The following is a 460,437-nucleotide window of genomic DNA, read 5'->3' on the forward strand; positions in this document are numbered from 1 at the left end:
GGAACTCGTGGGCGCGGGTGGGGCCCTGGCCCATGGCCTCGACGACCTCCCGGGACGTCATGCCGGGGTAGAGCTTCTGGAAGCCACCGGGGCCGGCACAGCCGGAGGCGGCGAGGGCGGCGACGAGCAGGACAGTGCGCATGGCGGCAAGCCTAGCCCGCGCGTGTCGGTCGCCTCCAGGTGCCGCGTGGGCGGTGCTCCTACAGCTCCTGGTCCAGCCAGCGGATGATGGCATCCCGGATGGAGGAGGGGCGCTCGGAGGAGGGGCGCGGGCGGGGCAGGCGGAAGGCGCCGTCCCACTCGCGGCGTCGCAGGACGGGCTGGGGCTCGCCCAGACGCGGGGAGGCGCCTCGCTGGGCGAGCATGCTCACGACTGGCCCTCGGGCTTGGCGGCGCCGCGGCCGTACTTGCCGAGCAGGTCCTCCACCGCCTCGCGCAGGTACTCGCTCTGGTGGATGCGGGTGCGCCGCGCCAGCTCGCGCAGCTTCTGCACCTGCTCCTCGGGGACCAGGACGTGGGTGGAGACGATGTCGGCCTCGGGGCCCCGCGCGTCGACGGGCGTCTCCGTGGCGCCCGGTGACGGGGCGAGCTCGGGGCTCAGGGGGCTGGCGCTTCCATCCTGCATGGGGGTTCCTCCCGGGGGGACTGCTACAGGCCGCTACTGACGTGTCCGGGCATTAGGAGGGTGGTCCGGGGACTCGTCAACAAAACGGCCCGGCCCCCGAGGGGTGGAAGTGACACCTTTGTTAGCCGGTTTCTCAAATTGGTGTGCTAATCCGCGCCTTCCTCACCTGGAGCACACTGATGAACTTCCGTCGTCTGATGGTTGCGGTGGTCGCTGTGTTTTCTTTCTCCGCCTTCGCGGAGGGGGGTCGGGAAGTCGCGACGGTGGCCAAGGCGTGTACGCCGGTGCCGTTCTCGCTGACGTCCATCAATGCCTCATCACTGGAGCCCGCTCGCGCGACGTGGAACCTGGGCTCCAACGGTGGTGCGTGGCACTACCTGCATCCGATTGCCGCGTACATCACGCCCCAGTGTCCCACCACGCCCACCACCATCCAGGCGGTGATGCAGGAACTGGCGTGGGAGAACCAGGGCTTCCCCTCCGCCGAGGATGGGACGTTCACCAACCGGGCCGGTCTGTCGCAGAGCATCCTGTTGACGTCGAACTACTACGGCAACGGGCTGGCGCTGCTGGCCGCCATCGACGCCTTCGCGGGCGGTGGCGAGGTGCAGGCGTGGCTGTCGACGCAGGAGGTGCCGTGCCACAACTGCCATGAGTTCAACCAGTTCGCGGTGCTGTACTACCCGGCCAGCCGCAAGGTCGTCGTGCTGCAGGGCTACACCGGCTACGACTCCTGACGTCTCGTCGTCCCCGGGCGCCGGTCCCCTGTGCTGGGGCCGGCGCCTTTTTCGTTTCATGTATCAACCCAGGTCTCCTCGGGGCCCGCGGCGCTGTGACGGGATTGACACGTCGTGCGGCCGGGTGCTCACGTTATTGTGATTTTCCCCGAGTAGCTCACCTGGAGCGGAATGATGCGTCTTCGCAAGGTATTGATTGCATGTCTGGCGTTGTCTGGACTGTCGGGCTGTATGGATTCCCATGGGGAGCCGGCGCCCGAGCAGGAACTGGCGGTCTCCGAGGCGGAGGCGACGGCGACGCGCATCTACGCGTCCGAGGCGTCCTTGGAGCTGAGCTTCGAGACGATGGGCACGTTCGAGACGCGCAACGGGGTGCGCTCGCTGGTGTTGAAGGCGACGGCGAACCGGTATCTGCAGTACGTGTTCAGCTTCGTGCCTGATGACGCCTTCGGCACGGCGAACATCATCAGCGAGCGCCGCTTCGAGGTGGTGCTGCCGGTGGGGCACGAGCTGAACTCCATCCTCTCCGGGCTGCCGCTGTTCATCGCGGTGAACACCTTCACGGGCACGCCCACGCAGTACACGGCGCGCATCGAGGTGTACCCGCGCTTCTTCGACTTCCGGGGCACGTCGCCGGTGTGGATCGACGAGAAGGTGGACCCCGTCTACGTGAAGCACCCCATCAGCAGCCTGGTGTACCGGGGCCGCGCGGACGTGCTGGCGGACGGGCTGCTGGTGACGGGGCCGGATGGGATTCCGCAGGTGTCACGCGTGGACGCGGACACCTTCAAGCTGGACTGGTCCTACGCTGCGGTGGAGCAGGCGATGGACCCGACGACGATTCCGCTCGCCTTCAACGTGATTCAGGGCGGGCAGGCGGTGTCGCAGAAGACGGCGCGGCTGGTGCCGAGGGTGACGAGCCTGGCGGTGACGACGGGCGACCCGTACGAGGTCTGGCCGACGCCCGCCTGTGAGCTGTCGGTGTACGACTGCATCCACGCGCAGCCGGCGGGGACGCTGGACTTCGGGCTGTGTGGTTCGTACCGCCAGGTGTCGCGGTGCCAGTACGTGACGAACATCTGCGACCAGACGCCGAGCACGCCGTTCGCGCTGACGGAGATCGACGCCTCGGCGCTGGAGGCGGCGCGGGATGCGTGGAACGACGGCTCGAACAACGGCGCGTGGCACGGGCTGGACTCCATCTCCGCGTACACCACGCCTCGCTGCTCGCAGCCGGCCGCCAGCCTGCGCGCCGCGTACGACGCGCTCCAGTGGCCGGGGTACCGGGACATCCCGACGTTCGAGGCCGGCACGGTGACGAACCGCGCGGGCCTGGCGAACAGCATCCTCTTGAGCACGAATTACTACGGTGACGGCGCGGCGCTGCTGGCCGCCATCGACGCGTTCACCGGTGGCGGTGAGGTGCAGGCGTGGCTGGGCACCCAGGAGGTGCCGTGCCAGAACTGCCACGAGTTCAACCAGTTCGCGGTGCTGTATTACCCGGCCAGCCGCAAGGTCGTGGTGCTGCGCGGGTACACCGGTTACGACTCGTGAGTTGATGCCGTGACTCAGGCCGGGGGCTCCTGGCCGCGCATGCTGGCGCGGTGGGGCCCCTGGTTCAGTTCCTCCACGAGTGCTCGGTCCGCCGTGGAGGGGAGCCCTGCGGCTCGCTCGCCCTCCTGCGCGGCGACGTGTCCTGGGAGATGGAGGGCCCCGAGGTGTCGGAGGCTCGTGGTGGCCTTCCCGGGGGAGCAGGGGGGGCCAGTCTCCACCCGGCTCCTGTCCTTGCAGGCTGGCCAGCGCGGCGATGCCAGGTCCGCTGAAGCCCCGGGCCACGAAAAGAAAAGCCCCGGAATCACTTGGGAAAGTGAGTCCGGGGCAGTGGCCAGGGTCGGACTTGAACCGACTACCTGCGGATTATGAGACCGCCGCTCTAACCAGGTGAGCTACCTGGCCACAAAGTGACGCCCGTATAGCGGGACAAGGACGCCGCCGCAAGGACTTCGACGCAGGGAGGCTCGGGAGGAGCGCCCGAGGCGGACTGTCGGTCCTGGCTCATGGCTGATGGCGCTGGCAGCAGGGCCTCCCGCGCTCCGGGCTTCAGGTCGTGACTCCTGGGCTCTGCGAGAGCGTGAGACCGGTTCTCTGGACCGCCAGCCAATCGAGTCTCCGAGGTGGAGCGCCGCATCCTGGGGAGAGGCAACTCTCAGTGGTCACCCAGAACCGGCCAATGAAGTTCCCCTGAAAAGCGGCCAAAGGGGAGGGCCGAGACGTTGACGCCCGGGAGGAGTGGGGCCTCATCTGCGCCACCCACAACCTTCTCAAGCTCTTCCGCGCGACGGCAGCGTTGGGGGTAGCCCAGTTCCGTAGACACCCGAGATGTGATGGACGGAGCCCGGGATGTCCGCGAACGAGGAGAAGCAGAAGAAGCCCAGCAGGCCGCGCCCTGAGTGCTCGGCGGAGTTCAAGGCTGGGGCGATGAAGCTGGTGCTGATGGAGGGTAAGTCCCTGCGGCAGGTGGCCCGTGACCTGGACCTGACGGAGTCGGCACTGCGGTTGTGGGGGGAGCAGACGAAGACCGACCAGGGTGAGGGCAAGCCGGGTTCGCTGACGAGTAAGACCTCGCCGTGCCCCGTCGTGACGGACCGAGCCGCTCATGAGACCTCCGTTGGCCACACGCCAGGAGGTGGTCCGTGGAGTTGGAGAAGGAGTTGGAGCAGTTCCGCCAGGAAGCGCAGCGGTTGAAGGCCGGGAGGCGCAGCGGCTCATTGCCGTTCCCCGAGGCGCTGCGCGCCTTCGCGGTGCGCTACGCCGAGCACACCGTGGCGGCGGGTGGGACAGTGACGGACGCGGGAAAGGAGTTGGGCGTGTCCGGACCGACGCTCTACGAATGGCGCAAGGGCCGCTCCCGTCCGAAGCCCGTTGAGACAAGCGCGGCCCTGGTGCCGGTGCGCGTCAGCGCACGTCCCGCCGCAGCCGCGGGGCCGGGAGTGCAGCAGGTAGTGCTGGTGTCGCCGGGCGGCTGGCGAGTCGAAGGACTGAGCGTGGAGAGCGCCGCGCAGCTACTGGGGACGCTGGGGTGCTGACGCTCACGCGCGCGGTGCGCGTCTTCACGTACGCGGCTCCGGTGGACATGCGCCGGGGCTTCGATGGATTGAGCGCGCTCGTCGAGCAGCAGTTGGGACAACAGTTGCTCAAGGGTGACGTCTTCCTCTTCGTCGGCCGGTGTCGGCGTCGAGCCAAGGTGCTGCACTTCGACGGCACGGGCCTGGTGCTGCTCACCAAGAGGCTCTTCCGGGGACGCTTCGCCAGGCCCTGGAGCCAGGAGGGCGCGCAGGCGGTGGAGCTGACGGTGAGTGAGCTGTCCCTCTTCCTGGAAGGCTGCGAGCTGGCGGGGCGGTGGAAGCTGTCGCCTCCGGCCGTGGACGACAAAGTCCTTGCGATAGGCGGTGCGATGTAGCACCCAGCGGGGGAGTCATGACGCGCGTGGAGCAACTTCGAGACTTGGAGACGGCCAAGCAGGTGGCCAGCCTGCTGGAGGCGGAGAATGCCCGGCTGCACCAGCGCCTCGAAGCCCTCGCCCTCGAGAATGCCCGGCTCAAGGGCGAGGACGCGCAGGCGCGGCTGCAACTGGAGCTCGCGGGACTCAAGGAGCAGTTGGCCCTCTTGCAGAAGCGTCTATTCGGCGCCTCCAGCGAGAGGCACGGGGAGAAGCCCGCGAAGCCTCCGCGCACGAAGCCGCAGCGCGGCCACGGCCCCACGGCCCAGCCTGAGTTGAAGGTGCAAGAAGTCCTGCTGCCGCTGGACGAGGCGGACCGTCTCTGCGGCCTGTGCGGCGGAGGCCTGCACACGTGGGAGGGGCAGACGGAGGACTGCGAGGAAGTCACCGTCGTCGAGAGAAGCTTCGTGCTGCGTCGTGTGCGTCGGCAGAAGTACCGCTGCCACCAGGGCTGTGCGCCGGTGACGGCCCCGGCGCCTCCGCGGTCCATTCCCGGGGGGCGCTACTCGCTGGACTTCGCCGTCTATGTCGCCCTCATGAAGTACGGCTTCCACCTGCCGCTGACCCGTCAGCAGCGGCTGTACCTGCGCGAGGGCCTGGTGGTGGAGGCGCAGACGCTCTGGGACCAATTGGACGCGCTGGCCGGCCACCTGCAGAAGTCCTACGAGGCGCTGCTGGCCGAAGTCTTCACCTCGCCCGTCATTCACGCGGACGAGACGTACTGGCTGCTCTTGGAAAAGGGGCCGGGCACCAAATGGTATGCCTGGACGGTGGCCTCACCGGACACCGTCTTCCACCGCATCCTCCCCAGCCGCTCCGGCGCGACGGCCAGGGCGGTGCTGGGTGACTACGCCGGAGTCGTCCTGGTGGACGGTTACGCGGCATACCAGACGGCGACGAAGTCCGGCCCGGACGGGCCCGCCCCCGCGACGCTGGCCTTCTGCTGGGCGCACGTGCGCCGCAAATTCTTCGAGGCGAAGCAATTCGCGCCCGCTTGCGAAGAGGTGCTGAAACGCATCGGCGAGGTGTATGCCATTGAGGCGGACCTGCCCGGCTGGTACGCCCTCTCGGAAGAGATGCGCTCGGTCGCGCTCGCGCAGAGGCTCGCCGTGCGCCAGCAGCACTCCGCGCCAGTCGTCGAGCGCATCCGGCAGTGGGCCCTGGGGCAGCGAGCCGCCCCGGGCAGCGCGTTCCGCAAGGCCCTGGAGTACATGCTGAAGCTGTGGGACGGGTTGACCGTCTTCTTGCGCAACCCCGTGGTGCCCATCGACAACAACCACGTGGAGCGACAGATGCGCGACATGGTGATGGGCAGGAAGAATCACTACGGCAGCAAGTCCCAGCGAGGCACCGAGGTCGCAGCGCTCTTCTACTCCCTCATCGAGACGGCACGCCTGCGGGGTGAGGACCCCGGGCACTATCTGCGGCGCGCTGCTCTCGCCTCCATCGAGAACCCAGGCACAGTCACACTTCCGAAGAGTCAGGACTGACACCCGCTCCCCCGCCGTCCCGAGCCGGTCAGCACGGCGTCGGGACGGGGCACGGCGAACAGTTACCGGTATGGCAGCGAGGCCCCATTGAAGCGGACGGGAAGCGGCAACATATCGTGGTGGAGGCATCGGCCACGGCAGAGGAGGCCCAGGGCCCCTTCACGCTCAAGTTGTGGGAGGCGGGCGCCGGCCGCACCGTCACCCTGTCCGGGATCTCCTTCCCGTGACACGGCCCGGTGTGCATGGAGCCGAGGGCTAAAGAGGTCTGACGACCTCCGGGTGTCCACGCCCTTTCCGGCGCATGACCCCCTCGTGGAACCCCAGTTCATCCGTCACGCGCTGGGCGTCACGGAGAAGCGGGAGCAGAGGGAGCCGACGCTCCCTCATCCCTCTTCGCGGGCTCCTCCGGTCCTCCAGCCGCCGTCTTCGCGGTCCGCTTCGCCTGGGGCTTGCGCCTGGCCGTCCTGCCCGCGCGTTTCCTGGTGCCGGGAGTGGCCGATGGCCTGGGCGAAGTCCGGGGTTCCAGCCTCACGTCCTCCGCATCCCCTGGGATCGGCTCCGGGGTGATGGCGTTGTGCGGCGCCCACAGGTGCCGTGCATCGGCTTCACCCCGGATGACCCGGCGGAGCTGCTGGAGCCGTGCATCCGCGAGGGCCAGGATCGCGACGACGGAGTGGGGCGCTTGCCGGTCGGCATCCGCGGTCGGCATGTCGTTGTTGGCGAAAAGCTCGGCCAGGAGTTGGGCCCCGCGCAGAGCATGCTCCAGATTGGCCAGTTCCAGATTGAGGCTCACCACCTTCTCCTCGTAGTGGTGGGCCGGGGTGTCCTCGTCCTTCATGGTGACATCAGGGACGTGCGTGCACGTCAAGCCCTAGAGGGGCCCTCGTGGCGCGCATCGTGAGCGCGCCTCTCAGAGCGCAGATTGATGGGTGAGGTACTGCAACGGCGTGGTGCGTCACTACTCTTATACCGCTCATCGGGACGGACTTTCCGTCTATGCGCTGCCACGTCACGCCTGGGAAAGAGGCTTCGGTGTAGGTCCACCGCGTGCTCGATCCCACCAGGGGGCTACCGGCACTTGGGTGGTCATGGATCCGCCCTTCCCGCAGGGGGCCATCTGCGAGCAGGAGCCAGGATGAACTGGGTTGCTGGGGTGGGAGGCAAGGAAGCCCGTTTCCCTCTCGCACCTGTTTACATCGGCTTGAGCGAGAACTCCGGTTTCGCCAAGTTCATGGGGCGTGTAGAGAGAAAAGGGAAGAACCCTTACCCGACGGAGACGCTGTCCTGGCTCTCAGGACCGCAGCCATTCCGCTCCCATTTGAAACCATGCCCTCCAAGTCCCACCCCAAGGTCCCTGAGCCCCAAGCTGCGCCGGCTTCCACGGAGAACCCTACCTCCGAACTCGCCCTCACCCTCGAAGTTGAGCCCCGCAAGCCACGTCTCGCTTGGCAAGGCATGGAGCGAAAGGAACTGGCGGCATCTGTGCCGACGCAGGTGGTGGAGATCGTCCGGCCAGGTCGCGCCCTTGAACGCAAGGGCGAACTGGAACTCGCCGCCCGCGCTTCTGGCCGCGATGAGGTGGTGAAGCCGGAGAACCGCCTCATCTGGACCAACGACAACTTCGTCGCCCTCCAGACTCTCCTTGACGAGCGCGACCCGAAGACCCGCGACTATCGGTATCGGGGCAAGATCGATCTCGTCTACATCGATCCCCCCTTCATGGTGAACAACGACTTCCGCGCCGATAACAGCATCGATATTGAGCTGGACGACGAGGAAGGCGTGCAGGCGAAGAAGGAGCCTTCACTCGTCGAGATCCTCGCCTACAAGGATACTTGGAGGCAGGGTCTGGACAGCTTCTTGTCGATGCTGCGGGCCCGCCTCGCTCTTTTGAAGCAGTTACTCGCACCAACGGGGAGTATCTACGTCCACCTAGACTGGCACGCCGTACACTACGTCAAGGTCCTGATGGACGAGATCTTCGGTTACGAGAACATGCTGCATGAGGTTATTTGGAAGAGAACCTCTGCTAGGTCTGACGCGCAAGGCTTCAACCACATTCACGATGTAATCCTCGGATACTCGCAGTCCGGCGGTGCATACTGGAACCCGGTGTACGCGCCGCTCGACGCTGACTACGTGCGGAGCAAATACAACAATATCGACTCGAAGAGCGGGAAGCGATACCGCCTCGACAATCTGACAAGTCCGAATCCTCGGCCGAACATGATGTACGAGTACGACGGATTCCCTGCTCCCGAGAACGGCTGGCGCTTCGACCTCGAAAAGATGAAGGAGATGGACGATGCCGGTTTGATTGTGCGGCCGACCGGACGCGGGAAGCGCCTCCAGTTCAAACGGTTCCTCGATGACGAGGGTATGCCTCTGTCATCTGTCTGGTCGGACATCCCGCCGGTCAACTCCCAGGCACGAGAGCGCCTTGGCTACCCGACGCAGAAGCCCGTTGGTTTGATTGAGCGCATCATTACGGCATCTTGCCCCCCCGGGGGGCTTATCCTTGATTGCTTCATGGGCAGCGGCACTACCGCTGAGGCTGCCGAGCGGCTTGGGCGGCGCTGGATCGGTATCGATAATGGCAAGTACGCCATTCATCTCGCCAGGAAACGCCTCATCCAACTTCAAGGCCAGCCCCGCTCGCCGGAGAAGCCGAGCTACGATTACGTCGAGTGTAAAACCTGCAAGAACATCGAGCGTAAGAGCAAGCCGCAGAGAAGCCCTGGCCCCTATACGGTTCGCCCTTTCACCGTCGAGAACATGGGCGTCTACCAAAGGGCCGCAGAGTGGCAGGGGTTCCAGCAACACCGAAGCGCCTACCGTGACGAGATGATCAAGGTCTTTGGTGGGGAGCCTGTGGACCACTCTCCTCTGCTTCACGGTCGCAAGGGAAACACCTGGGTTCATGTTGGCCCGCTAGATGGCCCTGTATCGTCTGCCCAGGTTTGGTCCATAGCTCGCGAAGCTCAGCGCACAAGCACCAAGGCAGTGACCGTGCTCTCCGCAGACTTCGACACCCTGTCTGCCAGTGACAAGGACGAGATCAAGAAGAAGACGGGTGTGGTTATCAGTATCCGTGTCATTCCCGCCAACGCTATCGACGAGGTGAAACGGCGCCTCGATCTCCAACGAGTAAACCCTAACATCGTGGTGGAGTCGACTGCCATCCCGGCCTTTTACGCACCTCTTTCCATCGTGCTGGAAGAGCACGCCGCTGGAAGGAACGTAGAATTGCGTCTTAAGCGGTGCGAGGTTGACATCGAGTCCTTTATCGCTAGCCAGCGCCCGCTTCTCAAGCCCATTACCGACAAGATGACACCGGCCGCGAAGAAGAAGGCGCAAGGAGAGATTGACCGCTGGGAGAAAAGGGAACAGGAGTTGAACGCTTGGCTCAAGAAGGCGACGAGCTGGCGTGCCTTCGTGGATTTCTGGTCCATCGATTGGAACTACGGGCGCCAAGTTGGCGAAGATGGCAAGCCCATCTTCATCACCGAATGGCAGAGTTTCCGAAACCGCGATGGGAACGGTGATGGTGAGCTAGTGTTCGCTGCGAAGTTCAGCTACCCGCAGGCAGGCCATTATCGCATTGCGGCCCGAGTCACCGACGTCTTCGGCAATGATGGTATCGCCACCGTGGACGTGGAGGTGAAGCGGTGATTCTCCAAGAGCAAATCGTAGAGAAGCTCCGGAAACGAGTGGATGCTTGGCGTGGATTTTCCCTTGGCCGAGCCGATGCCGCTTATCCTGAAGAGGCACCGCAGTACGTCCCGGTAGCTGACGGCGAGCGACAGGTGAGCGATACCACCATGGCGCTGCTTCAGCACTGGTTCCGGCGAGAGCCGCACATCATCGGCGTGGAACCTCATACCCGCGCCTTCAAGTACTGGCCGCACCAGCGCCGCCTGGTTGAGACCTTCATCTACCTGCACGAGGTTATCGGCGTTCGCCGAACCGAGGAGCTTTATCGCTTCTCAGGCGTGGAACCGATGGGCGAGCAGCGTGATCCATGGGCCAAGCTTGGCGGTCAGCTTGCCACGGGCTCAGGGAAGACCAAGATGATGAGTCTCATCATCGCCTGGGCCTACCTCAATGCCGTCTGCGAGCCGGAGTCCCCGCTTGGTCTCGGGCGCCACGCCATCCTCATCGCACCTGGTCTTTTCGTAAAGGATCGACTGCTTCAAGACTTCGCACCGCCCGACCATGGAGTTTCGGTCTTTTGGTCCGACCCGGTCATTCCACCAGAATTCGAGCGGCTCTGGGACCTCAAAGTCTACGACCCTGACACCTGCCCACGCCACCTTGATCCAGAGGAAGGCGCGCTGGTTATCACGAACTACCACCAGCTCCTCCGAAGCCGGGATGATGGCGAGAGACATCTTGAGTCTGTTTCCAACCGTCAAATTCAGCTTCTCTTCGACGAGCCGGACCCCGAGAAGCTGGAAGCGGTGAAGTCACCGCTCATCGAGCGGTTCGTTCGTTCTCGCGGCATCCTGGTCTTGAATGATGAGGCCCATCACGTCTGGGACGAGCCCGGCCACGCAGCCTTCGAGGAAAAGGCCCGCCAGAAAGCTGCCACCAGCGAGGAGGCCGCAGCGGCGATGGCCTGGATCAGGTCCATCCGCAAGCTCAATGGACACGAGAGTGTGCCTGGCCGCGTCGGACTCCAGGTGGACCTTTCTGCGACGCTCTTTCAGGAAACCGGAACCACCACGAAGACAAAGAAGGCCAAGGGGGGAGCAGCAGTCGCGCAATTCAAGCTCACAGAGCTGTTCCGCCATACCGTTGTGACCTACGACCTTGCCGAAGCCATCCGGGATGGCATCGTGAAGAAGCCGATTCTGGAGCGGGTTGAGGTCCGCAGCGGACGTACCGGGACGGTGGAGCAGCTCGTTCGAGCGGGTCCCAATGCCTGGGAGCGATATCGCAATCTTCTCGTTACCGGTATCGAGCGGTGGAAGAAGGTGAGCGATCAGCTTCGGGAAGAGGGCGACGGCCGCAAGCCCATTCTCTTCATCCTCTGCAACGATAAGGGCGAGGCGCAGGAGGTCGCCAACTATCTGACCTACGGGGAGGCGTCGCGAGAGGACCTCTCTGGCAAGTTGGTGAAAGGGTACTTGGAGCCAAAGGGCGGCGAGACACTCTTTGTTGAGAAAGATGGGCATGGGGGCAAGCGCTCCACCGTGGTGCAAATTCACATCGGACAGAAGGAAGAGTCGAATGAGGCGGAGTGGGAGAAGATCCGGGCGGCGGTGAACGCCATCGACCGTGACGAGATTGCCGATCCGGAGCAGCGCGACGCGGACGGGCGGCCGGTGATGGTGCCGAATCCATACAATGTCGTGGTCAGCGTGATGATGCTGAAGGAGGGGTGGGACGTCCGGAACGTGAAGGTGATCGTCCCGCTCCGCCCCTGTGATTCACGCACGCTCACAGAGCAAACGCTGGGGCGCGGCCTGCGGAAGATGCATCCGCCGGTCATTGAGGACGATGGCTCGGCGTCTATGACGAACGAGGAGTTGTTTGTCATCGAGCACCCTTCGTTCGCAGCCATCCTCGACCAGATCAAGGACCTCATCGAGCAGAAGAAGAGCGAGGAGATCGATCACCGGCCCGAGTACGTTGCGGTAACGCCGTATCCCGAGGATGAGAAGCGCGAGGCAGCCGACGTCCGGTTGGTGCGGCTGGATGGGATGCGTCATGGGGCGCGGGAGTGGCGCCAAGACTTGGACGTCAATCGGCTCCCAGCCCTCGCGCCTCGACTTCCGTGGGAGGAGGAGATCGACAGCACCATCATCCAGACCTGGCTCAAGAAGGCTCTTGAGCATGTCGAGGAAGAGGGGCAGCGATTCACCCTCTCCGCTGAGCCCTCGTACCGTGACTTCGACCACATCGTCGAATTGGCCTACTCCATCCCTCTCCTGCGTGAGTTGCGCGTAGGCTTCCAACACAAGAACGCCGTCAAGGACGTAGTGCGGGAGTTCTTGGAGCGGAAGACCTTCGCTATTCCAGCCGGACTCCCGGTTCGATTCGACGAGGTCATCTCCGGCGGGCACGGCGCCATCGCCGTAGGCAACCTTGCTCGGGGCAACGTAGTGGACGGAGTGAAGAAGGCGTTGCTCAGCCCGCTCCATGATGCCATCCAGGCGTCGAATCGGGCGGAAACGGCCGATCTCTCGGTCCGTCATGCCTCGCAAATTGGCAGCTATCAGGCGGTCAAGCAGCACCTCCTGGAGAATCTCAGCAAGTCGCCCTTCCAGCTCGCGGCCACCGCCAATCCGGATGAGTTGCGGGTGGCAATCCTCCTGGAGGCGGCACGGGATGTTGTCGGCTGGGTCTACAACCATCGTCATGGTGTGGGCTACTCCATCCCCTACGATTGGCAGGGGCACACCGCCCGCTACTTCCCCGACTTCGTAGTGAGGGCGAAGTGGGGTGAGGTCTTACACAACTTCATCATCGAGGTGAAGGGCCGCCTCGACGATAAGGACAAAGAGAAGGCGAAGCGTGGGCGTCGCTGGTGCGAGATCCTCACCGAGCACGACGTGGAGCCCTGGCACTTCATCATGTTGGTGGAGAACGATGCACTCGGGCGCAAGGACATCACTTGGTGGCAGAACCAGTCGGTGCAGACCATGGAGGATCTGCTCCGCCACCACGAGGATTTGGACCTCATCCCCGGCCCAGGCGCTCCGGCTGGCGGTGTCCTCGTTGTTCCCTCTGTGTCTACGGACGAGCAATTCCAGGTAGCGCTCCCCGTCTACGACCTCGCAGTGCAAGCTGGAAACTGGGGTAGCGAAGTGGCGCCTGACGCTGTCGGCTGGGCACGTGTCGCCCGCCGCCCGCTCGACTCCGACATGTTCGTGGCCCAAGTGAGTGGTCGCTCAATGGAGCCCAGCATCCCGGATGGTGCGTGGGGGCTCTTCCGCGCATTCCCAGTAGGCAATGAGCCTTCGGAAACCGCACTTGACGGTCGCCGCGTTGTGGTCCGGCTCTCCTCCAAGGCAGACCCAGAGACCGGGGCCTACACGCTCAAGCGGTGGAAGGTAACGAAGGTTGGCGATGATGGAAAAATACTGGAGGTCACCTTGCGGCCCGACAATAAGGCGCTGAAGCCTATCATCGTTGAGCCGGAGAAGGATGAAGTGCGGGTTGTTGCCGAGTACCTGGAGACGGTGGGGTAAAACGTTACTGTCTGTAGGGGCCCTCGACGAATTGCACACATGATGAGCTTCAGATTGTTGGATGACTTCTGAGGCCGCATGGCCGAAAGAGGCTGACAAGAGGGCGAGGCGGTTCTGGAACCGCCAACGCTTCCCGATGAGCCTCGCCGAGTAGTTCGTCTACGCTGCTCGGAGGCGCAGTGCGTAGAAGCCTTTCTCACGACCGCATTGCACTGTTGTTTAGGGCTCGAGGGTGGGGCGATGGTGGTGGATGAAAACTGACAACGGATTCGACGATCCAACTCCACGCCGCTTGACTCCTACACCGCGCCGCTTTCCAAGAGGCGGATGAGAGTTTCAATTTTTTTGAATAGTTCGTCGAAGGTGATGATTTCTGTGCCTCGCTGCCCGCGTCGAAAGTATTCAAAGGAGTCTTTCATGTCGGCAGTTTCAAGTTGCTCTGTGTTGCCGACAACGACGAGGCACTTTGGATCTGCCAAGAGGAACCTCTCCTTCGACTTCAAATGCAGTTGGGCATAGTTCTCAAGGAACGTATCTTTGTACCGCCCGATTTGACCAACAGCACCGCATACGTCTCTGCTAACGGCAAAGACATCGGGTGGCCGGTAGGGTGACTTGCTCAGCAAAGGTGTCTCGGGTGTCTTGATTTCGACTACCATCACGTGACTGGTAAGTTCGCTTTGCAGGAGAAAGTCTGGCTGCTTTCCTCCAGTGTCCTCTAAACTCTTGCCGCCGACATAGGTCTTTGTGCCGAAAATCACGACTGGCATGGAGAACACCTGCGAGAAGACGAACGAATATTGCGTGAGGGTGGACTGCCAGAAGTTCTCGTCAGCGTTGCTCCTATTTGTGTTCCAGATAGAGAGTGCCTGCTTCAACATGCCAAGCCCGGCTAGAGCATTGAGCCCAGCCAAGTCTGCTGGAGCAAGCTTCGGCAGTGCCTCAACAACCTTCATCGCGTTGTCGTGGCCGGCGATCCATTTAAACAGTGACACAAGTCCTTCGGGGTTCATTGTCTCAATGACTCTTGCGGTGGCATCTAAGGTATCTAGGACCTTCGCGGCTTGAACGTAGTCGGAAAGCTCAAATTCATCCCCTGTGCTCGGAAGCCGTTTTCCGTTTCGCCAATAAACACCGTACAGGCCTCTCACGACATGAGTGAGTTGGTAAATTTCGTCGGTGCTTAACTCCAGCTTAATGCCAGAGCCTGCCGTCATGGAGGTCAGCTTCACCTGGGTTTCATCGACCCATTCCTCAGTTTGTTCGGATGGCTTGCGTTTTTGCCATACAAGCTCACCCCTGACTGGTTTCTTCTCGTCCTGCTTGTTGTTGACGAGTTGCGACTTAAAGACCAAGCGGGTTGTTTTGCCTGGTCGCAGGGTGATTGGTTCGATAGTGGCGGAATCAGGGCCGGTCTGCTTAATTTTTGCTCTCATGTTCACCTTGCCTGTGTTGGCCTGCCCCCACGACTCGGAATCGTCGCGTGCCATCGTTTAGAACGGTACCGCAGCGTCTGTTGAAATGGATCGAGCAGGCTCTCAATGAGAGCTCTGGACCGCAACCAGTACGTAACGGAACTCCCCATATCCTGTACCTTGTACGGTACTGTACGGCCTCCAGTTCATCGTATACCGTCCAGTCAGCGTCACAGACTCTGCGCGATTCCCCAAGGTGTTTTTCTTGGTATTAGGCTTCCAGGCAAGCAGTCCGGAGAGGGTTTCTCCCTCTCTAAAGGTATGCGGAAATGCATCCCCCTTGGCGGACCGAGCATTGCTGTTCCAGTACCCGGGGTTGTTCGTCAGAAACAGAGCGTATCCAACCAGCGGTGGGTTCCCTGTCAGCAGCGACTCGATGCGATTAATATCTTTCAGGTAGTCAAATCGCTTTTGCGAGGTGGCTGCTTGGTCAACTAGGCGAAAGGATTCGCCATTTCTTAAGGCAGCCAGGTCGTGCGTAATGTACTTCACCTCAATGGCACTGACGGAACCCGAGGCGTCTTCTACCCAAATGTCAAGGGCATCATTCTGTCTGCCAATCCCGAAGGCCGGATATTCCAGCCGGATTTTTAGGTCTTGATGCTGCATGCGTGTTCCAGCCGAATCGATCACCCATTCCGGACCAGCCCGATAACCCTCCATTACTTCTCGGCCCGCACATTCCCTTGCCCCGCCGAGGTCCCCGGAAGGCCGCTCCCACCAAGCGCGGAGTGGACTTACGGGGACCGAGCCCGCAGGCTTCACTTTCCGCCCAGATGAGCGACCCCTTCGGAATCGGTGAATGATTGATTTTGAAATCGGTGATCGGAATCGACCGGAGCACGCATGCTGCATCCGGATTTGCCAAGCCAGCTCGTGCTGGAAATCCGCTTCAGAGTGAAAGACGAGTCGTCTGGCAGACAAGTTTTGCATCAACTGGTGCAGATCCAAGTGCATCATGCCCATCTCCTTCTTCCCGTCACACAGTTCGATCCTAAGAGTCTGTTGAATGGAGCCCACGGAAACCCAGCCGGGCACAAAAGCGAGCGCATCGTGCGGGGAGGTCTCGGGAAAGAACTCTTTCTGAAACGTTGCAGCAAAGGCACAGCGCTGCTCCGTCCCGGCCCCCGTAGCCCAGCACGTTAGGCAACTGGACATCGACAAGGCGGCGCTCAACAGGAAGCTAAAGAACCTCTCCCAACACCTTCTGTCGCCCACATTGGATGGCTTCGAGAACCAATCCAAACCCACCGTAGAATCAGAAGAGCGTCAGCAGCGCAATGCGCAAAGGCGGTAGTGGGTTGAAGAAGCCGGTGACGAGCAACCCGAGGGTAATCACCGCGACAAGGCAAGCCATGGGGCTATCCTAAACCCTTGGACATGAACACTGTTCGTCCGACAGCGGCTGCGGATTCAGGAGCCCCTCTGTGGCCTTGATATATGACTGTGACAGCTCCGTGGAGAGGTCATCCGCCTTACCTCTGACCATGGCCTTCCGGATCACCTGAAGTGGGCTAAACCCATCGGCGAGGCATTTTGACTGTCCTGACAGCGCTCCCCTTGATTGTCGTCACAGGTTGGCGGGTGTCTGGAAGATCGGGTAGAGCGCCTCCCAGCGCGACGGCTAGTTGCGCATAGGCCCCGGCGATCGGGTGATTCTGTAGGAAATCCGGGATAGGCGGCGCCATACGCCTTCGGAGCGTCTTACCGAAGTGCTCGGAGGATCCTTTCGCCAATGTTTCTAACATCGGGAGCGCAGAGCCTCCCCCGGTCAGAACAACCCGCAGTTCCGCATCGTAGAATCCGGTCTTGTCCTTCCCAGCTGCATCAAGGACCTCGCGGCACTTGGCTTCGAGCTTCTCTCGAAAGGCTCCGAGCGCCGGGTTCTGAAGGAAGCTGTCAAGCCTCACAATTCCGGTGCGATCATCGCTAAGGCGGAAAGTAAGCGCCCCTTCCTGGAAGAGCCGCTCTTTATACTCGCGAATGCGCAGTTGTAGTTGTGAGTTGATCAAACCGAATGAAGGGTCGTTTGCATCAACCTCCGCCTGCTTGATGATAGTCGTTCGGAGGATTTGGTCGACGGTGTCGCCTGCTTGGCGGACGCCGAGCGTCGTGCCCTCAATAGGCGTAATGCGGAAGAGTTCTTGGTCTGGGTTTTCTACGACAATGAAGAGACCGAAGTCCGTGGTGCCTGCGCCAATGTCGATGACGAGGACTAGTTGGCGGGTAGGTTCGTCGGTCTGGAGCCGGCTGTTCCCTGCGGCAATTGGCTCAAGAACCGACTCGCCGATTAGCTCCATCGGCCAAGCGGTACGTGCTTCCACCACTTGGTCCATTACCGCGCGGACGTGCTCAGCTCGAAGCCCTTCGTTCCACCGGCCGCGGAATGTGTCAGCTACCATTTGTGCTCGCGCAAGGTACTCCCGTAACAACGGCTCCATGACGCGAGACTGATCCGTGTCCCAACACGGTAGTGCGAAGCGGCGCCGCACGTAGCGGGAGTGCCCCTGCCGGACAAGCTCGGCCTCCGCCATGTCAGTAAGGTACGCGAGGTAGAACGTAAGCGCATCGCCGTAGGTAAGGGGGATTGAGGTTGGGTTCTCGGTCCCCTCCTTCAACCTCGTAGTGAGACGGTGCTCGCTGCCCTGGCTAAGTTGTTGCTTGAGACTATCGAGGCGTTTCCGCTCTGTATCGTGTTGGGCAAAGCTTCGTTCGAGCGCGGCGTGCCCCACGAAGAGAAGCCCTGATTCATCGACCCATACTGCGGACGTAAGTGGGTAGGGCAGCACTTCACCGGCCTGCTGGCCAAGTCCCAGTTCAATGAGCTGGAAGCCGTTCGTCTCTCGCCGAGTCGCGAAGGCCTTCGACTTCGCCGTGCCAAAGTCGAGGCAGAGCGTGATCTCAGCGTCCTCGACCTTGCTCCTCTGCGCATCAATGATGAGTTTGGGGGGCGGAGCAACTGCGGCTTTGCTTCGCGTAGGAATCGGCTGCTGTTGGTTGCCAATCGCGCCAGTCGATGCGGCAGAGATGGAAGAGCGAGGCTGGCTGTCCAGCGCCTCGGAAGTGGCGATGGATGGCCCCATTGCTGGCTGAGTGGCATCGTCAATCGCTCTGGGCTTGTCTAACCGGGCCAGCGCGTACTCAAGCGCCGCATACTCCAGATCCGAAAGCGCTCCTTGTAGCCGGTAGCGCTTCGTAGATGGGTCACGCTCGATGCGCCCGAGCAGACTCTCCAGCAACGTCTTGGCGGTAATGCCGTCCATTCCCCCTCCGAAGTCTTGGCGAACCTCGATTATTACCGAGGTTCGCCAGACGGCTCAACTAACGCCCGGAGCACCAAGCGCGTTGCCCCTCCCTCAAGGCGCTGCTCGACCGCAGGCTGAACCAAGCGGACCCAACGCACCCCAGGTACTGGCCGACCCACCATCTCATGCTCGACCGGAGAGAACTCGACGACCTCTCCTGGGTGCCCTCGCAGTTTCAGCCTCCGTTGGCCGGCAAAGGACAGCACCGTCCCGGAGAGATCAGCAGCCCGAGCTGATAGGGAACGGATCGGCGGCGCAGCATCGGGGGCTAAGATCTCAAGCTCCGGGAGAACCGACCGCTCAACATGGGTCGTCGCGGAAGAGACCTGCGCACACAGTCGTAGCAGCTCCGCTAGGGTCAAGTTCTCGCTCGCCTCTCGGTCTGCCGTCAGTAGCGCTGACCCCTCACCTCGGGGAGAGTGCATCGGCGCGGTCCCGGTCAGCCACGCCTGCACTTCGGGCGGGACCCCAGGCTCCCCTGCGAGCTGTGCCAGCATCCGCTGCGCCGCAGCCCCTGGGCCCGACACGAGTTCCAAGCGTTTCAGGAGCTGTTGGTCCGTCCGCCCCTGGCGAGCCAGCAGCAGAATTGCCTCGCGGAGGTCGCGTACGACGGGGCGAGCATCTGCGCATTGTTCGAGGAATCGTACCCATTGGTGCGGCTGGAACCACTCCCGTACATGGACGACCGGCTCGTACGTTCGATCGTCGGCTGCAAGCGAGAATCGGATACGCACGAGCGTGTGCGTAAGGCGAAGGGTTCGGGCCGCGACCTGCTCAATAACCTCGCGCTCAACCTCGTTCGGGGATGTTTTCGAGCGAGGTCGCACCATCCTCGCCAGGGCACGGCTAGCCTCCCAGGTCGCTTCGGTTCCACCCGCTAGGTGGTCCTCCAGCGCTTGGAGGATCCGTATCACCCGCCGCGTCAAGCTCTCTATGGGGTTTTGCGTTTCGGGCTTCCATACTTCAAGGTGCCCGGCGAGCGATTGGAGGAGGGGATCCACTGAGGGCAGCGCTTTGACCAAGACTCGCACGGCCTCCGCACGTGCCGTCTCCGCAGCCTCTTCCTCGATAATGAACTCCGCGAGGAATCCGGTGACCCAGTCTCCATGTGCGAACTCCATCGCACGGACGACGTACATCCGGTCATCGGGGTCGGTGAGGACGTTGATGCGGGGTAGCGGCTCCGCAACTGCCTTGGTGAGGTGCCCAGCAAAGCGTGCCTGGTCCCGCGCCGAACGCACCTGCGCGTGCAGCCGCATCAACGTCGAGATTGCAAGGAGGCGCTCCTCATCGGCTCCAACGCTCGCCGCCTTTGTCAACGCCTCCAATACTTGGTCAATCCGACTATCACGCAACGCAGCCGAAACTGCGCGCTCAGCAGCGAGCCGCTTCAGTGCGGCGTACCGTTCACGCACTAAGTCCACAGCAAAGAAGGCGTGGAGGGCTTCGTTGGTGCTCATGGGTAAGGGTCCCCCGGCCTACACAATCCGCCGGTTGTACCCTCTTGCGCGCCTCTGTGCACGGTCCGTCAGCATGTGCCCCTCCGGCGGCGCGGAAAAGCCGTGCTCAGGGGGAGGCCGGATGACCCTCCCAGAGAACTACCTTCGCGGACTTTGAAGAAGCGGTTCAGATTCCCTGGGTCAGCGGGCGGAGCAGGGGCACCTTGTCCACGATGGCAGCTCGGACTTTGGTCTTCAGGAATTCCTTAAGATCCTTCTTAGCGTCCAAGAGCTGGACGAACTCTTCCAGCTCGCAAAGTACGAAGACTGCTTGTTGGAGCGACTCCTTGCAGGAAGCGAGCGCCGCAGGGGTGTAGCCCGGGTGGGCGATGTAAATGCCGCGGGATTGCCCGCGGGTGAAGACGCGGACGAGGTGCTGGGCCACATCTCCCGGGCCGACCCGCTGGTCCCACCACTTCGCCTCCACGAGGTAGACCTCACCGTCGAGTTCCACCACGCCGTCGATCTGCTCGATGATTCCCTGGCCCTTCTCGCCCCGGATCCTGAACGCCTCGCGCACGAGGATGCCGTGCGCCTTGAAGAGGCGGTTGAGCACGCCCTCCAGCGCCGTACCGCGCGCCCAGGGGTCGGCCATGCTGAAGAGGGAGAAGAGAGCGCTCTTTATCTCCTCCAGTTCCTGCTCGCGCTGGCGCTTGAGATTGGCTTCCTGCTCGTACTTGTCGGAGTGCTGCTTCTTGCGTAGCGCGTCCTGCTCCTGCTGGATGCGGGTGAAGGTGTCCTTCACGTTCACCAGCCGCCGGATGTCCGCGACCAGCGCCTTGGCCTTGTTCCGGTCGTTCTCCCAGCAGACGGAGAAGTCCTCGAACTCAATCACGCGCCGGAGCACCTCCCGCCGCTCTCGCAGGGTGGACTCTCCTCGCGCGTTGAGCCGGGCGAGCACGGTCCGGACCATGTCGTGCTTCCTGACCTCGTCCTTGGACGTCGCGAGCTTCTGGGCGAGGTCACCTGTGACCTGCGCTCCTACCCCCGCCCCCTGGAAGAAGAGCAGGACGTCCCTCTTGGATTTGCAGAGGGCGGGGATGGCCTCGACGAGGAGGCCCATCAAATCGGGCGGGAAGTGGAAGGTGATGTCCATGGCTGCCGACGCCCACGATAGGATCGGCCCCCGACACCTGAACAGATCTGTACGGATTTTGTACGGACCGGGCCGGTGACGTGCGAACGCCAGCGACGGCCTGTGGTCAGTAAGAATAGGGGGTTACGGCCAAGGGTTCAGATGGTGAGGGGCAGGGCCGGGATTATGAGACCGCCGCTCTAACCAAGTGAGCTACCTGGACACAAAGTGACGCCCGTATAGCGGGACAGGGACGCCGTCGCAAGGACTTCGACGCAGGGCGGCTCGGAAGGGACAGCCCTGGGCGGACTGGGGGACCGGACTCATGGCGGAGGGGCCTCCCGCGCTCCGGGCAGCAGGTCAGGACCGCTGGGCTCCAGGAGGACGTGAGGCCGATACGTCGGGCCCGGTCCAAGACCCGTCCGTGGATGCGCGGGCCCTTGGCGCGACCCTGCGACTCCAGGCTCGCGGCGACGGCTCCGACGGCCGCGTGGATCCGGTGACGGCGAAGAAGTTCCACGAGGGCGTCAAGGTGCCCCGAGAACGCCCCGCAGCATTGCTTGAGAGGGTTGGCCGTACTTCTCGGGTAGGCCTCTGCACCCGCGCCCGCCTTCACACGCCAGAACTGGGCGCGAAACCAGCTCAATCAGGCCGATTTGCTCATCAATGCTGGTGCGACACACGGTGAAGCAGAGATACATGGCGGGGAGCCTGTCCGACTTGCAAGGTTGGGATTGAGGTGGCGCCCGACTTGAAGACGTCGCCAGAAATAAAAAAGAGGAGCTGATGGAATAATCCCCATCAACTCCTCTCGGACGATCTTGAAATGAGGTACGACCCGCCGAGACATCCGGCGTCAAGACAACTCACTACTTAGCGAGCCTTGGGGCCGCCGCGGACGTGGATCTTGATCTTCATGTGTGCCTCCTTTCAAGACGAACGCTAAGTGTAATCGAGTCTGGATGTCAAATCGAACAAGCGATCAATGTGCGACGCATTGCGGCGATGTGAACGAGCGTCCGTGTCGCATCGAGGTGCCTGTATTGAGTCAGAGGGAGAGTGCATCATTCAGCAGCGGCCGAGGTGTTGACACGGTGCGACCATTAAGGCGACTTTCGTTCACGGACCATGGCATATCCCTTCGAGCGGACCCTTCGTTCCCTGAACTACGAGTCGGACACGCGCCTCGTGTTCGTCGCTCTGATGGTCTTGTGTGCTGGCGGGCTCGTCGCCTGGTCGTTGTTCGCCAAGGTCCCGCTCGTCAAGGCCAGCTCACAGGCGCGGATCGAGCCCCATAACGCCGTCCATCGCATCGAGCCGCCCAGTGCGGGCAGGGTCGTGCGCTCGTTGCTCAAGCTCGACCAGACGGTCAAGGAAGGCGACCTGCTCATCGAGTTCGACGCACGGGCCGAACGCCTCGAACTCGAGCGGAGCCAGGCGACGCTCGCCGCGACCGAGAAGGAACTCGCCATCATCCGCCAGCAGATCACCAACAAGCGCGACGAGGCGGCCCTGACGGCGGCGGTGGACGAGGTGGCCATCAAGGAGGCGCTGGAGCGGGAGCAGGAGCTCGCGCCCAGGCACCGGCTCGCGGTGGAGCGCGCGGAGCTGGCCCTCAAGAGCCCGACGGGCGCGGTCTCCGAGATGGAGAAGCTCGAGCGCACGACCGATGTCGACGCGCTCCGCTCCGCGAAGGCGGCGCAGAGCCTGGCGCTCACCCGACTGCGACGCGAGCAGAACGTGCGCCGTCAAGCCCTCGCCGCGCAGCTGCTGGAGCTCGAGCGGGAGGCGCTGGGCGCCGAGGGGCGCATCCGGGAGCTTCAGGGCGCCATCGACCGCCTCGAGTACCAGATTGACCGGAAGCTGTACCGGGCGCCGGCCACGGGCCACCTGGTCGACGTGGCGGAGCTCGGCTCGGGAGCATTCATCGCCGACGGGCAGCGGGTCGGCACCATCGTCGCGAGCGACGCCGAGGTGCGCGTGCGCGCCCGCTTCCCGAAGGAGGTCGTCGGGTTGATCGAACCCGGTCAGACCGCGCGCCTCAAGCTCGACGGCTACCCGATGACCATCTACGGGACGGTCCCCGCCAGGGTGACGGCCGTCGGGACCGAGCCCGGCCAGACCGCCACGCCCGAGGCCATCCCGGGCACGGTGCGCGTCGAGCTCAAGTTCGCGCCGCCGGAGGACCCCCGCATCCAGCTTCGCCACGGCATGACCCTGTCGGTGGAGGTCGAGGTCGCGCGGGCGTCGCCCGTCGCGCTGCTGATGCGGGCGGTCGGCGAATGGAATCCGCAGCCCGATGAGCCGCCCGTGACCGTGTTTCGGCCCGAAGCCGAGGCCCGCTGACCATGACTCCACCCAGGCGTCGGTCCTCAATCATTCCCGAGGTGATCCAGATCTCGGCGACGGATTGCGGCCCTGCTTCACTCAAGAGCCTGTTCGCGGGGATGGGCGCCGAGCTCAACTATCGCGTCCTCCGCGAGGTGTGTCAGACGGACGTCGACGGCACCTCGATCGTCACCTTGGACGAGGTCGCCAACCAGCTCGGGCTCGACTCCGAGCAGGTGATGCTCCCGCTGGACCACGTGGTGGTCCCCGAAGCCAAGGCGCTTCCCGCCATCATCGTCACGCTCAGCGCGGGAGGGCGGCCGCACTTCGTGGTGCTGTGGAATCGCATCGGCCCGTTCATCCAGGTCATGGACCCGGCGGCGGGCCGCCACTGGACCCGGATCTCGACGCTGCTGAGCCACCTGTACCAGCACACCACCTCCGTTCCGGCGGACGGCTGGCGCGAGTGGGCCGGGTCCGAGGAGGCGGTCGCCACGTTCGAGCGCCGCCTGCTGGACCTGGGGGCGACGCAGGCGCGGGCGCTGGTGGCCCAGGCGCTCGAGGACCCCGGGTACCTGTCGATCGCCAGGCTCGACGCCGCGTGCCGGGCGTCCGAGGCGATGATTCGCGCGGGCGCCGTCCGGAGAGGCCGGACGGCGGCCAGTCTGCTGCAATCCATGGTCGCGAAGGACGCCTCCGGCGAGGTGCCCATTCCCGCGACCTATTGGTCCGTTCGCCCCAACCCCGAGGTGGACGGCGAGCTGTCGATGACCGGCGCGGTGCTGATGCGCATTCGCGGCTGGCGCGAGGCTCCGCGCGAGGGCGAGGACGCCCCCCGGGCGGTGCTCGCGAGCGACCTGGCGACGGAGCTCGTCGCCAAGCAGGTGAGCCCGGCGCGGACGCTGCTGCGCCTTCGAGGCCAGGATTCGTGGCTCGTTCCGGGCCTGATTGTGATGGGCCTGGTGTTCGCCACCTTCGGGCGTCTCCTGCAAGCGCTGATGCTGCGTGGCGTGCTCGACCTGGGGCGCGACCTGGGCACGTTCGCGCAGCGTGCGACGGGCATGGCCGTGCTCGCGGGCGTCGCGCTCTGCTTCATGCTCATCCAGATCCCCATCTCCTTGGGGCTGCTCGGCATCGGCCGCCGGCTGGAGGTGCGGCTGCGCAAGGCGTACTTCGAGAAGCTCCCGGAGATGGAGGACCGCTATTTCCAGAGCCGGCTCGCCTCCGACATGGCGTCGCGCACGCACAACATCCAGGCGATGCGCTCGCTGCCGCTCCTGCTCTCGCAGGCCTTGATCCTGTCGCTCGAGGTCGTGAGCATCACCGTCGCGCTCATCTGGGCCGCGCCGTACGCATGGCACATCGTGCTCGCGCTCGCGGCGGTCACGCTGCTGGTGCCCCTGATGGCCCAGAAGCTGCTCTTCGAGCCCGACCTGCGCGTGCAGATGCACTCGGGCGCGCTCAGCGGCTTCACCCTGAACGCGCTCGTCGGGCTCACGCCGATCCGCATCCACGGCGCCGAGCGGTCGCTGCGCCGCGCGCAGGAGACCTTGCTCGTCAGCTGGACCAAGGCGCGCTACTGGCTGCAGACGCTGTCGGTCGGGTTCGAGGGCGTGCTGATGCTGGTGAGCTACGGCCTGGTCATGCTGCTCGTCTATTCGTACCTCGCGGGCACGAGCCGGGCTTCGCTGGTGCTGCTGGTCGTCTACTGGGCGCTGCGCTTCCCCATCCTCGGCCAGCGGCTGATGGTGCTGAGCCGCGCGTTCCCGAACGCGATGAACCGGGTCCGCCGGCTCCTCGACGTCATCGGCGACATCAAGGAGCCGCAGGCCCGGCCCGAGGCGCCGGTGCAGGCGCCCGTCGCGCCCGCGGCCTCGGCCGACGCGAGCGGCGTTTCGATCGTGATGGAGAAGGTCCGCGTGAAGGGCGGCGGTCACACCATCCTCGACAAGGTCTCCTTGAACATCGCCCCCGGCGAGCACGTGGCCGTGGTCGGTGTCTCCGGTGCGGGCAAGTCGACGCTGGTCGGCCTCCTGCTCGGCTGGCTCCGGCCGGCGCGTGGTGAGATCCGGGTCGACGGGCAGGTGCTCGACCAGGCCGCCATCGAGCGGCTGCGGCGGACCACGGCCTGGGTGGACCCGGCGATCAGCCTCTGGAACCAGAGCCTCCTCGACAACCTCCGGTACGGCAACGACGGCGCGCACGGCTGGGCCCTGTCGGGAGCGCTCAAGGGCGCGGAGATGCTCGACATCCTCGAGGCGCTTCCAGACGGGCTGCAGACGTCGTTGGGCGAGGGCGGAGGGCTGGTCTCCGGTGGCCAGGGTCAGCGCGTGCGCCTGGCGCGCGCGATGCTTCGCTCCGGCGTGCGTCTGGCCATCCTCGACGAGCCCTTTCGCGGTCTCGATCGCGACCGGCGCGCGCGGCTGCTCGCCGAGTCCCGGCGGCTCTGGAAGGACATCACGCTCCTCTGCGTCACCCACGACGTCGAGCACACCCAGGAGTTCGATCGCGTGCTCGTGGTCGAGAACGGCCGGATCCTCGAGAACGGGTCGCCGAAGGAGCTGCTCGCGAACCAGGAGTCGCGGTACGCGGTGCTCCTTCGCGCCGACCAGGAGAATCGCACCCTGCTGTGGGGCGGCGGGCGCTGGCGCCACTGGTGGCTGTCGGGCGGCCAGCTGGTGGAGAGGCCGGCGCCGAACCCGGCGGAGACGCCAGCGCCAGAGCCGGTGGAGACGCCTGCCGCGAAGCCCGGCTCGGGCGGGTTGGGGCTGGTGGGATGACGCGCGCGAACTCCGACCTGTTGTGGCCGGTCGAGCGACTGCCGGACGCGCTGGAGCAGCTGGCGCAGCGGCAAGGCTATGGCAGGGCCGGGGGCGAGATAGCTCCGCCCGCGGCGGCCGTCGAGCCGAGCCGGGTCTGGATGTTCGCGCTCGGAGACCGGCTCGGCGTGGAGCTCGAGCCGATCACACCGCTCTACCATGAGCTGCCCGACGTCCTCGCGCGCGCCGCGCCCTGCATCCTCCAGGTCCGGCGAGACGGCGTCCCGTCCTATCTGGTGCTGCTGGGGACACGGCGCGGGAAGCTGCGCCTGCTCGCGTGCGACGGCACCGCCGTCCTGGTCCCGAAGAAGAGCGCGCTCGCGCTCCTGCGCGAGGAGCAGGAGGCCACCGCCGCGGAGGTCGACCAGCTGCTCGGCGGCGTGGAGATGTCGCCCCGCGCGCGCGAGCACGCCCGCTCACAGATGCTGCTGCAGCGGCTCGGCCAGGCGCAGCTGCGCACCGGCTGGATCATGCGCCCCCGGCGCACCGCGAGCCGGCGGACGCTGCTCGGCGACATCCCGTCGCTCATCGCCGGCATCCTCGTGAGCCACACGCTGCTCTCGCTGGTGCTGGCCTTCTCGTTCTGGCTGCTCGGCCGGGCCGCGCTCCAGGCCCACCTGGAGACCGGCTGGTTCCTGGGGTGGATCGCCGTCATCGCGTGCGCGATTCCGCTGCGCATGCTCGAGGTGTGGTGGCAGGGCGTGTTCTCCATCCGGCTCGGGACGCTGCTCAAGCAGCAGCTCCTCACGGGAACCCTCAAGCTGACCCCCGACGAGGTGCGGCTGGACGGCATCGGCCGTCATTTCGGCCGCGTCGCCGAGTCCGAGGTCGTCGAGCAGCTCGCGGTCGGCGGCGCCCTGCTCGCGGTGTTGTCGCTCGTCGACCTGGTCCTGGCGGGGGGCATCCTCGTGCTCGGGGCGGGAGGGTGGCCCCAGACGCTGGTGCTCGTGCTGTGGGTCGTGGTCGCGTTCGTCCTCGCGCGCCGTCACTACGGCGTCCAGCGGGCGTGGTCGAGCGCGCGCGTCGAGATCACCCACGACCTGCTCGAGCGCATGCTCGGCCATCGCACGCGGCTGGCGCAGCTCCCCCTCGAGCGCTGGCACGATGGCGAAGACATCCGCTTGAGCGCCTACTCCGAGGTCTCGAAGGTCATGGACCGCCGGACCATGCAGCTGACGGCGCTGCTGCGCGACGGCTGGTTGGTGCTCGCCCTGCTGACCTTGCTGCCGGCGTTCAGCACCGGGACGGCCAATGCCAGCGCGCTGGCGGTGTCCGTGGGCGGCATCCTGCTCGCGCTGCGGGCCTTCGACGAGGTCGCCGTCTACTTCCAGCAGGTCTCCCAGGCGGCGGTGTCGTTCGAGCAGATCCGCGACCTGCTGGCCGCGGTGGGCCGCCCCGAGCTCGAATCGAAGGTCCCCCTCGAGATGGAGGGAGGCAAGCCCACGGACGCCGACAGTGGGACGCTCATCGAGGCGCGGGGCCTGACCTTCCGGCACGACGCGCGCACCCGGCCGGTCATCGAGAACTGCTCGTTCCAGATCGCGAAGGACGACCGCATCCTGCTGGAGGGCCCCTCCGGCGGTGGCAAGTCGACGCTGGTGTCGCTGCTCACGGGCCTGCGCTCGCCGCAGGGCGGTGTGATGCTGCTGCACGCGCTGGACCGCGCGACGTTCGGCGCCTCGGGCTGGCGCAAGCGTGTCACCGCCGCGCCGCAGTTCCACGAGAACCACGTCCTGTCCGGCAGCTTCGCGTACAACCTCCTGCTCGGGCGCGAGTGGCCGACGTCGCCCGAGCTGCGGGCCAAGGCCGCCGCGCTGTGCAAGGAGCTCGGGCTGGACGAGCTGATCGCCAAGATGCCCGCCGGCCTGGAGGAGATGATCGGCGAGACCGGCTGGCAGCTCTCGCATGGCGAGAAGAGCCGGCTCTACATCGCGCGCACGCTCTTGCAGGGGGTCGAGCTGGTCATCCTCGACGAGAGCTTCGCCTCACTTGATCCGGAGACCATGAGGGTCGCGCAGCGCTGCGTCCTCAACCACGCGAAAGCCCTCGTGGTCGTCAGCCACCCATGAGACTTCGACTCCCGCTCGCCCTCCTCGCGACGACCTTCTCCGGTTGTGGGCTGGTCCGTCCCGTCGTCGTCACTCCGCCACCGGCGCCGAGCACCTACTCGACCGCCATCGAGCCGCGCGCCGAGCCGCCCGCGCCGTCCACCGCACCCGAGGGCGGGGCTCCAGACCCGCGGCCGTCGAAGGAGGGTGGGCCCGCGCGGCCCGCCGAGCACGTCACCCAGGACGAGGTCTGGTGGTCGGCGTTCGCCGACCCGGCGCTCGACGCGGCCATCCAGGAGTGCTTCAGCAACAGCCTGGTCCTGCACGACGTGCGGGACCTCATCTACGAGAACCAGCTCGACCCCAACGTGCCGCAAGGTTGGTGGTACCCGCTCCAGGTCGGCGTCCTCAACCCGGCGGGGCTGAGTCAGGTCGTCGCCATCGTCCCGCCCGCGCCGGCGACCCAGGCCCGGTACAGCATCGCCACCGCGGATGTCGGTCTGACCTACCAGGTCGACCTGTTCGGCAACCTCGCCGCGCAGCGGAGCGCGGGCTTGAACTTCGCCGAGCAGCAGCGTCAGCTCACCGAGGCCCGCGTCCAGGACCTCGCGCAGCGCATCGCCCAGGTCTGGTTCGACATCCTCGAGGCCCGCGCGCTCAGGGACCTCACTCAGCGGCAGATCGACTACAACAAAGAGCTGCTCCGCCTGATTCAAGCGCGGTTCGAGCAGCACCTCACGCCCCGGCTCGCGGTGCTGCAGCAGGAGCAGCTGCTCTTGAACCTCGAGGCGCAGGTGCCGCTCATCTCCGCCCGGAACGCGCTCTTGAACTCGGAGCTGAAGGCGCTGCTGGGCCGGGTCCCCAGCCCCGCGGACGACATCGTTCCCCTCGAGCGACAGCTTCCAGATCTCCCGCCTTCGCCCAACCTCGGAACGCCAGGAGACCTGAACGCGAACACGCCGGAGATGCGGCTCCAGGAGCTGCGCGTCGCCGAGGTCGAGCACCGCATCAACGCGAACCGGGCGAGCTGGCTTCCGGTGATCCAGCTGGTGGGCAGCGTGGGCGCCGCGAAGGTCGGCCTCTCGGAGCCGGTCCTCCACCAGTCCGTCGTCGGCGTGAACCTGACCTGGGCGATGTTCGATGGAAGGCGCTTCACCGAGCACAAGCGACTGCCCATCCAGCTCCACCGTCGCCATGTCCAATACGAGCTCGCGCTGAACACGGCGATCGGCCGGGTGCAGGATGCCGTGGTCCAGGAGGAGACCGGGGCGACGAGCCTGCGCGCCCTGCGTGCGCAGGTCCTGCTGGGGCAGCAGCTCCTGGACGAGGCGAGGCGGCTCTTCGAGCAGGGGCGCTCGGACTACCTGACGGTGCTCTCCGCCCTGACGAACCTGGTCGGGCTCGAGCGCGCGAGTCTGCAAGCACAACGGCTGCTGCTCAACCATCGCGTCGCGGTCTATCGTTCGCTCGGCGGCACCTGGTCGCGCGACGTCACACTGAAGCGGGAGTGAGAAGCCATGGCACAGCTGCAAGCGGATGAGATGCTCTACATTCCCAATCGAAGGCGGCTCACGCACGACCGGCTCGACGCAGGCGATGGCCAGAAGGTCCTGCACCTCTTCTATGGCGAGGTGGAGCTCATCTTCGACGAGCCGGACATCGCGCCTTTGGGCGAGAAGCTGCTCCAGGTCGAGCAGTTCCAGGCCTCCGACGCCATGGCGTGGTCGGACGGCGCGCCCCATTCCTGGGAGAAGATCCGGGACCTGCTCGAGATGTTGATGGAGCAGCGGGTGTTGCGGCGGGTCTCGGATGGGCCCGCGAGCCGCGCCGCGGTGTCCTATCCCGAGCGGTTGGGGGAGGTGCCCGCCGGGCGTGAGCCGCTCACGTTCAGCGCCCACGACAATCGTTGCCCCGTGCTGACGGAACAGGCGTTCGGACGGGCCTTCGAGCTGTCGAACCTCGAGGTCGTCGTGCCGGTCTACCGCGTGGCGCATCCGGCGGTCGACGGTGATGGCCGGCAGGTGGGCGAGAACAACGTCACACCGCGCACGTTGTTCCTCGACCTCCCGACCGTGCGCAAGCAGTGCCACTACGCGGGGAGCCGCTATCAGAGCGAGCTCCCGATGAACGTAACGGCGATGAAGGCCATGGCGCGTCAGTGGCCGGAGCTGCTCTCGCTGACCGAGCAGTTCCGCCGGGCCTTCCTCGCGCGCATGCCGCCTCGGACCCCAGGCGTGCTCACCGCGGGCGAGCTCCACATGCAGGTCGTCTGCACGCTCGCGTCGGTGGGGTACGTGATGGTGCGGGGAGTCGATCCGGCGCGGAACGGCGAGCTCGACAGCGGACTGGCGGCCATGTTCCGGTTGATCGACGGCGTCCGCCTGGTCACCAATGATTTGGTGCGCGACGCCCCCGAGCAGCCCGTCACCGCGCAGACCATCGTGGACTACGCCGAGCGACACGCGGTCTTCCATGGTCCGCACGGCGTGTGCGCCGGACCGCCGGCGCTGATCAACGAGTACATGCAGGTGTTGACCGGCCTGGCCCCGGCGCCCATCGATGTCCAGCCCGACATCGCGGCGCGCCTGGGCGATCTCGACGCCGCGCTCGATTACGGTCTGCTTGGGCAGCGCGTCGAGGCGGTGGTCCGCTTCCTCGGGGCGAGCCAGGGGCTGCTCCACGAGCGGCTCCGGGCGGCGTTCGCCGGGCACCTCCCGCGCACCGCGCTGCAGGAGTTCGTGGAGGCGCCCATCGACGTCGCGCGCTACCCGCTGCTCCGGGACGATTTCCCGCTCGCCGAGACCTACCAGCGGGAGATCAACCTCAGCCGCTGGTTGTTCGCGCGCATCGGCGAGGCCCTGCCGGGCACGCCCCAGGGGGCCTCGCTGGACGCGCTGGCGAAGCTGGACCCAGCGGAGCAGGCCACGAGCCAGCGGCGACTGGCCGAGTTCTTCGCGCATGGGCTGCCGGCGGACAAGGTCGTGGCGGAGCCGCTCCGCGGTGAGCTCGCGGGAGTCGTCGCCAGCGCGTTCGCCCTGGAGCGTCGGTGCCTGGGCGTCGTCGAGCGCGAGCAGGGGATGCTGAACCAGCGGCTCCGGCGCTCGGACCACCCGCTGACGGGCGCGGACCTGGCCGCGTTCACGCGGCCGCGCAATGGCCCCCCGTTGGCGGAGACCCTCGCGCGCGGCCTGGGCATCTCGGTCACCAGCCACGCTGCCTCGACCGTGCTGAGCCACGGTGAGAGCAGCCTCACGTTGAAGGACTAGAGGGTTCGATGCATCCAGAGCTCGTCCGCCGCTTCCATGAACCGATTCGCGATGAGGCCGCGCGCCGGTACGGCCTTTCGCCCGAGCAGCTCACCGAGCTCACGGCCTTCGAGAACTTCGTCTACGAGGCGGAGAACGAAGACGGCGAGGGCTTGATCCTGCGCATCTCGCACAGCACGCGGCGAACCCTCGACTACACGCTGGGGGAGGTCGAGTTCGTTCGCTACCTGGCCGCCGCGCGCATCCCCATCGCCTCGCCGGTCCTCTCCGAGTCGGGGCAGTTCGTGGAGCGCATCGAGGACCGCGAGCCCGGCAGCTACTTCGTCGCCACCGCGTTCGAGCGCGCGCCGGGCATCGTCTTCGACGACGCGCCTCCGCTCAAGGAGCGCTACTGGAAGCCCCCCCTGTTCCGCGACCTGGGCCGGCTGTTCGCGCGGCTCCACAACCGCGCCCAGACCTACGCGCCCTCGAACCCCCGGCTCAAGCGCCAGGAGTGGCATGAGTACGACGTGGTCGACATCGACCGGTTCGCGCCCCCCGAGGAGAAGCTCGTCCGCGAGCGTACCGCGGCGATCATCGCGCGACTGAACCAGCTGCCGCGAACTCCGGAGAGCTACGGGCTGATCCACGCCGATCTCCACATGCACAACTTCTGCTTCGCCGAAGGGAAGATCACCGCGTTCGATTTCGACAACTGCGAGTACGCGTGGTTCGTCAAGGACATCGCGGTCCTGCTCTTCTACATCGCGCGAGGTGAGGAGCGGGATGCGCGCGACGCGGCGGTCACCGCGTTCCTGGGGCCTTTCCTCGAAGGGTATCGGGAGCACCGCCGGATGGACGCCGAGTGGCTCGCGGCCGTGCCGGACCTGCTCGCGCTCCAGCGCTCGATGAACTACGCGCTGTTCCACCAGTATCGCGACCCGGCCGTGCTCGACGAGAGCACGCTCGACCGGTGGGGGCGGTTCAAGCGCGACATCGAAGCGGACACCCCCGTCCTGCAGATTGACTTCACGCGCTTCTAGCGTGAGGGGTGGGGGGCCTGTCGAGAGCGTGCCCCGCGAGTGCTTGGGCTTGCGCGTCTGGCGTTGAGGGGTTGGCGCCATTCATTCGCGCCGGGCTGTCTTCCTGCCCGGGCGCCTGATGCGATATGAAAGGCGCCTGGGAAGAGGCTCGACTTCCAGGGGGGCCCCATGTCGGACTCAGACGACGTACCGCACTGCGCCCAGCAATCCGCGCGGGTGATGGAAGGTGCGGGCGGGGCGCGGCGCGTCGAACAGGTTCCCCCTCCGTCAGAGGACGTGGCGAGGCGCGCGAATCCCAGGCGTACCCCGCACCCATGGATGGCTCCAGCACGGGGTCGCGTGATGGCGCGATTCCATAGGGGCCGCCAGGGCAGACGGGACGCGATGTGCTCCTGGCGAAAGGGCCCCGTGAAAGGGGTCGCGTCATGACCCAGCGAGTCTCGGTCGGGCACCCGATTGATGTCGTGACGGGGGTGTTGTTCCACGAGATGACGGACCGGGTGCTGCGCGGTCGCGTGAATGTCTCCTTCAGCCGGCGCTACAGCACGGCCATGCTCCCCGAAGCGGGAGGCATGCTGGGGCCCGGGTGGTTCTCTCCCTATGAGATGAAGATTCGCCGCGACCTCGAGGGCTACCGCATGCTCTCCCGCGAGGGAGAGAGCGAGTACACCTTCGATGACCGCCAGGGCGTCCTCGCCCAGGGCCAGGCCGTCCGCAACCCCGGCGCCTTCATGGAGCTGCGGCGAGAGCAGGCGCGGCTCGTCGTCACCACCTGGACGCCGGACGGCCAGAGCGTGGTGCGCTACCTCTTCCACGACAGGCCGGATGGCAGGTGGTCCCCCCTGGTGAGCGTGCAGGACGTCACGGGCCAGGGCGTGGACGTGGAGCACGATGCCCGAGGGCGCATCGTCGCGCTGCGGGAGCGGCGCAGCCGGCGGGCCTTCCATCTCACGTACAACGGCACGGGGCGGCTGGCGGCGCTCCATCAAGACGCCGCGCGCTCCACGGCGCCCCTCGTGCGCTATCGCTATGTCGATGGTCGGCTGACGGAGGTCATCGACGGCGCCGGCTTCACGAGCGCATATGCGTATGACTCCGCGGGACGGATGGTCCGCGAGGTGACTCGCACCGGCGCGGTGTGGACGTTCACGTTCGACCCCCAGGGGCGCTGCACCCAGGCGCGTGGACAGGACGGCTTCGACGAGAAGACGCTCGAGTACCTGCCCGCGAAGCGGCTGACGCGGGTCACGGACAGCCGCGGCGCGACGTGGAGCTATGAGTACTCGGCGGCCGGGCAGGTGGAGCGGACCACCACCCCGCTGGGCCGGGTGTGGGCTTCCCGATTCGACGACCTGGGCAGACAGGTGAGCATCGCCGAGCCCGGCGGCGCCGTCCGCGCCTTCGAGTACGACGAGGCCAGTCACTTCCGCTCCGTCACGGGACCCGAGGGCACGTCGCTGTATGCCTTCAACGCCCGCCACCAGCTCGTGCGCTTCACCGATGCGATGGGCGGCGTGTGGCAGCGCCGGTACAGCCGCGAGGCGAGGCTCGAGGCCATCATCAACCCGTTGGGCCACCGCTGGACGTTCTCGTGGGACGAGCGGGGGGATCTCGTCCAGCTCGATTATCCGGACGGGGGACTGCGCCGCTTCACACACGACGTGAACGGCGACGTGCTGCGGGAGTCCGGCGTCATGTCCGGGCCGTGGACCTATACGTACGGCTCCATGGGCGAGCTGCTCGACTCCCACACTCCGCTGGGGGACGTCACGCGGCGCGAGTATGACGCGCGCGGGCTGCTCGTCTCCGTGCTGCACTCCGACGAGCGCAGCACCCGTTTCGAGTACGACGCGGGAGGGTTGTTGCTGCGCGCCGTCCGTCCGGATGGCTCCATCTTCGTCTACCGCCGCTCCGGGTGCAGCAGGCGGCTCACCCAGTTCAGTCATGGCGCCCAGGTGCTCCGCTACCAGTGGAGCCAGGAGCCCTCGCTCCTGACCGAGGTCATCAACGCCGCGGGCGAGCGCCACTCCTTCGAGTATGACGAGGATGGACGCTTGTCCCGGGAGGTCACCGCCGACGGTCGGGAGGTGCTCTATGCCTACGACGCGGGCGGCAACCTCTCCGCGCGCACGGAGGCGGGACGGACGACGCGCTTCGCCCATGACCTGCTCGGGCTGCCGACACAGGTCACCTACGCCGACGGCGCCACGGTCGACATCGCCCATGATGCGCTGGGCCGGCTGACCCGTGTCGCGGACGCGCACGTCGAACTCACGTACGAGCGGGACGCGCTGGGCCGCAAGCTCGTCGAGAAGTCGAATGACTTCGTGGTGGAGCGCACGTTCGACCCGATGGGCCGGGTGCTCGACCGGAAGACGAGCCTGGGCCATGGCACCCGCTACGAATACGACCGCGACGGGCGCCTCTGCGCGATGGCAGTGGGGGGGCGGCAGCTCCACTTCGAGCGGGATGGGATGGGGCGGGAGATCTCCCGGGCGCTCCCCGGTGGCGCAAGGGTGCGGACCGCCTATGACACCCAGCACCGCCCCGTCCGCAAGGAGGTGTTGATCGCCGGGGGCTCCATTCCCAGCGTGGACCGCCGCAGCGAGTACGACCTGATGGGGCGGCCCACCCGCGTCATCGACGAGCGCTGGGGCACCTCGGAGTATTCGTACGACGCGGCGGGCTGGCTCACGTCCTTCTCCGATGCGCAGGGGCGGGAGCAGTACGTGCGCGATGGCGCGGGGCACCTGCTGCGCGTCGAGACCTCCGAGGCTCCGCCGGGCAGCCCCACGAACACGGCTCCGCCGCACACGGACGCGCGGGAGTTCGCCGCGGGAGGGCGCCTGCTCTCGCAGGAGGACCTCACCTATGCGTATGACGCCTGGGGGCGGGTCACCCGGCTGACGGACCGGAGCGCTCCCGCCGTGCAGGCCGCCTGGCGTTACAGCTGGGATGCCCGTGGCCGCCTGGAGTCGGTGACCCGCCCGGACGGCGCCGTCTGGCGCTACACCTACGACCCGTTCAATCGACGGCTCTCCAAGGAAGGACCTCAAGGCCAGACGCGCTTCCACTGGGATGGCGACGTGCTGGTCCACGCCCAGCGGGACTCGGAGCTCACCACCTGGGACTTCCTCCCCGGCGCGCATGAGCTGGTCTCCCAGCGGGACGCAGGGGCCACGCTCTTCGCGGTGACGGACCACCTGGGCGTCCCCCAGGAGCTCGTCACCGAAGAGGGCCGGGTCGGCTGGGCCCGCAAGCTGGGGCCCTTCGGCGCGCCTCGCAACGAGGACGCGCCGCTCGCCGAGTGCCCGCTCCGCTATCCGGGGCAGTGGGCGGATGCGGAGAGCGGCCTGTCGTACAACCGCCACCGGTACTACGCGCCCTGGGCGGCACAGTACCTCTCTCCGGATCCGCTCCAGCTCTTCGACGACCCCAACGGGGCCTACGGCTACTCCACCAATCCGCTCCAGTGGACGGACCCGCTGGGCCTCATCAACGTCACGTACGACGCCTACGACACGGTGAGGGATCGTCCGGGCGGCGTCTACGCGGAGATCTCCTCCTCGGACATCGGCACGGGGTCACATGCGACGTATACGCCGACCGGCTTCAACAACGCGCACCCGGACCACCACGAGCGCGGCCACCTGATTGGTCGTCAGCTGGGCGGCGACGGCACGGACTGCCGCAACATCGCCATCCTCACCTCGGGCACCAACAGCCCGTTGATGCGGGACATCGAGACGCGGATCCGCAATCACATCGAGACGACGGGCAACCCCGTCAACGTGCTGGTCGTGCCCCATTACGACGGGGACTCCAACATCCCCACGCACCTCACCTACGTCGCCGAGGACGCGGTGACCCGGGTCATCATCCACGAAGACCCCATCCCCAATGGCCAGCACAAGAAGAGCTACAATGGCGGGGCATGCACCCACTGAGGTCCAGTGGCACGCAGGGAGATGACGGATGCTCGGCGCCACGCAGTTGCCTGTCCTGGAGGTGAAGGGACCTCGGCGGTTCACCGCTCCAGAGGACCTCCTCGACGCGGCCGAGAAGGCGCTCGGGGTGACGCTGCCCGGCTCGTATCGTGAGTTCGCGAAGCGCTACGGGTTCGGCGAGGTGGGCGGCATGTTCACCGTCCATGTGCCGGTGCCCGCGGGCGCCCAGCCCGGCTGCGCGGGACTGGTGGGCCTGTCCCGGGAGCTCGCGGCGGAGCTGACCGAGGACGTGGACCGGCAGGCCCTGGACCTCCGCCCGGACGGCACGCCCGAGCTGGTGCGACGGCTCGTTCCCTTCGGGACGAGCAGCAACGGGGATGTGATGGCGTGGGACCCGGCCGCGGCGAGCGGCCCGGGCGAGCTGTGGATCTACCTGCTGTCCCCGCGCTCGGGCGGCGTGTGGCGGGCCGCTCCCAACCTGGCCGTGTTCCTCGCCAAGGCGCGCGAGCCCGGGCTGGGGGGAATGATGGACCGGATGAGGACCCGGCTCCCCGCGACCTTCGTGCCCCGGCCCTTCACGGCCGGGTGAGCGTCACTCGCTCCACGAGACGAAGAGCACCTCGCCCGAGTCCAATCCCACGGCGATGACACCCTGGGCGGACGCCACGAGGGTGCGAGGGACGGCGCCCGGCTTCCAGCTGCCTGTCGCGTCCCCGCGCTCGAGGTCCCACTTGCGCAGCGTGCCATCCTCCGAAGCGGAGAAGAGGGTGCGTCCGTCCGGCAGCAGGGCGAGCGCGTGCACCGCGCCGGTGTGCCCTTCGAGGGATTGGAGGCAGTCACCGCTGTCCACGTCCCAGACCGCCACGACCTTGTCCATGCTGCCGGAGACGACGCGGCGGCCATCCGGGTGCGCCACCACCGTCAGGACGATGTCCGTGTGTCCCTCGAGGACACGCAGACACTCGCCCGTGTCCAGGCTCCACACCCGGAGCGTCATGTCCGCGCTCGCGGAGACGGCGCGCCGACTGTCGGGCAATGGGGCCAGGGCCATCACCGCCTGTCCATGGCCCTCCAGGATCCGCAGGCAGGTGCCCTGTTCGAGGCTCCAGTGCTTCACGAGCCTGTCTCGCCCACCGGAGAGGGCCTCGTGTCCCCCCGCCAGCGCCGCGACGGCGAGCGTCCCGCGGGTGTGGCCCGCGAGCTGTCCGAGCAGGCCGGGGGGCTCCAGCGCCCAAAGGTCGACGGGCCCGTCATTCCTTCCGGCGAGGACGCGGCCTGCCTGGGGAAGGGCGCTGAGGGCCTGGACGCTCCCGGGAGGCGAAGGGAGCTTCTGGACGCATGCGCCCGAGGCCAGGGTCCATACGCGCCAGTGCTCGGCGTCTCCACTCACCAGGCGCTGTCCCTCCGCGGCGAGGGTGAGCAGTCGGACCGGCAGCCTGTGCCGGGGAGGGGGCTCGTGGAAGACGTTGGCCGTGTTCCAGAGCCGGAGCGTCCGGTCGAAGCTGCCGGAGAGCACCTGACGCCCGTCCGGGAGGAAGGCCACGGCGGAGACGGCCAGCCGGTGGGCCTCCGCCAGACCTCCTTCCCCGGAGGATGGCGGGGCGTAGGTCGCCTTGTTGGTGCCCGTCTCCACGTCCCACAGCCGGACCGCGTCATCCTCGCCGCCCGAGACGAGCTCGCGGCCATCCGGTGAGAGGGCGAGGGTCAGGGCTGGATACCCATGGTGCCCCAGCACCCTCCAGGCACCTGTCTCCAGGTCGAGGACGCGCAGGGCGCCGTCGGTGCACGCGACCAGGGCCCGTCGCCCGTCGGGGTGGAGTTCCGCCGAGACCACCTCGGAGTCGGGGCCGTCGAAGGTGATGGTCAGCTCCGCGCGCTCCAAGGCGTGGATGCGCACCGTGTTGTCATAGCCCCACGTCACGAGCCGACTCCCATCCCGGGAGATGGCGACGCAGGTGACGGGGGCCTCGTGGCTCCGGAGCATCCGCGGGGAGCCCTCGGCGTCGAGCGTGCTCAGCTCCACGCGCTCGTCATAGCCCCAGCTGACGAGCCGCCGGCCGTCGGGATGCAGCCGCACGCCGCGCGGCGTGGGCCAGGGCGAGCGGCGCTCCAGGATGCACTCCCCTGTCCTCGCGCTCCACAGCCGGAGCATTCCGTCCCGTCCGGCCGACACCAGGTGCTCTCCGTCCTCATGCAGCGCGACGTCCTGCACGCCTCCCGGATGTCCGGAGAACACGCGCACGCAGCGCCCCGTCCCGAGCTCCCACAGCCGGAGTGTTCCATCCAGGCTCGCGGAGATGGCGTGCCGACCGTCACGCGTCACCGCCACGGCCTCCACGCGGTCGGTATGGCCCGCCAGGGCCCTCACCAGCGGACTTCCGGCGTGTCTCGACGGATCCTGGAACAGACGGATGGGCGGAGAGGAGGGCGAGGACATGGTGTGCGCAGCTATATCGCACCGCTCCTGTCCCGGGACCTGCCCCGAGCCGGTCGCGTTCGGGCCAGGACTCGTGCCGCGCGAGGCGCGCGCGCTTCAGCCGGCGGCCCGCGCGAGCGCCGCGAGGAGCTCTTCGCGGTACGCGCCATAGAGGTCCTCCGTGCGAAAGCCCTCGGGCAGCCTGCCTCCTCGTCCGACGAAGAGGAGGATGAACAGGTCGAGCCGCAGCAGGTCGATGGGACGGGCGCAGTAATGGCCGAAGGGATGTCCCTCGTGGTGCTCCGCCGGAACGAGCGTCTCCGCGAGCCGCCTGAGCTGCTCGGAGGCACCCGCCACCGCGGAGGGCGCCGCGAGCTTCGGACGCTGGATGATGTGCTCGGCGATGGACGCGGGCAGCACGCGTCGGGCGACCTCGCGCAGCAGCACCTTCCGGGTCTCTCCTCGCAGGCGCCAGGACCACGGCAGCGCGAGGGCCAGGTCGCGAACCCGGGTGTCCAGGAACGGCACCCGCACCTCCAGGCCATGCGCCATGGAGCCGTGGTCCCAGACCCGCAGGTGGGAGTAGCGCAGCGGGCTGTCGAGGAAGAAGCGGTGGACGGCCTCGCGCAACACCTGCGGCTCCCGCGTCGAAAGGGTGGAGAGCACCGCCTTGGTCTCGCGGCACTCCTCCGGCGCCACCCGGCGGGTGCGGATGAGCCGGTTGTAGGTCTCCATCGAGGAGCGGACCCACGGCTCGGGGGAGGCATGGACGGCGTAGCCGGCGAACAGCTCGTCCGCGCCGTCGCCACAGAGCACCGTCTTGACGTGGCCTCGGATGTGCGGCGCCGCGCTCTCCACGAGGGAGGCCTCCATGGGCGCCTCCAAGGTGACGATGGTCTCGGACAGCGCCCGCACCAGCCGCTCGGAAGAGAAGAGGTACTCGTGGTGCTCGGTGCCGAGCAGCGCCGCGAGCTCCCGGCTCGCCCGCACGTCGGGGTGGTCCACGGACTCCGCGGCGGTGAAGGTGTGGACCGGGGAATCCCCCTGCGCGGTGAGCAGCGCGGTGAGCAGTGAGCTGTCGAGCCCGCCGGAGAGGAAGACCCCCACCGCGTGGTCCGCGACCCGCTGCCCCTCCACGGAGGCACGCAGTCGGGAGAGCAGCGCCTCCACGAGCGCCTCGGGCTCCGTGGGCAGCTCCACGGGCCGCGTCCCTCCGTGCCGGCCCTGCTCGAGCTGCAACACCCCCTCCGGACCGCGGCGCACCGTGAGGGTGCCCCCGGCGGGCAGCTCGCGGACCGCGTGGAAGAAGGTCTTGTCCCCGAGCACGTTGTGGAGCGTGGACCACTCGAAGAGCGAGGCGCGGTCCAGCTGGCGAGGCACCGCGGGCTCCTCCAGCAGGGCCTTCAACTCCGAGGCGAAGACGAGCCGCCGTCCTCCATCCACCAGGGCGTAGAGGAGCGGCTTGATACCGAACGCGTCCCGGGCCAGCCAGAGCTGCTCGCCATCCGTCGCCGCGAAGGCATACATGCCCTCCAGCTCCTCGACGCAGCGCAGCCCCTCGTGCTCGAAGGCGCGCAGCACCACCTCCGTGTCGCTGCGTCCCTCGAACCGGACGCCTCGCGCCTCCAGCCGGGAGCGCAGCGCCTGATGGTTGTAGAGCTCGCCGTTGTAGACGAGCACGGGCTGGCCGGTCCGCCCTCGCATGGGCTGGGAGCCCGTCTCGAAGTCGAGCAGGCTCAGCCGCGTGCTGGTCAGGCCCGCGTGGCCCAGCACGGCCGTGCCCGAGCCATCCGGCCCCCGGTGGACGAGGCGTTGCCTCATCCGCGAGAGCACGCGCTCGTCCACCCCTCCGAACATCCCCGCGATGCCGCACATGCCAGGGCGCTCGGGCTCAGGCGTGACTGAACGCCACGTTGATGGCGCTGTCCGGCGCCGAGAGGACGATGAGGCCCTTCTGATGGAAGAGCTGCAAGGCCTCGAGCAGGGGGCGCTCCAGCTCCTCGGCGGGGCGCCCTGTCCGCGCGGCTTCCGCGTCGAGGAGCGCCTGCGCCGTCTTCGTCCCGTCGCACCGCTCGAGCAGGCCCGCGGTCCAGGTGTTCACCCGGAAGTGGTGGCCGTTCATGTTGGGCTGCTTGTGGAAGACGACGATGCACGCGCCGGGGCCGGAGCCCTCCCTGCCGGGAGGGAGCCCGGGCGGCAGCACCTCGAACCGCTCGATGCGCAGCAGGTTGGAGCGCGTGGGCACCAGGCGGAGCATCGCCTGGATGGGCGCGTTCCGATTGTCGGCGCCCCACCGGTCCACGCGGTCGTAGAGGGGCAGGCGCTCCTCCTCGGCGCGGGTCGTCCCCAGCCAGACGAGGCGCTCGCAGTAGCGGGCGACGTCCCGCAGCTGCGCGTCCCCTTGTGTCTGGTGGTTCAGGACCCACTCGCAGAAGGCCGCGGCGTCCGCGAAGCAGCCGGCCCCGGGGCTCGGGTGCGCCGACACGAAGGACTCCACCGCGGCGCTGGCGCGCGCCCCGAGCGCCTCGAAGAGGGCGGGGACGAGGGTGCGCAGCGCCTCCTCCCGCGTCTCGGGCAGTCCCCGGTCCGCGAGGGGCAGGGTGGAGGGACGACCGCCACGCCGCTCGAGGACGTCCTGGAAGATGGGCTCGTAGCCCCGGCCCGCCGGCTGCTCCTCACGACCGTCGACGAGCAGCTCCGCGCCCTTCTGGCCGATGCTTGCCGCCAGCGCCGCGTCGTCGATGACCAGGCGCAGGGCATTGGCCAGGTCCGCGTGCACCTTGGGGTCGGGGACGACCAGCGCGTTCTCCCCCGCGATGATGCGCTCGCGGAAGCGCTGCTTGCTGGCGATCTCCCCCGACAGGATGAGGCAGGTCCCGGAGGCGAGCACCTCGCGCGGGACGGTGGGCGCGTGGAAGGTGATGGGGAAGTCGCGCTCCAGGAAGCAGACCGCGCGGCAGGCGCGGATGAAGCGGCCGACCTTCCAGTGCGGCACGAAGGGCAGCACCCAGGTGCTGGCGGCCAGCCCCAGCTCCTCGAGCACCCGGAAGTAGGTGTCCATGTTGCGGCTGCGCGCCAGCGCGACGAGCTGGAAGCGGCGCCCCTCGGCCTTGAGCCGCGCGAGCGCGCGCAGCAGATCATACGAGCCCTTGGCGATGCCGAGCTTGCCGTACACGCCGATGATGGGGACGGCGGGGTCGATGGGGCGCGCGTTGGAGACCAGGTGCGGATGCTCGCGCTGCATGCGCGCCGCATGCAGGGGGATGTCCAGCGGGACCACCTGGGGACTGAAGCACGAGCGTGGCAGATGGGAGGGAGGGCCGCGGTAGAGCGCCTCGGGGCGAACACCCATGCCCAGATAGGGATAGGGGCTGCCCGAGCAGATGCCGTCGGCGCGGCGAAGGACCTCGCGGTAGGTGGTGGCCAGGCCCAGGTGGTTCATGAGCCGGCCGACGTCGCTGCCCGCGTTGCGCACCAGATAGGGCACGCCCGTCCAGGACGCCGCCAGGTGCGCCGCCACGCCGTAGGGCTCCAGGTAGTAGCTGTAGATGAGGTCGCAGCCATATCGACGGACCACCTCCGCCGCGCTGCCGGCCAGCTTGCCCGTGAAGGGATTCGACTGGGGGATGTGCGTGAGCGTCGGGGAGAGCGGCTCGGTGCCGTGGAGATGCACGCGGCCCTTCCCGAAGGCGGGCGCCAGCCACTCCCGGTCATCCTCGTCGAAGATGATGCGGTGCTCCGGCTCCACCTCGTCCGCGTTGGTGACGACGTGGACCTCGTGGCCCGCCTCGGCCAGTCCTCGTGCCATCCAATAGGACTGGGCGCTCACCCCGCCTTGGATCGGCGGGTACTTCATGACGGCACAGATGCGCAAGTGATGCTCCTGGTGGCGGGCGCCCGCCCTTCACTGCTTCAAGCCCAAGTCCAGCATGACGGCGCCCAGGCGATGGAGGTCCCGGATGAGCTTGAGCCCCCCCGCCTCGGTCCGGTCCTTGTCCCCTGGCGAGCCCCGCGACGCGAGCCGCGCGAGCAGCTCCTCGGTGGTGCACTGGCCATCGCACAGCGACAGCACGGTGGCCGTGCGCTCGTTGATGCCCAGGGGCTGCACGTTGCGCCAGCCTGGCGCCTTGAGGAAGAGGATGAGGGTGGGCGTGGTGGCGACGTCCTCCAGCGAGGCCCCGCTCGTCACCCGGCGGATGGCTTCGATGACGTCACACCCGAAGCGCTCCACCCGCGTGTGGGCACCCAGGTGGGGGCACGCCGTGAGCAGCTCGGCGTCGGTGGGCTCCGGGCGCGCGTCGCGAGCGGCGCGGGCGGCCAGCGCGCTCTCCACCGGGGGCCGCGTGGAGTAGAGGCTCAGCTGGGCGCGCTCGAAGCGGGCGATGTCTCGCAGGTGCGGAAGCTGGAGCTCGCCGTCGGTGAACAGCTGCTCCACCAGGTCCAACAGCCAGAAGCCGTCGCGCACGGAGCGATTGGGATACTCCCGTGACTCGCGCGGCAGGTACGTGGCGACGAAGCGGGTGGTGAGGCCGTGCAGCAGCCGCTCCTTCTGGAGCAGCTTGAGCGTCGCTGGCGCGATCTTGGCCAGCAGGGCGAAGCGCTTGGCGGCGACCTCGCGCCCGAACAGGTCGATGTGCGCCGGGCCCGCCTGGAGCAGGGCCTCGGTGGCGGGCGCGCTCAGCTCCAGCGCGGCGCACGTCGCGGCCGGCGCCTCCAGGAAGCGCTGGCGCAGGCCCGGGTCCACGATGATGCGGGCCAGCGCGGCCTGGAAGCGCGGCTCATCCACGGGCAGGGGCGTGGGGGAGACGTCCAGGTCCAGCGGGCGGGCGGCGGGGAGCGGGGGCTCCACGGTGCCCCGGCGTCCGAGGATGTCCCGGGCGTGCTCGATGTCCTGGAGCATCTCCTGGAACTCCTCGGGGAAGTTCTGGTCCCGTTCAATCAGCACGGCGCGCACCGGGCTGCGAGCCACGACGTACTCCAGCAGGCGCCACACCTCCGGATGCGCGTCGACGGACTGGCTGTGGCTGTCCACCCAGCGTCCGCCGTGCTTCTCGCCCCCCGCCAGGTGGATCTGGATGACGCGCTCCAGGGGGAGCGCCTCCAGGAAGGCGTACGGGTCGTACCGGTGGTTCTGGGAGTTGATGAAGACGTTGGTGAGGTCCAGCAGCAGGCCGCAGTCCGCCTCGGTGACGACCCGCGACACGAAGGCCTGCTCGGTCATCGGGCTGGGGAAGGCGAAGCTGTAGGAGACGTTCTCGAGCAGGAACGGCACGCCCAGCATCCGCTGGATGTCGCGGGCCTTCCGGGCTGCTCGACGCGCGGCGGCCTCCGTGAACGGCAGCGGGGTGAGCTGGCCGATCTCGAACCCCCCGGCCTTCGTCATGCACAGATGGTCGCTGTAGAAGGGCGCGCGCAGCGTGCGCACCAGCTCCGCGACCTCGTCACAGTAGGCGGGGTCCAGCGGCCCCTCGGTCCCGACGGACAGCTCGAGACCATGGGGCACGAGCGCCTGACGGCCCTTCATGGCCCGGGCGCGCTCGATGCTCTCGGGCACGGAGCGCAGGTAGCGGTCGGCGATCAGCTCGAACCAGTCGATCCGATCCAGATGCCTCGACTGCTCCTTCTGCAGCTCCGGCCGGAAGCCGATGCCGACGCCGAGGAATGGCAGTTCACGCAAAGAGACCACGGGGCGTCGGCGTCCGGGCGTTGAATCAGGCGGAGGGGTCGGACGTGCCCGTGCAGCCACACAGACAGCCGCTGCCACAGAAGCAGCTGAAACAGACCGCCTCGCTGTTGGAGTAGGTATAGCCAGGGCCGCAGTCGAGCATTTCCAGCTTGAACTCTTCGGTCTCGACGTTCTGCGGAGACCGAGCCGACTGAGACTTGGGGAGTGAGCTGAGATTGTTCATGGTGAAGAGGAATCTCGCCCGCAGTGCGACTCTCTGTCAAGAAGGATTCACTGGGGGAGGGGTCGGTCCTGAACCAGGCTCGCTCGTGGGCGGCAATCCCTGCCGTCCCCCGGCCGGCCTTGCCGCCCCCATCGCACGCATTCACGGCAACGCTTGCTGGAGAATGCAGGTGCTCCGAGGGCGCGCCCGCTGGCACCCCCGTTGCTCAGGGGCCAACCCGCTCTGTCCCGCTGCGCCGCATCCCGTGGCGTCACGCGAGGAGCGTTCCGATGTCTCTCTGGAAAGGGTTGGGACGATGAACCGGATGACTGTGATGAAGCGCTGGTGTCTGGCCATGCCTCTGGCGGCCTTCGCGGTGGGTTGTGGCGTGGAGCAGGAGGCTCCAGGCACCGAGGGCGCTCCCGCGCCCGTGGCGGAGGAGACGGGCGAGACCACGCAGGCCGTCGGCGTCGAGAACGCCTACTGGTGGGGGACCACGGCCAACGGCTACACGTCCACCAACATCGGGACGACGACGGGCCGCACGTGCTTCCTCTCGGGGGTGCAAGGCAACCTGAAGCCCGCGGTGGCGGGCCGCTGGGCCACCGGTGGCGTGCTCCAGTCCGCGGGCGACTACATCCTCTTCGTGAGCCACAACAACAGCAAGGCGTTGGGAGTGGGCGTGCAGTGCATCTACACGTCGGCCGGACGGACGACGGAGATGTCCTGGGCCCAGGGCCAGGCGGCCCGGCTGCTCGGCGCCGTGACGGCGCAGCGGCGCTGCTTCCTCACGCAGGTGACGGCGTCCGGCGGCTTCGCGTCGAACTCCGACTACGTGCGCGTGTGGAACGACGGCCTCAACTGGTACCTGGGTGGCAACCTGTCGGGCGCCGGCGGCGGCCGGGCCGTCTGCGTGAACGTGCCCGAGGACCATGGCGGCTGGCTGTGGATCGCCGGGGACCCGGGCGGCTTCACGGAGACGCTGGCGTACAACCCGGGCGGCGTCGCGTGCGCGCTCTCCGGCGTGGGCGGGAAGTTCGATGACAACAGCTTCACCGATGGCGTGAGCGTCGACTACAACGCGGGCACGCGCTACTGGGAGATGTCCGTCATGAACGGCAAGCGCGGCTGGGGCAACTGCGTGAAGTAACGCGCGGCCAGGGATGCCGGGCCTCCGCCCTGGGAAGCCCGGCGTCCTGTGTGCGTGCTCGCCTCAGAGGCTCTGGAAGCCGTGGATCGTGGCGCCCAGGGAGCTGCCCTCGGCGTTGGTACACTCGACGTGCCAGCGAATCAGGTCGAAGGGCCCGGGCGCCGGCAGCGTGGCCGGGTTGCCCAGCAGGAGCGTCCCGAAGTCGAGCGACGGGGGATAGGTGCCGCTGTTCCACAACTCATGAGTGTCCCAACCGAAGTTCCTGAGCCCCGTGGTCGTCACCACGCACGCGTCGGCGCCCACGCTCTCGTAGCGTTGGGACACCATCGTGTCAGGGGCCCAGGAGAACCGGTTCGTGTCGATGCGGACGCTCGCCCCGGAGAACTCCTGCGGGACATTGCCCGTGCTCGTGCTCTTGATGACCCAGACCACCTTGGTGATGCCCCGAACGATGGTCGCCGTGATCTGGCTGGTGGCCAGGCGCGTGTTGGCGGCGTTCGCGCACTCCAGCACCCACCGGTACTGGCCCGGTGTCTGCGGCGCCGTGGGCACCGTGCCGTTGGGCGTGAGGTTCACGGCCTGGGATTGGAGGGCGTTGTTCCGATAGGTCTTGATGGAGCAGCGCGCCGCGCCGCTCGAGCCGTAGCGTAGGATGAACGGGTCGCTGTTGTACTGCTGGAAGTGGCCGGCGAGGCCGTTGTTGCCGAGCGCCACCGTGGGCTGGGCGATGACGGACTGAAGCTGCAGGTTGGGCACCGTCGCGGTGGAGCCGGAGTTCGTCACGTGGCGCGCCCGGACCGCCTGTTCGATCTGCGCGGGGGTCGTCAGTCCTTGCGATTCCGCGAGGAACGCGGCGAGGCCCGCGACGTGCGGCGCCGCCATCGACGTGCCGGACAGGTCGGCGTAGCCCCCGGGCCACGTCGAGCGGATGACCTGGCCGGGGGCCCACGTCTCCACGCACCGGCCGTAGTTCGAGCCCGCGCCATCGCCCGCGAGCGGCTGGTTGCGGATGGCGTTCACGCCCGCCAACAGCTGGACAGGCTGTGCGTTGCTGTCGATGGCGCCGACGACCATGATTCCGTCGCTGGGGCTGGGCGTGTTGAACGAGGAGTTGCACGCATCCCGGTGGTCGTTCCCGGCGGACTGGGCGATGAACGCGCCGGGATATCCCACGGACGGGTTCGGGGTCGCGAGGACCCGCATCTTGTCGCCGAGCGTCCTGCCCTCCTTGAAGTCGGGGCCGTTCATCGAGATGTTGATGATGCCGACGGTGCCGGAGGCGAGGATGCGCGAATAGATGAGGTCCAGCCCCAGCCCGATTCCCACATAGGTCCCCCCGGACGAGCAGGTCGTGACGCCCGGCTCATTCTGTCCGACGGCCACCGAGACGATGCGCGCTCCCTTGTTGACGCCCACCACTCCGCCCTGGGGTGTGGGTCTGGCGCCGATGATTCCCGCCACATGCGTCGCGTGCGGATAGCAGCCCGTGGGGGAGTTCCCGGGAATGGCCACGAGCCGCTCGAGGAACGGGAGGTTCGTGTGAGGCGCCACGCCGGTGTCGAGCACATAGACGGTGCGCGAGCCATTGCTCGTCTGTGAACCGCCGACGGCCTGGATGCCCCAGGGCGTGACGGTCGTCGTCCCGGAGTTGCTCCACACGGCGCTGAAGTCCACGGGCGCGTCCTCGGTGAGCCGCTTGACGCGAGGGTCCTTGCTCAGCCGCTCCACCTGCTCCTCGGTGAGATAGGCCGAGAAGCCCTTCCCGACGTGACTGATGAGGTGCGTGGGCGTGACGGCGTGCGCCAGACGCAAGTCATTGACCAGGTGCCGGGTCGGCAGGTCGTGGTGGCTGTCGAAGCCGTCGGCCGGGGGCGCTGCCTTCGCCAGGAACGCGTGCGTCGCGGACTCCTCCAGGTCGACGAGGTAGAGGGTTCGGCCACGCTCGTCGCGAAGCTGCCCCGCGCGGTCCTGCTCCGCGCGGAAGACGGGCGCCTGCGCGAGCGTGGTGGTGCTCCACAACCCCGCGACCAATGCGACGACACTTCTCCAGTGAGACATCGGGAACCCCTTTTCAAGGTGGACCCGGATTCCTAACAAGAGGAATGCACGGACAACCATCCGCCAGATGAACGCACGGTCCGTCTGTTGAATCGTTGCCCTGTTTTCTCAATGGCCGAGTGTCACGACGTACTGGATGGGAATCAGCCTGGCTCCGTCTGTTCCGCGGGAAAGGCGCGCGTGAGCCTTGCAATCGCGGCGGGCAGGCCGCGCACGCGCAGCTTCCGGCCGTGCTCGTCGTACTCCTCGGCCAGCACGGTGGTGTGCTCATACACCTCGCCGAGGCGTCCCTGGCTCGAGTACGGGATGTTCAACTGGGCCTCCACCATGGACGCCTCGAAGAAGCGGAGGATGTCCAGGCGCAGGCTGGCGACGTCCTCGGGGCGGTGGGCGGACAGCAGCACCGCGTCCGGGTGCTCGGCGCGCAGGGCGTCGCGAGCGGCCTCCTCCAGCCGGTCGCACTTGTTGAGCAACAGCTTGCTCGGCACCACGTCGGCGCCAATCTCACGCAGCACGGTCCGGGTGACCTCCAGCTGTGAGGGCCACGTCGGGTCGGAGGCGTCCACCACGTACAGGAGCAGCGACGCCTCCAGCGCCTCGTCCAGGGTGGAGCGGAACGAGGCGACCAGGTCATGCGGCAGCTTCTGGATGAAGCCCACGGTGTCGGAGACGAGCACGCGGGGGCGTGTCTCCGGATGCAGCGCGCGCACGGTGGTGTCCAGCGTGGCGAAGAGCTGGTCGGCGACCAGGACCTCGCTCCCGGTGAGCGCGCGCATCAGGGAGGACTTGCCCGCGTTGGTATAGCCGACCAGGGCCACGCGGAGCTGCTCGCGGCGGGCGTACCGACGCTGGTCCTGCTCCTTCTCGATGGAGGCGAGCCCCGCGCGCAGCTCCGCCAGCCGGTCGCGGATCTTCCGCCGGTCCAGCTCCAGCGCGGAGTCTCCGGAGCCGCGCCCCTGCTGGCGCTCGCTCCCGCCCGAGGACTCCCTGAGCCGCGGCGCCAGGTAGCTGAGCCGGGCGATCTCCACCTGCATCCGGGCCTCGTGGCTGCGCGCGTGTCGGTGGAAGATGTCGACGATGACGCCGGTGCGGTCCATCACCGGGACGCCCGTGGCCTTCTCCAGGTTGCGAAGCTGGCTGGGCGACAGCTCGTGGTCCACCACCACCATCGTGGGCCGGGGGCCGCTCGCGTCCAGCTCGGTCTCGGACGTCTCCTCGTCCTCGGGGTCGAAATCCTCCTCGGGAGCGTCGACCGCCTCCGGCCCGTCGCCAGAGGGCTCGGGGGCGTCGTCCTCGGCGCCTTCCTCCTGGGCGGCCTCCCACTTCGCGCGGGCCTTGCTGGTCCTGTCACGCGCGCCCGACGACACGACGCCCGGGCCCCCGGTGAGCGCGGCCAGGTCCTTGAGCTTCCCCTTGCCGAGCACCGTCCCGGTGGCGAGCGCGCCCCGGCGTTGGCTCACCGTCGCCACGGCGTCGTAGCCCAGCGTGTGCACCAGCCGCGTCAGCTCCGCGAGGTCCGCGGCGTGCTCCGTGTCCGACACGGTGGGGAACTGGACGCCCACGAGGACGACAGGCGGGCGGGAGGTGGGCGGCGTCTTCGACATGGGGCCCTCGTAGCACGGTGCGGGCCCGGGGTGGGGTAGAGCTGAACCCCCTCCGGGCACCCTGGAGACACTCGCAAAGCCTTGTCTGGACTTGGAATCACGCGGAACGGGCCCGATTGATTGAAATGCGAAATTGCGTGCTCATACTTTCCGTGTGTGTGTAGAAGGCGCTTGCCCTTTCCCGGGGCCCTTCCACCAAAGGCATGTCCGTGAATAGACGATTGGCATTGCTCCTGTCGGGGCTCGCCCTGGCTTCGTGTTCCGAGCCGGAGACGAGCGAGACCGAGGACTCCGCGACCCAGGCGCAGGAGTTGCCGGGCGACCCCCTCTGCAAGTGGACTCCCGCCGCCGCGACCGCGCTCCCCGCATCCGCCGCGAGACGCTTCACGGGTGCCGCGAGCTCCCGCTCGGGCGCATCGCTCGCCGCGGGTGACCTGAATGGCGACGGTGTCCCCGAGCTCGTCATCGGCGCGCCAGGGGCCACGACGGCGCTCAAGGGCTACACCCACGTCGTTCCCCTGGGGCCGCCCCAGCCGCACCTGCTGGACATCCGCTTCTATTCGACGCGCTACGAAGGTGAGGTGGCCGCGAACAGGCTGGGGGCGGCGGTCGCGGTGGGGGACTTCGTCACGGGTCCCGCGAACGACCTGCTCATGGGCGCCCCGGGGTTCAGCACCTCGCAAGGCATTGCGTATCCCGTCGAGGGCAGCGCCATCTTCGGTGGAGACCGGCCGCTCACGTCGACGAGCCAGCGGTGGAGGGGCGTGACGACGTCCGCGGAGCAGGCGGGCACCTCGCTTGCGATTGGAGACATCACCGGGGACGGGCAGCCCGACGTCATCGTGGGGGCGCCTTTCTACGACTCGTCCGCGACGTATCAGGACACGGGTGCCATCTATGCCTTCAGCGGGGCGGTGACGACGTCCTCGAGCGGGCAGCTCGCCTCCGCGCCCATCAAGGTCCTGGGTGGACTGACGCAGACGAACTACCAGGCGGGAACGTCCGTGGCCGTGGTGGATGTGAACGGTGACGGCATCAAGGACCTGGTGGTGGGCGCGCCCCGTTATGACGTGGGCGCGGTGGCGGACGCCGGTGCGGTCTTCGTCTTCTTCGGTCCGGTGGCGGGGTTGCAGAACTTCGCGACGGCGAACGTCGTGTTGACGGGAACCGTGGCGAACGAGCTCGTGGGCTCGGCGGTGGCCAGCGCGGGAGACCTGGATGGAGACGGGTTGGAGGACCTGCTCATCGGCGCTCCGTCCACGGGCGGCATCGCGGGCAAGGCCTACCTCGTCTACGGCGGCAGTGGCGTGACGTCGTCCTCCCTGGCGGCGCAGCCGCGCTTCTCGGGCATCGCGGGAGACCTCGCGGGCTCCGCGGTCCTCGCGCCGGGGGACATGAACGGCGACGGCTTCAAGGACCTCCTCATCGGCGCTCCCGGCCATACCGCCAGCACGGGCGCCGTGTATGGAGTCTACGGCTCGGCGACGCGGTTCACGGGGAACGTCTCTCTGTCGGCGGGCGGCCGACTCATGGGGCCCGCGGCGGCCAGCGAGCTGGGCAGGTCCCTGGTGGCGCTCGGCGACGTGGACGCGGACGGCTCGGCCGACTTCGCCGTCGGCGCGCCTGGGTTCAGCAGCAACGCGGGCGCCGTCTACCTGGTGCTCGGCCATGGGCCTCGCACGTGGTTCGTCGACAACGACAGTGATGGGTTCGGAACGAGCGCGGGCTCCTCGCGCGTGTGTGGCGAGCCCGCGGCGGGGAGCCGGCGGGCGCTCACCGACGGCGACTGCGACGACACGCTCAACACCGTCTATCCAGGCGCCGATGAGCTCTGCGAGGCCACGCCGGAGTCGGAGATCGACAACAACTGTGACGGGCTGAAGGGGGATGACCCGGGCGCCAATCCGCTCAACCCCAAGGACTGGGTCCTGGACCTGGATGGCGACAGGGCCGTCTATCTCAGCACCGTGCAACTGCGCTGTGCGCCTCCGGAGAGCTCGGGCTGGATTGTCTATGGGCCCGACGTTCGACAGGAGTGCGACGCGCCGCCCGAGAACCCCGACTACACGACGGACAATGACGCCTCCATCTACCAGGGCGCGCCCGAGGTCTGCGACCTCAAGGACAACAACTGTGACGGCGCCATCGACGACGACCAGGGCCACTGGCCGTCCTGGTACCCGGACAGCGACGGTGACGGCCACGGTCGCAGCGATGCGACGGCCGTGAAGGCCTGCGCGGCTCCGCCCCAGCACGTGGCGAGCAGGACGGACTGCGACGACACCCGCGACACCACGTATCCGGGCGCCAGCGAGGTCTGCGACCTCCGGGACAACAACTGCGACGGCGCCGTGGACGAGGGCGTCCAGACCACCTTCTACCGCGACGTGGATGGCGACGGTCACGGCGTGCCGACGGCGACCACCCTGGCGTGCACCCGTCCCAATGGCTACTCCGCCGTCAGCGACGACTGCAACGACACCGGACCGAACGGACCGAGGATGTATCCGGGGGCCGCGGAGGTCTGCGATGGTCTCGACAACAACTGCAACTTCGACACCGACGAAGGCGTGAAGTCCAACTTCTTCCGTGACGCGGATGGAGACGGCTTCGGCAATCCGCTGGTCGTCGTCGTCGCCTGCTCGGCGGCGGGCCACGTCTCCAACAACCAGGACTGTGATGACTCCCGCTCCGCGGTCCGCCCGGGGGCGACGGAGGTCTGCGACGGTCGGGACAACAACTGCGACGGCGCCGTGGACGAGGGCGTGCTGAACGCCTGGTACCCGGACGCGGATGGAGACGGCGTGGGCACCAGCAACGAGACGTTCCGCGTGCTCGCCTGCACCGCGCCCCCTGGCTACGTGAACAGCAAGGTGGACTGCCATGACGGCAACGCCACGGTGAAGCCCGGCGCGCCCGAGCTGTGCGACTCCCTGGACAACGACTGCGATGGCGCCGTGGACGAGGGCATCGCCACCCGGTCCTGGTACCCGGACGCGGATGGAGATGGCTATGGCAACGGCGCCGTGAGCCCCGTGGCGTCGTGCGCGTCTCCTGGCCCCGGCTACGTCAACAACCGCACGGACTGTGACGACACCAGCGCCAGCATCAGCCCCGCGCAGTCGGAGGTCTGTGAGCTGACGGGGCCGCAGGTGGACAACAACTGCGATGGGAACACGGAGGGCGCCGTCAACGGCACCGCCTGGTACCGCGACGCGGACGGGGATGGGTACGGTGTGAAGACGGACACGCAGAAGCGGTGCGTCCGCCCCGCGGGCTACGTGGAGGATTCCAGCGACTGCAACGACGCGAACGCGAGCGTGAACCCGGGCCGGACGGAGCTGTGCGAGGCGGGGGCCTTCTCCGACCAGGTGGACAACGACTGCGACGGGGACAAGAACGACGTGGACCCGGACCTGCCGGCCTCGGCGGGCGGGACGCGGCTCTGGTACGGCGACGCGGACCGGGACGGCCACGCGGGCCCGGGCTTCAAGCTGCGCTGGTGCACCAACCCGACGAACCTGGTGGACCCCGCGACGGGCAACGTCCTGGTGCAGGGGACCTATCTGGCGACCGAGCCGGATGACTGCGACGACACCCGCTCGGGCGTCTTCCAGCGGTTGATCTGGTACGAGGACCGCGACGGTGACGGCTGCGGCAACCCGCTCGCGGGCCGCGAGTCGTGCGGCTCTCCGGCCGGGTGCGGGTTCCCGTTCGTCCTCAACAACAAGGACACCAGCGACAACAACGCCTCCGACTGCCGTCCCTGAAGTCGGCCCCCACCGTGTCCTCCACGGTGGGCCAACGTCCTCCGCGGGCTCCCCCTGCTCGCGGAGGACGTGCCAACGAGGCGGCGCTCATTTCCGCCTCGGGTCGAGCTTTCTCCAGACATGGGAGCCCTGGGTCTGGGTTTCTGTTGGATGGGGGACAGTCTCGCGAGGCCCTGTCGCCAGCGTGCCGGTGTCTGTCTTCAGCTGGGGCTTCACGACGGAGTGCCTGCTCGTGGAGCCCATGAAGACTTCTGTTCGGACGCGTCCCATTCTCGTGGTGGTGATGAGCCTGGTGCTGGGGAGCGCGCCGCTCCCGGCGAGGGCGCAGGAGCAGGGCACGGTGCGGCCCTATGTGCTGGCCGCGACCCGCCTCTACAACGACCTCGAGTACGAGCAGGCGCTGGAGCAGATCTCCCGGGCCAAGCGGCTGTCGAAGAGCCAGGCGGATGACGCGCTGTTGTCGCTCTACGAGGGCGTCATCCTGGCGGACCTGGGGCAGTCGACCTCGTCCGACGCGGCCTTCAAGGCGGCCCTGTTCCTCCAGCCGGACGCGAAGCTCCCGCTCTCCGTCTCGCCCAAGGTCTCCGAGCGCTTCGAGTCGCTGCGAGGACAGGTGAAGCGTGAGCTGGACGCGGCGGCGCCGCCGCGCGGGCAAGCAGTGGCAGCGGAGGTCTCGGATTCCAGCGCGAAGGCCTCGATGCCGCGGCGGGTGTGGTTGACGGGCGCGGTGGGGGGAGGGCTCCTGGTCGGCTCGGGCGTGACGTGGCTGATGGCGAGGGGGCAGCACTCCAAGCTGACCCAGGCGTCCGGCGCCCCCGAGACGATGTCCGGAATGAAGGACACGTCCTCGCGGGGAAGGACCTTGCAGACGGTGAGCGCGGTGCTCGCCGGCGCGGGCGTGGTGGGACTGGGCGTGGCCACGGGGCTTCACCTCTGGGGCGGAGCGTCTCGGCCCCGGGAACCCGGGGTGGTGTTGGGCACGGATGGCACCTCGGCCTTCGTCTCCGGGAGGTGGCCGTGAAGCCGTGCTCGTGGCTCGTCGTCCTGCTCTCCGGCGCCCTGGTGTTCCTCGCGGGCTGTGTCGACTTCGATGAGGGCGAGAAGACCTGGTGCCAGCGCCATCCAGACGTGTGCGTGCCCGCCTTCGAGCAGGTGCCGGCCTCGGTGCTCTACGTGGAGAGGAAGGGGACGCTGCGGCTCCAGGCGGGCGCGAAGGACCCGGCGGGAGACCCGCTCCAGTTCACCTGGTCCTCGAACGTGGGGAGCCTGGGCCAGGCTCGCGACACGGCGACGACGACGGAGGTCGAGTGGACCGCGCCGGAGTGCGTCGAGACTTCCTCGGCGACCGTCACGCTCACCGCGAGCAGCCGGTTGGGAGCGTCCACGCAGGTGACGGTCTCCGCCATCGGCATTCCGGAGTGCCCGAGGATGGGCGACACGCAGGGGCTCACGGCTGCGCGCTCGGGCCACACGGCGACGCTCCTGTACTCCGGCGTGGTGCTGGTGACCGGCGGTGAGTCCTCGGGCGCCGAACTCGATGTCTCGGAGGGCTATTCCCCCAGGGACCAGGCCTGGTCTCCGGCGGGGAGGATGGCCACGGCGCGCGTCGGACACACGGCGGTGCGGCTGTCGTCGGGCACGGTGCTGGTGACGGGGGGCCGCAACGCGAGCGGCGCGCTGAAGAGCGCGGAGCTGGTGAGCCAGGACTTCACGTGGACCGCGGCACTGAGTCCCGCGACGGCGCGCCATGGCCACGCCGCGGCCCTCCTATACAGCGGCAAGGTGCTGGTGACGGGAGGCTCCGATGACAGCGCGGTGGTCACCACCTCGGAGCTCTACTTCCCGGGGGATGGGGTCGACCCGGTGCCCAGGTGGAGCATGACCGCAAGCGCGCCCGTGGCCCGCGACCGCCCCGTGGCCACCGTCGTGGGCGCGGGGCGGAAGGTGCTGGTGACGGGAGGCACGACGGAGGGGGGCCGATATCCGACCAGCGCGGATGTCTTTGATTCGGCGACGGAGACCTGGACGCAGCTGGACGCAGTGGGGGAGGGCCGCATCCGCCACACGGCGACGTTGCTCGCATCCGGGCGGGTGCTGGTGACGGGTGGGTGGAATGCCGGAGGGGCCCTGGGCTCGACGGTGCTGGTCGATGTGGAGAATCGGGTGGCGACCCCGGGTCCGCCCCTGGCGGCACCTCGGCACGGCCACACGGCGACGTTGCTGCGCTCCGGCCAGGTGTTGATCACCGGTGGAGTCGGTGCGGGAGGCGAGGCGCTTGCCTCGGCGGAGCTCTTCGACCCGGAGACCGGGACCTGGTCATCCACGAAGCCGCTCGCGGCGGCCCGGCGTGACCACACGGCCGTCCTGCTGGACGAGGGGCGGGTGCTGCTGGTGGGGGGCGTGGGGACCGGAGGCGCGCTGGCGTCGGCCGAGGTCTATGACCCGGGAACGAAGACGTGGACGAACACGGGGCGGCTGTTCGTGCAGCGGGGCAACCATACGGCCACGCTGCTCGCGAGCGGACACGTCCTGGTGGCGGGCGGCAGCAACAAGGTGGCCGAGACCCTCGTCTATCTCTCGTCGGTCGAGCGGTACGAGCCCGCGTCGGGGACCTGGCGCGCGTTGCCGCCCCTGCGGGTGGCGCGTGATGGCCACACCGCGACCTTGCTGACGTCGGGTGGCGTCCTGGTCGTCGGCGGCTACAACAGCAGCCACGTGGCGGAAGCGGAGCTCTTCGACCCCGCCACGGAGCAGTGGCTCCCGGCAGGCCGGCTCGAGAAGGGACGCGACCTCCACACGGCCACCCGGCTGTCCTCGGGCAAGGTCCTGGTCGCGGGAGGCCATGGGGACGACGGCTCGCTCGCCACGGCGGTGCTGTATGACCCCGCCACGGGGAGCTGGGCTCCCACGGGCACGATGACGACGGCGCGCAGCGCCCACACCGCGACCCTGCTTCCCTCGGGCAAGGTGCTGGTGACGGGCGGCTATTCGGACACGTCGGGCACGGCGGCACCGCTCCAGGGCGCGGAGGTCTACGACCCGACGACGGAGCGGTGGTCCCCCGTGAAGGACCTCACGTTCAAGCGCGGCAGCCACACGGCGACGCTCCTGCCGTCGGGGAAGGTGCTGGTGGCCGGGGGCTATTCGGAGAAGCTGGACCAGGGCGCGCTGGCGACCGCGGAGCTCTACGACGAGGTCACCGGGACGTGGACCGAGACCCCGTCCTTCGTGGAGGGGCGGGGTGCGCATACCGCCACGCTCCTTCCCTCCGGGAAGGTGCTCATCGCGACGGGCCATGGTGGTTTCGAGGACCGGTTCTACCTCTCGCCTTGCGAGCTGTATGACCCGGCCACCGGGCAGTGGTCGCCCACCAGCGGCGTGTTGACGCCTCGCGAGAACGCCACGGCCACCTTGCTGCCCCTGGGGAAGGTGCTGGTGGTGGGAGGGTATGGCTACAACGGCGGGGTCCACTGGGAAGCGGAGCTGTTCATGCCGTGAGCGCGCCCGCTACATGCAGCTCGCGCAGAAGAGCCGGCCCTGCTTGCGACCGCCGCGGACGCCGCGTCGCAGGCCCTTCACCAGCTTCATCAGCCCGCCGGCCACTTCGCTCCACGAGGGCATGGGGAAGCCGCCGATCAACACGTTGGGCTGCCCCAGGACGATGGCGCCGAAGTCCGGGATGAGGCCCGGGTCCTTGCCCACCATCATCGACAGGGCCATGGCGGCCGCGTCCGCGGCGAGCTGGGCGGCGGCCACGGCGGCGCCTATCGCCTGCCCCGCGGCGGTGGCGGCGCTGGCGGCGGCGGCGTTCGCGGAGTCGGCGGCGGCCGCCTCGGCGCTCGAGTGCGCCGAATCCATGGCGCTCGTCACCACCCCGAGCGCGCCGGCCGCCATCCCCGCCGCCGCCATCACCTTCGCCAGCTTGCTCATCCCTCCCGCGGACGGCGTGCAGTGCTTGGTGATGTCGCCCATGCGCGCGGCCCGCGAGCCGCCGATGAAGACCTTGCTCGAGCCCGTGAAGACCTCCAGCGGCGGCATGAAGCTGCCGCACGTCACAGCCAGGCCCACGTCCCCCGCGCGCGCGGCGGGCAGGCCGTTGATGAGCACGGACACACAGCCGCTGAGCAGCACCGTGCCGATGCTGGGCAGCGGGATGGGCGGCGCCGGAGGGATGAGGCTCGGAGGATGGGCGTGCGGGTGGGGCAGGCCCACGTGCAGCGCGGTGAGCGTCGCCGCCGGCAGCGCGGGGAACAGGGCGGCGAGGGGCGCGGTCGCCAGCGCGAAGCCCGTGTTGAGCAGCTCCACCGGCGCGTTGATGAGGCCCAGCACGCCCCCCAGCGCCTGGTTGACGGCGCCCACCGCCCCCTGGTGCGCGGGCGGCGCCTGCCGGAAGGGGTCCGTGGTCCGGTTGACCACCGAGGCGAACGAGTCGACCGCGACGTTCTCCCCCGTGGGCTGCATGAGCGGCGGTGCGGGCTGGGGGGGCTGCTGCGCGTCGCGGACCGCGCTGTTCGCGGAGGTGCTGGCCCTGGGGTTGCTCATGTCTGGCCTTCCCTCGGCAGGCTTTGGAGTTCCTTCTTGCAGGCGCGCTGCTCCGTCACCATCCCCGCTTCGCCATACACCTTCTCCAGCCGCTGGAGCACGGACCTCAGCCTCGCAGTGTACTCCACGGAGCGACAGAACGCCGCCGCGCCCGTCCACGTCACCACGGCCTTGCCCAAATCCTTGCGCAGGTAGCGCGCGAGCCCCAGCTTCTCCAGGGCGTCCGCCTTGGGATAGGGGTTGAGCGCCTTGGCGGCCACCCTGTCGGTGATGTCGAAGTACCCCTCCGCCTCCGTGTACTGCTTGAGCTCCAGGCTCACGTCCCCCGCGGCCATGGACAGGTTGATGAGGATGGGGAGCGCCAGGGTGTTCACCGCCACCGCCAGCCCCTGCTGGTAGCGCTCCTTGGCCAGCGCGAGCTTGCCCACCGCCCGCAGCACGTCGCCAGCGCCTTGCAGACACAGCGCCTGCAATTCCTTCAGCCCCTGCTCGGCGTAGTACGTGTGGAGCAGCCCATACTTCTCCAGCGCGGCCGGGTAGCGCTTGTGCGCGTAGTCCAGCGCGGCCAGCTGGAGCAGGGCCTGCATCCGCTCGGGGACGGGGAGGGCGGGGTCCACCGACTCCTGCGCCAGGCTGTCCGTCAGCGCCGCGGTGCTCAGGTCCGGCTCGTACACGAGCACGCCCGGCACCTGGAGCTTCCTGAGCGCGGGCACGAGGAAGGGCGGCTCCTTCTCATCGCGCACGATGATGCGCAGCGAGCGCATCCAGGGCTGGAAGCCGTCGTGTGGCAACAGCTGCCCCACCAGGTGGGAGTAGCCCGTCCGGTCCTCGATCTTCATGGGCACGAGCGCCCAGACGAGCCGGTGGTCCCCATCCGGAGGCAGCAGGCCCCGCACGTGCTCGATGGCGGAGCGCAGCCGTGCGCCCGGACTCTCGCGAGGGTCCTGACAGCGGCCGGGCAGTGCGGGCCAGGGGGCCTCGCCGTTCTGCTTGCGGGTGAGGTTGGCGCCCTCCAGCTGCGCCTCCAGGTTGGCCAGCACGTGGGTGACGTATTGCGTGGCGGAGCGGGCCTCGTGCGCGAAGAGGAGGAAGAGGTCCGAGGGCGTCTCCTCGTCCAATCCCTTGAGTGTCTTGTGGACCCAGGCCGCCTCGGCCTCGTGACAGCCGATGACGAGCAGCAGGTGGTCTCGCTGGTCCACGAAGCCACCGAGTGTGTCTTGGAGTTCCTGGAGCTTGCGCCGCATGGTTTTGATGAGTGTAACCCCACCGTGCCTGTCCAGACGAGACGCTCCGTCAAATGCTCGCGGCACTATCTGTCCGGGCTTGCTCCGCGATATGAAAGGCCTCTCAGGAAGGCTCCGATTGACAGGGGGGAGGCCTCGTGTCCGATTCACCCGACGACGTGCTGCGCAAGGTCGAGCAGACGGCGCAAGTGGTCAGCGAGTCGCAGGAGGCCGCGCGGCAGGCTCGGGCCGGCGAGCTGCCCGCCCAGGCGACGAAGCCGCTGGAGAGCGCCCTGCGCCAGGTTCCCGCAGTTCAGCAGGCGACACAGCAGGCGCAGCGCGCCCGACAGGCCGTGCAGCAGGCGAGCGCCGTGGCCCAGGGCGTCCTGGGCGCCACGGGGGGGCTGGAGGCCCTTTCCGAGCTGGCGCGCGCCATCGGCGGAGGGACGCCCCTGGACAAGGTGCGCTTCTCCTTCCAGTCCAGCGCGGACCCCTCGGCGGACTGGCGCGTGGTGGAGCTGCACTCGCGCGAGGGGCTCTCCGAGCTCTACACGTGCACGGTGGACCTGGCCAACGAGCACCTGGACGCGGACGTGGACGGGCTGCTCGGCTCGTCCGCCGAGGTGCTCATCGCGCACGACGCGGGGGCGCGGCGGCTGTGCGGCATCGTCCACCGGGTGGAGCACCTGGGCACGCAGGCCGGGCATCTGCTGGCGCGCGCGCACGTGGTGCCCGCGCTCTGGGCGCTCTCGCAGCGCAAGGACCAGCGCATCTTCCAGGAGAAGAAGGTCCCGGAGATCCTCGAGGAGGTGCTCACCCAGGCGCTGCGGCCCTTCGAGCGGCCGTTCCGCCTCGAGCTCAACCGCGAGTACCTGCCGCGCGAGTACTGCGTGCAGTACCACGAGTCGGACCTGGACTTCGTGCTGCGGCTGATGGAGGAGGAGGGCATCTTCTTCTACTTCGACCACTCGGGGGACAAGGAGGAGCTGGTGCTCGTCGAGGAGAACGAGCAGAGCCCCACCTGCGAGGCGGTGCTGGGGACGCCCATCACCGTGAAGGGCCCGGAGGCGACCACGGCCTCGGACGAGTGCCTGCGGCACTTCGACTTCTCCCAACAGCTGCACACCACCAGCGTGGTGGTGCGCGACTTCAACTGGACGCATCCGGACTACGACCTGACGCGCGAGTCGCGCGCCAAGGACGCGATGGGCAAGGAGCGCGAGTCCTACGAGTACCCCGCGCCGCTGTTGGGGCCCTATGACAGCGGGGAGAAGAAGTACCAGTACGAGCCGGCCCAGAAGCAGGAGCTGCTGCGCCGGCAGGCCTTCCACGCGGAGGGCAAGCGCGGGCGGGGCGTGGGGTACGTCACCGGCTTCACGCCCGGCTACATGTTCGAGCTGACGGGCCACGGTCACGCCGCGCTGGACCAGTGGTACCTGCTCACGCGCGTGGAGCACCACGGCGACGCCTCCGAGGAGCTGACGAGCGACTCGCTGTCGCTGCGCCGCGAGGGGCCGCCGCGGGAGCGCTACCACAACACCTTCGAGTGCGTTCCGCTGGACGTGCCCTTCCGGGCGGAGCGTCGGCGGCCGCGCGCGCGGATGGCGGGCCTGCAGACGGCGACGGTGGTGGGCCCGGCGAGCGAGGAGATCCACACCGACGAGCACGGCCGCATCAAGGTGCAGTTCCACTGGGACAGGCAGGGCAAGCGGGACGAGAAGAGCTCCTGCTTCCTGCGGGTGGTGCAGGCCTGGGCGGGCCTGGGCTGGGGGTTCATCTTCCTGCCGCGCATCGGCATGGAGGTGCTGGTGGACTTCCTGGAGGGAGACCCGGACCGGCCCGTGGTGGTGGGCAGCGTCTACAACGGGAAGAACAAGCCGCCGTACGCGCTGCCGGAGCACAAGACGCGCAGCACCATCCGCACCTCCAGCTCCAAGGACAGCGACGGCTTCAACGAGCTGCGCTTCGAGGACGCCAAGGAGGCGGAGGAGATCTTCCTGCACGCCCAGAAGGACTTCAACGAGGTGGTGCTCAACAACCACTCCACCTCGGTGAAGGCGAACCAGACGAACTCGGTGGACGGCTCGCAGACGGAGACGGTGGGCGGGGACCAGGCCATGACGGTGCATGGCCAGCGCACCAAGACGGTGGACAAGGACGAGACGACCACGGTGCACGGCAAGCGCACCGAGACGGTGGACAAGGACGAGACCATCACCATCACCGGCGCGCGCACCGAGGACGTGACGGGCAAGGAGAAGCTCTCCCTGCACGCGGGGCGGGATGCCACCGTCAACACGCTGGAGAAGCTCACCGTCACCGGCAACCGACAGGAGAGCATCCAGGGCAAGGACTCGCTGGACGTCACGGGGGACAAGTCCGAGCACGTCGCCAAGAACTACGTGATGACGGGAGACGTCCAGCTCCAGGCGGTGCAGGGCGAGTGCAGCGTCACGCTGAAGGACAGCATCACGGTGGAGGGGACCAGCAAGAAGATCGCCCTGCACAACAGCTCGGGCCAGGTGGTGTTCGACGGGAACAAGATTGAAGTCACGGCGACGAAGGAGCTGTCGCTCGTCTGTGGCGCGGCGAGCATCAAGCTCAAGAGCGACGGCACGGTGGAGATCAACGGCGCCAAGGAAGTGAACGTGGGGGCGCAGCAGAGCACGCTGAAGCTCGAGGCCGCGGGAGGCTCGCTGTCGGCGCCCAAGCTGACGTCCTCGGCGGTGGGCATCCACGAAATCACCGGCGCGCTCATCAAGATCAACTGACGAGGTCTCCATGCAAGGCCGCGTGGCAGTGGGGCACCCCATCGACGTGGCATCGGGGGTGTTGTTCAACACCTGGATGGACCTGAGTCTGCCCGGGCGGGTCCCCCTGATGGTGGAGCGCTACTACAGCACCGCGCTGCTGGGGAGCACCGTGGGCCCCGCGCTGCTCGGCCCAGGGTGGCGGCTGGGCTTCCAGATGGCGCTGCGCCAGACGCTCGAGGGATTCGTCTACGTCAACAACGAGGGCGCGGAGCTGGCGCTCGAGGACGCGACGAACGCCTTCGAGAAGACGGGACGGCTGCTCTCGCCCTCCTCGGGCCTGGAGCTGCGACGGCAGGCGGACGACAGCCTGCTGCTCATCCGCTACGCCAACGAGCCCCATCCGCTGCGGCTCGTCTTCGAGAAGCAGTCCAGGGGCGTGCACTACGTCCTGCGAGAGCTGCGGGGGACCGAGCAGAGCCGGGTGGACCTCTCGTACAACTCCCTCGCCCAGCCCATCCGGCTGGTGCAGACGCGCACGAACAAGGCGCTGCGGCTGCGCTATGGCACCAGGGGCCTGCTCGAGTCCATCTCCCTGGAAGGCGAGTCGGGGCCGCCTCGCGTGGCCTACGAATACGACGGACAGGGCCGGCTGTGGCGTGTGCGGGACAGGCAGGGCGTGCTGGCGGTGTACGAGTACGACGCCCGGGCGCGAATGGTGTCCGAGAGCAAGTTCACGGGGGCCATCTTCCGCTTCGCCTACGACGATGCGGGCCGCTGCATTCACGCCACCGGCACGGACCATTACGAGGAGCGCTGGCTCGAATACCAGCCGGGCCGGCGCATTACCCGCGTCCGCGACAGCCACGGCGAGGTGACGGTCTACGAGTACAACATCGCGGGGCAGGTCACCTCGGTCCGCTCGCCCTTGGGCGCGCTGACGGCCTACGAGTTCGACGACGCCGGGCGGCTGGTGGCTGAGACGGACGCCAACAAGGTCCGCGCGGAGCGGGAGTACGACGCGCTCGGGCGGTACTGTGCCGCGCACTTCCCCGGAGGCAAGCAGGTCCGGCTCCAGCATGACGACGAGCATCGGCCCGTGGCGCTCATCGACCCGCTGGGCCAGCTCTGGCGCTACACCTACGACGCGCAGAACAACCTCACGGGGATCCTGGAGCCCACCGGGCTGACGTGGCGCCTGGAGTTCAATCCCCAGGGCGAGTGCCTGGAGGTGACGAACCCGCTGGGACACGTCTTCCGTCTGGAGCGGGACCGGCTGGGCCGCCCCGTGCGGCGCATCGACTGGGAGGGCAACGTCTGGAGTACGGAGTTCGACGCGGATGGCTGGGTACTCGCGGAGGTGGACCCGCTGGGCCAGCGCACCGAGTTCCAGCGCGATGCCGCCAGCCGCGTCACGAGCATCCTCCCTCCGGACGGGCGTGCCTGGCACTTTGAGTACGACGCCGGGGGGCGCGTCGTGCGCTACCAGGCGCCGGACGGAGGGGTCACCCGGCTTCGCACCAGCAGCTGTGGTCACCTGCTGGAGAGCGTGGACGCGCGCGGCGGGGTGACGACCTACCGCTGGGACAGCGAGCCCAACCGGCTGTTGGAGATACGAAACCCGCTGGGAGAGACGTACCGGCGTGAGTTTGACGCGGACGGGCGGCCGGTGTCGGAGACATTCTGGGATGGCAGGTCCGTTCGCTACGAGCGCGACGGGGTGGGCAACTGCACCGCCATCATCTCCTCCTCGGGTGCGAGGACCGAGTACGCCTACGACGAATGGTGCAACGTCCTGCGCCGCGTGGCACCGGATGGTGTCGAGACGAAGTACGCGTATGACGCCAACCGGCTCCTGACGGGCGTGGAGTCCGGCGTGAAGGTCGCGTTCGAGCGCGACGTCTACGGCAACATCCTCGGGGAGAGCCTGGACGGGCAGCGCATCACGAATACCTATGACGCGATGAGCCGGCGCACGCAGATGACGCCTCCTTCGGGGGAGCCCGTCCGCTACGCCTGGAGTCGCAACGGGGACTGCCTCGCCATCCAGCGAGGGAGCGCGGTGGTGGAGTTCGTGCGCGATGCTCTCGGCCGGGAGGTCCGGCGGGTGCTGCCCGGTGGCGGTGTGCTGGAGACCCGCTACGACGCGATGTCGCGACTGCTCGAGCAGGCCTACCATCCGCCGGGCTGGGTGGACCGTGGGCTCGATTGGCCCCCCACGCCTGGGGATCCGGACGCGGTGGCGCCGTTCAAGCGGTGCTATCACCATGACGACTTCGGCCACCTGTCGCGCACGGAGGATTCGCTGCGTGGACTGAGCCTGTTCAAGCACGATGCCACCGGTCGGCTGACGCAGGTTCTGCGGCCTGGAGGGACCTCGGAGGCATACGAGTACGACGCCTCGGGCAACCGGATGGCGCACGCGCTGCTGTCCTGGGAGCAGCCCGATGTCCCCGAGCGGGCCGTCACCCGACTCGCGTACGAGAAGGGCAGCCGCCTCGCGTCGGTCCAGAGTGCGCGGCGCGCCGAGTCGCACGCCTACGACGACGAGGGGCGGCTGGTGGCCCGGTATGTCCGCGAGGACGAGGGGCCCGAGCAGGTCTGGCGCTATGGCTGGACGGGCTCCAGTGAGCTGGCGTCGGTGGTGCGGCCGGACGGCGAGTCGTGGACGTATGTCTATGACGGCCTGGGGCGGCGTATCGCTCGGCGCGGACCTCGGGGAGAGCACCGATATTTGTGGGATGGAGAGGTCATCCTCCAGGAGGATGACCCGCGAGGCGCCGTGAGGCAGTGGTTGTTCGAACCGAACAACCACCGGGCCGTGCTGCTGGCTGACGCGGGGCTGCACTTCGTCCTTCCGGATGGGGTGGGTGGTGCCTCGGAGGTCGTCACTCCGGAGGGACGGCTGGAGTGGGTGAGCCGCCAGGGCACCTGGTCCGAGCCGGGGCCCGACGCGGGTGCCTTCCCGCTGCGCTTCCCTGGCCAGTGGTACGACGCGGAGACCGGCTGGCACTACAACCGCTACCGCTACTACGCGCCGGAGACGGGCCGGTACATCAGCCCGGACCCCATCGGCCTGGTGGGTGGACACAACCTCTATGCTTATGTGCCCAGTCCGCTGGAGGCCATCGACCCCTCGGGGCTCTCCGCCCGCTACCCCAGCGGCGGCCCGTTCCAGTACGACGGTGGCCGCAACTACTCCGGCGTGGGACGCAACAACCACCCCACGACCGGCAACCAGGATGCCTTCAGGACGCCGGGGGGAAAGTGCATGGCGGTGGTCTCCCACAACGGGCAGAGCCAGGCGTTCATCAGCGGCGTTCCGGACGGCGCGGTCAATGGCTCACACCCCCGGACCGCGGGCAATGACTTCAGTGGCCCTGTCACAGTTCATCCGGCGGTCCGCGAAGCCACCTCCGGCGGGATGAATGGCAACTGGACGCATGCGGAAATGCACGCGATGAGCCACATCCTCCACAACCCGGGGGCCTACCAGGGAGGGCCGGTGGTGCTGCATATCGACCGGCCGCCGTGTCGGCACGGACAGTCCGGCAGAGGCAGTTGCGACCACGCGCTCCACGGGCTGGTGCATCAAGCCCGCGCGAATGGCGTGGACCTGCACGTCACATATCGCGACTCCAAGGGGCGAATCAGGACGTATTGTTGACGAGTCGTTCCGGGATGCCGCGCATGTGCGCCGTGGGAGGGTCGATGCAGCCAGTGAAGAACAACCAAGTGGACGCCGTGCGTCGGGACGCCGGTCAACTGCGGAGGCTCTGTGAGCAATTGCTTCCCAGGTTCGCCTCCACTCGCCATCCCGTGCGGTTGTCCGAGCGAGCGCCCACGCTCGTCCGGGCCTTCTGGGAGGAGCTCGGTTACAGCCCGGCCTTGAAGTTCCTCGTCAGCTCTCCCGAGGACGAGGAGGTGCTCGCCGCCACCCGGTTGTTGGAGAAGTGGCGCGGCAAGGCTTCGCGGCGGAAGGGACCTGGGGCCGAAGCGGAGGCCGGGCTCGTGCCCGCGTCCTTCCGGGTGGTGTCCGTGAATGCGGAGGAGCACGAGCTGTTCATCGCGGACGAGTCGGGAGGTGACGTCGACCCTCCGGTCCTGGTGCTCTCGTCCGGAGGGCTGGAGCGGATGAAGTTCAGCGACAGCTACCTCCGCTTCGTCACGCTGGAGATCCTCCGCCTGGCGTTCTCGGTGGGCCCCACCCGGTGCACGATGGCGTTCAGTCCACCGCTGGTGGGGACGCCGGCCTTCCCAGTGCTCGCGCCCTCGGCGCTGAGCTTGGGGGAGGGCCTCTGGAAGATTGTCCCCGAGCCGGCCGTGGGCCCGGTGGGCGAGCCCGCGGAGTTCATCGGCTATACCTCGCTGGACCGCTTCGTCTCCTACCTCCATGGGCTCTGCGAGCACGCCATCTCCTACACGGGACGTCCTCGTGGGGACCTCGTCACCGTCGAAGGCGTTTCCGACGAGTCGATGCAGGCGCTGGCGTTGAAGTGGTTCTCGTGGACCTTCCAGAAGCGGCCCCAGCGTCTGGGGGTCGGGAAGGTGGGCGGAGTGGAGGTCAGCGTCGATCCCATCGGACCTCAGATGTACTGCTTCCGTGTGACGCCCGAGGCACGCAAGGCCCTGCTGAAGTGGGTCGAGAAGCAGGGGTTCCGGGTGAGGGATGTCACTCCGTGGAAAGAGCAGTTCGCCATTCCTGGCGGCGTTTCGTTCGATTGACCCACGCAGATGCGGCCCGAAGAGCGTGAGCGCTTGCGAGAAGAATCACGGCGATGGTCGGATTGGCTGGCCCGGTGGTTACCGCACTACCGTCAGACACGGCGCAAGGTGACGCTCTCGCCCGAGACCCCCGAGGGCATCCGGCTCTTCTGGGACGCGGTCGGATATGGTACTGCGATGAAGCCGTTCGTCGCCTCACCCGTGGAGGCGGCGGGGCAGCGCCGCGTGCGCTCGGTGTTGGCCCGCTGGCGTCGGCAGCATGAGCCCGGTGCTGGCGTGGCGGAAGTTCTTCCCGCGCGCTTCCGGCTGGTGGAGGAACTGGAGGGCGGGTTTCGCATCACGGATGAGTCCGGGGACGGCGATGATGCGCCCGTGATGGATGTGTCGGAGTCCGCCTCGGAGCCGATGCTGTACTCCCCGAGCTATCTCTACTTCGTCTCGAACGCCTTGCTCCGCGTGGCGTTGTCCACCTGGGAGCACGCGCGAATCACGCTCAGGCCCGACGAGGGGCCAGGGCCCTTTCCCTTGTTGCAGCCGAACCTGGCGCAGCTCGAGGAAGAACTCCTCGCCTGGTCGGATGACGCGTCTCCGTCGGCGGTGGCGAATCAGGTCGCCTACCGCTCGTTCCGAGGCCTCATCCACTTCGTGCGAAGCCTCGACGGGCGGATGCTGCGCAACTGCGAGCGTCCTCCGGGGCAGGTGATTTCATGCACGGGGCTGTCGTCACTCTCCACCTTGTTGTCCTCGCTCCGCCACTTCGAGCTCCCGGACTCGCGTCTCGGGGACCACTGGGTCGGTGACGTGGGAGGCCTCTCGATGTGGCTGGGGCGCGACCGCTCCCGCTCCTCCGAGGACTTCGAGGTGGGCGTGGGGCCCGAGGAGCGGGAGCGAGCCATCGCCTGGCTCGCCGCGCAGGGCGCCCGCATCCTTCAGGCCCCGCCTCCGTGCTGAGGCCTCACGGGCCCGCGTGGCTCTCGATGTTCCTGCGGCGCTCCTCCAGGGGCGCACGCTCCGCGTCGGACAGCTCGGGCCACTGGAGCCAGGCGCAGAGCAGGGCGTACTCGTAGCTCGCGTAGTCCTGGGTGTGCTGGTCCAGGGACTGGTAGATCGCGCGAACCTCGGCGCGGGCTTCGGGCGTCGTCCGTGCCACGTGCGCGAGCGTCACGAGCGCGGCCTCCACTGTCCAGTCCATGGGGCCCTTCGCCAGGGCGAGCAGGAGCGTCCGTCGCCGCGAGTCGAGCCAGCCCTCCTCGCGGGTCGCGATGACGAAGGCCGCGGCCAACTGGATGCGCTGCAGCCACGCCCAGGTGGAGTGGGGGCCCCGCGGAGGCGGCGGATGCACCATGGCCCGGGCGATCTCCTCGGGCGCGTGGGCGCTCAACGCGCGGGACGTCTGTGCCGCCTCCCGCCACCAGTCCTCGAGCCGGAAGGGCACGCTGGCCAACTCCGCGAGCGCCGTGACCACTTCCTCGGGAGGCGGAGGGACAGCGCGGGTCGGACGGGTGTCGGTGTAGCTCCACAGCGTGAAGTCCACGGGTTCGACGGGCTGGCGCGGGTCGGGCCTCTGCACCTGCTGGACGACGACGTCGACGATGCAGGGGAAGCCGCGCCACTCACGGTGCAGCTCCCACGCCAGTTGGACGCTGGGCGCCTCGAGCCACTGCGTGGTGAGCTTCACCTTCGGCGGCAGGTTCCCCGTCGCGGCGGGAGGTTGGAGGCTCATCTGCCGCAGGGCATGGATGCCCGCGTCGATTCTCTGGGGCAGGTAGTCCACCCAGGGCACCATCTCGCGGGTGACGGAGGCCGCGAGCTGCCCCTCGCGCGAGGGCCCCGGCATCGTGTCCGACACCGAGAGCAGGCGCTCCAGGGCGTCGCGCCCGCCGCTCTGGAGGAACTGGATGGAGGCCACGGCGGCCTGGGCCCAGGTGCTGCCCGGCTCATGGCCCAGTGCCGACTGATACCAGTTGAGCGCTTCGTCGAGCCGCTCCTGTTCGCGCATCATGTCCGCGATATCCAGGCGCGTGGCGTTCTGGGTGGCGTCGTGGCGCAGCGCCGTTTGATAGGCCGCGAGCGCGTTCGTCACGTCGCCACGTGCGCGGTGGACGGTGGCCAGGAGCACGGCGGTGAGCCAGTTCGGGATGGTGGCGTGGGCCTTGGTGGCCAAGGCGAGCGCCTCGTCCAGCCGGCCGACGCGGTGGAGCAGGGTGCCGTGCAGCCACACCACCCCTGCGTGGGTGGGATGTCGCGTCGACAGTCGCTCCATCACGCTCAGCACCCGGGTCAGCACGGTCTGGTCGGAAGGTCCGGTCCTCGCGAGGGTGACGCTGAGCAGGCTCAGCGTGGGCTCGATGGGGGCCTGCTCGGCGACGCCCTGGGCCTCCAGCCAGGGGAGGCCCCAGCGCACGAAGTCCGTGTCGCGCTTCGCGTGGACCACCTGTGAGAGCAGCTCGATGGCCTGTGCGGGCTGGCCTTCCTCGTGGAGCATCCACGCGCGCACCGCGACGGTGGCGAAGGACACCCGCCCCTGCAAGGGGACGATTCGCAGCGGGTCGGGGCCCGCGTCCTGCTTGATGCGCCGCAGCAGTTCCAACCACTCGGGACGGGTGACATCCGAGCTCAGGGCGCAGCCCACATGGTAGGCCGCGTGGGGAAGCTCGCGCGCGAAGAGCGCCTCCGCGGCGAAAGAGGCGTCCTGCTCCGGCGTGGGTCGAAGTGAGGCGTGTGTGCAGTCCATATCGGGGACCCACGGTACTTCGCCGACCCTGGTTCCGCCACGGCTGGAACGCCTGGGCGCCACGATACAAGGTCGCTCCCGACTCGGAGGCAATGGCTTGCCACTGCGGGTCCGGCTCGCTCGGAGGTCATCCCTCGCTGTTAGGATTCAGGCTGCGATGGACCTCCGGGGGACGGTCACATGGAGAAATGGGCCGAGCGGCGCATTCTCATCTTGGGGATGACCTATCCGAGCTACTCACGCAGACGCGTGGAGAATGTCTGCACGGGCGGCTTGGACAGTGAGGGTTTGAGGATGGTCCGGCTCCATCCCATCCCATCGTCGAGCCGAAGGTCATCGTGGACGCCTATCTCAGGCCTCGCACGGAGGAGGACCGCAAGGCCTGGCTGAAGACCGAGCAACGCGTGTTGCGTCAGGGCTGGTTGTTCGCGCCGCCGAAGCCCCTCCCATTCCCCGACGTGGAGTTCGTCATCGAGTGGAAGTGTGATGACGGGAGCTGTCGGGGGCACTGCCATTCCTTGAAGAAATGGGACCTGCACGAGCGCTATCAGGCGCTGGCGGGAGACTCCCGACGCAAGTCCAAGCTGGAGAGCTTCCTCCGGGAGCAGTTGGACCTGACCCGACGGAAGGTCTTCTTCTTCATGGGCAGCTTCCGCAGACGGATGTTCCAGTTCGGATTGATGGACATGTTCAGCACGCCCAAGGCCAGCCAGCTCCCGCTCTTCGAGAGGGATTGGGACACCCGTGCCCGCGAGACGGAGCGCTCGCGGGCCCGGTTCCTCTCAGGGCGTCTGGGGCAGCGTCTCCAGCCCCGAGGCGAAGAGCACGGCCGCCTCCGCCTGCTGCACGGCCTCTCGTTGCTCCAGGTGCTGCAGCCGCAGGTCCTTCAGCGAGCGGAACGCGTCGAGCAGCTCCAGGATGCTCCCGCGTCCCTCCCGGTAGGCGTCCTCCGCCATGCGCCGCAGCGTGGGCAGGCGCTCCACCACGTCCCGTTCCAGCGTGGCCAGGGCGCGATGCCGGCCTGCCAGCACCGCGTGTGCGCGGGTGAGCTCCGCTCGGGCCTCGGCGACCTCCGCGTCCAGCGCCCGCGTCTCCGCGTCCACCTCCGCCGAGGCGCGGGCGATGGCGCCCTGGTTCCGGTCGAACAGCGGCATCGGCAGCGACAGCCCCAGATACCCGATCGTGCTGTCCTCCCGCCGCGTCACCACCGCGCCCGCCTCGAGCGAGGGCACCGGCATCCGCTCCCTCTTCGCCACCGCGAGCCCGCCCTGCGCCACGGATTGCCGCTGCCTCGCCGCCACCAGCGACGGGCGGTGCCGCGCGCTCGCCTCCCACAGTCGGCTCAGCTCCGGAAGGGCGCCCGTGGCCCCCAGCGTTCCCGAGGCCCGCGGGCTCCAGCCCGGTCGACCGAGGAGCGCCGCCAGCCGGCCCGCGGCGTCGTCGACGCTGGCCCTCGCGTTGAGGACCTCGACCTCCAGCGTGCGCCCCTCCACCTCGATGCGCTCCACGTCGTACCGGCTGGAGTCACCCGCGGCGGCGCGACCCTTCACCACCTTCTCCACGCGCCCCAGGTCCACGGAGGTCTCCTCCAGCAGCCGCAGCGCCTCCTGACTGGAGAGCAGGGCCGCGAAGGCCTCGCGAACCGCCAGCTCCCGCTCCGCGAGCGACGCCGTCACCCGGGCCTTCTCCGCCGCCACGCTCCGCTCGGCGAGCTCCCGCCGGACGCCACGCTGCCCGAAGAGCAACAGCGGCTGCTCCACCGTGAACTGGTGCGACATCGACGAGCCCGTGTTGGCCCCGTGCAGCAGCCGCTGCCCGCCGTAGTTGAACGACGGGTTGGGCAGGATGCCCGCGGCGATGCGCTCGGTCTGCGCCACGTCCACGCGGGCCTTCTCCGCCGCCATCCACGGACTGTCCTTGGACAACAGCTCCAGGGCCTGGGGCAGGGTGATGACCTCGGGTGGCACGGCGGCGGCCTCCTCCGCGAGGGCCCCCACCGACGTCAGCGCCCAGCACAATCCCCACATCGACACCAGGCGCTTCATGCCGCCACCCCCTCCGGCTTGCCTGCTTCATGGCCGGAGCCCGGCACCACGTGCGTCAAGCCCGGGTCCTCCGCCTCTTCTTCCTCCTCGGAGGCGGCGTGGGGGCCGCGGTTCCCCACGATGACCGAGTAGAACGCGGGCAGCGCGAACAGCGACACCAGCACCGCCGTCACCAGTCCACCGATGATGACGATGGCGAACGGGCGCTGCGTCTCGCTCCCCGCGCCGCTGGAGAGCGCCGCCGGCATCAACCCCAGCATCGCGAGCAGCGCCGTCATCAACACCGCGCGGAACCGGCTCGCCGCGCCGCGCGGGAGGGCTGTCTCCAGCGCCTCGCCCAGCTTCCGCCGGTCATCCACCGCGCTCACCACCAGCAGCGACGCGAGGCACACCTGGCCCAGCAGGGTGATGAACCCCACCGCCGCGCTGACGGACAGCGGAATCCCCGTGAGCGCCAGCGCCAGCACGCCGCCGCACATGGCAAACGGCGCGCCCGCGAGCACCGCGCCCGCGCTGCGCATGGAGCCCAGCGCCGCGTACAAGAGCGCGAACACCACCAGGAACGACAGCGGCACGATGACCGCCAGCCGCCCGAGCGCGCGCTCCTGGTTCTCGAACTCGCCGCCCCACTTGAGGAACATGCCCTCGGGAATCGTCACCTCGCGCTCCACCGTGGCCATGGCCTCCTGAATCGTGGAGCCCATGTCACGTCCCTCCACGTTGAACTTCAGCGCCAGCGTGCGGCTGTTCGCCTCGCGGTTGATGCTCGCGCGGCCCAGCGCCTTCTCCAGCCGCGCCACCTCGCGCAGCGGGACGTGTCCTCCGCCCGCGGTGGGCACGAGGATGTCGCCGATGCGCGACTCGTCTTCCTTCTCGGTGCCGGGCAACAGCACGCGCACGGGCACGGGCCGCTCCTGCTCCCACAGCTCCGTCACCACCTTGCCGCCCAGCGCCGTCTCGACCAGGTCCTGCGCCGTGGACACGTCCACGCCCGCGCGGGCGAGCGCCTGCCGGTCCAGCACCACCTGGAGCTGCGGCACGCTCGAGTCGCGATAGAGCCCCAGGTCGACCACGCCCTCCACGCCCTGCAGCGCGGTGACGGCGCGCTCCAGCGTGCCGCGCATGGCCTCCAGGTCCGTGCCGAAGACCTTGAGCACCACCTTCCCGCGCACGCCGCTGATGGCCTCCTCCACGCTGTCCTTGATGGGCTGCGAGAAGTTGAAGCTCACGCCCGGAATCTCCAGCAGCGACGCGCGCATCTCGCGCACCAGCCGCTCCTTGTCCCAGCCGTCCCGCCATGTCTCCGACGGCGTGAAGCGCACGAACGTCTTCCCCATGTTGACGGCCTCGTTGTCGGTGCCGTCCTCCGGGCGGCCCTGCTCGACGAGCACCTCCTTCACCTCGGGGAAGTCCAACAGGCGCTTGCGCACCTCCAGGAGGATGTCCGCGCCCTTGGCCAGGGAGATGCTCGCGGGCATCTCCACGAAGACGTTGATGTCGCCCTCGTCCAGCTCGGGCAGGAACTCGCTGCCCACGCGCGAGCCCACGACTCCCGTGAGCACCACCAGCGCCGCCATGGAACCGAACACCAGTGTGCGACGCGGCATCAGCCAGGTCACCGCGCGCGCATAGGACTCGCGCAGGGTGACGAGCAGCCGGGGCTCCTTCACCTCGGCGTCCTTGGGCCTCAAGAGCAGGGCGCACAGCGCGGGCACCACCGTGAGCGCGAAGACGAGCGCCCCCACGAGCGCGAAGCTGTACGTCAGGGAGAGAGGACGGAAGATGCGGCCCTCCACGCGCTCCAGGGTGAAGACGGGGATGAGGGCCGCGATGATGATGGCCATGGCGAAGAAGGTGGGCCGGGCCACGTCGAGCGCCGAGTGGATGATGAGGCCCAGCATCTCGCGCCGCTTCCGGGGCCGCTTCACGCCCGCTTCGTGCAGCACGTTCTCCACCAGCACCACCGCGCCGTCCACGAGGATGCCGAAGTCGATGGCGCCCATGGAGATGAGGTTCGCGGGCAGCCCCACCATGCGCAGGCCGATGAAGGCCGTGAGCAGCGCCAGCGGGATGACGGACGCGACGATGAGCGAGCAGCGCATGCTGCGCAGGAACAGCCACGCCACCGCGACCACCAGGAGCGCGCCGTGCAGCAGGTTGTGGTGCACCGTGGACAGCGTCTGGCCCACGAGCACGTTGCGGTCATAGAACGGCTCGATGCGCATGCCCTTGGGCAGCACCTGCCCGTTGAGCTCCTTCACCTTGGCGTGCACGCCCTCCAGCACCGTGCTCGGGTTCTCGCCCCGGCGCAGCAGGACGACGCCCTCGGTGACGTCCATGTCCAGGTCGTGGCTCACCGTGCCCCGGCGCGGCGTGTGGGAGGCCACCACGCGCGCGACGTCGCCCACCGTCACCGGCGTGCCGTCCTCGCTCTTGAGGACGATGTCCTGCACGTCCTTGGCGCCCTTGAGGTAGCCCACGCCGCGGATGAGCAGCTCCTGGTCGCCCTGACGCAGGAAGCCTCCGCCCACGTTGCGGTTGGAGCGCTCCAGGGCCTCGGTGACGTCCGCCAGCGTCAGCTCGTGCGCGAGCAGCCGCGACGGGTCCACCTGGACGTGGAACTCCTTGAGGAAGCCGCCCAGGCTGAGCACGTCCGCGACGCCGGGCACCTGGCGCAGGTGCCGCGCGATGCTCCACTCCATCTCCGAGCGTGTCTCGGTGAGGGTGTGCCGGTCGCTCAGGACGCGGAACTGGTACACCTTGCCCAGGGGCGTGGCCTCCGGCGCGAGCCGCACGTCGGCTGCGTCGGCGAGGTCCGCGTTGGACAGGCGCTCACCGACGATGGTGCGCGCCTTGAACGGGTCCACGCCGTCGTCGAAGGTGAGGAAGATGAGCGACAGCCCGAAGAGGCTCTCGCTGCGCATCTGGAGCATGCCCGGGGTGCCGTTGAGCACGCGCTCCAGCGGCACCGTCACCTGGCGCTCGATCTCCTCGGGGGCGAGCCCCGGCATCTGCGCGATGACGTTGACCTGGAGGTTGGTGACGTCGGGGAACGCCTCGACGGGCGTGTCCAGATAGGCCTTCACGCCGAACAGGCCGATGCCCAGGGTCAGCAGCAACACCGGCAGGCGGCTGCGGACGCAGAATTCGATGAGTCGTCGCAACATAGGGAGCGGTCTCCGCTAGAGCAGCTGGTCCGCGGCGCCGTCGAGCAGCAGCGCGCCCCGGGTGACGACAGGCTCACCCGCGGACAGCCCCGCGATGACCTGGACGCGCCCATCCACGGGCGTGGCGACGACGACGGGCCGGCGCACGAAGGTGCGAGCGTCCTGCCGCACGTACACCACGGAGTCCTTCCCGTTGCGCAGCAGCACCGCCTCCACCGGGAGCGTCAGGCTGGCCTCGGCCGCGTCGATGCGCGCGCGGCCGAACATTCCTGGACGCAGCCCCTTGGACGGGCTGTCCAGCGCGATGCGCACCGGCGCCGTGCGCGAGCCGCTGGTGACCACCGCGCCCACCGAGACGACCTGGCCCGTGAGCGGCTCGTGCAGCGAGGGCAGGGTGACCCTCGCCCGCGTGCCCTCGCGCACCTGCGGCAAATCCCGCTCGAACACCTCCGCCACCACCCAGAGCGCGGAGGCGTCGCCCACCTCCACCAGCGGCTCGCCTCCGGGCTGCACGGAGACACCTTCCGTCGCGGTGCGCGCGAGCACCGTGCCGGCCAGCGGCGCGCGCAGGACGACAGTGGTGCCGCTCCCCGCGCCCACGAAGCCCACGGAGGCCTGGGCGCGGGCCAGCTCCGCGCGGGCCTCGGCCAGGCGCGTCTCCGCCGACAGCCGCTCGCGCTCCGTGCTCACGCCCTGGTCGAACATGCGCCGCTCACGCTCGAAGCCGGACTCCGCCTCGCGCAGCGCCGCCGCCGCGGTGGCCACCGCCGTGCGCGCCGCCGCGGCCTCCGGGCAGTCGAGCGTCACCAACGGGTCCCCGGGCTTCACCACCTCGCCGGTGCGCACGTGCACGCCCACCACGCGGCCGGCCAGCGGCGCGCCGAGCCGGGACACGGCCCCGTCCCGGAATGCCACGCGCGCGGGCGCCTGGAGCCTCGCCCCGCCGGCATCGGGCTGGACGGGGGTGACGGTGACGAAGGCCTGGGAGGCCTCGGCCAACTGCACCACCCCCTCCTTCAGCGTCTTGGGAGGAGGCCGCTCCGGGGTGGCGGTGGTCGCGGCGGCGCTGGAGCAGGCGGAGGAGAGGGCCAGCAGGCCCAGGAGCACGGTCCTTTTCATGGCCGGACACCAGGGCAAGTCCTGGTCCAGCGTGTCGCGTACTCAACTCATTGAAATCACAGGGAGTGAACTCGCCCAGCGGGCAGGTAGGAGCGAGGCGAATTGAATCACCTGTGCACTTTCGCCACAGTGGGCGGCGTGCGCATCGCCACCAAACTGGGGCTCTGGCTGACGCTGACCAGCGCCCTCATCCTGGGGTCCTACGGCTACCGACAGCTCCAGCGGGAGGAGCACGAGCTGCGCACGGCGACGGAGGAGTCCTCCCGGCTGTTGGCCACGGCGCTCCAGGTGGCCATGGAGAACGCGCTGCGGGACGGGCAGGGCGCGGACGTGCGGGAGATGCTGGAGTCGTTGGAGGTGAAGGACCCCACGGTCGACGTCTTCGTGTTCGATGCGAAGAAGGGGCTGGTCGCCCGCTCGTTGGGGAGCTCGCGCACGTTGCCGCTCGTCGAGGCGGAGGCGCTCCGGGTGATGGAGGCGCACGGCGTGACGTCGCGCTTCGAGGGGCCGGAGGGCCTGTCCCACCTGTCCGTGGTGGTGCCGCTGCGCAGCGACGAGGGCGGGACGGTGGGCGCGCTCGCGGTGGTCAATCCGCTGGATGGGCTGCGCATGGATTTGGAGCGCACGCGTCGGTCGACGCTGCTGTCCGTGCTCACGCTCATCGCGGGCATCTCGGTGGTGGGGTGGCTGCTCTTGTGGCTCCACCTCCAGCGTCCGCTGGAGCGCGTGGTGCGGGCGATGCGCGCGGTGCGCGGCGGTGACTTCTCCGCCACGGTGGTGGTGGAGCGCGAGGACGAGGTGGGGGAGATGGCGCATGCCTTCAACGCGATGGTGAAGGAGCTGGGCGAGGCGCGGGGCCGGCTCAACGTCGAGACGGAGGCGCGCATCTCGATGGAGGCGGGGCTTCGCCGCGTGGACAAGCTCGTCACGCTCGGACAGCTGTCGGCGGGACTGGCCCATGAGATTGGCTCGCCGCTGCTCATCCTCGGTGGGCGGGCGCAGGCGCTCGCGTCGAGGACGGAGCTGCCCGACGACGTGCGCCGCAACGCGGGCATCCTGGTGGAGCAGTGCGAGCGCATCACCCGGACGGTGCGACAGCTCCTGGACCTCACGCGCCGCAAGCCTCCGCGTCGGGAGGTGCTCGATGTCCACCAGCCCGTGCGCGCCGTGGTGGAGCTGCTCGAGCACGACGCTCGCAAGCGGGACGTGACGCTGGAGTTCCAGGTGGAGGCCCCGCTGCCCCGCGTCCTCGCGGATGGGGACGGCGTGCAGCAGGTGGCGCTCAACCTGCTCACCAACGCGCTGCGCGCCACGCCTCGCGGAGGTCGCGTGCGGGTGACGCTGGCGCCGTCCGTCTTCCGGAGCGCTCCCGGGCTGTCCGAGCGCCGAGGCGTCTGCCTGTGCGTCGAGGACACGGGCGTGGGCATCGAGGAGGAGCAACAGGCGCGAATCTTCGAGCCCTTCTTCAGCACCTGGACGGAGCTGGGCGGCACGGGGTTGGGGCTCGTGGTGGTGAAGTCCATCGTCGCGGACCACGCAGGCGCCGTCTCGGTGACGTCCCGAGCGGGCGAGGGCAGCCGGTTCCTCGTCCAGCTCCCAGCGGCCGAGGACGAGGACATGAAGGAGGAGGCAGAATGAGCGCGCGTGGACAGCGGATCCTCGTCCTGGATGACGACGCGGCGGTGGTGGACTTCCTCTGCGAGAGCCTCACGGAGCGCGGTTACGTGACGGTGGGGATGACGTCCCCCGAGGAGGCCCTGTCTCGCTGCGCGGAGGAGGCGTTCGACCTGGTCATCTCCGACGTGGAGATGCCTCGGATGCGGGGGACGGAGTTCCTGGAGGCGGTGCTCGCGCGGAGGCCGGGGCAGCTCGTGCTGCTCATCACGGCGTTCGGGAGCATCGAGCTCGCGGTGGCGGCGGTGAAGGCGGGGGCCTGCGACTTCGTGACGAAGCCCTTCAACATCGACGCGCTGGTGCTCTCCATCGACCGCGCGTTCCGCGAGCGTCAGCTGCGCAGGGAGATTGTGCGGCTGCGCGCGGCGGTGCCCACGGACGCGCCGGGGGGGCTGGTGGCGCGCAGCCCCGCGATGCGCAAGGTGCTGGAGATGGCGCGACGGGCCGCGCGCACGGACTCGACGGTGTTGCTCACGGGGGAGACGGGGACGGGCAAGAGCGCGCTCGCGCGGCTGGTGCACGAGTCGAGTGCCCGGCGCGCGGAGCCCTTCCTCCAGCTCAACTGCGCGGCGCTGCCACCAGGGCTCGCGGAGAGCGAGCTGTTCGGCGCCAGGCGTGGTGCGTTCACGGACGCGCGTGAGGACCGCGCGGGTGTCTTCGTGGCCGTGGGTGCGGGGACGCTGTTCCTGGACGAGGTGGGGGAGCTGTCGCTGGAGGTGCAGGCCAAGCTCCTCCAGGCGCTGGAGACGGGGAAGGTGAGGCCGCTGGGCGCCAGCGCGGAGGTGACGGTGCGCGCGCGGGTGGTGGCCGCGACGAACCGGCCGCTCGAGGAGCTGCTGCGCGACGGGCGGTTCCGGCCCGACCTGTACTACCGGCTCAACGTCATCCGCCTGGAGGTGCCCCCGCTGCGCGAGCGGCGCGAGGACATCGTCCCGCTGGTGGACTTCTTCCTGGGGCGGCTGGGAGGCGCGCAGGCGCGTGAGGTGCTCGGGGTGTCCGCGGCGGCGATGCGCAGGCTGGTGGCGCACGCGTGGCCGGGCAACGTCCGTGAGCTGGCGAACCTGCTCGAGCGCGCGGTGGCGCTGGCGGACCACGACACGCTCGTGCCCGAGGACTTCGACCTGCCGGGTGACAACGGCGGGATGCAGGCGCTGTTCACCCGGGCCAGCGGCGAGGAGCTGCCCCTGGAGGACGTCGAGCGGGCCTACGTGCGGCGAATCGTGGACGCGCAGAACGGCAACAAGGCCGCCGCCGCGCGCATCCTCGGCATCAACCGCCGCACGCTCTACCGGAAGCTGGGCGAGGAGTGACGCCTCGTCAGTCCCAGACGAACAGCCACTTCACGGCCTTCCCCAGGCCGTAGAACACCCAGCCCACGGGGCCGGGGCGCACGGGGCGCTCGAAGTCGAGGTTCACGGTGGACAGGGCGACCTCGCCCTCGAGCCCCTCCAGGCGCGCCTTGAGCGTCTCGTACTCCACCGTGATTCGCTCCAGCTCCTTCTCCACCTTGAGCGTGTCCTCGACGCTGACGGCGCGCTGGAGCAGCTCCAGGTAGCGCTCCCGGATGCGCGTCACGTTGGCCAGGCGCACCTTCAAGTCCCGGTGCACGTCGGTCACGTCGCTGGCGGAGACGCTCTTGCGCTCCACCTCGCCCAGCGCGGGCACCGCGGCCAGGAAGCCGTCCAACCGCTCGGCGGGGATGCGCACCACCGCGGAACGGGTCGTCACGTGCTCGGCGTAACCCCCATGCGTCTTCGCGAGCTGGACGGCCTGCGCCGGCCCCGACTCGGGCTCGTCCCGCTCCAGCGTCAGGGACGCCCGGTGGATGATGGAGCGACTCTCCAGCGGCACGGCGGTCCCCGGCGCACCTCCGGCCGCCAGGCCCTCGGCGAACGCGACGCGCTCGTGGGCTCGGTGGGTGGAGCAGGCGGTGAGGGTCAGGGCGAGGACGACCAGGAGCGAGCGCACGCGGGTTCCTTGTGAAGGGGAGAGGTCCGTTGAACCGGTCCTCTCAGGACACACCCGCCGGGCTCGACGTTCCAGCTCGACGGCCCGGAGTCGGGCCGGAGCCTGGACGCCTCTTCAGGACGCGCGGGGCGCCGCGGGGAGGGGACGCACGCCGTCGCCCTCGTAATAGATGCTGGCGCAACCCTTCTCGTAGACGACGAGGACGCGATCACTCTGCTCGAGCAGGTCGGAGGCTTTCTCCGTGGCCTTGCGGACGAGGGTGTCGAACCTACCCGAGCTCTGCTTGCTGCTGGCCCGGACTGTCACGACTGGCATGCGGTGTCCCGCTCCTTGTGCCCCACGGCAGGTGGCTCCAGGTACGACCTGGCTCCGGGCCCATCCGCAGGTAACGAACGCGTCATAGCCAAACGAACACTTCGTTGACAAGCGCTCCGCTCCGTGGCGCAAAGATGGATTCTATGCACCGCAAGCTCCTCTTTTTGCTGGTTTTCACGCTGGGTCTGGTCTCCACGGCGCAGGCGCAGACGATGACGAGCGCTCCTCGTCGCGTGCACACCTCGCCCACGCCCTTCTGGCTCCCGCGTGGCGCCTTCCTGGGGACCTCGTACAACGATGCGCTGCTGACGCCCCGGCTGAAGGTGCAGTGGGAGCTGACCTTCTTCCAGGACCGCAAGGACGCCTTCGTCTTCCTGGTGGAGGGCGGACTGGGGTGGGGGGCGCGCATGCCCACGCCCAAGGCGGGCAAGCCCGAGACCAACCTGGGCGCCTACTACGAGCACACCGCGCAGGTGGGCTTCGGCTACCGCAACCAGCTGCCCAACGCCGCGCACTGGGGGTTCCAGGTGACGGGCGGCCCGGTCTTCTATGGCGCCAAGTTCGACGGCGGCCCGCTGCCGGACAAGAACGTGGCCGGCATCGTCGAGGGCCGCATCCAGATTGGCTACCAGTTCGACAAGGTCGCCGCCGGCGTCGCGGTGGGCTACGGCGAGCCCTTCGGCCTCAAGCGCCGCTACCTGGGCCGGGGTTTCGTGGGTGGCCCGATGATCGGGTTGTTCATGGATTGGCGGTGAAGTCCGCGTAGACTGGGGTGCGCGGGAACCTCCCCCTTCCCGCGCCGCCCTTATGCCCGAGCTTCTGAGCGCCCATGTCTCGCGGTACCTGCGCAACCGGGGCGACCTGGAGCGGCAGCTGCCGCCCGGGCTGCTCCTCTTCTCCCCCTCGCCCGCCGACGACAGCCCGGTGGAGCAGGAGGAGTACCGTCTCAAGACGGTGACGAACGCGGGGCCCCCGACGCTGGGGGCGAGCGAGTCGGTGGTCTTCCCGGTGGTGAAGGCCCGCAGCAACGCCTTCGGCCGGGGCATCACGGTGGGGCGCACGGGCAACAACGACGTGGTGCTGGATGACGGCAGCGTGTCGCGCTTCCACGCCTGGTTCGCCCGGGACGAGGCCCAGGCGGGCTTCCTGCTGACGGACGCCGGCTCCAAGAACGGCTCGTGGATGGGGGGCGTCCGGCTCACCCCGCGCAAGCCCGTTCTGCTGGAGGATGGCGCGCGGTTGCGCTTTGGACAGGTGGAACTCGCGTTCTACACGGCAAGCGGTTTTGTCCGGATGCTCTCCGTACGGATGGCTCCCTGAGCCTTGCCACGTCTCAAGTGGCCTGCGTAACGTACGAAGTCGCCTACAGTCACACACGGGAGTGTTCGCGGTGGCCTTGACCACAGAAGCCTTCGGACTGACCGACGTCGGCCGCAAGCGGCAGCACAACGAAGACGCGATGCTGGTGGACGTGTCGCTCGGGTTGTACGTCGTCGCCGATGGCATGGGCGGGCACGCGGCCGGCGAGGTCGCCAGCAATCGCGCCACCGAGGTCGTCAAGCAGCACATCACCGCGAACCGGCACCTGCTCAAGGACCTGGGCAACAACCCCACGGCGGACAGCCGCTCGGCGGCGGCGGCGCTGGTGGAGGTGGCCGTGCAGCGCGCGTGCGCGGACATCTACCGCACGGCGATGTCGGACTCGACGAAGCGGGGCATGGGGACGACGTTCGTGTGCCTCGCGGTGGGGGGCAACAAGGCCGTCATCGGTCATGTGGGTGACAGTCGCGTCTATCTGGTGAGGCACGGCCAGTGTCACCGGCTGACGGAGGACCACACGCTGGTCGCCGCGCAGCTGAAGGCTGGCACCATCACCAAGGAGCAGGCGGCCACCTCGCAGTACCGCAACGTGATCACGCGCGCGGTGGGCATCCAGGAGTCCGTCCAGGTCGACACGCTCATCGTGGACCTGGTGCCCGGGGACATGTTCGTCCTGTGTTCGGACGGCCTGCATGGGTACGTCGAGGACGAGGAGCTGTTGCCGCTGGTGTCGGGGCTGGCGCCGGGGGATTTGCCCAAGCGGCTCATCGACATCGCGAACGAGCGGGGCGGCAAGGACAACATCACCGCGGTGGTGGTGAAGATCGCCGGGGACAGCGCCGCGCTGGCGAGCGAGGAGTCGAGCGAGGCGCAGTCGCGGATGGAGGCGCTGCGCAAGATTCCGCTGTTCCGTCACCTCACGTACAAGGAGCAGACGGCGGTGCTGTCCATCGCGACCACGCGCACGTATCCGGCGGGGCGTGAAATCGTGGTGGAGGGGCAGCCGGGCGAGGAGCTGTTCGTGGTCATCCGGGGCCGGGTGGCCATCGAGAAGAACGGGGTGGAGATCGCCGAGCTGCGCTCGGGCGGCCACTTCGGGGAGATGGGGCTCATCGACAACGCGCCGCGCTCGGCGACGGTGAGGGCGACGGAGCCCACGCGCACCATGGTCATCTCCCGGCCTGATTTGATGGGGCTGATGAAGCGCGAGTCCATCCTCGCGGTGAAGATGCTCTGGAGCTTCGTGCAGGTGCTGAGCGATCGGCTGCGCGCGACGAACTCCGAGCTGAGCGAGGCCCGCCAGGAGCTCGCGGTGGCTCAGGCCATCCAGCCCTTCGCCGAGGAGTGAGGGAGGCCACGCCATGAGCACGCGCACCCGTCGTCCGAGCACCGCCAGCTCACGTCAGACCCGCCGCGTAAGGTCCCGTCAGGATGTCACGGGAGGTCGTGTGGCGAGGGCGGCGGGCAGGGACGTGATGGTGAAGTTGATGGGTGAGGTGGTGGAGCTGCGCGAGGAGATGAAGTCCTCGCGGATGCACACGCGCATCCTGGCCTCGGGCATGGGCTCCATGCTGAAGAACATGGGCGAGATGCGCGAGAGCATGTCCGTGACGCAGGCGAACATGGGCGCGATGCAGGCGAACATGGGCGCGATGCAGGCGAACATGGGCGCGATGCAGGAGGCCATCACCGCGACGCAGGCGGCCTTGAGCGAGACGCAGGCGGCCCTGCGCGCGACGCAGGTGTCCCTGGGCGCGACGCAGCTGTCCCTGGGCGCGACGCAAGAGAGCATGGGCTTGATGATGACGACCATGGAGTCCGTGGTCGGCGTCGTCCGGACGGTGTCGGACGGTTTCCATCGGATGGAGACGAATGTCGGGCGCATGGCCCGGCTGTTGGGCTCGTTGAGCGAGACGACGAACGAGCGCTTCGAGCGGGTGGAGAAGCGCCTGGACGCACTCGAGGACGACACGAAGCAGTGATGGCTGCGTGACGTTGTCGCCCCACTGCGCTGGGGACGACGTGGAGTGGGGGAGAGCGTCGGGGAGAGGACTGGGTCCGGAATTTCCGGTGGGAATCGGCCGTTGCCGGGCCCGCCGCGGGCTAAGGTCCTCGTGACGAGCGCATGCGCAACTGGATTCTCATAGGGGTTCTGTCCGCCCTCGTGGTGGCTGGGGCCGCCTGGCTCTGGTCTCGCTCGGAGCGAGCGCCTGGAGACTTCCGCGCGTCCGCGTCCCTGGGCGCGACGTCCAGGTCACTTCCCGAGTTCTCCGCCGTGGAGGTCACCTCCGGGAGCCAGGAGGGCCTGGCGCTCACCGGCCGTGTCCTGGATGCCTCGGGGCGGCCCGTGCCGGACGCGGAGGTGTTCCTCTCGGCCAGCGCGGAGCGCACCCTGGTGGACGTGCGCTGTGACGAGTGCGACCAGGCGCTCCTGTCCTGTCCGGCGCGTGAGTCGACGCTGCACACGCTGGCCTTCTTCGAGCAGCAGCGCGGCTTCCTCAGTCCCCGGGCAACGGCGCGGACGGACGCCGAGGGACGCTTCCGCTTCGAGCACCTGGTCGGCGTGTCCTTCTCCGTGTGGGCCCGCGCTCCCGGCCTGGGTGTCGCGCTGAGGGACCGGGCCGCGCCGGGTGACCCGGTGGAGCTGTTCCTGCCGCCGCTGCGCTCCATCCTCGGCCAGGTCGTGGACGAGTCCGGACAGCCCTTGCGCGAGGCGCGCGTGTACGCGGTGTCTCGACGGGTACCGCTGCCCTTCGAGGCGCGGTCCGGAGCGGATGGTGCCTTCTCGCTGGAGGGGCTGGGCGAGGGCCCGTTCTACGTGCTGGCCATGGCGGAGGGCTACCTGCCCGCCGTCGAGTCCCTGGTGGAGGCGGGCTCCCAGCCCGTGCGCCTGCAGCTGACACCGTCGAGGACGCTGGAGGTCCGAGTGACCCGCGAGGGCCAGCCCGCGGCCGCGACGGTGCGAGTGCGCGGCGACCACCTGTCGCGCGACCTGCGCACGGAGGGTGAGGTCGTCCGCTTCACCGGCCTGTATCCGGATGAGCTGGTGGTGACGGCCGAGGCACCGGGACTGGGCTCGATTCCGCGCACGCTGACGCTGGAGGCGCGCGTCACGCAGGTGACGCTGGAGCTGGAGGAGGCCGGCAAGCTGCTCGTCACGGTGGTGGACGAGGCGGGCGAGCCCGTGCCGTCGCCGGAGCTGCTCTTGCGCACCGCGCGCGGAGAAGTCGTCCGCCGGGAGCGCGCGAGCACGGGCGCGCTGGTGGAACTGGGGCCGCTCGCCGTCGGCGAATACGTGCTGGAGGGCAAGGCGGAGGGCTTCCGCGAGGCGCAGCTCCCCGCGCGGGTGGGCAAGGGCGAGACCTCGCTGGAGCTGGAGCTGGAGCGCGCGACGCTCATCACCGGACGGGTGATGGACGTGTACGGCCGTCCCGCGCCGCGCGTGTCGGTGCTGGTCCAGCCGACGGGGGAGACGGTGCTCGCCGATGGGGACGGGCACTTCTCCGCGTCGGTGCCCACGCCGGGCCTGTACGAGCTGCACGCGCACCACTCCGAGTGGGGCGGTGGACAGGTGAAGGTGACGGCACCCGCGAAGGACGTCGAGCTGCCGCTGGAGCCGCATGCCTCCGTGGAGGTGACGGTGTCCTCCGGGGGCCGACGTGTGGAGGGCGCGGACGTGGTGCTCTGGGTGGACCAGGAGGGCATCTTCCGCAGCGACCGCTCCTCGGGGCCCGACGGCGTCGTGCCGATGCGCGGGATGCCGGAGGGGACGTACTCGATGGTGGCCTCGCATCCGGACTTCCAGCCCTCCGAGCGCAAGCAGGTGACGGTGACGGAGGGGCAGACGCTGAAGCTGGAGGCCGAGCTGAAGCCCGGCGCGCCGCTCACGGGCGACGTGGTGGACACGCAAGGGGCGCCGGTGGCGGGGGCCGCGTTGTCGGTGGTGCCTCGCGGCGCGGATCCCGTGGTGAGCGACGCGCGCGGCCACTTCGAGTTCCGCTCGCTGCGGCCCGACCGGGGCTACCGGCTGGAGGTGAAGCACTCCGGTTACGACCAGACGGAGCGCGCCGAGGGCAAGGCGGGCGGGCCTCCGGTGAAGGTGGTGCTCAAGAAGCGCGACATGTTCCGCGGCCGCGTGGTGGGCAATGACGGCGCGCCCGTGCGCCGCTTCCGCATGGACGAGCATCAGGTGGACAGCCCCGACGGTCGCTTCGAGCTGCCCCTGCCCACGGCGGGAGACCGCGTCATCGTCGCGGTCGATGCCTCCGGCTACGAGCCGCTGATGGTGGACCGTCCGGTGTCTGCCGAACTGGGAGACCTGGTGCTGGAGAAGCTGCCGAGCATCAGCGGGAGGGTGCGGGACGCGAGCGGCGGGCCCGTGGCGGACGCCGTGGTGTCCTGTGAGGTGTGCGACGAGTCCGTGATGTCGGGCCCGGACGGCACCTTCACGCTGGCGAGTCCGCCGTATGTGGCCCGCTACACCGTGTCCGCGCGCAAGGGGCGGCTGAGTGGGACGCAGGCGGTGGAGCGTGGGAGTGGCGCAGCGCTGGAGCTGACACTGAAGCAGGCGACGCGGTTGAGCGGTCGCGTGTTCCTGCCGGGAGGCCAGCCCGCCGCGGGCATCGGCATCGAGGCGGTGAACGGAGACCGGGGCGAGCCACTCAACATCGTCACCGGGCCGGATGGGGCCTACTCGGTCGACGTGGCGCCCGGCAGCTATCGCTTCATGCTGGGCACGGGACGCGACTTCGCGGGCGAGCCCGCCCTGGTGGTCCAGGTGGGTGGCGCGCAGATGCACCTGGACCTGGGGCCCGCGCCGGGCAGCGCGTCGCTCACCGTGCAGCTCAAGCCCGAGCGCGGCAAGGCGCTGTGGGTGGTGGCCGGGGACGTCCCGGTGACGAGCAATCCGCCGGCGCAGGAGCTGATGCGCTCACGCTGGGCGCACCTCATCTACCAGCCACGCTCCGAGCAGGTCGTCGTCACTGGCCTGCCACCCGGGCGCTACACGCTGGTGTGGGGGGCGTTCCATGTGGAGATGCCGGGAGGCCCCGAGGTGCGGGTGGTGGACGTGCCCTCCAGCGGTGAGGTGACGCTGGGACGTTGAGGCGCCGGGCCTGCTGCTCGTGCGGCTCGGGTTGCGAGCCGGCATGCGGGCGCATTAGGAAGCCGCATGGACGTGACCGCGTTGAAGGGCCGTCGCATCGTGGTGGGTGTGGCCGGTGGTATCGCCGCGTACAAGGCCTGTGAGCTGGTGCGCGAGTTGGGGCGCGCGGGCGCCGAGGTGCGGGTGGCCATGACGGAGGCCGCTCGGCAGTTCGTCACCCCGCTGACCTTCCAGGCGCTCAGCGGGCATCCGGTGCTTTCCGACTACTTCGACCCCTCGCAGGAGGGGAACTTCGGCCATTTGGACCTGGCGCGCTGGGCGGAGGCGTTCGTCGTGGCGCCGGCCACGGCGGACCTGCTGGCGCGGGTGCGCGCGGGCATGGCGAACGACGCCGTGACGACCTCGCTCCTGGCCTTCCGCGGGCCGGTGGTGCTCGCCCCGGCGATGAACGTGGCCATGTGGGACAACGCGCAGACGCAGGAGAACGTGGCGGCGCTGGCGGCGCACGCGCGCTTCAGCTTCGTGGGGCCGGGGGCGGGGCTGCTGGCCTGTGGCGACGTGGGCGAGGGGCGACTGGCGGACGTGCTCGCAATCGTGGCGGGAGTCGCCACGCGCTTCGCGCCGGGGCCGCTCGCGGGCAAGCGGGTGCTGCTGACGGCGGGGCCCACGCGTGAGTTCCTGGACCCGGTGCGATTCATCTCCAATCCCTCCACGGGGAAGATGGGGCTCGCGCTGGCGCATGCGGCGCGTGCGCTGGGGGCCTCGGTGACGGTGGTGTTGGGGCCGGTGGGCGCGGTGGACCGCACGGGGCTGGAGGTGGTGGACGTCGTCTCCGCGGAGGAGATGGCGCGCGAGGTGCTGAGCCGGGTGGCCGACTCCGACGCGTTCATCGCCACGGCGGCCGTGAGTGACTGGCGGCCGGAGACGCGCGCGCCGCAGAAGGTGAAGAAGGGCTCGAGTGCAGGGCCGGAGACGCTGAAGCTGGTGCGCACGCCGGACGTGCTGGCCGAGGCCTCGCGGAAGGTGGCGGGGCAGGCGCGGCGGCCGGTGCTGGTGGGGTTCGCGGCGGAGACGGAGCGGGTGGTGGAGCACGCGCGCGAGAAGCTCGAGCGCAAGGGGCTGGACGCCATCGTCGCCAACGACGTGACGGCGCCCGGCGCGGGCTTCGGCACGGACACGAACCGGGTGACGGTGTTGACCCGGACCGGCTCGCCACGGGAGCTCCAGGGCACCAAGGACGCCGTGGCCCGGAGCCTCCTCGAGCTCCTGCTGGTGCAGCGCGCGGCGTCCGGCGTGTGAGCCTCAGGGCGTCCGGGGCTCGACAACGGCGAGCGTGACGGTGGCCTTGGAGACGCGCTGCTCCTGGCCTCCGGCGACGGTGTGGACCTCGGACTCGACGACGATGAGCCGGCGGCCCGCGCAGCACCCTGGCCTTGCAGCGCAGCGCCTCGCCTCGTGCCGCCTGGAGCAGGTGGGTCGTGAAGTCCACGGTGAGGACTCGCTGAGGGCGGGGCACGAGGGTGGCGGAAGAGGGCCTCCGTGTCCTGACGGTAGTCCGGGTTCTGTGGATTCATGGGGAGCAGGGTAGCCCGCCATCAGGGGGACCCACCCGGGGGGCCGGCGCGCGGGTCGACCCGGTGTGCGGTGAATCGAACCCGCGGCCCGTGGCTCCGGAGGCCCACGACGGAGGTGTGAAAGGCCGGCCGTGACGCGGTGTGGTGGGGAACTTGACGCTGTGAGGGAGGTCCGGGCCGCCCCGTGGAGGAGCGTCCGCCCAGGATGGATGTCCGCTTCCTTGCGCCCGGGCCTGCCCTCCGATACCGATCGGTCATCGTGAACGACGATTCGCCCGAAGCCACGCAGGAACTGAGCGCCGTGCTGGAGGATGTGCGCCGTCACCTGCTCTGGCAGGAGGACGGTGGCGGGCGTCAGCTGATGATCGACGCCAAGGCGGCGGCCGAGCTCCAGCGCCTGACGCCCTCCTTGCGCTCCCGGTTCGCCCGTCCCGGACCAGCGACCGAGCCCGCACCGGCCGAGCGCAAGCCCGCTCCGTCCACGGCGACCACGCCGATGTCGCGTCCGGGCGACGCGCCGCCGGGCCCGGGCACCTCGCGCTTCGAGCGGCCCGTGGGCGCCGCCAGTGCTCCGAGCCAGGCGACTCCCTTGCCATCGAGCCGTCCACTGGCCCCCTCGGAGCCCGCTCCCCGCGCGCCGGGCCCCGCGCCCCTCGCGGCGCGGGGGACCACCGCGCCTTCCGCCTCGAACGGGATGCTCCTCGACGTGCCGAGGTCGTCCTCCACGGGCAGCGGACCGCTGCCGGGCGTGGTGGACGGCGAGCGGCCGACGCTGGACCAGGTGCGCCGGGAGCTGGGCGACTGCCAGCGCTGCAAGCTTTGCACGGGGCGCAAGAACATCGTCTTCGGTTCGGGCAACCCCCGCGCGGAGCTGGTCTTCGTGGGCGAGGGGCCGGGCGAGAACGAGGACCTGCAGGGCTTCCCGTTCGTGGGCGCGGCGGGAGATCTGCTCACGAAGATGATCGAGGCGATGGGCTTCCGTCGCGATGACGTCTACATCTGCAACGTGGTGAAGTGCCGGCCCCCGGGCAACCGGAACCCGGAGCCGGACGAGATCGCCGCGTGCGAGCCCTTCCTGCGCGCGCAGCTCGCGGCCCTCCAGCCGAAGGTGGTGGTGGCGCTGGGCAAGTTCGCGGCGCAGACGCTGCTTCGAGATTCGACGCCCATCACCCGCATGCGCGGGGCCTGGCGTGTCTACGAGGGCATTCAGCTCATGCCCACCTTCCACCCCGCGTACCTGCTCCGCAATCCCGCGGAGAAGCGCAAGGCGTGGGAGGACCTGCAAGCCGTGATGAAGATATTCGGCAAGAACCCGGGCTCGCGCGCGTAGCGCGGCCGCGAAGGGGGAGACTCGGATGAAGGGATTGCTGGAGACGCGCGAGGTGCAGTCGCCCGCGCTGGAGTCCAACCCGCTGGGCGACCCGGCCCGGCGCAAGCTCACCGTGTACCTGCCGCCGGGGTACGCCGAGTCGGACCGTCGCTACCCGGCCGTGTACTTCCTGCACGCGTTCGGCAACAGCGGCGGCACGTGGACCAACGCCTCGGGCTTCGCGCCGTCCGTGCCCGAGCGGCTGGACGCGCTCATCGCGTCCGGCGCGGTGCCCCCCGTGGTGGGCGTGTTCCCCGACGCGTGGACGTCGCTGGGCGGCAGCCAGTGGATCAACAGCGACGCCATCGGCCGGTACCGTGACTACCTGGCCAAGGACATCGTGGGCTTCGTGGACCGCACCTTCCGCACGCTGCCCAAGGCGGCGTCGCGCGCGGTGCTGGGGCACAGCTCGGGTGGCTATGGCGCGCTGGTGATGGGGCGCTACCATCCGGAGCTCTTTTCGCTCCTGGGCGCGCACTCGGCGGACGCCTACTTCGAGTACTGCTACCTGCCGGACCTCCCGAAGGCGGCCAGCTCGCTGCTGAAGTCGGGCGGCATCGAGTCCTGGCAGGGAGAGTTCCGTCAGCGCGTGCGCGAGACGAAGATGCGCGGGGACGACTTCCCGGTGGTGAACACGCTGGCGATGGCGGCGGCGTACTCGCCGAAGAAGGGCGAGCCGCTCAACCTGGAGCTGCCCTTCGACGCGCAGACGGGCCGGCTGAAGCTGGACGTGTGGAACCGGTGGCTGGTGCATGATCCGGTGCGCTTCGTCCCCAAGTTCCTGGATGCCTTCCGCAAGCTGAAGGGCGTCTTCCTGGACTGCGGCACGCGCGACGAGTTCAACCTGCGCTGGGGCACGCGCATGCTGGCGGACGACCTCAAGAACGCGGGCGTGGACCTGGTGCACGAGGAGTTCGAGGACGGTCACTCCGGCGTGTCCTATCGCTTCGAGCGCTCGCTCTCGGTGCTGCTGCCCAAGCTCTCCCAGGAGTAGCCCTTCACCCAGGCTCGCGCGGTGCTGTGTCCGGAAGGGCCCTCTTGCTGACAGGAGGGCCCTCGGGAGTGGGGGCCGCGCGACGTGACGCTGGCCATCCCCCCGGCGGAGCGGATAGACGCAGGACTCCCGCGCGACAGGCCGCTCGGCTGTGGGCGCGGATGGACCTTCAGGGAGATGGAACATGAGCAACGACCTCTACGGGCTGTCCCGCGTCGTCGGCGAGAAGGGCGTGTTGCCGCAGCGCGCGCGCAAGCTGGACCCCTCGCTGCCGTGCCGTGATTCGGAGGTGCTCATCGACGTGGAGAGCCTCAACATCGACGCGGCGTCCTTCAAGCAGATCAAGGGCGAGGTGGGCGGAGACCCGGCGCGCATCGGCGCGCGCATCCAGGAGATCGTCCTGGAGCGCGGCAAGATGCAGAACCCCGTGACGGGCTCGGGCGGCATGTTGATTGGCCGCGTGAAGGAGATCGGCGCGAAGCACCCTGCGCGGGGGCAGCTCCAGGTGGGCGACCGCATCGCCACGCTGGTGAGCCTGACGCTGACGCCGCTGGTCATCGAGGAGGTGAAGGCGGTCCACGTGGACATCGACCGCCTGGACATCCGCGGCCACGCGCTGCTCTTCGCCACGGGCATCTACGCGAAGCTGCCGGCGGACCTCCCGGACACGCTGGCGCTGGCGGCGCTCGACGTGTGTGGCGCGCCCGCGTTGGTGGCGCGCTACGTGCGGCCGGGCATGACGGTGGCCGTGCTGGGCGCGGGCAAGAGCGGCGCGCTGTGTCTGGCCCAGGCCCGGCGCAACCTGGAGAGCCGGGGACAGCTCATCGCGATGGACGTGTCGCAGCCGGCGCTGGACGCGCTGACGGCCATCGGCCTGTGTGACGTCGCGCTGAAGGTGGACGCGACGCAGGGCGTGGACGTGATGGAGGCGGTGAGCCAGGCCACGGGCGGTCAGCTCTGTGACCTGGTGGTGAACTGCGCCAGCGTGGGCAACACGGAGATGGCCACCATCCTCTCGGTGAAGGACGGCGGCACGGCCATCTTCTTCTCCATGGCCACCAGCTTCACCACGGCCGCGCTCGGCGCGGAGGGCGTGGGCAAGGACGTCACCATGCTGGTGGGCAACGGCTACGTGCCCGGCCACGCCTCGCTCACCCTGGCCCTGCTGCGCACCGAGCCCGCGCTGCTCCAGCTCTTCGCCACGCGCTACGTCTGAGCGTCGGCCTGACGCTATCTCGCGGCGGCGGTGTCCTCCGGTGACACGGGGGCGGGCGCCACGGGGGCCTGAGGCGCGCTCTGCGTCCGGGCCCAGTCGGCCGCGCTGCGACCGCTGGCGTCCTTGAGCTCCTCGGACGCGCCTTTCTGTCGGAGCGCGTCCACCACCTCCTGCCGACCGAACAGCGAGGCGAACATCAGCGCCGTCTGGCCCAGGCTGTTGGCCTGGTCCACGGCGCACGGCTGCGCGTTGAGCAGCGCGACGATGTCCGCATGGCCCTTGAAGGCCGCGCCCATCAACGCGGTGTTGCCGCGCTTGTCCCCGGCGCACGCGTCCACCCCGGCCGCGAGCAGCACGCGCACGGTGTCCAGGTGCCCGTGGTAGGCGGCGAGGATGAGCGGTGTGAAGCCGCGCTCGTCCCGGGCCTCCGCGGAAGCGCCCGCCTTCACCAGACCGGAGACGAGCTCCGTGTCACCGACCCGCGCGGCGGCGAGCAGGTATCGCTCCGCCTCGTTCGCGGCGAGCAGCCGTCCCTGGGGCGAGGGTTCGGCCTTCAGTGAGTACCACGCGGCCGTCACCACCCCGCACACCAACACCAGCAGACCGAGGGCTCCGAGGAGCAGCTTGCGGAACATGTCCATCCTCCAGGCGGACGAGAGGGGAGGGGCCCGCGCCGGTGCTCAGGCACGGGCCCCGGTGCTTCACTCAGGAGCGCTTCAGCGGGTGGCGAGCGGCGCCACGGCGGCGCGGGCGTCATCCACCTTCACGTTCACCGCCTTGGCCAGCCTGGTGCCGAACTCCTCGTTGGCGACGAAGAAGTGGCCCACCATGCGCGCCTTCACGCGGGCGTCACGCACCTGGCCCAGGTCCCCGGCCAGGTTCTTCACCAGGCGCTCACGGGCCGCCGGGTCCAACGCCACGTAGAACGCGCCCGCCTGCGAGAAGTTGTCCGTCTTCTCGATGGGCTGCTGCTGGGAGGTGCCGGACAGGGGCAGTCGCGAGAACAGGTGCTGGGGGGCCTCCTGCGACTCGCGGGCGATGCTCGGCTCGTAGTTCACGTCCGACTTCGTGTTCGCCACGTTCATGGCGCCGGCCTGGTTGTTGTTGTTCACCGAGGCGCGCGCGCGGTTGACGGGCAGCGACTGGTAGTTGGCGCCCACGCGGTAGCGCTGCGTGTCCGCGTAGGAGAAGAGCCGGCCCTGCAGCAGGCGGTCCTCGGACGGCTCGATGCCGGAGGGCTGTACACCGGGGGAGAACGCCGACTGCTCGGTCTCCTCGAAGAAGTTGTCCGGCAGCTTGTTGAGCGTGAACCCGCCCAGCTTGACGGAGGGCGCCTTGTCCTCGGGCCAGACCTTCGTCGGGTCCAGCGGGTTGAACGCGAAGCTGTCCAGGTCCTTCGGGTCCAGCACCTGCGCCGACAGCTCCCACGAGGGGAACTTCCCCGCGCCGATGGACGCGTACAGGTCCGTGGTGGCGTTCTGGTGGTCCTCGCCGGCGATGCGCGCGGCCTCCTCGCTGGTGAGGCTCTTGACGCCCTGCTGCGAGGCCCAGTTGAACTTCACGTACTTGTACTCGCCCTTGGCGTTGACGAACTTGAACGCGTGCACGCCGTGCCCGTTCATCTGCCGGTAGTTCGCCGGGATGCCGATGTCCGAGTAGAGCTGCGTCAGCATGTGCGTCGACTCGGGGATGTGGGAGAAGAAGTCGAAGAAGCGGTTCGGGTCCTGCTTGTTGGTGACGGGCGACGGCTTGAGCGAGTGCACCATGTCCGGGAACTTGATGGCGTCGCGGATGAAGAAGACCGGCAGGTTGTTGCCCACCAGGTCCCAGTTGCCGTCGTCCGTGTAGAACTTGAGCGCGAAGCCGCGAGGGTCTCTCAGCGTCTCCGGCGAGCCGGACGGATGGATGACTGTGGAGAAGCGCACGAACATCGGCGTCTTCTTCCCCTTGTTGGCGAACAGGGACGCGCGCGTCAGATTGGAGAAGTTGCCGTAGCTCTCGAAGACGCCGTACGCACCCGCTCCGCGCGCATGCACCACGCGCTCGGGGATCCGCTCGCGGTCGAACCGCGCCAGCTTCTCGATGAGGTGGAAGTCCTCCAGCAGGATTCCGCCGCGCGGACCCGCCGTCTTGGAGCTCTGGTTGGTGCCCACGGCTGCACCCGTATCCGTGGTGAGCGGCGGCGGATTGGCCGCGAGCGCGGGACCACTCAGCAGTACGGCGGACAGCAGCAGCGAACGCGTCTTCATGCGGAAACTCCTCTCGGGGGATGAGGCGGAGCCGCTCCAAAGCACGCACCGTGCCGTCTCTTGGAATCCAATAATTCCGAGCGCTTGAAGGCCGTTTGAAGACCAAGCTCACCGGCAATTCGGTGGCGACACCGCTCCCTCGGTGGGGTGGACGCTGTTATTTCGGTGTCGGGGTTGGCCAACCGATAATGCGGTGCGGCAGCGCCATTCCGGTATGCTTCAGCGCTTCCTGTAGGCGTTCGGGCGGGTAAGGTGCGCCCATGCCAGGCCCGTTCATCGACGACGCGCAGATTGCGCATGCGCGCACTCTGGCGGAGGAGATCGTCAATCCGATCTTCGACCTCATCCGCCGTAACACCACTGTATCGATTGAGCGCACCGTGTTGCGCTTCTTCGGAATCTCCGGAGCAGGCGCGCGAGGGGTGCCGCTCGCCAACCTGATGGTCGACAAGCTCAAGGCCGCGGGCGTCCTCAACCGGGGCGCCGCCTATTGGTATGGCCGCGCGCTGCACCTGGGCGCCAAGAGCCCGCTGGAGGCCGTGGAGCGGCTGACGGCGCTGCCCACCGACAAGCTGGGCCCCCTGTCCCCCGACGTCGAGCAGAACCTGCGCGACGAGGTCCGCTCGGAGGCGCGCTCCGCCTTCGAGGACATGAAGGCGCGCATCACCGCGCGCGAGGAGCTGCGCAAGCAGTTCCCCATGTCGCCGGCGCCGCACAAGTACGTCATCGTCGCCACGGGCAACATCTACGACGACGTGGACCAGGCCCGGGCCGCGGCCCAGGCGGGCGCGGACGTCATCGCCGTCATCCGCTCCACCGCGCAGTCGCTGCTCGACTACGTGCCCCACGGCGCGACGACGGAGGGCTACGGCGGCACCTACGCCACCCAGGAGAACTTCCGCATCATGCGCGAGGCCCTGGACGACGAGAGCCGCAAGCTCAAGCGCTACATCCAGCTCACCAACTACTCGTCCGGCCTGTGCATGTCGGAGATCGCCTTCTGCGCGGCCTACGAGAAGCTGGACATGCTGCTCAACGACGCGATGTACGGAATCCTCTTCCGTGACATCAACATGCGGCGCACGTTCATCGACCAGTACTTCAGCCGCCGCATCTGCGCCCTGGCCGGCATCATCATCAACACCGGCGAGGACAACTACATCACCACCGCGGACGCGTACGACGCGGCCCACACCGTCATCGCCAGCCAGTTCATCAACGAGTGCTTCGCCAAGCGCGCGGGCCTCAAGGACTGGCAGCTGGGCATCGGCCACTCGTACGAGATCGACCCGTACCGCGACGACACGCTCCTCTTGGAGCTGTCCCAGGCGATGCTGGTGCGCCGCTGCTTCCCGGACGCGCCGCTCAAGTACATGCCGCCCACCAAGCACAAGGAGACGGACATCTTCTTCAGCCACGCGTACGACGTGATGGCGGACCTGGTGGCCATCTGGACGCGGCAGGGCATCCAGCTGCTCGGCATGATGACCGAGGCCATGCACACGCCGCTGCTCGCGGACCGCTACGTGGCGCTCAAGTCCGCCAACTACATCCACCGCGCGGCGCGCGGCATCGACGAGGAGTTCACCGTCCGCGAGGACGGGAAGATCGCCAACCGGGCGCGTGAGGTGTTCGCCCAGGCGATGAAGCTGCTCCAGGAGTGCCGGGATGAGGGCATGGTGGCCGCCATCGGCAAGGGGCACTTCGGCGACGTCAAGCGCGAGGAGACCGGCGGCAAGGGTCTGGACGGCGTGCTGGAGAAGGCCCCCGATTACTTCAACCCGTTCCTGGAAATCCTGGAGGCACAATGATTGTCGGTACCATCCTGACGGTGGTGATGGCGGCGGGTGGCTCGGCGGACGCGCTGACGCAGTTCCAGGTCAAGAACGTGGCCGTGCAGGTGCCGGCCGCGTGGACGCGCTCCAACGAGGACGGGACGGCGAAGTTCACGGCGCCCAGCGGGGACGCGTACTTCCTGGTCGACGTGGGCGCGGTGCAGACGGCGGGCATGAAGGCGCAGGTCTGCGTGGACAAGATCGTCACCGGCAGCGGCGGCACGGGCTGGGAGAAGCTCAAGGTCGGCGGGCAGCCGGCGGCGCGGCGGCTGGACACGGACGCGTCGACGAACGGGGCGCTGGTGGACACCTGGACGTACGTGGGCTGTGACGGCCGCACGACGTGGTCGGTGGTCTTCCACCTGGAGCAGGGCAAGAAGGAGCGCTTCGCGCCCCTGGCGGAGAAGGTGGCCGGGAGCGTGAAGTTCCAGCGGGCGCGGGGGAAATGACGCGATGGTGAAGCCGAGCAAGCAGATCATCCGTCCCTACGGAGACCGGCGGGACGACGGCGTGGTGCAGCTGTCGTTCACGCTGCCGGTGCCCCTGTCGGAGAAGGCCAAGGAGGCCGCCGCCGTCTTCACGCGCAAGATGGGGTTCACCGACGTGAAGGTGGCCGCCGCCGAGCGCGCCGCGGACAGCTACACGTTCTTCATCGTGTACGCCCGCTCGGGCGTCACGCTGGACTACGCCGAAATCGACGTGCCCGAAGTCGTCGTGAAGAAGATGTCCTTCGACGACCTCAACGCCTTCATCAAGGAGAAGGTCGCCCGGCGCATCGTCGTGTTCGGCGCGTGCACCGGCACCGACACGCACACGGTGGGCATTGACGCCATCCTGAACATGAAGGGCTACGCGGGCGACTACGGCCTGGAGCGCTACCCCGGGTTCGAGGCGTTCAACCTGGGCAGCCAGGTGCCCAACGAGGACCTCATCAAGCGGGCCATGGCGAAGAACGCCGACGCCATCCTGGTGAGCCAGGTCGTCACCCAGCGCGACGTGCACAAGGACAACTCGCGCCAGTTCATCGAGGCGGCCAAGGCGGCGGGCATCCACGGCAAGGTGCAGCTGCTCTTGGGCGGCCCGCGCGTGGACCACAAGCTGGCGCTGGAGCTGGGCTTCGACGCGGGCTTCGGTCCGGGCACCAAGCCCTCCGACGTGGCGAACTACATCGTCCACGCGCTCCTGAAGAAGCTGGGCAAGGAGCCCCAGGACATGCACTACCAGGGAGAGCCCTCATGAGCACGGGAACCAAGGCCATCATCCGCCTGCGCATGAGCAGCCACGACGCGCACTACGGCGGCAACCTGGTGGACGGCGCGCGGATGCTCGGGCTGTTCGGCGACGTGGCCACGGAGCTGTGCATCCGGGCCGACGGCGACGAGGGCCTGTTCCGGGCGTACGACTCGGTGGAGTTCCTGGCGCCGGTGTACGCGGGGGACTTCATCGAGGCGGAGGGAGAGATCGTCAGCGCGGGCAACACGTCGCGCAAGATGCGCTTCGAGGCGCGCAAGGTCATCCGCCCGCGTCCGGATGTGAATGACTCGGCGGCGGACCTGTTGCCGGAGCCCATCGTCGTGTGCCGTGCTTCGGGCACCTGCGTGGTTCCCAAGGACAAGCAGCGAGGTCAGCGATGAGCACTCCCATGGTCATCACCGCGGCGATGGTGGGCGCGGAGACGACGCGCGAGCAGACGCCGCACCTGCCCATCACCGCGGAGGAGATCGCCGAGGACGCGGCGCGCTGCCGCGAGGCCGGCGCGGCCATGGTGCACCTGCACGTGCGCACGCCCGACGGCAAGCCGTCCCAGGACGCGGAGCTGTTCCGGGCGGCCATCCGCGCCATCCGCAAGCGCACCGACGTGCTCATCCAGACGTCCACCGGTGGTGCGGTGGGCATGACGGTGGACCAGCGCTGCGGGCCGCTCACGCTGACGGGGGAGGACCGGCCGGACATGGCCACGCTCACCACGGGCACCGTCAACTTCGGCGAGGAGGTCTTCTGGAATCCCCGCCCGCTGGTGCGCGACATTGCCAAGCGCATCCGCGCGCTCGGGCTGCGGCCGGAGCTGGAGTGCTTCGACGTGGGGATGATCGACGAGGCGCGCTACCTGGCCAAGGAGGGCCTGGTGGACCTGCCCGCGCACTTCGACTTCGTGCTCGGGGTGCCGGGCACGCTGCAGGCGCGGCCGGAGGTGCTGGACTTCATGATCGCCTCGCTGCCGGAGGGCAGCACCTGGACGGTGGCGGGCGTGGGGCGCTTCCAGCTCGCGTTCGTGGACGAGGCCGCGAAGCGGGGCGGCAACGCGCGCGTGGGCCTGGAGGACAACATCTACGTGTCCAAGGGTGTGCTCGCGAAGGGCAACTGGGAGCTGGTGGCCGAGGCCGCCAGAAGGGCCCGGGCCCACGGCCGGGAGCCCGCGACTCCCGAGCAGGCTCGCAAGCTGCTGAGACTGAGCTGAACCCCGCCGCCGACACACTCAAGTGTGTCGGCGGTTTTCTTTCCAGAACATGTCAGCAACCTGGGCCCCTTCGCGTCGGCGTTCGCCGGACGCCGCTCGTTCGCCCGGACTCCGGCGCGTGAGGGTCCCACTCACTTCCGAGGAGTCGTACGCATGGACACGGAGCTGAAGGGGCAGGGCGTCCTGGTGACGGGCGGCGCGGGCGGCATCGGCACGGCCATCGTCCAGGCCTTCGCCGCCGAGGGCGCGAAGGTGGCGGTGCACTACCACTCCCGCGAGGCCAAGGCGCGCGAGCTTGCGGGGAAGGTGGGCGGCGCGGCGGTGGGCGCGGACCTGACGTTGGAGGCCCAGGTGGACGCGCTGGTGCCCGCGTCGGTGGCGGCGCTGGGCCGACTGGACGTGCTGGTGTGCAACGCGGGCGTGTACCCGGCCCCGGACGTGCCGGTGTGGGAGATGTCGCTGGAGCGCTGGCGCCGCACGCTGGCGGAGAACCTGGACAGTGTCTTCCTGTGCTGCCGCGCCTTCCTGCGCCACGTGAAGACGACGGGCGTGGGCAACATCGTCATCGTCAGCTCGACGGCGGGCCTGTTCGGCGAGGCGGGACACGCCGACTACGGGGCGGCCAAGGGCGCGCTGGCGAGCGGATTCCTGCGCAGCCTCAAGAACGAGCTGGGCCGCATCGCGCCGGGGGCCCGCGTCAACGTGGTGTGCCCCGGTTGGACGGAAGTGGACCGCAACCGCGACAAGCTGAAGGCGGAGGGGTTCGTGAAGCGGGTGACGCGCACCATGCCGTTGCGCAAGGTGGGCCAGCCCGAGGACGTGGCGCGCGCGGTGGTGATGCTCGCGTCGGATTTCGTCTCCGGCCACGTGACGGGTGAGGTCGTCACCGTCGCCGGAGGCATGGAAGGACGGGTGCTACATGACGACTGATGCCATCGATGTACGGAAGCACAACCGCGACGCCTGGAACCGCCAGGTGTCCCTGGGCAACCGGTGGACGGTGCCGGTGGGGCCGGAGGTCATCGCGGCGGCGCGCAAGGGCGAGTGGGGCATCCTGCTCACGCCGACGAAGATTGTTCCTCGCGAGTGGTTTGGTGAGGTCGCTGGCAAGCGCGTGCTGTGTCTGGCGGGCTCCGGTGGACAGCAGGCGCCCATCCTCGCGGCGGCGGGCGCGAAGGTGTCGGTGCTCGACAACTCGCCGGCGCAGCTGGGGCAGGACCGGCTGGTGGCCGAGCGCGAGGGACTGACGCTGCGACTGGAGGAGGGGGACATGCGCGACCTGTCCGTCTTCGAGGACGGCAGCTTCGACCTCATCTTCCACCCGTGTTCCAACGGCTTCGTGGACGACATCCAGCCGGTCTGGCGCGAGGCGTTCCGCGTGCTGCGGCCCGGTGGCGCGCTCCTGACGGGCTTCTGCAACCCGCTCATCTTCTTGCTCGATCCGGACCTGCAAGAGCAGGGCGTGATGCAGCTCAAGTACAAGATGCCGTACTCGGACTTCACCAGCCTCACGGAGGTCGAGCGGCGCCGGTACACGGACAAGCACGAGCCGCTCAGCGTGGGCCACTCCCTGGAGGATCAGATTGGCGGACAGCTCCGCGCGGGCTTCGTCCTCACCGGCTTCTTCGAGGACGGCTACGGTCCGGGCGACAAGCTCTCCGAGTACATCGATGGCTTCATCGCCACCCGCGCCGTGAAGCCTCCGCTCCCGTAACCGTTCGTCCCAGGAACGTGGAAGTTCATTGCGCCGTGGAGTCCGAGGGGACTCCCATGCGGGCTGTCCTGGATGCCCCAGGACGTCCCGCAAGGAGCGCATATGCGTACCCTCAGGAATCTCTCCTCGTTCTGTGTCGTGAGCCTCGCGCTGCTGGGCGTGGGGTGTGAGCCGTCGGCCTCGCCGGTGACGTCGCGGGAGGGCGCGGTGCTGGAAGAGAAGAAGGACCGCGCGGTGGGTGACGTGCGGCTGTACTGCGAGACGACGCAGGACGGGAGCTACTTCGAGTTGAAGGAGACGGCGACGGGGTTCGAGGGCGTGGTGGCGACGCTCGAGTACGACCCCTGGGACTGCCGCTGCATCCGGTTGAAGCGCGAGGTGGTGGGGCAGTACACGTCCTGCAACTTCGCGGCGTCGGACCCGCGCATCGCCAACTGCTGGCGTCGTGACGCCAACGGCTCGACGACGAAGGCGTTCATGTCGTCGGCGAAGATCACCCGGCAGTCGCTGGTGTTCGCCAATCCCATCGAGACGTCGGACCAGCTGCTGGAGGTCACCGTCGTGAACCAGGACCCGGGGCAGACGCCTCGGCACGACCTGTCGTTCCCGCTCAACGACTGCGTGGCGGAGCAGTAGCAGAGCAGGCGGGCAGGCCCGCTCCGGTGTGGCGCCGGGGCGGGATTTAACCTTCGTTTTCGCGTGGGGTTCTCCAAGGCAACAGGGCGCGAGCAGGGCTGGACTCGTGCTCCTCGAACCAATGGAGCGTCTCACCATGCGTCAGAATTTCCTCATGCGGTCCTTCGTCACGGCGTCGCTGTTGCTGGCCACCCCGGTGTTCGCGCAGAGCGCGGCGCCCTCGACGGAGGACAAGGCGGCGGAGTGCGGTGAGCGGCACGGCCGTCATGGCAAGCGGGGCATGAAGGGCGAGCGGAAGCTGGCCCGGATGGAGCACCGGTTGGACCGCGCGGTGGTGGATGGGCGACTCACCCAGGCGCAGGCGGACCAGTTCAAGGCCGAGGCGAAGCAGCTCCAGGAGGAGCGCAAGGCGCTGCGCGAGGCCTCCGGAGGCCAGCTCACCGAGGAGCAGCGGCAGCAGGGCCGCGAGCGCTTCCGCGCCTTCCACGAGAAGGTGAAGGCCGCGCTGAAGGCCACCGCGCCCGCGAAGACTTGAGCGGTGCGTCTGGAGTGGCGCGGCGCCGTGCGCCTCAGTCGCGCAGGCGCTCCGCCCAGGTGAAGTACGCGGCGCGCGCGTCCACGAACGGGTCGCGGAAGAGGGCGCGGACCTCGGCCTTGTCCACCTGTCCCGCGTCGAAGGCGCGGTAGAGCTTGTCGCCGAGCAGGTACCCCAGTCCGTGGCTGACGCCATGGAACAGCCGGTCCTTGCGCAGGGGCAGCAGCTTCACCGCCTCCTCGGGCGCCTCCAGCTCGGCGGCCGCGTGGGCGAGCACGAACGCGGAGACCTGTCGGTCCACGCCTCGCGTCTCGCCGAAGCGCCGCACCCAGTCCGCCAGGTTCAGGCACGTGCGCCGGGGATTGACGAGCCGCGAGCCGAAGAAGCCCAGCGCCTCCTCCATGCACCGCGCGTAGAACGCCTCCGACGCCGTGCGGGGCTCCTCCATCGCGCTGCCCACCGCGCAGTGCCGTACGAAGTGCGCGGCCTCCTCCGCCGCGTGGTTCAGCGACAATGACGCCAGGTACGCCGTGCGCGCACGCGGGATGTAGCTGCTCTCCCGCGACAGGATGTGCCGTCGAAGCTGCGACAGCTCCGTCTGCGTGAAGCGCCCCCGACGCTGGATGCGCGCCAGCACGTCGCCGTCCGCCACCGTGGTGACTTCCACCGACTCCAGCGCGCGACCCACCGGCACACCGGCCAGTCGCCCGATGAGCGCCGCCATCTCCCGGAACCGCTCCGACGCGCCCCGGTCCATCAACGGCGCATCTCCCGCCTCGGCTTCCAGGTAATCCAGGAAGCTCTGCTGGCAGACGACAGGGGAGGCGTTGAGCAGGCACAGGGTGTCGTCGGCCAGCTCCACCGCCTCGGCCGAGCCCATCTGCCCGTCGCGGGCCAGCTTCCACCAGACGCCTTCCGCGTTCTGGTAGACGACCAGGCCCCGACGCTGGGTCTCACCCAGGGCCCGCTCCACCTGCGCGGGCAGGTGGCACGGCGCGATGTGGTACTGGCCCACCAGGACCAGGATCAACGGACGGTCCTCGGCGCGGGCGGCGCGGGCGATGCGCTCGGCGGCGTAGGCATCGCGCAGCGCGAGCGAGCGCTCACCCTGGGCCCGCCGGTCGATTCCGAGGACCTCCAGGCGGTGCTTGCGGGCGAAGGCGAGCAGGCCACGCGGCGCGCTTCCTGGGCCGAAGCCCGCACCCTCCGTGCCAGCACCCAGGCGTGCGAAGAGGGAGCGCTCCGACAGGCGCCCCGAACCCCACGCATCGATGGAGGCCTGGTGACGCCCCTCGATGCACTCGAGGGCGAGCACGACGCGGCGGCCCGAGGACAGGGCGCGCTCCGCGAGCTCCAGGTACGTCTGCTGGGCCAGGGGCAGCGTGTGGTAGTCGCCCACGTACACCACGTCCGAGGCGCGCACGCGCTGGTGGACGTCGCTCAGCGGCAGGACGCGCCGATAGCTGGCGGTGCGCCGCCGGTAGCGGGCCTCGTAGGAGCGGAAGGCATCTGTCTGCCCGTCCACCACGCGGGCGATTTGTGCCCGCTGTCGACGGAAGAGGGCAAGGTGCAGGGCGAGCGAGTCGCGCATGGAGTGCGGCGATCCCTCGCACGGCCTCGGAGACCCGGCAAAAAATCGGCGGCGCTCTGGCCCTCGGGCCCCCCTTCCTTGACTCGGGGAGGGCCTCAATGGACCATCTGCGTCAGCTTGAAGAACACACTCGCTCGCGCGACCCTCCTCAGCCTCGTGCTCTTCCTGGCGGTGCCTGTCCGTGCCGAGGAGCCTTCTCTTCTCCACTCCGCTCCGGCACGCGCGGAGGCCAACGTGCCGCTGCGGCTCGACGGCACCCTCGTGGAGGGCGCACGCATCCTGGAGATGCAGGTGCGCTACCGGGGCCCGGGAGAGCCGTTCGCCCGCGTGCCGATGGAGCGCCAGTACGGCGACCTGTATCGCGCCGTCATCCCTCCCGAGCACATGGTGCCTCCTGGCATCGAGTACTACGTCGAGGGCCTCACCGCCGACGGGGAGCGCATCGCCATCTTCCAGTCCGCCTCGCGGCCCGCCCGCGTGCTCGTGGCCGGAGAGGCGCCCGCGTCCGCGCGCAAGCCCGGCGCGTCCGAGCCTCCTCCGCTGGCCACCGTCGACGAGCGTCCCAGCACCAGGCCGTCGACCACCCACGAGCGTCCGCGTCCGTCCTCCGCTTCTTCTGAAGAGGACGACTCGATGGCAGCGCTCACCGCGGACCTGAACGAGGGGGTTCCACCGCCGACGCCCAAGAACTCCCGGGACTCGCGCGGGTCGTCCACGCCTCCGCCGAAGGGGACGTCCGCGACGTCGCGCGATTCCTCGCGTGCGTCTCGCGATACCTCGTCGACCTCGAAAGACGCCCCCACGCGTGAATCGCAGTCGTCGCGCGAGTCACCCTCTCGCGATGTGGTGACCTCGCGCGAGTCGCCCTCACGCGATGCCGTGACCGCGCGCGAGCCGGGCGTCACGCGGGATGCGACCTCGCGCGACACGTCCCGTGACACGGGCTCCTCGCGTGGCGAGCCCGCGGCCCCACAGCGCACGGAGCTGGAGGACGACCTGGCGCTCTACAGCGCCGAGGACACGCTGGCGCTGGCCACGCGTCACGAGGAGAAGGTCCGCAAGGTGCCGGCCATCGGCGCGTCCTTCAACCGCGAGCAGATCAGCGTGCTCGGCGCGCGCACGGTGGCGGACGTGCTGGACGTGGTGCCCGGCCTCACCGTGAGCCGCGACGTGCAGGGCTTCCACCGCACGGCGGTGCGCGGCCTGCGCAACGACGCGGAGGTGCTGTTCCTGCTCAACGGCCACCGGCTCAACAACTTCTTCGACGGCAAGGCGCTGATGAACCTGCCGGTGGAGAACCTGGAGCGCATCGAGGTCATCCGTGGCCCGGGATCCGCGCTGTACGGCGCGGGTGCGTTCCTGGGCGTGGTCAACATCGTCACGGACACCTCGGACGGAGTCCGCACGGCCGTGTCCGCCGGCGGCTTCCCGGAGAAGGACGACCGGCTCGCCGTCACCGTCAACGGGCACGCCTCCGCGGGGCACACCTTTGGAGACCTTCGCCTGTTCGCGGACGTGGACGTGTGGAACCAGTCCGGCGACGCGAACATCATTGAGCACGACGGCCTGGACGACGAGTCCACCTCCCAGGGCCTGCGCTCGGTGGAGGACCCGGCCGGCAGGACGCGCGATGACCGCTTCCTGCTCAACGTGGGCGGCGGCGCGACGTACTCCATGGGCGACGCCGGGCGGCTGGCCGCCTCCGTGCGCTACCTCTCCGAGAACCGCACCGCGCTGCTGGGCCTGTTCGACGTCGTGGCCGAGGACTCCGAGCTGAAGTGGAACGTGCTCATGGCGGACGTCCACTGGGAGAAGAACATCGGCTCGTCGATCCTCCTGCGCGCGCGCGCCGGCTTCGACCAGCAGACGACCGACCGCCTCTTTCAAATCACGCCTCGCAACTTCCGCACCGGTCCGGACTCGAACCAGCTGTTCGACAACGGCCTGCGGGAGCAGACGCAGATTTCCGTGCGCTCGCTCACCGGCGGCGTGGACGCGGACATCGTCCTGTCGTCCAACAACCGCCTGTCCGTGGGCGCGGTGGTGGAGCAGCAGTCGCTGGGCGACTACACCTACGAGACGAACTACACGCTGGACGCGCGCGTGCGCCCGGGCGGCTTCACCACGCCCGAGGGCTTGGCGGACCTGCTGGAGCTGGCCGGCGGCGCGGCGTCCCGTCGGCTGACGGTGGGCGCCTTCGCGCAGGACCAGTGGACCGTCATCGCCCCGCTGACGCTGACCTTCGGCGTGCGCGTGGACGCCACGCAGCTGCCCACCGTGGGGACGAGCGGCGACATCACCGGCACCCGCTTCGTGGCGCGCGTCAACCCACGCGTGGGCCTGGTGTTCTCCGCCACGGACGCGCTGGTGCTCAAGGCCCTGTACGGCCGCGCCTTCCGCGCGCCCACGCTGCAGGAGCTGGTCGAGCGCATCCCCGACACCGACTACAACCAGGGCCGCTTCGAGGGCAACCCGAGCCTGCAGCCCGCCATCGTGGACACCTTCGAGCTGGGCGCGGACCTCATCCAGTCCGCGGGCGAGGCGCGCGTGCGGCTGCGCGCCAACGCGTACCTGGAGCTGTTCTCGTCACCCATCGTCCCGGTGGACACGTCCGGCAACATCGTCCCGCTGCGCAACCGCGAGCTGGGCGTGCGCGTGTACGGCATCGAGGGCGAGGCCCGCCTGGAAGCCTCCAAGCGCGCCAACGCCTGGTTCAACGCGAGCATCTCCCGCGCGCAGGACATGGAGCTGCCCTCGCAGTCGCGGCTGCTCACCGACACGCCGCAGGCGCGCTTCAACGCGGGCGTGTCCATGCCCATCGGCGCGTGGGTGAACTTCGACGTGGTGGTGCGCACGGGCGCCGAGCGTCGCAACAACAGCCGCTCCGTGCTGGAGCTGGTGCGCCGCTACAAGATCCCCGCCTACAGCCTGGTCACCGCGCAGATTCGCACCGAGCCCATCCTGGACATCTGGGAGGTCTCGCTGGTGGCGCACAACGTCTTCGACCACGACCTTCGCGACGACGTGCCGCGGCCCGACCGCGTCACCGGGAACCTCCCGCGCGAGGGCATGTCCGGCTACCTCACCGTGAGGGCTCACTTCTGATGCCACTGCCCAAGTCCCTCGTCGCCGCGCTCGCGTGCGCCCTGGCCTCGCCCCTGGCCGGGTGCATCTCCTACAACGACTCCTGCCAGCCGCTCGTCGCGGACCCCGACGCCGTCGTCGGCTACCTGGGCCAGGACGTCCTGCTCGACAAGCCCTTCGTCTGGCACGACAACAACGCGCTGGCGCAGGCCGCCGCGGATGCGTTCCGCCACGCGGAGGACGGCTCGGCCCGGCCCGCGGTGCTGGGCGTCATCAACGGCGGCTCGCTGCGCGCGGAGGGCCTGTGCTTCACGCGCCAGGCGCTGCGCAAGGGCCCGCTCACCGACGGCGTTCTCCACGAGGTCATCCTCTTCGAGAACCTGGTGGTGTCCGTGGACCTCACCGAGACGGAGCTGGTGAAGATGATGGAGAACAGCGTGGGCAGCCTCTACCGGGAAGGGGAGCTCATCGCGTCACCGTCCGGCGCGTTCCTGCACCTGTCCGAGGGCACCACCATGCACGTCAACTGCGCGAACCCCCGGGGCCAGCGCGTGGAGGCGCTGACGGTGAACGGGCAGAGCGTGCCCCTGCCGCCGCGTGACGACGCGAGCATCCGCTACCGCGTGGCCATGCCCAGCTTCCTGCTCGGAGGCGGCGACGGCTACGGGGAGGCGTTCGGCAACGCGGGACAGAATCCGGACCGCTTCCCGGTGCAGGCGCGGAAGCTGGGAGGAACGGACGCGAACATCACCTCGGCGTACCTGCGGGAGATGCACCCCTCACCCGAGCAGTCGCTCACCGAGAAGCCGCGAATCACGTTCTCGAACTGCGCAAGACCCGCGCGGCCCGCCGGAGGTTGAGTGCCGGGGGCCGTTCGCGGGGACCTTCAGGACTTCGGCTCGTCCGGGTTCGGAGCGGCCGCCACCAACGTGGCGGTGGCCGCGGGCGTCGCCGCCGGGCTCGCCGCGACGGCGGCGGGACGGGCAGGCGCGCTCAGCACGTCGTTGACCGACGGCATCCTCCGAATCTCGGCACGCGCCACCTTCCACGCCTGCTGGACGATCCACGACAGCGAGCGGTCCTGCCGCGTGGCCTCACGCTGGATCTCCTCCAGCATGTCCTCCGGAAAGTAGAGGCTTTGCTTGCGATGGTCGGTGGTGGCCATGCCTGCGCTACTCCTCGCGCGGGTCCTGGCGCTCGTCGCCAGTCACGTCGTTGACGGCGGGGAACGACTTGATGCGCTCGCGGGCGATCTTCCACGCCTGCTGGACAACCCAGGAAAGAGAGCGGTCCTGTCGGTTCGCTTCTTCCTGAATCTCCTTCAGCATCTCCTCGGGGAAGTACAGCGACTGCTTGCGCTTGTCGGTGCCTGCCATACTTGAGTCTCCGGGGCGGATTCGAGGTGACGACCTGAACACACCGGTGCCGTTATCCGACAGACGCCCAAGAGGGTCAACGGTTTAGGACGACTCATTCCGCGCCCGTCGGCTCCCTGCTCGGACATGTTCAGTGCCGCCTGACGTATCCAGCCGGGCGCGAAAAAGGAAACGCCCCGGGCCTCGCGATGGGAGGACCGGGGCGTTTCGGAAAGAGGGACCGCCGGGAGTGGATCTCCCAGCGGACCCGTGGACCCAGAGGGGGAGGGGGGGGACCCCTAGGTCCAACACCTTGAAAAGTCGACCGTCCCCTCAACAACGCCCGGTGTCGCGCATATTTCCGCTTCCGCGACCGCGCCCATCCGGTGTGACGATCATAAGAACCGACCCCCCTGCCTTCAACCGCGCGCGCCTCTGTAACCCTGTTACCCGACATTCCATTCCGCCCCCGCAGATGTCACCCACTGGACCCGCGACGCAGTTGCTGAAGAGGACGCTGATGGACACGTATGCGCGCCTCGGACTGGAGGGCCGGTCCGTGTTGTGCGCCGTGTCCGGAGGCGCGGATTCGGTGGCCCTGCTCGTCGGCACGGCGAGCGTGCGCGAGCGGCTGCGGCTGCGAGTGGAGGTCTGCACGGTGGACCATGGCGTGCGTCCCGAATCCCGAGCGGAGGCCCGGGCCGTGGGCTCGCTCTGCGAGCAGCTGGGCGTGCCCTGTCACGTGCGGACGCTGGCCCTGGCGCGGGGCCCCGGACTCGAGGCCCGCGCGCGGCAGGCGCGCTACGAGGCCCTGGAGGCGGTGCGGCGCGAGCGGGGCCTGTCCCTGGTGGCGACGGCCCACTCGGCGAGCGACCAGGCGGAGACGCTGCTGATGCGGCTGGCGCGGGGCGCGTCGACGCGGGGCGCGGTGGGCATCCGCGAGGCGCGGGGCACGCTGGTGCGGCCGGTGCTGTCGCTGACGCGGGCCCAGCTGGTGGCCTCCTTGAAGGAGCAGGGCGTCGGCTATGCGACAGATGAGATGAACGACGACCCCGCCTTCCTGCGCGTCCGGGTGCGACACGACGCGCTGCCGGCCCTGTCGCGCGCGGCGGGCTTCCCGGTGGACGCGCGGCTCGCGTCGTACGCGCGGCTGGCGGCCGAGGACGACGCGCTGCTGAGCGACCTGGCGGACGCGGCCTGGGAGCGCGTGCGGCTCGCCGACGGCGCGCTGGACGCCGTGGCGGTGCGCGCGCTGGAGGTGCCCTTGCGGCGCAGGGTGCTCGCCAGGCTGCTGGCCGCGCACGACGTGGTGGCGGACGCGGCGATGGTGGAGCGCGCGCTGCGGGCGGTGGAGCAGGGAGGCTCGGCGACGGTGGGGCGCGCGCTGCGGCTCCGGGCCACGGGCGGGCGGGTGCGCTGCGTGGCGTCGTCGGAGGTGAGGACGCCTTCGGTGCGGGCCATGGTGCTGACGGGGCAGGGGGCCTCCGGCGTCCTGGAGGGCACGGGGTGGTGCTTCAGCGTGGAGTCGCGCGAGCCACCTCCGGGCACGCACGGGCTGGCGCTGGCGCGCGATGTCCGCTGGCCGCTGACCGTGCGGACGCGCAGGCCGGGAGACCGGGTGCGCGCGGGCGAGAAACAACGCCGGCTGCAGGATGTGTTGGTGGATCTTCGGGTGCCCGCGGAGTCGAGGGATTCGCGGCCGGTGGTGCTGGACGCCGAGGGCACCGTGGTGTGGCTCCCAGGGCTGTGGACACCTCCGTCACGGGCGGAGGTTTCCGGACACTACCTGTGGGCCGCACCCGTGGGTCCGAGCAATCACCAGGACCCTTCGTTATAGAGTGGAATGAGTGTTGTCGGGGGTTGGCCGTGCCCCCTAAATAGTTGAGGGCTTTTTGCTGTTGCTGATACGGTCCGACGACTGGGAGCTCGCCTGGTGTCGGGCAAATGATTGAAAAGGCTGGGTTTCTCCCGGCACGGCCCTCACCCGCCGAGTACCGAAAGGGCAGCTGACACGTGCGTTCGACCTACAAGACCATCGGGCTCTGGGTCATCCTGATCGTCCTCTTCGTCGCCTTCTACAACTTCTTCTCCCAGGGCAACGACCAGGTCCAGGAGCCCTCCTTCACCCAGCTTCTGTCGAAGGTGGAGGAGAAGAAGGTCAAGGAAGTGGCGGTCAAGGGCAACACCTACTCCGGCAAGTTCGTGGACACGAGCGAGCGGTTCCGCACGACGGGGCCCGCGCCGGATGCGGCGATGCTCAACCAGCTCCGCAACAACGGAGTGGACGTCAAGTATGAGCGGGAGGAGCAGAACAGCCTCTGGCTGACCATCCTCGGGCAGTGGATGCCCGTCGTCTTCCTGTTCCTCTTCTTCATCTTCTTCATGCGTCAGCTGCAGGGCGGCAGTGGCAAGGCGATGACCTTCGGGAAGTCGAAGGCCAAGCTGCTCAGCGAGAGCCACAACAAGGTCACGTTCGCGGACGTGGCCGGCGTGGACGAGTGCAAGGAAGAGCTCGAGGAGATCGTCGCCTTCCTGAAGGACCCCAAGAAGTTCACCAAGCTCGGCGGCCGCATCCCCAAGGGCGTGCTGATGATGGGGCCTCCGGGCACGGGCAAGACGCTGCTGGCCCGCGCGGTCGCCGGCGAGGCGGGCGTGCCGTTCTTCTCCATCTCCGGCTCGGACTTCGTGGAGATGTTCGTGGGCGTCGGCGCCAGCCGCGTCCGTGACCTGTTCGAGCAGGGCAAGAAGAACGCCCCCTGCATCATCTTCATCGACGAAATCGACGCCGTGGGTCGTCACCGTGGCGCCGGTCTGGGCGGCGGTCACGACGAGCGTGAGCAGACGCTCAACCAGCTGCTCGTGGAGATGGACGGCTTCGAGTCCAACGACGGCGTCATCCTCATCGCCGCGACGAACCGTCCGGACGTGCTGGACCCCGCGCTGCAGCGCCCGGGTCGCTTCGACCGCCGCATCGTGGTTCCGCGGCCGGACCTGAAGGGCCGCCTGGGCGTGCTGAAGGTGCACACCCGCCGCGTGCCGCTGGCGCCGGAGGTCGACCTGGAGGTCATCGCTCGCGGTACGCCGGGCATGACGGGCGCGGACCTGGAGAACCTGGTGAACGAGTCGGCGCTGATGGCCGCGCGGCAGAACAAGGAGCGCGTGGACCTGAGCGACTTCGAGGCCGCCAAGGACAAGGTCTTCATGGGCCCCGAGCGGCGCTCGATGATCATGACCGAGAAGGAGAAGAAGAACACCGCGGTGCACGAGGCGGGGCACGCGCTGCTCGCCAAGCTGCTGCCGGGGTGCGACCCGCTCCACAAGGTCACCATCATCCCGCGTGGACAGGCGCTCGGCGTCACGTGGAGCCTGCCGACCGAGGACAAGGTCAACGGCTACAAGAAGCAGATGCTGGACCAGATCTCCATGGCCATGGGTGGCCGTATCGCCGAGGAGCTGCTCTTCAACGAGATGAGCAGCGGCGCGGCGAACGACATCGAGCGGGCGACGGAGACGGCGCGCGCCATGGTGTGCCGCTGGGGCATGAGCGAGAAGCTGGGGCCCCTGGCGTTCGGCAAGAGCGACGGTGAGGTGTTCCTGGGCCGCGACTTCAACTCGTCCAAGGACTACTCCGAGGACACGGCGCGGCAGATCGACGCCGAGGTGCGCGGCATCGTCGTCGGCTGCTACGAGAAGGGTCGCAGCCTCCTGACGGAGAACCTGGAGGCGCTCAAGCGCGTCTCCGACGCCCTGGTGGAGTACGAGACGCTCGACGCCGAGGACGTGAACATCCTCCTGCAGGGTGGCCAGCTCACCCGTGAGCGTCCGCCCCCGCGCGTGAACGCTCCGCCGAAGGCGACGGAGAAGAAGGACAAGCGGAAGATCCTCGACGCGCTCGAGGGCCTGCCGAAGATGGAGCCGAACAAGGCGTAGCTCCAGCGGCCGCCCTGCGGCGCTGAACGAAGGCCCTTCCCACCCCGGGGAGGGCCTTTTCGTTTGTGGGGAGGCGGGCGGCGCCAAGGGGGTAGGGTGGACGCCACGTCCCTCGCAGGAGTCCTCGCCCATGCTTCGCGCCCGCCCCATCAGCGTCGACCGTCCGGAGGACCTGACGCTGGCCTTGCGTCGCATGGGGCTGCCCACGCCCGCGCGCGAGTACCTGTTGGAGAAGGTGCCGCATGGCCAGTGGCTGCTCACCGGCGTCTCGAAGGACGTCGGCCAGTTCCTGCAGGGCCTGGCGGAGCGCTCGAACGCGCCGGGGCGCGAGGAGTTCCCTTCGTGGGTCTCGGGTGATCTTCGCACCCGCGCTGGCTCGGGCCTGTTGTCCGGACGCCGTGAGCAGGTCGAGCGGCTCATCGCGCTCGCCCGCGCCGAAGGGGGCGAGTTCATCGCGCTGGCGGGCGCGCTGGAGCGGGTGCTGGGGGCACACGTGGCGCCGACACCGCTGGTGCTCGGCGAGCGCACCTTCGAGTGGGGCTCGCGCACCTACGTCATGGGCGTGGTCAACGTGACGCCGGACAGCTTCTCCGATGGGGGGCGCTACCGGGACGTCGACGCGGCCATCGCCCACGGGCTCGCGCTGGCGGAGGCGGGCGCGGACCTCCTGGACATCGGCGGTGAGTCCACGCGCCCCGGCTCACGGGCCGTCCTGGCCGAGGAGGAGGTGGCCCGGGTGCTGCCGGTCATCGAGGGCCTGCGGGCCCGCACCGCCGTGCCCCTGTCGGTGGACACCACCAAGTCGGCCGTGGCGCGCGAGGTGCTCCAGGCGGGCGCGCACCTCATCAACGACATCACCGGCTTCCGCACGGACCTGGAGCTGCCCCGCGTGGTGGCGGAGTTCGGCGCCGCCTGTTGTCTGATGCACATCCAGGGGACCCCCAGCACGATGCAGCAGGCGCCGTCGTACGAGGACCTGGTGGACGAGGTGCTGACGTACCTGGAGGACTCCTCCGCCGTGGCGGCGGCCGCGGGGGTGCCGCGCGAGCGCATCCTGCTGGACCCGGGCATCGGCTTCGGCAAGACGTTCGACCACAACCTCTACCTGCTGCGACGGCTGGGGGAGCTGCGCGTGCTCGGGCTGCCCCTGCTGGTGGGCACCAGCCGCAAGGGTTTCCTCGGCGCCCTGACGGGTGGCAAGCCGGCGGGCGAGCGTCTGGCGGCGACGCTGGGCTCCGTGGCGGCGATGGCGGTGATGGGCGGCGCGGACATCGTCCGGGTGCACGACGTGGAGGAGGCTCGCGACGCGCTCCTGGTGGCGGATGCGATTCGCGTGGCGCGCGACGGAGGGACCCTGCTCGGACGCTGAGCCGGCGTGGGCCGCGCGCCACACGGCGGCGGTGGAGCCGCGTGTAGGCGTGGGGCAGGGGCTGGTATCGTTTTCGCACTGACCTTCAACGGTGATACAGCCTGCAAGCCCGGGCCGTTGCCGGGGGAGCATCGGGGCCCTACCTTCGAGCCCCGGCGGTGGGCGGGGTATAAGCCCCGACGTCGAGCGACCGGCGAAGGCCCGGCGTGGGAAAGGTGGAGCGGAAAGCCATGGCGTACAGGATGAACATGCCTCCCAAGGAGGAGCGCGCGTCGCAGAAGCTGTTCGGCACGGACGGGGTTCGCGGAAAGGCGAACGTCTACCCGATGACAGCGGAAGTCGCGATGCAGCTCGGGCGGGCGCTCGCGTACCTCATCCGCAATGGACCGCACCGCCACCGCGTCATCGTGGGCAAGGACACGCGACTGTCGGGCTACATGCTCGAGCAGGCGCTGGCCGCGGGCCTGACGTCCATGGGCGTCGACGTGGAGCTGGTCGGTCCGCTGCCGACGCCGGGCATCTCCAACATCACCACGTCCATGCGCGCGGACGCGGGCGCGGTCATCTCCGCGTCCCACAACCCGTACGAGGACAACGGCATCAAGTTCTTCTGGCGCGACGGCTTCAAGCTGCCGGACGAGACGGAAGGCAAGATTGAAGAGCTGCTGTCCACGGGCGCCATCGACTCCATCCGTCCCACGGCGACGAAGATTGGCCGCGCGTTCCGCATGGAGGACGCGCGGGGCCGCTACATCGTGTTCCTCAAGGCGACCTTCCCGCGCGAGCTGACGCTCGAGGGGATGACCATCGTCGTCGACTGCGCCAACGGCGCGGCCTACAAGACGGCGCCCGCGGTGCTGGAGGAGCTGGGCGCGAAGGTCATCACGCTGGGCGTCTCGCCGGACGGCAAGAACATCAACCACAAGTGCGGCGCGCTGTATCCGGAGAACCTGGCGCGCACGGTGCTCAAGCACGGCGCCCACCTGGGCATCGCGCTGGACGGTGACGCCGACCGGCTCATCGTCGTGGACGAGAAGGGCAAGGTCGTGGATGGCGACGCCATCATGGCCATCTGCACCGGCGAGCTGGTGGCCCGAAAGCAGCTCAAGAAGAAGGTGCTGGTCTCCACGGTGATGAGCAACGTCGGCCTGGAGCGCGCGGTGGCGCGCTGGGGCGTGAAGGTGGCTCGCACGCGCGTGGGTGACCGGTACGTCGTCGAGGAGATGCGCAAGAACGGCTACAACCTGGGCGGCGAGCAGAGCGGCCACCTCATCTTCCTGGACCACACCACGACGGGTGACGGCACGCTGGCGGCGCTCCAGCTGCTCGCGGTGATGTGCCGCGCGGGCAAGCCCCTGAGCGAGCTGGCCTCCATCTTCGAGCCGGTGCCCCAGACGCTGGTCAACGTGGTGGTGAAGCAGAAGAAGGAGCTGGGCGAGCTGCCGGACGTGATGAAGATCATCAAGTCCGTGGAGCAGAAGCTCGGCAACTCCGGCCGCGTGCTGGTGCGCTTCTCCGGCACCGAGCCCAAGGCGCGCGTGCTGGTGGAGGGCGAGGACGCCGCTCGCAACGAGGCCTACGCGAAGGACATCGCCGACGCCCTGGCGAAGGCGCTCAACCGCTAGTCGTCGTTCACGACGGTTGACTTCCGGACGCAGGCCGCGATTAGAGGGGCCAGCGCGTGCCGGGGCCCCCGACAATCCCGGCACCGCGCGTCAAGCGAGGTGCGGTCGATGGGACAGCGACTGGGTGTCAACGTGGACCATGTGGCGACGCTGCGGCAGGCGCGGCGCACCACGTATCCGGATCCGGTGACGGCGGCCGCGCTGGCGGAGCTGGCCGGCGCGCAGCAGATCACCATCCACCTGCGCGAGGACCGCCGCCACATCCAGGACCGCGACCTGCGCATCCTGCGTGAGACGACGCAGACGCTGCTCAATCTGGAGATGGCGGCCACCCCGGAGATGGTGAAGATCGCCTACGAGCACAAGCCGGACGTGGTGACGCTGGTGCCCGAGCGCCGCGAGGAGCTCACCACCGAGGGTGGGCTCGAGGTCGCCGGCCAGCGCGAGCACGTCGCGAAGATCATCAAGAACCTCAAGGACGGCGAAATCACCGTCTCGCTGTTCATCGACCCGGACCTGGACCAGGTGCGCGCGTCGCACAAGGTGAACGCGGACCGGATTGAATTGCACACGGGCCGCTACTGCGAGGCGCGCAACGAGAAGGAGCGCGCGCGGGAGCTGGCGCGCATCGTCGACGCGGCGAAGGCGGGCACCAAGCTGGGCCTGGGCGTGGCCGCGGGCCACGGGCTCAACTACGACAACGTGCAGCCCATCGCCCGCATCGCGGAGATCGACGAGCTGAACATCGGCCACGCCATCGTCGCGCGCGCGGTGCTGGTGGGCTTCGACCGGGCGGTCCGGGAGATGCTCGACCTGATGCGCAACCCGGGATAGCGCGCCATGGGAATCCGGGGCCTGGGTCTGGACATCTGCTCCATCTCCCGCATCCAGCGCATCCTGGACGGGCCTCGCGCGGAGCCGTTCCTGAACCGCGTCTACACCGAACACGAGCGCGCCCTGTGTGGCCAGCGTCACGACGCGGCCAGCGCCTATGCCGCGCGCTTCGCGGCCAAGGAGGCGCTGGTGAAGGCCCTGGGCGCGCCGCCGGGCATCCGCTGGAAGGACATGGAGGTGCGTCGCGACGGCGGCGCGCCGTACTTCGGCCTGTCCGGCGTGGCGCTCAAGGTGATGGAGTCCCGGGGGCTGGAGGCCTTCCTCGCGTTGACCCACGACGCCGACGTGGCCGCCGCCACGGTGGTGCTGCAGTCGAAAGGGGAGTGAAGCCATGCTGCGCGTCCTCACCGCCGCCCAGATGCGTCAGGCCGAAGAGGCCGCCGAGCAGCGCCACGGCATGCCCTCCGCGCTGCTGATGGAGAACGCGGGGCGGGGGCTGGCGGAGGTGGCGCGCAAGCTCGCGGGGCCTGATGGCCGCTTCGTGGTGGTGTGTGGACCGGGCAACAACGGCGGCGACGGGCTGGTCGCGGCGCGCTTCCTCCTCGAGGGCGGCGCGCGCGTCTCGGTGACGCTCGTGGGCGACACCGCGAAGCTGACGCCCGAGGCGAAGCGCAACCTGGAGGCGCTGCGGGGCTTCGGTGGTTCGGCGCTCGCGCTGGAGTCGGTGGAGCCTCCCTCCACGGGCGACGTGGTGGTGGACGCGCTGTTCGGCACGGGGCTGAGCCGGGCGCCGGCGGGCGCGTTCGCGGAGGCCATCTCCGCCATCCACCGGTGGCGACGCGCGGGCGCGAAGGTGGTGGCCGCGGACGTGCCGTCCGGTCTGCGGAGCGACACGGGCGAGCCCTTCTCTCCCTGCGTGGAGGCGGACGCGACGGTGGCCTTCGGCTTCCTCAAGCCGGGCCAGGTGCTGGAGCCCGGGGCCTCGCTGTGTGGCCGCGTGCACCGCGTGGACATCGGCATGGGGGGCGCGGCGTCGCGCGACATCACCGGCGCCGAGCTGTTCGTGGTGGAGGAGTCCGACGCGCGCCGCACGCTGCCCGCGCGCAAGGCGGACACGCACAAGGGCACCTACGGGCACGTGCTGGTGGTCGCCGGCAGCCGGGGGAAGACGGGCGCCGCGGCGCTGGTCGCGAAGGCGGCGCTGCGCTCCGGCGCGGGGCTCGTCACGGTGGCCACGCGAAGCGACGCGCTGGAGTCCGTGCAGTCGCACTCCGCCGAAATCATGGGCATCCCCCTGGACGGCTCGGGCCCGCTGGGGCTGGGAGAGCTGGACGCGCTGCTCGCGGCGGCCGAGGGCAAGGACGCGCTCGTGATGGGTCCGGGCATCCCCCGGGGCCCCGAGACGGGCCGGCTCATCGGCGAGCTGCTCTCGCGCGTGGAGCTGCCCGCGGTGCTGGACGCGGACGCGCTCAACGCGGTGGCGGAGGACCTCTCCGTGCTCCGCCGCGCCAAGGGGCCCGTCGTGCTCACGCCCCACCCGGGCGAGATGGCGCGCCTGACGGGCAGGTCCACCAAGGAGGTCCAGTCACACCGGTTGGACCTCGTGGGTCGACTGGCGGCCGGGCTCAACGCGACGGTGGTGCTCAAGGGGGACCGCACGCTCACCGCGCACGCGGATGGCCGGGTGTTCATCAACACCACGGGCAACCCGGGCATGGCCACGGGTGGCTCCGGGGATGTGTTGTCCGGCGTGTGCGGCGCGCTCCTGGCGCAGGCCTTCCCGCTGCCCGACGCCATCTGGACGGCGGTCTACACGCATGGCCTCGCCGGAGACCTGGCGGCGGCGCGACGCGGGCAGCTGGGCCTGGTGGCGGGGGACCTCATCGAGCAGGGGCTCTGCGAGGTGTGGCTGCGGTGGGAGCGATGAGCGACACGGTGCTGTCGAGCGAGGTGCGGCGATGAGCGAGTCCAACACGGTGGAGCGGCGCGTGACGCTGGCCTCGCCCGAGGAGACCCATCGGCTCGGAGTCCGGCTGGGCGAGCTGCTCGAGCCGGGGGACTTCGTGGGCCTGATTGGCGATTTGGGCGCGGGCAAGACGCACCTGGTGCGCGGCGTGGCCGAGGGCGCGCGCGTGCCTCGCTCCGAGGTGGCCAGCCCCACCTTCGCGATTGTGTACCCGTACTCCGGCCGCATCCCGCTGTACCACGCGGACCTGTACCGCCTGACGGGCTACGACGACCTCTACGCCACCGGCTTCATGGACCTGGTGGGCGGCGAGGGCGCGGTGCTGGTGGAGTGGTTGGACCGGGTGCCGGAGGCCGCGCCTCGCGAGCACCTGCGCGTCACGCTGGCCCACGCGGGCGAGGACTCGCGCACCCTGGAGGCCCAGGCCTTCGGGGCCCGGGCCTCGGCGCTGCTGACGTCCTGGCTGCCCTGACGTCAGGCGGCGTGCTGGCTGGGGCCCGGCGTGGGCGGCGGGACGACGTTGCCCGCGAGCTCCGGCACCCGCCAGCGGTGGAAGACGAGCCCGGCGTCCACGCCGATGACGTCCTCCTCCTGGACCGGCGCCCAGTGCGGCCCGCCGCACAGCGCCTCGCTGGAGACGATGAGCTGCTCCAGCCGCGTGCCCGCGACGGGCAGGCCGCCCAGCTCGCACCGCGCGCCGCCCACGGAGACGAAGAGCGTCCGGTTGCGCCGCGAGGCCACCATCACCTCGCCGTTGGTGACGAGGAAGTTCATCGCGGAGCGCTGCTGCGCCTGCGAGTCATCCGTGATGGCCGCCACCAGCCCCATCGTCTCCGCGAGCGCCCGCGCGACGTCCTCGACGGGGACCGAGCCGACGATGGGATGCCTGGCCGCCAGGCGGGTGAGGAAGAGGTAGAAGCACCGCTCGCTGTCCGTGGTGCCCCGGATGCCTACGCGCAGTGTCGGACAGATGAGCTCCTCCACCGCGGCGCGGTGCCGGGCGAAGTCCCTCAACGTCCCATTGTGGACGAACGTCCAGCGGCCGTGGTGGAAGGGGTGGGAGTTGCGCAGCTCCACCGCGCCCACCGACGCCAGACGGATGTGCGCCACCACCGTGTGTGAGGACACACGGCTGCTGACACGCTCGAAGTCGGGGTCACTGTGCGCCGGCCCCACACCGTGGGCCACGACAGGCGCCGCTTCGGCGCCGTAGGCGGCGATTCCCCATCCATCCTTGTGCTCGCGTGACTGGATGAGGAGCGAGTTCTTCTGCGTCACCAGCGAGGGGTGGACCGCGGAAGGGACTGACGATCTGAATCCAAAAAGTCGGCACATGGCTGCAGTTGGTACTTATAACGGCCGGCCCCGACGGGAAGTTCTCCTGCACTCCCGTGCGACGCACGTGTCACCAGTCGACGTCGCTTCACCCGCAGGAATTCAGCTCCTGCTGGACGACGACACGCCCGGCCTTCACCACCGTGCGCGCGTGCCCTATTCCTAAATGGTAGGGCAGATGGCGGAAAGACGCACAACTGAACAACACCAGGTCGCCTGCATCACCCACGGCCAACCGCCCTTGTCGTTGCAGTCCCAATGACAGCGCGGCGCCACGGGTCGCGGCCCAGTACGCCTCCGCGGCACTGAGGCCGTTCTCCAGACACGCGAGCCCCAGCGCCAACGCCGTGTTTTCGCTCATGGCGGAGCCCGGGTTGACGTTGGTGCCCAAAGCGACATTGAGGCCCGCGTCGCGGATGCGACGTCCCGGCGCGTAGGGGCGCATGCGCAGGAAGAGGGTGGAGGTGGGCACGAGCACCGCGGTGACGTTGGCGGCGGCGAGCGCGCGCAGGCCGGCGTCGGTGACCTGCTCCAGGTGGTCGGCGGTGGCGGCGCCCAACTCGGCGGCGAGCTCGGAGGCGCCGAAGGCGGTGAGCTGGTCGGCGTGGAGGCGCGGCTGCATCCCCAGCTCGCGGCCGGCGGTGAGGATGCGGCGGGCCTCGTCGACGGTGAAGGCGCTGTCCTCGACGAAGACGTCGCAGAAGCGCGCCAGGCTCTCTTGGGCGACGGCGGGCAGGATTTCGTCGATGCAGAGGCGGACGTAGTCCTCGCGGCGCTCGCGGTACTCCGCGGGGAGGGCGTGCGCGCACAGCAGCGTGGGCACCAGCTCCACGGGCGTCATCGTGTTGAGCCTGCGCACCACGCGCAGCATCTTCAGCTCGGTCTCCACGTCGAGCCCGTAGCCGCTCTTCACCTCCGCCACCGTCACGCCCTGCGCGAGCAGCCGCTGCACGCGGGGCAGCGCCAGCCGCACCAGCTCCTCCTCGCTGGCCGCGCGCGTGGCGCGCACGGTGCTGACGATGCCGCCGCCGGCCTTGGCGATTTCGAGGTACGTGGCGCCCTGGTTGCGCAGGTCGAACTCCGCGGAGCGCTCGCCGGCGAAGACCAGGTGTGTGTGCGGGTCCACGAAGGCGGGGCCCACGAAGCCGCCCTTCGCGTCGAGCACCTCCGTGCCCGTTCCCACGCTGCCCGGCGGCAGCGTGGCCTCCGCGCCCACGTACGCGATGCGACCGGCGCGGATGCCCACGCAGGCGTGGGGACGCGAGGTGAGGGCGGCGTCGGCGGGCTCGCGGTGCGTGCCCTCCAGGGTGAGGACCTCGGACGTGTTTCGGACCAGCAAGTCCAGCGCATCCATGACGTCAACGACCTCCACGCACACCCACGATGGGAACGTTCCAACTGGTGCTGTCTCCGACCCGCGCGCGACCGAAGCCCCCCGACAGCTCCAGGGTGTCCAGCCATCCCCACGTGAAGCGCGCGGCGACGACACCGCCGTAGTACAGCGAGCCGTTGCTCACGCCATGCGACGACAGCGTGTGCACGGCGACGAAGGGGACCAGGCCCACCGACACCCCGGGCTCCGGCGAGAAGCTCAGGGCACACGTCGCCTCCGCGCCCGCCATGCTGCCCGGTCCGCCCTTGCTCGAGGAGATGCCGAAGTCGGACGCCCCGCGCACCGCGAGCGAGGGCGCGAGTCCCAGCTGCTCGGAGCCGATGTAATAGGACATGCCCGCGTAGACGCCGTAGCCGGGTACGGGCAGCGGCAGGAACATCTCGCCCTGCAGGCCCGTGTGCAGGTGCAGCCGCTCGGTGAGCGGCCACGTCATCGCGGCGTCGAAGGCGAGCCCCCACTGCTGGGTGGAGAAGCTCGCGTCGTCGCCGCGGAAGCGGTCATCGGTGCCGACGGAGGGCACCGTCCCCGCGATGGGCGCGCTGAGCCGGGGGCCGGTGCGGATGCCCGCCTGGAGCATCCGCTGCTGGGCCGAGCCGGGCCCCAGGCGCATCACCATGGGGCCGACGGCGGAGGGCGCACACCCCGCGAGCGCTCCGAGAGCAAGGGCGAGCAACAGCGTCAGGCTCGGGCGCGCGGGGTGGGCCATGGCGAGGCACAAGGCTACACGGTGATGCCCGGAATCTTCACGCCCCGCTCCTTGGCCACCTCGATGGCCTCGGGGTAGCCCGCGTCCGCGTGGCGCAGCACGCCCATGCCGGGGTCGCTGGTGAGCACGCGCTCGATGCGGCGCGCGGCCTCGGCGGTCCCGTCCGCGACGATGACCTGACCGGCGTGCAGCGAGTAGCCCATGCCCACGCCGCCGCCGTGGTGGAAGGACACCCACGACGCGCCATTCACCGCGTTCACCAGCGCGTTGAGGATGGGCCAGTCCGCCACCGCGTCCGTGCCGTCCTTCATCGCCTCCGTCTCGCGGTTGGGCGACGCCACCGAGCCGCAGTCCAGATGGTCGCGTCCGATGACGATGGGCGCCTTCACCTTGCCCGTGCGCACCAGCTCGTTGAACGCGAGGCCCGCCTTGGCGCGCTCGCCGTAGCCCAGCCAGCAGATGCGCGCGGGCAGGCCCTGGAACGCCACGCGCTCCTCCGCCATGTTCAGCCAGCGCTGCAGCGAGGCCTTCTGCGGGAACAGCTCGCGCACCACGCGGTCCGTGACGCGGATGTCCTCGGGGTCTCCGGACAGCGCCACCCAGCGGAACGGGCCCATGCCCTCGCAGAACAGCGGGCGGATGTACGCGGGCACGAAGCCGGGGAACTCGAACGCGTTCTCCATGCCGCCCAGCTGCGCCTGGCCGCGCAGGTTGTTGCCGTAGTCGAACACGTGGCAGCCGGCGGCCTGGAAGTCGTTCATCGCCTCCACGTGTTCAATCATGGACTCGCGCGCGCGGCGCACGTAGCCCTCCGGGTCTCTCTTGCGCAGCTCGGCCGCGGCCTCCAGCGACAGGTCCGTGGGGATGTAGCCGTTGAGCGGGTCATGCGCGCTGGTCTGGTCCGTGACGAGGTCCGGTTTGATTCCGCGGCGGTACAGCTCGCGGAACACCGAGGCCGCGTTGCCGATGACGCCGATGGAGCGGCCCACGCGCTTTGCTTGAGCCTCCTTCACCAGCGCGAGCGCCTCGTCGAGGTCCTTGGCGACGACGTCCAGGTAGCGCGTCTCCACGCGGCGCTGGGCGCGCCACGGGTCGATCTCCACGCCCAGGAACACGGCGTTGTTCATGGTGGCCGCGAGCGGCTGCGCGCCGCCCATGCCGCCCAGGCCGCCGGAGAGGATGAGGCGGCCGGAGAGGTCGTCGGTGCCGAAGTGGAAGCGGCCGGCGGCGGCGAACGTCTCGTAGGTGCCCTGGAGGATGCCCTGGGTGCCGATGTAGATCCACGAGCCGGCCGTCATCTGGCCGTACATCATCAGGCCCTTCTTCTCCAACTCGTGGAAGTGCTCCCAGTTGGCCCAGCGGCCCACGAGGTTGGAGTTGGCGATGAGCACGCGCGGCGCGTCGGGGTGCGTGCGGAAGACGCCCACGGGCTTGCCGGACTGGACGAGCAGCGTCTCGTCGTCGGCGAGGCCCTGGAGGCTGGAGACGATGCGGTCGAAGGAGGGCCAGTCGCGAGCGGCCTTGCCGGTGCCGCCGTAGACGACGAGGTCCGCGGGATTCTCGGCGACCTCCGGGTCGAGGTTGTTCATCAACATCCGGAGCGCGGCCTCCTGGACCCAACCCTTGCACGAGAGGGTGGAACCACGGGGGGCGCGGATGACGCGGGACATGAACGGACTCCTGAGGAATGGCTGACGGAAAGGCCCGGCACACTACCCGAACCCGTGGAGCGCGGGGGTAGCACCGTGAGGGCCTTCGCGCGCAGTGTCCGCTGGAGGCTTGGGGCGCGCCCCGTCCCCGAGGTGGGGACGGGCACGCTCCGTCCATGACGCGCGGGGCCGAAGCCCGCTTCAGGAGTGCAGCGAGCCGTCGTCGTCCGGCACCTGGAGCGGCGCCTGGGAGGTGGGAGGCCGCGCCACGCCCTCGCTCCGGTGGAGGCGCAGGTGGTTGAGGACCTCCTTCACACCGAGCACCGACTCGGTGACGTCCTCGATGGCGCGCTTCTCGTCGCGGCTGCGCACGCTCCCGGCGAGCGTCACCACGCCGTCCTGCACCTGCACCCCCACGTCCGAGGCGTCCATCCACTCCTGCATCAGCCGGTCGCAGATGTCGGCGCGGATGCGGTCATCGCCTCGCTGGTAGCCGCGGGGCCCGCGTCCCTGGGGCGCGCGGGGGCGGATGGGGCCTCCGGCGTAGCCACCATGGCCCAGGTCGTGGTCATCCGCGCGCGTCGCGCTGGTGGAGAACCCCACCCGGGGCGGCGCCATGTTCTCCACGCCCGGTCCGTGTCCCGAGGGCTGGGTGCCGCCCAGCCGCACATCCGCCTCGGCGGGCCGCTCGCGAGGGCGCAGCTCCCGGAGTTCGTCCATCCACGCCTCGGGTTCATCCCAGGTATCCGCGCCGCGTCGCCCCTGGCGCGAGTGGCCCGGCCCCACGTCCCCGCGACGGAGCGAGTCCGAAGGCGCATCCCTCCAGCGGCCCCGGTGCGCGCCGCCCCTGTCGTCGGGCGGGCCGTGGCGCGAGTGGCTCGGGCTCACGTCCCCGCGACGGAGCGAGTCCGAGGGCGCGTCTCTCCAGGAGGCCCGGTGCGCGCCGCCCCGGTCGTCGGGCGGGCCGTGGCGTCGTGGCGCATCCTCGTCGAGCGCGCGGAAGGTGCCGCTCGGGCTGTAGCCCGGTCGTCGGGCAATCCGCTCCGGGTCGAAGTGCCGGGCGCGGCGGTCCATCTCTCGGTCGCGGTCGAAGTCCCGGCCATACTCGTGGGCCCGGTCCAGCGCCCTGGCCGCGTCGCCGAAGTCCCGGTCGATTTCATAGTCGAGCGAGTCCCGGTCGCCTCGGAGCGTGCGGTAGTCCCGGTCGCGGTCGAGGTCCCGGGAGGGGTGCTCGAAGTCGCGCCGGGCGTCCCAGTCAGAGCGGTGGGAGTCGCGGCCCGGACGAGCATGGTGCTCAGGGTGCTCGTGACGGGGCGGGCCCCGGTGGTGGCCCGGGTCCCCGGCGCGCCAGGCAGGCGGGCCCTCGTGTTCGCTGCGCGGGTGGCGTCTGCCTTCGTGCTCTCCGCGGCCGTGTCGCTCTTTGCCCCGTCGGTCGGGGTCATCATGGCGCCTTCCACTCATGTCATCCGCCTCCTTGGATTCCGGCTCGCGCGTGGGGTCCTGTCCTCCAGAGGGTTTTGACCGCGAGCGTTCCCGGCAACGCCGCCTCGCCTCGTCGGTCGTCCGGGCGTGGGCCGGGCGGGGAGCGGGGGCCCGACGGGCTTCGAGCAGGCGTTACCGCGAGGCCCGGGAGCGGTAGAGTCGCGCGCGCCACGAGCGGACGGTCGTCCGGAGGGCACCAGGAGAGGGCGGGCATGGCCGAGACACAGCGGGACGACGAGGACACCCGGAGTGGGCAGGGCGCGGCGCTGGCCCGGCCCCTGCCACCGGTCCAACCGCCCGACGAGCCGAGGCCTCCCCTGGTCAGTCTCCCTCCCACCGTGGCGGGTGGCGTGCCCGCCATCGTCTCCTCGATGAAGCACGCGTGGGGCGAGATGGGCCCGGTGCGCGGCACGTTCCTCCTGCACAAGGTGAATCAGAAGGACGGCTTCGACTGTCCGGGCTGCGCGTGGCCGGACCCGGGGCATCGCTCGGTGGCGGAGTTCTGCGAGAACGGCGCGAAGGCGGTGGCGGAGGAGGGCACGAAGGAGCGCGTGACGCCCGACTTCTTCCGGCAGTGGAGCGTCGCGGAGCTGTGCGCGCAGTCGGACCACTGGCTGGGCAAGCAGGGGCGACTGACGCACCCGATGGTGCTGCGCGAGGACGCCACGCACTACACGCCCATCTCCTGGGACGAGGCCTTCGCGCTCGTGGCCGAGGAGCTCAACGCGCTGGAGTCGCCCGACGCAGCGTGCTTCTACACCTCCGGGCGCACGAGCAACGAAGCGGCGTTCCTGTACCAACTGTTCGTGCGGCAGTTCGGAACGAACAACCTGCCGGACTGCTCGAACATGTGTCACGAGTCCAGCGGCACGGGGCTCGGCGAGACGATTGGCATCGGCAAGGGCACCGTCACGCTGGAGGACTTCGAGCAGGCGCAGGCCGTCTTCGTCATCGGCCAGAACCCAGGCACCAACCATCCGCGCATGCTCTCCACGCTCCAGGCCGCGGCGCGCCGGGGCTGCGAAATCGTCAGCATCAACCCGCTGCCCGAGGCGGGGCTCAATCGCTTCCGGCATCCGCAGGAGGTGTTCCAGTTGTTGGGCCCGGGAACGGCGCTCAACAGCCAGTTCCTCCAGGTGCGCATCAACGGGGACGTGGCGCTGCTGCAGGGGGTGGGCAAGGCGCTGCTGGAGATGGAGGCCGAGCGGCCCGGCACGGTGGTGGCGCGCGGGTTCATCGAGGACAAGACGCTCGGGTTCGACGCGTACGCGCGCAACGTGAGCGCGGTGAGCTGGGACGACGTGGTGGCGCGCAGCGGGGTGCCGCGACCGCAGCTTCAAGCGGCCGCGGAGCTGCTGGCCCGCTCCGAGCGCATCATCTTCTGCTGGGCCATGGGCCTGACGCAGCACCGCAACGCGGTGGCCAACATCCAGGAGATCGTCAACCTGGCGCTCCTGCGCGGCAGCATCGGCAAGCCGGGCGCGGGCCTGTGTCCGGTGCGCGGGCACAGCAACGTGCAGGGCGACCGCACCATGGGCATCTGGGAGCGGCCGAAGCCCGAGTTCCTGGACGCGCTCGCGCGGGAGCTCGACTTCGAGCCTCCCCGGCACCATGGCAAGGACGTGGTGGACACGCTCCACGGCATGCACGAGGGACAGGTGCGGGTGTTCTTCGCGCTCGGGGGCAACTTCCTGTCGGCCACGCCGGACACGGAGTTCACCGCGCGGGCCCTGCGGCGCACGCGGCTCACGGTGCATGTGTCCACCAAGCTCAACCGCGCGCACCTGGTCCACGGGCGGCGCGCCCTCATCCTCCCGTGCCTGGGAAGGACGGAGCGCGATGTGCAGGCGGGTGGGCCTCAGTTCGTGACGGTGGAGAACTCGATGGGCGTGGTGCACGCCACGCGCGGCGCGGTGGCCCCGGCGTCCGAGCACCTGCTCAGCGAGCCGGTGATCGTCGCGCGGCTGGCCACGGCGGTGTTGGGCTCGCGCTCGAAGGTGCCGTGGATGTCATGGGTGGAGGACTACTCCCGGGTGCGGGACTTGATTGCCCGGGTCATCCCGGGGTTCGCCGACTTCAATCGGCGCGTCCAGGAGCCGGGCGGGTTCTACCTGCCGAACGGGCCTCGGGAAGGGCGCTTCACCACGGCGAGTGGGAAGGCGCACTTCACGGTGCACACCATGCCGGGCGAGGAGCTGGAGCCCGGGCAGTTGATGATGATGACGCTGCGCACGCATGACCAGTTCAACACCACGGTGTATGGATTGGATGACCGCTACCGTGGCATCAAGGGTGGGCGGCGCGTGGTGTTGATGCATCCCAAGGACATCCAGGAGCGCGGGCTCACCGAGGGCCAGGTGGTGGACCTGACGAGCCACTTCCGGGGCGAGACGCGGGTGGCGAGGCGATTCGTGGTGGTGCCGTACAACATCCCCCGGCGGTGCGCGGCGACTTACTTCCCGGAGACGAACGTGCTGGTGCCGGTGGACAGCTTCGCGGAGAAGAGCCGCACGCCGGCCTCGAAGTCCGTGGTCATCACCGTGGCGCCGTCGGTCGAGGCGCCTTCCCTCGTCGAGGGTTCGACTTCATGAGGTCCGTGAGCGCGCATGCACCCGCCCGGTGAAGCCGCGTGGCCGGAGTCGCTCCGGCCGCTCTACGAGGAAGTCGCGAGCACTCCCGCCACGGAGGCGGTGGAGGCGTCCGCGCGCTGGAGCACGTCCTTCGCCGATTGGGTGCGCGGGGCGTCGCTGGAGGAGCGGACGCTGGCGCAGCTCGCCGCCTGGGAGCGGCTGGCCCGGGGAGAGCGCGGGCTCGGCGAGCTGTTGTTCCTGGTGGGCTCGTGCAGTGAGCTTCTGTGGCCCTATGCGGCGCCGCCGGCGGGCTTGCTGGAGCGGTTGTTGTCGCGGCAGGGCGCGATGCTGGAGATCCTGCGGGGCACGGGTGAGCCGGAGGTCGCGGCGCGGGTGCTTCGTGAGAGCGAGGCCGCGCTGTCGACGGTGCTGACGCGGTACCTGAAGCGTCACCCGGACTCGCTGCTGTCGCTGGTGGGGAACGTGCCGTGTACGTATGACGGGCATGCGCTTCGCTTCCTCGACTCGGTGGAGGTGGACCTCAAGCGGGTGATGGCTTCGGGGAACAAGGCCATCGGGATGCTGGAGCAGCTGCGCATGCTGCTGCCGGCGACGGCGGAGGCAGGGCGCGACAAGCTGGCGGACTACATCCGAACGCGGGCCTCGCGGATTCCGTGGCAGGAGGCCTCGGAGGTGCTGGCCGAGCGGCTGTTCGCGCTGGCGACGTCTCCGGATGGACGCGGGGCGATGCGCGGGTTCCTGGCGTGCTACCCGAACGGGCGCAAGGAGCCGGAGTGGTGTGCTCGCGCGGGGGTGTTGCTGGCGCGCACGTTGGAGGTGGGTGGGTCGCCCGCGGTGGTGGAGAACCTGTGCGAGCTGCTGGGGCGCTTCGATGCGCCGCCGGTGGATGGGCTGCGCGGGGCGTTGGGCGCGTTGGTGGGCAGTGACTTCGACACGCTGACGGACCTGGGACCGGTGCGCTTCGTGCTGGACCACTGTCAGGCGAACCTGCGCAAGGGTGAGCCGGGGCTGGTGCTGACGCAGGTGTGGCTCGAGGAGCGGCTGTTCCGCGCGTCGGTGCGCAAGGGCTTGTCGGACGCGTTCGAGCGGCGCAAGCGGATGCGGGCGAAGCTGGAGCCGATGGCGACGGGCTTCGCGCACCTGTGCTGGCTGGCGGAGGAGTGCGCGGACTTGTGGCCCAAGCTGGGGTCGGAGAATCGGCCCGGGTTGGATGAGCTGGCGGCGTGGCGGGACGAGGTGGCGGAGCGGATTGCTCGCAAGCCCATGCCTCGGAAGGCGGCCATCGAGTTCTTCCTGTGGTGTGCGCCGGACGCGGCGTCGTCCGAGGCGGAGCTCGTGGTGCTGTCGCTGACGCGGACGGAGACGGACCGGCGACAGGTGCGGCGGCTCAAGGACCATCCGTCGTCTCGGGTGCGGCTGCGCGTCCGGACGCTGCAGCGCTGGTTCCAGGGGGCCACGGGGAAGGATGGCGCGAAGGCTCTGCCGCCCACGGGCGCGGTGGCTCCGGCGTCACTCACGGATGCGTTGAGGCATCTGCACGTGACGCGTGCGGTGCCGCTGAGTGGCCGGACGTGGCTCAGGGACCGTGACCTGGAGGAGCTGCTGTTCGGCGCGGTGTCTCGCGTGGAAGCGGACTTCTCGGCGCGCTATCCGGAGCGGTTCCGTGAGGACACGGTGGAGCTGGTGGACTCGCTGCTCGAGGCGCTGAGTGGCGAGCTGGGCCGCGTGAAGGCGGACCTGTTCTCGTTGCTGGCCCAGGGCCAGCCACCGCCGCTCGATTTCGAGCTGACGGTGCGACGTGTCGCGGAGCGGGTGGTCGAGGCGCCGAAGCCCTCGAGGCGAGGACGGGGGAGGGCGCCAGCCGTGCCCGTGGCCACCGAGGTGGGCCCGGTGGGCGTGTTGGACCTGTCGACCTCCTGGGCTCCCGTGGTCGAGTCCGTGATGGCCGAGGATGAGAGCGCGCGGAGTGGGGACGAAGCGCTGTCGATGGAGGACGAGGTCTCGCGCCTGTTGGAGGCGGAGGCGCTGTCGCGGGTCGAGGCTTCCGACGAAACGTCGCTCGCGGAGGTGAACGAGGGGCCTTCTGACGGACTGGCGGCCGTCGGGGAGTCTGTGCCTGCCGCCGATGCACGGGGCCCGCGGGAGGTGGAGGCCGTCGTCGAGAGCGCCTCCTCCATGGTCATCGCCACGCCGGCCGCTGACGGCGTGGTTGACGGCGGCTCACAGGTCGACGCCCCTGCAGCTGAGCCCTCGGCCGCCGCCGAAACGGCCCATGCGGAGGTTGACGGCGGCTCACAGGTCGACGCCTCCGCAGCTGAGCCCTCGGCCGCCGCCGAGCCGGCCCCTGCGGAGCCGCTGCCTCCGCTGGTCGCGCCCACGGGGACCTCCGCTTCCGAAGCACGTCTCCCCGACGAAGACCCCTCCGCACGCTCGCGGCGCGGCCGAGGCAGACGAGGCTCGTCGGACCGGGTCCCGGACTCACGCACCTCGGGCACCGAGGTGGCGTTCATGATGAACGCCGAGGTCGACGGCTTCGTCGACACGGAGCGCGCGGTGCTCGTCCAGGTCGTGAAGCTGGAGCAACGTGGAGAGGGCCAGTGGCTGCCCCACTTCCGGCTCGGCCGTGAAATGGTCGATGGCCTGCTGTCACGCACCGACTCGGCCTACTGCCTCTTCCTCGTCCCGCCCATCCCTCGCGCCGAGTGCTGGATGCTCCCAGCCCGACTGGTGCGTGACCTGATGGACGCCCAGCGCTCCCTCACCACCGTGTCCCGGGACTCCGTGGCCCGCGCCGCGCGCTCCCTCTCCCAGTGGTGGATGGGCGACTTCGTGAACCTCTGGACCGGAGACGAGCGGACCGCGTTCCTCGAACACGTCTCCCCCGAGTCCCCGAACGCACCGGACTTCGTCGTCCGGTGCTCCTTCCACTCGGGGGCCCGCACGCCGAGGCCTTGAGCGTCAGACCGCCAGCTCCAGCTCCACCTTCTCCAGGTAGCCCGGCACATACGCCTTCCAGCCCTTCGACTGCACCCGCCGCCGGAGGGCCTCCAGCGCGTCCGGCTCGCCGTGCACCAGCAGCGTCTGGCGCGGCGGCGAGTCGAACCCCTCCATCCAGCGCATCGTCTCCGTCCAGTCCGCGTGCGCGGAGAACCCGCTCACCGTCCGGATCTCCGCGCCCACCGGCACCACCTGCCCGTGGATGCGGCACTCCTTCTCCCCATCCAGCAGCTTGCGCCCACGCGAGCCCACGGACTGGTAGCCCACGAACAACACCGTGTTGCGCGGGTCCGGCAAGCGGTGCTTCAGGTGGTGCAGCACGCGGCCTCCCGTCGCCATGCCGGACGCGGAGATGATGATGGCCGGCCCCTCGTGCAGGTTCAGCCGCTTGCTCTCCTGCGCCGACGTGACGAACCGCGTCTTCTGTGTCGCCAACGGTGACGCCCCACGCTCCACCAGCGACTTCATCACCAGGTCGTGCTCCTCGGGGTGCGCCAGGTACACGGGCGTCGCGTCACAGGCCATCGGCGAGTCCACGAACACATCCACCACGGGGATCTGCTTCGCCTCCTCCAGGTTGCGCAGGTGGAAGAGCAGCTCCTGCGTGCGCCCCACCGCGAACGCGGGAATCACCACCACGCCCCCACGGTCGAACGCGCCCTTCACCGCGTCCCGCAGCGCTTCCATCGGCTTCTGCTCGCGGTGCTGCCGGTCCCCATACGTGCTCTCGACCACCAGCGTCGTCGCCGAGTCCACGCTCTGCGGGTCCCTCAAGATGGGCGCCTGATAGCGACCCAGATCTCCACTGAAGACCACGCGCTGGCGCGTGCTCTTCAAGTCGAAGACACAGACGGCCGAGCCGAGGATGTGTCCCGCCCGATAGAAGGTCAGGGTGATGCCCGGGAGGATCTCCTTCGGCCGCTCGTAGCCGAAGGTCTCGATCATCCCCACCGCGCGCTCGGCGTCCGGGACCGTGTAGAGGGGCAGGGCGGGGTGGTGCTTGGAGTAGCCCTCCTTGTTCGCGTAGCGCGCCTCCTCCTCGTGCAGGTGCGCCGAGTCCGGCAGCAGCAGGGCCGTCAAGTCCCGGGTGCCGGGCGTGGTGTAGATGGGGCCGTCATAGCCCTCGCGAATCACGCGCGGCAGCCCACCCGTGTGGTCGATATGCGCGTGCGTGAGCACGATGGCGTCCAGCTCGCGCGCGGGGAGCGGGAGCGGTTGCCAGTTGCGCTGTCTCAGCTCCTTCTGTCCCTGGAAGAGCCCACAGTCCACGAGCACCTGCTGCCCGTCATGCTCGAGGAGGAACTTGGAACCCGTCACGGTTCCGGCGGCGCCGAGGAAATGGAGGGAGGCCATGGCCCCCAGTCTACCGTGCTAGCGTGGGATGCTCATGAGTACCTCCGAGCGTCCCCCCGGGGCAGACCGCTTACCCTCCAAGGGCGAGGACGCCCAGCAGACCCGACCCACGGGTACCGGACGCCCCGGCTTCACGGGCGCGGTCCGCCGCTTCCGGGTCACGCTCCTGGAAGGCCCCCAGCCCGGCGTCTACAAGGACTCCAACGCGGACACCTTCTCCATCGGCTCGCACGGGCTCAACGACTTCGTCATCGACGAGCCCACCGTCTCGCGCTTCCACTGCGAGGTGCGCATCGAGCGCGATGGCGCCCGGGTGCGGGACCTCGACAGCCTGAACGGGACGGTGCTCGACGGCGTCCACGTGCGCGAGGCCTACCTGCGCGGAGGCAGCGTGCTGCGCCTGGGCCGCGTCAGCCTTCGCTTCGACTTCAGCGCGGAGAGCAACCGGCTGCTGATCTCCGAGCGCACCGCCTTCGGCGAGCTGGTGGGCACGTCCGTCGTCGCGCGTGCCAGCTTCGCGCTCATGGAGCGCGCCGCGGCCAGTGACGCCACCGTGCTCCTGGAGGGTGAGACGGGCACCGGCAAGAGCCGCGCCGCGCTGGCCATCCACCGCGCGGGCTCGCGTGCCGCCGGTCCCTTCCTCACGGTCGACTGTGGCGCCATCCCCGGCAACCTGCTGGAGAGCGAGCTGTTCGGGCACGAGAAGGGCGCCTTCACCGGCGCGCTCCAGCGGCGCATCGGCGCCTTCGAGGAGGCCGACGGCGGCACCATCTTCCTCGACGAGGTGGGCGAGCTGCCCGCGGAGCTGCAACCCAAGCTCCTGCGCGTGCTGGAGCAGCGCGAGATTCGCCGGTTGGGCGCGAACACGTATCAGCCCGTCAACGTGCGGGTCATCGCGGCGACCCACCGGGACCTGCGCGCGGAGGTGAACGCGAGCCGCTTCCGGCCGGACCTCTTCTTCCGCCTCGCGGTGGTGCGCATCCTCATCCCCTCGCTGCGCGAGCGCCCCGAGGACATCCCCGCCATCGCCGAGCGCATCCTCGCGGGCTTCGGCGCCGCGCCCGAGCAGGTCTCCGCGCTCAACACGCCCGAGTTCATCAACCAGCTCCAGCACGCCGCGTGGCCCGGCAACGTACGCGAGCTGCGCAACCACCTGGAGCGCTGCCTCGTGTTCCAGGACGCGCTGCCGCCCGAGACCGAGACCGTGGGCGCCCAGGGTGTCATGGGGAGCCTGGTGGACCCGAAGCAGCCCTACGCGGATGCACGTCGCAGGGCGCTCGAGATCTTCGAGCGCGAGTACCTGGACGCGCTGATGCAGCTTCACCACGGCAAGGTGTCCCAGGCCGCCACCGCGGCGGAGATGGACCGCGTGTACCTCTACCGGCTGCTGCGCAAGCGCGGACTGCGGACGTAGCTAGCGCGCCGCGTGCTCGGTCACCTGGCCGGGCACGCCACCCGTGGTCCAACCCTCGAGCCGGGCCAGGGGACTCCCCGCGAGCTGCCGCGCGCCTCGCGCATCCGTCGAGAGCGCTCCGGGCTCGGCGTGCAGATAGACGCGCGTCTCGAGCTCCGTCCCCGCGAGCTCCAGGACACGCGCGAGGAGCCGCTCGGCGAGCTGCCGACAACCCCGTTGCTCCAGCGCCCGCGCCGGCGCCTCGTCGGACAGCGCGCGCCACGCGAGCAGGGCATTGCCTCCCTCCAGCGCCAGGGTCCACCCCGCGGACTCCAGCAGCTCACGGCCCGCGTCGAGCGCGGCGTCCCTCGCGTCGAGCGCTTCGTCCGTCGGGTCCACGTCCGAGGTCGCGAAGCGCAGGTCCAGGTACAGCGCCGAGGCCCAGGTGTTGGAGTCGGAGGATGCGATGAGCGCCGCGCGCAGCGCCGCGAGGAAGCTCGTCACGTCCGGCCAACGCTCCTCGGGCCTCTTGGCCAGACAGCGTGAGACCACCGCCTCCAACGCCGCGGGCACCCGGACGTGTTCGCTCAAGCGGGGCGGAGGCGCGTGCAGGTGTTGCTCCTCGACCTCCACCGCGCTCTCGCCGTCGAACGGGGGGCGTCCCACGAGCAGCTGGTAGAGCAGCACGCCCAGCGCGTACAGGTCCGTGCGCGCGTCCACGGGGTGGCCGAGGATCTGCTCCGGCGCCATCGCCACCGGAGTTCCGAGCACCGCGCCCGCGGTGGTCAGCGCCGTGCCTCCGGACAGGGGCGCCACCTTGGCGATGCCGAAGTCCACCAGCTTCACCGTGAAGCCCTCGGGGCGCGGCAGGAACATCACGTTCTGGGCCTTCAGGTCGCGGTGCAGGATTCCCTGCCCGTGTGCCGCCGCGAGCGCGCTCCCCAGCTCCTCCATCACCGTGTGGGCCTCGGCGAGCGAGAAGGGGCCTTGCTGGGAGAGCCACCGGTCCAGGCTCTCTCCCTCCAGCCACTCCATGGCGAGCCAGGGCCTTCCGTCTCGCAGCTCCCCGTACTCCAGCACGCGGACGATGTGGCGATGGTCGAGCGCCAGGAGGGTGTCCGCCTCCTGCCTGAAGCGCAGGAGGACCTCGCTGACGTGGTTGAGGTGGGCCCGCACGACCTTCACGGCGGCGGGCGTCCGGGTGTCCAGGTGGATGGCGCGATAGAGCGACGCGGTGATGCCGGAGTGGACCCGCCGCTCCACCATCCACGCGCCGACGAGGGCTCCGGGCTCCAGCTCGTCGCCGTACAGGGCGACCTGGGCGTTGCCCTCGCGCTTGTCCCACTCACTCATTCCGGCCCTCCATCCCCTGCGCTCGCGTCCTTCCAGGACGTCCCATCGGGTGCCTATGGACCTGTCTTGGCACGCGTGCTCGCGGGAGCGCCATCCGGCCACTGGCCCTTCACGGCAGACTCGAGCCCTCGCACACGCGAGGTCCAGAGTGGAGCCTCGTGTGCGGTCTGCTCCACCTCGGCCACCCGGGCACCCAGCGCTTCGTCGTCGCCCGCCGCACGGGCCGCTCGCGCCGCCCAGACGAGGACCTCCATCCGTTCATCGGGCGGCATCCGTGTTCGCGAGGCCTCCACCTGGGCCTCCCAATGCTCGCGGGAGTAGGGCACCGAGGCCGAGGACTCGGCGACCACGCGGCGCACCACCTCGCCCATGAGCTGGTCCGCCGACGTGAGGCGCACGCGTGAGGCCTGTTCATCGAGCCACGCGAGCTGCTTCGTGGCCTCGGACAGGTCGCCCAGCTCGCAGCACAGGCGCGCCACGAGCAACGCGTCCTGCGCCATGGAGTGGGGGAAGCAGCGCTGGCTGAGCACTCCCGCGCGTCTGGCCAGCGGCAGGGCTTCTTCCGCGAGGCCCTGGTAGCCCAGGAGCACGGCGAGGTTGAACGCCGAGGTGCGCTCTATCTGCACGTTGCCGAGCTCGCGTCCCAGGCTCACCGCGCGCTCCAGGTCCGTGCGCGCCCCCGCCACGTCGCGACGCTGGACGTGGAGCACCAGGCGATTGTTGAGCGCGACCCCCAGGTGCAGCGTGTCTCCGGTGGACTCGCACAGTGCGATGGCCTCGGCGAAGCGGCGCTCGGCGTCGTCGAGCTGCCCCGTCCAGCCCAGCATCGCGCCGAGCATGGCCAGGGCGATGGCCTCCGTCTCCTCGTCGCCCGTCGCGCGTGCCAGCGTCACGGCTTCTTCGAGGGGCGCGATGGCCCCCGTGATGTCTTCCCGACGCACGAAGGCGCGCGCCTTGGCCAAGGCGTGGCGCGCGGCCAGCTCGGAGGGGACGGGTTCTCCGAGCAACTGGAGCGCCTGCTCCTGCAGGGCGGTGGACTCGTCCGTGTCGTCCCGCCAGTCGAGCGCGGTGGCTTCCTCCAGGAGCAGGTCCGCTTCGCGCAGCACGGCGCCTCGCGAGACGGCGATTCGCCGCGCCTCACGAAGGTCCTCGAGGGCGTCGTCGATGCGCTGGAGCCGGTAGCGGACGCGGCCCCGGCCCGACAGCAGCTCCAGTCGACGCACGTCATGCTCGCGAGGCGCGCACTCCAACGCGGCGGAGAAGTGGCGCTCGGCCTCGAGCAACCGGTGTCCACGGCGGCTCGACTCCGCCAGGGCGTGGTGGAGCTCGAGCGCCAGGATTGTCTCGCCCGCGCCCTCGGCCCATCGGGCGCGCCGGGGCAAGGGGGCGTCGGGCAGGGACTCCAGGGCGGCGGAGCAGATGCGGCGACGGAGCGCTCCAGGCAGCCTCGCGGCGAAGGCCTCGCGCAACAGGGCGTGCTCGAAGCGCCAGCGGCGGGGGCCTCGGGGCTCGAGCATCCCGAGCCGCGCCAGTCGCTCCAGTCCGACGCCCGGGTCCAGGGAGAGGTCCAGCGCTTCGCTCCCGTCGAGCCGGGTGAGCGTGGCGGACAGCTCCTCCCAGCGCACGTCTTCGCCGAGCACGGCCGCCACCTGGAGCAGCGCGCGCAGCCCGGAGGGCAGGGCGAGGAGGCCGCGCTCCGCCACGCGCTCGTCCGGGCTCTCCACGGCCAGCGCATCCAGGGCCTCCGCCGCGAGATAGCCTCCTCCTCCGGCGCGAGTCCGGATGGCGCCGGCGGCCCTCAGCGCGCGGACCGTCTCCACCAGGCGCAGCGGCGAACCGCCACAGCGCTCCACCAGCTCACGGAGCATGCTCTCCGCGGGGACATCGACGGGACGCAGGAGCTGCCGCAGCACATGGCTCGCGGCTTCGTCATCGAGGGGCGCGAGCGTGCGCCGGGCGCTGTCCGCCGCGCGCTCCCCGAAGTATGGGCGCAGCTCCAGCAGTCGAGGGCGTCCAGTGAGGACGATGCAAAGCGGCGAGGTGAGGCCGGAGAGCGTGGCCAGCTCCAGCGCGTCGAGCGCGGTGGGGTCCAGCGTCTCCGCATCGTCCACGAGCAGCACCAGGGGGCGCTCCTCGGCACGGCGGCGCAGGTGCGACGCGAGCGCTCGTGCGAGGTGCTGCCTGCGCGCCGCGGGATGCGCGGTCGCCAGGTCCAGCGTCGTGTTCGTGCTCTCGATGAGCCTGCGCACCCCTTCGTCAGAAGAGGTGGTTGGCGGCAGGCCGAGGAGGGTGGCGATGAGGTGGCCCAAGCCACTCTCGGTGGCGCTGCCTTCGTCCCGCTGCGCTCCCACCAGCAGGGTGGACAGAGCGCCTGCTGTCAGCAGCTCACCGTGGAGCTCGGTCAACAGCCGCGTCTTGCCGAGCCCTTCGTCGCCCAGCAGGGTCAGCAGCATGGGCGAGCGCTGCTCGCGCACCTTCGTGATGCCCGCGCGCAGCCAGTCCAGCTCCGCGTCGCGGCCCTGCACGGTGGCGATGGGGAGAGGGGCGAGGTCCGATGGCGTGGGTGTGCTGACAGGGTCGAGCGCGCCGAGTCCTTCACGCGCTTCGGCGGTCAGCAGGAGTGTGTCGGATGGGGTCGCGGGCTCGGGCCACCACCTGCCCACCTGTTCGAGCGCGACGCCACCGAGAACCCATCGGCCACCTCGCTCGCGCACGCGGAGCCGTGCCTGGTGCACGACGCGCATCGAGCCGGGAGGGAGCTGGCTCGTCAGGGCTTCCGCGGCCTTGAGCGCGGCGCGCAGCCCCGACTCGACCTGGGGCGCATGGGGAAACGCGAAGATGGCGAGCCCCGGCTCCATGCGCGCCAGCTCCGCGCCGGTGCTGGTGAGGAGTCCCCGCAGCGTGGGGACATCGAGCGGCGTCTTGACGCCCAGCAGGGCGACGTCCCTGGCTCGTTGTGCGGAGGTCTCCGAAAGGCCCGGGGGGCTCTCACCCGTCGTGGCGACCGTGCGCGGTTCGGGAGACTCCAGCACTGGCGCGGAGGTCCCCATCAGGACCCCGTCCGCGTCTTGCGTCGCGCTGAGCAGTGGCGGGGTTGAGGCCCTCGAAATGGTCTCCGTTTCGAGCGCATCCGCCACGTTCGCCCTTTGCGTCGGGCTGAGTTGCGGCGGTGCGGAGGTCCTCGCCCCGGTCTCGGCATCGAGCGCATCCGCCACGTTCGCCCTTTGCGTCGGGCTGAGTTGCGGCGGTGCGGAGGTCCTCGCCCCGGTCTCGGCATCGAGCGCATCCGCCACGACCACCCTTTGCGTCGGGCTGGGTTGCGGCGGTGCGGAGGTCCTCGCCCCGGTCTCGGCATCGAGCGCATCCGCCACGCCCGCTCCCTGCGTCGCGCTGCCCCGTGGCCTCCCAGAGGTCCCCTTCCGCGGCACGGCTTCGAGCGCATCCGCCACGCCCGCCGCGCCGGGCCCGCGCTCCTCCGGGGCCTTCGCCAGCAAGCGGGACACCAGGGCTTCCAACTCGAGCGGCACCGCCCACGGGGCCAGCTTCGAGAGCACCGGTGGCCTCCGTGCGACATGCGCTTGGAGCACCGACGCGGTGTCTCCCACGAACGGCGGACGCCCACACAGCAGCTCGAAGAAGACGACGCCCAACCCGTAGAGGTCCGCGCGCGCATCAATGGCTCGCGCATCGAGGCACTGCTCGGGCGCCATGTACTCGGGCGTGCCCAGGCGCTGCCCGGTCCTTGTCACCGTCGGCGCGGGCGCCGCGTCCCGCTCCACGCCCAGGCGCGCCAGCCCGAAGTCCACCAGGACCAGCCGCTCTCCGGAGAGCATGATGTTCTCCGGCTTGAGGTCGCGGTGCACCACCGCCGCGGCGTGCACCCGCGCCAGCGCGCGCGCCAGGGCAAGCATCACCGGCCTCGCCTCCTCCCACGGCATCGCGCCCGACCGGGGCAGCTCCGCCAACCGCTGCGCGAGCGTCTGCCCGGCGATCAGCTCCATCACCACCACGGGCTCACCCGTCAGCGTGCGGGCCTCGCCCAGCAGCTCCGGCGTCACGGGCGGGCCGATGCGTCGCAGTGCCTCCAGCTCCCGCGCCAATCGTTCCGCGGCAAGCGGCTCCAGCACCTTGAGGGCCACGGGCCGGCCGTCGGACTCCCGCCGCGCGGCGAGCACACGCCCGAAGCCGCCTCGTCCCACGGAGACGCCCCGCTGGTACCCCGGGACGTCCGGAAGGGGGGCCGGGGGGACTCTCGGCGGGAGCTCGGCCGAGGGGTGGAGGGGACAGTGCTCCACCACACGGCGATGACAGGCGGGACAGCGCATCGATGGCGGCGGCGAGGGGGGAGAGAGAGTCCGACGTGCGAGCGGGCCCGTCGAAGCATCGCCTCTCGGCGGCATGGACGGAAGACCTCCCCCGATACGCCCCCGTCCATCCGTCAGGCGCCGGTCGGGGCCATCAGCCCTCGTCCCGGCGCGCTTCCGGACGCATCCTCAGTCACTCATCTCCGGCAGCTCCTCCGGCAGATTGTCCGGATCCAACCGGAGGATGATGCACAGCCGTACCAGGGTGGAGATGGTGGGCACCATCACCCCGCGTTCCACTCGGGAAAGAACCTCCACGGGCATCTCCAGGCGCTCGGCGACTTCCTCCATGCCGAACCCCTTTGCCTGGCGGGCGGCCTTCAGTGCCGCCCCGAGCACCTCGGCCCTTTCCGCGCGACTCGTCTTCATGGATGCGAGCATGACGCCATCCGGCCCGCTCGTCATCCAATTCACCACATGCTTTGTCGCCGACGCCCGGCCTCCAACACTGACGTGGGGCTGGAGTCGGAGCCGGGGAGGCCTCGGCCGGCGGGGTGCCCGGCGCAGGGTGGAGTGCCACCCTGGAGGAGGGCTGGGCGCCTGCCTGGGGCGTGCCTAGGCTGCCTGAATGGGGGCTGTGGCATTGGCGCCGGGCGAGGGCTGTGTTAGGCCGCCCCTCCCTCGTTGGCCTGCCCAGGAGTCAGGAGAAGCGAATGGCCCGTCGCCACGTCCGCGTCGTCGGTGCGATGCTCGAGAACGAGCAGGGACGCTACCTCATCACCCAGCGCCCCCCCACCGCGTCGCTCCCCCTGCTGTGGGAGTTCCCCGGCGGACGGGTGGAAGAGGGGGAGAGCGACCCCGAGGCGCTCATCCGGGAGATCCACGAGGAGATGGGAGTGGCCGTGGAGGTGCTCGACCAGGCCATGCACACCCGCCACGAGTATCCCACCTACGACATCGACTTCCGGGTGTTCCGCTGCCGTCTGGCCGAGGCCGAGCACCACATCCGCCACCTGCGCGTGCATGACCACCGCTGGGTGACGCTGGAGGAGATGTCGCAGTACCGCTTCCCCGACGCGGACGCCAAGACGCTGGCGAAGCTGTTGGACCTGGACTCCTGACGTGTGGCCCCGCTGGACCTGGGCCCTCCTCGTGGGGATGGGGCTCGCCGGTTGCTCCAGCCCCAAGCCCCTGCCGCCCGACTCGGGCGTCGAGGACGCCGGCGCCCAGCCCCCGGCGACGGGCCTGCCCGGGTGTACCTGGTACGGCGTGCCGCTGCGCACCGGTGAGGTGCCCTCCGAGCTGCCGGAGCTGTCCGGCCTGGCCGCCAGCCGCCGCTTCCCCGGCGTCTTCTGGGCCCACAACGACTCCGGCAACGACTTCGAGCTGTTCGCCATCGACGAGACCGGCCGCGTGCGGGCCCGGCTGAAGCTCACCGGCGCCCAGCCCCGGGATCTGGAGGACGTGGCTGTGGGGCCGTGCTCACCCGGGGAGACGCGCACGTGTGTCTTCCTGGCGGACACGGGCGACAACTTCGAGATTCGCGACCAGGTGCGCCTGTACCGGCTGCCGGAGCCGGACGCGCTCGGCGACGCGACGGTGGCCGTGGAGGTGCTGGCCTTCACCTATCCGGACGGCGCCCATGACGTGGAGGCGCTGGTGGCGGACGCGCGCTCGGGGCGGCTCATGGTCCTCACCAAGACGCGGCGCTCGCTGGGGGAGGTCTTCGCGCTGGACGGCCTGAAGCCCGGCGCCGCCATCCAGGCGACGAAGCTGGGAGCGCTGGAGGCGCCCGGGGGCGTGGACCGCGCGACGACGGGCGCGTCGCTGCAGGCCTCCGGACAGCGGATGCTGATTCGCACCTACTCGCGCGTGTGGGAGCTGCGCCAGCCGGGGGCGGAGGATTTCGAGTCGCTCTTGAAGGGCTCGCTCGTCGAGGTGCCGGGCGGACCCCAGGCGCAGGCCGAGGCGGTGTCGTACCTGTCGGATGGCGAGGGGTATCTGCTGGGGACGGAGTTCACCGGTCAACCGTTGTGGCGCGTCGGGTGTCGCTGATCTCGCGACTCGGGTGCGTCCGGGGTGCAGGGAAACCGTCCAGCGGGTTGACGCTCTGGCGCCGGTGAACATCTTTGCCCGGCTGAGTGTGACGCCATCCGGGCACGGGGCCCGAATGAGCGGGGAGGGGGAGGGCGAGCGTGCCGACGATGAAGCCACAGGAGCTCCCGCCGGGTGTGGGCCCGCGGGGAAAGAAGTCCGACAAGCCAGGGACGCCGGGCAAGGGGTTCAAGTTCGGCTCACCGCTGGGCTACATCCTGCTGCTCGTCCTGGGCTTCCTTCTCTTCCGGAACGTGTTCCAGGACGCGGGCGTCCGCCGGGTGAGCTACAGCCAGTTCCGGGACGCGGTGGAGTCCGGCAACTTCAGCCGGGTCCAGATCTCCAATGAGTGGGTGAAGGGCTTCCTCAAGGACACCGCCCAGCCGCCTCCGCCGGCGCAGGGGGAGCGTCCGCTGCGAGGCGAGCCCAGCGCGCTGCCGTGGATGGCCTACCGCGTCCAGGGGGACGAGTCGCTGGTGCCGCTGCTCGAGCAGAAGGGCGTCCAGTTCGAGGCGGTGCCGCAGTCCGGGTTGGGCGAGGCCCTGTGGATCTGGCTGTTGCCGCTGGGGCTGTTCTTCCTCTTCTGGAGCTTCATGATGCGCCGGGTGGCCGGCGGCATCGGCCAGGGTCCGCAGAGCGTCATGAGCTTCGGGAAGACGCGCGCCAAGGTGCAGGCGGAGGCCGACACCGGCGTGGGCTTCAAGGACGTGGCGGGCGTGGACGAGGCGGTGGACGAGCTGCGCGAAATCGTCGAGTTCCTCAAGACGCCGGAGAAGTTCCGCCGCCTGGGTGGCCGCATCCCCAAGGGGGTGCTGCTGGTGGGTCCGCCGGGCACGGGCAAGACGCTCTTGGCGCGCGCGGTGGCGGGCGAGGCGGGCGTGCCGTTCTTCAGCCTGTCCGGCTCGGAGTTCGTGGAGATGTTCGTCGGCGTGGGCGCGGCCCGCGTGCGCGACCTGTTCGCCCAGGCCACGGCCAAGGCGCCCTGCATCATCTTCATCGACGAGCTGGACGCCATCGGCAAGAGCCGCAACTCGGGCGTGGCCGGCGGCCATGACGAGCGCGAGCAGACGCTCAACCAGCTGCTCGCGGAGATGGACGGCTTCGACAGCCGCGCGGGCCTCATCATCCTGGCGGCGACCAACCGTCCGGAGATCCTGGACAGCGCGCTGATGCGGCCGGGCCGCTTCGACCGGCAGGTGCTGGTGGACCGTCCGGACAAGCGCGGGCGCGAGCGGGTGCTGGAGATCCACGCCCGCGGCGTGAAGCTGGGCCCGGACGTGGACCTGAAGACCATCGCCTCGCGCACGCCGGGCTTCGCGGGCGCGGACCTGGCCAACGTGGTGAACGAGGCGGCGCTGCTGGCGGCCCGACGCAACCGCGACGCGGTGATGCGGGCGGACTTCGAGGAGGCCATCGAGCGCGTCGTCGCGGGCCTGGAGAAGAAGAACCGCCGGATGAACGAGCGCGAGAAGGAGATCGTCGCGCACCACGAGGCGGGCCACGCGGTGGTGGGGTGGATGCTGCCGCACGCCGAGCGGGTGACGAAGGTCTCCATCATCCCGCGCGGGCTCGCGGCGCTGGGCTACACCATGTCGCTGCCCCTGGAGGACCGCTACCTCATGTCGCTGGACGAGCTGCGCGACAAGATGGCGGGGATGATGGGGGGCCGCGCCGCGGAGGAGATCTTCATCGGCGAGGTGTCCACCGGCGCGTCCAACGACATCCGGCAGGCCACCGAGGTCGCGAAGATGATGGTGCGCGACTACGGCATGAGCACGCTGGGGCCCGTCGCGCTCAGCGCGGACCACGGCCCCAACTTCCTGCGCTCCGCGGGCCTGCCCGAGTCGCGGACGTACTCGGAGCAGACGGCGCGGATGATCGACGAGGAGGTGCGCAAGCTCGTCAGCGAGGCGCTGGACCGGGCCCGGGAGGTGCTCAGCAAGCACCGGGACAAGGTGCAGGCGCTGGCGGCGCGGCTGCTCGCGGTGGAGGTGGTGGAGGAGGACACGATGGTGACCATCCTCGGCCCCAAGGTGCTGGCGCAGCGGGGGCTGTTGCACCCCGAGGCCCGCCAGGTCATCTCCGCCCACCCGGTGGGCAGCAACGAGGAGCCGCCTCCGCCGACGCAGCACGCCGACAAGCCCCTGGACTCGTAGCCGACGTCCGGGCGCCTGCTCTCCGGCCTGGCCCACGCCCCCCGCCACCGCGCATTCCTGCGGTGTCCGGGGGGCGAAATTATCTTGAGACCTAAAGGAGGCGTCGCCGTGGAGAACAGGATCGGCAAGAGCTACATGGCCCGGAAGGCCCTCTTCGCGAAGGGGCTCAAGGAGGGGCGGCTCACGGTTCAGGAGATAGAGGAGGCGCTGCCGGCGGGGACGTTGACGGCGGCGGAGCGCTGGCTCCTCTACTACTCGCTGCGGGCCGCCCAGGTGGAGATCATCGACGAGGTGACGGGACAGGTCGACCATGGGTTCATGGCCGAGTCCCCCGCCGCCCAGGAGCACTAGCTCCGCTCGTTGACACGCACTCGCGCGCGGTTAGGTTGCGCCCGTTGACGCCTACCCGCGCGTGAAGCGCGCTCTTCCACCTCGACTTCAGGTTCGACATGTCCGGTCCCTCGCACTCCGACCCCTCCCAGGAATCCCAGCACGCCCAGTCCGCCAACGGCGGAGGTCCGCCGGGCCCGGAGGCCGGTGCGGCGGGCGAGGCCGAGGCCAGGACGCCCGCCGATGACGTGGTCTCCGAGGCGGCCGACGCGGAGAAGGAGCGGCTGCGCGCCGACCTGGAGTCCTCCCGGCGCCGGGTGGACGAGCTGGCGCGCGCCTACCAGGCGGTGAACAAGGACCGCGAGGAGTTCAAGCAGCGGCTCACCCGCGAGCGCGAGCGGATGATGGACGTGGAGCGCGGCAACGTGGCCGTGGCGCTCCTGGAGGCCATCGACGAGCTGGACCGGGCGCTCTCCATGAGCGGCCAGGACAACTCGCCCCTGGCGCAGGGCGTGCGGATGATCCGCGACTCGCTCTTGAGCAAGGCCCAGGGCATGGGCATCGAGCGCATCAGCGTGACGGGGCAGCCGTTCGACCCCAACGTGGCCGAGGCCACGGACATGGAGATCACCACCTCGCCCGACGAGGACCAGAAGGTGGTGGCGGAGATTCGCGCGGGCTACCGGCTCAAGGAGCGCGTCATCCGCCCGGCCCGGGTGAAGGTGGCCAAGTACGTGGCGCCCGCCCAGGCCTGAGGACGTCCCCACCGGAAAACGAGGAAGACGGCGGCGGGGTGGGTTGTTCCCGTCGCTCGTCATGCGCCGCCGTATAAGCTGCCACCTCGTGGCTTCCCGACTGCTCTTCGTCCTGTTGTCCGTGGCCGTGCTCCCCCTGACGGCGTCCGCCGAGGAGGGGCCGGTGGGGCCCTGGCTGCAGGCGCGCATGCGAGAGCACGCCGCCTGGTTCTCGTACCAGGGCTCGGGTGAGGCCCGCCCCGGCGGCGCGCTGGGCCTGTGGCGCGAGCGCCCCGCCGGGGAGACGGGCCTGCCCGCCTTCGTGCCGCCCACGTCGCTGGCGCCGTTGATCCGCGCGGTGGAGGCGGGCGTCGTCAACATCACCACGGTGAGCCCCCGGGACAGTGGCCTTGCCGGGATGAAGCGCTCGACGGGCTCGGGCTTCGTGCTGACGCCCGACGGGCTGGTCGTCACCAACAGCCACGTGGTGTCGGGGGCGAGCAAGATCGCCGTGCGCCTGTCGGACGGCCGAGAGTTCTCCGCCGAGGTGGTGGGCCGCGACGCGTCCACGGACGTGGCGCTGCTGAGGCTCAGCGGCTCGGAGATGGGGGACCTGCCCGCGCTCTACCTGGGGGACTCGGACCGGCTGGAGGTGGGGGACTGGGTGGTGGCCATCGGCAACCCCTTCGGCCTGGACCACTCGGTGTCGCACGGGATGATTTCGGCCAAGGAGCGCGTGCTGGGCGTGGGCCAGTTCGACGACTTCATCCAGACCGACGCGCTCATCAACCCGGGCAACTCCGGCGGGCCGCTCTTCAACATGAAGGGCGAGGTGGTGGGGGTGAACACGGCCATCATCAGCCAGGGGCAGGGCATCGGCTTCGCGGTGCCCATCAACCTGGTGAAGGACCTGCTGCCGAACCTGCGGGAGAACGGGAAGCTGACGCGCGGCTGGCTGGGCGTCATCGTCAACGACGACCGGGAGAGCGCTGAGCGCCGGGCCCCGCTGGTGAAGGACGTCTACCAGGGCAGCCCCGCGGCCGCGGCCGGCATCCGCTCCGGGGACCGGCTGGTGGCGGTGAACGGGCGCACCATCGGCTCCTACCTGCAGCTGCTCCGGAAGGTGGCGCTGCTGGCGCCCGGGACGGAGGCGAAGCTGACGCTGCTGCGCCAGGGGACGACGCAGGAGGTGGCGGTGCGGCTGGTGGAGCGCCCCGCGCAGGAGGCCGCCGAGGGGCTGGTCCAGCGGGTGACGAGCGACGAGGACCTGGGGCTGACGCTGCGGGATTTGACGCCCGAGGTGGCCGCGCCGCTCAACCAGGTGGCCTGGGACGGGGCGCTGGTGTCCGCGGTGTCGCCCCGAAGCCCCGCGGAGGCGGCGGGGCTGCGCATGGGCGACGTGGTGACGGAGGTCAACCGCAAGCGGGTGAAGGACGCGGCCGGGGTGCGCGCGGCCCTCTCCAAGGGGAGCTCCGGGGCCAGCATCCTCCTGCGCGTCAAGCGCGGGGACTCCCAGCAGTACCTGGCCATCGCCCGGTGAGGGAGCCCCCGAGGACGTCCGCCTAGCGGCTGGCGTTGGCGTCCTTGCCGTTGAGCCACAGGCCCAGCGGGTGGCCCGTGCGGCCCTCGGTGAGGATGAGCCCGTCGATGCGGGCCGTCACGCCGTGGTTCTTCCCGCCGCCCTTCTTCGGCAGGGACCACACGGCCTGCGGCGTGAAGACGACCTGGGCGCGCACCTGCCGCATGGAGAACATGCGCGAGAAGAGCGAGCCGTTCCACCCCTCCGGCAGCGTGCCCGTGACGGTGAGGAAGGGCAGCACCGGGTTGCCGTTGCCGTCCTGCTTCTTCGGAGCGCCGTGGGTGAGCGCGTAGCGGCCGCCCGGGAAGAACGGGGTGATGTTGATGGTGTACTCCCCGGCGCCCGGGTTGTACGGCCCCGGCGACAGCATGGTCGCGTCGTCCTCGCCGATGATCATGTACAGCCGCTTGCCCTGGTACTTCTTGCGGAAGGCCTCCGCGTCCGACTTGCACTTCGGGTCCACCAGCGCCCCTTCACACGCGCCGATGTACTTCTCGAGGAAGGCCCCCAGGCCTCCCAGCGGCTCGGCTTCGTCGCGCAGCTTGGCGAAGCGCGGGTCCACGTCGGCCAGGGCCAGGGTGGGCAGGAGGAGGGCGACGGCGGCGACCAGAAAGCGGCTCAAGACGAGGGGCTCCGGGGTACGGGGGGAATCCGGATGGTGCCATGTCCCGCGCAACAGGGAGCAGCCTTCTCGTAGGTGCGTGGGAGTAGATGTAGGTAGATAAGTTGCCTACATGTAGCCACCATGTAGGGTGTGCCTGTCACCACCTGTTGCCGGGAGGCACCCCCAGTGTTCGAGCGTCCGCAAGAGCGCCGCAGTCACCTGCGCTTCGACAAGGTCTTCACCGTCTACCTCACCACCCAGGACGGGATGATGAGGGGGGTGGGTCGCAACATCAGCGCGCGAGGCATGTTCGTGGAGGTCCGCGACGCGGTGGGGCTGGGGGAGAAGCTGAAGGTGACGTTCGCGGGCGAGGACGGCACGGAGATGACGTGCCTGTGCGAGGTGCGCTACCAGGTGGCGCTGGCGTTCGGCCGCAAGGACGGGCGCGAGGGCTCCAGCCGCGGGGTGGGGCTGCGAATCGTGGCGTACGAGACGCACGACGACGCGCCGCTGCTCCTGGTGGACCGCGAGCGGGTGATGCACTGAAGTGCTCGTGGCCGCCTGGCTGAGCGGCCCGGTGGCCCGACGACGCTCCCGGGACAGGGGGCCGCCTGGGGCCGCCACAGCGGGCGCCACGACATGACAAGGGCACGGTCCTCACGAGGAGAACCGTGCCCTTGGCGCTTTCAGGAGGCGAGAGGGCCTACTGCGAGAAGCCCTCGAGCAAGTAGTGGGCCTCGATGCGCTTGAGCGCGAGGATCATCGCGGCGCAGCGGCTGTCCACGGCCTCGCCGACGCAGTACTGGCGGCTGTCGTGCATGTCCGTCTTGCGCGGCTGGTTGCGGGAGATGTCGCGGATGATGCGGTAGTTGCGCTTCATCGCGCGCTCCAGGCGCTGGTCGACCTCGGCCTCGCTCCAGCGCTCCATGCGCTTGTTCTGGATCCACTCGTAGTAGCTCACCGTCACGCCGCCGGCGTTGGCGATGATGTCCGGGATGAGCTCGATGCCGCGCTTCTGCAGGACGCGGTCGGCCTCCGGGGTGGTGGGGCCGTTGGCGCCCTCGGCGATGAGCTTGACCTTGAGGCGCTCGGCGATGTCCGCCGTGATCTCTCCACCCAGGGCGGCGGGGACGAGGATGTCCGCCTGGACATCCCACAGGTCCTTCTTCTCGATGCGCTGGGCGCCCGGGAAGCCGAGCACGCTGCGCTTGAGGTTCTTGGGGTCCTGCACGTAGGCGGTGAGCGCCTGCACGTCGATGCCGTCACCGTTGTAGATGGTGCCGTCCGCGTCGTTGACCGCCAGCAGGCGCGCGCCCATGCCGCCCAGGATGTTGGCGGCGTGGCTGCCCACGTTGCCGAAGCCCTGGATGACGAAGGTCTTGCCCTTCACGCTCTCGCCGCGGTCCGCGTAGTAGTCCTCGATGCAGAACGCGACGCCCTGGCCGGTGGCCTTGCCGCGGCCCTCGGAGCCGCCGATGCGCACGTCCTTGCCCGTGACGATGCCGCGCAGGTTGTGGCGCTCGCGCTCACCGTCGGAGAACTGGCGGTACAGGAGCGCCATGATCTCCGGGTTGGTGCCCACGTCCGGGGCCGGGATGTCGATGTTCGGCCCGATGAGGCTCTTGAGCCGGTACATGAAGCGCAGGGTGATGGCCTCCAGCTCCTCGCGGCCGTACTCGCGCGGGTCGATCTGGATGCCGCCCTTGCCGCCGCCGAAGGGGACCTCGGCGATGGCCGTCTTCCAGGTCATCTCCGCGGCCAGGGCCTTGAAGAGGTCCAGGGACACCTCACGGTGGTAGCGCAGGCCGCCCTTGTAGGGGCCGCGGGCCTGGTTGTGCTGGACGCGGTAGGCCTTGAAGCGCTGCGACTCGCCGGGGACCAGCTGGTAGACCTTGCCGTCCGGCAGGCGCAGGTGGCCCTGGCGGATGGCCACGTCGGAGCCCAGCAGGGCGCGGCCGTTGAGGATGATGCTGCCGTTGGCCAGGGCCTCCAGGCCCTCCTTGTTGCGCACCTGCGTCTCCGGCAGGTCCGCGAACTGCTTGGCGCGCTCGGGGATGAGCGGGACGAGGCGATCCTTCAGCTTCGCCGTCACATAGAAGATGTGCTCGTAGTCGGGCTCTTCCAGCTCCAGCCGGACGCGCTTGTCCAGCTTGATGAGGTCGGCGGCCCGATGGAAGATCTCCATCGCCTCGGTGTAGACGGTGCGCTTCGGCGTCGGCGCCGGAGCGCGCATGAAGTTCTCTTCGCTGGCCATGTCGAAAACGGCTCCTTGTGGTCCCAGCCACGCTCGGGCCGGGGACGCGGGGATAGCGGCGCCCTTATGTGCATATGCGCCAACCGAGTTCAACCGCCGTGGCGCCACGCTTCCTCCCGAAAAACCGGAGCGATGACGGGGACTTATGGCAACGCGCTGTGTCACCGACGGCGGATGCACCGTGTCATGGATGTCACGGTGGGGTGGGGTTGTTCGTTGGGGAACGAAGCACCTGGGCCGGATTGAAAACGGGAGGGCCTTCATTTCGGCTTGCCCTACCCGGAACGCCATGGTACTTCCCGCGCCGCCTTGCGCCGACATAGCTCAGCGGTAGAGCAACTGATTCGTAATCAGTAGGTCCCCAGTTCAAGCCTGGGTGTCGGCTAGAGAGTAGAGAAGGGCCGGTTGCGAAAGCAGCCGGCCCTTTTTCTTTTCGGCGTGCTGCTCGCCGGGCGGCCGGGTTCCCGTGCTTGCCTCATCGCCCTGGAGGCGGGCGGGCTTGCGCTCGAGGCTCCGGGATGGGGGGCTCCGCGCCTCCGTGCGTTCCCGCGGTCGTTGTGTCCGGAAGCCGCCGCGCGGGGCTCCACTCCTCCAGGTCTCTTCGAAGCGGGGGCGAGCACGAAGCGCTCGCGGACGTGGCGGCCGGAGCAGGTGAGGGCCGCGCCAGGGCGCTGCATCCGACGTGGGGTTCCAGGCTCGAAGCATGGTTCCGCGTAACCCCACTGGGAGGCTCGGGTGTGTGTCTTTGAGGAGTCGTCTGGATTTTTCCACGGCTCTCGATGTCTGACTTGATGAGTGTCCGCGAGCGGACGAATCCACGGTTCTCGAATGACACCTGGGTGCGCCGCTGACCCATCCGTGGCGTTCTTCCAGGTCCGGGCAATGGCAGACAAGTGCTGATTGAAATCCTCCATTTTAACTGGAAATGCGTGTTTTCCTTGTTGTGATTTGCAATGAAAGGGAGCCCGATGTTAGGAAGGTTGCGGCTCAGGCCAACACCAGACAACACAGGAGAAATACCCATGACGAGGAACGTGAAGCGTTTCCTGGCCGTCTCCCTGCTGTCCCTCGCGCCGTCCGTCGCCGCCGCCGAGCAGTTCGACTTTGGTGGGCTGGAGTTCTTCCGGGGTGAGTACGTCACCGCGGTGAAGACGGAGACCTTCGAGCTGAAGGCGCGTCACGCCGAGGGTGGCGCGTCGCTCCTGGCGAACCCTCTGCAGACCTTCGCCGTGGGCAACTGGACGGGCGTCAATGTCAGCTTCGGTGGCACGCTTTCCGGCGTCCGCCTGCCCATTCCCCCTCCGAACCCGCTCGGCCCCGTCGCGAAGCCGTCGGTCAACGGCGTCTTCCAGATTGAGGTTGCTCCGGCCACCTCGGTGACGCAGACGTACTACTACACGACCAATCCGGCGGACCCGACGGGCGCGGCGAAGACGTGCCTCTGGCAGCTGGCGGTGACGTACAACGCCGGCACCGCGACCTGTTCGGCCACCATCGGTCAGGCGGCCTACGGTACGCAGGGCGTCCTCTGCTACCTGGACAATGCGCAGTCGTGGATCAACCCGACCACGTGTGACGCGCAGGTCGTCTCCGCCATGGAGTGAGCCGGGCTTCCTTCCGCGGGTGGCGCGCTCGTCGCCACCCGCGGTGGGGTTCGTTGCTCAGGGTGGAGTAGGGGCTCAGTAGTCCCAGGCGTCCAACTCGACGGTGCTCTTGTACTGAGAGACCTCGGGATGGGCCTGCTTCAGCGCGACCATGATCTGCTCCAGCCAACGCTGGAGTTCGGGACCGTCCTTCTCGACCTTCGCCCCATAGATGAAGGTGTACACGATGGTTCCGGGAGCGGTCTGGTCCGGCATGGCTCTGTAGAGCGAGAGCCGCAGGGCCCCGTCGTTGTTCTCGTCTATCTCGTCTGAGGGCGTGAAGTAATGATGCTTGGCGAGATAGTCGCTGATGAAGGACGTGGCGGTATCGGCAACGGTGTCGATGGTCGTGGGATTCATTCGAGGAGAGTTCCGAACGTGGCCTCTTGTGGTCCCCTGTCGGCGGCTCGCGGCAACCTGTGAGAGTGCAGACGAGGCAGGCCGAGAGGTGATCCCGCCGGCCCAGTTTGGTTGATGGGTACTCAGTCGGCTGCCGGGTCGAGCTCGATGGTGCTCTTGAACTGAGAGACCTCGGGATGGGCGTCCTTCAGCGCGGTCATGAGTTGCTGGGCCCACTGTTGAAGCTCGGGACTCTTCTCGCTGTACTTCGACCCATACACGAAGGTGTAGACAAGGGTTCCGGACGAGGTCTGGTCCGGCATGGTTCTGTAGAAGGAGAAGCGCAGCGAACCGGGTTCCTCTTCGTTCACCTCGTCGTCGGGCGTGAAGTACCCGTGCTCGGTGAGATAGTTCTTGATGAATGACGTTGCCGTGCTGGCGACCGTATGAATGTCAGGGGGACTCATTCGCAGGAGGGCTTCAAACGTGTGTTTCGCGTGATGGGTCTCGCGGCCCGCGCATTGAATGGGCCCTCAGTAGTCCGATGAATTCAGCTCGATGACGCTCTTGTACTGGGAAATCTCTGGATGGGCCTCCTTGAGCGCGACCATGATCTGCTGCAGCCAATTCTGGAGTTCGGGACTGTCCTTCTCGACCTTCGACCCATAGATGAAGGTGTACACGATGGTTCCTGGTGTAGTCTGGTCTGGCATGGCTCTGTAGAGCGAGAGCCGCAGGGCACCGGGATCCGATGAGTCAACCTCCTCATCAGGCGTGAAGTTCCCGTGTTGGGTGAGGTAGTCGTCGATGAAGGACGTGGCGGTATCTGCGACGGTGTCGATATGGGTAGGGCTCATTCGAGAGATCTCCAGAAGTGTTTTTGAGTCGGTGGATGGGGGCTCAGCGAGCATTGCCCTTGGTGCGAGGCGGGCCCGCGCCTGGGTCTCCTCGCAGGCGCGCACCTTGTTCGGCTCTGCAGCGTGCCCTCCGGAAGGAGGTGGCCCTGCGCTTGGCGGTGCTGGTTGTGCGTGCCGCCGCGGCTGCCCCTGGGGTGCCTTGTGCGGCTGCTTCGGCCGCCTCGGCATTGTGGACGTTCTGGTCCAGATGAGCCTGGTACTGGTCCTGGCGAGAAGGGGGCGGAGGTGAGCCGGTGAATGAGGCGGGCACAGTACTGTCTCGCTCATGCCTGGCCATGTCATCCGCCATCTTCTGCTTCATCTGTGCTTCGGCCTTCTTACGCCAGTTGTTGATGCACTTGGCGGCGGACTTCCCATCGATGACGTCGGCTGGAGGACAGGTGGGGGATTTTACCGACCCCAGGCCTGAGCCCGCTGCACCTCCTGGTCCACCCGAAGCGCTTGCCGAGCCGCTGGCGCCACTCCCACTGGTTCCAGCCAGCCCCGGAGGTTGTTGGTTGGCGGCGCGCTCGGAGGTACGCCAGCGTTGTTGGTGCTCTCTCACGTACTGGTTGACGCGCGCGTCCTCATCCGCGTGGCGTTGACGTTGTCCGTACTCGGTCTCTGGCCGACCTGACTCTGAGTTGTCATACCGTCGCCGCTGAGCATCCGCGTTCTCCCGACGGGTATGACGTCCGTGCTCCATGTTCTCGGATGCCATGCCCTGCTGCGGAACGGCGGGCGCGCGATCCGACTCATAGCCGTCGATGACGTTCCGGCAGGGGTCCCCACGCGCATCGTTGCCCATGTCATCCGCACCGCTCTCCCGGAAGTTGGAGTCGCGGACGAGATGGCCTGACTGGCAACTTCGGAGGTAGCGGTCACCCGCGGTGGGGCGTTCCAACGGAGTTCCGTCCTTCATCCCAGCCGCATGCTCCGCGGCGGTCGCCGTGTCCCACCGCGCGCATTTGGCCTTCGCCTCTCTGTTGAGTTTTGCGACGTGGTCATACGAGCCGAACCACTCCGGGTTCAGCTTGGCCTTGATGAGCAGTTGCTGGCATTGCCGGGAGAAGAAGCTGCTGCCACCGCCCTCAAGGTAGTTGACGGGTGTGTGCGGTGGTGGCGTGGGCGCGCTGGCTGTCATGTCGGGTCCCCCTCGAACGGACGGCTTCGCTGACCTTCGTGAATCGAGTCTCTCACCACTTGCGTGGAATGTCCTGGACGCAGGCGACGAAGTCCGCGAGCGGGATGGTCCGGAACTCCTTCGCGTCCTCGGTGTCGACCAACCCCTCCGACGTGGCCATCACCAGCCGCTTCCGGGTGTCCAGGCTCAGGGGCTTCACAGGCGCCTCCACCTCCTCGAGCTGATTGCCGCGCAGCGTGAAGAGCCCATACGTCCCACCCGCCACCCAGACCTGCTCCCGGTACTTCGCCACGCTCATCAACATCCCGGGGGACTCCGCCACCTCCGACCAACCATAGACGCTGCCTTCGTGCACCCCCGCGTCGCTGCACGCATACATCTCATCCTTGCTGACGACATGCACAGCCGTCATCACCGCCTCCGTGAAGGACGGTGCCGGATGCCACCGCGCTCCATCCCAGCGTGCGATGAGCCCCTCCCCACCCACCGCGTAGACCAGGTCCGGCGCCAGCCCATGCACCGCGAAGACCTCGCCAGGGCAGGGAAGCTCATGCCATTGCCTGCCATCCCAGCGGTAGAACGACTCCTTGCGCTGCTGTGAATGCGGTCCCCAGGCCAACACGAACCGGTCATCCAATCCCCAGATGCCCGACACGACGCACGGCAGCTCGTGGAACTCCCACGCCGGACGCGAGGGATTCTCCGAGCGGTTGATGTGCACCCCTCCGCGACGGAAGCTGCCCTCGGCCACGTAGACCGTGCCCGACGGCGAGCGCCAGAGCGACGTGAGCCACCCCACCTGGCCCAGCAGCGTGTAGACGCGCCCGTCCACCACCTGGCCCACCCACGACTCCGCGTGGTCCTCCATCCAGTCCTTGCCATCCCACCGGTCCGCCAGGAAATGGCAATCCCAGGCCGACTCGCCGCTGGCCCGGCGGAATGCGTGTGCGAGCTTCATGATGTGGGGTCCTCGGGTACGGGGCGCCTCGCGGCGGCGGGAAGCTCGCCTGGGTCTCTGGAAGCCACGGTCTCGTGATAGTCGTACATCGCTCGGGGTGTTGCCAGGAGGCGGTGACGATGTCGAAGCTGCGTGGACCGGGGGGCGACGTGCTCGCGGAGAACCCGGAGGTGACGCTGACCCGATATGCCCTCGGGCTGACGCTGTACCTGGATGAGCCCTACGTCTGGGCCACCGAGGGCGCCGCGGCCCTGCTCCGGCGCTTCCTCCAGCTGGCTCCCGCCGAGCGACTCACCTGGTACACCACCTCCACGCTTCCGGAGTGGCACCGCTTCACGCCTCGGGTCGCCGACGACGTGCTCGCCTCCCTCTCCGTCTCCTGGGCCGATGTCCGCGTCAGGCACCTGTTCACGTTCCGCCTGGTGGATGACCTCGGAGCGCCAGGGCTCGGCTTCATCTACCGGGAGCTGGACGCGGCACGGGGCCGTCGAGGCTTCCTCCAGGTGCTGCTGCCGGAGACCCTCGACCCGAAGCAGCTGCTTCAACTGGCCAAGGAGGTTGGCGAGCGCTGGCCCCTGCTCTGCGGCGTGGGCGGCTACGTGGGCACCTGGAACGAGTGGGTCAAGTCCACCGCGTTCTGGAGTCTGTACCGCTCCAGCCAGCGCTACCTCGGGCTCGACATCCAGGACCCGGATGCCATGTCCTGGTGCGTGGGCGAAGGGCTGCCCGGGAGCAACTGGCTCACGCTCGTGGGTGACGGCCTCGCCGGGAAGCTCGCGCTGGACGTCGCCGCGCTCAAGGCCCGTGCCTGGACGTCCGAGGTCCACGTGCACACGCTGAAGGGGACCACGCTCATCCAGGCGGGTGAAGCCCCGACGCTCGGTGACGTCAACGCGCTCGAGTACCCCTCCGCCTACGCCGAGGTGGCGCGTGTCCTGGAACCCCACTTCGTCAAGAAGCCCACCGAGTTCTGGGGTGGCTTCCAGGAGGAGCAGAAGACAGGGGCCTGGCTGCGCCGCTTCGTCTTCCCGGAGGACCTGCGCTGAGCCCATCTCACGGCCCCCGTGAGAGCAGCACCACGCCGCGCGCGCCGCCCGCGCTCGAGCCCGTCAGCAGGCAGGTGGCCGCGCCCGGGTCACCTCGCAGCATGCCCTCCACCGCGACGGCCAGCCCCGTGGGCATCGCCGCGGCGCCGAGGTCTCCCAGGCACTCGGACAGGTACTCGAGCGTGGCCTCCGGCGGCATCACGTCATGGGCCACCCGGGGCCAGGCCAGCTTGAACTCGTGCACGCGCAGCTCCTCCGCCGTCATGTCGGAGAGCCACCAGTCCAGCGTGCGTCGCTCTTCACGGAGCCGCTCGGACACCACGCGGCCCGCGCGTGTCAGCGCCGCCGCCATGCAGGGCACGTCGTTGTCCTGGGTGGCCAGCTCGACGTCGGTGGCCACGGTGTCGAGCCGCGCGAGCACCGGCCACTTCGTCCGCTTCGCCACGTCCGTCCGGGTCAGCGCGCAGAAGGCCGCGCCCTCTCCTCCGACGAAGGTGTCCAGGTTCTCCCCATCGAAGATGCGCTGCTGGTCGATGAGCGTCTGGACCACCTCCGGGTCGTAGTACGTGTCCACGCCTCCGACGAGCGCGACGTCCACCTTGCGGCCTCGCAGCGCCTCGCCCGCCTCGATGAGCGCGAAGGCCAGCGAGGCATGACCCCGCGGCACCACGTGGACCACGGGCCGGACGTCTCGCTCCTCCAGGCGCCGCACCAGCGCCTTCTCCACCTGGCGTCGCTGCGTGGCGAAGCCCTCCTGCGTCCGCTCCCCCATCCGCTCGGGAAGACAGAGCACCAGGGCCACGGTCGCGTTCGGCGGCAGCTCCTCCAGGTTCGTCAGCAGCTGCGTCAACGTCCGGGTGGCGATGGGCACCAGCCGCTCGGCGCCCGAGTCCCGGGTGGGCAGCGTCCGGATGGGCGCCATCGTCACGCGCTTCCCGTTGGGCGCGCGGAAGGGTGTCTCCGCGTAGGCGGACAGCTCCGCGCGGCGGAAGGCCCACGTCTGGTACGGAGCGAAGGCCAGCCCGTTCCACGCGGCCGTCCCCACGATGACGGGCGCCGAACCCCACCGTCCGCCGTAGTGCGCCGAGTCCAGGTGTCGAGCGGTGCTCATCGGACGACCTCCTTCTCGTGCACCTGGATGTAGTGCAGGCGGCGCGCGGGGCGCGGCATGGGCACCACGGTGCGCCAGGTCAGCTCCAGCGTCTCCTCGTCCGAGGGCCGCAGCAGCACCGTGTCCAGGACCGGGCGGTGGTCCGTGTCCCCCTGCGCCGTCCGCGCCGTCACCGCGAAGTGCAGGCGGGGGAGCGCGAAGTGATACGAGCCGCCCGCGGAGAGGTTGAGCAGCTTCACCATCTCGCCCCCCTTCAAGTACTCGGGGCAGATGAGCTCGGGCGTCGCGCACTGGTTGTGGCGCTCGTCGAAGTCCAGCGGCTGCAGCGGCATGCGCTCCTTCATCCACTTCTCGTCCGCGGTCCCCGCGTAGCGACGACGGGGCTCCCAGTGTCTGCCGATGGCGCCCACGCCGGCGGGCGCGGGCCGCGTCCTGGCGGAGGAGATGAGGTCGCGTGGATCCTCGATCTGCGGAGCAAGCTGGTTCACCAGCGCGTCCGAGTCCCGCGCGACGCCGCGCCCCAGGGGGTTGCGTGCCTCCTCCACGGGCGGCTTGTTGGCGTCACTCGCGTCGAAGCCCCCATACGCGAGCTCCCACTTCAGGGGCACGCTGGTGAAGGGCTGCGGCGGTCCCAGCGCCATCCCGAGCGCGCCCCGGTACCAGACCCGCGTGCCGAACACGCGCAGGCTCTTGGCGACGGGGCCCACCTCGATGTGGACGTCCAGCTGCTTGACGGCCTGGCCGCCCTTGCTCATGGCGTTGCCCACCACCACCACATCCGTGGAGGGCTTGCGGATGCACACGTCCGCGGGGAGCTGGATGCTGCTGGCCTCGGGCGCCTTCTTGTCCCAGGGCTCGTCGGCGTGGCGGACCTGGGCGCCACCGACGCGTGTCACCCGCGCGCTGCCCGGGGCGATGGAGAAGAGCTCCTTGATGAGGACCACCATCAGGATGCCTCCGTCCATCCCCAACTGGGGAACGAGGGCCACCGTGGATGAGGTGCCGTTGAGCAGCTCGGGCGTGTTCACGTCACGTCACCTCGCATACCGCGTCGTCCATCCATCCGACGGGCTCCGCCGGCTGCCCGACTCCACATGAACCCTCCAGGCCTCGAGCTGCGCGAGCTGCCGGACGACGAAGTCCGCGCGGTCCAACGGAACGGCTCCGCCCGTGCGCACCGCCAGCTCCACGTGCACCCAGCGGCGCATCGCGGGCAGTGACTCCGGAGCCTCCAGCTCCCACAGGGAGACCTTCGGACTCCACGCATGTCCGAAGCGGTAGCGCGTGCCCTTCCTGGCATGGCGACCATGCTTCGCCCACCAGTCCGCCCACACGACGGCCCGGTCCGTGAGGTCGAGCACGGGCGTGGGCGGCGTGAAGGGTCGCTGGAAGGGCAGGGCGTCCCGCGTGTACTCGGGGCTCGGGACGTCCTCCGTCAGGGACGCGCCTGTCATCCGTTGCAGCGCGTCCAGCGCCGCGACCTTCGTGTCGGGAGCGTCCATCGCCAGGTGCTTGAGCAGCACCTCCATGAACGACAGGTCCCCGAACCACCCCAGGGCCCGCAGCACCGCGGGCACGTCACCCGAGTCCAGCGCGGCTCGCAGGTCGTCGGCTCCGGACGCGTCCGCGGACACCGCCAGGAAGAGGGCCGCGTCCGCGAAGGCGCCCTGACCCTTCAGCACCAACGCGCGCGCTCGCTCCAGGCCTTGCTCGCTTCTTCGCAGCAGGGTGCTCTCCAGCGCGGCGCGGACGACCTCCTCGTCCTCGTGGCGCAGCGCCTGCTCGAGCGCGCGGTGAGGCACGGGACCCTGGGTGGCTCCGAGCGCCTGGCTCGCGGCTCGAATCACCTCCAGCTCCGGGTCCTCCAGTCCTCGCTCCACGTCGGACACGGAGAGCGCGCCGCGCCGCGCGAGGACGCGCAGGCCCGCGGCCCTCCGCGCCGGCAGCTCCGCGTCCAGCCACGGGCGCACCGCCCGCTCGATGCCGGGATGCGGCGCGAGCGAGAGCGCGTCCGTCACCGCCTCGGCCATCCTCGGCTCGCTCAGCTCCACGGTCCGGATGATGCGCAGGGCCTGGTCGAGCGCGTCGTCCCCGGCCAGCGAGCCGAAGAGGAACACGTTGGCCCAGGTGAGCTCGGGGTCCGGCTCGGGACGCTCCTCCAGCAGCTTCACCAGGCGCGGCAGGATGGGAGGGCCACAGGCGACGATGGCGTCCACGCGGCGCACCAGCCGTTGCTCGGTGCGCTCGCTGTTCGACCAGGGCGTGAGGGGCCGGGCCCGACGCATCAGCCCGAACATCCCCAGCTCCTCCAGGCAGGTGCGCGCATGGCCGAAGAGCACGTCCTCCTCGGCCTTCGGGTGGCCGAAGTGGAGGGGCAGGGCCTGCGCGTCCGTCGCCGCGACCCTCGCTTCGTCCTCCTCCGGCGCGGCGTCCTCGTCGTCGTCTTCTTCGGCCTCGAACGCCGCCAGCCGTGCGTGCGCCTTGGCGAGCAGCGCGTCGAGCTGCGCGAGCGTCGTCACGGGCGGAGGCGCCGCGGGTGGGACAGGGGGTGGCGCTTCCGGCTCGGGCAGCTCCGGCAGGGGGATGGCCGGCAGGAGGACCTCGCGCACCGGCTCGAGCAGCCGGGGCTCGCGGAGGCTCGCGCGCAGGGGCTCGGCGCGGACCTTGGGCGGCAGTGGGCGCGCGTCGGCGCCCGTGGAGAAGGGCTCGCCCAGGGCGCCGATGGCCGCCTTCATGGCCTGCTGGAGCAGCGCCAGCTCCGCGAGTCCGCCCGGGTCCTCCGTGGGGACCTGCGCGAGCAGCCGCGCCGCCGCGTGGAGGTTCGTCGCCATGGCGCGGATGCGCTCGCGCCGGACGTTGAACTGCGCGCGCGCCGCGTGGGCCTCGTACGCCTCACGCAGGGCCAGCGCGAGCTGCTCCTCGGCCTGCCGGACGGGCAGCGCCGGGTCTGTCACCGCCCTCAAGCCGAGCAACGCCTCATCGAGCAACGCCTGGACTGTCTGGATGCCCATCCGCTCCGTCACGCCCACGCCCCTACCGGGAGTCCCCGAAGCCCACGTTCCCCGTCACGCAGACGGGCTTGCCCTCGAAGTGCACGGTGACGGCGGGGACGGGCAGCCCCCACGCCACGCCGCGGTTGACGCCCGCGACGGTGATGTCCTTGGTGAGCGCGACGCCGGGCTCGTTGCCCTTCATGTTCCCCGTCTTGCAGAACGAGCTGTGGACGTGCTTGCTCTCGATCTCGATGTTGCTGCACTTGACGCTCAGCGAGCCCGAGTCCCCGGTGATGGGGTAGGGCATGGGCAGCGGGCTGGGCGCCGCGGGCGTGTGGCACATGTTGGGCGCCATGGGCACCACGGTGTGCTTGCTCTTCTCTCCGACGACCGTCATTCCAAGCGCGGTGACGCTCATGGCGCGGGCTCCTAGTTCAGCTTGATGAGGGTGGCCAGGACCTTGGCCACCTCGCGTGCACGGGTGATGACCCGGTCGGCGTACAGCTCGACCTCGGTCGCGGTGACTTGGAGGAACGCGCCGGGGACGCGCAGCAGCGCCTTCTCGTCCGCCGTCACGGAGAAGCTGCGCACGCGCGCGTTGACCGCTCCCTGCCGGTCCAGGTGCAGCGCGCGCTGCGTGGTGAGCAGGCCCGCGATGAGCGGCGTCTCGTCGGAGGCATCCACGATGACCCTCGCGCCCGAAGCGAGCGCCTCGTCGAGGAGCGCGGGGTCCACCGCGGGGTCCACCTGGAGCAGGTGCTCCGTGGCGCCGATGCGCACGCGCCACCCCTCGCCCTCCCGCGCCACCAGTCGCCCCAGGCTCATCGGAGGCAGGGCGGCCGCGGGCGCCGGTGCCAGCCTCACCTGACGCGGAGACTCCTCGGAGGTCTCGGCCTCTTCACGTGCCACGCTCTTGAGTGCCTGCATGCTCATGTCCTTCTCCTCATCCCGGCATGATGGCGGGAGGGTGCATCTTGATTTCGGAGGTGCCTTCGATGGTGACGCCCAGCGCGCCCTTGATGGCCACGCCGCTGGAATCGATGACGACCTCGGAGGCTCCACACGTCAGGGTGATCTTCCCGGACGCCTCGAGCTTGAGATTGGCGGCGGTCACCACGCCCGCGGCGCCCGCGGTGATGGAGTGGCCTCCGGTGATGTCCTGGGTCTGGCTGGCCACGTTGATGGCCACGGCCCCCTTCGCATCGATGGCGAGCGCCTTGGCCACCTTCACCATGTACGCGCCCACGGTCTCGAGCTTCGCGATACCCACCTGCTCGTTCTTGCCGCCGTTGATCAACTCGATACGGGCCGCGCCGATCGTCTCCGTCGAGTCTCCGCCGACCGCGAACGAGACTCCCGTCACCGCGTTGATGACCGCCAGCGCGCCGATCTTCTCGGTGACGGAGCCCTCGACCGTCGTGCCCCACGTACCGGGGCCGCCGCCTCCACCGCCGCCGCCTCCTCCTCCTCCACCTCCGCCACCGCCTCCTCCTCCTCCTCCTCCACCTCCGCCACCGCCGTCTCCGCCACCTCCGCCGCCTCCGCTACCCGAGTTCGCGGTGGCCGGCGCATCCCACGATCCCCCCGCGCCGCCTCCGCCACCACTTCCCCCTCCGAAGCCCCCGAAGCCTTGTCCCCCAGCGCCACCACCGCGCGGTGACGCGCCTCCGCCCTGGGGTGATGCTCCCCCTCGTGTCAGCGCGCCGCTCGACACGGCTTGCGCCATGCCGGATGCCATGACGGTCGAGAGGGACAGGTTCCCGTCCTCGGCGAGCTGGCCCACCTCCGAGCCGAAGACGGCCACTGCGGTGTTGTCGCCTCCGAGGAGGGCCGCTGCCGGGCCGGCCAGCTCCGCGGCGGTGCCCAGCGCTTCCCGGGCAGCGTTCAGCCCCGGCATCAAGGGCCCGAGCAGGGCGGCTTCGGCGCGGCTCGCCGCCTTGCCCGCGAGGGCGATCGCCCCTTCGAGGGCCAGTGTCTCGATGCTCTCGACCAGCCCTTCCGCCGGGTCGCCGACCTGCATGTTCTCCAGCCCGCCGACCTTCAGCGTGACGGCGCCGGTGATCTCCTCGCCGATGATGCCGCTGACCTTGACCGCGCGGTTGGCGCCCACGGTGACCTTGTGGTCCTTGCCCACCGAGGCGTTGTGAATTCCCTTCACCGCCATCTTCTCGTTGGCGCCGACGGACATCTCCCGATTCGTGCCGATGGTGCGCTTCTGGTTCACCGCGACCTTGGCGCTCTTGTCGTTGGCGGCCTTGATGTTGATGTCGTAGGCACCATTGACGTAGACGCGCTGGCTGTCCGCCGAGTCGTCGAAGCTGACCTCGTTCGAGCCCCCCGCGCCGGGCGACGAATTGGAGCGGTGCCCGGACACCGTCTTCTGCGCGGGCAGGCTGTAGTCCGGCGGGTTCAGCGGGTTGTAGAGGCGCCCCAGGCACACGGGCCTGTCCGGGTCTCCCTCCACGAACTCGATGAGCACCTCCCAGCCGATGCGGGGAATCATCACGGAGCCCGTGGTGTGCGCCTGCGTGACGCGGACCCAGCAGGACGACTTGTCGTCGAGCATGCCGTCTCGGTCCCAATGGAACTGCACCTTCACGCGGCCATGCTCGTCGCAGTGCAGCTCCTGCCCCGAGGGCCCCGTGACTCGCGCCGTCTGGAGTCCCAGGATGCGCGGCCGAGGCGTCTCACGTCGGGGGCGGAACACCTGCGCGGAGGGCACCACGTCGAAGTCCACCTCGCAGTGCGCCGCGCCGGTGTCCACGAGCGGACCGGGCTCCTGCTGGCCGTGGAAGCGCAGGTGCAGCCGCGAGGCGGTGATGAAGTACTCGCCATCCGCGAAGGGGTGGCCCACCAGCGACACGCGCCGGCCCGGCGCCAGCGTCATCGCGTTGGTGCGCGCCCGCGCGGACTTCCGCCGTCCCCGGAGCTCCTCCAGGCGACGCTTCGCCAGTCGTTTGCCGTCCGCGGGCTGCGTGTAGCGGCCCGGGTACTCGTACCACTCCGCCTGCACGGAGTCCTCGGCGAGCTGGTCCGCGGCCAGCTTCTTGGAGGGGTGCAGCATGTCGTAGTCGTCCAGGCTGACCTTGGAGACGCTGGCGCGCACGCCGCTGCGCCAGTCCCACACCGCCACCGCGTCGCCTCCGAGCGAGGCGTCGTAGCGGAAGGGCAGGGCGTCCGGCTCCATCACCTCGGCGGACTCGCTCGCGTCCGAGAGCACCATCACATGCCCGTCCGCGCTGTGCTCGAACGCGAACCAGATGCCCTCCTCCTCGAGCAGCCGGCACACGAAGTCCCACTCCGACTCGTCGTACTGCACGCAGTACTCACGCTGGGGATACGCGCCCTCCAGCGACCAGCGGAACAGCTTGTCCTCGAGCCCCGCGTCCTTGAAGACGGCCTTCACGATGTCCGGGACGGACAGCTCCTGGAAGATGCGGAAGCCGTACCGGTACGCGACGAGCCACGGCTGCGGGACGAGCGTGAGCCGGTAGCGCACGAGCTGCGCCGGGTCATCCGTGGCGACGACGTCGACCCGGTCCACCACCCCCGACACCTCGCGCACCTGCCCGAAGGCGTCCTCCAGCACCACGTGGGCGAACCCGCCGCGCGCCTCCTCCGGCGCCAGCTCCGTTGCCGACAGGTCGAGCTCGAACACGAACCGCCGTGACACCTCTTCTTCGCCACGCAGGGCGTGGACGACCAGGTCTCCTCGCTGACCGGGGATGCTGGCGGTGACGGACACTGCCGAGGGCGAGTCGCTCATAAAGCCTCAGGCGCTCTTGTGCAGCAGCTGGTTGAGCACCTTGTTGTTCTTGATGACGACGGTGGGGGCCTTGATGTTGATCTGCCCGCTGGCCAGCAGCTCCACCGTGCAGGCGCCGCCCCGGAGGACCAGCTTGTTCTGGGCGGAGAAGGTGATGTTGGTGGCCTTCACCTTCATGCCTCCGCCCGCGGTGATGGCCACCAGGCCCTTGGCCGTGTCGGTCCTGCTGCCGCCGCACTTCACCTTCTCCACGCCCGCGTTCATCACGTAGCCCGCGCCGCAGGAGACGGACATCTGCTTGGCCTTGGTGAACTTCAGGGCGCCGATGGTCTCCGTGAAGTTCGTCGACACCGAAACGAGCCGGCTCTTCCCCGCCAGCTCCATCCAGGCCGCGCCGACCTTCGTCGAGGAGGCCCCCACCACCTTGCGCGTGTAGGCGACGAGCGCCGTCACCACCTGCATCGCGGCCACCTTCCGGTCCAGGGTGCCCTGGATGCTCTCGGCCATGTCCCCACCCACCTTCACCATGCGCGCGCCGCCGACGCTCACGCTCAAGTCCCCGCCGACGCCATCCGTGTAGTCGCCCCCCACGTTGATGTCCTGGTTGGCGCCCACGCTGAGCGTCCGGTTGCCGGTGACGTTGGCGTAGTGGTTGCCTCCCACGCTCACCGTGTTGTCCACGCCCACCGAGCAGCGCTCAGCGTTGGCGACCGTCATCTCCGCGTCGTTGTCCACCAGCAGCGTGTAGTCCTTGGACGCGTTGATGAAGATCTCCTCGGCGCCCGCCGCGTCCTCGAAGCGCAGCTCGTTGGCGCCCGGTCCGCCGCCCGTGGTCGCGCTCTGGATGGAGCTGCGCGTGGCGCCGTCCGGCAGCGCGTACGGAGGCGTGTGCTCGGCGTTGTAGAGGTGGCCCGCGACGAAGGGCCGGTCGAAGTCCCCCAGCTCGAAGTCCACCAGGAGCTCGAACTCCACGCGGGGGATGATGAGCGAGCCGCTGAGCGGAAGCTGGCCCACGCGCAGCCACGTGGAGCTGCGGTCATCCTTCAGGCCGGAGCGGTCCCACGGAAAGCGCACCTTCACCCGGCCGAAGGACTCCGTGTGGATCTCCTCGCCCGAGGGCCCGGTGACGAACGCCAGCTGCGTGCCTCCGATGAGCGGCTTGGGCGGCGCCGTCACCGGCCGGTAGGGCACGGTGTGCGGGATGGCCCAGACCTCGTTCGAGTAGAAGCCGGGCCGCTGCGTGTCGTGCTCGCTGGAGGCGTGGTGCACCACGCGGGTGATGAGCAGGTCCACGTTGGCCTCCGTCCGGCCATGCCCCGTCACGCAGAACGTCCTGCCGGGCTCCAGCCTCGGGCAGGTGCTCTGGCCCTGGAGCGTGCGCGTCCCCAGTCGCAGCCGCTCCATCAGGCGCCTGGCGCGCGTGCGGCCCGCCGCCGCCTCCACGAAGTCACCCGGATGCTCGTAGACCTCGCGCCCCGTGGTGGACTCGGCGCTGTGGGTCGCGGACAGGTCGACCGCGGGGCGCTTGAAGTCGTAGTCGCGCAGGAACACTTGGTCGGAGGCCATGCTCCGGCCATCACGCAGGTCGATGACCACGTCGTCGTCGAGCTGGCTGCTGTCCCGGTCCACCAGCAGGCTCTGCCCCCGGATGGGCTCCAGCCGGGTGCTGTCGTCGAAGAAGAGCATCCGCGCGCCGTCCGCCTCGTGGTGCACCGCGAAGGCGATGCCCTCCGAGTGGAGCAGCCGCGACATGAAGGCGAAGTCGCTCTCGTTGTACTGGACCACGTTGACGCGCGTGGGGGGCGGCTCCGTCAAATCCCAGCTGGACGCGTCCCCCAGGCCCGCGACGTCGAGGACGCTGGAGACGACCTCCTGGACGCTCTGCTCCTGGAAGATGCGCGAGGTGCGGCCCAGCTTGAGCAGCTCCACCGGGGCGCAGATGACGACCACCAGCCGGAAGGCATGGCTCTGCGTGGCCTCCAGGTGCGCCTCGGTCACCACGCCGTGGAAGGGGCGGTCCTCCGAGTCGTCGTGGAAGCGCAGCCACAGGGCCGCCGGCGTGCCCGGCAGCGCGTCCAGGTCCACCTGCTCCGGCGTTTCGGCCTCCACCTGGACCCGGCAGCCCTCGCTCAGTCCTTCCGTGGCCTCCATCCGCAGGACGCGGAAGCTGGTGGGGTCGAACCCCTCCAGGGACAGCTCCAGGCTCAGTCGACGCATCCCCATGATGAGAGCCCCCTACTTCTTGAAGTGAATCTTCCCCTTGAGCTGCACCTTGGCGCCGCCCTTGAGGCCCTCCGCGTCCACCGTCAGCGTCGAGCCCGACAGCTCGAACACCTTGCCCCCGCCCTTGAGCTTCGCGCCGCCTGGCGCGGTGAGGGTCACCGTCTTGGCGGACATCGCGAAGTCCTTGCCCACCTTCTCGGAGATGGGCCCCGCGGAGGTGACGGCCACCGCGCCCACGGCCTCCAGGATGAGGTCCTCGCCCGTCTTGAAGTCCGCCAGGCCCGTGGTGAGCACCTTCGCCGCGCCCACGTCCTCGGACTTGGCGCCCTTGAGCAGCTCCACCTTGGCGCCGCCCACCGTCTCCGTCTTCCCGCCGCCCACCGTCTCGACGATGGCCGTCGCCGCGTTGATGGAGAACGCCGCGCCCACGGTGCGCGAGCAGTCCGCGTTGAAGGTCTCCAGCACGTGGTTGGCCAGGACGTTCATCGGTCCGCCGATGGTGTCGCTGCGCTGGCCGTCCACCGTCTGGGAGAAGTTGCCGGTGACGCCCCAGTCGTCCACCGCGCCGACCTGGACCACCTTGGAGCCCGTCGTCTCCAGCACCGCGTTGCTCGTCACGCTGAGCCCCTGGTTGGCGCCGATGTCCACCGACTCGTCGCCTCCCACCAGCGAAGTGGACTGGTCGCCCACCTCCTCCTGCGCGTTGTTGACGATGTCCTCGGAGAGGTCGTGCCCGGTGACGAGCTTGAAGTCCTTGGAGGAGTGGATGAAGAACTCCATGCCCCCGTTGCCGTCCTGGATGCGCACCTCGTTCGTGCTCCCGCCGCCGGGCGAGGTGGCCGACTGGAGCGTGGACTGCGTCCGCTCGTCCGGGAGGGCGTACGGCGGCATCGTCTCCTGGTTGTAGAGCTTCTGCAGGACGACGGGGCGGTCCGGGTCTCCGTCCAGGAAGCCCACCTCCATCTCCCAGCCCACGCGCGGCAGGAGCATGCTGCCGCTGGTGTTCTGCTGCTGCACGCGCATCCAGCAGGAGGCGGTGTCGTCCACCTTGCCCTCGCGATCCCAATAGAAGTGGACCTTGATGCGCCCGAACTCGTCGACGTGGATCTCCTCGCCCGGCGGGCCGGTGACGACCGCGCTCTCCTTGCCCCACACGCGCGGGCGCGGGGTGCGCCGCGGGGGGCGGAAGTCGGCGCCCGCCGAGGGGATGGCCCGCACGCGGGTGCCGAAGCGGGTGGACTCCCCGTCGTCCGCCTGGACCAGCGCGTAGTCGTGGGTGACCTGCAGGAGCAGGTACTCCTGGCAGAGGAAGGAGGGCAGGGCGTCGAGCAGGGAGAACAGGCGCCCGGGCTGGAGCCGGAAGCTGTTGCTGCGCGCCTCCAGGACCATCCGCTCCTGCACCAGCCCGCTCAGGCGGTTGCGCGCGCGGCGGACGCCATCCGAGGGGCTGGAGAAGGAGCCCGGGTATTCGTAGCGCGGGAAGTCCGCCTCACTGGAGCGCTCCTCGGCCTCCAGCGGCTCGCTGGGGCTGCGCCAGTTCCAGTCCCGCGTGGTGTACAGGCCGTGCACCAGTCGCGAGGTGAAGGTGAGCTCCGCCACGCGCTCGTCCTCCGCGTGGATGAGCGAGTCGCGCGTGAAGCCGAGCGCGGGCGTCCCCAGGATGGGCTCGTGGGCGGAAGGGGCGTCCGCGAGCTTCAGCACGTGCTCGGTGGGCAGGTGCTCGAACCAGAAGAAGATGCCCTCGTCCTCCAGCAGCCGGAGCACGAAGTCCAGGTCGCTCTCCTTCCACTGGGTGCAGTACTCCCGCTTCATGTAATCGCGGGACAGGTGCCACTCGGTGGACTCGGCCGGAAGGCCCGCCTTCTCCAGGACGGCCTGGATGATCTCCACCGCCGTCATGTCCTGGAATATCTGGCTGCGGCTGCGGTAGCGCAGGCCGTGCAGCCGGGGCCGCAGGCGCAGCCGGTAGACGAAGCCATGGGTCGCCAGCCTGGAGCGGTACTCCGCCTCCTCCACGACGCCGTGGAAGCAGCGCTCCTCGAAGCTGCCCTCCGAGAAGGTGGGGGAGAGCCTCAGCGTCCCCGCCGTCCCGATGAGGGCCGTCAGGTCCAGATCCGGATCATCACAGGCGAACTCGAGCTCCACGTCGAAGAGCTCGGACAATCCCTCGCGAGCCGTGGCCCGCAACACGATGGCTTCCGCGGGAAGGCTCGCATGGTCGATATGGGCACGCACCTCCATGCTGTCTCCCCCTCGTCGTTCAGGATGTCAGTCTCAAGGACATCCTTGCCCATATGCAACTCCATGTGGCGCGGTCGCCCTCATCCCTGGCGGCCAACACCTCCCTGGGTGGGGTGAACGCGGACGGTGTGAAGTCTTCGGTCACAAGTCCGCGACCCGTACTCCTGGAGGACCCGTGGAGGCTGGCGGCGACCCTCTCTAGAGGAGCGCTCGATGCGCTGACGGACCCCTGGTGAAGCGTGAGCCCTCGCACTTTCCGTGAACAGTGGCGGGAGATAATTCCCGCGAAAATGTCGCGTCGTCATGCGTCAATGACATCCCGGACGCTGGCTGTGCCCTGTCTTGAACTGAAAGGGGTGGCTGTGGCACGTTGTGAGCGATTCTGCTGGCGCGCAGCGACTTTCAGAGAGGATGCCATGCCGGTTAGTGGGGGGGGCTTCGGCCCACGGGCGCGGGTTTGCGTCGGGGGGTTCCCGGGAGTGACATTGCTCTGGGGGCTGCTCGCGGGTGCTTGTGCCCACAACCCGCCGCCCCCGGCGGCGTGTGAGCAGCCGCCTCCATTCCTCATCCAGCTGGAGGCCGGCACGCGACTGAACCCGGATGACCAGGGCCGCTCGCTGCCGACGAACATCCAGGTGTACCAGCTCAAGGACTCGCGCCGCTTCGAGGCCGCGGAGTTCCAGGACCTCTGGCAGCGCCCCAAGGAAGTGCTGGAGGAGGACCTGCTCGCCGTGGACGAGCTCACCCTGGAGCCGGGCCAGCGCCTGTCGCGCGAGGTGAACCGCACGCCCAAGGCGGAGTACCTCGCCGTGGTGGGCGTGTTCCGCCGTCCCGCGGGCGTGGTGTGGCGCGACGTGGAGCGGCTGCCCGCGGTGAAGCCGGAGGACTGCCGCCCGGGCGCGCCGCGCGAGACGTCGCTGCGCTTCCTCGTCGAGGACTACCGCGTCGAGGCCCGGGCCGGCGAGGTCCGCAGATGAAGACGCCGCAGCGGGTCGTCTGGTCCGAGGGGATGTTCATGAATCCCCAGCACCTGCAGCAGTCGGACCTCTACCACGAGGGCCTGCTGGCGGCCCGGCTCGGCGCGCTGACGCCCTACGACTGGGGCGTGGTGGAGCAGGAGGTGGACGAGAAGGCGCTCTCCGCCGGCCAGCTCCAGCTGCTGCGCTTCTCCGGCATCCTCCCGGATGGCCTGCCGCTGTGCTTCGAGCGCGGCCAGCCCGAGGCCCCGCAGACGCGGCCCATCGAGGAGCACTTCAGCGCCAACAAGCGCTCGCTGGACGTGTACCTGGGCGTGGCGCGCGAGCGCGAGGGCATCGCCAGCTACGGCGCGCCGGACGAGTCCACCACGTCGCCGCGCTTCTCCCTGGTCAACCGCACGGTGCCGGACCTGGCGGCGGCCGAGTCCGTGGTGCCGGTGGCCTTCGCGCAGCGAAACCTCCGGCTGCTCTTCGGCACCGAGCCGCGCGAGGACTACGACGTCATCAAGATCGCGGAGCTGGTGCGCGACAAGACGGGCGGCGTGGCGCTGGCGAGCAACTACATCCCCCCGTGCCTGCGCGTGTCCGCCTCGCCCTTCATCCTGGAGCGCATGCGCAGCATCCTCAAGGCGATGCAGGGCAAGCAGCGGGAGCTGGCGGACGGGCGCCGGCACCGCGACGCCACCGCGCTCGAGTTCACCGCCGGGGACGTGACGAAGTACCTGCAGCTGAGCGCGCTCAACGGGCTCATCCCCCAGGTGGCCCACGTGGTGGAGGTCGCGGACCTCAACCCGCAGATGGTGTACCTGCTGCTGTGCCAGGCGGCGGGCCAGCTCTCCACGTTCTCCGCGGAGGCGGACCCGGGGGACCTGCCCAAGTTCCAGTACACGAACCTGCGCGCCACCTTCGAGGGCCTGTTCCAGGTGCTCCAGAAGCTCCTGGACGTGGTCGCCATCGAGCAGTGCATCACCGTGTCGCTGGAGCCGCGCAAGGACGGCATGCACCTGGGGCGCATCGAGGACGAGCGCTTCCTGAAGTGCTCGCAGTTCATCCTCGCGGTGCGCAGCGACCTGCCCGAGGCGGACGTCGCCAAGAGCCTGCCGGTGCTGTCGAAGATCGCCAACTTCGCGGAGATACGCGACATCATCAAGGCCGCCGCTCCGGGGGTGCCGGTGGAGGTCACCTTCCGCCCGCCCGCCGAGGTGCCGGTGAAGCCGGGCGTCGTGTACTTCTCGCTCGAGAGCGGCGACCCCTACTGGAAGAACGTGATGAGCGAGCAGAACGTGGCCGTGTACCTGCCGCGTCCGTTCGAGCCGTCGAAGACGAAGCTGGAGCTGCTCGCGGTCCCCAAGGGGGGAAGCGGGGGGCCTCCGGCGAAGAAGAACGCCGTCAGTCGTTGAAACAAGGTCGTGCGGGGGGCCGTCCAAACACCGGCGAGCGGCGGTTCGCGGTGAGGCTCCCTGTCGACATGGGGTGGAGGCATCGACAGGATGGACCGGATCAATTCCATCACGCAGGAGTGCTTCGGGGCACTGCTGCAGCTGAGGCAGTTCGGGGACCATGCGCTCCCCTCGGCGGAGCTCGTGCACCGGCAGCTGCGCACGTTCTTCGACCGGCTGCTCAAGCGCGCCGGAGAGCTGGGCTTCAACCAGCAGGACGCGCAGGAGATTGCCTATCCCATCGTCGCGCTCGCCGACGAGCTGGCCCTGGCGCGCGCCGACACCTTCCGGGAGTACTGGCTGGCGAACCTGCTCCAGTTCCACTACTTCCGGGAGAACCGCGCCGGTGACGGGTTCTTCACGCGGCTGGAGGAGGTGCGCAAGGACTCGCAGCGCACCGAAATCCTCCGCGTCTACTACCTGTGCCTCATCTTCGGCTTCAAGGGCCGCTTCCGGGTGCGGGGCGGCGAGCTGGAGCTGATGCAGCTCACCGAGACGCTCCAGCGGGAGCTGGCCCGCACGCACAAGTTCGACACCGAGACGCTCTCCCCCCATGGAGACCGGCCGCCCGACAGCGCGGTGAGCGCCAAGCGCACGCTGCCCTTGTTGGCCATTTCCGCCGCCGCGGTGGTCTTCGCGCTGCTGGTCTACACGGGCCTGCGCATCGGCCTGTCCAGCAGCGTGTCCTCCCTCGTCGAGGAGGTCGCGGCCTCCTCTCCCCAGCAGCCCTAGGACGCTCGCGATGCTGCTGCTCACCTTGTTCATCGCGGTCTTCATCGTCATGGTGTGGACCGTCGTCATCCTCTTCAGCCTGCCGCTGTGGGGCGCCATCGTCCCCACCGTGCTGCTGGTGGCCATCGTCATCGGCGCGTACCTGTACCAGCGCCACCTGGCGTCCAAGGCCGCGCGCGACATCGAGCGGGAGCTGGGCGTGCAGGCGGACGCCCAGTTGCAGAACGTGCGGCCGGATCAGCAGGAGGAGATCCAGGCCATGCAGGCCGAGTTCTCCAAGGCGCTCCAGTCGCTCAAGTCCTCGAAGCTCGCGCGAGCGCGGCAGGGCAAGGACGCGCTGTCGGTGCTGCCCTGGTACATGATCATCGGCCCGCCGGGCTCCGGGAAGAGCACGGCGCTGCGCAACTCGGGCATCCAGTTCCCCTACCTGTCGGCGCGCGGCGGCGGCGTGAAGGGCGTGGGCGGCACGCGTAACTGCGAGTGGTGGCTCACCAACGAGGGCGTCATCCTCGACACGGCCGGCCGCTACACCACGGAGGACGATGACCGCGAGGAGTGGCTGAGCTTCCTCGACATGCTCAAGCGCAACCGACCGCGCAAGCCCGTCAACGGGCTGGTGGTGGCGGTGAGCGTGGGGGAGCTCATCGGCATCGACGAGGAGCAGACGGTGCAGCTCGCGCAGACCATCCGCGAGCGCGTGGACGAGGTGATGGAGCGGTTGAAGATGATCGTCCCCGTCTACGTGATGTTCACCAAGTGCGACCTGCTCGCGGGCTTCGTGGACCTCTTCGGGGACCTGGCGAAGGCGGAGCGCGGGCAGATCTGGGGCTTCACGCTGCGGCCCGAGGACGCGCGCGAGGCCATCGGCGAGACGTTCGCCGCGCGCTTCGACGAGCTGGCGGAGGTGGTGGAGCAGCGCTCCATCGTGCGCCTGGGCTCGGAGCGGCACCCGGAGACGCGCGAGCGCATCTTCCGCTTCCCGCAGCAGTTCGAGGGGCTGCGCGGCAACCTCATCGAGTTCGTGCAGGCGCTGTTCGCGGAGAACGTCTACGCGGACACGCCGGTGATGCGCGGGGTGTACTTCACCAGCGGCACGCAGGAAGGCAGCCCCATCGACCGGGTGATGAACAAGATGGCGGAGGCCTTCGGCATCCGCCGCACCACCACGCCCTCGGGCAGCCGCCCCGCGGTGGAATCCCGCTCCTACTTCCTGCGGGACATGTTCGCGGACGTGGTGTTCCCGGACCAGAACCTGGCGATGCGCAGCTCCGCGGAGGTGCAGCGCCAGAAGCGCATGCAGCTGGCCTACGCCGGAGGCTGCCTCGCCGTCGCCCTGCTCATCCTGCTCTTCCCGGCCATCTCCTTCTTCGAGAACCGCAAGTTCATCCAGACGACGCGGGTGATGGCGCAGGCGCTCAAGCTGGAGGAGGCCAACAAGGAGGGCGGCGCCGGGAAGATGGTCGACGCGATGATGCCCATGCGGCAGCAGCTCGACCAGCTGCTCCAGTGGAAGGAGGACGGCCCGCCCACCGGGATGCGCTTCGGCATGTACCGGGGCGACGACCTGCTGGGGCCGCTCGGCGCGTTCTACGGCGCCACCGTGCGCCGCGTGCTGGTGGACCCGGTGCTCACGGGGGACCTCAAGGACGCGAAGGCCTGGGTGGAGAAGGCGCGCGACCGGGAGGAGCGCCCCACGGCGAGCTCGTACGCGCTCTACTTCGACCGGCTGAAGCTGCACCTGCTGCTCTCCGGTCCTCGCACGCCCCGCGAGCCGGAGCTGGGTGAGGCGGAGCGCGAGTGGATCGTCAACAGCCTCCGGGAGCGGTGGGGGCGCAAGGCGGGCTTCACCGACAGCGCCCACCGCACCACGCAGATGGCGAACCACATCGACCTGTACGCGAAGCTGCTGGCGCAGGACCCGGCGCTCGCCTTCACGCGCAACGACCAGGTGGTGCGCGACGTGCGCGTGGTGCTGGACCGGCTGCCGTTCTCCGAGCTCGCGCTGGCGCAGCTCATCTCGGAGGTGTCGCGCAAGAAGGACCAGTACGACGTGACCCTCTCCTCCATCCTGGGCAGCACCGCTCAGCACATCAAGGGCACGGGCCGCGTGCGCGCCGCCTTCACGCGCAAGGGCTGGGAGAAGGTGGTGGAGCCCAAGCTGGAGCACCCGCTGCAGGGCGCGGACATCTGGGTGCTCGACAAGGACGCCAACTCCACCAACGAAATCGAGCTGGCGCGCCAGGAGCGGGCGCTGCGCTCCGCCTACTACAAGCAGTACATCGAGGAGTGGAAGGAGTTCCTCAGCACCCTGAGCATGAAGGAGCCCACGGACGCGACCGTGGCGCTGGCCATGCTGGAGGACCTCACCCGCGGCGAGCCGCCCCCGCTGGGAAAGCTCTTCCGCGCCGTGGCCTACAACGTGCGGCTGGGCGGAGAGCAGGTGGAGGGCAAGTCCGACGCGGACGGCATGCTCGACAAGCTCAAGCAGAAGCTGGGCCCCAAGGGGAAGGTCATCGAGTCGGGCGTGCGCTTCGCCAACGGGAAGCTCTCCGAGGACGAGGCGCCGAGCGAGGAGGAGGAGCGTGACTACACCGCGGACGACGTGGAGCCGGCCTTCGCGGGCCTCCTGAAGTTCGGCGCCGCGCCGCCGCAGGCGAAGGGGCCCGACGCGCCTCCGCCCGAGGCCATCCCCCTGGACATCTACCAGGAGCAGCTGCAGTTCCTCCGCGACGCGCAGCGCGCCTCCATGGAGAGCCAGTCGGAGACGGCCGCGATGATGACGCGGGTGCAGACGGCGCGCGTCATCATCCAGTCGCTCATCCAGGCGCAGGAGGTGGGGTGGCGCCCGCGCATCGAGGCGCTCTTGTGGCCGCCCATCGAGAAGATCTCCGACCTGACCATCCGCGAGCAGGGTGGCAAGGCGAGCGACCAGTGGTGCAGCGAGGTGGCCAACGCCTTCAAGCAGAAGCTGGCGGGGCACTACCCCTTCAACCGCAACGGGCAGGACGCGGCGGTGGCGGACGTGGGGGACTTCTACCGCTTCGAGTCCGGCACGCTGTGGGGCTTCTACGGCGGCGTCCTCAAGAGCCACGTCGAGCAGTCGGGGACGCGCTTCAAGTTCGTCACGCGCGCGGGCCGCGCGGGCGGCAACATGTACTACGGCTCCGTGCTCTCGTTCCTCGCGCGCTCGCGGGAGATCTCCGAGTCGCTCTTCGGCGCGCGGGACGCCGAGCCGGGCGTGAAGTTCGCCTTCCACATCCGCCCCTCGCCGAAGCTCTCCTCCATCCGCTTCACGGTGGACGGACAGACGGTCGAGTACAACAACGGCCCCGAGGAGTGGCACAACTACGAGTGGCCCGGGAAGGGCGGCAAGTCGCTGGGCGCCACCATCCGCGTGCGCAACAACCAGGGCAAGACGGAGACGCTCGAGCAGGAGGGCGAGTGGGGCCTGTTCCGCCTGATGGAGGAGGGGACGCCGAACGTCTCGGGCGGCGGCCGGACGTTCTCGGTGACGTGGTCCATGCCCTCGCTGGACGCCGAGGTCATCATCGACTTCCGTCCGACGCGCAGCGCCTCGCCGTTCTTCGGCGTGTCCCCGGGCCGCACCCCCAAGCTGATGCAGCCATTCCGCGCGCCGGGGATGAGTCCTCCACGCGTCATCGCGAAGGGAGGCGTGGGATGCTCGGGGTAGTCGGCCGCAACCAGGTGGCGCTGTTGGGCAAGGCGCCGTGTCAGGGAGACTTCATCCGCTGGAACGCGGCGGATGCGGTGTCACAGGCCTTCCACCGGTGGCTGGAGGAGTCGCACGAGGCGGTGCGGCGCGCCAACACCCAGCTGCCCTCGGAGCCCACGTGCTTCGTCTTCACCATGCCCGGCGGACGCCAGGCCCTGGTGGGCACGCTGGCGACGAGCACGGACAAGGTGGGGCGCGTCTTCCCGCTCGCCGTGTACGTCGCCGTCGACGCGGCGGGCGCGGCGGAGCAGTTCCCCTCGATTCCCGACAGCTTCCGGGCCTTCTTCGCCGCCGGCGCGCGCCTGCTCGCCGACGCCGCGACGCTGTCCGCCAGCGAGCTGGAGTCGCGCGTGGAGGCGCTCTCCGCGGTGTCCTCCGCGGACACAATGGGCGCGAGCGCGCAGCGCCGACGGCTGGAGTCGAGCCCCGCGGGGCCGCTCGTCCAGCGACTGCAGGGCGACGGCGCCGCGCCCGGCGTGGCCTACTACGCGTTCAACACCTTCCTGAAGGCCTGCCAGGCCGAGCGCGGCAAGGAGCCCGCGAAGCCGGGCGTGACGCTGGAGTGTCCGTTCCCGGAGGCGCTCGGGCCCTTCTGCTGGGCGGAGCTGGCGAAGCGGCAGCTGGGCTGGCGCTCGATGCCTCCGGCGATGTTCTGGCACCTGGGGCCGTCGCCGCGGCTGCTGCTCTCCATCGGCACGCCGGGCGTCGCGCTGCTGATGCACCTGGCGAAGCCCGAGCACTCCAGCATGAAGGTGTGGCCGCTGCTCACCCGACAGCAGTCCGCCATCGACAGCGCGCAGAAGGCGCTCACCCCCGCGAGACGGCAGGCGCTCGAGGACCCCACCACCCCGGTGGAGTCGCTGCTCGCCGCGTTCGGGACCTGAGCACGAAGGCCGCACGGCGAAAGGAGGGCGGATGGCGATGACGTTGGAGCAGCTCAAGCAGCGCGCGAAGGAGTGGTTGGAGCCGGTGTCGGCGGCGTCGCCCGCGGGCAAGGCGGCCAAGTCGGAGCCGGGCTACCTGGCCGTGCTCGCGGAGGTGGCCAAGCTGGAGGCCGTCACCGGCGGCGCCGTCGACTGGGCGCTCGTCCTGGACTCCAGCGGCAAGGTGCTCCAGACCAGCTCGAAGGACCTGCGCATCGCCACGTACCTGGCCCAGGGCCTGTACCAGACGCAGGGCCTGGACGGGCTCGCCACGGGCCTCGTCGTCGTCTCCGAGTTGATGGACCGCTACTGGCCGGAGCTCTTCCCGGAGCTGACGCGCATGCGCGGCCGCTCCAACGCGGTGACGTGGCTGGTGGAGCGCGCGTCCAATCAGCTGCCCTCGCTGGAGGTGGGCGCGTCGGACCGCGAGCGCGTGGAGGCGCTCGACGTCGCGGCCAGGCGCCTGGCGGAGGTGGCGCGCCAGAAGTTCGAGACCAACGGGCCCGCGATGCGCCCGCTGCTGGAGAGCGTCCAGCGCCTGCTCGCGTCGCTGCCCGAGGCCGCGCCGCCCCCGCCGCCCGTCGCACCCGTCACGTACAAGCCCGCACCGGCTCCGAGCGCGCCGACTCCTCCGGCCGTGGCGCCTCCGCCGCCACCGAAGATCGCTCCGGTGGCCGCGCCCGCGGCGGCGATGCCCGAGGTGGGCGCGCTCGCGAGCGCGGAGGGCGCGGTGGACTTCCTGCGTCAGACGGGCACCGCGCTGGCGAGCGCGGCGGGGCTCGTGCGGCGCGCGTCGCCCGCGGAGCCCATGCCCTACCGGCTCCTGCGGGTGGGGCTCTACCTGCACCTGGCCCAGCCGCCTCCGGGGGACGCCAGCGGCAAGACGAGCATCCCCGCGCCGCCCGCCGCGCTGCGGGCCAACCTGGAGCGCATGGCGGCGAACTCGCGCTGGGTGGAGCTGCTCGAGGAGTCCGAGTCGGCGCTCGTCCAGCACCGCTTCTTCCTGGACCCGCACTTCCTCAGCGCCCGGGCGCTGGGCGAGCTGGGACACGCCGCCGCGCGCCAGGCGCTGATGGGCGAACTGGCCTCGTGGCTCAAGCGCATGCCCACCGTCCCGGGGCTGCTCTTCGGCGACGGCACCCCCGTGGCCTCCAATGAGACGCGGACCTGGCTGGACACGGTGCTCGCCACGCCTGTGGCGCCAGCCGTTACACCCGCCTCACGCGACGAGAAGGACGACGCCAGCGCGGACGTGCTCGCCGAGGCGCGCAAGCTATTGGCTGGCGGGAACCCCGCGGGCGCCGTGGGGCTGTTGCAGACCCAGGTGGGCGCTGCGGGCACGGGCCGCAAGCGATTCGTGGCCCGGCTCTCCCTCGCGCGGCTGTGCGCGGCGGCGGGGCAGGCCCCCGTGGCGCGGGCCCTCTATGAGTCTTTGGACCGGGAGTCGGTGACGCACGGGCTGGATGTCTGGGAGCCGGCGCTCGCGGCGGAGTGTCTGGAAGGATGGCTTGCGCTCACGCGGCCTCCTCCAAAGTCGCCGGAGGCGCTGGTGTCTGACTTCACTGCCCGTTATCATCGGCTGTGTCTGCTTGATCCCGGTGCTGCGCTGAAGGTGTCTCTGTGACGGGGGGCAGCGAAGCCATCCCCAACCAGGAGGTCGTGCGGTGAGCAAGGAAGGGTCTGTGGCTCCGAAGGAGCGCGTCAACATCGTCTACAAGTCGGAGACCGGGAATGCGCAGTCGGAGGTGGAGCTGCCGCTCAAGGTCCTCGTGGTGGGCGACTACACCGGTCGTCAGGATGAGCGCCCCGTGGAGGAGCGCGCGCCCATCAACATCGACAAGGGCAACTTCAACGAGGTGATGGCCAAGCAGGGGCTTTCACTGGACGTGAGTGTGCCCAACAAGCTCTCCAACGAGCCGGACGCGTCCATGTCTGTCTCGCTGAAGTTCCAGACGCTGGCGGACTTCACCCCGGAGGGCATCGTCAACCAGGTGCCGGAGCTGCACCAGCTGTTGCAGCTGCGCGCGGCGCTCAACGCGCTGAAGGGCCCGTTGGGCAACGTGCCCGCCTTCCGCAAGAAGATCCAGGCGCTGCTCGGGGACACCGAGGGACGTCAGCGATTGATGGCGGAGCTGGGGCTGGACAAGAAGTCGGAGTAGGGCGGCATTCGCAAACGCACTCAGAAAAGGCGTGACACAGATGAGCACTGAAGCCAAGGCGTTGGCCCCGGTCGAGACCGCCGATGCCGCCCCCTCGCTCCTGGACGAAATCCTGTCCGAGACGAAGATGAAGCCCAACGACGACGGCTACGACGTGGCCCGTCGGGGCGTGCAGGCCTTCATCGCGGAGATGCTGGCCCCGGGCCGGTCGGCCGAGCGCGTGGACAAGGCGCTGGTGGACGCGATGATCGCGGAGGTGGACCAGCGGCTGAGCGCGCAGGTCAACGAGATCCTCCACCACAAGGACCTCCAGTCGCTGGAGTCCGCGTGGCGCTCGCTCAAGTTCCTGGTGGAGCGCACCGACTTCCGGGAGAACGTCCGGGTGGAGGTGCTCAACGCCTCCAAGCAGGACCTGCTCACCGACTTCGAGGACGCGCCCGAGGTGGTGAAGTCCGGCCTGTACCGCACCGTCTACTCCAACGAGTACGGCGTCTTCGGCGGCAAGCCCTACGGCCTGGTGGTGGGCAACTTCGACATCGGCCCGGGCGCGGAGGACCTGACGCTGCTGCGCAGCATCGCCTCCGTGGCGGCCATGTCCCATACGCCCTTCGTGGCCAACGCCTCGCCGGAGTTCTTCGGCCAGCCGTCGTTCCTGGAGCTGCCGGCGCTCAAGGACCTGAAGTCCCTGTTCGAGGGGCCGCAGTACGCGCGCTGGCACTCGTTCCGCGAGAGCGAGGACGCGCGCTACGTGGGCCTGTGCATGCCGCGCTTCCTCTTGCGGCTGCCCTACAGCGAGAAGACGGTGCCGGTGAAGTCGTTCAACTTCACCGAGGACGTGGTCGGCTCGCATGACCGCTACCTGTGGGGCTACGCCTCCACGGCGTTCGCCACGCGCGTGACGGACTCGTTCGCCAAGTTCCGCTGGTGCCCGAACATCATCGGTCCCCAGGCGGGCGGCGCGGTGGAGCAGCTGCCCCTGCACCAGTACGAGGCCATGGGGGAGATCCAGACGAAGATCCCCACCGAGGTGCTCCTCACCGAGCGGCGCGAGTACGAGCTGTCGGAGGAGGGCTTCATCGGCCTGGTGTTCCGCAAGGACACGGACAACGCGGCGTTCTTCTCCGCCAACTCCGTGCAGAAGCCCAAGTTCTTCGGCAACAGCCCCGAGGGCAAGGTCGCGGAGACGAACTACCGGCTGGGCACCCAGCTGCCCTACATGTTCATCATGTCCCGCCTGGCGCACTACGTGAAGGTGCTCCAGCGCGAGCAGATCGGCAGCTGGAAGGAGCGCTCGGACCTGGAGCGCGAGCTCAACCAGTGGATCAACCAGTACGTCGCGGACATGGACGACCCGGCGCCGTCCGTGCGCTCGCGCCGTCCGCTGCGCACCGCCCGCATCAAGGTGGAGGACGTGGAGGGGCAGCCGGGCTGGTACCGCTGCAACCTGCAGGTCCGCCCGCACTTCAAGTACATGGGCGCATCCTTCACGCTCTCGCTCGTCGGCAAGCTGGACAAGGAGTGAGCTGAGCGGGCGTGAGACCCGGAGCCGAAGGGTCCTTCAGGTCGCCGTTCCAGTCAGGGGCGGCGGCCACCATGCAGTCCGGAGCCCTACGGCACGAGGGCTCCTGTTCCACGTCGCAGGCGTCACACCACCAACAAGCAGGGGGAGAGCCACATGGCCGAGACAGTACATCTGTACCTGAAGGCGAACGGGAAGGACATCAAGGGCGCGAGCACCCAGACGAGCCTCGGTCGCGAGGACTCCATCGAGTGCGTCTACTACGAGCAGGGTGTCGTCACCGCGCGCGAGGCCGGCTCCGGCATCGCCACGGGTCGCCGCCAGTACCAGCCGCTGCTCATCCGGAAGCGCATCGACAAGGCGACGCCGCTCCTGATGAAGGCGCTGACGAACAACGAGGCCATCGACGCCACGTTCAAGTTCTTCCGCCCCAGCCCCACCGGTGACGGCACCACGGAGCAGTTCTACACGGTGACGTTCTCCAAGGGCCGCGTCGCCAGCGTCAAGCAGGTGGTGGAGAACACCATCGTCCCCGCGACGGCGACCAACCCTCCGCTGGAGGAGGTCTCCTTCGTGTTCCACACCATCAGCTGGACGGTCAGCGAGGGTGGCGTGACGCACGAGGATACGTGGGACAAGCAGCAGTAAGGGGAGCCATGGCGCGTGCTCCCTGAAGGGAGCGCGGGCCGGGGCGGCGAGGCAGGAGGGAGCGACGGGATGGGACGCGGGTTGTTGTCGCGAATCGAGGTGGGGACGGGCTCGGCCGAGCGAGAGCAGGACATGACTGACTCCATTGCCCAACACCTGCGCGTGCTGCTCAACGCGCGCAAGGGCGGCTCGGCCACGGTACCGGGCTTTGGAGTCATGGACTTCACCGACCTGGTGCACACCTTCCCCACGGCCATCCAGACGCTCCAGTCGGCCATCCGCGCGACGGTGTTGGAGTTCGAGCCGCGCATCCAGCACGTGAGCGTGCGCCACGTCCCGGACGTGGACCCGCTGCTCTTGCGCTTCGAAATCACCGCGCAGCCCGCGGGCAGGGGCGCGCGGGGGATGCTCCGCTTCCGGACGCAGATGTCGCCGGGAGGCAAGGTCGAGGTCTGGTAAGCGAACCGGTACGGCGGGGGAGTCGCGGTGTTCAGCAAGTACTACCAGAGCGAGCTCACATATCTGCGGGAGATGGGCCGCGCGTTCGGCACCGTCAACCCGGCGCTGGCCGGGCTCCTGGTGGAGCGCGGTGGCGACCCGGACGTGGAGCGGCTCCTGGAGGGGTTCGCGTTCCTGACGGCGCGCGTGCGCGAGCGCATCGACGGCGCGGTGCCGGAGGTGATTCACGGGCTGACGGAGCTGCTCCTGCCGCACTACCTGCGGGTGGTGCCGGCGTGCTCGGTGGTGGAGTTCACCCCCCACGCGCGCCTGCTGCGCGGCCGCTCCCGGATTCCGGCGGGGACGGAGGTGGGCGCCAAGCCCGTGGACGGCACCGTCTGCACCTTCAGAACGACGCGCGCGGTGGACCTGCTGCCGCTGACGCTGACGGAGACGACGCTGGACCAGTCCTCGCCCGCGGCGCCCGTGCTGCGCGCGCAGCTGCAGCTGGTGGAGCAGGGCCGGGCGGAGATCTTCACGGAGGAGGGCCTGTCGCTGTTCCTCCACGCGGAGCTGCCGGTGGCGTCCATGCTGCTGGTGTGGCTCTTGCGCCATTGCAAGGGCGTGGTGCTGCGCAACCCCGCGGGCGGTCCGTCCGTGCGGCTGGGACCGGAGTGCATCCGCGCCACGGGCCTGGAGGCGGGCAACACGCTGTGGCCCTGGCCGGCCACGGTGCCGGAGGGCTACCGGCTCCTGCAGGAGTACTTCACGCTGCCGCAGAAGTTCCTCTTCATCGACGTGAAGGGGCTGCAGGCGGCCAGCGAGCTGACCGGCCAGAAGCTGGAGCTGCTCTTCGAGTTCGAGCGGCCGCCCACGCTGCCCGGGCGCCTGCCCAAGGACGTCTTCCGGCTGCACTGCGCGCCGGTGGTCAACCTCTTCGCCGCGTCCGCGGACCCGGTGCGCACCGGCTCCCTGGGCCACGAGCACCTGGTGCGCGCCTCGGGCGTGGAGCCGGGGCACATGGAGGTGTACTCGGTGGACTCCGTCACGGGGCTGCCGCAGGGCCGCACCGAGCGCCAGCAGTACCGGCCGTACTTCGACTTCGCGCACGCCACGGGCGACGCGTCGCGCTTCTATCGGCTGCACCATGCCCTGTCGCCGCTGGATGACGCGATGGACGTCTCGCTGTCGCTGGGCAGCCCGCGCGACGCGACGCCGTCGCTGGCGGATGAGACGCTGTCCATCGAGCTGACGTGCACCAACCGCTCGCTGCCCTCGCGGCTGCAGGTGGGGGACTTGAGCGTGCCCACCGCGGCGTCGCCCACCACGGCGCGCTTTCGCAACATCGTCGCGGTGACGCGGCCGTCCAGGCCGCCCATGGGCTCGGAGCTGCACTGGCGGCTGCTCTCCCACCTGAGCCTCAACCAGCGCTCGCTGCTGGAGCCCGGCGCGCTGCAGTCGATGCTGGCGCTCTACAACTTCCAGGCGACGGCGGACCAGTCCACCGCGCGCGCCAACGAGCTGCGCGTGGGCGCGCTGCGGGAGGTGAAGGGCCAGCCGATGACGCGCTTCCTCCAGGGCGCCCCCGTGCGAGGCGTGCAGGTGACGGTGGAGCTGGACGAGGCGGGCTTCACGGGCCCGGGGGACGCGTTCCTCTTCGGCTGCGTGCTCGACGAGCTGTTCGCCTCGCACGTGAGCCTCAACTCCTTCAGCGAGCTCGTGCTGCGCCTCCAACCCTCTCGACTGGAGTACCGGTGGCTTCCCCGGAACGGCCGACAGACGATCTGCTGAAGGCCGTCCAGCGCTTGAGCGAACGCCCCGGGCAGTGGGCCTTCAGGCCGCTGGTGGCGCTGCTGGAGCGGCTGACGTCGGAGGCGGTGCCCGTGGGCGGCACGGGGCCCGTCGTGGAGGAGGCCATCCGCTTCCGGCATGACCCGTCGCTCACCTTCAGCGCGGGGGACGTCAGCCGCATCCGCGTCGTGCCCCCGTCGGGCGAGCTGGGCGGCTCCTCGCACGTGGTGGAGGTGATGACCACGTTCCTGGGGCTCACCGGCGCCGTGTCGCCGCTGCCGGACTACATCCCGGAGGAGATTGCCCAGGAGGATCCGGACTCCGCGCGCCGGCGCGACTTCCTGGACCTGTTCCATCACCGGCTGCTGTCGCTCTTGTTCCGGGCGCTGTCGCGCTACTCGCTGCAGGCGGAGACGACGCGGGAGGGCAGCGACGTCTGGTCCCAGCGGCTGTTGTCGCTGGCGGGGCTGGACACCTACGAGCGGCCGTACCCGGGCGCGCTGTCATCCGCGCAGCTGTTGCGCCTGGCGCCGCTGCTCGCCGCCCGCGCGCGCACGGCGGGCACGCTGGAGCTGGCGCTGACGGACGTGCTGGCGCCCGTGCTGGGCGAGGCGAAGGTGTCGCTGCGTCAGTTCTCCGGCCACTGGGTGGACATCGAGGCGGACAACCGGATGCGGCTGGGGCGGACGAACACGAACCTGAGCCGCACCGCGCTGCTCGGCTCCAGGATGTTCGACCGCTCGGGCAGCTTCGACATCCACATCGCGCCGCTGGAGGGGGACGTCTACCGGCGGCTGATGCCTGAGGGGGACTTGTCCCCGGTGGTGCGCGAGGTGGTGGACCTGGTCGTGAGGGACCCGCTCGACTGCTCGCTGGTGCTGGGCGTGCGCGAGGCGGAGCTGCCGCGCTTCCGTCTGGCGACGCAGTCCCCCTCGCGGCTGGGCCACGACTGCTACCTGGGGCAGCGCCGGAGCGACACGCGCCTGCGCCTGCGCACCGTGCCACTGCCGGCCGCCCCCCGGCGCGCCGCGCCGCCTTCGCCGTCATGACGCCGTCCTTCCGGTGTTCCCACCCGCCGCCAGCCAAACCCCTGGAGCGTAATCATGCGCGTTGAACCCAAGACCCTCGTGCGGCGCCTGACGCCCTCGGCCACGCGGATGCTGGAGGCCGCCGTGTCGCGCGCGAGCACCGCGCGCTGCTACGAAATCATCCCCGAGCACCTCTTGCGCCAGCTCCTGGAGGACGAGGACGGCGAGGCCTCGCGGCTGTTGCGCCACTTCCAGGTGGACCGCGCGAAGGTCATCGGCTCCATCGAGGACGCGCTGCGCGAGCTGCGCACGGGCAACGCGGGCCGGCCCGTGTTCTCCGAGAGCCTGTTCCAGTGGTTCGAGGACGCGTGGCTGGTGGCCTCGCTGGAGCACGGCGCGGCGCGGCTGCGCTCGGGCGCGCTGCTGTGGCAGTGGATCGCCCGCTCCTCGCGCTACTCCGCGGAGTCCTACCCGGCGCTGGACGCCATCTCCGTGGAGGCGCTCAAGAAGGTCTTCGACGAGGTGGTGGGCGGCTCGAAGGAGGCGGCGGAGGTGGGCAGCGCGGCCTCGGCGGCGCCCGCGGCGGGAGGGGGCCGGGGCGAGGAGGCGCTCACGCGCTTCACCAACTCCTTCACGCAGAAGGCGCGCGACGGGAAGATCGACCCCATCTTCGGCAGGGACCGGGAGATTCGTCAGGTCATCGACGTGCTGGCGCGGCGGCGCAAGAACAACCCCATCATCGTGGGCGAGCCGGGCGTGGGGAAGACAGCGCTGGTGGAGGGGCTGGCGCGCGCCATCGTCGCGGGCGACGTGCCGGAGTCCATGCGCAACCTGGAGGTGCTCGGGTTGGACCTGGGCGCGCTGCAGGCGGGCGCGGGGGTGCGCGGTGAGTTCGAGAACCGGCTCAAGGCGGTCATCTCCGAGGTGAAGGGCTCGCCCAAGCCCATCATCCTGTTCATCGACGAGGCGCACACGCTCATCGGCGCGGGCGGCCAGCAGGGCGGCGGCGACGCGGCGAACCTGCTCAAGCCCGAGCTGGCGCGCGGCGAGCTGCGCACCATCGCGGCCACCACGTGGGCCGAGTACAAGAAGTACTTCGAGAAGGACGCCGCGCTGGAGCGGCGCTTCCAGCCCATCAAGGTGGACGAGCCGTCGGAGGCGGACGCGGTGCTGATGCTGCGTGGCCTGACGCCCACGTATGCGCAGTCCCACGGCATCACCATCCGCGACGAGGCGGTGGTGGCCGCGGTGGAGCTGTCCCACCGCTACATCTCCGGGCGGCAGCTGCCGGACAAGGCGGTGGACCTGCTCGACACGGCGGCGGCGCGCGTGAAGATTGAGCAGAGCGCCCGGCCGGACGAGCTGGTGGAGGCGGAGTCGCGCCTGGCGGCGCTGGAGCGCGAGCTGGGCGTGCGCGAGCGGGAGCGCGCCGCGGGGCACGTGTCGAAGGACGAGGACGAGGGCCCGACGCTGGAGGAGAAGCTCTCCGCCACGCGCGACCAGGTGGCCACGGTGAAGGCCCGCTGGGAGCAGGAGCGGGCGGCGGTGGACGAGGTGAAGAAGGCCCGCGCGGCGCTGGAGGCGGCGGAGCCCGACGCGGACACCGCCAAGCTGAAGGCGGACGTGGCCCAGGCGCGCGCGAAGCTGGAGACGCTGCAGGGCGAGTCTCCGCTGATCCACGTGGAGGTGGACCCGGACGTGGTGGCGCGCGTGGTGGCGGGGTGGACGGGGGTGCCGGTGGGCAAGCTGCGCAGCAGCTCCGTGGGGGCGGTGCTCTCGCTGGAGGAGACGCTGCGCTCGCGGGTGCGCGGGCAGGACGCGGCGCTGCGCGCGGTGGCGGAGACGCTGCGCATGTCGCACGCGGGCATCCGCAACCCCAACACGCCCATCGGCGTGCTGCTCTTCGTGGGGCCCAGCGGCGTGGGCAAGACGGAGACGGCGCTGGCGCTGGCGGACTCGCTCTACGGCGGAGACCGCTTCCTCACCACCATCAACATGTCGGAGTTCCAGGAGAAGCACACCGTGTCGCGGCTCGTCGGCTCGCCGCCCGGCTACGTGGGCTACGGCGAGGGCGGCGTGCTGACGGAGGCGGTGCGCCAGCGGCCCTACTCCGTCGTCCTGCTGGACGAGTGCGAGAAGGCGGACCTGGAGGTGATGAACCTCTTCTACCAGGTGTTCGACAAGGGCATGTTGTCCGACGGCGAGGGGCGGCTCATCGACTTCCGCAACACGGTGGTCATCCTCACCAGCAACCTGGCCACGGACGCGCTGATGCAGCTGTACTCGGGCCCGGAGGCGCCGAGCACGGACACGGTCAGCGAGACCATCCGCCCCATCCTCAGCCGGCACTTCAAGCCGGCGCTCCTGGCGCGCATGTCGGTGGTGCCGTTCCTGCCGATCGCCAAGGACGTGCTCAAGCAGATCGCCGAGATGAAACTTTCGGCCCTGGCGGACCGGCTGCACACGTCGCACCGGGTCAAGACGGAGTTCGCCCCGGAGGTGTACGAGGAGTTCGCCCGGCGCTGCCAGGACAACGACTCGGGGGCTCGCAACGTGGACCACGTGCTGCGTGCCTCGTTGATGCCCCGGCTGTCGTTGGAGGTCCTGGAGAGGCTCGCCGCGGGAGGCGTCCCGAGCCGCCTGAGGGTCGGCCTGGGGGCCGGGGGCGACTGGGACCTCGCATTCTCAGACAGCTGATAGTCGGGTGGTGCATCTCGGACCTGGGGGAGGGATGATGCCTCCCGCCGGGCCGTGACGAACTGTCGCGAGGTACACCCCCCGGGGGGGCTTCCCCCCACCGCTTCGGGATAGGAGTGAGCCGTGCTGCCCCTCGTCATCCGAATCAAGGACCTGGAGACGCAGCCGCCGAAGGAGCGGCAGTATGTCTTCACGCACTCGCCCGTGCGCATCGGTCGCAACCAGCTCAACGACATCTCCATCCCCAAGTCGTTCGTGTCGTTGTTCCATGCGCTGGTCCGGTTCAACCAGAAGTCCATCCACGTGGTGGACCTGGGCTCGACGAACGGGCTGAGCATCGACGGGCGGCGCATCGACAAGAACGTCCCGGTGCGGGTGGGCGAGGAGACGCGCGTCACCATCGGCACCATCGAGATGCGCCTGTCGCGGGAGGCCGCGGCGTCGGCGGGGGATGGGCAGTCGCGCATGACGCAGTTCCGCGCGCTGGCCACGCTGCAGGGCCCCGATGACGGGACGCCCATGAGCTTCAAGCCGACGCCGGTGCAGGGGCGCGAGCAGGTGGTGGCCACCGCCATGCTGCCGGCCCTGAGCGACGCGGCGATCTCGCAGTCCCGCCGTCAGGAGGAGGTGAGCCCTCGCACGCTGCTGGTGCCGGCGCTCGACGAGGAGCTGGAGGGACAGGACCCGGGGCAGCGCACCATCATCTCCGGCATCCCCATTCCGGACCCCGAGCCTCCGACGGCGCCCGCGGGCCGCCGCGCGCCGACGAGCAACAGCGTGCGCGTGGTGGCGCCGCCGCCGCCCGCCGCGTCCTCGAACGGCTTGCAGAGCTCCATCCAGCAGCTGGTGCCGCTCTACAACGCGTACCGCAACGCGTGGCAGACGCTGCACGAGTCCATGGTCCGTCAGGCGGGGACGCTGCCGGAGGCGGACCGGGCGTCGCTCGTCGCGCAGCTGCAGCGGCGGCTGCCCGGGGTGGCGCACGAGCCGCAGTTCGGCCAGTTCGCGCGCTCGTTGGGGGTGGCGCTGCCGCAGTCGTCCGGGGGCAACTCCCAGGTGACGCCGGTGCCCGCGGCGCCGGGGGGCGGCAACCGGCTGGATGTGATGGCGCGGGAGCTGTTGGGTCAGTTCGTGCGCTCGTACCTGCCGGGGAGCAAGGGATTGGAGTCGGGGGCGGACATCGACCGCTTCCTGGACCGGTTGGCGGACGTGCTGGAGACGTTCGGCCGCGCCTTCGTGGAGCTGCGGCAAGGGCATGACCAGTTCGGCCAGGAGATGGCGGTGATGCTGGCGCGGGACGTGACGCCGCTCTCCAAGAGTCGCAACACGCGCGAGGTGTTGCGCTACCTGTTGGACTGGAAGGCGCCGGACAGCGCGGAGCGGGTGCAGGAGCTGATGGGCGGGTTCGTGGATGTGATGATCCACCAGATTGCCTTGCTCAACGGCATGCGCGAGGGCGTGAAGGACCTGCTCCAGCGCTTGTTGCCGGGCGAGCTGGAGGAGGGCAAGGGCGGCTCGTTCTTCTCGCGGCTGTGGCCGTTCCAGGCGTCGCGCAAGCTCAAGCGGCTGGAGGAGCGGCTCAGGACGCTGATGGAGGAGGAGCGCGAGCTGAGCGCGGTGTTGTTCGGTCCGGAGTTCGCGAAGGCGTACCACGCCATCGTGGGTGACGCGGCGAACAAGAGTGGTGATGGGGAGGTCTCAGTGGTGTCCAAGCGCCGGGCTCGGGAGTCATCAGGGACATGAGGAAGACACAGTCGTTGGTGTTGGGGTGCGCGTTGGCGTTGGCGGGGTGCAAGAGCACCGCGCCGGTGCGCGCGGCGCCGGCGGTGGCGGCGTTGTGTTTCTCGGAGCGGCCCACGGGGGTGCATGCGCTGTCGCCAGACCAGTGGCGGGCGGAGGTGCTCTATCCGTTGCTGCTGAGTGGTTACGACACGCGGACGTGGCAGGTGGCGACGCCGGTGACGGACTGCATGGGGACGCCGGTGCTCTGGCAGGACCCGGCGCCGGGGGAGTGCGTGGAGGCGGGCTCCACGGCGGCGATGTTGCCTCCGACGACGCTGACGGCGGGGGACGTGGTGGTGAGCGAGATCCGTCCCGAGCTGCGGCTGGTGTGGGCGGTGGCGCGTCACTTCGCGGATGGAGAGGGGCTGGGCCCGGTGGCGTTGGTGGAGTCGACGCCGCGAGGGTTGGCGGTGCGGGCGTTGGGGGTGCTGCGCTCGAGGACGAAGAACGCGAGGTTGCGGTTGGAGCGGATGGGGGGCGTGGACCTGCTGGTGGCGGAGGGGGAGCGGTGCGCGGGGCCGATGGGGACGGCGTGCCAGCGCGCGGTGCGGGTGTTGTTGCAGCGGGGCAACCGCTTCATCAACGAGCCGGTGTTGACGGCGGAGGGGGCGTGCGCGAGCCCGGCGCTCTTCCAGCTGAACCGGACGGCGTCGCGCTCGCTGCCGAGCCGGTGGCTGCGTCGCTACGACTACACGGCGGCGCTGAGCTTCGCGACGGATGGCATCCGGTTGCAGGAGCAGATGGTGGTCAACGACATGGACCCCAAGCAGCCCAGCATCCCGCCGAGGCAGTTCCGCAAGGCGCAGATCGACCGGAGCGTGAAGCTGTCCTCGGGCCGCCTGGTCGTCGACGACTCCTCGCTGTGGGGCCGGCTGCTGGAAGACGGCGCGACCGAGTCGACGAAGTAGACGTCTTGGAGGGCCCCGGTGACGAGGCCCTCCTCAGGGCTACGCTGCCCCCGCCGTGGCGAGCAGGGCCCTCAGGTGCGTGAGGTACGCCGAGGACAGCTTCTCGAGCGTGCCCATCGCATGGAGGTTCTCGCTGTAGGCCCACGCGAGGTGGAAGGTGCCCTCGGAGACGTAGGCCGTGATGTCCAGGACGCGCGAGCGCGGGCCAGCCGGTGCCCGCTCGGGCCCGACGGACTCCGACGCGGGCCGCAGCGGTGCGTTGCCCGAGCGCACCAGGTCGAAGTGGCCCAGGTAGTTGAAGCACACCTCGGTCCTCGGCAGCCGCGCGAGCTGCTCTCGCACCGCCGTGTCCCGGCTCAGGTAGCGCAACACCCCGAAGCCCACGCCGCGGTTGGGCACCGCCTGGAGCTGCTCCTTCACCGACTGGAGCAGCGCGCCCGCGGAGGCTCCCGCGGGCTCCTCCACCACCACGGGGCTCAGCGCCGTGAACCAACCCACGGAGCGTGACAGCTCCACGCCCTCCAGAATCGACTCGCGGCCGTGGTTGTCCAGCTCGAGCAGATGGGCCGTGCGGCCCGTCCACTCCGTGAGCGCACGCACCAGCGCCGCGAGCAACACGTGGTCCACGTTGACGCCGTGCACGTCACGCATCCGGTGCAGCAACACGCGCGTCTCCTCCTGGGTCAGCGCACCCTCCACCAGTCGTGTCGAGCCCTCGAGGTTCTGCCCCTCCGCGAAGTCCCGGGGAATCGGCGCCACCCGGCCGTAGACCTCCGAGGTCCACGTGGGCAGCTCCCGCCGAGCCTTGTCCGACTGCGCGTACTCCGACAGCTTCCGCGCCCACGCCTGATACGACGTGCTCTTGGGCGGAAGCTGGAGCGCCTTCCCGGCGCCGAGCTGCTCCCACAGCGTCTGCAGGTCCTCCATCAACACCCGCCACGAAATCCCATCCGTGGCCAGGTGGTGGACGATGAGCAGCAACCGCCCAGGCTCCTCGCGCCCCCAGTCGAAGAAGGCCACCCGCATGAGCGGCCCCGCGGACAGGTCCAGGCTCTTCTGGAGCGAGGTCGACAGCCGTTCCTGCTCCTGGACCCGCTGGCTCGCGGACAGCGCGCTCAAGTCGTGGTGGCTGAACGGCACCGGCACGTCGGGTCCGGCGTAGGACTGCTCCCACCCCGCGGAGCCCTGCACGAAGCGCAGGCGCAGCGAGTCGTGGTGCCGCATCAGCTTGCGCACCGCCTCCTCCATCTGCGCGGGCGACAGCCGCTGGTGCACCTCGAACAGGAACGCCTGGTTCCAGTGGTGCCGCTCCGTCGGGTACAGCTCGAAGAAGCGATTCTGGATGGGCGTGAGCGGCAAGGTCCCGGACACCGTCTGCTCGTCAGCGGCCTCTTCGGGGCTGCGCACGCGCGCGGCGAGCTCCGCGAGGCTCTGGCACTCCAGGATGTCCAGCGGCGTGAGCTGCAACCCGGCCTGGATGGCCTTGGCGACGACCATGATGCTCAGGATGGAGTCGCCCCCCAGCTTGAAGAAGTTGTCCGCCGGGCTCACGTGCTCCACGCGCAGCACCTGCTTCCAGATGTCCGCCAGGAGCAGCTCCGTCGGCGACTGGGGCGCCTGCGCCTCCTCCGGCTTCGGAGCGCTGGGGCTCACGGGCTCGGGCAGCGCCTTGCGGTCCACCTTGCCGTTGGGCGTGAGGGGCAGCGCCTCCAGCACCATGAAGACCGCCGGCACCATGTACTCCGGCATCTGCTGGGCGAGCCGCTCGCGCAGCGGCTCGGTCGCGAGCGTCTGGCCCGGGTGCGAGACGAGATACGCGACGAGCCGCTTCGTGCCCACGTCGTCCTCGCGCGCGAGCACCACCGCGTCACGCACCTCGGGCTGCTGGCAGAGGATGGCTTCGATCTCCCCCAGCTCGATGCGGAAGCCGCGAATCTTCACCTGATGGTCGATGCGGCCGAGGAACTCGAGCGCTCCATCCGGGAGCCGCCGCACCACGTCTCCCGTCCGGTAGACGCGCTCCTCACCGAACCTCACGAAGCGCTCGGCGGTGAGCTCGGGCCGTCCCAGATAGCCGCGCGTCACACCCGGTCCGCCGATGATCAGCTCCCCCGGCACACCGACGGGGACGTGCTGCCGGTGGGCATCGAGGACGTGCGTGGTGGTGTCCCCGATGGGGAAGCCGAGCGGCACGGTGGGCGCGGGCTTCGAGGCCAGCCGCGGTGGCACCGCCCAGGTCAACACACCGATGGTCGTCTCGGTGGGACCGTAGTGGTTGATGACCCGGCACTCCGGAGCCAGGGTCTGCACCCGCTCCATCAGCTCCCATCGCGACGCCTCGCCGCCCAGGACGAGCCGCTGTCCCGGCAGGACGTGCTCGGGACGGGACGCGGTGAGCAGCGCCGTCAGGTGCGAGGGGACGATCTTCAGGCAGTCGATGCTCCGCGAGTGCATGTACTCGGCCATGGCCTCGGGGTTCGAGGCTCGCTCGTCGGAGATGATGTGGAGCGCTCCGCCCGTGGCGAGCGCCGGGAAGACCATGGTGTTCCCCAGGTCCGCGGCGAACGTGGACACCGTGGCGTAGCGAAGCCCTGGAGGCACGTCGAGGACGCGGGCGATGCCCGACAGGTAGTGGCTCAGGTTGCCGTGCGTGATGCCCACGCCCTTGGGCCGGCCCGTGGAGCCGGACGTGTAGATGACATAGACGAGGTGCCGCGGCTCGACGGTGAGCGGCGGATTCTCGCGAGGCCGTCCTTCAAGCTCCTTCCATTGTGAGTCGACGCAGAAGACGTGCGCCTCACCGGGAGGAATCGACGCGCGGAGGGACTCCTGCGTGAGCACCACGGGCAGGCGCTGGTCCGACATCATGAACGCGAGTCGTTCCCGCGGGAGCCCCGGGTCCATCGGCAGGTACGCGCCGCCGGCCTTGAGGATGGCGAGCAGGCCCACGAGCAGGTCGAGCGAGCGCTCCAGGTACAGGCCCACCACGCGGTCCGGTCCCACGCCGAGCGATTGCAGCTGCGCGGCGAGCTGGTTCGCGCGCTCGTTGAGCTGTCGATAGGTGAGGGACCGGTCCTCGGAGACCAGCGCCGTGGCGTCCGGTGTGGCGGCGGCCTGTTGCTCGAACCGCGCGTGGAAGCACGTCGCGGGCGACTCCAGCGCGGGGGCCGTGTTCCACCGGACGAGCTGCCGCTGCTCCTCCGGCGTCAGCATGGACACGGAGTTGATGGGCACATCCGGGTTGGCCGCGATGTTCTCCAACAGCTGGCCCAGGTGGCCGAGCATCCGGCGGATGGTCTCCGGCTTGAAGAGGTCCGTGCTGTACGCGAAGGACGTCTGCAGACCCTCGGCGGCCTCGCTCATGAAGAGGTGGAGGTCGAACTTGGTGTAGTTCCACTCCGTCTCGAGCATCGACACGTCGAGCCCCGCCATCTTCAGGTGGCCATAGGGGCTGTCCTGCAGGTTGAAGCGGACCTGGAAGAGCGGCGAGTAGCGAGGGTCTCTCGGAACCTGGAGCGCCTCGACGACCTGCTCGAACGGGACATCCTGGTGCGCATAGGCACCCAGGGACACCTCACGCACGCGACGCAGCAGCTCGCGGAACGTGGGCTCGCCGGACAGGCGCGTGCGCATCACCAGCGAGTTGACGAAGAAGCCGATGAGGCCCTCCAGCTCCGCGCGGTGGCGATTCGCGATGGCCGTGCCGACGCTGATGTCGTCCTGCCCCGAGTAGCGTGAGAGCAGGAGCTGGAAGCCCGCGAGCAGCGTCATGAAGAGGGTGGTGCCCTCCTTCCGACTGAGACGCACGAGCGATTCGAGGAGCGCGGGCGGCAGCGTGATGCTCTCGACGGCGCCACGGAAGGACTGGGAGGGAGGACGCGGGAAGTCCGTCGGCAGCGGGAGGAAGGACGGCGCGCCCGTGAGCTGCTCCTTCCAGTACCCGAGCTGAGCATCGAGCCGTTCACCGTTCAGCCACTGGTGCTGCCACACGGCGAAGTCGGCGTACTGGATGGCCATCGGCGCGAGGGGCGAGGGCTCGTCATGGGTGAACGCGGTGTAGAGCGCGCTCAGCTCGCGGAAGAGCACCTCCAGGGACCAGCCATCCGAGACGATGTGGTGCATCGTCAGCAGCAGCACGTAGCGCTGAGGCGCGGTCCGCAGCAGCGTCGCGCGGATGACAGGGCCTTGGGCGAGGTTGAAGGGGCGCTGAGCTTCTTCCACCGCCAGCGCGCGCGCCGTCTCATCGGCGTTCGGCTGGGTGGAGAGGTCGAACAGGGCCAGGTGCAGGGACTGCGACGGCGCGATGAGCTGGAAGGGGTGGCCGTCGTGGAGTGCGAAGGAGGTGCGGAGGGACTCGTGACGCGCCATGAGGGCGTCGAGAGCGCGCTGGAGGGCAGGGAGGGAGAGCTCGCCGGAGAGGTGGATGGCGAGAGGGACGTTGTAGGCGGCGCTGCCAGGCTGGAGCTGGTCGATGAGCCAGAGGCGCTGCTGGGCGAAGGAGAGGGGGAGGCGAGCGTCCCTGGGGGAAGGGAGGATGGGGGACTGGGCGCCGGAGAGAGAGGCGGCGAGGACGCGGGCGAGGGAGGCGACGGTGGGGTTGGCGAAGAGGTCGCGGAGAGGAAGCTCGAGGCGGAGGGTTTCGCGGACGCGAGAGACGAGCTGGGTGGCGAGGAGGGAGTGGCCGCCCAGGTCGAAGAAGTTGTCGTCGACGCCGACGCGGGGGAGCGAGAGGAGCTGAGCCCAGAGGTTGGCGAGGAGCTCTTCGAGAGGGGAGCGAGGCGCGACGTAGGAGTCGGAGGCGTCGGCCACTCCGTCCGGAGAGGGAAGCGCCTTCCTGTCGACCTTGCCGTTGGGAGAGAGGGGCAGGGAAGGGAGGGAGACGAAGACGGAGGGGAGCATGTACTCCGGGAGGGAGCGCTTGAGGAAGTCGCGCAGCTCGGCGGAGGAGGGAGGAGAGGAGGAGGAGAAGTAGGCGACGAGGCGACGGTTGCCGGGAGAGTCCTCACGGGCGAGGACGACGCAGTCGTTGAGGGAGGGGTGGCGAAGCAGGGCGGCTTCGATTTCGCCCAGCTCGATGCGGAAGCCGCGAATCTTCACCTGGAAGTCGGAGCGGCCGAGGAACTCGATGGAGCCGTCGTGGAGGAGGCGGACGAGGTCTCCGGTTTTGTAGAGGCGAGCCTGGGGCTTGAAGGGGTGAGCGACGAAGCGCTCAGCGGTGAGTCCGGGCTGGTGGAGGTAGCCGCGGGCGAGGCCGTCACCGCCGACGTAGAGCTCGCCGGGGACACCGACGGGGACAGGCTGCAAGGCACCGTCGAGGACGAAGGCGGTGGAGTTGGCGAGAGGCCTGCCGATGGGGACGGTGTGGCCCGGCGCGGGCGCCTGAGAGATGAGGTGCCAGGTGCTGAAGGTGGTGTTCTCGGTGGGCCCGTAGACGTGGAGCAGACGGGAGGGAGGGCCGTGGAGGAGGACGGCGCGGACGACGTCAGGGTCGACCAGCTCCCCGCCGAAGAGGACGGTGGAGAGGGAGGAGAAGGCGTCGGGCGCGTGGTGGGCGAGCTGGTTGAAGAGGGCGGTGGTGAGGAAGAGGGTGGAGACCTTCTCACCGCGCAGGTGCTGGACGAAGAGAGGCGGAGAGAGGGAGACGTCGCGAGGGACGCCGACGAGGAGCGCGCCGTTGAGGAGGGCGCCCCAGATTTCGAAGGTGGCGGCGTCGAAGGAGGCGTTGGAGACCTGGGCGACGCGGTCCTGGGAGGACAGCTGGATGTAGTCGGAGTCGCGGACGAGACGGACGACGCCGAGGTGGGGGACGAGGATGCCCTTGGGCTGGCCCGTCGAGCCCGACGTGTAGATGGCGTACGCCAGATGCGAAGGCTGTGTCGAAGTGGGCGGCGCGCGGGGGGGCTGCCGGGCGAGCACCTCCGCTTGCGTGTCCATCGCCACGACGTGGACCCCACTCTCGGAGGAGAGCTTGCCGGAGAGCGCCTGTGTGGTGACGAGGATGGGGACTCGCGCGTCCCGGAGCATGAACGAGAGGCGATCCACCGGATACGACGTGTCCAGCGGCAGATACGCCCCACCGGCCTTGAGGCACGCGAGCATCGCGACGATGAGTGACGGCGAGCGCTCCAGGTAGATGCCGACCAGCGTATCGGGGACGACACCGAGGCCCTGGAGGTGCCACGCGAGCTGGTTGGCCTGGGTCTCCAACTGCGCGTAGGTGAGCGACTCGTCTCCGAAGCGGACCGCGAGCGCGTGGGGTGTGGCTCGCGCCTGCACGGAGAACAGCTCATGGATGCAGCCGTGCCGGGGGAACTCGGTGGAGGTCTTGTTCCAGTCGAGGAGGACCTTGTTCCGCTCGGGCTCCGTGAGGAGCGGGAGCCCGGTGATGCGGGTGTCCGGCTGCTCCGCCGCAGCGGTGAGCAGCGTCTGGAAGTGCCCCAGCATCCGGTGGATGGTGTCCGGGGTGAAGAGGTCGGTGTTGTACTCGACCGCGCAGTCCAGCCCCTCGGAGCCCTCCACCGTGGCGACGATGAGGTCGAACTTCGACGTGTGCGTCCGAAGCTCCCTCGACTCCATCGACAAGGCCGATGTGGGCGGCGACTGCTCGACGCCACTCTGGAGCGCGAACATCACCTGGAAGAGCGGTGAGTAGCTCGGGTCCCGCTCGGGCTGCAGGGCTTCGACGACCTGCTCGAAGGGGACGTCCTGGTGCGCATAGGCTCCGAGCGCGACCTCGCGGACGCGACGCAGCAGCTCGCGGAAGGATGGCGCACCGGACACGTCGGTGCGCATCACCAGCGAGTTGACGAAGAAGCCGATGAGCCCCTCGAGCTCCGCGCGGTTGCGGTTCGCGATGGGGGTTCCGACGGTGATGTCCGTCTGTCCGCTGTAGCGGCGCAGGAGCACCTGGAAGCCCGCGAGCAGCGTCATGAAGAGGGTGGTGCCCTCCTTCCGGCTCAGCCGCTTGAGCGAGTCGAGCAACGACAGCGGCAGGGTGCGTCTCGCGACCGCGCCCCGGAACGTCTGGATGGCGGGGCGCGGGAAGTCCGTCGGCAGCGGCAGGAACGGCGGCGCACCCGCGAGCTGCTCCTTCCAGTATGAGAGCTGGGCATCGAGCCGCTCGCCCTGGAGCCACTGACGCTGCCACACCGCGAAGTCCGCGTACTGGATGGGGAGCGCGGACAGGGGCGAGGGCTCGTCACGGGTGAACGCGGTGTAGAGCGCGTTCAGCTCGCGGAAGAGCACATCCATGGACCAGCCATCCGAGACGATGTGGTGCATCGTCAGCAGCAAGATGTGCTTCCTGTCGTCCGCGCGAAGCAGGGCGGCTCGAATCAGCGGTCCCTGGCTCAGGTCGAACGGCAGTCGCGCCGCTTCCTCGGAGAGCTGCGTGAGTCGCTCCTCACGCTCGTCGACGGGAACCTGCCGCAGGTCCACACACGTCAATGGCAGCGGGAGAGACGGCGCGATGAGCTGGAAGGGTTGGCCGTCGTGGAGGGCGAAGGAGGTGCGGAGGGACTCGTGGCGCGCCATGAGGGCGTCGAGAGCGCGCTGGAGGGCAGGGAGGGAGAGCTCGCCGGAGAGGTGGATGGCGAGAGGGACGTTGTAGGCGGCGCTGCCAGGCTGGAGCTGGTCGATGAGCCAGAGGCGCTGCTGGGCGAAGGAGAGGGGGAGGCGAGAGTCCCTGAGGGAAGGGAGGATGGGGGACTGGGCGCCGGAGAGAGAGGCGGAGAGGACGCGGGAGAGGGAGGCGACGGTGGGGTTGGCGAAGAGGTCGCGGAGGGGAAGCTCGAGGCGGAGGGTTTCGCGGACGCGAGAGACGAGCTGGGTGGCGAGGAGGGAGTGGCCGCCCAGGTCGAAGAAGTTGTCGTCGACGCCGACGCGGGGAAGCGACAGGAGCTGAGCCCAGAGGTTGGCGAGGAGCTCTTCGAGAGGAGAGCGAGGCGCGACGTAGGAGTCGGAGGCGTCGGCCACTCCGTCTGGAGAGGGAAGCGCCTTCCTGTCGACCTTGCCGTTGGGAGAGAGGGGCAGGGAGGGGAGGGAGACGAAGACGGAGGGGAGCATGTACTCCGGGAGGGAGCGCTTGAGGAAGTCGCGCAGCTCGGCGGAGGAGGGAGGAGAGGAGGAGGAGAAGTAGGCGACGAGGCGACGGTTGCCGGGAGAGTCCTCACGGGCGAGGACGACGCAGTCGTTGAGGGAGGGGTGGCGAAGCAGGGCGGCTTCGATTTCGCCCAGCTCGATGCGGAAGCCACGAATCTTCACCTGGAAGTCGGAGCGGCCGAGGAACTCGATGGAGCCGTCGTGGAGGAGGCGGACGAGGTCTCCGGTTTTGTAGAGGCGAGCCTGGGGCTTGAAGGGGTGAGCGACGAAGCGCTCAGCGGTGAGTCCGGGCTGGTGGAGGTAGCCGCGGGCGAGGCCGTCACCGCCGACGTAGAGCTCGCCGGGGACACCGACGGGGACAGGCTGCAGGGCACCGTCGAGGACGAAGGCGGTGGAGTTGGCGAGAGGCCTGCCGATGGGGACGGTGTGGCCCGGCGCGGGCGCCTGAGAGATGAGGTGCCAGGTGCTGAAGGTGGTGTTCTCGGTGGGCCCGTAGACGTGGAGCAGGCGGGAGGGAGGGCCGTGGAGGAGGACGGCGCGGACGACGTCAGGGTCGACCAGTTCCCCGCCGAAGAGGACGGTGGAGAGGGAGGAGAAGGCGTCGGGCGCGTGGTGGGCGAGCTGGTTGAAGAGGGCGGTGGTGAGGAAGAGGGTGGAGACCTTCTCGTTGCGCAGGTGCTGGACGAAGAGAGGCGGAGAGAGGGAGACGTCGCGGGGGACGCCGACGAGGAGCGCGCCGTTGAGGAGGGCGCCCCAGATTTCAAAGGTGGCGGCGTCGAAGGAGGCGTTGGAGACCTGGGCGACGCGGTCCTGGGAGGACAGCTGGATGTAGTCGGAGTCGCGGACGAGGCGGACGACACCGAGGTGGGGGACGAGGATGCCCTTGGGCTGGCCCGTCGAGCCCGACGTGTAGATGGCGTACGCCAGATTCGAGGGCGTCGTGAGCGTCGAGGGCGCGCGCGTGGGCAGCTTCACGAGCGTCGGCGCGAGCTCCTCCAAGCCGAGCACGCGGACTCCCTCGGGCGCTTGAATCGCTCCCGCGAGCGCGCGTGAGGTCAGCAGGATGGGCGCGCGAGAGTCCCGCAACATGAGCGAGAGGCGCTCCGCCGGATACGACGTGTCCAGCGGGAGGTATGCCCCGCCGGCCTTGAGGCACGCGAGCATCGCGACGATGAGCGACGGCGAGCGCTCCAGGTAGAGCCCGACCAGCGTATCGGGGACGACACCGAGGCCCTGGAGGTGCCACGCGAGCTGATTGGCCTGGGCCTCCAACTGAGCGTAGGTGAGCGACTCGTCTCCGAAGCGGACCGCGATGGCATCCGGCGAGGCATAGGCCTGGGCGGAGAACAGCTCATGGATGCAATGCTGGCGCGGGAAGTCGGTGGATGTGTGGTTCCAGTCGACCAAGAGCTGCTGCCGCTCCGCCTCCGTGAGCATCGGCAGCTGGGTGATGCAGGTGTCGGGCTGCGTCGCGGCGGCGCTGAGCAGGGTCCGGAAGTGCCCCAGCATCCGCTCGATGGTGGCCGCGTCGAACAGGTCGGTGTCGTACTCCAGCTCTCCCGTGAGACCCGACGGCGTCTCCTCCAACGCCATCAACAGGTCGAACTTCGATGTGCCCGTCTCCACTGGCAGCGTGGTGAGCGTGAGCCCATCGAGCGACGCGGACGCGGTGGCGGACTCCTGCAGCGAGAACATCACCTGGAACAGCGGGTTCTGGCCCAGGTTGCGCTCGGGGTGGAGCGCTTCGACCACGTGCTCGAAGGGCAGGTCCTGGTGCCCGTAGGCGCCGAGCGAGACCTCGCGCACGCGCTGGACGAGCTGTCGGAAGGTTGGCGCGCCGGACAGGTCCGTGCGGAGCACGAGCGTGTTGACGAAGAAGCCGATGAGCCCCTCGAGCTCCGGACGGTTGCGGTTGGCGATGGGCGTCCCCACGCAGACGTCCGTCTGGCCCGCGTAGCGGCGCATCAGGACGTTGAACAGGCTCAGCACCGTCATGAAGAGCGTGGTCCGCTCCTCGCGGCCCAGCTTCTTGAGCGCGTTCACCTCATCCAGCGGAATGGAGAACCGCGCCGCCCGGCCCTGGTGGCGCTTCACTGGCAGGCGCGGGCGGTCCGTGGGCAGCGTCAGCAGCGGCGGCGCTCCGGCGAGCTGCTTCTTCCAGTACTCGAGCTGCTCACGGACGGCGTCACTCCGGAGCCACTCGTTGTGCCAGAGCGCGAAGTCCGCGTACTGGAGCTTGAGGGGAGCAAGGGAGGGCTCGGTGCCCAGCCGGAGGGCGCTGTAGAGCGCCCCCAGCTCGAAGAAGAAGACGGACATCGACCAGCCGTCCGAGACGATGTGATGCATCGCCAGGAGCAGGACGTGGTCCTCGGGGGCCACGCGCAGCAGGGTGGCTCGGACGAGCGGGGCCTGGCTCAGGTCGAACGGCTTGCGAGACTCCTCCGTCGCGAGGTCCCGGAGGCGCTGCTCGCGCTCCACTTCGGACAGGCCGCCGAGGTCGACGACCTGGAGGTCCAGGGACAGCTCCTCCGCGATGAGCTGGAGGGGCTCGTCCCTCTGGACGGTGAAGCAGGTGCGCAGCGACTCGTGGCGGCGCAGCAGCTGGTTCAGGGCCGCGCGCAGGGCGCGTTCATCCAGCGGCCCCTGGAGGCGCACGAAGACCGGCACGTTGTACTGCGCCTGACCCGGCTCCAGGCGGTCGAGGAACCAGAGCCGACGCTGCGCGGAGGACAGCGCGACCTGATTGCCGCGCGAGGTGTTCGGCGTGATGGCCTGCTGCGCGGGCGCGTCCTTCTTGAGCGCGGCGAGCGACGCCCGGGCCTTGGCGTTCAGGATGCGGTCCGAAAACTTGCTCATGGATGAAGGTCTCGTTCTTCGAAGAGAGGCGCGGCGCTCAGTCGAGGGCCGCTTCGTCGGGCTGGGACGACAGCGAGAGGACCAGCTCCGCGGTGCGAAGCAGCTCCTCCCGGTCCGCCGGGGGATTCAGGAGGGCCTCCGAGAAGGTCGCGACCGTCGGATTCCCGAAGAGGACTCGCAGCGGGACGGTGACCTGGAGGATCTCCTGGACCAGGGAGATGAAGCGCGTGGCGAGCAGGGAGTGGCCGCCCAGCGTGAAGAAGTCATCGTGCGCGCCGAGGCGTGAGACGTTGAGGATCTCCGCCATCAGCTCCGCCACGACCTTCTCCACCGGAGAGCCGGGCTCGACGAAGTCATCGGTCCGCGAGCCCTCCGCGTCGGGCGACGGGAGCGCCTTCTTGTCGACCTTGCCGTTGGGGGACAGCGGCAGGGCCGCGAGACAGACGAAGGCCGACGGGACCATGTACTCCGGCAGCGAGCGCTTGAGGCTCTCGCGCAGGTCCGTGCTGGAGGGCGGCTGCGTGGAGGTGAAGTAGGCGACGAGCCTCCGGTCTCCCGGCACGTCCTCGCGGACGATGACGACGCACGCGTCGACCGAGGGCTGCGAGAGCAGGGCGGCTTCGATTTCACCCAGCTCGATGCGGAAGCCACGGAGCTTCACCTGGTGGTCGCGTCGGCCGACGAACTCCAGATGGCCATCCGGCAACCGGCGCACGATGTCGCCCGACCTGTAGAGCCGGCCCCCGGTCGCGAAGGGGTTCGGGATGAAGCGCTGCGCGGTCAGCTCGGGCTGGCGGAGGTAGCCGCGCGCCAGGCCTTCGCCACCCAGGTACAGCTCACCCGGGACACCGACGGGCACGGGCTGGAGCGCGTCGTCGAGCACGAAGGCGGTGGAGTTGGAGAGCGGGACGCCGATGGGCACCGAGTGCACGGGCAGGGGGGCCCGGGGGACGAGATGCCACGTGCTGAAGGTGGTGTTCTCCGTGGGCCCGTAGACGTGGAGCAGGCGCGAGGGGGGACCGCCGAGGAGGACGGATCGGACCGCGCCGGCGTCGACGTTCTCGCCACCGAAGAGCACGGTGGACAGCGTGGTGAAGGCGCCCGGGACCTGGTTCGCGAGCTGGTTGAACAGCGCGGTCGTGATGAAGAGGACGGAGACCTTCTCGTTGCGCAGGTACTCGACGAAGAGCGAGGGGGACAGCGAGACGTCGCGAGGGACACCGATGAGCGCGCCGCCGTTGAGCAACGCACCCCAGATTTCAAAGGTGGCGGCGTCGAAGGAGGCGTTGGAGACCTGGGCGACGCGGTCCTGGGAGGACAGCTGGATGTACTCGGAGCCGCGGACGAGGCGCACGACGCCGAGGTGGGGGACGACGATGCCCTTGGGCTGGCCCGTCGAGCCCGACGTGTAGATGGCGTACGCGAGGTTCGACGGCGCGCTGTTCGTCGTGGGCGCCGTCGTGGGCTGCCGGGAGATGGCGCGCTCGTCGGAGTCGAGATCGATGACGTGCAGGCCATCGGGGACCGGGAACTTCCCGGAGAGGGCCTCGGTGGTGACGAGGAGCGGCGCCCGTGCGTCCTGGAGCATGAAGGCCAGGCGCTCAGGGGGATAGGATGTGTCCAGCGGCAGATAGGCACTTCCCGCCTTGAGGCACGCGAGCATCGCGACGATGAGCGTGGGGGAGCGCTCCAGGTAGAGGCCGACGAGCGTGTCCGGACGGACGCCGAAGGACTGGAGGTGCCAGGCGAGCTGGTTGGCGCGCGCCTCCAGCTGGGCGTAGGTGAGGACCTCTTCACCGAAGTGGAGCGCGATGGCCTCTGGCGTGGCCCGGGCCTGCTCGGAGAAGAGCTGGTGGATGGACTGGTGCCGGGGGAAGTCGGTGGAGGTGGCATTCCAGTCGACGAGGAGCTGCTGGCGCTCGGCGTCGGTGAGGAGCGGAAGCGCGGTGATGGAGACGCCCGGATGTTGGACGGCGGAGGCGAGCAGGGTCTGGAAGTGGCCCAGCATGCGCTCGATGGTGGTCGCGTCGAACAGGTCCGTGTCGTACTCGAACTCGCCGACGATGCCGGTGGAGGTCTCCTCCAGTGCCATCAGCATGTCGAACTTGGCGGCGCCCGTCTGGACCTCCTCGGGGTGGACCTCGCAGCCGCGAATCGACAGCGGGGTCGTGGAGATGCTCTGGAGGTTGAACATCACCTGGAAGAGCGGCGTGTAGCGCGGGTCCCGCTGGGGCTGGAGCGCCTCGACGACCTGCTCGAAGGGGACATCCGGGTGCGCGTACGCATCCAGCGCCACCTCGCGCACGCGGCGCAGCAGCTCCTTGAACGACGGCGCACCAGACAGGTCCGTGCGCATGACCAGCGAGTTGATGCAGTAGCCGATGAGCCCCTCCAGCTCCGCGCGATTGCGGCTGGCGAAGGGAGTACCGACGCTGATGTCCACCTGCCCGCTGTAGCGGGACAGCAGGGTCTGCCACGCCGCGAGCAGCGTCATGAACAGCGTGGTTCCCTCCTGGCGGCTCAGCTTGCGCAGCGCCTCGACCAGCGGGGCCTCCAGGTTGAACCACCGCGTGGCGCCCCGGTGCCGCTGGGTGGCGGGGCGAGGACGGTCCGTGGGCAGCTCCAGCAGCGCGGGCGCTCCGGCCAGCTGCTTCTTCCAGTAGTCGAGCTGCGTCTGCTGGACCGAGCCCTGCAGCCACTTGCGCTGCCAGTGCGCGAAGTCCGCGTACTGGATGGTCAGCGGCGGGAGGTTCGGCGTCTCGTGGGCGGCGAAGGCCTCGTAGCAGGTCCCGAGCTCCTGGAAGAGGACCGTCAGCGACCATCCATCCGAGATGATGTGGTGCACCGTCAGCAGCAGCAGGTGCTCGGTCTCGCCCAGGCGGACGAGCAGGGTGCGCAGCAGCGGGCCGCGGGCGAGGTCGAACGGACGCTGGCCCTCGGTCTCGATGAGCTGTCGTGCCCGCGCTTCCCGCTCCTCGGCCGGGACGTGGGTCAGGTCGACGAGGGGGAGGGTGTGCCCGGGGGCGTCCTCGGCCACCTGGACCAGGAGCCGTCCACCCCGGTGCTCGAACGTGGAGCGCAGCGCTTCATGGCGGCGCACGAGCGCATCCAGGCCCTGCTCCAGCACTCGCGGCTGCAGCGGCCCCTTCACGCGGAGCACCATGGGGACGTTGTAGAACGAGCTGCCCGGCTCGAGCTGGTCGACGAGCCACAGGCGCTGCTGCGCGAACGAGGCCTCCAGCTCCTGGTCGCGCGAGATGGGCACCAGGGGGCCCGTCTCCGTGTCCTCCATGGGCGAGGACAAGAGCTGCGCGAGTCCCGCCACCGTGGCGTTCTGGAAGAGGGCTCGAAGCGGCAGCTCCTTCCCGAAGTTCGCGCGGATGCGGGAGAGCAGCTGCGTGGCGAGCAGGGAGTGCCCGCCCAGGTCGAAGAAGTTGTCCTCGACGCCGACACGGGGGACCGAGAGCAGGTGGGCCCAGAGGTTGGCGAGCAGCTCCTCGATGGGCGTGCGCGGCGCGACGTAGCTGTCGGTGGGCGCGGAGATTCCGTCGGGTGAGGGGAGCGCCTTCCGGTCGACCTTGCCGTTGAGCGTGAGGGGCAGGCTGGGCAGGCGGACGAAGGCGGACGGGACCATGTACTCCGGCAGCGAGCCCTTGAGCCGCTCGCGAAGCTCCGGGACGGCCGGGGCCCGCGACGACGTGAAGTAGGCGACGAGCCGCCGGTCTCCGGGGCTGTCCTCGCGCGCCAGGACAACGCACTCGTCGATGTCCGGGGACCGCGTGAGCGCGGCCTCGATTTCGCCCAGCTCGATGCGGAAGCCGCGAATCTTCACCTGGTGGTCGCGTCGGCCGACGAACTCCAGGTGGCCGTCCGGCAGCCAGCGCACGATGTCGCCCGACTTGTAGAGCCGGGCCTGGGGCTCGAAGGGATGGGCGACGAAGCGCTCCGCGGTGAGCGCGGGCTGGTGGAGGTAGCCGCGCGCCAGGCCCTCGCCGCCCAGGTACAGCTCACCCGGGACACCGATGGGCACGGGCTGGAGCGCCTCGTCGAGCACGTAGACGGTGGAGTTGGAGAGCGGGATGCCGATGGGCACCGCGTGGCCCGGCGGAGGTGCCCGCGAGATGAGGTGCCACGTGCTGAAGGTGGTGTTCTCCGTGGGGCCGTAGGCGTTGATGAGCCGCTGGGGAGGTCCGCCGAGGAGGGCGGAGCGCACGGCCCCCGTGTCCGCGATCTCCCCGCCGAAGAGGACGGTGGACACCGTGGCGAAGGCGTCGGGGACCTGGTGGACGATCTGCGTGAAGAGGGCGCTGGTGATGAAGAGGGCGGAGATGCGCTCGCGACGCAGGTACTCGGCGAAGAGCGAAGGTGAGAGCGAGACGTCGCGAGGGACACCGATGAGCGCGCCGCCGTTGAGCAACGCACCCCAGATTTCAAAGGTGGCGGCGTCGAAGGAGGCGTTGGAGATCTGCGCGATGCGGTCGGCCGCGGAGAGCTGGACGAAGTTGGAGTCGCGCACGAGGCGCACGACGCCGAGGTGGGGGACGACGATGCCCTTGGGCTGACCCGTCGAACCCGACGTGTAGATGGCGTACGCGAGGTTCGACGGGGCCGTCTCCGTCGCGGGGGCCCGCGTGGGCTGCCGCGAGATGGCGCGCTCATCCGAGTCGAGCTCGATGACGTGCACGCCGCTCGGGACGGGGAGGTTGGCGGAGAGGGCCTCGGTGGTGACGAGGAGCGGCGCCCGTGCGTCCTGGAGCATGAAGGCCAGGCGCTCAGGGGGATAGGACGTGTCCAGCGGCAGATAGGCACTTCCCGCCTTGAGGCACGCGAGCATCGCGGTGATGAGCGTGGGGGAGCGCTCCAGGTAGAGGCCGACGAGCGTGTCCGGACGGACGCCGAAGGACTGGAGGTGCCAGGCGAGCTGGTTGGCGCGCGCCTCCAGCTGGGCGTAGGTGAGGACCTCTTCACCGAAGTGGAGCGCGATGGCCTCCGGCGTGGCCCGGGCCTGCTCGGAGAAGAGCTGGTGGATGGACTGGTGCCGGGGGAAGTCGGTGGAGGTGGCGTTCCAGTCGACGAGGAGCTGCTGGCGCTCGGCGTCGGTGAGGAGCGGGAGCGCGGTGATGGAGACGCCCGGGTGTTGGACGGCGGAGGCGAGCAGGGTCTGGAAGTGGCCCAGCATGCGCTCGATGGTGGCCGCGTCGTACAGGTCTGTGTCGTACTCCAGCGCCAGGTCCAGCTCCGACCCGTCCTGCTCGGTCGTGAGGATGAGCTCGAACTTGGCCGTGCCCGTGCCCAGCTCCTCGAACGACATGCTCAGCTCGTCGAACGTCGGCGGCTGGAGCGGCGCGTTGTGCAGCGCGAACATCACCTGGAACAGCGGATGCTGGTCCAACCGGCGCTCCGGGCTCACCGCCTCGACGATGCGCTCGAAGGGGATGTCCTGGTGCGCGTAGGCCTCCAGCGCGGCGTCTCGCACCCGGTGCATCAGCGCGCGGAACGAGGGCGCGTCCGACATGTCCGTGCGCAGGACGAGCGAGTTGACGAAGAAGCCGACCAGCCCCTCGATCTCCGCGCGGTGCCGGTTCGCGATGGGCGTGCCGACGTTGATGTCCACCTGTCCGCTGTAGCGCCTCAGCAGGATGTTCCAGGTGGCCAGCAGCGTCATGAACAGGGTGACGCCCTCACGACGGCACAGGGCGTCGAGCTGTGCGACCAGCGCCGCGCTCACCCGGGCCCGCTGGATGGCGGAGCGGTGGTGCGTCGCCGAGGCACGCGGGCGGTCCGTGGGCATCACCAGCTCGCCCGACGACGAGCCGAGCTGCTGCTTCCAGTACGCCAGCCCCCGCTCCAGCGTCTCTCCCTGGAGCCACTGCCGCTGCCACAGGGCATAGTCCGCGTACTGGAGCGTCAGCTCCTCCAGTGGTGACTCCAGCCCATCCCGGAGCGCCGCGTACAGCCGGCCCAGCTCCTGGACGACCACGCCCATGGACCAACCGTCGGAGACGATGTGGTGCAGGGTCAGCAGCAGCAGGTGGTCCTCCTCGCCCATGCGGATGAGCACCTGACGCAGCAGCGGGCCGTGCTCCAGGTCGAACGGCGTCCGGATGTTCGCGTCCAGCGTCTCCTGGCGCCGCTGCTCCTGCTTGGACTCGGGCAGCCCGCCCAGGTCCACCACGGGCAGGGGCTTAGGCTCGAACGCGTGGATGACCTGGACCAGCGCCTCGTCGACCTCGCGGAAGGTGGTGCGCAGCGCCTCGTGGCGTCGCGCCAGCGCCTGGAGGCTCTTCTCCAGCGCGGGGACGTCCAGCCGCCCCTTCAGCTCCAGGGCGAACGGCGTGTTGTAGGAGACCCCCGTCGGGTCCATCCGCTGCGTGAACCACAGCCGTGCTTGCGCGGAGGACGCGGGGACGGTGTCGCCCCGGGCCGCCGCGCGAACGGGGGGGATGCTCACGCCCCGCCGGGTCCTCAGCTCCTGGGTGACCTTCTCCGCGAGCCCGCGAAGCGTGGGCGTCTCGAACAGCGCGTGCAGGGGCAGCTCCACCCCGAAGGCCCGGCCCACGCGCGAGATGACCTGCGTGGCGAGCAGCGAGTGGCCACCCAGCTCGAAGAAGTTGTCGTGGAGTCCGAAGGCGTTGCCTCCGAGCACCTCCGCCCAGATGCCGGCCAGCAGCTCCTCCACCGGCGTCCGCGCCGCCTCCGCTTCGACCTGCCGCGCGAGGGTCGCCTGGCTGGGGGCGGGGAGCGCCTTGCGGTCCACCTTGCCGTTGGGCGTGCGCGGCAGGACATCCAGGCTGAGGATGGCCGAGGGGACCATGTACTCGGGCACCCGCTGCTTGAGGTGCTCCTGGAGCAGCGGCACCAGCTGCCGCGTCAGCGCCGCCTGCAGCGGCTGGTTCGTGTACGCGCGCCACGGCTTCGCCACGAAGGCCCGCTCGGTGGACGGCGTGAGCGGCGGCGCCACCGCGCCCCGCCGCAGGAGCCGCAGCTCGAAGGCGCCGTCCTCCTCGCCGCCGGACCAGTGCAGGCTGACGGCGTAGGGGAGCTCCGCCTCCAGGGCCCAGAGCTCCTCCGGGTTGACGCAGTCGGGCTCGGGCTGGCTGCGCAGTTCGGCGCGCAGCTCTCCCACCGTCGAGGGCCGCTCGTCGCGCTCCAGGATTTCGCGGGCCCGCCGCACCTCCGTGAGGCGCGCGTTGGGGATGCGCGTCACCGCGAGCTGCTCGGGCCGCTCCGTCTCGAGCCTCCGACGCAGCTTCGCCATGCTGAGCCCGTCGCGCTTCCAGTCGAGCACCGTGCCCGCGTACGGGTCCACGGCCTCGGCCGCGTCGCCGACGTGCAGCACGACGTCATAGCGGAAGCACGTCAGCTCGTTGTGGTGCTGGCCGCGCTTGGGCCACAGGTCCACCCGCTGGATGCGGGGCAGGTGGGCGCGCAGCGCGAGGAAGAACGCCGGGTCCACCACCAGCTCGTTGTCCAGCGACACGCGCCGCCGGACGGCCTGGGACAGCTGCTCCAGCGGCAGCGTGTCCCGCGCCCGGAACAGCTCCACGGAGAGCGCGAAGGACTCCAGCAGCGACAGGCTGCGCACGTCGCCCACGAAGACGCGGCCCCGCTCGCCCACCGTGGCCACCGCGCCCTCGAGCACCTTCACCAGGTAGTCCACCGTGGGGAAGTGCTGGAGCACGGAGTTGATGACCACCGTGTCGTGCGAGCCGGGCTCGATGCCCGTGAAGTCCTCGGCGCCCCGGTGCAGGAGCGCCACCGAGCCGAGCTTCGGCGACATCTTGTCCACGAATCGCTGCAGGCCCTTGAGCGCGCCCTGCGCGAAGTCCGCGCCGGTGAAGTGCTCGCAGTGCGGCGCGATTCGCACCAGCAACAGGCCCGTGCCGCAGCCAATCTCCAGCACCCGCCGGGGCTTCAGGTCCAGGATGCGCTGGACCGAGTGGTCCACGAACTCGCGCATCTCCTCGGCCGTGATGGGCTGGCCCGTGTAGCTGCTGTTCCAGCTCGCGGTGTTGAACTCGCCGTCCTCCTCGTCGGCGGCGCGGTGGTAGGCGTCGTCGTAGAGCGTCTGCCACTGGGAGATCTGCTCGTCGTTGAGCTCCTGCTCGTCGATGGCGTCACCCCACGCCTCGCCCGGGGGCGAGGGCACCACATAGGCCACCAGCCGGGGCTGCCCCGGCGAGTCCTCGCGCGCCACCGCCACCGCGTCGCGCACCGCGGGGTGCTCCATCAGGTGCGCCTCCAGCTCCCCCAGCTCGATGCGGAAGCCGCGCACCTTCACCTGGTGGTCCACGCGCCCGAGGAAGCGCAGCTGCCCGTCCGGCGACTGGCTGGCCAGGTCCCCGGTGCGGTACAGGCGCGCGCCCGGCTCGCCGCTGAACGCGTCCGGCACGAAGCGCTCGGCGGTCAGCTCCGGTCGGCCCAGGTAGCCGTGCGCCAGGCCATCGCCGCCGATGTAGAGCTCACCCGGCACGCCCACGGGCACGGGGCGTCCGTTCGCGTCCAGCAGGTACACCCGCGTGTTGGCGATGGGCCGGCCGATGGGGATGCCCAGGTGCGCGCCGGGCGTGGGGGCGCCGGGCGGCAGCGCGAAGAGCGTGGAGGTGATGGTGGCCTCGGTGGGGCCATAGGCGTTGAACCACCCGAGCCGCTCCCCCGTGAGCGCGCGCCACGCGGCGAGCTGCTCCGGCGCCGCGCGCTCTCCGCCCACGATGACCAGCCGCACGTCCGGCGGAGGCTGGGCCTGTCGGAGCGTCGCGTCGGTGACCCACTCGTGCCAGTACGCCGTGGGCACGTTCAGCACGGTCAGACGCTCGTGCTCCACCATGCGCAGGAACTCGGCGACGGACGGCAGGCGCTCGAAGGGCAGCAGCACCAGCGTGGCGCCCGTGGCCAGCGTGGGGAAGATCTCCTCCAGCGAGATGTCGAAGCTGATGGACGTGCACTGGAGGATGCGGTCCTCCGCGGTGAGCTGGTACGTCCCCTGGAGCGAGGTGACGTGGTTGACCAGCCCCCGGTGCGACAGCAGCACGCCCTTGGGCTTGCCCGTCGAGCCGGAGGTGTAGATGACGTACGCCGGCTGCTCGGACGTCATGCGCACCAGGGGCGGCTCGGCGCTGAGCGCGTCCAGGGCCTGCTGCTCCAGCACCAGCACGGGCACGTCCTGGGACGGCAGCCGCTCCACGAGCCGCTCCTGCGTCACCAGCAGCGCGGCGCCCGAGTCGCGCAGCATGTAGCGCAGCCGCTCCCGGGGATACGTCGGGTCCAGCGGCAGGTACGCGCCGCCGGCCTTCAGGATGCCGAGCAGCCCGACGAGCATCTCCAGCGAGCGCTCCACGCAGATGCCCGCGAGCCGCCCCGGCCCCAGGCCCCGCGCCCTCAGCGCGTGGGCCATCTGGTTCGAGCGGCGCTCCAGCTCGCCATACGTGAGGCGCCCCTCGCCATGCGTGACGGCCACCGCGTCGGGCCGCAGGCGGGCCTGCTCGGCGATGAGCTCGTGGATGAGCCGCTCGCGCGGGTAGGCCGCCGTCGTCTCGTTCCACGTCCGGAGCGTCCGCTCCAGCTCCTCCGCGGACAACAGCGACAGCTCACCCAGCCGGGTCTCCGGCGCCTGCACCGCGTGTCGCAGCACGTTGAGCAGGTGTCCCTGCAGCCCGCGCACGGTGTCCGCGTGGAACAGGTCCGCGTTGTAGGTGAAGGCCAGCTCCAGCCCCGCCGGTCCAGGCGTCACCGTCAGCGACAGGTCATACCGCGCGAAGCGCCTCTCCAGCGGGAGCTGCCGCACGCTCACGCCCGGCGTCTCGAACGACAGGGGCGGGGCGGACTCCAGCTCCAGCGTCACCTGGAAGTAGGGCGTGTAGACCAGGCTGCGCTCCACCTGGAGCGTCTCCACCAGGTGCTCGAACGGCACGGCCGCGTGCGCGAGCGCCCACTGGTGCGTCCGGCGCGCCTGGGACACCTGCTCGCGGAACGACGTGGCGGCCCGCGGATGCCCCCGCAGCACGAGCATGTTCCCGAACCAGCCCAGCACGCCGCGCTCGGACGGCTCACGCAGGCTCGACGGCGTGCCGATGCACAGGTCCTCCTGCCCGGTGTAGCGATACAGCACCGCCTGGAGCGCCGCGAGCAGTACGTCGAAGAGGTCCGCGCCCTCCGCCCGGGCGAGCGCCTCCAGCCGGCGCGTCAGCTCCAGCGGCACGCCCTGGCGCCCGGTCGCGCTGTTGTACGTCTGCACCGTCGGCCGCGCCTGGTCCGTGGGGAGCGCGAGCACCTGGGGCGCGCCGTCCAGCGCCACGCGCCACGCCTCCACCTGCTGCTTCGCCTCCGCCGAGCGCAGCCACTGCTGCTGCCGCTCGGCGACCTCCACGTACGGCCCCGCCACGTCGTCGCGCCCGCTGAGCACCGCCGCCAGCGACTCCACCAGCACCGGCACCGAGCCCGCGTCGCAGACCATCTGATGGAATGACAAAAGCAACAGGTGCGCCGCCGCGTCCCGCTTCACCAGCGTCGCGCGGAGCAGCGGCCCGGTCTCCAGGTCGAACGGATGCAGCGCCTCCTCGCTCGCGAGCGCCGCCTCCCGGGCCTCGCGCTCGGCGGGCGGGAGACCCTGGAGGTCCACCTGGCGGAACGCCGGAGGCTGCTCCAGCTGTATCTGTTGCAACGGCTGTCCTTCGTGCGCCGTGAATCGCGCGCGCAGGATGTCGTGTCGCAGGGTCAAGGCCGCGAGACGTCGCATCAGCTCGGACGGTTCAACCACCCCGTGAAGTTCCAGCGAGACCAGCTGATTGTGGAAGGGATTGTGGCGCTCCAACTGGTCCAGGAACCAGAAGCGCCGCTGGCCGGATGTGACACAACGGGAATGAGGCCGGCCCGAGGGGGACCGGTGCTGATTGCTGGCGGAAGGCAAGCGAATGCCCCTGTCTGATTTATTCGCGGAGTGGGGACCCACAACGGCGCACGCGCGGCTCGACTCGTTGTCTGTCCATCTCAATCCCGGTGACTGTTGCTTATCGAATTCAAATCTTTTAAGTGGTAATGCGTGGAAGTCAAGAGGGGTCCGTGAAGCACGCCCGGCATGAGGGTGTGTCACACAGGGTCCATGTCCGCGCGGAGCCGAGGGCTCTGGTGGAGTAGGAGAAGCCGTTGGATCTGCGAGTACTGTCGGACGTGTCGCAGCGTGCGCTGCCAGGGGCACCGCCGTGTCTGCTGGCGCTCGGCCCCGAGCGGGAGGGCGTGGACCTGGTCGAGTGGGGACGGGCTCACGCAGAGGCGCTGAGGCACCTGCTCTCACAGCGGCCGGCCATGCTCTTTCGCGGCTTTCGTGTGCCGGGCGTGGAGGCGTTCGAGCGCTTCGCGGAGTGTATCCAGCCGTCCCTGGCCGAGTATCAGGAGCGTTCCACGCCACGTACGGAAGTCAGTGGCAAGGTGTACACATCCACCGAGTACCCCGCGAACGAAACCATTCCGCAACACAATGAAATGTCGTACGCGTCGGCCTGGCCGATGAAGTTGTTCTTTCACTGCGTACAACCTTCTCTGGAGGGTGGCGCCACACCCATCGCAGACAGCCGGGCCGTCCTGGAATGCCTCTCACCCGAAGTGCGTGAGCGCTTCACCCGGAACCGGGTGATGTATGTGAGAAATTACGGCACGGGCGTTGACCTCCCCTGGCAGAAAGTCTTCCAGACCGAGGACCGGGCCCAGGTGGACGCGTACTGTGAGCGTGTGGGAATTCAGGCGGAGTGGTTGGGCGGAAACCGCTTGCGGACCCGCTCGGTGCGCCCTGCGGTCATGAAGCACCCCCTCACCGGAGAGGATGTCTGGTTCAACCAGGCGCATCTTTTCCACGTATCCAATCTGGGGCCGAAGGTGAGCGCGGCGATGCGGATGGTCTTCAAGGAGGAGGACCTGCCGCGCAACAGCCTGTACGGGGATGGCACGCCCATCCGGGACGCGGACCTGGAGGAGGTGCGCGAGGCGTTCCTGAAGACGACGTTCGCCTTCCCCTGGCAGGCGGGGGACGTGATGCTGCTGGACAACATGCTCGTGACCCATGGCCGGACGCCCTTTGCGGGGGCGCGTCGGGTGGTGGTGGCGATGGGCGAGATGCGCTCCGAGCGCGACAGCTGAGCGGCAGGGGGCTCCCATCTTCGCGGTCCTGAGACATCGTGACTTCGCGCTCATCTGGTGTGGCCAGCTGGTCTCCGGGCTCGGGGACTGGCTGCGCAACATGGCGCTTTTGTTCTGGGTCTTCTCCGTCACGGGGGGCGAGTCCCCCGTGGCCACGGCGGCCATCACCGTGGCGACGACGGCGCCCGCGCTCCTCTTGGGGCTGACGGCGGGGACGCTGGCGGACCGGTGGGAGCGGCGCAGCGTCATGGTGTTCTGTGACGCCGCACGGTGCGTGCTGAGCCTGTTGCAGCTGGTGGCGGTGGCGAAGCAGAGCCTGCCGCTGGCGTACGCGGTGGCCTTCTGCTCCAGCGCGGTGGAGCAGCTGTATGACCCGGCGCGGGTGGCGTTGATCCGCTCCACGGTGCCACGCGAGGACCTGGTGGCGGCCAGCTCGCTCAGGCAGGCCACGACGAGCGCCATCATGATTCTCGGCATGGCGCTGGGCACGGGCATCTACTTCGTGCTGGGGCCGTGGGTGAGCTTCGCGCTCGACTCGGCGTCCTTCCTGGTGGCCATGTGCATCAACCTGGCCATCCGCGCGCGCTGCGTGAGCGTGCCGTCCGCGCAAGGCACGTCCGTGCTGCGCGAGGCGAAGGAGGGGCTCGCGTACGTCCGGGGCAGCGTGTTCGTGCGCAGCCTGCTGGGGCTGGGCGCGCTGGCGATGGCGGCCTCGGGGCTCATCGAGGTGGTGCAGCTCTACCTGGTGACGCGGGAGCTGGGGCTGCCCGAGGAGCGGCTGGCGTGGCTGGGCACGACCTTGGGCGTGTCCATGTTCGCGGGCTTCGCCGTGGCGGGGAGCCTTCACCGGCGGCTCCGGCTGGAGTGGCTGCCGGGGCTGGGGCTGGGCGTGTGTGGCCTGGGCGTGCTGCTGATGGCGGTGGCGCCGACGCTCGCGGTGGCGATGGGCGGCATGGTGTTCATCGGCCTGGGCAACGTGCTGCTCAACGTGGGCCTGGGGCCGCTGATGCAGACGCACGTGGAGCTGGGGCTGCTGGGCCGGGTGATGGGCGTCTTCCGCTCCGTGAGCACCGCGTGCCTGCTGCTGGGCGCCAGCAGCGCGGGCTACCTCATCGACCTGGTGGACACGCGGCGGATCACGGGGCTGGCGGGCGTCATCCTGATGGTGGCGGCGCTGGTGGCGGGCACCCGACTGGCCCGGGCCGTCACCGTGCTGCGCGCCGCTCCCCGGGTGGAGCCCCCTCGCGCGGCCGTCAGCGTGGAGTGAGCGGACGCGTGGAGGCCCTCGTCGACAGGCGCGGTGCACGCGCGGGCCGGGCCCGGGGCTGGCTCGTCCTCCTGCTGCTGGCGTGGGGGCCGTCCGTCCTCGCGCAGGTGCCCACGGTGGAGGTGGAGGGGCGCCGCCTCCAGGCGAGCCGGGTGGACAAGGGGCCCTCGCTGGACGGCGTGCTGGATGACGACGCGTGGAGGCAGGCCGCCTTCACCAGCGACTTCCTCCAGAAGGAGCCCGTGCAGGGCATGCCCGCCTCGGTGAAGACCGAGGTCGCCTTCGTGTACGACGCGGACGCGCTCTACGTGGGCGCGCGCATGTCCAGCCTGGGCCCGGAGGACATCGAGACGGTGATGACCCGGCGGGACGAGAGCGGCTCGGCCGAGCGGCTCATCATCTCCCTGGACACGTACCGCGACAGGCGCACGGCCTACAGCTTCGCCGTCACCGCGGCCGGGGTGCGGGTGGACTGGTACCACCCGGATGACCACGAGTACGTCGTCGACCTGTCCTTCAACCCGGTGTGGGAGGCGCGCACCACGCGGACGGCGGACGGGTGGGTGGCGGAGCTGCGCATCCCCTTCTCGCAGCTGCGCTTCGACGCGGCCGACGAGCAGGTGTGGGGCCTCAACATCCAGCGCGTCATCCCGCGTCGCAACGAGGACGACTTCTGGGTGGTGGTGCCGCGCGACATCACCGGCTGGTCCTCGCGCTTCGGCGAGCTGTCGGGCCTGCGCGGCGTGGCGCCATCGCGTCGCGTCGAGCTGCTGCCGTACGTGACGGGGGACTGGCGCCTGGACTCGGGCGCCAACCCGCGCGAGGGCACGCCGTTCGAGGACCGGCGCGCGTACTCGGCGCGCGTGGGCGTGGACGGCAAGGTGGGGCTGGGGCCCAACCTGAACCTGGACGTGACGGTGAACCCGGACTTCGGGCAGATCGACGCGGACCCGGCCCAGGTCAACCTCACGGACTTCGAGGTGGTGGTGGACGAGCGGCGGCCCTTCTTCACCGAGGGCAGCCAGCTGTTCAACAACAACAACACGAACAACAACGGGCCCGCGTACTTCTACTCGCGGCGCATCGGCGCGGCGCCGCGGCTGCGCGCCAGCGCGGACTACGTGGAGCCCTCGCGGGCGACGCCCATCTGGGGCGCGGCGAAGCTCACCGGGCGCATGTCGTCGGGGCTGTCGCTGGGCGTGCTGGGAGCCCTCACGGGCGAGGGCTACGCGGACACGTACGACTTCGCGACCCAGGAGCAGGGGCGCGTGAAGGTGGACTCGCGCACGGGCTTCGGCGTGCTGCGCGCGCAGCAGGAGCTGGGCAGGGGCTCGACGGTGGGCGCCACGCTCACCACCGTCCACCGAGACATCGGCGAGGGCGAGGGGCGCACGGGGGAGCTGGCGCGCGAGGCGTACACGGGCGGCGCGGACTTCCGGCTGCGGCTGCGCGACGGCGAGTACATCGTCTCCGGCTTCGCGGGCGGCAGCCTGGTGCGAGGCGACCCGGCGGCCATCAGCCGGCTGCAGCGCTCCAGCGCGCGCTACTTCCAGCGGCCGGACCAGACCTACGTCCGGTTGGATCCGGAGGCGCGCTCGATGTCGGGCTACACCGTGGGCGCGAAGGTGGTGCGCCAGAGTGGCGAGCACTGGCTGTGGAACGGCAGCGTGGGCGTGGAGTCCCCGGGCTTCGAGCTCAACGAGCTGGGCCGGCTGAGCACCACGGACGACGTGGACCTGAACCTGGGGCTGTACTACCGCGAGACGAACCCCGGCACGTTCCTGCGCGGCTACAAGGTGGGCCTCCTGACGTACGGAAACTGGAACCACGGCGGCACGCGCACCGTGAACCAGTTCATGCTCAACGGCGAGGTGACCTTCCCCAACTTCTGGGAGGCCAGCCTGCTCGTCACCTACTACCCCCGCGCGTTCTCGGACCAGCTGACGCGCGGCGGTCCGCTGATGCAGACGCCCCAGGGACTGGAGGCGAACCTGCTCCTGAACAACAACGCCTCCGGGACGAACCTGTGGGAGGTGGACGCGCTGGCGTGGACATACGAGGACGGCAGCGGTGGTGGCACGTTGACGGGCACCGTCACCGTGCAGCCCCTGCGCAACCTGCGCCTGTCGGTGGAGCCCGTGGGCTCGCTGTACACGGAGGCCCGTCAGTACATGGCCACGCTGGACGGCGGCCGGGAGGAGACGTATGCGCGGCGCTACGTCTTCGGCGCGGTGCGACGCCGCGAGCTGGCGCTGCGCTTTCGCGCCAACCTCTTCATCACCCCGGACCTGAGCCTGGAGGCCTACGCGGAGCCGTTCGCTTCCAGCGGTGTCTTCAGCGCGCCCGGTGAGCTGGCCCGCGCGCGGGGACGTCAGCTGCGCAGGTACGGCCAGGACGGCACGTCGCTGTCTCGAGGCGAGAACGGGGACTGGGACGTGACGGACGGCGCGAGCGGCTTCCAGCTGGCCAACCAGGACTTCAACGTCCGCTCCTTCCGCAGCAACGTGGTGCTGCGCTGGGAGTGGCGCCCGGGCAGCACGCTCTACGCGGTGTGGCAGCAGGACCGCTCCGCGGATTCGCTCGGGGGCAACGCGCTGGCGCCCAAGGCGCTGGGCGACGCGCTGCTGAGCCCGGGGGGACACACCTTCGCGCTCAAGCTGTCGTGGTGGTTCCCCGCGGGCTGAGCTTCACGGTGGCTCAGTCGTCGTCATCGTCATCGCCGTCGCCCGCGCCATCCCAGACGCTCCCGGCGGCCGCGGGCGTGGGGATGTCGAAGGTGCACTTCAGCTCGTCTCCACTCGCATAGCGATAGACGAAGTGGCCCTCGGCGTGATCATCCGCCAGCACCTCCACCGTCAACGTGCCGCTCGCGGGGACCCCCGAGCGCTCCGGGTAGCCCGTGCCGCTGCCCCCCGAGTCCGAGCGCGTGGGGCGCCAGCGCTTCACCCCGGAGCCCTCCTCGGGGGCAAGGGCAGCGCCGGTGTTGACGAGCTGCGCGGTGCGAGGGGCGTCGCCCCTGTCGAACGCCGCGCCATCCACGAGCTCGATGTCCACGCCGAAGTCGGAGAGCGTCGCCTGCCCATCGGGCAGGTAGCTGATGAACAACAACGGGTCGATGACCCCGAAGCGGTCTCGCGTCAGGCGCGAGTACTCGCCGTCGATGGGCCAGTCCACCTGTTCTCCCTGGAGGGTTCCTCGACATTCCCCCCGGGCCTCCCGAGGATCTCCACAGGCCGTGGTAAGCAGGAGCGTGACGACACCCGGAACCGCCGCGCGACGAAGCCATGCGTTCATGCGGCCATCCTACGGGCCTTCGTCACTTTTCCCGCGTGGGTCGCGACCGCCTCCCTCCGTGCCGCGGTGCGTCCCGACGCACGCTCACGGGGGCGACAGCGGCAGGTCCTCGAGCCCCAGGGGAGGGTGGCCCGTGACACGCTCGACGTCGGAGGTGACGGTGGACATCTCCCCGGAGGCGATGGCCGTATAGGTGCTGACCCACGCGTCCACCTGCCACTGGGGCGCGCCGTAGTGGGCGCGCGAGCGGTAGGCCTCGTCGATGCTCTCGGCGTAGTAGCGGATGGGCCTGCCGAGCCTCCGCGTGAGCACCTGGGCGATGTCGTCGAAGCCCAGCGCCGCGGGGCCCGTCAGCGTGAGCGTCTGTCCCCGATGCGGCTCCGGATGGAGCAGCACGGCGGTGGCGACGTCGGCGATGTCCGACTGGGCGACGGCGGCGACGCGCCCGTTGCCCGCGGGTCCCCGGATGATGCCGTCCTCCCCGGCGAGCATCGGCAGGAAGTCCAGGTAGAGGCTGTCGCGCAGGACCACCGACGCGAAGCGCTGCTCGCGAAGCTTCTGCTCGGTGGCCCAGTGGTCCCGGGCGAAGGTGAACGTCGCGTGGGGGGCCGCGCCCTGGAACGACGTGTAGACGAGCGTCTGGACGCCCACCGAGGCCGCGGTCTCGATGAAGGCGAAGTGCTCATCGAGCCGCGTGGGGGCCTCCTTCGCGGACACGAAGAGCACCGTCTTGATGCCCTCCAGCGCCCGGGAGAGCGCGGCCCGGTCCTGATACGTCGCGACGCGCACCTCGGCGCCGGGCAGGTGGGGGGCGCGCTTCTCGTCGCGGACGATGAGCCGCTGGGGGACGCCCTTCTCGGCGAGCTGTCGCGCGACGCGCCCGCCCAGCTTGCCCGTGCAACCGGTGACGGCAATCGATGGCTCCGCCATGGACTCTCCCTCGGGGTCTCAGTTCGACTGCGTCATCCGGATGACGGGCTTGAGCGTGTCGCCCTTCTCGGAGTCCTTGGCCGCCTCGTTGATCTGCGTCAGCGGGTAGAACTTCACCAGCTTGTCGAACGGGAACCTGCCCTGCGAGTAGAGGTCGATGAGCTGGGGGATGAAGACGTCCGGCACGCTGTCGCCCTCGACGATGCCCCGGATGCTCTTGCCGGGCACCATCAGGTCATTCACGTCGAAGCTCGCGGTGGTGCCCATGGGGGGCGCGCCCACGACGCCGCACGTGCCCAGGATGTCGAGCGCGTCCACGGCCTGCCGCAGCACCTTGGGGTGGCCGGTGGACTCGAGCGTGAAGTCCACGCCCTTGCCGCCGGTGACGCGGCGGATGAACTCCACCGCGTCCTCGTCCTGGCCGTTCACCGCGTGCGTGGCGCCTAGCTCCAGCGCGAGCTTGAGCCGGTGGGGCTTGGTGTCCACGGCGATGAGGGTGGTGGCGCCCGCGAGCCTCGCGGCCATGATGGCGGAGAGGCCCACCGCGCCGGAGCCGAACGCCGCGAACGAACTCCCCGCGGTGACCTTCATCGAGTTGAGCACCGCGCCCGCGCCGGTGGAGATGCCGCAGCCGAGCGGTCCGAGCAGCTCCAGCGGCACGTCCTTGCGCACCTTGACGATGTTTCGCTCGGTGGCGATGGCCAGCGTGCCGAAGGAGGACTGACCGAAGAAGTGGTCGTGCAGCGGCTTGCCCTCCTTCTGCGTGGCGGTGGAGCCGTCGATGCGCCCGCCGCCCATGTTGCGCGCGAAGAACTCGCGGCAGTAGGCCGGGTGCCCGGACTGGCACAGGTCGCACTTGCCGCAGAAGGTGAAGGCCATGACGACGTGGTCGCCCGGCACCACCTTGGTCACCCGGCTGCCCACGCGCTCGACGATGCCCGCGCCCTCGTGTCCGAGCACCGCGGGCAGGGGCACCGGGTAGTACTGGTCCCGGACGATCATGTCCGTGTGACACATGCCGGTGGCGACCATCCGGACGAGCACCTCGTCGGCCTGGGGCGCGTCGATGGTGACGTCCTCGAGTTGGAAGGGACCGCCCTTCTTCCAGACGACCGCGGCCCTGGCCTGGGTTTGCTCGCTCATGGACTTCGTCCTCCGTCGCTTTCGGTACCCGCCAACGGTACGGATGGCCCGGAGGGCGGGGGAACCTGCCCTGTGCCTCGAAGGGAGCGCGGGCAGGCCCGCCCGTGCCCGCCCGCCGTGACGGACGAGCCTCCAGGCATGCGCCGGGTGCCTCCTTCTCCCAGACGCGGAGGCGCGCACCTGGGCAGCGCGGTTCGTTTCCTCGAACCCTGTCGCTCGCCCTGCACGCGTGCGGGCCCGCCGCCGTGCCTGCGGGGGTTGTGACGCACGGCCCGGGCGCCCAGCGTGACGCGCAGAGGAGGACGTGTGTCCATGGCCCGACAAGGCGAGCGGCGAATCCGGTATGCGGTGGTGGGAGCGGGCAACCTGGCCCAGGTGGCCATCCTCCCGGCGTTCCAGAACGCGAAGGACAACTCGGAGCTGGTGGCCATCTTCTCCTCGGACCGGGAGAAGCGCGCGGCCTTGAAGAAGCAGTACGGCGTGGAGTGCGCCGGCTACGAGGACTTCGAGCAGGTGTGCCGCGACGCGCGCGTGGACGCCGCCTACATCGTCCTGCCCAACACGATGCACCGCGAGTTCACCGAGCGCGCCGCGCGGGTGGGCGTGCACGTGCTGTGCGAGAAGCCGATGGCGACGACGGTGGAGGACTGCGAGGCGATGATTCGCGTCGCGGACGAGAACGACGTCCGGCTGATGATTGCCTACCGGCTCCACTTCGAGGAGGCGAACCTGCGCGCCATCGAGTTGCTGCGCGCGGGCACGCTGGGCGAGCCGTCGCTCTTCTCCGCGGTGATGACGCAGCAGGCGCGGCCGGGGGACATCCGCACGCGCCAGGAGGTGGGCGGCGGGGCGCTGCTCGACGAGGGGCCCTATCCCATCAACGCCGCGCGCTACCTCTTCGGCGCCGAGCCCACGGAAGTCGTCTGCTTCACGCAGGAGGACCCGGACGCGCGCTTCGAGGGCGTGGACGGCACGGCGCTCGCGCTGCTGCGCTTCTCCGGCGGGCGGCTGGCGCAGTTCGCCATCAGCCACGCCGCGTCGGAGGTCTCCAGCTACCGCGTGGTCGGCTCCAAGGGCGATTTGCGCGTGGAGCCGGGCTTCGGCTACGGCACCGAGCGCAAGCACTTCCTCACCGTGGATGGGAAGACAAAGGAGCGGAGCTTCGCGGACCAGGACCAGTTCGCGCCAGAGCTGCTCTACTTCTCGCGGTGCATCCTGGAGGGGCGCGAGCCGGAGCCGTCGGGCTGGGAGGGGCTGGCGGACGTGCGGGTGGTCGTCGCGCTCCAGGAGTCGGCGCGCACGGGGCGCGCGGTGAAGCTGCCGCCCTTCGAGCGCCGCGAGCGGCCGTCCATCGACCAGCTCATCACCCGTCCGGCCTTCACGCCGCCCGAGCCGGTGAACGCGCCGTCACCCACGCTGGAGTGACACGTCCAGCTCCGCGACCCGCTGGGGGGCCAGCCCGAGCAGCGCCTTGCCGAGGCGCGCGGCGGCGTCCCCCGCCTCCCTCCGCCAGGCGATGCGCCACGGCCGCTCCAGGGGCCCGGTGTCCAGCCGCCGCAGGACCAGGTCGCCGCGCGCGAGGTGGGGCGCGACGATCCACTCCGACAGCACCGCGACACCGAGCCCCGCCCGCGCCAGGTCCAGCAGGGCCTCCGTGAGCGGGATTCGCTCGACGCGCAGGCGCGGGCGCTCCCGGCCGAAGATTTGATTCACGAACCAGACGTCCTGCGCCCTGGGCGTGTGGGACGTCAGCAGGGTGTGGGCCTTGAGGTCCTCGGCGGTGAAGGTCTTGCGCGCCGCCAGGGGGTGGGACGGGGCGACCACGAAGACCAGCTCGTCGTGGAAGAGCGGGCGCACCTCGAAGGTGGAGGAGCGGCGCAGCGGGGAGTTGGTGAGCAGCGCCACGTCGATGTCGCCCGCCTCGAGCGCGGGGAGCGGGGACAGGGTGTGCTCCACCGCCAGGTCCACCGTGAGCCGGGGGATGGAGCGGCGCAGCTCCATCAGCAGGGACGGCAGCCAGTGGTAGGCCGTGTAGCACTCGCACACCAGCCGCAGGCGCACGGGCGGCGTGGCGGGGGTGCGCACCTCGCGCTCCAGCTCTCCCAGCTCGACGAGCAGCTTGCCGGCCCCGGCGACGAGCCGGCGCCCCGCGTCCGTGAGCACGAGCCCGCGCGGCGTGCGGTCGAAGAGGGTGGCCCCCAGCTTGTCCTCCGCGGAGAGCAGGGCGCGGCTGACGGCGGGCTGGGTGAGGTGGAGCAGGGACGCGGCCTGCGCCGTCGTGCCGGCCGAGGCCAGCGCCATCACCACCCGCAGGTCCTTGATGTCCAGGCGGGTGCTCGGAGGTGGAGCGATGTCATCCATGCATCGAGCCTATGCCAAGGATGCGTTGGACGCATAGGGTGGGGAGGGGCAGAGTCGCGGGCGTTCCCGAGGGGCATCCAGCCCCGCCTCGTGGAGGTATGCCCATGCAGCTGTATTTCCTGCCGATGTCCTGCTCGCTCGCGACCCGGATCTCCCTCTACGAGGCCGGCGCGGACGTCCGCTTCATCCCGGTGGACCGCAAGACGAAGCAGACCGCGGAGGGACAGGACTATCGCGAGGTCCATCCGCTGGCGCTCGTCCCGGCGCTGCGCAAGGAGGATGGGGCGATGCTCTTCGAGAGCACCGCCATCCTCCAGTACATCGCCCACCGCTGGCCGGAGGCGAAGCTGGCCCCGGTGGACCCGCAGGGCCGGGAGCAGCTCCACCGCTGGCTGTCCTTCATCGCCACGGAGCTGCACAAGGTGGTGTTCGCGCCCGTGTTCGACCTGCACTCACCGAACGCCGTGAAGGAGTATGCGCTGGCGAAGGCGCCCGCGAGGCTCGACGTCGTGGAGCATCACCTGTCGGGTCGCGAGTTCCTCCTCGACGCCTTCAGCGTGGCGGATGCCTATCTCTTCGTCGTCCTCAACTGGTGTGGCGCCACGCCGCTGGACCTGAAGAGGTGGCCCGCGCTGAGCGCCTACGTGGCGAGGCTGCGCGAGCGCCCGAACTTCGCCAGGGCGGTGAAGGAGGAGTGGGCCCTCTATTCGGAGCGCAAGGCCGCGCAAACGTAGCCGCGGGGGGCAATCCAGTCCCCGCCGCCGGGACGACAGGCTTTGACAAGGGCGGGGTCTGGGATTAGGGATGGGCGCAACGCGCATCTGGGGGGCCGGGACGCGCGAGTGAGAGCCCATGACTTCTCGTCCCGTGTCCCTGTGCGTCCTGCTGCTGGTCTCGTGGCTCGGCGCCTGTTCCTCCGGTGGACAGCCGCCCACCCCCAATCCCTCCCGTGCTCCCGGGGTGGCCCGGCTCCAGCTCGACACGGTGGTGGTGGAGCCCGGCGCGCCGACGCCCATGCGCTGCACCGCGTCCGACCCGGATGGCGACGCCGTGACGTATGTCTTCGACTGGGGCGGTACGACGAGCCTGGTCACCTCTCCGGAGGTCCCGAGCGGCACGACGTCCGGCGTGGTCGCGACCTTCGAGCGGGAAGGGACGTTCCAGGTCCGCTGCCGCGCGGTGGACTCCCATGGCACCGCGGGCGAGTGGTCTGCCGCGGTGGCGCTGACCGTCCGGGACGCCTCGCCGGCGGGCACCTGGGAGCTGCGGGTCCGCGTCGTGGGGAAGGGGCGCGTGACGAGCACTCCGGTGGGAATCGACTGCTCGGAGGCGTGTGACGCGCGCTTCGCCACCGGGACGCGCATGACGGTGGAGGCCGAGCCCGCCGAGGGGTGGCGCCTGCTGGAGATGAAGCCCTGCCAGGGCGCGGCGCGAAGCTGCGAGGTGGTCATCGACGGCGACCGCTTCGTGACCGCGCTCTTCGCGCCGGAGACCGACGCGACGCTGTCCTGGCAGCGCTCGGGCGCGCGCCTGCCCGGGTCGCCGCAGTGGAGCCCCGACGGGACGCGGCTCACCGCGTTGGAGGGGGCCTCGAGCGGCGGGCCGCTGCGCATCTGGGACGCGCGGAGCGGCGCGGTGACGCGGATGATCTTCGCGCCGGCCGACGCGCGCTTCGTCGGGCTCGCGTGGAATCCGGAGGGCAACACGCTGGCCGCGGGGCTGTCGACGGGCCGCGTGGTCCTGCTGGACGCGGTGACGGGCGCCACGCTGCGCACGTGGGCCGTCCAGGGCGGGGCCGTGGAGGCGCTCGCGTGGAGCCCGGATGGCGCGCGCCTGGCCACGGCGACGAACGCGAGCAAGGAGGTCCATGTCTGGGACGCCGCCACCGGTGAGCGCGAGGGCGCGCCCCTGACGGCGGTGGACCGCGTGCGTGCGCTGACGTGGAGCCCGGATGGCTCACGGCTCGCGATGGAGGCGGGCCGGTGGGGCGGCGCCTTCTCGCAGTGGGTGGAGTTCCACGGCGTGGGGACGCGGACGCTCGAGGAGCTCTTGGAGATCCCCGGCGGCTTCGCGTGGAGTCCGGACGGGACGCGCTTCGCGGTGGGCTTCGAGGGCGAGGTCCGGGTCTACCTCACCGCGGGCTACCGCCTGGAGTCCACGTACAAGGGCGACTGGAGCCGGGCGACGCTGGTGGAGTGGAGCGCGAACGGGCGCTGGCTCGCGGTGGGAGACCCGATGCGCAAGCTGTTCGTGCTGGACGCGGCCACGGGCGCCGTGCTCGTGGATGCCAGCCAGACGCCGCCGACGGGCACCGCCACGGGCTACGACGCGCTGAGCTTCCATCCCACCGAGCCTCGCTTCGCGGTGGTGGATGACCTGCCCACGTCGGTCCTCGATGTCTTCACCCTGGAGCTGGACAAGGCGACGGTGGTCCGAAGCGAGCTGCTCGCGCACGACCTGTCGGTGGAGAGTGTGGCGTGGAGTCCGACGGGCGCGATGCTCGCGTCCAGCGGGGGCGAGGGAAAGGTCCAGCTGTGGGGGCCCGGCGGTGAGTGGTTGCGGACGCTCACCCGCCCCGGCGGGAAGCGGGTGCGGGCGCTCGCCTGGAGCGCGGATGGAACGCGACTGGCGTCGGGAGGCGATGACGGCCTCGTGCATCTCTGGAACGCGGCGGACGGGACGCTCGCGCAGCTCCCCATCACCCAGTCACCGGCGACGCTGGCCATCGATCACGTCGGCCTGAGCCCGGATGGAACCCTGCTGGCCACGGCGGCGAGCTCGCCGGGTCTGCCCACCGAGCGGGGTGTCATCCGCGTCTTCCGTGTCGGCACGGGCGCGGAGGTGTTCCGCTTCCCGGAGGGCGAGCGGCGAGTCCTGTCGCTGCAGTGGACGCCCCAGGGCCAGCTGGTCGCCACCTTCGTGGACGTGGGCTGGTCCATCTGGAACCCCACCACCCGCGAGGTGTCGACCGTCCCGGCGCATGGCGCGGACCTGTTCCGCGCCGCGGCGCTGAGCCCGGATGGGACGCGGCTCGTGTTGGGCAACAACGTCGGCCTGTTCGTGCGCGAGGTCGCCACGGGCAGCCTCGTCATGTCGGCGACCACCTCCGTCTGGCCGCTGTCGCTCACGTGGAGTCCGGACGGGCGCCGCTTCGTGGGAGGGACCCTGGCTGGACAGGTCCTGGTCTGGGACACGGCCCGGTTCGAGAGCCCCGCCGAAGTCATCGGCTTCCACGAGAGGGGCGTCGCCGCCGTGTCGTGGCGCTCCGCGGAGGACCTCATCGCCACGGGCGGTGGTGACGTGGCCGTGCGGGTGTGGCGCTTCGCGCCGTGAGCCTCACCGGGGCTTGAGCGAGGCGTCCGGGGGGAGCTCGAGCCGCGAGCTCCCGTCATGCGTCGTCACGCGGAGGACCTCCCGGGGGTCGAACGCCTCGGCCAGCGACTCCGACGCCGTGCACAGCAGCACCTGGGCATGGCGCGAGGTCTCTCGCACGCGCTGGACGGTGTCCCAGATGGCGGCGGGCGGCGGGTCCGCGTCGGGGGCCTGGAAGAGCACCAGCGTCCCCACGTCCTGGGGCGTCCGGCCCTCCACTCGCACGCCCCGCAGGAAGCACCGCATCTCCCACAGCACGCTCTCCAGGACGTTGCCCACGTACCAGCGCTCCAGGTCGTCGGTGCTCGTGCCCGCGGGGGGATCTCTCGACGGCTCCTGGGGGGCCAGCTCCGCCAGCGAGGACTCCTCGCGAGGCGCGTCCAGGTCCGGGTCCACCAGCAGCGCGGACAACCCGACGAGCAGGTCCGCCAGCTCCCAGCACACCCGCCACGTGTCCGTGCCCGTCCGCCGCAGCTCGACGCCGTAGTCGTCCGTCCGCAGGCCCAGCTGCAACCGGATGGACTCCCCCCCGGGCGCGGCCGGTGAGCCGCCTGCCTCCCTCAGGTGCCGCTGGAGCTGTCCCTCGGCCAGGGCCCGCAGCAGCTCGAACAGGTGGACGAAGTCGCGCGTCGCCGTCCCCTCGGTGTCCACCAGGACACAGATGGCGCCTGGGCGCAGCTCGACCTCCCGCAGGGAGCGGAAGCCCGAGACTCGGAGGCGGGTGAGGTCCGTCGGCATGCCCGCAGCCTATTCCAGCCGTCCGGATGCGGGAGATCCCTGATGCGGACCGGGACCGCGAGCATCGAAAGGGCGGCACTCCGGGTCGAGGTCCGCGCTCAACGTACGAAAGCCGACATCGTGCGCGAGGCGGAGGTGCGGGCCGTCGTCGGAGCCATGTTACGGGAGGCTTCCGCGTGTGGTCCCCCGCTGCCGGACGCGCTCTCCCATGACAGGTGTTCTCCCGTGCTGTGTGCGCGGACCTCGGGTCCGTCGGATGGTTTCCCAGGAGGGACAGTCCTCCTCGCGTGGAGGGCGTGAGTCATGACTCCGCCTGCCCCGGACGGCTCGCGCTCGAGGGCCACGCGCTTCGGCCCGCTGCTGCCCACCGCCACCCTGGCGGGCTTCATCGTCGCGGCGCTCGCCATCTTCGTCATCGCCATCCTGTCGTACCGCTCGCTCGAGTCCCACGCGGACGCGGCGGCGCTGGTGCGCCACACGATGGAAGTGGTCGAGCGGATGAAGACGCTCCTGTCCACGCTGAAGGACGCGGAGACGGGCCAGCGCGGCTTCCTGCTCACGGGGGACCGCACGTACCTGGAGCCCTACACCAGCGCCAGCCGCGCCGTCTCCGAGCAGCTCGTGGGCATCCGCGAGAGCGTGTCCGACAACGCCGCGCAGGTGCAGCGGGTGGACGCCTTGAGGCCGCTCGTCGAGGCGAAGCTGGCCGAGCTGCAGGCCACCATTGATTTGAAGACGGGTGGGCAGGGGGAGATAGCCCTCGTGCGCGTGCGCTCGAACGAGGGCATCGAGCTGATGAACCGCATCCGCGTCCTCGTGGACCAGATGGAGAACGAGGAGCGGCGGCTGCTCGCGGACCGCACGACGGCGTTCCAGGCCTCGGCGACGCTGTCGCTGGTCATCAGCTGGCTGGGCGCCGCGGTGCTGCTGTCCCTGATGGGCATCTCCGCGTACATGACGTCCCGCGACTACCGCGCCCGCTCCATCCAGGGCTGGATGCAGCAGGGGCAGACGCTGCTGGCCGCGCGGATGCAAGGGGGGCCGGGGCTGGAGCAGCTGGGCGACCAGGTGCTCCAGTTCCTGGCCACGTACCTGGACGCGCACGTGGGCGCCATCTACCTGGCGGACGGGCTGGACCACTTCCACCGCTTCGCGGGCTACGCGCTGCCCGCCTCCTTCCCAGAAGGGGACTCGCGGCTGCGCCCCGGCGAGGGCCTGGTGGGGCAGGCGCTGAAGGAGAACCGCACCTTCCACGTGAAGGACGTCCCGGAGGGCTACCTGCCCATCAACTCGAGCCTGGGGCAGGGGCGGCCGAGGCACCTGGTGGTGTTCCCCACGCAGGTGGACGGCAAGGTGAACGCGGTGGTGGAGCTGGGCTTCCTGCACGCGGTGCACCCCTCGGACCTGGAGCTGCTCCAGCGGGTGGCGGAGCCCATCGCCATGGCGGTGCGCTCGGCCAATGACCGCACGCGCCTGGAGCAGCTGCTGGAGGAGACGCGGCGTCAGTCCGAGGAGCTGCAGGCCCAGCAGGAGGAGCTGCGCGCGTCCAACGAGGAGATCGAGGAGCAGAGCCGCGTGCTGCGCGACTCGCAGGGCCGGCTGGAGCAGCAGCAGGCGGAGCTGGAGCAGACCAACGTGCAGCTGGAGACGCAGACGCGCCTGTTGGAGCGCCAGCGCGACTCGCTCACGAAGGCGCAGGCGGAGCTGACGCAGAAGGCCACGGAGCTGGAGCGCACCAGCCGCTACAAGTCCGAGTTCCTGGCGAACATGAGCCACGAGCTGCGCACGCCGCTCAACAGCTCGCTCATCCTGGCCAAGCTGCTGGCGGACAACAAGACGGGCAACCTCACCGAGGAGCAGGTGAAGTTCGCGCAGACCATCAGCTCCGCGGGCAATGATTTGCTCGCGCTCATCAACGACATCCTGGACCTGTCGAGAATCGAGGCGGGCAAGGTGGAGGTGGTGCCCGAGGTCTTCAGCCTGCCGCGCTTCGTGGAGGGGCTGGGGCGCTCGTTCCAGGTGCTGGCCCAGGAGAAGAAGATTGGCTTCTCCACGCGCGTGGACCCCGGGTGCGCCGAGTCGCTGGAGACGGACCCGCAGCGGCTGGGGCAGGTGGTGCGCAACCTGCTCGCCAACGCGCTGAAGTTCACCGAGCGGGGCGAGGTGTCGCTGCGCGTGTCGCCGGCGGGGCCGGGGCGGGTGGCGTTCGCCGTGAGCGACACCGGCATCGGCATCCCCGCGCACCTGCAGGGCCTCATCTTCGAGGCCTTCCGACAGGCCGACGGCAGCACCCACCGCAAGTACGGCGGCTCGGGGCTGGGGCTGTCCATCTCCAGGGACCTGGCGCGGCTGTTGGGCGGCGACGTCACGGTGGTGAGCGAGGCGGGGCGGGGGAGCATCTTCACCGTCACGGTGCCGGTGGTGCTCGCCACGTCGGGCACGGGCGCCAGGCCCGCGGCTTCCGCCGAGCCCTCGTCCACGCAGTGGGTGGCCAACGCGGTGGCCCAGCTGCCGGCCCCGTCGGAGACGGACGGCGTCTCGGGGCTGAGCGCGCCCATCGAGGATGACCGCGAGCGGCACACGCCCGGCGCGCGCCTCATCCTGGTGGTCGAGGACGACGTGCGCTTCGCGGAGATTCTGAGGGACCTGTCCCGGGAGCTGGGCTTCCTGTGCGTCGCCACGGACCGGGGCGGGGCGGCCTTCGACGCGGCCGTCGCATACCAGCCGAGCGCCATCCTCCTGGACATGAACCTGCCGGACCAGTCCGGGTTGATGGTGCTGGACCACCTCAAGCGCGACCCGAGGACGCGGCACATCCCCGTGCACGTCATCTCCGTCACGGACGCCTCGCGCGAGGCGCTGGAGCGCGGCGCGGTGGGCTACGCGCTCAAGCCCGTCAAGCGCGAGCAGCTCATGGAGGCGGTGCGCAAGCTGGAGACGCGCCTGTCGCCGGGCGTGCAGCGCGTGCTGGTGGTGGAGGACGACGCCCGCCAGCGCGAGAGCATCGAGAAGCTGCTGGAGAGCGAGGACGTGCGCATCGACAGCGTCGCCACCGCGGCGGAGGCGCTGGAGCGGCTCCAGCAGAACACCTTCGGCTGCATGGTGATGGACCTGAACCTGCCGGACCTGAGCGGCTACGAGCTGCTCGAGCAGATGGCGGAGCTGGAGACCGTGTCGTTCCCGCCCGTCATCGTCTACACGGGCCGCTCGCTCACCCGCGAGGAGGAGCAGCGCCTGCGCCGCTACTCCAAGTCCATCATCATCAAGGGCGCGCGCTCGCCCGAGCGGCTGGTGGACGAGGTGACGCTGTTCCTGCACCAGGTGGAGTCGAAGCTGCCGCCGGACCGGCAGCGGATGCTCCAGGTCGCCCGCGACAGGGAGGCGGCGCTGGACGGACGGCGCATCCTGGTGGTGGAGGACGACGTGCGGAACATCTTCGCGCTCTCCAGCGTGCTGGAGCCCCGGGGCGCGAAGGTGGAGATCGCCCGCAACGGCCGCGAGGCCCTGGAGCGGCTGGCGGACAGCCTGGCGCAGACGACGCAGGGCGTGGACCTGGTGCTGATGGACATCATGATGCCGGAGATGGATGGCATCACCGCGATGCGCGAGATCCGCAAGCGCGCCGAGTGGCAGAAGCTGCCCATCATCGCGCTCACGGCGAAGGCCATGCGCGACGACCAGGAGAAGTGCCTGGCGGCGGGCGCGAACGACTACATCGCCAAGCCGCTGGACGTGGAGAAGCTGCTGTCGCTCATCCGCGTCTGGATGCCCAAGGCCTAGGCCGGGCCTGCTTCCGCGCATGGACTCCATGGCCCAGGACATCGAGCTGAGGCTCCTGCTCGATGCCATCTATCTGAAGTACCACTACGACTTCCGTCGCTACGCCACCGTGTCGCTGCAGCGGCGGCTGGTGCTCGCGGCGGAGAACTTCGGCTGCAAGACGCTCTCCCAGCTCCAGGACCGGCTGCTGCACGAGCCGCTCGTCTTCCCGGCGCTGCTGGACTACCTCACCGTGCAGGTGAGCGAGATGTTCCGCGACCCCTCGTACTTCCGCGCGGTGCGCGAGTCCGTGGTGCCGATGCTGCGGACCTATCCGTCGCTGAAGCTGTGGGTCGCGGGCTGCTCCACCGGCGAGGAGGTCTACTCGCTGGCCATCCTGCTGAAGGAGGAGGGCCTGTTGGAGCGCACGCTCATCTACGCGACGGACATCAACCCCGGCGCGCTCCAGAAGGCGGAGGCGGGGGTGTATCCGGTGGACCGTATCGCCACCTTCACCCAGAACCACGTGGCGTCCGGCGCGCGAAGCTCCCTGTCGGACTACTACACGGCGGCGTACGGCAACGCCGTGTTCGACCGCTCGCTCAAGAAGCATGTCGTCTTCTCGGACCACAGCCTCGCGACCGACAGCGTGTTCGCCGAGGTCCAGTTCCTGTCGTGTCGCAATGTGCTCATCTACTTCGACCGCGAGCTGCAGGAGCGCGCGCTGGGGCTGTTCAAGGACTCCCTGTGCCGCAAGGGCTTCCTGGGCCTGGGGGCCCGCGAGTCCATTCGCTTCTCCCAACACGAGTCGGCGTTCTCGGTGGTGTCCCGGGACGACCGCATCTTCCAGAAGGGGTGACCGGTGATTGCTCCCAGGAAGGAACACATGGAGTCGTCGCCCGCGGTGAAGTGCCTGCTCGTGGATGACCTGGAGGAGAACCTCATCGCGCTGGACGCGCTGCTCAAGCGCGACGACGTGGAGGTCCTCCAGGCGCGCTCGGGCGCCGAGGCGCTGGAGCTGCTGCTGGAGCACGACGACGTGGCGCTGGCGTTCCTCGACGTGCAGATGCCGGAGATGGATGGCTTCGAGCTGGCGGAGCTGATGCGCGGCATGGCGCGCACGCGGCACATCCCCATCATCTTCGTGACGGCGGGCTCCACCGACAAGCGGCGCCTCTTCAAGGGCTACGACACGGGCGCGGTGGACTTCCTCTACAAGCCGCTGGAGCCGCTGGTGCTGCGCAACAAGGCGGAGGTGTTCTTCCAGCTCCACCGGCAGAAGCAGCAGCTGGCCCGCCAGCTCGACGAGCTGACCGAGACGCTGCGGCTCAACGAGATGTTCACCGCGGTGCTGGGCCACGATTTGCGCAACCCCTTGAGCGCCATGCTCACGGCGGCGGACCTGCTCCAGCGGCGCTCGGAGGACGAGCGCGTCCGGAAGACCGCGGGCCGGATGCTGTCGAGCGGCAAGCGCATGGGGCGCATGATCGAGGACGTGCTGGACCTGGCGCGGGCGCGGCTCGCCGGGGGCATCCCGCTCCGACGTGGGGAGACGGACTTCGGCGCGCTGGTGCTGCGCATGGTGCAGGAGCACCAGTCGGCGTCGACGCGGCCCGCCATCGAGGTGTCCCAGCAGGGAGACCTGGTGGGGGACTGGGACTCGGACCGGCTCGCGCAGGTGGCGTCGAACCTCATCGGCAACGCGCTCCAGCACGGCGACGCGAGCGAGCCGGTGCAGCTGCGGCTGGACGGGACGGACGTGGATGCGGTGCGCTTCTCGGTGAGGAACCTGGGCGTCATTCCGCTGGACCTCCAGCCGCACCTGTTCGACCCGTTCCGGGGCGGCGCCCAGCGACGAGGGCGCACCGGCGGTCTGGGGCTGGGGCTCTACATCGTCCAGCAGATCATCCAGGCCCACCACGGCGCGGTGGAGGTGGAGTCGGGCTCCAGCCCCTACACCGAGTTCCGGGTGAGCCTGCCGCGCCGGGGCACCGAGGTCATCAAGCTGTAGCGGCGGCTATTCGCCGCGCAGCACGTCGTTGACGCTGATGCCGCGGCCCTTGGGCAGCAGCGCCTCGAGCGCGGCGGCGTCCTCGGGCCTGGGCGTCCACAGGCCGGCCTTGGCGTTGGCGCGCACCTGCTCGGCGGAGGTGGCGCCGGCGATGACGGAGGCCACGGTGGGCCGGGCCGCCAGTCCTCCCATGGCCACGTCGAGCAGGGAGAGGGAGCGCTCCTTCGCGAAGGTCTCCAGCTTCTCGATGGCGTCGAAGACCTTGTCGGCGAGCAGGCCGCCCATGTTCCACTGCTTCACGCGGGTGTTCTCGCCCGCCTTCGCGCCGCGCTGGTACTTGCCGGTGAGCAGGCCGCTGGCGAGCGGGAAGTAGGGGAGCAGGCCGATGCCGTGCTCTTTCAGCGCGGGGACCAGGTTCTCCTCCACGCCGCGGCCGATGAGGCTGTACTCGTTCTGGGCGCTGATGAAGCGCTCCATCCCGCGCGTGCGGGAGAGCCACTCGGCTTCCGTTACCTGCCAGCCCTTGAGGTTCGACGAGCCGATGTAGCGGACCTTGCCCTCGCGCACGAGCTCGGTGAGCGCGCTCAGCGTCTCCTCGAGCGGCGTCGCCGGGTCGGGCCAGTGCAGCTGGTACAGGTCGATCCAGTCCGTGCGCAGCCGCCGCAGGGAGCGCTCGATGGCGCGGCGGATGTAGCGGCGCGAGCCGCGCGCGCCCCAGTCCGCGCCGTTGTCTCCCTTCAGGTCGCTGCCGAACTTGGTGGCGAGGATGACGTCGCCCCGGCGCTTGCCCAGCGCCTCGCCCAGCAGCTCCTCCGACGTGCCGTAGGAGTCCGACGTGTCGAACAAGGTGATGCCGGCGTCCAGCGCCGCGTCCACGACGGCGCGCGTGCCCTGCGCGTCGATGCGCAGGCCGAAGTTGTTGCAGCCCAGGCCCACCGTGGAGACGGTGAGGCCGGAGCGGCCGAGGCGGCGGTAGGTCATCTGGGTCATGGGGGCTCCTGTGACTTCGGTGGAGGGGGAGGTGGATGACGTGGCGTGGCCCCGCCCGTCAAGGCGCGAGCGTGTGGCGCGGGGCCCGGCGCTGGTTTTCACACGAGGGACTTCCCGGCGCCGCGAGGCGATGTACGCGGGACGCGGCCGCGCTCTTGAAGCTCGATGACCGTGGGACGCTGGCGGCCGGCAAGCGCGCGGACTTCGTGCTGGTGGAGGGCAACCCCGCGGCGGACATCCTGGACACCCGCCGCATCGTCGGCGTGTGGCACCGGGGCAAGAGGGTGAGTGGCGGTGTGGAGGAGCTCACGCCCTGAGCAGGAGGGGCTCCCCGCGCCCTCGTTGCCATGGAGCGCGAGACGCAGCCCTCCGTCCCGGGGTGAAGTGGCCCCGTGCGCGTTCGTCCTCCGCGCGGAGCCGTGGCGGGTCCGCAGGCTCACTCCGTCCCGCTGAGTGCGGGACGGAGCCGTGAGCCTCAGGCCGCGCCGCCCTCGGCGTACAGGCGCTTGTGGTCGCGAATCTCCGTGAGGCGGAACGCGCCCGGGGGCGGAGCCTTCGTCTCGGGCGCATCCGAGCCCAGCTTCATCAGCCGCTCGTACTCCTCGATGGGCACGCGCTCGCGCCGGGCCAGGACGGTGTCCAGGTCCGCGCGCGCCATGCGCTCGGCGGCCTTCTCCCCGACGACGCCGGAGAAGAACTCCGCCATGCAGCCGCTGCCGTAGGACAAGAGCCCGATGCGCTGGTTCGCGAGCTTCGCGCCCTCGCCGTGCAGCAGCCCCGCGAGCGCCAGGTACAGCGACGCCGTATACACATTGCCGATGCGCGCGTTGAGCCCCAGCGACGAGGCCACCTGCGCGTCATAGCTCGCGGCCGACTTCGCCAGCTCCTCGCGGGCCTCCGGCGTCCCGGCCTTCGAGTCCTTCGCGTCCTCCAAATCACACAGCCGCAGCTGCGTATGCGCCTTGCGCGCCATCTTGCAGAAGGGCACGTGGTACGCGATGCGCGCCAGCTGCTCACCCGGCAGCGAGCCGGACCAGCGCACCAGCCCCGCCGCCACCGCCTTCTCGCGCCAGCCCCGGTACGCGCCGGACAGCGCCTCCAGATAGCAGCTGATGGAGTAGTGCCCGTCCACCACGGCCTCCCGCCGGCCGATGGGCCGCCAGAAGTCATACACATCCATGGTGCACGTGCCGTTGAGCCCCACGTCCAGGGCCAGCAGGTCCGGCTGCTCGGACACCAGCAGCGCCACCGCGCCGCCTCCCTGCGTCGGCTCGCCCGCCGTGTTCAAGCCATACCGGGCGATGTCCGCGCACACCACGATGGCGACCTTGCCCGCACCCGCGCCGGAGGCGATCCACTCCGTCGCGGCCATCAGCCCCGCGGTGCCGCCGTAACAGGCGTGCTGCGTGTCATACGTGCGCATCGTCCGCGGCAGCTTCAGCAGACCCTGGACGTGGGACGCGACAGGCTTGGAGTGGTCGATGCCCGTCTCCGTGCCCACCACGAGCATGCCCACGCGCGACGGGTCCACGCCCTGCTGCCGGATGAGCCTCGCCGCCGCCGTGGCGGCCAGCGCCACCGTGTCCTCACCCGGGTCCGTGACGGCCATCTCCCGAGCGCCGAGCCCCGAGGTGAACTTCGCCGGGTCCACGTTCCGGGCGCGCGCCAGGTCCTCGATGTCCACGTACCGGGAGGGCACCGCGACCGCCAGGGCCTCGATTCCAACTTTTCTCTGCATGGGCTTCCTCATTTCCAACTCGAGCGTCGATGTCTGGGGTTGCAGGACTTTTTCTGCTCACGCCTCTGGCGGCACCAAGACCAACCGGCCCGCCACCTCGCGGTTCTCCAGTCGGAAATGCGCCCGCGCTGCTTCGGCCAGCGGAACCGTGTCCGTGACGAATTGGCGCACCCCGCCCGTCGCCGTCAGCCGGAGGGCTTCATCGAGCTCCGCCTGATTCGTGGCGTACGCACCGATGATCTCCAGCTCCTTGACGATAATGAGCCCGGGATTCACTTGCACGAGACCTGATTCCAGATTGCCCACGACGACGAGCCGGCCGCCGGGAGCCATGGCCTTGAGCGTCTGGTCGAAGGTGGCGCTGCCGACGATTTCCACCGCGAGGTCGACACCTTGGCCCTGCGTCCGCTTGCGTACCTCCGCCGCGAAATCCAGCCCCCGAGACAGGATGACCTCATCCGCGCCGGCGGCCCGCAAGGGCTGCACCTTGGCTTCGCCAGACGTCACGGCGATGACTCGCGCTCCGTCCAGCTTGGCCAATTGCACCGCGGACATTCCCACGCCGCCGCTGGCCCCGGTGATGAGCACTGTTTCGCCCGCCCGGATGCGACCGCGCGTGCGCAGGGTGTGCACCGCCGTGCCCGTGGTGCAGCACACCGTTGCGGCCTCCGTCCAGGGGAGCGACGACGGCACGCGGCCCAGTCCCGCGACGGGCGCCACCATGAACTGTGAATACCCGCCCGGCAGCTCCTCGCCGAAGAAGCGGTTGTCCGTCTTGCACAGACTGTTACGCCCGCTGCGGCACAGCGCGCAGGTGCCACAGGACATCCGCTGGAGCGTCGCCGCCCGGTCGCCTGTCTTCCACCCCGGTGTCTCAGGCCCCACCGCGACGACTTCACCCGCTGCTTCGTGGCCGAGAATCGCTGGCACGTGGGTGCGAGGCAGGTTGCCGCGACGGTTGATGACATCGTGATAACAAACCCCGCACGCGTGAACCCGCAGCAAGACTTCACCCTTGCCGGGTGCGGGCACGGGGACGTCCTCCAGCTTCAAATTGCCGGCTTCACCAAAACTGCGCAGAACAATGGCCTTCATCTCGTACCTCCGCGAGACACAAAAGTCGAAACAGGGATGTCTGGATTCAGCGACCGACGAGCTGGTCTCGCAGGCCGCGAGGGTCCAGCGCGCGGATGGCGGCGACGGTGCGCGCGTCCGGCAGCGGGGTGATGGTGAGCGAGTCGTCCACCGTGAAGTCGAAGCCCGTGCGCTCGGCGATGTCCTCGGTCGAGGCCCACGGGTGGCGCGCCTTCAGCCTTGCACCGGAGGCGCCCAGCTCGAAGACGCCCAGGTCGGAGATGAGCCGCACGTCGCGGCGCGGGTCCCGGGTGGTGGCCACCTGCACCTCGGGCACCAGGTTGCGGCGGGACTGGCGCGGCACCAGCAACACGGGGCGGTGGACCCACTGGCGCAGCGTCGCGGCGCCGGCCACGCCGGGGAACTTGGTGCGCGGGTGCGCCAGGCTGCCGCTCGCCGTCATGTTGGTGCTGCCGGTGGCATCGACCTCGGCGGCGCCGAAGAAGACGGTGTCCACCCGGCCCCGGCGCGCGTGGTCGAACAGGTCGGGGATGGTGATCTCCGCCGAGCGCCCCTCCAGGTAGCCCAGGTCCTCGGAGGAGGGGAGCAGCGAGGAGATGTCCGGGTCCAGCGAGCCCACGCAGGCCAGGTACGTCAGGCCCGGCGCGTGCGTGGCGCGGGCCACGGCGATGGCGAGGATGGCCAGCGGCGAGGCGACGCCCGTGGCCACCACGGCGCCGTCTTCAATCTGCCGCGCGAGCAGGGAGACCACGGTCTCCGCGGGGGTGATGTCCAGGGCCGCGCTCATGCCGCCCTCCGCGTCTTCAGCGAGGCGAGGAACTCCGCCTCCTGGCCCGTCTCGGCGAGCGACAGGTAGCGCGCGAGCATCGCGTCGTCGTGGGGATACAGCCCCGCGCAGCCGGTGGGCAGCGCGCCGCCGGGCGCGAGGACGATGCGGTCCACCTGGAAGCCGGGGATGGTGGCGCGAGGCAGCTTCGTCACGCGCTCCTCCACCGTGGCAATCACGCGGCGCGCGGCGCCCGCCACGAGCAGGTCCGTGGTGGGGTCCTCCATGTACAGGTTGCCGCGCTCGTCCGCGGCGCGCGCGTGGATCAGCGCCACGTCCGGGAAGTAAGCCGGCTCCACCGGGACGCTCTCACCGGTGAACGGGTCCACCACGGTGCGCGGCGGCTCCGCCTGCGCGAGCCCCGACACATCCGCGTCCGGCGCGGGGATGAAGGGCAGGCCCATGGAGGCGGCGCGCAGGCGCTGGACGACGCGGTAGCCGTCATGCTCGCGCCACGACAGGGTGCCCTGTTCGATTCCCCGCTTGATACAGGGCATGGGGCGCACGCGGCCCTCCAGGCTCAGCGCGCCGAAGGCGATGTCCAGGTGGGCCAGACAGCCGCCCGCGACGAGCAGCTCGGCGGGCAGCGGGTTGGGCAGCGAGATGAGCCGCAGGCCCCGGCGCTCCTGGGCGATGAGCTCCATCACCAGCGCCATGGGCGCGCGGCCGAGCATGAAGCCGCCCGTGGCCAGCGACGCGCCGTCGGGGATGGACGCGACGGCGTCCTCCAGCGAGCACCAGCGCGCGGTCTTCACGTCCCCTCCGTTCCGGAGCCACCGGAGCCGGAGCCCGACGCCGCGGCGCGAGGCACCATGCGCAGCGAGGACACCCCGGGCTGACCATCCACCGCGGCGGCGACGATGGGCGGGAAGAGCAGCTCCACCATGCCGTCGGCGATCTGCTCATCCGAGAGGCGGCCGTCGGGCTTGAACCACTTGTAGACCCACAACACCATGCCCAGGAACGAGAACGCGCCGATGGTCGGGTCCACGGGACGGATGCGCCCCTGCTGCGCGGCTTGCGAGAAGGCCTCCTCCAGGAAGTCGACGTAGCGCTTCTTGCGGCTGTCGATGAACGCGCGCGCCTCACCGGTGAGCGTGGCGTGCTCGTGGAGGATGATGATGACCTCCTTGCTCCACCCGCGCGTCACCAGCAGGATGTTGTGGCGCATGCACGCGCGCAGCCGCTCCACCGGGTCCGCGATGTCCTGCACGCGCGAGAGGACCTGCTCCTCGAACAGGTCCATCCCGTAGTTCATGATGGCGAAGAGCAGCTGCTCCTTGTTCTGGATGTGGTGGTAGAGCCCCGCCTTCGTCATCCGGCACGCGGCGGCGATCTCCTGCATCGAGGTGCCTTCGTAGCCACGCTCGCAGATGAGCCGCGCCGCCGTCTCCAGGATTGCCTTGTAGCGCTCGCCTTCATCCGGCTTCCGTCCGCTATGCGTCACGTGTGCCTCGTCACGGTGGACTGTAAAGTTTTCAAAAGCCACGACCTACCGACCGGTAGGTAGCACCGGTCGACGCGAGGTGTCAACGCGCTCGTGGGTCGGGGGTTGTGGGCTCCGCATAGGAGTTTCAGTGGGTTGGGGGAGCGCTGGGACTTCGGGGCGGAGACCGCGCGCGGGGTATTCGGGTTACGGAGGGCGAGCGGCCTAAGGTGGTGGGCTTCCCTCGTCACACCCCGTGGAGGTCAGCATGCGTCCAGGCGTGTTGTGGGCCGGTGCGGTTTGCCTGCTGTTGGCGACGTCGGCGAACGCCCAGCGAATCACCCCGATTGAAGGCCGCCGTTCCGTCTCCGCGAGCTTCCTGACGGTGGACGCGGCGGGCCAGTCGGAGGACTCGGACCGCGTGGAGACGGAGGGGTTCGAGTTGTTCAACGCGTCGCTCGCGTTGTCGGCGTCGCCACCCCAGGCGCCGAATCCGCGTCTGGATGCGACGGCGGGCGGGGGGCAGTCGTCGGAGATGTCCGAGCGACGCATCCGGGCCTCGCTGAGTGCCTGGGCCTCTGGCACCGCGGTGGAGGCCTCCGCGCGAGGGCAGGGCATCAGCAACGCGGACATGTACCTCACGTTCGAGTTGAACCGCCGCGCGCGCTACAGGGCGTTCGTGACGGTGTCGGCCTGGTCGAACGCGAGCAACGGGGGGCAGTCCTTCGGTGGTGTCTCGACGTTGTTGCATCTGGCCAATCTGGAGAGCGGGGTGCCGGTCCTGTCCTTCGATGTGTCTCCATCGGAGAGCGACACGGAAGAGCTCGCGGGCTGGCTGCCGGCCGGGCCGTACACCTTGCAGGGCGATGTCTCGGCCTCGGTGGATGCGAGAGGGCCCGCGTCGGGGGGCGTGTCGGGGGCGTGGAGCATGGACCTGCTGCTGTATTGCGCGTCGGACTTCGACGCGAACGGCGTGGTCGACGTGATGGATGCCGCTGCCTTCATGGCGTACTGGGGCAGTGGTTCCCTGTGGGCGGACATCGACGGGAACGGCGTGGTGACTCAGGTGGATCACGACGTGTTCCTGCTCGCGTACGGCCGAGGTTGTTGAGCGGACGCGAGGTGCGTCCCGGGTCCTGAATCCCTGTTCGGAGCCGAGGCAGGGAGTGCGACGCCGCCGTCCATTCGGGATGCCGGCGCGGCGGTGGCACGACTGGCCGTCCGCCGTGCCGTGTCCCGGTGATGCCTAGCTTGATGAGGCTTCGCGCTCGGCGTGCTCCCATGCGCGTCGTGGCAACGGACGGTGGGGTGGGGAGGGGGACGACGGTCATGGCTGCGCGTCGACAGGCGGACATCCTGGTGGTCGGTGGAATCAGCACGGACTTCCTGGTCCAGGGGCCTCGGCTCCCGAGGCAGGGGCAGAACGTGGAGGGGCACCTGTTCCTGGAGAGCCTGGGAGGAAAGGGCGCCAACGCCTCCGTGGCCGCCGCGCGCCTGGGGGCCCGGGCGACGCTGGTGGGCCGGGTGGGCGCGGACGCGCGGGGGCTCGGGCTGTTGGAGCAGTTGGAGGGCGAGGGCGTGGACACGCTCGCCGTGGCGAGGGACCCGGGCGCGAGCACCGGCGTCGTGCTCGAGATGGTGGATGAGTCAGGGCACCGACAGAGCCTGTCCGCGGAAGGGGCCAACCGACGGATGCGCGTTCCGGATGTGCTCGCCGCGGAGGAGCGCATCTCCCGCGCGGATGTCCTGCTGGTGCAGCTGGAGGTTCCGCTCGAGGTCGTCGTCGCGGCGGTCCATGTCGCGCGGGCCGCGGGGACGCATGTGGTGTTGGACCCGGCGCCGCCCACGTCGCTGCCCGAGGAGCTGCTCGAGGCGGTGCATGTCATCCGGCTCAATGACCTGGAGGCGGAGGTGTTGACGGGCGTGGAGGTGGTGGACCGTGAGTCGGCGCGTCAGGCGGCGGAGAACCTGTTGCGTCGGGGCGTCGGCTCCGCGGTCGTCGCCGCGCCGCAGGGCAACCTGCTCCTCGGGTCCGAGGGGGAGCTGTGGTTGCCCAACCTCCCCGTGGACTGGGTGGACACCACGGGCGCGGGGGATGCGTTCTCCGCGGCGCTGTGTGTGGCATTGGGGGAGCGGCGCTCCCTGGTCGATGCGGCCCGTTTCGCGCACGCCACGTCGGCCCTGGCCACGATGCGGCTGGGGGCGCTCTCGGGGTTGCCGAACCGTGAGCAGGTGGAGTCCTTCATGGCACGGCTGGCCATGTCGGCTCTGTCGGGGGAGTCGGCCCGCTGACGTGCCTGGAGCCGCACGGGTCAGCACTAGCTACGTTTTCCCCCCGCGCCCCTTCCCGCCGCAGCACCTCCCGCCGCGCCTCCGCCCGCGGCTGGGGGCGCGCGCGGCCCCTGGAGTCTTTCGGCGAGCGCGGCCCAGTGGCGCTGACCTCCCTGACGTGCCGGGCCCGCCGCGCTTCCCGCCGCAGCTGCCGCACTGGCGCCGGCGCCGCCGTCGGACTTCCAATCCGTGTCCTGAGGGTGAGCGTCGGTGTCCGACTTCCCCTCTTCCTCGTCCCAGTCACCGTCCGGGTCTCCCGCGCCACCGTCCCAGGCCGCCCCTCCGTCGTCCCCGTCATCGTCCCAGGGGGCGTCATCGACGACCCAACGTCCAACTGCTCTCTGCTCGGCGACCCAGGCTTCCTCCTCATCGTCAACGACCGCGGCCGCTGCGGCCGCCGCGGCCGCGGCATTGCCTCCGGCGGCGGGGCTCACAGCGGCGGCGATGTTCCCTCCCGCCGCGGCGCCGCCTCCACCCGCGGCGGCTCCTCCTCTCCTCCTCTCCTCACGTGCGATGAGCGCGGCCACGATCCCGACCCCGTACCGAGTGCTCATCCCGGAGCGAGCGGCAATCCAAAGGAGGTCTAGACATTGCTCGGCAACGGCGATGGTGTTGGGACTTGCATCGTGGATCCTCCCATCCGTGTAGGCGATGAGGGAATCGAAGAAGCTCGCGAAGCGCAGCCCGAGTGCGTTCTCGGCGATGGGCCTCGGGACAGCCTTCTTGAGGTCCGTGAGCTGGGTGAAGGCTTTCTGATCGAGCCACTCCCCGTTGGCTTTGGCTGCCTCCAACCAGGCAAGCTCATGTCTGGCCCTGGCCCCATGCCCGACAGCCCGCCTGTCCTCTCGCTGGTCGAACAAGACGCTCGTCGTTCCCGTTGAATCCGCCCCGAAGCGCGCCGAGATCGCCTGTCTGAGGTCGCGGAAGTCGACAACATTCATCATGGGGGGATAGAGGGTCGCCGAGTTCTCGTTCTTGGAACTGTCGAGGACGGTCTGCAGCTCACGGTCAGACACGGCATAGCGGACCTCGACCCCGTTCCCCACGTGCTCGATGAAGCCCGCGCACATGTCGCAGGGCTGAAGGGAGCTGTAGATGGTGCAGCCTTGCGGAAGCGCGGAGACTCGCATCGACTTCAGGTACGTCTGGATGGCGATGGTCTCCGCGTGGAAGGTGAGGTTCTGCGCCAGGGTGTTGAGCCCCCATCCGATGATGCGGCCGCGGTGGACCAGCACGGCGGCGACGTTGTTCCCACTGGCAAGCTCTCCCCGGCTCGCGATGGGGCCATCGGGCTTGGGGCTCCAGGTCATCCCTGTCAACGCCACCACGAGACGGATATAGAGGTCCCTCTCCAGTTGGACATCCGTGGCGCGACTGTCCGGCACGGTGCCAAAGGCCCTCTCGACAGACGGAGAAGGCCAGCAGCGTCTGTCGATTGAGGGAGGCTTCGTGACAGCCTCCACCGCCGCGGCCACATGTTTCGGGAGCTTTTGGTCGAGGCCCCTCTGTTTGACGGTCTCGAGGAAGTGCCCGGCGGAACTCAGCGGATTCAACTGGCGAAGCTGCGCGGAGGCGTTGCCCAGCCCGACCTGCTCCTGGAGCGCATCTCCCTTGAAGCTCTTCACCATGGGAGGGCGATTCCCGCCGCTTCCCCGTGCAATCCATACACGGTTCACCTTGAGCACATGCGCCATCCCCCAGCACATCGACGTGGGTAGATTTGACGAAACGCAATGGAGGTCTTCACCACCTCTCGTGCGCTGGAGCACGTTGACGATGGCCGTCTGCCAGTTCCTTGCCGTGCCCTGGGCGTCATACCCTACCCCCACGATTTCGTGCGTCTTCGCATTCCAGAGGAGTGCGACGTGACGTTTCCATTTCTGGGAGAGCCCCAACGCAAGGCCCGCGAGCAGGTCGCGCCAGGACATGGACCATTCCTGCTCCACGGGGGCAGGCCCTCTGGCTGCTGCGGCCGGCGCTGCTGCTGCTGCGGCCGGCGCTGCTGCTGCGGCTGCCGGCGCTGCTGCTGCTGCGGCCGGCGCTGCGACAACTGGATAGCGCGCCTTCACCCACGCGGCGAACCGGGCACGACTTCCCATCGGAATGTAGATGTTGTCCTTCTTTCCCCCCTTTCCACAGGCCTGCCTCAATTCGCGCGACACGCTCTCCTCGTCCGCCTCCAGCCGCCGTGCTGGCTTGACCTCATCCAAGCGTTCATCTTCTTCATTCCAGACATAGAGAGGCATCCGACTCACTCCTGCGGAAGAGGGCGGACCCCACAGCAACATCCATTCCATGCCAATACACTCAGTGAAATAACCGAGATGCCCACCGCGGCCCACCCGGTGCGTCCACCTGGGACGCGCTCGCGTTCCGGGTGAACTCGGTCGCGGTCGGGACGCACCTGCTCAGGGGGCGAGGCTCCACTGGCGTGTCACGGACTTCGAGAGCTCTCGCAGCATGGGCCTGCGAGCCTGGTCCAGGCGTCGCGTGAGCTTGGCGCGCTGGCTCCCACCGAGCACCCGTTCGATGCAGCTCCGGAGGGTGGCGTCATGGGGCGGCTCGTCGCCAGAAGTGAAGCGTCCGCAGTGGCAGTGCGCGTCCATGGTCATCGATGAGCGCCAGCGCCGACAACTCCTGTCCCCGGCTCAGCAGGGGCCGGGACTGTGGGGCCACGGCGTCGCAGCGCTCCGCGCTCTCGAAGAGTCCCGCGAACAGGCGCCACTCCGGAAAGGCCATCATCGCCGCTCGGGAGGATGCTGTCGTCTCAAGGAGGCATCGAGGGGATGCACCGGGCCCGGATGCAGATGAAGCCGGGGGCCTGTGACAGCTCCTCGAACAACCGTGGGTCGGCGACCTTCATGTCGTCGAGCGGCTTGGGCTCGACGACGCGGTCGAGCATCCAGCCTGTCTCCGCCAGCGCGTTCAGGATGTCCGCGAGCGGTCGGCGGTAACCCTGGACGTAGGGCTTGGGCTCTCCGAACCCGGACCAGTACATCCCGAAGCGCGTGGTGTCGAAGTAGGTGCCGTCGCCGCGACAGCGCACGTCGTTCCAGTCGCGCATCGGGTGGCCCATGGAGAACACGAGCAGCGCGCCGGGCCGCGCGACGCGGCGGAACTCACCGAACACCGGGGCGAGGTGACGCACGTAGTCGAGCGCGAGCGAGCAGACGATGCGGTCGAAGGACCCCGAGGGCAGCCAGTCGAGCGGCGCCGACAGGTCTCCTGTCCGCACGTCCACCGCGAGGCCCTCGCAGCGCGCACGGGCGAGCGGGAGCATCTCCGGCGTCACATCGAACGCGTGCACCGTGGCGCCACCGCGCGCGAGCTTCTCGCTGCAGATGCCGGGGCCGCAGCCGGCGTCGAGCACGCGCAGCCCGGTGACGTCTCCGAGCAGCGCCATCGTCGCCGGCCGTTCATAGAGCGCGTTGTGTGGCTTCGTCTGGGCGAAGGTCGCGTACCGCTCCGCGAACGTCGAATACGCGGCGCGGCCGAGCGACCCGTCCGTCTCGTTCGTGTCTGCCATACGCGGTCTCCCGGGTGAGGGAGACCACGCTATGTCATGGGCACACGGTCGTCGAACGGGTTCTCCGGCCGCGCCTATCCGTGTTCAGGAGCGGCTCCACTGTCCCTCGACGCGGTAGTGCTTCATCTCCTGGATGTTGGAGACGAACGGTCGGACGAGGACGAAGAACTTCTGGAACGCCGGGCTGGTGCGGAACCCCTGGAGGTGGCCTTCGATGGAGTCCCACTCGATTCGGACGACGAGGTGGTGGGGCTCCTCGGAGCCTCGGCCCACCTCGTAGCGCAGGCAGTGGGGTGAGGCACGCAGGTGCTCCCCCGCGGCGCGGTAGGCGTCGATGAATGCGTCCGCGCGCTCGGCGGGGATGTCGTAACGGATGTACTCCACGATCATGGACTGCTCCTTCTTCCCGGTGACGTTGGGTGGAGGCGGGGTGGCGGCGATGGCGATGCCCCCGACCGTGACTGCGAGGAGCGCCAGGAGGATGTGACGGGCCTTCACGGGCATGGGGGTCCTTCTGGGCGGGGCTCGATTTGGGGCTGCATTCCCGCCGACGCATGCCACTGTATGGATGATGGAGGGACCGCCGCTTCGTCGGCCGTCCCGATTCGTGGGCCTGGCGTTCCAGAAGGATGGATGGGGATGGAGCCGCTGTCGGCAGTGCTTCGAGGAATGCGTCTCAAGGGGAGCATCTACGCGGCCTGGGAGCTGGTGGCTCCCTGGGGCACGGACCTGCCGAGCGCCCCGTTCGCGGCATTCCACTGGGTGGAGCAGGGGGGCTGCGTGCTGCGCGTCGGCGGCGAGAGCCTGCCCCTCGAGGCGGGCGAACTGGTCGTCCTGTTCGGTGGTCAGGCGCATCACAGGGGACGCGGATGCTCGGCGGCCTCCCTCCGGTCATCCACCTGCGACGTGAGCGACTGGCTTCGCTCCCCGCGCTCCGAGGGCTGCTGGACTCGCTCTCACACGAGGCGGCTTCCACGGCCCCGGGCGCGGCGCTGGCGGCCGCGCGAATCACCGAGGCGCTCTTCGTCCAGGTGCTGCGCGCTTTGCTGCTCGAGACGGGAGAGGACTCGCCCGGGTGGCTCGCGGGGCTTCGTCAGCCGCAGCTCGCGCAGGCGCTTCACCTGCTCCACACGGACCCCGCCCGGGACTGGTCCGTGGAGGAGCTGGTGAGGCAGGTGGGGATGTCGCGCACGCGCTTCGCGCTGCTCTTCCAGGAGCGCATCGGCCAGCCCCCGGTGGGCTATCTGACGCAGCTTCGCCTGGAGTCGGTCGCGCAGCGCCTGCGTGAGAGCGATGATCCGCTCTCCGAAATCGCTCACGCAGTGGGCTTCCTGAGCCAGTCCGGACTGAGCCGCGCGTTCCGCCGCCGCTTCGGCCAGACGCCCTCGGCCTTCCGCAAGGAGGCACGTGGTGGCCGTGCGTCGGGATGACCGTCGGACGAGGATGGCGCCGTCAGTCGCGGTGGCCGGGGCCGGTGGGGACGACGCTCGAGGTGAGCACGCGCTCCCCGTGTTCAGGCCCGCTTGCCGCGAGGATACGTCCGTCGGGTGAGACCAGGGCGGAGATTCCCCCGAGCGATGCACGCACGGCGGGGAGCTGGAACTCCACGGCGCGCAGGAGCACCACGCCGAGGCTCTGCTCCATCGCGATGCGGCTGCCCGCGAGCGGACGGTCGCTCACGAGGACCGCCAGCAGTTCGCCACCGGCGAGTTGGCCTTGCATGACGAGGGTCCGGCTGAAGACCTCGTAGCAGATGATCGCGACCACCCGGGTGGACGCCACCGGGAGCAACGGCGGCGCCCGACCGGGAATGAGCCCCAGGCCGTTCAGCACGGGCACGCCCCCGAAGGGACGCTCTCCCACGGGGACGAGCAGGGATTTTCCGCGCGTCGCCAGGACGTTCCCGTCCGGGTCCACCGACGCGACGGCGTTGAGGTGGCCTTCGGGCGTCTTCAGGGTGAGGCCGACGAGGTGGTGCGTCCCGAGGGTGGGCGTGAAGGTCGCCAGGTGGACGCCGCGGGGCTGAGGACCCTCGGGGAGGCGGTGCTTGCCGCGGATGGAGGCCTCGGGCCAGATGATCAGCTCCACGCCCTCGGGAAGGGTCGACGGGACCTGACCCGCGGTGACCAGGTGCATGGCCGCGACACCTCGCAGAGGCGCCTCCGGCACGGGGATGGGCGGCAGCAGGAACAGGCCGAGGGCGATGGCCAAGGGGATGCAGAGCGCCTTCGGCGCGCGTTTCACCCACGCGTCCCCCACGGCGGCGCAGGCGTAGAGCACCAGCAGGAGCACGGGGAACCATCCGAGGTACGCAAGGCCGTGCAATACGGGCCGCACGGCCCACTGACTGTGCAGCAGGTGTCCCATGCCAGCCCCGCTGACCCACTCCAACAGCGCCTCACCCGAAGCCCAGGCCCCCGGCAGCCACCAGCGCACGGGGAGCCACCGCCTCGACAGGACCCCCACGGCGACGGGGATGAACAGCAGGCCCGTCATCGAGGCATGCATGAGCGCGCACAACCCCAGCGCTTGCGGCCCCGTGAGCTCCAGGAACCGCGCCTGGGTTGGCAGCATCCAGAACAGGCCCAACCCCTGTTTCGTCAGGAGCGCGGCGAACCCACCCACGAGCGCCTCGCGTGTGGACCTGGCGCGTTGGAAGGCGACGGTCAGCACCACCAACCCCACCCATGCCAAGGGCTGGGCGTGCGCGTCCAGGAAGGCGGCCCCCAGCAACACGCCCGCGAGGAGGAACGTCATGGGCGGAATCGCGAAGGTGGCACGGGCACCAGGAGCGTGGCCTCGTCGCCGTGCAACGACACCCGAACCAGGTTCGGGTGCTTGCGCTGGAGGCCCGCGGTGAGCCGGGGCACGTCCCAGCTCGCGACATCGTCCAGGGCCGCGCGCAGTTCCTCCGGGTCGGTCCACCAGGACTCCAGGCGGGCTCCCGAGCGCGTGCGCACGTGCCGGGCGCGCTCCTCGGGCGGCAGCGCGGTGTAGAAGGCGTCGTCGTAGGCGAGCCCCTGGGGCGGCAGCTTGAAGGTCGCGCCGATGACCCGCATCGCGGGGCGTGCCGTCACCAGCAACTCCAGCAGCGGGGACGAGAACCCGTAGCAGGTGTCGAGCACCAGCAGCCGGGGGCGCAGGCACTGGACCACCCGGGCAATCGCCTCGGGAGGGGCGCGCAGGTACTCCGGAGGCACGCTGTGTCCTCCGATGATGAGGACCTCGGCGGGGGGCGGCGGCTCTTCCGGGCAGTCGAAGTCCTCCAGCTCCAGATAGGCGCACAGGCCCTCGGGACAGCGGGTGTGGAGCGTCGGTGGGTCCGCGCGCGCGGAGAGCACGAAGATGCCCGAGGGCACCGCACGGACCTTCGGCGCGAGCGTGCCGCTGGCGATGGCCGCCACCGAGGCGATGGCGACGACAAGGGGAATCAGGACGCTCGCGCGCAAGGCCTCTCCGTTGGAACCCGGGTCCACGCAATGGAAGGCCGGGACGTCACGTCCCGACCCCCGAGCACGGCTCAGCGCCTCAGTAGCAGCCGCCGGTCTGCGTGCACCAGTTGCGGCAGTACAGCGTCATCTGGTCGAGCCGCCGGTTCTTGCGACGATACTCGCGGCGGCACAGCACCGCGGTGGACACCAGCCAGGTGACGGCGACGATGGCGACGACCACTCCACCACGCGAGTTGTCCTCGTAGTAGCCCAGCTCCGTGCCGACCTCCTCGTGAACCACGCCGATGGACTCGTCGGAGATGGCGCCCACCGCGGAGGAATTCGAGTCGAGGTAGATGCCCGCGGCTCCGCCGTTCGGGAACTGGAGGCCATTCACGGAGACGCTCTCATCCGCGTTGATGACGAGGTGGTCGGTGCCTCCCGCGCTCTGGATGGTCACCGTCGACGTCGCGTCGTTGACCGTGAAGGAGGCGTCGCCGTAGGCGTCCGCCAGGCCGAGCACCACATCCCCGTCCCCCCGCGTCACGTAGCTGCGCAGGTAATAGGAGACGTCGCGAGCCTCACGGTCGTCGAACGCCAGCTTGTAGCTGCCCGTGCGCTCCCGGTACTCGGCGAAGGTGCGCGGCGCCGACTTCTCGTGCGTCAGGACGCGGTAGTTGCGGTGCCCCCCATCCGAGCCGCCACTGCAGCCCGGTGTGGTGGCGAGGAGGGTCAGGGCCATGAGCCCTGAACCGAAACGCATGGCGGTGTTCCTGGATGACATGGATACGGCCTTTCAGGTACGTGCGGATGGTTTGAAGGCAAAGAACAGTCACCGCCCTGCCCGGCGGCCTGTTATCGGCTCCGGAAGGAACGCCTTCGGTGGGCTGACGCAGTTGAGCAAAAGCGGCCTTACCGGCTAAGCCAGCAAGAGTCTTATTAATGACATTTACTCCCAGTATGTGCAAGTATCCATGGGATGATTCACCGTGAATGGATGGCGGGATGAGGCGGTGGCTGCTGCCGGGGCTGCTGTTGATGGGGGCGGTGTATCCATTGTGGCTCGGGTGGCTCACGCCCGATGTCTCGGCCCTGGTGTCGTGGACGCCGCCACGCACGCGGTTCATGCTCCTTCGTGCCGAGGAGCTGGGTGTTCCCGAGGACACCTATGTCGTGCGACAGACGCCGTTGGAGAGGCTCTCGCCGTTGTTGGTGTGCGCTGTCGTCAAGGCGGAGGACCGGGGGTTCTTCCAGCACGCGGGCGTGGAGTGGAAGACGCTGGGGCGAGCGGCCCGGGCGTGGCTCGGGGGCGACGCGCGCCACGGGGGGAGCACACTGACACAGCAGCTGGCCCGTAACCTGTATCTCTCACCGGAGCGGACCGTGCACCGGAAGCTGAGGGAGGTCTGGTTGTCTCGCGCGCTCGAAGCGGCGTTGAGCAAACGTCGGCTCCTCGAGCTGTATCTGTCGACGGTGGAATGGGGGGAGGGTGTGTGGGGGGCGGAGGCGGCGAGCCTTCATTACTTCGGCAAGCCCCCCGACACGCTGGATGCCTTTGAGGCGAGCTTCCTGTCCAGCCTGCTCGCGGCGCCGCGTCGGGCCCTGACGGGGAACAACGCGCAGCGGGCGCTCACGGCCCAGACGCGGGTGTTGAGTCAGCTCCTGGCGTCCGGGCTGGTGTCGCCGCGTGAGCAGACGCATGCGTTGATGCGCATGGACCTGCTCCACGCGGGGCTGGCGCGTGGGGAGTCCTTCCACACGGCGCTGGGAGGTGCCCACGTCCCCGCGGTCGATGTCGAGGCCTTCTCGGCCACGCTTCCTTCCATGGATGAGGTGCTGCGCGACGCATGTGGTCGGGCGCGGGAGCTGGCGAAGGCGGCGGCGGCCTCGGAGGTGCTGGGCCGTGAGCACTGAGCCGCGCGAGGCAGGCCCCTGCTGGTGGGCATGGGCCTGCTGGTGTCTGGTGGGGGGGCTGGTCGCCACGCTCTGGGTGGCGGTGCCCCGCGGGTGGCTGGTGACGGACCGGTTCACCTTCCCCAAGGCGCTGCTCTTCCATGCGGCCGCGTTGACCACGGTGGGGTGTTGGCTGATGGGGGCGCGGCGGTGGCGGTTCGACAGGGTGTCCCTGCTGGCCGGAGGCTTCGTCGGGTTGGGGGTGGTGTCGACGCTTGCGGCTCACAATCCCTGGCTGGCGTTCGGCGCGGTGGGGGTCTCGCTGTCGGGGGCCGGCCTCTTCCTGTCTGCGCGAGCGCTGGCCGCCGCGGGGTACCGGGACGTGATGCTCCAGGGGGTGGTGGTGGCGGTCGGGTTGCTCGCGGTGTCCATGGTGTTGGAGGCGCAAGGGCCGTTGGCGGGGTTCTCGACGATGAACCGGGCTCCGGGAGGGCTGCTGGGGCACCGCAACCGCGCGGCACACCTGTTGGTCCTCGCGCTCCCCGTGGTGTGGCTCTGCGTCCTCCACGCGCGCTCGCGCGCAAGGCTGGGGCTGCTGCTGGTGATGGGCACGATGGTGTCCTGGGCCCTGACGCTGTCCCGCTCCCGCGCCGCGTGGCTGGCGGTGTTCGTCGTGGTGGGGATGGGCGTCTGGGGCTGGTGGCGCGGACGTCGGGATGCGTCCGTCACCTCGGGGCGGAGTGTGCTCCTGCTCGGCGCGTTGCTGGTGGGCGTGGGGGTGGCGCTCGGGCTGCCCAATGTCCTGGAGTGGCGCAGCTCGTACGGGGACACCCTGCGCCGCATCGCGGAGCATGACGCGGGCTCGGGGCGCGGCCGGCTGATTCAGTACGCCAACACGCTCCACATGGTGGGAGAGGCGCCGGTGTTGGGGGTGGGACCCGGAAACTGGACGGTGCACTACCCCCGCCACGCGACGCCCGATGACCCGTCCTACACCGTGGATGCGCTCCTGCCGGTGGAGGCGTTGCCACAGGCGGACTGGGTGGGCCTGCTCGCCGAGCGCGGGGGGCTGGCGTTGCTCATGCTCTTCGCCATCGCGGGTGGGCTGTGGCGCGAAGCCTGGAGGCGGGCCCGCCAGGATTCCGACTCACGGGCCCGCCAGGAGGCGCTCGCGCTCATGTCGGTGCTCGCGGCGTTGACCCTGCTGGGCGGGTTGGACACGGTGTTGCTGACGCCCACCGCCACCTTCCTCGTCGCCGTCAGCGTGGGGGCGCTGACGCGCATGCGAGGCGAGGCGTGGGTGGTGACGCCAGGGCAGGGGGCGAGGGTCGTCGCGCGCGTGTGCGCGGTCCTGGTGATGGGGGGGCTGCTCGCGTATGTCGCGGTGACGGGCTGGGGGAGGCAGCTTGCCTTCGCGCGTCCCCAGTCGGAGACCCTCCTGTCCAGGGCGGCGCGCCTGGACCCTGGCGGTTACGAGGCCCGCGTCTTCCTGGGGCAATGGCTGACCCGGGTAGGGCGGTGCGAAGAGGCGCTGACGCACTTCCGGGAGGCGGGGGAGTTGTTGCCCCATGCGGAGCCCCCCCAGCGGGGCGCGTCGCGGTGCCAGCGGTTGCTCCAGGCGGCCGAGACGCGCTGACGATGGCGGCGGTCTCCCGGGAGAGGGGAGACCGCGCGACGCCTGCCTACCACCCGCTCCGGTACCAGGAGTGCCGCAGCGTTCCATCCGCGGCGATGTAGAAGACATCCAGGTGGTTCGAGGCCTTGCTCACGGCCTCCGGTGCCGAGGCCAGCTCACCGCCGAGCCAGGTCCAGCCACTCCAGCTCGCGCCATTCCAGGAGTTGATCCACAGGCTGTTGTCGGCGGTCCGGGCGAACACATCCAGCTGGTTCGCGCCGCGCGAGGCCACCGTGGGCGACGAGACGAAGTTGCCTCCCAGGGACGTCCACCCCACCCAGGTGGTCCCATTCCAATACTTCTGCACGATGGTGTTGTCCGTGGCCCGGGCGAAGATGTCGATGCGGCCTGAGCCCCAACTCACCGCCGCCGGGTCCGAGGCGATGGTGCCGCCGAGCGAGAACCAGGAACTCCACGTGGAGCCGGTCCAGAAGGACTGCCACACCTGGTTGTCGGTGCCCCGGGCGAACACGTCCAGCCGGTTCGCACCCCACGAGGACACGGCCGGCCCCGAGGCGAAGTTGCCGCCCAGGGACGACCAGGCCGTCCACGTCGACCCGGTCCAGGACGTCTGGTGGATGGCGTTGTCCGAGCCCTTGGCGAACACATCGATGCGGGTGGAGTCCCGGCTCACCGCCACCGGGTCCGACGTCAACGTACCGCCGAGCGGGAACCACGAGAACCAACCGGTGCCATTCCAGTACGCCTGCCACAGCTGGTTGTCGGTGCCCCGGGCGAACACGTCCAGCCGGTTCGGGCCGCGCGCGGCCACCGCCGGTCCGGAGGTGAGGTTTCCGCCCAGCGACTCCCAGGGGACGCCATACGTCTGCTGCGCGCCCACCTGGTCCGTGACGCTGAGGTTGCCATTCCCCGCCCACTGGGGATTGCAATAGTTCATCACCGAGGCCAGGTCCCACGCGCCGATGGTCTGGTCGCCATTGGAGCCCTGCGGGGGCTCGGTGCAGGAGCCCGGCGTGTCCGGACGGTTCTGCTCGTGGGCGTAGCCCAGGGCGTGACCGAACTCATGCACTGCGATGGTCTCGATGCAGTACTGGCGCGTGTTCTGGCAGCTCTGACCCCAGTTGTTGAACGTGAAGTTCAGCACCACGCCCGCGGCGACGCCGTTGATGGAGTTGCCCAGCCCCTTCGCGTGCGGGCCGACGTCGCTGATGTTGAGCCGGATGCCCAGGGCCCCCGCGGCGCAGTTGCCCCAGCCGGTGAAGCGGACGCCCGAGCGCGTCGCCCACGTGCGCTCCACCGCGTCGCGCACCCACTGCCGCTGGGTGGCGTCATTGGCTCCCGGGTTCTCCCAGCACACAGGGATGCTCATCGGCCGCCACAGTCGCCCGGAGGCCACGTAGAGCTCCGCCTCGCTGTTGACCATCTCCTCCCCGGGGCCCGTCGTCGGCGCTCCGCTTCCACAGCCGACCACCGCACTCAATCCCAAGGCCGCGAGCAGCACTCCACCGCGGCGGGCTGCAATTCCCATCAGCATGGCGTTCGTCTCCCCCCTTCATTGTCAGACGGGGCCAGTATGGCCCTCTCGTCCTGACAAGGAAGTCGGCTGTATTTCTGACACGGGGGATGGCGTACTGCCAGTGAATTGTGGGCGCCGATGCGGCTCGGGCCTGGGTGAAGCCCGCATGGGCCGCAGGTGCGTTGTGCGTGATGTCTTTGTTTGGGCTGCAAAATACAATCAAGGCGAAGTGCTGCGCGCCGTCATTCGATGGCCCGCAGCCGCTCCGCCTCCAGTTCCTCGTACACGGGGCGTACCCACTTCTGGGCCATGGTGCGAGAGACCTCGCTGACGGCTTCGGCCTTCTGCCTGGCGTCGTCCTCGAACGGGAGCACGGGGTTCTTCGCGTCACGGGCCGCGGCCTGGGTCAGCAGCTCCAGCTCGTGGGCACCGGGCTCCAGCCCGAACAGCTCCACGAGCCGGGACACGGCGGTGTCCTGGAGTCCTCGGTGGTTCAGCAGCAACGCGGGTGACTTCCGCGCGCGATAGCCCTCCAGCCCCGCCTCGCACAGCCGCGCGAGGACCCGTGCGCCGTACTCCTCCAATGACAGCTCGGACAGTTGCTCCGCGTCGAGCCCCACGAGCGCGGGCTCCAGCACCCCCGGCAGCACGTGCGCGCCTCGATGCTTCTGATGCGAGGCCATGACCTCCACCGGGTCCCGATACAAGAACAGCCACGGCACCCCGGGAAACGCCCGCTCGAGCAATGGCAGCTCCAAGGCATGCCATGCGTCCAGCTTGAGGAACACCGCCTGCTCCTCGGGGTTCCTCTTCTGTCCGAGCCCGGCCACCACCGCGCGCAGCCATTCGATTCGCCGGGCCTCATCCACCCACGGGAGTCTCGAATGGATGCGCAGCACCGTGTCCACGGGGGCCGCCTCGGACAGGACGATGTGGCGAGGCAGCGACGCCAGCATTTGCGCCAGGATCGTGGACCCGCAGCGGGACATGTGGAACACGAGCCCTCGCACCGGCAACCCCGGGTGCGACGTCTGTCTTTCCACCAGCGTCTCCATCGACGTCCGGTGTCGGAAGAGCAGGGGGAACGGGTGCCGCAACCTCCGCTCCAGCGTCTCGTCGAAGAACGGGTCCGTGAAGCGCTGGCTCCCCAGGTGACACCAGTCGACCCACGGCGCCTCGCCCTCGACCTGCAGCCGCGCCGGTATCCACCCGTCCAGCCGCGGGCTCATACCCACGTCCCGAGCCACCGCTTGCGCTCCTCACGCATCAGCTCGCGAAGCTCCGCCTCCGTGAAGTGACATCCCCGCTCCGCCCCCAACCGGATGGCGAGCGCGATGAATCCGGGCACATCCTTCGGTCCGCGCAGCGCCTCCTGGAGCACCTCGTCCTCCAACACCCGCCCCCGGAAGCGCTCGAAGTCCTCAAGCGACACGGGCGCCGCCTTCCTCCGTCATGGCCCTGGCGAAGACGTCCCTCAGCCACTCATCCACCACGCAGTCGAGCACCAGGTGCACGCGGTCCGTGTCGCCTGTGTTGTCCACGCGGTGGGGCAGGTTGAAGTTCAGGTACCAGCACTCCCCGGGCCGCATGTCCACGCGCTGGCCCGAGAGCACGAAGCTCACCTCCGGATGCGTGACGATGGGGACGTGGATGCGCACCTCGCCATCCGCGAATGCCAGGTTGTAGTCCGTGTGCTCGCGGATGTTCGCGCGGGCCGCGAGCTTCAACAGCCGCGCCGAGCCGATGGGACACTGGAACATCGCGAGCGCCTCCCGGAACGCGGGGTGCCGCCCGAGCAGCGGCGTGTCCGCGTACTCCTGCCGCGCCGTGGGGTCGGGGTAGATGCGCCCCTCCATCCCTCCCACCGAGCGCAGTGGGACGCCGCTCCACTCACCCTCGTAGAAGCGGGTGTTGAAGTGCGGCACCCACGCCTCCGCGGGCACGCGCGCCAGCTCCTCCTGGAGGCGACTCACGTCGAAGCGAAGAGGCAAGCGCAGCCGGTCGGGGACGGTGAGCAGGGCCATGAGCCCCTGTTCTACACCGTTCCCCCGTCCCTCAGCCCGCGGTGCTCCGAGCGCGATGCTCCGCCTTCACCCGCGCGAGCGCCGCATGGGCCCTGGCGAGCGTCTGCCCCGGGTCCTCTTCACCCTCCACCGCCACGGCGACGGTGTGGACCTCGAACGTCTCCAGTTCGGAGAGCAGGTGCTCCCGCAGCGCCTCGGTGGCGCCCGCGTCCAATCCCGGAAGCGCCACCAGCAGCGTGCCGCCCTCCCAGCGCACCGCGAAGCCCGTGGGCGCCCCCACCGGCTCCAGGTGCCGCGCCACATCGCGCAGCGCCGTGTCTCCCGCGTCGAACCCGTGTCGCAGGTTGAGTTGTCCCAGCCCCACCAGGTCCACCAACAGCACGCCGCAAGGCACCCCGTCCCTCCGGCATCGACCAATCTCCCGCAGCAGGCGCTCCTCGCCCGCGCGACGCTTGGCCAGCCCCGTCAGCGTGTCCACCCGCAGCATCCGCTCGCGCTCCTCACGCGGCGACACCCCTCCTGGCTCCGAGAGCGTCAGCAGCTGTGCCATGCCGCCGGGGATGGGGAACGGTCTCGCCACCCACCGGATGCGCCGGGGGCGGGGATGCTCCAGCGTCAACGACAGGTGCAGCCCCCGCGACGTGTCCGACGCCAGGTCGAGCAACGGCGAGTGCCCCGTCGGGTCCGCCGTCAGGCTCGCGACGTGCTGACGGAAGCTGTCGAAGGACAGCCTCGGGATGTCCTCCAGCGTCAGCCCCAACATCTCCGCCAGCGCGGCGTTGCCCGCGAAGGGCTGCCGGCCCGGAGCCACCAGCAGCGTGGCCACGTCGAGCGCCTGGATCGCGTCCCGCACCTGAGTCAGCGCGGCCAGCTCCGAGCGCGAGGGCTCCTGTCGCGAGCGGCTCCAATCCCTCGCATCCGACCTCGCCCGGGACTTCAGCTCCAGGTCCCCGGCCACGCGCCGGGCCAGCTCCCGCAGCGCCGCCATGTCCTCGGTGCCGAGCACCAGGGGCCGCGTGTCGATGACACACAGCGTGCCCAGCACCTCACCGCTCGGCGTCACCAGCGGTGCGCCCGCGTAGCTGCCCACGATGCCGTCGCGCACCAGCGGGTTGTCCTTGAACACCGGGTGCCGGGTGGCGTCCGGCACCACCAGCGACTCGCGCCCCATCACCACGTGGTGACAGAAGGCCCAGTCCCGGGGCGTGCCCCGGTCCCTCGCCAGCGCGTGCGGCAGCCCCACGTGCGCCTTGAACCACTGCCTGTCCCCCAGCACCAACGTCAGCAACGCCACGGGCACACCGAAGGCCTGCGCCACCTCGGTGACCAGCTCCTGGAGCTCCGCCTCCGGAGGGCCATCGTCCACCAGGTGCAGCGCGTCGATGTGCGCCAGCCGCTGGTGCTCGTCGTTGGGGCCGCTCTCCGTGGGCGTGACGGGCAGGGGACGCTGTCCCGCGAGGACCCGGCGCACGGTGTCCCGCACCGTCTCCGTCGGCGCGCGTCGGCTGAGCAACGAGTGGATGCCGAGCGCCTCCTTGAGCTGCCACGCGCGCACCCGCAGCTCGTCGAACGCCGTCACCACCACCACCTGCGTGCCGCCCGCGTCCTGTCGCTCGCGCAGCCACGACAGCAACGTGAAGCCATCCACGCGCGGCAGGGCCAGGTCCGTGAGCAGCAGGGCCGGGGCGCTGCGCTGGCGGACCACCTCCTGGGCCTCCGCGCCATCCCGGGCCAGGACACCCTCGATCCCTTCCCCCGCGACGAGGGTGAGCAGGCTGGCGGCGCGGTGGGGGTCGGGCTCGGCGATGAGGGCGTAGCGGGCCATGTCTCATGGATGCTGCCACGGATGGGCCCGCACCGGTGATGGTCCCCACCCCGCGAGGTTGTTCGGGCAACGCTGGCCGCCCGGCCGCTACCGCCCCTCGCCCGGCGGCGCCGACGTCCCCGGCGCGGACTGGGGATAGCGCACGAAGAGTCGACGCAGGGCCCCGCGCTGGCGGCCCAGCTCCTCCGCCCGGAGCGCCGAGTCCACCAGCAGCATCAGCCCCAGCCCCAGGCCCCCCGGCACCAGCGGCAGCACCCAGCCCAGGTCCGCCGCCAGCCACCCCACCAGCGCCACGTGCAGCACGCCCAGGACCAGCGCGGTGCTCCCCACCGCCCCCAACGTCCGGACGCGACGACAGCGCCAGCCGAACACCCACAGCAGCGCCACCGTCTCCAGCAAACCCACGAGCGCCACCCTGCCCGATGAGCGCATCAGCCGGTCCGCGCGGAGGTTGTCCAGTGCGAAGGCGTGGATCTCCACCCCCGGCACCGCCACCTGGCCCGGCAGCGTGCTCTGTCCGTGCAGCCCCGTCGCGGTGACGCCGACGAAGAGCGTCTTGCCCCGCAGCGCCAGGTCCAGCCCCACCGAGCGCGGATCCGCCTGGAGCACGTCCGCCAGGCTCACCCTCGGCAGCCAGTCAGGGGAGGGCAGCCGCATCAGCGGGGCGCCCTGGTCCACGCTCGCCCGGCGCAGCAGGGACTCCGACTGCTCCGGCATCAGCTTCAGCGCCGTCGCCAGCGCCAGCGAGGGCCACCTCCGTCCGTCCACGTCGACGGCGAACGGATAGCGCCGGATGACACCATCCGCGTCCACCAGCATGTTCAGGGTGCCGCTGCCATGCGCCGCCATCCGCAGCGGGGCGATGCTGCCCGCGACACCTCGGGCCTGGAGCCGCAGCCGGTCCACGGGCATCGCCACCGAATCGGCGGCCGCGGTGTCCTCGAGCGGCGCCGTCATCGAGACCTCGTCCATCAACGCCGCGGCGCCCAGGATGACGGCGCCGTTCTCCCCGAGCGCCTCCGCCAGTCGCGCGTCGCCATCCTGCTCGCGCAGCCGGTCCTCCAGGTCCGCCACCAGCGCCGCCCCCGCGGGCTGCCCGGCGAGCCCCGACTCCCGCAGCGCCGCCAGCACGTCCTCGCCCAGCTCCAGCGCGTCGCGCGGCCCGGGCTGGTCGAACACAACGTCCACCGCCACCGCCGCCGGACGCTGCGCCGCCAGGGCCTTGAAGGCCCGCGCCCACGTGGCCCGCGACAGGGGCCAGCGCTCACCCAGCGCCATCAGCGCCCGGTCATCCACCTCCACCAGCACCAGGTCCGCGCTGCGAGGGACCCCCGGCAAGAGCCGGCTGACGACCTGGTCATAGAGCGAGCGCTCCAGGGGCCCCGGCGCTCCGCCCGTCGCCGCCGTCACGCACGCCAGCGCCACGCCCACTCCCGCCGCCACCACGCGAAGCAGCCCCGGAGAGGGGCGGGGAAGCCAGGGGCCTCGCGCAGGCGTGTCGGGGCTCGGGTTCATCGGCGCGTCTCAGGGCCTCAGCTCGAACGCATGGATCTTGGAAGGGAAGCCGATGAAGTCGTCCTTGTCCACCGGCAACACGCGCCAGAACCACTTGCCCGTGTGCTCCCCGGGCACTGTCAGCGTGAGTCCCGTGGCCTCGTGGGTCCGCACGCCCGCGGCGAAGTCCGCCGTCCGCGCCAGCTCCACGCGGTAGTGCTTCGCCTCCTTCACCTCGAACCACTTCAGCGTGGGCGGCGTGGCGAACGTCCCGCCGCGAGGCCCTTCGAGTCGCGGCGCCGTGAGCAGCGCGCGGGGCGCCTCGGGAGCGACGCCGGGCAGCACGCGCGAGCCCTGGCCCGCGCCCACGTCGACCTCCGCCCCCTGCGCGCCGAGCGCCACCTTGCCCTCGAGCGTCTCCAGGCGACTGACGCCGTCCTCCTTCGCCGTCACGCGGAACTGCGTGCCGCGCACCCCGGCCACCGCGCCGCGCGTGCGCACCTCGAACACGGAGCCCTCGCCACCGGGCGCGGCCACCGTCTCCACCGAGCCCTTCAAGAGCTCCAGGCGGACCACGCGCGTGCCCTGGGCGCTCAGCTCCAGGGTGCCCAGCCGCAAGAGGCTGTCGGGCTGCACACGCACCCGGCTCGCGTCCGCCAGCTCCAGCTCCGCGCTCGCGTCGCTGGCCGTCTGGAACAGCTCGCCCGTGTGGAGCGAGTCACCGATGGCGCGCGGCTGCAGCGCGTCCTCCGTGGCGCCCGCCAGGATGCTTCCACCCGCCGCGCGCACGCGGGCCACGCGGGGCTGCGCGGGGCGCTCGACGTAGGCGAGCTGGAGCTGCCCCGGCTGTCCCGGCACCGCGGGAGGCGCCACCACGGACACGCGCGTCTGGGGCACGCCCGCCGCCACCAGCACCTGCGCCGCCGCCTTCGCCACCGCGAGGCCCTGGCCTCCCAGCCGCTCCGCGTCCGGCAGCCGGGCGGCCACCGTCACCGAGCGGATGGCGGGACGGGCCACGAGCGCCTGTCCCACGTGCTTCAGGCACTGCTCCGTCTCCGGGCCCTGGGGTGCGAGCGTGCGGCCCAGCTCCACGCGGCCATTGTTGAAGCGCACGCCGCCGCACGGCTCCGCGCCCTGCGACTGCGCGAGCACGGGCGAGCCCGAGAGCGTCAGCACCATCAGCCAGGAAGTGGACCGACTCATGGCGTGGCCTCCCCCGCCGAGGAGTCGGCGGCCTTCACGATGTTGAACTCGACGCGGCGGTTGTTCTCGCGTCCCTTGGGCGTCTTGTTGGTGTCCACCGGCTTCGTCTCGCCGAAGCCCACCGCCTCCAGGCGCTCCGGCGCGATGCCGGACTTCACCAGGAAGGCCTTCACGTTGTTGGCGCGGCGCTGCGACAGGTCCAGGTTCTTCGCGTCCGAGCCCTGGCTGTCGGTGTGGCCCTCCACGCGCACCAGCTGGAGCTGCGGGTTCGCCTTGAGCACCGAGGCCACCTGCGCGAGCAGGCTGAACGACTTGGGCAGGATGACGTCCTTGCTCGTGGCGAAGTAGACCTTCTCCAGGATGACGATGCGCGAGCCCTCCAGGCGCACGCTCGACGTGCCCTGGTCGGGGCAGCCGTCCTCGTCCTTCACGCCGTTGATGGTCTCCGCCTCCAGCGGGCACGCGTCGGCCGTGTCGGGGATGCCGTCCCTGTCGTTGTCCGGGTCGGGGCAGCCGTCCGCGTCCTCGAAGCCATCCAGGTCCTCGGGCTCGCTGGGGCAGCGGTCCTCGCTGTCGACGATGCCGTCCTGGTCCGTGTCCACGGGGGCGGGGGGGAGCGTCATCGGCGCGCTCGCCTCGGGGGCCTGGGTGGGTGCGTCCTCGGACGCGGGAGCGTGCTCGCCAGGCGAATCGGGGCAGCCGTCCTCGTCCTGATAGCCGTTGAAGGTCTCCGGCTCGCCGGGGCACACGTCCGGTCCATCGAGGATGCCGTCGTTGTCGTCGTCCGGGTCCAGGCAGTGGTCGTCGTCCTGGAAGCCGTCGTAGTCCTCGGGGCCGAGCGTGCACGCGGGGGCCGACGAGGGCGCCGAGGCCGCCGTCCAGCTCAGTCCACCCAGCACGCGGAAGCTCGGGGTGCCATAGCCTCGGGTGAGGCCGGGGCCCGCGCCCACATGGGCCGCGAGCTCACGGGTGAAGCGGTACTTCACCGCGCCGAGCGCCTCCAGGGGCCGCTCCTCCGTGTTCGTCTCCTTCAACCCCAGCGCGCCCGCGAGCGTCGCGGCGACCGAGAGCTTCTCGGTGAGCGGCACCTCGGCGCCGATTCCGTACGCGAACTCGCTGCCCACGCGCAGGTTGCGCAGCCGCTCCTCGCCGCGCAGGTTCACGCCCACGTTGGCGAGCAGGCGCACGCGCTCGGTGGCCCACTCGGCGATGAGCCTCGGCTGGAAGGTGAGCCCGTCGGAGCCCAGGAACTCGTCGCCTCCCGAGGTGGGAATCGTCACCGACGCGGCCACGGCCAGGTGCAGGCCTCCGTCCGTGGACAGGAGGCGCGCCTTGGGGACCAGCCGCAAATCCCCGATGCCCGTGGCATCCACGCCCTGCGCCAGCGACGGGGCCACCTCTCCCGCGGGCTGCGACGTGGTGGTGGAGATGGGCAGCGCCACGCCGACCTCCAGCCAGTCGAACAGCGCCAGCGCGCCCAGCACGTCCACGGTGAGCTGGCTGTCGACGATGCGGTAGACGAACGCGTCCCGCCTCGGGTCCAGCAGGTTGAGCGGATCATCCGCGTAGTTGACCGACAGCCCCAGGTTCCAGTCGAGGTGCCGGCCCACGCGCGCGCCGTGCAGCCCCAGCACGTCGTAGGCACCCGGGCCGGGCTTGTACTGCTGCACGTCGATGGCCTGGGAGGCCGGAATCTGAGCCTGGGCGCCGCTCGCCAGCAACAGCGCCAGCGCGAACCACGCCCACGGGCGGGTGGGAGGAAAAAGCACTCGCATGCTCCGACGGTGCCAGAAGGGCACCACCCACATCAACGTGCCGCCAACAATTGCGACACGTGTTGGGCCAGGGAAGGCAGGGGTTGCGGCTTGGGCAAGACCAGGTCGACGCCGAGCTCACGGGCCCGGGCCGTCAGCTCCGGAGAAGCGAAGGCCGTGAGCAGCACCACGCGGGTGTCCGGGGTGAAGCGGCGCACGAAGTCCGCCAGCACCAGCCCCTCCTCGGACTGCGTGCCGCTCAGCCGCAGGTCGCTGATGACCAGGTCGTAGCGGCCCGTCGTCATCAACCCCAGCGCCTCATCGAGCGCTTGCGCCGAGTCCACGCGGTAGCCGGCCCCCGAGAAGAACTGCCCCAACACCCAGCACAGGGTGGATTCGTCGTCGACGATGAGGAGGTTCTGAGACACGCGGCCGCCGGAGAGCAAGCCTGGGGCCAACCGTACTCAGGCCCCCCGCGATACGACTTTCCCGATACTTGCGGGCTGTCGCCCGGTGCCTCGTCCACCTTGCGTCCAGATCACGGATCCGATTTCTGGAATCCAGATCTGTTGATTCCCAAACGCTTGAGGCGCTCGTAGAGGGAGGAGCGGGGGATGCCCAGGCGGACGGCGGCGCGCTCGACGTGGCCGTTCTCCCGGCGAAGCACGCGCTCGATGTGGCGGCGCTCGAGCTCCTCGAGGGTCAGGTCATCCTCGGCGGCGGGCTCGTCGGGGGAGGACTCGAAGCGCAGGTCGCCGCGGGACAGGGCGCCGCCGCCGGAGAGCAGCACGGCGCGCTCCAGGACGTTGCGCAACTCGCGGATGTTGCCGGGCCAGGCGTAGCGCATCAGGGCCGTCTCGGCGTCCGGCTGGAGGCCCACGCCGCCGCGTCCGCGCGCGGTGCCCATCTCCGCGAGGAAGCTCCGGGCCAGCACGGGGATGTCCTCAGGGCGCTCGCGCAGGGCGGGCACGTGGAGGATGAGGGTGCTGACGCGGAAGTACAAATCGCTGCGGAAGCGCTTCTCGCGGGTGGCGGTGCCCAGGTCCTGGTGCGTGGCGGCGATGAGGCGCACGTCGACGCGCCTGTCGCGCACGTCGCCCAGCCTCCGGAAGCGCTTCTCCTCCAGCACCTTGAGGAGCTTGGGCTGGACGGTGAGGTCCATGTCGCCAATCTCGTCGAGGAAGAGGGTGCCCCGGTCGGCGACCTCCAGCAGGCCCTGCTTGTTGGCCACCGCGCCCGTGAAGGCGCCCTTCTCGTGGCCGAACAGCTCCGAGTCGAGCAAGTCCCTGGACAGCGCCGCGCAGTTGAGGTCGACGAAGGGCGCGTCGGCGCGGGGGCCGCCTTCATGCAGCCAGCGCGCGAGCACGCTCTTGCCGCTGCCCGTCTCGCCGGTGACGAGCACGGGGCTGTCGCTGTGCTGCATGCGCTCGGCCTCGGCGCGCAGGTTCTGGATGGCGACGCTGGTGCCCAGGAACGGGTCCACCGAGGCGCGCGCGGTGCGCGACAGGTCCGCGCGCAGGCGCTGCCGCTCGCGGCGCTGGGCGACCAGGCGCTCCAGCACGACCTTGAGGACGGCGAGCTCCACGGGCTTGGTGAGGAACTGCTCGGCGCCCTCCTTCACGGCCTGCACGGCCAGCTCGATGGAGCCATGGCCGGTGAGGACGACCAGGGGCACGGCCGCGTCGATCTCCTTGAGGCGCGGGAGCAGCTCCAGGGCGGTGCCGTCCGTGAGGCGGTAGTCCACCACGGCCACGTCGGGGCGGTGCGTGCGGAAGACCTCCTGGGCCTCGGCGAGGCTCTGGGCTTCGTCCACGTCGAAGCCGTGGGCGGTGAGATAGCCCCTCATGCCGAGCCGGACGCCGGGCTCGTCGTCCACGAGGAGGATGCGGGTACGGGTCATGAGGCGAGCGAGTCTAGGGGCACGGTGGCCGGAGGCGAGGAAACCGCTGGTAGCAGCAGGGTGACTTCGGCGCCACCCTCGGGGTGGTTTCCCAGGCGGATGGCGCCCTGGTGCTCCTCGAGGATGCGCTGGACGATGGACAGGCCCAGGCCGGTGCCACCCCGGCGCTTGCTGAAGAAGGGCTCGAAGACGTGGGGCAGGTCCTCCTCGCGGAAGCCCGGGCCGCCGTCGCGCACGGTGCAGCGCACCCAGGCGCGGCCCTCCTCCTCGAGCACCGCGGTGGACACGCGCACGGTGGCGCCCGCGGGGGAGTGCTGCACGGCGTTCTCCAGCACGTTGCGGAAGACATGGAACAGCCGCCGCGAGTCCATGCGCACGGGCGGCAGGGACTCGGTGAGCAGCGGCGCCACGGCCACGCGGGCCTGCTCGCCGGTGAGGGCGCACGCGGCCAGGGCCTCCTCGACGACGGGGCGCACGGGGCCCTCCACCCATTCGCCGCGCGTGGGCCGGCCGTACTCGAACAGCTCCTGGGTGAGGTGGTTGAGGCGGCGCACCTCGCCGCGCAGGACGTCCATGTACGGGGCCAGGTCGGCGCGCTGGCCCACGGTGGCCTCCACCGCGTCCACCACGGCGGAGATGGAGAAGAGGGGGTTTCTCACCTCGTGGGCCACGCCCGCGACGATGGCGCCCATGACGGCCATGGTCTCACTGCGGCGCAGGCTGGCCTGCAGCTCGAGCAGCCGGGTGACTTCGGTGGCGACCAGGATGATGCGTGAGTCGTCGCCTCCGGCCTCGTCGACCCAGGCGGCGGACAGCTCCCAGGTGCGGCGCGAGTGCGGGTCGGTGACTTCGCGGGTGATGGTGCCGTGGGTGCGGCGCAGCTCGTCGATGAGGGGCGGGGTGCTGGACCAGGGCGGCCTGCTGGCGGCGGTGGACAGGGGCTGGCCGGAGGGGTCCAGGCCGCCGAACAGCGCGCAGGCCGGGGCGTTGAGGCGGTGGATGACGCCGTCCGCGCCGAGCACGAGCAGGGGGGCGGCGACGGCGTCGAAGGTGCGGGTCCACTCCTGGGCGGAGCGGCGGAAGCTGTCGTGGAGGCGCTGGCGCAGCTCGTCCGCGAGGTAGCGGTCGGTGATGTCGGTGACGACGCAGCCGACGTGGAGCTCGCCCTGGGTGTCTCGCGCGGAGGCGGCGGCGCGGCTGCGGACCCAGCGCACGCGGCCGTCGGCGCAGATGAGGCGGTGTTCCAGTTCCACCTCGGAGCCGGGGGCGAGCGACTCGATGCGGGAGCGGTAGCGCGCGCGGTCCTCGGGGTGGATCATCTCCGCCCAGAGGCGGGGCGGGCCGCCGCCGGGGGAGGGCTCGACGAAGGCGGAGGCGGGGTAGCCGGTGGTGCGCTCGATGACGGGGGTGCAGTAGAAGTCGCGCAGCCTGCCGTCGCGCAGCTTGCCGCCCCAGAGGTAGTCGGGCAGGGAGCGGGTGAGGACGTCGAGGCGGCCCTCGTGCTCCTGGAGGGATTGCTCGGCGCGCATGCGCTCGGTGAGCTCGGAGAGGGAGGCGATGACGCCGAGGACTTCGCCGCCGGCGCCGCGCACGCGCGAGTAGCTGCCGAACCAGAAGCGGGGCTCGCCGGGGGCGGCGGGGGTTTCGACTTCGAGGCAGGTGTCCTGGACGGGGGCGTCGGTGCCGAGGGCGCGCTCGAGGCGTGGGGCGAGGAGTCGGCCCAGCTCGGGCATGACCTCGGTGACGTGGCGGCCCAGGTGTCCACCGGCGGGCAGGCCGTTCATGGCGGCGAGCGCGGTGTTGACGTGGATGTAGCGCAGGTTGCGGTCGAAGAAGGCGAAGCCGACGGGGGTGACGTCCATGAGGGCGTCGCGCAGGGCGCTGGAGTCACCGGCGCTGCGGAGGGCTGCGTCGCGCTCGCGGCGGGTTCGCTCGCGGGCGTGGGCGAGCAGGAGGGCGGGGACGCCCGCGCAGGTGAGGACGAGCGCGGAGGTGGCGAGGATGCGGGGCAGGGGATTGGCCGCGTCCGCGCTGGTCCAGGCCCATTCGATGAGGGCGGCGAGCGCGGCGGCGGTGAAGGCGGCCAGGAGCATCTGACTGCGTGAGGGGAACTCGTGCATGGGGGCGTGGGCCGCGCGAGCCTACCTGGAATCCAGGGGCGCGCCGTGCATCGAGGCCCAGGGACGGGTGCCCTCGTCGTCTGGTGGGCAAGGGGGCGGGTCCGGGGTGCGCCGCGGGGGTGGCTCAGACTCCTGGCCGCGGCGCGGCGTCATGGGCCGAGCGGGCGAGGAGGTCCTGGACCTCTTCGTCGGAGGTCTGGTCGAAGTGCCGGTACCACAGGCCCACGGCGCCGAAGGGCTCCGGGGTCCGGGCACACACCATCTCGTCGACGAGTGGTGCCAGGGCGTCGCAGGTGTCGGGAGGGGCGACGGGGACGGCGACGGTGATGCGGGAGGGGTGCTGCAGGCGCAGGGCGGCGACGGCGGCGCGCATGGTGGAGCCGGTGGCGAGGCCGTCGTCGACGAGGATGACGTCGCATCCGTGGACATCGAGGGCGGGGCGGCCCTGGCGGTAGCTGACTTCGCGACGCTGGAGCTCGCGGGTTTCATGCGCGGTGACGGCGTCGAGCTGCGCGGAGGTGATGCCGAGCTCGTCGATGACCTCGGGGTTGAGGACGCGTGTGCCGCCGGTGGCGATGGCACCCATGGCGAGTTCCTCGTGGCCGGGCGTGCCCAGCTTGCGGACGATGAAGACGTCCAGCGGGGCGCCGAGCGCGCGGGCGACTTCATAGGCGACAGGGACACCGCCGCGTGGGAGCGCGAGCACGCGGGTGTCGGGACGGTGGGCGTGGTGGCGGAGCAGCCGCGCGAGGGCCCGGCCCGCCGTGGAGCGATCCTGGAACGCGGGTCCTGTCATGTGTGGCTCCTCGGTGCGTGCGTGGATGGACGTGCCTCGGAGTTCAACGTGGTCATGCACTCAGCGGAGGTGCACGGACGGCCTAGTCACATGCTGCTGCCCGAGCCCTGTTTGGCTCGGGCCCATGGAGCGTGGCATGGCGCTTCTCTTTTTCACACGCAATGACTCAGGGGCTGCGAATGTTTCTGCTTGGGTACGCGTCACGGTGTCCAGCGGATGCGTTTCACTCCACCACGGTTGATGCACTTGCCCCGGGCCCAAGGCTCACAGTCGGAGCAGGCCACATGCGTGTTGTCGTAGTAGCCATCACAGCACCTTACGTTGCAGGTCGTGAGGTCCGACCGACAGACGTCGTGCCATTCGAGTCTGCATGTTTGGACGGATAGGGATTCAGGTTCGCCTTCGGAGACTGGTGATGAAGTCTCGGAGTACATCTCGGGCGACGCCTCCGCTGTGTTGTCCATGGGTGGGAGACTTGGATTCTCGCCAAGGCTGTCATTGTGCTCGGGGCCACATGCTCCCAGCATCAGTGCACAGCTCAACATCCACAAGAATGTCCGATTGGGGATCGACATGGTTCAGGCCAGGGGTTGAAGAAGAGACCCTGGTCATAGGGGAGAGCCAGGGCGGCCAGATACTGCATCCAGTGTCTGGTTGATCTGAGAATGGAGCCCGGGTTGGCCGGTTGGCCACTGTCTGGGATGACCGGGTCGCTATCTGCTGCCGGACATTCCCTATTCGTGGTCGACGCAGAGGGGATGGGTTCCCTGCTCGGGCACGGCCCGTCTGGGCCCTGTGGGCATGCTCTCTGGCCCGTGAAGCAGTTCGTCTTCCTGCGAGGTCGACGTAGACGTGGGCGACCACTCAGGGTGAGAGTTTGCATCCATGACGACCGTGAACATCAAGATTCTCTGGCCGCATGAAGCCATCCGGGCTCGTCCGGGGATGTACTTGGAGGGTGCCTCTGATCCGTGCTCGCAGGCCGAGGTGTTGCTCAAGTTGACTGTCGAGAGCATGGCCATCACAGGTAATGGTGCCGAGCGGCTTCCGGTCGTGCTCCGGCTCTGGCCAGGCCCCGCATTCGAGATGACCTGCCCCTGGCAGTGTTCTTCGTCCGAGTTTCTTGGCCGTGGGCGCTCCACCCTCAGCTCCATCGAGTGGAGAATGTTGAACCTTTTCGCGGGGGCCCAAGGACTTGGGAGTTCCTCGATGGCCACGGCATTCTACTCAGTGCCTTGTCATCCCGCGTACTCCTGCAGGTCTCGAACGGAGAGCGATGCCGCGAGAGTGCCTACTCCCGAGGCGGCCTCATCTCTCCCTTGCAGGACTCAAGGACAGGCCCGTCGAACGGCTCGTGCGTCGTGTTCGAGCTGGACCCACTCTTCTTCAATGATGCAGCGAGAGCGCACGTGCACTCGGATGAAGTGCTCGACGCCCTCGCGGCCCGGTTCTCCTGGCTGACCATCGCCCAGCGCGCATCGGACGTTCGCGCGGGCGACCCGTGGTCGCCGTGAGCCTCTCTACGCGATGATGTTCGGCTTGCCCGGCTGCCCGGGAGGCGGCGGGTCGTGAATCCCCGGCGGCGAGATGTCAGGCGGCAGGGGAGGCTCGATCTCCGGCGGTTGCTTGCGCGGCGGCTCCTCGGCGGGAGGCTGCCGGAAGGGCGGCTCATGCTGGGGCTGCCGAGGGTCCGGCTCCTTGACCGGCGCGTTGGGCTCGGGCTCGGGAGGCAGGGGCGTCGGGTGCGGAGTCCCGGGGATCGGCGGCTGCTGCGTGGGCATTCTTGCGGCGCTCCTTGAAGGGATTCGGTCCGTCTGCCCGCTCAAGGTGTGCACGCCCGGCCATGCGGGCACCTTCCCGCACACGCTCGCGTGGGCCACCCAGGCTCTCGTGGCCCTCACGCGCGGGGGCCGTGCTCACGGGGCCCGGCTCGGACGTCCCGTGGTTGCTGCATCGCGCCATGTCCGCCGTCAGGTTCTCCCGATGGGACTTATCGACAACCCAACAGGAGGCACTTCATGAAGGCAGCCATTTGGGGGCTCGGGGGACTGGGGCTGGGCGTGGGGCTGATGTACTGGAGCGATCCACGCAGCGGCCGCTGGCGCAGGTCTCATCTACAGGGCAGGGCCGTGCACGCCGCCCACGAGGCCAGCTCCGCGGTCGACGTCGTCCGCCGCGACCTGGCCCAGCGCTCGCGAGGCCTGTTCTTCGAGTCCGTCAGTCGCTTCCGCTCGGAGCCCGTCGACGACGTCACCCTCACCGAGCGCGTCCGCGCGGCCCTCGGACGGGTCTGCTCGCATCCGGGCTCCGTGAAGGTGTCCGCAAGGGACGGCATCGTCACGCTCGAGGGCTCCATCCTGCTCGAGGAGCTCAAGTCCGCCGTTCCCTACCTCGGCCGCGTCCGAGGCGTGCGCGGCGTGGACAATCGACTGCTCCCCTTCGCCCAGCCCGGCCGCCAGTCCGAGCTCCAGGGCGGCATCGCGCGGCGACGCCCCTTCGGCTCCAGGCACTGGTCCCCCTCGTCACGCTTCTTCGGCGCGCTCGGAGGTATCTCCCTCGCATCCTGGGCGCTCCAGCAACGCGGTGTCCTGGGCTCGCTCCTGGGACTCGGCGGCGCGGTCCTCGGCATCCGCGCGCTCAGCAACCTGGAGCTGCGCCGGCTCACGGGTATCGGCGCGGGGCCTCGCGCCATCACCCTGCACAAGGACATCACCGTGAACGCGCCCGTGGAGGAGGTCTTCGCCTTCTGGGACGCGATGCAGAACTTCCCGCGCTTCATGACCCACGTGGACGAGGTGCGCGTCGACGAGCGCGGTCGCTCCCACTGGAAGGTCCGTGGCCCCGCCGGCCTCCACTTCGAATGGGAAGCCGTCGTCACGAAGCGAGTGCCCAACCAGCTCCTCGCCTGGAAGAGCGTGAAGGGCACCTCCGTGGAGAACGCCGGCGTCATCCACTTCGAGCCGACCGCGAAGGGCGGCACCCGGGTGGACATCCGCCTGTCATACAACCCGCCTGCCGGCGCCATCGGCCACGCCTTCGCCCGCCTGCTGGGCGTCGACCCCAAGCGGCAGATGGACGACGACCTCCTGCGCTTCAAGTCCCTGCTCGAGCGCGGCAAGGCCACCGGCCACGAGACCGTGACGCGCGAGTCCCTGGCCCCGAACCGGAGCGGGCGGACCTCCCTGATGCACTGACGCGCCGCCGTCACGCAGGATTTGCGCGCCCCGGACCATGAGCTCCGAGGCGCGCATTTCTTGCGCGCCACCGGGTCGCCCGGACCCGCTGCGGGCTGGCGCGGTGCTTGCTGCGGAGTTGCTCGTCCGATGTGGGGCGAGCGGTTAATGTCCGCCCCGAAACCATGGCGGAAACCTTGTTCGAGGAGCTGAAGCGGTACGTGGGGTTCGGAGCGCGGGACGAGCTGTCACTCGTCGGCCTCCACTCCCTCGCGAAGCCGCACTTCCCCCGCATCGCGCGCGTCTTCTACGACCGCATCCTGGAGCACGAGGGCGCCCGCCAGGCGCTCGAGGGCGGCGAGAGCCAGGTGGGCCACCTGCGAGGCACGCTCCAGGTGTGGATGGACCAGCTGCTGCGCGGCCCGTGGGATGAGGCGTACTTCGCGCTGCGCTGCCGCATCGGCCGCATGCACGTGCGAATCTCCCTGGAGCAGCACTACATGTTCGGCGCGATGAACGTGCTGCGCCAGGAGCTCAACGCCATCATCGACACGGCGTTCACCACCCAGCCCCAGGTGCTCCACGACACGCGCGCGGCGCTCGGCCGCATCCTGGACCTGGAGCTGGCCATCATGCTCCACACCTACCGCGAGGACCTGCTCGCGCAGCAGGCGCGCACCGAGCGCCTGGCCACCTTCGGCCAGCTCGTCGGCTCCATCGGCCACGAGCTGCGCAACCCGCTGGGCGTCATCGAGACCTCGCTCTACATCCTGCGCAGCCGTCAGGGCGCCACGGTGGACGAGCGCACCGCCAAGCACCTGGACCGCATCGGCGAGCAGGTGGGCATCGCCAACCACATCGTGTCCGACCTGCTCGACATGATTCGCGACCGCCCCCTCCAGCGGCAGGAGGTCTGGTTGGACGAGGTCTGGCAGGAGGCCCTCAAGGCCGTGGTCCGCCCCGAGAACGTCCGTGTCAGCGCGGAGGGCCTGGTGTCCCTGCCCGCGGTGCACGGCGACGCGGGGCAGCTGCGCCAGGTGTTCGTCAACCTGCTGGAGAACGCGGTGCAGGCGCTCGAGGAGTCCGGCGGGGACATCTCGCTCCACGGCTCGACGAGCGACGCCGGTCAGGTGGAGCTGGTGCTGGAGGATTCGGGGCCCGGCCTCAGCGAGGCCATCCGCGAGCGCCTCTTCGAGCCGCTGATGACCACGAAGGCGCGGGGCATCGGTCTGGGCCTGCCGCTCGTGCGCCGCATCCTGGAGCGGCACGGCGGCTCCATCACCTACGCGCCCCGGGCCGGCGCGGGTGCCCGGTTCGTGCTTCAGCTCCCCAAGTCCCCCGAGGAGGGCACTCGTGCGACGCTACCTCCTGCTCGATGACAACCGGGCGTTGGCGGAGAACCTCGCCGAAATCCTCCGCGACGAGGGCCACCAGGCCACCGTCGTCTCCACGGGCGACGAGGCCCTGCGCGCGGTGGGCGCCACGCGCTTCGACGCGCTGGTGACGGACATGCGCATGCCGGGGATGAGCGGCGCGGACGCGGTGCGCTGCATCCGGCGCGTGGACCCGGGCATCGCCACCGTCGTCATGACGGCCTATCCCCGTGAGGACGACCTGGAGACCGCGCGGCGTGAAGGGCTGCTCGCGGTGCTGCCCAAGCCCGTCCCCATCTCCACGTTGATGGAGCTGCTCGCCAACGCACGACGCGACGGCCTGGTGGTGGTGGCCGAGGACGACCCGGCGCTCAGCGACAACCTCTCCGAGCTGTTGCGCGCCAGGGGCTTCTCGTGCGTGACGGTGAGCTCCGCGCTGGACGCGGACCTGCTCTCCTGCGCGATGCCGTTCGCGGCGCTGGTGGACCTGCGCATGCCCGGAGGCCCGGACGGTGAGGCGCTGCGGCGCCTGCGCGCGCGCTTCCCCAGTCTGTCCACCTTCGTCATGACGGCCTGGCCGGACCTGGCGCCCCTCGGCGAGGGCGTGGATGTCTACTCGAAGCCCTTCGACACCGGCGCGCTCATGGGCGCGCTGGAGACCGCGCACGCCGCGCGCCCCGTGTCCTCTCCATGACCGAGCCCAACTCCCAGTCCCCCGCGCGAGTCCTCGTCGTGGACGACAACGCGGCGTTCCTGGACAACCTCGATGAGCTGCTCGGCGACGCGGGCTACGTGGTGCACGCGGCGTCGACCTGTCGGGGCGCGCGGGAGAAGGCTCGCGACGGGTTCGACGTGGCGCTGGTGGACCTGCGGCTGCCGGACGGAGACGGCACGGCGCTGGCGGCGGAGCTGAAGGAGGGCTCGCCGGACTCGGAGGTGGTGCTGCTCACCGGCTTCGCCACGCTGGAGACGGCGGTGGCGGCGGTGCGCGCGGGCGCGTGCGCATATCTCATGAAGCCCTGCGCGCCGCGAGAGCTGCTCCTGACGCTGGAGCAGGCGATGCGGCAGGTGCGGCTGCACGCGGAGAAGCGGGAGCTGGCCCGACGCGCGCAAGTGACGGAGAAGCTGGCCGCGGTGGGGACCATGACGGCGGGGCTGTCCCACGAGATTCGCAACCCGCTCAACGCCGCGGCCCTCCAGCTGTCCGTGCTGGAGCGTCGGGTGCGCAGGCTGCCGGACCACCAGCAGGGCACGTTGCTGGAGCCGCTCCTGCTCGTGCGCGACGAGATTCGCCGGCTGGACCACATCCTGGAGGACTTCCTCCAGTTCGCCCGGCCCCGTGAGTTCCGCCCCGGCTCCGTGGACGTGAAGGCGCTGGTGCGCCGCGTGGTGGACCTCTTGAGCAGTCAGGCGGAGACGCGCAAGGTGTCGCTGACGCAGGTGGTGCCGGAGTCGAACCTGCCCGCGCTCTCCGGTGAGGAGGAGCGACTGCGGCAGGTGCTCATCAACCTGTGCCTCAACGCGCTGGAGTCCACGCCCGCCGGAGGCCACGTGACGCTCACCGTGGGCACCGAGGACACGCGCGTGTGGCTCACGGTGGACGACACGGGCTCGGGCGTCCCGGAGGCGATGAGGGACCGCATCTTCGAGCCCTTCTTCACCACCAAGGCGCAGGGCTCCGGGCTGGGGCTGCCCATCGTCCACGCCATCGTCACGCAGCACGGCGGGACGCTGGAGGTGGGCACCGCACCGAGCGGCGGCGCCCGCTTCCTCCTGCGGCTCCCGATGGCGCGCTAAGTAGGTCGCCACAAGTTCCGAGACAAATGCAGGGACCTTGCCCGTTCCCGCTCCGCCTCGGATTCGCTCAGGAACATTTGGCGATCTACTTAGGGCGACGCGCCACCGGGGGCTTCACGTCACTTCAGAAGCCGGCGACGGGAGGCGTCACCACGCTGGACGCGGAGACGCTCGCGCAGAGGATGCAGGCGCTCTGGCTGGAGCCGTCCGCGCGCTTGCCGGGCTTGTCCGCGCTGGCGAGCTGCTGGTCCCTGCCGCCACCGGGCTCATTGGTGAACCAGATGTCGAACTCGTAGTGCACGGGCACCGGCTTGCCGTCGAGCGTCGCGGGCTCGTAGCGCCACGTCGTCAGGGTGCGGATGACGCCTTCCTCCAGACCGGAGAGGCTCTGCAGCGACTTGCAGTTGGTGACGCTGCCCTCGGCGGTGATGGTGCACCGGGTGACGATGGAGCCCTTGGGGACGGCGGAGATGCGCGAGCGCAGGTTCTGGGTGATGTCCTGGAAGGCGAGCCGCTGCCCGGACACGAAGCGGGGCGGGGTGATGCCGGGCCCCAGCGTGAAGGCGCCGTCGTCCTCCGGTTGGGGACGGGGCGGCGTCGGCGCGGCGGGCGGCGTCGTGGCCGGAGTGAGCGCGGGCAGCGCCGCGGCCATCACCTGCATCGAGATGCTGTCGTGCTCCACCTGCGCTTCGTCCACCGGCGTCTCGTGGCTCTCCACGGCCACGGCCTCGGAGGGGACGGCGGGCTCCACGTCGAGCGGGTAGGGCGTCCTGGGGAGCTGCGTGCGCGCAATCCCCTGCGTGTCGGGGATGAGCAGCGGCCGGGGGCTGGGCTCGCGCGCCTTGCGAGGCGCGGTCGAGACCTTGTGGAGCACGCGCGTCGGACGGCTGGGCGTCTTGGAGGTCAGGTCGAGCGGGAGGATGCGGGGCGCCGGAGCCACCAGGGGCCGATGCACGGGCGGGGTGACCTCCGTGAAGGCGCGCTCGTGCTTCGCCACCGGCGCCACGTCCAGGGCCTGGGGCGCCACGGCCATCGCCGTCATCGGCACCTGTGAGGAGCCCAGCGCCACGGCGAGCGCCGCGCCACCCAGTCCACTCACCAGCCGCCACGAGCGACGAGGCGCCCGCGTGTCGGGGACCGACAGCAGCCGCCGGATGCGGCCCAGCAGCGAGCCCCCATCCGCGCCCAGCGCGAGCAGCGCGGACGGCGGCGCGCGCAGTTGCTCGATGTGCGCCAGCGCGCGGGCGTAGAGGACCGCGTCGCCACACGACTGCACGGCCTGGTCATCGGCGCAGTGCTCGCGCTCCTCGCGGATGCGGTGGGACAGCCACCAGACGGCCGGGTGGTAGAACAAGAACGTCTCCACCAGCGCCTGGAGCAGGTTGACCAGGTAGTCGTGCCGCTGGATGTGCGCGAGCTCGTGGGAGAGCACCGCCTCCAGCTGCTGCGGCGACAGCCCGGTGATGGCCCCCGCGGGCACGAGGATGAGCGGACGCCACAGGCCGATGACCTGGGGCACGTCGATGCGCGTGGACGCCATCAGCCGCACGGGGCGCGACATCCGCAGCTTCGCGAGCGCGCGCTCCATCGCCTCGCGCCAGACGCTGTCGGGCTCGCGGGTGTGCAGCCTCGACAGCCGCTGCGCCGCGTACCAGGAGACGAGCGTCCGGGCCGACAGCAGCAGCACGCCGGCGCACCACGCCGGCAGCAGCCAGGGCCGCAACAGCTCCAGCCAGGTCATGGTGACCTCGGCCGTGGGCGCCAGGTCCGCCACCACGACCTCGCGGGCCACCGCCGCCGGAGCGAGCGCCTGGGGGGCGAGGCCCACCGAGGCCGCCGCGGCCGGCCCCTCCATGAGGGCCCGCAGGAAGGTCACGAGCGGCAACACCGCCATGGTCGCGAGCCCCAGGCACGCGACGACATAGCGCCCCTTCGCCGAGCGGCGCGACATCATCGCCAGCAGCCCCGCCACGACGAGGGCCACCGCGCCGCCCTGCCAGACGAAGTCGATGAGGGCCCGTTCCAGCGCGTCCAGCACGTGCATCACTTCCCCCGCCTCTCGTGCTCGTCCAGCAGCTTCCGGATCTCCGCCAGCTCCTGCGCCGAGGCCCGCTTCATCGACAGGGCCTGGGCGACGACGCTCGACGCCGAGCCCCCGAAGGCGCGGTCCATCAGGTCTCTCAGCAGGTCACGCTGCGTGCGCTTCTGGCTGAGGGCCGCCTCGTAGACGTGCGTGCGCTCACTCTCGTCGCGCTGCACGAGCCCCTTCTCCGTCATGTTCTGGAGGAGCTTGAGGACGGTGGTGTAGCCGGTGTCCTTCTCCTGCGTGCCTCGGAGGGACTCATGCACCTGCCGCACGGTGCTGGGCCCCAACTGCCAGAGGACTCGGAGGATGGCCAGCTCGGCGCGCGTCGGCTGCGGTGGAACGGGCGTCATTCGCGAAAGTATTACGACGTATGTCGTATCTGTCAACGACACTCGTCGTAGATGCCCAGGGACGGGACACCGCGTCAGCGCGGGAGGACGGGTGTCCCGGGGCGCAGCTCAGGACTCCGCGGCCAGGTCCGGGCCGTTGGGCTCGTCGCCGTCGAGCCGGGCGGGGGCGCCGTCCGACTGGGCGCCGTACTCCTTGAGGCGGTACTGGATCTTGCGCACGCTGATGCCCAGCACCTCCGCCGCGCGCGAGGTGGAGCCCTGCACCATCTCCAGCGTGCGCAGGATGGCCTCCCGCTCGATGGCGGCCAGCGTGGCGCCGGGGATGAGCGAACCCTGGCTGGTGCCCGAGGGCCGGGGGCCGCGCAGGACCGGGGGCAGGTCGTCGGTGGTCAGCTCCTGGCCCTGGGTGAGCACCACCGCGCGCTCGATGGCGTTCTCCAGCTCGCGGATGTTGCCCGGCCAGTCGTGCGCGAGCAGGGCCTGGAGCGTGCCCGGGGCCAGCCCCCGGACCTGCTTGCCGTAGGAGTCGCCGTACTTCTCCAGGAAGTGGTTCACCAGGGCGGGGATGTCGCTCTTGCGCTCGCGCAGGGCCGGGAGCGTCACGCTGACGACATTGAGCCGGTAGTAGAGGTCCTCGCGGAAGCGGCCCGCCTTCACCTCCGCGGCCAGGTCGCGGTGCGTGGCGGCCACGATTCGCACGTCCACCTTGAGCGTCTGGGTGCCGCCCACGCGCTCCAGCTCGCGCTGCTGGAGCACGCGCAGCAGCTTCACCTGCACGGTGGGGGAGATCTCCCCGATTTCATCCAGGAACAGCGTGCCGCCGTCGGCCAGCTCGAAGCGGCCCTCCTTGCGCGCGATGGCGCCGGTGAAGGCGCCCTTCTCGTGGCCGAACAGCTCGCTCTCCAGCAGGTTCTCGGACAGCGCGGCGCAGTGCACGCGGATGAAGGGCTTGTCGCGGCGGGGCGACTCCTGGTGCAGCGCCTGGGCGATGAGCTCCTTGCCCGTGCCGGACTCGCCCAGGATGAGCACCGTGGCGCGCGTGCTGGCCGCGCGGCGGATGACGTCGTAGATGCCCTGCAACTGCGGCGACTCGCCGATGATGTCGTGGAAGCGCCGCACGCGGGTGCGGACCTGGTCCCTGAGCGCCTCCGCCTCCTGGCGCAGGCTGCGCTTCTCCAGGGCCTTGGACAGGGTGACGAGCACCTGGTCCGCGTCCAGCGGCTTGAGCAGGAAGTTGTCGGCGCCGGACTTCATCGCCTCCACCGCCATCTCCACGCTGGCGAAGGCCGTCATCATGACGAACGTGGCGTCGCTGCCCTGCTCGCGCGCGGCGCGCAGCAGGCTCAGGCCGTCCATCTTCGGCATGCGCACGTCGGTGAGCACCACGGCGGGGGAGAAGTCCGCCACGCGCGCGAGCGCCTCGGCGCCGTCGGCGGCCTCGGCCACGTCGTAGCCCTCCTCGTTCAGGATGGTGGCGATGGCTTTGCGGGCGTTGTCCTCATCGTCGACGACCAGGATGCGCTGTGCGGACATGGGCGGGGGCTCGGGGTCAGGGGAGTGCGAGACTCGTGGGTTCGCGAACGATGGGGCGGGCGGCGCGGGCGTGCCACGTCTCCACCACGGGCTCGATGCGCGGGGATATCTGGATGACGGAGCTGGGGAAGCAGTGCGCGGGCAGCTCCGCGAAGATGCGGCGTACCACCTCCGCCTCCGCATCGGTGGCCACGGCCACGTGGGGGCGGACGATGAGGTCGGTGAGGTGCGGCGCCTGGCCGGGGCTCGCCACCAGCCGGGCCACCGCGCAGCTCTGGTAGAAGAGGATGGACACCTCCGCTTCGCGCGCGCGCTCCAGGAAGGCCAGCAGCGTGCGGCCCTCGACAGCGCCCACCAGCAGCGTCTCCGGGGCCCAGCGGCCGGCCTCCGGCGCGCCTGGCTCCACCAGGGGCAGGCCGATGGGAACGGGGGGCGCACGGTCGCTCGTCAGGACGGCACCGTGGTCGCCTTGCCAGTAGAGGCGCGTTTCGTACTCTGTGACGGTAACGGACGTCATGGGCGCTCCTCCCGCAGAGCCTTGTGCCGGCATTGCCCCTTCAACCCGTGTGCCGGGACAGTGCTTCATGATGGACCCAGGCTTCGTCCTGGAGTCCTGGAGGTGCGGGCGAGGGTAGCTCATGGCAGCCCGAAGATTCGCAGGACCCAGGGGCCTGTCGCGCTGACCAGCAGACAGCCGGCCACCATGAGGGGAAGTCCCAACCGCAACAGCTCCGAGGTCTCCAGTCCTTCTCCCGCGGCCATGGCGTTGGGAGGGGTGCTGATGGCGAAGGGGATGCCGAAGGCGCACCCCATGGCGACGAGGATGGGCGTGGACGCGGAGGGCTCCACGCTGAGCGCCAGCGGCATGAGGAGCGCGGCGGTGCCGGTGTTGCTCATGAGCGCGGACAGCGCCGCGGCGACGACGACGAGCGCGCCGAGTCGGGCCGACGGGGGCCAGGTTGCAAGGCTCGCGCCGTCGAGCGCGTGGGCCACCAGCCCCGAGTGCTCCAGCAGCTTCCCCAGCCCCAGCCCTCCGGCGATGAGCAGCAGGGTGGACCAGTCGAGCTTCTTGAGGTCCTCGCGCTCGAGCAGGCCCGTGCCGAAGAGCAGCGCGGTGGCTCCCAGGGCGACCACGGGAGCGGGCACGCCGTGCACGGGCTCCGACAGCCAGGCCACCACGCACGCGGCGCTGACCCAGAGGACCTTCCGGCCTCGGCCATCCAGCGGACGTGTCACCTGTGCGGGCAAGGACAGGGTGCCGCCCAGGCGGAAGCGCAGCAGCACCAGTCCGAAGCCCAGCACGAGCATCAGCGCCGTGAGGGGCAGGGCGAACGCCATCCAGCCCGCGAAGGTGACGTGCGCGTAGGCGCTCGCGGCGGACACCGCGAGGGCGTTGGGGCCGCTGCCCACGGGCGTGGCCATGCCGCCCAGGTTCGCGCCCAGCGCCACGCCCGCGAGCAGGGCGGGCCGCAGGGACGTGCCGGGAGGCGAGGTGTGGAGGACGGGACGGAGCGCGGCGAGCATCATCGCCGCCGCGGCGACGTTGGACATCCACATGGAGAGGAAGGCCACGCCGCCCATGACGAACAGGAGGAGCAGCCGGGGGCGTCCGCGCGACAGGCGCACCACGTGGCCCGCCACGGCGGAGTCGAGGCCGTGACGCATCGCCGCGACCTCGAGCGTGAAGCCGCCCAGGAAGAGGATGAGCACGGGGTCCGCGCACCAGGTGAGCACGGACGAGAGCGCGTAGTCCTTCCCCAGCGGGCCGAGCACCACCGGCGTCGCCCCGAGGAGCAGGAGGGTGGGGACGAACGGCGGGACCAGCTCGGTGAGCCACAGCACGAGGCAGACGCCGGCCACCAGCACCGTGCGCGACGCGACCTCGCCCTGCACCCCGAACGCGGACAGCCACGCCACCGCACCCAGCCCCACCAGTGCCAGCGCGGGCCGCACCCAGCGGCGCACGGGGGGCGGGGGCGCCGCGTCGGGCGCTGGGGAGGTGAGGGCCTCGGCGTCACGTATCGAGGCGAGGGGAGCGTTCATGGTGGGAGTCGGTTGCGCGGTGGAGCGAGGGCCCGCGTCGGGGGCGCGTTCGTGGCCGAGGCTCCATCGATGCGAGGGAGCTTCGTCCGACCCGGCAGGCGCCCCGCGAGGGAGCGGCCGACGTGGGACCGCGGCCCCACGTCGAAGAACTCAGGCGTTGAACTCGCGCGCCAGCTCGCGGCGGTCCTTGTCCTCGATGAGGTGTTGCGCGTAGCGCACCAGGTCCGCCTCGGTGATGAGGCCCAGCAGCGTGCCGTCGCTGCTCACCACCGGCAGGCAGCCGAACTTGTTGCGCAGCATCATCACCACCGCGTCGCGCAGGGAGGCCTCGGGCGCGACCGTCGTCACCTCGCGCGTCATGATGTCCGCGGCCCACAGCGGCTGCGCGGCCGGATCATTCGCGCTCGTGGCCGCCGCCCGCAGCAGGTCGCGGTGGGTGATGAGCCCCACGAGCTTCCCCTGGCGCACCACGGGCAGATGCCGGATGCGGTGCAGCCGCAGCAGCTCTTCCGCCTTGCCCAGGTTCTGTGTTTCCTTGAGCGTGACCACCTCGCGTGTCATCAGCTCTCCGACGATCTGCATGTGTGGCGCTCTCCGGGTGAGTGTGGATGCCTCCAGGAGGCATTGCAGGACGGGGGCCAGCCCCGGTTCCCTCGGGCAACGGTGATTGCGGCCTGTGGCGCGCGCAAGGTTTGCGCGTCGAGGGGTCGTCCCGCATTCCTTGCGCCTGACTGTTCGCCGGTCGGCGCCTGGCTCCGCCCCAGGCCGGGTTGAACCCCGTCCCCATGTGCGCTAGATGCTCACCCAGTCGCTAGGGGTGCCCCTTGGAAGGGGCTGAGACGGCCGCGCGGCGCGGCCAACCCTTGGAACCTGAACCGGGTCATACCGGCGGAGGGAAGCGGCCCGAAGCTTCCTTCCGGAGGCTTCGTCTGCCTTCCCGCCCGTCCTCGAGGAGAGAGAGATGAGCGGAGCATCCAAGAGCCTGAAGGTCGATGGGAAGCTGTTGGAGGGCATCAGTCGAGGCCCCCTCCCTGCCTCCCGCAAGGTGTACGTGAGCGGGGCGCTGCACCCGGACGTGCGCGTCCCCCTGCGCGAGATCTCGCAGACCCCCACGCGGCATGGCCACGGGCCGGACGCGCGGCAGACGCCCAACCCCCCGGTGCACGTCTATGACTCCAGCGGCCCGTACACGGACCCGGAGGCGGACATCGACCTGCGCCGGGGCCTGGCGGCGACGCGCGAGGCGTGGATCCACGCGCGAGGCGACACGCGCGAGCTGGAGGGAATCACCTCCCAATACGGCCTCCAGCGCGAAGCGGACCCTCGGCTCGCGGGGCTGCGCTTCGGCCACCGCCGCAAGCCGCGCGTGGCGCGAGCGGGCAGCAACGTCACCCAGCTGCACTACGCCCGGCGCGGCGTCATCACCCCGGAGATGGAGTACGTGGCGCTGCGGGAGAACCTGCGCGTGGAGGCGTCGCTCGCCGCGCAGCACCCCGGACACTCGTGGGGCGCGGCCATCCCGCGCGTCATCACCCCGGAGTTCGTCCGCGACGAGGTGGCCCGGGGCCGCGCCATCATCCCCGCGAACATCAACCACCCGGAGCTGGAGCCGATGATCATCGGCCGCAACTTCCTGGTGAAGATCAACGCGAACATCGGCAACTCCGCCGTCACCTCCTCCATCGAGGAGGAGGTGGAGAAGATGGTCTGGTCCATCCGCTGGGGCGCGGACACCGTGATGGACCTGTCCACCGGGCGCAACATCCACGAGACGCGCGAGTGGATCCTCCGCAACGCGCCGGTGCCCATCGGCACGGTGCCCATCTACCAGGCGCTGGAGAAGGTGGGCGGCAAGGCGGAGGACCTCACCTGGGACATCTACCGCGACACGCTCATCGAGCAGGCCGAGCAGGGCGTGGACTACTTCACCATCCACGCCGGCGTGCTGCTGCGCTACGTGCCCCTCACCGCCAGGCGCCTGACGGGCATCGTCAGCCGAGGCGGCTCCATCCTCGCCAAGTGGTGCCTCGCGCACCACCAGGAGAACTTCCTCTACACGCACTTCGAGGAGATCTGCGAGATCATGAAGGCGTACGACGTCAGCTTCAGCCTGGGGGACGGGCTGCGGCCGGGCTCCATCGCCGACGCGAACGACGCGGCGCAGTTCGGCGAGCTGGAGACCCTGGGCGAGCTGACGAAGATCGCCTGGAAGCACGACGTGCAGACGATGATCGAAGGCCCGGGCCACGTGCCCATGCACCTCATCCAGGAGAACATGACGAAGCAGCTCGCCGTGTGCGGCGAGGCGCCGTTCTACACGCTGGGGCCGCTGACGACGGACATCGCGCCCGGGTACGACCACTTCACCAGCGGCATCGGCGCGGCGATGATTGGTTGGTTCGGCACCGCGATGCTCTGCTACGTGACGCCCAAGGAGCACCTGGGGCTGCCGGACCGTGACGACGTGAAGGAGGGCGTCATCACGTACAAGATCGCCGCCCACGCCGCCGACCTGGCCAAGGGGCACCCGGGCGCCCAGGCGCGCGACAACGCCATGTCCAAGGCCCGCTTCGAGTTCCGCTGGGAGGACCAGTTCAACCTCGCGCTGGACCCCGAGCGCGCCCGCGCCTTCCACGACGAGACGCTGCCCGCGGAGGGCGCCAAGGTCGCCCACTTCTGCTCCATGTGCGGACCCCAGTTCTGCTCCATGAAAATCACCCAGGACGTTCGCGACTACGCCGCGAAGACCGGAGTCTCCGAGGAGGCGGCGCTGGGGGCGGGGATGGAGGCGAAGGGGGAGGAATTCAAGAAGGCGGGAAGCGAGTTGTATCGCTGAGCAAGAAACCCGGAATCGAGGGCGTCAAACGACGCTGTGCCTCACCTGTCCGAGACGTGACAATCAGAGTGTGTGCATGCCATGGTAGGTGGGCATGGGCGCGGCGTCCGCGCCCTCGATGATCGGGAGGGGAGACTTCATGGAGACTCCGCCGCGGGAACAAGTGGGTTCGTACATCACCGGCACGCCGATGCCGACCCAGGACGAGAAGACGATGGCGCTGATTGCCCATATGGGCACCATCCTGGGCAACTTCGTGGGACTGGGCTTCGCCGTTCCGCTGGTGCTGATGCTGACGAAGGGCAAGGAGTCGTCCTTCATCCGCGAGCACGCGGTGGAGTCGCTGAACTTCCAGATCACCATCTTCATCGCGGCGGTGGTGGCCTCGATCACGCTGTGCGTGGGCATCGGCTTCGTGCTGCTGCCCATCGTCGGCGTGGTGGCGCTGGTGTTCTCCATCATCGCCGGCCTCAAGGCGAACGAGGGTCAGCTGTACAGGTACCCGTTCGCCATCCGGTTGGTGAAGTAGTCCAGCGCGGGGCTCCCCATGGGAGCTCCGGTTGCACCGGGCGGGTCATGCGCGAGTCGCGCGGGCCCGCCCGTCGTGTTCCTGGGGTGCGCGGCCTCAGCCGCCGATGCCCATCATCGACAGCAGGGTGGCGCCGTTGCCGGGCTCGGTGAAGCGGTGGCCCTCCGGCTTGTCGCCCAGCGCCGCGCGGATGGCGCGCGCCAGCTCCACGTCGGTGGCGCCTCCGCGGATGAGCTGGTGCAGCGGCGCCTGCGCGCGTCCTCCCAGGCAGCTCCTCAAGTCCCCATTGGACGCCACGCGCACGCGGTTGCAGCCGCCGCAGAAGTTCTGCGTGAGCGGTGAGATGAACCCCACGCGGCCCCCCGGCGCGCGCCAGTACCGCGCGGGACCGGAGGTGATGGAGTCCGCGGCCGCGCCCGTCTCCTCGGGCTCCGGTGACAGCTCGAGCCCCTCGCCGCGCAGCCGCTCGATGAGCTCCGCGGTGGGCACGGGCTTGCCCTGCCCGAAGGGCATCAGCTCGATGAAGCGCGGCGTGATTCCCCGCGCGTGCGCGTACTCCACCAGCGCACGCGCCTCGTCGTCGTTCACCCCGCGCATCACCACGACGTTGAGCTTGAGCGAGCCGTAGCCGACCTGGGCCGCGCGGTCGATGCCGCGCAGCACCGCGTCGAAGTCGCCCTGCTTGGAGATGCGCCGGAACGTCTCCGCGGACAGCGTGTCCAGGCTGAGGTTGAGCTGGTCCACGCCCGCCTCGCGCAGCGGCGCGGCCAGTGACTCCAGATGGCTGGCGTTGGTGGTGATGGCCAGGTGCTGGATGCCGGGGATGCCGGAGATGCGCCGGGCGACCTCCAGGATGTCCGGGCGGATGAGCGGCTCGCCGCCGGTGAGCCGCACGCGACGGATGCCCAGGGCCGCGAAGAGGGCGGCGATGCGCCCCAGCTCCTGCGCGTCGAGCAGGTCCTTCTTCCCGCCCCACGACGCGGGAGAGCAGTACGTGCAGCGGAAGTTGCAGCGGTCCGTGATGCTCAGCCGCAGGTACGTCATGCGGCGCCCCTGCGCGTCCAGCAGGGGCGCAGCGAGTGGATCCGTCTGGAGGGCGGGCATCGTCACGGGCGGCCTGACCTCTTAACAGCCGGCTGGCGGCTGTTCATCTCATTCCCCGACGACGGGCTCAGCCTTCACTGCCTGTCGCCGAGCGGATGACGCTGACCTTCGGCTCGGTGGGCTCGCTCGTCCCCGAGCGCGGGGCGGCGGGGACGTTCTCCAGCTCGTCGTCCAGGTCCGTCAGGCGGGCGAGCTCCGCCTCGGCCTCGTTCGCCTCCTGCTCCGCCACGGGGAGCTGGAGCTTCTTCTTCTTCATCTCCTCCTTGATGTGGATGAGCCCTTCCTCGCCGATGTCGAGGAACGCGCGCACCACCTCCGGGTCGAACTGCGTGTTCGCGCAGCGGCGGATCTCCTGGATGGCGTTCGCGAACGTCGTGCCCTTGCGGTACGGCCGGTCGCTCGTCATCGCGTCCAGCGTGTCCGCCACGGCGAAGATGCGCGCGCCGATGTGGATCTCCTGCCGCGACAGGTTGCGCGGATAGCCCGCGCCATCCCAGCGCTCCTGGTGCGACAGCACGATGGCGGACGGCGTGGACAGGAACGGGATGGCCTGGATCATCTGGAAGCCGATCTCCGGATGCTTGCGCATCTCCAGCCACTCGTCCGGCGTCAGCTTGCCCGGCTTGAGCAGCACCGCGTCCGGCACGCCAATCTTGCCGATGTCGTGCAGGAGCGCGCCGCGGCCGATCTCCTCCAGCTCCTTGCCCTGGATGCCCATGCGCCCGGCGATGGCGGACGTGTAGCTGACCACGCGCTGCGAGTGGTCGCTCGTCTCGTGCTCGCGCGCGTCCAGCGCGGCGACCAGGGCCAGCAGCGTGTTCTGGTAGGTGTTGGCGATATTGTGCAGCGCGCTGCGAAGCTCCGCGGTGCGATCTCGCACCTTGCGCTCCAGCTTCTTCTGGTAGCGCTTCCTCGCCATCTCGATGCGGCGCTTGGCGAGCGCCCGCTCGATGGCCCGGATGAGGTCCGTCAGCTTCGGTGGCTTGAGCAGGTAGTCCACCGCGCCACGGCGCAGACAGTCCACCGCGGACTCCGTGTCCCCATAGCCGGTGAGCATGATGACGGACGTGTCCGGCAGTCGCTCCCGCAGGTTCTCCAGGAGCCAGAGGCCGTCCTTGCCCGGCATCTTCATGTCGCTGATGACGAGCGGGGTGTCCTCTTCGCCCGCCACGTCCAGCGCCATCTCGGCGCCGCTCGCGACGACGCAGTTGTAGCCCTCTTCACGCAAGAGGACCGAGATGACGTCTCGCACGGAGTCGTCATCGTCGACGATGAGGATTCGGGGTGGTGCAGGGGGGATGGCTTCCACGGCGGGAGATTCTAGAGGTTTCCGGGTTTCAATGGCGAATGAGTCAGGGAAATTACCACCTTCCTCCACTTGCAGGTTGACAGTCCAGTGCGGCGGTCCAGAAGGCGACCCTGGCAGGCAGAGCGGGCAGGCGGGCGGAGCCCATCGGGCAGGTGGGATGCAAGGCGTTCAGGCGCGGGCCCGGGTGCCTCCCCGGTCATGGCGGAAGGGGGCGAGGTCCAGGGTGGTGCGCTCCCCGAGGACGGCCTGGGCGACGAGCCTGGCGGTGATGGGGGCCAGGAGGATGCCGTTGCGGAAGTGGCCGGTGGCGAGGAAGAGGCCGGGCGTGGGCCCCTCGCCCAGGTAGGGCCGCTTGTCCTCCGTCCAGGGACGGAAGCCGGCCCACGTCTCCGTGATGGGCGCCGAGCCCAGCTCCGGGCACAGCTCCAGGGCCATGTCGAGGATGCGCGCCAGTCCCGCCGCGGTCACCTGCTTGTCGAAGCCCACCAGCTCCATGGTGCTGCCGGCGATGACGCGGCCGTCCGCGCGCGGCACGACGTAGCCCTTCTCCGAGGTGAGGACGCGCTGCAGCAACGGCAGGCGCGTCTGGAGCTGGATCATCTGCCCGCGCGCGGGCCGCACCGACTTCGCCTCCACGCCCGCGCCCTGGACCAGGGAGGACCAGGAGCCCGCGGCGAGGACGATGGCGTCCGCGCGCAGCACCTCGCCATCCAGGTCCACGCCCACCGCGCGGCCGTCCTCGTGGACGATGCCGCGCACGTAGCCGCTGCGGAACTCGGCGCCCACGCGCGCGGCGGCCATCGTCAGCGCGCGCACCAGCAGCCGGTTGTCCACCTGGTGGTCATCCGGGAAGTGCGCGGCGGCCACGGCCCTGGCGGACAGCTTCGGCTCGAGCGCCCGGGCCTGCTCTCCGTCGAGCAGCTCCGCGCGCAGGCCCATGCCGCGCTGCCACAGGACGGTGGCCTCCAGGTGATGCACGGCGGTGTCGGCGAAGGCGACCTTGAGGATGCCGCAGGGCCGGTAGGCGATGTCCACGCCGGACAGCTCGCGCAGCTCCTCGGCGAAGGCGGGGTAGAGGCCGCGGCTGCGCAGGCACAGGTCGAGGAAGGGGCCCGGACCGTCCGACTCCATCTGGGGGGCGAGCATGCCCGCGGCGGCGCTGCTGGCCTCCGCGCCGGGGATGGAGCGCTCCAGGACGGTGACGCGCGCGCCCGCCTGCCGCAGCCGCAGCGCGATGCCGCAGCCCATGATGCCCCCGCCCACGATGATGACGTCCGAGACTCGCATGGCCTTGCTTCCTGCTCGCCCCGTCGAGGGTTTGCAAGCGGCATGACGCAGGTCGAGTTGACGGCGGGGCACCTTTGCCATTACTGATGGAGCCGTGCGTCTTTCTTCCGTGCATCCCCATCATGCGCATCATCGGCTCGGCCCCGACGGGACCGTTCGCCATGCGCATGCCTGGGTGAGCCACTAGACGCACCACCCTCCCGGCACCTGCCGCAGCGACCGAAGGCCCGTCCCCCCTGGACGGGCCTTTTTTCGTTTCCGCGCGGCCACCCTTCCCCCGCAGTCCCCCGCAGGTCCCCCCATGTTGCTGAAGATCGCTCTTCCCAACAAAGGCCGCCTCTCCGAAGAGGTCCGTGAGCTTTTCAACGATGCGGGCCTGGAGGTCCGCGCCCGAGGCGAGCGCGCGCTCACCGCGTCGCTCGGCGGCGAGTTCGAGGCCATCTTCGTCCGCGCGCAGGACATCCCGGAGTTCGTCGCGGACGGCGCGGCGCACGCGGGCGTCACCGGCTGGGATTTGGTGAACGAGGCGGGCCGTGAGCTCGAGCACCTGATGGACCTGGAGTTCGGACGCTGCCGCCTGGTGGTGGCCGCGCGAGAGGAGAGTGGAATCAGCCACGCCAACGACGTGCGTGACGGCATGCGCGTCGCGTCATGCTTCCCGCGTCTGACGCAGGACTACTTCGCGCGCCGGGGGCAGAGCGTCACGGTGGTGCCCGTGTCGGGCGCGGCGGAGATCGCGCCGCACCTGGGCATCGCGGACATCGTCGTGGACCTGACGTCCACCGGGTCCACGTTGAAGATGAACGGCCTGCGCGAGGTGGCCACCGTGCTGGAGTCCAGCGCGCGGCTGGTGGCGTGCCAGGCGAACGTGCCGGAGGCGCGGAGGAAGCTGGAGGAGCTGAAGCTCGCGCTCGGCTCGGTGCTCGCGGCGCGGGGCAAGCGCTACCTGATGGCGAACGTGCCGAAGGACGAGCTGCCCCGGGTGCGTGAGGTGTTGCCGGGACTCAACGGTCCCACGGTGGTGGACGTGCTGGACGGAGGCCGGTTCGTCGCGGTGCACGCGGTGGTGCCGGCGAAGACCATCTACCGCACCGTCAACGCGCTGAAGACGCTGGGGTGCGAGGGCATCCTGGTCACGCGCATCGAAAGGCTGGTGGCGTGATGATGTCGCTTCCTTCGTTCCTGCGGTACCGGGGGCCGCTGGCCAGCCTCTCGCGTCAGGACCGGCAGCGGTTGTTGGAGCGCGGTGGGGACGTGGACACGCGCATCGCCGCGCGGGTGCGGGAGCTCATCGCGAAGGTCCGGCTGGACGGGGACTGGGCGCTGTTCGAGATGGCGCGGCAGTTCGACCGGGCGGAGCTGTCCTCGCTGGAGGTGCCCCGGGCGAGGTGTGAGCAGGCGCTCGCGTCGCTGGAGCCCTCGGTGGCGCGGGCGTTGGGGCGCGCGGCGCGCAACATCGCTCGGGCCCACGAGGCGCAGAAGCCTCGCGCGGTGGAGGTGGAGACGGAGCCGGGGGTGTTGGTGGGACGCAGGCCCGACCCGCTGGGCCGCGTGGGCGTGTACGCGCCCGGCGGGCGAGCGGTGTATCCGAGCAGCGTGTTGATGGGCGTGGTGCCCGCGAAGGTGGCGGGCGTGGGGGAGGTCATCGTCTGCTCGCCGCCGGGGCCGGATGGCCTGCCGCACCCGAGCGTGCTGGCGGCGGCGGTGCTCGCGGGGGCGGACCGGGTCTTCGCGTTGGGGGGCGCGGGCGCGGTGGCGGCCATGGCGTACGGTACGGAGAGCGTGCCCCGGGTGGACCGCATCGTCGGGCCGGGCAACGCGTACGTGGCGGAGGCCAAGCTCCAGGTGGTGGGCGCGGTGGCCATCGAGGCGCCGGCGGGACCGAGTGAAATCCTCGTCGTCGCCGACGAGACGGCGAGCCCCGAGGCGGTGGCGCGGGAGATGTTGGCGCAGGCCGAGCACGACCCGGATGCCGCGTGCGTGACGGTGGCGCGCGGTGAGGGGGTGGCGGAGGCCGTCGCGGAGCAGGTGCGTCGGCTGGCGGAGGACGCGAAGCGGCAGGAGATCGTCGCGGCGGCGCTGCGCTCCCGGGGCGCGGTGCTGAGCGTCGCCTCGCTGGAGGAGGCGTGGCCGTTCGTGGCGGACTTCGCGCCGGAGCACCTGTTGCTCGCCACGGCCGCGCCCTCCGCGGACCTGGCGAGGGTGCGCAACGCGGGCACCGTCTTCCTCGGTGAGCGCTCGTCGGTGGCGTACGGCGACTACATGACGGGCTCCAACCACGTGCTGCCCACGGCGGGGCTGGCGCGGGCGTACTCGGGCCTGAACCTGCTCGACTTCTACCGGTGGACCACCTACCAGCGCGTCGAGCGCGCGGCCTCCGAGGCGCTGGCGGAGGACGTGGGGCTGCTCGCCGACAGCGAGGGGCTGTTCGCGCACGCCGACGCGGCGCGAGCCTGGAGGGGCGCATGATTCCCCTGCGCGAGTCCTTCCGGGACATCCCCCTGTACTCACCGCCGAAGCGGCCGTGTCGCGTGGACCTGAGCGACAACACGAACCTCTTCGGCGTGCCTCCCGCGGCGGAGCGGGTGCTGCGCGAGTCCCGTCCGGAGTCACTGTCCCGTTACCCGCGAGGCTACGCGCCCGACCTGCGCAACGTCCTCGCTTCACGGCTCGGTGTCGGTGTCGGGTGCGTGACGACGGGCTGTGGCTCGGACGACGTGTTGGACAGCGCGCTGCGCGCGTTCCTGGAGCCGGGCGAGGTGCTCGCGTTCCAGGACCCGACGTTCGTGATGATGCCGCTGTTCGCGAAGGTGAACGGCTTGAAGACGGCGCCGGTGCCCCTGCGCGCGGACTTCGACGTGGACCCGGAGGCGCTGCTGGCCACGGGGGCGAAGCTCATCTACCTGTGCTCGCCGAACAACCCCACGGGCACGCAGCTGTCCCGCGCGGCGGTGGAGCACGTGGTGGAGAAGGCGCCGGGCCTCGTCATCATCGACGAGGCCTACGTGGAGTTCTCCTCGGCGCCGGACTTCCTGGACCTGGCGCGCACGCGGCAGAACGTGCTGGTGACGCGGACGTTCTCCAAGGCGTATGGGCTCGCGGGCATGCGGGTGGGCTGGGGCGTGGGCAGCCCGGCGCTCATCGCGGAGGTGGAGAAGGCGCGCGGACCGTACAAGCTCACGACATTGGCGGAGTCGATGGCCGTCGCCGTCCTGCGCGAGGACCGGATGTGGGTCGAGGCCCAGGTGGTCGAGGCACGGAAGAATCGTGAACATCTCCGCGCGGAATTGATGTCGATGGGGCTGTCGCCGCTGCCCTCGGAGGGCAACTTCCTGATGGTGCCGATGCCGGACGCGCTGGGGGTGGCCCAGCGGATGCGTGAGCGGGATGTGAACGTGAGGGCCTTCCAGGGGCTGACCGGCGTGGGGGATGCGCTCCGGATCGGCAGTGGACCGTGGCCCATGCTCGAGGCGGCGCTCGTGGCGCTGCGGGAGTCCTTGCGATGAGAGTCACCCTGTTCGATTACGGCGCTGGAAACCTGCACTCGCTCTCGAAGGCCCTGGCCACGGAGCCGGGCGTGGAGGTCCACGTCGAGGAGGACCCACGCCGGGCAGTGGACACGGATGTGCTCGTGCTGCCCGGTGTGGGGGCGTTCGGTCTCGCGGCGGCGAGGCTGGCGCAGGGGCGGGACACGATGCGTCTGGCGCTGGAGCGAGGGTTGCCGTGCCTGGGCATCTGCCTGGGGATGCAGCTGCTGTTCGACTCGAGCGACGAGGGGGCGGGGAAGGGGCTGGGCTACTTCGCGGGCCACGTGCAGCGACTGGCGGCCCGGCGGGTGCCGCATATCGGCTGGAACCAGGTGGACGAGGACAGCACGTTGTCCGGAGCGAAGCTGGACACCGTGTACTACGCGCACAGCTACGTGTGCCGGGTGGCGGACCCGTCGCTTGTCACCGCGTGGACGACGCACGAGGAGGACCGCTTTCCCGCGGCGGTGCGCCGAGGGAAGGTGGTGGGCGTGCAGTTCCACCCGGAGAAGTCGTCGGCCTCGGGTGTGGCCTTCGTGCGGGCGTTCCTCCGTGAGGTGCGCTCATGAGGGCCATCCCCGCCATCGACCTGCGCGAGGGGGCCTGCGTGCAGCTCGTCGGAGGCTCGTATGACGCGGAGCGGGTGCGAGTGGATGACCCGCTCGACGCGCTTCGACACTGGCGTGGCTTCGGCTTCCGTTCCTTTCACGTCGTCGACCTGGACGCGGCGCTGGGACGTGGCTCCAACGCCCGGGTGGTGACGCGACTCACGTCGCACGAGCCTGGGCTCGCCTTCACGGTGGGCGGGGGTGTCCGGGACACCGCGCGGGTGACGGCGCTGCTGGAGGGAGGTGCCTCGGGGGTGGTGGTGGGCACGCGCGCCATCGAGGACGCGGGGTGGCTGGCGGAGGTGACGGAGCGCTTTCCGGGGCGCGTGGTCGTGGCGGCGGACGTGCGCGGGCGGGAGGTGGTGACGCGAGGTTGGACGGCGGGGAGTGGCAGGACGCTGGACCAGGTCCTCGCGGTGCTGGAGCCCTTGGCGCTCGGTGGGCTGTTGGTGACGGCGGTGCACAAGGAAGGACAGCTGGAGGGCGTGGACCTGTCCCTGATGCGCGAGGTGGTGGCGCGCAGTCGTCACCGGCTCTACGCGTCGGGGGGCGTGACGACGATGGACGACCTGCGCGCGCTGGCCTCGGCGGGGGCGTACGGAGCGGTCATCGGCATGGCGCTGTACACGGGACGACTGGATGCGCGTGAAGTCGCGCGGGAGTTCGCGGAATGACCCTGGTCACTCGGGAGACGAAGGAGACGCAGGTGCGCGTGGAGGTGTCGATCGGTCGCGGGGCGACGCAGGTGGACACGGGGCTCGTGTTCTTCGACCACATGCTCTCCACCTTCGGGCGCTACGCGGGGCTCGACTTGAAGCTGCATGCGCGGGGTGACCTCAAGCACCACCTGATGGAGGACGTGGCGATCACGTTGGGGACGGCGGTGCAGCGGGTGATTCCCGCGACGGCGGCGCGCTTCGCGGAGCGGACCATTCCCATGGACGACGCGCTGGTGCAGGCGTGCCTGGATGCGGGGGGACGCTTCTTCTACGAGGGGCCGCTGAAGAACCGGCTGTACGAGCACTGGATGCGCTCGTTCTGCGAGCACGCGAAGGTGACGCTGCACCTGCGGGTGCTGCGTGGGAAGGACCGTCACCACGTGACGGAGGCCGCGTTCAAGGCGCTGGGGCTCGCGCTGCGGGACGCGATGGTGGATGGCGGCACGGTGTTCAGCATGAAGGGCTCCGTGGCCCTGGAGGTGACGTGATGCTCACGCGACGACTCATCGTCTGTCTGGACGTGAAGGGCGGCCGGGTGGTGAAGGGGGTCCGCTTCGAGGGGCTTCGCGACGTCGGCGACCCGGTGGAGCTGGCGCTGCGCTACGAGCAGGAGGGCGCGGACGAGGTGACGTTCCTCGACATCTCCGCGAGCGAAGAGGAGCGCGAGACGCTCTGGGATTTGGTGCGGCGCACGGCGGAGCAGTTGTTCATTCCGCTGACGGTGGGCGGCGGCGTGCGCACGGTGGAGGACGTGGGCCGGGCGCTGCGCTCGGGGGCGGACAAGGTGAGCATCAACTCGGCGGCGGTGGCTCGGCCCGAGCTGCTCACCGAGTGCGCAGAGCGCTTCGGAGCCCAGTGCGTGGTGGCGAGCATCGATGCTCGCAAGGAAGGAGAGCGCTACCGCGTCTACACGCATGGAGGGCGAAGGCCGACCGAGCTGGACGCGGTGACCTGGGCCCAGGTGTGCGTGGCGCGTGGGGCAGGGGAGGTGCTGCTCACGAGCATCGACCAGGACGGCGCGCGTTCGGGCTACGACCTGGAGCTGACCCGGAGGGTGGTGGACGCGGTCGCCGTGCCCGTCATCGCCTCGGGTGGCGCGGGCAGCGCGGAGCACGTGAGGGACGGGCTCACGCGAGGTGGCGCGGACGCGGCGCTGGTGGCGGGCATCCTCCACGATGGGCTCACGACGGTGGGCGCCATCAAGTCGCTCCTGCGCTCGAGCGGCCTGCCGATTCGGAGCACGCCATGACCCGGACCTTTCGCTGCGCGATGCGCGTGTCCGAGGCGCGATGTCTTCCCGACATGGATGCCGCATCGAGGAACACCATCACCCGGTTGCGCCGCGCGAGCCCGCGCCCCGAGGGTTGCCTGCCAGCGGCGGTGCTTCGCTCAAGCCCCTCCGGTCGCTTCGGACGAACACGGTGGGAAACAGGAGCATGAGATGACGACCCAGGGATTGATGCAGGCGGCGGCGGAGGTCGCGCGCTCGGCAGGTGACGTCGCGCTCAAATTCTTCCGAGGAGGCATCGCGGTGGACACCAAGAGCGACGGCACACCCGTCACCGTGGCGGACCGCACCGCGGAGCAGACGGCACGCGAGTGGCTCGAGAAGCGCTTCCCCGAGGACGGCATCCTCGGTGAGGAGTTCGGTGAGACACGCCCCGGCGCGAAGCGTCGCTGGATTCTCGACCCCATCGACGGCACCAAGACCTTCATCCGCGGAGTGCCGCTGTGGGGCACGCTCGTCGCACTGGCGGAAGGTGAGCGCATCCTCGTGGGGGCCGCGTACTTCCCCGCGGTGGGCGAGCTGCTCGTCGCCGCTCCTGGCGAAGGTTGCTTCTGGAACGGCCAGCGCGCCCGCGTCTCCGAGCAATCCGACCTCGCCCGCGCGGTGGTCCTCTCCACCGACGAGCGCTTCTCCCAGTTCCCCGAACGAGGCGAGGCCTGGCGCCGCTTCACACGTGACGCGGCCGTGTCACGCACCTGGGGCGACTGCTACGGCTATCTGCTCGTCGCCACGGGACGCGCGGAGGTGATGGTGGACGAGCTGCTCTCGCCCTGGGATGCGGCCGCGCTCCAGCCCATCATCGAGGAAGCCGGCGGTGTCTTCACCGACTGGACCGGAGAGCGCACCGCCTTCGGCGGCAACGGCATCGCCACGAATACGGCATTGGCCCGCATCACCCGTGAGCGCCTGGGCGCGCTGAGGAACGACTGATGCTGGACCTGGACACACTCGACTTCACCAAGGGCAACGGGCTCGTCACGGTGGTGACCCAGGACGCGGCCACGGGCGACGTGCTGATGGTCGCGCACGCGGACCGCGAGGCCCTGGAGCGCACGCTCGCCACCGGCGAGATGCACTACCGCTCCCGCTCGCGAGGCCTCTGGCACAAGGGCGCCACCAGCGGGAACACCCAACGCGTCGTCTCGCTGCGCGCGGACTGCGACAGGGACGCGGTGCTCGCCCGCGTCCACAAGGCCGGCCCCGCCTGTCACACCGGCGAGGAGACCTGCTTCGGCTCCGGTCGCTGGGATGCGCTCGCCGCGCTCGACGCCACGCTCACCGAGCGCGCTTCACACGCCCCGGCGCGAGACGAGAAGCCTGGCTACACGCGACGCCTGCTCGGCGACAGGAACCTGCGCCTCAAGAAGCTGGGAGAAGAAGCCGCGGAGCTGGTCACCGCCTGCGCGGACGCGGACGCGAGCCGCGCCGTGGAGGAGGCCGCCGACCTGCTCTACCACCTGCTCGTCGCCATCAAGCCCCTGGGGCTCTCGCTCGAGGACGTGAAGGCGGTACTCGCTCGTCGCGCGGCACCCCAGGTCTCAAACGACACGAGATGAGGCCGTCACACTTCACGTGAAATCCACGCGGGGCTGTCCGGACATTCCACGTATCAGCCCCCGAATTCCGGACGTGTCAGCGTCGACCCAGCGGGATTTGTCCGTCACGGCTGCATCCTCACAGTCGCACTGCGACGAAGAGGTGCGCGCCCCCAGCAGTGACTCTCTTCAATGAAAGGAGTGTTCCTGCTACACATCCAGACGCGCGGCGCAGTGGAGAACGCCGGCCGGGCGCTTCGTGGCATCGAAACCGTCCGCCTCACCGGAGGCATCGTGAACGGCCCCACCACGTACAAGGCAGAGCTCATCGACCGAGTCATCTTCTCCCGCTGGCAGAATCCTCCGACCAAGGAGGACGTCGCGGCGATCCTGGCTCAGATGGAAGAGGCTGCGACGAGCCTCAACACGCGCCTCATCTACATCGGCTCCGTGAGCCCGAAGTCCAAGGTGCCCGACGCGAACGAGCGCACCATCCTCAACAACTTCCTGGTGGACGCGCGCAAGAAGTGTGTCGAGCAGGCGTGGCTCATCTACGAGGGCACGGACCTGCAGCACAACCTCCAGCGCGTCATCATCTCCGGCGTGCTCATCCTCACCCGCACCTTCGACAACTTCCTGTCGGTGGCGAAGTCGGGCGAGTCCATCGTCAAGGACGTGAGCACCGTCCTGAAGAAGGACGCGGCGCCCATCTTCCAGCTCGCCAAGGAGCGCGGCCTCGTCGCCTGAGGCCGCCCCGGCGCGAACTCACCGGGCGCCGAGTATCTCCAGCTCCGCGAGCTGGCCGTCCGCGCTCTCGGGGAACACGCTGACCGCGTCCACGTCCACCTGCGGCACGGTCAGCACGCAGCTCTCCCACGCGCCCGTGCCCTGGTAGCGGCACACCGTGGGGTTCACGAACGAGAAACCTCCCTCCGGGTCACCGAGCCCCACGCCCTTCGGGGTGCGCACGACCGCGCGCAGCGTGCCCGCGCCCTTCGCCCGGACGCGCACGCCCACCAGGTGCTTGAGCGTGGGCGCGTAGCCCGCGCGCAGCGCCCCATCCGCCGCCCAGCGTGAGGTCTTCGCCGCGTTGCTCACCGCGACGCGCGTGTTCTCGTCCCCGTCGAAGGCCTGGAAGCCGGGCTGGGCCCCGGTGAGCTGATCCGGCTTCACCGGCTCGGTCTCCACGCGCGGCGCGCTGACGAGCGTCCGGAGCGTGGGCACCTTGTCCCCCTGCTGGAGCGCCGCCGCGCGCAGCACGGACACGGGAAGGAGCCCGGCCCCCTGGCAGCGGGGGGCGAGACCCTCCAGCAATGGGAGCACCGTCGCGGGCAGGGCGACCTCCGCCTGGGCGGCCGGGGCCAGCCCCAACCGGACGAGGGTGTCGCAGGCTCCCGCCGTGCCCGGCCCCGCGTGCTCCAGGTTCCACAGCAGCTCGGGGACCTCCGGCGCGCGGCCCACGGTGGCGTCCAGCAGGGCCTGACCCACGCGCTGCGCGCAGGGGTTCACCCGGCCCGGGCACTGCTCGCACAGCGTGGCCAGGAGGCCCCGCAGCGGAGTGTCCACTCCCTGGCTGAACGGGGCCCGGGCATTCAGGGCCGGCCCCAGCTCGCAGGCGCGCGCGGTGGGCTGGGCGCAGGCCTTCAGGCGCGCCCGGGCATCGTCCAGGACGGTGGGGACCTCGGGGGCGCGCAGGGCGGCGTCCAGGGCCCGCTCCAGGGCGAGACAGTCGGGCGAGCCGAGCGTGACGGGGGCGGCCGGGGAGGCGGCGGCCCGGGCGGGGGGGCGCTCGGGCGGGGCAGCGCTCGTCACATCCTGGTGCGTCACGCACCACAGACGGCCGAAGGCGATGAGCGCCACGAGCATCAGGAGGAGGGTTCTGAGCGGGAAACGGCGCACGAGCAATCTCCTTGATTCCAACCGGGAGCGGGGGTTATCAGCCCCACCGGGTTCCATCCGCAAATAATGACGGAGGCGTGCGTGGCTGAGACGTTCGACGTGGTGATCATCGGTTCGGGCCCTGGCGGCTACGTGGGCGCCATCCGCGCGGGGCAACTCGGGCTGAAGACGGCCATCATCGAGAAGGACAAGCGTCTGGGTGGCACGTGCCTCCACCGCGGGTGCATCCCCACCAAGTCCCTGCTGTGGACGGCGGAGCTGTTCCACCACGTCAAGGAGGCCGGGGACTTCGGCATCGACCTGTCGAGCCCGACGGTCAACTGGCCGAACGCGATGAAGCACAAGGACAAGGTCGTCACCAAGGGTGCCAACGGCATCGACTTCTTGATGAAGAAGAACAAGGTGACGGTCATCAAGGGCCACGGCCGCATCGCGGGCAAGGGCAAGGTGGAGGTCACCGCCGCCGACGGCACCAAGCAGGTGCTGGACGCCAAGAACGTCATCATCGCGACGGGCTCGGTCCCCAAGTCCCTGCCGAACGTGCCGGTGGACCACAAGCGCGTGCTCAACAGCGACTCCATCCTGCAGCTCGAGCGCATCCCCAAGAGCATCATCGTCCTGGGCGCGGGCGCGGTCGGCTGTGAGTTCGCGTCCATCTTCAACCACGTGGGCAGCAAGACGGCCATCGTGGAGTACCTGCCGGCGCTCTTGCCCATCGAGGACGCGGACATCTCCAAGGAGCTGGAGAAGATCTTCCGCCGCCGCGGCATCGACGTGCACACGGGCTCCGCGGTGGAGAAGGTGGAGCACACGGCGGACGGCGTGCGCGTCACGATGAAGGTCGGCAACGAGACCAAGACGCTGGAGGCGGAGATCCTCCTGTCGGCCGTGGGCCGCTCGCCGGTGACGGACGACGTGGGCCTGGACAAGACGTCCATCAAGACCGAGCGCGGCTACATCAAGGTCGACTCGATGCTGCGCACCAGCGAGCCCAACGTCTACGCGGTGGGCGACGTCATCCCCACCCCGATGCTGGCCCACATGGCCAGCGCCGAGTGCGTGGTCGCGGTGGAGCACATCGCGGGCAAGAACCCGCAGCCCATCAACTACGACCTCACCCCGTCCGCCACGTACTGCTACCCCGAGGTCGCCTCGGTGGGCCTGACGGAGAAGAAGGCCAAGGAGCGCGGCTACGACGTCAAGATCGGCAACGCCCCGTTCGGCGCGGTGACGAAGTCCGCCATCACCAACGAGTCCACGGGCCTCATCAAGATCGTCTCCGACAAGAAGTACGACGAGGTGCTGGGCATCCACATCATCGGTCCGCACGCCACGGAGCTGCTGGCCGAGGCCTGCGTCGCGCTGAAGCTGGAGATCACCACCGAGGAGCTGGCGGGCACCATCCACGCCCACCCGACGCTCTCGGAGATCGTCCACGAGGGCGCCGAGGCCACGCTGGGTCACCCGCGCCACTTCTAGTCGGCGAGGGTGGAGGACGGGCGCCCCTCACGGGTGCCCGCTGGGGCCGTCCCGGAGCGCGAGCTTCGAGGGCGGCCTCTCCATTTCCGGCGTCCTCCCGATGCCCAGGTCCAGCAGCTCCGCCAGGTCCAGCGCGTCCAGCAGCGCGTGCCCTCGCGAGTCGTTGTTGAAGTAGACCCAGGCGGTGTGGCCCGCGTCCCTCCAGCGCTTCAAGTCGCGCGCCACGGGGCGCAGGGCCGCCTTGCCGTAGCGGCCCACGTACCGGGCCTGGGTGCCGTGGAAGCGCAGGTAGCGCAAGCCCCCGGTGGGGTGGGGAATCGGCTCGGGCAGCAGGTCGTGCTCGCAGAGCCCGGCGCGGTGCCGCTCCAGGACGTCCAGCACCTCCGGGTGGTACCAGGCCGCGTGACGGAACTCGACGACCTGGCGGATGCCCCGAGGCTGGTGGGCGAGGAAGCGGTCCAGCTTCTCCGGGTCCGCCCGCGTCATGTGGGGCGGGAGCTGCCAGAGGATGGGGCCCAGCTTGCGGCCCAGGCGCAGGACGGGGGCGTAGAAGCGCTCCAGGCCCTCGTCCACGTCGGTGAGGCGCTTGAAGTGGGTGAGGAAGCGGCTGCCCTTGCAGGCGAAGCGGAAGCGGCCGGGGACCTGGTCGCGCCAGCGGTCCACGGCCTGGGGCGTGGGCAGCCGGTAGAAGGTCGCGTTGATCTCCACCGTGGGGAAGACGCGCGCATACCAGGAGAGCCAGCGGCGGGCCGGCAGGCCGGTGGGGTAGAAGCGCTGCTTCCAGTCCTTGTAGACGTACCCGCTGGTGCCCAGGTGGATGGCGGCCATGGGCTTCAGGCTGGGCATCCGGGGGCCCCGGTGCTCGCCGACAGGGGGCTGCCCGGCCGGGGCGCGGGCATTAGTAGGGAGACGACGTGCGCGAAGGCCCTGCGGGTGCTAACGCCTCGCGTTAGAGGCTTCCCGCTTGAACGTCTTCCGCCCAAACCATAGAAGGCCCGCGACCCATGGCGACTCCTGACCGGTTCCCTCTCCCCCAGGTGACAGAGACGACCCGCAAGCCGGACTGGCTGAAGGTCCGCCTGCCTCACGGCGAGGGGTACGAGCGGGTCAAGGCCATCGTGAAGCGCACGAAGCTGGCCACCGTGTGCGAAGAGGCCCGCTGCCCGAACATCGCCGAGTGCTGGGGTGGTGGCACGGCCACGGTGATGCTGATGGGCGAGGTCTGCACGCGCGCGTGCCGCTTCTGCCACGTGAAGGTGGGCGCTCCGCCGCCGTTGGATCCGATGGAGCCCATCCACCTGGCCCAGGCCGTCAAGGAGATGGACCTGGAGTACATCGTCGTCACGTCGGTGAACCGGGATGACCGGCCCGACGGTGGCGCCAGCCACTTCGCCTCCGCGATTCGCGAGCTGCGCCGCGAGAGCCCGCGCACCATCGTCGAGGTGCTCATCCCCGACTTCAAGGGCGTGGAGAAGGACCTGGCCACGGTGGCCGAGGCCCGGCCGCACGTCGTCGCGCACAACGTGGAGACGGTGGAGCGGCTGACGCCGACGGTGCGGGACCGGCGCGCGAAGTACGCCCAGTCGCTGCGCGTGCTCGAGTACCTGAAGAACCGTCCCGAGGGCCTCTACACCAAGACGTCGGTCATGGTGGGCCTGGGCGAGACGGACGCCGAGCTGGAGCAGACCTTCAAGGATTTGCGCGGCGTGGGCGTGGACGTGCTCACGCTGGGACAGTACCTGCAGCCCTCGCAGTACCACCTGCGCGTGGAGCGCTTCGTCACTCCGGCGCAGTTCGAGTCGTACAAGAAGCTGGCCGAGTCCTACGGTTTCCTCTACGTGGCCTCGGGTCCGCTGGTTCGTTCCAGCTATCGCGCCGCCGAGTTCTTCATGAAGGGCCTGATGGAGCGCGAGCGCCTGGAGCGACTCGGCTGAGCGGGCCCGATTCGAGCCTTGACGCAACCCCCGTTCCTCTCGGAAAGACACCCCATGGCAACCTTCGAATTCAAGCTCCCCGACCTCGGTGAAGGCGTGATGGAGGGCGAGCTGGTCAAGTGGCACGTCAAGGCCGGCGACGTCGTCAAGGAAGACCAGGTGCTCGCCGAGGTGATGACGGACAAGGCCACCGTCACCGTCCCCAGCCCGAAGGCCGGCCGTGTCATCCAGACGCACGGCAAGGAAGGGGACATCGCGAAGGTGCACCACCCGCTGGTGACGATGGAGATCGAAGGCGCCGCGCCGGTCCAGGCCGCGGGCCACGGGGCTCCCGCTCCGGCGGCTTCGGCGGCGGCGCCCGCCCAGGCGGCTGCCGCGGCGTCGACGCAGGCGACGAAGGTGCTGGCCACGCCGGTGACGCGTCGGATGGCGCGTGAGCACGGGCTGGACCTGACGACCATCTCCGGCAGTGGTCCGCAGGGGCGGGTGACGAAGGCGGACGTGGTGGCGGCGCTGGAGGGTGGCGGCGAGCAGAAGAACGTGGTGGTGGCGGCGCCGGCCCAGGCGCGCCCCGCGGCGCCCTCCGTGTCGGCGGGTCGGTCGGACGAGCGCGTGCCGCTGCGAGGCCTGCGCAAGAAGATCGCCGAGAAGATGGTGCGCTCGAAGTTCACGATGCCGCACTTCGCCTTCGTGGAGGAAGTGGACGCGACGGAGCTGGTGGCGCTGCGTGCCCGGCTCAACGCGCAGCTGGCGGCGGTGGGCGACAACACGAAGATCAACTACCTGCCGTTCATCATCAAGGCGACCATCGCCGCGCTGAAGCGCTTCCCGCACCTGAACGCCAACTTCGACGAGGCGGCGCAGGAGCTGGTGGTGCGCGGCGAGTACAACATCGGCATGGCGGTGGCGACGCCGGACGGCCTGACGGTGGCGGTGGTGAAGGACGCGGACCGGCTGACGCTGGCCGAGCTGGCGCGCGAGACGTCGCGGCTGGGTGTGGCGGCGCGTGAGCGCAAGCTGAAGATGGAGGAGCTGACGGGCGGCACCTTCACCATCACCTCGCTGGGGCAGACGGGCGGCCTGTTCGCCACGCCCATCATCAACCACCCCGAGGTGGGCATCATGGGCGTGCACAAGCTCAAGAAGCGCCCGGCCGTGGTGAAGGACCAGGTCGTGGTCCGCGACATGATGAACCTGTCGCTGTCGTGCGACCACCGCGTCATCGACGGCTCGGTGGCCGCGGACTTCGTGTACGAAGTCATCAAGTACCTCGAGAAGCCGGACATGCTGTTCCTGGCGATGACCTGAGGTCCCTGGATGCGGGCCCGGTGAGCGGAGGCTCCCGGGCCTCGTGTCCACGGTAGGGCGTCCCGTGGGGTTGCCAGGGGACGGACCGCCCGCTCGACGGAGGTCGGGCGGTGGTCCTCCAAGACGGTTAGGCTCTGTCGGTATGGCCGAGAACCCTCGCGAGCTGATCCGCGCCGCGCAGTCCGCCGAGCTGAGCGGTGACGCGCCTCGTGCGGTGGAGCTGTTGTTCCAGGCCGCGACGCTCTTCCAGCGCGCGGGGAACGCACCTCGGGCGCTCCAGTTGCTGCGCCATGCGCGCCGACTGGATGCGCGCCGCGCGGACATCGCCGACGAGGTGGCGCGACTCGAGCGGATGTCGGCGATGGATGCTGAGGAGCCTGCCCCTCCAGCACCCTTGATGATGGGAGGCGAGGAGGGTGTCTCGTCATTGGAGCTGGCGTTGAGGCAGCGCCTCATCGAAGCCGCGCTGCGCGAGGAGGAGGCGCCTGGGCTCGCGCAAGCACCTGCCGAAGTCACCGCGTGGGTGTTGGACACAGAGGTGAGTGAAGACCTGCAGCGCCTGGAGGCCCAGCTGTCGCGTGGGAGCGACTCGTACGAGGCCGAGGCGTCGCGAGATGACGCGCTCGCTCCGACGGACGAAAGCACAGGAGCGTCTCCGGGAAGGGCCGGGCCGCCTCGACAGGGGGGGGGCGCTGATTCGCACGACAGCATTGGCGCTGGTGTGACGTCGCGCGTGACAGCCGGAGCTTCGCCCTGCTCGCGATCAGCCGACGATGGGGGAGGGGAATCTCCCGAGCAGGGAGGACTCGCGCCGCGAGGCCGGAGCAGGGTCGGGGCCGACAGCGAGCGCTCTGGCTCGACGCGTGGCCAGTCGTCGGGCGTGACAGCCGGAGTGCCGGCGCGGGACTGGGAACTGGACGCTGACGACAGTGCGAGTTCCGGCGAGGCCTCGAGCGTGACAGCCCGAGCGTCGCCAGACTTCCGATTCATGGCCCGGAGCGCAGGTGCGCGAAGTCGAGCACGAAGCTTCGGTGGCGATCGACTCATGGGTGGCGCTGGCTCTGACGATGCGTCCTGGAGTCCAGGGCTGCTCGATGCGTGGGATGGCCCGGTGGCTGGCGTGTCCGGAGCCGATGACACGTCGGGCGCGGTGGGGTCGAGCGGCGCATCCGAGGTCGAGGATGAGACCTGGCTTCTGGGGGACCAGGGCGAGTTCGTGAGCGCCGAGGCGAGCCAGCCCCACCTCTTGGGTGTGACGGGAACCCGTCCGTTCGGAGCGCCGCTGCGCGAGTCGTCTGACGAATTCGAAGGCGGTGAGGATGACGTCGCGCGCGAGCCTCACGACGTGGAGGACACGCCACCCCAGCGTCGACGCAAGCCGCGCATCATCGAGCGTGGCCCCACCCGCGCGGACGTGACGCTGGACGCGTGGTGCTCGTTCTGTTGCCGACCTCGCGCGGAGATTGGTGAGCTCGTCGCGGGACCGGCGGGCGCGTTCATCTGCAAGGCCTGTCTCACGGCCTCATCATCCCTGTTCGGTGACTCGGTGAGCCCGGTGTCGCTCCCGGCCCGTCCTCGCGTCGAGACGCCGACTCCGAGCGCGCCGGACTTCATCGGGCAGCCGGAGGCGCGGAGTGCGCTCATCGATGCACTCCGCACGGGCGTCCGCTGCGTGCTGCTCATCGGTGCGGAGGGCTGTGGGAAGAGCACCTTGCTCCAGATGCTCCAGCGAGAAGGGCAGGGCGCTCTCACCACGGTCGACGCGCTCACGGCGGCTCCATCCTCCACGCCGCTGTTCATCGAGGACGTGGACCAGCTGACCACGGAACAGCAGCGCACACTCAGCGCCTTCCTGGGTCGGGCCTCGAGGCCCACGGTGGTGCTCAGCGCGCGGGGCAAGTCACCCACGTCGAGCAAGCTCGCGCTGCGTGGAAATGGCCTCCGCCTCAACATCCCCACCACGGACGCACTCTCGCGTGCCATGCGCGGCACCGTCACAGTGAGCATCCTGGAGCACGTCCAGCGCCTCGTGTCCCTGCGTCCGCCCACCTCCGCCGAATACAGGGACATGGCCTGGGCCCACCTCGCCGCGCGTGAGCACACGACGACGGTGTCCGAGAAGGCCCTCGTCGTGCTCGTGGCGGAGGCCGCGCGTTCCGCGCGCGCGGGCCATGAGCTCCGGGCGCTCCTCCAGCGCATCCCCCCAGGCACCTGGGACCTCGACAAAGTCACGAAGCCAGCCCCTGCTCGCAAGGGGCGGCGCAAGAAGGGAACGTCGTGAACACCATCACCGTCTACCGGCTCGGCCGGGTGGAGTACGAGGACGGCCTCGAGCTCATGCGCCTGTTCGGCGACGCGCGTCGCGAGGGGCTCTGCTCGGACGCACTGCTCCTCCTGGAGCACCCGCCCGTGCTGACCCTCGGCCGAGGCGCGAAGCGCGAGAACATCACCGCCTCCGACGCGAGCCTCTCCGCCGAGGGCGTCCAGGTCTTCGAGACCAACCGCGGCGGCGACGTCACCTACCACGGCCCCGGGCAGATCGTCGGCTACCCCATCTTCCTGCTCCCCGAGTCGCGCCGTGACGTGCGTCGCTACGTGCGCGACGTGGAGCGCTCCATCATGCAGGTGCTGTCCGAGTGGGGCATCACCGCCGGCCCCATCCCCAAGTGGCCCGGTGTGTGGATTGGCGAGGAGGGCGCCCCGGACGCGCGGAAGATCGCCGCCATCGGCGTCCACATCTCCCGCTGGCTCACCACGCACGGCTTCGCGCTCAACGTGAACACGAAGATGGAGCACTTCCGCTTCATCGTCCCGTGCGGCATCCGCGAGGCCGGCGTCACGTCCATGCAGCGCGAGCGTGGCAACGCCATCCCCGTGTCCGACGTGGAAGAGGCCCTGGCTCGCAGCTTCTGCGCCGTGTTCGACAGCGAGCGCGTCGATGCGCCGCCGCCCATGTCCACCGTCAGCGTCGCCGTGGTGCGCGGACATGGCCCCGAGGCCCGCGTCCTGCTCGTGCGCCGCCGCCCCGAGCGCGGAGGCTTCTGGCAGATCCTCACGGGCCGCGTGGAGCCCGGTGAATCACCCGCCCTGGCCGCCGCCCGCGAGCTCGAGGAGGAGACCGGACTGCGCCTTGCTCCCGAGGACCTCCACTACCAGCACGCCTTCGCCATCGGCGAGACGCTGCCCCCCGTGCTCGCGCGGGAGAACGGCTTCGCCGTCCAGGCCCCTCCGGACGCGGAGGTCCGCCTGGGCCCGGAGCACGACACCTTCGAGTGGGTGGACGTGCCCACCGCCCTGGAGCGCCTGCCCTTCGTGGGATTGCGCGAGACGGTGAAGCGCGCGGTGGCCCGCCAGCGCGGCGGCGCCTGAGCTACAGCGAGAGGACCATCGCCTCCTTGGCGGCGATGGCCTCCGGGCGGTGCTTGCGCACCTGACGCAGCAGCTTGTCCATGGCCACGTCGTCGCGCGACGGGTCGTGGTGGAAGAGCACCAGCGTCTTGACCTCGGCCGCGTCCGCGGCGGCCACGGCGGCCTGCCACGTCGAGTGGCCCCAGCCCGTGCGCGCCGGCCCACTGCGGCCGTGGTACTCGTCCTCCGTGTACATGGAGTCGTAGATGAACAGGTCCGCGCCGCGCGCGAACTCGAACATCGCCGCGTCCAGCTCGCTGCCGTGCTCCACGTCCGTCGCGTACACCACGGACCTGTCGCCGCACTCCACGCGGTAGCCCAGGTTGCCGCCCGGGTGGTTCAGCTCCAGCCACCGCACCTTCGCGGGGCCCACCCGCAGCGTGTCCCCGGGCGCCAGGTCCCGATACGTCAGCTTCGCGCGGAACGTGCCCTCGGCCGTCACCGGGAAGTAGGGCTGCACCATCTGCCCGCTGAGCAGCTCGCGCGTGCTGCGCCCGTTGCGCGCGGGCCCGTTCACCGTCAGCTCGCTCGTCGGGATGAAGATGGGCGCGAAGAAGGGGAGCCCCTGCAGGTGGTCGTAGTGGTAGTGCGAGATGAAGATGTTGCCGCGCACCGGCGACGTGCCCGACGCCAGCAGCGCGTCACCCAGCGCTCGCGCCCCGGAGCCCAGATCGAAGATCAGCAGCTCGTCCCCGCACCGCACCTCCACGCACGGCGTGTTGCCCCCGTAGCGCTTCGTCTGCGGACCCGGGGCGGGGATGGAACCGCGCACACCCCAGAAGCGCACCTCGAACGGCACGCGCGCCTGATTGCGCACGGCGGTGTCGCGCCGCCGCGCGGGCGTCTTCTCAGCCGGCCTTGGCTTCCGTGTCGTCGTCCTCGGCGAAGAGCTCAATCAGGTGCCCCGTACGCTCGCGCTTCGTCCTCAGGTAGTCGACGTTATGCGGATTGTGCTCGGTCCGGGAAGGGATTCGACGCAGGACCGGAATCCCTTCCTCCACCATCCCGGCGATCTTCAGCGGGTTGTTGGTGATGAGGTCCACCGAGCGTACGTCCAGCGAGCGCAGCATCTCCGCGGCGATGTCGTAGCTGCGCAGGTCGTCCGCGAAGCCCAGCTGCCGGTTCGCCTCGTACGTGTCCAGCCCCTTGGCCTGCAGCGCGTACGCCTTGATCTTGTTCCCCAGGCCGATGCCCCGGCCCTCCTGCCGCAGGTAGAGCACCACGCCCAGGCCCTGCTGGGTGATGAAGTCCAGCGCCCGGTCCAGCTGCTCGCGGCAGTCGCACTTGAGGCTGCCGAAGACCTCGCTCGTCAGGCACTCGGAGTGGATGCGCACCGGCACCCCCTCCACGCCCGACACACTCCCCGCCACGAGCGCCACGTGCTCGCGGCCGTTGCGCTTGTCCCGGAAGACGATGGTCCTCAGCGGTCCACGCCCCGTGGGGACGTCCGCCTCCGAGAAGCGCTCCAGATGCTGGGTGGGCTTTCGGGTCGGAAGGACCTGGGGTGAGCGAGTATCCGACATGGTGTTCTGTTCTCCGGCTGCGAGGCCCCCTGTTTGGTGCCCCACGGAACGCAAGTCAAGGCGGACTCACCAACGGAGCCCACCTGGAATCGCGGAAAGGATGCGTGACGGACGCCTTCGGTTTCTCAAGCCCCCCAGGAGACCGGTAGCAACTCCACACCGTCCCCATGAGACAAGCTGCTGGCCTCCCGGGGGAAGTGCAGCAGGTGCGTCGCGGAGGCCGCGGAGCGCAGCGCTCCGGACGTCTGGGTGGACAACGGCCGTGCCCACAAGCTTCCTTCCCGCCAGGTGGCCGTCACCCGGACGAAATGCGCCAGCCCCGGGCTCTTGGCCAGGCGGCCGTCCAACCGCCCGGACACCCGGATGGGGGCCACGTCCGAGTGCCCCAGCAGGCGGCGCAGCGCCGGCCGGACGAACAGCTCGAACGTCACCAGGGACGAGGTGGGGTTGCCGGGCAGGCCGAAGAACAGCGTGCTGCCGCGCTTGCCCACCACCAGCGGCTTGCCGGGCTTGATGGCCACGCGCCACAGGTGCTGTTCCACGCCCAGGGCCGCCAGGACCTCCTTCACGTAGTCCCGCTCGCCCACGGACACGCCCGCGCTGGTGAGCACCACGTCGAAGCCGTGGGCGCGCGACAGGAACTCGCTCACCGAGTCCCGCGTGTCCTGCGCGATGCCCAGCAGGGACGGCAGTCCGCCCGCGCGGCGCACCGCCAGCGCCAGGGACGGGGCGTTGGTGTCGACGATGCGGCCCTTGGGGGGCTCGTCGGCCCGGCACAGCTCGTCCCCGGTGGAGAGGATGGCCACCCGGGGCGCGCGGGGGACGGGGATGGACAGCTGGCCCTGGCCCCACAACAGCCCCAGCTCGGGGATGCCCAGGGGCGTGCCCCGGGCCAGCAGCAGCGCCCCCTCGTGGGCGTCCTCGCCCCGCGGCCGCACGAACTGGCCGGACTCCACCGCCTCCAGGATGTCCACCTGATCCGCGCCGCCGTTGGGGACGGGGCGGGCGCGCTCGCGCATCACCACCGCGTCCGCGCCGTCGGGCAGGGGGGCGCCGGTCATGATCCGCACGCAGGTGCCCGGGCGGACCTCGTGCCGGGGCGTGGCGCCCGCGTAGACCGTCTCCAACACGGGCAGTCTCACCGGCAAGGGCCCCGTGAGGTCGGAGGCGCGCACCGCGTAGCCGTCCATGGCCGAGTTGTCCCAGGGGGGCAGGGTGCGCTGGGCCATCACGTCCTCCGCCAGCGTCCGGCCCAGGCCCTCGTCCAGGGACACCCACTCCGTGGCCAGGGGGGGGACCAGGGCCAGCACCCGGGCCCGGGCCTCGTCCTCCGGCAGCAGTGTCGCGGCGTCGTTCATGCGCGTGTTCTCCAGGGCTGTTCGCACCCAAAGTCCGAGAGAAAATCAAGTGTTAGTTTGACAGCCCTGCTGATCATCGTTACAAGCTCCAATCATCGCGAAGCCTGCCAGTCCTCCTGGGGGTGGCTTGGCAACCCGTTGAAAGTACACGGGAACTCTCAAGGAGACAGCGTCGATGGCCAAGCCCAAGTCCGGGGCCAAGAAGGCGACTCCCGCTGGAAAGACTGGCGCGAAGCCCGCCGCGAAGAAGGATAAATCCGCCCGGCTGGATCTGATCAAGAACGCGTCCAAGCGCGTCGCCACCTCGACGACGAAGGCGGTCAAGGCCGTCGCGGAGACGGTGGCCAAGGGCGCGAAGTCCGCGGCGAAGAAGGTGGCCGCGGAGGTCGCCCCCGAGAAGGGCAAGGCCGCCGAGAAGGCGGAGAAGGTCGACAAGACCGAGAAGGCCGCCGCGACCAAGAAGTCCGCCGCCAAGCCCGCTCCCGCCGCCAAGTCCGCCACGGCCAAGGCTCCGGCCGCCCCCGCGGCGAAGGCGCCCGCTGGCAAGGCCGCTGGCGGCAAGGCGGGCTCCAAGGCCTCCGCGCCCGTCATCCCCGCCGTGGAGAAGCCCCGTCCCCGCGCCACCAAGCTGCCGCCTCCGGGCGAGCCGCTCACCAAGCGCGAGATGGAGCAGCTGCTCACCGCCGGTGAGGGCCGCGGCGTGACGGGCGAGGGCAGCCTCAAGGGCCGCCTGGTCGTCCTCAACGAGATGCCCAACCTGGTGGTGGTGGGACGCGACAAGCGAGAGCTCACCTTCCTGCTCCAGGGGCCGGACCAGGAGGTCCTGCCGGCGTACGTGAACCACAAGGTCTCCGTCAGCGGGTTGATCCGCAAGACGACCAACCACGGCGGCGTGGTGGACGTGCGCAAGTACTCCGCCAAGAAGCCGGAGGCCGAGGTGGTGGAGGCGCCCCCGGCGGACACCGAGCCCCGGCTGCGCTACCTGTCGCCCGGCGAGGTCTCCATGGTGACGGCGGCCGGCATGGGCGCGGGCATCAAGGGCTTCGCGGCGGTGCGCGGCAACCTCGAGATGACGGGCGAGGAGTTCGTGCTCGTCGTGTCCAACGGCGGCACCCGTCAGCAGGTCTCGTTCCTCATCGAGGGCAAGGCCGCGGTGAAGGGGCTGCGCAAGTTCGTGGGCCACACGCTGCAGGTCATGGGCGTGGTGGACAAGACGTCCGGTTGGGGCGGCCGCATCGGCGCGGAGAACGTGGAGCCCCGTCCGTCCGAGGCGCGCGCGGTCTCTCGCGACGAGATGGAGCTGGTCCACATCGAGGGCGAGGTGCCCACGAGCGTGGACGTGAAGCTCAACCACGGCCTCACCGTGCGCCTGCCCGAGCAGCCGGGCTTCACCTGGGCCATCGAGCCCACCGCCGCCAAGCGCGTGGGTCTGCGCGAGGCCAACTTCGAGCCGGGCCTCAATGGGGGACCGGCCACCCGAGAGTTCTTCTTCACCCCCCGCAACCCGGGGACATCCGAGGTGGAGTTCTTCCTGGCCAAGGCGCTCGCGCCGGGCCTGGTGGACCGCTCCTTCAAGATCAACGTCACGGTCAAGCCCTGAACGTCGCTTCCCGGAGGAGGACTCCGGGAAGCAGTCGGTCGCCGGGGGGTTCCCGCCCGGCCGCTTCGGGCTTACCCGTTCCCGTAGCGGCCGAGCCGCGACCCCACCGTGAGCATTCCTCCCGACCTTCTCCAGCAGATTCTCTCCGACGCAGACCACCCGCTGGGCATCAAGGAGCTCCTGCGACTCGCGGGCCTGCATCCTGGCCAGCAGACCGAGCTCAAGCGCGCCCTGCGCGAGCTGGTCCGTCAAGGCGCCATCGTCAAGGAGGGCAAGCGCTTCCTGCGCCCCAGCCCCCGTCGTGACGAGGCCGTACGTCCTGCCCCCGCGCACCCTGAGCAGGCGCGTCCGGAGGCGCCCCGCTTCGGCAAGGCCCACTCGAACGACTCCCGCGCCCGCTTCCAGGGGCATGGAGCGCGCGGACAGGAGGGCGGCCGTTTCCAGGACCGTGGTGCCCCGTCACGTGGCGCCCGCGACGCCGGACGCCATGGCGGTGGCGGGCGCGACGACTGGCGTGAGCGCTCCGGTCAGCGAGGCCGGAGGGAGCGCCGCTTCGGCGAGGTGCTCGACACGGTGGAGGGCATCCTCCACGTGCATCAGAACGGCTTCGGCTTCGTGCACCCGGTGTCGGGCGAGGGCGAGAACATCTTCCTGCCGCCGGGCGAGGCGCAGCGCGCGCTCGACAATGACCGGGTGGTGGTGGAGGTGGCGGGGCGGCCCGGACGTTACGAGGGGCGGCTGGTGCAGGTGGTGGACCGACGCCGCGAGCTGGCGGTGGGCGTCTACACCGCGCACGGGCGCCACGCGCTGGTGCTGCCGACGGACACGAGCCTGCCGGGGCCCATCCGCGTGCCGTTCACCCAGATGGCCCAGGAGGGCGACCTGGTGAAGGTGCGCCTGGGCGTGGGCGCGAACCTGTTGGACCCGGGGCGTGGGTTGATCGGCGAGGTGGCCGGCTCGCTCGGCAAGCCCGGCACGCCGAGCTCCGAGGTGATCGGCATCGCCTACTCGCAGGGCTTCTCGGACGAGTTCCCGCCGGAGGTCATGGACGAGGCGGACCGCTACGCCGTCACGGTGTCCGAGGACGAGGCGCGCGGCGAGCAGCGCCGCGACCTGCGCGCGATGGCGCTGGTCACCATCGACGGCGAGGACGCGCGCGACTTCGACGACGCGGTGTACGTGGAGGAGCAGCCGGGAGGTTGGCGGCTGGTGGTGGCCATCGCGGACGTGACGCACTACGTGCGCGAGCGCAGCGCGCTGGACGCGGAGGCGCTCCGGCGCGCGACGTCCGTGTACCTGCCGGACCGGGTGCTGCCGATGCTCCCGGAGCGGCTGAGCAACGGCATCTGCTCGCTGCGTCCGGACGAGGACCGGCTGTGCATGGTGGCGGACATGACGTTCGACACCCAGGGCCAGCGGCGCTCGTCCACGCTGTACCCGGCGGTGATGCGCAGCCAGGCGCGGTGCACGTACAACGAGGTGCAGGACGTCCTCGATGGCAAGGACGTGCCGCACCGCAACGCCTTCAAGCCGCACTTCGAGCGGATGATGGCGCTGGCGCGGGCGCTGATGAAGATGCGCAAGGAGCGCGGCGCCATCGACTTCGACCTGCCCGAGCACAAGGTCGTCGTGGGCAAGGACGGCCTGCCCGAGCGCATGGACAAGCGCGAGCGCAAGGACAGCCACCGGCTCATCGAGGAGTGCATGCTCGCCGCGAACGAGGCGGTGGCGCGCTTCTTCCAGGACGAGGGCCTGCCCACGGTGTACCGGTTCCACGGCGAGCCGGACGAGGAGAAGCTGGCGGCCTTCGCGGCGCTGGCGCAGGCGTATGGCTTCAAGCTGCGCTTCGAGGACGGGGTGTCGTCGAAGGAGCTGGACGCGTTCATCAGCCAGCTGGCGGGCCACCCGGAGCAGCGGGCGCTGAACCAGCTGCTGCTGCGCTCGATGATGCAGGCCGTGTACACGGCCTCGAAGGTGGGGCACTACGGGCTCGCGGCCGAGCACTACCTGCACTTCACCTCGCCCATCCGTCGCTACCCGGACCTGCTGGTGCACCGGCTGCTCAAGGCCCACTGGGCGAGGGCAGGCCGCAAGCCGTCGCAGGCCATGCTCGAGCGCGAGGAGGAGAAGCTCGAGGACATGGCGATGCAGTGCTCGGATCGCGAGCGCGCGGCCATGCAGGTGGAGCGCGAGGTGGTCTCGTTCTACGCGGCCCTGATGATGAAGGACCGCGTCGGCGAGGAGTTCGCGGCCACCATCGCGGCCATCACCGACTTCGGCTTCTTCGTCGAGCTGGACGAGGTGCACGTCGAAGGCTTGGTGAAGGCGGAGACGCTGGGGCCGGGCTCGAAGCTGGACAAGCAGACGCACGCGCTGGTGTACCCGAACGGGCGCCGCGTCCGCGTGGGCCAGAAGCTGCGCGTGCGGTTGCTGTCGGCGAACCCGACGGCGCGGAAGATCGACTTCGAGGCGCTCCAGTTCGACGGCGAGGCGCCGCTGGCGCGTCGTGAGGGCGGAGCGTTCTCGCACCGTCGTCCCGAGCGCCGCGAGCAGGTCGCGCATGGCAAGCACCGGGCCGAGCGGCCGGGACGCTGGGAGCGCGATGAGAAGAAACAGGGCTCCGCCCGAGGCTGGGCCGCGCGCGAGGAGCCCTCGAGTCCCCGCGGCCGGTTCGTGCGGGAAGGGCGCCGCGAGGAGCCCGCGCGGGGCGAGGAGAAGTTCAAGCAGCCCTGGCGCGACGAGTCGGCGAACAAGCCCCGCGAAGGTCGTCCCGAGCGGGAGGGCCACGGTGAGAAGCGTCGGGTCTTCGTGCGCCCCGAGCAGCAGGGTGCCGAGGTGCGAGGTGCGCAGTCCGTGGAGCAGGAGTCCTCCGCCGTGAAGACGTTGGAGGCCCCCTCCGCTCCCGAGGCGACGGGTGGCTCGCCGCATCCCGGATTCGACCGGCTCCGCGCCCTGGCCGCGCAGGGGCAGCGGGGCGGCGGTACCCATGGTGCCAAGGGCGGGCGTCCGCACGCGCCGCAGAAGCACGGTCACGGCGGGAAGCCCGCCTCGAAGGACGCGCGCTTCCACCACCGGCCGCCGCCGAAGTTCGAGCCGCCGAAGCCTCGCGAGGAGACGGATGCCGCGTTCTCGCCCGAGAACTGGCAGCCCTCCGTTCCCGCCGAGCCTCCCGCGAAGCCGCTGGCGGCCCGGGAGTCGCGCGACGTGACGACGCACGTGGAGCCGCCGACGCGTGTGACGCAAGAGGAGGTGTTGACCGCGGAGCCCGTGGTGACGCCCTCGTCGGAGCCGGCTTCGCGCCCCGTGGCGGCGCCTGCCTCGCAGGTCCGTCCGGCGGATGTGCTGGACGCGGAGGTCGTGGGAGAGGCTCCCGCGAAGAAGCGCTCCTCGCGCGCGAAGCCGAAGCGCGAACCCTCCGCCGCGAGCGCGCGGAAGACGGCCACCCGGGCCGCGGCCATGAAGAAGTCCGCGAAGAAGCCCGCGGCCGCGAAGAAGGCACCCAAGGTTAAGGTGGCCAAGGCGAAGGCCACGACGCCCAAGGCGAAGCCAGCGAAGGCGAAGGCCACGACGCCCAAGTCGAAGCCGGCGAAGTCCAAGGCCGTGCCCGCGAAGTCCAAGAAGGCCCGGGCTCCGACGAAGGCCGCCGCGAAGAAGGGCACGAAGGCCGCGTCCGCGAGCAGGTCTCGCGGCACGAGCAAGGCGCGGACGAAGCGCTGAGCGTCAGTCCGCGCGAGCGACAGTCGCTCGCCGCGCGGTGTGGGGCAGGTGGGCCACACGATGTGGGGTGGGCCCCCCTGAATCCACGCGGATACAACGGTGACGGCAGCACCTGCTCCCAGGTGACTCCGTGCGAGCGCACCATGGCATGTCACTTGCCTTGATGGCGCGGACACACGACGCGTGTGCGCACGGTCATCGAGTCGAGGAGTGGAGCATGCGAGCAGTCCGGTCGGGCCGACGTTCGTCACCTTGGATTCTCCTCCTCGCGCTCGCTGTCGCGGGTGGGCTCACGGGCTGCTCCTCCGATGACCCGGCCGAGGGGAACCCCAAGCCCGACGCGGGCACGAGCGCCGACGGCGGCACGGGCTCCGACGCGGGAGGCAACCCCGACGCGGGCCCGTCCGGCTCCGACGGTGGCTCGTCCACGCCGGATGGTGGACCGCGCCCGCTGCCTCCGTTCACCTGGGGACGCGGTCCGGAGACGGGCTCCCTCTCGGGTGACGTGTGGACGCCGGGGCGTGACTCGACGGGTCTGGTGAACGAAGCGTCATGGGCGCTGGTGCCCAAGGGGCGATGGATTGAAGTCGCGGGGACGCCGCTCACCACGCTCGACGCGGAGGTCAAGGCCGCGCTCCCGGGCTTCCGCGACCTGGGCTCACAGGGCATCGCCGGCGTCATCAACGCGTACTCCGGCATCGCGCTGGATGCGCCGAGGGCGCGGTGGTGGGCCTTCGGCGGTGGCCATGCCGACAGCTCCAACAACGGCCTCTATCGCTTCGACATGGCGCAGATGCGCTGGAGCATCGAGCAGCTGCCGGACAACCCGGCGAACTGGACGAACGTCCCCTGGGGCAACACGTACAGCGGCTATCCGCCCGCGGAGGCGTACGCCAAGGCGCATCCGGACAGCGACGTCTACTCGGACGAGTTCTTCGACCCGGACCGTCCCGCCGCGTCGACGCGCAACCCCACCGCGCGCCACACGTACAACGGGCTCGTCTACAACCCGGACCTCGACGAGGTGGCCACCGGCGTGCGGCGCATGTGGCGCTACAGCCTGAAGACTCGCACCTGGACGCGCCACAATCCGTTCAACACGCCGGGGGCCTCGTATGACGGCTCGAAGGGCTACGGCGGCGCCGCCGGCTGGACGTTCTGGGACGAGGTGCGCGGGCGCTACATGTTCGGCCCCACGGAGAACTACAACTATTCACAGTGGTGGTCCTTCGGCCCCGAGGACACGTCCTGGAAGTGGGAGGTCGTCACGCCTCCCGCCTGGCACTTCGCGCAGATGGCCCGCGTGGGCCGCGTCCTCGTGAGCTTCCCCGCGCCGGGACACGAGGAGCCGCACGTGCAGATGCCGCGGTTGATCACCTACGACCTGGACACGACGAAGTGGAACGACATTCCACTGCGGAGCGACCTCGTGCGCGCGCGCTGCTACTCCGAATACTTCGAGGGCATGATCTTCGCCCACGTGCCCCCGCTCCATCGCTACATCGCCGCGTTCCGGTATGACCGCGACGGGGACGGCTCCTTCGAGTACCGCACCTATGAGGTCGACGCCGAGGCGCGCACCCTGCGCGAGGCCCCCCAGTGGGAGGCGGGCGCCTTCGGCGGCTGGCATGACCTGGTCAAGAACCGCTTCTTCTACCAGGCCACGCACGACGCCCTCGTCTACGTGCGCAAGGGCGAGGAGAACCTGCGTGTCTTCAGGCTGCCCTGAGCTGGTTGCTTTCACGCCCAGCGCGAGAGTGATGTGATTGGGAGCAAGAAGGCCCTGCTTTTGCTAGCGGGGCCTTTTGTTTTCACAGGCACATGAAAAAAGCCCTGGCTCCGTGGAGCCCGCAGAGAGCGGATGTCCAGTGAGAGCAGCCCTTTCCGCATGTATCGTCCTTGCAACAAATCATGAATATGCGGGATCAATCGACCCCCGCATGATAGGTAGCGCGCCCATGCGCACTTCCCTTCGGCTGTCTTCCCTCGTCCTTGCGTCGTCCTTCATCGTTGGTTGCCTCGGTCCCGAGGCGGAGCCGACGCCCGAGCCCGTCCAGGCCACCCAGGAGCAGGAGGCCACGGACCCCAACTTCCGCGTCTACAACATCGTCGAGGCCGTGCTGCCCGCCGGCAACTATGACGGTGTCGCGGGCAACGAGTGTATCGCCCTCCTGAACCCCGAGCACCGCCTGCGCAAGGTCATCCTGGTCGCGCCCGCCGCCGCCAACGGCAGCTGCGCGCTGAGCGGCTACACGGCCGGCTCCGCCCTGAGCTTCACGTGGGGCGACACCTCCGTCTACCAGGGCTCCGGTGGCATCGCCGCCATCCGCGCCGCGCTGTCCGACTCGAACGGCGCGGTGCACCGCGTCGTCGGCTCCATCACCAACGAGGCCGCGGCCCTGGCCAGCCTCAACGCGTTCCTCGCGCAGCCCGCCGCGACGCAGGGCGCCCAGCTGGGTGGCTTCACCGCCGTCCGGGTCCACTCCATCTATGACTTCGAGGGCCAGGAGCAGGTCAACGCCGAGGCCGCGTACCAGTCCGTGCGCGTCACCCAGCCCTGCGAGCAGCCCGGCACCCCCGAGCTGGTGGCGCGCGTGAACAACGGCTTCGTCTACGGCTACTCCGCCAGCAACACGGGCAGCTGCCACAGCGGCTGGTTCACCGTGACCCGCCGCTACAACCGCAACTGGCAGCTCGTCTACAACTACTCCTACTCGGAGTGACTCGCCGCGCCGCTCGGGCGCTCTGATGCGTGCTCGAGCGACGCGAGGTTCCGCCGGTGCCCGCCATCCTGGGCGGGCGCCGGTGTGATGCGGTTGGACGCCTTCCATTGACTGCCATTGCGCCGCGCGAGGAGTGGGCTGCCGCTCCCGTGGACGTGCGTGTGTGCCTTTGGAGGTGTCTGTCGTGCGGGTGGGCGTGGGTGCCACACCTGGGATTGCCGCCATCCCCCTACCCAGACGCCGCGCAAACAGACATCGTGTGGCCCCGCGAAGTGCCACTTCGATGCGCCTCGAGCGTGCAGGACGGGTTGCCCGATGACCCAGGAGCCGCAGCACAGCCTCGGACGTTATGAGCTCCTCGCCCAACTCGGCAGGGGAGGCATGGCGGAGACGTGGCGCGCGCGGCTGGTGGGCGCCGCGGGTGTCACCAAGCCCGTCCTCATCAAGAAGGTGCTGCCGGAGCACGCGAACGACGAGGCCTTCATCGCGATGTTCATCAGCGAGGCGCGCATCTCCGCCACGCTGTCGCACGGGAACATCGCGCAGGTCTTCGACTTCGGTCGGATGGATGGCCAGTACTTCCTGGCCATGGAGCTGGTGGATGGCCAGCCGCTGCACCGCGTGTTGCGGCGCGCGGCGAAGACGGGCCTCGCGTCGATGCCCATCCCCCTGGCCACGTACATCGCCCTGGAGATGTGCCGCGGGCTGCACTACGCGCACTCGCGGACGGATGACCAGGGCGTGCCCCTGCACATCGTCCACCGCGACATCTCTCCCGACAACGTCCTCATCAGCTACGAGGGACAGGTCAAGATCGTCGACTTCGGCATCGCCAAGGCGCGCATGCTGCGCAGCTTCCACACCGAGCCGGGCATCGTCCGGGGGAAGTACCTCTACTTCTCGCCCGAGCAGGCCCGGGGCCTGGAGGTGGACGCGCGCACGGATGTCTGGGCCACCGGCCTGGTGTTGTACGAGATGCTCTGTGGTCAGGCTCCGGTCTCCGGCTCGGAGGCGCTGGTGATGTCGAAGCTGGCGCACGGGGAGTTCCCCTCGCCGCGAGAGGTGCGCAAGGAGCTGCCGTCCGCGCTGAATGAGATTGTCATGCGGGCGCTGTCCGTGGACGCCCGGTTCCGCTACGAGTCGGCGAACGCCTTCGGCGACGCGCTGGCGGGATTCCTCCATTCCTTCGCGCCCCGCTTCGGGATGTCCAACCTGGCGTATCTGGTCCGCGAGCTGTTCCGGGAGGACCTGCTCCAGCAGGGGAGGGACCTCGCGGTGCCGGCCGCGTTCGTCGAGGAGCTGAGCGCCTGGCGAGGCACGCAGCATGCTCCGACGCGTGCGCTCACGAAGCCGACCCGCGCTCCGCAGGACGTCGTGCCCACGACGCCGCTGCCCGGCAGAGGCAAGGCCCAGGACGCCCCCGAGCCGCCTTTGTCCTCGTCCCAGGAGCCTCCGAGTCCGTCGTGGCGCTGGGGGCTCCTCGCCGCCGGAGGACTGGTGGCGATGCTCGCGCTGGCCCTGCTGCCCTGGGTGCTCGATGACGGGCCTCCTCCCGCGCCACCCCCGCCGCCGGGGCCCCTGGAGCCCTTGGGTGAAGGGGGCCCCGAGGCCCTCGCCGGGAGCGGGAGTGTCCCGGAGGCGTCGGGCTCGACCTCCGAGGTCCAGCCCGCCACCGTGGTGGACACCGCGTCCGTCGCGGACCATCCCGACGCGACCTCCATCCGCCTGGACTCCCGTCGGCATGTCTTCCGCGTGCCGGCGGACCTGGTGGCCTTCTTCCACCTGGACGCGTCCGCCACGTACTCCCTCTGGGAGCCGGGCTTCTCGAGCCGGGAGGCGCCGCGCGCCATCCTGGAGCCGGGGCTGTATGCCGCGCAGCCCATCTTCTATCTGCTCGCTGGTGACGCGGTCCCCGTCGCCCTGCGCCAGGGTGTCGTTCCTCGGCGCCCCCTGGCGCTCGAGGGCATCCGGTCCATCTCCCTGTTCACGCTCGGCGAGCCCGTCAAGGAAGACCTCCGCCAGCAGAACGTGTCCCTGCGCGAGCCTCGCGAGCGCACCGAGCGGCGCTTCGTCTTCCATCCGGAGCCCATGCGGGTCTCCACCGCCCAGGGCTTCCTGCTCCGGGGGCTGGACGTCCGGCAGACGTACACCGTGTCCCTGGCGCCCGTGGGGGAGGGCGTCTTCCCGAGGGGCCGCAAGATGGGGCCCGCGAACCACGCCGCCTGCGTCGAGTGGGCTCCGAGCAGCGCCCCTCCGAAGCTGGACCGGTATGGCGACCCCATCCGGATGCAGCCCGTGCGCTTCTTCCTGTCGGGGACGCGCGAGGTGAAGGTCCGAGGCATCCAGGGGCTGCGCTGCGGCCTGCTCGATGACGACGTCTCGGACAACGAAGGCGAGGTCGAGGTGCGGGTGGGATTGGCGGATGCGCGACGACCCAGGAGTCCGAGCCCCGCGTCCTCGACTCCCGACGAAGAGGCGGCCCGGCTGTACGCCGAGGCCCAGCGACTGTCGCGCGCGGGGAAGGCCCATGATGCCTTCCTGCTCGCCGAGGACTGCCTCTCCAATGTCCCGGAGCAGGCGAGCTGTCTGCTCCTCTCCGGCGCCATGCAGGCACGTCTCAACCGGATGGAGGGCGCGCGCGAGCGCTACCGGACGTTCGTGAAGCGCTATCCCGCCCACCCCGAGGCCGCCAGGGTGCGCCAGCTCCTCGAGGACTATTCCAAGACACGCTGAGTCGTCTTCAGGTGAGCTGTCTTCAGGAGTCGCCCGCGGTGGTGTTCGCCGCGGGCGACGTTTCTTCAAGCAGCGCCCGGGTGGGCCTGACACACGCGCCTCGTGTCACGCCCGGAGTGGAGGCTCAGAGTGGCTTGGCGATCTTGGACAGGAACGTATCCGGGGTCCCCAGGATGGTGTTGCCCTGGTAGTGACCGTCCACGTAGCCGCCGACGTAGAGGTCCCCCGCGAAGTCCACGACGACACCCATGCTGCGCACATCCTTGGCCACGCCGTTGATGGCCGCGGTCTCCTGCTGGATGACCCACTGCAGGTTGCCGGTGTAGTCCAGCTTCGCCACGTAGTTGTGGACCTTGCCTCCGCTGGTGTCGGTCACCTGTGTGATGTCCGCCACGCCACCGCCCGTCGTGTAGATGCCGCTCGCATCGACGTAGAGCCCCATGGCCCAGGAGCCGGAGCCCGAGTCGAGCTCCCACACCCACTGCTTCACTCCCGAGGGGCTGAAGCGGGCCACGAACACGTCGATCTGCGGGATGACGTTGGGCACGCCATCCATGCCGCCGCCCGCGTAGCCCGCGAGATACACGTTCCCCGTCGCGTCCACCTGCGAGCCGTACAGGTAGGCCCCCGTCCCGGGCGCACCGGCCAGCCGGGTCCACTGCTTCACGCCGTCGGCGTCGTACTTGGTGATGAAGGCGTCCTGGGGGCCCGTGAGGGTGTTTCCATCCAGGTTGCCGTCCGTCCAGCCGGACACGTAGACATTGCCGGAGTCATCCGCCGCCACGCGCCGACCGTGGGTCGTCTTGCCGGGAGTGCCCAGCTGCCGAGTCCACAGCTTGGTGCCGTCCGGGGCGTACTTCACCACGAAGGCGTCATAGCTCCCGATGCGCGTGTTCCCATCCAGGCCACCATTCGTCAGGCCCACCAGGAAGGCATTGTCATTGGCATCCACCGCCACGCCGTAGCCCTCCGTCTGCGCATTCGCGACGCCAATCTGGCGCGTCCAGCCATGGACGCCCGTGTAGCGATAGCGCATCAGGAACGCGCTCGACCCTGGAATGGACGGGTTGCCATCCAGTGAGCCCGAGGTCCAGCCCGCGACGTAGATCTCCTCGAAGCTGCGGTTGCGCGCCACGCCGTAGCCCAGGGCGATGTTGCCCGCTGCGCCGATCTGCTTGTGGAACAGCAGGTTGCCATTCCAGTCCCGCGCCGAGAGGAAGGCATCCACCTGGCCCACCGCGGGCTGGCCCGACAGGCCCACCGAGGTCATCCCCGTGGCGTATGTGCGCCCCGCCGGGTCTCCCGCGAGGTCATGGATGCGACTGAAGCCCCCCGTGCCTCCGGTGGTCCGGGTCCACAGTGAGGACGTCATGGGGTAGGGCTGACAATTGTAGAGCTCCAGACGTGAGATGGAGACCACGACGTTGCCCGTGCGGCTGTCATTGTCATCCGTCACGTTGATTCGATACTTCTTGTACGCGCCAGGGGTGCTGACGGCGAACTCGCGGCGCTCGTGGCCGGCCCAGCCCGTCTGGTTGGTGCGGGTGTCCATCACCGTCCAGGCGCTGCCGGTCCACCCCTCCAGCGTCCAGTTCTTCGGGGCGCGGGTGGTGATGCTTCCGTTGCCGTAGGTGACGGCATATCGCTGCACCAACAGGGAGGTGCTCGGAAACTCATAGGCCAGCCACGCGGGTGTCTGTCCCTGGGTCGATAGCCAGAAGCTCGCCGCGTTGTCGAACCCGAGCCATGGCTGATAGCTGGGGTCATACATGCTGGAGGCAGATGCGATGCCCGACGGGACGTTGTTCCCCGACATCACCGGGATGAGGCTCGTGCACGTCAGCCCCTGCTCCTGGGTCGACAGACTGGCGTCCGCCTTCTCCTCCTTCGCATCCACTCCGCCGCAGCCGGCCAACGCCAGCGCTCCGACGACAAAAATGCTCCGAATCGTTCGATGACTCATCACGGTGTCTCCTCTCGACTTCCGCGTGCCGGATGGCACACGTCTCCCGGGCGCGTTCGTTCGTCGTCCCGGTCAGGCTCTGATGGCGATTAATTCGGGCCTCAGTGACTCCGGGACGTGTGAAGTCTGACGGACTCTTCGTATCGGTGCGTTTTGGGCGCCGTGGAGTAGGCTCGGGCGTGAGCGAGGGGAGGTCCCTCGTGTGAAGGGGGAACTCCATGCGTCTCGTCGTCCCGTTCGTGCTGCTCTCCGCGACCGCCGCTGTCGCATCCACGCCTGCGGCGGAGGCAGCGGGAGGGGAGTACGTGGCGGTCATCTGGGGAGGTGGCAAGGACGCGGAGGCCGCGAGGGCGTCGGTGGCGAAGTGGGAGTCGGAGCGGGAGCTGCTCGCGAAGTCGCTCGTGCTGGCGGAGGGCTTTCCGAAGACGGTGTCGAGCAGCTCGGTGCCGGGGCTCAACCCGGGTTTCGAAGTCGTGTTGCTGGGGTTCTGTCGGAGTGACGAGTCCGTGGTGCAGCGCCGCCTGTTGAAGGCGTATCACCCGTTCATCTACGAGCGGCCGGTGACGCAGGCGGTGTCCGCGTGTCCGAAGTGGAGGGAGGCGGGGGCGGAGCGTGTGCTCCAGGAGCCGGGGATGTTGAAGCTGGGGCTGAGTGGCGTGACGCTGACGCGCATCGTCTCCCAGCTGAAGCCGCCGGTGTCGCTGGGGGATGGGCGGGTGGTGTTGTGGCTGGACGTGGTGGCGCGCGACGCGACGGGCAAGTACCTGGGCAAGGTGAGCATGGAGGACGAGCACTCCCCGACGGGCATGGGGATGGCGGGCTGCGACACGACGCTGGAGCCCTCCCGCAAGACGGCCTTCGTGGTGACCCGGCGCTGCACCTACGCGGCGGGGGCCGCGTGCAACTTCCTGCCGAGCGACACCACACGCACCATCGTGAAGTGGGACGGGCAGAAGCTGATCGAGGAGGACAAGGTCATCGAGAAGCGCGAGCTGAACTACGACAAGGACTGCGCCGAGTAGCGCGCGGGCTCACGACGATGACGGCTGTCAGGGGGCTGATGACTGCTGTCATCAGGGGACGGGGGAGGGCTGGAGGCGGGCTCCCGTCAACCGCTTGAAATCAGGAGGGCGACGCGTCCACGTGGAGCGACATGGGCATGGCATGTCGGGTGCAGTGGGGAGGGGCATCGCAGGAACGACCCCATCCGCCGTACTTCGAAGGAGCCTCCCATGTCCCCCCGCATCGGTCAGAAGCTGTCCCGCTCCAACACGCTGCCGTCCTCCTCCACCCCGAAGGTGTCCCAGCCGAGGCCGCTGGGGCGGGCGAACACGCTGCCGCCCTCGGCGCCGTCCTCGCAGGTGACGAAGCCCGTGTCGACGCAGCCGGCGGTGGGGGCGCAGTCGGCGGTGGAGCCCAGGCCGCTGAAGCACCCGGGCATGGTGGAGGGGCAGCCGTCGTACAGCCCCTACGAGAAGACCACGGGCCAGGCCTCGGACATCATGGTGAGCGGCGGGGACAACAAGCTCACGGCTCCCGCGGGCGCTCAGCAGAACATGCTCGTGGACCGGCCGGGCAAGACGTTCCAGAAGGACACCTACGGTGGGGGTTCGCTGAGTGGTGGAACGGGCTCGCTGCAGGCCTCGACCACGCGGTACGACGCTCCGGGCGTGCACCACTACTCGGCGCAGGCCGAGGTGAACGGGCCGAACGCGGCGTTCGAGCTGCAGAAGACGCACGCGGGCCGGTTCGGCGTGACGACCGGTCAGATTTCGGGTGAGGCGAACAGCTTCAAGGCGCAGGGGCAGGCGGGGCTGTCGTATGACCGGAACGACCACGCGTACACGGCCGCGCTGACGGGCAAGGCGGAGACGGGCGTGGGCGTGACGGCGAGCGCGAGCCACGACTTCAACCGGCACGTGGGTGGCTACGTGAAGGGCGAGGCGAAGGCGTCGGCGACGGCGTACGCCGAGGGCGTGGCGAGCCTGGACCCGAGGACGGCCACGGCGATGCTCTCCGGTCAGGTGGGCGCGGCGGCCACGGCGGGCGCGTACGGCACGGCGGGTGGGCACCTGGGCCGGCTGCACGGCTCCGTCACGGGCGGCGTGGTGGCGGGCGCGGCGGCGCAGGCGGGCGGCAAGATTGGGTTGGAGAATGGCTTCTTCAAGCAGTCGGCGGATGTGAATGCCGCGGCGGGCGTGGGCACGCACCTGAAGACGGACGTGGCGGTGGACCTGCGTCACCACATCAAGCCGGGCATCGCGTCGGGTCTGCGTCCGGCCGCCGGGTTGGGCACGAGCGTGGCCTCGCCCGCCAACACCCTGGAGCCCGAGAAGTCCCGCATGGAGAACTTCTTCTCGAAGGTCTTCCACCAGTCCTGAGGAGTCGGGCGACCGGGTCGCCACGGTGAAGAATGAAGCCCAGCTCCTTGGTGGGGAGTTGGGCTTCTGTCGTTCGTGCTCGTGCGCGGGTCAGAATCTCTTGATCAGCGCATCGTAGATGTTGCTGTCGACGGCGAAGCCCACGAAGAACCCAGGCCGCATGCCCTTCCACGTCTTCTCGGTGGGGATGTCTCCATCCCCTGTGAAGCTGCTGCCCACGGTGTAGCCCTTCGTCAGGCGCGTGTTCTTGTGCAGGCTGAGGCCCAGCGCCAGGGAGAGCGAGCCTGTGTAGGTGAACGCGAGCCCCACGACGGCATCCTCCGTGGGCGAGGTCGGCTTCACGGCCGCGAAGACGTTGAAGAAGAAGTCATCGTTCTTCATCGCTTCGTAGTCCACCCCGGTCACCATCCATGTCGCACCGACATAGACCGCGAGGCCCTCCCGGTCCGTCACCTCCTGGACGAGCTGGGACGAATCCGTCTCGAAGCGCCGGGTGGTGGCCGTGTCGAATCCCACCATGGCCGTGGCGGCGAGGTGATAGCGGGGCCTCACCCGGGCGGTGACCACATTTTCGACGGAAGAGGACGCTGCTTCCGGAGTCGTTCCTGCTTCCTTCTGGCGCTTGGCTTCATAGCCGGAGAGTGGATGGACTTCGTATGAAAGGGGGCCCGCTCCACACCGGAACATCTGCCCTACGGGAACCAGCTTGAACTTGATAGGTCGCGCGCGCTCCTCGGGTGTCACGCCTGGCGGCACCATGTTGGGATCCGCGCCCTCCTTGGCCGACGGGGCCTCTTTCTGACGGAAGGTGTTGACGACCTCACAGTTCTTCGAGGTGATTCTCGGCATGCGCTCTTCAGTCTCGGGCAGGAGGAATGCCACCTGGATCCACTCTCCCTCCGAGACAGCATTGTCCATGGGGGGCGCAATCGCGCCGGATGGCAGGTGCACGAGCAAGGTTCGGCTCTTCTTGTCAATCGGTTTCAATTGGTCGAGCAGGTTCTGCTTGTGTGAAGCGCCGTCCTTCAGCCAGAACTCAAGCGCACTTACGTCAATCGAGTTGGTCTTCGAAGTGTCCTCTTCTCCGAAATAAGAAACCGAGTCACCCTCCGCGGTCTTGCATTCGATGGGTGGGCTCACCGCGCCCGCTGTGTTCATCTGGACCTGGAGGAACGCCGTCTCGCGTTTGCCGAACTTCGCACGCTCCAGGGTGAGCACCGCCAGGTTGCCACCTTCGGCGGGTGGGGAGATGCCGTCGAGTGGGAAGGAGACGACCTCGACAGGAGTTGTTTGCTTGACGAGGGAGGCGCTTTCCAGTTTCGAGCCGACAGGGACGGTGACTTCGATGCGAAGAAACTGCTCTTTCGTCTCCACGCCCTTTTGTTTCATCGTGCAGACGGGCGCGCCATCCTCCTGCTTGTAGACCTCATAACGGTACGTTGTCTCCTCCGCCCTGGCGAGACAGGAGAAGAAGATCACGCACCCCGCCGCGATGATTCTATTGCAATGCATTGAAGACCCCTTCCGCGCGAATGACCATGGTGTGCTTGTCGGCTGAACCGACGACAAATCCAATCAGCCGGCCTGCGTCATCCAGGACGCAGGCGCCGCTGTCTCCCTCCGCCGTCACCCGGCCGGCGAGGCGGATGAGTGAGCGCATCCTCCCGTCAACGCCGAAGTCGGCCGGGGCCTCGAGCGCATCAATCCACGACCTGCGCTCACCATCGACGGTGATGACACGGACGCCGATGTCGTGCTCGGAGGACTTCAGCGTGCGGACCCGGACAGGCGACCGCGTGGCGCGAGCGATATCGTTGGCCTGCAGCGGCCCAGCCCGCGCACCGTCGATCTCCTCGTCGTCGCGACAGCGCCTCACCACGCCCGCGGGGATGCTCCGTCCTCCCGGGAGCAACACCGTCACCTGTCTCCCCGTGGCCTTCGCCACGTGGCCGGAGAAGTAGATGTCTCCGGTGTCGAAGGCCGCGCTGAGCGTACCGAGCTTGTCTCCCACTCTCACTTGCGTGAGGTTGCCCGGGCGCACCGGTGTCCCCCATTGCTTCGTCCCTGTGGGCAGCTCCTGCACGTCCAGCATCACGGTGTGACGCACTCCTTCGACGCGTGCCTGGAAGGGGCCTTCGATGAGCGAGCGGACCTCGCGTGGTGGCTTCTTCTTTCGCACCCAGACGATGAGCGAGTCCGCCTGGCGTGGCAGTCCGCCCGTGTATTTCACGCCCCAGGACACGCCCACGACGTCCCGTCTGCGCAGGAACTTGCGACGCGCGGCCGTGAGGACCTTCTCACGGCCGCTCTCCGAGAGCTTGAGCTGCCGCCTGACCCAGGGAATACGTCTGTCCTGGTCCTTCGAGCGCGCCAGCTTCTCCTCGAGCCAACCCTTCATCCCAGGATTGGCGCGGAGGCTCGCGCGCAGGACCTCCTCGATGGAGAGCTGACCCGACTGTATCGCGCCCAGTGCTTCGAGGACCACGCCGCTTGAGGACGCGCTCATGGGCGGGCTCTTCTCTCCAATGCTTCAGCCAGACACTGCTCTTCACGGTGACGTGCGGACATTCATCCTCCCGATGAAAACCGGCTCGATGGCGCCAGCCCCCCCCTCGCACCTGGCACCATCGAGCCCACCCCCGTCGTTTGCGTGGGGCGCGCTTCCCCGGTGAGCAAAGCCCATGCCCGGTTCAGTCCAGTCGTGGACACACGTGCTCTCGCCCGGGGTGGTGTCCAATCGATTTGAATGCGGAGTGGGGGACTGTCCACTGGAGTTGACAGTCCAGGGAGCCGTCATTCAGAGGAGGCGGGCTGGCGCGCGGATTGCTCCTGTCGCGCGGCGAATGGGCTCAGCTCATTGCAGTGAATGACTTGTTCCTGGCGGGGTGTCGCAGCCACCGCCAGGGCTCGACTCCAATATCCCTGATTTATCCACGACCCGAGGAGTAGACATGCAAGATTTTCCCCTGGCCGTATCCACTGGTGAGTATGGCGTCGCCGATATCGAACCGAAGGCGTCTCCTCAGGAGCTGAGGAGGTGGTGGCTTCGGAATACCATCACGCCGCGCTTCTATCCCTATATCGTCAAGCGGGTCCGAGAGGAGCTGACCTGGGACGGCTTGCGGAAGTTCTATTTCCAGCTCGCGCGCAGGGAGGACCTGCGGGACGTGGCCGACCCCACCAAGCCGAGGCTCTTCATGGTGGAGCTGACCCAGCAGTTCTCGATCTGCTGGCCGGATCTGCCTTCGACCGCGCCGCGTGCGACAGACAAACATCCGTACGGCTTCCTCATGCTTTCAGCGGACTGGGAAGACAGTGTGAACGCTCAGTTGGGCTCGACCCTCAATGTCACGACGCTGCGGGAGTCCGGGAAGAAGTGGCCAGTTGCCGCCAGCAACAAGAAGTTGCTGCGCGCCCTCAGCGAGGACGCGGCCCTGAAGGACCTGCCATTGCTCGAGGTACTCAACCAGATCATGTTGTCCCTGCGCTAGAGGAGCCCGCATGCAAACCCATCTCACGGTCGTTTCCTATACGCGGGATTTCCAACGCCTCTTTGAGGACATCGACGATGCGATCCATACAGGAGATGATGCACAAGAACAGAAGACACGATTCACTTCCAGGTGGCATTCCAAGGTCGAGCGCTGCCAATACTGGCAGAACCTCCCGAACATCGCCTTGAATGTGAATCGGCCTATCGACCTGTTGGACCTCGTGGGACATGGCTCGTCGGAGGCCTTCGAGCTCGGCGATGACACGTTCCTGATGAGCGCCGTTGAGTCGCCAGAGGTCATCGCTATCCTGCTGCGGGTCAAGCAGTACCTCGCGCCTGATGCCCAGGTCCGGCTGTTGGGCTGTGGGACGGGCGTTGGGGAGAGCGGACTGAAGATGCTGAAGAGCGTCTCAAGGGCCCTGGAGCGGGAGGTGTTCGGTACCACAGTCGAGTTGTTCTCCGCCGACTTTGGTCCCCGCGGCTTGAGCGAGGAGTTCACCTCGGAGTGGCTTTACTCCTCGCGCAACGACGCTCCGAGCGCTGCCCGCAGCCGCGATAGCTCGCCCCAAGTCCCCGAGCAGTCCCAGTCGTGGGCACAGAGGCTGCCGGGATTCGAGGTGATGGGGCGCGGCGAGCCCCTCTGCGGCGCGGGCTTCAGCCTCCGCGTCCAGGGGAAGCCAGTCACCGTGTCCGCGGACCGACGGTGGGTAGTCATCAAGGATGAACGGGAGCAAGCGCCCCTGATGCTGCGCTGGCCCAAGGTCGAGCCCGCGCCCGCCCTGGAGCAACTGCTGTCCACGCTGCGCTGAGCGCACGCAGCGCGCTCAAGGGTGCTCGGCGCAGCGCAGGCCGAGCGCGAAGTCGAAGCGCCTGGAGGGGAGGTGGGTACTCCAGGCGACGTCGTCGTGTCGCTCCTCGAGCGGAGAGTCCCAGCGGCCTCCGGTGGAGATTCGCAGGCCCTCGTTCTCTCCTCGCGTTGAGATGCTCCGCGTCCACTCCCCCACGTTCCCCGCCATGTCGAGCAGGCCGTAGGGGCTGCGGTCCTCGGGGAAGGAGCCCACGGGGGCGGCGGCGGAGTGCCCATCGTCTCCACTGAGATTCGCTTGAGGCTCTCGCCGTTCCACCATCCAGACAGTCCTCCTCCGGGGTGCCGGGTTCACCTCCGTGGCTCCGGGGCCGAGCGTCAGACCTCCGCGAAAGGCCTTGCGCCACTCGTCCTCGGTGGGCAACTGCTTGCCCATGTATCGGCAGAAGGCCTGCGCATCGGCGGCGTCCACTCCGGTGACGGGCATGGCGGGCTCGAGCATCCGACTGAAGATGGGCAGCTTCGGCGGATGCTCCCGCCGCTCGAAGGTCTGCGGGAGGATTTGTGACTCGAAGAGCCGGAACTGCCCGTTGGTGACCTCGGTCCGGTCGAGCGAGAAGTCCGCCACCTCGACGAGGTGCTCGGGCTCTGGCGAATCCTCCGACTCCGGCTTCCAATACGGGCCCGCTGGGATGGGAATCGAATCCACCTTCGATGCGGCGCAGGTGGGGATGGGGAAGCGCAGCTCCCGCGGCGGCCCCCGCTGTCGGTCGTCGAAGTCCGGCAGTTGCCGCAGGCGCACGATGGATGGCGCGCAGCCCGGACGCTCCACGATGAGCCAGGACATGCGCGAGGGCGCCTCGACACGCTCGCGCAGGCTCCCGTCCGGCATCCGACGGAGTCGGCTCCGCAGCAGCTCCTGCGGGGAATAGGGCCTGGCTTCTTCCGGGCTGGACGTTTCATCCGCGGGCCGCAGGGTCCAGTCCAGGTCCATGTCGGCTGCGCGAGTCCACTGCTGCTTCACGGGGTCGAAGTCATGGGGCTCCAGGACCAGCTCGAACTCCCCCATGTTCGCGGCGGCCAGGCGGATGTCGTCCTGGCGGCGGATGGCCTCGAGCTGCTTCTCCCGGAACGCCCAGGCGGCCAGGAGGGAGACCAGGGCTATCAGGGCGAGGGCCGCGACATAGCCTCCCAACATCCACCTGCGTCGGCGTGTCAGGCTGCGCGCGCGTTGGCGACCTGCCTCCAGGAACTCGCGCGAGCGCGTCGGGAGTCGGACGTCCCACTCCGCGACACGCCAGAGTGCCTGGCTCAGCGCCTCGTCCGTCCAGGTCTCGCCAACCTGCCGCCCGCGCTGCTCCCAGAGCTGGGATGCCTGCTCCAACTGCTGAACGAGGACGCGCTCCTCGTGGGTCTCCTCGAGCCAGCGCGTCAGGTCCGGCCAGGCGAGCACGAGCGACTCGTGGGCCAGCTCGATGAAGGGCTCATCCGTCTGGGGCTCCCGGGTGACGGTCACCAGCCGATTGGTGAGGAGCCGCTCAAGGACCCGCGCCCCCTCCGCGCCCAGCCCCTCCAGCAGCTCCGTCTGAGGGCGGGGGCGGCGGGTGCCCGCGGCGGTCACCAGTCGTAGGAGCAGCGCCCGCGCCTTGTGGAACTCCTCGGTCGGGAGCTGACGCAGCAAGCGCTGTGCATGCGAGGCCAGCGCGCCACCCACGCCGCCCAGCGCCTCGTGGACGGAGGCGAGCAGCAGCCGTCGCTTCGTATCCCGCTGCTCCCAGAGCGCCATGCAGGCGAACTGCAGCAGCGGAAGGCCCGCGGCGAGCTCCTGGACTTCGGCCACCAGCCGCGGAACGAGTGAGGCGTCATCGGTCGAATAGCCGACCCGGCGCAGGGGACCGCTGATGGCCTCGTGGAGCGCCGCCGGGCCCAGTCGCGCGAGCATGAAGGCCGCCCCAAGATGGGGCCGCAGCGGCTCCTGAGAACAGTAGGCGCCCAGATAGTCATCCCTGAGCACGAGGACGACGCGCCACCGGTCATCCGCGGCGGCGATGGCGGCCAGGCATGTGGTGAACTGGAGCCGCTCCTGGGGCGCGGCGAGCGTGAAGACCTCTTCGAACGCATCGAAGGCGAGGAGCACCCGCGTCTGCGTCACCTCACCGCGCCGCCGCAGCAGCCGGACCCCTTCGCCAGGGCGCCGGGCGAGGACCTCCCTGGTGGCCTCGGCGGTAGCCTCGTCCTCGAGCCCCGCGACCAGCATGGCGGCCAGCCTCCCCAAGGGGTTCGGGCCAGGGCGTGTGACGAGCACCGACCAGCGGTCCATCTGCCGCAGGCGGGGAATCACGCCGGCATGGAGGAAGGAGCTCTTTCCGATGCCAGAGGGCCCCACCAGCGGGACGAGCGGCTCGTGGCGCAGGCGTTCGATGAACGCATCCAGCTCCGGCTCCCTGCCGAAGAAGTCCTCGGCGTCCCCCTCCGTGAAGGGGTGCAGGCCCCGGAAGGGCGTGAGGTCTCCCGCGCGGCTGTGCCCCGGGCCGAGGGCTTCCGCGAGCGCCTGGGCGACCTGCTGCGCGGAGGGCCGATGCGCGGGGGCGATGGCCAGGCATGCTCGCAGGAGTTGGCCGACGGGGAGCGCCAGCTCGCGTGGTGAGTGCTCGAGAGGCCAGGGGGAGAAGACGAAGCTCGCGAGCTGTTCATCGGTCAGCGGCCTTCGTCCCTCGAGCAATTCGAAGGCGATGATGCCGAGCGACCACACGTCGATGGCGGGTGAGGGAGGCGCTCCATGCCATCGCTCGGGAGCCATGTAGGCGGGAGTTCCCGATGCGGCGCCCTGCTCGGTCCCCGCGTGGCGGGCCAGTCCGAAGTCGACGACGCGGACCCGTCCGTCCCTGGGCAGCAGCACGTTCTCGGGCTTGAGGTCCGCGTGGATGATGCCATGGCGGTGGGCTTCGGCGGTTGCCTCGGCGATGGCGCGGCAGATGCGGAGCGCTTCGTTGGGACCCGGCGGCTCGTGGGTGAGTCGATGCCTCAGGGATTCGCCGTCGATGTACTCGAGCGCGAGGTAGGGGCGGCCGTGGTGCTTGCCCACGCCGTGCACCGTGATGATGTGCGGATGGTTGAAACGCGCCGTGGTCCGGGCTTCCTCCAGGAGCCGCTCCGCGTTCTGCTGGCCCAGCAGTTCGACCTTGAGGAACTTCAGCGCGACCCGGCGTCCGAGCGAGAGGTCCTGGGCGAGGAATACCTGCCCCATGGCGCCTTCACCCAGCGGCTTCAGGATGCGAAAGCCGTCCACCACGCTGTCGACTTCAAGGATGCCCTCGCTCTCGGTCAGGAGGGCGAGCTCGGGGCCGCGCGCCATGTCGCGAGTGTCCGCCACCCGGGAGGATGGGTTCAACCGGGAGGCCCACCCGACTCCCCAGGAGAGGCGCTGGGCGGGTCTCGCCATGAAAGGGCCGTGGCGGCTGGGTTGAGTCGCTCACTGGAGGGCTGTCTTGGTTGGCGTTGAAACCATCATGGGTTTCGAATGCCCGACGAAGAGGCGGAGCGATATTCCCTGCCAGTCTGTCTGGAGCCGCGAAGGAGGTTCGGGGTGGGGCATCCCAGACCTCTGCCGATTCTCTCTTGCAAAGAGAGGCGTGCGGGGCCGTCTGGGGGCGGATTGCAGTGCTCACTTTCTTACCTCTCTCAGCCTGCCGGGCTAGGGTGCGCCATCGCCCGCAGTCGTTTGGATAGAACACAGGCCATGACCGCCGCCCCCTTTCGTCTGGGAATGCTCATCCCGGAGTTCCCCACGCAGACCCATGCCTTCTTCTGGCGGGAGATCACCGCCCTGCGCGCCATGGGCGTGGAGGTGCATGTCTTCTCGACGCGGCGTCCGGTGGAGGACTGCCCCCACGAGTGGGCTGCGCGCGCGGCCGCTGAGACCACGTATCTCTTTCCGCCCAGGCTCTCTTCGGCGCTGGTCTCTCCAAGGGACTTCCCGGGCATGGCCCAGGCGCTCACGTACGTCTCCAAGCTCTCGGTGGGTGTGAAGCAGAAGGCTCGGGCATTGGGGATGCTGGCCTGCGCGGTGGACTTCCTGCACCACGCGCGGGAGCGGAAGCTGGACCACGTGCATGGGCATTCGGCCGCGGATGCCGCGCATGTGCTCGCGCTGTGCCGGATCCTGGGAGGGCCGCGCTACAGCTTCCATCTCCATGGGGATTTGCCTGTGTATGGGACGGACCATGCCGCGAAGGCCTGGGATGCCACGTTCGTGGCCGCCGCCGCGCGCCCCATGCAGCGCGAGCTCATCGAGTCCGTGGGGCTTCCTCCCGAGCGGACGTATACCCTGTGGATGGGCGTGGACACGGACCGCTTCCGCCCTCCGGCGAAGCGTGCGCAGTCTCCTCGGGGACTGCACCTGGTTTCGATTGGGCGACTCAATCTCTGCAAGGGGCACGTGCATACGTTCGCGGGGTTGCGCAAGGCGTTGGACCGGGGCCTGCGTGCGCACCTGACCTTGGGCGGGCGAGGGCCTCACGAGGAGGAGATCCGTCAGTCCATCGCCCGTTTCGGATTGCAGGCGCATGTGGACATGGTGGGGCCGCTCGGAGAGGCCGCCGTCATCGAGCTGCTGCACGGCGCGGATGCCTTCGTGCTGTCCAGCACGGGGCTTGGAGAGGCTTCGCCCGTCGCGGTGATGGAGGCGATGTCGTGTGGTGTCCCCGCGGTCTGTTCCATCATTGGTGGTACGCCGGACATGATTTCCGATGGGACGGATGGGTTGCTGGTGGGGCAGGGGGACGAGGAAGGGTTGGCGAAGGCCTTCCTCCGGCTCGGGCAGGACACGGCGCTGCGTGAGCGGATGTCCCGCGCGGCCCGTGAGCGTGCCGTGCGCTCCTTCGATTATCGCGAGACGAGTCGGAGCCTGCTGGATGCCATCCAGCAATCGCGTGCGCCGCAGCGCCGGGCCGCGTGACGGGCGGTCGGTCCGCGTCTGAATCCTCCGGGCTTGTGGTCTACTCGCGCCGCACCGCATCCATGTGCGGCGCTTGAACGACACACCTGGGGATGACAGATGACATCGACGCGTCCGACGAAGCTGACGGTGATTGGCAGTGGCCTCATGGGAACCGCGCTGGCGCGAGCGTTCGCCACGGCTGGGCACGAGGTCGCGGTCTGGAACAGGACCCACGCCAAGGCGCAAGCGGTGGGAAGTGGAACGGCGGCGTTCGAGAAGCTGAGTGAGGCGGTCGCGGGCCGCGAGCTTGTCGTCGTCTCGCTGTCGAACTACGCGGCCTGTGCCGAGCTGTTCTCCTCGCCGGGCGTCTCAGCGGCGCTCGCGGGGAAGACGCTCGTGCAGCTCACCAGTGGGTCGCCGGCGGATGCGCGCAGTGGCCTGGAGTGGGCGAGCGCTCACGGTGTGGACTACCTGGATGCGGCGATCCTCGCGTATCCCGCGTTCGTGGCCACGGAGTACGCCACCGTCTTCTACGCCGGGTCGCGAGCTGTCTTCGAGCGACACGTGGGGACGCTCCAGGCGATCGCGAAGAACTCCGTGTATGTCGATGAGAAGATTGGGTCGGCGGCGACGCTCGACTGCGCGATTCTCGAGGCGTACTACGGCGGCACGCTGGCGGTCCTCCACGCCGCGGCCATGTGTAGGGCGGAGGGGTTGGATCCGAAGTCGTTCTTCGCCCAGAAGAGCTCGTTCCTTGGATTGATTTCTGTCACCGCCGACGCCGCGCAGGGAATGGTCGAGCGCAATGACTTCACGGGTGACCAGTGCAGTCTGAATACCCATGTCGCGGCCCTCGAACACATCGTCCGGCTGAGCAGCGATGCGCGCATCAGCATCCGCTTCCCGCGGGAGTTGCTGGAGAATTATCGGCGGGCCCTCGGTGCGGGGCTGGGTGAGCAGGAGTTGCCCGCGGTGTTCCGGACGTTGGAGAAGGACTGAACCTCCGGTTCAGTCCCCGAGTGCGCCTGCGATTGCCGCGATGAACGTAGCTGGCGATGTGCTCTTCGGGCGATCGCTGACCTGGCCGTCTCCCAACTCGACGACACGCCAGACTCCGTCCGCGCGCAGCACGAGGTCGACCGTGACGAACGGCAGGTCAAGTGCTGCCACGGTAGATGCAATGGATTGGAGATTGGTACCCGTCGGCAGGTCACCAGGTGTATCGGGATGCGCGGTGACGAGGATGCACTGTCCATGGACCCACCACGTCCTCGCCTCCGTGGTGGTGAACTGCTCGAAGGCCCGGACGACCAGTCCGCCCGCGAAGTCCTCTCCGCGCAGCTCCAGGAACCTGCGGGCCACGGCTCGGGCCGCTGGAAGGTTCGCGGCGTCGGGGACGTACGAGGCTTCTGCCCAGGAGTGCTTGAGTGACTTCACATAGTCGCGCAGCACCGCGGGTCCCGAGCCCAATCGCGAGCAGCAGGCGTCGAATGCGTCCAGGTCCGGCCCATCTTCGATGAGCGCGGTAGAAGGGTGGGCACACGGTGATGCTACCTCCGGAATAGCGATTTCCGAGGTTCTCGCGCGGAGGGTGGAAATGGACCTCCGCGCAGATGTCCGGACGTCCTGGTCGCCTTCCTCCTCGCTGCGCGGCGAGTGCGTGCGGCCACTGTTGGCTTCTTCGAGCGTGTCAGTCGTGCGTGCCAGGATTTGGGGGCTTTCCGTGGAAGGCTGCGAGAGGAAGAGGAATGCGTGCTGGCCTTTGGGTGGTGGGTGTCGCCCTGCTGTTCGTGGGCTGCGCTGGGGCTGATTCGTCGACTCGCAGGGACACGTTCCATCAGCGCGCGGGACTTCCCGGGGAGCGGTGGAGCGTTTCGGGCGAGGACCCCGAACGCGAACAGGAAGCCGAAGAGGCCGACACCTCATCGAGGCAACCGCTCTACCGCCGCCACATGTTCCGGGAGTCTGTGTCCCTCGGGGCAGGCCGTAGGCAGCAGGATGCGTTCGATGTCCTGCTTCAGAGTGCGGGACTCGAAGAGCGCGACACGCGGCCAGTCGCGGGAAGTTCTCTCTCACCGACTCACGCGGCGCGACTCCTCAAAACGCTGTTGAAGAGGGACGTGACGCTCGGCCAGTTTCCTGCGCGTGTCGCGGTGGGCTTCCTGTTGCGGGAGGTGCTGGCGACGGGGGAGGTGTCGCGGGGGGAGCTGGTGCGCCGGGTGGCGCGCTTCAACCATCTGGCGGTGCTTCGGCCTGACGGGCGCCTCGCATGGGTGCATAGCGGAAGGACACAGCAACGGGTGGGGGATGTGGAGTGGAAGGACGGGGCCTTTCGAGCGCACGGCTTCGAACTGGGTCGCTTCTACGATGGGCGGACTGGCGTCTTCCGGTTGCTGAACGACGAGCTGCGGGAGGAGAACGGCTTCCCACTGGCCGACGTCCACGATGATGCCGACGTCATCAGCCGCACCCTGGACGGGGCCGAAGAGGCGTTCGTCGGGCTCGCCCTCGCGGTGGGCAAGTTCTTCTCGACGTCACCAGCGGACAACCTCGCGGCGCTCCGGGAGATGCCCGCCGCAGTGGTGGCACTACTGGAGTCATCGCCCGAGTACCTGGAGCGCTTCCAGTACATGACGCGGGGCGAGCAGGTGCAGGCCGTCTCCAGACTGGTGACGAACCTCGTGGCCACCTGGGGGACCGTGTCCGCCGCGACGCGCACGCTGGGGGGAACAGGCTTCGCCACGTCAGAGGTCCCAGCGCTCGTGTTGGCCGCCGATGGCACCGTCGCCATGCGACTCGTGTCCGCATCGACGGGGCGTGCTGCGGCGGTGCTGAGCGGTGGGCCAGGCGCCGCCATCGTCCTTCAGCGCGCAGGGGAGGGAGGAGGCTCCAGTTCGACTCCACCCGCTGGCCCTGGCGGCATGAAGTCCTACTCGTCGTTCAAGTCCTTCAAGCGAGCGATGGGCCCCGCAGGTCCGGGGAAGGAGTGGCACCACATCGTCGAGCAGACCGACGGCAATGTGGGGAGGTTCGGACCGAAGGCGATCCACAACACGGAGAACGTCGTCGCGCTCGACAAGGAACTTCACATGAAGGTCAGCGCGTTCTATTCGTCGAACCAGCGCATCTCAGGAGGCAAGACTGTGCGTGAGTGGCTTAGGGCTCAATCGTATGAGGCTCAGCGCGAATTTGGGTTGAACATCCTTCGCGACTTCGGAGCTCTCCCTTAATGAAGACGCCCGCAAAGTCGTTGTCGCTTCAAGCCCTTGGTGCGCTCTATGCGGAGGCTGCCGCTGCACATGGTGCTGGGAGCGAGTCCGGCGACTACCGAGCGACCAACGCACAATTTCGCAGGATTGACGCGGCCTGGAGAGAGCTTCGAGCACGAGGCGCTGAGGGCACAGGCGTGCTTGCGAGTTTGATGGTCAGCGAGAATCCACACGTGAGGGGATGGGCGGCTTCGCACGTCCTAGAGGCAATGCCCGAGGCTGCGGAAGCTGTTCTTGGCGAACTCGCTAATGGCCCCCCCGGGGTCGCCCGGTTCAATGCGGAGATGGTTCTGAAAGAGTGGCGGGCCGGTTCCTTGAAGTTCGACTGAGGAAGGGGCAATGGCGCTATCGATTTCGCAGTTGGTCGAGGAGTTTGCAGAGAACGTCGCCGCCCAAACGGACTCCATTTGGCGCGGTGATGCCAAGACCGGGAACAAGCATGCGAATCGATGCATCGCCGCGTTCAAGAAGCTGCGTGCTCACGGAGATTCAGGGCGGGACGCGCTGGCCCAGTTGTTCACGCACCCACGGATAGACGTGCGCACCGCTGCTGCGACCTACCTGCTTCGGTACAGAACCGTAGAAGCCAAGGCCGTGCTCGAAGAAGCGGCGAAGGGCGAAGGGCTCATTCCCTTTGAGGCTCAGGAGGCGTTGAAGCGCTGGGCAGAAGGCGCCTGGAGCCTCGATCCGGAGTAGCGCCAGCAGCGCGCTCGCTTGGCCAGGAGAGAAGAGGTCCCCCGACTTGCTGGCCTGTGTCGGCTCGCGCTCGTCGAACTTCACCTAAGAGCGCTCGTGTCGTTACCCGGACTGGCGTAACGCCGTAGTAACGCCACTCAGCGGTCAAAAACGAACGGGGTTGGACAGTTCGCACCGTCCAACCCCGCGTTTTTACATGTCCCCGACGGGATTCGAACCCGTGTTACCGGCTTGAAAGGCCAGCGTCCTGGGCCTCTAGACGACGGGGACGTCGTCACTGCATGAGTCGCGGGGGGATCGAACCCCCGACCCTCGGCTTAAAAGGCCGGTGCTCTACCATCTGAGCTAGCGACTCGCACTATTCTTTTGTCCAAAATCCTCGGGCAACCCTCCTGGGCCCCGGAGGCAGGCGCTTCCTACCAGCACTCCTTCGCGCTTTCCACTGGCGAGCGCACGTCCGGCATCCTGACAGTGGCGCGCTCGTCACTTCGGGCACACCCGTCCCCTCGGCCCCCACCTCCGTCAGCCATCGGCGGTATACAACTCCCATGTCCCAGGACCTCTCCCCAGATGAACACGATGACCTGGAGGCCGAGGACGGCGAGGAGAAGGCTCCGTTCCGTCGCTACCTCACCCGCTCGGGCGCCGAGCGGATGCACCGGGAGCTCATCCGCCTGCTCAACGAGGAGCGCCCCAAGGTCACCGCCGAGGTCTCCGCCGCCGCCGCCCAGGGCGACCGCTCCGAGAACGCCGAATACATCTACGGCAAGAAGCGCCTGCGCGAAATCGACCGCCGCATCCGCTTCCTCCAGCGCCGCCTGGACACCGCCACCATCGTCACGCCTGCTGAACAGACCGACCGTGCACACGTCTACTTCGGCGCCACCGTCACCCTGGAGGACGAGGACGGCCAGCGCACCACGTACCAGATTGTCGGGTCCGACGAGATCGACGCCGCCGGAGGTCGCATCAGCGTGGAGTCCCCCATTGGACGCGCCCTCCTGCGCAAGGGCGTGGGCGACACCGTGGAGGTGCGCCGCCCCCGCGGTGAAATCGAGCTGTCCATCGTCGACATCCGCTACGACTGAGTGAGGACGCCCCCATGCCTCGGACGCTGCCCATCAACCCCCGCTTCCGCCGCATCTATCAGCACCTGAGCGGGGCGGACCTGGCCGCGCCCGAACTCGAGGAACTCTCCCTCGATGACCTTGGCCTGGGCGACTCGCAGAAGTCCCGCGTCGGCCTGCTCTTCGGCACCTACAGCCACCCGGGCCTCGAGCGCGTCCTGCGCGCCTACGGCCTCATCCAGCGCGCCGAGGAGCGCGTGGGTCCCGTGGAGCTGCGCGTCCAGGGCGAGGACCCCTTCCGCCCCCGCGTCATCCTCTGGAGCCGCCGCTTCTACGCCCCCGTCGCCGACCTCTCCCTGCGCATGGCCACCGGCGCCGAGGTCGGCCTGGGCGACGCGCTCGCCACCGCGCCCCTGCTCTACGTGGACGCGCTCCTGCTCCAGAATCCGGGTCGCCCCTTCGACTGGCACCGCCCGCCGCTCCCCGGCCAGAGCCACCCCGGGCTCGCGCTCTCCGCGCAGCTGCTCGAGGTGCTCATGCTCATGGCCCGCCGCATCGGCGCGGAGGCGCTGGCCCTCACGCCCTCCACCTTCGCCGCCGCCAGCGTCTATGACCGGCGCTTCCTCTTCGTGGACGGCGCCGCCCAGGGACGCTTCCTCGCCATGCGCGACGCCGGAAGAGGCCGCCCGCGCTGGCTGCTCGCGTGGGCCGTGGAGCTGGGCTGCCTGCGCGACGCGGAAGGGCAGCCCGTTCCCTTCACCCCCATGCCCATGCTCGCGCCCCTGAGCCGTCGGTTGATCCGCACCTTCGACGCAAAGGCTTGGGCCGAGGCACGCGAGCAGACCGGACGACAGCCCCTCACGCTCGACGAGGAGGCGCTCCAGCAGCGCTTCCCCTGGCAGCGCATGCCCCCGGGGCCTCCGCCCGAGCGATTGGCGGAGCTGCTCGGGTATGATCCGCTCGCCCCCGTGCTGGCCCACTGAGCCGCGCGCCCCCGGAGTGTCGGCCAGCCCACGTCACCCCCTCAGCGAACGCTTCGACGGGAGGACCGGTGCGGGGCGTGGGGTTTCGAACAGCCCGCGTTCACGCACGAACACGGCTGCTTCCGTGGGAGCCGCTGCGTATATTGGAGTGAGCGTCAGGCACAGCCACGTCGCACGGTCACCAGCGGTCGCACCCGTACCCATCAAGGTCGCGCGAACCCACGATGCGAAAGAACTTCATCCTCGACACGAACGTCCTCCTGCATGATCCGCGCAGCATCTACGGCTTCGAGGACAACAACGTCATCATCCCCATCTACGTCATCGAGGAGATCGACCAGTTCAAGCGCGACCTCTCCGAGCTGGGCCGCAACGCCCGCCTCGTGGCCCGCTACCTGGATGGTTTCCGCGCGGAGGGCTCGCTGAAGGAGGGCGTACCCCTGCCTCGCGGTGGCATGCTGCGGGTGTCCTTCACGGACCGTGAGCTGCCGCTGTCCATGGCGGACAGCAACCTGATGGACAACCGCATCCTCGCGGTGGCCATCGACCTGATGGAGCAGGAGCCGGACACCCAGGCCGTCTTCATCACCAAGGACACCAACCTGCGCATCCGCGCGGACGCCCTGGGCCTCATCGCCCAGGACTACGACACCGAGCGGGTCGAAATCACGGAGCTGTACACCGGCTTCACCGAGCGGCTGGTCCCCAAGGAGCTGGTGGACCAGATGTACAAGCCCGGCGCCGAGGTGGAGCTGCCCGACGTGGACACGCTCTTCCCCAACCAGCTCGTGCTGCTCAAGGACGAGACGAACCCGTCCCACACCGCCATGGGCCGGCTGCACGGGCTCAAGAACCGGCTGGTGCCGCTCCTGCGCCAGAGCAAGGAAGGCACCTGGGGCATCCGCCCGCGCAACATGGAGCAGGCCTTCTGCCTGGACCTGCTGCTCAACGACGACATCAAGCTGGTGACCATCGTCGGCAAGGCGGGCACGGGCAAGACGCTGCTCGCCATCGCCGCGGGCCTGCAGAAGGTGACCGAGGAGAACCTCTACCAGAAGCTCCTGGTGAGCCGTCCCATCTTCCCGCTGGGGCGCGACATCGGCTATCTGCCCGGCAGCGTCGAGGAGAAGCTCAACCCCTGGATGCAGCCCATCTTCGACAACGTCGAGTTCCTGATGAACCTGAGCCGCGCGGACAAGAAGGCCGGCCGCGGCTACCACGAGCTGTTGGACCTGGGGCTGATGGAGATAGAGCCGCTCACGTACATCCGCGGCCGCAGCATCCCCAACCAGTTCATCATCGTGGACGAGGCGCAGAACCTCACGCCCCACGAGGTGAAGACCATCATCACCCGCGTGGGCGACAACACGAAGATCATCCTCACGGGGGACCCGTTCCAGATCGACAACCCCTACGTGGATTCGACCAACAACGGCCTGGTGCACGTGGTCAATCGCTTCAAGAGCGAGAAGATCGCCGCGCACATCTCGATGGCCAAGGGTGAGCGCAGCGCCCTGGCCGAGCTCGCCGCCAACCTGCTCTAGGCACCTGGGGTGCCCAAGCGATAGAGACGTGTCATGAAGAAGGACGGACCTGGAGACGCGCCCCCGGAAGAAGGGGAGAAGAAGCCCCTCATCGAGTACCCCTCGGTCTACACCTTCAAGGTGATGGGCAAGCAGGGCCCTGGCTTCGCGGAGCACGTCAGGGAGCTGTTCCGCCGGGCCATGGGCACGGAGATCTCCCCGGACTCCATCAGCGAGCAGCCCAGCAGCAAGGGCACCTATGTCTCGCTGAGCGTGTCGGTGTACCTGCTGTCGGAGGAGCAGCGCCGGGCCATCTACGACCTGCTCCACAAGGACCCGCGCGTCATCTATCACCTGTGACGCCAGGGGCTCGGGAGGGGGCTCCCTCTCGTCCGTCTCTGGAAGTCCGGTCGGGGTTGGGTATATGAGGAGTCCATGAGCCCGGCAGAGCCCTTTCCGCTGTACCACCCCGCGGACGCCCGGCGCGCGTTCAGCTCGGACGACGTGACCCGGCGTTTCGCCAAGGTGGCCCAGCTGGAGCCGGGCTCGCAGGTGCTCGTGCTCGGGTGTGGCCCGGATGCCAGCGCCGCCCTGGTCCTGGCCCGGGAGATGGGCTGCACCGTCATGGCCGGCGACACGGACGAGTCTCATGTCGCCGCCGCCCGGGAGCGGGTCCGCAACCAGGGCCTCGGCGACCGGATCGAGGTCCGGGGAGTGGCCCTGGACTCCCTCGGGCTGCCAGACGGTGCCTTCGACGCCATCCTCATCCCGGGGCGGGTGCTCTACACGCTGAAGGGGACGATGTCCGTCCTGCGGCCGCTGCTCGCCAAGCGCGGGCGGCTGGGGATGACCTTCCCCGCCAGGGTGGGGCGCGTGGTCCCCAAGGCCGCCGCCGAGCTGTGGGAGCGCCGTCTGGGCGCGCCGCTGCTCCTGCCGCGTGAGCTGCTCATGTCGCTGGAGATGGGCGGGTTCGAGCCGGAGTCGGCCGAGACGCTGCACGACACGGAGCTCGACGACTATTACCGCGAGGTGGAGGCCAGCCTGCGTCCGACCTCGGGCCCCCAGGCCTCGTCGCTGCGCGAGGAGCTGGCGCTGCACCGCGAGAGCAACGGCAAGGCCAGCGTCAGCTACGCGTTCCTGGTGGGACGCCGCAAGGAGCCGGGCGAGAAGCCCCCGGCTTCGCGCGACCGCGGCTGATTCACGTCACCCCGCGTGTCCGGGAGCGCCTCCGTCCGTCCTGGGCGCCTCGCTGCATCCTCGTCGCATGGCTGCATCGCCCGGTGCCCGGGCGACGTGAAGGCGGCGGTGCGTTGGAGTCGCGCCCCTTGGGAGGGCGCGTGCGCTTCAGCTGCCGACGTGGCGCCTAGTTCAGCGCGCCGTTGAAGTCGACCAGCTCGATGGACTCGGGCGCGACGGACAGGTTGACCTGGTCGCGGTAGCCGGCCGCGTCGCCGCCGACCTGGAAGGGCATGGGGCGCGCGAAGCGGATGGTGGCCTCGCGGACGTGGAAGTCGTGCAGACCCTCCGGGAACCAGCGGCCGGCCCACATGCGCGGCAGGTTCGCCAGCACCTGCGTGGGCGTCACCTGGCCCAGGCGCAGCTGCATGAAGCCGCGACGGCCGCACGAGAAGGGGAACATGCGCAGGCCATAGCCGTAGAAGGGCATGGTGCCCGCCGCCGCCATCATCAGCTTCCCGCGGAAGAGCACGTCGCCGGGCGCCAGCGGCGCACCCTGGGGCTGGCCATCCGGGCCCAGGCGGTAGGCCTCGCTCGACGGGCCGTTGACGACCTCGCACTCCACCCAGGTCGAGTTCGTCAGGTAGTGCGGCACCGTCTTGCACGCCACCGCGGAGAAGTAGCCCCCGCTGCCCGTGAGCACGCTCTTGAAGAGCCCCTTGCCCAGGTTCTCCTTCACCCAGATGTAGTCGTTGAGCACCTTGCCATCCACGCCCAGGCCGGCGAACGGCGCGCGCTGCCCGTCCACCATCAGCAGGTCCATGGGGCGGAAGCCGGGCACCTCACCCGTGCGGGCGCGCAGCACGTCGTTCAGGATGCCGTCGCCCCGGGTGCCGGAGGCGTTGACGTGGTTGGCGATGCCGTTGCCCGTGCCGAGCTTGAGGATGCCGAAGCGGGGCACCGGCTGGCCGGCGAAGCGGCCTCGCGGACCCACCTGCTGGAGCACCTCGTTCACGAAGCCCATGAACGTCCCGTCACCGCCGCCCGTGAAGACCACCGGGTAGCCGCGCTCGAGCACCGTCTGCGCGATGCGGCGCCCGTCCAACTCCGAGCGCGACAGGAACAGGTCCTGCTCCGGCACCACGTGCGACAGGGACTTCACCACCCGGGCATCCACCTTCCGGGCGTTGGCGTTGAGCAGCACCGCGACCTTGGGTTCGACGGAGACTTCCGCCGAGGGGGCGCGGCGGAGGTCCGGAGAGCGCAGGGGCTGAACCAGCATGGGGACATGCTCCAGGGTAGGTGCGGGTGGGGGGACCCGACATCGACGCTGGCCGTACTGTGCACTTTCATTGCCAACGGGTGACGCGGGGCGTCAGCAGGCAGGCAGGCACGTCATTCCAGGGGGTTGCAACGTTGGTTGCTGTGCCAAAGGCCGGCCGGTTGCTACCTCGGGGTGACGGGGGTGTAGAGCGGGTTACGCACCCGTGGCGTGAAGGTGGCGATGGCGTGACGCGGCAGACGGGCTCATGCGCACTGCGCTACGCACCCAGGAGCATCACCTTGAGGCGTGAGGAGACGGCACCACTGCCTGGTTTGACACCCGGGGGTGGGTGGTTACGTTGGGCGTACATCAGGAGCTTTTGAAGAAAACGCAGTCATTTCCGGAGGATACGAACCGTGGGCAAGATTATTGGGATCGACCTGGGCACCACGAACAGCGTGGTGGCGATCATGGAGGGTCGCGAGCCCAAGGTCATCGTCAACGAGGAAGGCAGCCGCATCACGCCCTCGGTGGTCGCGTTCACGAAGGATGGCGAGCGCCTGGTCGGCCAGGTGGCGAAGCGCCAGGCCATCACGAACCCCGAGCGCACCATCTATTCCATCAAGCGCTTCATGGGTCGCCGGTTCGACGAGGTCTCCGAGGAGACCAAGCTGGTGCCCTACAAGGTCTCCCGCGGCCCCAATGGCGACGCGCGCGTGGACCTGGATGGCAAGCAGTCCAGCGCGCCGGAGATCAGCGCGCAGGTGCTGCTGAAGCTGAAGCGGGCCGCCGAGAACTACCTGGGTGAGAAGGTGACGGAGGCGGTCATCACCGTCCCGGCGTACTTCAACGACGCCCAGCGCCAGGCGACCAAGGATGCGGGTGAGATCGCCGGCCTGACGGTGCGGCGCATCGTGAACGAGCCGACCGCGGCGGCGCTGGCGTACGGCCTGGACAAGAAGAAGGACGAGAAGATCGCCGTCTACGACTTCGGCGGCGGCACGTTCGACGTGTCCATCCTGGAGGTGGGCGAGAGCGTCGTCGACGTGCTCGCGACCAACGGTGACACGCACCTGGGCGGTGACAACATCGACCAGCGGATCATGGATTGGCTGGTCGTCGAGTTCAAGAAGGACACGGGGCTGGACGTCACCAAGGACAAGATGGTGATCCAGCGCCTGAAGGAGGCGGCGGAGAAGGCGAAGATCGAGCTGTCGAGCGCGACGGAGACGGACATCAACCTGCCGTTCCTCACGGCGGACGCGTCGGGTCCCAAGCACCTGAACGTCAAGCTCACGCGCGCCAAGTTCGAGGCGATGATCGACGACCTCATCGAGCGCTCGCTGGAGCCGTGCCGCAAGTGCCTCAAGGACTCGGGCCTGGACCTGAAGGACCTCAGCGAGGTCGTGCTCGTGGGTGGCACCACGCGCATCCCGAAGGTGCAGGAGGCGGTGAAGCGGCTGTTCGGCAAGGAGCCGAACCGCTCGGTGAACCCGGACGAGGTCGTGGCGGTGGGCGCCGCGGTGCAGGCGGGCGTGCTCTCCGGCGAGGTGAAGGACATCCTCCTGCTGGACGTGACGCCGCTGTCCCTGGGCGTGGAGACGCTGGGCGGGGTGATGACCAAGCTCATCGAGCGCAACACCACCATCCCCACGCGCAAGTCGGAGACGTTCTCCACGGCCGCGGACGGCCAGTCGCAGGTGGAGATCCACGTGCTCCAGGGTGAGCGCGAGATGGCGAACGACAACCGGAGCCTGGGCCGCTTCCACCTGACGGGCCTGCCCCCGGCGCCGCGTGGCGTGCCGCAGATCGAGGTGACGTTCGACCTGGACGCCAACGGCATCCTGAACGTGAGCGCGAAGGACAAGGCCACGGGCAAGGAGCAGAAGGTCACCATCACCCAGTCCTCGGGCCTGGCGAAGGACGAGGTGGAGAAGATGGTCGCCGCGGCCCGCGAGAACGAGGCGGCCGACAAGGACAAGCGGGAGCTGGTGGAGCTGAAGAACCAGGCGGAGGCCCAGGCCTACGGGGCCGAGAAGCTCATCAAGGAGAACAAGGAGAAGCTCTCCGCGGATGTGGCGAAGGGCCTCGAGGACGGGGTGGCGGAGCTCAACAAGGTCCGCGAGGGCCAGGACAAGGACGCCATCAAGTCCGCGCTCGAGAAGCTCCAGGCCGCCAGCTACAAGGCCGCCGAGGAGATGTACAAGGCGACGGGCGGGGCGCCGGGTGGCGAGCCGCCTCCGGGGGCTGCTCCTGGCGCGCAGCCGGGCGCGAAGAAGGACGACGTGGTGGACGCCGAGTTCCGCCAGTCATGATGCCGGGGCCGTGAGGCCCGTGCGTTGAGTCAGAAGGGCCGGTGCCTCCGCCACGCGGGGGGCCGGCCCTTCCGCTTTGCGGGCGCGTGCGGCCGGCCCTCCGGAAGTCGGGATGGGCGTATGTGGAGCGAGACGCGGCGCTGACGCAAACGGCCGAGGACACTGGGGCGAGCGTGGGTGAGGGGGATGCAACGTGGGGCGGCTCCACGCAGTCTCGTGAGGTGCCCGCATGTCCCGAGTCCTGTCCCAGCAGTCGTCCGTCCTCGCGCTGAACATCGAGCCCGAGCCCGGAGCGCTCCCTGTCGACTCGTCGGCCACGAGGAAGACGCAGTCCGCGTCCGCGAGGCAGGAGGCCAGCACGCTGGAGGTCTTCCGGGGGCCTGCCTCGAGCGGTGGCGGTGTCTCGCCTGGGGTGGGGCCCCGATGCGGTCCCATGACGGGGACACCGAACGACTTCGACTTCGCGGTGGGGGGCGCTTTTCCTCCACGCCCCACGGGCAACGTGCGGGAGCAGATGAAGCAGGGAGCCCTGACGGTCGCCCAGTCCGAGGCGGCCGCGGCGAGCCTGCTGCTGGGGAAGGGGACGGTGGTGGACGCCTACGCGCGAGGGCACCTGCGGCTGCTGGACCCGAGTCCTCCCCTCGAGGGGGCTCCCACCTCCCTGACGGACTACACCAGCGTCCTGCCCGGCGTGGCGCCGGAGGTGGCGTGGGACTACCTCGTGCGCAATCCCGGTCCGGTGTTCGAGGCCGCGGGCATCCGGCTCCAACCTGCCACGGGCGCGCTGGCGGACGGGGCGAAGGTGTTCCTGGAGGAGAAGGGGCCTCCGCCCGTCTGGGCGCCCGTGACGTTCCGGCTCGAGCCGGAGAAGCACACCGTGCACATCACCACGCTGGACGGACATCCCCTGCGGGGGACGAACCGCTTCGTCTTCGAGGACGACGGGGCGGGTGGAGCGCGACTGCGCCAGTACTCGGCCTTCCAGGGCAGCTCGCCCGCCACGTCGGTGGGCATGAAGCTGATGGACCCCATCGAGCGGCAGCATGACATCTGGCGCTCCGTGCATGCGCATCTGCATGACACGCTGGCCTCTCGCTGACATAGAACCAGGGTGGAGGTGACACGGATGGTGCTGAGGACGACACCCCCGGGACATGATGTGATCCTCTACGACGGGCACTGCCGCATCTGCAGCGGCGCGGCCCGCGAGTTCCAGCGGCTGCTGGGCGGACGGGGCACGGAGCTGCGCTCGTTCCGGGACGAGGGCGTGCTGGAGGCCTTTCCGGGCATCAGCGCGGAGCGGTGTGAGCTGGCCATGCAGCTGGTCCGCGCGGACGGGCGGGTGATGGAGGGCGCCGAGGCCATCGTCCGGGCGCTGGGTCGGCATCCCCTGGGGAAGCTGTTGTACGTCTATTACGTCCCCGGACTGCGGCAGCTGGTGGATGTCGTGTACCGGGCCGTGGCGCGCTATCGGTTCCGGATTGCCGGGCGGACCTGCACGGATGGCGGTTGCGAGGTCCACTTCAAATAGACGGAGGGCGGCGGGTAGCATGGGGCCAACCCCGCTGCCTCCGGATAGTCCGTGCAATCACAGCCGACGACGTACCTCCAGGCCGCCCGGGCCTTTCGCCACTTCTTCAATGAGTTGCGGGATGTCTACCTGGAGCGGGAGACGCTCTTCACGCAGCTGGAGCTGGCGCTCCTGAGCCGGGAGCACGTGCTGGTGGTGGGGCCGCCGGGGACGGCCAAGAGCGCCATCGCCAGCGCGGTGCTGGGGCGCATCATCGACGAGAAGACGGGACTGCCGTCGCTGTTCTCCAAGCAACTGGCGGAGTCCACCGTGCAGACGGACCTGCTGGGGCCGGTGGACTTCAAGGTCCTGACGGAGACGGGGCGCACGGAGTACCTCACCGACGAGGGCATGCTGGGCTCGCAGCACGCGTTCCTGGACGAGGTCTTCGACGGTCGGGACATGCTGCTGCGCTCCATCCTCAACGTGCTGTTCGAGCGCGAGCTCAAGCACGGGCGGCGGGTGACGGCGGGCCGCACCGAGTGCGTGGTGATGACGAGCAACCGGTACCTCTCCGAGGTGCTGGCGCGCTCGCCGGAGCTGCTCCTGGCCTTCGCGGACCGGCTGAGCTTCATCAGCTTCGTGCCCAAGTCCTTCGCCCGGAAGGAGAGCCGGGCGGCCATGCTCCATCGCTTCGAGCACGGCGCGCGAGCGGACCTGCGCGCGCCGCTCTCGCTGCAGCAGGTGGACCTGCTCCAGGACGCGGTCGCGCGCGTGCGGGTGCCCAGCGTGGTGATGGAGGGCGTGGAGCTCCTGACGGACGCGCTGGAGCGCGCGCTGACGTCGCACGTGTCCAAGCTGCCCGACTACGTGCCGACGAAGTACTTCTCCCAGCGCTCGGCGGTGAAGGCGCTGTGGGCGCTGAAGGCGGCGGTGGTCCGGGATCAGATCTACCGGCGGCCCGAGCGCCCGCTGGAGGCCTCCGTGGAGGACCTGGACGCGCTGCGCTGGTTCTTCCTGCTCGGAGGGCCGCCCTCGGCGGAGACGGACGCGCTGCTCAAGTCCGTGGTCGACCCGAGGGAGCGCGCGCAGCTCGAAATCGTCCGGCTGGAGCAGCGCACGTTCGACGAGGTCATCGCCCAGGTCCGCCAGGAGCTGGGGGGCGGGCTGGAGCGCGAGGCCCAGGCGCTGGCCGCGGCGGACGAGGCCACCACGGTGGAGGCGCTGTCGCGCAACTGGCAGCCGGCCATCGCGTCCACCTCCGCGCGCAGCCTCATGTCCAAGCTGATGCCCGGTCCGCGCCACCTGCAGAACCGGGTGCCGCTGCTGGCCGCCGCGCGCGCGCTGGTGGCGGCGATGGACCAGCGGCTGGCGCGAGGCATGGCGGGGCAGGGCGAGGGGCGCGGCGGCCTGTCCCTGCTGACCTCGTTCCAGGACGTGCTGGAGCTCTGCCGCGTCCTCCCCGAGCTGAAGCCCGGGCTGACGCCGCTGAGCGAGGCCACCGCGCGCTTCCTCGAGGGCGCCCTGGAGATGATTGCCCTGACCGCGGAGAGCGCGGACTTCGAGGAGGGCCTCAAGCTGGAGGGGCTCGTCGGGCTGGCGGACAACCTGGAGGAGGAGCTGTCGCGGATGGCCGACCTGATGGGCCTGCTGGCCGAGGGCGCCCCGGCGACGGTGGAGCGGCTGCGCAAGGTGGAGGTCGACGCGCGCAAGCGGGTGGTGGGCGCGCTGCGACGCCGGGCCACGGTGGCCTTCCAGGGGGCCTCGCCGCGAGGCCGCAAGGAGCCGCTGGAGGCGCTGGCCGCGGACTCGCGTCGGCTGTCCCAGCTGGAGCAGTCCCTCATCGCGCTGGACCCCAGCCAGCGCAGCTTCAAGGAGGAGCTGCTGCTGCCGCTGGGCCTCTCGTATGCGCGCGAGGTCCTGGCCTCCACGCCGTTCGAGCGCGTCGAGCAGTACGGCCGCGCCGTGCAGTCGGTGGTCGAGAACCTCCGACGTGAGGGCCTCCCGGTGGACGTGGTGATGCGCGAGTGTCAGGGCATCCTCGACGGACGTCTGCGGGAGCACGCCAAGGCGCTCACTCGCGAGGTGGCGAGCCCCCCTCCCGCGGCGGCCTCGGTCATCAACGGCGATGCGTACGTCTTCTATCGCGGTGAGTTCTCCGCCAGGGCGCCGGACGGAGAGCTGGCCGCGCTGCTGGGGCTGGACGGACAGCTCGCGTTCACCCGTGGCGGTGGGGCGTCGGCGTTCTTCTCGGAGGAGGCTCGCGCGGCGGTGGCCCAGGCGGAGCTCGCCTTCCTCCAGTCGCGGGTGAAGTTCCTGCGCAGCTGGTTGACCCAGCTGCTCACCTCGCTGCCGGCGCCGGAGGCCTTGAAGGAGCGCAGCGAGGTGGAGCGCACCGTGGACCGGCTGGTCCGCAGCCGCTTCCCGTTGCTGGCGTTGAAGGAAGGCGAGCTGGTGCGGCTCAAGGGCGTGTTGTCACTGCTCTCGGGGCTGCCGGGAGAGGTGGGGGAGAACGCGCGTCGTCTGGGGACGTTGCTCCATGGCATCGAAGAGGACTTCGGGCGCTACAGCCGGCAGGTGCTGGAGCGCCGGACCGCGGCATGAGCGCACCCGGGCCGCATAGCGCCGAGAGGCGGGGCTGAGCATGCTCTCGCGGCGGCTCACCGAGTTGCGAGCGCGGCTGGACGCGCTTCGTCAGCCTCCACCTGCAGCGGGCGGGCCACGGTGGTGGCCCTTCGGCCGGAAGGTCGCGGGGACCGGGGACCTGTCGCTGCCAGTGCTCGAGGCGTTGGACCGCGAGCTGGACCGCGTGGGAGTCCACACGTCGGCGGATGCCCTGCTGCTCCATGCCCTGGGGGCTCGTCGCGGGCGCGCGGGCTCGCTGTCCCAGGGCCTGCAGGCCCGCGCGGGACAGGCGCTCGGGGAGTTCGAGGAGCGTCTGGTCCGCGTGGAGCGGGCATGGCGGGCGGGAGTGCTGCCCCCGGGGACACTCTCCATCCTCGAGCGGGCCTTCGTCCGGCTCGCTCGCGCGGTGAAGGTAGCCGACCTCTTCCTGCGGCCCTACACGGAGGACCCCCCGGACGAGGACTTCGTCGTCTACGAACGACCAGCGTCCGCGAGCCGACCCCAGCGGCCTCCGAGCAGCGCGCGGATGGCGGTGGCCGAGTACTTCGCGACACGGGCCCGGGAGAATGTCGCCGACGTCGTGCAGAAGCGCAGGGACCTGGACCTGGCGCACGAGATGTTGCTGCGACTGGGGGCGGACCATGACCGGGAGCGGGCGCTGCCGCTGCGTCGCGACGTGGCCGAGGCGCGGGAGCGCACGCGCGCGGTGCCCGCGGTCCGCTCGCTCGAGGAACTGCTGCGTCACGTGCGGCACACCGCGCGCCACGAGCCCCAGGTGGCCTATCGCTCGCTGCGTGGCCTCTATGAGCGGGCCCTGGAAGCAGGGGACCTGGAGCTGGCCGCCGCGGCCCGCTCGAGCCTGGAGCCCTTGCTCCCCACGCGGACGCACCTGACGGTCATGGTGGAGAACGCGGAGCGCGACGCCCTGGCCGACTGGTTCGGCGAAGCGCCCCAGCCGGCGCGGCCCGAGGTCGACGCACCCCGCCCGGACGAGCTGCTGGCCGACCTGGCCTTCTCGTTGCGCCCCGAACAGCTCGCGACCTTCGAGCTGGCCGCGGGCTGTGCCCGGTACTTCGACGTGGAGGACGCGCTCTCCGAGGAGATCGTCCTGGCGGAGACGAAGACCGCCCGGCGTGTGGCGCGCCGCGTGCCCTATCCCACGCAGACGATGACCTTCGAGACGACAGGCGCCCTGCACGAGGTGAACAACTTCGTGCTGACGGACCCGCGCATGCTCCTGAGGGACCTCGCCGCCAACCGGCAGCTGGTGCGGGCGTACGTCGAGGACGCGCCGCCACCGCAGTCGAAGAAGGTGAAGCGCACCGCCGTGCGCGTCTATGTCTGCGACGCGTCCGGCTCCATGCATGGCGCCCGCGCCCGCTTCCGCGACGCCCTCATCATCGCCGAGCTCAACAACCTGCGCGTCAAGGCCCGCAGGGGCGAGTCGTTCGACCCGCTCTACTTCAGCTTCTTCAACGACGTGCCCACGGAGCTGGCCCGGGTGGACACGGCCGTCGAGGCCACCCGGCAGATAGAGCGCCTCTTCCGCGACTCGCCCGCGGAGGGGCAGACGGACATCTCGCTCGCGCTGATGTCCGCCTTCGACTCCATCCGCGCCGCGCAGGGCAGGGACCCGTACCTGGCGCGCGCCACCGTGGTGCTCGTCACCGACGGTGAGGACCGCGTGGACCTGGACCTCATCCGGCGCACGCGCGCGCCCATGGGCTCGCTGGACATCGCCCTGAGCTTCATCTCCCTCGGTGAGGAGAACCCGGACCTGCGCTCGCTGGTGCGCGAGCAGCGGGCCTCCGGGCTGCGCGCCTTCTACCACCACCTCTCCGACGAGGAGATCCTCTGGGCCCGCACCGAGTTCGACACACCCTGGCGCACGCTGCTGCCGCGTGACGTGCCCGCCACGCCGGACGCGCTGGAGCTGCTCGCGCCGCACCTGGAGGCGCTCGAGGCCGTGGCGAGCGGACGCGGCTCGAACACGCCTGTCGCGGTGGAGGCCTCGTTCGAGGCGCTCTTCCCTGAATCGCCCCCCAGACCCGAGGGCGGGCAGGTTCCTGGCGCGGACGTGGTGGGCCGGGTGGTGGACATCCTCGGCGCGCTGGTGGAGGCCACGTCCCTGGCTCCCGCGGACAAGCGCGCCACCGAGAGCGTCGTGCTCCTCCAGCACCTGCTCACGGTGTATGGGCTGACCCCCGCGCGCTACCTCGCGGCGCTGTCCGTCGGCGGACCCTCGGTGGAGGACGCGCTGTCACGAGTGCGGCTGTTGTGCCGCCCCTTCGGTTAGGCTTGCCGCACGCCATGTTCTTCGGCCTCTGGAAACGCAAGAAGGAGCGCTCCCGGCCAGTGGACCCGCTGGCCGCCTTCGACGAGCTGCTCGAGAACCTGGAGCGGCAGGCCTCCGAGCTGCGCAAGTCCGCGGCCACGCTGCTCGCCCTCAAGGGAGAGCTCACCCGCGCCGTGGAGCGCTACACGCGCCGCCTCACGGAGCTGGACGCGCGCCGCGCCACCGCGGAGTCCCGCTCCGACGCCAAGGCGGTGGCCGTGCTGAAGAAGGACCGCGTCCAGGCCGAGGCACTCCTCGCCTCCACCCGCGAGTCGCTGGAGCGTGCCGAGGCCGACGGTGCGCTGCTCCTGGAGGCCGCCGCGGAGCTGGGCGAGCGCGTGGAGGAGCTGCGCCGTGAGCGGGAGAGCGCCTCCGCGCGCCTGGTGATGGGCGGCATCGTCACCGACGCGTTGAAGGAGCGCGTGGCGCGCTTCGAACAGGCGCTGGTGGTGGACGCGGCGCGCGACGAGGTGGAGCGCGCGCACGCGCTGGCGGAGGTCTACCGCGAGGAGCTGCGGGAGAAGGCGGACTGAGGCTTCAGGTCCGGCGTGCCGTCTGGTGGAGCTCGAGGACGATGTTGCCGCCCTTGAAGAGGCGCACCGCGCCGGACGTCTGGCTCACCACCAGCGCGATGCAGTGCGTGGTGGAGGTGATGCCCGCGGCGGCGGCGTGCCGGGCGCCCAGGCCGAGCGGAATCTTCACCGCCTCGTCCGCGGAGGACAGGTAGCGCCCTGCGGCCAGCACCACGCCGTCCTCGCGGATGACGAAGGCGCCGTCGAGCACGCTGAAGTTCTTGATGGCCTCGCGAATCTTCGGGTCCAGCACGTTCCGCTCCGCCTCGGAGAGGCCCTGGAACGGATTGATGGTCATCTGCCGGCTCTTCTCCAGCACCGTCGTGTGGTCGCCGATGGTGATGATGGTGCCGATGGGGTGACCCTCGAAGCCCTCCTGACCGATCTGCAGCGCCAGCTGGATGAGCGCGTCCACCACCTGGGAGTTGAACTCCTCGCCCAGCTTCACGCCCTCGATGGCGAGCCGGTCATCCAACGAGCCACCGATTCGCATCTGCATCAGCGTGTCGGGAGCGCGCCCCACGCGCCCCGTCATGCAGAGCACCAGGTCGCCTTCCTTGAAGGCCCCCTGGGAGAGCGCGGAGACGAGCGCCACCTTCACCCGCTCGGTGCGCGAGTAGTCGTAGGCGGGGATGACGAGCGCGCGGACCTTCTTGAGCTGGTGCTCCTGTGCCAGCTTGTCCAGCGTCACCGCGTACACGAGCTTCTTGCGAGCAGGCCTGCCGCGCAGCTCCTCGGGAGGGATGGGCGTGTCGCAGATGTAGAGGAAGTGATCGACGTCACTCTTCGCGGCCAGGGAGAGGGCCGAGCGCAGGAACTCCCGATCGAACTTCGTGTTCTCGCTCAAACGCCCCTCCCTTCACCCGCAGTTCGTGACCACGTCAGCTTGACACCGAAGGCTCCCTGAATAAAGCTTTCGGGCCCTTTTTTTGGGGGACAGGGCCCAAAAACCCTCGCGTACTGGAGCGAAGGCTGTGAACCAGAAAGATCTCAAGCGTTACAAGAAGATGCTCGAGGACAGCAAGGCGAGCCTGCTCGAGAGCGCCAAGAAGACCCTGGTGGAGGAGTCGAGCTTCGACACCGACGATCTCCCCGACGAGATCGACCTGGCCTCTTCCGAGTATGCGCAGTCGATGGTGTTCAGACTCCGCGACCGCGAGAAGTTCCTGCTGCAGAAGATTGATAAGGCGCTCGAGCGCATCGAGAACGGCTCGTTCGGCGTCTGCGAGCGTTGCGAGGAGGACATCTCCCCCAAGCGGTTGGAGGCGCGTCCGGTGACGACGCTCTGCATCCGCTGCAAGGAAGAGCAGGAGAAGAAGGAGAAGTCCTACGGCTGATGGCCGTGGGGGTCCTTGGGGCCGCGCGGGAGGAGATGTCCCGTGCGGCCCGGGGAGTCAAAGCGCGGGGCGGTGCCTCAGGCCAGCGGTGCCTGGATCTCCACCCTCAAGAGCTGCCGACCGATGAGGTAGTGGTCACCGTTGTCGACGAAGGTCGGGCCGGCCAGCCGCATGAAGGTGCCGTTGGACGAGCCCACGTCGCGCACCGTCAGCCGGTCCTGGCGCACCTGCAGCACCGCGTGCCGGCCGGAGACGAAGCCGTCAGTGGGGAAGGTGAGGTCGCCTTGCTCGCGGCCCAGCAGGTTGTCGCCCTCGCGGAGCGGATAGGCCGCGCCCTTCAGGCCCCCCTCCAGCAGTTGGATGAGCCGCAGGCGGTAGCCGGGATCCGGTGAGCCCCAGACCTGGGTGCCTCCCGGGCCGGGTGTCGCGGTGGGGATGGGCTCCAGCACCAGCCGTTGCCGACCCAGACGCAGCTCGCCCCCGGGGGACAGCTCCCGCTCCTGGCGCAGGCGGACGAAGACGCCGTTGGCGCCTCCCACGTCCTCCACGGCCAGGCGCGCGCCGGAGAAGAAGAAGCGCATCTGCACGGGCATGATGAAGGGGTCGTCCGGGAGCGGGATGTCACCCTGCTGACCGCAGGTGAGGGTGTCGCGCTGCATGCGGACGACGGACTCGGGGCCGCCATCGGCCCGCACCACGCGGATGGAGACCTGGGGCCGCGAGGACAGGCTGGCCACGGCCATGACCATGGTGCCGGAGCGCAGCGGCGAGCCGCAGGCTCGGCAGACGGTGGCATCCCGGGGGTTCTCGGTGTCGCAGCGGGGGCAGTATTCCATCGCTTCCATGGGGCTGGGCGGGTTCTACCAGGGGTGGGGCGCGGTTGCTCGCATTGCGCGCGGCTTGCTCATCACCCGAGCGACGTGGTGAACTTCCAGCCCCACCCTTCGGGGACGTTTGACTTGCACTGCCCCTCCTGCGGCGCTGACGCCCAAGAATCCTCCCGTTTCTGCCCGGCCTGCGGCGCGACCCTCGTGCGCACGGCGGATGCTGACGACTACGTCGGCATGACGATTGCCCAGAAGTACCGGGTCGAGGCCCTCATCGGCGAGGGGGGCATGGGCAGGGTGTTCCGGGCCCGGCAGATCTCCCTCGACAAGGTGGTGGTGCTCAAGGTGCTGCGGCACACGTTGCTGTCGGACGAGCGCACCGTGGCGCGCTTCCAGCGCGAGGCCAAGGCGGCCAGCCGGCTCAACCACCGCAACTCCATCAGCGTGCTGGACTTCGGCCAGGCCGAGGACGGCGCGCTCTTCATCGCCATGGAGTACGTGGCGGGGCAGGACCTGCACCAGATTCTGAGCCGCGAGTGGCCGCTGGGCGAGGCGCGCGTGGTGCGCATCGTCAGCCAGGTGCTCGGCGCGCTGTCGGACGCGCACGGCGCGGGCGTCATCCACCGGGACCTGAAGCCCGAGAACATCATGGTGGAGCAGCGGCGCAACGAGCCGGACTTCGTCAAGGTGCTCGACTTCGGCATCGCGAAGATCACCGACTCCACGGACGACGGTCCGGCGCTCACCCGCGCGGGCTTCGTCTGCGGCACGCCCGAGTACATGTCGCCGGAGCAGGCGCGCGGGGCGCAGCTGGACCACCGCTCGGACCTGTACGCGGTGGGCGTCATCCTCTACCAGCTGATGACGGGGCTGCTGCCGTTCGAGTCCGACTCGGCGGTGGGCTTCGCCACCAAGCACCTCACCGAGGAGCCGCCGCCCCCGACGCGGCGCCGGCCCGACGCGCGCATCTCCCCGGCGATGGAGCGGCTCATCCTGCGCACGCTCTCCAAGGACCCGGATGATCGCCCGGCGAACGCGGAGGCCTTCCGCGCGGAGCTGCTGGCGGTGGAGAAGGAGCGCCGTCGCGAGGCGGCGGGCTCGCGGCGTCCCCAGCCCTCGGCCGTGCTGGCGCCGCTGCCGCGCAAGTCCGGCGGCCGCCCCGACGATGCCCGGGATGCCACGGCCCCCGGGTGGGGCAGCGAGATGACGGTGGAGGCCACGGTCCGCGCGCTTCCGGACGTGCTCTCGCCGCTGCCCTCGGGCGCCGACGTGATGCCCGCGACGCGGGAGAAGACCGACTCCGTCGTCCCCACGCAGCCCGGCGTCGGTGGGGGTGGACTGGCGTTCTTCTTCAAGTCGCTCACCGTGCTGCTGGTGCTGGGCGCGGGGCTCTTCTACGCCTACATCTATTACACGCAGGGCGCGGGGAAGGGCGGGGCCTCGCACTTCCCGATTCCCTCCAACGCCCCGGTTCCCGGCAGGACGGGGAGCGTCATCTCCGCGGATGCGGACCGGCCGCTGTACGACAGGATGATTCCCGCGGCCGATCGCAACCTGGAGCTGTCCAAGAAGCACTCGCAGGAGGGCGACCAGTCGCTGGAGCGCGGGAAGCTGGACATGGCCGCCACCAGCTACCTGAACGCGTTCGAGGCGAACCCGGACCCGGAGCTGGCGCTGAAGCTGGGCGAGGTCTACTGGCAGCGGGACCAGCAGGATGAGGCCCGTAACTGGTGGATGCGTCACCTGCGCGACGTGCGGGACTCGCGGGCCCGGGCGCTCATCGAGCAGCGGCTGGGCGGCAGCGTGGCCCGCCCGTCGGCTCCTTAGCGTCAGTGCGGTGGCGTCGGGTGGGGGTTGCCTGCCCGCGCCGACCCTGCCTCGTTCCCATGCAGGGCGGGGTGCTCGTCTTCGCTGGCGGGGGGCGTGCTGCCACGGACATGCTGAGACCGCGGAAGCGTCGTCCCCGAGAGGTGCCGCTCCGCGGAGGGGCCATCTTCCGTGGCGGCACCGAGTCTCGCGAGGCCCCGGCTTGCTATCGGGCCTCATCGAGGCATGACTCGTCTCGCCCGAAGCGGTCATGCGCTCCCGCGCATGCTCTGATGCGTGCTGCTCGTGGGACGTCCGTGGGCGCCCGAACGGAGCACACCCGCTCGCTCAGGCGAGCGTCTCCACCTGCAGCACGTGCTGGCCCAGGCGGACGCGGTCTCCCGGTCGCAGCGGGCGCTCCTCGCCGGGCGGGATTCGCACGTAGGTGCCCAGTCCTCCGGACAGGTCCCTGAGCAAGGCGCCCGTCGGTGTGGGGGACAGCTCGCAGTGCCGACCCGCGAGGCCCTCGTCGCCCGGGAAGCTCAGGTCGCAGTGGGCCTGTCCCAGCGTGAGCAGGGGCGCCGCCGTCACCACCGCGCGGCCACCTCGGCCGCCCATGATGACCTCCTCGACGCCGTACACCGCCTGCCCGAGCGGCACGGGCGCGCCGTACACCGTGGGCCGACCCGGCACCGGCGCGACGGGCTCCAGGCGCCCCGTGAAGCGGAACAGCCGCTGGCCCGCGCTGAAGTGCGTGCGCGCCGTGATGGCCTCGGTGCCCGCCACCGTGACGAACACCCCCGAGGCGCTGTTCTCGTCGCGCACGAAGAGCGCGCCGTCCTTCACCAGGAACGTCGCATGGAGCGGCGAGACGAACCCGTCATCCGGGAAGAGGATGGCGCCGCGCTGCCGGCCCACCACGCACCCCGTCACCGGCAGCTTGTAGCGCTGCCCCCGCGTGGACCCGGCGATGACCGCCAGCCCGAAGCGCGAGGCCGCCGGTGGAGGGCGGGGCGCCGCCACGGCCGGGGCGGAGGTCCCCGTGCGTCCGGGCATCGCCGCGTCGGGCACCGGCGGAGGCGGCCGGGTGTTCGCGGGGCCCTGCGGCGCGGCTCGGGGCGCCAGGGACGGAGGCGCGTTGCCCGCGGGCTGCGCCGCCGGAGGCCGGGTGTTCGCGGGGCGCTCCACCATCAACCCCGCGGCGGCCGTGGGGGGCGGCGTCCGGGCGGACGGCCTCATCCCCGGCGGAATGGCGCTGGGCGGGGGCGGGGTGGTGGGAGGACCCACGGGTTCGGAGCCCCGAGGCCCGGGGAAGGAGGCGACGGCCGCCGGGCGGCCTCCCTGGGGTGTCACGGCGGGCGGGGGGCGGCCCGTGGTGGCCGGCTTGGACGCGGGGGCCTTGGCGGTGGGCGCCTCCCCCGTGGCCTGGCCGCACAGCACACAGGTGGCCGAGCGCGGCGGATTGAACCCGTCACAGTTCGGGCAAACCACGGAGAGAGCCGACAACAAGAGCTGTGACATGGGCGGAGGCGAATCTACGAGCGCGTAAAACGTCGGGTCAACGAAAGCGAACGCGACGGGTGGGACAATCCCGGAAGAGAAATGTGACAGGCACTGTGGGGCAACGTTGCCCCCCCTCCGGCACGAAGTTACGATTCCCCCTGCTTCGATGATCCGCCTGAACGACATCCTCCAACGGGTTTCCTCGTACCACCCGGACCCCGACCTGGACATCATCAAGAAGGCCTACGTCTACTCGGCCAAGGTGCATCAGGGCCAACTGAGGAAGTCGGGAGAGCCCTATCTCGTCCACCCGCTGGAGGTCGCCGGCATCCTCGCCGACCTCAAGCTGGACGAGGCGTCCATCGTCACCGGGCTGCTCCACGACACCATCGAGGACACGCTCGCCACCGCCGAGGAGCTCACGGAGCTGTTCGGCGCCGAGGTGGCCCAGCTGGTCGACGGCGTCACCAAGCTGTCCAAGTTCTCCGCGTCCGCCAGCCTCTCCCAGGAGGAGAAGCAGGCGGAGAACTTCCGGAAGATGATCATCGCGATGGCGCAGGACATCCGCGTCATCCTCGTGAAGCTGGCCGACCGCACGCACAACATGCGGACGCTGGACCACATGAACGAGGAGAAGCAGGCGCGCATCGCCCAGGAGACGCTGGACATCTACGCGCCCCTGGCGAACCGGCTGGGCATCTCCTGGATCAAGACGGAGCTGGAGGACCTGAGCTTCCGCTACGTGAAGCCGCAGGAGTTCTTCGGGCTGCAGGAGAAGCTCAACAAGCGCAAGAAGGAGCGCGAGAAGTACATCGAGGACACCTGCGACCTGGTGCGCACCAAGCTGGCCGAGCGGAGCCTGAAGGGCGACGTGAGCGGCCGCTTCAAGCACGTCTACAGCATCTACAAGAAGATCAAGGCGCAGGGCATCGACTTCGATCAGATCCACGACATCATCGCGTTCCGCATCATCGCGCCCACCGCGCCCGCCTGCTACGAGGCGCTGGGCCTGGTGCACGAGATGTGGAAGCCGGTGCCGGGGCGCTTCAAGGACTTCATCGCGATCCCCAAGCCGAACATGTACCAGTCACTGCACACCACGGTGATTGGCCCCTTGAGCGAGCGCGTGGAGGTGCAGATCCGCACCGCGGAGATGCACAAGATCGCCGAGGAAGGCATCGCGGCCCACTGGAAGTACAAGGAGGGCAAGGCGGTCATCTCCAAGGATGACGAGAAGTTCGCCTGGCTGCGCCAGCTCATGGAGTGGCAGCAGGACCTGAAGGACCCCAAGGAGTTCCTCGAGACGGTGAAGGTGGACCTCTTCACTGACGAGGTCTTCGTCTTCACGCCCAAGGGCGACGTGCGCTCGCTGCCTCGCGGCGCGACGCCGGTGGACTTCGCGTACGCCATCCACTCGGACGTGGGCAACCGGTGCGTGGGCGCCAAGGTGAACGGAAAAATCGTTCCCCTGCGCTACAAGCTGAAGAACGGCGACACGGTGGAGGTGCTCACCAGCCCGCAGCAGCACCCGTCCAAGGACTGGCTCACCTTCGTCAAGACGAGCCGCGCGCAGCAGCGCATCCGCGGCTTCATCAAGCAGCAGCAGCGCGAGAAGAGCCTGCAGCTGGGCCGCGAGCTGACGGACCGCGAGCTCAAGCGCTTCCAGCTCAACTTCAACCGCCTGCTCAAGAACGGCGAGGTGAAGCGCGTCGCCGAGGAGCTGGGCTTCCGCGTCGAGGACGACCTGCTGGTGGCCGTGGGCTACGGCAAGGTGACGCCGCAGCAGCTGGTGCAGCGGCTGGTGCCCGAGGAGAAGCGCAACGAGGCGGAGGCCACGCCGCGAGGGGAGTCCTCCGGCAACGGCGCGTCCTCGGGGGGCTCGTCCATGCTGCCCGGCCTGTCGCGCGTGACGGACCTGGCCAAGCGCCTGGTGGGCCGCAGCAACCGCAGCGGCGTGCAGATTGGCGGCGTGGATGACGTGCTGGTGCGCTTCGGGCGGTGTTGCAACCCCGTCCCCGGCGACCCCATCGCCGGCTTCATCACCCGGGGACGGGGCGTCACGGTGCATACGGTGGGGTGCGAGAAGGCGCTCGCGACGGACCCCGAGCGGCGCGTGGACGTGAGCTGGGATGTGCGCGGTGACTTCAAGCGCCCCGTCACCCTGCGCGTGCTCACCGCGGACCGCACGGGCCTCTTGGCGGACATCTCCAACATCTTCTCGAAGAAGGGCGTCAACATCTCCCAGGCCAACTGTCGGGCCACCGGGGATGACCGGGCCGTGAACACCTTCGAGGTCATCATCTCCGACCTGAAGCAGCTCACGGACCTGATGCGCACCATCGAGCGCTTGAGCGGCGTGTACTCCGTGGAGCGAATCTAAAGGGCCGCCATTCGTGGTAGAGCGCCCAGGAAAATCCGGCGGCCACCTCCGGCCGCCCGACTCCTCGAGGTGCGCTCCATGGCTCGACAGACCATCCACTCGGACCAGGCCCCCAAGGCCATCGGTCCGTACTCGCAGGCGGTGCAGGTGGACTCGGGGAAGATGACCTTCCTCTCCGGGCAGATTCCCCTGGACCCCGTCACCATGGAGATGGTGCCGGGGGACGTCGTCGCCCAGGCGGAGCGGGTGATGCTCAACCTCCAGGCGGTGCTCAAGGCGGCCGGGCTGGACTTCAGCCACGTGGTGCGCAGCACCATCTACCTCACGGACCTGGGTGACTTCGCCCGCGTCAACGAGGTCTACGGCCGCTACTTCACCGGCGCCCCGCCGGCCCGCGCCACCGTCCAGGTCGCGGCGCTGCCGCGCGGCTCCAAGGTGGAGATCGACGCCATCGCCGTGTCCTGAAGTCCCGCGCCTCCACGGCGTGTGAAAGCAAGAGGCCGTCGGACCCAAGCGGTCCGACGGCCTCGAGTGCTTCAGGGCTGCAGCGAGCGGACTACTTGCGGTCCGCCGCCACCGCGCCGGCCTTCTTCAGCTCCTCATCGATGACGCGCTTGAAGGCGTCGAACGGCTGGGCGCCCACCAGGGTGCGGCCGTTGATGAAGAACGTCGGGGTGCCGGTGGCGCCCAGACGGCCGGCGTCCGCCGCGTCCGCCTCGATCTGCTGGGCGAACTTGTTGCTGTCCAGGGCGGCCTTGAACTTGTCCACGTTCAGGCCCAGCTCCTGCGCGTACTTGTCCAGCGAGGCCCGGTCCAGAGCGCGCTGGTTGGCGAAGAGCTTGTCGTGCATCTCCCAGAACTTGCCCTGCTCGTGCGCGGCCAGCGCGGCGGCCGCGGCGGCCTTGGCGTTGGCGTGCATGGGCAGCGGCTGGTTGCGGAAGGCCACCTTCACCTTGCCCTGGTACTGGTCCTCGATCTGCTTGAGCGTGGGGACCACGCGGCTGCAGAACGGGCACTCGAAGTCGGAGAAGGCGACGATGGTGACGGGCGCGTTCGCGGGGCCCTTCACCGGGGCGTTGCCGACGTCGACCTTCTGGACGGGCGGCTCGGCGGGGGCGCCGGGGGCGGCGGCGGCCGGGGCGTTGGCCACGTTGTCCGCGTTGAGCTTCGCGTACAGCTCCTCGGGCTTGGTGCCGGCGGCCAGCAGCTTGTCGGCCTTGGCGATCTCCTCGTCGATGAGGCGCTTGAAGGCGTCGAAGGGCTGCGCGCCCACGAGCTCACGGCCGTTGACGAAGAACGTCGGGGTGCCGTTGGCGCCCACGGCGCTGCCGGCGGCGCTGTCCGCCTCCACCTTCGCCTTGAACTTGCCGGAGTCGAGCGCGGCCTTGAACTTGGCGACGTTCAGACCCAGCTCCTGCGCGTACTTCTCCAGGGAGGCGCGGTCCAGGGCCTTCTGATTGGCGAAGAGCTTGTCGTGGTACTCCCAGAAGCGGCCCTGCTCACGCGCGGCCTCGGAGGCCTCGGCGGCCGCCTTGGCGTTGGCGTGGAAGGACAGCGGCTGGTGGCGGAACACCACGCGCACGTCCTTGGGGTAGTCCTTCTTGATCTGCGTCAGCGTGGGGACGGCGCGGCTGCAGAACGGGCACTCGAAGTCGGACCACTCGACGATGGTCACCTTGGCGGTGGCCGGGCCGAAGGAGGCCGAGTCGGCCGGCACGTCGATCTTCTTCACCGCGGGGGCCTGCTGCTGCTGCTGGGCCGCCTTGGGGGCGGCGCGCTCGGCGCCCTTCTCGATGATCTTCGCGTAGACCTGGGCCGGGCGGACGCCGCCCTTCACCAGGGCCTCGGCCTTGCCGAGCTCCTCGTCGATGAGCGCCTTGAAGTTGTCGATGGGCTGCGCGCCGGAGAGGAAGCGGCCGTTGATGAAGAAGGCGGGCGTGCCGCTCGCGCCGAGCTGGCCGGCCAGCGTCTGGTCCTTCTGGATGACCTCGGACAGCGCGGGGCTGGCCATGTCGGCCTTCCACTTGTCCAGGTTCAGGCCCAGCTCCTTGGCGTACTGCTCCAGGGAGGCGTCATCCAGCTTCTTCTGGTTGGCGAAGAGCTTGCCGTGCATCTCCCAGTACTTGCCCTGCTCGCCAGCGGCCAGCGCCGCGAGGGACGCGGGCTTGGCGCGAGCGTGGAAGGAGAGCGGGTTCTGCTTCATCACCACGCGCAGCTTCTTGCCGTACTCCTCCTCCAGCTTCTCCACCGTGACGTTCGCACGGCTGCAGAAGGGGCACTCGTAGTCCGAGAACTCGACCAACGTGACGAGGGCCTCGGGGTTGCCCCGGGTGGGGGAACCCTCGACGGGAACCTTGAACACGGTGGGGTCCACCGGACGGCGCGCGGGGTTGGCCTGACCAGCCTGAGCGGCGGGCTTGGTTTCGGCCTTCGTGGGAGAGCCGCTGTAGACGCGGCCGCCGACGAAACCAAGCACCAGGCCGACCAGCAGGGCCACGATGATATTGGGCTTCATGGGTGGGTTCTGCTCCTTCGCCATAGGTCCGACTCCGGCCCCGAGCGTGGATGTACGAGAAAAGTCGAGAGGGCCGGGGTACTTAACAGAGGGATTTCCAGACACGCAAGCCGAGTGGAAGCCCTCCGGGCTCGCCACCAAGGCCCCTCAGGGGCCCGAAAACTGGGCGGTTCTCGGAAAAATTCCGCACGCTCGGATCTCACCCATGGGAGACAGTTCGCGGATGGACAACAGCGTGCGAGTGGACACCTCCGGCAGGCCTTGTCCGGTGCCCATCCTGGAGATCGCCAAGGCGATGCGGCGGCTGCCCGTCGGCACGCTCGTGGAGCTGGTCTCCACCGACAGGGGCCTGGAGGCGGATCTGCCCGCCTGGTGCGAGGCCACGGGCCACGAGCTCGTCCGCCTGGAGCGCAGGGAGACGAGCTACGTGGGCTGGGTCCGCAAGGTGGGTTGAAACCCGGTGGCTACAGCAACTGGAGGACGCGATCCTCCAGGCGCCGGCCGCGGCTTACGCCGAGGATGAGCACGCCGCTCTGGAGCAGGTGGGCCACGACGCGGCTGATGACCTCCTCGGGAGGCACCTGACCGCCGAAGCGCACCACGAGGACGTGCTCGCCCTCCAGGCGCGCGTCGGTGACGTGGGGGAGGGTGGCGATCTCCGGTGGGATGACGGTGCCGCGGGCGATCTGCACGCGGAACTCCGCGCCCTGGCCGGTGAGCTCGGACATGCTGCCGTCCTGCGCCAGCGTGCCCTTGTCGAGGATGGCCGCCGCGTCGCACAGCTCCTCCAGTTCCTGGAGGTTGTGGCTGGAGACCACCACCGTCTGGCGGCCCTTCATGTCCTTGATGACCTGGCGCACCTGCGCGGCGATGCGGGGGTCCAGTCCGGCGGTGGGCTCGTCGAGCAGCACCAGCGGGGGCTGCCCCATGAGCGCCTGCGCCATCGCGGTGCGCTTGGCCATGCCGTGGCTGAGCGCCTGCGTCTGGACGTTCCAGGCCTCCAGCAGCCCGACCTTCTCCAGCGCCTCGCGGGCCTCGCGCTCGGGGGCGTCGAGGTCGGACAGCTTCGCCCAGTACATCAGGAGCGCGCCCACCTCCCAGCCGGGGGGCAGCACCGCGTCCTGGGGCAGGGCGCCCAGCCGGCCCTTGAGGGCGCCGGGGGTGGTGGGGTCCACGTCCATGACCTTGAGCGTGCCCTCGGATGGATAGAGGTAGCCGCACATCATGGAGAAGGTGGTCGTCTTGCCAGCGCCGTTGGGGCCGATGAGGCCGTACACCGCGCCCCGGGGCACGGAGAAGCTGACGTTGTTGACCGCGACCTTGGGGCCGAAGCGCTTGGTGATGCCGAACAACTCGATGGCCAGCTCGCTCACAGGTCCCTCGCGCGCAGGGCGCCGTAGGCCCCCAGCAGGAAGATGGTCGCGAAGCCCGCGTAGGCCGCGCCGCTCACACCGAACTCGGTGAAGCTCGGGTGCAGCAGGTCCCCGGCGTAATAGGAGGGCGACAGGTAGCGCAGGAACCGCAGCGCTCCCTCCTGCTGGCCCGACGCCGCGTCCACCGCGCTGGAGGCCCGGCCCACGGTGTCCATCAGCCAGAAGACGAACAGCAGGATGAAGTTGAAGACCAGGCTCACCGCGGGGCTGCGGAAGAGGCTGGAGCACAGCGTGGTGAGCGCCACGTAGGACAGCGAGAAGACGATGGCGGCCATCCAGAACTTGAGCAGGTTGAGGCTCAGCGCGGCGAAGCCGAAGTCCGGGTTGGCGATGCGCGCGTAGATGAAGATGGCCAGGTCGATGACGAGCACCAGGCCCACCAGCAGCGCCGCCTGGGACAGGAACTTGCCCAACAGCACCGAGGAGCGGCGGGCGCGCACCGTGAGGTAGCGCATGGAGCGCGGGCCGACTTCACCGCTGATCTGATCGAACCCCATCAGCGCGACGTAGGCGGGCAGGAAGAAGAGGGTGACCTTGAAGACGAGCAGCACCTCGATGGGCACCTGCGCCAGGGCCTCCATCATCGCGGTGTCGTTGCTGGTGAGGAAGCCCAGCACCCCCTTGCGCATCTCCTCGGCGAAGCGAGCGGACGTGTCCGCGTCCGCGCCGCCGGCCTCGGCGAGCTTCTGGTTCACCGCGGCGCGGACTTCACGGGCGAGCCAGCCGACCACCAGCAGCACCAGCGCGGAGAACATGCTGTAGAGCCCGAGCAGCACCACCGCGCGCCCGCTGCGCACGGCCCGGCGCAGCTCCGCGCTCCAGATGACCAGGGTTTCTTTCAGTCCGTCCAAAGTGTGGGGGACCCTACTGGGGAGGTGCACACGCCGTCGCCTGGTTTTTGACGAGGGCGCCGTTCGGGCGGGCAGGGAAGCGTCCGTGGACAGCGGGCCGCCAGCCGCTAGGATTCGCCTGCCTCGCCCCCTCCTCGCCCCCCTCGCGCCGCACATGACGATTCGCCGACGACTCCTGTCCGCCGCCGCCCTGCTGCCGCTCTCCCTCCTGCTGGGCGCGAACGCGTCCCCGCCCGGGAGCGCTCCGGCCGTGGGCCCGGAGGACGCGGGCGTCGTGGCGTCCTCCCCGGAGGCGGGGAGCGTGGCGATGGCGCCCGAGGACGCGGGGCCCGGGGCCCACGCGGGCGGCGGCGGTCCGCTGGAGGCCCAGGGAATTCCGGGAGAGGACGGCGGCTCGGACTCGGAGGCGGTGGCGGCGGCCGCGGTGCAGGGCGGGGCGGACGGTGGGCTGGCCACGCTGGTGACGGTGCCCGGGCTGGTGCCGCCCTCGCCGGTGCCCTCGCGGCTGACGGCGCCTCCCATCACCACGCTGCGGACGATGGCGAAGTCCCAGGACCTGCTGGCGCGCGCGAAGCTGCAGGGTGAGCGACTGGTGGTGAAGGAGAAGAACGGTGAGGAGAAGGTGCTCACCGTGGACCCGGTGCTCCAGGCGCAGTTGACGAAGATCCTCCGCGACTACGAGGTGCCGTACGGCGCGGCCGTGGTGCTGGAGCCGTCGACGGGGCGGGTGCTGGCGCTGGCGGAGCACTCGGCGGCGCAGCCGGAGCTGCGGGGGCTGCCGTTCCGCGCGGTGTTCCCGGCGGCGAGCATCTTCAAGATCGTCACGGGCAGCGCGCTCCTCGAGGCCGGTGTCTCGCCGGAGATGGAGGAGTGCTTCCACGGCGGCAAGCGGCGGCTGACGGAGCGGCACCTGGAGGACAGCGAGCGGGACGGGGCCTGCTATTCCCTGGCGATGGCGATGGGCAAGAGCGCCAACGTCATCTTCGCCAAGCTGACGCAGAAGCACCTCTCCGCGGAGGTGCTGCGGCACATGGCCGCGCGCTTCCGCTTCAATCGCGCCATCGACTTCGTGGTGCCCACGGACGTGTCGCTCGCGGCGGTGCCGGAGGAGGGCTTCGCGCTGGCGAACACGGGGGCGGGGTTCGGGGATGTCTACCTCTCGCCGCTGCACGGCGCGCTGGTGGCGTCCGTGGCCGCGAACGATGGGCTGTGGGTGGCCCCGGTGCTGGTGGAGCCCGAGCCTCGGCCCGGCGTGTTGCTGCCCCCCGAGGAGCCCGAGCGCGTGCTGACGTCCGAGGCGGCGAAGGCGCTGACCGACATGCTGGAGACGACCGTCACGCACGGCACCGCGCGCGGCGTCTTCCGGGAGCGGCACTTCCGCGTGGACGACGCGGTGGGCAAGACGGGCACGCTCGCGGACCGCAATCCCTTCCGGGACTACTCGTGGTTCGTCGGCTTCGCGCCCCGGGACAACCCGCGCGTCGCCGTGGCCGCGCTCGTGGTCAATGACCCGAAGTGGCGCATCCGGGGAACGTGGCTCGGACGTGAGGCCATCCGGCTCGGACTCGAGCGAGTGCCCGCGCCCGTCGAAGTCACCGCGCCCGCGTCGGCGGCTGGCAAGCACTGAGCGCGAGGCCCGCGTGGCCTCCTACCGCGCGGTGAGCTTCACCAGCCCCATGTCCACGAAGCCGTGGAGGAACTTCAGCGCGTCGAGCTCCTGCAGCGGCGACACGTGGACGATGGCGGCGATGTCCCGCCGTCCGTCGATGCGCGACAGCAGGTAGCGCTCCGGCGCGGTGAGCTGGAGCGTCTTGAGGTTCGCGGGCGCCACCAGCAGCGCCGGCACCTTCGCCGAGTCCATCAGCTCCCGCCGCAGCTCGGCCAGCAGCTTCTCCTGCGCCGACTTCACCAGCGCCGCGGAGCGGGGCGACGGGGACATCTCATGCGCCTGCCGCGCGAGCGCCTCGCCATCCCGGACATTGCCCGCGTCCAGGAAGAGCTGCGCTGCCTGCAGCACCTCGTCCGAGGACGACTCCGCGCCGATGACGCCGCCCTCCTGCTTCTCCTCCTCCACCACCGCCGCCGTGACGGGGACGGGCGCCTCGTCCGACACCTTCACCGCGTCCAGGCGATAGAGCGCGTACAGCCGCTGGTACAGGAAGAAGTCCGTGGCGTGCAGCGCCCGCGCCATCCCGTCGATGCTCAGCCCGTCATGGATGAGCTGGATGATGCGCTCGTCCATGCTGCCGGGCTTGCGCTCGGGCAGCTTGCGCTCGTCCACCGCCAGCCGCGTGCCGCCCGTGGGGAACACCGCGCGGATGGCCTCCCACGCCGTCTCCCGGAACTCGCCCTCGCGGTGGATGTCCACCAGGTCCACTTCCACATCCAACCCGGCGATGTCCGGCGCCGTGTCCGAGGCCTCGAAGGTGAACTCCCCCTCCTGCCAGTGGAAGGCGTCCAACATCATCTCCCGGAACTTGTGGCTCAACGTCGAGCGCGCCATCGCCTCCGGCACCACTCCCGACGTCGCCAGCACCTTGCCCAGGAACACCCGCGTCTGGGCTTGCGTGGCGAAGGCCTTCTCCAACTGGGCCTCCGTCAGATGCCCCATGTTGATGAGGAATTGACCGAAGAACTCCCGAGGCTGATTGGAGCTGGCGCAAACGACCTGCCCGTCACGCAGGACCCATTGCTTGCGCACGTCCCCGCGCTCCACCTTGAGCGAGCCCGTGGCCCGTCGGTTCCCGAGGTAGACGACGAGGTCCTTGAGGGGCATCGTCGAGAAGTCACCAGTCAGGCCGCGCATCGGCCGTCCATCCTGCACGCCATGAGAGTCGAGATCTACTCGAAACCCAAATGCTCGCTCTGCGACAAGGCAGCCGACGTCGTGGAGGCCGTCCGCGCTCGCATCCCCTTCGAGCTGCGGCTCATCTCCATCCTGGAGTCCCCGGAACTGTTCGAGCGGTGGCGCTACGACATCCCGGTGATCGTCATCGACGGGGTGCCCGCCTTCAAATACCGCGTCACGGAGGCCGAGCTGGAGGCCCGGCTGCGTGAAGTCCAAGGTGGCATGTCCATTGCTAAAACCGCTGCCCAGGATGGGTAGCCGAATGCCCTTCCCCAGGAAATCCGGGGGGATGAAGAGGTCAGGGAAGGGCTGGAGACTGTAATTCCGGGCACGCGCCGGAGGAGCGGTGGAGAAAATTCTGGTGGGGAGGCGGATGTGGTGAGCGTTCGACGCAAGCGGGTGGGGAAGGCGGGACAGCCGCCCACCGTGCTGCTCATCGAGCCGAGGGCGGACGACCTGGAGCGGACCCGGATGCTCCTCGGGGAGGCCGGCTTCCGTGTGGTTCCCGTGACTCGCTTCGACGCGGCGGTGCCGCTGTTCGAGGTCATCCGGCCGGAGGCGGTGATCCTCGCGGTGCAGGCGCCCGACTTCAGCGCCGTGCAGGTGGCCCGGCGGCTGCGGCAGCTCAGCCGAGGCACCGTGCCCCTGCTGTACATGGTGGACCCCCAGGACGCGGGGGCCTACCAGCACTGCCTGGAGAAGGGGCAGTGCGTGGACGTGGTGCCGCGCGGGGGCAGCGGGGCGGAGCTGGCGGTGAAGCTGCACGCGCAGCTGCGGCTGAAGGCCGCGGTCCTGCGGGCCGCGGCGGGTGAGGAAGAGGACACGGCGCTGGCGCTGCATGACCCGGTGACGGGCGTCTACAACAAGCCGTTCCTGCTGGCGCTGATGGGGTTGGAGGTGCGCCGGTGCGAGCGCTACGGCGGGACGTTCTCCGTGGTGGCGGCGGAGGTGGGGGGCTGGAGCGCGCTTCGCAAGGAGTACGGGCGGGGCATGGCGGAGCGTCTGCTGGTGTACAGCGCGGTGGTGCTGGGGCAGACGGTCCGCGAGGCGGACGCGGTGGCCCGGGTGGGCGACAGCCAGTTCGCGCTGATGTTGCCGGGCACGCCCGCGGAGGCGGTGCCGGTGTTGTTGTCGCGGGTGGCCGCGAGGTTCGAGGCGGCCCGCTTCCAGGTGGATGGACGGGTGGTGCGCACCACGTTGGAGCTGGGGGCCGTGAGCTTCCCGGACACCGTGGGGACGCCGATGCAGCTCTTGAGCGCGGCGCAGCAGGAGATGCGGCGCACGCGTGAATTTCGTCGACTGACCGGGTCCATGACCCGGCTCTCGGTGTGAGGATGGGCGGAGGTTCGATGCAGAGGGCGAGCGGAGGCGAGGGGATGGATCGGATCGCGGTGCTGGTGGTGGATGACGAGGAGTCGGTTCGCACCTTCCTGTCCGAGTTGCTTGGGAGCGCGGGCTATCAGGTGCGCTGTGCGTCCAGTGGCGCGCAGGCGCTGGAGATGCTCGCGGGAGGCTCGTTCGACGCGGTGTTGCTGGACGTCGTCATGCCCGAGATGAGCGGCCTGGAGGTGTTGCGCCGCTACCGGGGGCAGGGCGGCAACGCCCCCGTCGTCGTCCTCAGCGGCCTGACGGGCGCGGACGACGCGGTGCGGGCGATGAAGATGGGCGCCAGCGACTACCTGTCCAAGCCGTTGGGCAATGACGAGCTGCAGGACGCGCTGGCGCGCGCCCTGGGGACGCGTGCCCCGGAGCGTCAGCCGGTGGTCCAGGGCGTGGCGCCCCGGCCGGTGGTGGACACGGGCGCGGACGCGCGCGTGCTCATCTCCACGTCGCCGTCCATGCGTCGGGCGCGCGCGCTGGTGGAGCGCATCGCGAACGAGAACGTCCCGGTGCTGCTGTTGGGCGAGTCCGGCACGGGCAAGGAGGTCATCGCGCGTGAGATCCACGCGCGCAGCCAGCGCCGCGGCCGTCCCTTCATCAAGGTGAACTGCGCGGCGCTGCCGGGCGAGCTGCTGGAGAGCGAGCTGTTCGGCCACGAGCGCGGCGCCTTCACGGGCGCCACGGCGGAGAAGCCCGGCAAGTTCGAGCTGGCCGACCAGGGCACCATCTTCCTGGACGAGATTGGCGAGATGGCCATCCGGCTGCAGGCCAAGCTGCTCCAGGTGCTGCAGGACGAGGAGTTCTTCCGCGTCGGTGGCAAGAAGAGCGTGCGCGTGGACAGCCGCGTGGTGGTGGCGACCAACCGCGACCTCGAGAAGGAGATTGCCCTGGGCAACTTCCGCGAGGACCTCTACTACCGCCTCAACGTGGTGGCCATCCGGCTGCCGCCCCTGCGCGAGCGGCGCGAGGACGTGATGCCGCTGACGGACCACTTCCTCAAGAAGTACGGCCGCCAGTACATCTCCGGCGTCAACGAGCTGCCCACCGAGGTGCTCCAGGCCTTCGCGGACTACGACTGGCCGGGCAACGTGCGCGAGCTGGAGAACATGGTGCGCCGGCTGTGCGTGCTGAAGGACCCGACGCTGGTGCTCGACGAGCTCCACGGCGAGGGCCGCGCTCCCGCGAGCGCCCCGTCGTTGCCCACCGCGTACGCCGGCGACGACAGCGTCTACGGCGGCCGGGGCATGGAGGAGCCCGTGCGCGCGCCGCCGGCCTCGTCCGTCCAGGTGCTGGAGATGCCCTCGCGCAACGTGGCCGGCGCCACGGCCCTGTCCCACATGCAGCCGCACGCGCCGACGCCCGTGGTGCACGAGCCGCTCAACTCGGTGATTCCGGCGCCGCGCTACGTCAACCCGTTCGACGTGCCCCAGCCTCCGCCTCCGCCCCCGCCGACGGGCGAGCTGTCGCTGAAGGACATCGGCAAGCGCGCGGCGATGCTGGCCGAGCGCGAGGCCATCCTCGCGATGCTCCAGCGCACCGCGTGGAACAAGCGGCGCGCGGCCGGCAAGCTGCGCATCAGCTACAAGGCGCTGCTCTACAAAATCAAGGAGTGCGGAATCATCGACCCGCGCGCCAGCGCGGAGCTGTAGTCGACACGTCCCGCCTTGCGTTCGCCCCCCGCTCCCGTTATCGCGGGGGGCATGACGCCACCTCTCGTCCTGCTGGGCTCCGGATACACGCTGACGAGGCTCGCCGTCAGCCAGGCCCAGTCGGGGCGAGAGGTGCTCGCGACCACCAGGGACTCCGCCCGCCGCGAGGAGCTCCAGCGCGCGGGCGCCCGCGTCGCCTCGCTGGAGGCCGCGCTGCTCCAGACGAAGGGCGCGCACGTGGTCGTCTCCATTCCGCCCGAGGCCGGGCTCGACGTGGCCCTGGCCCAGGCGCTCTCGGCCCAGCCCCCCGCGCGGCTGATGTACCTGTCCTCCACCGGCGTCTACGGCGGCGCGCGCGGCGTGGTGGACGAGGACACGCCGGTGGACGTCACCTGGCCCGCGTCGCTGCCGCGACTGGAGGCCGAGTCGCGCTACCTGCCGCTGGGCGCGATGGTGCTGCGCATCGCCGGAATCTACGGCCCGGGGCGCGGCGCGCACTCGCGGCTGCTCTCCGGCAACCTCCGGCTCCCGGACAAAGGCGGGCGCATCTCCCGCATCCACGTCGATGACCTGGGCGCGGCCATCCTCGCGGTGCTCGAGCGCGGCACGCCGGGCGCGCTCTACTGCGCGGCGGATGACCGGGCCGCGCCGCTGGAGGAGACCGTCACCTGGCTGGCGCACCGGCTGGGCATGTCGCCTCCACCCCGCGTGCCGCTGGAGACGCTGCACGAGTCGCTCCGGGGAGATCGGGCCATCTCCAACGCGCGGCTCAAGGAGCTGGGCTGGACGCCGCGCTACCCGGACTTCGTCCGGGGCTTCACCGCGGTGCTCAAGGAGGAGGGGCGCTCGAGCGGGGAGGGGGACATCGCCCTGCGCCCCATCTTCCCCTCGGAGGTGGAGGCCTTCTTCGCCCTGCGGCTGCGCGCGCTCAAGGAGCACCCGGAGTCGTTCGGCACCTCGTTCGAGGAGGAGTCCCTGCGCTCGCTCGACGAGATGCGCGCGCGGCTGGAGTCGAGCGACTCGCAGCGGGTGCTCGGCGCCTATGACGGGACGAAGCTGGTGGGCATGGTGGGCGTGCGCCGGGAGCCTCGCCGCAAGAGCGCGCACAAGGCCGTGGTCTGGGGCATGTACGTCCCGGCGGAGGCGCAGTCGCGCGGGCTGGGCCGCCGGCTGCTCCAGGCCGCCATCGCGGAGGGACGCAAGCTGCCCGGCGTCGAGCAGCTCCTGCTCGCCGTCGTCGCCGGCAACACGTCCGCGCACGCGCTGTACCGCTCCGTCGGCTTCCAGACCTACGGCGTGGAGCCCCGGGCCTTGAAGATCGGCGGCGCCTACGTGGACGAGGAGCTGATGGTCCTCACCTATTAGCCCCCCGCCCGAGTCGGGGCCCACATCCGCGCACCTGCGCCACTCGACGCCGGGGCGTGTCCTCACGGGCAGGTGACAGTTCCAGGGCAGGGTGGTGTTCCAGTGGACGGAGGGCGCGGCGGAGGCCTGGAGATGGGGCTTGTGGACCGCGCTGGAGGCTTCGTGAGCATGGCCCTGTGCACCCCTGACTGGCTGTTGGAGCGGATTGCCCTGGGCGAGCTGTCCCCGGACGCGCTCGCCGACGCTCGCGTCCGGCTGGAGCGCGAGCCTCACGGGAGGGCCCGGCTGGCGCGGCTGGAGGCGGACTCGGCCCAGACGCTGGCCCGTCATCCCCCCGAGGACTTCGCCCGGGAGGTCGCTCGCCGCGCGCGCACCGCGGACGTCCAGCGCGAGAGCGCGGCGCGCGACCCGGGCTGGCATGGGCTGTCCATGGGGCTGCCCGTGGCGGCGTCCCTGGTGCTGCTCATGCTGTCGGCCCAGCCGGAGCGGCTGGCGGAGCCCCCGGCGCTGGTGCCCGCGCGGGTGGAGCTGGTGGAGGAGACGGTCGGCATCAAGGGCGACGCGCGGCTCCTGGTGTACCGGCAGCACGACGGCTCCACGGAGCTGCTCGCGGACCGCACGCGCGCCCGGCGTGGCGACTTGCTCCAGCTGAGCTACCTCGCCGGCGGACGGCGCTACGGGACGGTGGTGTCCGTGGATGGCCGGGGGGCGGTGACGCTCCACCACCCCACCACGCTGGTGGGCAGCACCCGGCTGCAGAAGGGGGACGCGGTATCGCTGGCGCACGCGTACGAGCTCGACGACGCCCCCGCCTTCGAGCGCTTCTTCTTCGTCACCTCGGATTCACCCATCGATGTGGGCCTCGTGCTGGAGTCCGCGCGGAAGCTCGCACGTCAGCCCACCGAGGCGAGCACCCGGCCGCTCCCGCTTCCGGGTACCCTGGCCCAGACATCCTTCACGTTGGAGAAGGTGCCGTGATGGCGCGGTCACTCCTGTTCCTGTCCCTGTTGCTTCCCACCCTGGCCACGGCGGCCCCAGCCGGTACCCCTTCGTCCAACCCCGTCGCCGTGCGCCGGTTCGCGCTGCTCGTGGGCGTCAACGACGGCGGCGCGGGTCGCGCGAAGCTGCGCTACGCCGTCACCGACGCGAACGCCTTCGGCCAGGTGCTGGAGGAGCTCGGCGGCGTGCAGCGGCAGGACCGGATGATGCTGCTCGAGGGCGACCGCAAGGCGCTGGAGAGCGCGCTGGCCCGCTTCAAGGCGATGGTCGCCGCGGGCAAGACGCCGGGCGGACGCACCGAGGCGCTCATCTACTACTCCGGCCACTCCGACGAGGAGGGGCTGCTCCTGCATCAGGACCGCTTCGGCTACCGCGAGCTGCGGCAGGCGCTGGAGCAGCTCCCCGCGGACGTGCGCATCGCCATCCTGGACTCGTGCGCCTCCGGCACGCTGGCGCGCTCGAAGGGCGGCGTGCGCCGCCCCGCGTTCCTGGTGGACACGTCCACCGCCGTGCGGGGCCACGCCATCCTCACCTCGTCGTCGGAGGACGAGGTGTCGCAGGAGTCGGACCGCATCGGCGGCTCGTTCTTCACGCACAACCTGGTGTCGGGCCTGCGCGGCGCGGCGGACGCCACGGGGGATGGCCGCGTCACGCTGCACGAGGCCTACCAGTTCGCCTTCCACGAGACGCTCGCGCGCACGGAGCGCACGCGCGCGGGCGCGCAGCACCCGGCCTATGACATCGAGCTGGCCGGCACGGGCGAGCTGGTGATGACGGACCTGCGCACCACCTCCGCGGTGCTCGTCATGGACGAGAACGTGGAGGGGCGCCTGTTCATCCGCGACGAGCCCGGGCGCCTCGTGGTGGAGCTCAACAAGCTGGCGGGCCGCTCCACCGAGCTGGGTCTGCAGCCGGGCCGCTACACGGTGACACGGGAGTCGCGCGGCGCCAGCTCCCGGGCGGTGCTCACGGTGGGCGACGCGGGCCGCACCGTGCTGGCCCACACGGCGTTCGTGGCGATGCAGGGCGAGCTGACGGCGATGCGTGGCGGTGGCGCTCCGGTGGCCGGCGCGCAGGGGCTGATGGTCGATCCCCTGGCTCCCGCGCGCGGCAACTTCCGCTTCGTCAACCTGGGCCTGGCTCCGAAGCTCCAGACGAACGACCTGTGGGGCGGCGGGCAGCAGATGGACAACGCGCTCTCCATCTCCCTGGGGCTGGCGACCATGGGGCGGCTGGATGGCTTCGCGATGGCGCTGGGGGCGAACTGGGGCTCGGGTGAGACGCACGGCGTGCAGACGGCCCTTGGCGGCAACGTGGCGCGCGACATCATGGAGGGCGCGCAGCTCGCCGTGGGGGGCAACTGGGTCAGCGGCAGGGCGGAGGGCCTGCAGGCCGCGGTGGGCCTCAACATGGCGAGCCAGGGCGGCTTCCTCGGTCAGCTCGCGGTGGGCGCCAACGTGTCGCGCGCGTCCATGAGGGGCGTGCAGATGGCGGTGGGCAGCAGCTGGGTGAACGGCGACATGGACGGCTACCAGGCCGCGGTGGGCATGAGCTGGGTGGCCGGGACGATGCGCGGCGTGCAGATGGCGGTGGGCGTCAGCCGCGTGAACACCCTCCAGGGCGCGCAGCTGTCGCTCATCAACGTGGGCGGAGACGTGACGGGCGCGCAGGTGGGCCTGATCAACGTCGCCGGGAAGATGAACGGCCTGCAACTGGGCATCATCAACGTGGCCAACAACCTGGAGTCCGGCGTGCCGGTGGGCCTGCTCAACATCGTGCGCAACGGCCAGTTCCACGTGGAGGCCTACGGCAACGACTTCAACTACGCCAACGTCGCGCTCAAGGTGGGCAGCCGCTACCTCTACACGACGCTGGTGGTGGGCATGGGCGCGGTGCCGGACCACCGGGGCCCCAGCCACTGGACGACGGGCGTGGGCCTGGGTGGCCACGTGCCGCTGACCGAGCGGCTCTACTTCGACGTGGACGTGGTGTCGAACACCATCCACGAGTGGGGCGGGGCGCTCGCGGACAACCGGATGCTGCACCAGGGGCGGTTGATGGTGGGCTACGCGTTCGCGCCGCGCTTCGCCATCTTCGCGGGTCCCACCTTCAACCTCCTGCACGCCACGGACGGCGAGCCGGTGACGGCGCTCAGCCGGTTCTCCAAGTCGTCGGACCGCGACGTCCTGATGTGGGCTGGTGTCCAGGCGGGTCTGCGCCTCTGAACGGAGCGTCAAGGGAGCCACTCATGGGGTTCGAGCCCCGGGGTGGCCCCGAGCGGAGCGGATGGCTCCCATCAGTCGGACGAAGCCGGGACGACCTGGAACGGCTTTCCACTGGGTGCTCCACGGTGCGAGGCTGGATGAACGGCCAACGGCATGGCCGGGCAACCCTTGCCCTGGGGGCACGATGTCCAAGTTGCTGTTCGCGGCGTTCAACGAGGGCTCCAGCCTCTCGATGTCAGGCCAACACGAGGCCGCGATCTCCGCCTTCGACAAGGTCCTCGCCGTGGACCCGAAGCACTTCCCGGCCCTGACGGCGCGGGGGTCGTCCCTGGCTCGGCTCGGCCGCGCGGAAGAGGCCCTGCGCTGCTTCGAGCGCGCCATCGAGGTGGACCCGTCCGCCGCGGACCCGCATCGCGAGGCCGCCCTGTGTCAGCTCGAGCTCGGGGAGCCCGAGGCCGCCGCCCAGCTGATGGGCCGCGCCACCCAGCTCAACCCGGAGCCCGGCTACCGCGAGGCCGCCGCCATCGAGGTCTACGAGCGCGGCAACGCGCTGCTCACCCGAGGCTCCCGGCGTCCCGACAAGGCGCGCTATCGGCTGGCCCGGTACACCTTCGAGCTCGCCCTGGAGCTGTCTCCCGCGTACGTCGAGGCCGCCAAGGCCTTGTCCGACATCTGGGAGAACCTGGGCGACACGACCCAGCGGGACCACTACGCGCAGCTGGCCCTGCGGCTGCGGCCCGCGGGCCATTGAAGCAGGCAGCGGGGCAGGGGGCCGCGTGCCCCGAGGCGTCCGCTCGCTCGGGACGGGCCGCGTGCCCGCGCGTGGACGCATCCGCGCGTCCCCGATGTTACAAGTCGCGCGACCCGGTCCGCGCCCACTCAAAGACCTATAAGACAGAGCTGTCTGGAGATTCCGAAGATGATCGTCATGCTCGAGCCGGACTCACCCGAGTCCGTGGTGTCCGCAGTCCTCCAAGCCGCCGCCCAGTACAAGGGGGTGACGCCGCGTCCTCACGTCATCGAGGGCGCGGAGTTCACGGTGACGGAGGTGTACCTGCTGGGCTCCACGGCCCAGGTGCCCACGGAGGTCTTCGAGCAGATTCCGGGCGTGCGGCAGGTGGTGCGGGTGTCGCAGAAGTACCGGGTCATCGGCCGGCACAAGGGCCAGCGCACGACGACGGGCTTCGAGTACAACGGCGTGACGTTCGATGAGCGCTCGGTGCAGTTGTTCGCGGGCCTGTGCGCGGTGGACACGAAGGAGAACGTGGAGACGATGATGGCGGCGCTCGCGCGCCACGACATCCGCACCACGCGCATGGGGGCGTACAAGCCTCGCACCAACCCGTACGAGTTCCAGGGCCTGGGCGCGGCGTGCCTGCCGTGGGTGTTCGAGTCCGCGGGGAAGCACGGCATCAAGGTCGTGGCGATGGAGGTGACGCATCCTCGCCACATCGACGAGATTCGCGACGCGCTGGAGCGCTCGGGCAACGCCACGGGGGTCATGCTCCAGGTGGGCACGCGCAACGCGCAGAACTTCGAGCTGCTCAAGTCCATCGGTCAGCAGCGCGTGTTCCCGGTGCTCTTCAAGCGCGGCATGGGCATCACCCTGGAGGAGTCCCTCAACGCCTGCGAGTACATCGCGAGCGAGGGCAACCCGAAGATCGTCTTCTGCCTGCGTGGCGTGAAGACGCACCTGGGTGACCCGCACCGCAACATGGTGGACTTCGCGCACGTGCCCGTGGTGCGGCGGCTCACGCGCATGCCCGTGTGCGTGGACCCGTCGCACGCCATCGGCCGCGCGGACCTGCCGCCGGACGGCTTGCCGGACATCTTCCACGCGATTGGCCAGGGGCTCATCGCGGGCGCGTCCATGGTGCTGGTGGACTTCCACCCGCAGCCCGAGGCCGCGCTGTGCGACGGCCCGCAGGCGCTGCGCATGGAGCAGCTCGGCGCGCTCCAGCGCTACACGCAGATCATCCGCGAGGCGTACCAGTCCGCCGTGAAGAACGGCGACGGCCTGACGGCCTGATGACGCCCGCGCGGCGTGGCGCTCGCCTCAGGCCACGCCGTCGCGACGGCGCATCCGCGAGGCGTGCCCATGCGCGGGGAGCCATCGCGACGGGCTGATGAAGCCCGCGCGGCGAGGTGCTCGACGCAAGCCACACAGTCTCTGGAGAGCGCCCGCGTGGCGCTCGACTCAGGCCACGCCGTAACTGCCGAGAACGCGCAAGGTGATGCACGCCGCCTGCGCCGCCTGCACCGCCTCGCGCACGCGCGCCTCCTCCAGCGCGCCCTCCACATCCAGGCACCAGACGTACTCCCACGCGCGACGCTGGGGACGCGACTCCAGTCGGGACACGTCCAGCCCGCGCGCGGAGAACGCACCCAGCACGCGGTACAGCGCCCCAGGCTCATTGGGCACAGTCAGGGCGAGCGCCGTCTTGCGCCGCTTCCACGTGTGCTCGGGCTCCTGGCCCAGCGTGACGAAGCGCGTGTAGTTGTCCGACGAGTCCTCCACGCCGTCCTCGAGCACCACCAGCCCGTACAGCTCCGCCGCCAGGCTGCTGGCGATGGCCGCCGTGCGCGGGAGCGCCTCGCGAGAAACCCTTCGCGCCGCGATGGCGGTGTTCGTCTCGGGCACGGGCTTGAGGCCGCGCCGCCGCAGATAGCCCGCGCACTGCGCCAGCGCCTGCGGATGCGACAGCACCTGCTCCACGTCCTCCAGCGCGAGTCCCGGGGGCGCGACGAGGCAGTGGTGGATGCGCAGCGACAGCTCACCTGAGATGGGCAGGTCATGCTCCAGCAGCAGGTCCACGCTCTCCGCCACCGGCCCGCCCAGCGAGCTCTCCACCGGAATCACGCCGCTGTCCACGAGGCCCTCGGCCACCGCCTCGAACACGGCGCGGAAGGTGGGGCAGGGGACCGCCTCGACGTCCGGCCCATACAACACGCGCAGGGCCTCTTCCCCATACGCGCCCGGCTCTCCCTGGAACGCGACGCGAATCTCCGAGGGCGACAACTCATCCATGGCTTCCCTCGGCCCGCGCATACGTGCCCAGCACGCGCAGGAAGGACGTCAGCGGCCGGATGTCCTCCAGCGCGGCCGTCAGCGGCGCGGAGGCCGCATGTCCCTCCACGTCGACATAGAACCGGTACTGCCACGGCCGCCCCGGGATGGGCCGCGACTCCAGCTTGCTCAGGTTCACACCCCGCAGCGTCAACCGCTGGAGCATCTCTCCCAACGTGCCCGGCTTGTGCTCCAGCACCATCAGCAGCGACGTCTTGCACGGCACGCCCGGCGCCAGCGGCGTGGGCTCGCGGCCCACCTCCACGAAGCGCGTGTAGTCGAACTCCGGCTGGAGCTCGCGCGCCAGGACCTCCAGGCCGAAGCGCTGCGCGGCCGTCTCACTGGCGATGGCGGCCACCGTGGCGTCGTTGCGCTCACGCACCTTCTGCGCCGCGCCACCCGTGTCCGAGTCCGGCACCGCCCGCACCCACGGCAGCTTCTCGCGCAGGTACGCCTCACACTGCGCCAGCGCCTGCGGATGCGAGATGACCTCGCGCAGCCCCTCCAGCTTCGCGCCCGGCAGCCCGAGCAGCCGGTGGTCCACCTGGCTCACCAGCTCCGCGGTGATGACCACGCCGCCCTCGGCGAGCAGGTCGTACGTCTCGTTCATGCTGCCGGCGGTGGTGTTCTCGATGGGCAGCAGCGCCAGGTCCTGCTCGCCGCGCCGCACCGCCTCCACCACCTCGCGCGCATCGTCGAAGCCCGTCAGTAGCACGCCGCCCGCGCGGCCCGTGTAGAGCCTGCGCGCGGCCAGGTGGCTGTAGGAGCCCTCGACGCCCGGATAGCCCACGCGCAGCGGCGTCGTGTCCAGCCGCGTGACGAGCGCCTGCTGCCGCGCCACCGACATGTCGATGACCAGCCGCCAGATGCGCTCCGTCTCGTGCGGGTCCAACCCGTGCTCGGACGCGCGCGTGCGGATGCGGCGCAGCAGCAGGTCCTCGCGACGCTGGTCTCGGAACGGCGCCGCGGTGGCCAGCTTGGAGCGCGCCACGTCGTCCGCCAGGTCCATGCGGCGGCGGAGCGCGTCGAGAATCTCCTCGTCCAGGTTCTCGATGGCGATGCGCAGCGCGTCCAGGTCCGGCGAGGTGCTCATCGCCCCGGCTCCCTCAGCTCGCGGGACATCAGGTGGTGGGGCCCGATGCCGGGCAGCTCGAACTGCTCTCCGTGCTGGATGAACCCGAGCGAGCGATAGAAGCCCGAGGCGGTCGACCGCGCGTTGCACCACACCTGCGTGCCCTTCTGCGTCACGGCGTGCTCCATGCACGCCTTCAACAGGGCCGCGCCCAGCCCCTGTCCCTGGCGTCCGTGCTCCACGGCCATGCCCCGCAGGCGCCACGCGGTGATGGCCTTCAGGGCGTAAGGTGGCGGCTCCCGATAGATGGAGGCCACCCCGAGCAGGCGGCCTTCCGAGTACAGGCCCAGGTGCACGGTGTCCGGGTCGTCATCTCCAGGATAGACGACGGCCTCGGGAGGCTGGTGGGGGCGAAGCACGGCGCGGCGCAGGCCACGGGTCTCCGCGGCGGGAATCCGTCGGATTTCGGAGGGGCTCACGCTTTCGAGTATGCCGTTTTCCGACCTCGTGCGTCCTCATTCCGTGGAAGCCGTCGAGGAGGTCTTTCCGCCGTGAAGGGTACCGCCATCCTGGAGGAGCCTGGAACTCCAGCGCGCGCCACCGCCGCGCCCGGGTTCGAGTCGCTCCTGGAGGCGGAGCAGGCCGGGCTGCTGCGCCTGGCCCGGCGGCTGGTGTGGGACGCGGAGGAGGCGAGGGACGTGGTGCAGGCAACCCTGGCTGATGCCTACGAGAAGCGCCACGGTTTGAAGGACTTGCAAGCGGGGCCCGCATGGCTGCGGCGCATCCTGGTGTCCCGCGCGATGAGCCACCTGCGCAGGCGGCGCGTGTGGAACGTGCTGCGTGAGGCGCTGGATGGGGGAACGCCCCTGGAGCTGTCGCCGGAGGAGCGCTTCGTCGGCGCCGAGCGCTGGCGGGCCCTGGGCCGCGCGGTGCGGGCGCTCCCATCGCAGCAGGCCACGGCCTTCAGCCTTCGCTACCTGGAGGGACTCGAGTTGGACGCTGTCGCGGAGGCCATGGGCATCGAGCGGGGCACCGTTCGCATCCACCTGTATCGCGCGCTCAAGAAGCTCAAGGCCGAGCGGGCCCTCGAAGGAGAAACGCCATGAGATGCCACGACGTGGCCCCCATCCTCCTGGAGTCCTCGCCCCCGTGGCCTCCCGAGGCGCGCGCCCACCTGGAGGGCTGTGAGGAATGCCGGACGCTCGCAGCCGTGCATGCCTCGGCGTCGCGGCTGCGCCTGCCCGTGACGCCGCCCCTGACGCCGGTGACTCGCGAGGCCGTGCTGGGCGAGGTGCGCCGCCGCAGGGTGCGCCGCCGTGTCGCCGCGGGAGTGGTGGCGTCGTGCTGTGTCCTCACCCTGACGTGGCTGACGCGGTCCGAGTCGCCGGCGCCCCGCGTGTCGGAAGACGCCTACGTCCAGGGCGACGACACCGCGCCCCGGTCCGAGCTGGAGCTGCGCCGCGCGGACACGGAGGCCGAGCCGGAGCCGGAGGCCCTGGCGCAATGGGGCCGCGCCTCGCTGTCCGACCTCTTCACCGAGGTCCGTGGCTACACGCGGCGCGACGCCGTGTACCGCGATGACCTCTACCGACCTTTCGGGGCGATGGCCGCCTGGCTTCGCCCCCCGGATTCCCGCGCGCTGGAAGCACCGCCGTTCCGAACGGCGATTCAACCCATCAGTTACCAGGAGTCGATGCCATGAAGCTTCGCACGTCCATGTTGTTGGCCGCGGCGGCGTTGAGCCCGCTGCTCGCATCCTCGCCCGCACAGGCCCAGTCCGAGCCCGAGAACATCGTCGTCCACCGCGCCGGCCCGGGGACGCTGCACGTCATGGGGCCCGCGGACAGCACGCTCCCGTTGGGCCCGTTGCCTCCCGCCGCGCACGGCATCCCGCCGCAGGTGGTGGAGAAGCTGGGCATCCCTCGGGACGTGGCGAAGCAGATTCAAGACCTGACGTTCGACGCGAACGAGGCCGTCATCCCGCTGGAGGCGGACCTCAAGCGCGCGCAGCTCCAGCTCGAGCGCCAGCTGCGCGCGGACTCCACCGATGAGAACGCGGTGCTCAAGCAGGTGGAGGAGGTGGGCCGCGCGGAGACGGCGGTGCGCAAGAACCGCCTGTCGTTGATGGTCCGCATCAAGCGACTGTTGGGTCCCGAGCTGTGGCGCAAGGTGGAGGCGGAGATGGGCACGATGCGCATCCAGAAGCGCATCGAGCTCCGCAAGGGCTTCCCGGGCGAGGACGGCCCCGGCCCCGGCGGCCCTGGCCCGCGCAAGCCGTAGCGTTCCGGACAGACGCGGGCTCTTTCGGTGGACCCCTCCAGGGAAGGACGAGGGGGCCCGCGTATCCTGGGCGGTATGGCCCACCTTCCGGATTCGGAGCGTCAGCTCGAGGAGGATGCCGCCCAGCTCCAGCGGCTGGGGTACGCGCAGGAGCTGTTGCGCGGCATGGGTGGCTTCTCCAACTTCGCCGTCTCCTTCTCCATCATCTCCATCCTCACCGGCGCCGTGACGCTGTATGGCCATGGGCTGCGCTTCGGCGGGCCGATGGTGATGGGCGTGGGCTGGCCGCTGGTGGCGGTGATGACGCTCACGGTGGCGGCGAGCCTGGCGCAGCTCGCGTCGTCGTTCCCCACCGCGGGCGCGCTGTACCACTGGGCCGCCATGCTCGGCGGTCCCCGCGTGGGCTTCTTCACCGCGTGGCTGAACACCCTGGGCCAGTTCGCGATTACGGCGGGCATCGACTACGGGCTCGCGGAGTTCCTCGCGGACATGCTCGGCTGGCCCCGCGAGCGCATGTCCGTGCTGCCGCTGTACGCGGGCATCCTGCTGTCCCACGCGGTGCTCAACCACGTGGGCGTGCGCGTCGTCGCGTGGCTCAACGACTTCTCCGCCTGGTACCACGTGGGCGGGGTGGTGGTGCTCATCGGCGCGCTCGCGCTGTTCGCGCCCAAGCAGGACGCGGCCTTCCTGATGACGCGCTTCAGCTCGGAGACGCCGCTGTATGCCTATGGCTTCCTCATCGGCCTGCTCCAGGCGCAGTGGACCTTCACCGGCTATGACGCCAGCGCGCATGTCTCCGAGGAGACGAAGGACCCCACGCGCAATGCCCCCTGGGGCATCTTCCTGTCCGTGGCCGTCAGCGCCGTCGCGGGATACCTCCTGCTGGGCGCGGTGACGCTGGCCATCCAGGACCTGCCCACCACGGCCGCCGCCGCCAACCCGTTCCTCCATGTGCTCACGCAGGGCCTGGGCCCCGCGCTGGGCGGCGCGCTGGTGTGGGTGGCCATCGGCGCCATGTGGTTCTGTGGACTGTCCTCGGTGACATCCAACTCGCGCATGCTGTTCGCCTTCGCGCGCGACAACGGCCTGCCCGCGTCGAAGTGGCTCGCGAGCGTGTCGCCGCGCTTTCGCAGTCCCGCCGTGGCCGTCTGGGTGTCGGTGGTGGGCAGCGGCCTGGTCGCGCTGTGGAGCGAGGCGTACGCGGCCATGGTGGCGCTGAGCACGCTGGCGCTCTACGCGTCCTATGCCTTGCCCGTCTGGGTGGGCCTGCGCGCGCGCCGCTCCGGGACGTGGTCGCACCGAGGGCCGTGGGACCTGGGGCGCGCGTCGTCGTGGGTCAACGCGGTGGCGCTGGCGTGGTGCGGGGTGGTGATGGTGCTGTTCGTGCTGCCGCCCAACCAGCTCGCCGGCTACACGTTCGCCGGCGCGCTGGGGCTGTTGGGCCTGTACTGGGCGCTGGTGCAGCGGCACAGCTTCACGGGGCCGAAGGTGACGCTGCTGCGGCCACCGGAGGCCGCGGCTACTTCGGCAGCGCCGTCTTCCCCATCTTCAGGATGAGCTTGAAGTGCTCGGCGGTGACGGGGGCCACGCTGAGCCGGCTGCGGGTGATGAGCGGGAAGTCCTTCAGCGCGGCGGTGGCCTTGACGGTGGCCAGCTCCACGGGCGCCTTGACGGGGACGACGGCGGCCACCTTCACGGAGGCCCAGTCCTCACCCGGGGCGGTGGAGTCCTCCGTCGCCAGCGTGAGCACCCGGGCCACGCCCACCACGGCCTTGCCCTCGTTGGAGTGGTAGTAGAGGCACAGGTCCCCGGGCTTCATCGCCCGCAGGTTGTTGCGGGCCTCGAAGCTGCGGATGCCCGTCCACTCCGTCTGCGTGTCCTTCTCGAGCTGCGCGTACGGGTACACCGACGGCTCGCTCTTGATGAGCCAGTACTGGGTCTTCGACATGGCGGCGCACCATAGAGCAAGGCCGCGTCGCCGCGCGCGGTGTTCCTCAGTGCAGCAGGTCCGAGGCCTGCCTCCCGGGCCCCGAGGACGTCAGGCACTGCGCCGCCCACGTCAGCCGCTCCACCTCCCGCAGGCTCGCGAGCATGGCGGCCGCCACGTTCCGCGGACTCTGGAAGTGGAAGTCCCCCCGGCGCGTGCCCTCGGTGAAGACGGACTCCAGGAGGGCGAGCTCCCGCGCGTGCAGGTCCACGACGTACAGGTCGATGAGCGGGAGGATGTCGAGCAGGGCATCGAAGGAGACGTTCAGCTCCCGGAGGATGCGCTCGGTCTGCTCCTGGCGGACCTCCACGAAGGTGCGCACCTGCTGCTCGGGGGAGGGCGCGCGGGCGACGGCGCGCTCCAGCGCCTCCATCGCCGGCACGCCGTGCTGCCGCACCACCTCGATGAACAGCGCCTCCTTGGTGGAGAAGTGGCGGAAGACCTGGCCGTGCTCCAGCCCCGCGCGCCGCGCGATGTCCTCGAGCGACACCCGGGTGAAGCCGAGCTGGGCGAAGTGCTGCGTGGCGGCGGTGAGGATGGCGGTGCGCTGCTGCGTGCTCAAGAGGGACCTCGCGGTCTGGGGGACGACGGCTACATGGAGAGGCCCGCGGCGAAGCTGACGACGAGCTCTCGGGTCTGGGGGGCCCGCGTCACATCCAGGCCCAGGGCGGGGACGGCGACACTGCGCAGGTACATGCGCAGCCCGGCGCCGGGGGCGACGTAGCGCGTGACTGTATTCCTCCACTCCACGTGCCCGGCGTCGACGAAGGCATGCGCGGTGAAGGTCGCCAGGCTGGGACTCCAGAGGGGGACCTGGTACTCGAGCGTGGCGATGGCGGCCTGCTCCGCCCAGAGCGTGGCCAGCGTGAAGCCGCGCGTGCCCGTGCGCTGTCCCAGCAGCACCGCGTCCAGGGTGGAATCTCCATCCACGTATTCGAGCGTGCCCGACAGGGTGAGCGCATGGTTCCCGAACAACGCATGGGTGTAGGCGGCCGTGAGGGTCGCCTGTCGGTAGTCCCGGGAACCACTCCCCAGGTCGAACCCCTGACGCAGGTTCAGACGCGCGAACAGCCCTTCATTGAAGAAAAAGTGGAAGTCCTGTCCCAGATACTCCGCCACGGCGCTGACGCCCTGCGCGTGGCTCCGTTCAGGAGCGGGCTCGTCCTCGCTCGCGCGGAGCGGCCGGTTGAAGATACCGAACAGTCCCGCGCCCACGTTGAGCTCGGGCGTGAGCTGGTGGCCGAGCACGCCGGACACGTCCAGGCGTCGGTCCGTGTACTCGTCGACGACGATGTCGCGCACGCGACGCTCGCGGTCCAGCTTGGCGTACTGCCCGAAGAGCGTGCCCGTCCACCGGCTGCCGCGGATGCCCGGGTCCTTGTACAGGGAGAAGACGTTGCCGCCGCGGTTGCCCGCCATCGCCCCGAGCACGAAGAGTTTGTGCAGACCGAAGACGTTGCTCTCCAACAGGAACAGCCCCGCCTGCCACTGGCCATTGCTGGAGGTGAACATGGGGATGGGCAGCAGCGTCCAGCGCTCCTCCACCTTGATTCGCAGCGCCACGCCGTCGCCCTCCTGACGCGTGCGCACCTCGACGTGCTCGAAGAGCTTCAGGTTGAGCAGCCGTCGCTTCAGCTCCTCCGTCGCGCCGGCGGTGAGCAGCTCCCCGGGCTGGGTGCGCAGCGCGCGCAGGATGACGACCTCCTGGGTGCGCTCGTTGCCCTCGATGTCGATGCGCTCGATGCGCCCCGTCAGCTCCGGCTCGGGTGCGGGCGGTGCCTCGGGCGGGGGGACGGCGCGGGACAGCTCCTGGGTGGGCGCGTCCGGGGGCGGCTCCTGGGCGCGCGCGTCCGAGGGCATCAGCGCGGTGTTCAGCGCGAGCACCAGCCACGCCGGTGGATACGTGCACACGCAGGAAGAGAAGGGCTTCATGCGCGGGGTCTCCTGAGCGCGTCGAGGCGCGAGGCGCGGGCCCGCGCGCGAGCGGGCGAGGGCGGACGGTGGAGCGGCTTCATGGTGGGAGCCAGGCGGGCGGGTGGAGGTCGTCCGAGCCTCCGCCTGGGGTCGGAGAAGAGGTGAGGGGCGCCGGGGGTGTCTGTCATGGCCCGGCTCCGGAGTCAGTCGTGAGGGACGCGCACGGTGTCGTGCAGGCGGTCCAGGAGGCGGAAGAGCGTCTCCAGCTCATCCGGGGGCAGCGTGGCGAAGAAGCCCGCGAGCGCCGTCTCGATGCGCTCGCGGATGCCCTCGTAGATGGACCGGCCCTCCGGGGTGAGGGCGTTGACCACGCTGCGGCGGTCCGAGGGGTGGCGGGTGCGCTCGACGAGCCCGCGGGCCTCGAGCCGGTCCACCACTCCGGTGATGCTCTTGTCGTGGATGTCCGCCAGGCGCGACAGGGCGCCCGTGTTCAAGGGCCCTTCGTGGCCCAGCCAGATGATGACGTGGCTCTGGGGAGAGCTCAGCTCGTGCGCGTCGCAGAACTGCTTGACGGGGTCGCGCAGCACGGAGCGGTCCCGATTGAAGTCCAGCAGCTTCCCGAAGAACCGCGCGCCCTGCTCGCGCAGCCCCCGCGAGTTGTCGACGGCCGCCTTCGTCGCCTTCTTCCGCATGGAATCGCACCCACTCCCGCCGGACGCTCCCCTGAGGGACTGCCCCGGGCGCGGCACGCGTCATGCCCCGGAGAGATACACCACGTTGCCGATATTCCGCAATGTGGAATATCCGTGATGCGTCGGGATGGGGGTTTCCCTGGCGTGGCGGGGCGTGAAGCGGGCTGGCGGGGTCCCACCGCGCGCGTTACCTGTGGCCGCGCATTCTCACGAGGGAACGAATGGACCTGGACTTGAAGGACAAGGTGGCGTTGGTGACCGGCTCCACGGCGGGCATCGGCCTGGCAATCGTTGAGGCGCTCGCGCGCGAGGGAGCGGAGGTCATCGTCAACGGCCGCACCCAGGCGCGCGTGGACGCGGCCATCGCCGAGGTGCGCCGCAAGCAGCCGGAGGCGCGCCTGCGCGGCGTCGCGGTGGACCTGGGCACCGCCGAGGGCGCCGGCCGCTTCATCCAGCAGGTGCCCCACGTGGACATCCTGGTCAACAACCTGGGCATCTTCGAGCCCAAGCCCTTTGAAGACATCTCCGACGAGGAGTGGCTGCGCACCTTCGACGTCAACGTGATGAGCGGCGTGCGCCTGAGCCGCCACTACCTCAAGGGCATGCGCCAGAAGGACTGGGGCCGCGTCGTCTTCATCTCCAGCGAGTCCGGCGTGCAGATTCCGGTGGAGATGATTCACTACGGGGTGACGAAGACGGCCCAGATTGCCCTCGCGCGCGGCATCGCCGAGGGCCTGGGCGGTACGCAAATCACCGCCAACTCCATCCTCCCGGGCCCCACGCGCTCCGAAGGCGTGGAGGTGTTCCTGGGCGAGCTGTCGCGTCAGCAGGGCGTGGACGTGGCCACGGTGGAGAAGGGGTTCTTCAAGAGCGCGCGGCCCTCGTCGCTGCTCCAGCGCTTCGCCACCACCGACGAGGTCGCCGCCCTGGTGGCCTTCGTGTGCAGCCCCAAGGCCTCCGCCATCAACGGCGCCGCGCTGCGCGTGGACGGCGGCGTGGTGCGCGCCATCCCCTGAGGTCGTCGCGTGGACGACATCCAGCCACCCCCGAGTCTTGGGCGAGGCTGAAAAGAAGAAGGCCCGGCGTCCCAGGGGACACCGGGCCTTTTTACTGTCACGGCGTCGGGCGTCAGGCCTGGTTGGCCATGCCGCGCGCCGTCTCCTCGCCAGGCTTGCCGCTCAACAGCGCGCTGCTCGCGTACAGGGCCAGGCCCACGACACCCAGCGCCGCGGCCTCCGTCTGCGCCATGAAGGCCACGCCCATCCACGCCATCACACCGGTTCCCATCGCGAACGCCGCCGCCACCGCCCCCGCTGCCTTCCTCATCCGCTGGCTCCCTGTCTGCTGGGCCCACTGGCCCGTTGTGGAAACAAAACTCCTCCCGCTCAACAGACTTCAAACCGCGTGCCGAGCACCCACCGTGCGGATTGAGAACCCACATGCCCCGCGGTGGGAAATCGTCTTCCATCAACAGGGCCCGGACTGTCGAAAGGACCAGACTCCTACCCTGTCGGATGCCAGTAATTCTTCCCGACCCGCGCGACGCCACAACGTGGGCAGTTTCGTAACCCACGGCGATCCATGGGCTTTCCCTCACAGGGCTCAGTGGCACACCCGCTGCTATGGCAACCGCGCCGAGAGCGACGGTCACCGCGAGGTGCGGGACCTCGGACGACATCCGCAGCGAGACGAGGGAGAAGACGATGGGCAAGACGAGCGCGGGGTTCTGGACGGTGTTGGGGGTGATGCTGCTGGGCGGGTGCGCGCACCAGCCGGCGGTGAAGGTGGACAACTCCGAGCAGCCCTACCGCATCGGTCGTGAGGACGTGCTGGACATCGCGGTGTGGCGGGACGCGGAGCTGAGCCGCACCATTCCCGTCCGTCCGGATGGCTTCATCTCCATGCCGATGGTGGGCGAGGTGCAGGCGGCGGGCAAGACGCCCACGGAGCTGGCCGAGTCGCTGAAGCAGAGCTTCCAGTCGTATGTGCAGGAGCCCCGCGTGACGGTCATCGTCCGCGAGGTCAACAGCAGCCGCGTGTTCGTCACCGGCGAAGTCACGCACCCGGGTGCCTATCCGCTGCGCGGCCGCGTGTCGCTCATCCAGGCCATTGCCCTGGCGGGCGGCTTCACGGACTTCGCCAACTCGGACGGCATCGTGGTCATCCGCAGCGACGGCAACGGCGGGCAGATTCCGGTGCGCTACAGCGACCTCATCTCTCCGGACGGCGGTCAGGACGTCATCCTGCGTCCCGGCGACACCATCGTCGTGCCGTGAAGGGGCGTCGAGGGCAGTCGGGTGGCGGTGGGTCCATGGGTCGAGGGTGGCGTAGGCGAGGGAGGACGACGGTGAAGGGCGACTGGAAGAAGTGGTTGCTGACAGGCCTGATGCTCACCGCGCCGGCGGCATCCGCGGCGACCGTGTGGGAGCCTCGGCTGCGCATCTCCGCCGAGGAGCGCTACGACGACGACCTGCGCCTGGGCGGCCCGGATGCGACGGGCGGCCAGCTGATGACGAAGCTGTCGCCGCGCGTGGGCGTGCAGGGGCGCGACGGGCGGCTGGACCTCAACAGCTTCTATGCCGCGGACGTGCTGATGCGGCATGGCTCGGGCAAGGTGACGCTGGACCACCGGGGTGGGCTGGAGTTGCGCCACCTGCTGTCTCGCAGGCTGCGGGTGGACTCCAACGTGCGGGTCTTCCGCGTCACGGACCCCATGTCCCTGCCGCGTGACGGCCTGGCGCGCTCCACGTCGCCCACGTTCTACACCCAGGCCCGCGTGGGCCTGACGGGCCGCGCCACGGACCGCATGGACGTGCGCGTGGGCTACGGGCTGGAGGCGGTGCGCATCCTCGAGGATGGCCAGAAGGCGGGCTATGCGCATACGCCGTCGCTGGAGCTGATGTATCGCACCACGCGCCGGCTCACCCTGGGCATGGAGTACCGCTACCAGGGCTTCCTGTATGACAATGAATTGTCCCAGTCGCACGGCGTGGCGGGGACGCTGCGCTACCGGCTGACCCGCCCGACGACGTTCATCGCCCGGGCGGGCCCGGTGCGCTACCTGGCGCCGACGGGGCAGGAGGGCGGCTGGGTGCCTCGCGTCAACCTGGAGCTGGCGCGCGAGGGCGAGCTGTTCGACCTGGGAGTCGCGGTGGGACATGACCTGGTGGGCGCGAGCGGCTTCGCGAACGCCCTGTGGGCGGACTACGCGACGGTGTCGCTGGCGCGCAGGTTCAACCACCAGCTGTCGGCGTTCGGCGCGGCCAGCTTCTTCCGCAACGGGCGGGCGCCCGGGCGGGACTGGTCGACGTTCAGCAGCACCCCCCTGGTGTCGCAGGGGTACGCAGTTGGAGGCGGAGTGGAGTACCGCTTCAGCCGCCAGGTGGCGGCTCAGGGGGCGGTGGATCGGATTGCCCAGGTGGGCGTGGCGGACTCGGCGGGCGTGGCGGGCGACCTGACGCGCAACGTATTCGCGGTCCGTCTCATCGTGACGGCGTGGTGACAACACGTGAGTGGGTTGGAGGAGGAGCGAGTCATGGAGCGTGGGATGACGGCGGACCAGCTGCTGGCCTCACTGTGGCGCCGCAAGGCGTTGGTGGGAGCCATCGCGGCAGTGGTTTTCGCGGTGGGCGCGGCCATCGTGTTGACCCGGCCGAGCATGTACGAGGCGTCGGTGGTGGTCCGCGTGGAGCCGCAGCGGCCCGGTGAGGAGATGGTGCAGCGCACGGTGAGCGAGCTCATCGAGCAGCGGTTGCTCACCGTTCGACAGGAGCTGCTGGCACGGCCCGTGCTCCAGAAGGCCATCGAGGAGATGAACCTCTACCCGGACATCGTGTCCGAGAAGGGCATGGAGGCGGCCGTCGCGCAGATGCGCAAGGATTTGACGGTCCGCGTGGAGGGTGAGACGGCGTTCGAGCTCACCTATGCGAACCGCGACCCGCAGGTGGCGTCGCAGGTGGCCAACCGGCTGCCCACCATCTTCTCCGAGGAGACCCTGAAGCTGCGCCAGGCGCAGGCGGCGCGCGCCACGGACCTCTTCAACGAGGAGATGGTGCAGATGGGCAAGGCGGTGTCCAACTGGGAGCACAAGATTGCCCAGTTCAAGGTCGCCCACCTGGGCGAGCTGCCCGAGCAGATGGAGATGAACATGCGCGGGCTCGAGCGGGTGTCGCACGAGCTGCAGACCAAGTCGGAGGAGCTGCGCGTGGCGGAGGCGCGTCGCTCGGACCTGGCGCGGGCTCGCAACGCGGTGGACAGCGAGGCGGGGCGGCTGGAGGCGGCGGAGAGCGGGCTGACGCGGGCCCTGGTCAACGCTCGCACCACGTGGACGGAGGACCACCCTGAGATCAAGCGCATGTCGTCGGAGCTGGCCAGCATGACGGAGCGCCGCAAGGAGGCCGAGGGCCGGCTGTGGGCCGAGCGCGCCGAGCGCACCCGGGTGGCCAGCCTCATCGGCAGCATCCAGAAGGAGATCGTCGACCTGCAGGGCAAGGCGGAGGCCTACCAGGCGCGGCTGAACAACACCCCGAAGTGGGCGCACGAGCTGGCGGTGATGAACCGCGACTACGAAATCGCGCGCACCAAGTACCAGAGCGTGGTGAGCCGCAAGGTGGAGGCGGAGATCGCCCAGGAGCTGGAGGCCAAGAGCGCCAAGAGCCTGTTCAACGTCATCTCCCCGGCGGGGGTGCCGGTGACGCCCGCCCGGCCGGACAAGTTCGCGGGGATGGTGATGGTGCTGCTGGTGGCGCTCGGCCTGGGCGTGCTGGCGGGAGCGGTGCTGGAGATGCGGGATGACAGCCTGCGCGACGGGACGGAGGTGCGCCAGCGCCTGACCCTGCCGGTGCTGGCGGTGGTGCCGGACATGCAAGGCAAGACGGAGCGGCGGGTGCTGATGCCTTCGTCGGGGTCGCGCAACAACGTGTCGAACCCCACCTCGTTGAACTGACACCCACGGAAAGGACGGAAGACGGACATGGATCAGACGATGGAGCGGGCGGGAAACTTCCTCCCCCGGGTGGATGACAACGCGGCGAATCCGAACGCGGTGGACCGGCGGGTGGTGACGCTGACGGCGCCGGCCTCGGCGGCGGCGGAGCAGTACCGCAGCCTGTACTACCGGTTGGAGCGGATGCGGGAGCTGCGGCCGATGAAGGTCGTGGCGCTCACCTCGGCGATGCCGGGCGAGGGCAAGACGGTGACGAGCGTCAACCTGGCGATGGCGGCCGCCCGGGCGAACCCGGACCGGCGCATCCTCCTGGTGGACGCGGACCTCCGGCGCGGCGGGGTGGCGAACACGCTGGGGGTGCGCAACAAGACGGGCCTGGCGGAGCTGCTCACGGGCGAGGTGGAGGTGCGCGACGTGGTGCGCCGCTTCAACTCCACGCGCCTGGCGCTCATCCCCGCCGGCGCCACGCCGGAGGAGCCGTCGCAGGTGCTGGCGAGCCCTCGCATGAAGCAGTTCCTCAAGGCGGTGCGTGAGGGCTTCGACGAGGTGTACATCGACCTGCCGCCCACGCTGCCCTTCGCCGACGCGGCGATCCTGGGCCACCAGGTGGACGGCGTGCTGATGGTCATCCGCGCCAACGTGACGCCGGGCAAGACGGTGCACCAGGCGGTGGAGCAGCTGGCCGGCGCGCCCATCCTGGGCTGCGTCCTCAACGGCGCGGAGGTGCACGCGACGCCGTATCTGAAGAACTACGAGAAGCAGAAGTAGAGAGGCGGAAGACCCTCCGCCCCGGCTCCCGGTGACGGGGCAGGGGCGGAGGGCTTTGTCGGGGGGGCGGGTCGTCGTGAGTCGGGCGGGTTGGTCGGAGGGGCAAGTGCTCCGGGTCTTTCACCACTATTTTTCAGCCAAGAAGCTGACGTTTTTTCTCGCCGAGAGCTCGGCAATCGCATTGGCCTGCGTGATGGGCGCGGCGGCTTGTGCGGCACTCTTCGCGCCCGAGGGTACCCGGCCGCCGATGGCGGCGCTGTGGCCCACGTTGCTGGGGCTGGGCGCGGCCTTCGTCGTCACGTTCCAGTTCACGCTGTACCTGTTGGACCTGTACGACCTGCGCGTCGCCGCGGAGGACCGGGCGCGCGGCTACCGCTTCCTGAAGGCCGCGGGGGTCACCGCGATGGTGACGGGCGGGCTGATGCTGGTGGCCCCGCTGCTGTTCCCCGTGGCGCTGCCTCCTGGGGCGCTGCTGGGCGGGGCGATGGGCGCCCTGGCCGGCACGCTGGTGGTCCGGGTGTCCATCCGCGCGCTGGTCGGCGCGCCGGACTCGGTCCTCATCGTCGGTGATGGCCTCAAGGCCCGCGCGGTGGCGAGCGCCATCGAGGCGGGCGGCGAGGGCAGCTACCGCGTCATCGGCATGGTGGACCCGCGCTCCAGCCAGGAGCCGCTGGACCAGATGGCGGCCCGATTGGGCGCGGCATATGTCGTGCAGGCTGCTGACGACATGCGCGGGGCCAACTGGGTGGACTCACTGCTCATCTGCCGACTGCAGGGTCGTCGCGTGTACGACGCGACGGGGTTCTGCGAGCGCGTGCTGCGGCGGATTCCCGTGCAGTTCCTCCGGGCGAGCGACTTCGCCTTCGCGGACGAGCTCACCGTGTCGCCGCTGCGCCGGGCCTTCAAGCGGGCCTTCGACCTGGCGGTGGCGTCGCTGCTGCTCACGCTGTCGGCACCGTTCCTGCTTCTGGTGGCGGTGGCCATCAAGCTGGACTCGAAGGGCCCGGTGTTCTACCGGCAGGAGCGCACGGGCCTGGGCGGCGCGACGTACTACTTGTGGAAGTTCCGCAGCATGCGGACGGACGCGGAGAAGAACGGCGCGGTGTGGGCTCGGGCGAACGATGACCGTGTCACGCGGGTGGGCAAGTTCATCCGCCGCACGCGAATCGACGAGATTCCGCAGGTGTTCAACGTGCTGATGGGGGAGATGAGCTTCGTGGGTCCGCGGCCTGAGCGGCCCGTGTTCGTCGAGCAGCTCAAGCAGCAGATTCCCTTCTACGGGCTGCGTGAGGCGGTGAAGCCGGGCCTGACGGGCTGGGCCCAGATTCGCTACCCCTACGGGGCTTCGGTGGAGGACGCGCGCAACAAGCTGGAGTTCGACCTGTACTACGTGAAGAACGGCAGTTTGTTCCTCGATGTGGGAATCATCTTCCACACCGTGAGACATGTTCTTCTCGGTCGTGGAGCTCGGTAGGTACACCTCCCGCGGGCCCTCCTCCTCGTGAAGGGGAGGGGGCCCTAGGGGACCCGCCAGGGGTGGCGGGTCGGGCGTCGTGGATGGGGGTTGGGACATGGTGGGGATGGACATGGATTCGCCGCTCCCGGAGTCGTGGGAGGAAGCGCGTGCCCGTCGGGAGCGCGAGCGGGAGCGGGAGACGGAGCGCAACGAGCTGTTGCAGTCCCAGGTGGACCGGCCCACGCGCATCGTCGCCATCGGCGGCGGCACGGGGCTGCCCATGGTGCTCCGGGGCCTGGCGCGGCGCGCGACGCCGAAGGCGGGAGATCCGGGCGTGGACATCACCGCGGTGGTGGCCATGAGCGACGACGGTGGCAGCTCCGGGCGCCTGCGCCGGCTGCACGGCGCGCTGCCGCCCGGTGACATCCGCAACTGCCTGGTGGCGCTCGCCGGCGGCAAGAGCGCGCTCAAGGACGTGTTCCAGTTCCGCTTCGGCGGGGCGCGCGGCCTGGCCGGGCACGCGGTGGGCAACCTGCTCATCGCCGCGCTCGCGGAGCTGAAGGGCGACTTCCTGGAGGCGGTGCGCATGTCCGGGGAGCTGCTCGGCGCGCGGGGCAACGTGCTGCCGTGCACGCTGGCCTCGGTGCAGCTGGTGGCGCAGATGCACGACGACACGGAAGTGGTCGGCGAGCGCAACATCTGCCGGGCCCAGGGCCGGGTGCGCAAGGTGTCCCTGAGCCCGCGCTCTCCGCCGCCGGTGGACGGCCTCCTGGAGGCCATCTACGCCGCGGACCTGGTGGTGATTGGCCCGGGCTCGCTGTACTCGAGCCTGCTGCCCAACCTGCTGGTGGACGGCGTGGCCCAGGCGCTGAAGGAGACGCGCGCGCTGAAGGTCATGGTGGCCAACCTGATGACGCAGCCGGGTGAGACGGACGGCATGTCCTGCCTGGACCACGTGCAGGCGGTGCGCGAGCACGTGGGGCCGGTGCTGGACGCGGTGCTCGTCAATGGCACGGAGCCCTCGCCGGAGGCCATGCGGCGCTACGGGCGGCGCGGCTCGTTCACGGTGAACGTGGACACGCGCGAGCTCATCGCCGCGGGCGTGGTGCCGGTGCGGGCGGACCTCCTGAAGGAGGGGTCCAGGATCCGACACGACAGCCGCAAGGTCGCCGCCTGCCTGCTGAAGATGGCGCGCAGCGGCTTGTAGCCGAGCAACCCCATCACCACCTTGGGCGCCCGAACATGGAAGCAACCCTGAGCAGTCCCGGGCCGCGTGTCGTCGAAGTCGATGACCGCGCGGCCTTCATGGCCCTGGAGTCGGAGTGGAACGCGCTCGTCGAGGCCACGACGGACGAGCTGTTCTACCGCCACGAGTTCATCCGCATCTGGCTGGACAACTTCGCGCCGGGGGCGCGGCTGCGCGTGCTGACGCTGCGAAACAGCGAAGGCCAGCTCTCCGCCGCGCTGCCCCTGTGGGAGGAGCGCACCAACCTGTACGGCGTGCCGGTGCGCCAGCTCTCCGCGGCGGCGAACACGCACTCCTGCCGGTTCGACCTGCTGGCCCGCGAGCCGGACGCGGCCGCGGCGATGTTCCTGTCCCATCTGCGTCAGCAGGGGGGGTGGGACGTGCTGCGGTTGACGGACGTGCCGGATGGCGGCGCGGCGTGGCGGCTGCACGCGGCGGCGCAGGCGGCCCGCATGCCGGTGGGCGCGTGGGAGTCGCTCCAGTCGCCGTACATCCCGCTGCCGGGCACGCGCGAGAAGTTCCAGGCGTCGCTCCAGTCCAAGTTCAAGGCGAACTGCAGGCGGCGTCGCCGCAAGCTCGAGGAGAAGGGGAAGGTCACCTTCGAGCGGGTGGACGGTGGCCCGGGCCTGGAGGGCACGCTGGAGGAGGGCTTCCTGCTGGAGCAGAGCGGCTGGAAGGGCGAGCGCGGCACGGCCATGGCGCAGGACACGGCGACGCGGGGCTTCTACACGGAGCTGGCGCGCGACGCGGCCTACCGGGGGAAGCTGGCGCTGTACTTCCTGCGGCTGGACGGACGGCCCGTGGCCTTCCACTACGGCCTGGAGCACGGCGGGCGCTACTTCCTGCTCAAGCCCGGCTACGACGAGCAGCTTCGCGAGTGCAGCCCCGGCCAGCTCCTGATGGAGGAGGTGGTGGGGACGTGCATCGACCGGAAGCTCGGCGAGTTCGACTTCCTGGGGCCGGACATGGTGTGGAAGCGCGACTGGACGGACCAGGTCCGGCGCCACACGTGGCTCTACATCTTCAATGACTCCGCCTTCGGCCGGGCGCTGTGCGCGGCGAAGTTCCGGTGGACCCCCGCGGTGAAAGAGGTGGTGGCGAAATGGAAGCGATGACTCCCTCGGGCCGGCTGTTCGTTCCGTCGCTGCCCACGCTGTGGCCCCACATGCTGGTGTCCAAGCCGAGGCCCGGCTCGCTTCCGCCGTTCTCCTCGCCCAACGTCCGCTACTTCTACTTCGCCCGCAACGCGGTGTGGTTGACGGTGAAGATGCTGGGGTTGGACAACGGCGAGGTGCTGATGCCCTCCTACCACCACGGCGTGGAGGTGGAGGCGCTGGTGGACGCGGGCGCGACGCCGCGCTTCTACCGCGTGGGCAGCCGCTGGGACGTGGACCTGGAGGACGTGGCCCGGCGCATCACCCCGAAGACGAAGGCGCTGTACCTGACGCACTACGCGGGCTTCCCGGGACCGGCCGCTGAGATGCGCAAGCTGGCCGACCAGCACGGGCTGGTGCTCATCGAGGACTGCGCGCTGTCCTTGCTCTCGTCCGACGGCGCGGTGCCGCTGGGGACGACGGGCGACGTGGGCATCTTCTGTCTGTACAAGACGCTGCCGGTGCCCAACGGGGGCGCGCTGGTGGTGAACGGGCCGCGCTCGTACAGCCTGCCGGAGCCTCCGGCGCCGCCGTCCGCGTCGACGTTCAGCCACACGGTGTCCGCGCTGTTGCAGAACCTGGAGCTGCGCGGCGGCGCGGTGGGCCGCGGCCTGCGCGGGCTGGTGCGCACGGTGGGGCACGGCACGGTGAAGGCGGCGAGCATCGAGCGGGTGGCCACGGGCACGCAGCACTTCGACCGCAAGCACGTGGACCTGGGCATGAGCCCGCTGACCAAGCGCATTGCCTTGGCGCAGGACCTGGAGTCCATCGTCGAGAAGCGCCGTCGCAACTACTTCTACCTGCTGGGCCGGCTGCGCGACGTGTCGACGCCGCTGTTCAACCAGCTGCCGGCGGGGACCTGCCCGCTGTTCTACCCGATGGTGGTGCAGGAGAAGGCGGAGGTGCTGGCGCGGCTGAGGGCGAAGGGCATCGACGCCATCGACTTCTGGAAGCGCTTCCATCCTGCGTGTGACGCGGGGGCCTTCCCGGAGGTGGCGCAGCTGCGGCGCAGCATCGTGGAGATTCCGTGCCACCAGGACCTGTCGCCGGAGGTCATGGCGGACGTGGCGTCGGTGGTGCGCGACGCGGTGCGGTCGGAGAATCGGTCGAAGAAGCGCGCGGGTTGAGCCGGACGGTGGGTTGGGAGGGGCGTGAAGCCCCCTCCGAGGAGGCGGGGCGGTGATTCGCGAGGACGAGCTGAGGCAGGGGCCCAAGGCCGCGCGGCGGCTGGACGTGAGCGCCGTGGGCAGTCTGTCCGCGCTGGCGGGGATGAGGGCCGAGTGGGACGCGCTGCTGGATGCCAGTGACGCGGGCCCCTTCAATGCGTGGGAGTGGCTGTATCCGTGGTGTCGGCGCATCGCGCCCCAGCGGCGCCCGCTGGTGCTCACCGCGCGCGACGCGGCGGGCACGCTGGTGGGACTGTTGCCGCTGGGCCTGGAGACGCGCCGCGTGGCGGGCGTGCCGGTGCGCCGCCTGGGCTTCCTGGGCGAGACGCACGTGGGCAGCGACTACCTGGACGTGGTGGCGCGGCGCGGGCTGGAGCGCGACGTGGCGGAGTCCTTCGCGCGGATGCTGGTGGCGCTGCGCGAGGAGTGGGATGTGCTGGACCTGACGGACCTGCGAGAGGACTCCGTCACGGTGGACGTGCTGCGCGAGGTGTTCCGCGGGCACGACGTGCGGCTGTCGGAGCGGTACGTGTGTCCCTACGACGTGTTGGACCCGCGCGAGCCGTTCGACGCGTTCCTCAAGCGCACGGGCCGGCGCGACAACTACCTGCGCCGGCGCAAGTGGCTGGAGAAGCAGGAGGGCTACCGCATCGAGCGCACGGAGGCGCCGGGCGAGCTGGCCGGGCCGATGACGGACTTCTTCCGGCTGCACTCGGCCCGGTGGGCGGAGGACGGCGGCTCGCAGGGCATCAAGGGCACGGGCGTGGAGGCCTTCCACCGTGACGCCACGCAGTGGCTGGCGGAGCGCGGCCGGCTGTGGCTCTACACGATGAAGGTGGGCGGCAAGGCCGTGGCGTCCGTGTACGGCATCGTCCACGGCCACCGCTTCGTCTACTTCCAGTCGGGCTACGACCCTGAGTGGCGCAACCGCAGCGTGGGCCTGGTGCTGGTGGGGGAGAGCTTCAAGGACGCGCTGGCGGCGGGGCTCACGGAGTACGACTTCCTGCGCGGCACGGAGACGTACAAGTCCGACTGGGTGTCGAAGCAGCGGCGCACGGTGTCGGTGCGCGTGCACTCGGGCACGAAGGCGGGGCAGTGGTACTCGCGCGCGGAGGAGCTGGCGCGCAAGGCGCGCAACGCCGCCAAGCAGGTGCTGCCGGGCACGTGGGTGGAGAAGGTCCGCCGGCTGCGTCGGCGCCGCGCGGCGGTGCACTGAAGACAGCGTCGGGTCGGCGCCCCGGAGTGAAGCGGGGCGCCGAGGGGGGCGACTAGTTACAGTAGAAGTTGAGCGTCTGCGAGTAGCGGCCCGACAGGGTGCCGAACTCGGTCAGCGTGCCGTCGCAGTCACAGTACTCGCGACCCACCTCGACGCCGTTCACCGTCCAGTAGCGGTTGAAGGAGCGACGCCCGTCGCAGGCCCAGATGAGGCCCTGCTCGCTCGACTTGAGCGTCTCCGTCTCGGACGGCGGCTGCTGCTCCGGGGCACCACCACAACCACTCAGGACCAACGCGACGACACAGGCCAGCTTCGCGGAGTACTTGAACATGTCGAGCTCCCTACCAACGACGGGGGGACGGCGAGACATGTCTACCATGGAGATGACATCAGACCCGGATAAACTGTAGTGACTGTGTTGCGTGAGCCGTGTCTCAGGGCACGTTGGCGATGTCGGCCCGGAGCTGGGCGATGGCGGGCCCGAGTTGGGGCGGCTGCATGTTGCGCGGCACCTCGACGGAGAAGCGCTCGAAGTGCTCCAAGGCCTTCTGCTTGTCGTCGCGGCGCAGGGCCAGGCTGCCCAGGAAGATGAGGGCCTCCTGCGCGTCGGGCCAGGTGTTGACCAGCTCGGTCAGCTCGGCCTCGGCGCCCTGGAGGTCGCCCTGGGTGGCGCGCAGCACGCCGCGGTGCACGCGCAGCTCGACGTGGAACGGGTCCACCGCGAGCCCCTTGGCCGTCACCTGCGCGGCCTCCTCGAACTGCTGGCGGCGGATGAGCTCGTGGCTGAGCATGGACGCGGCGTCCAGGTCGCCGGGGTTGGACTCCAGCCGCGCGCGGGCCTGGGCGAGCTCCGGGTCCTGTGACTCTCCCATGCCGCCCTGCTGCGCCTGCTGACCGGCCGCGGCGCCTGGGGGCATGCGGCCGGTGGCCTCCTGGCCGTCGACGCGGGTCTGCTGCTCGGAGACGAGCAGGTAGCCCAGGCCGCCGAAGAACAGGACGATGCCGGCGCCCCACAGCGCGCCGGACAGCTGGGGGTTGCGCGCGGACCAACCGGTGGGCGCGGGCAGCTCGCGGGCGCGGGGGCGGCCGTCGCCGCTGGAGGTGGCCTTGCGCTTGAGGTGCTCGTCCTTGGCGCGCAGGGCGCCGGCGGCCTCGCGCTCCAGGCGGGACTTCTCCGTGGCGTACTGCTCGGGGGCCAGGTTGTGCTTGTCGGCCTCCAGCGCGCGGAGCTGGTCGATGAGGGACTGGGCGCGCTGGCTCAAGTCGTCGAGCACGCCGTCCTTGGACGGCTCGGGCGGGGTGGCGGCGATGGCGCCCCGGCTGCGCATGTAGAGCAGCCACGCGGCGGCGGCGACGAAGGCCACGGAGAGGACGATGATTCCGGGCAACCAGTTCGTAGGCTGAGGCTGCATGGCTTAGCGCTCCAGCTCCCGGCGCACGGCCTGGAGGTAGGGGTCGGCGTCATCCGCCGCGGAAGGGGGGCCGCCCGGCGCGGCGGGGGCGGAAGGCGAGGTGGCCTGGGCGGTGGGCTCCAGGGCGGGGCCCTGCTGCAGCTGTCTCCAGATGACGAAGCCGCCCACGACGAGCAGCGCGACGGGGCCCAGCCAGACGAACCAGTTGAAGCCCTCGGCCTTGGGCTCCAGGAGGACCCACTCGCCGTAGCGCGACACGAAGAACTCGACCACCTCCTGGTCGCTCTTCCCCTCGGAGACGAGCTCCCGGACCATGTCCAGCTGCGCGCGGGCCATGGAAGACGGGCTGTCGGAGATGGAGAGGCCCTGGCACACCGCGCAACGCAGCGTCTTGCCGAGCTTCTGGACGCGCTCCTCCAGGGCCGGGGCGAGAGGCTCGCTCGCGGCCTGCTGGGGCGCGAACTGGCCGGTGACGAGGCCGAAGGCGAGGGTCAGGGACAGCAGGGCGGCGGTCATCGGAACTCCCGGAAGCCGTCTTAACTAGCGCTACCGCCCGGTGTTGGACAGCGAAACCTGAGCGCCGGGCGCCTGCCCCGCTTCCCGGACTGTAGGTGGGCATCCGTCACGGCCCGTGCCGGCGCGGGCCCGGGCGAGGCACGGCCGCGACGCAATGGTTGGTCGCCCGGTTCGTTCCCGGTGGAGCATGGGACGCCGCCGGGCCGGCTCGGATGGAGCGGGGCGATTCAACTTCCTTGGAGAGCGGAATGAAGCTGGCTTGGATGGATGCGGGTGTCGCGGTGGGCCTGGGGTTCTTGTTGGCGGTCTCCCCGGCGGACGCGGCAAGCCGCAAGGACAAGGAGGCGATGGAGCGGCTGGCGGCGAGGTACCACGCGCTCAACCAGTTCAACGGGAGCCTGCTGGTCGCGGACGAGACGGGCATCGTCCTCAAGAAGGGCTACGGCCAGGCGAACATGGAGTGGGGGATTCCCGCGGGGCCCGACACGAAGTTCCGCATCGGCTCCATCACCAAGCAGTTCACCGCCACGCTCATCCTGCAGCTCGTGGGTGAGGGCAAGGTGGGCCTGGAGGACCCGGTGACGAAGCACCTGACGGACTACCGTCAGGACACGGGCTCACGCGTCACGGTGACGCACCTGTTGAACCACACCTCCGGCATCCCCAGCTACACGTCGAACCCGAAGTTCGGCGACGTGGCCAGAGACCCCTTCACCGTCGACGCGTTCGTGAAGGAGCACTGCTCCGGAGACCTCCAGTTCGAGCCGGGGACGAAGTACGCGTACAACAACTCGGGCTACTTCCTCCTGGGCGCCATCATCGAGAAGGTGACGGGCAAGACGTACGCGCAGGTGCTGGAGGAGCGCATCTTCAAGCCGGCGGGCATGAAGAACACGGGCTACGACGTGTCCGCGACGGTGCTGCCCAAGCGCGCGTCGGGGTACGACTTCAAGTCGGGCCAGTACGTCAACGCGGACTACCTGGACATGGGGTTGCCGTACGCGGCGGGCTCCATCTACTCGACGGTGGAGGACCTGTACCTGTGGGACAAGGCGCTGCAGGGCACCTCCCTGTTGTCGGAGGAGCTGAAGAAGAAGATGACGACGCCGGGCCTGGACCAGTACGGCTTCGGGGTGTCGCTGGAGCCGTTCAGGCTGGATGACGGCAAGACGAAGCTGACGGCCGTCTACCATGGGGGGGGCATCAACGGGTTCAGCGCCTTCTTCGTGCGGGTCCCGGAGAAGAAGCAGGTCGTCGTCGCGCTCTCCAACGTGGGACGCGGCGCCAGCCCCCGGCCGCTGTCCGCCGGCGTGCTGAGCATCCTGAACGGCGTCGCGCCGAAGCAGCCGCTCAAGTCCATCGCCGACGAGGTCTCTCGCATCCTGGCCACGGGCACCGCGCAGCAGGCGCTCGCCACGTACCAGCAGCTCAAGGGCAGCAAGGCGGGCGCCGAGTACTTCTTCGGCGCGGGCGAGCTCAACCGCGTCGGGTATGACCTGTTGCGCGGGGGCCGCGTGCCGGAGGCGATTGAAGTCTTCAAGGCCAACGTGGAGCAGTTCCCCGAGGACGGGAATGTCCACGACAGCCTGGGCGAGGCGTACCTGGCCCAGGGGAACAAGGCCCTGGCGAAGGCGAGCTATCGCCGCTCGCTGGAGTTGGATCCGTCCAACACGAACGCGGAGAAGGTGCTCAAGGAGATGGACGCGCCCGAGGCGAAGAAGGCCCCCTGAGTCGCGCGGCAGCTTCATCGGGCTCGCGTGATGACACGCCACGCGAGCCTTTGACGTGTCTGGCTCCAGGGCGGACACGTCAGGATGGTCGGACTTCGCGTGGCGCGCGGGGGCTGACAAGCTCAGCGCTTCGCCACCAGCCGGTTCTCGCGTCCGCGCTCCTCGTAGTCGGGCCAGCCGAAGTGGCCCTCGGACTCCTCGACTCCGAGCTCCGCGGTGTCCGATGCGCGCAGGGCCTCGAGCTGGCCGCTGTCGCGCAGCTCGAGCAGCATCGCGACGAGCATCTTCCCGAGGTGCTCCTCCAGTCGCGCATGCGCCTCGGGGGTGCCCCACGTCCCATCCTCGCGGGCCGCGAGCTTCACGCCGTCGAGGCCCACCAGCGCCGGCTTGTGCTCCTTCACGTCCGGCCAGCGGGGGACGAGCAGCTCCGCGAAGTCGTCATGGGTCATGCCTTCGCCCGGCTCGGACTCCGGGTTCAGGTCGAAGCCCACGTTCAGCGCCCCATTGTCGGTGGAGTACCGCAGCGCCAGCCGCTGGACGGGCCGCGGGTCCTTGTGGCTCCGCGCGAAGTCCTTCACCGCCTTGGCCAGGAACCTCGAGACGCGCGCCTGCTCCTTGCCCAGGTCCAGCGGGGCGACCTTCTTCTTCGGCGGAAGCTCGACGTAGTACGACGCGCGGAAGGCGCCCTCGGTGCCCTCCCACGGCGCCAGCGCGATGAACGCCTCCGTCTGGTGGCCCTTGTCGCTCTTCAACACCAGGTCACACCAGTACGTGGGTTGCGGGTGCAGGCGCGTGGTGCGGAAGATGGACCACTTCGGCTGTACGAAGGGCTTCAGCTTCGCGCTCGCGACCCGGTAGCCGCTCGTGCCGAGCCCGCGGATGAAGCTGTCGTTCTGCTTGGGCGGGCCTGACCCCGGGAAGTCGGGATGCTCGTGGGCCCGCAGGGCGGCCCAGTCCCGCGCATCGAACAGCTCACGCCAGCGGTCCACGAAGGCGACCGCGCCAGGGGGGAGGGGAGGAGAGGACGACATGCCTCCGCTCTACCTCAACGGCCGCGAGGCTTGGGCTCCTCCTCGTCGTCCGGGCCCATGTCATCCGGGTTTCCCTCGTCGTCCGGGCCCATGTCATCCGGGTTTCCCTCGTCGTCCGGATACATGTCATCGGGGTTCGGGTCCTCGACACGCTCCGTCTCGTCGAGGCCGTCGTCATACGCGGGCGCGGGGACCAGCGCATCCCTTGACTCCCGCAGCTGACGGACCACCTGGACGCCCATGGCCGCCAGGCCCACGACGAAGATGAGCGGCCCGGGTGACAGCTTCAGGTGCAACAGCGCCCACAAGAGCCCCACGCCCAGCACGCCCACTGGCGCGAAGCGCGTCCACGCGGGGCGGGACACCTCGGGCCTCAGCGCGAGCAGCGCCAGCACCGACAAGAGCAAGAGCTCCACCAGCACCGCGCCGGACAAATCCCAGCCCGTCAGGGTGATGGTGCCCGCGTTCGCGGAGTACAGGACGTCATCCGCGGCCCGCTGCGCGCCGATGACCCGCAGCTCCGGCGGACCCGAGGGCACGGGCGCGTCCGGCACCTCCGGCAGCGTGCTGAGCGTGGCCCACGGCGCGAACAGCGTCAGCAAGGCCAGTCCCACGCCGCCGAGCGTGAGCACCGACGGCATCACCAGCAGCTGGCGCAGGTCGAACCAGCGCGCGAGCACGCCGTCGGGGCCGGCAATCACCTTCCGCCACTGGTCATGGATGATGAGCCCGGAGGCCAGCAGCCACAGCACGGGCATCACGCCCATCCCGAGCATGCGGAAGCTCAGCGCCGCCAGCAGCGCGCAGAAGGCCGCGGGAATCTCCGGGCGGTAGAGCACCTCCGGCAGGAGCTTCGTGACGCCCTGGGCCTCGCCCGCGAGCCTCAGCTCCCGCGCCAGCGTCAGCACCGCGCCCACCACCGCGAGCAGCGCGCCCACCACGCCCACGCCATCGAAGGAGGGGAGGATGGAGAGCGCCAGCGCGAACGACAGCACCGCGAGCCCCACGATGCTCTGCGAGTGCGCCGGCACGCTCGCCAGCCACCTGGGGCCGTCGTAGCCGGGGCGCGACTGGCCCGGGTCCGTGTCCTCCGCGGTGTCGCGGCTGCCCGCGGGCACGTAGGCGGCGCCCTGGCTGTGGGCCTCCGCCTCGTCGAGGATCTCCGCCGCGTAGGACGGCTCCTCCATGGCCCGTCGCGTGGAGTTCGTCCGCAGCGCGGGGCGCGAGCCCGTCAGCCCCTGGGGGCTCTCCGGCATCTTGCCGCCGCAGTTCTCGCAGTACTTCAGCCGCGCGTTCGAGGACTCACCGCACTCCGGGCACCGCATGAACCCACCTTGCTGTGCGGAGGGCGGGGGGAGCCCTCACGGTCAACGCAAGTCGTGGAATAACACGAGGTTTTCACCGGAAGCGAGAGGCCCCAGGTGAAGCGCGGGTGACGGTTGCAGCTCCTACGGACGCTGGGCCTCGGCGGCGGACGGGCTCGCCGTGGTCAGCTCGCGGATGCGCCGGGTGAGCGACTCCGGGTCGATGGGCCCCACGTGCTTGCCACGGATGGTGCCCGCCGGGTCGATGAAGTACGTCTCCGGCACCCCCGCCACGCCGTAGCTCACCGCCATGCGCGAGCGCGGGTCGATGAGCTGCGGGAAGCTGTACCCCTGGCGCCGCAGGAAGGCGCGGGCGTTGTCCTCGGAGTCCTCGAACACCACGCCCAGGAACACCGCCTGCGAGCCGTACTCGCGCTGGCCCCACTCGAGCACCGGGTGCTCGTACTGGCACGGCCCGCACCACGACGCCCAGAAGTTGATGACCACCGGGCGGCCCTTCAGGTCCGCCAGGCTCACCTTCTCGCCGGTGTCCAACGAGCGCAGCACGAAGTCCGGCGCGGGCTTGCCCGTCAGCATGAAGGGCACCTCGTGCGGGTTTCGCCCGAAGCCCTTGTAGAGCACCGTGAGCAGCGCCACGGAGAGGACGACGAAGCCCAGCGTGTAGCGCCAGCGCTTCATGCCGCCCCCCGTTCCGCGTCACCCCCGGCGAGGCTCGCGCCCACCTCCGCGCTCGACAGCGCCACCGCCGCCTTGCGCCGCGGCCAGATGGCGATGAGCGTGCCCAGCACCAGCAGCGGGATGCTCCACCAGATCCACCCCACGAGCGGGAAGACCCAGACGTTGAAGCTCGCGTTGCCGGCCTGCTCGGAGAACGCCATCAGCGAGACGTAGAAGTCCTCGCCGGCCGTCTCGCGCACCGCGGGCGTGCCGATGGGGTCCGTGCTCCGCTCGTAGTAGTTGAGCCGGGGCTTCATCTCCGTGACCTTGCCGCCCGGCGTCGTCACCTCCACGCGCGCGGCGACGAAGGTGCGGTGCGGCTCCTCGCCGCTCATCAGCCCCAGGTACTTCAGCTGGTAGCCGTCGAGCTGCATCGTCTGGCCCTTCTTCAGCGTGCCGGACGTGTGCTTGACGTACGCGGACGACGCGGCCACCGCGACGATGATGAGGACGATGCCCAGGTGCACCACGTAGCCGCCGAAGCGGCGCTGCGCCTTGGTGGCGCTGGTGACGAGCGCGGTGAGCAGGCCCTCCTTGCGCTCCGACATGCGCACGCGCACCGGCGCCACCAGCTCGCGCACCGTGATGACGGTGACGAAGCCCGCGAGCCCGAAGGTGAGCAGCGGGTAGACGCCGCGCAGCCCCACCGCGAAGCACACCGCGGTGACGATGAGCCCCACCACGGCGGGGATGATGAACTGCCGACGCAGCGTGGCCTTGTCCGGCGTGCCCCACGGCAGCACCGGGCCCACGCCCATCAGGAACAGCACCGCGATGCCGCCCGGCACCGCCATCTTGTTGAAGTACGGCTCACCCACGCTGACGCGCACGCCGCGCACCGCCTCGGACACCAGCGGATAGAGCGTGCCCAGCAACACGGTGAAGGTAATGGCCACGAACACCAGGTTGTTGACCAGGATGCTCGCCTCGCGTGACACCAGCGAGCTCATCCGGCCCTCCGGCACCAGCAGCGGCCCGCGCACCGCCAGCAGGCCGATGCACAGCACCAGCAGCACGCCCAGGAACACCAGGAACGTGGGGCCGATGTCCGACTGGGTGAAGGAGTGCACCGAGTTGAAGATGCCCGAGCGCGTCATGAACGTGCCCAGGATCGTCAGCACGAAGGACGCCAGCGCGAGCGACAGCGTCCACAGCTTCAGCATCCGCTTGCGCTCCTGCACCATCGTCGAGTGCATGAACGCGGTGGCCGTCAGCCACGGCAGGAAGCTGGCGTTCTCCACCGGGTCCCACGCCCAGTAGCCGCCCCAGCCGAGCACGGCGTAGGCCCACCACGCGCCGAGGATGATGCCGATGGACAGGAACAGCCAGGCGACCAGCGTCCAGCGCCGCAGGGGCGCCATCCACGCCTCGCCAATCTCCCCGCGCAAAAGCCCCGCCACCGCCACGCCGAACGGCACCGTCATGCCCACGTAGCCCAGGTAGAGGAAGGGCGGGTGGATGACCATCAGGATGTGGTTCTGCAGCAGGGGATTGGGCCCCGGGCCGTCCGGCGGCACCGGCGACACGGCGCCCCAGGGGTTGGCGGGGCCGGCGATGAGGAACGTGAAGAACACGCCCACCGCCAGCATCGTGCCCAGCGCCAGCGACATGTAGCGCGCGTGCTCGCGGCGGTGCAGCCACGCGAAGGCCGCCACGTACGCGCCCATGATGAAGCCCCAGAAGAGGATGGACCCCTCCAGCGCGCTCCACAGCGACACCACCGTGTAGAGCAGCGGCGTGTCCCGGCTGCCCACCTGCGCCACGTACTTCACGCTGAAGTCGTGCGAGACGAGCGCGTACACCATCACCAGGTTCGCGGCGATCATGCAGCCGGCGAAGCCCCACACCGCGCGCATCACCCACGGGAAGCCCGCCTCGCTGCGGCGCAGCCCCGTGACCAGGCCGACCAGCGCGCCGAAGGTCGCGAACGCGAGCCCTCCGAGCACCAGTCCGTATCCAAGCGAGCCGTTCACCGCGCCTCCGCTCCGGGCGTCGCGCTCGCCGTCGTCGAGCTGTCCGACAGCGTCTCACGCCACTTGTTCGGGTCCTCGCCCTCCTTGGGGGCGCGGTACTCGTTCGAGTGGTTCACCATCAGCCGGTTGGAGCTGAACACGCCGGAGGCGTCGTACGTGCCCTCCACCACGACGCCAATCTTGTCGCGGAACATCTGCGGCGGCGTCTCCGTGGAGCGCACCAGCACGCTGGCGGCGCCCTCCGTCACGTCGTTGGCGACGCGGAAGTGCAGGGTGGTGTGCTCGGCGTTCCACTGGATGCTGCCCGGCTGCACCACGCCGCCCAGGCGGATGGTGGCCGTGTAGGCCTTGTCCCCCTGGGCCAGCATCTCCGACGGGCTCCAGTAGTAGACGAGGTTCTCACCGATGTTGCCGAAGGCGACGAAGCCCAGGCCAGCTCCCGCGACGAGCAGGGCTCCCAGGGCGAAGATCCGATTACGGGCGACAGGCGTCATGACCACTTACTCCTTCGCGTCCTGCGAGGCCTGGGGCCGGCGCAGCCAGAGGGACAGCGAGTAAAGCACGAGCGCTGCCACGGTGATGCCGTAGCAGGCCCAGACATAGCCCCAGCCCCCCTGGATGCGGCCACTTCCCACCTGGCCCGCGGCCTGGGCGAGGACTCCCAGCGTCGTCAGCGTCGTCATGGTCAGGCCACCTTCGGGGTGTTGTGGACATCCGGCGCGCCCGCACCGGGCAGCGCGTCCGGCAGGGCCACCTCCGCCCGGCGCTCGGCCAGGGCGATGCGGTAGCGCTGGATGAGCAGGGCGATGGTGACCAGCAGCATGCCGATGGCCGCCACCCGCAGGGGCAGCACCATCTGCGGATCCACCGTCTTCGGGCTCGACTGCACCTGGTGCAGGCTTCTCCACCAGCGCACCGAGAACCAGACGATGGGCAGGTTGATGGCGCCAAGAATCGCCACCACCGCGCTCCACGTCGCGCGCTTGTCGGGGTCCTCCACGAAGCGCCGCAGCACCAGGTAGCCGGTGTACGTCACCAGCATGATGGCCTCCGACGTCAGGCGAGGGTCCCACGACCAGTAGACGCCCCACGTCGGGCGGCCCCAGATGGCCCCGGTCACCATGCCCAGCGCGCCCAGCACCAGCCCCACCTCGGCCGCCGACTCCGCCAGCGAGTCCAGCTTCCAGCCCGGCTTCGACTTGAGCAGGTGCGACACCGCCATCACGAAGTTCAGGAACATGGCCAGCATGGCCATCCACTGGAGTGGGACGTGCACATACATGATGCGCTGCACGTCACCCATCTCCCGGTCCGGAGGTGCCCACGCCAGGCCCAACCACCAGCCCGCCGCGAGCACGCCCAGGCCCACCACCGGGAGGCCCCACTTGATGAGCTTGTTCATCCGTCAGTCCTCGATGATGCGAGGGAAGAGCATGAAGCCCACGCCCCAGTAAATCAGATTGAAACCGAGCAAAAGCCCCAGCCATGAGCCCAACTGATTCATGGGGTCTCCCTGCAATACGAGGGTGGTCGCCTTGGCCGCGGACAGCAGGGCAGGGATGACCAGCGGGAACAATAGCAGAGGCAGGAGCACATCCCTTGCCCGGGCATTGCTGGAAATCGCGGCGTACACCGTCCCCGGTGCGCTGAGGGCCAGGCTGCCGAGCAGCAGGACACTGCCCAGGTCCACCGCGCCCATGACCACCCGCACGCCGTACAGGGCGACCATGACGGGCAACAGCAGGATGCCCAGCGCGACGAGGAGCAGCGCGTTGCCCAGGGCCTTGGACAGGTAGATGGCGCGGGGGTCCGCGGGGGCCAGCCGCACGCCGTCCATGCAGGCGTTCTCGGACTCGACGCGGAAGGACTCGCCCAGGGCGAGCACGCTGGCGAAGAGGATGGCCAGCCAGAAGTAGCCGCCGGCGTTCTTCTCCAACAGGCGCGTGTCCGGACCCAGCGCGAAGGAGAACATCAGCAGGGTGGCCAGCGCGAAGAAGACGATGGCGTTGAGGCGCGCGCGGGTGCGCCACTCGATGAGCAGGTCCTTGCGCAGCAGGGCCAGCGTGGCGCCCATGAGGCCGAGGGGCCGGGGGCGCGGGGGGCTTGTTGGCAGATTCACGCCGACACCGCCCGTCCGTCCTGCAGGTGCAGGCGCTCCTCGCACAGGGACAGCCCCTGGTCGATGAGGTGCGTCGCCAACACCACCGTGACGCCGCCCGACTTGAGCTGGGCGATGATGCCCTCCATCTCCCGGATGCCCTCCGGGTCCAGCTCGCCGAAGGGCTCGTCCAACAGCGCGATCGTCGGGGCCTTCATCAGCAGCCGGGCGATGGCCAGGCGCTTTCGCATGCCGGCGCTGAAGCCGCGCACCGGGTTGTCCGAGCGCTTGCCCAGGCCCACCCGTGCGAGCAGGCCCTCCGCCGCGTCCTTCGGCGAGGGGTGTCCCAGCAGCCGCGCCAGCACGGTGAGGTTCTGGTGCGCGGTGAGGTCCTCGTAGAGGAAGCTGGCGTGGGACAGGAGCGCCACGTCGCGGCGCAGCTCGTCGCGGTGCACGACGGCGTCCTTGCCCAGCACCTCCACGCGGCCCGCGGTGGGGCTCAGCGCGGTGGCGAGCATGCGCAACAGCGTCGTCTTTCCGGAGCCGTTGTGGCCGGTGAGCAGCAATGAGCGTCCGGCGGGGAGCGCGTACGTCAGCCGCGCCAGCGCCCAGCGACGTCCATAGCGCTTGCTGACGTCATGCAACGCGAGCGCGGCAGCGGCGGAGTGGGGAGTCATCGGGATGCTCGTTCGTATCCGGAATCGCAACTGTCATCCAGTGAAACCCGGGCGGCTGGCCGGCCAGGGGTGGGGCGACCCTGAAGACAGGAAAGTTTTTCCAATGGGTGGGGCACGGTGTGCCCGCGTGGTCCGCCGTGTTTCCCTGGTGCAACGTGTCCAGCCGTCGTCATCCCTCTCGTCCCGCCGGGCTTCCCCCCGAGCGCGGACGTCAGGCGCCTGAATCGGCTATGGCATCACCCCTGCAATGGCTCCCGCGCGAGTTGGAAGTTCCCTGAGGGGAACGTGGGCCAGGGGTTCCTTTTCCGCGGAGGGCGTGATGGCAACGGCGAGGGTCTTGCGGAGGGCGGTCAAGGCGGCGACCGCTGGCGTGCTGCACTACAGCGGCATGCGTCGGGCGATGGCGGCCTATCGGAGGGTGCAGTCGGGTGGCAGGCGCATCCTCATCGTGAGTTATCACCGCGTGGTGAGCGACTTCACCGGGGAGCTCCAGCGCTCCATCCCGGGGTTGCTCATCAGCCAGGAGACGTTCCGGCGTCATCTCGAGGAGGCCTCGGCGGCCGGCTTCGAGCTGGCGTCGATTGGCGACGCGGTGGACGTGATGTCGGGCCGGAGGGTGGCGAAGAAGGACCTGTGCGTCATCACCTTCGACGACGGGTACCGGGACGTGTACCGGTACGCGTACCCCATCCTGAAGCAGATGGGCGTGCCGGCCATCACCTATCTGCCAACAGCGTTCATCGGCACGAAGCGGCGGTTCAACCATGACCGCCTCTTCCACCTGCTCAGGCGCGCGCAGGAGCGGCACTACCACCCGGTGTACGCGGCGCTGCCGGAGGCGTCGATGGAGCTGCTGGGCCCCATCCTCTCCGGACAGAAGACGGTGTCCGCGGCGCTGGATGACTTCATCGGGGAGCACCCCACGCGGGTGCTGACGGCCATCATCGACGCGCTGGAGCAGCAGCTCGGCGGTGGCCAGGACCTGGTGCCCGAGCAGGGCGACGTCATGAACTGGGACGAGGTGCGCCGCATGGCGCGCGACGGGTTCGAGTTCGGCGCGCACACGCTGGGGCACACGGTGTTGACGCTGGAGCCGCAGGCGGTGGTGGAGCAGGAGATCCTCGAGTCCAAGCGGACCATCGAGGCGGAGGTGGGCATCCAGGTGCGCGACTTCGCGTACTGCAACGGGTGGTACTCGGACGAGGTCATCCGCGTGCTCGCCGCGAACGGCTTCCGCTCGGGCGTGACGACGGAGGACCTGCCCAACCGCATCGGCGGGGACCCGTTCACCCTCAAGCGCAAGGTGCTGTGGGAGAACTTCAGCCTGGGGATGCTCGGGGACTACTCGTCGCCGCTCACCGGCTGCCAGCTGGATGACTGCTTCGGGTTGCTCGGCGTGAGCCGCCCGGTGCCGGGGCGCAGGACGCACTCCTTCCGCGGCGGCCTGATGGGCAACGTGCTGGCGACGCCCGACGGAGCGGCCCTGAAGGAGGCTCCGTGAGCGGAGCGGCATCACCGGCGGCGGCGGGGGGCTCGTTCCTCGGCCGCGCCGGTCCCCTGGTGTTGGCCCGGCTGTTCACCGCCGGGCTGACGCTGTCCATTCCGCTCGTGCTCGCCCGGGTGCTGAACCTGGACGAGTACGGCACGTACTACCAGCTGTTCCTCATCGCCACGACGCTCTACTACGTGCTGCCGTTCGGCGTGGTGCAGAGCCTGTACTACTTCCTGCCGCGCACCGGCGAGAAGCGGCCGTACCTGGGACAGACGCTGCTGTTCATGTCGGGCGCGGGCGTGGTGGGCGCGCTGCTCGTCTTCGCGTTGATGGGCCCGGTTGCGGGGTGGTTCTCCAACCCGCGGCTGCTCGACTACCGCTGGGAGCTGGCGGCCTACACGGCGTTCCTGCTGGGCAGCTTCCCGCTGGAGGTGTCGCTCACGGCGCAGGGGCGCACCAAGGCCTCGGCCGTGGTGTACCTGGTGTCGGACGCGGTGCGGGCCTCGGTGATGGTGCTGCCGCCGCTGCTGGGCTTCTCGTTGCATGGGCTGATGGTGGCGGTGTGCGGCTTCACGGCGCTGCGCTTCGTGGCGACGTGGGTCGTCTGTCTGCGCGGTGTCACGGGGCCCCTGGTGAGCGGGCCGCTGCTGCGCGCGCAGCTGGCGTACGCGGCGCCGTTCGGCGCGGCGATGTTCCTGGCGATTCCGCAGCAGAACGCGCACCTGTACATGGTGGCGGGCGCGGTGGCGCCGGCGATGTACGCGCTGTACCGCGTGGGCTGCTTCCAGCTGCCGGTGGTGGACCTGCTCTACACGCCCACCAGCGAGGTGCTGATGGTGCGCCTGGGGGAGCTGGAGCGGGAAGGGCGCCTGGAGGAGGGCGTGGACGCGTTCCGCGAGGCGGCGGGGAAGCTGGCGTACGTGTTCCTGCCCTTCGCGGCGTTCCTCTTCGCGGCGGCGCCGGAGTTCATCGGCGCGCTGTTCGGCGAGAAGTTCCTGCCGGCCGTTCCCGTGTTCCGCATCAGCGTGCTCGGGGTGGTGCTCTCCATCCTGCCCATGGACGGGACGCTCAGGGCGCGCGGGCTGACGCGGGCCATCTTCGTGTCGTACGCGGTGAAGGCGGCGGTGACGGTGCCGCTGGTGTACTTCGGCGTGAAGCACCTGGGGATGATGGGCGGCATCGGCTCGTGGGCGGTGGCGGAGGTGGTGGGCAAGGTGCTGCTGCTCACCCGGATTCCGGCGGCGCTGTCCACGCCCCGACGCTCCTTGCGTCTGGTGGACGTCATCCCGTGGCGGGAGCTGGGGCGCGCGTCGCTGGCGGCGGGGGCGGCGGGGCTGGCCGTGTTCGTGCTCCGGGCGGCGGCGCAGGGGGCGTGGGGGCACCTGCCCCAGGGCTTCTTCTGGCGCGTGCTGCCGCTGGCGGTGGCCGGGGTGCTCTTCTCGGTGGGCTACGTGGTGATGCTGTACGTCGCGGGGGTGCGGCCGCTGGCGGTGCTCGCGGGCCTGCGTCCCCGGAGGACGGCCTGAGGAAAAGCCGGGATGCGCCTGGGGCCTACTTCCCTCTCGGGGGAACGGTACCTAGGTTGCTCCCCGTCGCGAGGTTGGGTCAGGGGAGGCGTGGATGGGTGTCGATGCGATGACGTTGTACCGGATGGCTCGCGGTTTGCGGCTGAAGAAGGTTCCGCTGCTGCCCGCGCTCTTGCGCAAGGCCATCTACTACCTGCACAGCTCCTACGTTCCGGACGAGGCCGACATCGGCGAGGGGACGCAGCTGGGCTACGGCGGAATCGGCGTCGTCATCCACAAGGCGGCGAAGATCGGCCGCCACTGCCTCATCTCGCAGCAGGTGACGATTGGTGGACGCTCGGGCATCGAGGGCGCGCCCATCATCGGCGACTACGTGCGGGTGGGCGCGGGCGCCAAGATTCTCGGCAACATCCACATCGGTGACTTCGCGGTCATCGGCGCCAACGCCGTGGTGCTCAAGGACGTGGCGCCGGGCTCGGTGGTGGCGGGCATCCCCGCGCGGGTCATCCGGCAGGATCCGGATCCGCTGACCACGTATCAGCGGGAGATGGGGCTCTTGCCGCGTCGCTCGCCGCTGTCGGCGGTGCCTCCTTCGGCGTCGGTGCCGAGCTAGGGCCTGCCATGCGCGTGCTCCTGGTGGGAGACCATCCGCCTCCGTTCGGGGGCGTGGCGATTCACGTTCAACAACTTCATCGGTTCCTGCGCAGCCGTGGGGTCGAAGCGAAGGTGCTGGACATCGGGAAGGGCGGCCGGCCGGTTCCGGACGTGCTCCCGGTGCGAAGCCCCGCTCACTTCGGCCTCAGGCTGACCGGGTTTCTCGCCTCGGGGTGGACGGTGCATGTCCACACCAGCGGGAACAACCCCAAGGCCTGGCTGCTCGCGGCCATGGTGGCCGGGGTGCCCGCGGGTCGGGCGCCCCGCTTCATCACGCTGCACTCGGGGCTCTTGCCGGACTACCTGGCGGCGTCCGCGGCGCGGCGCGCGTTCGCCCGGGTGGCGCTCGCGGGCTACACGCGCATCATCGCCGTCTCGCTGGCGGTGCGTGAGGCGCTGCTGTCGTGCGGCGTGCCGGCGGAGAAGGTCCTGGTGCAGCCCGCCTTCTGCGCCTCGCAGGTGCAGGCGGGCGAGGTGCCCGTGAAGGTGGAGGCCGCGCGGGCCCGGCGGCGTCCGTTGCTGACGATGGCGCACCACCCCTCGCCCGTGTACGGGCGCAAGGTGGCCTTCCGGGCGCTGCGGAAGTTGATGGAGTCCCATCCGGACGTGGGGCTGGCGCTGTTCGGCCCCGGGACGGACTCCGAGGAGTTCATCCGCGACGCGCGCGAGCTGGGCGTGGCGGGGCAGCTCGAGGTGCTGGGAGAGCTGGACCACCCCGCGGCGTTGGGGCTCATCGCGCGCGGCGATGTCTTCCTGCGGCCCACGACGCATGACGGGGACTCCATCTCCGTGCGCGAGTCGCTGGCCCTGGGCGTGCCCTGCGTGGCGAGCGACGTCTGCGCGCGGCCGGAGGGGACGCGGCTGTTCCGGGCGGGGGACGCGGCGTCGCTCGCGACGAGCATCGGCGAGGCGGTGGCGGCGGGGCCGGCGAAGGTGGCCTCGCCCGACGTGGGGCCGGTGTTGCTGGAGCTGTACGAGGCGCTGGCGCCTCGTCGGTCCGCGCCCGTGCAGGCGGCGCCCGCGGCATGAGCGGTTCTTCACACGAGATTCGCGGGACTCCCGCGAGGACTTCAGACACAGGGGAGATGAGAGATGCGTCGCAGTGATGACCTGGATTTGACGCGCCGGGCGCTCCGAGGGCGCGACCTGGTGGTGTTCTCCAACGACTGGGACGGCGACCCGCTGTCGAAGGTCCACATCATGCGGATCCTCTCCAGGGACAACCGCATCCTCTGGGTGAACAGCATCGGCAACCGCGCGCCGAAGGCGAACGCGCACGACGTCAAGCGCATCTTCTCCAAGCTGGAGCGCTTCACGCAGGGCCTGCGGGAGGTGGAGCCCAACCTCCACGTCCTGTCGCCGCTGGCCATTCCGTTCTACGGCTCGGAGATGGTGCGCGGGGCGAACCGCGAGCTGCTCCGGCTGCAGGTGCGCCGGGCGATGAAGCAGCTGAACTTCCAGCGGCCCATCTCCTGGAGCTTCCTGCCCGCGTCGGCGCCGGTGTCGGGCACGCTGGGGGAGGAGTTCGTCGTCTACCACTGCGTGGACGAGTTCTCCGCCTTCAGCGACACCAACGGTCGGCACATCGCGGAGCTCGAGGACCGGCTCCTGCGTCGCGCGGACCTGTGCATCACGTCCGCCGAGCGTCTGAGGGACAACAAGTCCCGCGTCAACCCGCGCACGGTGCTGGTGCGTCACGGCACGGACTTCCGCCACTTCGTGAAGGCGTGTGATCCGACGACGGTCATCCCCGCGGACATCGCGAACCTGCCCAAGCCGGTCATCGGCTTCTTCGGGCTGGTGGCGGACTGGGTGGACCAGGACGCCATCATCGCCACGGCGCGCGCGCACCCCGAGGGCTCGGTGGTCATCATCGGCAAGACGACGCCGGACTGCGATGACTCCCGGCTGCGGGCGGAGCCGAACATCCACATGCTCGGCCGCAAGGCGTACGCGGACCTGCCGGGTTACAGCCGCGCGTTCGACGTGGCGCTGATGCCGTTCAAGATCAGCGAGCTGACGCTGAACGCCAACCCGCTCAAGGTGCGCGAGTACCTGGCCTCGGGTCTGCCGGTGGTGTCCACGGACCTGCCGGAGGTCCGCAAGGTGGGCCTGTGCAAGATCGCCAAGTCCACCGAGGACTTCGTGGCCAAGGTGGACGAGTGCCTCGCGGAGGGCCCGGGCCCCAGCCGCGAGCGCGCGGAGAAGATCTTCAACGAGAGCTGGGACGCGCGCGTGGACGAGATTCGTCACCACGTGGGCACGGCGATGGTGGCCGCGGGCAAGTCGCTCTGAGTGTCGGGGCTGCCGGGCGCGGTGGTCTCGCGCCCGGTGTCCACGTGAGGACGGGACTCAGGAACGGCTGAGCGATTGTCGGCCCGCCACGGTGCGCTCCAGGTGCGCATAGAGGCGGGCCACTCGCGCGTAGTCCGAGGGCTTGACGGTGGCTTGTCCGAGCAGTCGGTTCAGCTCCGCCTTCGCGTCCAGGTAGTGCGACGCGGGGATGCCGCCGTCCTGTTCGAGGAGCCGCGCGGCCTCCGCGTCGGCGAGGGTGGGGGAGATGCCCAGGCGCTCCTGCAACTGCTGACGCAGGGAGGTGTCCAGCTCGGGGAGCAGGGACTTCTCCACCTTCGCGCGTCGCATGAGCCAGCCCATGCTGCGCACGTACTCCAGCGCGGAGCGGTGTTTCTCCTCCCGCTCCGGCCTCGGCGCGCCGAAGCGCGTGCCGCGTGAGAACGCGTAGAGGCCGCTGACGACCAGGACCTGCGCGACGAAGACCCAGATGCCACGCGACAGCGGAGGCGGGGGCGCGAGCTGGTGGTGGTGCTCGTCGATGACGAGCGGGCCCCGGGCCGCGAGCGCGTTCCAGAAGCGCGCGTTGTCGAGCAGCTCGATGCGGCGGTTCTCCAGGAGGTCCGCTCCGGCGAGCACGTAGATCTCGCCCTGTCCGAGCGCACGTCGCCACACCGTCACCGCGCCGCCGAGCCCCGCGAGCGGAATCGCGTCCGGGTGCTCCATGAGGATGCCGCGGTCCTGGGAGACGCGCAGCGTGCTGAGTCCGCGAAGGGGACCCGCGCCCAGCCACACGTCCACCGTGGTTCCACCCGCGTCCGCGAGGTCCGTGGAGAGCCCGCGCTCGCTCGCGGGCAGCAGGGGACCGGGCTCCAGACGGAGCCACTTCTCCAGCGCGGCCTGGTGCATGCCGAGCTCGCGCGTCGACAGGTACACGAGCGTGCCGCCCTGCTCGACGAAGTGCTCGACCTTGCGCACCTCCTCGTCCGTCACGGGGCTGCCGATGGGGGAGGCCAGCACGAGCGTCCGGGTGTCGGCGGCGAGTGACTCCAGGGAGGCGAGGTGCGTGCTGACCGCGCGTCCTCCTTCTTGGAGGAACAGGTAGAGCGCGCGGGCGCCTTGGGGGCCCGTGTTCTCCACGGAGGGAACGGGCGAGTCGGGTGCATCCGCGCGCGTGGACAGGCCCATCGCCAGCGCGATGGCGATGAGGACCCCGAAGACGATGAGCGTCCGTGCGTTCTTCACGGCGTGACCTCCTGCTCCCCAGGCGCGGTGCCCGCGATGGAGCGGGCACCGGGCCGTGCAGAGGGGGCATGAGGACGCGCACTTCGCGCGGGATGAAACAGGCTCCCGACTTCAGCGGCGAGGCTGTCGCGTGTCGTCGACCCGCCGAGGTCACGCGGTCGCAGCGACGACTGAGGTCCGGCTTCAGCCGCCGGAACGAGCTTGCGTGTCGTCGGCCATCTCATGCCGCCGCCTCCGCGCCGAGCGTGCCGAGGAGCCGCTCCACCGCTTCGAGGAACCGCGTGGCCTCGTCCACGGGGACGGGGGCCAGGGAGTAGAAGGCGTGGTCGTACCACTCCACCAGACGCTCCACCTCCCGGGTGAGCGAGGCGGGGGCCCCTCGCGACGGCAGCTCCGAGGCCAGCTCCCGGTTCGTCTTCACGCGATCGGGGCGCGCCAGCCGGCGCTCCTCCAGCGCGGACAGCATGGCCAGCAGTGCCTCGCGAATCGCCTCGCGTGAATCGTTCGCCAGGGCCGTGCGCGCGCGTCGCAGGTGCTCCGGTGGCGCGTCCAGCACGAGCGGCGCCGCGGGCCCGACACCGTCCTGTGCTCGCCCCGGAGCGCGCCCCCGACGCATGGCGCGAACCTTCAGCACGCCCCACAGCACGAGCGCCATCGCCAGTCCCAGCATCACCGTGCGAGTCGCCACCGCGAAGCCCTGGGCCTCGCGCGACTCGAACAGTCCCTCCAGCCACGCCTCCAGCTTGCGCAGCCACTGCTTCACCAGATCTCCGTGCCGCTGCCGCGCGCGAGCGAACTCCGGCCGGTCCAACACGGACTTCAGTCGCTGCTGCTCGCTCCCGGGCAACTCCGTCACCGGCTCGCCGGAGCGGGCCTCCTGTTCACGCAAGCCACACGCGCGCTCGAGGAACGCCGTCACCTGCTCGATGCGCTGAGCATCCGTCGCGTCCTCGGGTGCAGGCGGCAGCGGGATTCCCCCGAGCCTCCGCTCCAGTCGCTCCAGTGACGCGGACACCTCGGAGGGGCCCGCGCGCAGCGCCTCCTCGAGCGAGCGCGCCGTGTCCTCCCGCTCCTCGCAGGGAAGCGCGGTCAGCAGGAGCATCAAGGGCAGGAAGGACACGGACACGGGCGCGCGAGGTCAGGCGGCGAGCGGCGACGTCGGTGAGGTATCACCGCCCAGCCGCTGCTCCAGGTCCAGGGCTTCCCGGCGCACGCGCAGGTCCAGGTAGAAGAACGCGCAGACGACGAAGTTCACGGGGGAGAAGAAGGACTGGGCCATGACCTGGAGCAGCTCGACGGGCACCAGCAGCCACTGGGGCGTGCGGGCGATGGTGTCCGCGGAGAACGGGTTGCCGTAGGGCAGCATCACCAGCCAGGAGGGGATGCCGAACAGCAGGTGCACCGAGAACAGGATGAGGCTGACGACGGTGAAGAGAATCATCCCCCGCACCACCACGCGCCCCATGAAGCCCGGCTCCACGCGCCCCGACAGCAGCGTCCCCGAGCGCTGGAAGGCGGCCCACGCGCCCAGGTCCTCCATCGCCAGCACCGGCGGCAAGAGCAGGAAGCGCAGGAAGTACCAGAGCATGGCACCCACCATGCCCAGGCCCAGCACCAGCGCACCCAGGATGAGCACCACCGCGCCCAGCGCCTGCGAGCCCATCGCCGACACGACTCCGCCCACGACGAGCACGATGATGCCGGGGACACACGCCACCAGCATCACCAGCAGCGACCAGCCCAAAGACAACACGAACGCCCCCGTCACCGGCCCCACCATGGAGAGGCTGCGGCGCAGGCTGTCCGCGGGGCTCACCGGCGTGCCGAGCTGCGTGGACACCACGAAGCGGGAGGTGGCGACCATCGCCAGCCAGTAGCTCCAGATGAGGAACGAGAACATCCCGCCCCACAGCACCATGGCGAGGGCGGACTGCCCCAGCATCTCGAACGGCTTCTGCTGGGCCAGCACCTGCTGGTCGGGGGAGTACAGCATGGGCGTCAGCACCCGCGTGAGCTGGAGCACGCCCTTGGTCGCGATGTAGTTGACCAGCGAGTAGCCCAGGCTGAGCACGAAGAGGGGCTTGAGGTGGCCGCGCCAGAAGGTGACGGAGCGGTCGATGAGCTCCCCCAGGGCCAGGGGACGCAGCGCGGATGCGGAGGCAGGTGAAGTCACGGGACCGGCAGCATAGCCCGGGGCGGGCAGGCCGCGAGCAGCGTGCGCGCCGCGCGCGCCGGGTCCTCCGCCTCCAGCACCGCCGAGATGACGGCCACCCCCGCCGCGCCCTCCAGCGCAAGGGCCCGCTCGCTCGTGATGCCCCCGAGCGCGAGCGCCGGGCACCCGAGCCTGCCCGCAAGGGCACGGAACCCCTCGGGACCGAGCGGTCGCCGCGCATCCCCGGGCTTGGAGCCGGGCGCGTGGACGGGGCTCACCAGGGCCAGGTCGGCGCCGCTCGCATCCAGGGCCTCGGCCTCGTCGTGCACGGCCACGCTGAGGAGTCGGCCCGCGGGCAGGCGAGGGCGGACCTGCGCGGGCAGCAGCCCGTGGGCGGGCAGGTGCAGATGGGCGTCCACCAGCAGCGCCACGTCCAGCCGCCCGTTGATGAACAGCGGATTGCCCCGGGCATGGCAGAGCGCGGCGAGCACCCGGGCCTCCTCGAGGAACCCGCGCGAGGTGGCCTCCGGATGGCGGTGCTGCACGGCGACGTCCGGTCCCGCGTCCAGCGCGCGAGACAACGCCTCCAGCAGGCGCCCCCGAGGAAGGCGCCAGTCGGTGATGACGACGAGCCGGGGGAGGGTGGGCGCCACGGGAGCGTCCTGTCCGTCCGCGGAGAAGGCTACTGGACGATGCCGTCGATGGGGCTGGACGCGGAGCCGTAGGCCTTCCGGGGGATGCGGCCGGCGAGGTACGCGTCGCGGCCCGCCTCCACGGCCTTCTTCATGGCCACGGCCATGCGCACCGGGTCCTGCGCGCCGGCGATGGCGGTGTTCATCAGCACGCCGTCCACGCCCAGCTCCATGGCGATGGCCGCGTCGGACGCGGTGCCCACGCCTGCGTCGACGATGACGGGCACCTTCACCGTCTCCAGGATGAGGCGCAGGTTGTGCGGGTTGCGGATGCCCAGGCCGCTGCCGATGGGCGCGCCCAGCGGCATCACCGCCGCGCAGCCCGCGTCCTCCAGCTTGCGCGCGGTGATGGGGTCATCGCTGGTGTAGGGCAGCACGGTGAAGCCCTCCTTCACCAGGATGCGCGCCGCCTTCACCGTCTCCTCGACGTCCGGGTAGAGCGTCTTCTCGTCGCCGAGGACCTCCAGCTTCACCCACTTGCTCATGCCCAGCTCCTCGGCGAGCCGGCAGGTGCGCACCGCGTCGTCGGCCGTGTAGCAGAGGGCCGTGTTGGGCAGCAGGCGCAGCTTCTGCCGGTCGATGAAGCTCATGAGCGACGCCTCGCCCGTGGCCTTCAGGTCCAGCCGGCGCACGGCCACCGTGACCATCTCCGTGCCCGAGGACTCGTGGCACTGCTTCATGATGGCGTGGCTGGGGTACTTGCCGGTCCCCAGGATGAGGCGGGAGGAGAACGTCACCCCCGCGATGGTGAAGGGCTTGTCCTGGATGCTCATGGCCATCTCCTCGCTACCCGCCGCCGACGAAGGTGACGATCTCCACGCGGTCCCCCGGCTGGAGGCGGTGCTCGGGGTGGCGGGCGCGGCGCACCACCTCGGCGTTCACCTCCACGGCCACGCCCGGGCCGCCGACCCGAAGCGACTCCAGCAGCGCCGAGAGGGTGATGGCCTCCGGCACCTCGCGCGTTTCTCCGTTGACCCAGACCTGCACGGCGTCACGGCTCCTTGCGATGGGGACCCGGGCACGCACTACAGGGGCCCTCTCGTGCTGTCAACGCACACTCCGGCAGTACGTCCGCCAGCGTCACCGCTATACTCGGCGCCATGCTCATGGCTCCCAGCAGGCTTGTCTCCACCGCGCTCGTCGTCGCGCTCGGGCTGCCCGTCACCGCCGCCGCCGCGGACCCCGTCGCGACCCTGGATGCCCCTGTCCGCGCGCCCCAGCCCCTGCTGCACGGTCACCGGTATGCCTTCGTCGCGGGCGGCGTGCTGGCCGTGGGGGGGCTGGGCCTGGGCTTCTTCGCGCAGGGAGAGGCCAAGCGCGCGCAGAGCCTGTCGTCCGCCCGGGAGGCGAGGAGCACGCTGGACCGCGCCCGCTCGGCGTCCACCGCGGCCAACCTGATGTACGCCGCCGCGGGCGCCGCCGTGCTGTACGGGCTGGTGCTGGAGCTGCTCCCGGACGAGGCCGCCGACACCGCCAGCCTCACCTACCACTTCTGACCGAGCCCCCCGTGGCCCTCCGCTCTCCTGTCCCCCTCCTGGCCTGCGGTGCCGTGCTGGTGGCCGTGGCCTGCTCCATCAACGTGGACGACCTCGCCGGGCGCGCCTGCACGGACGACACCGAGTGCCCCTCCGCGTATGCCTGCACCGCCGTGGCCGCCGACGGCCAGCGCACGTGCGAGGTCATCTATCCCCCCAGCTACGCCGAGGCCGACGGCGGCACGGACGCGGGGCCGGTGCCCACGTACTGCAAGGACGTGGCGCCCATCCTCGCCGCCAGCTGCGTGAGCACCTGCCACGGCGCGGACACCAGCGGCAGCGGCCAGTCCTCGTTCCGGCTGGACTACTACGAGCCCACGGGCAACGGCGTGCCGGGCGCGCGCGCCAAGGCGCTGCGCATCCGGGTGCGCACGTCGGACCTGAAGGACATGCCTCCCTCGGGCAGCGGCGTCACCCAGCCCACCGCCGAGGAGCGGGCCCTGGTGGCGCGCTGGGTGGCCGGTGGTGCTCCCTTCTGTGACAGCCCCGATGCCGGGCCCTGACGTCGCGGCCGTTCCCCCTCGCTTCCTTCGTCCCCGGTTTCTCCCGAGCCCAACATGAAGAAACTCCTCGCGGGCGCCACCGGCGCGGCCGCCCTCCTCGTGGCCTGCACCATCGACGTGGCGGACTTCACCGGCAAGACGTGCGAGACGGCCGGCGACTGTCCCGACACGCACGTCTGTGTCGCGGTGAGGCAGGGGCAGGGGCGCACGTGCGAGGTGCTCGGCCTGCCCGGGTCCGACGCGGGCCCCAGCGACGCGGGGCCGGTGCCCACGTACTGCGACGACGTGCAGCCCATCCTCGCCGCCAGCTGCGTGAGCACCTGCCACGGCGCGGACACCAGCGGCAGCGGCCAGTCCTCGTTCCGGCTGGACTACTACGTGGCGCCGGATGGCGGCGCGGACGGTGGTGGACTGCCGGGCGCTTTCGCGAAGGCGGAGAGAATCCGCGCGCGCACTTCGGTGTTCCAGGACATGCCGCCCTCGCCGACCACCGTCCCGTTGCCCACGGCGGAGCAGCGTGCCCTCGTCGCCCGCTGGGTGGAGGGCGGCGCTCCGTTCTGCGATGACGCCGACGCGGGCGGCGGCGCGCCGGATGGCGGTTCTCCGGACGCTGGCGGCGACGCGGGGCCGTAGTCCATCAGCGCCTGGAGCACGGGGAGAAGCCGGCGCCTCTCAGGAGGCAATCCGTTTCTCTCCGATGGGCCGTGTCGGGGAATGTTCCCACGCAGAGCGGCCGGGCGAGCAAGGCCCGGGCGCACGCCGAGGGCCCCCTGTGTCCTCCCGCGCGTGTGCGCAACCCCTGTGCAAGTTCGAGGGGAGCGCTCACTTTCTGTCCAACACCGGGGAACACTCACTCCGGACAGCCTACCGAAAGGGGCAGGACGAACATGCGCAAGCTCATGATGGCGGTCGGTGCGGTCGCGGCGATGGCGATGGTGACCGGTTGCAGCAAGCGGGACAACGTGGCGGAGCAGCGCCAGGACGTCGCCGAGGCGCAGAGCGAAGCCCGCCAGGAGGTGGCGGAGATTCGCCAGGACGAGCAGCAGGACATCGCGAACACCCAGCGCAACGCGCAGGAGGACATTGCCGAGTCCCAGCGTGAGGCGAACGAGGAGATCGCCAGCGCCCAGGAGGACGTCCGCGATGAGCAGGCGGACCTCGCCGAGGCGCAGCGTGATCGCAACGAGGAGCTGGCCCAGGGTGGCTCCGGCACGGCGGGCGCAATGGCGGCGACCACCAACGTGTCCGGTCGCGTGCTCTCCACCAGCGGCAGCTCGCTGACGGTGGTGGACACCTCCAACAACCGTCAGCTCAAGCTGAAGACGAACGACCAGAGCCGCATCCTCCAGAACAACCAGGAGGTGAAGCTGGGTGACCTGAAGGAGGGTGACCAGGTCCGCGCGTCGTACGTCATGGATGGCAAGGACATGGTGGTCCGCGAGCTGAACGTCACGCAGAACGTGACGCCCACCAAGTAACCCACGGGGCGCGGTCGGGCGGCTCGTCTCCTCACGGGCGGCCCAGGGACGGCTCCCACTCCGGTGGGGGCCGTTTCCTTTTTTCCCTGAATCCATTCTGAAGGGTCGGAAGTGCGTGTCGGACCTGGATGGTAGGGAGGATGCGTGAGGTTTCCTCACGCCTTCCCAACCCTGGGGAGGTCCTTCGCATCAGGAGCCGTCCTTCGCATGGGCACCCACCACCCGGACCAGCCTTCCCTCAAACCCTTCATCCTCTTCTCCGCGGGCGCCACGTCCTATGAGTTGATCCGCTACCTGGGCTCGCGTGGCTCGGGGGAGCTGCTGCTCGCCCGCAGGCACTACGCGGACTCGCCTGGCGACCTGGTGCTCATCAAGCGCCTGATGGACGCGGAGGACGAACTCGGTCGGGCGCGGCTGCGCGAGGAGGTCAAGCTGCTGATGCGGCTGTCGCACCCGTCCATCGCGCGGGTGTTCCTGGTGCGCGTGCACGACGGCTCGCCCCACCTCGTCATGGAGTACGTGGAGGGCCAGAGCCTGGAGACGCTCATCAGCTTCGCGGCGCTGCGCCGCCGGCCGCTCTCGGAGGCCTTCACCGCCTACGTGGGGGAGCAGCTGGCGGACGCGCTCCACCACGCGCACTCGCTGGAGGATGACCGGGGCAGGCCCCTGGGGCTCGTGCACCGGGACGTCAGCCCGCGCACGCTGCGGCTGGACGCGCGCGGCCACGTGAAGCTGGCGGACTTCGCGCTGGCGTGGGCGCGGCTGCCGGGGCGCGTGGCCACCGAAGGCCACGTGGTCCGCGGAGACCTGGCGTATGCGTCTCCGGAGGTGTTGCTGCGCCGCCCGGTCGACGGGCGCTCGGACCTGTTCTCCCTGGGCGTGGTGCTGCTGGAGCTCGCCACCGGGTTGCACCTGCTGGACCTGGAGCCGGTGGAGCGCGCGGCGCTCGCGGCCGGCCCGCACCCGGACGCGGAGGTGCTCCAGGCGGAGTCGCCCAGCTGGCTGCCCCTGCCGTTGATGGCGGCGCGCGTGGCCTGCTTCGCGCCGGAGCACGTGGAGCATGCGACGCGGTCCCTGTGCTCGCCGCTGCGCTCCATCCTGGCGCGGCTGCTGCGCCGGGAGCCGGAGGAGCGCTGCCAGACGGCGCTGGAGCTGCGGGACGCGCTGCGTGGGGTGCTGGCGGGGCGGGGGTACACGTATGGCCCGCCGGAGGCCGCGCGGGAGGCCCTGCAGGTGCGCCAGGAGGCGCGCTCCCGGGGGCAGGCCGCGGACGTGCTGTCCCCGGAGGACGCGCTGGCCGGGCTCGCCTTCCCCCGTGGCGTCATCGCCACCGGGACATGAGGCCCGGCGTGGGTCGGAGGGTGCTTGTCTGGGGCCGTGGGATGGGCAGACTCAGGCACCTATGGGTGACGTGAACGAGCTCCACCAGCGCTGGTGCATCGCGGACGGACACGCGGACTCCCTCATGTGGAACCGGGATTTGTGTGTCCGCTCCGACGAGGGGCACGTGGACTTCCCCCGCCTGCGGGAGGCGGGGGTGAAGCTGCAGTGCTTCACCATCGTCACCCGGGGCTTCCCCTTCATCGGCGGCTTCCCGGTGTTCGCCGCGTGGCGCGGCTGGCCTCGGGAGGCGCGCGCCAGCGAGTGGACGCGGGCGCTGTGGCAGCTCGAGCGCATGGCGGAGTTCTGCCAGCGCTCCGGGGACACGGTGCGCGTGGCCGACTCGCGTCAGGTGTTGGACGACAACCTGGCCCAGGGGCGGCTGTCCGCGGTGCTGGGCGTGGAGGGCGGGCACGCCATCGAGGGGAAGGTGGAGCGGCTGGCGGAGCTGCACCGCCGGGGCGTGCGCTTCATGGGGCTCACGCACCTGTCGAACAATGACCTGGGCGGCTCCTCGTTCCCGATGATGGGCAACCGGGGGCTGACGACGCTGGGCCACGAGGTGATGGAGGAGATGGCCCGGCTGGGATTGAGCGTGGACGTGGCGCACGCCTCCGAGCGCACCCTGGAGAACCTCTTCTCCCATCCCTCGGTGCGCTACTTCTGTTCGCACACGGGGGTGCGCGCGGCGGGGGGCGGGTGGCGCAACCTGAGCGACGCCTCGCTGCGCTTCATCGCGGACCGGGGTGGGGTGGTGGGAATCATCTTCGCCCCCGTGTACCTGGGCGGAGACTCGGTGGACGACGTGGTTCGCCACATCGAGCACGCGGTGGACGTCATGGGCGAGGAGGGCGTGGGCCTGGGCTCGGACTACGACGGCATGGTGCCCTTGCCCAAGGGCATGAAGGACGTCACGGACCTGCGCCTGCTCACCACGGCACTGCTGCGCCGCCATCCGGAGTCCTGGGTGGAACGTGTGATGGGCGCAAACTTCCGGCGTTTCTTCCAGTCGACACTGGGTGGTTGACCGGGAGCGGGACGCTCGAAATATTGGGTTCAGCCCATGAACCGCTCCTTCCTCGCACTCGTGTCCGCTGTTGGCTCCCTCCTCCTCACCGCCTGCGGTGGCCCCGGCTCGGGGGACGACTGCGACGAACCGGGGAGCTTCATCTGTCAGGAGGCCGTCCTGGCCCTGGAGTGTCGTTCCGGCAAGTGGCGGCAGCTGCCGTGCCGGGGCCCGCTGGGGTGCCGCGAGTCTGACGAGGCGGTGCGCTGTGACACCTCCGGCAACGGCCCGGGGGATGCGTGCGCGGCCAGCGCCGAGGGGCGGGGCCTGTGCCGTCAGGACGGGAAGGCCATCCTGGAGTGCCGCGAGGGCATCCTGGTGGAGACGGCCTCGTGCACCTCCTGCGTGGTGGAGGACACCGAGGTGTCGTGCCAGCCGTGAGGCGGTGAAGGCGGACGTCAGGAGTCCCCGGCGCGCGACGTGTGGTAGCCTCGGCGCGCCGCTCGCGGGACTCCGATGCGACTTCCGATTCAAGCCTTTGGAGCCTGACACGCTGGTCGTTTCACTCTTCCCCGAGCGGCGCTCCTCTCGTCTTCCCGGAGGCAGTGCGCGCGATGGCCTTGCCCGCAGAAGTCCGTATCGAACAGGTCGCCCGAGAGGACCTGGTGATGTTCGTCAACGCGTGCTTCTCCTGCACGGGCCAGCGGGAGTTCTACGGTGACGCGCGCGGGCAGTCGGTCTCCATCGAGTTCCTGCACCAGTACATCCTGGGCAACTACCGGCGCCTCTACCGCCGCACGCTCGCGGCGGGCATCAACCACTTCAACCAGGCGCAGATCATCCTCAACCTGCTCGCCGCCGGCAGTCCCGTGGACCCGGCCGGGCGAGCGGAGGAGGGGGCCCTCATCGCCGCGGCGCTGCGCCGGCTGCCCACGCAGCGCGCGTTCCGGGTGTTGGAGTCGCTGCGCTCGCGGCACGTCAACAACCGCCGCAGCCGCGCCATCGTCCGGGAGTACCTGGCCGGGCGCTCGAACCTCTCCTTCGACGCGGTGAAGTACCGCTCCAAGCTGCGCGCGGCGGTCGTGCACGGGCACGTGAAGCTGGAGGGCGAGCTGGGGCCCTTCCTCTTCAAGGGCTGGAAGAAGCGGGTCTTCACCCAGCCGCTGTTCGAGTCCTTCCGGCGGGCGCACTTCGCGCAAGAAGCGCTCTACGAGCTGCCCTACACGGTGGCGGAGGGACTGGCGCAGAAGCACGGCGTCCCGCGCGACGTGTTCCTCCAGCGCATCGAGCCGCGCCTCACCCAGGCGGAGCGCCTGCGACTCCAGGAGTCCGCCGCGCGCGAGGGGGGCGTGGAGCCGGCGGTGGACCTGTCCCGCGCGCCGCTGACGAAGCTCGCGCTGTATGTCTTGTCATTGAAGGCGGAGGCGCGGGCCACGCGCCGCGAGGAATTGCACACGGCGCTGGAGGGCTCGGCGGCGCGGGTGCTGGGGCGCGCGAAGCCCGCGTTGGGGAAGGTGGCGGCGGTGTTGGACCGGAGCTACTCGACGTCGGGCTCGCTGCAGAAGCGTCGGCGTCCGCTGGCCGTGGCGCTGGCGACGCACTACCTGCTGTCCTCCGCGGCGCGGGAGTACCGGGCCTTCTGGACGGGCGAGCCCGTGGAGGATCCGTTGACGGTGTCGGCGCGAGGGCAGACGGACCTGGCCACGCCGCTGTTGGACGCGCTGGAGTGGGGCGCGGAGCTGGTGGTCATCGTCTCGGATGGCTACGACAATGACCCGCCGGGCGCGGTGGCGGAGCTGACGCGGGTGTTCCGTGAGCGCCTGGACCAGGGGCGCCGCACCGCGCTGGTGCACGTCAATCCCGTCTTCGACGCGGAGGAGTACGCGCCGCGCTCGTTCGGCGCGGCGGTGGCCACGGTGGGCGTGCGAGACGCCGAGGACGTCCCGACGGTGCTCGGGTTCGCGCGCTTCGCGGAGGGCACGGCGTCGCTGGCGGAGCTGGAGCGCTATCTGTCCGGACGCGTGGATTCGTGGCTGAAGCCCCAGGTGCATGAAGGCGCGGACGAGGTGGAGGCATGAGCGACACGCGACTCATCCGGCGACTGGAGGCGCACGGGCTGCGCTTCGCGCCCGCGCAGGCGTGGAACCGCATGCGGCTGGTGCCGGTGCTCCGCGACGAGGTGCGGGACGACCTGCGCTTCGCGCGCCGCGAGTACTCGGAGTGGGCGGCGGTGGTGTCCCTGGAGGGTGAGCTCGAGGGCCGCGGCCTCAAGTACATCTCCTACGTCCCGCACGGCATGGTGGTGAGCTGGGGCCAGCGCCAGGCGGACGCCGTCTACGGCACGCGGCTGAACGCGCGTGACGGCAAGAAGGTGATGGCCGGCCCCGTCCCGGTGCGCCTGTTGCACCGCATGGTGCACCGCGAGGACAAGAACCAGCTGCGCATGTTGCCCCTGCACCTGGCGATGGAGGGCTTCCTGGCGCAGCACTTCGGCGGGCCGGAGATCGCCTGGTCGGAGTACTCGCGCGACGCGCTGACCTACGGGCTCAATCCCCGCATGGAGTCCTCCGTCCCCGGGTGGCTCAGCTCGGTGTTGGACGGGGCGCTGCGCACCTTCGAGGTCCACGAGAAGCAGGTGGGCCTGCTGCTCTTCAACGCGGATGAGCTGCTGTCCGCCTTCGTCGTCTCGCATCCCGACGACTACCGCGTCCTGCACCGCACGCTGCTCGAGGACTTCTACGGCGAGCTGCTGCTCCAGTACGGCTATCTCCAGGAGGTCGTCGAGCTGTGGACGCCGCTGGACGCGAAGCGGGTGTCGAGCCTCGGTGACCTGCGCGCGGAGGTGACGCGCATGCGCGAGGACTGGGGCGCCTTCCACGGCTTCATGGCCGGAGGCCTCTTCGGCGTCGAGGTGTCGTCACAGAAGGTGTACGAGGCCGGCCCGTATCTTCTGCAGCGCTTCCACACGAGCCTGGTCCCGTCGGCGGAGAACCACCTGGGCGAGGCCATCGTGGACAAGGACGGCACGCTTCAATACCTGAAGACGTACCGCCTCTCCGCGGCGCAGACGCGTCGCGCCTACCTGCTGCAACGGCTCGCCCAATCCCGGTGGAACCTGGACGAGGTCGCCGAGCACATGGGCTCCACCCGTCAGGAGCTCGTCACCCGCATCCAGAACGCGGGCTTCGGTTATCTCCTCAAGGCGCATGTCCTCGAGGAGGCCCGCCGACTGGCGACCCGTGGGCGCTGAGCTCCTCAGAGTGACGCGAGGAACGCGTCCAGCACCGCGTTGACGCGCTCGGGCTGCTCCTGGTTGGCCAGGTGCGCGGCGCCGGGGATGACCTTCTGCCGGGCTCCCGTCACCAGGTCCGCCATCTGCTTCGCCTTCTCGGGCGGGGTGATGGCGTCGTGCTCTCCCACCACCATCAACGCGGGCCCCGCGTAGCGCGCCAGGATGTCCTTGCTGTCGGGACGCAGCGCCATGCCACGCTGGGCGGCGGCGATGGCCTGGGGCGAGGCCGCGCGCATCTGCGCCTCCACCGCGCGACCCACGGGTGAATCCGCTCCCGAGCCGACCAGCTTGGACAGCAGGGCCTGGATGACGGGCTCCACGCCTTTTTCGAGCGCCTCCTTCGCGGAGGCCTCGCGGCGCGCCTTGCCCGCGTCGTCATCCGCGGTGCACTGCGTGTCCATCAACACGAGGCCCGCAACCCGCCCCGCGTCCTCGCGCAGCAGCGCCATGGCCGCGTAGCCACCCATGGACACTCCACCCACCACGGCCCGGTCGATGCCGAGCGCATCCAGCAGCGCCAGGGTGTCCTGGGCGATGAGGGACATGAGGGTGGGGCCCTCGCCGAGCCCGCTCCCGCCGAAGCCCCGCGTGTCCGGGAGGATGAAGCGGTAGCGGCCCGACAGGGCCTTCACCTGCGCATCGAAGGACTCCCCGTTGAGCGGAAAGGCGTGCAGCAGCACCACCGCCGGGCCCTGGCCCACGTCGCGGTAGTGCAGGGGAAGGCCATTCACGGTGACGGTCGGCATGCATCCTCCAGCGAGCGGCCTCACAGCCACTGCTTGTGTTTGAACCAGAAGAAGAGGGACACGGGCAGGGCGACAATCGAGACCCACATGGCGATGTACGAGCCCCGTCCCGACAGCGCGTCGAAGTTCTGTCCGAAGAATCCGACGATGAACGAGAGCGGCAGGAAGATGGTGGCGAAGATGGTGAGCTGCTTGGTGATGTCGTTCGTCTTGTTGGCCACCATCGACAGGTAGCCGTCCATCACGTTGCCCAGGATGTCGCGGCCCGCGTCGATCTGCTCGTACAGCCGCACCAGGTGGTCGTACACGTCACGGAAGTAGAGCGTGGAGCGCTCGTCGACGTGGGGGATGCCCCGCCGCGCCATCAGCCCCACCACGTCGCGCTGGGGGGAGAGCACCCGGCGCAGCTGCACCAGCATCCGCTTCAGCTCGAAGATGCGCTGCAGCTGGGCCTTCTCCACCTGCTCGAAGATGGCCACCTCCAGGTCCTCCAGCTCGTCGCTGAACGTGTCGAGGATGGGAAACTGGGCATCCACCAGCCCGTCCGCCAGCAGGTAGAGGATGAAGTCCGTGCCGCGCCCCAGGGTGGTGGCAGGGTCCGCGCGCACGCGCTGTCTCACGGACTCCAGCCCGTTGAAGGGCAGCTCGTGCACGCTGATGATCCACTCCTTGGCGAGGAAGAAGTGGTGCTCATGGAGGGTGAGCTGGCAGACGTCCTTGCCCGCGCTGAAGCCCTGGAGCACGACGAAGACGTGGTTGGGGTACTCCTCCAGCTTGGGGCGCTGGTCCAGGTGGAGGCAGTCCTCGACGGCCAGCTTGTGCAGGCCGAAGCGCTCGGCGAGCCGGGCCATCTGCGCCTCGTCGGGCTGGAGGACGTCGATCCACTTGCGCCCCTCCTCGGCGAGCAGCTCCTCACCCCCGGTGAAGAGGGCTCCGTCCTTCAGCAGACAGACCTGAATCATCCCGTAGCGCTCCCGGGCCTTGCGGCGCGGCCCCGGTCCGAGTGCTAGAACTCCCCCGCGCGGAAGTCGAGCGCTAGAGTGTGCCCCCCGTGTCCGCAGACGCCGAGAACCCGCAGGCCTCCCTGACTCCGAGGCTCGAAGAAATCCTCCAGGCCCACCCCGACGGCGCCTTCGCCGGCCGGCTGCGCAAGGTGTACGCCGCCGCCGCCCAGGCCATCGCCCGGCTGAGCGACATGGACCTGGTGAAGTACGAGACGCCCGTGGTGGATTCCAGCCCGGACCTCTCCCTCTGGGAGGAGATGGCGCCCGTCATCCGTGACACGGTGATGGACGTCAACGCGCTCCTCAACGTCATCCGCGTGCAGTTCCCCGCGCAGCCCGGTGGAAACCTGGCCGACCTGGTCCTGAGCGGCACCAAGGACCCGGGCATGCTGATGCATGACGCGATGACGCAGCTGGCCCAGGGCATCACGCAGCTGGGCGAGGCCATGCGCAACCCGTCCGTGGTGAGCGACCGGTGGACGCTGCTGGCGGAGATCCAGCGCTTCCGCTCGAGCTTCCGTGAGCGCGTCAGCAACCTCGTGTTCGAGACGGCGAGCACGCTGGGCGAGGTGACGCGGGCGCAGGTGGTGCCCGGCCACGAGGCGGAGGTGAAGGCCGCGGTGACGGTGCGCGCCATCTCCGCGGACCTGGGCCGCATCCTGACGGCGCGGCTCAACAAGGTGCGCGAGGCGGAGGCGCAGGACGTGCAGTGGAACGCGCAGCAGCTCCAGACGGAGATGGACGCGTTCGGCCGCACGGCCGCGTACCGGAACCTGCGCGCGCAGGACAAGCGCCACATCGTGGAGATGCGCGCGGAGGTGGGGCGGCTGGCCATCCTCGCCAACCCCTCGCGCGAGGAGCTGCTGAAGGTCGTCAGCGAGCTGGACACCTTCGTGCGCGGCCTGTCCGCGGTGAACCAGCGGCAGATCCTCATCATCCACGACCGCGAGGTGTGGGCCTCCTGCGGCGTGAAGCTGGAGCGGGCCCTGTCGCTGGTGGACGAGGACGCGCCGGTGTCCGCGCGGCTGCTCGCCGAGGCGGCCCAGGCGGCCCAGGCGCTCTACGGGCGCGCGTCGGACATGGACGCGTTCCTGCGCAAGGCGCGCAAGCAGCCGCTGGCCCAGCTCACGGGCCCTGAGCTGGGGGCGACCATCGAGATCTTCCAGGGACTGCTCGCCCAACTGGACGTGATGTGATGCCGGCCTCCAGCAAGGTCGTGACGCCGCGCCCGCTGCGCGAGGCGGACCTGTCCCGTGTCGAGGGCGTCTTCACGGACGTGGATGGCACGCTGACGACGGGCCACAAGCTGCGCTCGGACACCGTGCGAGCGCTGGAGCGGCTGTCCGACTCCGGGCTGCGCGTGGTGCTGGTGAGCGGTCGTCCGGCGGGGTGGGGTGAGGCGTGGGCCCGACAGCTCCCGGTGGACGGCGTCATCGTGGAGAACGGCGGCCTGTTCTTCCTGCGCGGCAAGCGAGGGCTGCGCAAGGTGTACCTGGAGGCGCCCGCCGAGCGCGTGGCGAACCGGCGCAGGCTCCAGGCCGAGGTCGCCCGGGTGTTGAAGCAGGTGCCCGGCGCGCGGCTGTCGGTGGACAGCGCGTACACGGAAGTGGACCTGGCCGTGGACTACAACGAGGAGGCCCGCCTCGGTGAGGAGGGTGCTGCTCGCATCGAGTCGCTGCTGCACGCGCGAGGCGTGACGGCGGTGCGCTCGTCGGTGCATGTGAATTGCTGGCTCGGCCGCTTCGACAAGCTGAGCGCGACGCGGAGATTCGCGCGGGTGGCGTGGGGGGAGAAGCTGGAGCCCCGGGACGGCCGCTACGTGTACGTGGGGGATTCTTTCAACGACGCCCCGATGTTCCAGGCTTTCGAGCTGGGAGTGGGCGTGGCCAACGTGCGCGCGGTGCTGGACCGCATCGACGCGCCGCCGGCCTTCATCACCCGGGCGGCGGAGGGCAAGGGCTTCGAGGAGCTGGCCCGGACGCTGCTGGCCCGGCGGAGCCGAAGGGCTCGTGAGGAGTGACACCGTGAATGTCGTGAAGTTGGAGCTGGCGCGCGGACTGGGACGGCACCTGCGCGCGGGGCACCCGTGGGTGTTCCGCAAGGCGCTGGAGCACGTGCCTCGCATCCCCGCCGGAAGCGTGGTGGACCTGACGGAGAACGGGAAGTTCGTCGCGCGCGGGTATTACGATCCGCACTCGGCCATCGCCGTGCGGGTGCTGACGCGCGACTCGCGGGACACGGTGGACGCGGGCTTCATCACCCGGCGCGTGCGCCAGGCGCTGGCCGAGCGCCAGTCGCTCATCGACCTGACGGACACGGACAGCTACCGCCTGATCCACGGCGAGGGCGACGGTCTGCCGGGCGTGGTGGTGGACCTCTACGCGGGCTGGGCGGTGATGAAGCTGTACTCGGCCGGCCTGACGCCGTACCGGCCGCTCATCATCGAGGCGCTGAAGGCCGGAGTACCGGGGCTCAAGGGCATCGTCGGCCGCGACGAGGTGGCGCGCGATGACGTGGAGGAGGACGAGGGCCGAGGCACCGGGCGCATGCTGTACGGCCCGGAGGCGCCCGAGCAGATCGCCATCCGCGAGCGCGGCGTCACCTTCATGGTGGACGTGTGGCGCGGACAGAAGACGGGCTTCTTCCTGGACCAGCGGGAGAACCGTCACCTCATCCGTCGACTGGCCAAGGGCCGGGACGTGCTCAACTGCTTCAGCTTCAGCGGCGGCTTCTCCGTCAACGCGGCGCTGGGCGGGGCCAACAGCGTGTTCTCCGTGGACCTGGACCCGGAGGCCATCGCCCTGGCGCGCGAGAACTTCACGCGCAACGGGCTGCCCGCGGAGAAGCACGACTTCCTCGCGGCGGACGTGTTCAAGGTCATCCAGTCCTTCAAGGACGAGGGCCGCACCTTCGACCTGCTCATCCTGGATCCGCCCGCCTTCGCCAAGAGTCAGCGCGCGGTGCAGGCGGCCATCGACGGGTACGCGTCGCTCAACCGTCAGGCGCTGGGCATCCTCCGGCCCGGTGGGCTGCTGGCCACGGCGTCGTGCTCGGCGCGCGTGAGCCCGGATGAGTTCATGGGCGCGGTGCGCGAGGCGGGCTTCAAGGCCGGCGTGGACCTGGCGCTCGTCGAGGAGCGCTACCAGCCGCCGGACCACCCGGTGCGCCTGCAGTTCCCCGAGGGCAAGTACCTCAAGTTCTACGTGCTGCAGGCCGTCTGACGCGCGCTTGCTGCTCGCCGTCGCGTGGGGGCGCCGCGGAGCTTGGGGGATGAGTGTCGCTCCCTCCCGGTCGGGGAGGGGGCGTGCCCCAGGCGAGTGGCCGTGCTCCGGCCGGTGCCTCACCACCCTGGCTTGCTGCGAGGCGCGAGAAGCCGAGGTATGCGGCTTGCGGACTTGCGCCGCGCTCAGGTCCCGAAGACGCGCGACGCCACGCGGTCCAGCACGGTGGTGCCCCACGTGAGGCTGGCCTTCATCAGCCGCTCCATGTCCTTCGTGAAGGCGGAGCCCGAGGGCAGCTGCGTGTAGTCGCGGCTGAGGAACAGGCTCTTGTTCTCCGTCTCGAAGTCCACGGTGCCGCCGCCCGCGTCGGTGCCTTCCTCGGCCTCACGACGGAAGCCGTCGATGACGCCCGGCTTCGGGTCCTCGCGGAAGCGGTACACCAGCGCGCTGCACTCGAGCGTCTGCGTCGCCTCGTGGTGCTCGAAGTAGAGCTGCGCGTCGCCCACCATCGCGCCGCCGAAGCCCTGCGCGTTGAGGCCCTCGCTCATCCCCGCGCCCTGCGTCTGCAGATACCAGCGCACGAGCTCCCGCGCGGCCTCGCGCGTCATCGGGCCGCCCGGCGGGGGAGGGGGCTTCGCCAGGCCCATGGTCGACAGGAGCCACTGCAGGTGGCGGGAGAACGCGAGCGCCATGTCCGAAGCCCTCCTACGTCACTTCGCGGGGATGACCTTGGAGGCCACGCGCTCGAACACCTCGCTGCCCCAGCGCAGGCTCGCCGCCATGAGCTTGCTCAGCTCCGAGGCGAAGACCAGGTCGATGGGCGGCGTCTGGTACGAGCGGCTGAGGAAGAGGCTCTTGCTCTCCGACTCGAAGTCCACCGTGCCACCGCCGGCGTCCGTGCCCGCGGCCTGCTCGGAGCGGAAGCCCTCGAGGACGCCGGGGCGGGGCGCGTCACGGAAGCGATAGATGAGGGCGCTGCACTTGAGCTCGCCGGTGTCCTCGGAGTGCTCGAAGTACAGCTGCGCCTCGCCCACCGACACTCCACCGAGCCCCTTGGGATTGAGCCCGGGGCTCAGGTGGACGCCCTGAGCCCGAAGATACTCCTGCACCAGTTGAGTGGCCTCGTCACGCGTCATGGTGGTGGTTTACCACGACTGGCGTGTGGGCCATCAGAACTGGCCGGCGCGAGCCTGCTCGAACGGGACGCGGTGGTTCAGGTACGTGCCCACCAGCGAGTGCGCGCCCGAGAACACGGTGTCCTCGGAGAAGTAGTGCACCTGCGCGCCCTTGCCCGCGTGGCGCAGCATGTCCGCGGGGCTCCAGCCCTTGCCGCCCAGACCGAAGAGCGTGGGGACCGCGTCGCGGTTGTTGATGTAGTGCACGTAGTTGGGGCCGTCCGGGTAGGTGCAGGCGGCGGCCGCGAACGTCTCCACGTTCAGCTTGCTCATCGTCTGCTCGACCTGCTCCTTGGTCATCCCGTCTTCGATGCGCAGCCGGCGCGCCACATCCGACAGCGCGCGCGAGGTGATGAGGCCACCCTGGCTGTAGCCGACCAGGTGCACGTCCCGGCCCGCCTTCAGCTCGTTGTAGACGGTGTCCGCCAGCGTATCCACGGCCGGGTTGGTGCCCTTGTCCAGCTTGTCCTTCACGGCCTGGAACAGGTCGGCGACGGTGCCCTGCGTGGAGTTGTGGATGCCGATGGTGCGCATGCCCGTCGTGTCCGCGAGCGCCTGCAGCTCCGCCGTCTGCTTGGCCAGGTCCGTGCGCATGCCGTTGGTGTAGATGACCGTGGCCGTCGCGTTCGGGTTGTTCTTCGGCGTGAAGGCGGGGATGTCGCTCAGCGGCGTGCCGGGCTCGAACGTCTGGCCACCAGCGCCCACCAGCTTGCCGTCGTAGACCTTGTCCTTCGAGCCCGGGGGCGCCGTGAAGACACCGGCCACCGTCGCCGTGCCCCTCGCCTTGCCGCTCTCGAAGCCATCCACCACCGCGTTCGCGCGCGCCGCGCTCGGCTGCACCGCCGGCGTCGCCACGGTGTTCACTTCCGACGTGCGGCCAACAGGGGTCCGGGGGGTGGTGCCGACGACGGGGCGGCCACGCTCGATGGTGCTCATGCTGGAGGGCTCCTGCGGACTACGACGGGGGGATGGAAGATGACGTCCTTGCCCCATTGTCCCAGGAAGCCGTCCGAAGTTGCGCACGAACGAGGTAATTCGCTCCAAACACTCAATTCCGACGCGGTGCGTCGTGGTGGCTTGTCGCGTCACATCCCGAGTGAAGCGGGGAAGCCGAGCCGAACCCGAGGCGATCTCCAGGGTTGGAGGTCTTCCGAGGGGCGGTGCGGGCAGGAGTATCGGTCCGGCGCCCGCCCTCCTATGGTGGATTCCATGGTCCAGAAAGGTCAGTTCCTGGAGCGCTCCACGCTCATCCCCGTGGGCGCGGAGGTGATGGAGGGCACGGCGCATCGCGGCAAGCGCGCGCCTCCGTTGCTCATCATCCCGCCGCGGCCGGACGAGGGTGGGGGGATGGATCACGTCATCGCCGCGGAGCTCGCCTGGGCGGCGGCCAGCGCGGGCTTTCCCACCCTGCGCTTCAACCACCGGGGCGTGGGCGCGAGCCAGGGCAAGCGGGGCAAGGACCTGGCGTTGCTCGAGGACGCCGAGGCGGCGATGCGGGTGCTCCTGGAGACGGCTGGCACGAGCGCGGTGGCGGTGGCGTCGCTGCACGGCGGCGCGCAGGTGGCCCTGGCGCTCCAGGCGCGCTTCCCCGCCGTGGGGGGCCTGTGCCTGGTCGCGCCGGCGGACGTCGACCCGGCGGTGCTGGGGCGCGTGACGTGCCCGTTGCTGGTGGTCCAGGGGGAGGGGGACGCACGGATGCCTCGGGCGGCGGTGTCGGCGGCGGTGGCCCGGGCGGGGGGGGATTTCGAGGTCATCGACGACGCGGGCGCCACCTTCCAACGCAACCTCCCGCAGGTGGGGCACGCCCTGTCCACCTGGCTCCAGCGCCTCTCCGGCGGTTGACCGATGCTCCGCAACCCAGCGGACTTCTTCACATTTCTTCAGCCTCCCGCACTTGCACGCCGGGAGAGTGGGCGTACAGACTGTCCGTGCAGACCCAATCGTTTCTCCGTTCGTTCGTAGGGTCTTCCGGAAGCGTGCCTCGTTCCTCAAGGAGCAACCCGATGCGGATGGTGCGATGGAGTTTGGGCGGAGCCGCGCTGGCCCTGGCCGTGACGGTGGCGCCCGCGTGCAAGTCCGCCCAGAGCGAAGCCGAGCGCCCTGCGCCGCCTCCCGCCTCGCTGGCGGACGCGGTGGATGTGGTGCCCCACGCCATCGTCGTGGACTTCAAGGACGGCACCACCAAGGCGGAGTTCGACGCCTGGGAGGCCGACTGGGGCGTGGACCTGGAGCTCAACTCGGTGGAGAGCGCCGACGAGGCCCTCACGCTGGCGGTGGGCGTGGACGACGTGGCGGGCGTGCTGGAGAAGATCCGCCGGCACCCGAGCGTCGAGGCCGCCGAGCCGCTGATGGAGGTCCGCGCGAGCTTCACGCCGAATGACCCGGAGTACGCGCGGCAGTGGAACCTCCAGATGATCGACATGCCCAAGGCCTGGGAGCGCAGCCGGGGCAAGGGCGTCGTCGTGGCCGTGCTGGACACGGGCATCGCGTACGAGGACCACGAGGACTTCAAGCAGGTGCCCGACCTCAAGGGCGTGAAGTTCGTGGCCGGCTACGACTTCGTCAACGACGACGAGCACGCCAACGATGACCACGGCCACGGCACGCACGTGGCGGGCACCATCGCGCAGGCCACCAACAACGGTGAGGGCGTGGCGGGCGTGGCCTTCGAGGCGACGCTGATGCCGGTGAAGGTGCTCAACCACTTCGGTGGTGGCACCACGGCGGACATCGCGGACGCCATCCGCTTCGCGGCGGACAAGGGCGCCAACGTCATCAACATGTCGCTGGGCGGCGGCGGCTATTCGCAGGTGATGGCTCAGGCGGTGGAGTACGCCCGCAAGAAGGGTGTCACGGTGGTGGCGGCTGCGGGCAACGGCGGCCGCGCGCACGTGGAGTTCCCCGCGGCCTATCCCGGCGCCGTGGCGGTGTCCGCGGTGGGGCCGGAGGGCTCGCTCGCGCCGTACTCGTCCTATGGCAAGGAGCTGGACATCGCCGCGCCCGGTGGTGACAAGCGCCGTGGGGACGCGGGCGGCATCATCCAGAACACCATCGACCCGAGGGACGTGTCGCGCTCCGTCTACGCCTCGTACCAGGGCACCAGCATGGCCACGCCGCACGTGGCCGCGGTGGCCGCGATGCTGTACTCGGCCGGCGCCAAGGGGCCCGACGAGGTGGAGAAGGCGCTGTACGCGGGGGCGACGAAGGTGGCGGACCAGGCGTGGACCGAGCAGTACGGGCACGGCCTGCTCAACGCGGAGGCGTCGCTGGCGTCGCTCGGCGGTGGCATGTCGCGCTGGCCGCCGCTGTACTGGGCGCTGGCGCTGCTGGCCTTCGTGCTGCTGACGCTGCGCGGCCGTGAGCGCCCGGGGTACCTCAACGCGCTGCTGCGTCCAGCGTTCCTCGTGCCGCTGCTGCTCTCCACGGTGGGCGTGTACTTCGTGCGCGCCTGGTTCATGGGCACGGCGGGCGCCGCGGGTGACGTGGTGGAGATGGCCTCGCTGCCCATCCCGGATTGGGAGCGCATCATCTTCGGCCGGGGCCGCACGGTGAACCCGCTGTTCTACAGCGCGCTCATCCCCGTGCTGCTGTCGCTGCCCGCCATCGGATGGAAGGGGATGCGCTCGGCGGTGGGTGGCCTCGCGCTGGGCTTCGCGGGCTTCCTGGCGTACTCGGCGTGGGCGGGCGCTCCGGCGCTGTCGTGGATGCCCTTCGCGTTCCTGGCGAAGCCGTGGCTGGGCTTCAACACGGTCGTCTGCCTCATCGTCGCTCGCGCCATGCTCAAGCGTGAGGACGTGCCGTGACGCTCACCGGGCGCGTGGTGTTCCGCGACATCGAGACGGGCGTCTGGGTGCTGGAGGCCGATGACGGCACCACGTACCAGCTCGCGGGTGGCGACCGGCACATCAAGAAGGATGGCCACCGCATCGAGGCCGAGGGCCGCGTGGACAAGGACGTGCTCACCGCCGCGATGGTGGGGCCCGTCTTCCACGTGAGCTCGTATCGCTTCGTCTGAAGTGGGGGGCCGGGGTTCGCTCCGGTCCTCGCTTGTCGCGGAAGACGTCAGGTGCTGGCCCGCGAATCTGGGCCAGGCGCGACCTTTCGCCAGCGCTCCTGTCCGTGATGGGCTCGTGGGTGCGCTGTCTTGTGCGGTGGCACGCCGCGCCGAGACGACCAGCGTCAGGGCGACGTGCCGAACCGCGCTTGCTCCATTGCATGAGGGCCGCCAGCGTCGGGGTGGCGGCACCACGTACGCAAGTCGTTCAGTGAGCGGCGCCCATCAGCGCCCAACCGTTGGCTTCGCGCCCGCTCACGGTGACTTGGTACCGCCTTCGGCCTTGTGTGCGCGCGCCTGACGCGTGCGCTCCTCGCTGTACGCCTCCAGCGGAGCCTCTCCCCGGCGCACGGCCTCGCGGAGTTCCTGCAACGACTCCCGCTCCGCTTGGAGCCCCGCGGGCGCGTCCTTCTTGAGTGGCGCCAGCGGGTGGGCCACGTCATGGAGGTTGAGCGCGATGCCGCGCCGGTCCACCACGGCGAGCAGCACCAGGGACACCGTCGCGGCCACCACCCACGGCAGCACCAGCTTCGCCAGCGACGGCACGGGCCTCGTCTCCCTCGCGCGCTCGTCGCTCACCGCGATGCCGGTGCCCCAGACGGGGACCCACCGTGACATGCCCAGCAGCGCGAGCACTCCCGCCCAGCCGAGGCTCGCCAGCATCAGCACGTCCTGGGGGCTGGTGTCCGTGTCCGCGGCCTCGGTGCCCATCGACTTCGCCACCAGGAACGCCGCCGAGGACACCAGGTTGTTGGCCGCATGCGCGGCGATGCCGGGCCACAGCGAGCCGGTGCGCAGGTAGAGCCAGCCAAACAGCAGGCCCAGTTCCACGCGCGCCACGAAGCCCACCGGGTCCAGGTGGAACGCGCTGAACACCACCGCGGAGATGACCAGGGCCGTCGTGGGCGAGCGCGGCGACGGGGGCGTCAGGCCCCGCTGGAAGACGCCTCGGAAGAACAACTCCTCGCAGATGGGCGCGGCGACCGTCACGCCCGCCAGGATGATGGCCAGCTCCACCGGCGTCTGCTGCTCGAAGAGCCGCGAGCCATCGAACATCTCCTTCATCCACTCGGGCGCGAGCTTCTGCGCGGTGAACTGGATGGGCACCACCAGCGCGAAGAAGTTGGCGATGCCCAACAGGAAGCCGAAGAGCGTCGACACCGGAAGCAGCGGCGTCAGCCCCGTGAAGAGCGCGGGCTTCCATCCTCCGAGGCGCGGCAGCAGCCACCCCAGCGCCATGAAGATGAAGACCTCGGTGAACCAGATACCGAAGGCCGCGTTGAGCAACTGGACGGAGCCGCCCACCAGGATGAAGAGCACCAGCGCCAGGGCCGCCCCGCCGAGCGCCAGCATCCGAGGGCTCCTGGGCTCCGGAAGGGGAGGCTCGGAGGGGCCCGTCGGCCCGAGGGGCGCGGCGTCGCTGGGGGCGGAATCTTCCAATTTGTCGTCTCCTTGACGCGAAAAGCTGAACTGTCGCGACAGCATGTTCTCTATACTGTCAGCACCTTGACGTCCTACATCCTGGCTCGAACGGTGCAGCGGACGTGGTGGAAGCCCCCTCGAATCCTCGGCGTCGTCTGTGCCCTGGGCCTGGGGCTGGGAGCAACGACGTCGCACGCGTCGGCGTTCCTGGTGGAAGCGCGAACCGAGGCGCAGGCGTACCAGATTCGTGCGTGGCGTGGCAGCACGTCGGACGACCCGGTGCTGCTGCCGAGGCGGCGAATCGTCCAGTACCTGGGGCTCAACGCCTTCGAGCTCGCCACGGGACAGGACCTGGGCTTCGAGTCCAACATGCGCATCTGGGCGGACTTCGGTCTGCCCAAGGGTGAGGCCGAGCGCGTCGACGGGCTGAAGTCCGAGGACGCGGAGTTGCTGCACGCGTACGTGCGCTACGCGAAGGGCGGCTTCGAGGGACGGCTGGGCCGTCAGCTCTACACGGACGTCTCGGACATCATCGCGTTCGATGGGCTGCGCGCGCGCTACGTGACGCGCATGGGCCTGGGCGCGGAGCTGTACGGCGGCCTGTGGGTGAAGGGCGCGAGCTTCCTGGGCTCGTCCGTGTATCAGCCGGACGGTACGCGGGAGAGCGACTCGCGGCGGCTGGACCAGGGCGTGGCGGGCGCGGACCCCACGCTGGATTCGATGGAGCCCGTCTTCGGCGCCAAGCTGCTGCTCGAGGACCTGAAGGGCTTCAACGCCGCGGTGGGCTACCGCAAGGCGATGGTGGAGGGGAAGACGGACCTGGAGCGCGCCACGGTGGAGGCGCGCTACGGCCGGGGCCTGGGGCTCAACGCGCTGGCCGGCGTGGACTACGACGTGCTGCAGGGCAAGGTGGCCCAGGTGCGCACGCAGGTGCGCTGGGACGGCACGCGCGTCGCGACGACGCTGGAGGTGATGCGCCTGTCGCCCGTGCTGTCGGCGGACTCCATCTGGTACTACTTCGCGTGGGCGCCGCGCGACGAGGCGCGGGTGCGCGTGGACGTCTTCACCCCCGGCCCGCTGCGCTTCTACGTGCAGGCGCTGGGCAGCCGGTACAACGAGAACGTCAACCCGGAGATGGCCATCGCCTCGCAAGTGGACGCGGAGGGCGCGCCGGAGTCCACCAGCGTCGGTGGGGCGGCGGGCGCGGCGTGGCGCTCGGGCGCGTTCCGCTCGGCGCTGGACGTGACGTACCGCACGGGCTTCGGCGGAGACCAGCTCTGGGGCGACCTCACCGGTGGCTACACGTTCGACCGGGAGCGCTTCACGCTGGACGCACGGGTGTCCTTCGCGCGCATCTTCGACAGCTTCAACGCGCGCCTGGGGGGCAACTTCTACGGCGCCCAGGTGTGGGCCAGCCGGGCCCTGACGCGCGCGACGCGGCTGTCGCTGGTGGTGGAGCAGAACTTCAATCCCTTCACCGACTCCGACACCAAGGCCTTCCTCCTCTTCGACCTGAAGGCGAGCTTGTAGATGCTTCACCGTCAGTACCGACATGCACTGCTCGCCCTGGCCGCGCTCGCCATGCTGGTGGGCGCCGGCGTCGCCTGGGCCGCCACGGCCCGCGAGCGCAGCCTGGCCGTCTATCCCGCCCAGCACGTCCCGCTGCGCTTCGACCACGCCCAGCACCTGGAGGCGGGCGCCGAGTGCACCACGTGCCACGATTCGGCCCGCGCCAGCGCGTCCTCCAAGGACCTGAACCTCCCAGGCCACGAGGAGTGCGAGACCTGTCACGACATCGAGGCGGGTCGGAAGGGCAAGCCCACGGACCCTCCGTCCGCGTGCAACACCTGCCACCCGGGCTTCGACGCCACCGTGCGCAAGGAGCCCGCGAAGCTGTCCATGCCTCCGGCCAACCTGCACTTCAGCCACCAGCAGCACGTGGACAAGAAGGTGGAGTGCTCGGTGTGCCACGGCGAGATGAAGGACGTGAAGCTGGGCACGCGAAACCAGCTGCCGAAGATGGCCACGTGCTTCAAGTGCCACGACGGCACCGTGGCCTCGAACACGTGCGCGACCTGCCACCCGACCGAGCCGTCCGGCCGGCTCAAGCTGACGTTCGACTCGGGCCTGCTCAAGCCCATGCAGGGCAACCCCCTGGGCCTGGACCACGGCCCGCGCTTCGAGTTCAACCACGGGGCCCGCGCGTCGACGGACCGGCTGGTCTGCATGCAGTGCCACAGCGAGAGCTACTGCCAGACGTGCCATGACGGCATGCAGAAGCCGCTGTCCATCCACCCCAACGACTTCATCACCCTGCACCCGGTGCAGGCCCGGACCAACTCGCCCCGGTGCGAGAGCTGCCACCGCGCCCAGTCCTTCTGCGCCGCCTGCCACGAGCGCGCGGGCGTGGGCATGGACGCGGCCCAGTCCCTGCGGCCGCGCAACCAGAAGGTGCACCCGGACTACACCACGTGGGTGGAGCTGCCCGGACCGCAGCACCACGGCATCGCGGCGTCGCGGGATTTGACCAGCTGCATCTCCTGCCATCGCGAGGAGTCGTGCATGAGCTGCCACTCGGAGCTGTCGCCGCGGCGGCAGATCAACCCGCACCCGGCGGGCTTCGCGCAGTCGTGCAAGAAGCTGGCGTCGGCGAATGACCGCGCCTGCCTCAAGTGCCACTCGTCGGAGAGCCTGGCGCAGAAGGGGTGCCGGTGATGGGCGCGCGCTCGAGTCGGTTCTTCGCGGGCGTGCTCGCGCTGTCGGCGCTTTCCGGGTGCCTGGAGCCCGGGGACGCCATCTACCTGCCGCGCGACACGGTGCCGCCCCGGGTCGTCTCCACGGCGCCGGGAGGAGGGGAGACGCTGCCGAGGGGAGGCGCCCTGCGCGTCACCTTCTCCGAGGCCATGGACCTTCGCAGTCTGCGCCCGGGCATCGCGGTGTTCTCCGGCCGGGATGAGCTCCCGCTCGTGCTCACCGCGCCCCCCGTGCCGGAGTTGGACGAGGACGTGGAGCGGGGCGACGTCCCGTACACGGTGGAGGCCGCCTTCGCCGAGGGCGTCGTGCTGACGCCCAACACGCAGTACACGCTGGTGCTGCGCACGGTGCTCACGGACTACGAGGGCAACCCGCTCTCCAGCGAGATTCGCATCGTCTTCCGCAGCGCGCCGTGAGCCCTCGCGGGCTTGCGGCTACATCTGGAAGAACTCGAAGCTCTGTCCCGCCTCCTTGCCGTCCTTCTTCCCCTCGATGCGGGCGGTGAGGCGGTTGGCGGTGGGGCGCTGGTAGAAGATTCGCTGCGGGTAGTCGTGCTGCGGGTTCTCGAACAACACGCCGTTGCTGTTGCAACGCAGCATCTTGAAGTCCGAGGGCGGCCGTCCCATGGGCTGGGCCACGAAGTAGAGCCCGTCCTTGCGCGCCTCGATGCGCATGTACTCGAAGAACACCGTCTTGCCCTGGACGATGGTGCGGCTCACCCCGAAGAGCGTGCCGCCCGCGGCGGGCGTCCAGTGCTCCTCCATGAGGTTGCCGGCCGTGTCCTGACGCCAGCTCCCCGCCAGCCAGGCCACGTCGTGGATGGAGGCGCCACATTCACGCGAGGCGGGCTCACCGGTGTTCGGCGTGGAGCCACAGCCGAGAAGCGGGGAGGCACCGAGGACGAGGGCCAGGAGGGCAGGGCGAGCAGTCATCCGCCCATCCTCCCATGCCCCGCTGACGGGCCGCACCGTCCTCGAGGAGGCGGCGCGGCCCGGTGTCGACACGTCAGCGCTGCAGGTACTCGCGGATGCTCTCGACCAGCTGCTTGCGCGCGTCCGCGTCCGTCGCCTGGGGACCGACCTTGAGCTTCTTGTCCTCCTCGACGAGGAGCTTCTGGTCCTGCAGGTACGTCACCGCGTTCTCCAGCGTCACCTTGGCCAGGGACTCGGCGGCGGTGATGCGGCCGGCGTGGTACTCGGCGCGACCCGTCTCCAGGGCCATCCGGAGGAAGGCCTTGCGGTCCTCGGCGACGCCCGTGGCCACGTCGTTGAGCGTCATCGCGGCCAGCAGGTACGCCTCCAGGTAGTCGCGCAGCAGGTCCGCCAGGAACTCCAGCTCCGGCTGGGCGTGGGGCTCGGGCGCGACGCTCAGCGTGTCGCCCTCGTGCATCACCAGGCCCATGCGCACCAGCCGCTCCACCGTCTCCGCGAAGATGGTGTCGAAGGTGGTGTTCACCCGGTAGATGAACTCGAGCTTGAACAGGCGCGAGAGGAACAGCGCGCGCGCCTTCACGTCGTCGTACGAGGCGGACGTGCCGGCGGCCAGCATGGCGTTGGCCACGAGGCTGCGCGCGGCCACCAGGTTCATCAGCGTGTTCTTGTAGAAGGACATCTCCGCGCGGCGGTCGTCCTCCACCTGGTAGATGACGTCACCCTTGGCCTCCTGGGTGCGCACCATCTCGTCGCCGATGAAGGTGCGCATCGCGTCCTGGATGGGCCCCATCGTCTCGGGGTTGCTGGGGGCGTTGCCCAGCTCGCGCGACTGCGGCGCGCCATCCTCCTGGGCGATGCGGCGCAGGATGCTGATGCGGTCCGCCAGCTCCCGCTGCGTCAGGCCCCGGCGACGGTGCGCGAGCAGCGACGTGCTCACCAGCGCGTGCGGCGTCACGGTGGACACCTTGCTGATGCCGTACATCACGCGGTTGCCGAGCGCGCGGACCAGGCCCTTCTTCTGCTCGTCCGTCACCGGCTGCTCGGGGTCGAGCCCGCGCTCCTTCATGAACTCCACGAGCGAAATCGGCTCGTCGAAGCCCAGGTGGATGCGGCCATAGCGCGCCGCGAGCACCTTGGGCGTGCTGAGCAGCGCCTTGAGGTCCTCGGGCTTCTTCTCCCCGCCGGCCAGCTCCTTCGAGTAGCTGCCCGACTCGACGACCTTCTCGTAGTCGATGGCCACCGGGACGAAGAGCAGGTCGTTGCGCGCGCCCTCCAGCACCGACTCCACCTGCCAGGTGAACATGCCCAGCTTGGGGGAGAGCAGCTTGCCCGTGCGCGAGCGGCCGCCCTCGGGGAAGAACTCCTGGTGGATGCCGTCGTGCACCAGCTTGCGCACGTAGGCCTTGAAGGACGCGGCGTAGACCTTGTCGCCCTTGAACGAGCGGCGCAGGAAGAACGCGCCGCAGCGGCGGAAGATGCTGCCCAGGGGCCAGAAGGACAGGTTGGCGCCGGCGGCCACCAGCGGCACCGCGTAGCCGCGGTTCCACAGCACCCAGCTCATCACCAGGTAGTCCATGTGGCTCTTGTGGCTGGGGCACAGGACGATGGGCGCGCGGGTGGCGGCCTTGAGCGCGCGGTGCAGGCCCGCCTCGTCCACGTGCATGCCGTCGTAGATGCGGTTGAACACCCAGTCGAGCAGCGGGGCGACGAAGGCCAGCGTCGTGGGGCTGGGCTTCGCGGCGATGGCCTCCAGGTTGCGGCGGGCCTCGCGCAGCACGCTCTCCTGCTTGCGGCCGGACTGCGCGGCGTGCTCGTCCACCACCTTGCGCAGCTGCCTGTCGCGCAGGGTCTCGTCGATGATGCGCACGGCCGGCTTGGCCGGCGGTCCGAACACCGCGCGCGTCTCCCGGGCCAGGTGCACGTGCAGCGTGCTGCGCACCTTGCGCGCGAGCACCTCCACCGAGTCCTTCGGGTTCTGCTCGGCGAAGGCGCGCAGGTCGATGGGCTCTCCCACGCGGAACTGCGCGCGCTTGTAGTTGCGGAAGAAGGCCAGCATCGAGTGCAGGAAGCCCGGCGCCTCGGGGCTGCCGAACACCATGTCCACCCAGTTGGGCTTCAGGCGCGCGCTGCGCTTCTCCCAGACGAACAGCTCCGGCACCAGGTACACGGGCCGGTCCGACGTGCGCGCCAGCTCCACCAGGGCGGGGAAGGGGTCCTCGTGCGTCTCCTTCCCGGACGCGTGCAAGAGCGCCGTGCGCCGCAGGAAGACCAGGCCGCTGCCTCCCTGTTGGCGCGCGTACTCGAAGCGCTCCAGGAACGCGCCGCCCTGCTTCGTCTGGCGCCACGGCTTGGTGAACCACGGGCGCAGGTTGGACACCGCCCGCACGGGCGGCAGGCTCCGGCGCACCATGGCCCAGGTGAGGTAGAGGAAGTTCACCCACGCCGTGGAGCGCATGACGTGCACCACGAACCCCTTGGCGTGGAGGTTTCGCAGCTCGTCCTCGGCCTCGGGTGGGAAGTGGACGCTCTCCAGATAACGAGTGCCCAGCGCCCGACCCATCGGGCCGAACTCCGCCTTCAGCAAGGACTCTCCCTGATTCGCAGACTGCGACAGCGCGGTTTCCAAGGCAGCCCCCGGGGCTACATGTTCTCGGGTGTCGGAATGCCCAACAAGGTCAGACCCGAAGCGAGCGTAACCCGCGCCGCGTCCGCCAGGGCGAGTCGCGCGGAACGCAGCGCGTCATCCCCTTCGACGTTGATGCGCTTGTCGCGCTCCTGGTTGCCGAGCGTGTAGTAGCGGCTCAGGGCGGCGGCCACGTCGAGCAGCAGGCGGGCCACGAGGCTGGGCTCGTACTGCTCGGCCGCGTCGCGCACCACTTCGGGCAGGCGCATGATTTCGCGCACCAGGGCCTGCTCCTCGGGGAGCGTCAGCAGGCTGGCGTCGTAGGTGGCGGGCGCGCCGCCGCCCTTGCGCAGCACGTTGACCACGCGCGCGTGGGCGTACTGGAGGTAGGGGCCCGTGTGGCCCTCGAAGCTCACCACCTCGTCCCAGTCGAAGGTGTAGTCGGTGGCGCGCTTGTGCTTGAGGTCGCCGAAGGCGATGGCGCCCAGGCCGATCTGCTCGGCGAGCTTGTCCGGGTCATCCGTCTGGAGCCGGCCGGCCTCCTGGTTCTCCTTCACCTTGGCGGCGGCGCGCTCCTTGGCCTCGTCGAGCACGTCGTTGAGCTGCACCACCTGGCCCTTGCGCGTGCTCATGCCGTGGATGCGGCCGAACGCCACGTGCACGCACTTGTCCGCCCACGGCTGGCCCATCTCCTTCAGCGTGCGGAACACCTGACGGAAGTGCAGCGCCTGGTCCTGGGCCACGACGTAGAGCGACTTCTCGAACTGGAAGCGCGTGTGGCGGTCCTCGGCGGCGGCCAGGTCGCGCGTGGCGTAGAGCGTGCTGCCGTCGTTCTTCTTGAGCAGGATGGGCGGCTCGTTCTCCGCGTAGGGCAGGTCGACGATGAGCGCGCCCTGCGACTCCTTCACGCCGGGCTTCTTGGCGATCTGCTCGATGACCGCGTCCATCTTGCCCTGGTAGCGGCTCTCGCCCTCGATGTGCTCGAACTCGATGCCCATCCGCGCGTAGATCTGCTTGAAGCCGCGGATGCTCGTCTCGCGGAACTGGTTCCAGAGCTTGAGGGCCTCGGCGTCACCGGCCTCCATGCGGCGGAAGAAGTCGCGGGCCTTCTCGTCGAACGCGGGCTCCGTCTCGGCGCGCTTGTTGGCGCGCACGTAGACCTCCACCAGGTGGCCCATGTCGTCGATGCGCGCGGGGTCTCCGTACTCCTGGAAGCCCACCGCGACGAGGCCGAACTGCTTGCCCCAGTCACCCAGGTAGTTGATGCCCTCCACCCGCCAGCCGAGCGCCCGGTAGATGTTGGCGATGCAGTGACCCAGGAACGTGGTGCGGATGTGATGGAAGCCGATGGGCTTGGCGATGTTCGGCGACGAGTAGTCGATGACCACCGTCTTGCCGCGCCCCGCGTCCGCGTCTCCGCCGTAGGTGGCGCCCGCCTTGCGGGCCGCGTCGAGCACCTCGCTGGTGAAGGGCACCGCGTTGAAGCGGGCATTCACGTACGGGCCCACGGCCTTGATCTCCAGGCCCGGCACGGAGAGCTTCTCGGCCAGCTCCTTGGCGATGACGGGGGGCGCCTTCTTCTGGGCCTTGGCGAGAGGGAAGGTGGCGAAGCTCAGGTCGCCGTGCGCCGCTTCCGCGGGCTTGACCTGGGCTTCGATGTCGGCGGCCTGCACGCCCAGGGCGCTGGCGAGGCCCTCGGCGAATGCGGCGCGGTAGCGGGAATAGACGGAAGTGCTCATGAACGCGCGGATACTAGCCAAGCCGAGGTGGCGTGCGGCCACCTCTTGTTCGTTCCGCGGTCCATTCCGTCCCCCTCAGGGGACGGCGGGAGCCCGGCGGCTGGGCCGCACCACCGCCGACACCGTGTCCAGCAGCTTGGGGAGCTGGAGCGGCTTCTCGAAGAAGCCGTCGATGCGCTCCAGGCCCTGGCCGGAGGTGAGGGACGCCACCTCGCTGGCACCCGAGATGATGTACACGACGATGTCCGCGAGCGACTCGGTGCCCCGGATGAAGCGGAGCACCGACTGCCCGTCCTCCTCGCTCAGCCGCAGGTCGAGCAGCACCATGGCCGGCCGGATGTGCGAGAGGATGGAGCGCGCCTCGGAGGCTCCCGAGGTGGCCATCACCCGGTAGCCCTCCTGCTCCAGCACCTGCTGCAGCACCTCGCGGCAGTCCGCGTCGTCCTCGACCAGGAGGATGCCGCCCGCCTTGGGCGCCGCCTGGTTCGGGTCCGGGGAGCTGACCGCCCCGGCGAACATTGGCAGCACCAGCTGGAATGTGCTGCCCTCGCCGAGCACGCTGGAGGCCTCCACCCGGCCCCCGTGCAGGGCGACGATCTTCCCCACCAGCGGCAGGCCCAGCCCCGCGCCCGGAGGCCGCGGCACCCCGGGTTGCGCCCGGTAGAAGGCATCGAAGATGTGCTCCAGCGCCTCGGCCGACATGCCGGGGCCGCTGTCCTTCACCGTGAGTGCGGCGAGTCCCTCCTCGGCGGAGACGGTGACCTCGACGGTGTCATCCTGCTCGCTGTGGTGGATGCCGTTCTCGACGAGGTTGTGGATGGCCTCGGCGATGCGCTCGCGGTCTCCCCGGACGAACACCTCCGCGCACGGGGGGATGTGCACCTGCACCTTGCCGTGTTCGGCGACGACGGCCAGGGAGCGGACCACCTCCTCGGCCACGGCCTTGAGGCCGAAGGGGCGCTGGTTGAGCTGCATCTTCCCGGACTGGAGCCGGGACATGAGCAGCAAGTCGTTCACCATGCGCAGCATGCGGTCGGAGTTCCGGTCGCAGATCTGCACCGCGCGGCGCTGGGAGTCCGTGAGGGGCCCCAGCTTCTCGCGTCCCAGCATCGCCAGGTACGACTTGATGGTGGTGAGCGGGTTCTTGAGGTCGTGCGAGACGTTGCCGAGCAGCTCCTCGCGGTTCTGCTCCAGGCTCTTCAAGCCCGCGATGGCTGTCTGGAGGTCTTTGTTGCGGCGGGCGCTGTCGTCGCGGAGCCGGGCCACCTCGTAGGCGGCGGCCAGCTGCGCGGCCAGCGACTGGAGCACGGTGTCGGAGACGGCGCGGCGCGCGCCCAGGACGACGAGCACGCCGGTGACGCCGTGGGGGCTCTCCAGCGGCACCGCGAGGGTGTCCGCTTCGCGCAGGAGCTTCTTCTCGGAGAAGGCGCGCCCCACCACGCCCTCGCCCGGGACGGCGGCGACGACGCGGCTGTCGTAGCGGCCACGCACGTGCTCGACGTGGAGCTGCTCGCGCGAGGCGAAGAAGCGGGCCACGTAACAGACCTTGGGCTTGAGCAGCGCGTGGAGCGTCTGGAGGTGGGAGCGCAGGGCCTCGGTGGGGCCCGCGTTGTCGGTGAGGTGGCGCGCCATCTCCAGGAGGGCGCGCGCGACGGCGTCGGCGTCAGCCGGGGGAGCCGGCTTCGCTGCTCGACGGGTGGACTTCTTCGAGGTGGTGGGGCGCAGCGGCACGACCTCTGCCAGGGCCCCTTTCTTCTTCGAGCGCACGGGAGAATCCTGCTCCAGGTTCCGAGCGCCTGGGAACGGCCCCGGTGTGCAGGGCCTTCCGGAGGACAGTGGTCGTGTCGGCTGCCCGACACGACCGGGCCCGGGCGCTCAGGCCCGGCGCTGGATGCGGCCGTCCTTGTCCAGGACGTAGGGCTCCACCAGGAGCGACTCCACGCGGGCGCGCTGCTCGCCCACGCTGAAGCCCGCGTCCGCCAGGGCGGAGAGCGCCGAGGTCTGCACCCGACGCGCCGTCTCGTCGGCCGTCAGGAGCGCGAGCATGGGCTCCCTGGCCGGCTCGTACTTGAAGGAGGCGAGCGCCTTGAGCGCGGCGATCTTCACGTCGTCCGACATGTCCGAGAGGAACGGGACGACCACCGGGGGGATGCGTGCGTCCTGGCGACCGGTGACGTGGTGGAGCAGGACGACCTTCTTCTCCGGGTTCTTCGTGTAGGTCGAGGACAGGTGCTGGAGCGCCTTCACGCAGGCCTCGGTCACCTCGTCCTCGCTGACCAGCTCACCCAGCAGCCTGAGCGCCCACGACGTGGCGGGCTCCGTCTTGCTGAGGAACTCGACGATGGGGGGGACGGCGTCCTTGCCGAAGGCCTTCACCAGCTCGAAGGTGTGCTCCTTCTCGTCGGCGTCCGTGGTGAGCGGGTCCACGGTGATGGTGAAGCGGGCCAGGAGCACGGAGACGGCCTCGGGGAACTTCATCTCCCCGAGCTGCTGGATGGCCTTCTGGCGGGTCGCCGGGTCGCCGTACTTCTGGGTGACCTTGGGCTTGAGCTTGAGGGCTTTCTCGGGGCCCGAGCCGCCCGTGAAGATGTCTAAGAGGCCCATGTGCGCGTGTGCTCCGTTTGCGGCGACGTGAAATCCGACTGTGGGAGGGGCCGTCTATGCCTTGGCGGCGCCCAGGACAAGAGACAAGAGCTTCAGAGGGTCAGCTCGCGACGGACATCGTCCCGGTAGGCCTTGGCCAGGGTCTCCGCCGCGGCGCGGGTCTCCGGGGTGTCGGTGTCCGGCACCTTGACCTGGAGGCGGAGGTAGAGGTCACCCGGTGAACCCCCCTTGAGGGAGGGCACCCCACGCCCCTTGAGGCGCATCTGCCGGCCGGACTGGGAGCCAGGGGGGACCTTGACGGTGAGCTCGCCCTGGAAGGTGGGGACGCGCACCTCCGCGCCCAGCATGGCCTCCGGCACCGTGACGGGCACGTCCATGTGGAGGTCGTCACCTTCCCGACGCACCAGGGGATGCTCCATCACCTCGGTCTCGATGTAGAGGTCGCCCGGAGGCCCACCCCTCGCGCCGGGGGCGCCCTGGCCCGCCAGCCGGACCTTGGAGCCGGTCTGGACGCCCGCGGGAATCTTCACCGTCAGGCGGACGCGCTCGTCCGGGGTGGAGCGGTCGGGGGAGGCGCGGCTGACGGACAGGGGCCGCTCGGTGCCGTTGACGGCCTCGGCCAGCGTCAGGCGGACCTGGGCGTTGAGGTCCTCGCCACGCTCGGGACCCATGGGGCCGCGCCCCCGGACCCGCCCGAAGGGGTCATTGAACCCGCCCCCACCGCCCCTGCGTCCTCCGAAGAGGTCGTTGAAGAGGTCCCCCAGGTCGAAGTCCTCGCCTCCGTAGGGGATGCCGCCCACGCCCCCCCGGGACGCCTGGGCGCGGTACTGCCGGTACGCCTCCGCCTTCTTCTCGTCGAAGCCGATCTTCTCGGCGTCCTCGCCGAACTCGTCGTAGAGCTTGCGCTTCTTCGGGTCCGACAGCACCTCGAAGGCCGAGTTGATCTGCTTGAACTTCTCCTCGGCGGACTTGTTGCCGGGGTTGACGTCGGGGTGGTGCTGGCGCGCGAGCTTCCGGAACGCCTTCTTGATGGCCTCCTCGGAGGCCGTCCGTTCCACGCCGAGGATCTGGTAGTAGTCGTCCGCCATTTGTTCCCGCCGAGCTGTACGTGATTGAAAGTAACCAGTCGGTGGGAGTGCGCCAGCAAGGACTGTTCGGCTGGCCTGGGATGTATAAAGTCCGGCGGAAGATGAGGGAGGCCATGGCAGCGCCGCGCCGAGCGGGAGCAGGTACCTTCTGGCTGGCGGGCTGGCTCCTCCTGCTGGCCGCCCCGGCCGTCCACGCCCAGGCTCCCGCGGGAGAGGCGCAGGGCAGGGTGGTGGACCGGGTGGTCGCCATCATCGAGGGTCGGGTGCTCACCCAGAGCGAGCTGGAGTTCGAGGCCCGGGTGGCCCTCGTGCAGCGGGGCGGCCTCCAGGCGCTCGATGTCCCCCTGGACGAGGAGCTCCTCCGGGGGGCGCTGGAGCTGGCCATCAGCCAGCGGGTCCAGGTGCTCAACGCCGACCGGCTCCAGGCGTTCCCCGCCGAACCCGCCGAGGTGGACGCGCGGCTGGAGGCGTTCCGGCTGCGCGTCGGGGGCTCCCAGGCCCTGGAGCGCTTCCTGGCCCGGGCGGACGTGGACGTGGAGGGGCTCAAGGCGGTGCTGACGCGGGGGCTCAGGGCCGAGCGTGTCCTGGACAGCCGCATCCGCCTGCGGGCCCAGGTGGGCGAGACGGAGATCCGTCGGTTCTACGAGCAGCACCCCGGGGACTTTCCGGCCGACTACGAGACGGTGCGGGAGTCCATCCGGGAGAAGCTCTTCCGCGAGCGCTATGCGGCGCTGGCCGTGGAGGAGCTGGCGCAGGTGAGGACCTCGGCCCAGGTGCGTCGGGTGGCGCCCTTCACACGGGAGGCAAAGCGATGAGGCGGATGCGGGAGGACGCCGAGCCACGCGAGCCGCATGGCTTCTCCATCCGTCAGATGACGGAAGGGGACCTGCCGGCGGTGATGGCGCTGGAGCAGGCGGCGTTCAAGAACCCCTGGTCCCCGGAGCTGCTCAAGCGCGAGCTCCAGCACGAGTGGTCCACCATCCTCCTGGTGGAGGAGCCCCGGCAGTTCGTGCCCCCGCTGCTCCTGGGCCTGGCCATCTTCTGGATCGTCCACGACGAGGTCCACGTGCTCAACGTGGCCACCGCCCCCCAGCACCGGCGGCGGGGCGTCGCGCGGGCCGTCATGGAGGAGGTGCTGGAGCGGGGCAGGGCACGCCGCTGCAGCCTCGCCACCCTGGAGGTCAGGAAGAGCAACGAGCCGGCGATCCAGCTCTACCGCGCCTTCGGCTTCCGCCCGGTGGGCATCCGGCCGAACTACTACGCGGACGAGGGCGAGGACGCCGTGGTGATGGTCCTCGACTTCTGAGCGCACGCGGAGTAGAGGACCGACCCGTCGTAAGCTGGGTTGACGAGTCTCAAGGAAAGACCTCATGGACGCTGACCTGTTCCAGGTCTGCGTCATGCCGTGCTTGACACGGAGGGGTCGCTCCCTATACTCGCGGCCTTTTTCAGTAGTCCTGTAGGTAGATATGCGCCGCCTCGTGTCTCGTGGCGGCTGCGAACCCGAAGAACGAGGTATCAGTGCCGACCATTAGCCAGCTGGTCCGCAAGGGCCGCGAGAAGCTGAACATCAAGGGCAAGAGCCCCGCGCTCAAGGAATGCCCCCAGAAGCGCGGCGTCTGCACCCGCGTGTACACGACGACTCCGAAGAAGCCGAACTCGGCCCTCCGCAAGGTGGCCCGCGTGCGTCTGACCAACGGAATCGAAGTGACGTCCTACATTCCCGGCGTGGGCCACAACCTCCAGGAGCACTCGGTGGTGATGATCCGCGGCGGTCGTGTGAAGGACCTCCCGGGCGTGCGCTACCACATCGTCCGTGGAACGCTCGACTCCGTGGGCGTGGCGGGCCGCAAGCAGAGCCGCTCCAAGTACGGCGCGAAGCGTCCGAGCTGAGCGCGATCACCTTCGTTTGAGAGTTGGGACGTTGAGCCCCGCACCCTGGGGAGCGTCCTCGTGAAGTTTCCTTCAGCGGTACTTGAAGCCCGTCGTAGCGTGCTCCCAAGGGAGCCAGGGCGTAAGGGAAGAGAGAAGAGATGCCTCGCCGTCGCGTAGTCGCCAAGCGCAAGATTCTTCCGGATCCGAAGTTCCAGGACCGGCTCGTCACCAAGTTCGTCAACGACCTGATGCGGAAGGGCAAGAAGTCCATCGCGGAAGGCGTCTGCTACGGAGCCTTCGCCCTCATCGAGGAGCGCGCGAAGGAGGACCCCCTCAAGACGTTCAAGAAGGCCCTCGACAACGTCAAGCCGGTGCTGGAGGTCAAGAGCCGCCGCGTCGGTGGCGCCACCTACCAGGTGCCCGTCGAGGTCCGTCAGGACCGCCGGGTCGCCCTCGGCATGCGTTGGATCATCACGTACTCCAAGGCCCGTGGCGAGAAGACCATGCAGGAGAAGCTGGCCGGCGAGATCATGGACGCCGCCAACAACCGCGGCAACGCGGTGAAGAAGCGTGAAGACACGCACAAGATGGCGGAGGCCAACAAGGCCTTCGCGCACTACCGCTGGTAGGTCTTTCGGCCTCGCGGTGTCCCGCCCGGATGCAGAGGTTGCATCCGGGCGGTTTCTTTAGGTGAAGCAGGTTCTCTGAAATCGTCCGGGTGGGAACGTGAGACGGGGCTCCCAAGCCCTCCCGCCCTCATGGAGAGGTACCGACGCAATGGCTCGCGAGCATCCCCTGGAGCGCTACCGCAACATCGGCATCATGGCGCACATCGATGCCGGCAAGACGACCACCACCGAGCGGATCCTCTTCTACACCGGCGCCATCCATCGGATGGGCGAGGTGCACGAGGGAAACACCACCACGGACTGGATGGTCCAGGAGCGTGAGCGCGGCATCACCATCACCTCCGCCGCCATCACCGCGTTCTGGCAGCGCAACGAGCAGCGCTACCGCGTCAACATCATCGACACCCCCGGACACGTGGACTTCACCATCGAGGTGGAGCGCTCCCTGCGTGTGCTCGACGGCGCCGTCACCGTGTTCGACGCGGTCAACGGCGTGGAGCCGCAGTCGGAGACGGTCTGGCGCCAGGCGGACCGCTACAAGGTCCCCCGCATCTGCTTCATCAACAAGATGGACCGCATCGGCGCGGACTTCGAGATGTCCGTGGGCACCATCCGCGAGAAGCTCGGCGCGCGCGCGGTGCGCATGCAGCTCCCCCTGGGCGCCGAGGACAAGCACCGCGGTGTCATCGACCTCCTGACGATGAAGGCCCTGGTCTTCGTCGACTCGGAGCAGGGCAGCCGCTACGACATCCAGGAGATTCCCGAGGAGCTGCGCGAGCAGGCCGAGGCCGCGCGCGCGGAGCTGCTCGAGGCCGCCGCGGAGCAGGATGACGCGCTGACGGAGAAGTTCCTGGAGGGCCAGGAGCTCACCGAGCAGGAGGTCCGCGCGGCCATCCGCAAGGGCTGCGTGGGGCTGAAGCTGTTCCCCGTGTTCTGCGGGTCTGCGTTCCGCCACAAGGGCGTGCAGCCGCTCCTGGACGCGGTCATCGACTACCTGCCGAGCCCGCTGGACATCCCGCCCGTGCACGGCAAGACGCCCAAGGGCGAGGACGCGGTGCGCGAGACGCGGGACGACGCGCCTTTCAGCGCCCTGGCGTTCAAGATCATGAACGACCCGGCGTTCCAGTCCCAGACGCTGACGTTCCTGCGCGTGTACTCCGGCAAGCTGGAGGCGGGCACGGCGGTGTGGAACTCGGTGAAGGGCAAGCGCGAGCGCGTCAGCCGCCTGGTCCAGATGCGCGCGGACAAGAAGGACGAGCTGACCGAGTGCTACGCGGGTGACATCTGCGCGGTGGTGGGCCTGAAGCTGGCGGCGACGGGCGACACGCTCTGCGACGACAAGCAGCCCATCATCCTGGAGCGGATGGAGTTCCCCGAGCCGGTCATCGACATCGCCATCGAGCCGAAGTCCACGGCGGACCAGGACAAGATCATCCAGTCGCTGCAGCGCCTGGCGATGGAGGACCCGTCCTTCCGCGTGCGCACGAACGAGGAGACGGGGCAGACGCTGATCGCCGGCATGGGCGAGCTGCACCTGGAGATCATCGTCGACCGCCTCCTGAGGGAGTTCAAGGTCGACGCGAACATCGGCAAGCCACAGGTGGCGTACCGCGAGACCATCACCACCCAGATGGAGGCCGAGGGCAAGTTCATCCGTCAGACGGGCGGCCGGGGCCAGTACGGCCACATCTGGCTGCGGGTGATGCCGAACGAGGCCGGCAAGGGCTTCGCCTTCGAGAACAAGATCGTCGGCGGCGTGGTGCCCAAGGAGTTCGTGGACGCGGTGCGCGACGGTGTCCAGGAGGCCCTCCAGAACGGCCCCGTGGCGGGCTACCCCATGGTGGACGTGAAGGTGGAGGCCTACGACGGCTCCGTGCACGACGTGGACTCGAGCGAGATGGCGTTCAAGATCGCCGGCTCGCTGGCCTTCAAGGACGCCGTGCGCGCGGCCAGCCCCGTGCTGCTCGAGCCCATCATGAACTGCGAGATCGTCACGCCGGAGCCCTTCATGGGCGACGTGATTGGCGACCTGAACGGCCGGCGAGGCAAGGTGCTGGGCATGACGCCCCGCCCAGGCGGCCTGCAGGCCATCCAGGCGCAGGTGCCCCTGGCCGCCATGTTCGGCTACTCGACCGACCTGCGCAGCCGCAGCCAGGGAAGGGCGACCTACACCATGCAGTTCAGTCACTACGCGCCGGCGCCCAAGACGGCGCTGAACCGCTACTGACGGCCCGGCAGTCGACCCTGCGGGCGATTTCAGTTGACGTTGTGGCGGGTTTGGAGCAGGACGCAGCACCTTCGCAGTGAGTTTTTGCGGGATTCGATACGCGCCGGGTGATTGACCGGCTCAGCCGCGGTGAGGAGTGTCATGGCCAAGGAGAAGTTCGAGCGTAACAAGCCCCACGTGAACATCGGCACGATCGGACACGTGGACCACGGCAAGACGTCGCTGACGGCGGCCATCACGAAGGTGCTGGCGAAGACGGGCGGCGCCACGTTCCTGGCGTACGACCAGATCGACAAGGCGCCGGAAGAGCGCGAGCGCGGCATCACGATTTCGACGGCGCACGTGGAGTACCAGACGGCGAACCGTCACTACGCGCACGTCGACTGTCCGGGCCACGCCGACTACGTGAAGAACATGATCACGGGCGCGGCGCAGATGGACGGCGCGATTCTGGTGGTGTCGGCGGCGGACGGCCCGATGCCCCAGACGCGTGAGCACATCCTGCTGGCGCGCCAGGTCGGTGTTCCGTACATCGTGGTCTTCCTGAACAAGGTGGACCTGCTGGACGACCCGGAGCTGCGCGAGCTGGTGGAGATGGAGGTGCGTGACCTCCTGAAGAAGTACGAGTTCCCCGGCGACACCATCCCCATCATCCCGGGCTCCGCGGTGAAGGCGCTCGAGGGTGACACGAGCGACATCGGCGAGCCGGCCATCCTGAAGTTGATGGCGGCGGTGGACAGCTACATCCCGACGCCGCAGCGCGCGACGGACAAGCCCTTCCTGATGCCGGTGGAGGACGTGTTCTCCATCGCCGGCCGTGGAACGGTGGCGACGGGCCGCGTGGAGCGTGGCAAGATCAAGGTCGGCGAGGAGGTCGAGGTCGTCGGCCTGCGCCCGACGCAGAAGACGGTGGTGACGGGCGTGGAGATGTTCCGCAAGCTGCTGGACGAGGGCATGGCGGGCGACAACATCGGCGCGCTGGTCCGCGGCCTGAAGCGTGAGGACATGGAGCGTGGGCAGGTGATTGCCAAGCCTGGCAGCATCACGCCGCACACCAAGTTCAAGGCGCAGATCTACGTGCTGTCGAAGGAAGAGGGTGGTCGCCACACCCCGTTCTTCAAGGGCTACCGTCCCCAGTTCTACTTCCGCACGACGGACGTGACGGGAACGGTGAAGCTGCCGGAGAACGTGGAGATGGTGATGCCGGGCGACAACATCGCGATCGAGGTGGAGCTGATCACCCCTGTCGCGATGGAGAAGGAGCTGCGCTTCGCCGTTCGCGAGGGTGGCCGCACGGTGGGCGCCGGCGTCGTGGCGGAAGTGATCGAGTAGCAGACCTCCTCCCGGCTCCCCGGAGTTCCCTTCCGGGGAATTTCCAGGGAGCCGGAGGAAATCCAGTTGCATACACTGGGGCGGGATGGTAATCACCGCGCCCCTTCGTTCTGAAGAAACGGCTCTGTGACAACCAGGGGACGTCGGTCGTAGCGCCTTCCGGGGCGTTGGCACAAAGTTCGTTCTAAGAGGTTCTTGCGAATGGCGACACAGAAGATCCGCATCCGGCTGAAGGCATACGACTCGAAGCTCCTGGACCAGAGCGCGGGTGAGATCGTCGAGACGGCTAAGCGCACTGGCGCGAAGGTCGCCGGTCCGATCCCCCTTCCTACGCGCATCAACAAGTTCACCGTGCTGCGTTCCCCGCACGTGGACAAGAAGAGCCGCGAGCAGTTCGAGATCCGCACCCACAAGCGCCTGCTCGACATTCTCGAGCCTACGCAGCAGACGCTGGATGCGCTCATGAAGCTGGATCTGTCGGCCGGCGTTGACGTCGAGATCAAGTCCTAGGAAGCGGGTGGGCGTCTGAGTGGTTTCACTCCGACCCCCGCGAGGAAAGTGCCATGGCGAAGTTTGACGTTGTCGACCTGGATTTGAAGAAGGTGTCGGAGATCGAGCTCTCCGACGACATCTTCGGCGCTGAGCCGAACACGCACCTCTTTTACGAGGTCGCGAAGATGCAGCAGATCAACCGGCGCCGCGGCACGGTGGGGGTGAAGAACACCTCGCTGGTCAGCGGCGGCGGCAAGAAGCCCTGGAAGCAGAAGGGCACCGGCCGCGCCCGCCAGGGTTCCATCCGCGCTTCCCACTGGGTGGGCGGCGGCAAGGCGATGGCTCCCAAGGCTCGCGACTACTTCTACCGCCCGCCCCGCAAGGTGCGCCGCGGTGCGCTCAAGTCCGCGCTGTCCCTACGCGCCAAGGAGAAGACGCTCATCATCCTGAGCGGGTTCTCCCTGGACGCCCCCAAGAGCAAGCAGGCCTTCGAGGTGCTGACCAAGCGCCTGAAGCTGCAGAACGCCCTGGTGGTGGACGAGAAGGGCAACACCAACCTGCACCGCAGCGTGCGGAACCTGGCCAAGTTCGACGTGCTTCCTCCCGAGGGTGTCAACCTCGAGATGGTGCTGAAGCACTCGCACCTGGTCCTGACCTCCGCGGCCGCGAAGACCCTCGAGGGGGCGCTGTCATGAAGATCCACGACGTCATCAAGGGCCCGCTCATCACGGAGAAGCTGGACAAGGCCCGCGAGAAGCTGCGTCAGTACTCGTTCATCGTCGACCTCAAGGCCACCAAGCACGACGTGGCTAACGCGGTGTCGACGCTGTTCAAGGTCACCGTCGAGGACGTGAACACCAACATCGTCCGCGGCAAGATCAAGCGCGTGGGTCGGAGCATCGGCAAGCGGCCCAACTTCAAGAAGGCGGTCGTCACCCTCAAGGAAGGCGACTCGATCGAACTCTTCGAGGGAGGGGCGGCCTGACGCTACGGCGTTGAGGTCAGCCTGAGGAACACACCATGGGCATCAAGAAGTACAAGCCGACAAGCGCCGCCCGCCGTCTGATGACGGTGTCCGATTTCGCGGACATCACCAAGGACGCGCCCGAGAAGAAGCTGACCGAGCCGCTGAAGCGCTCGGGCGGCCGCAACGTCCACGGCCACATCACCCGTCGTCACCAGGGTGGTGGTCACAAGCGCCGCTACCGCGTCATCGACTTCAAGCGTCGTGACAAGGACGGCGTGCCGGCCAAGGTCACCGCGGTGGAGTACGACCCGAACCGCACCGCCAACATCGCCCTGCTGACGTACGCGGACGGCGAGAAGCGCTACATCCTGGCCCCCGTGGGCCTGAATGTGGGCGACACGGTGTTCGCCGGCGAGAACGCGGACATCCGTCCGGGCAACTCCCTGCCGCTGCAGAACATCCCGGTGGGTACCGTCATCCACAACGTGGAGCTGAAGCCGGGCCGTGGCGCCCAGGTCATCCGCTCCGCCGGCACGTCCGGACAGCTGATGGCGAAGGAGGGCCGCTACGCGCAGGTGCGCATGCCTTCCGGGACCGTCCGCATGGTCCTCATCGAGTGCCGCGCCACCGTGGGCCAGGTGGGCAACATCGAGCACGAGATCATCCGCGTCGGCAAGGCGGGTAAGAGCCGGTGGCTGGGCATCCGCCCGACGGTTCGTGGTCTCGCGATGAACCCCGTGGACCACCCGCACGGTGGTGGTGAGGGTAAGTCCGGTCAGGGTAACCCGCACCCGGTGTCGCCGTGGGGCAAGAAGACCAAGGGTCTCACCACGCGCACCAACAAGCGTACTGACAAGTTCATCGTGAGCGGCCGCCGCCAGGGCGCGCGCAGCCAGTAAGAGGATTCGCAAGCCATGGCTCGTTCGATCAAGAAGGGTCCGTTCGTCGACGACTTCCTCGTCAAGAAGATCGAGGACATGATCAAGACGAACAAGAAGACTGTCGTGAAGACGTGGTCCCGCCGCTCCACCATCCTGCCGGAGTTCGTGGGTCACACCTTCGCGGTGCACAACGGGAAGAAGTTCATCCCGGTGTTCGTCACGGAGAACATGGTGGGCCACAAGCTCGGCGAGTTCGCCCCGACGCGTACGTTCGGTGGTCACTCGGCGGAGAAGAAGGTCGCCAAGGCCCCGGGCAAGTAGCCTGGCGCATTGCCTGAGAGCCTGAGGAGATGACCATGGAGTCGACTGCACATCTGCGTTTCCTGCGCATGAGCCCCCGCAAGCTGTCCACCGTTGCGGCGCTCGTCCGGGGCAAGCCCGTTGAGGCGGCCCTCAACATCCTGAAGTTCACCCCGCGCGCCGCGGCCCTGCCGGTGGAGAAGCTCATCAAGAGCGCCGTGGCCAACGCGACCGACAAGTCCAAGGGACAGGTCGACGTGGACACGCTCTACGTCAAGACCATCTCGGTGGACCAGGGTCCCACCCAGCGCCGGTTCATGCCGCGCGCCATGGGCCGGGCCACCCCCATCAAGAAGAAGACCGCCCACGTCCACGTGGTGCTGGCCGAGGCCAAGAAGTAGGACCCGTCGGGCCCTGCCCGGACGTTCAAGGAGATTCACGTTGGGACAGAAAGTTCATCCGATCGGGTTCCGGCTTGGCGTCATCAAGACCTGGGACTCCAAGTGGTTCGAGCACAAGAACTACGCGCAGTGGCTCCATGAAGACATCCGCATCCGCGAGTTCGTGAAGAAGTCGCTGAACCACGCGGGCGTGTCCAAGGTGGAGATCGAGCGCGCCGCCAACAAGGTGAAGGTCAACGTCCACACCGCGCGTCCGGGCATCGTCATCGGCAAGCGCGGCGCGGGCATCGAGACGGTGAAGAAGGACCTCCAGCAGTTCACGAAGAACGAGGTCTTCCTCAACATCGTCGAGGTCCGCAAGGCGGAGACCGACGCGCAGCTGGTGGCGGAGAACATCGCCACGCAGCTCGAGCGCCGCATCGCCTTCCGCCGCGCCATGAAGAAGGCGCTGCAGACGGCCATGAAGTTCGGGGCGAAGGGCATCCGCGTGGCCTGCTCGGGCCGCCTGGGTGGCGCCGAGATGGCGCGCTACGAGTGGTACCGCGAGGGCCGCGTGCCCCTGCACACCCTCCGCGCGGACATCGACTACGGCTTCGCCGAGGCCAAGACGACCTACGGCAAGATCGGCTGCAAGGTCTGGGTCTGCAAGGGCGAGGTTCTCCCGGGCAAGGGTGGCCAGGCCCCCATGCCCTCCAACCGGTAATTGCCCTCCCGCGCCGGGTGTCTCCGCGAGGAGGCGCCCGGGGCAGGGTAGGGAAGGACAGCGACGATGCTTCAGCCTGCACGTACGAAGTACCGCAAGATGCACAAGGGCCGCATGCCGGGCGCCGCTCACCGTGGCAGCGACCTGACCTACGGCGAGTTCGGTCTGATGAGCCTTCAGCCGGGCTGGATCACCTCCCGGCAGATCGAGGCGGCCCGTATCGCGATGACCCGCCACGTGAAGCGCGGCGGCAAGATCTGGATCCGAATCTTCCCGGACAAGCCCATCACCAAGAAGCCCGCCGAGACCCGAATGGGTACCGGTAAGGGCGGCGTGGAGTACTACGTCGCGGTGGTGAAGCCCGGCCGTATCCTCTACGAGATGGAGGGCATGACGACCGAGGTGGCCACCGGGGCGCTGAAGCTGGCGCAGGCGAAGCTGCCCGTGCTCACGAAGATCGTGAAGCGCGCGGACCTGAGCCTCTAGGCACCGCGGCGGGAGCCGTCCTCTGGGTGGCTCCCGCACGCATGTGGAGATTGCAATGGCGACTGCGAAGGAACTGAGGGAGCTGTCGGCGGACGACCTGCAGCGGCGGGCGATGGAACTGCGCGAGACGCTGTTCCAGGACCAGCTCAAGCGGCGGACCGGCTCGCTGGACAACCCGGCGGAGCGGACCCAGCACCGGCGTGACCTGGCCCGTATCCTGGCCGTGCTGACCGAGAAGAAGAAGGCGGCGAAGGCGTAACGCCTCCACCCGCGAATCCTCCAAGCGCGCTCGCCACGGGGCGGGTGCGCAAGGCCATCCGGGACGTGAGAGCGCCCGGGTGCATGAGAGACAGTGAGAGAGAAGATGGCTGAGACGACCGAAGCGCCCAAGGCAGAGACCTCCACCCGCGGCCGTCCCAAGACGCGCGTGGGAATCGTCACCTCCAACAAGATGCAGAAGACGGTGGTGGTCACCGTCCAGCGCCGGGCTCCCCACCCGAAGTACGGGAAGATCATGAGCCTGCGCGAGAAGTACAAGGCCCACGTGGAGGACCACGACTACCCGAAGAAGGTCACCATCAACGAGGGTGACCGGGTCCGGATCGCCGAGACCAAGCCCGCTTCGAAGGACAAGCGTTGGCGCGTGGTCGAGGTGCTGGAGAAGAGCAAGAACGTCTAGCACGCACCTCCACATGCGCGGCCGAGAGGCTGCGCGGTGGAGACACCGGCGATAGGAGATTCCCAGATGATTCAGATGACGAGCGTGCTCGACGTGGCGGACAACTCGGGCGCGAAGAAGGTGTTCTGCATCAAGGTGCTCGGCGGTTCGAAGCGCAAGTACGCGTCCATCGGCGACGTCATCGTCGTGTCGATCCGCGAGGCGCTGCCCAACTCGAAGGTGAAGAAGGGTGACGTGGCCAAGGCCGTCATCGTCCGCACCAAGCGCGAGGTGGGTCGTCCCGACGGCAGCTTCATCAAGTTCGACGGCAACTCCGCGGTCCTCATCAACAAGGACATGGAGCCCATTGGTACGCGTATCTTCGGGCCGGTCGCCCGTGAGCTCCGCGCCCGCAAGTTCATGAAGATCATCTCGCTGGCGCCCGAAGTCCTCTGAAGAGGACCCACCAGGCCGGACGGCGAGCAGCCAGAGAGACGAGGAAGCCATGCAGAAGATGAAGGTGGGAGACACGGTCCAGGTCATGGCCGGGGCCGAGGCCTCCGAGAAGACCCCTGCGACGAAGCGCGGCAAGGTGCTGAAGATCGACCAGGAGGCCGGCCGGGTGACTGTGGAGGGCCTGCGCCTGGTCAAGCGGCACCTGAAGAAGACGCCGCAGAACCCTGAGGGTGGCATTGTCGAGAAGCCCGGCACCATCGCCCTGGCGAATGTCCAGGTCGTTTGCGTGAAGTGCGACAAGCCGACCCGCGTGGGCATCAAGACGGACGGTGAGAAGCGCCAGCGGTTCTGCAAGAACTGCGACGCGCTGATTGACTAGGAGTCCCTGTTGGGGCATGTATGCGCGCCCTTCTGTCCGCCCTGGTAGGCGGGTAGGGGGGCGTGCAGGCAACGAGGGCCTGGGTAGTCCACGGGGCCCTCGCGGTGTTTTCAGTTTCCAGGTGAAGGACTGATCGGACGCGCTGGGTCACGACGGCGCCCGAAGCAGAGGATACGACGATGGCTGACGAGAAGAAGCCGGACCAGAAGGAAAAGAAGGCGAAGCGGGGCAAGAAGGAAGAGGCCAAGAAGGTTGGCTTCGCGGCGAACATCGAGGAAGGCCTCGAGAGCAAGCCGGCCCGCATGAAGGAGCGCTTCCGCAAGGAAGGGGTGCCCGCCCTGATGAAGGAGCTGGGCCTCAAGAACCCGATGGAGGTTCCGCGTCTCCAGAAGATCGTCGTCAACATGGGTCTGGGCGAGGCGCTCGCCAACAACAAGATCCTGGAGTCCGCGGTGGACCAGCTCGCGGCGATCACGGGCCAGAAGCCCATCGTGACGCGCGCCCGTAAGAGCATCGCGAACTTCAAGCTGCGCCAGGGCCAGGCCATCGGTGCCGCCGTCACCCTGCGTGGCGCCCGCATGTACGAGTTCATGGACCGCCTCATCACGGTGGCGCTGCCGCGCGTGCGTGACTTCAAGGGCGTGTCCCCGAAGGCCTTCGACGGGAAGGGCAACTACACGCTCGGCGTGCGCGAGCAGATCATCTTCCCCGAAATCAACTACGACCAGATCGAGAAGGTGAAGGGGCTCAACATCAGCTTCGTCACCACTGCCCGGAACGACGAGCAGGGGCTGGCGCTGATGCGTCACTTCGGCATGCCCTTCCGCCAGTAAGCCCTCGAGCCAAGGACCTCAAAGACAATGGCCAAGCTCTCCAAGATTGCCCAGGCGAAGCGCAAGCCGAAGTTCGCCGTGCGCCAGTACAACCGCTGCCCGCTGTGCGGCCGGCCGCGCGCGTTCCTGCGCAAGTTCAAGATGTGCCGCATCTGCCTGCGCAACCGTGCGCTGCGCGGTGAGATCACCGGCGTGACCAAGTCGTCCTGGTGAGCCGGTAGGGCAGGGTGCCAAAGGGGCCTTGACGGTCCCGTTGGCGCCCTGGACGCGCTTCGGAAGGAGCGTGTCCACGAGTAGTTTCAACCCAGGTAGTTGCGCTCGGCGCGAACCCCCGGGATGGGCCCGGCAGGCGCGACGAACGCGAACACGAAGCACCCGGACCGGGTGCTCGTTTGGAAGGTAGCCCATGCCGGTCAATGATCCCGTTGGCGACATGCTGACCCGCCTGCGCAATGCGTCGCGCGCGCGTCACGACAAGGTCGTCATTCCCCACTCGAAGCTCAAGCTCGAGGTCATCAAGGTCCTCAAGGACGAGGGCTACATCGGGGAGTACGTCGTCCACACGCAGGACGGCTCGCCCCAGAGCGAGATCACCGTTCAGCTCAAGTACGGGCCGGACCGCGCTCCCGCCATCACCGGCATCCGCCGCGTGTCCAAGCCAGGTCTGCGCCGCTACGTCGGCGTGAACGACATCCCGCAGGTGCTGGGAGGCATGGGTATCTCCATCCTCTCCACGTCCCGCGGCATCCTGGTGGACTCCGAGGCCCGCAAGCAGAAGGCGGGCGGCGAGCTGCTCTGCACCGTCTACTAGCCAGCGGCCTGGTGGCCGCGCCTCGTGAGAGTGCGCGCCCCGGGCATACAGGACCGAGGCAACCATGAGTCGGATTGGAAAACTGGCGATCAAGCTCGGCGACAAGACGAAGGCCGTCGTCGCCGGCCAGCAGGTGAACTTCGAGGGCCCCAAGGGCAAGCTGTCCGTGAAGCTGCCCGGCAAGGTCAAGGTGGAGATCAAGGACGGTCAGGTGACCGTGCAGCGCGCGGATGACTCGCGCGAGGCGCGCAGCCTGCACGGCCTGACGCGCACCATCCTCGCCAACGCCGCGAAGGGCGTGTCCACGGGCTTCGAGAAGAAGCTGGACATCCGCGGCGTCGGTTTCCGCGCCGAGGTGAAGGGCAAGGCCATCCACTTCGCGCTGGGCTACTCCCACCCCGTCGTCTTCGACCTCCCCGAGGGCGTGACGGCGGAAGTGGACAAGACGGCCCGCACCGAGGACAGCCTCCCTACCGTGGGGCTGACGCTGCGTTCGGCGGACAAGGAAGTGCTCGGCGCGACGGCGGTGAACATCCGCTCGCTGCGCCCGCCCGAGCCGTACAAGGGCAAGGGCATCAAGTACTCCGAGGAGCGCATCCGCCGTAAGGAGGGCAAGACCGGAACGACGTAATCGTTCCGTCTGTCCTGAGTGTTCCCAATCCCGCCGGGCCCATGGGGTCTGGCGGCATCATCCGGCGGCGGAAGACCGCATCGCCGCCGGAAGGACAAGGAAGCAGCCATGCCGACGAAGATCGATCCCCGTATCAAGAGGAAGAACCGCATCCGCAAGAAGCTCTCGGGTACCACCGAGCGGCCGCGGCTTACCGTCTACAAGAGCCTCAAGCACATCTACGCGCAGGTGGTGGACGACACCACGGGCAAGACCCTCGCGTACGCCTCGTCGCTGTCCAAGGAGCTGAAGGGCCAGGACGAAGGCGACAAGAAGGCGGACGCGAAGCGGGTGGGTGCCCTCATCGCGCAGCGGTGCAAGGCTGCCAACGTCGAGGCGGTGGTGTTCGACCGCAACGGCTTCCCCTATCACGGGCGCATCGCCGCCGTGGCTGACGCCGCGCGCGAGGCCGGGCTGAAGTTCTAGCTTTCGAAAGGATTTCCAAGTGGCAACTCCGATCAATCCGAACGATCTGGACCTCACCGACCGCGTGGTGAACATCAACCGCGTCGCCAAGGTGGTGAAGGGCGGCCGGCGGTTCTCGTTCGCCGCCCTCGTGGTGGTGGGTGACGGCGCCGGACACGTGGGCGTCGGCCTGGGCAAGGCCAACGAGGTTCCCGAGGCCATCCGCAAGGGTGGCGAGAACGCGAAGAAGAACCTGTTCCGCGTTCCGCTGATGGGTCACACGATTCCGCACGAGGTGCTCGGGCACTTCGGCGCCGGCTGGGTGCTGCTGAAGCCGGCCAGCGAAGGTACGGGCGTCATCGCGGGTGGCGCGGTGCGCGCGGTGCTGGAGGCGGCGGGCATCCGCAACATCCTGACGAAGAGCCAGGGTTCGCGGAATCCGCACAACGTGCTGAAGGCCACGGTCGCGGGTCTGAAGCTGCTGCGCAGCGCGGCGCAGGTGTCGCGCCTCCGCGGCAAGGACGTCGAGTCGGCGAAGCTCGCCGGGGAGCAGAGGGGCTAGTCATGGCGCTCAAGGTGAAGCTGACGAAGAGCTACGCGGGCGCTTCCGAGGACATGCTGGCCACCATCCGTGGCCTGGGTCTGAAGAAGTTCGGTGATGAGCGCCTGCTGAAGGACACGCCGGCCATCCGCGGGATGGTGTTCAAGGTGAAGCACCTGGTCTCCTCGGAGACGGTGTCCGCCGAGGCGCCGGCGCCCAAGCGCCGCAAGCCGCGCAAGATCGCCCTGCGGGACCGCGCGCGCGCCTACCAGGCCAAGGCCTGAGCACGAGAGGACCTAAGACAATGAGCACTCTGCACGGTTTGAAGCGCCCCTCGCGCTCGTGGCACCGCAAGAAGCGCGTGG

At 69.7% G+C, this 460,437-nt stretch carries 372 protein-coding genes, 4 tRNA genes, 2 pseudogenes and 1 riboswitch (2 of these 379 only partly in view); of the genes and pseudogenes, 226 read left to right on the forward strand and 152 right to left on the reverse strand.

Translation table 11 applies throughout. The annotated features are described in order from the left end of the window. The 3 genes in view from VZQ01_RS36420 to VZQ01_RS36430 are tightly spaced (at most 58 nt apart) and all read right to left on the reverse strand, a layout consistent with a single transcriptional unit that may run on beyond the window. On the reverse strand, positions 1-142 hold the beginning of the coding sequence (locus tag VZQ01_RS36420) for a hypothetical protein (protein ID WP_267700489.1). 311 nt of this gene lie to the left of the window's left edge; only the first 142 of its 453 coding nucleotides appear in the window; it begins with the start codon at positions 140-142; its stop codon lies beyond the left edge, outside the window. Between the two features lie 58 nt (positions 143-200). Then, positions 201-371 (reverse strand): hypothetical protein, encoded by a 171-nt coding sequence (locus VZQ01_RS36425; protein ID WP_223752028.1) that lies wholly within the window; start codon positions 369-371, stop codon positions 201-203. Beyond that, complete coding sequence (locus VZQ01_RS36430; RefSeq protein ID WP_046714565.1) at positions 368-625, reverse strand: ribbon-helix-helix domain-containing protein; 258 nt, start codon at positions 623-625, stop codon at positions 368-370. Before VZQ01_RS36430 ends, VZQ01_RS36425 begins: the two co-directional genes overlap by 4 nt. 179 nt (positions 626-804) lie before the next feature. Here VZQ01_RS36430 and VZQ01_RS36435 point away from each other — a divergent pair, with 179 nt between their 5' ends. Beyond that, the gene (locus VZQ01_RS36435; protein ID WP_223751993.1) at positions 805-1,362 is read left to right on the forward strand and encodes a hypothetical protein; all 558 of its coding nucleotides are present in this window, start codon (positions 805-807) and stop codon (positions 1,360-1,362) included. 231 nt (positions 1,363-1,593) lie between these two features. Continuing rightward, the gene (locus tag VZQ01_RS36440; RefSeq protein WP_426745951.1) at positions 1,594-2,916 is read left to right on the forward strand and encodes a hypothetical protein; all 1,323 of its coding nucleotides are present in this window, start codon (positions 1,594-1,596) and stop codon (positions 2,914-2,916) included. A gap of 328 nt (positions 2,917-3,244) precedes the next feature. On the opposite strand, the gene VZQ01_RS36445 is transcribed toward VZQ01_RS36440, so the two are convergent. Beyond that, positions 3,245-3,318, reverse strand: a tRNA-Ile gene (locus VZQ01_RS36445). Between the two features lie 537 nt (positions 3,319-3,855). On the opposite strand from VZQ01_RS36445, the gene VZQ01_RS36450 reads away from it, so the two are divergent. From VZQ01_RS36450 to tnpC, 4 genes are read left to right on the forward strand one after another with little or no spacing between them, the layout of a single operon-like run. Then, a complete protein-coding gene (locus tag VZQ01_RS36450; protein ID WP_426749016.1) occupies positions 3,856-4,107 on the forward strand; it encodes a hypothetical protein in 252 nt (83 codons plus the stop codon). After that, complete coding sequence (locus tag VZQ01_RS36455) at positions 4,056-4,448, forward strand: helix-turn-helix domain-containing protein (RefSeq protein ID WP_426745952.1); 393 nt, start codon at positions 4,056-4,058, stop codon at positions 4,446-4,448. Before VZQ01_RS36450 ends, VZQ01_RS36455 begins: the two co-directional genes overlap by 52 nt. Continuing rightward, complete coding sequence (gene tnpB, locus VZQ01_RS36460) at positions 4,442-4,822, forward strand: IS66 family insertion sequence element accessory protein TnpB (protein WP_426745953.1); 381 nt, start codon at positions 4,442-4,444, stop codon at positions 4,820-4,822. The genes VZQ01_RS36455 and tnpB overlap by 7 nt, the downstream gene beginning before the upstream one ends. Positions 4,823-4,848: 26 nt before the next feature. Next, the gene (gene tnpC / locus VZQ01_RS36465) at positions 4,849-6,351 is read left to right on the forward strand and encodes an IS66 family transposase (RefSeq protein WP_426745954.1); all 1,503 of its coding nucleotides are present in this window, start codon (positions 4,849-4,851) and stop codon (positions 6,349-6,351) included. Positions 6,352-6,697: 346 nt separating this feature from the next. Here tnpC and VZQ01_RS36470 read toward each other — a convergent pair whose 3' ends face one another. Then, positions 6,698-7,189, reverse strand: coding sequence for a hypothetical protein (locus VZQ01_RS36470; protein WP_426745955.1), 492 nt, complete (start codon positions 7,187-7,189; stop codon positions 6,698-6,700). A gap of 617 nt (positions 7,190-7,806) precedes the next feature. On the opposite strand from VZQ01_RS36470, the gene VZQ01_RS36475 reads away from it, so the two are divergent. Beyond that, positions 7,807-10,023, forward strand: coding sequence for a site-specific DNA-methyltransferase (locus VZQ01_RS36475; RefSeq protein WP_426745956.1), 2,217 nt, complete (start codon positions 7,807-7,809; stop codon positions 10,021-10,023). Then, the gene (locus tag VZQ01_RS36480) at positions 10,020-13,547 is read left to right on the forward strand and encodes a S24 family peptidase (protein ID WP_426745957.1); all 3,528 of its coding nucleotides are present in this window, start codon (positions 10,020-10,022) and stop codon (positions 13,545-13,547) included. Before VZQ01_RS36475 ends, VZQ01_RS36480 begins: the two co-directional genes overlap by 4 nt. A 299-nt stretch (positions 13,548-13,846) precedes the next feature. Here VZQ01_RS36480 and VZQ01_RS36485 read toward each other — a convergent pair whose 3' ends face one another. The 5 genes from VZQ01_RS36485 to VZQ01_RS36505 all read right to left on the reverse strand — a co-directional run bounded on the left by VZQ01_RS36485 (position 13,847) and on the right by VZQ01_RS36505 (position 20,922). Further along, positions 13,847-15,037 carry a Shedu immune nuclease family protein gene (locus tag VZQ01_RS36485; RefSeq protein ID WP_426745958.1) on the reverse strand — a complete coding sequence of 397 codons (1,191 nt, stop codon included), beginning with the start codon at positions 15,035-15,037 and terminating at the stop codon, positions 13,847-13,849. A 48-nt stretch (positions 15,038-15,085) separates the two neighbouring features. Further along, entirely contained in the window at positions 15,086-15,631 is a 546-nt protein-coding gene (locus VZQ01_RS36490) for a hypothetical protein (RefSeq protein ID WP_426745959.1), read from the reverse strand. A gap of 905 nt (positions 15,632-16,536) precedes the next feature. Continuing rightward, the gene (locus VZQ01_RS36495) at positions 16,537-18,285 is read right to left on the reverse strand and encodes a hypothetical protein (RefSeq protein ID WP_426745960.1); all 1,749 of its coding nucleotides are present in this window, start codon (positions 18,283-18,285) and stop codon (positions 16,537-16,539) included. A 32-nt stretch (positions 18,286-18,317) separates the two neighbouring features. Continuing rightward, entirely contained in the window at positions 18,318-19,787 is a 1,470-nt protein-coding gene (locus tag VZQ01_RS36500; RefSeq protein ID WP_426745961.1) for a hypothetical protein, read from the reverse strand. Positions 19,788-19,953: 166 nt separating this feature from the next. Then, entirely contained in the window at positions 19,954-20,922 is a 969-nt protein-coding gene (locus tag VZQ01_RS36505) for a restriction endonuclease (RefSeq protein WP_426745962.1), read from the reverse strand. 1,107 nt (positions 20,923-22,029) lie between these two features. On the opposite strand from VZQ01_RS36505, the gene VZQ01_RS36510 reads away from it, so the two are divergent. From VZQ01_RS36510 to VZQ01_RS36545, 8 genes are all read left to right on the forward strand, one after another. Then, positions 22,030-23,247 carry an HlyD family secretion protein gene (locus tag VZQ01_RS36510; protein WP_274622675.1) on the forward strand — a complete coding sequence of 406 codons (1,218 nt, stop codon included), beginning with the start codon at positions 22,030-22,032 and terminating at the stop codon, positions 23,245-23,247. Positions 23,248-23,249: 2 nt separating this feature from the next. After that, positions 23,250-26,009, forward strand: coding sequence for an ATP-binding cassette domain-containing protein (locus VZQ01_RS36515; RefSeq protein WP_426745963.1), 2,760 nt, complete (start codon positions 23,250-23,252; stop codon positions 26,007-26,009). Beyond that, positions 26,006-28,117 carry an ATP-binding cassette domain-containing protein gene (locus VZQ01_RS36520; protein ID WP_426745964.1) on the forward strand — a complete coding sequence of 704 codons (2,112 nt, stop codon included), beginning with the start codon at positions 26,006-26,008 and terminating at the stop codon, positions 28,115-28,117. Before VZQ01_RS36515 ends, VZQ01_RS36520 begins: the two co-directional genes overlap by 4 nt. Then, the gene (locus tag VZQ01_RS36525) at positions 28,114-29,607 is read left to right on the forward strand and encodes a TolC family protein (protein WP_426745965.1); all 1,494 of its coding nucleotides are present in this window, start codon (positions 28,114-28,116) and stop codon (positions 29,605-29,607) included. The genes VZQ01_RS36520 and VZQ01_RS36525 overlap by 4 nt, the downstream gene beginning before the upstream one ends. Before the next feature lie 6 nt (positions 29,608-29,613). Then, complete coding sequence (locus VZQ01_RS36530; RefSeq protein ID WP_426745966.1) at positions 29,614-31,362, forward strand: hypothetical protein; 1,749 nt, start codon at positions 29,614-29,616, stop codon at positions 31,360-31,362. Between the two features lie 8 nt (positions 31,363-31,370). Continuing rightward, complete coding sequence (locus tag VZQ01_RS36535; RefSeq protein ID WP_141330216.1) at positions 31,371-32,384, forward strand: phosphotransferase enzyme family protein; 1,014 nt, start codon at positions 31,371-31,373, stop codon at positions 32,382-32,384. 425 nt (positions 32,385-32,809) lie between these two features. After that, positions 32,810-36,331 (forward strand): RHS repeat-associated core domain-containing protein, encoded by a 3,522-nt coding sequence (locus VZQ01_RS36540; RefSeq protein ID WP_426745967.1) that lies wholly within the window; start codon positions 32,810-32,812, stop codon positions 36,329-36,331. A gap of 28 nt (positions 36,332-36,359) precedes the next feature. After that, positions 36,360-36,920, forward strand: coding sequence for an SMI1/KNR4 family protein (locus VZQ01_RS36545; protein ID WP_426745968.1), 561 nt, complete (start codon positions 36,360-36,362; stop codon positions 36,918-36,920). A 3-nt stretch (positions 36,921-36,923) separates the two neighbouring features. Here the strand turns inward: VZQ01_RS36545 and VZQ01_RS36550 are convergent, their stop codons facing one another. The 4 genes from VZQ01_RS36550 to VZQ01_RS36565 all read right to left on the reverse strand — a co-directional run bounded on the left by VZQ01_RS36550 (position 36,924) and on the right by VZQ01_RS36565 (position 44,424). After that, on the reverse strand, positions 36,924-38,768 hold the full coding sequence (locus tag VZQ01_RS36550; protein WP_426745969.1) for a WD40 repeat domain-containing protein: 1,845 nt from the start codon (positions 38,766-38,768) through the stop codon (positions 36,924-36,926). 96 nt (positions 38,769-38,864) lie between these two features. Further along, the gene (gene asnB, locus VZQ01_RS36555) at positions 38,865-40,622 is read right to left on the reverse strand and encodes an asparagine synthase (glutamine-hydrolyzing) (protein WP_426745970.1); all 1,758 of its coding nucleotides are present in this window, start codon (positions 40,620-40,622) and stop codon (positions 38,865-38,867) included. Positions 40,623-40,638: 16 nt separating this feature from the next. Beyond that, positions 40,639-42,621 (reverse strand): glycosyltransferase, encoded by a 1,983-nt coding sequence (locus VZQ01_RS36560; RefSeq protein WP_426745971.1) that lies wholly within the window; start codon positions 42,619-42,621, stop codon positions 40,639-40,641. Between the two features lie 30 nt (positions 42,622-42,651). Then, positions 42,652-44,424, reverse strand: coding sequence for an MbnB/TglH/ChrH family RiPP precursor modification enzyme (locus tag VZQ01_RS36565; protein WP_426745972.1), 1,773 nt, complete (start codon positions 44,422-44,424; stop codon positions 42,652-42,654). 527 nt (positions 44,425-44,951) lie between these two features. On the opposite strand from VZQ01_RS36565, the gene VZQ01_RS36570 reads away from it, so the two are divergent. After that, on the forward strand, positions 44,952-45,785 hold the full coding sequence (locus VZQ01_RS36570) for a hypothetical protein (protein ID WP_223747494.1): 834 nt from the start codon (positions 44,952-44,954) through the stop codon (positions 45,783-45,785). Positions 45,786-45,848: 63 nt separating this feature from the next. On the opposite strand, the gene VZQ01_RS36575 is transcribed toward VZQ01_RS36570, so the two are convergent. Further along, positions 45,849-47,843 carry a S8 family serine peptidase gene (locus VZQ01_RS36575; protein WP_426745973.1) on the reverse strand — a complete coding sequence of 665 codons (1,995 nt, stop codon included), beginning with the start codon at positions 47,841-47,843 and terminating at the stop codon, positions 45,849-45,851. A gap of 143 nt (positions 47,844-47,986) precedes the next feature. Beyond that, positions 47,987-49,447, reverse strand: coding sequence for a GTPase HflX (gene hflX, locus VZQ01_RS36580; protein WP_426745974.1), 1,461 nt, complete (start codon positions 49,445-49,447; stop codon positions 47,987-47,989). Positions 49,448-49,668: 221 nt separating this feature from the next. On the opposite strand from hflX, the gene VZQ01_RS36585 reads away from it, so the two are divergent. From VZQ01_RS36585 to VZQ01_RS36595, 3 genes are all read left to right on the forward strand, one after another. Further along, the gene (locus tag VZQ01_RS36585) at positions 49,669-53,217 is read left to right on the forward strand and encodes a MopE-related protein (protein WP_223747497.1); all 3,549 of its coding nucleotides are present in this window, start codon (positions 49,669-49,671) and stop codon (positions 53,215-53,217) included. Positions 53,218-53,458: 241 nt separating this feature from the next. Beyond that, positions 53,459-54,238 (forward strand): hypothetical protein, encoded by a 780-nt coding sequence (locus VZQ01_RS36590; RefSeq protein ID WP_223747498.1) that lies wholly within the window; start codon positions 53,459-53,461, stop codon positions 54,236-54,238. Further along, positions 54,235-56,715, forward strand: a complete 2,481-nt coding sequence (locus tag VZQ01_RS36595) for a Kelch repeat-containing protein (protein ID WP_426745975.1) — start codon at positions 54,235-54,237, stop codon at positions 56,713-56,715. The genes VZQ01_RS36590 and VZQ01_RS36595 overlap by 4 nt, the downstream gene beginning before the upstream one ends. 9 nt (positions 56,716-56,724) lie before the next feature. On the opposite strand, the gene VZQ01_RS36600 is transcribed toward VZQ01_RS36595, so the two are convergent. Both VZQ01_RS36600 and VZQ01_RS36605 read right to left on the reverse strand, forming a co-directional pair. After that, entirely contained in the window at positions 56,725-57,759 is a 1,035-nt protein-coding gene (locus VZQ01_RS36600) for a PAAR domain-containing protein (protein WP_141326449.1), read from the reverse strand. Then, positions 57,756-59,003, reverse strand: a complete 1,248-nt coding sequence (locus VZQ01_RS36605; RefSeq protein ID WP_426745976.1) for a tetratricopeptide repeat protein — start codon at positions 59,001-59,003, stop codon at positions 57,756-57,758. Before VZQ01_RS36605 ends, VZQ01_RS36600 begins: the two co-directional genes overlap by 4 nt. 137 nt (positions 59,004-59,140) lie before the next feature. Between VZQ01_RS36605 and VZQ01_RS36610 the strand changes: the two genes are divergently transcribed. From VZQ01_RS36610 to VZQ01_RS36625, 4 genes are all read left to right on the forward strand, one after another. Continuing rightward, positions 59,141-61,753 (forward strand): type VI secretion system Vgr family protein, encoded by a 2,613-nt coding sequence (locus VZQ01_RS36610; protein ID WP_426745977.1) that lies wholly within the window; start codon positions 59,141-59,143, stop codon positions 61,751-61,753. 10 nt (positions 61,754-61,763) lie between these two features. After that, the gene (locus tag VZQ01_RS36615) at positions 61,764-65,399 is read left to right on the forward strand and encodes an RHS repeat-associated core domain-containing protein (protein WP_426745978.1); all 3,636 of its coding nucleotides are present in this window, start codon (positions 61,764-61,766) and stop codon (positions 65,397-65,399) included. 44 nt (positions 65,400-65,443) lie between these two features. Continuing rightward, positions 65,444-66,457 carry a hypothetical protein gene (locus tag VZQ01_RS36620; protein WP_426730775.1) on the forward strand — a complete coding sequence of 338 codons (1,014 nt, stop codon included), beginning with the start codon at positions 65,444-65,446 and terminating at the stop codon, positions 66,455-66,457. A 177-nt stretch (positions 66,458-66,634) separates the two neighbouring features. Beyond that, on the forward strand, positions 66,635-67,408 hold the full coding sequence (locus VZQ01_RS36625; protein WP_426745979.1) for a hypothetical protein: 774 nt from the start codon (positions 66,635-66,637) through the stop codon (positions 67,406-67,408). 4 nt (positions 67,409-67,412) lie between these two features. Here the strand turns inward: VZQ01_RS36625 and VZQ01_RS36630 are convergent, their stop codons facing one another. Next, positions 67,413-69,191, reverse strand: coding sequence for a UDP-N-acetylglucosamine--peptide N-acetylglucosaminyltransferase SPINDLY family protein (locus tag VZQ01_RS36630; protein WP_223747504.1), 1,779 nt, complete (start codon positions 69,189-69,191; stop codon positions 67,413-67,415). A gap of 219 nt (positions 69,192-69,410) precedes the next feature. On the opposite strand from VZQ01_RS36630, the gene VZQ01_RS43490 reads away from it, so the two are divergent. Beyond that, positions 69,411-69,581: a DUF8758 domain-containing protein gene (locus VZQ01_RS43490; RefSeq protein ID WP_491630674.1), complete on the forward strand. Its 171-nt coding sequence runs from the start codon at positions 69,411-69,413 to the stop codon at positions 69,579-69,581. Further along, positions 69,530-69,859: pseudogene (locus VZQ01_RS43495) on the forward strand (DUF8757 domain-containing protein); the annotation flags it as partial. The gene VZQ01_RS43490 and the pseudogene VZQ01_RS43495, both read left to right, overlap by 52 nt. A gap of 114 nt (positions 69,860-69,973) precedes the next feature. Here VZQ01_RS43495 and VZQ01_RS36640 read toward each other — a convergent pair. From VZQ01_RS36640 to VZQ01_RS36650, 3 genes are read right to left on the reverse strand one after another with little or no spacing between them, the layout of a single operon-like run. Further along, positions 69,974-71,236, reverse strand: coding sequence for a TolC family protein (locus VZQ01_RS36640; protein ID WP_223747506.1), 1,263 nt, complete (start codon positions 71,234-71,236; stop codon positions 69,974-69,976). Continuing rightward, positions 71,233-74,403: an efflux RND transporter permease subunit gene (locus VZQ01_RS36645; RefSeq protein ID WP_426745980.1), complete on the reverse strand. Its 3,171-nt coding sequence runs from the start codon at positions 74,401-74,403 to the stop codon at positions 71,233-71,235. The genes VZQ01_RS36640 and VZQ01_RS36645 overlap by 4 nt, the downstream gene beginning before the upstream one ends. 15 nt (positions 74,404-74,418) lie before the next feature. Continuing rightward, positions 74,419-75,522, reverse strand: coding sequence for an efflux RND transporter periplasmic adaptor subunit (locus VZQ01_RS36650; RefSeq protein ID WP_426745981.1), 1,104 nt, complete (start codon positions 75,520-75,522; stop codon positions 74,419-74,421). Between the two features lie 138 nt (positions 75,523-75,660). Between VZQ01_RS36650 and VZQ01_RS36655 the strand changes: the two genes are divergently transcribed. Both VZQ01_RS36655 and VZQ01_RS36660 read left to right on the forward strand, forming a co-directional pair. Continuing rightward, positions 75,661-77,160, forward strand: coding sequence for a sensor histidine kinase (locus VZQ01_RS36655; RefSeq protein WP_267700515.1), 1,500 nt, complete (start codon positions 75,661-75,663; stop codon positions 77,158-77,160). Continuing rightward, positions 77,157-78,506 carry a sigma-54-dependent transcriptional regulator gene (locus VZQ01_RS36660; RefSeq protein ID WP_223747510.1) on the forward strand — a complete coding sequence of 450 codons (1,350 nt, stop codon included), beginning with the start codon at positions 77,157-77,159 and terminating at the stop codon, positions 78,504-78,506. The genes VZQ01_RS36655 and VZQ01_RS36660 overlap by 4 nt, the downstream gene beginning before the upstream one ends. A gap of 7 nt (positions 78,507-78,513) precedes the next feature. Here VZQ01_RS36660 and VZQ01_RS36665 read toward each other — a convergent pair whose 3' ends face one another. Both VZQ01_RS36665 and VZQ01_RS36670 read right to left on the reverse strand, forming a co-directional pair. Then, positions 78,514-79,164: a DUF4349 domain-containing protein gene (locus tag VZQ01_RS36665; protein ID WP_194869249.1), complete on the reverse strand. Its 651-nt coding sequence runs from the start codon at positions 79,162-79,164 to the stop codon at positions 78,514-78,516. Positions 79,165-79,278: 114 nt separating this feature from the next. Beyond that, positions 79,279-79,479 (reverse strand): hypothetical protein, encoded by a 201-nt coding sequence (locus VZQ01_RS36670; RefSeq protein ID WP_223747511.1) that lies wholly within the window; start codon positions 79,477-79,479, stop codon positions 79,279-79,281. 143 nt (positions 79,480-79,622) lie between these two features. Between VZQ01_RS36670 and VZQ01_RS36675 the strand changes: the two genes are divergently transcribed. The 9 genes from VZQ01_RS36675 to kdd all read left to right on the forward strand — a co-directional run bounded on the left by VZQ01_RS36675 (position 79,623) and on the right by kdd (position 91,056). After that, on the forward strand, positions 79,623-80,234 hold the full coding sequence (locus VZQ01_RS36675) for a hypothetical protein (RefSeq protein WP_141326423.1): 612 nt from the start codon (positions 79,623-79,625) through the stop codon (positions 80,232-80,234). 52 nt (positions 80,235-80,286) lie between these two features. Further along, on the forward strand, positions 80,287-80,799 hold the full coding sequence (locus tag VZQ01_RS36680; RefSeq protein WP_141326421.1) for an FHA domain-containing protein: 513 nt from the start codon (positions 80,287-80,289) through the stop codon (positions 80,797-80,799). A 61-nt stretch (positions 80,800-80,860) separates the two neighbouring features. Further along, positions 80,861-82,147, forward strand: a complete 1,287-nt coding sequence (locus VZQ01_RS36685; RefSeq protein WP_141326419.1) for a Stp1/IreP family PP2C-type Ser/Thr phosphatase — start codon at positions 80,861-80,863, stop codon at positions 82,145-82,147. Between the two features lie 100 nt (positions 82,148-82,247). Next, positions 82,248-82,781, forward strand: a complete 534-nt coding sequence (locus VZQ01_RS36690; RefSeq protein ID WP_426745982.1) for a hypothetical protein — start codon at positions 82,248-82,250, stop codon at positions 82,779-82,781. A 143-nt stretch (positions 82,782-82,924) separates the two neighbouring features. Beyond that, complete coding sequence (locus VZQ01_RS36695) at positions 82,925-85,903, forward strand: carboxypeptidase regulatory-like domain-containing protein (RefSeq protein WP_426745983.1); 2,979 nt, start codon at positions 82,925-82,927, stop codon at positions 85,901-85,903. A gap of 66 nt (positions 85,904-85,969) precedes the next feature. Beyond that, positions 85,970-87,202, forward strand: a complete 1,233-nt coding sequence (coaBC, locus tag VZQ01_RS36700) for a bifunctional phosphopantothenoylcysteine decarboxylase/phosphopantothenate--cysteine ligase CoaBC (protein ID WP_426745984.1) — start codon at positions 85,970-85,972, stop codon at positions 87,200-87,202. Positions 87,203-87,736: 534 nt separating this feature from the next. Further along, entirely contained in the window at positions 87,737-88,807 is a 1,071-nt protein-coding gene (locus tag VZQ01_RS36705; protein ID WP_267700520.1) for a uracil-DNA glycosylase, read from the forward strand. 25 nt (positions 88,808-88,832) lie between these two features. Further along, positions 88,833-89,840 carry an alpha/beta hydrolase gene (locus VZQ01_RS36710; RefSeq protein ID WP_267700522.1) on the forward strand — a complete coding sequence of 336 codons (1,008 nt, stop codon included), beginning with the start codon at positions 88,833-88,835 and terminating at the stop codon, positions 89,838-89,840. 184 nt (positions 89,841-90,024) lie between these two features. Beyond that, the gene (gene kdd, locus VZQ01_RS36715; RefSeq protein WP_223747518.1) at positions 90,025-91,056 is read left to right on the forward strand and encodes an L-erythro-3,5-diaminohexanoate dehydrogenase; all 1,032 of its coding nucleotides are present in this window, start codon (positions 90,025-90,027) and stop codon (positions 91,054-91,056) included. 14 nt (positions 91,057-91,070) lie between these two features. Here the strand turns inward: kdd and VZQ01_RS36720 are convergent, their stop codons facing one another. Together VZQ01_RS36720 and VZQ01_RS36725 are read right to left on the reverse strand one after the other, a co-directional pair. Beyond that, positions 91,071-91,691: an ankyrin repeat domain-containing protein gene (locus tag VZQ01_RS36720; protein WP_426745985.1), complete on the reverse strand. Its 621-nt coding sequence runs from the start codon at positions 91,689-91,691 to the stop codon at positions 91,071-91,073. Between the two features lie 81 nt (positions 91,692-91,772). Next, a complete protein-coding gene (locus VZQ01_RS36725; RefSeq protein WP_426745986.1) occupies positions 91,773-93,305 on the reverse strand; it encodes a catalase in 1,533 nt (510 codons plus the stop codon). A 260-nt stretch (positions 93,306-93,565) separates the two neighbouring features. Between VZQ01_RS36725 and kamD the strand changes: the two genes are divergently transcribed. The 9 genes from kamD to VZQ01_RS36770 all read left to right on the forward strand — a co-directional run bounded on the left by kamD (position 93,566) and on the right by VZQ01_RS36770 (position 100,483). Next, positions 93,566-95,116 carry a lysine 5,6-aminomutase subunit alpha gene (kamD, locus tag VZQ01_RS36730; RefSeq protein ID WP_141324214.1) on the forward strand — a complete coding sequence of 517 codons (1,551 nt, stop codon included), beginning with the start codon at positions 93,566-93,568 and terminating at the stop codon, positions 95,114-95,116. Then, positions 95,113-95,589 (forward strand): hypothetical protein, encoded by a 477-nt coding sequence (locus VZQ01_RS36735; protein WP_046714529.1) that lies wholly within the window; start codon positions 95,113-95,115, stop codon positions 95,587-95,589. The genes kamD and VZQ01_RS36735 overlap by 4 nt, the downstream gene beginning before the upstream one ends. 4 nt (positions 95,590-95,593) lie before the next feature. Next, the gene (gene kamE / locus VZQ01_RS36740; RefSeq protein WP_141324213.1) at positions 95,594-96,379 is read left to right on the forward strand and encodes a lysine 5,6-aminomutase subunit beta; all 786 of its coding nucleotides are present in this window, start codon (positions 95,594-95,596) and stop codon (positions 96,377-96,379) included. Further along, positions 96,376-96,774 carry a 3-aminobutyryl-CoA ammonia lyase gene (gene kal, locus VZQ01_RS36745; protein ID WP_141324212.1) on the forward strand — a complete coding sequence of 133 codons (399 nt, stop codon included), beginning with the start codon at positions 96,376-96,378 and terminating at the stop codon, positions 96,772-96,774. Before kamE ends, kal begins: the two co-directional genes overlap by 4 nt. Further along, positions 96,771-97,598, forward strand: a complete 828-nt coding sequence (kce, locus tag VZQ01_RS36750) for a 3-keto-5-aminohexanoate cleavage enzyme (protein WP_141324211.1) — start codon at positions 96,771-96,773, stop codon at positions 97,596-97,598. The genes kal and kce overlap by 4 nt, the downstream gene beginning before the upstream one ends. 153 nt (positions 97,599-97,751) lie before the next feature. Further along, complete coding sequence (locus VZQ01_RS36755; RefSeq protein WP_408890028.1) at positions 97,752-98,528, forward strand: SDR family NAD(P)-dependent oxidoreductase; 777 nt, start codon at positions 97,752-97,754, stop codon at positions 98,526-98,528. Beyond that, positions 98,518-99,312: a class I SAM-dependent methyltransferase gene (locus VZQ01_RS36760; RefSeq protein ID WP_223785552.1), complete on the forward strand. Its 795-nt coding sequence runs from the start codon at positions 98,518-98,520 to the stop codon at positions 99,310-99,312. The genes VZQ01_RS36755 and VZQ01_RS36760 overlap by 11 nt, the downstream gene beginning before the upstream one ends. A gap of 102 nt (positions 99,313-99,414) precedes the next feature. Further along, the gene (locus VZQ01_RS36765; RefSeq protein ID WP_223747523.1) at positions 99,415-99,948 is read left to right on the forward strand and encodes a hypothetical protein; all 534 of its coding nucleotides are present in this window, start codon (positions 99,415-99,417) and stop codon (positions 99,946-99,948) included. A gap of 136 nt (positions 99,949-100,084) precedes the next feature. After that, a complete protein-coding gene (locus tag VZQ01_RS36770) occupies positions 100,085-100,483 on the forward strand; it encodes a hypothetical protein (RefSeq protein ID WP_426745987.1) in 399 nt (132 codons plus the stop codon). A 34-nt stretch (positions 100,484-100,517) separates the two neighbouring features. Here VZQ01_RS36770 and VZQ01_RS36775 read toward each other — a convergent pair whose 3' ends face one another. After that, the gene (locus VZQ01_RS36775) at positions 100,518-102,074 is read right to left on the reverse strand and encodes a ChaN family lipoprotein (RefSeq protein WP_223785554.1); all 1,557 of its coding nucleotides are present in this window, start codon (positions 102,072-102,074) and stop codon (positions 100,518-100,520) included. Positions 102,075-102,191: 117 nt separating this feature from the next. Here VZQ01_RS36775 and VZQ01_RS36780 point away from each other — a divergent pair, with 117 nt between their 5' ends. Together VZQ01_RS36780 and VZQ01_RS36785 are read left to right on the forward strand one after the other, a co-directional pair. Beyond that, entirely contained in the window at positions 102,192-105,179 is a 2,988-nt protein-coding gene (locus tag VZQ01_RS36780; protein ID WP_426745988.1) for a TonB-dependent receptor plug domain-containing protein, read from the forward strand. Continuing rightward, on the forward strand, positions 105,179-106,018 hold the full coding sequence (locus VZQ01_RS36785; RefSeq protein ID WP_046714520.1) for a 5'-nucleotidase C-terminal domain-containing protein: 840 nt from the start codon (positions 105,179-105,181) through the stop codon (positions 106,016-106,018). The genes VZQ01_RS36780 and VZQ01_RS36785 overlap by 1 nt, the downstream gene beginning before the upstream one ends. 26 nt (positions 106,019-106,044) lie before the next feature. Here the strand turns inward: VZQ01_RS36785 and VZQ01_RS36790 are convergent, their stop codons facing one another. Both VZQ01_RS36790 and VZQ01_RS36795 read right to left on the reverse strand, forming a co-directional pair. After that, a complete protein-coding gene (locus VZQ01_RS36790) occupies positions 106,045-106,323 on the reverse strand; it encodes a TIGR04563 family protein (RefSeq protein ID WP_141324203.1) in 279 nt (92 codons plus the stop codon). Positions 106,324-106,330: 7 nt separating this feature from the next. Further along, on the reverse strand, positions 106,331-106,534 hold the full coding sequence (locus tag VZQ01_RS36795) for a TIGR04563 family protein (RefSeq protein WP_015350409.1): 204 nt from the start codon (positions 106,532-106,534) through the stop codon (positions 106,331-106,333). Positions 106,535-107,033: 499 nt separating this feature from the next. On the opposite strand from VZQ01_RS36795, the gene tilS reads away from it, so the two are divergent. From tilS to tsaE, 8 genes are all read left to right on the forward strand, one after another. Further along, positions 107,034-108,350: a tRNA lysidine(34) synthetase TilS gene (tilS, locus tag VZQ01_RS36800; protein WP_426745989.1), complete on the forward strand. Its 1,317-nt coding sequence runs from the start codon at positions 107,034-107,036 to the stop codon at positions 108,348-108,350. Between the two features lie 176 nt (positions 108,351-108,526). Beyond that, complete coding sequence (ftsH, locus tag VZQ01_RS36805; protein WP_223747530.1) at positions 108,527-110,443, forward strand: ATP-dependent zinc metalloprotease FtsH; 1,917 nt, start codon at positions 108,527-108,529, stop codon at positions 110,441-110,443. 130 nt (positions 110,444-110,573) lie between these two features. Further along, the gene (gene folP, locus VZQ01_RS36810) at positions 110,574-111,812 is read left to right on the forward strand and encodes a dihydropteroate synthase (protein ID WP_426745990.1); all 1,239 of its coding nucleotides are present in this window, start codon (positions 110,574-110,576) and stop codon (positions 111,810-111,812) included. A gap of 230 nt (positions 111,813-112,042) precedes the next feature. Continuing rightward, entirely contained in the window at positions 112,043-113,437 is a 1,395-nt protein-coding gene (glmM, locus tag VZQ01_RS36815) for a phosphoglucosamine mutase (protein ID WP_223747532.1), read from the forward strand. 108 nt (positions 113,438-113,545) lie between these two features. Beyond that, complete coding sequence (locus tag VZQ01_RS36820; protein ID WP_141324198.1) at positions 113,546-114,271, forward strand: pyridoxine 5'-phosphate synthase; 726 nt, start codon at positions 113,546-113,548, stop codon at positions 114,269-114,271. A gap of 6 nt (positions 114,272-114,277) precedes the next feature. Then, entirely contained in the window at positions 114,278-114,658 is a 381-nt protein-coding gene (acpS, locus tag VZQ01_RS36825; protein ID WP_426745991.1) for a holo-ACP synthase, read from the forward strand. A gap of 4 nt (positions 114,659-114,662) precedes the next feature. Next, on the forward strand, positions 114,663-116,198 hold the full coding sequence (locus VZQ01_RS36830) for an NAD(P)H-hydrate dehydratase (RefSeq protein WP_426745992.1): 1,536 nt from the start codon (positions 114,663-114,665) through the stop codon (positions 116,196-116,198). A gap of 31 nt (positions 116,199-116,229) precedes the next feature. Then, entirely contained in the window at positions 116,230-116,709 is a 480-nt protein-coding gene (gene tsaE, locus VZQ01_RS36835) for a tRNA (adenosine(37)-N6)-threonylcarbamoyltransferase complex ATPase subunit type 1 TsaE (RefSeq protein WP_223785559.1), read from the forward strand. Between the two features lie 2 nt (positions 116,710-116,711). Here the strand turns inward: tsaE and VZQ01_RS36840 are convergent, their stop codons facing one another. The 5 genes from VZQ01_RS36840 to VZQ01_RS36860 form a co-directional block, all read right to left on the reverse strand. After that, positions 116,712-117,572: a class II glutamine amidotransferase gene (locus VZQ01_RS36840; protein ID WP_426745993.1), complete on the reverse strand. Its 861-nt coding sequence runs from the start codon at positions 117,570-117,572 to the stop codon at positions 116,712-116,714. Between the two features lie 88 nt (positions 117,573-117,660). Beyond that, entirely contained in the window at positions 117,661-118,926 is a 1,266-nt protein-coding gene (gene hutI, locus VZQ01_RS36845) for an imidazolonepropionase (RefSeq protein WP_426745994.1), read from the reverse strand. 4 nt (positions 118,927-118,930) lie between these two features. Further along, positions 118,931-119,671 carry a hypothetical protein gene (locus VZQ01_RS36850; RefSeq protein ID WP_223747537.1) on the reverse strand — a complete coding sequence of 247 codons (741 nt, stop codon included), beginning with the start codon at positions 119,669-119,671 and terminating at the stop codon, positions 118,931-118,933. Between the two features lie 14 nt (positions 119,672-119,685). Then, positions 119,686-121,341, reverse strand: a complete 1,656-nt coding sequence (gene hutU, locus VZQ01_RS36855; protein ID WP_141324191.1) for a urocanate hydratase — start codon at positions 121,339-121,341, stop codon at positions 119,686-119,688. Positions 121,342-121,521: 180 nt separating this feature from the next. Then, entirely contained in the window at positions 121,522-122,781 is a 1,260-nt protein-coding gene (locus VZQ01_RS36860; protein ID WP_223747539.1) for a BON domain-containing protein, read from the reverse strand. A 233-nt stretch (positions 122,782-123,014) separates the two neighbouring features. Here VZQ01_RS36860 and VZQ01_RS36865 point away from each other — a divergent pair, with 233 nt between their 5' ends. Further along, positions 123,015-125,393 carry an FdhF/YdeP family oxidoreductase gene (locus VZQ01_RS36865; RefSeq protein WP_426745995.1) on the forward strand — a complete coding sequence of 793 codons (2,379 nt, stop codon included), beginning with the start codon at positions 123,015-123,017 and terminating at the stop codon, positions 125,391-125,393. A 15-nt stretch (positions 125,394-125,408) separates the two neighbouring features. Then, positions 125,409-128,348 carry a hypothetical protein gene (locus VZQ01_RS36870; protein ID WP_426745996.1) on the forward strand — a complete coding sequence of 980 codons (2,940 nt, stop codon included), beginning with the start codon at positions 125,409-125,411 and terminating at the stop codon, positions 128,346-128,348. A 3-nt stretch (positions 128,349-128,351) separates the two neighbouring features. On the opposite strand, the gene VZQ01_RS36875 is transcribed toward VZQ01_RS36870, so the two are convergent. Next, positions 128,352-129,743, reverse strand: coding sequence for an MBL fold metallo-hydrolase RNA specificity domain-containing protein (locus VZQ01_RS36875; RefSeq protein ID WP_426745997.1), 1,392 nt, complete (start codon positions 129,741-129,743; stop codon positions 128,352-128,354). A 34-nt stretch (positions 129,744-129,777) separates the two neighbouring features. On the opposite strand from VZQ01_RS36875, the gene VZQ01_RS36880 reads away from it, so the two are divergent. After that, positions 129,778-131,157, forward strand: coding sequence for a sigma 54-interacting transcriptional regulator (locus VZQ01_RS36880; RefSeq protein ID WP_248545254.1), 1,380 nt, complete (start codon positions 129,778-129,780; stop codon positions 131,155-131,157). Here the strand turns inward: VZQ01_RS36880 and VZQ01_RS36885 are convergent, their stop codons facing one another. The 3 genes from VZQ01_RS36885 to VZQ01_RS36895 all read right to left on the reverse strand — a co-directional run bounded on the left by VZQ01_RS36885 (position 131,158) and on the right by VZQ01_RS36895 (position 137,234). Then, positions 131,158-132,489, reverse strand: coding sequence for a serine/threonine-protein kinase (locus VZQ01_RS36885; protein ID WP_426745998.1), 1,332 nt, complete (start codon positions 132,487-132,489; stop codon positions 131,158-131,160). Positions 132,490-132,542: 53 nt separating this feature from the next. Continuing rightward, on the reverse strand, positions 132,543-136,688 hold the full coding sequence (locus VZQ01_RS36890) for a serine/threonine-protein kinase (RefSeq protein WP_426745999.1): 4,146 nt from the start codon (positions 136,686-136,688) through the stop codon (positions 132,543-132,545). Between the two features lie 294 nt (positions 136,689-136,982). Continuing rightward, positions 136,983-137,234, reverse strand: coding sequence for a helix-turn-helix domain-containing protein (locus VZQ01_RS36895; RefSeq protein ID WP_223747546.1), 252 nt, complete (start codon positions 137,232-137,234; stop codon positions 136,983-136,985). A 272-nt stretch (positions 137,235-137,506) separates the two neighbouring features. Here VZQ01_RS36895 and VZQ01_RS36900 point away from each other — a divergent pair, with 272 nt between their 5' ends. The 6 genes from VZQ01_RS36900 (at position 137,507) to VZQ01_RS36925 (ending at position 143,647) form a co-directional block, all read left to right on the forward strand. After that, positions 137,507-137,914, forward strand: coding sequence for a (deoxy)nucleoside triphosphate pyrophosphohydrolase (locus VZQ01_RS36900; RefSeq protein WP_141328948.1), 408 nt, complete (start codon positions 137,507-137,509; stop codon positions 137,912-137,914). Positions 137,915-137,951: 37 nt separating this feature from the next. Then, positions 137,952-138,848, forward strand: coding sequence for a hypothetical protein (locus VZQ01_RS36905; protein ID WP_223785583.1), 897 nt, complete (start codon positions 137,952-137,954; stop codon positions 138,846-138,848). 149 nt (positions 138,849-138,997) lie between these two features. After that, complete coding sequence (ftsH, locus tag VZQ01_RS36910; protein WP_223785584.1) at positions 138,998-141,043, forward strand: ATP-dependent zinc metalloprotease FtsH; 2,046 nt, start codon at positions 138,998-139,000, stop codon at positions 141,041-141,043. Positions 141,044-141,151: 108 nt separating this feature from the next. Then, positions 141,152-141,394, forward strand: a complete 243-nt coding sequence (locus VZQ01_RS36915; protein ID WP_046714502.1) for an RNA polymerase sigma factor region1.1 domain-containing protein — start codon at positions 141,152-141,154, stop codon at positions 141,392-141,394. A 98-nt stretch (positions 141,395-141,492) separates the two neighbouring features. Continuing rightward, entirely contained in the window at positions 141,493-142,128 is a 636-nt protein-coding gene (locus tag VZQ01_RS36920; RefSeq protein ID WP_223747547.1) for a nucleotide exchange factor GrpE, read from the forward strand. Positions 142,129-142,189: 61 nt separating this feature from the next. After that, positions 142,190-143,647: a trypsin-like peptidase domain-containing protein gene (locus tag VZQ01_RS36925; protein WP_141328950.1), complete on the forward strand. Its 1,458-nt coding sequence runs from the start codon at positions 142,190-142,192 to the stop codon at positions 143,645-143,647. Positions 143,648-143,669: 22 nt separating this feature from the next. On the opposite strand, the gene VZQ01_RS36930 is transcribed toward VZQ01_RS36925, so the two are convergent. Continuing rightward, complete coding sequence (locus VZQ01_RS36930) at positions 143,670-144,308, reverse strand: DUF6066 family protein (RefSeq protein WP_267700543.1); 639 nt, start codon at positions 144,306-144,308, stop codon at positions 143,670-143,672. 168 nt (positions 144,309-144,476) lie between these two features. Between VZQ01_RS36930 and VZQ01_RS36935 the strand changes: the two genes are divergently transcribed. Beyond that, on the forward strand, positions 144,477-144,836 hold the full coding sequence (locus VZQ01_RS36935) for a PilZ domain-containing protein (RefSeq protein ID WP_046714499.1): 360 nt from the start codon (positions 144,477-144,479) through the stop codon (positions 144,834-144,836). 157 nt (positions 144,837-144,993) lie between these two features. On the opposite strand, the gene VZQ01_RS36940 is transcribed toward VZQ01_RS36935, so the two are convergent. After that, entirely contained in the window at positions 144,994-146,544 is a 1,551-nt protein-coding gene (locus VZQ01_RS36940) for a Glu/Leu/Phe/Val family dehydrogenase (RefSeq protein ID WP_223747550.1), read from the reverse strand. Between the two features lie 313 nt (positions 146,545-146,857). Here VZQ01_RS36940 and VZQ01_RS36945 point away from each other — a divergent pair. Both VZQ01_RS36945 and VZQ01_RS36950 read left to right on the forward strand, forming a co-directional pair. Continuing rightward, positions 146,858-146,929: transfer RNA gene (locus VZQ01_RS36945), tRNA-Thr, on the forward strand. 637 nt (positions 146,930-147,566) lie between these two features. Further along, entirely contained in the window at positions 147,567-148,148 is a 582-nt protein-coding gene (locus VZQ01_RS36950; protein WP_267700544.1) for a hypothetical protein, read from the forward strand. A 75-nt stretch (positions 148,149-148,223) separates the two neighbouring features. Here VZQ01_RS36950 and VZQ01_RS36955 read toward each other — a convergent pair whose 3' ends face one another. The 5 genes from VZQ01_RS36955 to VZQ01_RS36975 form a co-directional block, all read right to left on the reverse strand. Next, positions 148,224-148,547, reverse strand: a complete 324-nt coding sequence (locus VZQ01_RS36955) for a hypothetical protein (protein WP_426746000.1) — start codon at positions 148,545-148,547, stop codon at positions 148,224-148,226. A 122-nt stretch (positions 148,548-148,669) separates the two neighbouring features. Next, positions 148,670-148,993: a hypothetical protein gene (locus tag VZQ01_RS36960; RefSeq protein ID WP_223747553.1), complete on the reverse strand. Its 324-nt coding sequence runs from the start codon at positions 148,991-148,993 to the stop codon at positions 148,670-148,672. Between the two features lie 66 nt (positions 148,994-149,059). Continuing rightward, on the reverse strand, positions 149,060-149,383 hold the full coding sequence (locus tag VZQ01_RS36965) for a hypothetical protein (protein ID WP_223747554.1): 324 nt from the start codon (positions 149,381-149,383) through the stop codon (positions 149,060-149,062). Positions 149,384-149,426: 43 nt separating this feature from the next. Continuing rightward, entirely contained in the window at positions 149,427-150,566 is a 1,140-nt protein-coding gene (locus VZQ01_RS36970; RefSeq protein ID WP_223747555.1) for a hypothetical protein, read from the reverse strand. A 52-nt stretch (positions 150,567-150,618) separates the two neighbouring features. Further along, positions 150,619-151,524 carry a beta propeller repeat protein gene (locus VZQ01_RS36975; protein WP_223747556.1) on the reverse strand — a complete coding sequence of 302 codons (906 nt, stop codon included), beginning with the start codon at positions 151,522-151,524 and terminating at the stop codon, positions 150,619-150,621. Positions 151,525-151,643: 119 nt separating this feature from the next. Between VZQ01_RS36975 and VZQ01_RS36980 the strand changes: the two genes are divergently transcribed. Further along, positions 151,644-152,570 carry a type VI immunity family protein gene (locus VZQ01_RS36980; RefSeq protein ID WP_223747557.1) on the forward strand — a complete coding sequence of 309 codons (927 nt, stop codon included), beginning with the start codon at positions 151,644-151,646 and terminating at the stop codon, positions 152,568-152,570. Between the two features lie 7 nt (positions 152,571-152,577). On the opposite strand, the gene VZQ01_RS36985 is transcribed toward VZQ01_RS36980, so the two are convergent. The 8 genes from VZQ01_RS36985 to VZQ01_RS37020 are packed head-to-tail and all read right to left on the reverse strand — an operon-like array spanning position 152,578 to position 164,904. Next, a complete protein-coding gene (locus tag VZQ01_RS36985) occupies positions 152,578-153,681 on the reverse strand; it encodes a hypothetical protein (protein ID WP_426746001.1) in 1,104 nt (367 codons plus the stop codon). Next, positions 153,678-154,709 carry a DUF2169 family type VI secretion system accessory protein gene (locus VZQ01_RS36990; protein WP_223747559.1) on the reverse strand — a complete coding sequence of 344 codons (1,032 nt, stop codon included), beginning with the start codon at positions 154,707-154,709 and terminating at the stop codon, positions 153,678-153,680. Before VZQ01_RS36990 ends, VZQ01_RS36985 begins: the two co-directional genes overlap by 4 nt. A 6-nt stretch (positions 154,710-154,715) precedes the next feature. Then, positions 154,716-156,704 carry a hypothetical protein gene (locus VZQ01_RS36995; protein WP_426746002.1) on the reverse strand — a complete coding sequence of 663 codons (1,989 nt, stop codon included), beginning with the start codon at positions 156,702-156,704 and terminating at the stop codon, positions 154,716-154,718. Positions 156,705-156,714: 10 nt separating this feature from the next. Next, on the reverse strand, positions 156,715-157,092 hold the full coding sequence (locus VZQ01_RS37000; protein ID WP_046714488.1) for a PAAR-like domain-containing protein: 378 nt from the start codon (positions 157,090-157,092) through the stop codon (positions 156,715-156,717). 11 nt (positions 157,093-157,103) lie between these two features. Next, positions 157,104-157,607, reverse strand: coding sequence for a hypothetical protein (locus VZQ01_RS37005; protein WP_223747561.1), 504 nt, complete (start codon positions 157,605-157,607; stop codon positions 157,104-157,106). A 10-nt stretch (positions 157,608-157,617) separates the two neighbouring features. Then, on the reverse strand, positions 157,618-160,440 hold the full coding sequence (locus tag VZQ01_RS37010) for a type VI secretion system Vgr family protein (protein ID WP_426746003.1): 2,823 nt from the start codon (positions 160,438-160,440) through the stop codon (positions 157,618-157,620). 6 nt (positions 160,441-160,446) lie between these two features. Then, positions 160,447-162,663: a type VI secretion system Vgr family protein gene (locus VZQ01_RS37015; protein ID WP_426746004.1), complete on the reverse strand. Its 2,217-nt coding sequence runs from the start codon at positions 162,661-162,663 to the stop codon at positions 160,447-160,449. A 12-nt stretch (positions 162,664-162,675) separates the two neighbouring features. Beyond that, positions 162,676-164,904 carry a type VI secretion system Vgr family protein gene (locus tag VZQ01_RS37020; RefSeq protein ID WP_223747564.1) on the reverse strand — a complete coding sequence of 743 codons (2,229 nt, stop codon included), beginning with the start codon at positions 164,902-164,904 and terminating at the stop codon, positions 162,676-162,678. A 479-nt stretch (positions 164,905-165,383) separates the two neighbouring features. Between VZQ01_RS37020 and tssJ the strand changes: the two genes are divergently transcribed. From tssJ to VZQ01_RS37095, 15 genes are all read left to right on the forward strand, one after another. Further along, positions 165,384-165,881 (forward strand): type VI secretion system lipoprotein TssJ, encoded by a 498-nt coding sequence (gene tssJ / locus VZQ01_RS37025; RefSeq protein WP_223747565.1) that lies wholly within the window; start codon positions 165,384-165,386, stop codon positions 165,879-165,881. Then, a complete protein-coding gene (gene tssK / locus VZQ01_RS37030) occupies positions 165,878-167,281 on the forward strand; it encodes a type VI secretion system baseplate subunit TssK (protein ID WP_426746005.1) in 1,404 nt (467 codons plus the stop codon). The genes tssJ and tssK overlap by 4 nt, the downstream gene beginning before the upstream one ends. Before the next feature lie 90 nt (positions 167,282-167,371). After that, complete coding sequence (locus tag VZQ01_RS37035; RefSeq protein ID WP_223747567.1) at positions 167,372-168,052, forward strand: DotU family type IV/VI secretion system protein; 681 nt, start codon at positions 167,372-167,374, stop codon at positions 168,050-168,052. A gap of 10 nt (positions 168,053-168,062) precedes the next feature. Then, positions 168,063-171,743, forward strand: a complete 3,681-nt coding sequence (gene tssM, locus VZQ01_RS37040; protein WP_426746006.1) for a type VI secretion system membrane subunit TssM — start codon at positions 168,063-168,065, stop codon at positions 171,741-171,743. Next, a complete protein-coding gene (gene tagF / locus VZQ01_RS37045) occupies positions 171,731-172,669 on the forward strand; it encodes a type VI secretion system-associated protein TagF (RefSeq protein ID WP_141326393.1) in 939 nt (312 codons plus the stop codon). Before tssM ends, tagF begins: the two co-directional genes overlap by 13 nt. A gap of 31 nt (positions 172,670-172,700) precedes the next feature. After that, a complete protein-coding gene (gene tssA, locus VZQ01_RS37050; RefSeq protein ID WP_223747569.1) occupies positions 172,701-174,332 on the forward strand; it encodes a type VI secretion system protein TssA in 1,632 nt (543 codons plus the stop codon). A 58-nt stretch (positions 174,333-174,390) separates the two neighbouring features. Next, positions 174,391-174,867, forward strand: a complete 477-nt coding sequence (gene tssB, locus VZQ01_RS37055) for a type VI secretion system contractile sheath small subunit (protein ID WP_223747570.1) — start codon at positions 174,391-174,393, stop codon at positions 174,865-174,867. 40 nt (positions 174,868-174,907) lie between these two features. Beyond that, complete coding sequence (gene tssC, locus VZQ01_RS37060) at positions 174,908-176,389, forward strand: type VI secretion system contractile sheath large subunit (RefSeq protein WP_141326399.1); 1,482 nt, start codon at positions 174,908-174,910, stop codon at positions 176,387-176,389. A gap of 153 nt (positions 176,390-176,542) precedes the next feature. After that, positions 176,543-177,034 carry a type VI secretion system tube protein TssD gene (gene tssD, locus VZQ01_RS37065; protein WP_046714479.1) on the forward strand — a complete coding sequence of 164 codons (492 nt, stop codon included), beginning with the start codon at positions 176,543-176,545 and terminating at the stop codon, positions 177,032-177,034. Between the two features lie 132 nt (positions 177,035-177,166). Then, the gene (gene tssE / locus VZQ01_RS37070; RefSeq protein WP_426746007.1) at positions 177,167-177,493 is read left to right on the forward strand and encodes a type VI secretion system baseplate subunit TssE; all 327 of its coding nucleotides are present in this window, start codon (positions 177,167-177,169) and stop codon (positions 177,491-177,493) included. A 27-nt stretch (positions 177,494-177,520) separates the two neighbouring features. Next, entirely contained in the window at positions 177,521-179,263 is a 1,743-nt protein-coding gene (tssF, locus tag VZQ01_RS37075) for a type VI secretion system baseplate subunit TssF (protein ID WP_426746008.1), read from the forward strand. Between the two features lie 14 nt (positions 179,264-179,277). Then, positions 179,278-180,312 carry a type VI secretion system baseplate subunit TssG gene (tssG, locus tag VZQ01_RS37080; protein WP_426746009.1) on the forward strand — a complete coding sequence of 345 codons (1,035 nt, stop codon included), beginning with the start codon at positions 179,278-179,280 and terminating at the stop codon, positions 180,310-180,312. 108 nt (positions 180,313-180,420) lie between these two features. After that, positions 180,421-182,988 carry a type VI secretion system ATPase TssH gene (gene tssH / locus VZQ01_RS37085; RefSeq protein WP_426749017.1) on the forward strand — a complete coding sequence of 856 codons (2,568 nt, stop codon included), beginning with the start codon at positions 180,421-180,423 and terminating at the stop codon, positions 182,986-182,988. 123 nt (positions 182,989-183,111) lie between these two features. Next, positions 183,112-184,731 carry an FHA domain-containing protein gene (locus VZQ01_RS37090; RefSeq protein ID WP_141326409.1) on the forward strand — a complete coding sequence of 540 codons (1,620 nt, stop codon included), beginning with the start codon at positions 183,112-183,114 and terminating at the stop codon, positions 184,729-184,731. After that, positions 184,728-185,678 (forward strand): hypothetical protein, encoded by a 951-nt coding sequence (locus VZQ01_RS37095; RefSeq protein ID WP_426746010.1) that lies wholly within the window; start codon positions 184,728-184,730, stop codon positions 185,676-185,678. The genes VZQ01_RS37090 and VZQ01_RS37095 overlap by 4 nt, the downstream gene beginning before the upstream one ends. A gap of 39 nt (positions 185,679-185,717) precedes the next feature. Here the strand turns inward: VZQ01_RS37095 and VZQ01_RS37100 are convergent, their stop codons facing one another. Continuing rightward, on the reverse strand, positions 185,718-196,634 hold the full coding sequence (locus tag VZQ01_RS37100; RefSeq protein ID WP_426746011.1) for a non-ribosomal peptide synthetase: 10,917 nt from the start codon (positions 196,632-196,634) through the stop codon (positions 185,718-185,720). 37 nt (positions 196,635-196,671) lie between these two features. Further along, a complete protein-coding gene (locus tag VZQ01_RS37105) occupies positions 196,672-207,444 on the reverse strand; it encodes a non-ribosomal peptide synthetase (protein ID WP_426746012.1) in 10,773 nt (3,590 codons plus the stop codon). A 332-nt stretch (positions 207,445-207,776) separates the two neighbouring features. Between VZQ01_RS37105 and VZQ01_RS37110 the strand changes: the two genes are divergently transcribed. The 3 genes from VZQ01_RS37110 to VZQ01_RS37120 are packed head-to-tail and all read left to right on the forward strand — an operon-like array spanning position 207,777 to position 212,714. Beyond that, the gene (locus tag VZQ01_RS37110; RefSeq protein WP_426746013.1) at positions 207,777-208,763 is read left to right on the forward strand and encodes a TauD/TfdA family dioxygenase; all 987 of its coding nucleotides are present in this window, start codon (positions 207,777-207,779) and stop codon (positions 208,761-208,763) included. Then, a complete protein-coding gene (locus tag VZQ01_RS37115) occupies positions 208,687-210,030 on the forward strand; it encodes an MFS transporter (RefSeq protein ID WP_426746014.1) in 1,344 nt (447 codons plus the stop codon). Before VZQ01_RS37110 ends, VZQ01_RS37115 begins: the two co-directional genes overlap by 77 nt. 8 nt (positions 210,031-210,038) lie before the next feature. Further along, positions 210,039-212,714, forward strand: coding sequence for a DUF5916 domain-containing protein (locus tag VZQ01_RS37120; protein WP_426746015.1), 2,676 nt, complete (start codon positions 210,039-210,041; stop codon positions 212,712-212,714). A gap of 13 nt (positions 212,715-212,727) precedes the next feature. On the opposite strand, the gene VZQ01_RS37125 is transcribed toward VZQ01_RS37120, so the two are convergent. The 3 genes from VZQ01_RS37125 to VZQ01_RS37135 all read right to left on the reverse strand — a co-directional run bounded on the left by VZQ01_RS37125 (position 212,728) and on the right by VZQ01_RS37135 (position 215,397). Next, positions 212,728-213,204: a hypothetical protein gene (locus tag VZQ01_RS37125; protein WP_228556886.1), complete on the reverse strand. Its 477-nt coding sequence runs from the start codon at positions 213,202-213,204 to the stop codon at positions 212,728-212,730. Positions 213,205-213,408: 204 nt separating this feature from the next. Next, positions 213,409-214,254 (reverse strand): SDR family oxidoreductase, encoded by an 846-nt coding sequence (locus tag VZQ01_RS37130; protein ID WP_408890053.1) that lies wholly within the window; start codon positions 214,252-214,254, stop codon positions 213,409-213,411. Between the two features lie 18 nt (positions 214,255-214,272). Then, positions 214,273-215,397, reverse strand: coding sequence for an NAD(P)-dependent alcohol dehydrogenase (locus tag VZQ01_RS37135; protein WP_426746016.1), 1,125 nt, complete (start codon positions 215,395-215,397; stop codon positions 214,273-214,275). A 312-nt stretch (positions 215,398-215,709) separates the two neighbouring features. On the opposite strand from VZQ01_RS37135, the gene VZQ01_RS37140 reads away from it, so the two are divergent. Continuing rightward, complete coding sequence (locus VZQ01_RS37140; protein WP_426746017.1) at positions 215,710-216,822, forward strand: Gfo/Idh/MocA family protein; 1,113 nt, start codon at positions 215,710-215,712, stop codon at positions 216,820-216,822. On the opposite strand, the gene VZQ01_RS37145 is transcribed toward VZQ01_RS37140, so the two are convergent. After that, a complete protein-coding gene (locus VZQ01_RS37145; protein WP_426746018.1) occupies positions 216,805-217,758 on the reverse strand; it encodes a LysR family transcriptional regulator in 954 nt (317 codons plus the stop codon). The two genes, VZQ01_RS37140 and VZQ01_RS37145, sit on opposite strands and share 18 nt — an antisense overlap. A gap of 104 nt (positions 217,759-217,862) precedes the next feature. Between VZQ01_RS37145 and VZQ01_RS37150 the strand changes: the two genes are divergently transcribed. Both VZQ01_RS37150 and VZQ01_RS37155 read left to right on the forward strand, forming a co-directional pair. Further along, positions 217,863-218,492 carry a glutathione binding-like protein gene (locus VZQ01_RS37150; protein WP_426746019.1) on the forward strand — a complete coding sequence of 210 codons (630 nt, stop codon included), beginning with the start codon at positions 217,863-217,865 and terminating at the stop codon, positions 218,490-218,492. Positions 218,493-218,610: 118 nt separating this feature from the next. After that, complete coding sequence (locus tag VZQ01_RS37155; protein ID WP_426746020.1) at positions 218,611-221,091, forward strand: WD40 repeat domain-containing protein; 2,481 nt, start codon at positions 218,611-218,613, stop codon at positions 221,089-221,091. Positions 221,092-221,094: 3 nt separating this feature from the next. On the opposite strand, the gene VZQ01_RS37160 is transcribed toward VZQ01_RS37155, so the two are convergent. Next, complete coding sequence (locus tag VZQ01_RS37160) at positions 221,095-221,868, reverse strand: AAA family ATPase (protein WP_426746021.1); 774 nt, start codon at positions 221,866-221,868, stop codon at positions 221,095-221,097. A 303-nt stretch (positions 221,869-222,171) separates the two neighbouring features. Here VZQ01_RS37160 and VZQ01_RS37165 point away from each other — a divergent pair, with 303 nt between their 5' ends. The 3 genes from VZQ01_RS37165 to VZQ01_RS37175 are packed head-to-tail and all read left to right on the forward strand — an operon-like array spanning position 222,172 to position 227,638. Beyond that, positions 222,172-225,648 carry a response regulator gene (locus VZQ01_RS37165; RefSeq protein WP_426746022.1) on the forward strand — a complete coding sequence of 1,159 codons (3,477 nt, stop codon included), beginning with the start codon at positions 222,172-222,174 and terminating at the stop codon, positions 225,646-225,648. A gap of 28 nt (positions 225,649-225,676) precedes the next feature. Continuing rightward, complete coding sequence (locus tag VZQ01_RS37170; RefSeq protein WP_223747588.1) at positions 225,677-226,486, forward strand: CheR family methyltransferase; 810 nt, start codon at positions 225,677-225,679, stop codon at positions 226,484-226,486. A 27-nt stretch (positions 226,487-226,513) separates the two neighbouring features. After that, positions 226,514-227,638 carry a hybrid sensor histidine kinase/response regulator gene (locus VZQ01_RS37175; RefSeq protein WP_223747589.1) on the forward strand — a complete coding sequence of 375 codons (1,125 nt, stop codon included), beginning with the start codon at positions 226,514-226,516 and terminating at the stop codon, positions 227,636-227,638. A 6-nt stretch (positions 227,639-227,644) separates the two neighbouring features. On the opposite strand, the gene VZQ01_RS37180 is transcribed toward VZQ01_RS37175, so the two are convergent. Beyond that, positions 227,645-228,628: an aldo/keto reductase gene (locus VZQ01_RS37180; RefSeq protein WP_426746023.1), complete on the reverse strand. Its 984-nt coding sequence runs from the start codon at positions 228,626-228,628 to the stop codon at positions 227,645-227,647. A 35-nt stretch (positions 228,629-228,663) separates the two neighbouring features. Between VZQ01_RS37180 and VZQ01_RS37185 the strand changes: the two genes are divergently transcribed. Next, positions 228,664-228,945: an amidohydrolase family protein gene (locus VZQ01_RS37185; protein WP_426746024.1), complete on the forward strand. Its 282-nt coding sequence runs from the start codon at positions 228,664-228,666 to the stop codon at positions 228,943-228,945. A 158-nt stretch (positions 228,946-229,103) separates the two neighbouring features. Here VZQ01_RS37185 and VZQ01_RS37190 read toward each other — a convergent pair whose 3' ends face one another. Genes VZQ01_RS37190 through VZQ01_RS37210 form a run of 5 tightly spaced genes read right to left on the reverse strand, consistent with a single transcriptional unit; the run spans position 229,104 to position 233,734 of the window. Then, positions 229,104-230,366, reverse strand: a complete 1,263-nt coding sequence (locus VZQ01_RS37190) for a hydroxymethylglutaryl-CoA synthase family protein (RefSeq protein WP_248545218.1) — start codon at positions 230,364-230,366, stop codon at positions 229,104-229,106. A 57-nt stretch (positions 230,367-230,423) separates the two neighbouring features. Then, positions 230,424-231,461, reverse strand: coding sequence for an alcohol dehydrogenase catalytic domain-containing protein (locus VZQ01_RS37195; protein WP_046714462.1), 1,038 nt, complete (start codon positions 231,459-231,461; stop codon positions 230,424-230,426). Between the two features lie 46 nt (positions 231,462-231,507). Continuing rightward, positions 231,508-232,248 (reverse strand): CoA-transferase subunit beta, encoded by a 741-nt coding sequence (locus tag VZQ01_RS37200; protein WP_426746025.1) that lies wholly within the window; start codon positions 232,246-232,248, stop codon positions 231,508-231,510. Beyond that, the gene (locus VZQ01_RS37205; RefSeq protein WP_141325865.1) at positions 232,245-233,042 is read right to left on the reverse strand and encodes a CoA transferase subunit A; all 798 of its coding nucleotides are present in this window, start codon (positions 233,040-233,042) and stop codon (positions 232,245-232,247) included. Before VZQ01_RS37205 ends, VZQ01_RS37200 begins: the two co-directional genes overlap by 4 nt. Continuing rightward, positions 233,039-233,734 (reverse strand): TetR/AcrR family transcriptional regulator, encoded by a 696-nt coding sequence (locus tag VZQ01_RS37210; RefSeq protein ID WP_046714459.1) that lies wholly within the window; start codon positions 233,732-233,734, stop codon positions 233,039-233,041. Before VZQ01_RS37210 ends, VZQ01_RS37205 begins: the two co-directional genes overlap by 4 nt. A gap of 247 nt (positions 233,735-233,981) precedes the next feature. On the opposite strand from VZQ01_RS37210, the gene VZQ01_RS37215 reads away from it, so the two are divergent. Together VZQ01_RS37215 and VZQ01_RS37220 are read left to right on the forward strand one after the other, a co-directional pair. Next, positions 233,982-234,824: a GC-type dockerin domain-anchored protein gene (locus VZQ01_RS37215; protein ID WP_426746026.1), complete on the forward strand. Its 843-nt coding sequence runs from the start codon at positions 233,982-233,984 to the stop codon at positions 234,822-234,824. A 218-nt stretch (positions 234,825-235,042) separates the two neighbouring features. Further along, positions 235,043-236,005, forward strand: a complete 963-nt coding sequence (locus tag VZQ01_RS37220; protein ID WP_426746027.1) for a ribokinase — start codon at positions 235,043-235,045, stop codon at positions 236,003-236,005. A 26-nt stretch (positions 236,006-236,031) separates the two neighbouring features. Here VZQ01_RS37220 and VZQ01_RS37225 read toward each other — a convergent pair whose 3' ends face one another. From VZQ01_RS37225 to VZQ01_RS37235, 3 genes are all read right to left on the reverse strand, one after another. Further along, positions 236,032-238,290 carry a Bd3614 family nucleic acid deaminase gene (locus VZQ01_RS37225; RefSeq protein WP_426746028.1) on the reverse strand — a complete coding sequence of 753 codons (2,259 nt, stop codon included), beginning with the start codon at positions 238,288-238,290 and terminating at the stop codon, positions 236,032-236,034. Between the two features lie 521 nt (positions 238,291-238,811). After that, on the reverse strand, positions 238,812-239,570 hold the full coding sequence (locus VZQ01_RS37230; RefSeq protein ID WP_426746029.1) for a class I SAM-dependent methyltransferase: 759 nt from the start codon (positions 239,568-239,570) through the stop codon (positions 238,812-238,814). 84 nt (positions 239,571-239,654) lie between these two features. Further along, positions 239,655-240,074 (reverse strand): putative quinol monooxygenase, encoded by a 420-nt coding sequence (locus VZQ01_RS37235; protein WP_426746030.1) that lies wholly within the window; start codon positions 240,072-240,074, stop codon positions 239,655-239,657. Positions 240,075-240,239: 165 nt separating this feature from the next. On the opposite strand from VZQ01_RS37235, the pseudogene VZQ01_RS37240 reads away from it, so the two are divergent. Both VZQ01_RS37240 and VZQ01_RS37245 read left to right on the forward strand, forming a co-directional pair. Next, positions 240,240-240,559: pseudogene (locus VZQ01_RS37240) on the forward strand (cupin domain-containing protein); the annotation flags it as partial. Positions 240,560-240,751: 192 nt separating this feature from the next. Beyond that, entirely contained in the window at positions 240,752-241,000 is a 249-nt protein-coding gene (locus tag VZQ01_RS37245) for a helix-turn-helix transcriptional regulator (protein WP_426749018.1), read from the forward strand. A 22-nt stretch (positions 241,001-241,022) separates the two neighbouring features. Here VZQ01_RS37245 and VZQ01_RS37250 read toward each other — a convergent pair whose 3' ends face one another. The 3 genes from VZQ01_RS37250 to VZQ01_RS37260 all read right to left on the reverse strand — a co-directional run bounded on the left by VZQ01_RS37250 (position 241,023) and on the right by VZQ01_RS37260 (position 243,743). Then, positions 241,023-242,327, reverse strand: coding sequence for a nitrilase-related carbon-nitrogen hydrolase (locus VZQ01_RS37250; protein WP_426746031.1), 1,305 nt, complete (start codon positions 242,325-242,327; stop codon positions 241,023-241,025). Next, the gene (locus VZQ01_RS37255) at positions 242,324-243,019 is read right to left on the reverse strand and encodes a hypothetical protein (RefSeq protein WP_426746032.1); all 696 of its coding nucleotides are present in this window, start codon (positions 243,017-243,019) and stop codon (positions 242,324-242,326) included. The genes VZQ01_RS37250 and VZQ01_RS37255 overlap by 4 nt, the downstream gene beginning before the upstream one ends. 79 nt (positions 243,020-243,098) lie before the next feature. Then, positions 243,099-243,743 (reverse strand): hypothetical protein, encoded by a 645-nt coding sequence (locus VZQ01_RS37260; protein ID WP_426746033.1) that lies wholly within the window; start codon positions 243,741-243,743, stop codon positions 243,099-243,101. Between VZQ01_RS37260 and VZQ01_RS37265 the strand changes: the two genes are divergently transcribed. The 3 genes from VZQ01_RS37265 to VZQ01_RS37275 all read left to right on the forward strand — a co-directional run bounded on the left by VZQ01_RS37265 (position 243,742) and on the right by VZQ01_RS37275 (position 246,530). Beyond that, complete coding sequence (locus tag VZQ01_RS37265) at positions 243,742-243,924, forward strand: hypothetical protein (protein WP_426746034.1); 183 nt, start codon at positions 243,742-243,744, stop codon at positions 243,922-243,924. The two genes, VZQ01_RS37260 and VZQ01_RS37265, sit on opposite strands and share 2 nt — an antisense overlap. A gap of 82 nt (positions 243,925-244,006) precedes the next feature. After that, positions 244,007-244,915, forward strand: a complete 909-nt coding sequence (locus tag VZQ01_RS37270; RefSeq protein WP_426746035.1) for a biosynthetic peptidoglycan transglycosylase — start codon at positions 244,007-244,009, stop codon at positions 244,913-244,915. After that, positions 244,905-246,530: an O-antigen ligase family protein gene (locus VZQ01_RS37275; protein ID WP_426746036.1), complete on the forward strand. Its 1,626-nt coding sequence runs from the start codon at positions 244,905-244,907 to the stop codon at positions 246,528-246,530. Before VZQ01_RS37270 ends, VZQ01_RS37275 begins: the two co-directional genes overlap by 11 nt. 46 nt (positions 246,531-246,576) lie before the next feature. Here VZQ01_RS37275 and VZQ01_RS37280 read toward each other — a convergent pair whose 3' ends face one another. The 12 genes from VZQ01_RS37280 to VZQ01_RS37335 all read right to left on the reverse strand — a co-directional run bounded on the left by VZQ01_RS37280 (position 246,577) and on the right by VZQ01_RS37335 (position 261,162). Continuing rightward, the gene (locus tag VZQ01_RS37280) at positions 246,577-248,064 is read right to left on the reverse strand and encodes a DUF8189 domain-containing protein (protein ID WP_426746037.1); all 1,488 of its coding nucleotides are present in this window, start codon (positions 248,062-248,064) and stop codon (positions 246,577-246,579) included. A 224-nt stretch (positions 248,065-248,288) separates the two neighbouring features. Further along, positions 248,289-249,275, reverse strand: a complete 987-nt coding sequence (locus tag VZQ01_RS37285) for a sulfotransferase family protein (RefSeq protein ID WP_426746038.1) — start codon at positions 249,273-249,275, stop codon at positions 248,289-248,291. Further along, entirely contained in the window at positions 249,272-249,478 is a 207-nt protein-coding gene (locus tag VZQ01_RS37290) for a Nif11-like leader peptide family natural product precursor (RefSeq protein WP_426746039.1), read from the reverse strand. The genes VZQ01_RS37285 and VZQ01_RS37290 overlap by 4 nt, the downstream gene beginning before the upstream one ends. Continuing rightward, positions 249,468-250,070 carry an aspartyl/asparaginyl beta-hydroxylase domain-containing protein gene (locus VZQ01_RS37295; RefSeq protein ID WP_426746040.1) on the reverse strand — a complete coding sequence of 201 codons (603 nt, stop codon included), beginning with the start codon at positions 250,068-250,070 and terminating at the stop codon, positions 249,468-249,470. The genes VZQ01_RS37290 and VZQ01_RS37295 overlap by 11 nt, the downstream gene beginning before the upstream one ends. Before the next feature lie 31 nt (positions 250,071-250,101). Next, a complete protein-coding gene (locus VZQ01_RS37300; protein WP_426746041.1) occupies positions 250,102-251,895 on the reverse strand; it encodes a GGDEF domain-containing response regulator in 1,794 nt (597 codons plus the stop codon). 87 nt (positions 251,896-251,982) lie between these two features. Beyond that, positions 251,983-253,410 carry a CHASE2 domain-containing protein gene (locus VZQ01_RS37305; RefSeq protein WP_426746042.1) on the reverse strand — a complete coding sequence of 476 codons (1,428 nt, stop codon included), beginning with the start codon at positions 253,408-253,410 and terminating at the stop codon, positions 251,983-251,985. 9 nt (positions 253,411-253,419) lie between these two features. Beyond that, entirely contained in the window at positions 253,420-254,592 is a 1,173-nt protein-coding gene (locus VZQ01_RS37310) for a FecR family protein (RefSeq protein ID WP_426746043.1), read from the reverse strand. Next, positions 254,589-256,400, reverse strand: coding sequence for an OmpA family protein (locus tag VZQ01_RS37315; RefSeq protein WP_426746044.1), 1,812 nt, complete (start codon positions 256,398-256,400; stop codon positions 254,589-254,591). The genes VZQ01_RS37310 and VZQ01_RS37315 overlap by 4 nt, the downstream gene beginning before the upstream one ends. Then, positions 256,400-256,774 (reverse strand): response regulator, encoded by a 375-nt coding sequence (locus VZQ01_RS37320; protein ID WP_046718138.1) that lies wholly within the window; start codon positions 256,772-256,774, stop codon positions 256,400-256,402. The genes VZQ01_RS37315 and VZQ01_RS37320 overlap by 1 nt, the downstream gene beginning before the upstream one ends. Positions 256,775-256,884: 110 nt before the next feature. After that, entirely contained in the window at positions 256,885-258,246 is a 1,362-nt protein-coding gene (locus VZQ01_RS37325; RefSeq protein WP_223747606.1) for a sigma-54-dependent transcriptional regulator, read from the reverse strand. After that, positions 258,243-260,366 (reverse strand): PAS domain-containing sensor histidine kinase, encoded by a 2,124-nt coding sequence (locus VZQ01_RS37330; RefSeq protein ID WP_426746045.1) that lies wholly within the window; start codon positions 260,364-260,366, stop codon positions 258,243-258,245. Before VZQ01_RS37330 ends, VZQ01_RS37325 begins: the two co-directional genes overlap by 4 nt. A gap of 124 nt (positions 260,367-260,490) precedes the next feature. Next, a complete protein-coding gene (locus tag VZQ01_RS37335) occupies positions 260,491-261,162 on the reverse strand; it encodes a phosphoribosyltransferase (protein ID WP_223747608.1) in 672 nt (223 codons plus the stop codon). A 1,361-nt stretch (positions 261,163-262,523) separates the two neighbouring features. On the opposite strand from VZQ01_RS37335, the gene VZQ01_RS37340 reads away from it, so the two are divergent. Then, positions 262,524-262,676, forward strand: a complete 153-nt coding sequence (locus tag VZQ01_RS37340) for a hypothetical protein (protein ID WP_426746046.1) — start codon at positions 262,524-262,526, stop codon at positions 262,674-262,676. Between the two features lie 6 nt (positions 262,677-262,682). On the opposite strand, the gene VZQ01_RS37345 is transcribed toward VZQ01_RS37340, so the two are convergent. After that, complete coding sequence (locus VZQ01_RS37345) at positions 262,683-262,943, reverse strand: hypothetical protein (protein ID WP_223747610.1); 261 nt, start codon at positions 262,941-262,943, stop codon at positions 262,683-262,685. Between the two features lie 237 nt (positions 262,944-263,180). On the opposite strand from VZQ01_RS37345, the gene VZQ01_RS37350 reads away from it, so the two are divergent. From VZQ01_RS37350 to VZQ01_RS37365, 4 genes are all read left to right on the forward strand, one after another. Next, positions 263,181-264,356, forward strand: a complete 1,176-nt coding sequence (locus VZQ01_RS37350; RefSeq protein ID WP_426746047.1) for an SRPBCC family protein — start codon at positions 263,181-263,183, stop codon at positions 264,354-264,356. A 164-nt stretch (positions 264,357-264,520) separates the two neighbouring features. Further along, positions 264,521-265,714, forward strand: a complete 1,194-nt coding sequence (locus VZQ01_RS37355; RefSeq protein WP_223785145.1) for a sensor histidine kinase — start codon at positions 264,521-264,523, stop codon at positions 265,712-265,714. Next, positions 265,689-266,402 carry a response regulator gene (locus VZQ01_RS37360; RefSeq protein ID WP_223785146.1) on the forward strand — a complete coding sequence of 238 codons (714 nt, stop codon included), beginning with the start codon at positions 265,689-265,691 and terminating at the stop codon, positions 266,400-266,402. Before VZQ01_RS37355 ends, VZQ01_RS37360 begins: the two co-directional genes overlap by 26 nt. After that, complete coding sequence (locus VZQ01_RS37365) at positions 266,399-267,505, forward strand: sensor histidine kinase (protein WP_223785147.1); 1,107 nt, start codon at positions 266,399-266,401, stop codon at positions 267,503-267,505. Before VZQ01_RS37360 ends, VZQ01_RS37365 begins: the two co-directional genes overlap by 4 nt. 124 nt (positions 267,506-267,629) lie before the next feature. Here VZQ01_RS37365 and VZQ01_RS37370 read toward each other — a convergent pair whose 3' ends face one another. The 6 genes from VZQ01_RS37370 to VZQ01_RS37395 form a co-directional block, all read right to left on the reverse strand. Beyond that, positions 267,630-269,549, reverse strand: coding sequence for a M56 family metallopeptidase (locus VZQ01_RS37370; protein ID WP_426746048.1), 1,920 nt, complete (start codon positions 269,547-269,549; stop codon positions 267,630-267,632). Continuing rightward, entirely contained in the window at positions 269,549-269,941 is a 393-nt protein-coding gene (locus VZQ01_RS37375; protein ID WP_046714442.1) for a BlaI/MecI/CopY family transcriptional regulator, read from the reverse strand. The genes VZQ01_RS37370 and VZQ01_RS37375 overlap by 1 nt, the downstream gene beginning before the upstream one ends. 108 nt (positions 269,942-270,049) lie before the next feature. After that, positions 270,050-271,474 (reverse strand): sigma-54-dependent transcriptional regulator, encoded by a 1,425-nt coding sequence (locus tag VZQ01_RS37380; protein ID WP_408890074.1) that lies wholly within the window; start codon positions 271,472-271,474, stop codon positions 270,050-270,052. Between the two features lie 16 nt (positions 271,475-271,490). Continuing rightward, entirely contained in the window at positions 271,491-271,991 is a 501-nt protein-coding gene (locus VZQ01_RS37385) for an OsmC family protein (RefSeq protein ID WP_426746049.1), read from the reverse strand. A gap of 119 nt (positions 271,992-272,110) precedes the next feature. Next, the gene (locus tag VZQ01_RS37390; RefSeq protein WP_426746050.1) at positions 272,111-273,517 is read right to left on the reverse strand and encodes an SLC13 family permease; all 1,407 of its coding nucleotides are present in this window, start codon (positions 273,515-273,517) and stop codon (positions 272,111-272,113) included. A gap of 150 nt (positions 273,518-273,667) precedes the next feature. Then, the gene (locus VZQ01_RS37395; protein WP_074954787.1) at positions 273,668-274,099 is read right to left on the reverse strand and encodes a CBS domain-containing protein; all 432 of its coding nucleotides are present in this window, start codon (positions 274,097-274,099) and stop codon (positions 273,668-273,670) included. A 221-nt stretch (positions 274,100-274,320) separates the two neighbouring features. Then, positions 274,321-274,431: riboswitch (TPP riboswitch) on the forward strand. Between the two features lie 47 nt (positions 274,432-274,478). Between VZQ01_RS37395 and thiC the strand changes: the two genes are divergently transcribed. Next, positions 274,479-276,353 (forward strand): phosphomethylpyrimidine synthase ThiC, encoded by a 1,875-nt coding sequence (thiC, locus tag VZQ01_RS37400; RefSeq protein WP_223747618.1) that lies wholly within the window; start codon positions 274,479-274,481, stop codon positions 276,351-276,353. Positions 276,354-276,492: 139 nt separating this feature from the next. Then, positions 276,493-276,882, forward strand: coding sequence for a DUF4870 domain-containing protein (locus tag VZQ01_RS37405; RefSeq protein ID WP_223747619.1), 390 nt, complete (start codon positions 276,493-276,495; stop codon positions 276,880-276,882). A 96-nt stretch (positions 276,883-276,978) separates the two neighbouring features. On the opposite strand, the gene moaA is transcribed toward VZQ01_RS37405, so the two are convergent. The 3 genes from moaA to thiO form a co-directional block, all read right to left on the reverse strand. Continuing rightward, positions 276,979-277,986, reverse strand: coding sequence for a GTP 3',8-cyclase MoaA (moaA, locus tag VZQ01_RS37410; RefSeq protein ID WP_223747738.1), 1,008 nt, complete (start codon positions 277,984-277,986; stop codon positions 276,979-276,981). 67 nt (positions 277,987-278,053) lie between these two features. Then, entirely contained in the window at positions 278,054-279,295 is a 1,242-nt protein-coding gene (locus VZQ01_RS37415) for an HD-GYP domain-containing protein (protein WP_223747620.1), read from the reverse strand. 168 nt (positions 279,296-279,463) lie between these two features. Then, complete coding sequence (thiO, locus tag VZQ01_RS37420; RefSeq protein WP_426746051.1) at positions 279,464-280,582, reverse strand: glycine oxidase ThiO; 1,119 nt, start codon at positions 280,580-280,582, stop codon at positions 279,464-279,466. A gap of 301 nt (positions 280,583-280,883) precedes the next feature. On the opposite strand from thiO, the gene hisG reads away from it, so the two are divergent. From hisG to VZQ01_RS37470, 10 genes are all read left to right on the forward strand, one after another. Then, a complete protein-coding gene (hisG, locus tag VZQ01_RS37425) occupies positions 280,884-281,744 on the forward strand; it encodes an ATP phosphoribosyltransferase (RefSeq protein ID WP_141332745.1) in 861 nt (286 codons plus the stop codon). Beyond that, positions 281,744-283,051, forward strand: a complete 1,308-nt coding sequence (hisD, locus tag VZQ01_RS37430) for a histidinol dehydrogenase (protein WP_370640346.1) — start codon at positions 281,744-281,746, stop codon at positions 283,049-283,051. Before hisG ends, hisD begins: the two co-directional genes overlap by 1 nt. Beyond that, positions 283,048-284,088: a pyridoxal phosphate-dependent aminotransferase gene (locus VZQ01_RS37435; protein ID WP_426746052.1), complete on the forward strand. Its 1,041-nt coding sequence runs from the start codon at positions 283,048-283,050 to the stop codon at positions 284,086-284,088. The genes hisD and VZQ01_RS37435 overlap by 4 nt, the downstream gene beginning before the upstream one ends. Then, a complete protein-coding gene (hisH, locus tag VZQ01_RS37440) occupies positions 284,085-284,678 on the forward strand; it encodes an imidazole glycerol phosphate synthase subunit HisH (RefSeq protein WP_223747623.1) in 594 nt (197 codons plus the stop codon). Before VZQ01_RS37435 ends, hisH begins: the two co-directional genes overlap by 4 nt. After that, the gene (locus VZQ01_RS37445) at positions 284,675-285,391 is read left to right on the forward strand and encodes a 1-(5-phosphoribosyl)-5-[(5-phosphoribosylamino)methylideneamino]imidazole-4-carboxamide isomerase (protein ID WP_223747624.1); all 717 of its coding nucleotides are present in this window, start codon (positions 284,675-284,677) and stop codon (positions 285,389-285,391) included. Before hisH ends, VZQ01_RS37445 begins: the two co-directional genes overlap by 4 nt. Then, positions 285,388-285,924 (forward strand): imidazoleglycerol-phosphate dehydratase, encoded by a 537-nt coding sequence (locus tag VZQ01_RS37450; protein WP_426746053.1) that lies wholly within the window; start codon positions 285,388-285,390, stop codon positions 285,922-285,924. Before VZQ01_RS37445 ends, VZQ01_RS37450 begins: the two co-directional genes overlap by 4 nt. Further along, positions 285,924-286,685 (forward strand): imidazole glycerol phosphate synthase subunit HisF, encoded by a 762-nt coding sequence (hisF, locus tag VZQ01_RS37455; RefSeq protein ID WP_426746054.1) that lies wholly within the window; start codon positions 285,924-285,926, stop codon positions 286,683-286,685. Before VZQ01_RS37450 ends, hisF begins: the two co-directional genes overlap by 1 nt. 192 nt (positions 286,686-286,877) lie before the next feature. Then, positions 286,878-287,654: a histidinol-phosphatase gene (gene hisN / locus VZQ01_RS37460; protein WP_426746055.1), complete on the forward strand. Its 777-nt coding sequence runs from the start codon at positions 286,878-286,880 to the stop codon at positions 287,652-287,654. Further along, positions 287,654-288,280 (forward strand): bifunctional phosphoribosyl-AMP cyclohydrolase/phosphoribosyl-ATP diphosphatase HisIE, encoded by a 627-nt coding sequence (gene hisIE / locus VZQ01_RS37465; RefSeq protein WP_223785155.1) that lies wholly within the window; start codon positions 287,654-287,656, stop codon positions 288,278-288,280. Before hisN ends, hisIE begins: the two co-directional genes overlap by 1 nt. Positions 288,281-288,451: 171 nt before the next feature. Continuing rightward, entirely contained in the window at positions 288,452-289,006 is a 555-nt protein-coding gene (locus VZQ01_RS37470) for a DofB protein (RefSeq protein WP_223747628.1), read from the forward strand. An 18-nt stretch (positions 289,007-289,024) separates the two neighbouring features. Here VZQ01_RS37470 and VZQ01_RS37475 read toward each other — a convergent pair whose 3' ends face one another. Further along, positions 289,025-290,158, reverse strand: a complete 1,134-nt coding sequence (locus tag VZQ01_RS37475) for a hypothetical protein (protein ID WP_426746056.1) — start codon at positions 290,156-290,158, stop codon at positions 289,025-289,027. An 81-nt stretch (positions 290,159-290,239) separates the two neighbouring features. On the opposite strand from VZQ01_RS37475, the gene lpdA reads away from it, so the two are divergent. Beyond that, positions 290,240-291,637 (forward strand): dihydrolipoyl dehydrogenase, encoded by a 1,398-nt coding sequence (lpdA, locus tag VZQ01_RS37480; RefSeq protein WP_223747630.1) that lies wholly within the window; start codon positions 290,240-290,242, stop codon positions 291,635-291,637. A gap of 27 nt (positions 291,638-291,664) precedes the next feature. Here lpdA and VZQ01_RS37485 read toward each other — a convergent pair whose 3' ends face one another. Beyond that, positions 291,665-292,483, reverse strand: a complete 819-nt coding sequence (locus VZQ01_RS37485; protein ID WP_426746057.1) for a DUF72 domain-containing protein — start codon at positions 292,481-292,483, stop codon at positions 291,665-291,667. A gap of 158 nt (positions 292,484-292,641) precedes the next feature. Here VZQ01_RS37485 and lipA point away from each other — a divergent pair, with 158 nt between their 5' ends. From lipA to lipB, 4 genes are all read left to right on the forward strand, one after another. Beyond that, on the forward strand, positions 292,642-293,571 hold the full coding sequence (gene lipA / locus VZQ01_RS37490) for a lipoyl synthase (RefSeq protein ID WP_223747632.1): 930 nt from the start codon (positions 292,642-292,644) through the stop codon (positions 293,569-293,571). A gap of 54 nt (positions 293,572-293,625) precedes the next feature. After that, on the forward strand, positions 293,626-294,879 hold the full coding sequence (locus tag VZQ01_RS37495) for a dihydrolipoamide acetyltransferase family protein (protein ID WP_426746058.1): 1,254 nt from the start codon (positions 293,626-293,628) through the stop codon (positions 294,877-294,879). A gap of 1,120 nt (positions 294,880-295,999) precedes the next feature. After that, complete coding sequence (locus VZQ01_RS37500; protein ID WP_426746059.1) at positions 296,000-297,160, forward strand: ClpX C4-type zinc finger protein; 1,161 nt, start codon at positions 296,000-296,002, stop codon at positions 297,158-297,160. Beyond that, positions 297,157-298,248 (forward strand): lipoyl(octanoyl) transferase LipB, encoded by a 1,092-nt coding sequence (gene lipB, locus VZQ01_RS37505; protein WP_426746060.1) that lies wholly within the window; start codon positions 297,157-297,159, stop codon positions 298,246-298,248. Before VZQ01_RS37500 ends, lipB begins: the two co-directional genes overlap by 4 nt. A 1-nt stretch (position 298,249) precedes the next feature. On the opposite strand, the gene VZQ01_RS37510 is transcribed toward lipB, so the two are convergent. The 3 genes from VZQ01_RS37510 to VZQ01_RS37520 form a co-directional block, all read right to left on the reverse strand. Further along, complete coding sequence (locus VZQ01_RS37510) at positions 298,250-299,086, reverse strand: MBL fold metallo-hydrolase (protein WP_223747739.1); 837 nt, start codon at positions 299,084-299,086, stop codon at positions 298,250-298,252. 49 nt (positions 299,087-299,135) lie between these two features. Further along, positions 299,136-299,810 carry a GTP cyclohydrolase II gene (ribA, locus tag VZQ01_RS37515; RefSeq protein ID WP_141325957.1) on the reverse strand — a complete coding sequence of 225 codons (675 nt, stop codon included), beginning with the start codon at positions 299,808-299,810 and terminating at the stop codon, positions 299,136-299,138. Positions 299,811-299,935: 125 nt separating this feature from the next. Beyond that, positions 299,936-301,168 (reverse strand): molybdopterin molybdotransferase MoeA, encoded by a 1,233-nt coding sequence (locus VZQ01_RS37520; RefSeq protein WP_223747636.1) that lies wholly within the window; start codon positions 301,166-301,168, stop codon positions 299,936-299,938. Between the two features lie 175 nt (positions 301,169-301,343). Here VZQ01_RS37520 and VZQ01_RS37525 point away from each other — a divergent pair, with 175 nt between their 5' ends. The 5 genes from VZQ01_RS37525 (at position 301,344) to VZQ01_RS37545 (ending at position 311,941) form a co-directional block, all read left to right on the forward strand. Further along, positions 301,344-302,768: a protease inhibitor I42 family protein gene (locus VZQ01_RS37525; RefSeq protein WP_223747637.1), complete on the forward strand. Its 1,425-nt coding sequence runs from the start codon at positions 301,344-301,346 to the stop codon at positions 302,766-302,768. A gap of 108 nt (positions 302,769-302,876) precedes the next feature. Beyond that, positions 302,877-306,485 (forward strand): ribonuclease R, encoded by a 3,609-nt coding sequence (gene rnr / locus VZQ01_RS37530; RefSeq protein ID WP_426746061.1) that lies wholly within the window; start codon positions 302,877-302,879, stop codon positions 306,483-306,485. Between the two features lie 217 nt (positions 306,486-306,702). After that, positions 306,703-308,214 carry a hypothetical protein gene (locus VZQ01_RS37535; protein ID WP_426746062.1) on the forward strand — a complete coding sequence of 504 codons (1,512 nt, stop codon included), beginning with the start codon at positions 306,703-306,705 and terminating at the stop codon, positions 308,212-308,214. Between the two features lie 229 nt (positions 308,215-308,443). After that, entirely contained in the window at positions 308,444-309,208 is a 765-nt protein-coding gene (locus VZQ01_RS37540; protein ID WP_426746063.1) for a hypothetical protein, read from the forward strand. Positions 309,209-309,589: 381 nt separating this feature from the next. Continuing rightward, the gene (locus VZQ01_RS37545; protein WP_426746064.1) at positions 309,590-311,941 is read left to right on the forward strand and encodes a protein kinase domain-containing protein; all 2,352 of its coding nucleotides are present in this window, start codon (positions 309,590-309,592) and stop codon (positions 311,939-311,941) included. Positions 311,942-312,065: 124 nt separating this feature from the next. Here VZQ01_RS37545 and VZQ01_RS37550 read toward each other — a convergent pair whose 3' ends face one another. Next, the gene (locus VZQ01_RS37550) at positions 312,066-313,856 is read right to left on the reverse strand and encodes an SBBP repeat-containing protein (protein ID WP_426746065.1); all 1,791 of its coding nucleotides are present in this window, start codon (positions 313,854-313,856) and stop codon (positions 312,066-312,068) included. Positions 313,857-314,122: 266 nt separating this feature from the next. On the opposite strand from VZQ01_RS37550, the gene VZQ01_RS37555 reads away from it, so the two are divergent. Beyond that, positions 314,123-314,926 (forward strand): hypothetical protein, encoded by an 804-nt coding sequence (locus VZQ01_RS37555; protein WP_426746066.1) that lies wholly within the window; start codon positions 314,123-314,125, stop codon positions 314,924-314,926. A 210-nt stretch (positions 314,927-315,136) separates the two neighbouring features. Beyond that, positions 315,137-316,285, forward strand: a complete 1,149-nt coding sequence (locus VZQ01_RS37560) for a hypothetical protein (protein ID WP_426746067.1) — start codon at positions 315,137-315,139, stop codon at positions 316,283-316,285. Positions 316,286-316,375: 90 nt separating this feature from the next. Here VZQ01_RS37560 and VZQ01_RS37565 read toward each other — a convergent pair whose 3' ends face one another. Then, positions 316,376-317,764 carry a hypothetical protein gene (locus VZQ01_RS37565; RefSeq protein ID WP_426746068.1) on the reverse strand — a complete coding sequence of 463 codons (1,389 nt, stop codon included), beginning with the start codon at positions 317,762-317,764 and terminating at the stop codon, positions 316,376-316,378. Positions 317,765-317,783: 19 nt separating this feature from the next. Continuing rightward, positions 317,784-318,791, reverse strand: coding sequence for a hypothetical protein (locus tag VZQ01_RS37570; RefSeq protein WP_426746069.1), 1,008 nt, complete (start codon positions 318,789-318,791; stop codon positions 317,784-317,786). A gap of 445 nt (positions 318,792-319,236) precedes the next feature. Here VZQ01_RS37570 and VZQ01_RS37575 point away from each other — a divergent pair, with 445 nt between their 5' ends. Together VZQ01_RS37575 and VZQ01_RS37580 are read left to right on the forward strand one after the other, a co-directional pair. Then, positions 319,237-319,776, forward strand: a complete 540-nt coding sequence (locus tag VZQ01_RS37575) for a hypothetical protein (protein WP_426746070.1) — start codon at positions 319,237-319,239, stop codon at positions 319,774-319,776. 10 nt (positions 319,777-319,786) lie between these two features. Then, positions 319,787-320,587 (forward strand): DUF4347 domain-containing protein, encoded by an 801-nt coding sequence (locus tag VZQ01_RS37580; protein WP_426746071.1) that lies wholly within the window; start codon positions 319,787-319,789, stop codon positions 320,585-320,587. A 15-nt stretch (positions 320,588-320,602) separates the two neighbouring features. Here VZQ01_RS37580 and VZQ01_RS37585 read toward each other — a convergent pair whose 3' ends face one another. Beyond that, a complete protein-coding gene (locus tag VZQ01_RS37585; RefSeq protein ID WP_426746072.1) occupies positions 320,603-323,974 on the reverse strand; it encodes a bifunctional serine/threonine-protein kinase/formylglycine-generating enzyme family protein in 3,372 nt (1,123 codons plus the stop codon). Positions 323,975-324,322: 348 nt separating this feature from the next. Between VZQ01_RS37585 and VZQ01_RS37590 the strand changes: the two genes are divergently transcribed. Both VZQ01_RS37590 and VZQ01_RS37595 read left to right on the forward strand, forming a co-directional pair. Continuing rightward, on the forward strand, positions 324,323-325,540 hold the full coding sequence (locus VZQ01_RS37590; RefSeq protein ID WP_426746073.1) for a glycosyltransferase family 4 protein: 1,218 nt from the start codon (positions 324,323-324,325) through the stop codon (positions 325,538-325,540). A gap of 99 nt (positions 325,541-325,639) precedes the next feature. After that, entirely contained in the window at positions 325,640-326,521 is an 882-nt protein-coding gene (locus tag VZQ01_RS37595; protein ID WP_426746074.1) for an NAD(P)-dependent oxidoreductase, read from the forward strand. Positions 326,522-326,530: 9 nt separating this feature from the next. Here the strand turns inward: VZQ01_RS37595 and VZQ01_RS37600 are convergent, their stop codons facing one another. After that, positions 326,531-326,974 (reverse strand): ATP-grasp domain-containing protein, encoded by a 444-nt coding sequence (locus tag VZQ01_RS37600; RefSeq protein WP_267700615.1) that lies wholly within the window; start codon positions 326,972-326,974, stop codon positions 326,531-326,533. A 296-nt stretch (positions 326,975-327,270) separates the two neighbouring features. Here VZQ01_RS37600 and VZQ01_RS37605 point away from each other — a divergent pair, with 296 nt between their 5' ends. From VZQ01_RS37605 to VZQ01_RS37615, 3 genes are read left to right on the forward strand one after another with little or no spacing between them, the layout of a single operon-like run. Beyond that, positions 327,271-328,752, forward strand: coding sequence for a Tox-REase-5 domain-containing protein (locus tag VZQ01_RS37605; protein ID WP_426746075.1), 1,482 nt, complete (start codon positions 327,271-327,273; stop codon positions 328,750-328,752). Next, positions 328,752-329,120: a DUF2019 domain-containing protein gene (locus VZQ01_RS37610; protein ID WP_141332890.1), complete on the forward strand. Its 369-nt coding sequence runs from the start codon at positions 328,752-328,754 to the stop codon at positions 329,118-329,120. The genes VZQ01_RS37605 and VZQ01_RS37610 overlap by 1 nt, the downstream gene beginning before the upstream one ends. Positions 329,121-329,130: 10 nt before the next feature. Then, on the forward strand, positions 329,131-329,487 hold the full coding sequence (locus VZQ01_RS37615; RefSeq protein WP_426746076.1) for a DUF2019 domain-containing protein: 357 nt from the start codon (positions 329,131-329,133) through the stop codon (positions 329,485-329,487). Positions 329,488-329,684: 197 nt separating this feature from the next. Here VZQ01_RS37615 and VZQ01_RS37620 read toward each other — a convergent pair. Both VZQ01_RS37620 and VZQ01_RS37625 read right to left on the reverse strand, forming a co-directional pair. Continuing rightward, a tRNA-Glu gene (locus VZQ01_RS37620) sits at positions 329,685-329,757 on the reverse strand. Positions 329,758-329,769: 12 nt separating this feature from the next. Continuing rightward, positions 329,770-329,842, reverse strand: a tRNA-Lys gene (locus VZQ01_RS37625). Between the two features lie 193 nt (positions 329,843-330,035). Here VZQ01_RS37625 and greB point away from each other — a divergent pair. From greB to VZQ01_RS37650, 5 genes are all read left to right on the forward strand, one after another. After that, positions 330,036-330,575 (forward strand): transcription elongation factor GreB, encoded by a 540-nt coding sequence (gene greB, locus VZQ01_RS37630; protein WP_141327954.1) that lies wholly within the window; start codon positions 330,036-330,038, stop codon positions 330,573-330,575. A gap of 14 nt (positions 330,576-330,589) precedes the next feature. Continuing rightward, entirely contained in the window at positions 330,590-331,537 is a 948-nt protein-coding gene (locus tag VZQ01_RS37635; RefSeq protein WP_426746077.1) for a deacetylase, read from the forward strand. A 224-nt stretch (positions 331,538-331,761) separates the two neighbouring features. Beyond that, positions 331,762-333,081: a PhoH family protein gene (locus VZQ01_RS37640; RefSeq protein ID WP_046714397.1), complete on the forward strand. Its 1,320-nt coding sequence runs from the start codon at positions 331,762-331,764 to the stop codon at positions 333,079-333,081. Between the two features lie 33 nt (positions 333,082-333,114). Further along, positions 333,115-333,420, forward strand: a complete 306-nt coding sequence (locus VZQ01_RS37645; RefSeq protein ID WP_141327958.1) for an HP0495 family protein — start codon at positions 333,115-333,117, stop codon at positions 333,418-333,420. 75 nt (positions 333,421-333,495) lie between these two features. Further along, a complete protein-coding gene (locus VZQ01_RS37650) occupies positions 333,496-334,257 on the forward strand; it encodes an SAM-dependent methyltransferase (RefSeq protein ID WP_223747658.1) in 762 nt (253 codons plus the stop codon). 166 nt (positions 334,258-334,423) lie between these two features. Here VZQ01_RS37650 and VZQ01_RS37655 read toward each other — a convergent pair whose 3' ends face one another. Further along, positions 334,424-335,518 carry a diacylglycerol/lipid kinase family protein gene (locus VZQ01_RS37655; RefSeq protein ID WP_248546592.1) on the reverse strand — a complete coding sequence of 365 codons (1,095 nt, stop codon included), beginning with the start codon at positions 335,516-335,518 and terminating at the stop codon, positions 334,424-334,426. A 398-nt stretch (positions 335,519-335,916) separates the two neighbouring features. On the opposite strand from VZQ01_RS37655, the gene dnaK reads away from it, so the two are divergent. The 6 genes from dnaK to VZQ01_RS37685 all read left to right on the forward strand — a co-directional run bounded on the left by dnaK (position 335,917) and on the right by VZQ01_RS37685 (position 344,818). Continuing rightward, the gene (gene dnaK, locus VZQ01_RS37660; RefSeq protein ID WP_223747660.1) at positions 335,917-337,815 is read left to right on the forward strand and encodes a molecular chaperone DnaK; all 1,899 of its coding nucleotides are present in this window, start codon (positions 335,917-335,919) and stop codon (positions 337,813-337,815) included. 229 nt (positions 337,816-338,044) lie between these two features. After that, positions 338,045-338,914 (forward strand): SRPBCC family protein, encoded by an 870-nt coding sequence (locus tag VZQ01_RS37665; RefSeq protein ID WP_223747661.1) that lies wholly within the window; start codon positions 338,045-338,047, stop codon positions 338,912-338,914. 27 nt (positions 338,915-338,941) lie between these two features. Beyond that, on the forward strand, positions 338,942-339,346 hold the full coding sequence (locus VZQ01_RS37670; RefSeq protein ID WP_223747662.1) for a thiol-disulfide oxidoreductase DCC family protein: 405 nt from the start codon (positions 338,942-338,944) through the stop codon (positions 339,344-339,346). 51 nt (positions 339,347-339,397) lie between these two features. Beyond that, entirely contained in the window at positions 339,398-341,929 is a 2,532-nt protein-coding gene (locus VZQ01_RS37675; RefSeq protein ID WP_426746078.1) for an AAA family ATPase, read from the forward strand. A 40-nt stretch (positions 341,930-341,969) separates the two neighbouring features. Next, positions 341,970-344,246 carry a vWA domain-containing protein gene (locus VZQ01_RS37680; protein ID WP_223747664.1) on the forward strand — a complete coding sequence of 759 codons (2,277 nt, stop codon included), beginning with the start codon at positions 341,970-341,972 and terminating at the stop codon, positions 344,244-344,246. A gap of 14 nt (positions 344,247-344,260) precedes the next feature. Further along, entirely contained in the window at positions 344,261-344,818 is a 558-nt protein-coding gene (locus VZQ01_RS37685; protein ID WP_141327971.1) for a hypothetical protein, read from the forward strand. 4 nt (positions 344,819-344,822) lie between these two features. Here VZQ01_RS37685 and VZQ01_RS37690 read toward each other — a convergent pair whose 3' ends face one another. Beyond that, positions 344,823-345,704, reverse strand: a complete 882-nt coding sequence (locus VZQ01_RS37690; RefSeq protein ID WP_141327973.1) for a DNA integrity scanning protein DisA nucleotide-binding domain protein — start codon at positions 345,702-345,704, stop codon at positions 344,823-344,825. A 127-nt stretch (positions 345,705-345,831) separates the two neighbouring features. Between VZQ01_RS37690 and VZQ01_RS37695 the strand changes: the two genes are divergently transcribed. Next, a complete protein-coding gene (locus VZQ01_RS37695) occupies positions 345,832-346,194 on the forward strand; it encodes a TraR/DksA family transcriptional regulator (protein ID WP_141327975.1) in 363 nt (120 codons plus the stop codon). Positions 346,195-346,271: 77 nt separating this feature from the next. On the opposite strand, the gene VZQ01_RS37700 is transcribed toward VZQ01_RS37695, so the two are convergent. Next, positions 346,272-347,039 (reverse strand): double zinc ribbon and FHA domain-containing protein, encoded by a 768-nt coding sequence (locus VZQ01_RS37700; RefSeq protein WP_174816797.1) that lies wholly within the window; start codon positions 347,037-347,039, stop codon positions 346,272-346,274. A gap of 114 nt (positions 347,040-347,153) precedes the next feature. Between VZQ01_RS37700 and VZQ01_RS37705 the strand changes: the two genes are divergently transcribed. After that, complete coding sequence (locus VZQ01_RS37705) at positions 347,154-348,848, forward strand: serine/threonine-protein kinase (RefSeq protein WP_426746079.1); 1,695 nt, start codon at positions 347,154-347,156, stop codon at positions 348,846-348,848. Between the two features lie 327 nt (positions 348,849-349,175). Here the strand turns inward: VZQ01_RS37705 and VZQ01_RS37710 are convergent, their stop codons facing one another. Continuing rightward, positions 349,176-350,348 (reverse strand): FHA domain-containing protein, encoded by a 1,173-nt coding sequence (locus tag VZQ01_RS37710; protein WP_267700621.1) that lies wholly within the window; start codon positions 350,346-350,348, stop codon positions 349,176-349,178. A 148-nt stretch (positions 350,349-350,496) separates the two neighbouring features. Between VZQ01_RS37710 and VZQ01_RS37715 the strand changes: the two genes are divergently transcribed. Both VZQ01_RS37715 and VZQ01_RS37720 read left to right on the forward strand, forming a co-directional pair. Next, positions 350,497-352,710, forward strand: a complete 2,214-nt coding sequence (locus VZQ01_RS37715; RefSeq protein ID WP_046714383.1) for a RelA/SpoT family protein — start codon at positions 350,497-350,499, stop codon at positions 352,708-352,710. 69 nt (positions 352,711-352,779) lie between these two features. Continuing rightward, positions 352,780-353,175: a RidA family protein gene (locus VZQ01_RS37720; protein ID WP_223747668.1), complete on the forward strand. Its 396-nt coding sequence runs from the start codon at positions 352,780-352,782 to the stop codon at positions 353,173-353,175. Between the two features lie 91 nt (positions 353,176-353,266). Here VZQ01_RS37720 and VZQ01_RS37725 read toward each other — a convergent pair whose 3' ends face one another. After that, positions 353,267-355,225 (reverse strand): DsbA family protein, encoded by a 1,959-nt coding sequence (locus VZQ01_RS37725; RefSeq protein ID WP_426746080.1) that lies wholly within the window; start codon positions 355,223-355,225, stop codon positions 353,267-353,269. A 205-nt stretch (positions 355,226-355,430) separates the two neighbouring features. Between VZQ01_RS37725 and VZQ01_RS37730 the strand changes: the two genes are divergently transcribed. Then, positions 355,431-355,679 (forward strand): sulfurtransferase TusA family protein, encoded by a 249-nt coding sequence (locus VZQ01_RS37730; RefSeq protein WP_223747670.1) that lies wholly within the window; start codon positions 355,431-355,433, stop codon positions 355,677-355,679. Between the two features lie 10 nt (positions 355,680-355,689). Here the strand turns inward: VZQ01_RS37730 and VZQ01_RS37735 are convergent, their stop codons facing one another. Together VZQ01_RS37735 and VZQ01_RS37740 are read right to left on the reverse strand one after the other, a co-directional pair. Continuing rightward, the gene (locus VZQ01_RS37735) at positions 355,690-356,598 is read right to left on the reverse strand and encodes an ABC transporter ATP-binding protein (protein ID WP_223785184.1); all 909 of its coding nucleotides are present in this window, start codon (positions 356,596-356,598) and stop codon (positions 355,690-355,692) included. Continuing rightward, positions 356,595-357,509: an ABC transporter permease gene (locus VZQ01_RS37740; RefSeq protein WP_223747672.1), complete on the reverse strand. Its 915-nt coding sequence runs from the start codon at positions 357,507-357,509 to the stop codon at positions 356,595-356,597. The genes VZQ01_RS37735 and VZQ01_RS37740 overlap by 4 nt, the downstream gene beginning before the upstream one ends. A 154-nt stretch (positions 357,510-357,663) precedes the next feature. Here VZQ01_RS37740 and VZQ01_RS37745 point away from each other — a divergent pair, with 154 nt between their 5' ends. Continuing rightward, positions 357,664-359,136, forward strand: a complete 1,473-nt coding sequence (locus VZQ01_RS37745; RefSeq protein ID WP_267700625.1) for a penicillin-binding transpeptidase domain-containing protein — start codon at positions 357,664-357,666, stop codon at positions 359,134-359,136. A gap of 21 nt (positions 359,137-359,157) precedes the next feature. On the opposite strand, the gene VZQ01_RS37750 is transcribed toward VZQ01_RS37745, so the two are convergent. After that, positions 359,158-360,315, reverse strand: a complete 1,158-nt coding sequence (locus tag VZQ01_RS37750; RefSeq protein ID WP_223785186.1) for a DUF4388 domain-containing protein — start codon at positions 360,313-360,315, stop codon at positions 359,158-359,160. 21 nt (positions 360,316-360,336) lie between these two features. On the opposite strand from VZQ01_RS37750, the gene VZQ01_RS37755 reads away from it, so the two are divergent. From VZQ01_RS37755 to VZQ01_RS37790, 8 genes are all read left to right on the forward strand, one after another. Then, on the forward strand, positions 360,337-360,615 hold the full coding sequence (locus tag VZQ01_RS37755) for a glutaredoxin family protein (protein WP_141326019.1): 279 nt from the start codon (positions 360,337-360,339) through the stop codon (positions 360,613-360,615). A 120-nt stretch (positions 360,616-360,735) separates the two neighbouring features. Then, the gene (locus tag VZQ01_RS37760) at positions 360,736-361,689 is read left to right on the forward strand and encodes a GGDEF domain-containing protein (RefSeq protein ID WP_223747675.1); all 954 of its coding nucleotides are present in this window, start codon (positions 360,736-360,738) and stop codon (positions 361,687-361,689) included. 44 nt (positions 361,690-361,733) lie between these two features. Continuing rightward, the gene (locus VZQ01_RS37765; RefSeq protein ID WP_408890118.1) at positions 361,734-363,386 is read left to right on the forward strand and encodes a sigma-54-dependent transcriptional regulator; all 1,653 of its coding nucleotides are present in this window, start codon (positions 361,734-361,736) and stop codon (positions 363,384-363,386) included. Between the two features lie 51 nt (positions 363,387-363,437). After that, on the forward strand, positions 363,438-364,751 hold the full coding sequence (locus tag VZQ01_RS37770) for a GNAT family N-acetyltransferase (protein WP_426746081.1): 1,314 nt from the start codon (positions 363,438-363,440) through the stop codon (positions 364,749-364,751). A gap of 168 nt (positions 364,752-364,919) precedes the next feature. Then, positions 364,920-365,729, forward strand: a complete 810-nt coding sequence (locus VZQ01_RS37775; RefSeq protein ID WP_426749019.1) for an ActD protein — start codon at positions 364,920-364,922, stop codon at positions 365,727-365,729. Beyond that, positions 365,729-367,975: a caspase family protein gene (locus VZQ01_RS37780; protein WP_426746082.1), complete on the forward strand. Its 2,247-nt coding sequence runs from the start codon at positions 365,729-365,731 to the stop codon at positions 367,973-367,975. The genes VZQ01_RS37775 and VZQ01_RS37780 overlap by 1 nt, the downstream gene beginning before the upstream one ends. 184 nt (positions 367,976-368,159) lie before the next feature. Then, on the forward strand, positions 368,160-368,726 hold the full coding sequence (locus tag VZQ01_RS37785) for a tetratricopeptide repeat protein (RefSeq protein ID WP_408890121.1): 567 nt from the start codon (positions 368,160-368,162) through the stop codon (positions 368,724-368,726). Positions 368,727-368,894: 168 nt separating this feature from the next. Next, the gene (locus tag VZQ01_RS37790; RefSeq protein WP_141326024.1) at positions 368,895-370,004 is read left to right on the forward strand and encodes a 3-deoxy-7-phosphoheptulonate synthase; all 1,110 of its coding nucleotides are present in this window, start codon (positions 368,895-368,897) and stop codon (positions 370,002-370,004) included. 168 nt (positions 370,005-370,172) lie between these two features. Here the strand turns inward: VZQ01_RS37790 and pheA are convergent, their stop codons facing one another. Genes pheA through VZQ01_RS37805 form a run of 3 tightly spaced genes read right to left on the reverse strand, consistent with a single transcriptional unit; the run spans position 370,173 to position 372,593 of the window. Further along, the gene (gene pheA, locus VZQ01_RS37795; RefSeq protein WP_223785189.1) at positions 370,173-371,003 is read right to left on the reverse strand and encodes a prephenate dehydratase; all 831 of its coding nucleotides are present in this window, start codon (positions 371,001-371,003) and stop codon (positions 370,173-370,175) included. After that, positions 370,996-372,135, reverse strand: a complete 1,140-nt coding sequence (locus VZQ01_RS37800; protein WP_223785190.1) for a bifunctional chorismate mutase/prephenate dehydratase — start codon at positions 372,133-372,135, stop codon at positions 370,996-370,998. The genes pheA and VZQ01_RS37800 overlap by 8 nt, the downstream gene beginning before the upstream one ends. Continuing rightward, the gene (locus VZQ01_RS37805; protein ID WP_223747682.1) at positions 372,132-372,593 is read right to left on the reverse strand and encodes a GNAT family N-acetyltransferase; all 462 of its coding nucleotides are present in this window, start codon (positions 372,591-372,593) and stop codon (positions 372,132-372,134) included. Before VZQ01_RS37805 ends, VZQ01_RS37800 begins: the two co-directional genes overlap by 4 nt. A gap of 72 nt (positions 372,594-372,665) precedes the next feature. Between VZQ01_RS37805 and VZQ01_RS37810 the strand changes: the two genes are divergently transcribed. The 4 genes from VZQ01_RS37810 to VZQ01_RS37825 all read left to right on the forward strand — a co-directional run bounded on the left by VZQ01_RS37810 (position 372,666) and on the right by VZQ01_RS37825 (position 375,951). Continuing rightward, positions 372,666-373,220, forward strand: coding sequence for an RNA polymerase sigma factor (locus VZQ01_RS37810; protein WP_223785192.1), 555 nt, complete (start codon positions 372,666-372,668; stop codon positions 373,218-373,220). Further along, positions 373,217-373,816 carry a hypothetical protein gene (locus tag VZQ01_RS37815; protein ID WP_426746083.1) on the forward strand — a complete coding sequence of 200 codons (600 nt, stop codon included), beginning with the start codon at positions 373,217-373,219 and terminating at the stop codon, positions 373,814-373,816. The genes VZQ01_RS37810 and VZQ01_RS37815 overlap by 4 nt, the downstream gene beginning before the upstream one ends. Further along, positions 373,813-374,394 carry a periplasmic heavy metal sensor gene (locus tag VZQ01_RS37820; protein ID WP_426746084.1) on the forward strand — a complete coding sequence of 194 codons (582 nt, stop codon included), beginning with the start codon at positions 373,813-373,815 and terminating at the stop codon, positions 374,392-374,394. The genes VZQ01_RS37815 and VZQ01_RS37820 overlap by 4 nt, the downstream gene beginning before the upstream one ends. A gap of 75 nt (positions 374,395-374,469) precedes the next feature. Then, entirely contained in the window at positions 374,470-375,951 is a 1,482-nt protein-coding gene (locus VZQ01_RS37825) for an amino acid permease (protein ID WP_426746085.1), read from the forward strand. On the opposite strand, the gene VZQ01_RS37830 is transcribed toward VZQ01_RS37825, so the two are convergent. The 4 genes from VZQ01_RS37830 to VZQ01_RS37845 form a co-directional block, all read right to left on the reverse strand. Further along, on the reverse strand, positions 375,914-376,342 hold the full coding sequence (locus tag VZQ01_RS37830; RefSeq protein WP_223747687.1) for an EVE domain-containing protein: 429 nt from the start codon (positions 376,340-376,342) through the stop codon (positions 375,914-375,916). The two genes, VZQ01_RS37825 and VZQ01_RS37830, sit on opposite strands and share 38 nt — an antisense overlap. Positions 376,343-376,388: 46 nt before the next feature. Continuing rightward, on the reverse strand, positions 376,389-376,943 hold the full coding sequence (locus VZQ01_RS37835; RefSeq protein ID WP_223747688.1) for a TetR/AcrR family transcriptional regulator: 555 nt from the start codon (positions 376,941-376,943) through the stop codon (positions 376,389-376,391). 29 nt (positions 376,944-376,972) lie between these two features. After that, a complete protein-coding gene (locus tag VZQ01_RS37840; protein WP_223747689.1) occupies positions 376,973-378,313 on the reverse strand; it encodes a POTRA domain-containing protein in 1,341 nt (446 codons plus the stop codon). Between the two features lie 185 nt (positions 378,314-378,498). Next, complete coding sequence (locus VZQ01_RS37845) at positions 378,499-378,987, reverse strand: MarR family winged helix-turn-helix transcriptional regulator (protein ID WP_223747690.1); 489 nt, start codon at positions 378,985-378,987, stop codon at positions 378,499-378,501. Positions 378,988-379,208: 221 nt separating this feature from the next. Between VZQ01_RS37845 and VZQ01_RS37850 the strand changes: the two genes are divergently transcribed. After that, on the forward strand, positions 379,209-380,003 hold the full coding sequence (locus VZQ01_RS37850; RefSeq protein ID WP_223747691.1) for an SDR family NAD(P)-dependent oxidoreductase: 795 nt from the start codon (positions 379,209-379,211) through the stop codon (positions 380,001-380,003). A gap of 112 nt (positions 380,004-380,115) precedes the next feature. Here VZQ01_RS37850 and VZQ01_RS37855 read toward each other — a convergent pair whose 3' ends face one another. After that, a complete protein-coding gene (locus VZQ01_RS37855) occupies positions 380,116-380,313 on the reverse strand; it encodes a hypothetical protein (protein ID WP_046714359.1) in 198 nt (65 codons plus the stop codon). A 377-nt stretch (positions 380,314-380,690) separates the two neighbouring features. On the opposite strand from VZQ01_RS37855, the gene VZQ01_RS37860 reads away from it, so the two are divergent. The 9 genes from VZQ01_RS37860 to VZQ01_RS37900 all read left to right on the forward strand — a co-directional run bounded on the left by VZQ01_RS37860 (position 380,691) and on the right by VZQ01_RS37900 (position 390,938). After that, positions 380,691-381,263, forward strand: coding sequence for a polysaccharide biosynthesis/export family protein (locus VZQ01_RS37860; protein ID WP_141326037.1), 573 nt, complete (start codon positions 380,691-380,693; stop codon positions 381,261-381,263). A 71-nt stretch (positions 381,264-381,334) separates the two neighbouring features. Further along, a complete protein-coding gene (locus VZQ01_RS37865; RefSeq protein WP_223747692.1) occupies positions 381,335-382,489 on the forward strand; it encodes a hypothetical protein in 1,155 nt (384 codons plus the stop codon). Between the two features lie 33 nt (positions 382,490-382,522). Next, positions 382,523-383,932, forward strand: coding sequence for a GumC family protein (locus tag VZQ01_RS37870; RefSeq protein ID WP_426746086.1), 1,410 nt, complete (start codon positions 382,523-382,525; stop codon positions 383,930-383,932). A 27-nt stretch (positions 383,933-383,959) separates the two neighbouring features. Next, positions 383,960-384,700: a CpsD/CapB family tyrosine-protein kinase gene (locus VZQ01_RS37875; RefSeq protein ID WP_141326040.1), complete on the forward strand. Its 741-nt coding sequence runs from the start codon at positions 383,960-383,962 to the stop codon at positions 384,698-384,700. A gap of 106 nt (positions 384,701-384,806) precedes the next feature. Continuing rightward, on the forward strand, positions 384,807-386,174 hold the full coding sequence (exoE, locus tag VZQ01_RS37880; protein WP_141333477.1) for a polyisoprenyl-phosphate hexose-1-phosphate transferase ExoE: 1,368 nt from the start codon (positions 384,807-384,809) through the stop codon (positions 386,172-386,174). Positions 386,175-386,271: 97 nt separating this feature from the next. Continuing rightward, positions 386,272-387,363 carry a gluconeogenesis factor YvcK family protein gene (locus VZQ01_RS37885; protein WP_141332910.1) on the forward strand — a complete coding sequence of 364 codons (1,092 nt, stop codon included), beginning with the start codon at positions 386,272-386,274 and terminating at the stop codon, positions 387,361-387,363. A 35-nt stretch (positions 387,364-387,398) separates the two neighbouring features. Then, positions 387,399-388,517, forward strand: coding sequence for a GNAT family N-acetyltransferase (locus VZQ01_RS37890; RefSeq protein ID WP_046714354.1), 1,119 nt, complete (start codon positions 387,399-387,401; stop codon positions 388,515-388,517). Next, positions 388,514-389,683: a DegT/DnrJ/EryC1/StrS family aminotransferase gene (locus VZQ01_RS37895; protein WP_223747742.1), complete on the forward strand. Its 1,170-nt coding sequence runs from the start codon at positions 388,514-388,516 to the stop codon at positions 389,681-389,683. Before VZQ01_RS37890 ends, VZQ01_RS37895 begins: the two co-directional genes overlap by 4 nt. 52 nt (positions 389,684-389,735) lie before the next feature. Then, on the forward strand, positions 389,736-390,938 hold the full coding sequence (locus VZQ01_RS37900; protein WP_223747695.1) for a GNAT family N-acetyltransferase: 1,203 nt from the start codon (positions 389,736-389,738) through the stop codon (positions 390,936-390,938). 52 nt (positions 390,939-390,990) lie between these two features. Here VZQ01_RS37900 and VZQ01_RS37905 read toward each other — a convergent pair whose 3' ends face one another. From VZQ01_RS37905 to VZQ01_RS37915, 3 genes are all read right to left on the reverse strand, one after another. Continuing rightward, positions 390,991-391,269 carry a hypothetical protein gene (locus VZQ01_RS37905; protein ID WP_426746087.1) on the reverse strand — a complete coding sequence of 93 codons (279 nt, stop codon included), beginning with the start codon at positions 391,267-391,269 and terminating at the stop codon, positions 390,991-390,993. A gap of 103 nt (positions 391,270-391,372) precedes the next feature. Then, a complete protein-coding gene (locus VZQ01_RS37910) occupies positions 391,373-392,350 on the reverse strand; it encodes a tetratricopeptide repeat protein (RefSeq protein WP_223747697.1) in 978 nt (325 codons plus the stop codon). Positions 392,351-392,353: 3 nt separating this feature from the next. Further along, complete coding sequence (locus VZQ01_RS37915) at positions 392,354-392,866, reverse strand: cytochrome c-type biogenesis protein (protein ID WP_223747698.1); 513 nt, start codon at positions 392,864-392,866, stop codon at positions 392,354-392,356. A 248-nt stretch (positions 392,867-393,114) separates the two neighbouring features. Here VZQ01_RS37915 and VZQ01_RS37920 point away from each other — a divergent pair, with 248 nt between their 5' ends. Next, positions 393,115-394,596 (forward strand): serine hydrolase, encoded by a 1,482-nt coding sequence (locus VZQ01_RS37920; protein ID WP_223785197.1) that lies wholly within the window; start codon positions 393,115-393,117, stop codon positions 394,594-394,596. Positions 394,597-394,718: 122 nt separating this feature from the next. On the opposite strand, the gene VZQ01_RS37925 is transcribed toward VZQ01_RS37920, so the two are convergent. The 9 genes from VZQ01_RS37925 to ccmA form a co-directional block, all read right to left on the reverse strand. After that, a complete protein-coding gene (locus VZQ01_RS37925) occupies positions 394,719-395,627 on the reverse strand; it encodes a hypothetical protein (RefSeq protein ID WP_426746088.1) in 909 nt (302 codons plus the stop codon). Between the two features lie 14 nt (positions 395,628-395,641). Further along, a complete protein-coding gene (locus tag VZQ01_RS37930) occupies positions 395,642-396,952 on the reverse strand; it encodes a zinc ribbon domain-containing protein (RefSeq protein WP_223747701.1) in 1,311 nt (436 codons plus the stop codon). A gap of 123 nt (positions 396,953-397,075) precedes the next feature. Further along, the gene (locus tag VZQ01_RS37935) at positions 397,076-397,630 is read right to left on the reverse strand and encodes a TlpA family protein disulfide reductase (protein ID WP_223747702.1); all 555 of its coding nucleotides are present in this window, start codon (positions 397,628-397,630) and stop codon (positions 397,076-397,078) included. After that, positions 397,627-399,642 carry a heme lyase CcmF/NrfE family subunit gene (locus tag VZQ01_RS37940; protein ID WP_223747703.1) on the reverse strand — a complete coding sequence of 672 codons (2,016 nt, stop codon included), beginning with the start codon at positions 399,640-399,642 and terminating at the stop codon, positions 397,627-397,629. The genes VZQ01_RS37935 and VZQ01_RS37940 overlap by 4 nt, the downstream gene beginning before the upstream one ends. Beyond that, a complete protein-coding gene (locus VZQ01_RS37945; RefSeq protein ID WP_267700642.1) occupies positions 399,639-400,136 on the reverse strand; it encodes a cytochrome c maturation protein CcmE in 498 nt (165 codons plus the stop codon). The genes VZQ01_RS37940 and VZQ01_RS37945 overlap by 4 nt, the downstream gene beginning before the upstream one ends. Before the next feature lie 6 nt (positions 400,137-400,142). Continuing rightward, complete coding sequence (locus VZQ01_RS37950) at positions 400,143-400,325, reverse strand: heme exporter protein CcmD (protein ID WP_141331425.1); 183 nt, start codon at positions 400,323-400,325, stop codon at positions 400,143-400,145. Between the two features lie 2 nt (positions 400,326-400,327). Further along, a complete protein-coding gene (gene ccsA, locus VZQ01_RS37955; protein WP_223747705.1) occupies positions 400,328-401,044 on the reverse strand; it encodes a cytochrome c biogenesis protein CcsA in 717 nt (238 codons plus the stop codon). Between the two features lie 3 nt (positions 401,045-401,047). Continuing rightward, positions 401,048-401,716, reverse strand: a complete 669-nt coding sequence (locus VZQ01_RS37960; protein WP_141331437.1) for a heme exporter protein CcmB — start codon at positions 401,714-401,716, stop codon at positions 401,048-401,050. A gap of 41 nt (positions 401,717-401,757) precedes the next feature. Further along, positions 401,758-402,417 (reverse strand): heme ABC exporter ATP-binding protein CcmA, encoded by a 660-nt coding sequence (gene ccmA / locus VZQ01_RS37965; RefSeq protein WP_223747706.1) that lies wholly within the window; start codon positions 402,415-402,417, stop codon positions 401,758-401,760. A 400-nt stretch (positions 402,418-402,817) separates the two neighbouring features. Between ccmA and exoL the strand changes: the two genes are divergently transcribed. The 5 genes from exoL (at position 402,818) to exoP (ending at position 408,384) form a co-directional block, all read left to right on the forward strand. After that, positions 402,818-403,918, forward strand: a complete 1,101-nt coding sequence (gene exoL, locus VZQ01_RS37970; protein WP_324289192.1) for a spore coat polysaccharide deacetylase ExoL — start codon at positions 402,818-402,820, stop codon at positions 403,916-403,918. After that, the gene (exoM, locus tag VZQ01_RS37975) at positions 403,915-405,435 is read left to right on the forward strand and encodes a spore coat polysaccharide flippase ExoM (protein WP_408890132.1); all 1,521 of its coding nucleotides are present in this window, start codon (positions 403,915-403,917) and stop codon (positions 405,433-405,435) included. The genes exoL and exoM overlap by 4 nt, the downstream gene beginning before the upstream one ends. A gap of 94 nt (positions 405,436-405,529) precedes the next feature. Continuing rightward, the gene (locus VZQ01_RS37980) at positions 405,530-406,048 is read left to right on the forward strand and encodes a serine O-acetyltransferase (RefSeq protein ID WP_046714337.1); all 519 of its coding nucleotides are present in this window, start codon (positions 405,530-405,532) and stop codon (positions 406,046-406,048) included. 8 nt (positions 406,049-406,056) lie between these two features. Further along, positions 406,057-407,118, forward strand: coding sequence for a glycosyltransferase family 4 protein (locus VZQ01_RS37985; RefSeq protein WP_223747708.1), 1,062 nt, complete (start codon positions 406,057-406,059; stop codon positions 407,116-407,118). A 63-nt stretch (positions 407,119-407,181) separates the two neighbouring features. Further along, complete coding sequence (gene exoP, locus VZQ01_RS37990) at positions 407,182-408,384, forward strand: spore coat polysaccharide biosynthesis glycosyltransferase ExoP (RefSeq protein ID WP_141324511.1); 1,203 nt, start codon at positions 407,182-407,184, stop codon at positions 408,382-408,384. Positions 408,385-408,441: 57 nt separating this feature from the next. On the opposite strand, the gene VZQ01_RS37995 is transcribed toward exoP, so the two are convergent. From VZQ01_RS37995 to thiS, 6 genes are all read right to left on the reverse strand, one after another. After that, positions 408,442-409,626 (reverse strand): DUF4350 domain-containing protein, encoded by a 1,185-nt coding sequence (locus tag VZQ01_RS37995; RefSeq protein WP_223785202.1) that lies wholly within the window; start codon positions 409,624-409,626, stop codon positions 408,442-408,444. 220 nt (positions 409,627-409,846) lie between these two features. Next, positions 409,847-410,752 carry a DUF4129 domain-containing protein gene (locus VZQ01_RS38000; protein WP_426746089.1) on the reverse strand — a complete coding sequence of 302 codons (906 nt, stop codon included), beginning with the start codon at positions 410,750-410,752 and terminating at the stop codon, positions 409,847-409,849. 12 nt (positions 410,753-410,764) lie between these two features. Further along, on the reverse strand, positions 410,765-411,799 hold the full coding sequence (locus VZQ01_RS38005) for a hypothetical protein (RefSeq protein ID WP_223747710.1): 1,035 nt from the start codon (positions 411,797-411,799) through the stop codon (positions 410,765-410,767). Continuing rightward, complete coding sequence (locus VZQ01_RS38010; protein ID WP_223747711.1) at positions 411,796-412,431, reverse strand: thiamine phosphate synthase; 636 nt, start codon at positions 412,429-412,431, stop codon at positions 411,796-411,798. Before VZQ01_RS38010 ends, VZQ01_RS38005 begins: the two co-directional genes overlap by 4 nt. A 29-nt stretch (positions 412,432-412,460) precedes the next feature. Beyond that, positions 412,461-413,243 carry a thiazole synthase gene (locus tag VZQ01_RS38015; protein WP_074955609.1) on the reverse strand — a complete coding sequence of 261 codons (783 nt, stop codon included), beginning with the start codon at positions 413,241-413,243 and terminating at the stop codon, positions 412,461-412,463. 13 nt (positions 413,244-413,256) lie between these two features. After that, the gene (gene thiS, locus VZQ01_RS38020; RefSeq protein ID WP_141324516.1) at positions 413,257-413,457 is read right to left on the reverse strand and encodes a sulfur carrier protein ThiS; all 201 of its coding nucleotides are present in this window, start codon (positions 413,455-413,457) and stop codon (positions 413,257-413,259) included. A 119-nt stretch (positions 413,458-413,576) separates the two neighbouring features. On the opposite strand from thiS, the gene VZQ01_RS38025 reads away from it, so the two are divergent. The 9 genes from VZQ01_RS38025 to VZQ01_RS38065 all read left to right on the forward strand — a co-directional run bounded on the left by VZQ01_RS38025 (position 413,577) and on the right by VZQ01_RS38065 (position 421,622). Further along, on the forward strand, positions 413,577-413,966 hold the full coding sequence (locus tag VZQ01_RS38025) for a hypothetical protein (protein ID WP_223747712.1): 390 nt from the start codon (positions 413,577-413,579) through the stop codon (positions 413,964-413,966). Between the two features lie 11 nt (positions 413,967-413,977). Next, positions 413,978-414,508: a hypothetical protein gene (locus VZQ01_RS38030; protein WP_408890133.1), complete on the forward strand. Its 531-nt coding sequence runs from the start codon at positions 413,978-413,980 to the stop codon at positions 414,506-414,508. A gap of 54 nt (positions 414,509-414,562) precedes the next feature. Further along, positions 414,563-415,141: a hypothetical protein gene (locus VZQ01_RS38035; protein ID WP_267700647.1), complete on the forward strand. Its 579-nt coding sequence runs from the start codon at positions 414,563-414,565 to the stop codon at positions 415,139-415,141. A 254-nt stretch (positions 415,142-415,395) separates the two neighbouring features. Then, a complete protein-coding gene (locus tag VZQ01_RS38040) occupies positions 415,396-415,986 on the forward strand; it encodes a hypothetical protein (protein ID WP_223747715.1) in 591 nt (196 codons plus the stop codon). Positions 415,987-416,193: 207 nt separating this feature from the next. After that, positions 416,194-417,327: a serine/threonine-protein kinase gene (locus tag VZQ01_RS38045; RefSeq protein WP_426746090.1), complete on the forward strand. Its 1,134-nt coding sequence runs from the start codon at positions 416,194-416,196 to the stop codon at positions 417,325-417,327. Positions 417,328-417,388: 61 nt separating this feature from the next. Beyond that, on the forward strand, positions 417,389-418,393 hold the full coding sequence (locus VZQ01_RS38050) for a dipeptidase (protein WP_267700648.1): 1,005 nt from the start codon (positions 417,389-417,391) through the stop codon (positions 418,391-418,393). Between the two features lie 36 nt (positions 418,394-418,429). Then, the gene (locus VZQ01_RS38055; protein WP_141324522.1) at positions 418,430-418,813 is read left to right on the forward strand and encodes a hypothetical protein; all 384 of its coding nucleotides are present in this window, start codon (positions 418,430-418,432) and stop codon (positions 418,811-418,813) included. A 173-nt stretch (positions 418,814-418,986) separates the two neighbouring features. After that, positions 418,987-420,450 (forward strand): hypothetical protein, encoded by a 1,464-nt coding sequence (locus tag VZQ01_RS38060; RefSeq protein ID WP_426746091.1) that lies wholly within the window; start codon positions 418,987-418,989, stop codon positions 420,448-420,450. Then, positions 420,447-421,622: an ARPP-2 domain-containing protein gene (locus VZQ01_RS38065; RefSeq protein ID WP_426746092.1), complete on the forward strand. Its 1,176-nt coding sequence runs from the start codon at positions 420,447-420,449 to the stop codon at positions 421,620-421,622. Before VZQ01_RS38060 ends, VZQ01_RS38065 begins: the two co-directional genes overlap by 4 nt. Before the next feature lie 5 nt (positions 421,623-421,627). On the opposite strand, the gene VZQ01_RS38070 is transcribed toward VZQ01_RS38065, so the two are convergent. Both VZQ01_RS38070 and corA read right to left on the reverse strand, forming a co-directional pair. Then, entirely contained in the window at positions 421,628-422,410 is a 783-nt protein-coding gene (locus VZQ01_RS38070) for an alpha/beta fold hydrolase (RefSeq protein WP_426746093.1), read from the reverse strand. Positions 422,411-422,430: 20 nt separating this feature from the next. Then, entirely contained in the window at positions 422,431-423,372 is a 942-nt protein-coding gene (gene corA, locus VZQ01_RS38075; RefSeq protein ID WP_426746094.1) for a magnesium/cobalt transporter CorA, read from the reverse strand. A gap of 80 nt (positions 423,373-423,452) precedes the next feature. On the opposite strand from corA, the gene VZQ01_RS38080 reads away from it, so the two are divergent. Genes VZQ01_RS38080 through VZQ01_RS38090 form a run of 3 tightly spaced genes read left to right on the forward strand, consistent with a single transcriptional unit; the run spans position 423,453 to position 426,635 of the window. Beyond that, positions 423,453-424,610, forward strand: coding sequence for a hypothetical protein (locus VZQ01_RS38080; RefSeq protein WP_141324527.1), 1,158 nt, complete (start codon positions 423,453-423,455; stop codon positions 424,608-424,610). Next, the gene (locus VZQ01_RS38085) at positions 424,610-425,434 is read left to right on the forward strand and encodes an HAD-IIB family hydrolase (protein ID WP_143097187.1); all 825 of its coding nucleotides are present in this window, start codon (positions 424,610-424,612) and stop codon (positions 425,432-425,434) included. The genes VZQ01_RS38080 and VZQ01_RS38085 overlap by 1 nt, the downstream gene beginning before the upstream one ends. 4 nt (positions 425,435-425,438) lie before the next feature. Then, positions 425,439-426,635 carry a class I SAM-dependent rRNA methyltransferase gene (locus tag VZQ01_RS38090; protein ID WP_141324529.1) on the forward strand — a complete coding sequence of 399 codons (1,197 nt, stop codon included), beginning with the start codon at positions 425,439-425,441 and terminating at the stop codon, positions 426,633-426,635. A gap of 185 nt (positions 426,636-426,820) precedes the next feature. Here the strand turns inward: VZQ01_RS38090 and VZQ01_RS38095 are convergent, their stop codons facing one another. The 3 genes from VZQ01_RS38095 to VZQ01_RS38105 all read right to left on the reverse strand — a co-directional run bounded on the left by VZQ01_RS38095 (position 426,821) and on the right by VZQ01_RS38105 (position 428,746). Next, on the reverse strand, positions 426,821-427,243 hold the full coding sequence (locus tag VZQ01_RS38095) for a hypothetical protein (protein WP_223785219.1): 423 nt from the start codon (positions 427,241-427,243) through the stop codon (positions 426,821-426,823). Positions 427,244-427,345: 102 nt separating this feature from the next. Continuing rightward, positions 427,346-427,771: a hypothetical protein gene (locus VZQ01_RS38100; RefSeq protein ID WP_223785207.1), complete on the reverse strand. Its 426-nt coding sequence runs from the start codon at positions 427,769-427,771 to the stop codon at positions 427,346-427,348. A gap of 33 nt (positions 427,772-427,804) precedes the next feature. Further along, positions 427,805-428,746 carry a hypothetical protein gene (locus tag VZQ01_RS38105; protein WP_223747722.1) on the reverse strand — a complete coding sequence of 314 codons (942 nt, stop codon included), beginning with the start codon at positions 428,744-428,746 and terminating at the stop codon, positions 427,805-427,807. 273 nt (positions 428,747-429,019) lie between these two features. On the opposite strand from VZQ01_RS38105, the gene sglT reads away from it, so the two are divergent. The 3 genes from sglT (at position 429,020) to VZQ01_RS38120 (ending at position 431,825) form a co-directional block, all read left to right on the forward strand. Then, positions 429,020-429,652 (forward strand): type IV pili motility protein SglT, encoded by a 633-nt coding sequence (sglT, locus tag VZQ01_RS38110; RefSeq protein WP_223747723.1) that lies wholly within the window; start codon positions 429,020-429,022, stop codon positions 429,650-429,652. Between the two features lie 161 nt (positions 429,653-429,813). Beyond that, positions 429,814-431,613 (forward strand): S8 family serine peptidase, encoded by a 1,800-nt coding sequence (locus VZQ01_RS38115; RefSeq protein ID WP_223747745.1) that lies wholly within the window; start codon positions 429,814-429,816, stop codon positions 431,611-431,613. Next, on the forward strand, positions 431,610-431,825 hold the full coding sequence (locus tag VZQ01_RS38120; protein ID WP_223747724.1) for a DUF5818 domain-containing protein: 216 nt from the start codon (positions 431,610-431,612) through the stop codon (positions 431,823-431,825). Before VZQ01_RS38115 ends, VZQ01_RS38120 begins: the two co-directional genes overlap by 4 nt. Positions 431,826-432,119: 294 nt before the next feature. Here the strand turns inward: VZQ01_RS38120 and VZQ01_RS38125 are convergent, their stop codons facing one another. Further along, a complete protein-coding gene (locus VZQ01_RS38125) occupies positions 432,120-433,304 on the reverse strand; it encodes a CPBP family intramembrane glutamic endopeptidase (protein WP_426746095.1) in 1,185 nt (394 codons plus the stop codon). 66 nt (positions 433,305-433,370) lie between these two features. On the opposite strand from VZQ01_RS38125, the gene VZQ01_RS38130 reads away from it, so the two are divergent. Genes VZQ01_RS38130 through VZQ01_RS38140 form a run of 3 tightly spaced genes read left to right on the forward strand, consistent with a single transcriptional unit; the run spans position 433,371 to position 436,456 of the window. Then, on the forward strand, positions 433,371-434,816 hold the full coding sequence (locus tag VZQ01_RS38130) for a hypothetical protein (RefSeq protein WP_223785211.1): 1,446 nt from the start codon (positions 433,371-433,373) through the stop codon (positions 434,814-434,816). Continuing rightward, a complete protein-coding gene (locus tag VZQ01_RS38135) occupies positions 434,817-436,001 on the forward strand; it encodes a cytochrome c3 family protein (RefSeq protein WP_426746096.1) in 1,185 nt (394 codons plus the stop codon). It abuts the gene before it with no gap. Beyond that, on the forward strand, positions 436,001-436,456 hold the full coding sequence (locus tag VZQ01_RS38140) for an Ig-like domain-containing domain (protein ID WP_223747728.1): 456 nt from the start codon (positions 436,001-436,003) through the stop codon (positions 436,454-436,456). Before VZQ01_RS38135 ends, VZQ01_RS38140 begins: the two co-directional genes overlap by 1 nt. 18 nt (positions 436,457-436,474) lie before the next feature. Here the strand turns inward: VZQ01_RS38140 and VZQ01_RS38145 are convergent, their stop codons facing one another. The 6 genes from VZQ01_RS38145 to VZQ01_RS38170 form a co-directional block, all read right to left on the reverse strand. Then, positions 436,475-436,972, reverse strand: a complete 498-nt coding sequence (locus VZQ01_RS38145) for a DUF6265 family protein (RefSeq protein ID WP_426746097.1) — start codon at positions 436,970-436,972, stop codon at positions 436,475-436,477. Positions 436,973-437,045: 73 nt separating this feature from the next. Continuing rightward, positions 437,046-439,598 (reverse strand): 1-acyl-sn-glycerol-3-phosphate acyltransferase, encoded by a 2,553-nt coding sequence (locus tag VZQ01_RS38150; protein ID WP_223747730.1) that lies wholly within the window; start codon positions 439,596-439,598, stop codon positions 437,046-437,048. A gap of 14 nt (positions 439,599-439,612) precedes the next feature. After that, a complete protein-coding gene (gene argS / locus VZQ01_RS38155) occupies positions 439,613-441,334 on the reverse strand; it encodes an arginine--tRNA ligase (protein ID WP_223747731.1) in 1,722 nt (573 codons plus the stop codon). Positions 441,335-441,409: 75 nt separating this feature from the next. Further along, on the reverse strand, positions 441,410-443,101 hold the full coding sequence (locus VZQ01_RS38160; RefSeq protein ID WP_141324541.1) for an ATP-binding response regulator: 1,692 nt from the start codon (positions 443,099-443,101) through the stop codon (positions 441,410-441,412). Positions 443,102-443,209: 108 nt separating this feature from the next. Then, positions 443,210-443,938, reverse strand: a complete 729-nt coding sequence (locus tag VZQ01_RS38165; RefSeq protein ID WP_223747732.1) for a HEAT repeat domain-containing protein — start codon at positions 443,936-443,938, stop codon at positions 443,210-443,212. 92 nt (positions 443,939-444,030) lie between these two features. Beyond that, positions 444,031-445,026 carry a DnaJ C-terminal domain-containing protein gene (locus VZQ01_RS38170; RefSeq protein ID WP_141324543.1) on the reverse strand — a complete coding sequence of 332 codons (996 nt, stop codon included), beginning with the start codon at positions 445,024-445,026 and terminating at the stop codon, positions 444,031-444,033. A gap of 113 nt (positions 445,027-445,139) precedes the next feature. On the opposite strand from VZQ01_RS38170, the gene VZQ01_RS38175 reads away from it, so the two are divergent. From VZQ01_RS38175 to rplO, 26 genes are all read left to right on the forward strand, one after another. Then, positions 445,140-445,841, forward strand: coding sequence for a hypothetical protein (locus VZQ01_RS38175; protein ID WP_426746098.1), 702 nt, complete (start codon positions 445,140-445,142; stop codon positions 445,839-445,841). Beyond that, positions 445,838-446,332, forward strand: a complete 495-nt coding sequence (gene rimI, locus VZQ01_RS38180; RefSeq protein WP_223747734.1) for a ribosomal protein S18-alanine N-acetyltransferase — start codon at positions 445,838-445,840, stop codon at positions 446,330-446,332. Before VZQ01_RS38175 ends, rimI begins: the two co-directional genes overlap by 4 nt. 215 nt (positions 446,333-446,547) lie before the next feature. Beyond that, positions 446,548-446,919 (forward strand): 30S ribosomal protein S12, encoded by a 372-nt coding sequence (gene rpsL, locus VZQ01_RS38185; RefSeq protein ID WP_043408969.1) that lies wholly within the window; start codon positions 446,548-446,550, stop codon positions 446,917-446,919. A 140-nt stretch (positions 446,920-447,059) separates the two neighbouring features. Next, complete coding sequence (gene rpsG, locus VZQ01_RS38190; protein WP_011553340.1) at positions 447,060-447,530, forward strand: 30S ribosomal protein S7; 471 nt, start codon at positions 447,060-447,062, stop codon at positions 447,528-447,530. A gap of 148 nt (positions 447,531-447,678) precedes the next feature. Beyond that, a complete protein-coding gene (gene fusA, locus VZQ01_RS38195) occupies positions 447,679-449,757 on the forward strand; it encodes an elongation factor G (RefSeq protein WP_223747735.1) in 2,079 nt (692 codons plus the stop codon). 141 nt (positions 449,758-449,898) lie between these two features. Next, positions 449,899-451,089: an elongation factor Tu gene (gene tuf, locus VZQ01_RS38200; RefSeq protein WP_267696508.1), complete on the forward strand. Its 1,191-nt coding sequence runs from the start codon at positions 449,899-449,901 to the stop codon at positions 451,087-451,089. Between the two features lie 201 nt (positions 451,090-451,290). Further along, on the forward strand, positions 451,291-451,599 hold the full coding sequence (gene rpsJ, locus VZQ01_RS38205; RefSeq protein ID WP_002633608.1) for a 30S ribosomal protein S10: 309 nt from the start codon (positions 451,291-451,293) through the stop codon (positions 451,597-451,599). 53 nt (positions 451,600-451,652) lie between these two features. Continuing rightward, a complete protein-coding gene (gene rplD, locus VZQ01_RS38210) occupies positions 451,653-452,276 on the forward strand; it encodes a 50S ribosomal protein L4 (RefSeq protein ID WP_046714303.1) in 624 nt (207 codons plus the stop codon). After that, positions 452,273-452,566, forward strand: coding sequence for a 50S ribosomal protein L23 (locus tag VZQ01_RS38215; protein WP_141327458.1), 294 nt, complete (start codon positions 452,273-452,275; stop codon positions 452,564-452,566). Before rplD ends, VZQ01_RS38215 begins: the two co-directional genes overlap by 4 nt. A 35-nt stretch (positions 452,567-452,601) precedes the next feature. Beyond that, on the forward strand, positions 452,602-453,447 hold the full coding sequence (gene rplB, locus VZQ01_RS38220) for a 50S ribosomal protein L2 (RefSeq protein ID WP_046714301.1): 846 nt from the start codon (positions 452,602-452,604) through the stop codon (positions 453,445-453,447). A 15-nt stretch (positions 453,448-453,462) separates the two neighbouring features. Continuing rightward, complete coding sequence (gene rpsS, locus VZQ01_RS38225) at positions 453,463-453,750, forward strand: 30S ribosomal protein S19 (protein WP_046714300.1); 288 nt, start codon at positions 453,463-453,465, stop codon at positions 453,748-453,750. 35 nt (positions 453,751-453,785) lie between these two features. Next, on the forward strand, positions 453,786-454,130 hold the full coding sequence (rplV, locus tag VZQ01_RS38230) for a 50S ribosomal protein L22 (RefSeq protein WP_141327456.1): 345 nt from the start codon (positions 453,786-453,788) through the stop codon (positions 454,128-454,130). 40 nt (positions 454,131-454,170) lie between these two features. Beyond that, positions 454,171-454,833 (forward strand): 30S ribosomal protein S3, encoded by a 663-nt coding sequence (rpsC, locus tag VZQ01_RS38235; protein ID WP_002633602.1) that lies wholly within the window; start codon positions 454,171-454,173, stop codon positions 454,831-454,833. Positions 454,834-454,899: 66 nt separating this feature from the next. Further along, positions 454,900-455,319, forward strand: coding sequence for a 50S ribosomal protein L16 (gene rplP, locus VZQ01_RS38240; RefSeq protein WP_046714299.1), 420 nt, complete (start codon positions 454,900-454,902; stop codon positions 455,317-455,319). 43 nt (positions 455,320-455,362) lie between these two features. Next, on the forward strand, positions 455,363-455,578 hold the full coding sequence (gene rpmC, locus VZQ01_RS38245; RefSeq protein WP_194869292.1) for a 50S ribosomal protein L29: 216 nt from the start codon (positions 455,363-455,365) through the stop codon (positions 455,576-455,578). Positions 455,579-455,671: 93 nt separating this feature from the next. Next, a complete protein-coding gene (gene rpsQ, locus VZQ01_RS38250) occupies positions 455,672-455,998 on the forward strand; it encodes a 30S ribosomal protein S17 (protein WP_194869291.1) in 327 nt (108 codons plus the stop codon). 66 nt (positions 455,999-456,064) lie between these two features. After that, positions 456,065-456,433, forward strand: a complete 369-nt coding sequence (gene rplN / locus VZQ01_RS38255; protein ID WP_046714296.1) for a 50S ribosomal protein L14 — start codon at positions 456,065-456,067, stop codon at positions 456,431-456,433. A 49-nt stretch (positions 456,434-456,482) separates the two neighbouring features. Further along, positions 456,483-456,812 carry a 50S ribosomal protein L24 gene (rplX, locus tag VZQ01_RS38260; protein ID WP_141327454.1) on the forward strand — a complete coding sequence of 110 codons (330 nt, stop codon included), beginning with the start codon at positions 456,483-456,485 and terminating at the stop codon, positions 456,810-456,812. Between the two features lie 302 nt (positions 456,813-457,114). Continuing rightward, on the forward strand, positions 457,115-457,645 hold the full coding sequence (rplE, locus tag VZQ01_RS38265; protein ID WP_174816817.1) for a 50S ribosomal protein L5: 531 nt from the start codon (positions 457,115-457,117) through the stop codon (positions 457,643-457,645). 27 nt (positions 457,646-457,672) lie between these two features. Beyond that, positions 457,673-457,858 (forward strand): type Z 30S ribosomal protein S14, encoded by a 186-nt coding sequence (locus VZQ01_RS38270; protein WP_015350175.1) that lies wholly within the window; start codon positions 457,673-457,675, stop codon positions 457,856-457,858. A 193-nt stretch (positions 457,859-458,051) separates the two neighbouring features. After that, positions 458,052-458,456: a 30S ribosomal protein S8 gene (gene rpsH, locus VZQ01_RS38275; protein ID WP_141327452.1), complete on the forward strand. Its 405-nt coding sequence runs from the start codon at positions 458,052-458,054 to the stop codon at positions 458,454-458,456. 64 nt (positions 458,457-458,520) lie between these two features. Next, positions 458,521-459,087 (forward strand): 50S ribosomal protein L6, encoded by a 567-nt coding sequence (rplF, locus tag VZQ01_RS38280; RefSeq protein ID WP_223747255.1) that lies wholly within the window; start codon positions 458,521-458,523, stop codon positions 459,085-459,087. A gap of 108 nt (positions 459,088-459,195) precedes the next feature. Further along, on the forward strand, positions 459,196-459,552 hold the full coding sequence (rplR, locus tag VZQ01_RS38285; RefSeq protein ID WP_046714291.1) for a 50S ribosomal protein L18: 357 nt from the start codon (positions 459,196-459,198) through the stop codon (positions 459,550-459,552). A gap of 19 nt (positions 459,553-459,571) precedes the next feature. Then, positions 459,572-460,093: a 30S ribosomal protein S5 gene (rpsE, locus tag VZQ01_RS38290; RefSeq protein WP_046714290.1), complete on the forward strand. Its 522-nt coding sequence runs from the start codon at positions 459,572-459,574 to the stop codon at positions 460,091-460,093. A 2-nt stretch (positions 460,094-460,095) separates the two neighbouring features. Beyond that, a complete protein-coding gene (gene rpmD / locus VZQ01_RS38295; protein WP_254038754.1) occupies positions 460,096-460,356 on the forward strand; it encodes a 50S ribosomal protein L30 in 261 nt (86 codons plus the stop codon). A gap of 20 nt (positions 460,357-460,376) precedes the next feature. Further along, positions 460,377-460,437: the start of a 50S ribosomal protein L15 gene (rplO, locus tag VZQ01_RS38300; RefSeq protein ID WP_046714288.1), read on the forward strand. The gene runs 467 nt beyond the window's last position; the window shows 61 of its 528 coding nt (coding positions 1-61); its start codon is at positions 460,377-460,379; its stop codon lies off the right edge, out of view.

It is taken from the genome of Myxococcus faecalis (assembly GCF_050039385.1).
Taxonomy (GTDB): Bacteria; Myxococcota; Myxococcia; order Myxococcales; family Myxococcaceae; genus Myxococcus; species Myxococcus fulvus.

What these genes read in the sequence shown, in the direction of transcription:
- VZQ01_RS36430 (WP_046714565.1), bottom strand. Translation starts at nt 625, where the DNA reads ATGCAGGATGGAAGCGCCAGCCCCCTGAGCCCCGAGCTCGCCCCGTCA.
- VZQ01_RS36435 (WP_223751993.1), top strand. Translation starts at nt 805, where the DNA reads ATGAACTTCCGTCGTCTGATGGTTGCGGTGGTCGCTGTGTTTTCTTTC.
- VZQ01_RS36440 (WP_426745951.1), top strand. Translation starts at nt 1,594, where the DNA reads ATGGATTCCCATGGGGAGCCGGCGCCCGAGCAGGAACTGGCGGTCTCC.
- VZQ01_RS36450 (WP_426749016.1), top strand. Translation starts at nt 3,856, where the DNA reads ATGGAGGGTAAGTCCCTGCGGCAGGTGGCCCGTGACCTGGACCTGACG.
- VZQ01_RS36470 (WP_426745955.1), bottom strand. Translation starts at nt 7,189, where the DNA reads ATGAAGGACGAGGACACCCCGGCCCACCACTACGAGGAGAAGGTGGTG.
- VZQ01_RS36475 (WP_426745956.1), top strand. Translation starts at nt 7,807, where the DNA reads ATGGAGCGAAAGGAACTGGCGGCATCTGTGCCGACGCAGGTGGTGGAG.
- VZQ01_RS36485 (WP_426745958.1), bottom strand. Translation starts at nt 15,037, where the DNA reads ATGGCACGCGACGATTCCGAGTCGTGGGGGCAGGCCAACACAGGCAAG.
- VZQ01_RS36490 (WP_426745959.1), bottom strand. Translation starts at nt 15,631, where the DNA reads ATGCAGCATCAAGACCTAAAAATCCGGCTGGAATATCCGGCCTTCGGG.
- VZQ01_RS36495 (WP_426745960.1), bottom strand. Translation starts at nt 18,285, where the DNA reads ATGGACGGCATTACCGCCAAGACGTTGCTGGAGAGTCTGCTCGGGCGC.
- VZQ01_RS36500 (WP_426745961.1), bottom strand. Translation starts at nt 19,787, where the DNA reads ATGAGCACCAACGAAGCCCTCCACGCCTTCTTTGCTGTGGACTTAGTG.
- VZQ01_RS36505 (WP_426745962.1), bottom strand. Translation starts at nt 20,922, where the DNA reads ATGGACATCACCTTCCACTTCCCGCCCGATTTGATGGGCCTCCTCGTC.
- VZQ01_RS36510 (WP_274622675.1), top strand. Translation starts at nt 22,030, where the DNA reads ATGGCATATCCCTTCGAGCGGACCCTTCGTTCCCTGAACTACGAGTCG.
- VZQ01_RS36515 (WP_426745963.1), top strand. Translation starts at nt 23,250, where the DNA reads ATGACTCCACCCAGGCGTCGGTCCTCAATCATTCCCGAGGTGATCCAG.
- VZQ01_RS36520 (WP_426745964.1), top strand. Translation starts at nt 26,006, where the DNA reads ATGACGCGCGCGAACTCCGACCTGTTGTGGCCGGTCGAGCGACTGCCG.
- VZQ01_RS36525 (WP_426745965.1), top strand. Translation starts at nt 28,114, where the DNA reads ATGAGACTTCGACTCCCGCTCGCCCTCCTCGCGACGACCTTCTCCGGT.
- VZQ01_RS36530 (WP_426745966.1), top strand. Translation starts at nt 29,614, where the DNA reads ATGGCACAGCTGCAAGCGGATGAGATGCTCTACATTCCCAATCGAAGG.
- VZQ01_RS36535 (WP_141330216.1), top strand. Translation starts at nt 31,371, where the DNA reads ATGCATCCAGAGCTCGTCCGCCGCTTCCATGAACCGATTCGCGATGAG.
- VZQ01_RS36540 (WP_426745967.1), top strand. Translation starts at nt 32,810, where the DNA reads ATGACCCAGCGAGTCTCGGTCGGGCACCCGATTGATGTCGTGACGGGG.
- VZQ01_RS36545 (WP_426745968.1), top strand. Translation starts at nt 36,360, where the DNA reads ATGCTCGGCGCCACGCAGTTGCCTGTCCTGGAGGTGAAGGGACCTCGG.
- VZQ01_RS36550 (WP_426745969.1), bottom strand. Translation starts at nt 38,768, where the DNA reads ATGTCCTCGCCCTCCTCTCCGCCCATCCGTCTGTTCCAGGATCCGTCG.
- asnB (WP_426745970.1), bottom strand. Translation starts at nt 40,622, where the DNA reads ATGTGCGGCATCGCGGGGATGTTCGGAGGGGTGGACGAGCGCGTGCTC.
- VZQ01_RS36570 (WP_223747494.1), top strand. Translation starts at nt 44,952, where the DNA reads ATGAACCGGATGACTGTGATGAAGCGCTGGTGTCTGGCCATGCCTCTG.
- VZQ01_RS36575 (WP_426745973.1), bottom strand. Translation starts at nt 47,843, where the DNA reads ATGTCTCACTGGAGAAGTGTCGTCGCATTGGTCGCGGGGTTGTGGAGC.
- hflX (WP_426745974.1), bottom strand. Translation starts at nt 49,447, where the DNA reads ATGTCGAAGACGCCGCCCACCTCCCGCCCGCCTGTCGTCCTCGTGGGC.
- VZQ01_RS36590 (WP_223747498.1), top strand. Translation starts at nt 53,459, where the DNA reads ATGAAGACTTCTGTTCGGACGCGTCCCATTCTCGTGGTGGTGATGAGC.
- VZQ01_RS36600 (WP_141326449.1), bottom strand. Translation starts at nt 57,759, where the DNA reads ATGAGCAACCCCAGGGCCAGCACCTCCGCGAACAGCGCGGTCCGCGAC.
- VZQ01_RS36605 (WP_426745976.1), bottom strand. Translation starts at nt 59,003, where the DNA reads ATGCGGCGCAAGCTCCAGGAACTCCAAGACACACTCGGTGGCTTCGTG.
- VZQ01_RS36615 (WP_426745978.1), top strand. Translation starts at nt 61,764, where the DNA reads ATGCAAGGCCGCGTGGCAGTGGGGCACCCCATCGACGTGGCATCGGGG.
- VZQ01_RS36620 (WP_426730775.1), top strand. Translation starts at nt 65,444, where the DNA reads ATGCAGCCAGTGAAGAACAACCAAGTGGACGCCGTGCGTCGGGACGCC.
- VZQ01_RS36625 (WP_426745979.1), top strand. Translation starts at nt 66,635, where the DNA reads ATGAAGCCGTTCGTCGCCTCACCCGTGGAGGCGGCGGGGCAGCGCCGC.
- VZQ01_RS36630 (WP_223747504.1), bottom strand. Translation starts at nt 69,191, where the DNA reads ATGGACTGCACACACGCCTCACTTCGACCCACGCCGGAGCAGGACGCC.
- VZQ01_RS43490 (WP_491630674.1), top strand. Translation starts at nt 69,411, where the DNA reads ATGACCTATCCGAGCTACTCACGCAGACGCGTGGAGAATGTCTGCACG.
- VZQ01_RS36640 (WP_223747506.1), bottom strand. Translation starts at nt 71,236, where the DNA reads ATGAAGCGCCTGGTGTCGATGTGGGGATTGTGCTGGGCGCTGACGTCG.
- VZQ01_RS36645 (WP_426745980.1), bottom strand. Translation starts at nt 74,403, where the DNA reads ATGTTGCGACGACTCATCGAATTCTGCGTCCGCAGCCGCCTGCCGGTG.
- VZQ01_RS36650 (WP_426745981.1), bottom strand. Translation starts at nt 75,522, where the DNA reads ATGAAAAGGACCGTGCTCCTGGGCCTGCTGGCCCTCTCCTCCGCCTGC.
- VZQ01_RS36660 (WP_223747510.1), top strand. Translation starts at nt 77,157, where the DNA reads ATGAGCGCGCGTGGACAGCGGATCCTCGTCCTGGATGACGACGCGGCG.
- VZQ01_RS36670 (WP_223747511.1), bottom strand. Translation starts at nt 79,479, where the DNA reads ATGCCAGTCGTGACAGTCCGGGCCAGCAGCAAGCAGAGCTCGGGTAGG.
- VZQ01_RS36675 (WP_141326423.1), top strand. Translation starts at nt 79,623, where the DNA reads ATGCACCGCAAGCTCCTCTTTTTGCTGGTTTTCACGCTGGGTCTGGTC.
- VZQ01_RS36680 (WP_141326421.1), top strand. Translation starts at nt 80,287, where the DNA reads ATGCCCGAGCTTCTGAGCGCCCATGTCTCGCGGTACCTGCGCAACCGG.
- VZQ01_RS36695 (WP_426745983.1), top strand. Translation starts at nt 82,925, where the DNA reads ATGCGCAACTGGATTCTCATAGGGGTTCTGTCCGCCCTCGTGGTGGCT.
- coaBC (WP_426745984.1), top strand. Translation starts at nt 85,970, where the DNA reads ATGGACGTGACCGCGTTGAAGGGCCGTCGCATCGTGGTGGGTGTGGCC.
- VZQ01_RS36710 (WP_267700522.1), top strand. Translation starts at nt 88,833, where the DNA reads ATGAAGGGATTGCTGGAGACGCGCGAGGTGCAGTCGCCCGCGCTGGAG.
- kdd (WP_223747518.1), top strand. Translation starts at nt 90,025, where the DNA reads ATGAGCAACGACCTCTACGGGCTGTCCCGCGTCGTCGGCGAGAAGGGC.
- VZQ01_RS36720 (WP_426745985.1), bottom strand. Translation starts at nt 91,691, where the DNA reads ATGTTCCGCAAGCTGCTCCTCGGAGCCCTCGGTCTGCTGGTGTTGGTG.
- VZQ01_RS36725 (WP_426745986.1), bottom strand. Translation starts at nt 93,305, where the DNA reads ATGAAGACGCGTTCGCTGCTGCTGTCCGCCGTACTGCTGAGTGGTCCC.
- kamD (WP_141324214.1), top strand. Translation starts at nt 93,566, where the DNA reads ATGCCAGGCCCGTTCATCGACGACGCGCAGATTGCGCATGCGCGCACT.
- VZQ01_RS36735 (WP_046714529.1), top strand. Translation starts at nt 95,113, where the DNA reads ATGATTGTCGGTACCATCCTGACGGTGGTGATGGCGGCGGGTGGCTCG.
- kamE (WP_141324213.1), top strand. Translation starts at nt 95,594, where the DNA reads ATGGTGAAGCCGAGCAAGCAGATCATCCGTCCCTACGGAGACCGGCGG.
- kal (WP_141324212.1), top strand. Translation starts at nt 96,376, where the DNA reads ATGAGCACGGGAACCAAGGCCATCATCCGCCTGCGCATGAGCAGCCAC.
- kce (WP_141324211.1), top strand. Translation starts at nt 96,771, where the DNA reads ATGAGCACTCCCATGGTCATCACCGCGGCGATGGTGGGCGCGGAGACG.
- VZQ01_RS36755 (WP_408890028.1), top strand. Translation starts at nt 97,752, where the DNA reads ATGGACACGGAGCTGAAGGGGCAGGGCGTCCTGGTGACGGGCGGCGCG.
- VZQ01_RS36760 (WP_223785552.1), top strand. Translation starts at nt 98,518, where the DNA reads ATGACGACTGATGCCATCGATGTACGGAAGCACAACCGCGACGCCTGG.
- VZQ01_RS36765 (WP_223747523.1), top strand. Translation starts at nt 99,415, where the DNA reads ATGCGTACCCTCAGGAATCTCTCCTCGTTCTGTGTCGTGAGCCTCGCG.
- VZQ01_RS36770 (WP_426745987.1), top strand. Translation starts at nt 100,085, where the DNA reads ATGCGTCAGAATTTCCTCATGCGGTCCTTCGTCACGGCGTCGCTGTTG.
- VZQ01_RS36775 (WP_223785554.1), bottom strand. Translation starts at nt 102,074, where the DNA reads ATGCGCGACTCGCTCGCCCTGCACCTTGCCCTCTTCCGTCGACAGCGG.
- VZQ01_RS36785 (WP_046714520.1), top strand. Translation starts at nt 105,179, where the DNA reads ATGCCACTGCCCAAGTCCCTCGTCGCCGCGCTCGCGTGCGCCCTGGCC.
- VZQ01_RS36790 (WP_141324203.1), bottom strand. Translation starts at nt 106,323, where the DNA reads ATGGCCACCACCGACCATCGCAAGCAAAGCCTCTACTTTCCGGAGGAC.
- VZQ01_RS36795 (WP_015350409.1), bottom strand. Translation starts at nt 106,534, where the DNA reads ATGGCAGGCACCGACAAGCGCAAGCAGTCGCTGTACTTCCCCGAGGAG.
- tilS (WP_426745989.1), top strand. Translation starts at nt 107,034, where the DNA reads ATGGACACGTATGCGCGCCTCGGACTGGAGGGCCGGTCCGTGTTGTGC.
- folP (WP_426745990.1), top strand. Translation starts at nt 110,574, where the DNA reads ATGCTTCGCGCCCGCCCCATCAGCGTCGACCGTCCGGAGGACCTGACG.
- glmM (WP_223747532.1), top strand. Translation starts at nt 112,043, where the DNA reads ATGGCGTACAGGATGAACATGCCTCCCAAGGAGGAGCGCGCGTCGCAG.
- VZQ01_RS36820 (WP_141324198.1), top strand. Translation starts at nt 113,546, where the DNA reads ATGGGACAGCGACTGGGTGTCAACGTGGACCATGTGGCGACGCTGCGG.
- acpS (WP_426745991.1), top strand. Translation starts at nt 114,278, where the DNA reads ATGGGAATCCGGGGCCTGGGTCTGGACATCTGCTCCATCTCCCGCATC.
- VZQ01_RS36830 (WP_426745992.1), top strand. Translation starts at nt 114,663, where the DNA reads ATGCTGCGCGTCCTCACCGCCGCCCAGATGCGTCAGGCCGAAGAGGCC.
- tsaE (WP_223785559.1), top strand. Translation starts at nt 116,230, where the DNA reads ATGAGCGAGTCCAACACGGTGGAGCGGCGCGTGACGCTGGCCTCGCCC.
- VZQ01_RS36840 (WP_426745993.1), bottom strand. Translation starts at nt 117,572, where the DNA reads ATGTGCCGACTTTTTGGATTCAGATCGTCAGTCCCTTCCGCGGTCCAC.
- hutI (WP_426745994.1), bottom strand. Translation starts at nt 118,926, where the DNA reads ATGGATGCGCTGGACTTGCTGGTCCGAAACACGTCCGAGGTCCTCACC.
- VZQ01_RS36850 (WP_223747537.1), bottom strand. Translation starts at nt 119,671, where the DNA reads ATGGCCCACCCCGCGCGCCCGAGCCTGACGCTGTTGCTCGCCCTTGCT.
- hutU (WP_141324191.1), bottom strand. Translation starts at nt 121,341, where the DNA reads ATGTCCCGCGTCATCCGCGCCCCCCGTGGTTCCACCCTCTCGTGCAAG.
- VZQ01_RS36860 (WP_223747539.1), bottom strand. Translation starts at nt 122,781, where the DNA reads ATGAGTGGAAGGCGCCATGATGACCCCGACCGACGGGGCAAAGAGCGA.
- VZQ01_RS36865 (WP_426745995.1), top strand. Translation starts at nt 123,015, where the DNA reads ATGGCCGAGACACAGCGGGACGACGAGGACACCCGGAGTGGGCAGGGC.
- VZQ01_RS36870 (WP_426745996.1), top strand. Translation starts at nt 125,409, where the DNA reads ATGCACCCGCCCGGTGAAGCCGCGTGGCCGGAGTCGCTCCGGCCGCTC.
- VZQ01_RS36875 (WP_426745997.1), bottom strand. Translation starts at nt 129,743, where the DNA reads ATGGCCTCCCTCCATTTCCTCGGCGCCGCCGGAACCGTGACGGGTTCC.
- VZQ01_RS36880 (WP_248545254.1), top strand. Translation starts at nt 129,778, where the DNA reads ATGAGTACCTCCGAGCGTCCCCCCGGGGCAGACCGCTTACCCTCCAAG.
- VZQ01_RS36885 (WP_426745998.1), bottom strand. Translation starts at nt 132,489, where the DNA reads ATGAGTGAGTGGGACAAGCGCGAGGGCAACGCCCAGGTCGCCCTGTAC.
- VZQ01_RS36895 (WP_223747546.1), bottom strand. Translation starts at nt 137,234, where the DNA reads ATGCTCGCATCCATGAAGACGAGTCGCGCGGAAAGGGCCGAGGTGCTC.
- VZQ01_RS36900 (WP_141328948.1), top strand. Translation starts at nt 137,507, where the DNA reads ATGGCCCGTCGCCACGTCCGCGTCGTCGGTGCGATGCTCGAGAACGAG.
- VZQ01_RS36905 (WP_223785583.1), top strand. Translation starts at nt 137,952, where the DNA reads ATGGGGCTCGCCGGTTGCTCCAGCCCCAAGCCCCTGCCGCCCGACTCG.
- ftsH (WP_223785584.1), top strand. Translation starts at nt 138,998, where the DNA reads ATGAAGCCACAGGAGCTCCCGCCGGGTGTGGGCCCGCGGGGAAAGAAG.
- VZQ01_RS36920 (WP_223747547.1), top strand. Translation starts at nt 141,493, where the DNA reads ATGTCCGGTCCCTCGCACTCCGACCCCTCCCAGGAATCCCAGCACGCC.
- VZQ01_RS36925 (WP_141328950.1), top strand. Translation starts at nt 142,190, where the DNA reads ATGCGCCGCCGTATAAGCTGCCACCTCGTGGCTTCCCGACTGCTCTTC.
- VZQ01_RS36940 (WP_223747550.1), bottom strand. Translation starts at nt 146,544, where the DNA reads ATGGCCAGCGAAGAGAACTTCATGCGCGCTCCGGCGCCGACGCCGAAG.
- VZQ01_RS36950 (WP_267700544.1), top strand. Translation starts at nt 147,567, where the DNA reads ATGACGAGGAACGTGAAGCGTTTCCTGGCCGTCTCCCTGCTGTCCCTC.
- VZQ01_RS36955 (WP_426746000.1), bottom strand. Translation starts at nt 148,547, where the DNA reads ATGAATCCCACGACCATCGACACCGTTGCCGATACCGCCACGTCCTTC.
- VZQ01_RS36960 (WP_223747553.1), bottom strand. Translation starts at nt 148,993, where the DNA reads ATGAGTCCCCCTGACATTCATACGGTCGCCAGCACGGCAACGTCATTC.
- VZQ01_RS36965 (WP_223747554.1), bottom strand. Translation starts at nt 149,383, where the DNA reads ATGAGCCCTACCCATATCGACACCGTCGCAGATACCGCCACGTCCTTC.
- VZQ01_RS36970 (WP_223747555.1), bottom strand. Translation starts at nt 150,566, where the DNA reads ATGACAGCCAGCGCGCCCACGCCACCACCGCACACACCCGTCAACTAC.
- VZQ01_RS36975 (WP_223747556.1), bottom strand. Translation starts at nt 151,524, where the DNA reads ATGAAGCTCGCACACGCATTCCGCCGGGCCAGCGGCGAGTCGGCCTGG.
- VZQ01_RS36980 (WP_223747557.1), top strand. Translation starts at nt 151,644, where the DNA reads ATGTCGAAGCTGCGTGGACCGGGGGGCGACGTGCTCGCGGAGAACCCG.
- VZQ01_RS36985 (WP_426746001.1), bottom strand. Translation starts at nt 153,681, where the DNA reads ATGAGCACCGCTCGACACCTGGACTCGGCGCACTACGGCGGACGGTGG.
- VZQ01_RS37000 (WP_046714488.1), bottom strand. Translation starts at nt 157,092, where the DNA reads ATGAGCGTCACCGCGCTTGGAATGACGGTCGTCGGAGAGAAGAGCAAG.
- VZQ01_RS37005 (WP_223747561.1), bottom strand. Translation starts at nt 157,607, where the DNA reads ATGAGCATGCAGGCACTCAAGAGCGTGGCACGTGAAGAGGCCGAGACC.
- VZQ01_RS37010 (WP_426746003.1), bottom strand. Translation starts at nt 160,440, where the DNA reads ATGAGCGACTCGCCCTCGGCAGTGTCCGTCACCGCCAGCATCCCCGGT.
- VZQ01_RS37015 (WP_426746004.1), bottom strand. Translation starts at nt 162,663, where the DNA reads ATGGGGATGCGTCGACTGAGCCTGGAGCTGTCCCTGGAGGGGTTCGAC.
- VZQ01_RS37020 (WP_223747564.1), bottom strand. Translation starts at nt 164,904, where the DNA reads ATGGAGGTGCGTGCCCATATCGACCATGCGAGCCTTCCCGCGGAAGCC.
- tssK (WP_426746005.1), top strand. Translation starts at nt 165,878, where the DNA reads ATGAAGACGCCGCAGCGGGTCGTCTGGTCCGAGGGGATGTTCATGAAT.
- VZQ01_RS37035 (WP_223747567.1), top strand. Translation starts at nt 167,372, where the DNA reads ATGGACCGGATCAATTCCATCACGCAGGAGTGCTTCGGGGCACTGCTG.
- tssM (WP_426746006.1), top strand. Translation starts at nt 168,063, where the DNA reads ATGCTGCTGCTCACCTTGTTCATCGCGGTCTTCATCGTCATGGTGTGG.
- tagF (WP_141326393.1), top strand. Translation starts at nt 171,731, where the DNA reads ATGCTCGGGGTAGTCGGCCGCAACCAGGTGGCGCTGTTGGGCAAGGCG.
- tssA (WP_223747569.1), top strand. Translation starts at nt 172,701, where the DNA reads ATGGCGATGACGTTGGAGCAGCTCAAGCAGCGCGCGAAGGAGTGGTTG.
- tssC (WP_141326399.1), top strand. Translation starts at nt 174,908, where the DNA reads ATGAGCACTGAAGCCAAGGCGTTGGCCCCGGTCGAGACCGCCGATGCC.
- tssD (WP_046714479.1), top strand. Translation starts at nt 176,543, where the DNA reads ATGGCCGAGACAGTACATCTGTACCTGAAGGCGAACGGGAAGGACATC.
- tssE (WP_426746007.1), top strand. Translation starts at nt 177,167, where the DNA reads ATGACTGACTCCATTGCCCAACACCTGCGCGTGCTGCTCAACGCGCGC.
- tssH (WP_426749017.1), top strand. Translation starts at nt 180,421, where the DNA reads ATGCTGGAGGCCGCCGTGTCGCGCGCGAGCACCGCGCGCTGCTACGAA.
- VZQ01_RS37095 (WP_426746010.1), top strand. Translation starts at nt 184,728, where the DNA reads ATGAGGAAGACACAGTCGTTGGTGTTGGGGTGCGCGTTGGCGTTGGCG.
- VZQ01_RS37100 (WP_426746011.1), bottom strand. Translation starts at nt 196,634, where the DNA reads ATGAGCAAGTTTTCGGACCGCATCCTGAACGCCAAGGCCCGGGCGTCG.
- VZQ01_RS37115 (WP_426746014.1), top strand. Translation starts at nt 208,687, where the DNA reads ATGGCCGGACGCCCTTTGCGGGGGCGCGTCGGGTGGTGGTGGCGATGG.
- VZQ01_RS37130 (WP_408890053.1), bottom strand. Translation starts at nt 214,254, where the DNA reads ATGGCGGAGCCATCGATTGCCGTCACCGGTTGCACGGGCAAGCTGGGC.
- VZQ01_RS37135 (WP_426746016.1), bottom strand. Translation starts at nt 215,397, where the DNA reads ATGAGCGAGCAAACCCAGGCCAGGGCCGCGGTCGTCTGGAAGAAGGGC.
- VZQ01_RS37140 (WP_426746017.1), top strand. Translation starts at nt 215,710, where the DNA reads ATGGCCCGACAAGGCGAGCGGCGAATCCGGTATGCGGTGGTGGGAGCG.
- VZQ01_RS37145 (WP_426746018.1), bottom strand. Translation starts at nt 217,758, where the DNA reads ATGGATGACATCGCTCCACCTCCGAGCACCCGCCTGGACATCAAGGAC.
- VZQ01_RS37150 (WP_426746019.1), top strand. Translation starts at nt 217,863, where the DNA reads ATGCAGCTGTATTTCCTGCCGATGTCCTGCTCGCTCGCGACCCGGATC.
- VZQ01_RS37155 (WP_426746020.1), top strand. Translation starts at nt 218,611, where the DNA reads ATGACTTCTCGTCCCGTGTCCCTGTGCGTCCTGCTGCTGGTCTCGTGG.
- VZQ01_RS37160 (WP_426746021.1), bottom strand. Translation starts at nt 221,868, where the DNA reads ATGCCGACGGACCTCACCCGCCTCCGAGTCTCGGGCTTCCGCTCCCTG.
- VZQ01_RS37165 (WP_426746022.1), top strand. Translation starts at nt 222,172, where the DNA reads ATGACTCCGCCTGCCCCGGACGGCTCGCGCTCGAGGGCCACGCGCTTC.
- VZQ01_RS37170 (WP_223747588.1), top strand. Translation starts at nt 225,677, where the DNA reads ATGGCCCAGGACATCGAGCTGAGGCTCCTGCTCGATGCCATCTATCTG.
- VZQ01_RS37175 (WP_223747589.1), top strand. Translation starts at nt 226,514, where the DNA reads ATGGAGTCGTCGCCCGCGGTGAAGTGCCTGCTCGTGGATGACCTGGAG.
- VZQ01_RS37180 (WP_426746023.1), bottom strand. Translation starts at nt 228,628, where the DNA reads ATGACCCAGATGACCTACCGCCGCCTCGGCCGCTCCGGCCTCACCGTC.
- VZQ01_RS37185 (WP_426746024.1), top strand. Translation starts at nt 228,664, where the DNA reads ATGACGTGGCGTGGCCCCGCCCGTCAAGGCGCGAGCGTGTGGCGCGGG.
- VZQ01_RS37190 (WP_248545218.1), bottom strand. Translation starts at nt 230,366, where the DNA reads ATGCAGAGAAAAGTTGGAATCGAGGCCCTGGCGGTCGCGGTGCCCTCC.
- VZQ01_RS37195 (WP_046714462.1), bottom strand. Translation starts at nt 231,461, where the DNA reads ATGAAGGCCATTGTTCTGCGCAGTTTTGGTGAAGCCGGCAATTTGAAG.
- VZQ01_RS37200 (WP_426746025.1), bottom strand. Translation starts at nt 232,248, where the DNA reads ATGAGCGCGGCCCTGGACATCACCCCCGCGGAGACCGTGGTCTCCCTG.
- VZQ01_RS37215 (WP_426746026.1), top strand. Translation starts at nt 233,982, where the DNA reads ATGCGTCCAGGCGTGTTGTGGGCCGGTGCGGTTTGCCTGCTGTTGGCG.
- VZQ01_RS37220 (WP_426746027.1), top strand. Translation starts at nt 235,043, where the DNA reads ATGGCTGCGCGTCGACAGGCGGACATCCTGGTGGTCGGTGGAATCAGC.
- VZQ01_RS37225 (WP_426746028.1), bottom strand. Translation starts at nt 238,290, where the DNA reads ATGCCTCTCTATGTCTGGAATGAAGAAGATGAACGCTTGGATGAGGTC.
- VZQ01_RS37230 (WP_426746029.1), bottom strand. Translation starts at nt 239,570, where the DNA reads ATGGCAGACACGAACGAGACGGACGGGTCGCTCGGCCGCGCCGCGTAT.
- VZQ01_RS37235 (WP_426746030.1), bottom strand. Translation starts at nt 240,074, where the DNA reads ATGCCCGTGAAGGCCCGTCACATCCTCCTGGCGCTCCTCGCAGTCACG.
- VZQ01_RS37245 (WP_426749018.1), top strand. Translation starts at nt 240,752, where the DNA reads ATGTCGCGCACGCGCTTCGCGCTGCTCTTCCAGGAGCGCATCGGCCAG.
- VZQ01_RS37250 (WP_426746031.1), bottom strand. Translation starts at nt 242,327, where the DNA reads ATGACGTTCCTCCTCGCGGGCGTGTTGCTGGGGGCCGCCTTCCTGGAC.
- VZQ01_RS37265 (WP_426746034.1), top strand. Translation starts at nt 243,742, where the DNA reads ATGAGCCCTGAACCGAAACGCATGGCGGTGTTCCTGGATGACATGGAT.
- VZQ01_RS37260 (WP_426746033.1), bottom strand. Translation starts at nt 243,743, where the DNA reads ATGGCCCTGACCCTCCTCGCCACCACACCGGGCTGCAGTGGCGGCTCG.
- VZQ01_RS37270 (WP_426746035.1), top strand. Translation starts at nt 244,007, where the DNA reads ATGAGGCGGTGGCTGCTGCCGGGGCTGCTGTTGATGGGGGCGGTGTAT.
- VZQ01_RS37280 (WP_426746037.1), bottom strand. Translation starts at nt 248,064, where the DNA reads ATGCTGATGGGAATTGCAGCCCGCCGCGGTGGAGTGCTGCTCGCGGCC.
- VZQ01_RS37285 (WP_426746038.1), bottom strand. Translation starts at nt 249,275, where the DNA reads ATGAGCCCGCGGCTGGACGGGTGGATACCGGCGCGGCTGCAGGTCGAG.
- VZQ01_RS37295 (WP_426746040.1), bottom strand. Translation starts at nt 250,070, where the DNA reads ATGGCCCTGCTCACCGTCCCCGACCGGCTGCGCTTGCCTCTTCGCTTC.
- VZQ01_RS37300 (WP_426746041.1), bottom strand. Translation starts at nt 251,895, where the DNA reads ATGGCCCGCTACGCCCTCATCGCCGAGCCCGACCCCCACCGCGCCGCC.
- VZQ01_RS37305 (WP_426746042.1), bottom strand. Translation starts at nt 253,410, where the DNA reads ATGAACCCGAGCCCCGACACGCCTGCGCGAGGCCCCTGGCTTCCCCGC.
- VZQ01_RS37310 (WP_426746043.1), bottom strand. Translation starts at nt 254,592, where the DNA reads ATGAGTCGGTCCACTTCCTGGCTGATGGTGCTGACGCTCTCGGGCTCG.
- VZQ01_RS37315 (WP_426746044.1), bottom strand. Translation starts at nt 256,400, where the DNA reads ATGTGGGTGGTGCCCTTCTGGCACCGTCGGAGCATGCGAGTGCTTTTT.
- VZQ01_RS37325 (WP_223747606.1), bottom strand. Translation starts at nt 258,246, where the DNA reads ATGACCCGTACCCGCATCCTCCTCGTGGACGACGAGCCCGGCGTCCGG.
- VZQ01_RS37330 (WP_426746045.1), bottom strand. Translation starts at nt 260,366, where the DNA reads ATGCACGAGTTCCCCTCACGCAGTCAGATGCTCCTGGCCGCCTTCACC.
- VZQ01_RS37335 (WP_223747608.1), bottom strand. Translation starts at nt 261,162, where the DNA reads ATGACAGGACCCGCGTTCCAGGATCGCTCCACGGCGGGCCGGGCCCTC.
- VZQ01_RS37345 (WP_223747610.1), bottom strand. Translation starts at nt 262,943, where the DNA reads ATGCCCACGCAGCAGCCGCCGATCCCCGGGACTCCGCACCCGACGCCC.
- VZQ01_RS37350 (WP_426746047.1), top strand. Translation starts at nt 263,181, where the DNA reads ATGAAGGCAGCCATTTGGGGGCTCGGGGGACTGGGGCTGGGCGTGGGG.
- VZQ01_RS37355 (WP_223785145.1), top strand. Translation starts at nt 264,521, where the DNA reads ATGGCGGAAACCTTGTTCGAGGAGCTGAAGCGGTACGTGGGGTTCGGA.
- VZQ01_RS37365 (WP_223785147.1), top strand. Translation starts at nt 266,399, where the DNA reads ATGACCGAGCCCAACTCCCAGTCCCCCGCGCGAGTCCTCGTCGTGGAC.
- VZQ01_RS37370 (WP_426746048.1), bottom strand. Translation starts at nt 269,549, where the DNA reads ATGCACGTGCTGGACGCGCTGGAACGGGCCCTCATCGACTTCGTCTGG.
- VZQ01_RS37375 (WP_046714442.1), bottom strand. Translation starts at nt 269,941, where the DNA reads ATGACGCCCGTTCCACCGCAGCCGACGCGCGCCGAGCTGGCCATCCTC.
- VZQ01_RS37380 (WP_408890074.1), bottom strand. Translation starts at nt 271,474, where the DNA reads ATGTCCGCACAGCGCATCCTGGTCGTCGACGATGAGGACAACGCCCGC.
- VZQ01_RS37385 (WP_426746049.1), bottom strand. Translation starts at nt 271,991, where the DNA reads ATGACGTCCGTTACCGTCACAGAGTACGAAACGCGCCTCTACTGGCAA.
- VZQ01_RS37390 (WP_426746050.1), bottom strand. Translation starts at nt 273,517, where the DNA reads ATGAACGCTCCCCTCGCCTCGATACGTGACGCCGAGGCCCTCACCTCC.
- VZQ01_RS37395 (WP_074954787.1), bottom strand. Translation starts at nt 274,099, where the DNA reads ATGCAGATCGTCGGAGAGCTGATGACACGCGAGGTGGTCACGCTCAAG.
- thiC (WP_223747618.1), top strand. Translation starts at nt 274,479, where the DNA reads ATGAGCGGAGCATCCAAGAGCCTGAAGGTCGATGGGAAGCTGTTGGAG.
- VZQ01_RS37405 (WP_223747619.1), top strand. Translation starts at nt 276,493, where the DNA reads ATGGAGACTCCGCCGCGGGAACAAGTGGGTTCGTACATCACCGGCACG.
- moaA (WP_223747738.1), bottom strand. Translation starts at nt 277,986, where the DNA reads ATGCCCGCCCTCCAGACGGATCCACTCGCTGCGCCCCTGCTGGACGCG.
- thiO (WP_426746051.1), bottom strand. Translation starts at nt 280,582, where the DNA reads ATGCGAGTCTCGGACGTCATCATCGTGGGCGGGGGCATCATGGGCTGC.
- hisG (WP_141332745.1), top strand. Translation starts at nt 280,884, where the DNA reads ATGTTGCTGAAGATCGCTCTTCCCAACAAAGGCCGCCTCTCCGAAGAG.
- hisD (WP_370640346.1), top strand. Translation starts at nt 281,744, where the DNA reads ATGATGTCGCTTCCTTCGTTCCTGCGGTACCGGGGGCCGCTGGCCAGC.
- VZQ01_RS37435 (WP_426746052.1), top strand. Translation starts at nt 283,048, where the DNA reads ATGATTCCCCTGCGCGAGTCCTTCCGGGACATCCCCCTGTACTCACCG.
- hisH (WP_223747623.1), top strand. Translation starts at nt 284,085, where the DNA reads ATGAGAGTCACCCTGTTCGATTACGGCGCTGGAAACCTGCACTCGCTC.
- VZQ01_RS37445 (WP_223747624.1), top strand. Translation starts at nt 284,675, where the DNA reads ATGAGGGCCATCCCCGCCATCGACCTGCGCGAGGGGGCCTGCGTGCAG.
- VZQ01_RS37450 (WP_426746053.1), top strand. Translation starts at nt 285,388, where the DNA reads ATGACCCTGGTCACTCGGGAGACGAAGGAGACGCAGGTGCGCGTGGAG.
- hisF (WP_426746054.1), top strand. Translation starts at nt 285,924, where the DNA reads ATGCTCACGCGACGACTCATCGTCTGTCTGGACGTGAAGGGCGGCCGG.
- hisN (WP_426746055.1), top strand. Translation starts at nt 286,878, where the DNA reads ATGACGACCCAGGGATTGATGCAGGCGGCGGCGGAGGTCGCGCGCTCG.
- hisIE (WP_223785155.1), top strand. Translation starts at nt 287,654, where the DNA reads ATGCTGGACCTGGACACACTCGACTTCACCAAGGGCAACGGGCTCGTC.
- VZQ01_RS37470 (WP_223747628.1), top strand. Translation starts at nt 288,452, where the DNA reads ATGAAAGGAGTGTTCCTGCTACACATCCAGACGCGCGGCGCAGTGGAG.
- VZQ01_RS37485 (WP_426746057.1), bottom strand. Translation starts at nt 292,483, where the DNA reads ATGCCCAGCCTGAAGCCCATGGCCGCCATCCACCTGGGCACCAGCGGG.
- lipA (WP_223747632.1), top strand. Translation starts at nt 292,642, where the DNA reads ATGGCGACTCCTGACCGGTTCCCTCTCCCCCAGGTGACAGAGACGACC.
- VZQ01_RS37495 (WP_426746058.1), top strand. Translation starts at nt 293,626, where the DNA reads ATGGCAACCTTCGAATTCAAGCTCCCCGACCTCGGTGAAGGCGTGATG.
- ribA (WP_141325957.1), bottom strand. Translation starts at nt 299,810, where the DNA reads ATGTCGGATACTCGCTCACCCCAGGTCCTTCCGACCCGAAAGCCCACC.
- VZQ01_RS37520 (WP_223747636.1), bottom strand. Translation starts at nt 301,168, where the DNA reads ATGAACGACGCCGCGACACTGCTGCCGGAGGACGAGGCCCGGGCCCGG.
- VZQ01_RS37525 (WP_223747637.1), top strand. Translation starts at nt 301,344, where the DNA reads ATGGCCAAGCCCAAGTCCGGGGCCAAGAAGGCGACTCCCGCTGGAAAG.
- VZQ01_RS37535 (WP_426746062.1), top strand. Translation starts at nt 306,703, where the DNA reads ATGCGAGCAGTCCGGTCGGGCCGACGTTCGTCACCTTGGATTCTCCTC.
- VZQ01_RS37540 (WP_426746063.1), top strand. Translation starts at nt 308,444, where the DNA reads ATGCGCACTTCCCTTCGGCTGTCTTCCCTCGTCCTTGCGTCGTCCTTC.
- VZQ01_RS37545 (WP_426746064.1), top strand. Translation starts at nt 309,590, where the DNA reads ATGGCGGAGACGTGGCGCGCGCGGCTGGTGGGCGCCGCGGGTGTCACC.
- VZQ01_RS37555 (WP_426746066.1), top strand. Translation starts at nt 314,123, where the DNA reads ATGCGTCTCGTCGTCCCGTTCGTGCTGCTCTCCGCGACCGCCGCTGTC.
- VZQ01_RS37560 (WP_426746067.1), top strand. Translation starts at nt 315,137, where the DNA reads ATGTCCCCCCGCATCGGTCAGAAGCTGTCCCGCTCCAACACGCTGCCG.
- VZQ01_RS37570 (WP_426746069.1), bottom strand. Translation starts at nt 318,791, where the DNA reads ATGAGCGCGTCCTCAAGCGGCGTGGTCCTCGAAGCACTGGGCGCGATA.
- VZQ01_RS37575 (WP_426746070.1), top strand. Translation starts at nt 319,237, where the DNA reads ATGCAAGATTTTCCCCTGGCCGTATCCACTGGTGAGTATGGCGTCGCC.
- VZQ01_RS37580 (WP_426746071.1), top strand. Translation starts at nt 319,787, where the DNA reads ATGCAAACCCATCTCACGGTCGTTTCCTATACGCGGGATTTCCAACGC.
- VZQ01_RS37590 (WP_426746073.1), top strand. Translation starts at nt 324,323, where the DNA reads ATGACCGCCGCCCCCTTTCGTCTGGGAATGCTCATCCCGGAGTTCCCC.
- VZQ01_RS37595 (WP_426746074.1), top strand. Translation starts at nt 325,640, where the DNA reads ATGACATCGACGCGTCCGACGAAGCTGACGGTGATTGGCAGTGGCCTC.
- VZQ01_RS37605 (WP_426746075.1), top strand. Translation starts at nt 327,271, where the DNA reads ATGCGTGCTGGCCTTTGGGTGGTGGGTGTCGCCCTGCTGTTCGTGGGC.
- VZQ01_RS37610 (WP_141332890.1), top strand. Translation starts at nt 328,752, where the DNA reads ATGAAGACGCCCGCAAAGTCGTTGTCGCTTCAAGCCCTTGGTGCGCTC.
- VZQ01_RS37615 (WP_426746076.1), top strand. Translation starts at nt 329,131, where the DNA reads ATGGCGCTATCGATTTCGCAGTTGGTCGAGGAGTTTGCAGAGAACGTC.
- greB (WP_141327954.1), top strand. Translation starts at nt 330,036, where the DNA reads ATGTCCCAGGACCTCTCCCCAGATGAACACGATGACCTGGAGGCCGAG.
- VZQ01_RS37635 (WP_426746077.1), top strand. Translation starts at nt 330,590, where the DNA reads ATGCCTCGGACGCTGCCCATCAACCCCCGCTTCCGCCGCATCTATCAG.
- VZQ01_RS37640 (WP_046714397.1), top strand. Translation starts at nt 331,762, where the DNA reads ATGCGAAAGAACTTCATCCTCGACACGAACGTCCTCCTGCATGATCCG.
- VZQ01_RS37645 (WP_141327958.1), top strand. Translation starts at nt 333,115, where the DNA reads ATGAAGAAGGACGGACCTGGAGACGCGCCCCCGGAAGAAGGGGAGAAG.
- VZQ01_RS37650 (WP_223747658.1), top strand. Translation starts at nt 333,496, where the DNA reads ATGAGCCCGGCAGAGCCCTTTCCGCTGTACCACCCCGCGGACGCCCGG.
- VZQ01_RS37655 (WP_248546592.1), bottom strand. Translation starts at nt 335,518, where the DNA reads ATGCTGGTTCAGCCCCTGCGCTCTCCGGACCTCCGCCGCGCCCCCTCG.
- VZQ01_RS37665 (WP_223747661.1), top strand. Translation starts at nt 338,045, where the DNA reads ATGTCCCGAGTCCTGTCCCAGCAGTCGTCCGTCCTCGCGCTGAACATC.
- VZQ01_RS37670 (WP_223747662.1), top strand. Translation starts at nt 338,942, where the DNA reads ATGGTGCTGAGGACGACACCCCCGGGACATGATGTGATCCTCTACGAC.
- VZQ01_RS37680 (WP_223747664.1), top strand. Translation starts at nt 341,970, where the DNA reads ATGCTCTCGCGGCGGCTCACCGAGTTGCGAGCGCGGCTGGACGCGCTT.
- VZQ01_RS37685 (WP_141327971.1), top strand. Translation starts at nt 344,261, where the DNA reads ATGTTCTTCGGCCTCTGGAAACGCAAGAAGGAGCGCTCCCGGCCAGTG.
- VZQ01_RS37700 (WP_174816797.1), bottom strand. Translation starts at nt 347,039, where the DNA reads ATGGAAGCGATGGAATACTGCCCCCGCTGCGACACCGAGAACCCCCGG.
- VZQ01_RS37710 (WP_267700621.1), bottom strand. Translation starts at nt 350,348, where the DNA reads ATGTCACAGCTCTTGTTGTCGGCTCTCTCCGTGGTTTGCCCGAACTGT.
- VZQ01_RS37715 (WP_046714383.1), top strand. Translation starts at nt 350,497, where the DNA reads ATGATCCGCCTGAACGACATCCTCCAACGGGTTTCCTCGTACCACCCG.
- VZQ01_RS37725 (WP_426746080.1), bottom strand. Translation starts at nt 355,225, where the DNA reads ATGAAGCCCAATATCATCGTGGCCCTGCTGGTCGGCCTGGTGCTTGGT.
- VZQ01_RS37730 (WP_223747670.1), top strand. Translation starts at nt 355,431, where the DNA reads ATGGGAGACAGTTCGCGGATGGACAACAGCGTGCGAGTGGACACCTCC.
- VZQ01_RS37745 (WP_267700625.1), top strand. Translation starts at nt 357,664, where the DNA reads ATGACGATTCGCCGACGACTCCTGTCCGCCGCCGCCCTGCTGCCGCTC.
- VZQ01_RS37750 (WP_223785186.1), bottom strand. Translation starts at nt 360,315, where the DNA reads ATGCGCGGCCTGACTGGTGACTTCTCGACGATGCCCCTCAAGGACCTC.
- VZQ01_RS37755 (WP_141326019.1), top strand. Translation starts at nt 360,337, where the DNA reads ATGAGAGTCGAGATCTACTCGAAACCCAAATGCTCGCTCTGCGACAAG.
- VZQ01_RS37765 (WP_408890118.1), top strand. Translation starts at nt 361,734, where the DNA reads ATGGATCGGATCGCGGTGCTGGTGGTGGATGACGAGGAGTCGGTTCGC.
- VZQ01_RS37770 (WP_426746081.1), top strand. Translation starts at nt 363,438, where the DNA reads ATGACGCCACCTCTCGTCCTGCTGGGCTCCGGATACACGCTGACGAGG.
- VZQ01_RS37775 (WP_426749019.1), top strand. Translation starts at nt 364,920, where the DNA reads ATGGCCCTGTGCACCCCTGACTGGCTGTTGGAGCGGATTGCCCTGGGC.
- VZQ01_RS37780 (WP_426746082.1), top strand. Translation starts at nt 365,729, where the DNA reads ATGGCGCGGTCACTCCTGTTCCTGTCCCTGTTGCTTCCCACCCTGGCC.
- VZQ01_RS37785 (WP_408890121.1), top strand. Translation starts at nt 368,160, where the DNA reads ATGTCCAAGTTGCTGTTCGCGGCGTTCAACGAGGGCTCCAGCCTCTCG.
- VZQ01_RS37790 (WP_141326024.1), top strand. Translation starts at nt 368,895, where the DNA reads ATGATCGTCATGCTCGAGCCGGACTCACCCGAGTCCGTGGTGTCCGCA.
- pheA (WP_223785189.1), bottom strand. Translation starts at nt 371,003, where the DNA reads ATGGATGAGTTGTCGCCCTCGGAGATTCGCGTCGCGTTCCAGGGAGAG.
- VZQ01_RS37800 (WP_223785190.1), bottom strand. Translation starts at nt 372,135, where the DNA reads ATGAGCACCTCGCCGGACCTGGACGCGCTGCGCATCGCCATCGAGAAC.
- VZQ01_RS37815 (WP_426746083.1), top strand. Translation starts at nt 373,217, where the DNA reads ATGAGATGCCACGACGTGGCCCCCATCCTCCTGGAGTCCTCGCCCCCG.
- VZQ01_RS37820 (WP_426746084.1), top strand. Translation starts at nt 373,813, where the DNA reads ATGAAGCTTCGCACGTCCATGTTGTTGGCCGCGGCGGCGTTGAGCCCG.
- VZQ01_RS37825 (WP_426746085.1), top strand. Translation starts at nt 374,470, where the DNA reads ATGGCCCACCTTCCGGATTCGGAGCGTCAGCTCGAGGAGGATGCCGCC.
- VZQ01_RS37830 (WP_223747687.1), bottom strand. Translation starts at nt 376,342, where the DNA reads ATGTCGAAGACCCAGTACTGGCTCATCAAGAGCGAGCCGTCGGTGTAC.
- VZQ01_RS37840 (WP_223747689.1), bottom strand. Translation starts at nt 378,313, where the DNA reads ATGAAGCCCTTCTCTTCCTGCGTGTGCACGTATCCACCGGCGTGGCTG.
- VZQ01_RS37845 (WP_223747690.1), bottom strand. Translation starts at nt 378,987, where the DNA reads ATGCGGAAGAAGGCGACGAAGGCGGCCGTCGACAACTCGCGGGGGCTG.
- VZQ01_RS37850 (WP_223747691.1), top strand. Translation starts at nt 379,209, where the DNA reads ATGGACCTGGACTTGAAGGACAAGGTGGCGTTGGTGACCGGCTCCACG.
- VZQ01_RS37855 (WP_046714359.1), bottom strand. Translation starts at nt 380,313, where the DNA reads ATGAGGAAGGCAGCGGGGGCGGTGGCGGCGGCGTTCGCGATGGGAACC.
- VZQ01_RS37860 (WP_141326037.1), top strand. Translation starts at nt 380,691, where the DNA reads ATGGGCAAGACGAGCGCGGGGTTCTGGACGGTGTTGGGGGTGATGCTG.
- VZQ01_RS37870 (WP_426746086.1), top strand. Translation starts at nt 382,523, where the DNA reads ATGGAGCGTGGGATGACGGCGGACCAGCTGCTGGCCTCACTGTGGCGC.
- VZQ01_RS37875 (WP_141326040.1), top strand. Translation starts at nt 383,960, where the DNA reads ATGGATCAGACGATGGAGCGGGCGGGAAACTTCCTCCCCCGGGTGGAT.
- VZQ01_RS37885 (WP_141332910.1), top strand. Translation starts at nt 386,272, where the DNA reads ATGGTGGGGATGGACATGGATTCGCCGCTCCCGGAGTCGTGGGAGGAA.
- VZQ01_RS37890 (WP_046714354.1), top strand. Translation starts at nt 387,399, where the DNA reads ATGGAAGCAACCCTGAGCAGTCCCGGGCCGCGTGTCGTCGAAGTCGAT.
- VZQ01_RS37895 (WP_223747742.1), top strand. Translation starts at nt 388,514, where the DNA reads ATGACTCCCTCGGGCCGGCTGTTCGTTCCGTCGCTGCCCACGCTGTGG.
- VZQ01_RS37905 (WP_426746087.1), bottom strand. Translation starts at nt 391,269, where the DNA reads ATGTTCAAGTACTCCGCGAAGCTGGCCTGTGTCGTCGCGTTGGTCCTG.
- VZQ01_RS37910 (WP_223747697.1), bottom strand. Translation starts at nt 392,350, where the DNA reads ATGCAGCCTCAGCCTACGAACTGGTTGCCCGGAATCATCGTCCTCTCC.
- VZQ01_RS37915 (WP_223747698.1), bottom strand. Translation starts at nt 392,866, where the DNA reads ATGACCGCCGCCCTGCTGTCCCTGACCCTCGCCTTCGGCCTCGTCACC.
- VZQ01_RS37920 (WP_223785197.1), top strand. Translation starts at nt 393,115, where the DNA reads ATGAAGCTGGCTTGGATGGATGCGGGTGTCGCGGTGGGCCTGGGGTTC.
- VZQ01_RS37925 (WP_426746088.1), bottom strand. Translation starts at nt 395,627, where the DNA reads ATGTCGTCCTCTCCTCCCCTCCCCCCTGGCGCGGTCGCCTTCGTGGAC.
- VZQ01_RS37930 (WP_223747701.1), bottom strand. Translation starts at nt 396,952, where the DNA reads ATGCGGTGCCCGGAGTGCGGTGAGTCCTCGAACGCGCGGCTGAAGTAC.
- VZQ01_RS37935 (WP_223747702.1), bottom strand. Translation starts at nt 397,630, where the DNA reads ATGAAGCGCTGGCGCTACACGCTGGGCTTCGTCGTCCTCTCCGTGGCG.
- VZQ01_RS37945 (WP_267700642.1), bottom strand. Translation starts at nt 400,136, where the DNA reads ATGACGCCTGTCGCCCGTAATCGGATCTTCGCCCTGGGAGCCCTGCTC.
- VZQ01_RS37950 (WP_141331425.1), bottom strand. Translation starts at nt 400,325, where the DNA reads ATGACGACGCTGACGACGCTGGGAGTCCTCGCCCAGGCCGCGGGCCAG.
- ccsA (WP_223747705.1), bottom strand. Translation starts at nt 401,044, where the DNA reads ATGAACAAGCTCATCAAGTGGGGCCTCCCGGTGGTGGGCCTGGGCGTG.
- VZQ01_RS37960 (WP_141331437.1), bottom strand. Translation starts at nt 401,716, where the DNA reads ATGGGCGCCACGCTGGCCCTGCTGCGCAAGGACCTGCTCATCGAGTGG.
- ccmA (WP_223747706.1), bottom strand. Translation starts at nt 402,417, where the DNA reads ATGACTCCCCACTCCGCCGCTGCCGCGCTCGCGTTGCATGACGTCAGC.
- exoL (WP_324289192.1), top strand. Translation starts at nt 402,818, where the DNA reads ATGGCGGCCTATCGGAGGGTGCAGTCGGGTGGCAGGCGCATCCTCATC.
- VZQ01_RS37980 (WP_046714337.1), top strand. Translation starts at nt 405,530, where the DNA reads ATGGGTGTCGATGCGATGACGTTGTACCGGATGGCTCGCGGTTTGCGG.
- VZQ01_RS37985 (WP_223747708.1), top strand. Translation starts at nt 406,057, where the DNA reads ATGCGCGTGCTCCTGGTGGGAGACCATCCGCCTCCGTTCGGGGGCGTG.
- exoP (WP_141324511.1), top strand. Translation starts at nt 407,182, where the DNA reads ATGCGTCGCAGTGATGACCTGGATTTGACGCGCCGGGCGCTCCGAGGG.
- VZQ01_RS38015 (WP_074955609.1), bottom strand. Translation starts at nt 413,243, where the DNA reads ATGAGCATCCAGGACAAGCCCTTCACCATCGCGGGGGTGACGTTCTCC.
- VZQ01_RS38025 (WP_223747712.1), top strand. Translation starts at nt 413,577, where the DNA reads ATGGCTCCCAGCAGGCTTGTCTCCACCGCGCTCGTCGTCGCGCTCGGG.
- VZQ01_RS38035 (WP_267700647.1), top strand. Translation starts at nt 414,563, where the DNA reads ATGAAGAAACTCCTCGCGGGCGCCACCGGCGCGGCCGCCCTCCTCGTG.
- VZQ01_RS38040 (WP_223747715.1), top strand. Translation starts at nt 415,396, where the DNA reads ATGCGCAAGCTCATGATGGCGGTCGGTGCGGTCGCGGCGATGGCGATG.
- VZQ01_RS38045 (WP_426746090.1), top strand. Translation starts at nt 416,194, where the DNA reads ATGGGCACCCACCACCCGGACCAGCCTTCCCTCAAACCCTTCATCCTC.
- VZQ01_RS38050 (WP_267700648.1), top strand. Translation starts at nt 417,389, where the DNA reads ATGGGTGACGTGAACGAGCTCCACCAGCGCTGGTGCATCGCGGACGGA.
- VZQ01_RS38055 (WP_141324522.1), top strand. Translation starts at nt 418,430, where the DNA reads ATGAACCGCTCCTTCCTCGCACTCGTGTCCGCTGTTGGCTCCCTCCTC.
- VZQ01_RS38060 (WP_426746091.1), top strand. Translation starts at nt 418,987, where the DNA reads ATGGCCTTGCCCGCAGAAGTCCGTATCGAACAGGTCGCCCGAGAGGAC.
- VZQ01_RS38065 (WP_426746092.1), top strand. Translation starts at nt 420,447, where the DNA reads ATGAGCGACACGCGACTCATCCGGCGACTGGAGGCGCACGGGCTGCGC.
- VZQ01_RS38070 (WP_426746093.1), bottom strand. Translation starts at nt 422,410, where the DNA reads ATGCCGACCGTCACCGTGAATGGCCTTCCCCTGCACTACCGCGACGTG.
- corA (WP_426746094.1), bottom strand. Translation starts at nt 423,372, where the DNA reads ATGATTCAGGTCTGTCTGCTGAAGGACGGAGCCCTCTTCACCGGGGGT.
- VZQ01_RS38085 (WP_143097187.1), top strand. Translation starts at nt 424,610, where the DNA reads ATGCCGGCCTCCAGCAAGGTCGTGACGCCGCGCCCGCTGCGCGAGGCG.
- VZQ01_RS38095 (WP_223785219.1), bottom strand. Translation starts at nt 427,243, where the DNA reads ATGACGCGCGAGGCCGCGCGGGAGCTCGTGCGCTGGTATCTGCAGACG.
- VZQ01_RS38100 (WP_223785207.1), bottom strand. Translation starts at nt 427,771, where the DNA reads ATGACGCGTGACGAGGCCACTCAACTGGTGCAGGAGTATCTTCGGGCT.
- VZQ01_RS38105 (WP_223747722.1), bottom strand. Translation starts at nt 428,746, where the DNA reads ATGAGCACCATCGAGCGTGGCCGCCCCGTCGTCGGCACCACCCCCCGG.
- sglT (WP_223747723.1), top strand. Translation starts at nt 429,020, where the DNA reads ATGGTCCAGAAAGGTCAGTTCCTGGAGCGCTCCACGCTCATCCCCGTG.
- VZQ01_RS38115 (WP_223747745.1), top strand. Translation starts at nt 429,814, where the DNA reads ATGCGGATGGTGCGATGGAGTTTGGGCGGAGCCGCGCTGGCCCTGGCC.
- VZQ01_RS38135 (WP_426746096.1), top strand. Translation starts at nt 434,817, where the DNA reads ATGCTTCACCGTCAGTACCGACATGCACTGCTCGCCCTGGCCGCGCTC.
- VZQ01_RS38140 (WP_223747728.1), top strand. Translation starts at nt 436,001, where the DNA reads ATGGGCGCGCGCTCGAGTCGGTTCTTCGCGGGCGTGCTCGCGCTGTCG.
- VZQ01_RS38145 (WP_426746097.1), bottom strand. Translation starts at nt 436,972, where the DNA reads ATGACTGCTCGCCCTGCCCTCCTGGCCCTCGTCCTCGGTGCCTCCCCG.
- argS (WP_223747731.1), bottom strand. Translation starts at nt 441,334, where the DNA reads ATGAGCACTTCCGTCTATTCCCGCTACCGCGCCGCATTCGCCGAGGGC.
- VZQ01_RS38165 (WP_223747732.1), bottom strand. Translation starts at nt 443,938, where the DNA reads ATGGGCCTCTTAGACATCTTCACGGGCGGCTCGGGCCCCGAGAAAGCC.
- VZQ01_RS38170 (WP_141324543.1), bottom strand. Translation starts at nt 445,026, where the DNA reads ATGGCGGACGACTACTACCAGATCCTCGGCGTGGAACGGACGGCCTCC.
- VZQ01_RS38175 (WP_426746098.1), top strand. Translation starts at nt 445,140, where the DNA reads ATGGCAGCGCCGCGCCGAGCGGGAGCAGGTACCTTCTGGCTGGCGGGC.
- rimI (WP_223747734.1), top strand. Translation starts at nt 445,838, where the DNA reads ATGAGGCGGATGCGGGAGGACGCCGAGCCACGCGAGCCGCATGGCTTC.
- rpsG (WP_011553340.1), top strand. Translation starts at nt 447,060, where the DNA reads ATGCCTCGCCGTCGCGTAGTCGCCAAGCGCAAGATTCTTCCGGATCCG.
- fusA (WP_223747735.1), top strand. Translation starts at nt 447,679, where the DNA reads ATGGCTCGCGAGCATCCCCTGGAGCGCTACCGCAACATCGGCATCATG.
- tuf (WP_267696508.1), top strand. Translation starts at nt 449,899, where the DNA reads ATGGCCAAGGAGAAGTTCGAGCGTAACAAGCCCCACGTGAACATCGGC.
- rpsJ (WP_002633608.1), top strand. Translation starts at nt 451,291, where the DNA reads ATGGCGACACAGAAGATCCGCATCCGGCTGAAGGCATACGACTCGAAG.
- rplD (WP_046714303.1), top strand. Translation starts at nt 451,653, where the DNA reads ATGGCGAAGTTTGACGTTGTCGACCTGGATTTGAAGAAGGTGTCGGAG.
- VZQ01_RS38215 (WP_141327458.1), top strand. Translation starts at nt 452,273, where the DNA reads ATGAAGATCCACGACGTCATCAAGGGCCCGCTCATCACGGAGAAGCTG.
- rplB (WP_046714301.1), top strand. Translation starts at nt 452,602, where the DNA reads ATGGGCATCAAGAAGTACAAGCCGACAAGCGCCGCCCGCCGTCTGATG.
- rpsS (WP_046714300.1), top strand. Translation starts at nt 453,463, where the DNA reads ATGGCTCGTTCGATCAAGAAGGGTCCGTTCGTCGACGACTTCCTCGTC.
- rplV (WP_141327456.1), top strand. Translation starts at nt 453,786, where the DNA reads ATGGAGTCGACTGCACATCTGCGTTTCCTGCGCATGAGCCCCCGCAAG.
- rplP (WP_046714299.1), top strand. Translation starts at nt 454,900, where the DNA reads ATGCTTCAGCCTGCACGTACGAAGTACCGCAAGATGCACAAGGGCCGC.
- rplN (WP_046714296.1), top strand. Translation starts at nt 456,065, where the DNA reads ATGATTCAGATGACGAGCGTGCTCGACGTGGCGGACAACTCGGGCGCG.
- rplX (WP_141327454.1), top strand. Translation starts at nt 456,483, where the DNA reads ATGCAGAAGATGAAGGTGGGAGACACGGTCCAGGTCATGGCCGGGGCC.
- rplE (WP_174816817.1), top strand. Translation starts at nt 457,115, where the DNA reads ATGAAGGAGCGCTTCCGCAAGGAAGGGGTGCCCGCCCTGATGAAGGAG.
- VZQ01_RS38270 (WP_015350175.1), top strand. Translation starts at nt 457,673, where the DNA reads ATGGCCAAGCTCTCCAAGATTGCCCAGGCGAAGCGCAAGCCGAAGTTC.
- rpsH (WP_141327452.1), top strand. Translation starts at nt 458,052, where the DNA reads ATGCCGGTCAATGATCCCGTTGGCGACATGCTGACCCGCCTGCGCAAT.
- rplF (WP_223747255.1), top strand. Translation starts at nt 458,521, where the DNA reads ATGAGTCGGATTGGAAAACTGGCGATCAAGCTCGGCGACAAGACGAAG.
- rplR (WP_046714291.1), top strand. Translation starts at nt 459,196, where the DNA reads ATGCCGACGAAGATCGATCCCCGTATCAAGAGGAAGAACCGCATCCGC.
- rpmD (WP_254038754.1), top strand. Translation starts at nt 460,096, where the DNA reads ATGGCGCTCAAGGTGAAGCTGACGAAGAGCTACGCGGGCGCTTCCGAG.